Below are 461,373 nucleotides of genomic sequence, written 5' to 3' on the forward strand. Positions count from 1 at the left end.
TGGTAAACCGCAAATTGCTTATGATTTTGAATTAACAGAAAAGCTTTTAACAGAAGTTTTCCAATTTTTTACTAAACCATTAGGTGTAAAATTACCCCCATTTTTTGATATTGCACATTTTGACGCAATGGCTGAAATTTTAAATAAATTCCCTTTAGTTTACGTGAATAGTATTAATAGCATCGGTAATGGTTTATATATTGACAGTGACAAGGAAGAAGTGGTCATTAAACCAAAAGGAGGTTTCGGTGGACTGGGCGGCGAATATGTCAAACCAACAGCGTTAGCCAATGTTCGTGCGTTTGCGCAACGTTTGAAACCAGAAATCAAAATTATTGGAACGGGCGGTATTACATGTGGAAAAGATGTTTTTGAGCATCTTTTATGTGGTGCGACATTAGTACAAGTTGGCACACAATTGCACCAAGAAGGTCCACAAGTTTTTGAACGTCTAGCCAAAGAATTACAAGAAATCATGGCAGCAAAAGGTTATGAAAGTATTGAAGAATTTCGTGGGAAATTGAAAGAGATGTAACAAAAAAACCGTCAAGAAATTTTCTTGACGGTTTTTTGTTATTTCACAGCCTTAACATTTTCCATAAAGGCTTCCAAATATTCAGGTTGTGTTAATTGTTGGTTACAGGTGTCGCTATCATGGCAAATGTAATTGCCTTTTTTCGTGTAGGTTCCGTCGCCGCCTGATTTGGTGGTAGCTAGGAACATAGACACATTCGTGATTGTTTGACAGATGGAGCAAACACCTTTAACAATGGTGGGTGAAAGGGTGCCGTGGACGCCGATTAATTTATTTTCTCGATAAGCTAAGATAAATTTTTTCTGAGTCCCAGCGTCGTTCCAACCGACATAGGTATTGTTCCGTAAATCCATGTTTTCCCACTCAGGAATCTTTAACTTTTTCACTTTGCGAAAGACTTTCGTGACTTGTGGTGTTGAAGGTTCTTTAAAGGGCAACACGGTTTCTTTTAATTCATCTAAATATTTTTCAGCACGTGCGCGTGTTAAACGACGATCCATCACTTTGTCCAACAAAATCGTAACAGCAGGGTGTTCTTCTGGAAATAACCCATTGATTTTTTCGACACATAGGGCCTGGACAGTTTTGACAGTCGTAGCATCGTTAACAGACGTATAGGTATTTAGTAACACAGCGACTTGTTCTTTAATTATGTTAAATTGGTAAGGTTGAATAGTTGGGTTCATGATTTTAAATTCCTTTCAAATAGACCGAGTACATACGCTGAAAGGCAATTTGTCTCACCAACGTATGTTTAGTGACAGACAACCTCATGTGTTTTTGATAAAGATAGCGTTTGACGTATCATATCATCACCCCCTTTAATGATTGATTTTTTCTATGTAAAAAGTGAAAATAATTGATGAAAGCTTGGTAATTCTAACGCAATTCAAGAAAAAAGGCAAGTTAAACTCGTTTTATTTCCCAATTCAATGTCTGGGGAGTGATAAACTTCTAAAAAAGATACGTGATTTCCTAGATTAATCCTAGGTTATTTGCTACAATAATGAAGAATTAACCAGAGAAAAGGAGAAATTACAATGATTGCAGCAAGCGATTTAAAAGCCGGTATGACTTTTGAGCAAGACGGCAAATTAATTAAAGTAATGGAAGCTAGCCACCACAAACCAGGTAAAGGTAACACGGTTATGCGTATGAAATTAAAAGATGTTCGTACGGGTTCAACAACAGATACAACAATGCGCCCAGATGAAAAAGTGAAAAAAGCGCACATCGATACAAAACCGGTTCAATATTTATACAGCCAAGATGATATGGCTATTTTCATGGATTTAGAAACATATGAACAATATGAAGTACCAACTGCTTTAATTGAAGAAGAATTAAAATATTTACTAGAAAATATGGAAGTAAAAATTCAATTTTATGGTGAAGAAGTCATTGGTTTAACTTTACCAACAACGGTAATCTTACGTGTTGCTGAAACACAACCTTCAATCAAAGGCGCAACAGTAACTGGTTCTGGTAAACCCGCTACAATGGAAACAGGATTAGTTGTTAACGTTCCAGATTTTGTTGAAGCAGACGAATTATTAGAAATCAATACTGCGGAAGGTACGTATTTAAAACGTGCTAAATAAGTAGCAGAAAAACAGAAGGCTAGCCTTCTGTTTTTTTTGGTCTATTAATTCTTTTGCCTATAAGAAAACCATTGGTGTGATAGGAAATAGCAATCGTTAGAATCGTTGACACTAGAAAATGGGAAATGGTATAGTTTGGTCAACACATGACGAAGGAGGAAATCAACCATGACGAAAAAACAAGCTAGCCCTTTTTTAGAAACGGAAAGCTGTTGTTGTATGGTGCAAAATAGTGCAGCATACTCTTTTGTGATGGGGAAAACCTCCGTTATTTCTGAAAAATTGCCTAACACGATTCCTCTCTGAATCTAGACAACCAGAAATAAACAAAAAAGGTGCTGATGCGATCAGCACCTTTTTGTTTTATGTACATGTATTAGAAGGAGGAATTCGCTATGATTGTTCAGTCAATTTTAGACACAATCGGAGCAACACCATTATTTGAATTTACAAGTGAACAATATCCTATGCCAGAAGGCACTAAAATTTATGCGAAACTAGAATATTTGAATCCAGGTGGCAGTGTCAAAGATCGGCTTGGTGTGCATCTTCTCAAAGAGGCAATGAAAACGGGAAAGATAAATCAAGCCACAACAATTATTGAACCGACAGCTGGGAATACAGGGATTGGACTTGCATTAGCTGCCAGTCAACTGGGCCTCAAGACAATCTTTGTTGTGCCAGAAAAATTTAGTCAGGAAAAACAACAGCTGATGCAAGCGTTAGGTGCTAAAATTGTCCCTTCGCCAACAGAGCAAGGGATTGTCGGAGCGATAACTAGTGCCCAAGACTTAGCCAAGGAAATTCCTAATAGTTACGTGCCGTTACAATTTGAAAATCCGGATAATCCTGCTGCTTACTACGAAGGATTAGGACCTGAAATTGTTCAAGACCTAGGCGGGAAGATTACTAGCTTTGTCGCAGGTTTAGGCAGTGGTGGAACGTTTGCAGGTGTTGGCAGATATCTCAAAGAACAAAATAGTAAGACGCAATTATGGGGCGTGGAGCCAGAAGGTTCAATTTTAAATGGCGGACCTGCACACGGACATGAAATCGAAGGCATTGGCGTGGAGTTCGTGCCGCCTTTTCTTAAACAGATTCCTGTGGACGGCTTTTATACCATTTCAGACGAGGATGGTTTTTTCTGGGTCAAACAATTAGCCAAGAAAAGCGCTTTGTTGGTGGGAAGCTCCAGCGGCGCAGCATTTGCGGCGGCATTAAGAGAGGCGCGCCGCTTACCAGCAGGCAGCACAATTGTAACTATTTTTCCTGACGGTAGTGACCGTTATTTATCAAAAAATATTTATTCTTAGGAGGAAAACTTTTATGAAATTCAATACCAAATTAATTCATGGCGGCATTAGCAAAGACACAACAACAGGTGCAGTGAGTGTTCCTATTTATCAAACGTCAACCTTTGAACAAAATGGCGTGGGCCAGCCAAAAGAATATGAATATTCTCGTTCAGGTAATCCCACACGTCACGCGTTAGAAACCTTAATCGCTGAGTTAGAAGGTGGGAGCCATGGCTTTGCGTTTAGCTCAGGCTTAGCTGGTATTCATGCAATCATTTCTATATTTGGACCCGAAGATCATATTTTATTAGGTGACGATGTCTATGGGGGGAGTTTCCGTTTATTGGATAAAGTATTTGTAGCAAATGGGTTAAGCTACACGATTGTAAACGCCAGCGACTTATCAACAATTGAAGCCGCAATTCAGCCAAATACAAAAGCCTTGCTTTTGGAAACACCAAGTAATCCACTGTTAAAAATTACAGATATTGAAGCGGCAGCTAAGCTTGCTAAAAAACATCAGTTGTTAACTATTGTCGATAATACATTTGCGACGCCTTATTTTCAACGGCCGTTAGCGTTAGGTGCTGATATTGTGGTTCACAGCGGGACAAAATATTTAGGGGGCCATAGTGATGTAGTTTCTGGTTTAGTCGTAACGAATCATCCAGAAAGCGCAGAAAAGATTGCCTTTTTACAAAATGCGATTGGCGCTGTTTTAGGACCACATGATAGTTGGTTGGTCCAACGTAGTTTAAAAACATTAGGCGTCCGGATGGCAGCGCATGCCCAAAATGCTCAAAAAATCGCAGAATTTTTAGAAGCGCATCCAGCTGTAGCAACGGTGTATTATCCAGGACTAGCGAGTCATCCTGGTCACGAAATTGCACAAAAACAGATGTCGGGATTTAGTGGTATGATTTCTTTTGAATTAGCCAAGGATGAGCAAGTCGTTCCTTTCGTAGAAGCGTTGGAAATTTTTACTTTAGCGGAAAGTTTAGGTGGCGTAGAAAGTTTAATTGAAGTACCTGCCATTATGACTCACGCATCTATTCCCAAAGAAAATCGTGAAGCTGTGGGAATTAAAGATGGACTCATTCGTTTATCTGTAGGAATTGAAGCAGTCGAAGATTTGTTGGCTGATTTAGAAAAGGGATTACAAGCATAAACAAAAGGCCCTCGTCTTTAGACGAAGGCCTTTTGTTTATAATTCTTCACCATTCGTAGCAATCACTTGTTGATACCAAGCAAACGATTTTTTCTTTCGCCGTTCCAACGTTCCGTGACCATCGTTGTCCTTATCTACATAAATGAAGCCATACCGTTTCTTCATTTCGCCTGTACTAGCACTCACTAAATCGATGAATCCCCAAGGTGTGTAGCCCATCAAATCAATGCCGTCATACGCAACGGCTTCTTTCATCATCTCAATATGTTCACGTAAATAAGCGATTCGGTAAGTGTCGTTAATCGTTCCGTCTGGTTCTAACTCATCAATAGCACCAAAGCCATTTTCGACAATAAAAAGTGGTAATTCATACCGATCATTGAACCAATTCATTGCATAGCGCAAGCCCATAGGATCGATTTGCCAGCCCCAATCAGATGTTGCTACATAAGAATTTCGCACCAAGTCTTTTGCTTCATTGTAGTCAAAAGTAGGGGCCTTTTCTGCACCTTTCACAGCAAACGACATGTAATAGCTAAAGCCAATATAATCAACACAGCCATTAGCCAAATCAGTTAAATCTTCTTCTGTGACATCTAATGAAATGTTTTTTCGTTTCAAATAGCATTGAATTGCACTTGGATAATGACCGCGGACATGAACATCGGTAAACCAATAACGTTTTTGCATTGCGCTAACACTCATCATCATATCCTCAGGATTACAAGAATAAGGATAAATAGGCACCATCGCAATCATACAGCCAATTTGGAAGTCGGGATTGATAGCGTGGCCAATTTTCACTGCACGTGCGCTAGCGACTAGTTCATAATGAGCAGCCTGATACATAATTGCTTCGCGGTCTTCTCCTTCCTGGTAAGCAATACCAGAGTTAGTAAAAGGTGCAAAATCTTCTTCATAATTGGCTTGGTTGTTAATTTCGTTAAAGGTCATCCAATATTTGACTTTTTTCTGGTAACGAGTGAAACAGACTTCAGCAAATTTGACAAAAAAATCAATGACCTGGCGATTGCGAAAGCCGCCATATTTTGTGACTAAATGATAAGGCATTTCAAAGTGAGACAGTGTCACGACTGGCTCAATGCCATTTTTCAAACACTCGTCAAAAAGTGCATCATAAAAACGAAGGCCTTCTTCATTGGGCGTTTCTTCATCTCCGTTAGGAAAAATTCGTGTCCAAGCAATAGAGGTTCGGAAACAATTTAAACCAAGTTCTTTGAATAGTTGAATATCTTCTTGATAGCGATGGTAAAAATCAATCGCTTCATGGTTAGGATAGTGTTCATCTGGTAAAACGCCTGCGGTAATTTTACGAGGGACGCCATGTGCACCGGCAGTCATTACATCCGCCACGCTCACCCCTTTACCGCCTTGGTCCCAGCCTCCTTCTAATTGATGAGCAGCAACAGCGCCGCCCCAAAGAAAATCGTTTTTCAAAATTGACATATCGTTTCAGTCCTTTGTTCAAATTTTTATACGTTTTGTGCTTCGACTTTTTCAAGGGTTTCTTCAGTAATTGGTTGATTGGTTTCTTCTGCGTAATTAAGTGCATCCATTTTTTTAGCAAACGGTAAATAGATAAAGAAACTCATCGTCAGTACCACTACTTGAAGCAACGCGGCTTGCCAACCACCAACTAAAAGTCCAGAAATGATTGGAGGAGTAGTCCAGGGAACTTGTACCGCAGTAAAGAGAGGAACCAGTCCTGTGTACAAGGCAAAATATGTCACAACAGAAGAAACAATCGGTGTGATAATGAATGGCACAGCCATGATTGGGTTCATCACGATAGGTGTAGCAAAGACAATTGGCTCGTTAATATTGAAAACAGCTGGCCCAATTGAAAGCCGACCTAATTGCTTAAACTGAGCTGATTTGGCAAAGAAAACCATGAACACGACTAACCCGATTGTCATGCCCGCACCAGTGACCGTTAAAAATTGATCTAAAAATTGTTGTGTAACAATATGGCCACCATTAGCCAGTGTTAAGTCTTTTCCTGATTTCAAAATTTCGGTATTTTCTAAAGAGTTTGCTTGTAAAATAGGGCCCATGATACCGCCAACGATTGTTGACCCGTGAACACCGAAAAACCAAAAGAGGGGAATGACAAAACCTAATAGTAATGCGCCACCTAGTGAATCTGTGACTCCTTGAAGTGGTGATTGTAGCACTTCGTAAATAAAGTCAAAGAATGTCGTATTGAAGACTTTATCTAGAAGAATGAAAATTAGCATTGCACCAGTTACAATGACGCTGGCAGGAATTAACGCAGTAAAGGAATTGGCCACATTTTCTGGTACAGCTTCTGGTAATTTGATACGAATATCATGACGTAAAAACCAACTATATACAACACCGACTAACAAACCAACAATAATAGCTGTAATCATCCCTTTGCCAGCTGTCCAATCTTTGTTGATGACATTGCCAACTACTGCGCCAGAAACCGCATCTTTGACTTCAGATGACATAAACAAAATGAAAACCACCATGGCAATCATGCCCGCTGGGAGGCCTTCAAATCCCTCGCTTTTTACATATGAGTAGGCAATACCGATGACCGCAAATAACGACATAATCGCAAAAGATGCACCATATGCTTGATTGAAATAAACAGCCAGACCGCTTGCGTTAACCCATTCAGAAATAGCTGTAACTGGGAAATTCGCTAATAGAAGAAACACGGAACCAACAATGGTAAAAGGCATCGTGTAAAGCATCCCGTTCCGTAAGGCAGTAATTGCTTTAGTATTGACGAATTTTAGTACTGGAGGTAATAATTTCTCGTTAATCCATTCGTTCATAAAAATCTCTCCTTTGAAGAATAATATAAATGCAAATGTATCCGTTTACATATTTACTATATAAGGTTATTTGAAGAAAAAATAGACTTTTGCTTGAATGAGAAACATGTACCAAGAAAAAAAACAAAAAAGCTCATGGTGTTTTGGACAGCATGCGCTTTTTTGAAAAATAACTAGAAAGGTGTTTCATCTAGTTCCTTTAAAAGTTGACTTGCTTGATGAGCTAGGAGTTCAATTAAAGCAATGACAGGGATTTGAGTGGTTGTATTAACTGATTTATCTGCAAATGGAGAACGTTCGTCGGGCATATAATAGGAGATGTTGTAGTCAGCCAAGCGGGCAATAGTTGAATGTTGATTGTTGGTAATGCTTAGCACTTTGGCACCAGCTGTTTTAAAATCGGTCATTTGTTTAATCATTTCATTGGTTTCCCCAGATACAGACAGAATCAAGGCTAATGTATTTTCAAATCCGCGCTTGGGGATAGGCGTAAAGGGATCAGCAATACTGTAAGAATTGATATTTAAGTTGGCAAAATAACGACTGCCATAACTACCTAAAATTCCGCTAGTACCAATGCCAGTAAAGGCAACGTGACGTGCTTGAACAATCATTTGAATTGCTGGACGAAGCATTTCGTAATAGGTTTCTTGGTTTAATTTTTTCAAAAAAGCATCGACGTGAACTGTGGCATCATAAAAATTTTCAAACGTTTGTGTTTGTTTGGCTTCTTCTTTCACTGCATATTTTAATTCGGAAAAACCAGCATAGCCCATTTTGTTACAAAATCGTAGAATCGTTGAGGTGGAGACATGACAGGAAGTAGCCAGTTGGCGAATGGTCTGTTGAGGGATTTGGTGCAGGTGTTCCAATACATAATGGTAAACGAGCATTTCTAATTCATTCAAGGTCTGAACCTTCTCTAAATCAAACAAAGTAATCCTCCTTTATATAAAAACTGAATATGTTATTTTTTTGTGTAAATTAAATAAACCAATTCTTATTTTTCTTGAAAAAAATGTAAAATAACTCAATAAAAAGTTTCTTATTTCCTATTTTACAAAAAGTAGCCCAATTATCCTAGTTTTTCTCTTTTTTCTTTTAAAAATAACAATGCGCACCCCTAGAGTTTTTTGAGAAAACAAGCTAAAATAGATAAGAAGAGAAAAGGAGGCGTTGATGTGGCACGGGAAGTAATTTTATTTATTGCAGCGAGTATTGATGGTTTCATTGCGGATAAAGCGGGCGGTGTTGCTTGGTTAGAAGAGAATATTCGTGGCGATGAAGAAGATCGTAGTTACGATGAAATGTATGAAAAAATAGACACTGTGGTAATGGGGCGGACTACTTATGATCAAGTGACACAAGAATTGTCCCCAGATGTGTATTTTTATGAAGACAAGCATTCTTATATCATTACCTCTCATCCAGAACCATCAACTGCTTCAAGAACTTTTACAAAGGAAGATCCCGTCACATTAATTCGTCGTATCAAAGAAGAAGACGGCGCGGGAATTTGGATTGTTGGAGGCCCAAAAGTGGTTCAACCGCTTTTGGCAGCTGATTTAATTGATACCTTCATTTTGACGACAATACCACTGTTTCTGGGTGAGGGCATTGCTCTATACGAGACAATGGCTCAATCAATCCCAGTTCGTTTAAAACAGGTTTATCAAAAAAATGAGTTGGTTTATTCGATTTATCAACGTGAAAACAAAAATTAAAAAATAATTATTCGGTTGGGCAAGTTGCTTTCAAGGTTTTGAGTTTCTCATAGGGCGAGAGGAACAAAGCAACAGTTGTCTAGCCGTTTGTGTTGTTTTTGATTGACAAAGAAATGGTAGAGGAGAAAAAAATGAAACATCAGATCAAAAGAAGGTTGTATATTTCACCTGTTCAAACAATTGTCTTAGGCTTTTTTCTATTAATTGTTGTAGGCACAATCTTATTAATGATGCCTTTTTCTGCACAAGCTGGACAAAAAACGCAATGGATTGATGCTTTTTTCGTGGCAACTTCCGCCGTCTGTGTTACAGGGCTTTCGCCTTTGAATACGGCGGAACATTGGAGTCCTATCGGGCAAGTTATTATTATGATTTTGATTGAATTAGGCGGCTTAGGCTTTTTAACCGTTGCCACGATTTTCTTTAGTTTGCTGCGGAAAAAAGCGTCACTAAGTGTACGGATGTTGTATCAAGAAGCGTTAAATGTTAGTGAAGTTTCCGGAGTTTTTCGTTTAATGAAATATATTATGAAGTTTGCGGCCATTATTCAATTACTTGGAGCCTTCTTGTTGTCCTTTCAATTTGTGCCAACATTTGGGTGGAAAAAAGGGTTGTTTTTTAGTCTCTTCCATGCCGTTTCGGCATTTTGTAATGCTGGCTTTGATTTGCTAGGGGATAGTATGGTTCCTTATCAAAATTCGCCTTATCTTTTACTAGTCATTAGCTTTTTAATTATAGCTGGTGGCTTAGGATTTATTGTGTGGCGCGATATTTTTGCAATGATTAAAGGTTATAAAAATAAAATTAAGCACCGTGTTAGTATTCATACACGCCTTGCTTTAACGGTGACCGCCACCTTTTTAGTCTTAGGGACCGTTATTTTTTACATTTCGGAATATCGCCATTTTCCAGCTGACATGTCTTTTTGGCAGCGTCTTGTCAACAGTTGGTTCTTGTCGGTTACACCAAGAACGGCTGGCTTTTATTCAGTTGATTATTTGAAAATGAGTAATCCAGGCCTGATTGTCACGATTTTGTGGATGTTTATTGGTGGCACTTCAGGATCAACCGCTGGCGGCTTGAAAACCACTACGTTTGGTGTGTTATTTTTACAATTTCGTGCAATTTTTAAAGGGAAACAGCGAGTGGAATTCCATGAACGCACAATTCCTGAGCGAGTAGTGCTCCAAGCGTTTACTTTGTTCTTCTTGGCAACTTTTTTATGTGTAACTGCTTCAGTTATTCTCTCGTTTACAGAAACATTACCTTTAAAAAACGGGATTGAGTATATCGTTTTTGAAGTGATTTCTGCATTTGGAACGGTCGGTTTAACAATGGGGTTAACACCAGATTTAACTGTTTTTGGTAAACTGGTGATTATTTTTCTAATGTTCGTCGGTCGTGTGGGTGTGTACACGGTGTTATTGTCATTAATTAAGAAAGGCTTGGAAAGTCAGTCGAAAGTTCAATATCCAAAAGAATCAGTGATGATTGGTTAATAGAGAAAGAGGGAAATAGAATGGAATTTTTAGGTATTTTATGTTTGATTTTAATTACAACGACTTTAGCAGGTGTTGCTTGTAAAAGAGTAGGAATTCCTGCAGTAATTGGGCAATTGCTAGTAGGGATTGTGTTAGGTCCAGCGATGTTAAATATTGTGCATCAAGATGTGTTTGTGCATGACTTTTCAGAAATTGGTGTCATTATGCTGATGTTTATTGCTGGAATGGAATGTGAATTGGAATTATTGAAAAAATATGCGAAACCTAGTGTCATGGTCGCTATTTTGGGCATCGTTTTACCGGTTGGTTTTACTATGTTGATTGGTCAGCTGTTTGCTTTTTCTTGGAAAGAAGCTTTTTTCCTTGGGTTAGTTTTAGCAGCAACGTCGGTCAGTATTTCAGTAGAAGTATTAAGAGAGTTGAATGTTTTAAGTAGTAAAGAAGGTGCAACGATTCTTGGGGCTTCTGTCGTTGACGATATCGTGGTCGTGATTATTTTAAGTGTCGCTGTCGGCATGATTGGTGCAAGTACAGGCGGCAATACAGAAGTCAGCTTTATTGTTAAGTTAATTGAACAAGGCTTATTCTTTATTGGGATTTTCTTTTTGGTCCGCTTTATTGCTCCCTATTTACTACGTTTAAGTCAAAAAATGAACATTGGGTCGTCTGTTATTATCATGTCATTGATTATCTGTTTGGGCATGGCTTATTTGGCTGATTTAGTTGGTTTAAGTTCTGTCGTAGGTGCCTTTTTTGCAGGGATTGCTGTGGGACAAACGGATGCAAAAACAGAAATTGATTTCAATATTGAAGCTATTGGCTATGCCGTGTTTATTCCCGTCTTCTTTGCCAGCATTGGCTTATCAGTGACATTTAACACGTTAGGAAAGGATTTACCTTTTATTTTGGTAATGACGATTATGGCGATTTTAACGAAATTACTGGGCGGCGCCTGGGGAGCGAAAATGGTTGGTTTCTCCAATACAAGTTCTTTAATGGTCGGTGCTGGGATGGTTTCGCGTGGGGAAATGGCATTAATCATTGCGCAAATTGGCTACCAATCTAAATTACTTTCAGAAGCGTATTATACGAGCATGATTGTGGTAATTATCTTAACGACCTTAGTTGCACCTTTCTTATTGAAATACTTTGTTAAAAAACAAGAATCTGCGTTGCAATAAAAAAAGATGAGCAGAAGTTGTTGACAAAAAAATAAAATAGCTATATGATGAGTTCAAGATAAACGACTACATTTGTAGTCGATAATCTTGAACTCTTTTTTTATTGATGAAGGAGGAATTTAACGAGTATGGCAAAAGATAAATTAGCGACAATTACTGATGCAGAGTGGGAAGTCATGCGGGTTATTTGGACCCAAGGCAAAACCACGAGTCGTGAAGTGCATACACTTTTAAATGAGAAAAAAGAATGGAAATCAACGACCGTCAAGACGTTACTAAGTCGTTTAACAGATAAAGGGTTAGTTGGGACGGAGAAAGCAGGCAATAAATATATTTATTATCCGCTAGTAGAAGAACGTCGGAGCGTTGAAACGGTGGCAGACGAACTTTTAGCCAAGGTGTGCAGCCGTAAAGTTGGTTCCGTGGTAGAAACAATTTTAACAGAGAGTCAGTTGAGTTATGACGATTTGGATCGATTAGAGGAACTCTTGAAAGAGAAGCGCAAGACGGCGGTTGAATCTGTCCCTTGTAACTGTATTCCTGGTCAATGCCAATGTCATTTAATTTAAAAAGGAGTGAAAAAAATGGAAAGTAAAACGTTTGATATTGAAGGGATGAGCTGTGCTTCCTGTGCCCAAACGATTGAAAAGGCTACGGCGAAGTTACCTGGGATGGCAAAGGCAAGTGTCAATTTAGCTACGGAAAAATTAAGTGTCACGTATGATCAGACGGAAGTCACAGAAGAAGAAATTAAGGAAGCTGTGTCAGATGCTGGCTACAAGGCGATTAGCCCAGCCAAGCAACGAACGTTTACGATTGAAGGAATGAGTTGTGCTTCCTGTGCCCAAACGATTGAAAAAGCTGTGAACCAATTATCTGGTGTTCAACAAGCGATTGTTAATTTAGCCACGGAAAAACTGGTGGTTAGTTATGACGACCATCAAGTAACGAGTGCTAAAATTATCAAAGCAGTTACGGATGCAGGTTATCAAGCGACAGAAGAAGTCGCTGCAGGTGCAACAGCGGACCAAGATCGTGAAAAGAAACAAAAACATATTGCTGAGATGTGGCAACGTTTTTGGATCTCAGCGGTGTTTACAGTGCCCCTTCTTTATATTGCGATGGGACATATGGTAGGCTTACCATTGCCGGATTTTTTGAATCCAATGACACATGCGATGACCTTTGCAATGGTTCAATTGATTTTGACTTTACCCGTTCTATATGTCGGCAGAGAATTTTTCACAGTTGGTTTTAAAGCATTGTTTAAAGGGCATCCGAATATGTTTTCTTTGGTGGCTTTAGGAACCAGCGCTGCTTTTGTGTATAGTTTATATGGCACAGTCATGATATTTTTAGGAGACACAAGTTTTACAATGGCTCTTTATTATGAATCAGCGGGTGTTATTTTAACCTTAATTACATTAGGAAAATATTTCGAAGCTGTTTCAAAAGGGAAAACCTCAGATGCGATAAAAAAATTAATGGGTTTAGCGCCGAAAACTGCTCATATTTTACGTGATGGCGCAGAAATTGAAGTGCCAGTTGATGCTGTTCAGTTGGATGACATTGTGATTGTTCGCCCAGGAGATAAAATCCCTGTTGATGGAGTGATTGTTTCAGGCAGTAGTTCTGTGGATGAAGCCATGTTAACGGGCGAAAGTTTGCCTGTTGAAAAGAAAGTCGGTGATGCAGTAATTGGTGCTAGCATCAATAAAAATGGCAGCTTTCAATTCAAGGCGACAAAAGTGGGAAAAGAGACGGCCCTTGCCCAAATCATTCAATTAGTGGAAGATGCGCAAGGCTCAAAAGCGCCGATTGCACAATTAGCTGATAAAATTTCGGGTGTTTTTGTCCCAATCGTCATTGGTTTGGCTGTTCTTTCTGGCTTGGCTTGGTTCTTTTTAGGACAAGAGTCATGGATTTTCGCTTTGACAATTACTATTTCTGTGTTAGTGATTGCTTGTCCTTGTGCGCTCGGCTTGGCAACGCCGACTGCGATTATGGTGGGGACAGGTAAGGGCGCTGAAAATGGCGTTTTAATTAAAAGTGGGGATGCTTTAGAAACCACTCACAAAATTCAAACAATCGTGTTTGATAAAACAGGGACTATTACAGAAGGCAAACCGGTGGTTACAGATATTTTAGTTGCTGATTCAGCACTTTCAGAAGCTGAGTTACTAACATTAGCAGCTTCTGCAGAACAAGGATCAGAACATCCTCTAGGTGAAGCAATTGTGGGAGCGGCTAAAGAACGTCAATTGCCATTAGCAGAAGGAAGCGATTTTTCAGCGATTCCAGGTCACGGCATCCGTGTGACAGTCAACGAACGAGTCCTACTTTTGGGCAATATAAAATTAATGAAAGAAGAAGCAATCGAGCTATCAACGTTTGTTCAACAAGCGGATCGTTTGGCAGAAGAAGGGAAAACCCCAATGTTTGTGGCAAAAGATGGTTCGTTTGCGGGTATCATTGCGGTAGCAGATACTGTGAAGGATAGCAGTCAAACAGCCATTGCACGTTTGCATAAAATGGGGATCGAAGCCGTAATGATTACGGGAGACAACAAGCGTACTGCAGAGGCGATTGCGAAACAAGTAGGTATCGATCGTGTCTTAAGTGAAGTTTTACCAGAAGATAAAGCGTTAGAAGTGAAAAAACTACAAGCAGAAGGCAAAAAAGTTGCGATGGTGGGTGACGGGATTAATGATGCACCAGCACTTGCCCAAGCAGATGTGGGGATTGCTATTGGTTCAGGCACAGATGTTGCAATGGAATCGGCCGACATTGTGCTAATGCGTAGTGATTTAATGGATGTGCCTACAGCAGTTGAATTAAGTAAAGCGACCATCAAAAACATCAAAGAAAATCTTTTCTGGGCATTTGCCTATAATACATTAGGTATTCCAGTGGCTATGGGTGTGTTACACTTATTTGGTGGACCTTTGTTAAGTCCGATGATTGCAGCAGCAGCTATGAGTTTTAGTTCAGTCTCTGTCTTACTAAACGCCTTACGATTGAAAGGATTTAAACCTTCGACGGTGAAAAGAACTAGTGGAAGTCAAAAATAAAATTGAAAAGGATGAAGTGAAATGGAAAAAACAGTAAAAATTGATGGGATGAAATGTGATGGCTGTGTTCAAGCGGTCACTGAAAAATTTAGTGGAATTGACGGCGTAACGAATGTTGCGGTTCACTTGGCAGATCAAACAGCCGTTGTGACAGCAGATCGTGAAGTAAGCCAAGATGAACTGAATACCACGTTGGCAGATACAAAATTCAAGGTTGTCAGCGAATAACAAAAAACAGGGCCTACCATCATGAGTAGGCCCTGTTTTTTTGTTATGGAAGTTTGGCTTTGATTTCCTGATAAATCTTAGTCGTTTCTTGACCATCACGCGCAGTATAATAATAAACTTTCTTCCGCGTTTCTATTTTCAGAATCGGATGACTTTTTGTATAAATTAGTAAATAAGCAGGTTTTCCAGCGACTTTAAATTCTCCTGTTAAGTAACTATCTGTCGCAGCACCCATTGTGCGGATGCGTTCTTGAGGTAAGTCATCAATCAAAGAAACAGCAGTGATTTGGTTAAAAGGAATTGACCTTGTTTTTGCTAATGGGGCAGATAACTCAATTTGTTTATTTTCAATAGTTGCTTGAAAGGCATGACTAGAAAAATCATTTATAAACATCGGCACTGTGGCAAAGAACAGCACCGCAATCGTTAAAATACCAGTAGCGGCTAGAATAATTTTCCCAGCAGGCCGTCCTAGGTTAATAGATAAATTCATACCAATGCGATCAGGAACCATGATTTTGGGGTCCTTTGGATTGATATAAATCCCATACCGCCAATATTGATCATCATCCCCATAGCGATAATCGCCAGCCTGTAAAACGAATTGATCTTGTTTTTTGCGCATTGAAAATAGGTAGTAGAAGAGAAAGCCTACATAAACAAACAAAAGAATAAAATAACAAAAAGTAAGGGCCATCGCAACCGTATAATCAATTACAATTGTGAAAGTTGGTAAAATGGTTAGCGGTGCAAAAACTAAGGCGGATAAAACCATTAAAACAGACCAATGATGCCGAAATAAATCATTAATTTGCTGATTAATTTTTGAGTCACTAGTTAGCGGTTTGACAGGTAAGCGCGCGATAAAATAATAGCCGCCAATGAACAAACTTAACATCAAAACAGTAATTAAGAAAAGAATCCAGGAACCAATCGCCGTTTGCAAGGAATAAAAGCCCCCAGCAAAAGTAAGAATAATCGCAGGTAAAAACCACCAAAATGAAATAAGTTTCTGGTTTTTATTTAAAACTAATTGCGTATCGATTAAGAGAGGACGCTTAGGTAGCAACCAGCCGTTTTGCATTTTTAAAGCGGCCATTTTGCGAATATAAACGATTTGCAGATAGTAGCCACTGCCAATAAAACTAAATAAAAGTAACAGAAAAAGAAACAACAAAATCGAATCATAAGGAATAAATAACAAAGGTAAACTAAGAACACTAAAAACGGCTGCTAGTTGAACCAAGCGTTTTTTATAACGTTTTCGGATTGCTTGAACGCTGGGATCTTGTAGTTTATCTTCTGGTAAAGTGTTTTCCAAAATAATATTTTTGTGAGGATTTGCATAAATCCCCATAGTAAATGCCATAAAAAAAGCGACAGAAACTAGGATGAAATAAAAGAATACCGCCATTATAATGCACGCCCTTTCGAATCAAAATTTTGATAAATTTTCTGAATAAGTGCTTGGATTTCTGCTTCGGATTGCTGATGTAAAAAACTTTCAGCCAACAGAAGTTCTAAACGCTCATGCAATTGCTGTTGCCAAACAGCGGTAGCAGGTAACTTTGCGGCAATTTTGGTGCCGTTACGACGGTCAGTCACAATATAACCTGATTGCTTTAACTTATTATAAGCTTTTGAAACAGTCATCATATTGACCCCGATTTCGTCCGCCAATTGTCGGATAGAAGGCAAACTTTCATTGGGAACCAGTTCACCTTTGGCAATGCCTACAATGATTTGATCAATGAGTTGCTGATAGATGGGCTGTTCGCTTTGTTCATCTATTTCTAAAAGCATCGAATCACTCCTGTCTTATTTGTGTTATCTGTATTATATATCCTAATACAAAAAGAGTTGGAAAGCAAGGAATTTAGAGTAAATGGTTGTTTCTGTTTAAAGAGAAGCATATAATGAAGAAGAACGTAAAATGAAAGGACGATGAAAATATGACAGCAATTGAACCAAAATTAACAGAGAAATTCCATCAAGATTTCTTGAACAATAATAAACAAAATGCCTTACAACGTAGTGTAGTAAAAAATGGTATCAGCGCTTCAGGTGAATCTGTACAAGGAGCCGTGAATAACGTACCCGTCTTTTCAGTCGACTTAGCTACTGGAAAAGTGGCCAATCAAAAACAAAGCGGTCGCTGCTGGATGTTTGCGGCATTAAATACATTTAGACATAGAATGTTAAATGCGTTTCAATTAAAAGATTTTGAATTATCACAAAACTATACATTTTTCTGGGATAAATATGAAAAATCAAACTATTTCTATGAAAATATTATTGCAACAGCCGATCAACCGTTGACTAGTCGTAAAGTGGCCTTTTTATTAGCGACACCACAACAAGATGGTGGGCAATGGGATATGATCGTTTCAATTTTTGATAAATATGGCGTAGTGCCTAAAACGGCAATGCCTGAAAGCAGCAACAGTTCCAATTCACGTGATTTAAACAACTATTTAAATAAAAAATTACGCAAAGATGCAACAATTTTACGTAGTTTAATTGAAAAAGGCGCTTCTGCTGAAGAAGTCCAAAAAAACAAAGAAGCAATGTTACAAGAAATTTATAATTTCTTAGCAATCTCTTTAGGAACACCGCCAGAAACCTTTGATTTTGAATACCGTGACGAAGAAAAAAATTATCATTTGGATCAAAATCTAACACCGCAAACATTCTTTGAAAAATACGTTGGCGTTAATTTACATGATTATGTAAGTATTATTAATGCTCCTACAGAAGATAAACCATTCAACAAAACATACACTGTTGAAATGTTAGGGAATGTTGTCGGCGGCAAAGAAGTTAAATATTTAAATGTAGAAATGGCTGCTTTCAAAAAATTAGCTGCTGCACAATTGGAACAAGGCGAATCTGTTTGGTTTGGTTGTGATGTCGGACAATCTTCAACACGTGACACAGGAATTATGGCATTAGACGTTTACGATATGAACGATCTTTTTGATATTGATTTTACGATGACTAAAGCAGAACGTTTAGACTTTGGTGAAAGCTTAATGACACACGCCATGGTTTTAACAGGTGTTGATATCGTTGATGGTCAAACAACAAAATGGAAAGTGGAAAATAGCTGGGGCGAAAAAGTCGGTGAAAATGGCTTCTTCGTTATGAGCGATGCGTGGATGGACGAGTACACTTATCAAATCGTTGTGCACAAAGATTTATTAACTGATGAACAGAAAAAAGCTTGGGAACAAGCGCCAACTGTTTTGGCACCTTGGGATCCAATGGGCGCATTAGCATAAAACAGAAAAAGAAGGCCCCCGCCGTCATGGCGGGGGCCTTCTTTTTACGTTGGGCGGCGAACTTCACGGATTTCGCCCAATGTTGTATAATCATTGCCTGCTAAACGAGCAATCGGTTGGAGTTTTTCAGGTAAAATGTACTGATGTTCTTCATCGAAAACGGCTGAATCAAAATAGAAATCGGTAATTTCTACAATGAATAAATCCGTAATAATTTGACCTTCATGGTTAGCAATAGGTACATATTGATGTAAGCGAGCTTCCATCCGAATCGGCGCGGCTTTGATTGCTGGAACAGCAACAGTCTGGCTGGCAATGGTTTCAATCCCAAATGTGTCAATTTCACTGATCTCTGCTGCTAAAGGTGCCGAAGTCTGATTCATTTGAGTAAGAACGTCTTCGTTAACGAAATGGATGACAAGTTCTTTAGTAGCCAAGATGTTTCGTGCCGTATCTTTAGGCTCTTTGTCTGGTCGTAAAATGGACAACGTTGCTAAAGGAATTTCAGCTGCCGCCGCATTAAAGAAACTAAAGGGAGCAGCGTTGACGACACCTGTAGCTGTATCTTGTGTTGTAACCCAAGCGATTGGCCGAGGAATAATACTTCCTGATAAAAATTTATACGCTGTTTTTGCAGATAACTCGTTACTATTGTAATGAATCATAGGAACCTCCTAGAAAAAATACTAATTTCGTTGAACATTCGCATCTGAAGTATCGAAAGGACGCACAAATTCTTCAATCCCTGCCCGTTTTGGTTCTAAAAATGGCGGTAATGATAATTTTTCGCCAGCGTGTTCATAGGTTTCATCCTCTAAAAATCCAGGACCATCGGTTGCCAGTTCAAATAAAACATGTGTTGCTGCCAAGAAATATTCAGATTTAAAGTAAAAACGTTCCACAAAGCCAGAATTAGGAAATTCCAAACGATTAATTTTTTCAATCCAGAAACGTAGTGCTTCCTCATCGGCAACGCGCAAGGCTAAGTGATGGACATTGCCGTAGCCTTCTTGAGCCGCTGGCAAATCTTCTCGATGCTCTACGATGATGCTGGCGCCATTCCCACCTTCACCAACTTCAAATAAATGGAAACTACCTTCAGCATCAATCAATTTGAATCCTAAAACTTCAGTTAAAACTAGTTGCAGATGTTCGTAATTTTCGACAGTTACAAAGGCTGGACCTAAGCCGATTAAAGCATGTTCACTAGGAACGTTAGATTTTTTCCAAGGCGTGCCGGCTGCGACACCTTGGTTCTTTTCATCAGAAATAAGTTGGTAACGTTGATTGTCAAAGTCTTCAAATTCTAAATACTTTTTACCAAAACGTTCTTGAATTTCTCCATGATCAATTGCATATTCATTAAAGCGTGATACCCAGTAATCCAAAGCAGCATCATCTTTTACACGGAAGGAAGTACGAGAAATTGTATTGGTTCCTTTGGTTCCTTTAGGTAAGCCTGGAAAGTCAAAGAAAGTCATATCTGTTCCGGGAGAGCCGGCATCATCAGCAAAAAATAAATGATATGTTTCAATATCGTCTTGGTTGACAGTCTTCTTAATTAAACGTAGACCTAAAATATCGGTGAAAAAGTGATAAATTTTTTCAGCACTTGAAGTCATGGCAGTGACGTGGTGTAAACCTAAAATTTGTGTATTCATAATAAAAATCCTCCTAAAAGAAAAATAATTTTTTAATTAATTAACTTACTAAAAGTAAGTTTAAATGATTAGTCCTAAAAATGCAAAAGAAATGTCTCGAATTCGAACTATTATTTTTTAGTTGATTTTTTAAAAAAATAAGAATATAATAGCCTGAGATATTTTAATACATAAACTTTCGTAAACATCGCCGGATGCTTGCGACTAAAGTGTTAATGAACAGTTCTTAGGCCATAGCTGAACTGTTTGTTGGCACTTTTTTTGTTTGGAAGGGAAGGAAAACAAGATGAGTAAAGCTTGGTTAAAAGTTATTTTTGGCGCTTTTTGTGAAGTGATTTGGGTCATTGGTATGAAGCATAGTACAACATGGTGGGAGATTTTAGGGACAGTAATCGCAATCTTTATCAGTTTTTATGCGCTGATTAAAGCAGGAGAGGAATTGCCAGTTGGCACAGCCTATGCTGTATTTGTCGGCTTAGGTAGTGCTGGAACTATTGTGACAGATCATTTTTTATTCCACACACCATTGGGCATAGGAAAAGTTCTTTTTCTGTTGCTGTTATTAATAGGTGTAATTGGCTTAAAAATGGTAACTGGAAATAAAGAGGAGGAAACAAGATGAGTTGGTTATACTTAGTTATTGCAGGCTGTTTTGAAATCTTTGGCGTAGGTTCAATTAAATTATTTACAACAAAAAAAGACTTACGTTCATTGTTAATTTTAATTCTAGCGTTTAGTGGTAGTTTCTTATTTTTATATTTAGGGATGAGACAATTACCGATGGGCGTTTCTTATGCAGTTTGGACAGGAATTGGTACAGCAGGAGGCGCTATTTTAGGAATGCTCTTAGGTGAATCAAAAGACCTACGACGGATATTTTTTATTTTTTTAATCATTGTTTCTGTGATTGGTTTAAAATTAATTGGTTAGAAGGCGAGAGAACATTGTTTGGATTATTGAAAGACAGGTGAGTAAAATTTAAAAAGAGACAGAACCAAATGCGGTGTTCTGTCTCAAAATAGCTTTTATTTTACAAGGTTACTATAACGTGTCGCAAATTCATTGTTGTAGGACTTGCCGTTGACATCTTGACCAACGTCCCAATTTGCAGACCAAGTCATTAAGCCACGGATAGGATTACCGTCTTTTGCTAACTGATCAAAAGTTTTGGCTACAGGGGTAGCCTCAACGACATAGCCGCTACCAGCAGCATCCCGATTTGCTGGTAAACCAAGGACTAATTTATCGTTTGGTATCTGTAGATAGCCGCGCGTGCCATGGATTAATGAATCAGACATATAATAGAGGAACTCGTATTTTAGAGCATCGTTGCTTTGAGCAACCCAAGTCATAATTTCATCAACCCAGACACCGTCGCCGCCTTGGTTATATAATTGTGGGGCAATGTAATCATAATAACCATTTAGGGAAGTAATGTATGTTTCATAAGCGGCACCAGGTTTTAAATAAGGGAATTCTGGCGCCATCGTAATGATGAAATTTTTTCCTTGTGCTCGATAATGGTCTTTGACTATTTTCAATGCAGCAGGGATGACGGTTTGGTTGTCGCCAGCAGTAATCGCCAATTGCTCTAAGTCGATGTCTAAACCATCAAAGCCGTATGTTTCCACTTGACGAATGATTTCATTCGCAAAGGCTTGTTCATCGCCTTTGACTAATTGGATATGTGCATCTGCTCCACCAAGTGCCAATAAAACTGCGCGACCTTGACTATTTAATTGTGCGACTTCTTGTCGGAAGGCAGTGTCCGTTTGGTTATAAGGCTTGAACGTAGGAATCCGTGTTGTACCATCGCTTTTCATGAAGGAAACCGGTACGACATTGTAGGCTTGATTTACTTCTGAAAGGTTCAGCGATGCTGATGTTCCTTGTTTGTAACCATCGCGTCCTTTTGAGGCCCAGTTATGCCAATATCCAACCAACACTTTTTTGCCAGAGATATCTACCATCGTATCCGCAGCATCTGCAGAAGCTTGAGTAGGCGTTAACCACAAGCCAACTGCAACGGTTGAAAGAAGGAGAAAAGCAGGAATTATTTTTTTTAGCTTCATTTTTTGAGAACTCCTTTAATGTAGTTTAAGATGTGAGTATTTTTACTGAATGTTCACATCAATCGCTTGGTAAAAGGCGTTCACCGTATCACCAATGCCCCAGACAGCGTAAATGACATGATAACCTTTGCGGTCTGTCGGAATATTAATTGTTTGTTTAACAACTTTATTAGGAACTTCTTGTTTACCGTCAATTGAAGCAATTTTGTCGAAGTTTTTAATGTCTAATGGTTGATTGGGATTCCAGCCATTTTTAGTAATATAGTAATCCCAAGAAGCAGTTCTATGTTGGGCAGTTAAGTTCCAAGTGATGTCAAGGGGACCTGTTGTAATGTTTGTTTTGTGCCAACGAGTAGCTGTTTGTTCATCCAAAGGTTCAAAACCTGAGACACCTGCACTGGCTAATTTACCAGTAATAAACGTATTTTTTGGCGCTTCGATACTTTGAGGTTCCCATTGTGCACGACCAACATTTGTATTTAAGTTACCACCAGCAGAACTACCAAAGAAAGCACGACTTCCAGGACTTGCTACGTAACCATGAGCCTCCGAAACAGTAGGGGCCAATGCAGCGCCACCTAAAACAAAACTAAAAGCCAGGACGATTGTTAATAAACTCTTTTTCACGAAAAAAACCTCCTAAAAAATTATTTTGTATGCGCTTACAGATAGGAATATAACATAATAATCTTTCGGATACAAATAATAAGAAATGTTATTTTTAAAAATAAAACAATATTTTTTAAGTAATATTAAGAATGTTTTTAAATAATATAAATAATAGTGTTTTTCAAAGTTTTGTTAATTTTTCATTCGGAATCGCAATTGAAGAAATCACGTGGTATACTTTTAAGAAGAAACAATGACACGAAAGTAGCCATTGGAAAAAGGAGATTATTTCGTGGGAAAAAAACATACATCCTCTTATGAAGTTGCCTACTATGACGGCGATTTTACTGGTGCAATGAAGATACCGGCTTTGTTAGCGGTTGTCATTAAAGTATCAGAAGAACAAACAGAATTACTAGGAAGAGATGCGGCTTATGTCGCTCAATTTGGTCTAGGCTGGGTCATCACCAATTATGAAATAGAGATTCACCGCTTACCAAAAGTTGGTGAAAAAGTAGCAATTACAACGCAAGCTATGAGTTATAACAAATATTTTTGTTATCGTAACTTTTGGGTTCATGATGAAGAAGGCAATGAATGTGTCTTTGTGAAATCAACCTTTGTCTTAATGGATCAAAAAAATCGGAAAATCAGTAGTGTGCTACCAGAAATTATTGCACCTTTTGATTCTGAAAAAATCACTAAAATTTATCGCCATGAAAAAATTGAAAAGGTCACAGAGGGGAACTTTTTACCTTATCGTGTGCGTTTTTTTGATATTGATGGCAATCAACATGTTAATAATGCGATTTACTTTAATTGGTTATTGGATGTGTTAGGTTATGACTTTTTAACAACGCATCAACCGAAAAAAATTCTTGTGAAATTTGATAAAGAAGTAGAATATGGCCAAGAAGTCGAAAGTCATTACGAAATTGTCGAACAAGAAAATCAGTTGAAAACGCGCCATGAGATTCGGATTGATGGTCAAACCTATTGTGAAGCGAATATCGATTGGACCAACTAAGTTGAGATGACGGTTTAGAAAAATAAAAAGTTACGCAGAGGAGGAAGGACATGATTCGCTTAGGATTAACATCTTTTAGTGAACACGACTATTTAACTGGAAAAAAACGGGCCACGCTTTATGAATATGCCAGTCATTTACCGCTAGTTGAAATGGACACGGCGTATTACGGGATTCCTCCCAAAGAACGAGTAGCTGAATGGGTCAAAGCAGTTCCCGAAAACTTTCGCTTTGTCATAAAAGTTTATAGTGGAATCAGTTGTCAAGGTGAGTGGCAGACCTATTATGCAAGTGAAGAAGAAATGATCACCGCTTTTTTAGAAAGTATGGCCCCATTAATTGAAAGTAAAAAATTATTTGCCTTTCTGGTACAATTTTCAGGAACATTTGGTTGTACGAAAGAAAATGTCGCTTACTTGCAAAAAATTCGTCACTGGTTTAAAGACCTACCTATCGCCATTGAATTACGAAATAATTCATGGTATCAACCAAACTTTGTAAAACAAATGTTGCAATTTATGAAAGAAAATCAATTTTCACTTGTGATTGTAGATGAACCGCAGATTCCTACGAATCCAGTGCCCTTTTATCCGTATGTAACGAATCCTAATCTCGTGCTCTTCCGGTTTCACGGACGTAATGCGGCTGGCTGGTTAGCCAATGATGCAGAGTGGCGTAAAAAAAGAACCCTCTATCATTATAATACGCAGGAAATCGCTGATTTAAGCGAAGCTGTTTTAAAAATGTCGCAAGAAGCTAAAGAAGTGGGCGTAATTTTTAATAATAATTCTGGCGGCGATGCCGCAGAAAACGCTCTACAGATGCAAAAAGTCTTGAATTTGAGTTACGATGATTTGAATCCAAAACAATTAGATTTATTTTGAGAAAGAAGGTAGCTGAATGTCTGAAAAGCAATCCCCTTATGAAATGGCTTGTGCCTTCCACGAGGTTTTTAATCCACAACAACCAGAGCAACCAACTGCTTTTTCGCCAGAGCTAGCCAGTCGACGAGCAGAGTTTAAAGTCGAAGAACTTGTGGAATTTTTATATAGTGCTGCTAATAATGATCAAGTGCTTTTTCAACAATTGGTCAACGGATTAAAAAAATCTGTCGATAAAGCAGAGCAGAAAGTCTTGGCGAAAGGCAAATCAGTATCTGATCCTTTAGTGGAGGAAGTGGATGCACTAGTTGATTTATTGTATTTTACTTATGGTTCGTTTTGCTTAATGGGCGTCAATCCAACAAAAATTATTGAAATCGTTCATCAAGCCAATATGGGGAAATTATTTCCAGATGGGCAGCCACATTATGATCCGGAAACAAATAAAGTATTAAAACCTGAAAATTGGGAACAAGATTTTGCGCCAGAAGCTAAAATTAAAGCGGAAATTCAACGCCAATTGAAAATTACTGAAACCAATGAAAAAGACGAATGAGAAAACTCATTCGTCTTTTTCATTAATCATGGAAGAACGTCCGATATAAGGCTTTGATGGCTTTTTCCTCTTGTTCTTTTTTGATACCAAACATAATACTTACTTCCGAAGATCCTTGGTTAATCATTTCTAAGTTGATTTTTTCTTTGGCTAACGCCATTGTACTTTCAGCAGTAACCCCAATTCGTTGGCGCATGCCTTCCCCGACAATCATAATCATAGAAAGGTGATGCGTGATGCGTAACTCATCAGGCGCTAAAACTTCTTGGAGTTGAGCCATCAGTCGATTTTCAATTTCAGTTGTTAACTGGTCTTCTCTTAAAACAATCGTGATGTCATCAATTCCTGAGGGCATATGCTCATAGCTTAAGGCTAATTTTTCTAGTACTTCTAAAAGCCGTCGCCCAAAACCTAACTCTCTATTCATTAAATACTTACTAATGTAAATACTTGCGAACCCTTGATCACTAGCAATTCCTACAACAGGGGCATGCTTCACTTTGCGAGAGGTGGTAATTAGGGTGCCAGGATGATGTGGGTTGTTGGTATTTTTGATAACGACTGGAATATTTGCGCGATAGGCAGGCATTAAGGCTTCGTCGTGGAGGACGGCAAATCCTGCATAAGCTAACTCCCGCATTTCTCTATAGGTCAATTCTTGAATCGTTTGAGGCTGTTCAATAATTCCAGGATGGGCGACATAAATTCCGTCCACATCGGTAAAGTTTTCATACAAATCTGCTTGAACACCTGCGGCAACAATGGACCCTGTGATATCGGAACCGCCACGAGAAAAAGTACAAATTTCGCCGGCTTCTGTATAACCAAAGAAACCTGGAATAACCAAGATTTGTTGAGTCTCACGATAGGCACTAATTTTCTCTAAAGCTTTTGGTAAAATGCGGGCATTGCCTGGCTCAGGTGTCACTAGGAGACCTAATTCTTTTGGACTAATGTAGCGAGCATCTAAGCCATTCTGATTGAAAAAACTGGCAACAACTTTTGCATTATTGTCCTCGCCGCTAGCTAAAAAATAGTCAAATAAAAAAGCATTGTTTTCTTTTGGTAAAGTGGCTAATTGGCGAATCGAAATAGCAATATCAGCTAAAACTGCTTTATCCAAGTGTAATTCATCAAAAAGATCTTCATAACGACGAATGATGGCAGAGATTGTCGATTCAATTTCCTCATTATTTAAGTAGCGCTGATAGTATTGAATCAATAAATCAGTCACTTTAATATCTTGCGGGGTTCGCTTTCCAGGAGCGGATACAACGACAAACGTTCGGCGCGGCTCTTCCTTGACGATTTGTAAGACTTTCTGTAACTGTGGTGCTGATGCTAGCGAGCTACCGCCGAATTTAACTACGTTCACGTTTATCACTCCTGTTTTTAATTATTTTCTCATTTGTAGATTAGTAAAAGGATACCGAAAAACATTTAGAAAAGCAACCACTTATTTTCAGAAAGTTAGGAAATCATGAAAATATTTGTTCTTCATTTTTCCTTAAAATTTTGTTAAACTGTAAAGATATGAGTCGTAACGAAGGAGTTAAATAGTATGACAGAATCCAAAACTGCCATTATTTTTGATATGGACGGTGTCCTAGTAGATAGCGAAGCTTATTATTATGAGCGACGTAAAGCATTTTTAGCGGAATTTGATTTGACCATTGAGGGCCTAACCTTGCCGGAATTAGTCGGTGCGGATATGCGTTCATTATGGCAAAAGATTGAACAAGTCAACAAAAAAGAGCTAGATATTGCTTTTTTAAATGAACAATACATAGCCTATAAAAAAGCGCATCCGATAGATTATTTAGCTGTGCTTGATGAAAATGCGAAACGTGTTTTACAATTTTTAAAAAGACAAGGCTATAAAATCGGATTAGCTTCTTCTTCCACAAAAGACGCAATTGAAGAGGTTTTGACAGTGGGGCAATTAAGTAGTTATTTTGATGCGGTCGTGAGTGGGGAAGATTTCGAAGAAAGTAAACCGGCGCCGGATATTTATCTGCACACGTTACAAGAATTAGCTGTTGCGCCACAGGAATGTATAGCCATTGAAGATTCAGAAAAAGGCATTGCCTCTGCCAAAGAAGCTGGGCTAGAAGTTTGGGCGATGCGCGATGAACACTTTGGGATGGATCAAAGTCAAGCGGATGCCTTCTTAACACAACTAAGTGATATTTGTAAAAAAATTAGTGAAAATCGGATCGATGAAAGCAGTGAATCAACCCCTTCGTAAGAAGATCGCGGGTTTTCTTAAAAAAGTTTGTTATAACTAGTGAATGAATATACAGTTTGTGCTATAATTTTCTATAGGTATTTCTGCAAGAATGCCCTTTTTCAAGGGTCAGGAACAATAGATAACCGTGTGAAGAGAACAAACAACCTTTCTTTTATTATAGAAAAATTATCGGAGGAGCCAAAATGAAGAATAATTGGATTATCATTTTAGTACTAGTAATCGTTATTATTGCTGCGGTGCTATACTTAATTGGTTATTTTATGCGCAAAAAAAATCAAGAACAATTAGATGAATTAGAAGTTCGTAAAGAAGCCCTGTTTGACTTGCCAGTCTTTGAAGAAATCGATGACATTAAAAAAATGCATCTAGTTGGACAGAGTCAAAATAGTTTCCGTGAATGGAATCAACGCTGGGTAGAACTATCGACGCGTTCTTTCGCCGAACTAGAGAGTCAAATTTATGAAGTCGAAAATCAAAATGAAATTTTCCGTTTCATGAAAGCGAAGAAAGCAGTCGTGGAAGCGAATGAAACGATGACCGAAATGGAAGCCGAAGTGGAAGTCATTCGTAATGGCTTGAAAGAATTACGTGAAAGTGAAGAGCGCAATTCATTAGAAGTTCAAAAAGCTTTGGATGTCTATGAAGAATTAAGTAAATCACTAAAAGATGATAAAGCTAGCTTTGGTCCAGCTTACTCCGAAATCCAAAAACAATTAAGAAACGTCGAAATTGAATTCACACAATTTGTCACACTAAATACATCGGGGGACCCAATTGAGGCTCGAGAAGTCCTAGAAGATGCGGAACGTCATACGTATGAATTGGAAGACTTAATGAAACGGATTCCACCAATGTATGAAGAATTAAATGAAACTTTCCCAGATCAATTAAAAGAAATCGAAGAAGGCTACAACCAATTATTAGCTGACGATTATGTGTTCCCTGAACAAAACTTTGCTGAAGAAATTCAACATGCGAAAAAACGTGTCGAGAATTCAATGGCTGATTTAGAGAAAACAGAGATTGCTGCAGTAGAGGTCGCAAATCGCGACACAGCAACGGCGATTGATGCATTATATGAAGTGATGGAACGTGAAATTGAAGCGAAGAAATATGTCGTGACCAATCAAAAAATTATTGACGATTATATTTCTCATTCCTTAAAAAATAACCGTCAATTAATGATTGAATTGGACCATGTATCACAAAGCTACACCTTAAACAACAACGAGCTAGGACGTAGTCGTGGCTTCCAAACGGAAATTGAAGAAATTATCCGCCGTCAAAAAGACTTGGAACCTCGAATGAAAGAACATACCGTTCCTTACTCTGAAATTCAAGCGTTCTATAAAGAATGCTATAAGATTTTAGATGATATTGAAAATCAACAATTAGAAATCGATGCTTCATTGAAAGAACTAAGAAAAGGCGAAAAAGTCGCCCAAGAAAAAGTCGACGAATACGAATTCCGTTTACGGAGTATCAAACGATATGTTGAAAAGCAACGATTACCAGGTTTGTCTGCTGATTACTTAGAATTTTTCTATGTGGCAACGGATCGAATTGAAGATTTAAGCCGAGCCTTAAATAAAATGCGCATTAACATGGATGAAATCAATCGTTTGTGTGACTTATGCGAAGATGATTTAGAGTTATTAGATAAGAAAACAAAAGATTTAGTCAATGCAGCAGCTCTGACAGAACAAATGATGCAATATGCAAACCGCTATCGTCATACTCACGAGAACATCCGAGCGGCTTTAGATAAAAGCATGTATTTATTCTCGACAGAATTCCGTTATCAAGATGCATTAGATGAAATTGGAACGGCATTGGAAGCTGTTGAGCCAGGAGCGTTCAAACGAATCGAAGATTTTTATTTTAAAAATATCAATAACCCTAATTTAACAGCAATTTAATTAAACAATCACTAAACAGAGGTTTGTCGACAGACAAGCCTCTGTTTTTTATGGCGTGGGGGTGACTTGAAGTGATACTTTAGAAAGTATATAATGGGAAAGAATTTTAAAAAAGAAGGGTGACAAATGATTTATTTTGATAATAGTGCAACTACACCGATTTACTCCCAGGCTTTAGATACATATGTAAAAACCAGTCAGCGGATTATTGGCAATCCGTCTAGCCTACATGACTTAGGCAGCCAAGCGAATCGGCTCTTACAACAAGCACGGAAGCAGATTGCGGAGCTAATCGATGTTTCAGCAAATGAAATCTATTTTACAAGTGGCGGAACTGAAGGAGATAACTGGGTTTTAAAAGGAACGGCAATCGAAAAACGAGAATTTGGTAATCATATTATTATTTCTGCAGTGGAACATCCAGCAGTTACAGAAACAGCGGAACAATTAGTCGAACTAGGTTTTGAACTTTCTTATGCGCCAGTGGATAAAGAAGGTCGTGTAAAAGTCGAGGAATTACAGAAATTAATTAGAAAAGAAACGATTTTGGTTTCTGTTATGGCAGTGAACAATGAAGTGGGAACGATTCAACCAATTAAAGAAATCAGCGAGGTTTTAGCGGAGTTTCCTAAAATTCATTTTCATGTAGACGCGGTTCAAGCAATTGGGAAAGTTAATTACTCAGAGTGGTTAACGGATCGGGTGGATTTTGCAACGTTTTCTGCACATAAATTTCATGGACCACGAGGCATTGGTTTTATGTATTGGAAACAAGGAAAACGTTTAGCGCCGCTTTTAACAGGAGGCGGGCAAGAAAACAACCAACGCAGTGGGACAGAAAACGTACCAGCAATTGTGGCAATGGCCAAAGCGTTACGCTTGCATTTAGAGAACGAACAACAACGGCCGCAACATGTGGCGACATTACGGAGTTATTTATTAAAGGCGCTAGAAGAATTTCAAAATGTGACTGTTTTTTCACAAGATAATGAACATTTTGCGCCACACATTTTATGTTTTGCTTTGAAAGGGATTCGCGGCGAAGTGCTAGTCCATGCATTGGAAGAAAAACAGATTTATATTTCGACTACGAGTGCTTGTTCTAGCCGAAAAAAAATGGCTAGTAGCACCTTGTATGCCATGCATGTGCCTGGGGAATTGGCGACTTCCGCTGTGCGCATTAGTTTAGATGAAAGCAATACAATGGCAGAAATTGAACAGTTTATGATTGTTTTCAACCAACTTTATCAAAAATTTTCTCGTGTAAATTAATAAAAAAATAAGTCGGAGCCTAGAAATAGGCTCCGACTTATTTTTGCTCTCTTTATCGATTGAAGCGGTAGCCACTTCCCCAGAGTGTTTCAATTGGAGAGTCAGAAAGATTGGCTTTTTTTAATTTTTCCCGAATCCGTTTAATGTGAACAACGACAGTCGAAACCTCAGTATCTAAGGCATCAAACCCCCAGACACTTTCAAAAAGTTCTTCTTTATTCCACACACGGTTAGGATGTTCCATCAAGAAAACCAACAATTTGTATTCTTTGCTTGTAAAAATAACTTCATTTTCTAAAACAAACACTTTGTGGGCGGCAGTGTCGACAGCGATTTCATTGATTTTTAGTAATTGTGGTGGTTGTTCTGCTTTGCTTAACAATTGATAACGGTTCATATGGGCTTTTGCTCGAGCGACTAATTCATTGGGACTAAACGGCTTGATTATATAATCATCCGCACCTAAGCCAAGCCCACGAATTTTATCAATATCTTCTTTTTTAGCCGAAACAATCATGATCGGCGTTTGCTTTTTTTTCCGAATTGCACGACAGATTTCAAAACCATCCATAGTTGGCAGCATCACATCTAAAATAATTAAATCAAAGGGCTCATTTAAAGCTGCTTCCAATCCTTTTTTTCCATCATGTTCAATTGTGACAGTCATATCGTTAATTTCTAAATAATCTTTTTGCAAATCAGCAATGCTTGGATCATCTTCAATAATTAATACATGTGGTTTCATTTTTCATCCTCCAACAACGGCAGCGTAATTATCACGTTGGTGCCGTCTCCTTTTTTACTTGTGACAGTGATTGTTCCCTGATGATAGTCAATAATTTGTTTGACAATACTTAATCCCAAGCCGCTTCCTTTAACTGTTGGGGTTCGAGATTTGTCTACACGATAGAAGCGTTCGAATAAATAAGGTAATTCTTTTTTATCGATACCAATGCCGTTATCTGTAATGGTTAAAACTAAGTCTGTTTGATTATGCGTTAAAGAAATCGTAAAGGCTAGTTGCTCTTTAGTGGGATCCGCAAATTTAATGCTATTTTGAATTAGATTGGTAATCACGCGATTCATCTGCGTGGGATCCATTTGAACGTATAAAGCTTCGGTGGGAAGTACAGAAGTAATCACGAGTTCTTGTTCCAAACGGTATTCTTCAAGAATATGTGCAATAAAACGAGTGAAATTGGTCTTTTCCATTGTAAAGACAGCACGGTCTAGGTCTAATTTAGAATACAAAAATAATTCTTCAATTAAATCATTGAGGCCTAAACTTTTTTCATGAATGACCGTTAAATAGCGCTGTTTTTTTTCTTCAGTATTGGCAACGCCATCCATCAAACCTTCAACGTAACCAATAATAGAAGTAATTGGTGTTTTTAAGTCATGAGAAATATTTGCAATTAATTCTTTCCGATTAGCTTCATATTTTTCGCGTTCCGCATTGGCTTCTTCTAAATCTTGCCACATTTGTTCAAAACTAAGTTGGAGCTGTTTGACTTCTGTTGAGACGGTTTGGTGGCTAGTTGGTGTAAATGGATTTTCTTTTTGGGCATCCTTACCCAATGTTTTAGTCGCTTTTTCTAATGCTTCTAATGGCTCGATAGTGGTTTTGGTTAAGCGCTTATTAATGAGCCAAGCTGCCGCAATTGCTACAAGGATAATTAACAAAATCATCCAGATAATCCAGCGTGTGAAGAATTCAAAAAGGCTGCTTTCGCGTTTCAAGACAATAAAGCTCCCGTTAGAACCATCTAAATAATGAAAATCGGATTTGACATAATGATATAGACGCCCTGCATTATCCAGTGTGCCAGTTGGCATAATATTATTCATTTCGTAGTTTGGAATATGTACAGACAAAGATTTTTCTACTAAATTATCCGAATAATAAGGAAACCGTGCATTCTTTCGAATAATCACACTTAATCCTTTTGCTTCAATTGTTTGAATCGTTTCCTTTAATTCTTTACTCAAAGGTGTATCTAGTAATTTCGGTGACTTTTTTAGCAGTTGATCTAAGGCCAAATAACTTTCTTCTTCGTTAGCGGTCAATGGTCGTTGCTTATTCATCATTCGGTAAGCTTGGGGCAAACTGGGGACAGTTCCTAATGTGATGTAAGAAGCTAAGGATAAAACAGCTAAAACAGAGGCTAAAGTAATAATGATGGCACTAATATAAGAAATAAAAAAGCGGCGTTTAATGGTCAAAAGCGTCCCTCCTAGTGGTTTTAATCTATTTCTTACTTATAGTGTATTACAAGTGAACAAAAAAAAGCTAGTATTGTTATTAACTTTTTTTCATTTGTTTATAATTTGTTCATTTTTCGGCAAGTAGGAGTTTATAAGGCTTTGCTATTCTAAATATATCAAAAAGAAAAAGGGGATTACCAACCATGAAAAAGAAAAAAGTTTTTAGTGCGCTTACCTTATTAACCTTTAGTACGTTGTTGATTGCAGGCTGTGCTGGCGGAGCCAACTCTGCAACAGATAAATCAAGTGCAGCTAGCTCAAGCACTGAAGTCTCTAGTTCAGCAGAAGCAGCTAAAGAGCAATCAAAAGGACAAGAATTAACAGAAATTTTATCCAGTACTGATTGGCAAGGCACAAAAGTTTACGACAAAAATAATAATGATTTAACAGCAGAAAATGCTAATTTTATTGGTTTAGCAAAATATGATGGTGAAACAGGTTTTTATGAATTTTTCGACAAAGAAACAGGTGAAACCCGTGGCGATGAAGGCACATTCTTTGTGACAGACGATGGCGAAAAGCGTATCTTAATTTCGGATACACAAAACTATCAAGCGGTGGTCGATTTAACGGAAGTGACGAAAGATAAATTTACCTATAAGCGAATGGGTAAAGATAAAGACGGGAAAGATGTAGAAGTCTTTGTAGAACATATCCCTTATTCTGACGAGAAATTAACCTTTACGAATGGCCGTAAAGATTTAGAAACAGAAACTGGCAAGATTGTTACCAGTGAACCTGGGGATGACATTTTAGGGGCTACATTATGGAATGGCACGAAAGTTTTAGATGAAGACGGTAACGATGTTACTGAAGCAAATAAAATGTTTATTAGTTTAGCGAAATTTGATAATAAAACAAGTAAATATGAATTCTTTGATTTAGAAACGGGTAAAACACGTGGAGATTTTGGTTACTTCCAAGTAATTGATAATAACAAAATCCGGGCCCACGTTTCAATTGGTGACAATAAATATGGAGCTGCGTTAGAATTAACAGAATTAAATGATAAACGTTTTACGTATACACGAATGGGTAAAGACAACAACGGCAAAGAAATTAAAGTCTTTGTAGAACATGAACCATATGAAGGAGATTTTACGCCAGACTTCACGTTCTAATTAGTCAATCACGAGTGGATGAAGCGGTCAAAAGGAAGTAAAGGATTCTTTTGACCGCTTCATTTTTAACAAAAAAATAGTTTATAGTTGTTTTTAATCGTTTATAAATTGTTCATTTTTCTGACAGTGGTAGTTTAGAATCGTTTGTTAAGATAGGTTTATCAAAGAAAAGGAGCGATGCTTTATGAAAAAGAAAGTATTAAGTTCGATTACTTTAGTAACATTAAGTACGTTACTTATAGCAGGTTATGCAAGTCCAGCATTTGCAGATCATGCAGCCAATCCAAATAGTGCTACAGCAAATTTAGGCAAACATCAAAACAATGGCCAAACAAAAGGCGACAAGGCGACTAAGATTTTATCTGGTACGGACTGGCAAGGAACCCGTGTTTATGATGCTGCTGGTAATGATTTAACGGCAGAAAATGCTAATTTTATTGGTTTAGCAAAATATGATGGTGAAACCGGTTTTTACGAGTTTTTCGACAAAAATACTGGGGAAACCCGTGGTGACGAAGGAACATTTTTTGTGACAGGTGATGGCACAAAACGAATTTTAATTTCGCGGACACAAAATTATCAAGCCGTAGTGGATTTAACCGAAGTGAGTAAAGACAAATTTACTTACAAGCGTTTAGGGAAAGATAAACTGGGGAATGATGTTGAAGTTTACGTGGAACACATCCCTTATCATGGGAAAAAATTAGCTTTTACAAATGGACGTGAAGCATTAACCAATCAAACTGGCAAAATTGTGACAAATAAATCAGGGGATAAAATTTTAGGAACAACCTTGTGGAATGGCACAAAAGTCGTAGATAAAAACGGGAATGATGTGACAGCGGCCAATCAAAATTTCATTAGTTTAGCGAAATTTGATCCAAACACAAGTAAATATGAATTTTTCAATTTACAAACAGGTGAAACCCGCGGCGACTTTGGGTACTTCCAAGTGGTGGACAATAACAAGATTCGGGCCCATGTATCTATTGGTACGAATCGCTACGGTGCAGCGCTAGAATTAACGGAACTAAACAATGATCGATTTACGTATACTCGAATGGGTAAAGATAATGCTGGTAATGATATTCAAGTGTTCGTGGAACATGAACCTTACCAAGGCGCATATCATCCAGCCTTTACTTTCTAAAAGTCTCTTGTCTTCTCTCTTATTTAACAAAAGAACGTCCCTCAACGTTCTTTTGTTTTCTCTTCTTCTATAAATAAATTGTTATTAGTTATAATTAAATATTATTATTAAGATAATTATAATGATTATTATTTAATAATTTGTTCATATTATGGACAGGTGGAGTTAATAACTACTTGCTATCCTTAAATTATCAAAAGGAAAGGGAGTAGTCGTTTATGAAGAAAAAAATCGTTGGTACAATTACGTTGTTGGCTTTAAGTGCGTTATTAGTTGGTGGAGCAGGAGGGGCTTTGACGGCAGAAGCATACGTTCCTCAAAGCGTAGACAATCCCAATAATTTAGGGGATTTACCTGAGTATTTACGTTCAGTTGGTATTAGACAAGATGAAGGATTATCAGAAAAAGATTGGGCTGGAACACGCGTTTATGATCGAAACGGGAATGACTTAACAGATGAAAATCAAAACCTATTACATGCAATCAAATTTGATGCAACCACTAGTTTCTATGAATTTTTTGATAAAGAGACTGGAGAATCCACAGGAGATGAAGGAACCTTCTTTATGACCGCTGGTATTACAGATGTTTCCCGTCTTGTAATTATTTCTGAAACCAAAAATTATCAAGGTGTATACCCACTTAGAACTTTATACCAAGATACTTTTACGTATAGACAGATGGGTAAAGATAAAAACGGAAATGATATTGAAGTTTTCGTAGAAAACAAAGCAACCTCAGGTCCAGTTTATGGTCGTCCGCAGCCATACCCCAATAATCGTCCCAGAACACTAGAATTCACGAATGGACGCCGTGCCATGACAGAACAAACAGGCCAGATTGATGTAAATCGACAAGGGGATGAAATTATTGGTAAAACTTCCTTTGATGGGACACCGCAACTTCTTTGGAATGGCACAAAAGTAGTGGATAAAGATGGCAATGACGTAACTTCGGCCAACCAAAACTTTATCAGCTTAGCGAAATTTGACCAAGATAGCAGCAAATATGAATTTTTCAATTTACAAACTGGTGAAACTCGTGGCGACTATGGCTACTTTAAAGTAGGAAATCAAAATAAATTCCGTGCCCATGTTTCCATTGGAACCAATCGCTATGGCGCTGTCTTAGAGTTAACAGAATTGAATGATAATCGTTTTACGTACACACGAATGGGTAAAGATAACGAAGGAAACGATATCCAAGTCTATGTGGAACATGAACCATACCAAGGAACTTTTAATCCTGAATTTACCTTTTAAGAACAAAACATACGAATGGAAACCAAAAAAAGTTTCGACTTCTTTTGGTTTCTCTCTTTTTAAAATAGAAAAACAGAGAAAGCGTTTTAATCGACAAATAAAAAAAGATTCGTTAGATTAGAACCACTGGAGAAAAATCTCATATTTCTCTCGAGGAAAGGAAGTTGAGCACAATGAACAAAAAAATTTTAATGGGGCTATTAAGTTTCGTGACCATTCCATTACTTGCTGCGTGTCAAGGAGGAGAAACACCCTCCGCAGCGTCAAAAAATAGTCAAATGGTGACTACTCAAAGTAGTGCAAAAACTGAAAGCACCAGTACAACCCGTTCGATGGCTCAAACAACATCAAAAGAGGAAGTGAAAGAACCGATGAAGACCTATGAAGTGGGTGCGCTTTTAGAAGCAGCCAATCAACGAGATACGAAGAAGGTCAAGGAAATTTTACAAGATACTACTTATCAAGTGGATGAAGTCGACACAGAAGGCAACACACCGCTCAATATCGCTGTTCACAATAATGACATTGAGATTGCAAAAGCGTTGATTGATCGGGGTGCCGATATTAATCTGCAAAATAGCATTAGTGATAGTCCCTATCTTTATGCGGGAGCGCAAGGACGTACGGAGATTTTAGCGTATATGTTAAAAAATGCGACCCCAGATTTAAATAAGCATAACCGTTACGGTGGCAATGCGTTAATTCCGGCAGCTGAAAAAGGACATATTGACAATGTGAAGCTCTTGTTAGAAGATGGACGAGAAGACATAGATTTCCAAAATGACTTTGGCTATACAGCATTGATTGAGGCAGTGGGGTTACGTGAAGGGAACCAACTTTACCAAGATATTGTAAAATTGTTAATGGAAAATGGTGCGGATCAATCCATTAAAGACAATTCTGGTCGAACAGCAATGGACTATGCCAATCAAAAAGGTTATACGGAAATTAGTAAAATTTTAGCACAGTACAACTAAGTATTGTGTCCTTTCGGGAAGGAATAAATACAGATAGGAGTGAAGGAAAGCATGAATTATTGGTTAAAAAATGTTCGAATTGAAACAGGGTATCAAAAAGAAGGTGACTGGTTATCTGGGACAGTAACCAAAGAAGTGGCAATTGAAATAACAGATGGAGTATTTACGAAAATCATCCCCAATGAAGAATTGGTAGAAGAACCTGGGTTGACAATTATTGATGGTCACCATCAATTGATTTTACCAGGTTTGATTGAAAAACATTGTCACTTTGATAAAAGTAAACTAGGTGTTCCGTGGTATCCGGTGACGCCAGCGAAGTCAATTGTGGAACGTGTCGAAGCAGAAATCCCTTATTTAGATAGTTTAGAACTTTCTTTAACAGAACGCGCCAACCATTTAATTGACTTAGAATTACCACATGGCGCGACAGCTTTCAGAACACATGTCGACGTGGAACCGATGACAGACTTACGTTATTTTGATGAAGTCCAAGCGTTGGCCCAAACGAAACCATTTACGGTAGAAATTGTCGTCTTTCCACAGCACGGCTTACTACGTTCAGATTCCGTTGAATTAGTTGATCAAGCATTGGCAAAAGGTGCCGATTTTATTGGTGGCGTGGATCCTTATTCACTAGATGGTGATTACAAAAAATCATTGGCTGAAACATTCCGCTTAGCAGCTAAACATGGTGTCGGTGTGGATATTCATTTACATGACCGTCACGAAGCTGGGACAACAACGATTAAAGAAATTATCCGTTTAACGAAAGAATATGGCCTACAAGACAAAGTATTTATCAGCCATGCCTTCGGGTTAAATGATTTCATTGGTGAAGAACGTGCCGAAGTTTATGATGCTTTAGCAGCAGAAAAAATTCATATTAATTCCAGCGTGCCAATCACACCTAATACGATTCCGCCAATTATGGAATTGTTACGTCATGGAGTCAATGTTCATCTTGGTTGTGACAATATCTACGATTGCTGGTCTCCCTATGGTGATGGTTCATTACAAGAAAAATTGGCTCGTTTAGGTGAACTTTTTAACGTGAAAGATCAAGATGCTTTAACCCAATTATTGGGCTTAGTGACAGATGGTGTCACAACTTTAGACGAACAAGGGCAAGCAAATTGGCCGAAAGTTGGTGCTGAAGCAACATACTTACTCACTGAAGCAGAATGTGCGGCGGCTTTTGTCGCTCGTCAGACACCGGTGGAAATCAGTGTGGTAAAAGGAACCACACTTTATCAAAAATAACAAAAAGAAGCGAGATTTCTCGCTTCTTTTTTTGTTATGCTTATCGTTCCTTCAACCAGCTATCCAATTGCTCAAATAAAGCGATGACCGAAGGATCTTTGGTTTGTTTTAAAAAATCATGTTCTAAATAGTAAACCGCTTTAAAGGTACTCTCAGGAATGGTCCGTCCGATTTTTTTGCTATAGCGGAACGGCACTTCTTCGTCTGAGCTGCTAGCTGTACTGAAACAAGGTGGAAAAGTTTTTAATGTTTCGTCTGACAGTGCGTAAGCAGACCAGTCCCCATTTTCTGGTAATCCGTAAAAGTGCGACAATAGCGCTTGCTGAATACTGTAATGATACAGCAGATAGCGAGAAAGAAAAGGATCATCCCAAACAGGCTTTGTTTGGTCGATGGTAGCTATTTCTTTAGCGGAAATGGCTTGCTTTAATAATTTCCGTGGCTCTTTAATAAATTCTAAATCTGTATAGCCGTAAAAATTGACTAAAAATTGTGGCGTCAAATTTAATGTTTGTAATTGTTTGGTTAACTGTAACATTAAATAACCGCCAGCGGAACGCCCGCACAAACCAAAGGGCTGGTTTTGAATAATCTCTTCGTTTAACAATTGGAAGGTTTCCGTTAGCGTCCTTAAGATGTGATCGATTTTTGTATTTGGAGCCAACAAATAGTCCAGTGCTAAAACGGTATAGCCATTGCTTGTAAACAGCTCCTTCAGTTCTTCTGGTAAATCACTTTTGGTTCCATAAATCATCCCGCCACCGTGTAAATAGACGACATAGTTCGTTGGTTCAGTCGTAGTGGGGTAGATAGTAACTGTTGCGCCATTAGCGAGTGTTTGAGTGTTTTTCAAGTGCACGTCTCCTCATCTTTATAATGTATGTGGCAATTTCATAATTTAACAATTGCAAGGGATTGGCTAAGTCAATATCAAGAAGTTGTTCCACTTTGTTTAAACGATAACGAATCGTTTTTGAATGAAGAAACATCGCTTCAGAGGTCTGTTTATAGTTGCGATTATTTTGGAAAAAACTGTACAAAGTTTCAAATAAATCGTAGTTGTTTTCGGCTAATTGATAAAGTGCGCGAGGAATTAATTCGTCTAAATTTTCCAATTGGTCTTCGCGGATAAAATTTTTAAATACCCCAATATCGGCTAAGGTGACAATTGGTCCGTTATAAAAAGTTTCATTAAAGCGCAGAATGTCCAGGCATTCAATCAGTAGCTCTTTAATCCCTTCTCGTGATTTTAAACTGCTGACGGCAACGGTAAGCGTGTCGTTTTCTTCTAAAAGTTCAGCTAATAAACGACTTAATTGCAGCTTTGTAATTTTTCCATCACTTTCATTGAAGTTAAAAAGGACCGCCGAATAATTTAGCTGATCGAAGAAAATGGATTTCACACGCAGGGTACGAAGTAAGGCAATAATTCGTTCTTTCATGAGTTGTGTATTGGTGTCTTTGGTAGAAAAAGCAATCGCTTGGTAAGAATCTAGCTCTTGCATTTGCACTTCACGAAGCAAACTGTTTAGCTCGTCAGGATTTTGCGGTGTATTTTGTAAAATAGCATCCGCTAAGTTGTTCAAACGAGTATACCGTTCTTTTTTTAACAAATTTTCGGTATTGAATTTTTCTTGTAAGACATCAATCGCATTTTCGATAATCACTAAATCCGTTTCTTTAACCTTTTCATCTTGTAAATAAACCAGAAGTAAACAATTAGTGGAATAACTATTGAAAATAGAAACTTCTAGTGCCAACTGTTTTTTGGGGTTGGCATGAGAATAAAGTGTTAAAAGAGAGTAATCATTTTTAGTGAACTCACTGTTTTTTAGTTTTTCTCTTGAGAGCACAATCGCATCATGGGGTAAGTCGCCATCGCTAATTTCCAGATGTTTATCCAACATTTTTAAAGCGAAGGGTAATTTAATGATGTCATAAAATTCTTGCATAATCGTCTCAACCGTTGGGTAGTGACGCTCTAATTTGGTGAAACGTTGGCGCACATCGTAATACGTACGTAAGACATGCGACTGATAATTCAACAAAGGCTCGTAAATCGTAAACAGAATTTTTTCATAGCTAATGTCTTGTGTGATTTTAATTAAAGGAATTTCATAATTGAAACATAATTCGATAAACCACTCTGGAATCATTTTAATGAATCGATCTGTTTTCAAAATTAAGCCGCTGATGCCAATTCGGCGCATCTTTACGAAAAAATTTTCCAACTCTTTTTCTGGTAAATCATGCAATGCGTAGAAAGAAGTCAAAATTAACTGATTCTTTCTACTCCAGTTCTCGATATCAATCGCTTCTAAGACCATTGCCGAATCAACTTCATTGTCTAAACCAATCTCTTTCGTCAAAATTTTACCTTTTTTTAAGTCACCTATCGATAATAACTCTCTTAATTTCATCGTTTTCTCCTTTTTTCCTCTTATGGATAAAAATTATACCATTTTTTTAGAATTATGTCCGATGAAAACACTTTCTCGTTTCGATACAATAGCATTGTAAGGAATAGATAGGAGGATGAACAATGTTACACACAGTAATTTTGAAAAACAATTACCAAGACTCCATCAATTTAATGTTATTGACCAATAAAATCAATGCATTAGATGGTGTAACCATGAGTCAAATCATGATGGGAACAGATGCCAACAAAGACATCCTTAACAACACGAACTTGTTAACGGATGAGGCCAATAGTGCATCTGCAAACGACATGATGATTGTGGTTGACAGTGAAAAAGAAAACATCATGGAAGAAGTTATGCCAGCGATTGATGAATTCTTAGATGATTTATCAGCAAAGGGAACTAGTGAAGAAGCACAAGCAGCAACTTCTTGGTCAGAAGCGTTTGATCTTTTACCAGAGGCGAATGTAGCGCTATTCAGTATTCCTGGTGAATATGGTGCGCCAGAAATGGAACGTGCCTTAAAAAATGATTTACACGTGTTCTCTTTCACGGATAATGTGTCAATTGAAGATGAAGTACGTTTGAAAAAATTAGCGCATGAAAAAGGCTTACTAATGATGGGGCCTGACTGTGGAACTGGTATTATCTCAAGTATTCCAATCGCCTTTACAAATGTTGTTTCTCCAGGAAACATTGGCGTTGTTGGTGCTTCAGGAACAGGGATTCAAGAAGTTACAACGATTATTGACCGCTTAGGTGGCGGAGTTGTTCACGCCATTGGTACTGGTGGTCGTGACCTAAGCGACAAAGTAGGCGCTATCACAGTGAAAGATGCTATTGTGGCCTTAGAAAATCACGAACCAACCGATGTGATTACAGTTATTTCTAAACCACCTGCAAAAGAAGTTCGTGATGAAGTGGTTGAATTATTACAAAGTATTTCAAAACCAGTCGTTGCGATTTTCTTAGGAGAAAAACCAACAAGTCACGAAGGCAAAGTTTATCTAGCTCATACATTAGAAGAAACAGCTAAAATTGCTGTTGATTTAGCAAATGATGTGGCCGTGAAGAAAAATTACTTTGAAGCATTAGCAAAACCAGCTGTACCAACATTACCAGAAGATAAAGTTGTAAAAGGCTTATATTCAGGTGGTACATTAGCTTCTGAAGCAGGTATGTTAATTTCTGAAGCTTTAGATCTTGGCGGTTTAGTGAAAGCAGAAGGTTATGTCTTGAAATCTCACGGTTATGAAGTCATTGACTTAGGTGATGATATGTATACACAAGGTCGTCCGCACCCAATGATTGACCCAGATGTTCGTATCGAAAAAATTCGTGAATACGCACAAGATGAAAAAACTGGGATTATCTTATTCGATGTGGTGTTAGGCTACGGTGCTCATGAAGACATGGTTGGTGCATTATTACCAGCAATTGAAGAAGCGCGTGCCACAGCCAAAGAAGCCGGACGTGATCTTTACTTTGTTGCAACTGTTTGTGGGACGACGAAAGATCCGCAAAATTACCAATCATCGGTTGATCGTTTGAAAGAAGGCGGCGTTTTAGTTGCAGAAAGCAATGCTAAAGCTGTTCAATTAGCTCTATTGCTAAAAGGAATCGAAATTTCAGAAGACGATAAAGAAGTGGTTGCTTACAACGGACCAACTGTCGATGTACCAAAACCAGGCGAAAAAGTAATGGAACTATTAACAACCAAACCAAGAATTATTAACGTTGGGTTGCAAAGCTTTACAGAATCAATCGTTGATTACGGTGGCCAAACTGTTCAATTCAACTGGCGTCCGCGTGCTAACGGCAATAAAAAAATGATTAAAATTTTGGATGCTTTGGAAGATTACAGTGAACAAATCGAAGCTGAAAATCACAAAGTAACAGACAAAATTAAAAATGCACAACCATTCTTAGTAGATGTGGTACCTGCGAAATCAGTGATTCCAGAATTAAATGATGACGCACAAAAAACATTACTTCATGCTGGACCACCAATCCAATGGTCTGAAATGACTGGACCAATGAAAGGTGCTTGTATCGGTGCAGCATTATTCGAACGTTGGGCAGACAACGAAGAAGATGCTTTGAAGATTTTTGAAGCTGGCGAAGTACGTTTCATTCCTTGTCACCATGTAAAAGCAGTTGGACCAATGGGCGGTATTACTTCTGGTAATATGCCAGTCTTTGTTGTAGAAAATCGCTTAGAAGGTAACGAAGCATACTGTATCTTGAATGAAGGTATCGGTAAAGTATTACGTTTTGGTGCTTATTCACAAGAAGTGGTTGATCGTTTAGATTGGATTAAAGATGTTTTAGGACCAACGATTGCGAAAGCCTTGAAACTTTCTGAAGAAGGCTTGAACTTAAACGTATTGATTGCGCGCTCTATTACAATGGGTGACGAGTTCCACCAAAGAAATATTGCCGCATCTTTGAACTTCTTAAAAGAATTGTCTCCATTAATTATCAAAACAGATATTCCAGAAGATCAAAAATACGAAGTAATCAAATTCTTAGCTGACACAGATCAATTCTTCTTAAATGTCATGATGGCAACTGGAAAAGCAATTGTTGATGGTGCCCGTAAAGATACCAACGGAACGATTGTCACAACGATGACTCGTAACGGCGTGAACTTTGGGGTCCGGATTGCAGAAACAGGCGATCAATGGCATACCGCACCAGTAAATACACCAAAAGGTCTTTACTTCACTGGTTTCAGCGAAGAAGACGGAAATCCTGATGTCGGGGATAGTGCAATTACTGAAACAGTAGGCGTTGGAGCAATGGCTATGGTAGCTGCACCTGGCGTAACACGGTTTGTTGGTGCAGGTGGCTTTGAAGATGCGTTAGCAACCTCAAATGAAATGGCAAAAATCTGTGAAGGACACAACCCAACATTCTCAATTCCAACTTGGGATTTCCAAGGAACTTGTTTAGGAATTGATATCCGTAAAGTGGTGGAATTGGGAATTACACCAATCATCAATACAGGGATTGCACACAAAAATGCCGGTGTTGGTCAAATTGGTGCAGGGACAGTTAGAGCACCTCTAGGCTGTTTTGAAAAAGCCCTAGAAGCGTATGCTGAGAAACTAGGCATTACGGTTGAATAACCAACTAGTCATTAGTGACTACATTTTTCCTATCCACCAATATGGCAAGATGGGAACCATTCACAGTGTTTTTGAACGTTCATTTAATCTGAAAGTCCAGGATCAATTAATCAATGTTGCAAACTTCCATAATTATTTATCAAGCTTTGGTATGTTTTTGCCAGATCAATTGTTTCAAGAAATCTTTCCGTATGTACAACAAGGTAATAAAGTCAAAATCACAGAAAATCAGTTGACCTTTTACAGTACAGTCGGCGTGAAAACGATCCAACTCACACCTGCCGAGGTCGTTTCTTTAAACATTACTCATTTCAAGTTAGAAAAAGACCAATTACGCTTGTTGCGAGACCGCTTATTAGCGAGAAACTTAGAACGTAGAATTGGCCTGCCTTTAGACGAACGAGCAAAGCATATTTTCAAAAAAATGAGCCAAAAACAAAAAGTTTGGACACTATCGGAATGGCAAGAAGTAACGAATTATCTGATTGGTCGGGGCAAAGGGTTAACCCCGAGTGGTGATGACATTTTAGTAGCGTATCAAACAATTCTGTTCATACTTGCTGATGAAAGAGCTGCGGCGTTAGCCGCTACTCTTTCGGCAGCAAATTTATCCACAACAGATGTTAGTAAAGGCTATATTGCAAGCTCGGCTAAAGGATATGTAAATTCATTGTTGTATCAGTTACTCTTGGATTTGGAGAACCATCGGGATAATAGAGTTGACGAAAATATTGACAGAATTATACAAATCGGACATTCCTCTGGTAAAGATATGTCATTTGGAATGTTACTAGCTTTACAATCTGTAGAGTTAGATGAGAAGTGAGGAGAAGACATGGAGAATAGTAAAAAAAATCAAGCAGTGCAAGTGAGCAATAGTTACTGGATTAAAGTCGTAGCCATTTTCTTCGTAGGCTGGATTTTAATGTACGCAACACGAACTATTTTTAATCCAGTGATGGGGGTCATTGGAGAACAATTTGGTCTAAGTAACACACAACTTGGTTTAGCCAATAGTATCTTCTTTCTAACCTATGCTGTTGCACAGATTCCTTTTGGGATGATTGGCGATAAAATTGGGCGGAAATTAGTCATTGCTGTTGGGTTTATCGTTCTTGCTATTTCTACTTATTTTAGTGGATTAGCGACAACCTTTGTTATGTTTTTAGTCATTCGTGCAATTGCTGGTATTGGTCAAGGAGCTTACTATGGGCCACAATATGCGCTATCGACAGAAGCGATTCCAGCAAGTAAACGGACCATCGGTAATGCCATCATCAATAGTGGGATGGCCTTCGGTACATCAGGTGGGTACTTACTTTCAAGTAAGTTGGTTTTAGAAAATGGTGAACATTGGAGCAAACCATTCTTTATCATGGCGATTCCAACGTTTATCGTAGGAATTCTTTTCTATACAATTTTGAAAGAAAAAGTGATTCGTCCTGGTGAAGAAGCTGCACGAGCAGCTGCTGAAGAAGGACCGCAAGAAAAGATCTCATTAAAAGAAATTTTCTCAAATCGTAATTTATTAGCCGCATTTATTTTATGTTTCACAAGTATTTATGCAAACTTTGTCATTATTACTTGGTTGCCACAATTTTTAATTGCTGAACGTGGCTTTACAGGAGCGAGCGTTGGTTTCATTTCATCACTTGTACCATGGGCCTCTATTCCAGGCGCCTTAATCTTTGCTCGTTTGAATGATAAAACAGGTGCGACGAAAAAATTAGTCTTTACATTAGTACCTTTAGCAATCCTATCTGTCTTTGCGATTGCTTTTGTAACAAATCGGACATTGTTAATTTCTGTTTTAATTCTTTATGGGTTAACAGGGAAATTAGCGTTAGATCCAATTATGGTGACTTTTGTTACCAAACATGCACCAAAAGCGGCCTTAGGAACAACGTTAAGTGCCTATAATTTTATCGGGATGTCAGGGTCAATCCTAGCACCGTATGTCACAGGATATTTAGCAGATACAGCAGGCTCAATGCAAGTTGGCTTCTATCTTTCTTGTGTACTATTAGTTATTGGTTTACTAGCTTTTGCTTTCTTAGCTAAAGATGAAAGTAAACCGAAATTAGGTTAATTATCCCTTCGATAATGACTGAAACAATCAAAATGAGCAAGACAAAATCTTTCATTTCGTAAACAAATTATTTCTTATCCGTCGATACTGAAAAGATTTTGTCTTTGCTTTACTAAAAAGGAGCGAATCAATCAATGAGTTTAAACGTAATTGCCCTAGGTGGGAATGCTATTTTAGATACGGATCCAACAGATGAAGGCCAAAAAGCCGTCGTTAATCACGCGGCCAAATATATTGCAGAATTTGTTGCTAAAGGGGAACAAGTCATTGTCTGTCACGGAAACGGACCACAAGTAGGGAATTTGCTTTTACAACAAAAAGCAGGCGAAAGTGAAAAAAATCCAGCGTTGAAATTGGATACTTGTGTTGCGATGACACAAGGAAGCATCGGTTACTGGTTACAAAATGCTTTAACTAATGAGTTTGAAAAACGTAACATTGCTAAACCAGTTATCTCTGTAGTTACGCAAGTGCGTGTGGACAAAGAAGATCCTTCGTTTAAAAAACCATCCAAACCAATTGGTCCATTCTATACAAAAGAAGAAGCTGACGCGGAAGCAGCCAAAGATGGCTCTACGTATGTGGAAGATGCTGGCCGTGGCTACCGAAAAGTTGTTCCATCACCAATGCCTAAAGAAATTGTTGAAAAAGAGGCGGTTCGTGCTTTAGTAGAGGCGGACGTTTTAACTATCTGTTCTGGTGGCGGGGGCATTCCGGTCGTAGCAGAAGACGGACAATACGTAGGCGTGGAAGCGGTTAACGACAAAGATTTCTCTGCACGTGTTTTAGCTGAAAACGTTGATGCAGACCGTTTGATTATTTTGACAGGCGTTGATAACATCTACATTAATTACAATCAACCAGATCAAAAAGCATTAGAACAAATCAGTGTAGCCGAAGCAGAAGAATACATTAAAGAAGGTCACTTTGCTGCTGGTAGTATGCTACCAAAAATCGAAGCTGCCTTAGACTTCGTAAAAGGTGATGACAAACGGAAAGCAATCATTACTTCTATCGAAAACTTAGAAAACATCGATAAAGAAGCAGGAACTGTGATCAGTCAAAAGGGGTAGTTTACCATGAAAAAACCGTCCATGATCACCCAAATTGCAATTGCTGTTGTCGTAGGAATCCTCGTAGGACTCTTGATTCCTGCTAGCGGCAATTACTTGAAAATAGTTGGAGATGTCTTTTTGCGACTGATGCAAATGGCTATTCCTATCTTGATCTTAGGGCAAATTGTCCAAGCAGTTGGCAGTATTAATCCAAAAGAATTAACGAGCCTTGGGGGTAGAACAATCGCTGTTTTCGGGATTTCCTCCTTAGCTGCCGCTTTATGGGGCGTACTAATGGCAGTCATTTTTAATCCAGGATACGGTGTTAAAATGACTGGCTTCCAAGATGCTTCTATTAAAGCGCAAGAAATCTCAATCACTGATACGATTTTAAATTTCGTTCCGAAAAATATTTTTGATTCACTGACTCAAGGATCGATTATTCAAATTATTGTCTTTGCATTATTTTTTGGTTTAGCACTGAATAAATACTTACAAAGCCATCCAGAGACACAACTCTTCCAAATAATTGTGGACTTTAATGAAGTTATCATTACAGTCATTCGATACGTCATGTATCTAGCACCTCTGGGGATTTTTGCTTTAATTGCTTCAACAATTAGTCACTTAGGCCTTCAAATTATTTTACCGTTAGTGAAGTATCTATTGGTCTATGGATTAGGAACTATTTTATTTTTGGGCATCTGGATTTTGGTTATCACATTGTACTGTAAAGTAAGTCCACTACGTTTAATTACAAACATGAAAAATATGTCTGTGATGGCCTTGGCGACAACTTCTTCAGCAATTACTTTACCAGTAGCTTTGGAAGAAACAGAAACAAAATTAGGTTTAAGTAAGCGAATTACTAACTTAGTGTTGCCGTTAGGTATGTCATTAAACAGTAACGGTTCAGCGATGCATATGGCTTTTACTGTAATGACTATTGCGCAGATGTATCAGCTAGAGTTTGATATTACGAAAATGATTTACTTAGCAATTACAGCAACGTTTGTCTCACTAGCAAACGCAGTTGTTCCCGGTGCGGGCTTAGTCTCACTGGCAGTGATTGTTCCACAAATGGGTTTACCCATTGAGAGTATTGCAATTTTTGCAGGCGTCGAATGGTTTGTTGGCATGTTACGAACAATTTTAAATGTCAATTCAGATGTTTACTCTGCTATTCTAGTTGCAAAATCAGTGGATGAAATTGACTATACTGTCTTTAACAGTAGCAATAAGTAGTGAAAAAAGGGGAGGAAATGCAAGGACGAAGAAGAAAATCACTTGTTTTCTTTCCCTTTTTTAAGATTAATGATAAAGGAGCAAGCGCAATGGAAGAAATGGTTGTCGTTACACCGGAAAAATTAGAAAAGCTGATGAAACAAAAATTAGAAGCTGCTGGTTTACATTCTGAACATGCCGAAGAAGTTGCTCGACATTTAACTTTTGCAGATGCTAGCGGTATTCATTCACACGGGGCGGTTCGTATGGATTATTATGCGGAACGGATTGCAAAAGGCGGGATCACGATTGACCCCGAATTATCATTTGAAAAAACTGGACCGTCCACTGCCATTTTTCATGGCGATAATGGCGTGGGTCAATTTGTTTGTAACGAAGCATTAGCTGCTGCAGTTGATCTAGCCAAAGAATCAGGGTTAGCGTATGTTGGCGTTTCTCAAACGAGTCATAGCGGGACGTTATCGTATTATGTTAAAAAAGCAGCGGAACAAGGCATGGTTGCTCTTTCGATGTGTCAATCTGATCCAATGGTGGTACCGTTTGGTGGTACAAGCAATTATTTTGGGACAAATCCAATCGCTTTTGCAGCACCTAGAGCAGGTCACGAACCAGTCGTGTTTGATATGGCTACGACAGTACAGGCTTGGGGGAAAATTTTAGATGCACGTTCAAGAGATGTTGAAATTCCCGACACGTGGGCAGTAGACGAAAAAGGCCAGCCAACGACTGATCCTTATGAAGTACGAGGTTTATTGCCGATTTCAGGACCAAAAGGATATGGACTAATGATGATGGTCGATGTCTTAGCTGGTTCGTTGTTAGGCTTACCTTTTGGCAAACATGTCAGCTCCATGTATGCGGATTTAACGGAGAAACGGAATCTGGGACAGATGTTTTTAATCATTGATCCAAGCCGCTTTACAGATTCTGAACGATTTAAAGAAAATATTAATCAAATGGTGGAAGAACTTCATAGTGTGCCTACAGCAGAAGGGTTTCAACAAGTTTACTATCCAGGAGAAATTGGTCAGCTAAACTATCAAAAAGCCATGTCAGAAGGCATTGAAATTCCACAAAGTATTTATGATTATTTAGTTAGTGAGATTGTACATTACGATAAATATGGCGGGCAAGGTGCCTTTGCCAAATAATGAGGAGCGCAGAGAGTATTCGCTGCTGCGTTGCTCTCGCCTTCTTTCTATTGGAGGAAAGTAAAATGAAAAAATCGTCAAAAGTAGCACTTATTTTTGCATTCTTAGTTAGTATTTTTGTGCCAGTTGCGGCCTTTGCTGATGAGATTGGGGATGTAGTTGCCCCGACAGGAATCATGGCATTAGTTGTGATTATTCCATTGATTGTTGTTTTGGTTCTATTGTTTATGAAAGTCGATATGATTATCGCAGGTTTAATTGGTGGCGTCTTAGCGATGCTGATTGGTGGCATTGGACTAGAAGAAGCGAATAAACAGATGTTGGAAGCTATCCCAATGATGTTAGGAATTACCGTTCCCATCATTAATTCAGCTGTTGCGATGGCGGTCTTTAAAGCAGGTAGTTATTCAGCTGCATTAACTTTAGCCAAACGAGGCACAAAAGGAAAAGTCGAGTATGTTTCAGCTTTTATTGTTATCTTATTAGCCGCAGCCACATATATGTCAGGAATTGGTGGCGGAAGTGCGATGGTTATTGCACCATTGGCCTTTGCTGCAGTTGGCGTTGTTCCTGAATTAATTGCAGCAATGTCTTTAGCTGCTGCGGTATCATTTACAACATCACCCGCTTCATTAGAATCAAGTATTGTTTCAAAATTAGGTGATATCAGTGTCGGTTCATATGTTTCAACCATGCGACCTTATTGGTTATTCTTCGTAGCATTAGCGATTGTTTTAGCCTTTTGGGGAACGAAACATAGAAATGTTGGCTTTAAAGAGTCGGCAGATGATGAATTTGATAAAAAGAGCAATGGTGAATTATTTAAAATTACCTTGCCAGCCATTTTCTTATTGTTTGCTGTAATTTTTGGACCAATTGTGAATGATTTAATTGGTTTTGCCTTCTTTACGCCACTTGTATACATGATTTTAACATTAGTTTTAATTTTCTTATGTACAGATTTCTCAATGAACAAATCTGTCGAAGCGATGGTAGATGGGTCTACATATATTTTGACTCGTTTATTCCAAGTAGGGATTTTCTTAGCCTTTATTAATGTTATTGCGGAAACAGGAACGTTTGCTGTCATCGCAGGTGTTGCTGAAAATGCACCAGCCTTTATTGTCGTGCCAGTTGCCATTTTAACAGGGATTTTAATTGGGATTCCAGCTGGGGCCTACGTAGGTTCTGTTTTAACTTTAGTGCTACCAGTTGCTGTATCGTTGAACTTCCCGCCGTTAGCATTAGGTTTTGTAGCAATGGGTGTTGGTTTAGGTAGTCAAATGAGTTTCGTTAATATTACTATGCAAGCTTTATCTTCAGGCTTCCAAATTCCAATTTTGGATGTAGTTAAAGGAAACGTGAAATGGTTAAGTATTGCCTCTGTACTATTATTAGTTATCGGTTTAATCTTTGGATAAAAAACAATTTAGGGAGTGGAAAACATGGATTTATTAATTAAACAAGTTCGTCTTCAAGACGGTGAAGCATTACAAGATGTAGCTATTAAAGAAGGAAAAATCATTGAAATCGCCCCAGTTATTACTGGCGATGCCAAAGAAGTCATCGAAGCAGATGGTCGTGTTTTAATCCCAGGTTTTGTAGAAAGCCATTTACATTTGGACAAGGCATTAATCGCTGATCGTAAACCAAATAAATCAGGTACGTTGAAAGAAGCGATTGAAGTAACCGCAGAATTAAAACCAACATTTACCGAAGAAGACATTTACGACCGTGCTAAACGTGCCTTAGAAATGTTAATCGTTCATGGAACCACGGCGTTAAGAACGCATGCAGAATTTGACCCAGCGCAAGGTTTTACTGGCTTCAAAACAATTATGCGTTTGAAAGAAGAATACAAAGAGTTAATTGACATGCAAGTAGTTGCATTTCCGCAAGAAGGAATTTTTAAAGCCCCTGGAACAGAACAAATGATGTATGAAGCAATGGATATGGGCGCAGACGTTGTCGGCGGTATTCCTTATAATGATGCACCAGCGAAAGAACATATTGATTTAGTGTTTGAAATTGCTAAAAAATATGATAAAGATGTAGATTTACACCAAGATTTTGCCGATGAAGCTGATGATATGAGTATTGAATATTTATGTGAAAAAACCATCGCTGAAGGCTACCAAGGCCGTGTTTCAGTGGGCCACTTAACGGCATTGCATGCCTTACCTGAAGCAGAATTGGCGCCTATTATTGCAAAAATGGCGGAAGCAAATATTAGCGTGATGGCTTTACCAGCAACGGATTTACATTTAGGGGCTCGTGGTGATCAGTACAATGTTCGACGTGCGGTTACGCCAATCCGTAAATTACGCGATGGTGGCGTGAATGTCTGTATTGCTACAAATAATATTCGCAATGCTTTTACACCATATGGCACAGGGGATATTGTTCAAACAGCGATGTTAGCCATTCCTGTTGGGCACCTAGGTGGAGCGGATGACTTAAAAACAGTGCTACCAATGGTAACAACAAGTCCTGCTCGTGCGATGGGACTAGAAGGATACGGTGTCGCAGTTGGGAATAAAGCAGATTTAGTCTTATTAGACACAAAAGTGGTTGAACATGCGATTATTGATATTCCAGAACGGTTATATGTTATTAAAAACGGCCGTGTTACAGTCAAGACAGACAAAAAAGTCGAAATCATTCGTTAAGAAAAAAAACAAAAAGCTCAAAATGTTAGTTGTCAAAACTAACATTTTGAGCTTTTTTTGATAAAGGTAAAGCTAGGAAGGTGAAAATATGATTAATTTATCCTGTTTTAGCTATGATTCTCTATTGAAAAGTTTATTTTTAGTTTATTTTTGGTCGATTTTCCTTGATATATATAGAATCTTCAGGAAATGCTCCTGTCTGTTTAAAATTCGGAATTTCAGAAATTATTCTTTTTTGCTAAACTAGTTATAACTGGTTAGTAAAAAGAAGTATTGGACGAATAGCGCTGAAACAAGTGAATGATCCAAAGTATAAAGAAAAATGAAACCGATACCACAAGACAAGACTGTTGCTGAAAATGGTAAGTGATCATTCTGCTAAGTTTAGTGTCTTAATGTTTAGTTAACTAAGAATTGTTGGATTGTTCTTTAGAAAGAAGGGACAATATGAAGCGAAGTAAATGGAAAGAATTGATAGTAACGGGCATCTGCCATATATTAGTATTCCCCATACTAATACAGACAACTGTTTTTGCAGAAACATTACCAAGTACAAAACAAGTAAGAGAAGGAACCAATCATTCATTAACAGCAGAAAAAGCCAAAAGTGAACAACCACAGACAAAGGATAAACTACATGATGAAGAACCACTAGCATTGTCAAAAAGTGAGTTAATCGATAATGAGGCTAATGTTACAAGTCAAACGATTAGAGAAAGAATTGAGACGCCTAACCTAACTTATCGTTATGGATTTATTAATGAAGAGGGGCAGCCAGTAAACGCTAATGAGATCCTTCTACAGTATCATAGTTGGCAAGGCAATTCCCCAAATGGCATAAATGTGTGGGAAGGTGAAAGTCAACCAGTGACAGCATCTACAGTGGCTAATTTAAAAGAAGTGGTAATTCCAAGTGAGAAAGTAGCCGTCTATTCCGACATGTCAACGGTGCTTGCAGCGAGTAATCAAACATTTTTTTTACCAAGATATTATACTTCTTTAAGCTTATACAATAAGAAAGGGGAAATTGATCCCAATTATCCGCTGCCAACTATTTCCGACGCATCAGGAAACCAATATCCAACAACAATTTCGCAATTTGAATTGGAAAAAATGTCTGAACAACAATATAGTCAGAAAACAGGAGTAACGTTTAACATTAGCGAGAGTCAAAAACTAATCGTTCCTTTGTACAACCAAGTGAAGATTGATTCATCGAATCAATCTGGGCTATTGAATTACTTTAAATTTTCAGGGCCGGTTTATTATCATGTTACCAACCGCAAAGTGACGGAACATTTTGTGGATACTCAAGGGAAACCAATCCCTCCACCACCGGGGTTTAGACAAGGAAAGCAAACGCTTATTGAGCGTGACCCTTACGCCTTTAAACAGAAAGATCTTTTGCCAAGTAGCTATGAAATTGACTCAAAAACGTATCAATTTCAAGGATGGTATAAAGGGAAAACGAAACCTGAAAATTTAGAAAAAAGCGTAACAGTTATGATATTACCTATGACGACAATGATGATTTAACTGTTGTCTATAAGGAGATACCTCAAAAAAATTATACATTTGAGGATGTCAATGGTGTTGAAATTGCACCACCATCTGATTTTATTCAGGATCACCAACAACCAATAACTACGGATGGCTTTCGCTATTTAGCTGGAAAAAAACTGCCACAACAATACAGCGTTAACGGTAAAACTTATTTATATCAAGGTTGGTATCAAGATAAAACAAAACAAGAGAGCTTAGAAAAAACGAAGCGACCCATAAACTCCCCTGTTTTTAATGAAATGAACGCTATTACAGCAGTGTATAAGGAAATAACTGCAAAAGCTGAAATGCAAATAGAAGGACTAGTCAAAGTCATGCCAAGTGGTTATATACAAATTTGGCAGATTATGCTTACAAATGTGGGAGAAGTACCGTTAAAAAAAATAAACTTAAAGCCAGCAATTGGTTGGTCACCAGGTCTAGCTCGGCCAATCCAAGTCACGATTCGTGTTGGATCTGAACCAAACAAAATTGTTCCTATTACTGATGAAAATTGGCGAGTTGGCATTGCTTTAAATACGGAAGTGCCTATTGGTCAGACAGCAACTATTATGATGACAACAATTGCTACAGGTGAACCAGACCAAGTGTTACAAGCGGCTGTTGAAATGAATGGAAATTTTTCTGCTGTTCACGCAGCTGATACTGTCAGAATCCAACCTAAAAATCAAGAAATTGTGGCACCAGATGAGGAAGGTTTTATCAGCACACCAACTTTTGATTTTGGTAAAGTCGCCATTTCTAGCAACACGCAGCAACATGGTTTAAAGCAAGCAGCAGATTATTATGAAAATGGTCAGGAAAATCCATATTTACGTTTGAAAAAATCACAACCCAATTGGGCACTAACTGCAGAACTATCCCCCTTTGAAGGAAGAGTGGATCAACTATCATCAATGACAAAGTTATTGTTAGGAACAACCAATGTTTCAGGTTTTATTCAGTACAATCAACCAACGGAAACTAAAGTTGCTCTTGGCAAAACAACCGCTATTCAATTAGTTGCCAACGGTGTAGCTAGCCATATTGTTGCCAATGGTCAGTTTGACGAAAGTGATGTTTATCAATTTGATTTTTCTTTTGATCAAATCAAATTAGAAATTCCAGCAAATCAAGGTAGAAAAGATCAAACTTATCAAGCAATGGTGACTTGGAATTTAGTGACAGGCCCATAAGTCCATAAAAAATAAGTTGAATAGTTTGATCAAAAACATTGCATAGAAATAATAAAAGGCGGCTCAACGAAGCGGCCTTTTTCTTGATTCATTACCAAAATATAACGAATTTTGTAACAAAAAAGTTTGCTAAAAAGAAGGAAAAATGATTAATTTTACGAAAAAAAGCATATATCGACAAAAAAGAAGCAAAATTTGAATAAAAAAAGAAAAAATATGAAAAAAAATCGAAGAATTGTTTAACAATTGAAAACACATGAAAACCAGTCATGACAAGGCATAAAAGCCTTACAAAAGGTAAGTTTACCTATTATGGAGAAAGAACGAGTGATCTGAAATGTTTTTGTAACATTTCTATTGCTTAATTGAAATATGGGTGTGGTAGAATGTTTTTGTCGTAAGAAAAGATTAAGATATTTTAAATAAACTTTAGAAATTAATTCGGAGGAATGACAAGTGAAGAAACGTCTATTTGCATCAGTATTACTATGTTCATTAACGCTATCAGCAATTGCTACCCCAAGCATCGCTTTGGCGGACAATGTTGATAAAAAAATTGAAGAAAAAAATCAAGAAATTTCATCATTAAAAGCAAAACAAGGGGATTTAGCTTCACAAGTATCTTCTTTAGAAGCAGAAGTATCTTCAGTATTTGATGAAAGCATGGCTTTACGTGAACAAAAGCAAACACTAAAAGCAAAATCAGAACAATTACAACAAGAAATTACAAACTTGAATCAACGTATTGAAAAACGTAACGAAGCAATCAAAAATCAAGCACGTGATGTTCAAGTTAATGGACAAAGCACAACAATGCTAGATGCAGTTTTAGATGCGGACTCAGTTGCAGATGCAATCAGCCGTGTTCAAGCTGTTTCAACAATCGTAAGTGCCAACAACGACTTAATGCAACAACAAAAAGAAGACAAACAAGCTGTTGTTGATAAAAAAGCTGAAAACGAGAAAAAAGTGAAACAACTTGAAGCAACAGAAGCTGAATTAGAAACAAAACGTCAAGATTTACTTTCTAAACAATCTGAATTAAACGTAATGAAAGCTTCATTAGCATTAGAACAATCATCAGCTGAAAGTTCTAAAGCTGGCTTAGAAAAACAAAAAGCAGCTGCTGAAGCAGAGCAAGCACGCTTAGCTGCTGAACAAAAAGCTGCAGCTGAAAAAGCTAAACAAGCTGCTGCAAAACCAGTTCAAGCTAAAGCAGAAGTAAAAGCAGAAGCACCAGTTGCCTCTTCTTCAACAACAGAAGCGCAAGCGCCAGCAAGCTCAAGCTCAGCAACTGAATCAAGCACGCAACAAACAACTGAAACAACTACACCAAGTACAGATAATAGTGCAACAGAAAATACTGGCTCTTCTTCAGAACAATCAACAACACCAAGTGGTAGTGAAAGTAATGGTGAGGGAACAGTTACACCACCAACACCAGAACCAGATAAAAAAGATCCAATTCCAACACCACCACCAGCTACAGGTGATGTGACGCTTGATGCATTGAACGTTCTACGTCAATCATTAGGTTTACGTCCAGTAGTATGGGATGCAGGCTTAGCAGCTTCTGCAACTGCTCGTGCAGCACAAGTTGAAGCAGGTGGCATTCCAAATGATCACTGGTCTCGTGGAGATGAAGTTATCGCAATTATGTGGGCGCCAGGTAACTCAGTAATCATGGCATGGTACAATGAAACAGGTATGGTAACAGCTTCAGGTAGCGGTCACCGTGATTGGGAAATTAACCCAGGTATTACACGTGTCGGTTTTGGTTACTCAGGTAGCACAATCGTAGGACACTCTGCCTAATCAGCAATGATAAAAATAGACGTAAGCAGCTTCTGAAAAGAAGCTGCTTTTTTCGTTACTATTTCATCCGCTTCCGTTGACAAATTTGCTAAACGTGGTATTCTAATTATAATCTAATAATTTCCGTTGAATAGGAAAGTAAGTACAAGACAGCTGGTAGAGAGACTTTGGTTGGTGAAAAAAGTTAGATGTCTGTATCGAAAAATGGCCTAGGAGGAATTTTTGTCGAAACGTAGGCAAAAACGTAATGTCTTTCGTTAACAAGACCGCTGATTATGATTGTCAGTTGAAGGGAAAGAGTCATCTTTCCGAAAAAAGGTGGTACCGCGATAATAATCGCCCTTTTACTAGTTACGGCTAGTAAAAGGGCGTTTTTTTATAAATAAAAATAGGAAAGAGTGAGGCAAATGAGTAGTCAGATTCCTTTTACAGTTGATCATGTGGGAAGTTTTTTACGTCCAGAAACAATTAAGAAAGCACGGAAAAAGGTCCAAGCAGGTGCTTTATCTCAAGCAGAGCTACGTCTTATTGAAGATGAAGAAATCAAAGCATTAGTAGCAAAACAAAAAGCTGGCGGCTTACGGGGAATCACAGATGGTGAATTTCGTCGCGGTTTTTGGCATATTGATTTCTTAGAAGGATTAAATGGTGTGACAGGCTATATCCCAGAAACGGGGTATAACCAAACCTTTCATGGAAAAGCAGCTCCGGCCTATAATATCCGCGTAGTGGATAAAATATCTTTTCCTGCGCAACATCCATTTTTAGAGGACTTTTCATTTTTAAAAGAGGTGGTGGAAGTTGGTGATGGCACGGTAGCCAAAGCAACGATCCCTAGTCCGACCATGATTTTACGTCAAGAAATTTTATCCAACGACGGCACCTCGCGCATTCAAACAATTTATCCAGAGATTGGTGATTTTTATAAGGATTTAGCACAAACATATAAAGATGCAATTGCGGCCTTTTACGAGAGAGGTTGCCGTTATTTGCAATTTGATGATACAAATTGGGCGTTTCTAGCGGATCAGACAAAACAAGAAGAATTACGAGCCAAAGGAATACAGCCAGAAGAAATTGCACAAGTGTGTACCACGATTATTAATGAAGCCTTAGCTGGAAAGCCAGAAGATTTAACTGTAACCACGCACATTTGCCGTGGGAACCATGCTTCGTCTTGGTTATTTTCAGGTGGTTATGAACCGATAGCAAAAGAATTATTTGCTACGAATTATGATGGTTTCTTCTTGGAATATGACTCAGATCGTGCAGGGGACTTTTCACCATTAAGACATTGGCAAAATAATGGCAGCAAAGTCGTTTTAGGTTTAGTTACTTCTAAGTTTCCTGAATTAGAAGAGACTGAACAAGTGAAAGCACGAATTGAAGAAGCCCAACAGTTTGTTCCTTTAGAAAACTTAAGTATTAGTCCGCAATGTGGTTTTGCTTCAACGGAAGAAGGAAATCGTTTGACGGAGAAAGAACAATGGCGCAAAGTTCAATTACTTCAAGAAATTGCTAGAAAAGTATGGTAAAAAACTGGGACATAAGTCTAAACGGCTTATGTCCCAGTTTTTTCATTGTATTATTTTAAATATTGATCTTTAGTAAAATTCGTGTGTTCATACTCGCCGTTGTCACCATAAAAGCGGTTATAGCGTTGTTTGAATTTGCGGAATAAATAAATGACTGTCACTTTAACTAGGCAATACATTGGAATCCCAAAAATAACGCCCATTAAACCAAACAGTTCACCCATAACTAACAAGACAAGTAAAATAGTAATCGGATGGACTTTTAATTTATCGCCCATCACACGAGGAATAACAAAATCACCATGAATCAATTGGATGGCAAACCAGACGATAACGAATTTTACTACCATAAATGTGGAATCCTGAAAGGCAATAATCAATCCAGGAATAAAGGCAATAAATGGCCCAATATAAGGAATAATACATAAAATACCCGCAGCTAAAGCTAAAATGCTACCAAATTGTAAACCAATTAATAGAAAAGCTGGCCAATACATAATCCCTAAAACCAAGGAAGCAATGACTTGACCTTTTAGATAATCGCCAATTTGAATGTTGGCAATTTGGCTATATTCATCAAAATCAGGACGAAAAGCTGGGGGAATGATGCCTTTTACAAAGCGATAAAACTTTTCTTTGTCTTTTAAAAGGAAAAAGGCGATGATAGGTCCTGTAAACAAGGTTAGGAAAGTAGAAGAGACTGCAGAAAAGACGCTTCCCAGACCTTGTGCGCCTGTTTGTAGGTAATCCCCTGCAAAGTCTTTAAAGGAGTTTGCAAGTTTGCCCCAGAGCTGATTAATCGACTCATTAGCAGATTCTAAATCTTTTGCAAAAGGTGTTTTAGCCATAAATTCTTGTACTGTTTGGAGCGTGCTTTTCCAAAAACTTGGGAATTGTTTGATTAATTCTTCCGTTTGGTCTTGGATAATTGGGAAAAGTTGCAGTCCAACTAACACTAGTAATGCAATAATTAAGACATAGAGAATCGCAATCGCCCAAACACGGGGAATTTTTTTCTCAAGGCGTTTCACCATTGGATTAAGCAAATAAAATAGAATAATACCAAAAAGTACCGGGCCTAAGACGGCACTAAAAATAACAAAAATTGGTTTAAAGATAAATGAAACAGTGTTGAATAAAAAGATAGTTACAGCAATTAGACAAAGGATAGTTAATGTGTAAAGTAAATTTTTCCCACCTAAAAAGCGGATCCACTTGGTACTTTCTTTATCCATAAGTTGCTCCTTTCGTTAAGCTTTATTTCTAAAATGACCAATAATTTCAATGACACCCATGAAAATCAGGATAAATCCAAAGACTTGCATCAAAACTAAGAGACTTTTGAAGGGGTTGAAAACTAAAACAGCTCCAGCGATTAAAACCAGAATACTGTAGATAAGCGCGCCTGTTTGACGAATATTTAAAGCAAAAGTCAATTGAACGAGGCCGTTTATAACAATGCTAATCCCTAATAAAAATGGCAGAATCGAAACAATCACCGGTGCAAAAAATAAAAAGGCTACTGCTAAGACGACAAAGATTAAACCTGTTACGAAACCAAGTCCCCAGCTACCCGTTTGTTTTTTTATTTTGTAGTCATCATAAATATTAATTAACCCTAAAAGCATCAAATAACCAGCAATTAAATAACCGACGAACTGGAAGAAAGCACCGGGATTAAAGACAATGGCACTTCCGATAACGATAAAGACGGCGTCGCGCAATAGGGTATGGCGCCGAAAATTTTCTCTAAAAGTTTGGAACATAAAAATCCTCCTCAATGTTATTGTTTCTTTTATTCTAGCGGAAAAAAGAAAAAAGTGCGAGTGGTAGCTCTAAAAAGTGTTGGAAACTGTGTCTTTAGAAAAAATAACATTAAAAATTAAAAAAGTCTTACAAATGAGCGAAAATTGGCATATAATGGAAAGTGAAATTTTATTTTAAGAAGGAGAGATTTGATGGATTTATTACCTTTATTAGGCGTATTGATCGTCATTGTCGGCTTCGCATTGAAATTTGATGCTATCTTGATTGTGATGGTTGCTTTAATAGTGACGGCTTTTACTGGCGGGCTTGGTTTGACATCAATGCTAGAAACACTAGGAACAACCTTTGTGAATAATCGAGGCATGGCTATCTTTATTATTATTATGTTAGCAACAGGAACGTTAGAAAGAAATGGCTTGAAAGAGTCAGCGGCTACGTTGATTAAACGATTCAAAAAGGTATCTGCTGGTGTGATTATTGACATTTATGGTGTCTTTCGGATTATTTTCGCCGCTTTTAACGTAAGTTTCGGTGGGGTAGCAGGTTTTGTGCGCCCGATTATTTTGCCAATGGCGTTAGGAACAATTGAATCAAAAAATTTACCAATGGTGCCAGAGTATGAAGAAGAACTAAAAGGGATGGCTTCAGCCATGGAAAATATCTGTTGGTTCTTTGGTCAAGTTCTGTTTGTTGGTGGGGCTGGGGCATTACTTGTTCAATCAACATTGAAAGATTTAGGCTATGAAGTGACATTAGGTAAACTGGCTTTAGTGGAAGTACCAGTCGCCTTAGTTGCCTTAATTTCGGCAAGTATTTACTTTACTTTAAAAGAAAAAAGATTACGTAAAAAATATTATGGACAGGAGGGACTGAAATGAGTTTTTTCACAGATCCAAGTATTGATTTGAGTGCAAAGTTATTGGAAGTCCTTTATATTTTTATGGGGATTATCTTGTTATACACAAGTTTTCGTAGTTTTCGTGATAAAACCAATCAACATGCGTATGGGACTAGTTTATTCTGGGGAATCTTAGGGATCTTAATCGGTTTTGGTCGGTTTATTCCACCAGTTGCCTGTGGCGTACTTATTTTTGTGATGACAATTCCGGCAATTCTTCAAAAAGTGACAAAAGGAGAAAGTCGCTTACCTTCGAAAGAATATATGGAAAAAATGTCTCAAAAATTAGGAATGAAGATTTTTATTCCCGCACTAAGTATCGGGGTTTTTGCAATTCTATTTGCCACATTGACTACTTTAGGAGCTTTAGTCGGTGTCGGTGTTGGTGTCTTTGTAGCGATTTTCATCATGATGTTCTTTTCTAAAAATAATACGCCGAAAGTATTTTTTGATGATGCGGCGGAAATGTTAGAAACAGTCGGTCCTCTTAGTACGTTGCCAATGCTATTAGCTTGTTTAGGGGCTGTTTTTACTAGCGCTGGTGTTGGTGAGATTATTTCAAAAGGAGTTAGTGCCGTAGTACCAGCAGGAAATGTCAATGTAGGGATTATTATTTATGCTGTGGGAATGGTTATTTTTACGGCTATCATGGGCAATGCCTTTGCAGCAATAACCGTGATGACAGTCGGAATTGGTGTGCCGTTTGTCTTTTCTTTAGGTGCAGATCCCGCATTAGTTGGGATGGTTGCCTTAACATGTGGTTTTTGTGGTACACTGTTAACACCGATGGCTGCGAACTTTAATATCGTACCTGTAGCCATGTTGGAAATGAAAGATAAGTACGGCGTCATTAAAAATCAATTGCCGATTGCACTTTTCATGTTAATTTTCCAAATTGTTTATATGATTCTATTCAAATAAGAAAGGATGATCGAAATGAAAGTTGTCGTTACTGGCTTTGATCCATTTGGAGGAGAAGCAATCAATCCTGCCTTTGAAGCAGTCAAAAAATTACCTGCTGAAATTGCAGGAGCTGAAATTATTAAAGTGGAGGTGCCAACTGTTTTTGGCACTAGTGGTGAAAAAGTGGCGGAAGCAATTGAAACCCATCAACCAGATATGGTGATTTGTGTTGGACAAGCAGGCGGCCGCCAAACAGTCACTGTTGAAAAAGTGGCGATTAATTTAGCGGAAGCGCGTATCCCGGATAATGCAGGACAACAACCAAGCGATGTGCCGTTGGTTGAAGATGGAGCAACAGCCTATTTTACAAATTTACCGATTAAAGCGATGGTAAAAAATTGTCATGACCATCAATTACCTGCAGCGATTTCTTATACAGCAGGAACTTTTGTATGTAATGATATTATGTATCACTTACTACACTTAATTAACACTAAATATCCAACTATTCGTGGCGGATTTATTCATGTTCCGTTCCTACCAGAACAAACAATTGATAAACCAACGTTTGCTTCTATGTCATTAGAAGCAATCACAGATTCTTTGTTCTATATGATTGAAGCAGCAGTAAAAACGCAAGAAGATATTCACCTACAAGGTGGCACAACCCATTAATTAACAGGCGCTTTCGTGAGAACGGAGGCGCTTTTCTATTTTTACAAAAAGAAAAAGTAATTTTTGTTGGCGTGTGAAAAAATTTTTTATACTATTTTCGTTGACAAGTCGGTTTCTTCTTGGTATATTGAGATTCATAAATTATTAGCCCAGTAGGAAATAGATGTTTTGTTCAGAAAGTCGATGGTTGCTGCGAATCGATCAAGTCTATTTGTGAATTACACTAATAAGTAGTAACAATTACATAATACATAAGCGAGAAGCAAGTAAGCTTCTAATTAAGGTGGTACCGCGGAGAGATTCGTCCTTATTCTTTAAGGATGAATCTCTCTTTTTATGTAGCTTTAGGAGGCGTTTTCAATGAGTTGTGGAGGGGTTATTCGTTATCATAAGATCCTTTAATGTCAGAGTATTCAGAAAAAAGATTAGAGGAGAGTAACGAAATGAAAGAAAAACAGAAAAAGAAGACCGTGAGTGTTCGAGAAGCAAGTATCGTGTTATTAATTATTGTGGCAGCTATTGCAACAGGAGTAATTGGCTTAAAGATATCGCCAAATATTACTATTTTGTTTGTGATTGCATTGATTTTAGGCTACGCAATGTTTCGTAAAGTACCATTTGATCAAATGCATAAAGGGATTGTTGATGGCTTGAAGCCAGGGATTATTCCAATTTTTATTTTTATTTTAGTGGGGGCATTGATTGCCGTTTGGATTCAAGCAGGAATTATTCCAACGATTATGGTTTTTGGTTTTAAAATGATTAGTGTTAAATGGTTTGTGCCGTCAGTTTTTATTGTCTGTGCGATTGTCGGCAGTGCAGTAGGTAGTGCTTTTACAGTGATGTCAACAATTGGAATTGCCTTTTTCGGTATTGGCAGTACCTTAGGATTAAACCCTGCTTTAGTTGTGGGGGCGATTGTTTCTGGTTCAGTCTTTGGTGATAAAATGTCGCCTTTATCAGAATCAACAAACTTAGCCGCAGCGATTGTTGAAGCGGATTTGTTTAAACATATAAAAAACTTGATGTGGTCGACTGTACCAGCATTTATCGTCTCTTTAATCTTGTTTATGATTTTAGGGCAAACGTACGCGAATACAAGTCTGACAGAAGTAGTTCAAGTTATTCAAGTATTGGAAGACCACTTTACCATTTCCATTTGGTCATTGTTACCATTAGCCTTAATGTTAATCTGTGCCTGGCGCAAAATTCCAGCGATTATCACGATTTTGTTAAACATTATTGTGGCAGTAATTATGATTATTATTCAAAATCCGAAAGTATCGTTGCAGGCATTAGGAAACACGTTGGAAAATGGGTTTGTTTCTCAAACGGGGAACGCACAAATTGATCAATTATTAAGTCGTGGCGGGATTATGAGTATGATGCCGACTGTGGCACTTATTATTCTAACGTTGTCTCTAGGTGGCTTATTAATGGAATTAGGATTGATTTCTGCGGTCATGGAAGTTGTTTCGCAGAAAATGAGCAGTACACCGAAATTGATTTTATCAACGTTATTAACAGGAATTGGCGTAAATATTTTTATTGGTGAACAATTCCTATCGGTTATTTTACCAGGGAATGCCTTTAAAGAAGTTTACAAAAAAGAAGGTTTGGATCCGACTGTTTTAGGCAGAACCTTGGAGGATGGTGGGACGGTTATTAACTACCTCATTCCTTGGGGGATTGCAGGTAGCTTCGTAGCGGGGACCTTTGGCGTACCAACGTTGACTTACTTACCATTTGTTTTCTTTAGCTTATTATCGCCTGTCTTCTCAATGGTCAGTGCATTTACTGGTTTAGGAATTAAGCGGTTATCAGCAGAACCTGTTACCGAAAAATAGATTGATTAAAATAGAACAGTTGATGGGGAATACTGTAGTTTCTCCCTGTCAATTGTTCTATTTTTCTTGTAAAAAAGGTTGCATTTTTAGAAAGAAACAGTTATAGTTGACTAGTCAATTGTTGACGAGTCATCTTTTTAAGGAGGAAACTATGTCGTTATCATTACGGGAAGTCAGCCAATTATTATGTCAGTTAAAGGTATTAGATCAAAAAATTACCAAAGTTTTTGAAGAGCAAGTTGGCTTGAGTTTGACTCGTTATGAGTTGCTGATGATTTTAAAAGAACGTCAGCCGTGTCTTCAAACAGAGATTCAAGAACACTTAAAAATCGATAGTGGTGCGGTCACTCGCCATTTGAAAATTTTAGAAGAGAAACAGTATGTGACACGACAGCGAAATCCAGAAAATAATCGGGAAGTGCTAGTGCATTTAACAGAAAAAGCACAACAAGAACTACAGCAATGTACAGCCAAGCAACAAATGGTAACAGAAATTATTCCCAGTACATTTACAAAGGACGACTGTCGCCAATTAAAAGAACTTTTGACAAAACTAGATCAAAGCATTACAACGAAAGAGGTATGATAGAATGACAACATATACAACGAATGATTTTTCAGAGATTGTTTTTGGCCGCAAATCGGTTCGGGTGTACGATGAAACCCATAAAATTTCTCATGAAGAAATGTTAACAATGATTCAAGAAGCGACCACCGCCCCTTCTTCTGTTAACATGCAGCCATGGCGTTTTGTCGTAGTGGAAAGTGAAGCAGGCAAAGAAAAATTAAAACCCTTAATTCGCTTTAATACGCGTCAAAATGAAACATCTTCTGCAATGCTCTTAATTTTTGGTGATCTAAACTGCCATGAGCGAGGAGAGGAAATTTACAATCAAGCCTATGCTAGTGGTAAAATGCCTAAGGAAGTGCGGGACCAACAATTAGCAGCCATTATTCCCCATTATGAAAGTTTAAGCAGAGAACAAATGAATGACATCGTAAAAATTGATGCGAGTTTAGCAGCTATGCAATTTATGTTAGTGGCCCGAGCTCACGGATATGAAACAAATCCAATCGGTGGTTTTGAAGCGGAAAAATTAGCCGAAACATTTGGTTTAGATCAAGAGCGCTATGTCCCAGTGATGATTTTATCTGTGGGTAAGGGCATGGAAACTGGTTATGAATCTGTTCGTTTAGCACCAGAAAAAATCACGACATTTGAATAGGCAATAAAAAATGACGGCGTACGCTTACATCAATCAACATTCTTAAAGAAAGTTGGCTAATGCAACAGCGATGCCGTCATTGTCGTTGGATAAAGTGACTTCCGTTGCGATGCTTTTAAGCTCGTCAACGGCGTTTTCCATAGCAATTCCCGTGCCGGCCCATTCCAACATAGTATAGTCGTTGTGACCATCACCAAAAGCAATTACTTCTTCAGCAGTTATGCCTAACTGTAGGGTTAGTTTTTCTAAAGAACGCGCTTTATCAATATTTTTAGCGGTAAATTCAAAATAGAAAGGAGCGGAAAAAGCAGCGGTGACGGTTTCTTTGAAAGGCGCGTAGATGGCCTCATGATATTTTTGTAAATAGGCGGGTTCACCAGCAATTAAAATTTTGTTCAAGGGAAAGTTTAGTCTGGCGGCTAAATCATGCCACTCACATAATTGAAAGTTGCCGCCCCGTGATTCATATTCAATAATATTAAAATCACCAGTCTCTAAATGTAAGGTGTTATGAAAAACATCATTGACATACATAAATGTTTCATCATTAATCATTGGAATTACGTCAAATTGTTTCAAATGTTCTAAAATTTGTTGACTCAATGACTTTGAAATTGTCTGGTTAAATAGTTGTTGCTGACTGCCATGATGGGTGACACAAGCGCCGTTATAGGAAAGTAAGTGTCCATTATAATGAGCCATCTCCAATTCATCTGCTAAGGGCCGCATACCGTTAGTCGGGCGGCCAGAAGCCAAAATCAGTGAGAGGCCTTGTTTTTGTGCAGCTACTAATGCTTGTCGCGTTTTTGGTGAAATCTTTTTTTCTGAAGTTAACAAGGTGCCATCAATATCCATTACAATTGCTTTGATTGCCATAATTGGCCTCCAATCCGAAGAGTTTCTTTCTTTTAGTATAAAAGTTTTTTCTATTAATGTAAACGGATTCTCTTGTGAGGTGTATAAAAGAATTATTTTACAAAAATCTATACTATTTTTTTGTGAAATTTCATATAATAGAAGTATTCTAATTATCTACATAGAGAGCGAGGGACAAGGAATATGAAGGAAAAAGAAATGCATTCGCTCTTTTTTAAACATAAGTTTGTGAAAGTAACTCCCTATTTACGTCGTTTTGGTCATCGTTTGAGTGGGATGATTATGCCAAATTTGAGTATTTTTATTGCGTGGAGCTTATTGTCTTTGGTGGCTGGCTATACGACCGGGAATCTACGGCTAGCTCTTTCTGAAGTCGAAACGATAATGATTCGAGTTGTTTTACCGATTTTAATTGGTTTTACAGGCGGAAAAATGTTCGAGGAACAACGTGGCGGCGTTGTTGCTGCTATTGCGACAGTGGGCGTGATTGTTTCCACAGATGTTCCACAGTTGTTTGGTGCTATGTTTATTGGCCCTTTAGCAGGATATACTTTCGCCAAAATTGAACAAATTCTCTTACCGAAAGTTAAAGAAGGCTATGAGATGCTGACTAAAAACTTTTTAGCAGGAATTGTGGGAGGACTGCTTTGCTGTTTTGGTATTCTGGTTGTAGCTCCTGCTGTTGAAAGTGCTAGTTTTTGGCTGTATCAATTTTCTTCTTGGTTAATTGAAGCCAATCTTTTACCATTGGTTCACGTTTTCTTAGAGCCCTTAAAAGTGTTATTTTTTAATAATGCGATTAACCATGGTTTATTAACGCCTCTAGGTTTAGAAGGCGCTAGTCAAACAGGTCAGTCCATTTTATTTCTATTGGAAACAAATCCTGGACCAGGCGTGGGCGTTTTGGTTGCTTTTCTGCTGTTTGGGCCTGTAGGACAACGAAAAACAGCAGGAGGTGCCACCATGATTCAACTGATTGGGGGCATTCATGAAATTTATTTTCCGTTTGTTTTAATGGATCCGCGCTTATTTTTAGCAGTAATTGCTGGAGGAATGAGTGGTACGCTTGTTTTTCAAATATTTAATGTGGGGCTAAATGCTCCAGCTTCGCCAGGTTCATTGGTTGCGATTTTAGCCAATGCCCCGACTGATGCGAGGCTGGCGGTTTTTAGCGGAATTTTTGTTAGCTTTCTGTGCTCTTTTGCAATAGCAAGCTTGTTATTAAAACGTCAACGAGGAATTGAACCAGTTTCAATGATAAAGATGAAGGAGAAGGAGGAAGACCAAGTGGAAACAGTCACACCTAACTATCAGCAAATTTTATTTGTTTGTGATGCAGGAATGGGCTCAAGTGCCATGGGGGCTAGTTTGCTAAGCCGACAATTAAAAGCTGTGGACTTGGAGATACCTGTGACTTACCAGTCCGTTCATCAGATGAAGTGGCAGCCTAAGACATTAGTGGTCATTCAAGCAGAATTGAAACAGTTAGCACAAAAGTACGTCCCAGAAAAGGATATGGTGAGTGTTCAAAATTTTTTAGAAATTAAATCCTATTACCCGCAAGTTTTAGCCAAACTGACTGCTTCTTCTCAAGAGCAATCTTCACTTGGTTCAGAGTCTACTGGAACGAACCCGACCAAACAAATACAGAAGCTTGTTTTTTTATATGCCGAGAATGTTCGAGGATCGCAAACAATGGGAATGGAATTATTGCGGCAACAAGCGGCGAAACAAGGAGTCGCGATTGAAGTATCTAAAGAACCACTGGAAACAGTCTTTTTTACCAAGGAGACAACCTACGTAGTGACTCGTGAACTGGCGCAAGCCTATCATTTAGATCTAACGCAACAAAATTTATACGTAGTTACTAGTTTTTTGAATAAGAAAGAGTATCAAGAATGGCTGGAAGGAGGAGCTGATAGATGTTTTTAACGACAAGAGAAACTGTTCTATTAACGGAATTAGTGAATAGTCCTACCCCCGTTTCAGTAAACCGCATGATGAATTTGTTAAAGGTTAGCCGCCGGACGGTATATCGTGAATTAGAAAATTTAGAAACCTCGCTAGCATCGATGGGCGCGACGTTGGAAAAAGTAGCTCGTGGGCGCTTTTCGATTCAAGCAGATGAAGCAGCGATGACGGAAATTCAGGCTGCTATTTTAGGAGAAGAGACACAGGAACTTTCTACTTTGGCGCGGCAACATGCGATTTTATTGACATTACTTCAAACAAAAGAGCCAGTCTCTATGCATTATTTTCTGGAAACGTATTGTATTAGTAATACGACTTTTTATGCCGATATTAAACAATTAGAAACACGGATTGCTCGGATTCCGTTGACGATTTCTCGGAATCAAGGCTATGAAGTGACTGGTTCTGAAAAATATCGCCGTCTTCTAATGGCGAATATTCTAAGTATGGAAATTAATGAGTACCAATTTTTTCATTTTACCGAATTAACAACAAACGACCATTTTTTCTTTCAGTTTATTCATGCAGAACATTTAGCATTTGCACAAAAAATTGTTCAGCCAGAAGTAGAAACTTTATTTCCAGCATTAAGTGATCGCAAATTACAACATTTGATTTTAATGTTAACAATTGCGATGGATCGGGTCACTGCAGGTTTTTATTTAGCTGATGAGACCTATACTGGGCAGATGAATAAGGCCTTTCTAAATTGTTCTAAACGACTTTTTTCAAAAGTCGCTGCTGAAACGAAACAACTATACGCTGTCAGTGAGATTGTTTTTTTTGCTAGCTTATTAAGTGATTTTTCTAATTCTTTTGATGAAGATTTTTTTGATGAACATTTTGACACTCAGCTAGCTTATGCAGTGAAACAACTGATTGAAGCAGTAAGTCAAGAAACGGAAGTTAATTTTTTCGAAGATACCAATTTGTATAAAATGTTGTTGACGCATTTATCAGGTGTTTTTTCGCGGGCGGTTTTACAAGAAGAAGATTTAACGAATCCCATTTTAGAACGGATCATGAACCAATATCAAGAAATAGCTGCGGCTTTACGCCAAGCGTTGCCGCAAATTTTTCCGCAAAAGAATCTATCAGAAGAGGAAATTGCCTACATGGTACTTCATTTTGCCAATTCTTTAGAACGGAGTCCCAAAATTATGGAAGTTGATATTGCAGGTTTTTCTCCTAGCGGTTTGGCTTCGACAAGTATGCTGGAAATGCGATTACGGCGCTACTTTCCTTTTATCAATCAGATTCATTTTTTTCGGATTGCGGATTTAGGCAAGGTAAATGTTGAGGAAAACTATGACTTAGTGATTTCCACTTCGTTATTACCAGGATACAATGGTAAATATAAATTGATCTCACCGTTACTTTTAGACGATGAAATCCGCCAATTGAAAGAAGAGTTTAAGCGGATCAGTCACGAAAAACGCTCGCTTAGGAAAGCGCCTGTGAAAAAAATAGGTGGCGAAGAAAGCTACGAAACGGTGGTCGCTTTCATGGAAGAAATTAGTAAACTATTAGAAACATTTTTCATAGCAGATTTAAATAATCAAGCGGATTTAGCAGAAACCGTTCAACAAGCTCTTGCGCAACTTTCCGCAGATTTAATCACCGATAGTGCAATCGTCTGTCAGCAATTGATGAAACGTTACGAGCAAGCGCCTATTGGGATTCCTCAGACGGAAATGGCCTTATTCCATACCTCAAGTACAGCAGTGACACAGCCTGTTTTTTGTATTTTTAATCTGGCCCAGCCACTTATGATTGAAGGTATGGATAAAAAGCCGATGCAGTTACAACGTATGTTACTCATGCTAGCGCCGATGCCGATTGATGAAACAATCGGGAAAATTTTAGGGAAAATCAGTGGTGCGATTATTATGAATGATTTAAATACAGAAATTTTTCATTCAGGAAATGAAGCCATTGTTTATCAGTTGCTTTCGTCATTATTAATTGAAGAAATGAAAGGCTAGGTGTTGAGAGATGTTTGAAATTACAGCGGAGCAAATAATGTTGAATCAATCGTATGCTAGTTGGGAGGAAGCACTTGCAGCTTCTGGTGAATTACTGCTAAAAAATCAGTTGGTCACGCCTGACTATGTCAAAGCAATGTATCAACGTCAACAAAAAGTCAGTGTGTATATCGGTAACTTTGTGGCATTGCCTCATGCGGAAGGACAAGATGAACAAGTTTTAAAAGAAGGGATTTGCTTTATTCAAGTGCCTGATGGGGTCAACTTTGGTACGGAAGCAGATCGAAAAATAGCTACTTTGTTATTTGTCGTTGCTCTAAAAAGTCAACGGCAACTAAGCATGCTTCAAGAATTAGCTTTTTTCTGTTCAGATCTCGAAAACATTCAGCGGCTCAGTGATTGTCGAACAATAGATGAAGCACAAAAAATTCTGGCTCAAGCCTAAAGCTACGTCTGAAAAAAATCAATTCATTCTGAAATGTTCAATAATTATTGAAATAATTTTATAATAAAAATTAAAATATTTTTATTTAAGAGATTAAACAAAAAAGATAAGAAGATTCCTTGACAAAAAATAGGCCCTATGATAAATTTAAGGTAACTTGTGACAAAGTCGTGCATGGATGCACTAAAAAGACACCCTATCAGTAGTAGGGTGTCTTTTTTTGCTGTTTAGACAGCAGCGGTTGAAAGCAACTTGTTTATTCCTCGTTCTGTTTTTCCAACCAAATGGTTACAAGTTTCAGGACAATCCCGACAAAAATAGGCACAAGAATTTTTGTGACAATCTCGTACATGTGATGCACCTCCTTTCGAGGCAAGTCGCCAATTTGAGTATAGCATAAAAAGTTGTTCATTTATTATTGAAATTATTAGAAATGGAATAAGCACGTGTTTTCTGGTTTTCGTAACTAGAGAACACGTGCTTTTTTCTTTCAACTTTTGGCACAATGGTTTGTGCCAAAGTACGACTTTTTCCAGATTCGGAAAGCGGATACAATTTAGTCAACAAGAAAAGTTACTTGAGAGAAGGGGAATAAACATGGAACAAGTACCAGAAAAAAATAAAGTATCAATTAAAGCAAAAGTCCAAAGACTTGGCAGTACCTTATCTAGCATGGTGATGCCCAATATCGGGGCGTTGATTGCGTGGGGCGTTTTGACAGCGCTATTTATCCCAGATGGATATCTGCCAAATAAAGCCTTTGCCACGATGGTTGGCCCAATGTTGACCTATTTAATTCCATTATTAATTGGCTACACTGGTGGGAAAGTAATTGCAGGTGATCGCGGTGCCGTAGTTGGCGCAATTGCGACAATGGGCGTGATTGTGGGAACCGATATTCCGATGATGCTAGGTGCCATGATTATGGGTCCACTTGGTGGCTTTACAATTAAGAAATTTGATCAGTATTTCCAACATCGGATTAAAGCTGGTTTTGAAATGTTAGTAAACAATTTTTCAGCTGGATTAATTGGTTTTGCGTTAGCTTTACTTGGTTTTTCAGCGATTGGCCCAATTGTCGATGCGCTGACTGCTGCAATGGCACGTGGTGTGGAAATCATTTTAAATGCTCATTTGATTCCATTAACGAGTATTTTTATTGAACCGGCAAAAGTGCTCTTTTTAAACAATGCGATTAATCATGGCATTTTAACACCCTTAGGGACAGAACAAGTCTTATCGGCTGGCAAATCAATTCTTTTCCTATTAGAAGCAAACCCTGGTCCTGGGTTAGGTGTCTTATTAGCATTTATGTTTTTTGGAAAAGGTGCGGCAAAATCTTCTGCGCCGGGAGCAATAATTATTCATTTCCTTGGTGGTATCCACGAAATTTACTTCCCATATGTAATGATGAAACCGTTATTATTCTTATCGGTTATTGCAGGTGGCGCGACAGGTAGTTTGGTTTTCCAAACGTTAGATGCTGGTTTACGTGCGCCCGCTTCCCCAGGCTCCATTATAGCTATTTTAGCAATGACACCAATGGGTTCTTACTTACCAGTTATTTTAGGTGTTTTGGCAGCAACTGCTGTTTCCTTTGCAGTATCCGCAGTCATTTTAAAAGCAGATGCGAAAGAAGAAAGTGATGAATTTGCCCAAAAAGTGAAAGAAACCCAAGCTGCTAAAGCAGCATCAAAAGGATTAACTGTCACAAATGGTAGTGCTTCATTGTCAGGAATTCAACAAATTATTTTTGCTTGTGATGCTGGGATGGGCTCTAGTGCAATGGGTGCGTCTATCTTACGGAAAAAGGTCCAAGAGGCTGGTTTAGTACAAACTGTGACGAATCGGGCTATTAATAATTTGACCGATGAGGGAAATACATTGATTGTCACACAAGCGGAATTGCAAGAACGGGCCAAACAGAAAGCACCTAATGCAACCTTTGTAGCAGTTGAAAATTTCTTGAACTCACCACGTTATGATGAAATTGTGGCTGAACTATCAGGTACCAAAGAAAAAAACGACGCACAACCAACAGCCTCCAAAGCAACACCTGCTTCTGAAATTGAGGGAGATTTAGCAAATGTCAATGAAATTCTTTTGGTTCACGATGACCGTGTCGGGTCAGCAACGATGGGAATGAAAGTCTTAGAAGAAATTTTAGATAAAGAGAAAATTTCAATGCCGATTCGAAAAATTAATATTAATGAATTAACTCAACAAACACAGGCTTTAATTGTCACAAAAGCTGAACTAACGGAACAAGCCCGTAAAAAAGCACCGAAAGCGACACACTTATCAGTAAAAAGTATGGTTAATCCCCAAAAATATGAAACAGTGGTTTCGCTCTTAAAAGAAAGTGCCTAGAGAGGAAGAAAACAATGGAAAATCTTACGAATATTTCAATTGAATTAAATCAACAGTTTAATACAAAAGAAGAAGCTATTCGCTTTTGCGGCGAAAAACTAGTCGAGGCAGGCTGTGTTGAGCCCGCTTATATCGAAGCAATGATTGAAAGAGACCAATTGCTATCTGTTTATATGGGGAATTTTATTGCCATTCCTCATGGAACAGAAGAAGCCAAAAAATTAGTGAAAAAATCAGGAATCTGTGTAGTGCAAGTCCCAGAGGGCGTTAATTTTGGCACCGAAGAAGATGAAAAAATTGCTACCGTATTATTTGGGATTGCCGGAGTCGGTGAAGAACATTTGCAATTAGTCCAACAAATTGCACTTTATTGTAGTGATATGGATAACGTAGTGCAACTTGCCGATGCATTAAGTAAAGAAGAAATAACAGAAAATTTAGCCATTGCTTAAAGGAGAGAATAAGAATGAACGCAGTACATTTTGGAGCAGGAAATATTGGACGCGGCTTTATCGGCGAAATTTTAGCTAAAAACGGGTTTCATATTACGTTTGTGGATGTTAATGAAACCATCATTCAAGCGTTAAAAGAACGTAAAAGTTATACAATTGAATTGGCCGATGCCTCACATCAACAAATTAACGTTGAAAATGTGACCGGATTAAATAACATGGCAGAACCAGAAAAAGTAGTAGAAGCAATTGCGGAAGCCGATTTAGTCACGACGGCGATTGGTCCCAATATTTTACCAAGAATTGCTGAATTAATTGCCCAAGGAATTGATGCACGTGCCGAAGCAAATTGTCAAAAGCCGCTGGATATTATCGCTTGTGAAAATATGATTGGTGGTTCAACCTTTTTAGCAGAAGAAGTGGCCAAATATTTGAAAAACCCAGCTTATGCTGAACAATGGATTGGTTTTCCTGATGCGGCGGTTGATCGGATTGTTCCATTACAAAAACATGAAGATCCACTTTTTGTTCAAGTTGAGCCTTTTTGTGAATGGGTCATTGATGATACCAACCGAAAAGCCAAAGAGATTCAGTTAGAAGGGGTTCATTACGTTGCTGATTTAGAGCCGTATATTGAACGAAAATTATTTAGTGTAAACACTGGCCATGCTACAGTTGCCTATACAGGGGCGTTGTTAGGCTATCAAACCATTGACGAAGCGATGCAGGACGCCTTAGTGGTAGCACAACTCAAATCAGTTTTGCAGGAAACTGGTAAACTTTTAGTGGCTAAATGGAATTTTGATGAACAAGAACATGCAGCCTATATTGAAAAAATTATTCAACGTTTCCAAAATAAATATATTTCAGATGCTATTACACGTGTAGCACGGACACCAATCAGAAAATTAGGTGCGCAAGAACGGTTTATTCGACCAATCCGTGAATTACAGGAACGCAATCTAGTGTCGCCGCATTTATTAGCAATGATTGGTATTGTCTTTAATTATCATGATCCAGAAGATGAACAAAGCCGTCAATTACAGGAAATGCTTGACCAAGAAAGTGTTGATACAGTGATCGCTGAAGTAACAGGCATTGAAGATCCAGAAACGGTTAAAAATATTAAACAAAACGTAGAACGCTATGCGCGACCACAAGTAGCATAATAACAAAATCCTTCTACCAAGATACTTCACATTTCTTAATTAAAGGGAAAAAAACAACCGCTCACTGATTAAAGTGAGGGTTTTTTTTTACATATTGACTAAGTGGTTTTTGATAAAGCTCTCCTTTGAAGGCACCTGTATTGAAGTATTCAGCTAATTGGTAACCAATGAATGGGCCAGTAGTGAGTCCTGATGAACCAAGTCCGCTAGCAACCACAAGGTGGGGCATTTCTGGCAAAGGACCAAAAAACGGAGCGAAATCAGATGTATAAGCACGTGTACCGACGCGGTAATGCATGGGTTGCTTAAAAAGCTGCTCTGCTTCTTTTAGAAATGGCGCAGTCCCAGAAGTTAGTTGTTGAAAAGCGCTAACAGTCTCTTCTAAATCCCAGGCTTGTTCATTTTCGTGGGTGGCACCTAATAAAATTTTTCCTTGATTAAAAGGAATTAAATCGGCTTCGCCATCTAACATAGCAACAGGCCATTGCTGACTGTTTGTAAAAGGGGTCTCGAAAACTAATAATTGTCCTTTTTGGGGACGAATGTCCACAGATAAATTTAAAGTAGCTAGTAATTCCTTTAAATGAGGACCAGGTGTTAAAGCGAGAAAATCAACGCTCTTTTTTTCTGAATTTGTGACAATTTCCCACCCTTGATTCAGTTGTCGAAAGTGCGCCCGTTGTGAGCAAAAAGTGACCCCTTTAGCTTCGGCGCGTTTCTGAAGATGGTTTAGATAAGCTGGTCCATCTAGGCGACCGCCGCCAGAAATAAAAAGTGAGGGAGTTTCCTTAAGTAGCGGTAAGAACTTCGCTGTTTGAACCGCTGACAACATCGTGATTTCTCCAATTTCGGGTGCAGTTTGCTTACGCTCTTCTGCCAAATGGGCTAAGTCTGCCAAAGCAGCTGCCGGACGCAAAATGACTGTCCCTGATTGACGATAAATATCCTCCGTCAGCTGAAAATCTTTGACTAGCTTTGGAAATAGGGCAGCGCCCTCTCGCGCTAATTGGTACCATTTCTTATTCCGACGTTTGGATAGCCAAGGGGAAATAATCCCAGCGCTCGCTTTAGTCGCTTGGCCGATCCCTTCATCATAAACGGTAATGTCAAATTTTTGTGGATCTAAATAATTAGCTAACGTCATTCCGATAATGCCGCCGCCAATAATGGCAATTTTTTTCATGCTTCTTCTCTCCTTCGAACAGTTGTATTGTAACACAAAAAAACCGCCTCTAGACAGAGACGATTGGGAGATAACTTGTTAACGGGTCCTTCTATGTGTGTAAATAGAATTGCCGCCTTCTAAAACGTGAACAATTTCTTGTGCCATTTCTGCCACAGGCACGGGATCATAGCCAATAAATAAGTTCTTTAAAAAGGGGATTTTCTTAAAAAAATAAATACATTTACTAAAAAGTATGGTGCCGGTACGTTCTTGACCTACGAGTAAACTAGGATAAAAAATCACTGCTTCGGCGACTTCTTGGTGGATTAGTTCCTCCGCTGCCAATTTGGCCTCCATATATTTTCTCAAAGGGAAAGGAACAGTATTGGCTGAAATAAATAAAAACTTAGCTGGCTTTTTTTGTTGTGCTAAAAAAGAGCTGATTTTTTTCACGGGCGTCAGAATTAGCCGTTGATAGGTTTTCTTTTTTCGTGGATTTTCAAATAAAATACCTACTGTATCAATGACCCAGTCAGCACGCTGGACTTGTTCTTGCCAATTCGTGTCACGAGTAACATCGGAGCATACCCACTGCACTTGGTGGCTCCAAGATGCGGAGAGCGTGGTAGGCTTTCCATGACGTGAAACACTGATGACTTGATGTTGGCGTTGGACTAAAATTTTCGCGATTTGTTGACCTAAAAAACCGCTACCGCCAAAAATAATGACTTTCATGGCAAGCCCTCACTTTCAATTGTTTCTTCTAGTGTACCTTAAATAAAAAAAGAAGCAAAAAATCTCGATTGCGCATAGTTTAGTTATAAATAACATAAAAATAACCTTTTTAGATTGTTGAAACACAAAGACCCAACAATGGTTATTTATTGTCGTGAAATAAATAAAAAAATGAACAAAAATGAAATAAATCAGACTAAAGGCCTAGAGAAATGCCCTTGTTTCTTGAATTCAAGCATGGTTAAATAGTTATAAGTGAACGACCGAGCAATTTAGTTTGTTGGGGAAAATAGACAGAATGAGGAGATGAAACGAAGAAAATGAAGAAGAAAACGATAATTATATTGGGGGCAGTTGCGGTAATTGCGGTTGGGGGCATCGTAACTGTGAATGCGTTAAATAAAAATGCACAACAAGTAGCTGTCAAGCAAGCGCCTAAAGATGACTGGGGAATTGACTATTTTGACGTTCCCGACTTGCAACAAATTTATATTAACGGTGTCATCCAACCGGAACAAATGGAAGCCTTTGCGCGTGATCAAAAAATAACAAAGGATCCAGAGATTAAGGTGAAAAACGGCGATGTCGTAGATGCAGGCACAGAATTATTTACTTATGAAGATGAGGCGGTAACAAAAGAAATTGAGGCACAACAAAATAGCTTAGCCAAATTAGAAACGAAGCGGGCGAATATCTATAATAAGTGGAATCGGGCCATTGATAAATTTAATAAAACTAAAGAAGAAGACCGCACGATGTCTGGTGATGATTTAAATGAACAATATCAAACAGAAGTCGATGCGGTAGATGAAGAGATTACCTTTACCAATGAAACCTTAGCGGATTTAGGAGCGAAGCAATATATTTCCACAAAGGCTAATTTCAAAGGTCGCGTATCAATTCCAGAAGTAAAAGATGCCAATTCACCGATTTTACGGTTAACTTCAGAAGATCTTTATTTAGCTGGAAAAGTGAATGAAAAGGACTTGACTAAAATTAGTGTTGGGCAAAAAGCTAAACTAACTTCTGTTTCCAACAATGTGGTTGTGGATGGCTCAATTTCTTACATCGATGATAATCCTCCTGAAGGCAACAGCGATGCCGCGAGTGGCAATCCAGAGGGCGGCACGACGATGTCTAGTTATAGCGTCAAAATTGCGTTGGCCAATTTAGACAAAGTCAAAAATGGTTACCATATGCAAGCAACCATTGATTTAGGCGATTTAGGGGCGATTGAGTTACCGAAAAAAGCGATTCAAAAAGAGGGTGAACAGGCCTACGTTTTAGTGAATGATTTTGGAACCATCATTCGTCGTGATGTCCAAGTCGGGCAAGAAAATGGCGACAAAATGGCGATTGAATCTGGCTTAGAATCAGCCGACCGAGTGGTTATTTCTTCAAAAAAACCAGTAAAAGTCGGTGATATTGTTGAATCAGATGCAGCGATTGCTTCTGATGAATCAGCAACCAACGAATCAATGACAGATGCGTCGAAATAGGAGGGCTTGATGGTGGAAGTAAACAATACAAATCAACCCCTCATTGAATTGCGGGACATTAACAAGTTCTATCCAGTAGGTAAGGAAAAACTACATGTTTTAAAAGAATTGAACTTGACCATCCATCAAGGAGAGTTCATTTTAATCATGGGGAAGTCCGGCAGCGGTAAGACAACACTGATGAACATTATCGGTTTCTTGGATCGCTTAACAGACGGAAGTTATCATTTCTCAGGAACAGATGTTTCAAAATTGTCTGAAAATAAAAAATCAGCCTTTCGCAATGAATATCTAGGGTTTATTTTTCAACAATTTTTCTTGATTAATTCCTTAAATGTTAGTCAAAATGTTCAATTGCCCTGTGTTTATGAAGGGAAAAAAAGCCGTGCTGAGAAAAAAGCGATTGCTGAAAAATACCTAAAAATTGTCGGTTTGGAAACAAAAGCCAAATCAAAAGTTACTGAACTTTCTGGAGGACAGCAACAAAGAGTAGCCATTGCTCGTTCCTTGGTGAATGATCCATTATTGATTATGGCTGATGAACCGACTGGGGCATTGGATAGTGAAACGGGTACAGAAATCATGGAATTATTGAAAGAATTGAATGAACAGGGCAAAACAATTGTCATGGTGACACATGATGAAGATATGAAAAAATATGCCTCACGAGTGATTCATATGAAAGATGGTCGCTTTTTGGAAGAAGAGGTGATTAGATGATTGCTAATTTATTTGTTAGTACTTTTTTAAGCTTAAAGGCGCATAAGTTGCGGGTATTTTTAACGATGGTCGGGATTATTATTGGGATTACATCAGTCGTAACGATTTCTGCGCTAGGTGAAGGGATGAAGCGTCAAGTTGTGAAGGCATCCAGTGCAGTGAACGCGGATGTTTTGAAGATTCATTATACAATGTCGGATGGTAGCAGTGACAATTTTATGTCCTATGAAGAACCAGATTATACGTTTAGCCGAGTGGACTTGAAAAAATTACAAGACATTCAAGGAATTGAAAGTATTTATCCTCAATATGGTGAATCAATGATGGGGGGCGGAGACAATTTGTTTGTACCAATGGATTATTTTGGGGCGCAAGCGAATTTATCCATTACGTCGACTAAAGGGCAGAATGATATTTTATATGGTCGTGATTTTCAACCGAGCGATGCAAATACAGATGCAATTGTCTTAAATCATGATATCTTTGAAGCGCAAATTCGGCTTGATGATCCTAGCCAACTCATTGGAAAAGCTGTTTCAATTGGTGGTTATATGTACAAGGTGATTGGTATTTTAGCACCAAAAGATTTAGATAGTTTGGGTATGAACGATGATTGGGCAACTGCTATGAGCAGTTTTGTTTCTCGAGAATCATACAATAAATTAGCGAAAACAAAAGCAATTAGCGGCATCAATATTAAGGTTCGTGAGGGAGCGGACCGAGAAGCAATTTTAGGACAGGCAATCACCATTTTAAGTGAAAATCATCCTGAAGTGAAAGGAACGTTTAAAGAAAATGATCAAGACCAACAACTCCAACAACAAATGGAAGAAATGGTCACGGGTATGACAATGTTTCTGATGGCAATTACTGCAATCTCCCTATTAGTCGGGGGAATTGGCGTCATGAACATCATGTATGTGTCTGTCACGGAACGGAAACGAGAAATCGGGATTCGTCGGGCCATTGGTGCTAAACCACGAGTCATTTTATTCCAATTTTTAATGGAAGCAGCGTTTATCACATTGATTGGTGGTTTGATTGGTGTCGGCTGCGGCTATTTATTGGCAACTGTGGTCGGTGGGTATATTTCGATTACGCCAATTATTACGCCGTCCATCTTTGCTATTTCAACATTGGTTTCGGTCTTCACAGGTATCTTTTTCGGGATTATTCCAGCAATTGGTGCCTCGAGGATGGATCCGATTAAAGCGATTTATAATTAAAAAGATATATTTTTGGTTTTTTCTAAACAGTTCAAATAATCTGAAATTAGATTGTTTGTTAAAAGATTGAATGATATGCTTTTGTTGTGCATGGTCACAATGGAAGCATATTGTTTTAATAGGAGGAGAGAAAATGAAAAAAACGGTTAGACTGTTGTTGGTTGGTTATGTAGAATGGACTGTAGAAGAAAGGTATCAAAGCTGTCTAGGGAATAATATAGTGAGTATAAGACAATTGTTTAAAAAAGTTCAGGCGCCAATTACATATAGAAATACAACGAAAATATGAAAAAAATAGTAGCAGGATTTCTTAGTTTGATTTGTATTGGAATAATGTTATTTGTTGTAAAAGACAAATTGATAGAAGAAAAAAAGCAATCTTTTGTTGTGCAAGAAGAAACAGATTTTTATGTATTATCAACCCAAGCGATTTATTCATTCATGTTTTCTGAAAATGACATCAAAAAACATAAGCGAAGTCGTGTGGATCTACCAGAGATTGTCCCAACAGGGTTTTCAAAAGGAAGATTACAATCCCATTATTTACTATTTTCAACAGGTGATCTTTTGAGCAGCACTAAGGATGAATTTATAGTGAGTGTTGATTTTTTTAAAGGAGAACTTTTGAAAAGGAAGACAGAAAAATATCCTTATACTGGTACTGGTTATAGCTCCAACTATTTTTATACTGTTCAAGCAGAGCGTTTATATTCTTTCGATACTGAAGGGAATCCAGTTAGTTCATACGTGTTTAATGAATCTACAACACCAGTTACGCAATTTTCAGGAACACAAAATAAGCTATATGTCGTCGCTAGTCAGGAAGCCAAAGAAAAACAACTTTATGAGAATACGTTGTTCATTTTTAAAGAAGGGGAAAATTTGACATTAACAGACGAAATATTTTTAGATACAAACCCAGAGTATGTTTATGGTTTTACTTCTTCTGTGATTGTAAATAATCAAATTTACTTGCCGATAACGGCTCATAGAAACCGAGTAAGTTATGAAAATGTGCCAGATAATCGAATTATGCAAATGGGTTTAGATGCTAAAAATCAACGTTTTATTCAATTGACAGAGAATTTTCCTAACCTAATTTACAAAAGTAGAACGTCCGAATATTTGATTATTGATCACGAGCCAAATGAATTAGGGAAAGTGGGGCTGTCAATTGTTAATCTTGCTACGGAAGAAAGTTATTTTTTAAATATTAATGGACAGTTAAAGACGGAAGAATTAGAAGAATCTATGATCTATAGTGTAAATACAACGAAAGATAATCAGTTGTTGGTTTTAGCTGGTCAGACGCTTCTCAGATATGATTTGGTGACAGGAAATTTGCTTTCGGAAACAAAAGTTCTTGAAAAAGAAGAACAAGGTATTTATATTTGGGTTAATCATTAAAAAAGAAGGACCGCCTGATAAGTTTCTCAGGCAGTCCTTCTTTTTATTTCATGTCACTAAGAATTTTCTGAATCAATTCTTGTTGAAACTCTTTGGTATATTGTTCGGTGAGTTTTGCTTGTTCTTCTTGGGACATTGATGGATTCGCCATCATAGCGGCCATCATTTTTTTGCCAACTGTTTCAGTCCCTTCTTTTTTGATATCAGCGGCATGTTGTTCCATATATTCGCCTAATTTTTTGGCTTGATCAGCACTTAAAACTAGCCAGTCACTAGCAACGTTGAAGGTGTTTTCTTGTTTTGCAAATTGGTTATCGTTGTCAGCAAGGCCAAATAGTGTTTTGGCCCAAGACTCTTGATAGGACCATTTCGTCGTTTTTTGGACTAATGTGGCTTTTTGAGCATCTTTTTGAACTGTGTTTGTGACGTTTTCCGTTCCTGTTTTTTGTAGTTTCTTTTTATCTGGCGTGTTATATAAATAAACTTTTTCGGAACCATCGCCCAACGGCTGGTACAATAACATGTTGGGGCCATCTTTGCTTGCGCTACTGCTTTTTAGTTCAAACGTTTTGTCCTGAGTAACTTCGGTCATACCAAAATGATCTTTATCGTTTAAAACGATAAGACTTAACGAAGCTAAGAAGCCTAAACCAAAAATAACCATACAGAATTTATGCCAGACTTTTCGGCCAAATACATTCGTATAGGCAAAGCCTAACACGCAAAGGATTAAAAGAAAAATAATCATTATTTCATTGCACCTACTTCCTTAACCGGCATCGCTTCTTTTTTATTTAAGAAGAAAGTAATCGCCAAGCCGAGAACGCCAAAGATTGTTGCCACGAAGAAGGCTGCGTGATAGCCGTTTAATGTTGCGTTTGTTGCTTGATCGCGATAAGCGAGTGGGGCTGTTTTTAATAAGTCTGATGCAGGTAAGCCGTCTTTGGTAACATTTGTTAAAACACTAATCAAAACAGCTGTTCCAATTGAGCTAGCTACTTGTCGGAAGGTGTTGTTTACAGCAGTTCCGTGACTTAATAAATTCATTGGTAAAGCATTCATGCCAGAAGTTGTCACAGGCATCATGACCATCGAAATACCAAACATCCGAATCGCATATAGGACAATGATATAAATAATAGGTGTTGCTTTTGTTAAGAAAGCAAACGGTAACGTTGCAGCTGTTAAAATAAACATCCCAGTAATCGCAAGACGACGGGCACCAATTTTATCAAAAATGCGACCAGTTACTGGCATCATAAGTCCCATGACTAACGCTCCTGGTAAAAGCATTAACCCTGAATGGAAGGCAGATTCGCCACGAATATTTTGGATATACAAAGGTAAAACCATTTCGGCACCAATCATTGCCATGTTGGTTACGCCAGATAAAATGGCTGCGACAGTAAAGACTTTTGATTTAAAAACGCGTAATTCTAAGAAAGGTTGTTCTAAATGCAATTGTCGATATGTAAAAAGACATAAAACAATCGCACCAACAATTAAGAATCCATAGACTTGTGGGCTACCCCAACCCTTATCACCAACGCTTGAGAAACCGTAAAGTAAGCTACCAAAGCCGAGAGTAGAAAGAATGACCGATAAGACATCGATACTTGGATTAGATAATTGGATGACATTTTTCATTAAAAATGAAGCTAAAATTAGGACTAAAACGACAATTGGAATGACCATCCCAAAAAGGTCACGCCATGTATAAGAATCAATAATCCAACCAGACAATGTTGGACCTAAAGCGGGTGCTAATCCGATAACAATTCCCGTTGTGCCCATGGCAGCGCCACGTTTTTCAGGCGGGAAAATTGAAAGCATAATTGTTTGTAAAAGAGGCATAGATACACCGACCCCTGCGGCTTGAACAAGACGTCCAGTCAATAACATGCCGAAGTCTTGCGCTACAAAACAGATGATGGTTCCGATTAAGAACGTTGACATCGCTGTTATGTATAATTTTTTTGAACTGAATTTGTTAATCAACCAAGCACTGATGGGAATCATAATGCCGTTCACAAGTAGGAATCCAGTGGTTAGCCACTGTACACTTGAAGCTGAGATATCAAATTCTTTCATTAATGTAGGTAAGGCCGTCGTTAAAAGCGTTTGGTTTAAAATCGTACAAAATGTTCCGATTAGTAAAACGCCGACTAGTAACGACCGGTTATAAGGTTTTCCGTGAATATCCACAGGTTGTTGTGAAGTCACATATATCGCTCCTTTTTCTGTAAGTTTCAAATTAAATTGCATTAACTACTTTACAACTAATTAGAATCTTTGTCAACTTACTTGACAAAGGTGTAAAAAAAACTACAATTAAGGAAAGGATAAGGGAAAGGAAGTTAAACTAATGTGGTCAAAAATGATTCAGCGTTTGTTAAATGAAGAAAATTTGTTGATAGGAATTAGTGAACTAAGTGAAATTGCTGAAGTTTCGCCACGTCAACTTCGTTATTGGGAAGAAAAAGGGTATATTTCTTCCATTGCGAAAGACGCAAACGGTCCACGGAAATATCGGTTACATACAGTCGTCAAAGTGCATTGGATCAAGCGTTTTTTAGATGAAGGATATACGTTACAAAGTGCGGTGGAAAAAGCAGAAGAGCAGCATCGTAATGTGGGGATGACGAAAAAAATCTTTAGTCAAATGTTTCATGGTATCTCAGAAGTTTGTCCCAATTACGTAGCGATTGATTTGGGCGATTTCGATGAAGAACAAAAATTATATGTCGTATTTAATGAAACCACAGAAGTCAGTGAGTATCTTTTAATTCCTAAGGATGCAGATGTTTCTGATGAGTTAAAGAAAAGAAAATAAGAATGAAATAGGACTGGGAGAAAGACCGGAAGTGAAAGTAAAACGTTACTGAATGAATCTTCGAGTTCTTTTTTTCTTGCAATTTCTTTATTTTTCTATATAATTTCTTATATGGAAAAGGAGGGTTTCGATGAAAGAAACAAAACCTTACGGAACAGTCTTGTTAAAAGCGGCTAAAATCATGGACTGTCTAAGTTTACAACCCGATCAAACCTTACAGGAAATTGCAAAGAATACCGAAATGACGGCATCAACGGCAATCAAAATTTTAGAAACCTTAACATTAATTGGCTATGTTCAAAAAGACACGAACAAAACGTACCGCTTAGGAACAAAATTGATTCGCTATGCGAATCAAAGTGTGGAGCAAATCGATTTAGCTGAAATTGCGGTACCTTATTTAGAAAACCTTCAAAATACGGTCGATGAAACCATTCATTTAGGGATTTTAAATAATAATGAAATTCTGTATATCAATAAATTAGAACCGAAAAATCAAACGATTCGCATGTCCTCGAAAGTGGGAATTACTCGACCTTTGTATAATTCGGCCATGGGTAAAGCCGTTTTAGCAGAATTTTCGGAAGAACAAGTGCAACAATATTTAGACACGCAGACATTAATTCCCTATACCGAAAATACGATTACCAATCCCTTGCGTTTGAAAAAAGAATTAAAACAAGTGCAACAAACGGGGGTTGCTTACGATGATGAAGAAATTGAACAAGATATTTTCTGTAGCGGAGTATCTTTAATGAAAGATGGCGAAATTGCGGGTGCTTTTAGTGTAAGCATGCCGAAATATCGTTTGACAGAGGAAAATAAAACGACGATTAATCAAGCCCTTTTGGCAACAAAAGCAGCGATTGAAGCGAAATTATAGTAGAAAAAGAAAGACAAACAAAAGTCGATTGGGATTTTTGTTTGTCTTTCTTTTTTTATTTTTGTAAAAACGTTTGCATTTTCTTTTTTTATCTGTATAATGAAGTTGTGAATTTCTTTATAATAAATATATATTTCTAAATAAGAAATGAGGGAGTCTGTTGAAGCGAGTATCAATTTTACAAAAATTAGAAAATGCTGGCGTAATTGCTGTGGTTCGCGGAAAGACAAAAGAGGAAGCACTAAAAGCTAGTCAAGCCATTGTAGCAGGCGGTATGCGGGGGATTGAGTTAACCTTTACTGTTCCTCAAGCAACAGAAGTGATTCAGGAATTAGTTGCGTTATACCAAGAGAATCCTGACGTAGTCATTGGTGCGGGGACAGTTTTGGATGCTACGACTGCTCGTTTAGCTATTGTAGCAGGGGCTGAATATATTGTGAGTCCAAGCTTCGATGAAGAAACCGCTAAAATTTGCAATTTATATCAAGTTCCCTATTTGCCAGGCTGTATGACCATCACAGAAATGAAAGAAGCACTGAAAAGCGGAGCAGATATTATTAAACTATTTCCGGGAAGTGTTTATGGACCGAGTGTTATTTCGGCATTTAAAGCGCCATTGCCTCAGTTAAATATTATGCCAACGGGTGGTGTCAGTTTGGAAAATATGGCCGAGTGGTTCGCTGCTGGTGTGACGGCCGTCGGTGTTGGCGGTAATCTGTTAGCGCCAGCAGCAACTGGGGATTTTGAAAAAGTTCGTGAGGTTGCCCAAGCCTATATGGAAAAATTCCAAGCAATCAAAGGGGTGTAGGCACATGGGGAAAGTCGTAACATTGGGAGAAATCATGTTGCGTTTGTCCACGCCTGTCGGAATACGCGTAGCACAAACAGAAAATTTCGCTGTACATTACGGCGGTGGTGAAGCGAATGTAGCGATTTCGTTAGCGAACTATGGCCACCAAGTGACTTTTGCTAGTAAAGTTCCCGATAATTCATTAGGAGAAGCCGCCAAAAAGCATTTAAGTCGTTATGGGGTTTCAACGGAATTTGTACGAACTGGCGGAACACGTCTAGGAACGTATTACTTGGAAACTGGTACAGGAGAACGAGCAGCCAGTGTTGTCTATGATCGCGCCTATTCAAGCTTTGCTCAAATCGAAGAAATGGAATGGGACTTACATGAGCTGTTTTCAGGAGTAGAGATCTTTCATATTTCAGGGATTACAGCGGCGTTATCAAAAAATTGGCAAAGTATGACGGTTGCGCTAGTTAAAGCAGCGAAGCAAGCAGGGTGCCAAGTAAGTTTTGACATTAATTATCGAGGGAAACTTTGGTCCCAGAAAGAAGCGAGCGTGGCATTGAAGGCCATTCTTCCATTTGTTGATATTTGTTCAGCTGGGGTATTAGATGCTCGTTATTTATTGGAGATTCCAGAACCAGAGGAAGAACTTGAAGACGCATTAACGTGGTACTACCGGAAAATGCAAGAACGTTATCCCAACATTCAAGTATTTTATTCAACCAAACGTCAAGTTCATTCAGCGACAGATAATGAATTAATCGGAACGCTATGGTACAAAGGTGCGTATTATACGTCCAAATGTCATCGATTACAACCGATTGTTGACCGTGTCGGTGCCGGTGATGCGTTTGCTGGTGGGGTTTTACATGGTTTATTAGCTGCCTATGATCCACAAACCTGTATTGATTTTGCGACAGCGGCTAGTGCGTTAAAACATACTGTCCATGGTGATTGTAATCAATTTAGTCAAAAAGAAGTCCTTGCTTTTTTGGCAACGGGCTCAGGAAAAATAAATAGATAGGAGATTTTAGTTATGCAAAATATGGAAACACGTTATACACATAGTCCGGCGGATATCCGTCACTATTCAACAGAACAATTGAGAGATGAATTTTTAGTAGAGAAAGTTTTTATTCCAGGTGCAATCAGCTTAACCTACACACATAATGATCGGATGATTTTTGGTGGTGTGACACCGACCACAGAAGAATTAGAAATTATTTTGGACAAAGAATTAGGGGTTGACTATTTCTTAGAACGCCGTGAACTAGGGGTTATTAATATTGGGGGACCAGGCTTTATTGAAATTGATGGCGCCAAAGAAACAATGAAAAAACAAGATGGCTATTATATTGGGAAAGAAACAAAACATGTTCGTTTTTCTTCAGAAAACCCTGATGATCCAGCGAAATTTTACATTAGTTGTGTCCCAGCACATCATAAATATCCCAACGTAAAAATTAGTATTGATGAAATTACCCCAATGGAAACGGGTGATCCATTAACATTGAACCAACGTAAAATTTACCAATACATTCATCCGAACGTTTGTGAAAGTTGCCAGTTACAAATGGGCTACACCATTTTAGAACCAGGTAGCGCTTGGAATACAATGCCTTGTCATACACATGAACGTCGTATGGAAGCGTATGTTTATTTTGATATGGAAGAAGATACGCGGATTTTCCACATGATGGGTAAACCAGACGAAACGAAACATTTAGTAATGAGTAATGAACAAGCAGCCATTTCACCAAGCTGGTCAATTCATTCTGGGGTTGGTACAAGTAATTATTCCTTTATTTGGGCCATGTGCGGAGAAAACATTACGTACACAGACATGGATATGGTTGCAATGGATCAATTAAAATAAACCAAAGAAAGAGGAGAAAACATGGAATTTAAAATGAATGATTTTCAATTAGATGGAAAAGTAGCGTTAATTACAGGTGCTGTTTATGGGATTGGCTTTGAGATTGCGAAATCCCTAGCTGAAGCAGGAGCAACAATTGTTTTTAATAACTTATCTCCTGAATCAGTTGAACAAGGTTTGGAAAATTATCGGGCCGCAGGGATTGAAGCACGTGGTTATGTGTGTGATGTCACTGATGAAGAGCAAGTTCAAGCGATGGTTGCTCAGATTAAAGAAGAAGTCGGCTCTATTGATATTTTAGTCAATAATGCGGGAATTATTAAACGAATTCCAATGGTGGAGATGTCAGCAGAAGAGTTCCGTCAAGTGATTGATGTTGACTTGAATGCGCCATTTATTATGGCAAAAGCGGTTATTCCAGATATGATTGAAAAGGGTCATGGCAAAATTATCAATATCTGTTCAATGATGAGTGAACTAGGTCGTGAAACAGTTAGTGCGTACGCGGCAGCAAAAGGCGGACTAAAAATGTTAACGAAAAATATTGCTTCTGAATATGGACAATATAATATTCAATGTAATGGGATTGGACCTGGCTACATTGAAACGCCACAGACGGCGCCATTAAGAGAACCAGGGCATCCATTTAACGAATTCATCTTGGGACGAACACCTGCTAATCGTTGGGGCACACCAGCAGACTTAGCTGGCCCAGCAGTTTTCTTAGCATCTAACGCTTCTGACTTTGTTAACGGACATATCTTATATGTCGATGGTGGAATTTTAGCTTATATTGGAAAACAACCATAAAAAATAAGTAAAGGAGCGAGACTAGCAATCTCGCTCCTTTTACTTATGGCTAGCCTTCTACTAAAAACTCACATAAAAGAAAGAAGCAATCGCCACAGCAAATGAAATAATAGCAAACACTAAGCTACTCCATAGTCCTAACAGAATAAATGGTGAGGTTCTTTTGCCGCCCTCTTTCTTTAAGTAGGAAAATGTCCGTCCAGTAACAATGAATTGCCAGATACTAATCAATAAAAAAATACCGCCAATTAAGTAACGCATGTCCTCGTCCTCCTTCTATTTAGTATACCACTTGATGAAAACGTTATCAAAACGCTGTATAAAAAAGTTGCCTTTCAAAAAAGAGAAAGGCAACTTTTTGACGGTTTAACGGACGTCACCCATTAAGTTTTGGATTGGTTTTTTCACAATGAATAAGAGAATCCCGGCAACGACAGCTACAAGTCCGACAATCCCAAAATATGCTGACTCTGTTCCAGGTGTATAGAAACGAGCAATTTGAGCGTTAATGGCTTGTGAAGCGGCATCTGCTAATAACCAAATAGCAACGGTTTGAGCTTCGAAAGCTTTCGGTGCTAATTTTGTAGTAATCGATAAGCCAACGGGAGATAAACACATTTCTCCGACAATCATAATGAAGAAACTAAAGAATAACCAAAGTGGACTCACCCGTCCTTCGGTACCATAAAGTAGACCTGGCAACATTAATAAGACGAAGGAAAGACCAGCAAAGACTAGCCCTAGTGAAAACTTCACAACGGTTGATGGTTGACGTTTACCTAGTTTTGTCCATAATGTAACAAAAATAGGGGTCAAAATAACTACGAATACAGGATTTAATGATTGGAACCAGCTAGCGGCAATCGGGAAGCCAAACAAACTCGTTTGCGTCCGTTCATTTGCAAATAGAGCAAGAATAGACGAACCTTGTTCTTCCAATGACCAGAAAACAATTGCTGCTAAGAATAATGGCAAGTAAGCCAGAACTTTTGGTTTTTCTTCAGCAGTGACATCTTTAGACGTTAACATTTTGCTGAAATAATAAACAGGTAACAGGATTCCTAACACGCTGATGGTATTAATAAAGAAATCAATTGTTAAATGTCCTGTGACATAGGCGCCACCAAAAATAAGTAAAGCAACGACAATTGCCAACATAAATGCTTTAGCAAATTTCTTTTGCTCTTCTTTAGACATTGGATTAGTTGGGGCTTGACCAATCCCAGCAAGAGATTTACGTCCTTGGAAATAATATTGTAGTAGCCCGAAGAACATCCCTACTGCGGCAACGGAAAAGCCTAAATGATAATTATATTCTTGTCCTAAAGTTCCGACAACAAGGGGAGCGATTAAGGCTCCGATATTAATCCCCATGTAAAAAATGGAGAAGCCTGCATCTCTACGTAAGTCAGTTTTTGAATAAAGATGGCCAACCATCCCTGAAACGTTTGGTTTTAACATCCCAGTCCCAAATACAATTAACATAATAGAAACGAATAAGGCGGGGACACCAAATGGGGTAGCTAGAACAATATGTCCAGCAATGATTAACAAACCACCAATAAAAACAGTTTTCCTTGAACCTAAAACACGGTCAGAGACCCAACCGCCAATGATACTGGACATGAAAACCATTGATCCATAAATGGACATGATGGCTAAGGCAGTTGCTTTGGGGAGACCTAAACCGCCATTGGCTACGGTATCGTAAATGTAATACATTAGAATAGCACGCATGCCGTAGTAACTGAAACGTTCCCACATTTCTGTGAAGAACAGTGTTGCTAGTCCTTTCGGTTGTCCCAGAAAGGATTTGTCTAATTTCTCAAGTTGTTCTTTGTCACTCATAGATAAAACTCCAATTCTTATAATATTCAGAATATTTGATAATAAAATGACTTAAATGTAGATTCATATATTTTATTACTCATAGATTGGAAAATAGAAAGAGAAAAAACTGATTACGTTTTTAAATAACAAGCGTTCGATTGATTGTTTGTTTTTTATTCGTGAATTACAATAAAAATGAATATTTATTCTGCTTTATTTTCAATACTTTGTTTTCATAGTTGCTTTAGCTGTTCCTTTTTTGAATAAGATTAAAATGAATAAATAACAAGCAAAATATAAGATTTTTTTGTTTAACTCTTTTTGTTTCAATAGGAAGTGCTTAGTGTTTTTTCAGAATCGAAAAATGAATACGATAAAAAATTTAACTATATAATAGAAGGAAAAATAAAAATAGTGAATGATAAAAAAATTCAAAGAAAACACCTGTTCTTTTTAGGCGTGAGTTTTTGAAAAAAACATTCTCATGTCTAGTATCTTTAACATTTTGTTACTTTTTGACTGAAACGAATGTAAAAAAACCGACATTTAATGGCTAATCAAGGGTTAGAAAACGGTTTCTCAAAAATAAAATCCTGTTTTTTTAACTTTTTTTCGCAAAATATAAACAGGATAATATCAAGCTTCCAGCAGCTTTTTATTACAAAATGTAACAAAATCGACATTCTAGTAATAAATTGTCACGAGATATTCACCTACGGCCGGCCATTCGATGATAAAGTATGTGAAGTCGTTTCGATAAAGCGAAGCAGACGTGGTTGTTGCCGAGAGCTAAGAGCAACAATCAAATATTTTTAATTACAAAGGAGAAACATACATGAAATCAATCAAAACGATTTTACTTGGAACAACTTTGGCCGCAGGTTTAGGATTATTCTTAGGAACAGACGCAAACGCAGAAAGCTTATATACAGTTAAAGCAGGAGATACTTTATCAACAATTTCTCATCAATTTGCAGGAGACAATAGCTTAATTCAAAAAATTGCTTCTGATAACAAATTGCCAAACCTTGATTTAATTTTTGAAGGAGAACAATTAGTTATTCGTTCAGAAAAAGAAGTTGCTAATACTCCAGCACCAGCTGTAGAAGTTGCACCAGTTCAACAAGTAGTTGAACAACCTGTTGCACAACCAGTACAACAAGAAGTACAACAACCTGTTGCTCAAGAAGTAGCGCAACCAGCAGCACCTGCCGCAAGCAGTGATGCAAAAGAGTGGATCGCACAACGTGAATCTAGTGGTTCTTACGATGCAACAAACGGTCAGTATATCGGTCGTTACCAATTATCTGCCTCTTATTTAAATGGTGACTATTCACCTGCCAACCAAGAACGCGTGGCAGATCAGTACGTAGCAGGTCGCTATGGTTCATGGGATGCAGCTAAATCATTCTGGTTAGCAAATGGTTGGTACTAAAATTAAATAAACGAAGTAATCTAATTACTTATTAAAAACCATAAACAAAAAAACAGTAACCTGTAAAGATTACTGTTTTTTTTGTCGATTTGTTAAGGTACAACGCCCCACGCTCGTCAATTGGTGGTCTGCGTTATATATTTTTGCTTCCCAAACTTGAAGGGTCTTTCCCGAGTGATCGGGTGTCGCAATCACGGTAAGGCTACCATCATGGACACTACGAAGATGATTTACTTGTAAGTCTATGCCGACAGCAAAAGTGTTTTCAGGAACGTTTTCGTTCGCACCTAAACTACAGGCAGTTTCAATTAAGACGCCGTTTAAGCCCCCGTGGACAAGGCCATAGGGTTGTTTATGCACGTCTTTTACCGCTAAAGTAAGCTGACATTTCTCAGCAGAAACCTGTTGAATCGTGATGCCTAAATACTCTAAAAGATGAATAGTAATCAGTCCTTTCTAATAAAAGAGAGAATAAAAGGTTTTTTATTTATTATACAGGAATGAAGAAAATTTGAAATAGCCATGTTTTTTCTTAAAATTCAAGCGACTTTTTCTCTAAAGTGCCGATTCTTGTGTATAATAGAAAAGATGAGATTAATGAAGGAGGTTTCCTAATGAGAAACTGGACAACAATTAAAGAATATGATGAAATTTTATTTGAGCAAGCAGGCAAAGTAGCAAAAATTACTATCAACCGCCCGCATGTTCACAACGCATTCACACCAAAAACAGTCATGGAAATGATTGATGCATTCAACATTAGTCGTGATAAAGAAGATGTCGGGGTTATTATTTTAACAGGCGCAGGTGACCAAGCATTCTGTTCTGGTGGCGATCAAAAAGTTCGAGGTAATGGTGGTTACGTTGGCGAAGACAACATTCCACGTTTAAATGTGTTAGATTTACAACGGTTAATCCGTGTCATTCCCAAACCAGTAATCGCAATGGTGAAAGGCTGGTCCATTGGCGGCGGCAATGTTTTACAATTAGTTTGTGATTTAACAATTGCGGCTGAAAATGCTAAGTTTGGGCAAACAGGACCAAATGTCGGTAGCTTTGATGGTGGATACGGCTCAGGTTACTTGGCGCGCGTTATCGGCCATAAAAAAGCGAAAGAAGTTTGGTTTATGTGTAAACAATATTCTGCCCATGAAGCTTTAGATATGGGCTGGATTAATACAGTTGTTCCATTGGATCAAGTAGAAGATGTGACAATGGAGTGGGCAGAAGAAATGTTAACCAAAAGCCCGATTGCTTTACGGATGATTAAAGCCTCTTTAAATGCCGATACAGATGGCTTGGCTGGTGTGCAACAATTAGCTGGTGATGCGACACTTCTTTACTATACAATGGCTGAAGCACAAGAAGGCCGAGATGCATTTAAAGAAAAACGGACACCAGATTTCGATCAATTCCCTAAATTCCCATAAACCAATGACTTGGTTAAATAAACAAGTACAAAAACGTCCCGATCATCCTGCTTTTTATTTTCAGGATGAATCTTGGACGTTTTTAGAAGTGCAACAAGAAGTCAGCCATTGGGTAGCCACATATCAACAGGTGCTTGCACCAGAAGAAAAACGTGTGGCTTTATTCAGTAAGAACAGCAAAGAGTTGTATTTTTCAATTCTAGCCTTATGGGAATTGGGGAAAGAGTTATTATTTTTAAATACGCATTTGACACTTGCTGAACTGACTTTTCAGTTAAAAGATGCGCAAGTTAAAACGATTATTGGTGCGCCTGAAACGCAGGCTTTGTTAGAAGAAATTTCTTTTGTCGACGTTCAGCCAATGATTAAAAAACAGCATAGTCTTTCACATCAGGAGTTTCAACAGCCAAGTGACTTAGAGTCGGTGGCTTCTATTATGTATACATCTGGAACTACAGGACAGCCTAAAGGGGTCTTGCAACGGTTTAAAAATCATTTGGCCAGTGCTAGAGGCACTCAAGAAAATATGGGGATTACTGCTGAAGATTGTTGGTTGTGTGCAGTCCCATTATTTCACATTAGCGGATTGTCGATTGTTGTTCGACAACTCGTCTTAGGTTGTAGTATTCGCCTTTACGATAAATTTGATGAACAGCAAGTGACACAAGATTTACAAGAAGGCCGTGGCACCGTCATTTCAGTGGTTGCGACAATGTTGCAACAATTATTGTTTGTCTATCCTGAAGCTGGCTACAGCGCCAGCTTTAAAGGAATGCTATTGGGCGGCGGACCGATTGCACCGGATAAATTAGCGCAGTGTGAGGAAAAAGGGATTCCAGTTATTCAATCTTATGGGATGACGGAAACGTGTTCGCAAGTTGTTGCCTTGAAATTTGAAGATGCGGCGCTGAAAATCGGCTCTGCTGGGCAACCGTTAAAAGATATGCAGATCAAAATTGTTGATGAACTAGGACAAGAACAGCCAGAAAAGAAAGTCGGGGAAATTTTACTTAAGGGACCAAACGTTGTTTCAGGTTACCTTAACCAGCGTCAACCTGAAAAATGGACAGCAGATGGTTGGTTTAAAACAGGCGACATGGGCTATTTAGATGCACAAGGTTACCTGTATTTGGTTAGTCGTTTAAGTGAACTCATTATCTCTGGTGGTGAAAATATTTACCCCACTGAGGTTGAACAGGTGTTACAGGCGATAACAGGAATTAAAGCAGCGGCAGTTGTAGGAGAACCAGATGCGCAATGGGGAGCCGTCCCAGTTGCATATGTGATTAGTGACCAAGAAATCACCTTAGCGCAAATTCAAGACCAGTGTTCACGAAAACTGGCAAAATATAAACGACCGAAACGCATTTATTTTTGTCATTCTTTCCCGCAAACAGCAAGTGGAAAGATTGCCAAACATCGTTTCATGACAGAAGAAAGAGAGGCGTTTTTAATCAGATGAAATTGCCTGATGAATTACGACAAGCCTATCAGAAGAATGCCCGTCAGTTCAGTTGGGTTTTTCCATTAGAAACAGAACAAACAGCCTTGGCAATTTTTGCCGCTGGTGAAAAGGCATACCAAGGAGAACGTTTTTTTTGGCAAACGCCGAAAAAAGATTTTGCTTTGGTTGGCTTCGGATATGAAACTATCTTAAAAGGCGCAGAAACAGAAACGCATCAATTGAACAACTTTTTAAAAAAAGAGGCGGCAACTCGTTTTCAAAATATGTCTATTTCTGGTACGGGGGCTCTTCTATTTGGCGGTTTGCCTTTTGATACAGAACAAACGCCTACTGAGGCCTGGGGAGAGTTAGGGGAAGGTTGGTTTTATCTACCAAGTATTCTATTTACTTTTTCAGGTACACGTATTTATGGAACGCTGAACTTTTCAGGTTCTAGTGAACAAGAAGTCGAGGAACGTTGGTCGACTTTGGTGGCTCAGTTTGATCGCTTGTTAGCTACCTGTGAGGAGTTGCCAGCTGTAGCGGAAATAAAAATTGACAAGGAAGAAGTTGCCGTGACTGAATGGCTACAAGCTGTCAACGAAACCGTAGCAGTCTTAAGAGAAGATGGCCCTTTAAAAAAAGTGGTTTTGGCTCGACAACTTGCTGTGAGCAGTCCTGAAAAAATTCGAAGTAACCAAGTGCTCGTTAATTTAATGGCACAACAACAAAATACGTATTTGTTTGCTTTAGAAGCCAAAGACACAAGCTTCATTGGTGCAACACCAGAACGACTTCTGTTGGGTACTAAAGAAACGTTTGCGACCGCTTGTATTGCAGGAACCATTAAAACGGGTCAAACACCAGAAGAAACGAAAGCTTTAGGAGCACAACTTTTACAAGACCGCAAAAATACCGGAGAACACCAAATTGTGGTGGAACGTTTAGCGAAAGAGTTGGCGAAGATGACGACTTCTGAAAACAGTATTCAAGCACCCATTATTTTGGAAAATCGAGATGTACAACATCTTTATGTGCCAATCTCGGGTCAACGTAAACCGGGAATTTCGTTCTTGGAAAGTGTGATGCAGTTACACCCAACGCCAGCTTTAGGCGGTGAGCCCAAAGAGTTGGCAGTCGAATGGATTCGACAATATGAGCCAGGGAGTCGTGGGTTATATGGTGCGCCAATCGGTTGGATTTCAGGGAATGATGATAGTGGCGAGTTCGCTGTGGCCTTGCGTTCAGGTGTCTTTGCTGGTCAACAAGGCGTTCTTTATGCAGGTTGTGGTATTGTTGCGGATTCCCAAGCAGAGCTAGAAAGAGAAGAAACGAAAATAAAATTTCAACCGATGTTACGAGGAATTGGAGGGCAGGTTTAATGAATCATCAAGAAACAATGACCGATTATTTAACGGCCTTTATTGAAGGCTTAAAAAATAGTGGGGTTGAACAAGCAGTCATTAGTCCAGGGTCCCGTTCCACACCACTGGCTTTATTACTTCATCGGGAAACCGCAATCCAAACTTTTGTCGATGTCGATGAACGTTCCGCTGCTTTTTTTGCTTTAGGATTAAGTAAAGCGAGTCAAAAACCAGTGGTCTTACTTTGTACCTCTGGAACAGCAGCTGCAAACTATTATCCAGCAATTTGCGAAGCCAATATTAGCCATGTGCCTTTAGTCGTTTTAACAACGGATCGGCCGCATGAGTTACGTCAAGTTGGTGCTCCTCAAGCCATGGACCAATTACGAATGTATCAAAATCACGTGAAATTATTTGTTGAAATGGCTTTGCCAGAAGCAACAGAAGAGATGTTGAATTACGCCTATTGGCAAGGCGCTAAAGGAGCAGCATTCGCGCAACAAACGCCTGCAGCACCTGTTCATTTGAATTTTCCTTTGCGGGAACCATTATTACCTGACTTAGAGAGAAAAACAAAGAGTTCTCAACAAACGGCTTTATTCGCTGGTCAATCAATCCTTTCTACAGAACAAGTGCAACAGTTAGCGGATCAATGGTACCAGAAAAACGGCGTCTTGGTTGTCGGTGGCAGTCATACAGAGGAGGAAGCGGCGTTATTTATTCAATTAGCCGAAGCTTTGAAATGGCCGTTACTAGCGGATCCTTTAGCAAACATTGTGACACATGGGCGAAATAGTGAAGTTGTTATTGAACACAGTGATCTGTTTCTAAATGTGGCGACCTTGCCACAAGAACCAGAAGTGGTAGTGCGTTTTGGTTCGCTGCCAATTTCTAAAAACATCATGTTATGGTTGAAACGCTTAGCAACGACAGAGACTACTTTTTATTTTGTGGACGAAAATGGGCAATGGCAAGAGCAATTGAAAAAATCACAAACAGTTATTCAGGCAAAGGAAACCACGTTTGTAGAACAACTGCTAACGGTTGTCAAATCAACAGAAGCGACTTGGTTAGCACAATGGCTCTTGCTAGAAAAAACGGTCTCTGAAGTTCTTCTAGAAACGCTGAACGCGACAGAATTAAATGAAACAACAGCCAGCTTAGCTGTTCACCAAACAATGAAAGAGAACGGTCAGTTATTTGTATCTAATAGTATGGCTATCCGCTACTTAGATCGATTTATGGATAGTCGCCCTTATCGGATGTTTGGAAATCGCGGCATCAACGGGATTGATGGGATTGTTTCAACTGCTTTAGGAATGAGTGCCGTAGCACCGACACAGCAAAACGTTCTACTGATTGGTGATTTAGCGCTATATCATGATATGAATGGTTTATTTTTGGCTAAACGTTATCAGTTGCCGTTAACAATTGTTTTATTAAATAACAATGGTGGCGGGATTTTCTCTTTTCTATCTCAACGAACTTTACGTGAGGACGATTTCGAGCCTTTATTTGGAACACCGCTTGATTTAGATTTTTCGTTAGTTGCTGAACTTTACGGTGCTTCGTATCAAGAAGTCAAAACAATCGCGGAGCTCAAGCAAATTTTACAAACAGCGGCTGAAGAACCACAATTTCAAGTGATCGAAGTCAAAGGAAATCGCCAAGAGAATGTTCATTTGTACGAATCAATTTTAGCTGAAATTGGTAGACGAGTAGAAAGACAGGGGATTTCATGGAACGGTTAATTCGGGGGATGCAGTACCATTATCAATGGTTAACACCTTTTGATGCAAAGCGAACGACAGTAGTCTGTTTACACGGTTTCACAGGAACGTTAGCCACGTTTGCAGCCGTTTTTCCCAGTCAAACACCTTATAACGTTTTAGGCATTGATTTACCTGGGCATGGCGCGACTGCTAGTTTGATAGCACCAGAGCGTTATACCATGAAACAGGTTTGCCATGATCTTGCTGAACTAACCGAATCGCTAAATTTGCCTTGCTTTTGTTTATTAGGCTATTCAATGGGCGCTCGAACAGCTTTAGGTTTTGCATTACATTATCCACAAAAGGTACAGCATCTTTTATTGGAAAGTGGATCACCAGGTTTAGCCACCGCCACAGAACGTCAGGCTCGTATCTGTCAAGATCATCGTTTGGCGGAACGTCTCTTAGAGGAACCGCTGGTGGATTTTATTGATTTCTGGCAAGAATTACCGTTATTTCAAACGCAAAAAGCCTTGTCTGTGGCACAGCAAATGGCCATTCGTCAGGAACGTTTGAGCCAATCGGCCTTTGGATTGGCTAGTAGTTTGTGGTATATGGGGACAGGAGCGCAAGAGAGTTACTGGGAACGTCTAGTAGAATTGCAGCCGATTCCTACCGATTTATTGGTAGGCGGCGAAGATCAAAAGTTTATTGGAATTGCGAAAAAAATGCAGGCACGTCAACCGTTGTTGAGGCTGACAATTTTTCCTGAAGCAGGACATTGTATCCATTTGGAACAACCAACGATTTTCTATGAAAAGGTGACAGTGTTATTGGAAGGAGCCATCTGAATGAACATTCAATCAATTGAAACCTATCAGGTTCGTTTGCCTTTAAAAACGCCGTTTGTCACGAGCTATGGTCGCCTGGAAGAAAAAGCGTTTGATTTATTTGTAATAACGGATGAGCAAGGAAATCAAGGGTTTGGCGAATTAGTGGCTTTTGAGCAACCTGATTATGTGCAAGAAACGTTGGTAACCGAACGCTTCATCATCCAACAGCATTTAATTCCGTTACTTTTAACAGAAGCGATTGAACAGCCGCAAGAGGTTTCAACAATTTTTGAAGAAGTTAAAGGGCATTGGATGGGAAAAGCTGCGTTAGAAACTGCCATCTGGGATTTATATGCCAAACGGCAACAGAAGAGTTTAACTGAATTTTTTGGACCAACGCGGAGGAAAATTCCTGTAGGGATTAGTTTAGGGATTCAAAAAGACTTACCTCAATTGCTTAAACAAGTTCAGTTAGCTGTAGAAAAAGGGTATCAACGAGTGAAGCTGAAAATTCGTCCCGGTTATGATGTGGAACCTGTTGCTTTGATTCGTCAGCATTTTCCTAACTTGCCTTTAATGGTCGATGCAAATTCAGCGTATACATTGGCAGATTTGCCTCAATTGCAACGTTTAGATCACTATCAATTAGCGATGATTGAACAGCCTTTTGCTGCAGATGATTTTTTAGATCACGCACAATTACAAAGAGAACTGAAAACAAGAATTTGTTTGGATGAAAATATTCGTAGTCTCAAAGACTGCCAAGTGGCGTTAGCATTGGGCAGTTGCCGTAGTATCAATTTGAAGATTCCTCGTGTAGGTGGGATTCACGAGGCGTTGAAGATTGCCACATTTTGCCAAGAAAATAATTTATTGGTTTGGTTAGGTGGCATGTTTGAGTCTGGTGTTGGACGCGCATTGAATTTGCAATTTGCGTCACAGCCTACCTTTTCCTTTCCAGGTGATATTTCAGCCACGGAACGCTATTTTTATGAAGATATCATCACGGAACCTTTTATTTTAGAGCAAGGGACAATGACCGTGCCTCAGGGACTTGGTATTGGTGTTACACTTTCCCAGACGAATTTGCTAAAATACAGTCAGTATCAAAAAATCATGTAATGATAACAAAATTGCGCCTATGACTATGCAGAGAAGCATAATATAGGCGCAATTTTTTATTTTTCTAATTGACTCGCTGCGGCTTCATCCAAGAGAACCGTTAAATTTGGATGAAGTTGAAGAATAGAAGCAGGATACGTTTCTGTGACAGGTCCTTGGAGTACTTGTTTGACCATCTGAGCTTTTTGTTCACCATTTACAATTAGGACAAGATGCTTAACTTTCATGATGCTGGCTGGCCCCATCGTAACAAAGGTCATGCCTGGCTGCATCATTTCAGGAACAAACCAAGGCTCTGAACCAGTGACGGTCACTTGATAGGTTTCGTTTTTAAAATGAGTGGTAGTGGGCATGTTCCCACAAAAATGACCATCTGCTCCTAAGCCAATTAACATCAAATCTAAGCCGCCTGCGTCAGCAATCCGTTGTTCTTGTTGTTGAAAGTTTTCAACAGTTAATGGATGGATGTTTTGCTCGGATATTTCTGCAGGTGTCAAATACAGCGTCCGCAAATCTGTCAGAGTAATGCCTTCCTTTTGATGAGGAACGGGGATTTCATCAAAGTTATAATAATGAACATTATCAAAGTCAGATGAATTTTTCACAATCGAGGCTAATTTTTGGTAAACAAGTGTTGGCGTTTTGCCAGCGGTAATTGATAAATTCACTCGTTTATCTTGGCTCATCGTGCTTAGAAGTAACATTTTTGCCCATTCGCTCATCGCGTCGAAATCTTGTTTAATTAAAATTTTCATACTTGCTCACTCCATTCTTTGAATAAGCTAAGTATAATTTGTGGGAACCATCCCATGTCAAGCTCTTCACAAAAAGGATTTAATTAACGGTAGGCAAAAGAAAGAGGAGCAGCCGTCAAAACGACGACTGCCCCTCTTTTTAAAACTTAAGATAACCTGCAACGAGTTAACTTTTAGCTTTCTGTTCCACTTGCTCCAACGCTGGTCTAAACGTTCTTTTGACCAACACTGTTTAACAAAGAATTTTATTTTATTGTTCTTTTAACCATTTTTCTAGTTGTAAACGTTGCACTTTCATAGTAGCTGTGTGAGGGATTTCATCAAAAGCCATAATGATAGGTTCGTTTAAATGTGGTAAATCGGCTACTTGTGTCCACCAAGCGTCCCAATCCATTTCTTCCCCAGGGACAACCGCTAAAATTGGCTGAGGTTCATTTTCTTTGCCACGGACAATAATCACTTCTTCTAAGAAATCTAATGCATCCAATAAATGATCTTCAATAGCTAAATTACTGTCGATGTTTTCAATTAGATCTACTTGGCGATCTTTCAAGAATAAGTGGCCGCGTTCATCTAACATTCCGTAATCGCCGCTGTCCCACCATTCGCCGTAGACATTTTCTGTAAAGCGGGCATCTTCTTTGTAATATGTTAAGGCCCGTCCTTTTGATAAGAATTGGATATGGCCGTCCGTCATCGCAGGTAAAACTTGTCCTTTTTCATCGGTAATTCGAGCTTGTGTTAAATCCTCTAAACCAACGCCCATGTCACGAGCATCTGAATCTTTTAGGGATTCTAAAGTATGCGCTCGTAAGATCATTGGCCCGCATTCACTTTGTCCATAAACTTGTAGGAAAATTGGTTCATTGGCAGCAGATGCTTTTAAGAAAGCCACCATTGTAGCGTTGTTAATTGCATCAAAAGTAGAATGATAATAATGGACACTAGCGAAAGCTTCAGGTTTTTCTTTGGCCAAACGAACCCATTGAACGAAGTTATTGGGGTGTGTTTCTACAGCGATTGGTTGATAGGTGCTGAACATTTCAGCGACTTTTTCGCTCGAAGCATTTGCTAAAGGCATCATAGGGAAGCCCATGGCCATTAAAGAAGACACGCCAATGTTAAAACGAGAATGAACTGGCGAAATATGAAAGCCAACTAATTTCTTTTCAGCAATTTTTGTGAAAATGGTTTTTTGCCATTTTGTACGCCAACCCATAGAGTGATTGGAATGACAGATAAGTTTAGGAATACCTGTTGTTCCAGAGGTGTGGGTCATGTAGGCAATTTCGTCTTTAGTCAGTTCGTCTTGAGGAACTTCCGTGGCATCAGCTTCTAAAAGAGAAGCAACCGAAAGTTTTTTATTGGCAGAGCTATTACGAACAGCTTGAACTTTTTCAGCAGTCACATCATCAAATAAAATATAAGGATCTTCTAAACGATCAACGAATACTTCAATTGTTTCAAAAGGTAAATGGTATGAAACCATTACAGGAACGGCTGCTAGATATGAGGCTGCAACAGCTAGTAAATACGTGTCGAATTTAGGACTTTTATAAATAATAATTTTGTCGCCTTTTTTTACACCTAAAGCGGCTAATTGATATGCCCGTTTCAAAATTTCTTGATGGCTTTCACCATAAGTTGTTTCTAAGCCAAGTGCAGGAAAAGCAGGCAAAGATTCATCAAAAATAATTGGAACAGTTGGTGTTTTTTCTGCGGCTTCTTGATAGTTTGTGTAGAGGTTTAATGGTTGATAATCAAGTAAGTGTGTCAAGGGAAAGTCTCCTTTGTAAAATAGTTTGTGTACAAATGTACAAGTTCACTTTATCCTATCATAGAATGGGTTCTTTTTCTACGTCAAAAATACAACGTTAAATGTTATTTTTTATTATTCACAAGCACAACGTTTGCTGTATCTGACAAAGTTTCCTACAATAATTATGTAAGTAACAAGTTCTCAGAAGTGTAAAACTTTACAAAGGAGAGGAATTTACATGAAAAAAATCTATGAAACAACTATCATTAATACGGGTGGACGTGCAGGAGAAGTTCACTCACCGGATAAATCATTTTCTTATGCGGTTGCTTCGCCAGGTGTTAAGAAAGAAAATACAACAAATCCAGAACAATTATTCGCAGCGGCTTACAGTGCTTGCTTTAATGGTGCATTAGAATTAGTGATGGATCAAGAAAAAGTCGAAGGTAAAAGTACAGTAACTGCACGTGTATCCTTATTCCAAGGAGAAGATGGGTTTAGCGTTGGTGCTGAATTAGAAGTTCATATTGATGGGGTAGATCAAGCTAAAGCAGAAGAACTTGTTAAAAAAGCCCACGAAATTTGCCCATATTCTAAAGCAACAAGAAATAATATAGATGTTAAATTAACAGTGATTTAATTAAAAAAGAAGCGCTTTGTCTATACGACAAAGCGCTTCTTTTTTAGATAACAGTCCACAAATTATACATATTTAACAAAATAACTAAAAAAACAACTAAACTATAAATTTGGGCGACCCGTTGTTGGGATAATTTTTTACTGAAAAGACCGCCGACATAACCACCGAATAAAGCGGCAGGAATAATAGCCCAAAGCATTGTCAAATCAAAAACCGCAAACCCTGTGGTCAAGCCGATATTGCCAAGTTTGGCGAGTTGGGAGAAAAAAATAGTAATGATGGAATAAACAGTTGCTGATTTGATATCCATTCCAAAAAAGAGAATAAGGCAAGCTACATTAATGGGACCGCCACCGATGCCTAAAAAGGTTGATAGAATCCCTAAGCCTAATCCGACAATCAGAAAAATGCTCAATCCGTTGAGGTGTAAGTGCCAGTTGGAAAATTGATTGTAGAGAAGAACCAAAACCAAGGTCAGCAACATGATGATATATTGGATTAGTTGTACTTTTTCTTCATTTGGCGCTAGTGCAATCGCCTGATTAAGAAGTAAATCACCCAACATACCGCCGACTAAGGAACCAAACGAAATACTCGCGGCTTTTTTCCATTCAATTTGGACACCATTTTGATACTGTTTATAAGTCGAAGAAATGGACATGACAAAAACAGCGACACTTGAATAGAACGCAATACTATTTAACGAATGGAACCCAAGAAAATCCAAAACAGGCTTAATAATGACGCCTCCACCCATCCCAGAGAGCGCCCCAACTGTATTGGATAGAAAAATAGTTATGAAATAAATCAGCAAAACCCGCACATAATCACTCCTAAACCGTTTTCTTTTAGTATAGCACAAAAATTATATAAGAAATGCAATTTCATTTAAAAATATTTTTAAAAAGAACTTGAAATGATATTTCTTTAATGGTATTCTACAAATACAAAAAAGAAAACGCATTCAAGGAGGATGAGAAAGCATGACAGTATCGATTGGTATTATTTTGATTTTATGTCTTTACACAGTTGTTGGTGTACTTGACCAAATTTCTATTCAGATTGGTCCATATACACCATTGTTTGCTGCAACGTTTACTGGCCTAGTCTTAGGAGATGTTCAAACAGGTTTGATGATTGGGGCAACGCTTCAATTGATGACATTAGGCGTAGCGACTTATGGAGGAGCAACAGTCCCAGACTTTCTTTCAGGGGCCATTATGGGAACGGCTTATGCAATCATTTCAGGGAAAGGGGCAGAGTATGGTATCGGAGTTGCGGTTCCGATTGGGTTATTATTGACACAACTAGATATTTTAGGCAGAATGGCTAATACGTTTTTCCAACACAAAGCAGATCGCTATGCGGAAGAAGGCAATTATAAAGGGGTCGAGCGTTGCAATGTTTTAGGAATTTTTCCTTGGACGATTTCTCGTGTCATCCCAGTTTTTATTGGCCTAGCTTTTGGTGAACAAGTTGTAAACGCTATCAATAATTGGATTCCTATTTGGGTGATGAATGGGCTAAAAGCAGCAGGCGCTATTTTACCAGCGATGGGGATTGCTATTTTAATGCGTTACTTACCAATTAAAACATACTGGCCCTATTTTATTATTGGGTTCGTGTTACTTGCTTATGGGGCCCAATTCTTCTCAGTTTTAGGTGTCGCACTGGTTGGCTTGGCTTTAGCAGCGATTTATGTGATGAATCATAACAAAGGCGGCGCAGCTACAACAAGTGGCACGGTTATTTACGAAGATGATGAGGAGGTTGAGATTGATGACTAACAAATTAACAAAAAAGGATATTAATAAAGTTTACGTCCGTAATCTTTTTGGCTATCAGTGGGGCTGGAACTATGAAAAAATGCAAGGACTTGGTTACGCTTGGGTGATGATGCCTGCATTAAAGCGACTATACAGTGAAGATCCAGTAGCTATGAAGAAAGCCTTGAAGACACATCTTGGCTTTATGAATACAACGCCAGCCATGTCGCATTTAATTGTCGGAGCTGATATGGCTTTGGAAGAAGAAGTTGGCATTGAAGATGAAACGGCCATTACTGGTTTGAAAACAGGTCTAATGGGTCCGTTTGCTGGTGTTGGTGATACCATTTTTATCGCGATTTATCGTGCGATTGTTTTTTCGATTGCAGCTTACATGGCGCAAGGGGGCCAGGTTGTTGGGTTAATGATCCCGTTAATTGCCGGAGCAGTGGTCCTATGGGTTCGCTATAAATTCACTTGGATTGGTTACCATCAAGGGAAAAAAATTGCGACAGAATTTGCGGATAAAATGAAATTGTTTACGCAAGGTGCAGCTATTTTAGGGTTAACGGTGGTCGGCGGTTTGATTCCTTCGGTAATTACTTACAAATTAGATTTAACTTATAAAATGGGAGATGTAACATTATCTGTTCAAGAAATGTTGGATAAAATTTTACCCGCATTAATTCCTTTAGGGATTGTTCTTTTATCCTATTGGTTACTAGGGAAAAAGAAAATGAATTCAACACGGTTAATCTTTGTTTTAATTTTAATTGGCATGGTTTTAGGCAATTTACAACCAATGTTGGCTTGGGTTGGCGGTTTATTTTAAAAAAATAGTATATAATAGGAGAGATTTATTATGACAATTGTACATGCAAGAGTAGATGAGCGTTTAATTCACGGACAAGTTGCAACCGTTTGGACGAATACGGTTGGAGCACAAAGAATCATGGTAGTAAATGATGCCGCTGTCAAAGATCAATTACAAATTGGTGCCTTAAAAATAGCTAAGCCTGCAGGAGTTAAATTATCCATTTTATCAAAACGTAAAGCGATTGAAAAAATTTTAGCAGGCAATTATGATGAAGAAAAAGTCTTTTTAATTACGAAAGACATTGCAGACATGGCGGCTTTAATTGATGGCGGTGTCCCATTACAGAGCTTCAATGTCGGCAATATTTCTCAAAAAGAAGGCAGTCGTGCAATTAAAAAATCTGTTGCATTAACCGATGAAGATATTCAAACCGTTCGTCGTTTAACAGATAATGGGGTGACTATTACCGCACAGATGATCCCTTCTGAACCAAACGAAGCAATTTTAACTTTCATAAAATAGAAATGGAGATGAGAAGATGGAGCCAATCCGTTCAATCAGACAAAAATATAAGGACTTTTCCAAAGTAAATAAGAGAATCGCAGACTATATACTGAAGGATCCGACCCGTCTTCTCTCATTAACAGCAAACGAAATTGCTAGCAATAGCGAAACTTCTCCAGCATCAGTTACCCGTTTTTCTAAACAATTAGGGTTTGACAGCTGGGAAGAGTTAAAACTATCCATTGCAGCGGTACAAGCTGCCAGTAACGGTAAAAAAGATATTGATCCAATTGTAGCGGCGGATGATTCGGTGGATACTATTTGTATGAAAGTAGAATCTTTATTAAATGCTACGATTGAGGATTTATTTTATACAGTGGATAAACAAGCCTTGGAACGAGCAATCGCGCATGTTAAAAAAGCGGAAAAAATTCATTTGGTTGGAATTGGTGCCTCTTCTTTAACGACTTATAATCTTTATCACAAGTTTAACCGCGCTGGTCGCCAAGCAATTTTTAATTATGATAGTCACATGATGTTGGAGTTTTTAAATTATGCAACGGCACAAGACATTTTGATCACGGTCTCCTATAGTGGTTTGACAAAAGAAGCCTTAATTGCCTGTGAAATTGCCAAAAATAGAGGCGCAACGGTTATTTTTATTACCAGTAACGATGGAGAAAACGTGCGATCATTGAGCGATGAAGTTCTTTTAGTACCAAATAATGAGCACCTTATTCGAGTTGGGGCCATTTCATCGATTGCTTCGTCAATGGCAATTGGCGATGTTCTGTATTTAGGTTCAATTCAAGATGATTTAGACACAGAAATTGAACGCAATATGATTGAAACGAGTCAACTTGTCAGCCGTCTAAAAGAGAAGTAGGGGTGTGCAAGAAAATGAACTTAGAAGGATTAACGACAGAAGCCAGAAATGAAGCGACTAAAAAGATTGACCAAGTGTCAACATTAGAGATGGTGACTTTAATAAATCAAGAAGACCAAAAGGTAGCACAAGCAATTGAAAAGGTGCTTCCGCAGATTGCTGCAGCAATTGATGCAGCGGCAGAACGATTTAAAAAAGGGGGCCGTTTAATCTATTGTGGTGCAGGAACGTCTGGACGTTTAGGTGCTTTGGATGCGATTGAATTAACGCCCACATATAGTGTGTCGCCAGAACGCGCATTTGGTATTTTAGCTGGTGGTGAAAAAGCAATGTATCAAGCAATTGAAGGCGCTGAAGACTCGAAAGAATTAGCTATCGAAGATTTAACGCAACATCAATTGACCGCCCGAGATGTCGTAATTGCGATTGCTGCTAGTGGTCGGACACCATATGCTGTTTCCGCAATTGAATACGGAAAAAAAGTGGGCGCTCTAACCATTTCAGTTACCTGTAATAATCAAAGTCCGATGAATCAATTGGCGGAAATTGGGATTGCGCCAATTGTAGGACCGGAAGTCATTACAGGGTCAACTAGAATGAAAGCGGGTTCAGCACAGAAAATGGTGTTAAATATGTTTTCAACAGGGATTATGGTTAAAGTAGGGAATATCTATCAAAATTTTATGGTCAACGTACAACCAACGAACGAAAAATTAATGCAACGTGCCACGAATATCATTAAAGAAGCAGCAGAAATCGAGGAATCGCAAGCCAAAGAATACTTGGAGGCAGCGCAGCTAGAAGTGGCACCAGCCATTGTAATGGCGAAAGCTCACGTTGATTTTCAAAAAGCCAAACAACTATTAGCAGAACATGACGGACGGATTTCAGAAGTTTTAGCATAGAAGTGGTGAACAATGAATCAAATCGCAATTCAAGAAACAATTCAGAGACTGATTAATCAGCAAGTCGTTCCGGGTGTCGCTTGGGGGACAATCACAGAAGATAGCTTATCAGAACAGTATACGGGCTTTTTAGGTAATACTGGTCCATTTGCAAGACAAAAGATTTCATCAGCTAGCCTGTATGATTTAGCGTCCTTAACGAAAGTTATTGGGACAACAAATCGAATGTTACAATTAATCGATACAAATCAGCTTGCTTTTTCAACCACTGTGGGGGAAATCCTGCCTGATTATCAAGGACTATCTTGTTCGATTGGGGAGCTTCTACTGCATCAGAGCGGACTGCCAGCTGATGTTGTCGATAAGAAAAATGTCACAAAAAAAAGCTTGCAAGAAATCATTTTAACGCATTCGTTATCTGAACGAGGGAAAACCACTTATTCTGATTTAGGGTATTACTTATTGGGAGAAATTATTCAAGTATTGGATCGCTGCTCATTAGAAGAGAGCTTTCAAACATACGTATTTCAACCAATGAACCTACAGCATACAAGTTTTACGGTCAGCGATTTTGCCCAGGCAGTGCCCACAGAAATTACAAAACAACGCGGCGTTATTCAGGGGGTAGTCCACGATTCGAAAGCCTATCAACTGAAAGCGCCAATTGGCAGTGCAGGTTTATTTGCAACTTTACCAGATTTACTCACTTTTGTTCAGTGTTTTATGAACAATCGCTACCCGTCTGGCAAACCATTATTTTCTGAAAAAATGTTCACTGCTCTCTGGTCTATGAATCAAGGGGGACGTACATTTGGTTGGGAAGTGAAAAAGACGCAAGTCGGGGCAGACTATTTGTATCATACTGGCTTTACTGGAACGGCGATTGGTATGAAAAAAGAGACCAAAGAAGCCCTAATTTTGTTGACGAATCGGATTCATCCCACTCGTGAAGAACGTGGTTTTCTGAAAGCACGAACAAAAATTTATCAGCAGTATTTTTAGGAGGATATGATGAAACCAAAATTAATTTTAATGAGCCATGGACGGATGGCAGAAGAAACCTTAGCTTCTACTCAAATGATTGTCGGGAAATTAGCAGATGCTGCGATTGTGTCAATGACCGCAGAAGATGGCTTGAGCGGCACGCAAGCAAAACTGGCAGCAATCTTAAAAGAAGCTGGCAATGTCCCGACGCTTGTATTAGCTGATTTAAAAGGAGGAACACCTTGTAATGTGGCTATGATGGCCATGGGCACTTATCCGCAATTGCGAGTAGTCGCCGGACTTAATTTAGCAATGGCAATTGAAGCAGCCGTGTCACCTGTGGAAAATGTGGATGAATTAGCTGCATATTTAACGCAAATTGGCCAATCTGCGGTGACCACGATTGACTTACCTGAATTAACAGATGAAGAAGAATTTGAAGAATAGAAAGAGGTCGGGACGGAACCGTTTAGCTCCGAGAAATAAGAAGGAATTTCCGAAAATTGCTTTTTAATTTTTGGAGAATTTCGGCTTATTTCCGAAGGAGTTGGTTCTGTTCCCGCCGTTTATCAGGTTTTGAGCCTGGAACAAAAATCCAAAGTGATTTTTGTCCCAGGCTCTTTTTTTAAGAACCAGGGATATTCCGTGGTTCGTTTTTGGTTGTGACAAAGAAAAAGAACAGACTTAGTAAAATAACTAGGATGCCATCGTTAAACATCGGATTTACGAAGTTTAAAATAGCACTTAAGATAACTGGCACGGTAGCACAATACGTAATAATTTTTAAACAATCAATCAAACGTAAAGAATAAAAACGTAATTTTGAATAGAGAGATGCACCGATAGCGGCAATCAGTAAGTCTAAAACTAAACCGATTAGAACAGGGTAAATAGCCACTAAAAAGACAATGAGTTTTGTCCACCAGGGGATCGCTGCCTCACTTAGCGCAGTCTTGATACTCTGAGCGTTAACGCCATCTAAGGTTCCTTTACTATAGGGGAAGATAAATTGGTCAGTGCCTAGAATTGATTCAGTTGCGCCTGAATTTGGTAAGGCGACTACAAATTCATCTTGTAAAAAAGCCAAACCAAACGCATTACCAATTAAATCCTTTTGGACATCAGCGGCTGTACGCTTTCCATCTGGATCAAACGTAAAAATAATCGAGTCGGTTTGATAAATAAAGCCAGATTCTTTGGCCTTTGTTTGCAACGTGCCATTTTCAATAGAAAAGTCAGGCAACTTTTCTGCAATTTTTTGGCCATCTTGTTGCACCTCTTGTAGCACAGAAAAGACTTGTTTGGTAATAGGTAGTGCTAAAATAGCACTTAAAAAAACAGCATAGAGAATTACTTTCCAAAACGCCATTTTTTTCGCATGCCGTAATTCTGAAACTGAAAAAAAGGCCTGCTTAAATAATTGCAATGTATTCATTTATTTACTCCTCACATCATTCTTCTACAGGTCATTCTAGCGAATTTATGAGGGAAACACAAGGTAATCTCCCTCTTTTGTAAAACTTTTCTTTTGGCAAGCAAACTATTTTGTAGAAAGCGGTTCACTCTGTTATCATAATAGTTGTATGAAAGACGTATGTTACATACTAAAAAATAGGGGGATTTAAAAAATGACTTACACATTACCAGAATTACCATATGCTTATGATGCATTAGAACCTTACATTGACGTGGAAACAATGCACTTACACCATGATAAACACCACAACACTTATGTGACTAACTTAAACGCAGCGATTGAAAAACATCCAGAATTAGGCGAAAAATCTGTAGAAGACCTAATTTCAGATATGAATGCTATTCCTGAAGATATCCGTACTGCCGTTCGTAACAATGGTGGCGGTCACGCAAACCATACATTCTTCTGGGAAATTATGGCACCAAATGCTGGTGGACAACCAACTGGCGCTATTAAAGAAGCAATCGATGAAACATTTGGTAGCTTTGATGAAATGAAAGCTGCTTTCAAAACAGCTGCAACTGGCCGCTTTGGTTCAGGTTGGGCTTGGTTAGTTGTGAATAACGGTAAATTAGAAATCACTTCAACACCAAACCAAGATTCACCATTAATGGATGGCCAAACACCTGTTTTAGGTCTTGACGTTTGGGAACATGCGTACTACTTAAAATATAAAAACGTTCGTCCAGATTACATTGAAGCATTCTGGAACGTTGTTAACTGGGATAAAGTAAACGAACTTTTTGCAGCAGCAAAATAAGTTTGCCAATTGTGAAGGAAAGAGTCAAATGACGGCTGTCATTTGACTCTTTCCTTTTACAAATCCAGGGTCGAAATAGTTGTTCGTTTATGGCATACTAAAGTAAGTAGGGAAAGATAACGGATACATAAAGAAGGAGCTAAAAAAATGAATGTTATGATGCAAAAAGTACACGGGTCAGAAAATGATTTCTTTTTATTGGATGAAACACAGTTTGAGCGTTCTTTAACCGCTGAGGAAATTGAGCAATTGCGCATCCAGTTATGTTCGCGGGAAACAGGATTATTGGCGGGAGCAGATGGGTTACTTTTGGTAGGAGAAGGGACTCACGGCACGTCCAATGCTAGAATGCGAGTGATTAACAGCGATGGTAGTGAAGCAAGCATGTGCGGGAACGGCTTGCGTACGGTTGCCCGTTATTTATCTGAAAAAAACCAAGAAAAATCATTTACAGTTGAAACAATGTTTGCAGATTTGAAAGTACGTCAAGCCCCCAATTTAGCTGAAGAAGTAGCGACTTACCAAGTGGAAATTTCACCAGTAAGTTTTGAAGCAGTCACTATCCCAATGCATTTAGGGGTCCAAACATTAATTGATGAAATCGTACCAGCCTTATCTAAAACCATTCGCTTTACAGCGGTAGCAGTGCCTAATCCGCACCTTGTAGCATTTGTGGATCACGAAACCTTAAATGGTCCAGAATTTGAACGAATCGCTACCTATGTAAATAATGAAAATCCATATTTTCCAGAAGGGATAAATGTGAGTTTTGTTGAAATTCTTGGCAAAAATCAACTATTTGTTCGAACGTATGAACGTGGTGTAGGTTTTACAAGTGCTTGTGGAACAGCCATGTGTGCAAGCAGTTTACTTTATACGTTATTGAAAGATGGTGTTTTTTATGAAGAAATAACCGTCAAAAATGCTGGAGGTATGGTGAAAACAGTCGTCCACGAAACGTCAGATGGCAGTTATTGGATGGAATTAATTGGGAATGCCACGATTACGCATTTGATTGAAGGATCACTGACTGATTTACTAAATGGTGCATTTGAGAAAATAACTATTACTGAAACGAATGAACAGAAACATTATCAAGAATTTCTGCAAACACTTTCTCAAAAATAACAATTGTTCCTTGATAAAGCGCTCTTTTATTTTACAATTGTGTTAAGTTCTTGTTCCAAAAAATAAAAAATATTGCTTGAATAAGCAAACTATGAGAAAATAAAGGGCATGAATTAAGAATTATTCTTAGATAAACGAGGAAGTGTCTTATGAAACTATGGAAAAAAGTAGTACTGGGCTTCTTGAGCGTCTTGCTAGTGGTAGTAGCTGGGGTATGTGCTTACGGGATTAAGATGTATTCAGATGCCAATTCAACAATTAATGGGATCTATCAATCAGTTAACCGTAAGTCCAATAAAGGAGCCACGGCCAATATTGATGCGCAAGAACCATTCTCTGTTCTTTTAATGGGGATTGACACAGGCGATTTAGGCCGAACAGAGCAAGGTCGTTCAGATACTACAATGGTTGTAACCATCAACCCGAAAGAAAACAAGTCCACAATGATCAGTTTGGATAGAGATATTCTAACCGATATTGTTGGAAATGACACACAAGACAAATTGAACCATGCCTATGCATTTGGTGGCGCCGAAATGGCGATTAATACAGTCCAAGAATTACTGGATATTCCCATCCATCACTATGTATCCATCAATATGAAAGGGTTAAAAGACCTGATTGATGCGGTAGGCGGTATTGAAGTAGATAATACGATTGGTGAATTTACGTTGGACGGTATTACTGTTCCAGCAGGTAAAATCAAGTTAGATGGCACGACAGGTTTGGCTTATGCGCGGATGCGTCACGAAGATCCTGAAGGAGATGTGGGTCGTCAACGCCGCCAACGAGAAGTTGTTGAGAAAATTGTGCGCAAAGTCATGAGTTTTGATGGTGTTTCAAAATATCGAAAAATTCTTGATGCTGTTGAAGCCAACGTAAAAACAGACTTAACTTGGGATGACATGATGGACATCCAATCAAAATATTTATCTGCCTTTAAAACAATTGACTCAGAACAATTACAAGGATACAGTGCAACCATTGATGATATTTATTATCAAGTCCTAGATCCAAATAGCTTATACAAAACACAAACAACGCTTAGAAAACAACTTGGTTTAAAAGAACATGCTTCTGAACGTGAAAAAGATTTAGCCTTTTATAATCAGTTTAGCTATGCTGTTACAGATACTGCACTGATTGGTGAATCTGGTGATTCAAGTGCTAATAGCTCTACTAGTTCGAGTAGCACAGCGGACACCACAGCCGGACAAACAGAATACAACGGCAATACGCAACAAGCAGCAGAAGGAGCCTACGATCCGAATACGTACGTTGACCCAAATGCGTACACAGATCCAAACGCTTATGCTGATCCAAATACGTATGTGGATCCCAACGCACCGCAATATTAATCTGTTAAACAAGCTCGAAAACTTCTATTTCTGATGGGAAATAGAAGTTTTTTTCTTTTATTCTAGAAATTTTTTTCAGAAGGTGTTATAATTGGACTATACCAAAATAAACCGTAAGGAGCGTGTCAAAATGCAAATTATCCGTGTAGCAAATGCAGAAGAAGGCGGCAAAAAAGCGTTTGAATTAATTAAAGAAGGTATGAACAATGGTGCGAAAGTTTTAGGCTTAGCAACAGGTAGTACACCAGAAACATTATATAAAGAAATGACAGCAAGTGATGTCGACTTTACAGAAATGACTTCTGTAAACTTAGATGAATATGTTGGTTTAGGTGGCGAAGATGAGCAAAGTTACCGTTATTTCATGAACAAACACTTATTCGACAAAAAACCATTTAAAGAAACATTTGTACCAAATGGTAAAGCAGAAGATTTAGATGCTGCTTCCGCAGAATATGAAAAAATTATCGATGCACATCCAGTAGATATCCAAATCTTAGGTATTGGTCAAAATGGACACATTGGTTTCAACGAACCAGGCACACCTCTAGATAGCTTAACACATGTCGTTGAGTTGACTGAATCAACAATCAACGCAAACAAACGTTATTTTGACAAAGTAGAAGATGTCCCAACACGTGCTGTTTCTATGGGGATTGGCTCAATCATGAAAGGTAAAAAAATGATTTTAATGGCTTATGGCGAAGCAAAAGCAGAGGCCATTAAAGGAATGATTGACGGACCAGTAACAACAGACATGCCAGCAAGTGCATTACAAAACCATCAAGATGTTGTTGTAATCATTGATGATGCAGCTGCAAGTAAATTATAATCGTTGATGAAAAAGAACTTGAAACATAAGGATTTCCTTATGTTTCCAGTTCTTTTTTTGTTATACTGGAAGTAATAGAAGAAGAGGTGAAAAGGATGTTACAGCTAACAATTCCAGAAATTATTTTACGGTTAGTCCTAGCGATGGTGATGGGTGGTGCAATTGGTTTTGAAAGACAATATAAGAATCGCCCAGCAGGGATGCGCACTCACATTTTAGTTTGTATGGGCGCGGCTATTATTGCGTTAATTCAGTCGCAAATTGCAATCAATGCATTGAAAGATGCGTTAGCTAATCCGGCTTTGACGGGGGTCATTCGTTCAGATCAAGCAAGGTTGATTGCACAAGTTGTAAGTGGAATCGGCTTTTTAGGTGCTGGAACCATCATTGTAACGAAACAAAGTGTCACCGGATTGACGACAGCAGCGTCACTATGGACCGTTGCTGGTTTAGGGATCGCGGTGGGCATGGGCTACTATACGATTGCCTTAACAAGTTTTATCGGTGTATTATTTGCCTTAACCATTGTCAAACGAATTATTCACGTACCAACAATCAAAAAATTAGAAATTCGCTATCAACATAAACAAGAAACCAAAGAATTTATTAATCAGTATTTTGAAGAAAAACATATTGAAATTTATGATGTGAATTTCAATGTTTCTTGGGTGGATGATACAAAAATCTATACGAATATCTATACTATTGATTTGCCTAAAGGCCTAACGTATGCCGATGTTATCGAAGATCTATCTGTTTCAAATAATGTAACAAAATTACGATTGATTAATGTGTAGAAACATCTATTTATAATTAATGACAACCGCTATAAGTTAAAATGCTTATGGCGGTTTTCTTCTAGGGCCTAGGACTGATTTTTTAAGTTTAATATTTCAAAAAGATTACAAAAGAGTTATGATTGTATTACGAGTTAGAAAGAAAGGTGATAAGTAAGATGAATAAAAAAAATAAATTTCTTAGTATTATTGTTGTTGTCGTTGTGATTATTGGTGCATTTGTGATGAAAGCTTATAATCAATTGATTACTTTAGATAATAAAGTCGAAGCAGAATGGTCACAAGTAGAGAATGTAATGCAAAGACGGGCTGATTTAATTCCGAATCTTGTCAGTAGTGTTCAAGGCAGTATGACTCAAGAAAAAGAAGTTTTAAAAGAAATAACGGAAGCACGTAAAGCATACGCAGGAGCAAAATCTTCTTCTGAAAAAGGGCAAGCAAATGAGCAAATTGAAAAAGGATTAGGTAATTTTGTTACAGTATTGAATGAAGATTACCCAAAGTTAGCTTCTTCTGAAAATGTCAAAACCTTAATGACTCAATTAGAAGGATCTGAAAATCGAATTTCTGTTGAACGCCGTAACTATATACAAGCTGTTGAAACATATAACCAACAGATTTCAAAATTCCCTGATAAAATAATTGCAAAACTTTTAGGATTTGAGAAGAAAACTAACTATGTTGCGACAGAGCAGGGAAAAGAAGTGCCACAAGTGGAATTTAAATAAAAAATTTGTAGAAAATTTGGGTTAAAAAGAAAGAAGTGAGGAAGGTTGGATAAAAAAGTCGAAAAAATTCAAGAAAAAGTTCGTTTGTTTTATAAAAAGCATCAGCGGAATACAGCGATTGTTGTGGTAATTAGTTTAAGTATGATTTTAATATTAGGAATGGCTGCTTGGTATGAAGGAAAGGGAATCTCCTATGAAGCAAAACAAACTGCACTGAGAGAGAAGCAACATGCCTTACAAAAAAAGAGAGACGATATTTTAGCAGGGAAAATGACTGAAGCGTCAACCCAGACAACAATAAATAACTTTTCTAAACAAGAAATAACTGGTGAAAATGAATTAGTGACAATTACTGGAACGAATGGGCAGTTGAACATTAATGATGCTAATATCTATGTTTCAGATAATGCAGGTATTGTCTCAAATCAACTTAAACAGAAAATGTTTCAATTGAATCAACAATTGTTGGAAAATGCGAATGGCGCACAATTTATGCTTATTACCGTTCCTGCGTTACCTAGTGGGGAATCTGTTGAATCTTACAGCAATAAGATTGCTAATCAATTAGGTGTAGGGGATCGTGAAAAAAATAATGGTGTGGTTTTTCTAATGGCAATTGAGGATCGCGAGTCTCGCTTGGAAGTTGGATATGGCTTAGAGAGTATTTTAACGGATAGCTATGCGGATGATATTATTAATAATGAAGAAGTAAAAGAGGCTTTTAGAGACGAGGATTATAATACAGGTCTCAATAAAATTATTGATCAAGTATCGGCTGCAATCAATTCAAAAACCGCACAAGTGGATAATGAATTAACAAATATACAAACAGAGTTAAACACTAACACAACGAAAAGAAATGTTCTTTTAATGGCAAGTATTGCTGGGATGCTCATTTGTGCTATTTATATTTTACAAATTTTAAGAACAAGAAAACTTGTTAAAAAAATGTATCAAGATTATTTGAATTGTTTACCAACAAAGGCTGTCCTAAATAACTCAGAACAGACAAAGAAAGTATTAAATAAGATGAAAAAGACTTCTTTTTATTGTTTATATCTTAATGGAGCAACGTTATTTGCCACAAAAGGGAAAATAAGACGTGCCACTAAGCGTGGTTCTTTACTAAGTATATATCCAAATGCAAAAAAACAATCTTTTGGGCGTTTATTAGTAGGAGATACTTTATATAGTTATGATGGTAGTGTTTTGACGTATGCTTATTTAAACTCACAATACAATCCGTCTAATCATAGTAGTTCTGGTAGCGGCAGTGGTGGTTCATTCGGTGGCGGCTCATTCGGCGGTGGCGGCGCCTCAGGAAGTTGGTAAAATAAAAAGCTAGAAACGTTGATCGTTTCTAGCTTTTTGCTATTTATCTAAACCGTAAAGATAGTCATCATCTTTCATGGCTTCAACTGTTCCTAGTAAATAGCCATTTCCTACTTGGGAGAAGAAGTCATGGTTGCTAGTTCCTGTCGAAATACCATTCATTACAATCGGGTTCACATCATTGGCTGTATCCGCAAATAAGGGATCCATACCTAAGTTCATTAAAGCTTTGTTGGCGTTGTAACGTAAAAAGGTTTTTACTTCTTCGGTCCAACCTAAGTCATCATATAATTCTTCTGTATAACGTTCTTCGTTTTCGTACAATTCGTAAAGTAAATTATACATCCAGTCTTTTAGTTTATCTTGCTCATCTTCTGGTAATTCATTAAATCCTAATTGGAATTTATAGCCAATATACGTGCCGTGCACTGATTCATCACGGATAATCAATTTAATAATTTCAGCGACGTTCGCTAGTTTATTGTTTCCTAAATAGTAAAGAGGAGTGTAAAACCCAGAATAGAATAAAAACGTTTCTAAAAATACACTAGCAATTTTTTTCTCTAACGGAGTACCGTTTTTATAAATTTCGTTAATCCGTTCTGCTTTATATTGCAGATGTTTGTTGGTATTTGTCCACTCAAAAATATCATCAATCTCTTTTTTTGTATTTAATGTACTGAAGATAGAAGAATAACTTTTGGCATGGACAGATTCCATGAATTGGATGTTATTTAAGACGGCTTCTTCATGGGGCGTCCGCACATCATTTCTCAGTTGATCCATGCCGCTTTCTGATTGAACAGTATCTAATAAAGTTAAACCGCCGAAAACGTAGCCGACAGTAGTTTTTTCTAAATCGGAAAGAGTCCGCCAATCATCTAAGTCATTGGATAACGGAATCCGTGTATCTAACCAAAATTGTTCGGTTAATTTTTCCCAAGTGGATTTATCAATGACGTCTTCAATGGCGTTCCAGTTAATTGCTTCATAATACGTTGCCATGGTTATTCCTCCTGTATGCTGGGACAGCAGTCTGTTTGACTAGTTGTCTCGTTTCTTCGCTTAAAACGTTCTACAGAGTCCAAATAGGAGCGTGCAGCCGTTCTTCTTTGTCCAGTATATCTGAAAATGTCCTGTTTAAAAAGAGAACATTCCTAAAAAATAAGACGCTCAAGCAGAACGCCTTATTTAAGTGCTTTTCATTAAATCACGCAAGACTCACATTGATTGCTGCCAATTTCTTCAGCATCATCTGTAAATGTACGAATATAGTAAATTGATTTAATCCCTTTGTTGAACGCATAATGACGTAAAATGTTTAAGTCACGGGTTGTTTGTTTTGGTGTTTCTTTCCATTCATACAAGCCTTCAGGGATTTCTGAACGCATAAACAAGGTTAAACTCATTCCTTGATCAACGTGTTGTTGCGCTGTTGCGTAGACATCAATCACTTTGCGCATATCCATGTCGTAAGCAGAAGTATAGTAAGGGATTGTATCATTAGCTAAATAAGGCGCTGGATAGTAAATCTTACCAATTTTCTTCTCTTGACGTTCTTCAATCATACGAGTAATTGGATGAATGCTGGCACTAGTATCATTAATATATGAAATTGAACCATTTGGCGCTACGGCTAAACGATTTTGATGATAAAGACCATCTTTTTTCACAGCATCGCGTAACGCAGCCCAATCTTCAGCCGTTGGAATCTGAATGTCTTTGAAAATTTCTTTCACTTTATCAAATTTTGGTGTAAAGTTGCCTTCAATATATTTATCGAAGTAAGCACCAGAAGCATAATCTGATTTTTCAAAATTATGGAAGACTTGGTTACGTTCTTTCGCAATTTGGTTACTTTCCATTAAAGTCCAGTAATTTAATAACATGAAATAAATGTCTGTAAAGTCTAATGATTCTTCAGAGCCGTATTCCATATGATTTTTAGCGAAGAAGGTGTGTAAGCCCATTGCGCCTAGTCCGATTGTATGGCTTAAACGATTTCCATTTTGGATAGTTGGCACGACATCAATTTCAGAAGCATCTGTTACAAAAGTTAACGCACGCGTCATAGCGCGGACAGATTTTCCAAAGTCAGGACTTTCCATTAAATTAACAATGTTAGTTGAACCTAAGTTACAACTAATATCTGTTCCTAAAACTTCATATTCTTGTTTCCCATTAATAACAGAAGGCGTTTGAACTTGAAGAATTTCAGAACATAAGTTACTCATGATAATCTTGCCATCAATCGGATTGTTTTTGTTAGCAGTATCAATATTGATGATATAAGGATAGCCAGATTCTTGTTGTAATTTAGAAATTTCATTTTCTAAGTCACGGGCTTTAATTTTACGTTTACGTATGTTTGGATTGGCCACTAGGTTATCATATTCTTTGGTAATATCTACATAGGAATAAGGCACACCATATTCACGTTCCACACTATAAGGACTAAATAAATACATATCTTCGTTGTTACGTGTTAATTCGTAAAATTTATCTGGAACAATAACACCAAGAGACAACGTTTTTACACGGATTTTTTCATCAGCGTTTTCTTTTTTAGCAGATAAGAACATTTCAATATCTGGATGGAAGACGTTTAGATAAACCACACCAGCACCTTGACGTTGACCTAGTTGGTTAGAGTAGCTAAAGCTATCTTCAAATAATTTCATAACAGGGACAACACCACTTGCTGCGCCATCATAACCTTTGATTGGTGCGCCCGCTTCACGTAAGTTGGAAAGAGTAATTCCTACGCCGCCGCCGATTCGTGATAATTGAAGGGCAGAATTAATTGAACGCCCAATGCTGTTCATATCATCTGTTACTTGAACTAAGAAACAAGAAACCAATTCACCTCGGCGTTTACGCCCAGCGTTTAAGAAAGAAGGTGTGGCTGGTTGATACCGTTGATGGATCATTTCATCCGCCAATGTTAAAGCCAACTCTTCATCGCCATCCGCAAAATACAAGGCATTAAAGGCAACCCGATCTTCATATGTTTCTAAATACTCTGTTCCGGCGTTGTTCTTTAAAGCGTATTGAGAATAAAATTTATAAGCCGCCATGAAAGACTTGAATTGGAAATGTTGTTCATCTAAGAAAGCATATAATTTTTCAATAAAGTCCATTGAATATTTTTCGATGAATTCAGTTTCAATAAAATCTTCTTTCATTAAAAAGTTGATTTTTTCTTCAGCAGAGCTGAATTTACGTGTATTCGGTTCTACATTTTCTTTAAAGAAGGCTGCGAGTGCTTCTTTATCTTTATTTAAAGGGATTTGACCATCAACAGGACGGTTAATCTCGTTATTCAGTTTGAAATAGCTGACATCTTTAATTTCTTTTAGACTCAATTTCTTCCACTACTTTCTTAAAGGTCTCCACGTCTTCGTCTGTTCCGCTAAACTCAAAGGAGTATAGAAGCGGAACGTGGTAATCGCGGGCAATATCTTTGGCGGTATAGACAAATAATTCAGCAAAATTACGGTTGCCCCCACCAGCTACACCAACTAACAGTTCTTGATTACTTTTATAATCAAGAAAGTCATTCACTACCTCTGTAATTTCTGCATCATAGGTAGGAATGACAAGAATAAAAGGCTCATTTATTTCAAAAAAAGGATTCGCTGGCTCAAGTTCATAAGCAGGCAAATCCAATTTTTTAATAAAGCGCCTTGTTTGACCGGTGACTGAAAAATAAACAAGTTTCATCTTAGCTAGCCAATTGTTTTAATTGGTCTGGACGGAAGCCAACAACGGTTGTTGCTTCAGATGTGATTACCGGTACGCTTTGGAACCCTTGTTCTTTTAACCAGTCGATAGCATCTGGTTGTGCGTCGATATTGATTTCTTCAAAAGCGATGTTATTTTCACTTAGGAAACGTTTCGCCATTTTACATTGGATACAGTTATTTTTTGAAAAGATTTTTACGTTCATTGAAAGTTCCTCCTCTTTTTTTCTACATAGACTAGTATAAATCTATGTAGAAAAAAGTCAACACTTTAACACTATATATTGTGGTGCGTTTTTCTCATAATACTAGTTTTTGTGTTTTTGAAAGAAAAATGAAAACACGTGAATCCTCGTTTTTGGGAGAAAAAACACATTGGTCAGTGTTTGACAAACAAAAAAATTAAAATTTTGAAAGAGAACATTTAGTGAAAAAACACTAAATATTGTGTTGACATTTGAGTTAGGCACAAGAAGAAAAAATAAGCGGATTTGTTATTGAATGAGTGGAATTTTACAGTAGCTAGTAACATAAAAAACAAGAACTGACTTTTTTTCAAAAATGGTAACCTGAAAAAAGTGTCTCTATATAGAAGGAAAATAGAAGAAAACATGAGATACATCCAGAAATTCATTGACTTTCCGTGTAAGCAAGCGTATTCTTTTAATTGAGAACGATTCTCATTTTCGTTTGAAACTTTTTCACATGGAGGAAAGTAAATGATTACGTTAGCGCAGGCAGAAGTTGGGAAAGTCTATACAGTCGAAAGCGTCAAAGCAGATGTTCAGACAAAGAAACATCTGAACAATTTAGGCGTCGTTGCAGGCCAAGCAGTTGTCCTTGTCAATTATCAAAATCAAAATGGTATTGTTTTATTACATAATAGTCGAATTGCGCTGACAGATACGATTTTACAAGCGATTCATGTGGAGGAGCGCTCGGCGAATGAGAAAGTTTGGGTCTCCTTGGATACCTTGAAAGTTGGAGAACGCGCTACAATAGTAGGGATCCACGGACAAGGAGCGGTGAAACGTCGGTTGATGGACATGGGCTTAACAAAAGGAACAGTAATTTTTATTCGCAAAGTAGCTCCTTTAGCTGATCCAATTGAAATCAATGTACGTGGCTACGAACTAACGTTACGAAAAAGTGAAGCGGAACTGATCTTGGTTGAGAAGGAGGAAAGCGAATGACTCAGCAAATTGCACTAGCTGGTAACCCTAATAGCGGTAAAACGACAACGTTCAATATGTTAACAGGAGCCAACCAATATGTTGGAAACTGGCCAGGGGTGACTGTGGAACGCAAAGAGGGGGTGGCAAAGAAAGATAAGACACTCATTATTCAAGATTTGCCAGGGATTTACTCTCTTTCTCCTTATACGCCTGAAGAAATTGTGGCACGAGATTATCTTTTGGAGGACCAACCTTCAGTGATTTTGAATATTCTCGATGTGACCAATTTGGAACGGAATCTTTATTTAACAACACAATTAATTGAAACCGGATTACCGGTTGTTTGTGCGTTAAACATGATGGATTTGTTGGAAAAAAACGGCCAAACATTGAATAGTGAAAAGTTAAGTTATGGCTTAGGCGTGCCTGTCGTTGAGATTAGTGCTTTGAAGAATCGTGGGTTGGATCATGCTTTAAAACAAAGTAAGCAGCGAGCGAATGCCATAGAGACAGAGGTTATTTATCCTTCTTATGATAATCGCTTAGAAGCAGCACTTGCTGAAATTGTTGATATTTTAGGGAATACTGTTCCTGAAACGCAACAGCGTTGGTATAGTTTAAAACTTTTTGAACGAGATGTTCGAACCAAAGAGCAATTATTATTGAGTTCTTTTCAAGAAAAAGAAATTGAAGAAGTCATACAAATTACCGAAAAAATCTTTCAAGATGAAAGTGAAGCCATTATCATTAATGAACGCTATGCCTTTATTGCTCGATTAATTGCTTTGTGTGCGACGAAAAAAACAGAAATGACATTTACTCACAGTGATAAGATTGACCGAGTGGTAACCAATCGGTGGTTGGCGTTGCCAATATTTGCGTTTGTGATGTGGTTGGTCTATTACTTGTCTATTCAAACGGTTGGTACAATGGGGACAGACTGGTTAAACGATGTCTTTTTCGGGGAATGGGTTCCTCAATTTGTGGGAAATTGGTTGGCGCAATGGCAAGTAGCGCCATGGATGCAAAGTTTAATTTTAGATGGGATCATTGCAGGTGTTGGGGCTGTGTTAGGATTTTTACCACAACTGGCCGTCCTGTTTTTATGTTTAGGTTTTTTAGAAGATTGTGGCTATATGGCACGGATTGCCTTTGTCATGGATCGCTTGTTTCGGAAATTCGGCCTATCTGGTAAGTCATTTATTCCGATGTTAATTGCGACAGGTTGTGGGGTCCCAGGCGTGATGGCTAGTCGAACGATTGAAAACGAACGCGATCGGCGAATGACTATTATGGTCACGACTTTTATGCCATGTTCGGCGAAGTTGCCAATTATCGCTCTGATTGCAGGTGCATTTTTTCCTAACCAAAGTTGGGTCTCGCCCTCTGCTTATTTCTTAGGGGTTGCTTCCATTGTGTTATCAGGAATTGCTTTAAAAAAGACCAAGCATTTTTCGGGAGATCCAGCACCATTTATTATGGAACTTCCCGCCTATCATTTGCCACAGCTTAGAAGTGTGGTTCGACATGCCTATGAACGATGTCGCTCATTTGTAAAAAAAGCAGGCACGATTATTTTTGTTTCCAGTATTCTCATTTGGTTCATGTCCCATTATTCTGTGACGTTTCAACCCGTTCCAGAAAGTCAAAGTATTCTAGCATTTCTAGGTAAAGGGTTGGCGGTGCTATTTATCCCATTAGGCTGGGGGAATTGGCAAGGGGCAGTTGCCACAATTACAGGATTGATAGCGAAAGAAAATATTATTGGCACCTTGGGCATTTTATTTGGCAATGTGAAAGATGTTTCTGAAAACGGGGTAGAAGTCTGGGGCGCACTGCAACACACCTTTACGCCAGTCGCGGCCTATTCGTTCTTAACTTTTAACTTATTATGTGCACCTTGTTTTGCTGCAATTGGCGCAATTCGTCGTGAAATGGGAGACCTCAAATGGACATTAGGAGCCATTGGTTATCAATGCGGTTTGGCTTATATGGTTAGTTTTGTGATTTATCAATTGGGCCATGTGTTAGTCGAAAAAGGCACACTAACTCTGGGGACTTTTTTAGCGATGGGTGTTGTTTTAGCTGGATTTTATTTCCTTATAAGAAAACCAAAGCCAGGCAAAGAAAGTGTCCAAGCAATCACTTCTTTAGAAAGAGGGTAATAACGGATGGCAACAATTATTTTATCCATTTTAATTTTTGGAACAGCAGGAATCATCACCTATCGACGAATCAAAAAAGGGGAAAGTTGTGAAGATTGTCAAACAGCTTGTCCTGTAAAAAAAGAACAATCTTCACAAGAATAACAACTGAAAAAAATTCCCTCTTGTATAAATAATAGCGGAGTGCTACAATATTGAGGTAGCTGAAAAGCCATTTTATACAACGGGGGCATAGCTCAGTTGGTTAGAGCATCTGACTCTTAATCAGAGGGTCTAGGGTTCGAATCCCTATGCCCCCATTGGGTGCCAAACCCACGAGAACGGTATTCTGTCGGCGTCTTAGGACGTTTCGAAGACGGAGTACGCGTTCTCTTTTTTTTACATAAAATGTCGTGTGTCGTGAGAGATACACTAGTTAAATCGCTTAAAGAATGCTACGCTTAGAAGAGCGAGAAAGTACGTTATATAAAAAAAGTTGAAAAATTTTTCAGGCTAAAAAAGCGAATTTAACAAAAAGCGCACTTTTTGGTTCCTATGAAACGAAAAAGTACGTACTATACAGCATGTACGGCACGGTATATGATGATATCAGAAAACGTTAAAGGAGCGAATCAAATGATTACATCACTAGCAGATACAGTAACATTAAACAACGGCACTAAAATTCCAGGAATGGGTCTCGGGGTATTCCAAATACCAGATGAAGAGACAGCAAAAGTGGTCGAAGAAGGGATTATCAATGGTTATCGTTTAATCGATACAGCGCAAATCTATGGCAATGAATCTGGCACAGGAGCGGGAATTAAAGCAGGCTTAGCGGCAACTGGTTTGAACCGTGAGGACTTATTTGTTACCTCGAAAGTTTGGAACGCGCATATTTCTTATGATGAAACAATTCAAGCTTTCAATGATAGTTTGGAACGTTTAGGTTTAGATTATTTAGATTTGTATTTAATTCATTGGCCAGGAAATAATTCTTACAAAGAATCATGGCAAGCTTTAGAAACTTTATATGCTGAAGGAAAAGTGAAAGCAATTGGTGTCAGCAACTTCCAAGTTCATCATTTAGAAGATTTACTTTCTTATGCAAAAGTTGTTCCGGTAATTAACCAAGTGGAACTACATCCAAAATTGGATCAAAAAGAAGTGCGTGATTTCTGTGAAAAACATGATATCAAAGTCCAAGCTTGGTCACCATTGATGCAAGGCCAATTATTATCTAATGAAACCATTTTGGCGATTGCTGAGAACCATAATAAATCAGCAGCCCAAGTGATTTTACGTTGGGATATTCAACAAGATATCTTATTAGCCGTGAAATCTGTCCACAAAGAACGGATGATTAGCAATGCAGCGGTCTTTGATTTTGAACTAAGTGCAGAAGAAATGGCACAAATTAACCAATTGAATGAATCGTTACGTGTGGGACCAGATCCAGACACGTTTGATTTCTAAAAATTAACTAGGAGGAGATACAATGAGTGAAGCAGTTAAAGGTTTTTCAGTAGTCAACCACGTGGGGATTACAGTCAGTAATTTGGATGAATCAGTGAAGTTTTATGAAGCATTAACAGGAACAAAAATCGCAAATCGTGATGAAATTGGTGGAAAACGGATGGCCCAAACACAAGGGTTAGATGATACATTAATCAAGTATGCCAATGTGCATCTAGAAAACATCAATATTGATTTATTAGAATATGTTAAACCAAAATCAGAAAAAGCTTCTTATTCCAACGAACAAATTAGTGCAATGCATATGTGTTTCGAAGTGGAAGATATTGATGCAGCTGTTGCACGTTTAAGAGCGATTGGCGTAGAACCTGATGGAGAGCCGATTACATTCCAAGAAGAAGATGGCTTGAAGAGCGGTTTTGGTACAGGGGTTACTTACTTTACCGATCCAGATGGTACAAATTTAGAATTGATTGCTCCTAAAGGTCCATTTACACGAAATTAAGTTAAAAGACTTTCAAACAAACATCAAAAAGACCCCCTCATTCTAGTATCACTAACTAGAATGGGGGCTCTTTTTATTTTTTTAGACAGAAGTCGCTAAAGAAAAGATATTCCAAATCCGTAATTGATGGTATACTAAAACGTAACAAATAAAGGAGGAAGACAATTGATTCTTAGCGTCTTAACAGTTATTTATTTTATTAATGCAATTATTGCGGGAATTACCATTTTGTTAAAACCTCGAGATGTAGCAGCAATTTGGGCATGGCTACTCGTACTGATTGCTCTACCCGTTTTTGGTTTTTTCTTATATTTATTCTTTGGTCGAGGGTTAACCGACAAAAAGAAATTTTATTTGCAACAAAGTGATTTGCGGGAATTAGAGAATTTTCAGAATTTCCAAGAAGAAAGTTTTGAACTTTATAGTCAAAAGATGCCGACGGAGGAGCAACAACAGTTTACAGACTTTTTTTCCTCGTTAAATAGGATGCCTCTGACTAAGAAAAATGATGTTGAAATTTTTACGGATGGTACGGAAAAATTCAATGCGTTGATGGCAGACATAAAAAAAGCTCAGCATTCCATTCATATTGAATATTATGCCTTTGTAACGGATCATATCGGCACCAAAATTTTGAACTTATTAGAAGAAAAGGCGGCTGAAGGGGTTGAAGTGCGGTTGCTTTACGATGCCTTTGGCTCAAAGGGCACCAAGGTTCATCATTTGAATGAATTGAAAAAAAACGGTGGTTTTGTCCAAACGTTTATTACTTCTCAAAAAGCACTTTTGAAGTTTCGTTTGAATTATCATGATCACCGGAAAATTGTTGTTATTGACGGAAAAGTAGGCTATATTGGCGGCTTTAATGTTGCCGATCAATATGCCGGAACGACTAAAAAGTTTGGCTATTGGCGGGATACACATTTACGGATTCAAGGGCCAGCAGCCTCATTACTGCAAATGCGTTTTTTAATGGATTGGAACGTCTCTTCCCCTGAGAAAAATCGTGTGGCGTATCAATTGGATTATTTCTTTAAACTTGAAGCATTGGTGCCAGAGGCAAATACATCCATTCAGATGATTGCCAGTGGTCCTAACAGTGACCGTGAACAAATTAAATTGGCCTTTATTAAATTGATTACTTCTGCCAAGAAAAGAGTCTGGATTCAAACGCCGTATTTAGTTCCTGATGACAGTGTCTTGGCTGCTTTAAAGGTTGCTGCGGCTTCAGGAGTAGATGTTAAAATTATGATTCCAGATAAGCCCGACCATCCGTTTATTTATCGAGCAACACAGTATTACGGCCGCTTATTGATGAAAGAAAATATTGAAATTTTAATTTATAACGGTGGTTTCTTACATGCGAAAACAATGATTATGGATGATGAAGTCTGCACAGTTGGTTCAGCCAATCAAGATATCCGAAGTTACAAATTAAACTTTGAAGCAAATGCTGTGTTATATGATAAAAAAATCATTGATCAATTAGAAGCAATTTTCTTAGAAGATCGAAAAAAATGTACAACAATGACTCCAGAAGTTGTTCGCGACATGTCAAAATGGTTGATTTTTAAACAACAAATTTCACGATTATTTTCACCAATTCTTTAAAACTGTTTTTCACAAAATGACGAACTTCTGATCCGAAGTTCGTCATTTTTCTTCGGGAATTTTATAAAAGTATAGAAAATCACAAAAAAAGTCAAAAAAATTTTAAAGAATATTTTTTTATTTCATTCGTTATTTTTTTATCTGTAGTTGCTGTTAAAACAAATAAATATTATTGTTAATTTGTTATTTTATTTTTGCGAAAAAGGGACATCTTTTGTAAAAGCAAAAAAAATTAAGCAAAGAGTGTTGACAAAAAAAACGAAAAGGAATATGCTACATGTACAAGTTAAATACAAAGCAATGACAGAAAAGCAGTAGAGAAATAACCACTGTTACAGAAAGCTAGTGGCGCTGGAAACTAGTACACGTTATTTATCGAATTACATTCTTGAGCTTCTGCCTACAGGGCACGGGTAACAGCGTTATTTGTTAAGAGGTATATAGTATTTTAAATAAACTAAACTATGTATAAATTTGGGTGGTACCACGAGAAATTCGTCCCTAAGTCGTTTCGACGGCTTAGGGATTTTTTGTATTCTTTTTTTGAATACGTGGCAGACCAAAGAAAATTTCGTGAACCCGTGTATACATAGAAATAAACACGGAATATCGTGTAAAAACAAGTGTGTTAATCGTTTGTTTCGTTAAATGAACGATTTCCTATAAAGAGATAATTATAAATATGGAGGGTGATAACATGAATATCATTGACGAGCTAGCATGGCGTGATGCAATCAATCAACAAACAAACGAAGAAGGACTAAGAGAACTTACAGAAAATACGAGCATTTCGCTATATTGCGGTGTCGATCCAACTGGAGATAGCATGCATATTGGACATTTAATTCCTTTTATGATGATGAAACGATTCCAATTAGCAGGTCATCACCCATACATTTTAATTGGTGGCGGAACTGGAACAATTGGTGACCCAAGTGGACGAACAACCGAACGTGTCTTACAAACGATGGAAGCTGTGCAACATAATGTGGACAGTCTTTCAAACCAAATGAAAAAATTATTTGGTAAAGATGCTGAGGTAACAATGGTGAACAACTACGATTGGTTATCAGAACTATCTTTATTAGATTTTTTAAGAGATTACGGGAAAAACTTTAATGTCAACACGATGTTGGCAAAAGACATTGTCGCTAGTCGTTTAGAAAGTGGCATTTCCTTTACAGAATTCACATACCAAATTCTTCAATCAATTGACTTTTACACATTGCATAAAAAACATAATATTCAATTGCAAATTGGTGGCGCTGATCAATGGGGCAATATCACTGCAGGATTAGATTTGATTCGTAAAAAAGAAGGACCAGAAGCCAAAGTATTCGGGTTAACCATTCCTTTAATGCTAAAAGCAGATGGTACAAAATTTGGGAAAACAGCGGGTGGCGCTATCTGGTTAGATCCTAAGAAAACCTCACCATTTGAATTCTACCAATTCTGGTTAAACCAAGATGATCGTGATGTCATCAAATACTTGAAATTCTTTACTTTCTTAGATAAAGAAGAAATCGATGCGTTAGCTGAAAAAGTTGAAAAAGAACCAGGTAAACGTGAAGCACAAAGACGCTTAGCTGAAGAAGTGACACGATTTGTTCACGATGATGCAGCTTTAGAAGAAGCGCAAAAAATTTCAGAAGCTCTTTTCTCAGGCAACATTAAAGACTTAACGATTGAGGAAATTGAGCAAGGGTTAGAACATGTGCCAACTGTTGAAATTACCAAAGATGCTAAAAACATCGTAGATTGGTTAGTTGACACAGAAATCGAACCATCAAAACGTCAAGCTCGCGAAGATGTGAGCGGAGGAGCTATAAGTATTAACGGTGACCGAGTTACCGATTTAGATTTTGCAGTCGATCCAACACAACATTTCGATGGAAAATTCGTTGTTGTACGGAAAGGGAAGAAAAATTACTTTTTAGCAAAAGTAATGGATTAGAAATTGATAATAATTTCACGAAGAGAAGACGTGTGATTATTTGATCAAAGTTAAAATTCTATTTCTCCTTACAGGTAGTGGTGAAACCGTTAATACACCTAATAAGAGTGGGATTGTACACACAATCCCACTCTTATTTTTTTATATAATGGTTCTGACAAGACACCTTGTGAAAAAATTATAAAATTAAAGAGCTATGATAACCATTGTTATTTTTCTTCTTTACACTTTAGCCGTTTGGGTGTAAGTTGTGAATGCAAAATCTAATTCATTAAAATTTGTAAGGAGGAATTTTCGTATGAAAAACGAAAAATTAGCAAAAGGCGAAATGAACCTTAATGCACTATTCATTGGGGACAAAGCCGAAAACGGACAATTATATAAAGACTTGTTGATCGACTTAGTAGATGAACATTTAGGATGGCGTCAAAACTACATGCCACAAGACATGCCAGTTATCTCTTCTCAAGAACGCACATCTGAAAGCTACGAAAAAACTGTCAACCATATGAAAGATGTATTGAATGAAATCTCTTCTCGCATGCGTACACATTCAGTTCCATGGCATACAGCAGGTAGATATTGGGGACATATGAACTCAGAAACATTAATGCCTTCTCTATTAGCTTATAACTTTGCAATGCTATGGAACGGGAACAACGTTGCCTATGAATCTTCTCCAGCAACTTCTCAAATGGAAGAAGAAGTAGGACATGAATTTGCTCACTTGATGAGCTACAAAAATGGTTGGGGACACATCGTTGCTGATGGTTCTTTAGCTAACTTAGAAGGCTTATGGTATGCCCGTAACATTAAATCATTACCATTTGCTATGAAAGAAGTAAAACCAGAATTAGTTGCTGGCAAATCAGATTGGGAACTATTGAACATGCCAACAAAAGAAATTATGGACTTATTAGAATCAGCTGAAGATGAAATTGATGAAATCAAAGCTCATTCAGCTCGTTCAGGTAAACATTTACAAGCAATCGGTAAATGGCTAGTCCCACAAACTAAACACTATTCTTGGTTAAAAGCTGCTGATATTATCGGTATCGGTTTAGATCAAGTTATCCCAGTACCAGTTGACCATAACTACCGTATGGATATCAACGAATTAGAAAAAATCGTTCGTGGCTTAGCAGAAGAACAAATTCCAGTGCTAGGTGTTGTCGGTGTAGTTGGTTCTACTGAAGAAGGTGCCGTTGACTCAATCGATAAAATTATTGCTTTACGCGATGAATTAATGAAAGACGGTATTTACTATTATGTACACGTTGATGCTGCTTATGGTGGTTATGGACGTGCCATCTTCTTAGACGAAGACAACAACTTCATCCCTTACGAAGATTTACAAGATGTTCACGAAGAATACGGTGTCTTCAAAGAGAAAAAAGAACACATTTCAAGAGAAGTGTATGATGCATATAAAGCAATCGAATTAGCAGAATCAGTAACAATTGACCCTCATAAAATGGGTTATATCCCTTATTCAGCTGGTGGTATCGTTATCCAAGATATCCGTATGCGCGACGTTATTTCTTACTTCGCAACTTACGTATTTGAAAAAGGTGCCGATATTCCTGCGTTACTAGGTGCTTATATCCTTGAAGGTTCAAAAGCTGGTGCAACAGCTGCTTCTGTATGGGCTGCACATCACGTTTTACCTTTAAACGTTGCAGGTTATGGTAAATTAATTGGTGCTTCAATTGAAGGATCACATCATTTCTATAACTTCTTGAATGATTTAACATTCAAAGTTGGCGACAAAGAAATCGAAGTCTACACATTAACTCATCCAGACTTCAACATGGTTGACTATGTGTTTAAAGAAAAAGGCAACGATGATTTAGTAGCAATGAACAAATTAAACCATGATGTATATGACTATGCATCATACGTTAAAGGAAATATTTACAACAACGAATTCATTACTTCACATACTGACTTTGCTATTCCAGATTATGGCAACAGCCCATTAAAATTTGTAAACAGCTTAGGATTTAGTGACGAAGAATGGAACCGTGCAGGTAAAGTAACTGTGTTACGTGCTGCTGTAATGACTCCATACATGAACGATAAAGAAGAATTTGATGTTTACGCTCCTAAGATTCAAGCTGCTTTACAAGAAAAATTAGAACAAATTTACGACGTAAAATAATTGAATCTTAAACGGAAAAAAGAAATGGTAACCGAACGAGGGAACGTTGGTCTGGTTGATTTATTCAATAGATAAATCAACCAGACGGCTAACCTCTTAACCAATTCTTTGTCTGGGTAAGAGGCAGTCGAATGGCTGTTTTACTCAGCGTATAACAGTCATTCATGCTCCTTATCCAAAATCTTATAAGGAGTGTACAAAATTGGATAAACAACAAGTTAAAAAAATTGAATTAGGTACTTTTATCGGTTTAACAATGGCATTGTGTGCAACTGTACGTAGTATCCCAACACTTGCTGCTGTTGGTTGGACATTAATTTCTTACACAATTTTCGCGGTCTTATTCTTTGCTGGTCCAATCGCATTGATATCTGGTGAATTATCTACGATGCTTCCTCAAGAAGGTGGCCCTCAACTTTGGGTTAAAACTGCCTTAGGTAGCAAATGGGGTTTTGTTGTCGCTTGGTTACTATGGGTGCAAATGTTCCCAGGAATGGTAATGGTTGCTTCTACATTAGGCCCTTTGCTAGGTAATACATTTGGTAATGTTCATTTAGGTGAAAATCATTGGTTCGTATTAGGATGTATCTTAGTGATTTACTGGATTATTACAATCTTGAACTTGAAATTTGACATGGCGAAAGTTGGCGGAAATATTGGTGTTTGGCTAGGTGTTTACATCCCAGTATTAGTTATGTTTGTTTTAGGTCTTCTTTCAATGATTAAAGTAGGCTTAACACCTGGCGGCTATTTAGGTGCCTTCTCTTGGTCAAAAGTTTTACCAAACTTAGAAAATATGGACACATTTAAATATCTAGCAGGGATTGCGTTTATCTTTGTTGGGATTGAAATGTCTTCTGTTTATATTCCTCGTTTGAAAGATGCAACAAAAAATTATACAAAAGGCGTTTTCATTTCATTAATTGGTTTAGTTTTATTAAACGTTATTAATGCAATGTTTGTTGCTAATATTGTTCCAAATGGCAAAATGGAATTGTCTAACATTACACAACCAATTTTGCTTTATTGTGACGTTTTAGGTTTACCAACAATTATTGGTAATATCTTTAGTTTCATGGTCTTCTTAGGCGTGTTATTACAATTATCTGCTTGGGTTACTGGACCATCAAAAACAATTATTCAAGTTGCTCGTGATGGCTTATTGCCACCAAAATTTGGTTTCCATCGCGAAAATAAATATGGCGTTTCTCGTAACGTTGTGTTAACACAATCTGTGGTTATCTCATTATTCGCATTACTTTATGGGGTAATGGATGATGTCAACGCTGTATTCTTAACTTTAACAAATGCAACAACAATTATTTATAGTATTGTGTATGTATTGATTGCGATTTCCCTAATTAAATTACGTAAATCTCAACCAGATACACTACGTCCTTACCGAATTGGTAAAAAAGGTAATGGCTTAGCTTATTTAGTGGCAGCAATGTTAATTTTTAGTGTTATCATTGTTATTTTCGCCACATTAGGTACAACAACCGTGACTGATGCAGTCTTAGTTGCATTAATCACTATTGTCATGTTTGTGATTCCGTTAATCATTAATCGCTTTAAAAAAGCAAGTTGGGCAACGGAAGTAAAAGAAGATTTAGGTGAATAAAAAGGCTAGCAATTATTTTGCTGAGTGCCTCTTCACCTGATGACTATAGTAAATTGTCGTTTGGAAACTGAAGCAAGTTCGATTATTGCTTCAGTTTTCGCTTTCCATAAAAGGAGGTTTTCATATGAAATCAACGAAACCCACTGTTTCGTTCGCTGAAAGTTTAGGCATTTTGATTGCCTTGTTAGCGATTCTCGGGTACTTAATTATTGGTCAAAAATTAACCCCTCACATACCGATTCTTTTTGTATTCATGTTGTTGTTGCTTTATGGCAAATGGAAAGGATTTTCTTGGGATGAGATCCACGAAGGCATTGTGGAAGGGATTAAACCAGGGATCATTCCGATTATTATTTTCTTGTTGATAGGTGTCTTAGTTGCTACTTGGATCTTGTCTGGGACGATTCCAACAATTATGGTCTATGGTTTTAAAATTATCTCAGTGAAGTTCTTCTTACCAACCGTTTTTGTGGTCTGTGCACTAGTTGGTGTGACGGTAGGGAGCTCCTTTACGACTGTTTCAACTATGGGGATTGCCTTTCTAGGTATTGGACATATTCTTGGATTTGACAATGCGATGACAGCTGGCGCAGTTGTTTCAGGTGCCTTTTTGGGGAACAACATTTCACCGTTATCTGATACAACAAATTTAGCTGCTGGAATTGGTGGCGTGAACCTTTTTGAACATATACTAAACATGATGTACACTGTTATTCCGGCGTTTATTATTTCGATTGTCGGCTATATCTTCTTGGGGCATCAATCTGGTTCGGCGGATTTACAATCGGTTGATGCAATGGTCCAAACGTTACATCAAGGATTCTGGATTTCACCGATTACATTGTTGCCAGTAGCGGTTTTATTCTTATTCGCTTGGAAAAAGGTACCAGCTATTCCAACGTTATTAGTCGGCTCTACAGTGGCGGTCATCTTAGCTTTTATAAATGATCATCACCTAAGTTTAGCGAAAGTTTCTACCATCTTAATGAGTGGTTATGTGGCAGATACAGGGGATCAAAGTATTGATACACTTTTATCTCGTGGTGGGATTGAAAGCATGTTAGGTTCTGCTGCGTTGATTATTTTGGCATTAGGTTTGGGCGGTTTGTTGATTAAGTTTAACATCGTGGCTACTTTAATTGATAAAATTAAAGGCTATGTGAATAATCCAGCCAAATTAATCGCTTTAACTGCTTTAAGTTCTGTGGGAATTAACTTACTAGTTGGCGAACAATATTTGTCAATTATTTTACCAGGGGAAACATTTAAATCCTCATTTACTCGTTTAGGTATTGATAAAAAATATTTAACTCGTACTTTGGCAGATGCTGGGGCGGCAGTCAACTCGTTAATTCCTTGGGGAGTTAGTGGTACCTTCATTATGGGAACGTTAAAAGTTGGTGCACTAGAATACTTACCATATGCCTTTTTCCCATTGCTTTGTCCCATTATCACCGTCATTTTGGGGATATTCTTAAAAAAACAACAAGGGGAAAACAAAAAAGCACCAGGGACTAACGTTGAATTGTGAGTTTTTTCAGATAATTAAACAATTGGTTACGATTGAACCTCAGTGTATCTACTGATTGGTTCAATCGTTTTTTTGTCACAGATTTTTTACAATTCTTCATATAATCTTTGAAGCTCCTTAAAGGCAATTTAATTATTCTAAGTTATGATACAAAGGATCAATCAAATAGGTGGATGAACGTGGTGTTAAACTCATAGAGACTAACAGTAGTTTATTCTTGCTCAATGTTGAGGTGTAGGTTCGAATCCTACCGTCCACTTTTGTTATTTAAACCAACTTAGAACGAAACACAAACAAGTGACGGATACACATGATTAAGGTACAATAAGGGTAGGGAAAACAAGGAGGAATTCTTATGAAAAAGATAGGGCTTATTTCTAGTGCTTTTCTTTTAACCCTTGCTTTAGCAGCATGTGGCGGCGGAAAAAGTACAGAAAATACGGATAGTCGTTCCAGTGCTGCGGAAAGTACCACAGTCGAGAGTACAAAAGCATCTGCTACAAAAGAATCAAGTAGCAAAGCAGCAACAAAATCTAGTGATGCGAAACCGTCAGGAACAACAACAGCTGATTCGAAAGCAACAGCTTCTTCTACGAAGGAAGCGGCAAATAATGGCTCAGCAGAGAAGCAATCACCAGCGAAAAATGCGAATCCAGATGACCAAGCCAACCAAGTGCTTAACCAGCTAGCAAACATGTTTCCTAGTCAAGGCTTACCGCAGGCAATTTTAACGAGTCAAACGAATAACTTTTTAACTGCAGCGACAACATCACAAGCGGATCAAAACAATTTCCGTGTTTTATATTATGCAGAAAAAGAAGCGATTCCAGTGAATGATGCACGTGTTAATCAGTTAACGCCAATTAGTTCTTTTGAGAAAAAAACATATGGCTCTGATGCCGAAGCAAAAAATGCAGTGAACCAAATCATTGATAATGGCGGTCAGCCAGTAGATTTAGGTTACAATATTACTGGGTATAAACAAGGGGCGGCAGGTTCTAGTTACTTATCTTGGCAAGAAGGCAATTGGAGTTTAGTCGTACGGGCCTCAAATATCAATGGTGAATCGCCTGATGATTTAGCGAAAAATGTTGTCAACATTTTGGAACAAGAAACATTACCAGCACCGAATACCGTTGGTCAAATCACACTGAACGTGGCAGGAACCACTGACTATAATCGAAACTCAGTAGTTTGGCAAGCCGGTACAGTCGTTTACTCTGTCCATCATTTTGACCCAATTCAAGCAGTGAAGATGGCAACATCAATGTAATTAATAAAAGAAAGCGTGCGACAATACCCATTGTCGCACGCTTTCTTTTATTATTTTTGTTCTGTATAACCTTGTGACTCCACCAATTCTTGGCTTTTCTTCATGCTAATTCCCTTAGAAGAATCTCCATCAATCTGGATACCATCCACTTTTTTGGCTTTATCATAATCAAGTTTTTCATAATTAATCGTCAATTTTTCGATGGCTTGTTTGTCCTCATAGGTCAGTTTGTAATCAAGCCCTTTGATGTCCTCATATTGTTTAGAAACGGGTTCCAACGCTGTTTTTGCCTCTTCTTTTGTAATCCCCAATTTGTCATAAGAAACAATGTTTTTAGCCGTTTGCGTTAAGACTTTATCTCCTTGGTACGTATAGGTTAAGGTGGAATCAATCCCATCTTGTGGCGAACCTACAAAGGTTTTTGTCTCTATTTTTGAACCGCAACTTGCAAGAAAGAATACCCCAATAAAAATTAAAAATACGCGTAAAAACTTTTTCATTTCTAGATAACCTCCTTTAGCTGTTTATTCTTGACTGTAACATAACATGGCAAATAATTACTGTTAAGTAGAAAGCTTGTGAGAAGTCCAGCAAATAAAAAACTTGCCTCTTCTCATAAAAATGAAGAGGCAAGTTTTTTATTTAGTAATATCACTTAAATCTGGTTGTGAGTGAGCCAACCGACTGGCTGCCGCAGCCGCAATTGCACCTACGATATCATCCAAGAATGTGTGGACATGTTCGCCATCATGCGCATTTAACTCTTTTAAAATGCCTGGTTTAACCTTGTCGATATACCCATAGTTCGTAAAACCGATAGATCCATAAACATTTACAATGGAGAGCGCCATAATTTCATCAATGCCATAAAGCCCTTCATCTTCCGTTAAAATTTCTTGTAACGGTGAGAGTAGCTTGTTTTCTTCTGCCAGAATATCCAGTTGGACACCTGTAATAATCGCGTTGTGTACTTCACGCTTTGTTAACACGGCATCAATACTTTCTAAACAAGTATCTAATGTTAAATTATCAATATAATCTTTTTGTAAAAATAACACAAGTTCAGCTAAATCATTCATTGTTACGCCACGTTCTTGCAATAAACGACGTGCGCTATTTTCTAACGTATCTCCTTGGATTACCATTTTTTGTCCTCCTAATTTCTGCTTTAGTTGAAGTTCTTCTTTCATGGTACCAAAAAGAACGATAAAGGGGAATTAGAATCTATTTTGGTAGAGAATAATTTAGTTGAAGTGTTATTTTTAGTTAAAAATTACTAAGCGTTCGGTTGTAACGATGCCATCACTTGTTTTAATTGTGTCACTGATTTTTGGAAGAGTTCTTTTTCAGCGGCATTCAGATTCAATTCAATAATGTCAGTCACACCTTGATTGCCAACGACTGCAGGAATCCCTGTAAATACATCTTGTTGCCCATATTGCCCATCTAAGTAAGCTGAGACAGGTAAAATAGCTTGTTCATTATTTAAAATGGCTTTAACAATGCGTGCAGTACTCATACCAATCCCATAATAGGTCGCTTGTTTGCGATCGATAATTTCATAAGCTGTATTTTTCACTTTATCAGAAATGATTGGTAAATCGTCACTAGTTAAGCGTTCTGTCGTATCCACAATTTCTAAAATAGGTTTGGTACCAATCATGGTATGAGACCAGACAGCCACTTCAGAATCCCCGTGTTCGCCAATAATATAGCCGTGAACATTGCGTGGATCAATCGCTAAACGTTGAGACAGTTCTTTGCGGAAACGAGTTGTGTCCAAAGTTGTACCAGTTCCAATTACTCTTGAAACAGGTAAACCAGAAGCTTGCCAAGCCACATAAGTCAGTACATCGACAGGATTTGAGGCAATCACTAAAATTCCATCAAAACCAGATTTCATGATATTGTTAACAATTGTTTTCATAATTTCTGCATTGATTGAAACCAAATCTAGACGACTTTGCCCAGGTTTTTGATTAGCACCAGCTGTAATCACGACGATATCGGCATCTTGGCAGTCTTGATAGTCGCCAGCCCAGACGTTTACATTTTCTTGGCCCCAAGACACACCATCTAATAAGTCAATTGCTTCGCCTTCAGATTTGGCTTTGTCAATATCAACTAAGATTAATTCATTCGCAATCCCTTGGTTGATCATGGAATAGGCAATACTTGTGCCAACAAAACCAGTACCAATAATTGCGACTTTTTTGTTAAATACTTTCATCGTTCATCTCTTCTTTCTGTAATATTTCTTTCTTAGTGAATTATATCACGAACTTTTTAGGTGTGGTTATACCAATCTGTAATAGTCTTTATTAACAATTTAAATAAGGGAAGCGTGCTTTTTTTGTTATGATAAGAGTAGGAAAATAGAGGAGATAAGGAGGCAAAATGACAACGACAACAGTGTATTATGCAAGCAATAATGAAAAACAGCCGAACCGTTTTCAACTAGTTATCGGTAGCTGTAGCTATGAACTTCCAAAAATAGAAATCTACGAAATCCTGGAATGTGTCGCTTCAGCATATGGCTATCAAAAAGAACCATTCATTGAAGAACAAACAGAATGTTTTGTTAAAGGCAACCGTTGTATACATGTTTCCCAACAAGCGACGACGTTGACTTTTGTTGTGAATGATCTGCGTTTAGTAATGGAAAAACAATGCCGGAATCACGAAGAAGTCTTTCAAGAAGTCAATCATATTTTATTGAATATTTTTGAGGAGACCCCTTGTGTTTTTCTCGAAAAGTAGGAAAGAAGGATTAAGATGAAACAGGTGAAAATAACAACTACCTCAGACTTGATTAATGGCGGCTGCAATGCCTGTCCGAATGTGAAGTGTACGAATTATCTTGTTCATGTAGAAGATGAAACAATTGCGTTAGAAACGCTAACCGTTGCAGATTTAGTAACTTTATTAGCACTCAAAGAAGGGTTTCGTCAAAAATTAGTTATGGAAATGTTCGAAGAATATACGATGTTTGAAAGGGAAACTCATCAAGTGGTATTTAAGGAAGAGGAAACGAGAATTCTTTTTCAATCAAAAAAACAGACCATTCGAAGCACTCTTTTGTCTAAAGAGCCACAACAAGTGTTCCAAGAAACCCAGCAAATTTTACACCAACTATTTGAGTTAGAACCTTTTGAATTTGAATTGGTAGAGGAAACTGATAAATAAAAAACAGGAAAACGATTTAGCGAAAGCTAAGTCGTTCTCCTGTTTTTTAGGTTTGTCGTTCACGAATTTTTTCAACGATTCGGTTATAAACTTCAGAGAAGGAAGTATTGGCATGGTGATCGGTCTGGACAATGAAAATTTTTCGAGAAGCAAAGGACTGATCAATTGGTTGCCAAGGGATCTCATCGGAAATAGATAATCGAGAAACAATTGATTGCCCAATGTTATTTTTTAGCAATTGTAATAGGACTTCGTTGTTGTTTAATTCGATAATTGGTAAGTTGATGCTGTGTTCGTTGAGATAAAGCTCATTGAAAAAACGTAAGCCAGAGTTCTTTTCTCTTAAGAGCCAAAATTTTGAAGCGGCATCTCCTGCTAGAACTAGTTGGTCTTCATAAACAATTTCTTTGTGTAGATTTTTGGTTTCAATGGGTTTTTCAATTAGTCCAATGTGGGCATGATTATTTTGAACCATATCCACGACTTCGTTTGAATTCATCAGTTGAATCGAAAAGTTGATGAGTGGAAAAGCGGTAACCAAACTCTCCATAATATCTGGCAGTAAATAAATAGCAACTGTATTTGAAGAGGCTATAATGCAGTCTTCTTTAAAATTCTCTTTTTCTGCAGCTTGCGCAAAAGAAGTAGTTAAGCTTTCAATAATCGAGAGCATTTTTGGATATAGAAAATCAGCTTCTTTGGTAGGAATAACCGATTGTTTTCCATTACGATAGAACAGCTTGATCGAAAAGTGTTGCTCTAATTTCTTGATTTGCAAAGAAACAGTTGGCTGAGAAATATACAATTGTTTGGCCGCCGCACTAAAATTTTTGGTTTCATACACAGCAATAAATGTTTTGATCCATTCGAACATAAAATCGCCTCTTTCTATTTACTATCTTAATAGTTGGTATTGCAAATATTTATTTTACAAATATAAATATTTCATTTAGTATAATAACATACTTTTGATTAATATCAATAATAATAAATAAAGACGGAGTGTGACTACATAATGGTAGAAAGTGCGAAAAAATTCTTGCGGAAAGTCCCGATTCCCATTTGCGGACTAATTTTAGGGATGGTTTCTTTGGGGAATTTACTTTATTCCTTGGGATATGCAACAATTGGGACCATTTATTGTGTACTTGGCAGTCTCTTAATGATTTTAGTTATTTTAAAAATTATTTTTACAATGAAACATGCATTAAGCACCTTAGATGATCCAATTATTGCTTCGGTATCACCAACATTTACAATGGCTTTAATGGTTATTTGTGTTTTCTTAGATCGGATATTTACCAATGCTGCTTGGATTAATGTGTTGTGGATTGGCGCAGTGATTTTACATTTTATTTTAATGATTTATTTTGTAGCGGTGCATATTTTTCCAACAAAAATCGAACTGGAACATATTTATCCAAGCTGGTTTATTACGTTTGTCGGCATTGGCGTTATTCCTAATACTTCTCAATTGTTTATCAATGAGTTGGGAAAAATTGTTTTTTGGGTAGCGTTGTTCTTTTATTTACTCTTGTTACCAATTTTAATCAAGAGAATTACGAAGTCGAAAGAAATGCCTGAATCGACCATTCCTTTATTGACGATTATGACAGCGCCAGGTTCGTTATGTTTAGCTGGCTATATTTCAATGGGTGGTCATTTGTATATGCCATTAGTTGTTTTCTTGCTAATTTTATCTCAATGTATTTATGGGATTGTAGTAGTGAATCTATATAAAATTATGCAAGTGACATTCTATCCAAGTTATGCTGCCTTTACATTCCCATTAGTGATTTCTGCGACAGCATTAGTCAAAGTTAAACCTTTATTTGCAGAAAAGGTAGGCCTAACGAGTCTGTTAAATATTTTGTCTACTTTTGAACTCTTATTAGCTGTGGCTATTGTAAGTTATGTGTTCATTCGATATTGCATTTTTTTATTCCAAAGAGAAAATAACACGAAAAAAGTGGAATTAAATTAAAAAAAAGAGAGGAAGCAAAGAGGTGAAGAAACTATTAATTACTGGAGGAGCTGGCTTTATTGGTTCTAATTTGGCTAATTTTTATAGTCAACAGTATCAAGTTTTTGTGATTGATGATTTGTCCATGGGGCGAGTGTCAAATTTGCAACAAACTGAGCAGTTGGTTTTTATTAAAGGAAGTGTGACGGATCAGCAATTATTGGACGAAGTACTTTCAAAGCATTCGTTTGAGTATATCTTTCATCTTGCGGCCGTGGCAAGCGTGGCAAGTTCTGTGGCACAGCCTCTAGAGACCCACGAGGTCAATTTTTTAAGTGTATTGAAAATATTGGAATCAATAAAAAAATATCAAAAAGAGCTCAAACGTTTTGTTTTTGCTTCGTCGGCAGCCGTTTACGGTGCAGAGCCAACGTTGCCTAAAAGAGAAACTTCGGTGATTTGCCCTTTGAGTCCCTATGCTATTGATAAGTTTGCTGCTGAACGTTATGTTCTCAATGAATACCATTTACATGGGGTACCTACAAGCGCAGTTCGCTTCTTTAACGTCTATGGTCCCAATCAAAATCCTGCTTCCCCCTATTCTGGTGTCCTGTCCATTTTGATGGATCGTTATATCCAATTAGAGCAAGGGCAAGCGAACCAATTTCAAATATTTGGAGATGGTCAGCAAACACGTGACTTTATCTACATTGAGGATGTCCTAACTGCATTAGATTTAGTAGCAACCAAAAGTGAAGCGTTGGGACATGTTTATAATGTGGGTACCGAAGTTGCCATTTCCCTTAATCAATTAATTGAAGAAATGAACCAATTAGTGGGACTTTCTTTGCCAGTTTCTTATCAAAAGGAACGAGATGGCGATATAAAATATTCTCTTTCAGATAGTTCTGCTTTGAAAGGCTTAGGTTTTTCACCCGTTTATTCAATTCAAGAAGGACTTCAAAAATATCTTAAGTTTACCCATAATACCCAAAATAGATAAAAAAAGACGAGACTTATTTGTTAAGTCTCGCCTTTTTTTGTGCAAATGTTTCGCCCCAATGGCAAAGTGAAGAGAGGGCATCATAAAGAGCATATCCTTCCGGAGTGAGCGTATATTCCACACGAGGGGGCAGTTCGTTAAAGGATTCTCGATGGACTAGGCCATCTTTTTCCATTTCTCTCAAGCGATCTGTCAGGACGCGCTGAGTGATTCCGTCGAGCGCACGCATCAATTCACCGTTGCGCTTGGTTCCTTGGAATAATTCATCCATTAATGATAATTTCCATTTGCCGTTAATGGTGGAAAGGGCTAAGTTGATACTGGTTTGTTTATCAGTTGTCATAGTTTCTCCTTGTGACACGTAATGGTTACTTTTTTCTTCCTAGGTGAATAAAAAGTGCGTACTTTTTTTCTCCATCATAGTGAGTAATAATAACTATGTCAAGTAAGGCAAGAGGAAGGAAGAAGAAATATGATGTATCAAGATGTTGTTCGCAGCCGCCGCTCAGTTCGGGATTTTATGCCAGATGTTGAGATTCCAAAAGAGGAATTAATGGCCATAATTGAGGAAGCGATGTTCGCGCCAAATAGTACCAATTTAAATTCATGGCGTTTTTTAATTGTCACAGAAAAAGAACAAAAAGAAGCCCTTTACGAAGTTTCGATGCAACAACCAGCAGTTAAAGGGGCAGCGGCGGTGATTATTTTATTAGGTGATTTGACTGCTTATACAGTGGCCAATGCAGATGAAATCAGTGCTAAAGCTGTCGCACAAGGAACGATGACGGAAGAAATTCGTCAAGGAATTAATGAAAATGTTTCTTGGTACTATGATGTTAGCGAAGAACAAAAAAGAGAGTGGCTAATGTTAGACCAAGGCTTAGTTGCAATGCAGCTGATGCTTTCTGCAAAAGATCGAGGCTATGATACAGTGGCGATGTCTGGGTTTGAAACGGAAGCTGTTCGCAAGTTATTTAATATTGAGGATCATTTAGTGAACGGACTGATTATTCCGATTGGTAAAGCTCAAACACCCGGCTTTGAAACAGTCCGACGAGATGTTTCAGAAGTAGTAACTTGGTTAGACTAAAAAGCTAAACAGTTCTGTAACTGCTGTTTATTAGATTTTGAGCGTGGAACAAACATCCAAAGTGATTGTTGTCCCACGTTCGTTTTTTTGTTGATCATCCGCTTTTGAGAATGGCCAGAGAAGACGTTTAGTGAACCAATTTTGAAAGAAAGTGATACACTAGAAGAAAAAGAAGTGGGGCGACCTTATGCGTTATGTCATAATGCAGTCACGAGATATTCGTGAAAATTTAGCAACGGAAGATTATCTATTAAACACTCTCTCTTTTGAAGAGCCCTTAGTGTTGTTTTATATTCAGGAACCCTGTGTTATTTTAGGCCGAAATCAAAATGCTTATGAAGAAATTGACTTAGCTTATGCTAGAGAGAAGGGAATCGTTATTACTCGCCGTTTATCGGGCGGTGGTGCTGTTTATGATGATCTCGGGAATGTCAGCTTTAGTTTTGTTGTTCAGGAAGGACATCAAGCTTTTGGGGATTTTAAAGCGTTCACTAAACCAATTATTGAAGCATTACATAAAATGGGCGCAACGGGGGCCGAGATTAGCGGTCGCAATGATTTATTAATTGATGGGAAAAAATTTTCTGGCAATGCCATGTATACAAAAAAGGGGAAGATGTATACTCATGGTACCTTGATGTATGATGTTGATTTGGCAGAAGTTCAACGTGTTTTAACTGTTTCTAAGAAAAAAATTGAATCAAAAGGGACAAAATCTGTTCGGGGACGCGTAACCAATTTACGGCCGTACTTAGACGAAAAATATCAACAATTAACCATTGAGGAATTTCGCAATCGTTTACTGATGGAGCTCTTTGATGTCGAATCTCTAACTGAAATTGCTGAGAAAGAATATGTCCTAACCAAAGCAGATCAACAGGAAATTAGGAAATTGGTCGCTGAAGTGTATGGCAATGAAGCTTGGATTTTTGGTGAAGCGCCTAAATTTACGATCAAAAAAGAAGAAAAGTTTAAAGGCGGCATCGTGGATGCACGTTTGACTGTTGAAAAAGGTAAAATAATTGAGTTAACGATTTATGGTGATTACTTTGCCAAAAAAGAAACAGCGGAAATCGTTGCGGCTTTATTAGGTGTGGACTATCAGTATTCATCAATTTGGCAAGCATTAGCAGCGTTTAACTTTGAAGACTACTTTGTAAATATCACCAAAGAAGAATTTGTTCATTTATTGGTGGATTAATAAACGTGCTGGGACAAAAGTTAAAGAATCTTTTGTCCCAGCACGTTTATTTAATGATGGTTGGCTCTTGCTAGAAAAATTTCCCATGAACGTCCCAATTGCCAGTATCTTTGGCTTTTTTCAATGTTTGCATGCGACGGAAGCCAACAGGATGATCGGATAAGAAGTTACTCAATTTAAGCCAGATGGTATCATCATGTAAATCAATACTGTGAAAGTATTCTTCTAAATCCACACGACTGCCCATGTATTTTCCTGAAAATAAATAAATCATGCTTAAAGCACCTTCTTCGGCGTAGTATAAACCTGCGCGATCAGCGGTATATTCTTGCGTTCTTGTAAAACTTTTATCTAACGCAACTGGTTTCAAAATAATGGATAACATTAGCCGCCATAAATTAGTGTGCCCACATTTATGGTGTCCTAGCTCGTGTGCCAAAATAAAGCGAATCAGCGAAAAATCGCCTGTATTGTACGCGATATCCAACAAATCACTGTGAATGACAACATAGCGTCTGTGTAAAGAGCATTTTGCCGCAAAAGCGTTTAAGACACCATTCCCGTTGATTAAATAAAGACGTGGCATCCTTAATTTTTTAGTGCCAAAGCCCATTTCTTTTGCCAAATCAATATACAAGGAATAAATTTCTGGTAACTGATTTTCTGTAATTTCCACTCCGTTAGAAGCAGTATCCATGTACATATAACGAATGGTAAAAAAAGCAATGACTGGCGCAATTGGTGCAATTAAGACAATTAATAACCAGTCAGGAATCGGCAAATCACTCAATATCAATAAAGCAACTAACCCCAATGCTAAAAACAATAAAACAAAACCAATGATAATCATTGGTACTTCAAAACGATAACGTAACTTAGCAACAGAAATTTCTTTCTTTTTTTCCTGCGGTTGACACATAAACATTCCTCCCCAAACATTTCCCAAACACTTTTTCAAATAAAATGACTTATCTGTTACTTCTAATATACCATTGGTTAATCGATAATGACAATGGTGGGAACTTGAATAAAGGTAATTATATCAAGTGATTAATGAAAGGGACTCGTTGTACGCGGGGAATTGGTCTATCTTGATTAAATAAAATTTTAATAATCTAACTGTTTTAGACGTAATAAAGTAGTTTCTGGAGTTAATTTTTTAATAACATACAAACGTAAAATCGCATGTTCAATTTTTTGTTCTTCTGGCGATAGCTCCGAATTTATATAGGATAACTTCTCGATTAAATAGGTTAAAAATGAGCCAGCACCTTGGCTGCCCACTAAAAAGCCCATTTCTTCCGTTTCGGTTAATTGTTGTTTTTTTAAGTGGTAAATTTCTTGTGCAAGTGCCCCCGAGATAATGATTTCATCTGTTTGCTTGTTCAAATTTGTTAGTAAGTCGCTTTTTGTTGCTACTGTAACAGTTTCCATTGCACTCATCCTTTGCTTTTATATGATACGTCTAGTATAACATGGTCTCACTTTTTTTATTTTTCCTCTTGCTCTGGTACGCGTTTCATAAGGTAAGCTAGGTGTATCAAAATATTGGAGGGCATGAAAATGAATGTTATAGTGGAGATAAGCGATAGACTTGGTATGGATTACTATTTTGTCTCGGTGACTACGACGGCCAAAAGTCTGCAGTTAAATAGTCCCAAAAAATACTATAAGATTTGGCATCAAGAAATTCCGTACCATCAGATAACGGAGTGGCACTTGACACAGCAGGAGGATATTCAGGAAATTTCTTTTGCTTGGCAGGAGACCTTTTATCGTTTTGTTGATTACGGGACAGGGATTGTGCCTTATTTAACTCAATTTTGTAAAGTAATGAGGTGAAAGTATGACAACAATTCGAGAAATTGCGCGCCTTTCAGGATCTTCAGTTACGACTGTTTCGCGTGTGATTAATCATCATCCGTATGTTTCTGAAGAAAAACGACTGAAAATCCAAGCAATTATCGATGAGTTGGGCTATAAGCCCAATATATTAGCGAGAAATCTTAGCTTTGGGAAAAGTAATACATTAGGTGTCATGGTTCCTTATACGAATCAACCTTATTTTGATGCTATTTTAAGTGGGATTATCCACCAAGCATTTCAGCAAGGGATGATGGTTAGTTTATTACCAACGGATTATGATAAAGAAGTTGAAAAAAGTTACTTGGAAAAAATGGCCACGGGTGCGTTTGATGGCATGATTGTTTTGTCAAAGGCAAATCCTTTAAGTGTGTTTGCTCCGTATAAAGAGCAAGTTGTTTTTTGTGAAAAAATAGAAGACCCTAGTTATGCTAGTATCTATATCGATCGTTTAACCGTTTATCGGCGGGTTTTCCAAGCGTTGAAACAACAAGGATGTAGTGAAGTGGCAATTACGATTAACCGTGCACCAGAAAAAAGTACAAGCGCACGCTATTTAGTTGACGCATATCAGGAAATTTATGGAGTGATTCCTGAAAATCGGTTATTTAAGGACTGTTTAACCTATGAAGATGGGTGTGAAGTAGGACGACACTGTGGGCAAGATCCAACGCTCCAGGCGGTTGTGACCAACGGTGATGAAATTGCCGCAGGGATTCAAGCCGTTATTGAAAGACCACTCTTTTTAGTGGGACAGGAGCAAACTTTATTAAGTGAAATTTTAAATTTTTCAACAATCTGTCATCCATTAATGGAATTAGGTGAAAAAGCCACACACTTATTTCAAGAAAAACGGCCGAAAACGATTCAATTGACTTCTACATTTATTAATCGACAACCAGATTTTTCTTTTTCTTAGAAAAAAGCTGGTTGTTTTTTCTTTGGTAGAATAAGGTTTTTCACTAAAAAATAAAAAAAACTTACAAAAAGTAAGACAAAAAGCTTTACTTACTTTTAGTAAGGTAGTATAGTAAGCATGTAAACAAAATTAAATGAATTTACTGAGGAAATTCGAAAGGATGAACATATTATGTCAAAATTTACTGAAATGATGAAAAACCGTCGTTCAATCTATGCTTTAGGAGAAAACTTACCAATTTCAAAAGAAGAAGTAACTGCTTTAGTAAAAGAAGTTGTTAGAGAAAGTCCAACAGCTTTTAACTCTCAAACACAACGCGTTGTGTTCTTATTCGGCGATGCTCACAAAAAATTATGGGCAATGACTGAAGACGCCTTAAAACCATTAACTCCAGCGGAAGCATTTCCAAACACACAAGCTAAATTACAAGGTTTTGCAGCTGGTGCGGGCACAATTTTATTCTTTGAAGATACAGATATCGTGAAAAACTTACAAGATAGCTTCCCATTATATGCGGATAACTTTCCTGTTTGGTCTGAACAAGCAACTGGTTTAACACAAGCGAACGTTTGGACTGCCTTAGCGCAAGAAAATATCGGCGCAAACTTACAACACTACAACCCAGTCATTGACGAAGCGGTTGCTGCAGAATGGTCAATTCCTGCAAACTGGAATTTACGTGCACAAATGGTCATTGGTTCCATTGAAGCGCCAGCTGGCGAAAAAGAATACATGGAAGATAGTGCTCGTTTTAAAGAATTCAACTAAATCATTGCTTTAGTAAAACGAAGAGGAAAGGAGTGAAAGCAAATGGTTCAAGCATTACCAAGTAATATTGGGATTCAACAAGTCACTTTGAAAGTGGCTGATTTAGATAAAATGGTAAACTTTTATACGAAAACAATTGGCTTAAAACTTTTAAAACAAGGAGAGGGACGTGCTTGGCTAGCGCCACAAGGCACCAACGATGCAATTCTTGTCTTAAAAGAACTAACAGCTGGGGAAGAAAATCAGGGTACCACTGGCTTGTACCATATTGCTTTCCTGCTACCAACCCGCAAAGATTTAGGCAATATGTTGCTGTGGCTTTTGCAAGAAAATGTGCAAATTGGCGCAGCAGATCATGGCTATAGTGAAGCCCTTTACTTAAGTGATCCAGAAAATAATGGCATCGAAATTTATTGGGATAAACCAGAAGAAGTCTGGGATATTCGTCCAAATGGTGAAATTATCGGTGTGACAGAAGAATTAGACGGTGATAGTTTAGCTGCAGAAGCTGACGGTCACTGGCTAGGAATTTCCGAAGGTTCTAAAATTGGGCACATTCATTTGAAAGTGGCCGATTTAGATACCACTGAAACGTTCTATAAAAATTTAGGGTTTGGCTTAAAGTCTAACTTTGGTCAACAAGCGAAGTTTTTTGCAGCGGGTCAGTACCATCATCATATTGGGACAAATACATGGAGCGGCAAACAGCTGCCAACGATTCAAGAAAATCAATTTGGCTTAGAAAATTACACCTTCCGTTTGCCAACTGCGGCAGATTTAGAGATAGTCCAAGCTAATGCGGAAGAAGCAAAGTTACATTTTATTGCCAAAGATCATTTACTTGCGTTAGAAGATCCTAGCGGGATGATTATTCAATTTACCTATTAAAACCACTCTCAAACTAGCCCTTCGTTAGAAAATGAAGGACTAGTTTTTTTTGTCTTTTTTTGCATTATTTTGCATTTGTTTGCAAAATAATGCAAAAGATGCTATCTTTACTTAGAAGAGGTGAGGAAGCATGTTGATTGAAGAACGTTTAGCCAAGATTCAAAAAATAGTGAATAAACAAAAAAGTATTTCCATGGAAGCGTTAGCGGAGCAAGTCTCCGTTTCAAAAGATACTATTCGGCGAGATTTAATTCGTTTAGAAAAGGAAGGACATTTAAAGAGAACGCACGGTGGCGCTATCTCAGTTCAGTCTGAAGCAACTATTTACGATTATGCTCAACGAATAATGAAGCATCCAGAGAAAAAACAAGCGATTGCCCAAAAAGTTTGGGCAAATATTCCCAAACAAGCGTCCATTTTTTTTGATTCATCAACCACGGTGGAAGCAGCTATTCGAGCGATGGAAAATAGTCCGATTCACGCGATCACGAACTCTCTCAGTCATGCGCTACTTCTAGCGCAAATGGATCAGACAAAAATTACAGTATTACCTGGGCAACTGCATAAACAACAACTCTTTTTGTTTGGGGCAGAAACAGTCGCTAAGGTTGGGGAATTTGCCCCCGACTATACATTATTAGGTGTGTTTGCGTTATCTGAACAAGGATTATTTATTCACACAGAAGAAGAAGGTCAAGTCAAACGGCGAATGATTCAACAAGGCAAACAAGTCATTGCCTTAGCAGACCAAACGAAATTAAACAAAACGGGTTTATTTAAAATTTGCGAATTAACAGAAATTGATTGTTTAGTGACAGATACACGACCTGATGAAAAATTCTGTGAGCAATTAGCGCAAGCAGGCGTAACGTTGATTGTCGCAGATGAATAATGGAGGATAATAATGAAGCGAAAAATTAATTATACACATATTGCTGAACCTACTGTTTTTGAGAATGTTTTTCCAACGTATTTGACGAATGAAACGATGATGGCGCGTAAGCAGAAAGTATTACAACGAATGGAAACAGAAAAATTCGATCAATTGGTCTTCTATGCAGACAAAGAGCATGGCAGTAATTTTGAATACTTAACTGGCTTTATTCCGAGGTTTGAAGAAGGACTCCTTGTGTTAAATAAGGATGGTGCGACGACACTTATTTTAGGCAATGAAAATTTAAAACTGTGCCAACATGCCCGCATCTCAGCCGATTTAATTCATTATCCAGCTTTTTCGCTACCTAATCAACCAATGGCTGGGGAACAAAAGTTGTCGCAGATTTTTGAAACGCTTCTCGATGAAACTGCTCAAAAAATAGGTATCGTTGGTTGGAAAATGTTTACGACACAACAGCAAGAACCCGCTACGATGTTTGATGTGCCACATTTTATTGTCGAAGCACTGAAAAAAGCGCTGCCGAAAGAAGCTCGTTTACTAAATGGGACCCACTTATTGATTGGAGCAAAGGGGGCCCGCACAACAAATAATGCCAACGAATTGGCGCACTATGAATATGGGGCGAATTTGGCTTCTCGCAGTATGTTAAAGGCCTTAAATGCAATTGAAGTAGGACAGCGTGAAACGGACATTGGGGCTTTGTTAAATGATGAAGGTCAAACGCCGACGGTAGTAACCATTGCGGCAACTGGTCAACGTTTTGAATATGCAAACATGTATCCGACTGCCAAAGAAATTCAGTTAGGTGATGCCTTATCATTAACTACAGGCTACAAAGGCGGCTTGTCTAGCCGAACAGGTTTTGTTATTGAAAACGAGCAGCAATTGCCAGAAGCGCAACGTGATTATTTAGAGCGCGTAGCAAAACCCTATTTTCAAGCTGTCGTTCACTGGCTTGAAACCATTCGAATCGGACTGTTAGGGCGAGAAATGTACCAAGCGATTGAAGAACAGTTACCAAAAGAAATCTATCACTGGCATTTGAATCCTGGGCATTTAGTTTCGGATGATGAATGGATGTCGTCGCCTATTTATCCAGATTCAGCCATTCGCTTGGAAAGTGGCATGCTCTTTCAAGTGGATATTATTCCTTCTGTACCTGGTTATACAGGGGTGAGTGCAGAAGAATGTGTGGCTTTGGCTGATGAAACATTGCAAAAAGAGATTCAGCAAACTTATCCAGACATGTGGCAACGGATTGCGACACGCAAAGCCTATTTAAAAGAGACATTGAAGATTGACTTACCAACGGAGGTTTTACCAATGTCTAATTTAGTTGGTTACTTACGGCCTTTTTATTTAGCTAAAGACAAAGCTTTGTGTGTAGAAAAACCAGCGCTTAAATGAATAGGCTCCTTTTTTTGAGTTTCTTTTGGGTCTTATTTATAATCAATATAGCGAAGGAAGAACACCAGAAGAGAGGCGTGATGGTAAATGCACTATCCTGAACATCTGAAAAAAGCAGTTTTAGCTAAAGCGAAAGACTTACCATTAGAAGGTTTTGTGGAAGGGCAAGGCCCGCAACAGCCAAAAGTGATGCTGATTGGGGAAGCCCCTGGAAAAGAAGAAATTAAAGAAAATGTGCCATTTATTGGTCGTTCAGGTCAATTGTTGATGGAACAATTACAACAAGTTGGCTTAAGTCGTGAAACGGTGTATATCACCAGTGCGGTTAGGAGTCGGCCTTTTTCTGTAAAAACGAAGCAGATTGCAAAAACGGGAGAAAGAGTAACCAAATTTCCTAATCGAACGCCCACCAAAGAAGAAATCAAAATTTTTGCGCCTTTGCTTGATTGGGAAATCGCTGTTTGCCAACCTGAACTAATTTTGACACTGGGGAATATTGGGTTGCAACGACTTTTAGGACCAAAGCCAACAATCACTGCAGTGCACGGAACGGTCATTCAGTCGCCCATTCAAACATTTGATGAGCAATCACAAAACTATCATTGGACGCAGAAAACCTATCAAATCATTCCACTCTTCCATCCAGCGGCTGTCTTTTATAATCATCGTTTAAAAGAAGTCGTGAAAGAAGATTGGCAAGTGGTTCAAAAACAACTGCAACTGCTTAAGAAAGTTTAAAATGAGAAAAATAGAAGGATGGTTGTTTTTTCGAAGAGAGAATGCTACCCTAGAAGTATCAATAAATAGACAGATTATTTAATCGCTGGGTTGAATAATTGAAGGATTCTGATTTTTGCGTAAGCCTTGAAGCAAAAAGAATGAGTCCTTTTTTTGTTAGAAGGAGATTTGGGTATGGAGCAAACACAGCAAAACCATTTTACTGCGTTGTTTTATAAAAATGTTCTGTTAGGAATTTTAAGTATGGCGGCGCAATCAATTTTTATTTTGGCGGACACATTTTTCATTGCAAATGGGATCGGCACCGAGGCGTTGGCGGGGCTTAACATTGTCTTACCACTCGTTAATATTATTAATGGATTAGGTTGGATGTTTGGGGTTGGCGGCGCTACGTTATTTTCGACCACGGTTGCGCAAAAAGAAATCAAAAAAGCTAATCAGTATTTTAGTTTAACGATTGGGTTAGTTTTCGTTATAGGGAGTCTCTTTACTTTAGTGAGCTTGATTTTTTCCGATCAAATTATTCGGGGACTTCAGGGGACCGGTGTCTTGTTTGGTTTGGCAAAGGAATATTATATGATTTACCTTTGCTGTTCATTATTATTTATTTTAAACAATTGCCTGATTACTTTTTTAAGAAATGACCATAATCCTCGTTTGGCAACGATTGCTTTTGTCAGTGGGGGAATTGTCAATATTATTTTGGATTATGTCTTTATTTATCAATTTGGGTGGGGCATGGCAGGTGCGGCAATTGCAACGGTGATGTCACCGTTAACAAGCTTAATCCTGATTACGTTGCATAAGTGGTCGCCGCAACGAGTTTTACGTTTTGAAAAGTTTAAAGTGAAATTTCAGGATGTTCGAGAAATTATGTCGATTGGTTTTTCTTCCTTTTTAAATGAATTTTCTTCGGCCTTTGTCATGTTTTTATTTAATATTGTTTTGTTAAACTTAGTTGGTCATGTGGCGATTTCAGCTTATGCGATTGTTGCCAACCTCAATATTATTGTGATTGCCATTTTTACAGGGATTGGGCAAGGGGCGCAACCATTACTCAGCCGATACTATGGTTTAGGGGAAACGAAGGTGTTGCGTAAATTTGTTAAACTTAGCTTTATTACGTACTTGGTTGCCGGCTTCCTGTTTTTTTTAATCAGTCAAGTGTTTACGGGACAAATTATTGAGGTCTTTAATAGCGAAGGGAACGACCAGTTGGCGCAAATTGCTAGGACAGCCATCCGCTTATATGCGATTTCCTTCTTGTTTACAGGATTGAATTTTATGGGGATTTATTACTTTGCGGCAGTTCGTAAACCGAAAATGGCGCTAATGATTTCCTCTTTGCGTGGGTTCTTTTTAATTGTGCCAGTTTTATTTATTTTGGTGAAATTATTAGGATTAACCGGTGTTTGGTTAGCCATGCCAGTAGTTGAATTTGTTACGTTTGGACTAATGCTTGTGGGCTACCTTGCGTATCGAAACTATTTGAAAAAAAGAGAAGCAGTAACCTGATGTTGGTTACTGCTTCTTTTTTGCTTAGTTTACATAGTTTTCAGTTAAAGTCATGAATTGTTCCACATCTTTTAGGACTTGATCAATGCCGGCTTGCCAGAAATCAGGTTTTGTTAAGTCAACATTTAAATGTTTTTTCGCTAATTCTTCGCTTGTCATCGAAGCAGTGTCTCTTAATAACGCAATGTATTGGTCTTCAAAAGAGCTGCCTTGTTGATTGGCATACGCATAGATACCCATGCTGAATAGATAGCCAAAAGTATATGGGAAATTATAGAAAGGCACATCATCAATAAAGAAGTGCAATTTGCTCGCCCAGAAATGAGGATGATAACTGCCAAGACTATCTTTGTAGCTTTCTTTTTGCGCCGCTAACATTAATTCAGTAATATCTTCTTCCGCTACTAAACCTTTTTGGCGCGCTTGATAAAAATTATTTTCAAAGATAAAACGTGCATGAATGTTCATAAACATGGCAATGGCATTTTGCATTTTTGTGTCTAAAAGGTTAATCTTTTCAACGTCTGATTTGGCCTCTTTTAAGGTGGCGTCAGCAACAATCAATTCTGCAAAGGTACTAGCCGTTTCTGCTACGTTCATGGCATACTCTCGATTCAATGAAGGTAAATCCCACATCACGCTACTATGGAAAGCGTGACCTAATTCATGGGCTAAAGTAGCTACTTCGTTGATTGAATTGCCAAAGGTCATGAAAATCCGCGACTCTTGTGTTTCAGGTAATTCTGTACAATAACCCCCAGGACGTTTGCCTGGACGATCTTCAGCTTCAATCCAACTTTTTTCAAAAGCCATTTGGGCAAAATCAGCCATTTTCGGACTGAATTTACGGAAATTTTCTAAAATAAAGGCAGCGGCTTGATCAAAGGAATACGTTTTTTCTTCTAAATCACCTAAAATAATTGGTGCATCTTGGTCTTGCCAATCCATTTTTTCTTTGCCGAATAATTGCGCTTTGCGCGTTAGAAAGTCGACGAATGGTTGTTTATTTTTTTGGATGGTTTCCCACATAACCGTTAATGTTTCTTGACTCATTCGATTATAGTTTAAGGGATTTTCTAAATAATCTGTAGTGCCATGCAATTTGTAATCAGATAAACGGAACCCATCTAAGTGATTTAGGGTGTCTGCTAAAATTGAAGCTTTGCCACTCCAAGCTTTCTCCCAGGCTGTAAACAAACGTTGACGAACCTCTTTGTCAGGATCTCCCATCATGCGGTTAAAGGCTTGGCCTGCAGATAGTTCTGTCACAGAGCCATCTTTTTCTTCAAAAGGAATCACAATGGAAGCAACAATCGTATCGTAATGTGTACTCCAAGCATTTAACCCATCTAGAGAAAGCGTATTGATGATATTTTCTTCTTGTTCGGAAAGCAGTTTTTTTCCATCACGGCGTAATTCATTTAAGCGAAAAGCCATTGTTTTGAACGGTTCTTCGGCTAACAGGGCTTGCCAATGTTCTGCTGAAATCTCGGTGATTTTTTTAGTAAAAATGGTTTCAGCTAATTGAATCGCTGGCAACAGATTGTATAAATCGCCTGATAAAATTTTGGCCTTGGTATCATTAGTATTAGCAGAAATTAAAGCAGTTAAAAAACTATTACATTGTGAAAAGCCATTTGAGATTTTCCCTTGTAACGTTAAGATTTCAGCAAATTGTTCTTTGCCTTGGGCACTTTCTGGTGTCCATTCTGTGATTAATTGATGGTACTCTTTTGTCTGTTCGGTTAATTGAGTCATTCGTTGGCTAAGTTCTTTGGACTCGCTCCCATTGGGGAAAATACTGTCTAAATCCCATGTAATAGAATAGGTCATATCCAATCCTTCTTTCATTTTTTTCTTTTCAGTATATCATAAGACCTAAGAGAAGTTGTTTCTTTTTCCCTCGAAACCGACTATAATAAAAAAGAATTTTCCGTGGCAGGCACGGGGCAACTTGAAACCAAGAAAAGAGGATTATATGAAAAATTATTTGAAAGATAGTAATTTATATTTAGTCATTGCGTTTGTTATTATGGCCATTTTATTTTTCAGTTCATCACAGACGTATGAACAGCAATCACAAGTTGGTCTTTTAGATAAACTTCTGAGCAGTCATCCTTTTGAAGAACAATTAAAAAACATTTCTTTTCAATATGCTGGCAGTGAAGTGAGCATTCAAGCTAGTGGTTATAGTAAATTTGTTGAATTTTTTATTCGTAAGGGAGCCCATTTTGGTACGTATTTTCTATTAGGTGGTAGTTGGTTCATTGGATTAGTGCCAAGAATCAAAGGTCTGTTTTTAACAGCTGTTGTTTCCTGGCTAGCTGCTACTGGCTATGCAGGTTTAGATGAATTTCATCAAATGATCACAGGCGGAAGGACCCCTCTTTTTCAAGATGTTATGTTGGATGCCATGGGTGCTTTGACAGCCATCGTCATTTGTTTGGTGGTTCATGGTTTGAAGAAAAATAAAAAAAGAAGACGCTAATTTAGAAGAGCTTCGTTTATTCGTCAGAAAGGTGGGTAAGCGAGGGTCTTTTTTTGGTAGCGCTTGTTCCTAACTGAAAAGAAGAGTAGAATAAAGGAGAATAGTAACGAAAAGTCAGGAGGAATCAAGGATGTCAGGACACAGCAAATGGAGCAACATTCAAGGGCGTAAAAATGCGCAAGATGCCAAACGTGGGAAAATTTTCCAAAAAGTTTCAAGGGAAATCTATATGGCGGCAAAAGCAGGTGGCCCTGACCCCGCAATGAATCCTGCTTTACGTTTAGCAGTCGATAAAGCTAAGTCAGCCAATATGCCCAATGATAATATTGCGCGCGCCATAAAAAAAGCCAGTAGTGCTGGTGAAGGGGAACATTATGACGAGGTAACTTATGAAGGATACGGGCCAGGTGGCGTGGCAGTTTTAGTTCATGCACTAACAGATAACCGCAACCGAACGGCCACCAATGTTCGCGTCGCGTTTACTCGAAATGGTGGCTCTTTAGGTGAAACGGGTTCGGTGAATTATATGTTTGATCGTAAAGGCTATATTGTCATTAAGAGAGAAGATCATGCAATTGAGGAAGACGACATGCTAGAAGTCGTTTTGGAAGCAGGCGGCGAGGATTTAGAAACATCACCAGAAGTATTTGAAATTTACACAGCACCAGAAGATTTTACAGCGGTTCGCGATGCTTTAGAACAAGCAGGTTATTCATTAGCACAAGCTGAATTAACAATGGTTCCGCAAACCTTACTAACCTTGAATGATGAACAAAAAGCGCAATTAGAGCGCTTGGTTGACAAGTTAGAAGACGATGATGATGTGTCAGAAGTATTTACCTCTGCAGAAAATCTATAAAATAAAGGGATGCTTGGCGTCCTTTTATTCATAAAATGAAAGCGGATACAGAATGGAGGGCATTTTGAAAAAGAGAATTTGTTTACAAGCAATCAGGGAAGAAGCGGAAGCCTATTATCGTAACGGTGATTTTTATTGCTCGGAAGCGATTGTGGCGACCATTCGGCAACACTTTGATGCGGAGATTCCCATTGAAGCTGTGGCCATGGCTTCTGGGTTTCCTGTAGGTGTTGGAGGAGCGAAGTGTATTTGTGGTGCTCTTTCAGGCGGGGTTATGTGTCTGGGCTACTTTTTTGGTCGGACAGAAGCCAAAGGAGAACAAGTAAATAAAACGATGGCTTTAGCCAACGAATTGCATCAAAGTTTTCGACAAAATCATCGAGTGGTTTGCTGCAGTATTTTGACAAGTAAAATGACGATGGGTTCACCTGAGCATATGGAACAATGCATTGGCTTTACTGGGGAAATCGCTGAAACAACCGCAAAAATTATTGCACGAGAACTTGCTTACGAATTAGTCTAGTAAAAAATGAGAGAGGAGCAACCAGATTCATTCACCTGAATCTGGTTGCTCCTCTCTCATTTAATGCATAATCAATTAACCAAGTACTTTTTCATAAGCTTCCACTTGAGATAAGACACGTTGGAGCTGTAATTCATTTTCAATATAGTTGATTGAATTACCTAAATCTTCTTGGCGGTTTGTTTCTAAACGATCGACTTCTTTTTTTGCTTCGTTCAATAAGTGTAGAACTTCTTCCTTAGATAACATGTACTCACCTCCTTGCGCAGTTCATCTACTATTAGTGTACTCCTTTTTTCCAAAAAAGGGCAATAATAGGATATTAAAAAACAAAAATAGCGGTTAGAACCGCTATTTTTGTTTACTCATGGCGTTGTTGTGCTAAAATCGCTTCGATTCGTTCTCTTTGATCTGCCAAAAAGTGAGGCAAATAAAGGGGGATTTCATCAAAGTTTGAACTTTGATTTTCGTAGGCTTCGGCATCTAACAGGCCTTTTTGTGTGGCTACTTCAAATAACAAGTGGTTCGGTTCTCTAAAATACAATGATTTGAAAAATTCGCGGTCTTTAATTCCTGAGTTTGTAAAATTCTTTTCCTCTAACAGACTATCAACTTGCGTTAATTCTTGCGTATCTTCCACCCCAAAGGCGACGTGATGAACGCCACCAATTCCTTCAATGGCAAGCGGATTGGTTCGGTCATCAATGATATGAACCTCTTGATAAAACTGTGAATGATGATTTTCCAGAACGGTTACTTCATGTGCAGTTTCAAAAAAAGGTACTGTTTCTTTTTCATGCCAATGTAAATAATCCACTAAAGGTTGTTTGGTAGCTGCGGCATATTGGACGCGTAATTGAATTGCATCAATGCCTAAAATTGCATGTTCTACTGGAATTTCAGCATGCTCAGCTGGAAAATAATCTTCCGCATTTTCAAATTCACGTAACGGAACAAGCGCCATTTGCGTATTATCGGGCGCTTCAAAACGCAAAATTGGGTGTTGGTTAAATGTTTCCACACCATAGTGGCAGATACCCGCTTGCTCAAGACGTTCTGCCCAAAAATCCAAAGAGGCGCGCGTTGGTACTTTTAAAATAGTTCGTTCAATCGTATTTGTCCCAAAGGATTGATCTTGGCCATCATTCAATTCAAAAAAAGTTAATTCGGTACCTGTTCGTTGCTCATTATCTGAGAAAAACAAGTGATACATGGTGTGGTCATCTTGGTTGATCGTTTTCATTAGTAATTTTAATCCCAGTGTATTATGATAGAAGTCAAATGTAGGCTTTATCAATCGATTTAAAATAGAGATGTGATGAATTTGTGCATACATAGTAAAATTCCTTTCTTGGAGGTTTATTAAATGAAACAATTTTTTCAAAAAGGGTCGAAACCTAATCAATTAGTTGTCGCTTTTCATGGTACTGGTGGCAATGAATATCAATTATTAACGACCATCGCAACCCTTTATCCAGAAGCGAGTATTCTAAGTTACTTAGGGACAGAAGGTGTAGGCGAACAGCGACGCTTTTTTGCGCCATTAGTCAATGGAGCATTACCTCGTGCTAACTTTGATGAGCGAGTGACGGCGTTTCTAGAAGAAGTTTGGCAACCGCAAAAGTTATACGATGAAGTTATTTTTATAGGGTACTCTAACGGTGCCAATTTTATTTTAGGCCTGTTAGAAAAGAACCCGACTATTGCTAACACTGTTATTTTACTGCATCCAAGCAATTTAGGCTATCAATATGTATCTGGTGAGTTTGCGACAAAAGTGATTGTCACAACAGGGGCTCAGGATGAGTTGAGTATTCCGGGACAAGTTCTTTCTTTAGCTAATCAATTAAAGAAACATTTTCCAGTCGACTTTTTGCTCGTTGATGGCGGTCATGGGTTATCGGAAGAAGAAGTAACGAAAATAAAAGAAGTTCTTTAAAAAACAAGCTGCAACCTTTGCTGATAAGTGGTTGCAGCTTGTTTTTTTATGTGTGTTTAAATAATTTAGTTCTTTTTATTAATGAAAGCTTCCGCAAGGGCAAAGTCTCCTGCGTAAGGTTCATCTATGCCGTTTACTTTTTGATAAAGGTCGGCGCCTTTACCAGCTAAGACAATCGCATCATCAGCCGTTGTGCTTAAAGACAATGCGTGAGCAATTGCTTCGCCACGATCTAAAACGGTGTAAACAGGCATTTCTTTGGTAATATGGGCTTGAATTTCTTGGCAAATTTTTGCTGGATCTTCACTGGCTGGGTCATCGGTTGTTAGGACTGCAACATCAGCCAATTCAGAAAGAACCCTACCAAAGTCTTTGCGGCGAGAAATCGCTTTGTCTCCCGTGCTACCAACAAGAACAATTAAGCGGCCGTCAGGATGTTCTTCACGGACAAAGGTTAAAAGATTCTTCAAACTGTCATAGTTATGAGCGTAATCAACATAGACGGTTGCACCGTTGGTATTCGTTAAAGATTCCATCCGGCCAGGGACGGTGGTTGCTGCGATCCCTTGTTGACACTCTTCTTTTGAAGCTCCCACAAGGACACTGGCAATCGCCGCACTTAACGCATTACCTTTGTTAAAATCACCACCTAAACGAAGGTGATAAGAGCCGGCCAATCCTAACGCATCTGCAGGACTTTCAACGATAAAACGTAAGGAATCCTCTGAAGAAACAGCGAATGAATAGTCTACTTCTGGAGCCGGCTGACTGCCATAGACAATGGCTGGGACTTTTTGCTGTTGTGCAGTTTCTTTAAGTAATGGAAAATAATCAGCTTCGTGATTCAACACAATGACTTTAGAATGTGTAATCAATTGACGTTTGCAATAAAAGTAATCGTCAAAGGTTGGATGTTCAATTGGACTGATATGGTCGGGGGTAATGTTTAAAAAAATGCCGACATCAAAAAACAGCTTGTAGACACGATTAGTTTTGTAGGCTTGGGAAGAAACTTCCATAATAAAATGAGTCATCCCGTTAGCAACAGCGGTTGCCATCATTCGATACAAGTCCAAAGATTCGGGTGTAGTCAATGCAGATTTAAAGAATGTTTTGCCATCTAATGTCGAATTCATGGTAGAAAGCAAGGCTGTTTTTTGTTGTGTAGCAACATCTAAAATATATTTGGTGAAATAAGCCGCTGTTGTTTTACCTTTGGTTCCAGTAAAGCCAATCAGTTTTAATTTATTTTGTGGATAATCATAAAAAGCCATGCTTAACACAGCCATTGCTTTTTTAATGTCAGTTACGATAATTCCTAGTTGCGCCGGAACCTCATAAGGCACCTCAGAAACATAGATTTCTAGGCCGTCTTTTACAGCATTTTCTAAATAGATTTCTTTAAAGTTTAATCCTTTACAAAAAAAGAGTGTTTCTGCTGTTACGTCTCTCGAATCGTAAGAAAGAGCCGTTACTTCTCGTTGACCTAACGTGTCGGAAAGAGTCAAGTGCCAGCCTTCTGGTGAAATAAATTCTTTTAATAAATCTTCTTTTTCTAAGCAATCGCGAATTGCGAATAATGAAATCGTCACTTTTTTTGCCTCCAAACGTTTCAACGAAATTTCAAAACTGATGTCATTATAGCATTATTTTTCTTTTAAAAAAACCATCTCGTTAGCGTGAGAAAATCCATGAGAAATGTTAAAATAGGATAATTCTTCGAGAAAGTCGTTGCATATCCCAAGATGAACAATTAAAATAAAGAAAGCATACTCAAAGAATATTGGAGGACAAAATGATCAATCAACCAAATTCAGTTGATCAACCAATCCTGACGAACCAAGAAAAAATGGTCAAAGGCTCAGCTTGGATGACAGCTAGTAATATTATCTCCCGCATGTTAGGGGCGATTTACATCATCCCCTGGTACGCTTGGATGGGCGAGCACGGAAACGAAGCGAACAGTTTGTTTTCAATGGGGTATACGATTTATGCCTTATTCCTAATGATCTCTACCGCCGGAATTCCAGGTGCGATTGCCAAGCAGACCTCGCATTATAATTCATTGAACGAATATAAAATTAGTCGACAGCTTTTTTATCGTGCCTTACAACTAATGGGTGGCTTAGGTGTGGTTTTTGCTATTGTGATGTATTTGGCATCTCCGGCATTAGCAGCTTTGTCTGGCGGAGGACCTGAATTAGTTCCAACAATGCGTTCATTAAGTTTAGCCGTTTTAGTTTTCCCAAGCATGAGTGTCATTCGCGGTTATTTCCAAGGAAATCAAGAAATGATGCCCTTTGCTTTATCACAAATTGTTGAACAAGTAGCACGAGTTTTTTACATGTTATTAACTGCTTTTATTATCATGAAAGTCTTTGAAGGTAATTACGTTACAGCGGTGACCCAAGCCACTTTTGCGGCATTTATTGGGATGCTCGCAAGTTTTGCGGTTTTAGGTTATTACATGTACAAACAAAAACCATTATTTGATTATTTAGAAGAACACAGCGCCAATGAACATGAAATTGCTCCAAAAGAGTTATTGATTGAAACTTTTAAAGAGGCGATTCCTTTTATCGTAGTTGGCTCAGGGGTGACGGTTTTTAAACTTGTCGATCAGTTTACTTTCTCAAACTTTATGCGTTTGTTTACGGATTATTCAGATACCCAATTACGAGAGCTTTTCGGTATTTTTAATGCTAATCCGGACAAATTAACCATGATTGTCGTGGCTTTAGCGACTTCGATTTCGGCTACTGGATTACCGTTAATTACAGAAGCGGTCACCTTAAAAAATCACCGTGAGTTAGCGCGTTTGATTAGTAATAATTTACAACTTTTTGTGTTTGTAATGTTGCCAGCAACGTTCGGTATGATTGTTTTAGCGCAACCACTATACACTGTTTTTTACATGCCAGATGCTTTAGGCACTTCTTTATTAGTGCAAGCTTGTTATGCTAGTTTATTCTTGGGCTTGTATATGTTAGTGTCAAATATGTTAATGGGGATGTATGAAAATCGTGACGCAATGCGTTATTTAGGAATTGGTTTAGCTGTGAAATTAATCGTGCAATTCCCCGCAATCCGTTTATTTGAAGTTTACGGTCCGTTATTAGCAACGATGATTGGCTTTACGGTTTCTTGCGTATTGATTCTAAGAAGAATTCGTCAAGTGACACGTTTTAATTACAAATTAACCTTACGGCGAACATTGTTAATGTTCTGTATTACAGTCATCATGATGATTATCGCTTTGATTTTCCGTCAGTTCCTGTATCTATTTTTAGATCCAACTAGACGTTTCCAAGCCTTCATTATCGTTGTAATTGTGGCTGCTGCAGGAGGCGCTTTTTATGGCTATTCGGTCTTGAAGATTCGCTTAGCTGATCGTTTATTAGGGAAAAATGCCGCAAAATTACGTGCAAAATTCAATATTAAATAATAGCTGATTGAACTCCTTTCAGCAGATTCTCTTAAGAGACAAGGCTTGAGACATCGATCGATTCGATTTATGTCCCAAGCTATTTTTTTAAAGGAAAGAGGAATGACGATGCGTTTAGATAAATTTTTAGCCGATGTTGGTATCGGTAGTCGTAAAGAAATCAAACAATTGTTAAAGAAAAAAGTCGTTACGGTGAATGGTGACGTCGTAAAAGAAGCCAAAACACAAGTAAATGAAGAAACAGATCAAATTGCCTTGATGGGAGAAATTCTTACGTATCAGAAATTCTTTTATTACATGTTGCATAAACCACAAGGTGTCATTTCTGCGACGGAAGATCAGCGAGATGAAACGGTAATTGACTTGTTAACTGATCAGGATTACCGTGCCGACTTGTTCCCAGTTGGTCGCTTGGATAAAGATACCGAAGGCTTGCTTCTATTAACAAATGATGGCCAGTTAGCGCATCAATTATTATCACCCAAAAAGCATGTGGATAAAGAATATTTAGCTGAAGTTGAGGGACTTGTGACAGCGGAAGATTGTCAACTGTTTGCGCAAGGATTTGCCTTGAAAGATGGAGAAATGGTTAAACCAAGTCGTTTAGTCATTGAGACGATCAATGAGGAAGAAGGGACTTCCGTAGTCCGTTTAGTGATTCAAGAGGGAAAATTCCATCAAGTCAAACGGATGTTAGCCACTGTAGGCAAACCTGTGACGTATTTAAAACGATTACGAATGGGCGAACTATGGTTGGATGAAACGTTAGAACTAGGGGAATATCGGCCCTTAACAGAAGCCGAATTGCAACAACTACAACCTAAACAATCATACCTCAATTAAAATAAACAAAAACCCAGCCCTTTCTGCGGAAAAGATAAAAATTTTCTCGAAAAATAGTGTCGGGTTTCTTTCTTTTTCTGCATAAAATGGTATGATTGACTATGTAGAACTTTATGAATAGGAGTGACAACAAATGACAATTGATTGGACAAAAGAAGTCGAAGTACGTAAAGACGACTTATTAGAAGATTTACAAAACTTATTACGGATCAACAGTGAACGTGATGATGCACAAGCAACACCTGAAGCGCCCTTTGGACCTGGACCAGTTGCTGGCTTAAAACACATGTTAGCGTATGGTGAACGTGATGGCTTTACGGTGAAAAATGTCGACAATTACGCTGGACACATTGAATATGGTGAAGGCGACGAAACGTTAGGGATTTTTGGTCATATGGACGTTGTTCCTGCTGGTGATGGTTGGGAAACAGATCCTTATGAACCAGTCATTAAAGATGGCAAAATTTATGCACGTGGCGCAAGCGATGATAAAGGCCCAAGTATGGCTGCTTATTACGCAATGAAAATTATCAAAGAATTAGGCTTACCCGTGTCTAAAAAAATTCGTTTCGTAGTAGGAAGTGATGAAGAAAGCGGCTGGGGCGATATGGATTACTATTTCCAACATGAAGAAGCACCAGACTTCGGTTTCTCACCAGATGCTGAGTTCCCAATTATTAATGGGGAAAAAGGAAATGTGACTATTCGTTTAACTTTCCGAGGCGGTAACGGCGCTGATTATAAATTAGAAAGCTTCAAATCTGGCTTACGTGAAAACATGGTTCCGGGAACAGCAGATGCTGTTGTAACGGCTGCTTCAGCAGATGAAGCGGCTTCACTAGCTGCTAGCTTTGAAACATTCATCAAACAAGAAGCAAAAATTTCAGGTAACGCAGAACTTTCAGATAAAACAGTGACTTTCCATGTAGTTGGTAAAGGGGCTCACGGGGCTAGCCCACAATCTGGAATTAACGCAGCGACTTTCTTGGCAACTTTCTTAAATGATTACAGCTTTGCAGAAGGCGCATACAGCTTTATTAATACCATTGCTGAATTTATCCATGAAGATTTTTATGGTGAAAAATTAGGCGTGGCTTTTGAAGACGAAAAAATGGGTAAATTGACAATGAACGCTGGGATTGTTAACTTTGATCCAGAAAATCCTGAAAATAGCTTAGTAACATTAAACTTCCGCTATCCAAAAGGAACTTCAGCAGAAGAATTACAAGCAAAAGTTCAAGCAACAGTCGGTGAAACGGTCACTGCAACACAAGGAGATCGCAACCAAGAACCGCATTATGTACCAGTTGATGATCCATTGGTGGCAACGTTACTACAAGTTTACGAAGACCATACAGGCGAAAAAGGTCAAGAACAAATCATTGGTGGCGGTACTTATGGCCGCTTATTAAAACGTGGTGTTGCCTATGGCGCAATGTTCCCTGGCTACACAGACACAATGCACCAAGCCAACGAATTTATGGAATTAGATGACTTATTCCGAGCAGCTGCTATTTATGCAGATGCGATTTATCGTTTAGCGAAGTAAAGTAAAAAAGCCCCCTTATACATGAACGTGATAAGGGGGGCTTTTTAAAAAATTGGTGTTAACGTTTTAGTTTCAGTTGAAAAAGCTTTGCTCAGAATTGAATCTGCAATTGCTTTTCCTAACAATGGTGGTACAGAGTTACCCACTTGCATTCCAACAGTAGTTATATCTCCTATGAAATGGTAATTATCAGGAAAACTTTGAATTCTAGCTGCTTCACGAGGGGTAATAGTTCTGTCATCCACTGGGTGCGTAATACGTCCAACACTAGGAGTATTCAATCGAGTTGTTAGTGTATAACTAGGCTCATTTTTCATCATTCGTCCATAAGCACCACTATGAACAGATTTTGTTCGCATATTTTCAGGTAAATCTTTCATGGTTTGTCCTGGTTTTATTAATTTTAAAATTTCAATTGTTTTTTTCTTATGGATTGATGCTGTATGGTTATAAAATAAATCATCTTTTGTGTTACGCATTAATAATTGGTAAGAATTTTGCGGAGCTTTTGTATAGGTGCATGGTTCAATACCTTCTCCAGATTTTAAAGAAGGTAAGTCTGAGATGGCATCCCACACAGTCACATAGTTCTCCTCGTTGTTTGTTTCATCTGGAAATAATGTTTCAGAATCAATTCCTAAATTATTTCCAATAAAAATAGCTCGTTTTCTCTTTTGAGGTACACCAAATTTTTCAGCAGACAATACTTTGGATTTAACATCATATCCTAGTGCGCCAAAACGTTCTTCAACTTCTCGTTTAACACGGCCGTTGTCATAATTGAGCATTCCTGGAACATTTTCAATGATAAAAATTTTAGGTTTCAAGTAAGTAACCATTCTCAAAAATTCTAGGAATAAGAGATTTCTTTCGTCTTCAAAGAATGGCTTGTCTTTTCTTATACGTCTTCCAGCCATTGAAAATCCTTGACATGGTGGTCCACCAAATATTAAATCAACAGATTTTCCTATAGTAGAAAACGCATCTTCAATTGTTGCTTTTTCTGCGTACTCTTTGGTTGAAGCGTCATGTGAATTTGCAGCAACCTGACGAATATCAGTATTGTACATTTTTGTGCTTTGGTGATTATATTGGTATGTTTTTGCGATTTTCTCATCAAATTCAACGGCGGCTACAACATTGATGCCTGTTTCTTTGAGTCCTAATGAAAATCCACCTGCGCCAGCAAATAGATCTAAGGCATTTACTTCTTCAATTGCCACTGGTATCTATCTCCAATCTTATTTTCACTTTCGAGTTCAACGTATTCATATTTTGTTTGAAGAATTTTTTCAATATCAAGAGCGTAACCATTTTCATCTAAATAAGTTTCTGAATGAACAATAATAGGAATTAATTTTTCATAAAGTTTAGATGGAGTGATTCCCTTATTCTCATCTATAATAGCTGCGATTGTATTTTCCACAAATTCAAGAGCTTTATCTGGTTCAACAACAGAAGATAAAGTAGGCTTAACATCGGTATCTTTGTATAAGGTGTAAACAAAGTCACCCGTTAATGTATTCATTTTGTTTATTCCCTGAGTTCCTGAGCTTACTGCTTGTTCTTGAAGCGTTATATTTTTAAGAACAAATCCAGAATGTTTAACGGCATCCATCACACCTTTCCAAACATTTAAGTCTCTATTGTGGAAAGTAAAAGATAAGTAATGTTTATTTTTTAAAACCCTATACATTTCTTTAAAGGTTGTAAGCATACGCTCACTATAGTCCGTATAGTTTTTCCCGCGATAAGAATCAACGATAATTTCATTATCATAGTCAACCGTATTATCTAACCATCCATTCCAAAATTGACTAAGAGCCAAATAGGCAATACTTTCTCCATAAGGTGGATCAGTAAAAATATAATCAATGGATTCATTATCTATAAATGCCATATGGTTTGAATCTTCATTAAATAAATAAATTAATGAATTGTTGACTAAAGTTAATTCAGTTTTACCTTTAGCAATTGCTCTTACTCTAAGGTTGAAACAGTGAAATATATTTCTTTCCGTATGAATTTTTGGTGTCCAAAATTTACTTATCACCCAACCAGATTTATAAGTTGCTTTTTCCAAATCACCTGGTAGCATATTAGATACATTAGCAAGCATACTCGTAAATGTAAACATAAGTAGGTTTCTCATTTCGACATTATCAACTTCACGAATTCGGTTACGTAGCTTAGAGAGAATAATTAGAGCTCTATCAGTAAATAACTCATCCAAACGTTCTTTTCCTGATCTTTTTACATATTGAAGAACTTTATCCGTGGGATATGAAATAGAACCATCGTTATCATATTCAGCTTTCAGAGAAGCAATTTCTTCGATTTTATCTATGTCTTGTTGATCGGCATCTTTGGTAAATATTCCATCAGTTGCACATTTACCTTTAAGTCTAGCTAAAACTCCGTTATCCCATACAGCAATTTCAATATGAGCAACATCACCACATGTAGGACAGGTAGTTTCATAAAGTCCATTCCAATCGCTAGCTATGTCAGTGATAACAATGTTGGCTAGTGATTTGTACTCTTTGATATCTACACTAGAAACTGTGTTTTCAGCAATAAATTTGGACATGGGATTTATATCAACCCCGATACCAATGCGTTCATTTTTAATTGCTTCAATAGGTACAATTCCAGAACCCATGAACGGGTCTAATACAGTATCACCTATATTTGTATAGTACTTGATATAGTCGGAAACTACATTGTGAGGTTTTCGTCCCCAATACTTATGCATCAAATAATGAGCCGGATGTGATTTAGCTCTAATACTTTTCATACCGATTTTGCTATCATCTTCCAGTTCAAAAAAACTTGGTTGCGGGTATATAGGTTCTTCTTTTTTTTCTTCAACTAAATACATTTCTTCTTTAAACTTTAAAACAGTATCTTTGTTGAATTTTCTATATTTAGTAGTGGCTACTGTAACACAAGGAAGCTTTCCAGAATCGGCAAGTCTACGAACCGTAGACTCAGAAACTCCAAGTATTTTAGAGGTTTCTTTAGTTCCTATAAGAGACTGAATATCAATTTGTACAGTTGTCAAGTCTATCAAACCTTTCAAAATGAGTTAGTAACATTGTAACAGAAATATATTAATTATACAACTAAAATCGAACATACGCTTCGGTTAAATTATGATGGGATTGTGTTAAAATAGACATAACTATAAAAATTATGAGGTGTTAAGATGGTGCTATTTGATCGAACTTTGATAGATATTGAGTCGTTTATGCAGGAGCAAGGATTCTATTATTCTAAAGAACAGATTTTTGATTTCTATGTTTCACTTAAAACGAAACCATTTTTAATTTTATCTGGAATTAGCGGTTCAGGTAAGTCAAAAATTGCTGAATTATTTGCAGAATATATGGGAAAAGCATATGGGATTGAGGACAATTACGAATTAGTTGCAGTAAAGCCTAATTGGACTGACAGCCGAGGGATGTTCGGATATCATAATGTATTGAATGACACTTACTCAATCACAGGTGTAGTGAAACTATTTATCCGTGCTTTACAAAATCCTGAGAAACCATATTTTCTTGTGTTAGATGAAATGAACCTTGCTAAGGTTGAACATTATTTTTCGGATTTTCTTAGTGTGTTGGAAAGTAGAAGATATGCTGAGGGTACATTTTCAGATAAGGTTATATCTAATTTTGGACAAACGATGACGTTATCACAAGCAATTATTTTGGCGGCTTTAGAAAAAGGAAATAATCAATTTGAATCCCTTGATTATTTTAGAGATAATCCAATCGTTCAATGGTGGCAAACTAATCGTTCTCAAACGGAAGATAAAAAAGCTCAATTTAGAACAGAATTAAATCAAGGAAGACCAACAGATAAATTTTTAAATTCTAACTTGAAATTAGACGGTAAACGTTTGGCTGGGAGAGCTTTTTTCGCTCAAAGAGAAGGAAATTCGTATAAATTGAAAGAACCTTCTGAGATGGATGCAAAAACTTTAGAGCAATTTGAAGAAGTAAGACAGATGTACGATTTTATTGCGAAAAATTCAATTAAGCAGCAAAAAATTACTTTGCATAACTCTAACTTATTTTTGAAAACGGAACCAAATCAAAAAGAATTCAGAAATGATTTGGGAATTAATTTGTATGATGAAGATGATGGTTATTATGTTCCATCTGAAATCCAAATTCCTTTAAATGTTTTTGTTGTAGGGACTGTTAATGTAGATGAAACAACTTATATGTTCAGTCCAAAAGTTTTAGATAGAAGTAATGTGATTGAATTTAACGATATAGATTTGTATCATGCGTTTGGATATGGGGAAAGAACTGACAATAATTCAGTGAATTTAGGAATTGAAAATAACGATTTTAATATGGAAATTACATTGGCAACGTCTGAAGATACTAAAAAATTCATTGAAAAATATTCGGAGAATTTTCATATTCTCGTTGAAATTAATGACGTATTAAAAGGAAAAAATCGTCATTTTGGATATCGAGTTTTTAATGAAATTAGTTCATTTGTTTTAAATTATTGTCCATTAGATTCTAATAAAAATGAAGTTTTTATAGCGCTAGATTTGCAAGTGTTGCAAAAAGTGCTACCGAAAATTAACGGTTCAGAAGATGAAGTAGGTAATTTATTGAATGAGATAAAAGAAATATGCGACAATAACTTTATGCCAAGAACTTCAAAAAAAATTAAAAAAATGTTGAACTCATTGGCAAATAATGGATATACAACATTTATTGAGTAGGTGAATATTGTGGAACGATTTAAGGCTTTTCGATTTCAATCGTTTATCTTGTTTACAGATGAAACTACAGATAATGAACTTAAGGAAATTATGAATGGTTCGAAAAATCATTTAAATTCTGATTCAAAAGGCTTTCGTCAAGAAGATGAGAACTTCTATTTGGATGAGTGGGTTCAATATTATGTTATTGGAGTTGGCGGCTCAGAACTGTCTAATGATGATTACTTTTATTCTGGTCAGTACAATAGAAGTAACTCAGGAATTTTGTGCTTTAATAATTTTATTGGAACTGCTAGATTTAGAGAACAAGTTTTTAATGTTGAATCTCCCAAGATTAAAACTGCTGATTTTAATGAAATGATTTCAAATGTTGACGCTAAGATAAAAGAAATAGTTTCTTTAGTTTTTAGAAGTAATAGTGTGGCCAAAGGTATATATTCCAAGACTGGTTTTAGAGAACATGATTATTACGTATATTTAAGAATATATCAGTTGATGAAGGATAATAAAATTATTCCTTTCAGTGAATATATTAGAAAACATCCCAATTTTAGATTCGTGCGAAATATTGAAACAAAGTCAATAAATCTAATAACAGATGTTAGTCCGGAAAGTATTGAGGATGTCATATCTGTAAAAAATGTTTTTTCTAAAATTAGTGATACTGAAAAGACTGTTTTTGGGAAAGTTATGCCATTTGAAATGAATGAGTATCAAGCTATTAGTAGTATTGATACTGGAGAAAATCAATTTGTTAAGTTCTTTTTGAATTATTCAATCCGTTTACTAAACCATTTTCGAAATTCGTTGTTGAACAGTTTAACAAAGGGTGAGGGAGTTGTTGATGTTTGTTTAGTCGAAGAAGTGAGCAAGATGCAAGAACGTTTGATTTCAGAGCTATCTCATCCATTCTATAGTCGAATTTCTAAGATGAACACCATGAATGGTTCAAGCACAGTTTTAACCAGAAAATTCGGATATAAAGAATTATTTAAGTCGTACTTATCATTAAAGCAAGAACCGCTTAGTGTTTTTGATTCGGACTCATTGATTGAATTGTTCCAAAATAAATCTGTTGATAAGTTATACGAGTATATTTGTCTTTTTCGATTAATAGACATTATTTCGGAAATTTATGAAAAAAAGGCTGTATATGAAGGTGAATTAGACATTAAAGAAACTACTATCTTTTCTGTTGGAATTTACGAAGGTGATGATGGTGTTGAATTTGTTTTTGATGAAACAGAACAATATCCGAAAACGACTTTAATGTTCCAGCATTCTTTTTCTAAGTCTAATAGTGAATATTTATCAGTATCAGTTGATTTTAGACCAGATTTTACCCTAATGCTTGAAGATGGAAAGAATAAGCACTACTATCATTTCGATTCAAAGTTTAGAATCGGAAACAATGATGGTAGTAAAAATGATGATATTGCTAAAATGCATGGCTATAGAGATGCTATAGTTTGTACAGTAGGTGCCTATGTTTTATATCCAGGTGACAAGAAAATAGTTTATGGAAGACCTAAGTCCTATTACTACGAAGGTGTGGGTGCGTTTCCCTTGAATTTTGATAGAGAACATGATTCGGACTTAGAAAAAATGCTCCGCTCAGTTCTTAAAAATTTTAAGAAGAATAGCTAAGAACATTTTTCTCAAGTGATGAGCCAGCTTTCAAAGTCTTGCTCGTCTTATGTTACTATTATCATTCGATAATTCAAAGTTCGTTCATTAATATACTCAATCGTAATATTTTTTTGCGCATCATCGAAGGACAAGAAGTTTGCGTCAAGTATTTCTTTTTCAAACATAAGATCATCTACTCGTTCAATCGAATAAATTAATTGTTGTGCTGAGTACGCTTGTTAATTTGGTTATATCTCATTCTTACTCAATGATTGCTTAATCTTTGGACGATTATTTCGAGGAATTTAAATTAAAATTTTCTCATTTGTATTATCTGCCTTTTTTGTATCGTCCATATTATCCGTATGGGTTAATTATAATCCACTGTTATTAAAAAATGAAGCTTTTGTTATAAAAACATAAAATTATTAGTCTTTTTAAGTAAAAAAAGTGATATTATAAAATGGAGAGAGCAAGATGGTTCTTCAAGAATATCTGAAAGCGAAGAAAGTCAAGCAATTATACGTTGTGGTCGACCAAATCATCCTATGAAGTGTTTTGTAAAATCAATTTACAACAGGCGTATTATAAAGGTTGTAGTACAACTGCTGGACAGGTGTAACTAGAAACACTTGATGAGAGATTTGGGACTGTTGAAAAATTTCACGTTGCTTTATTATCTGAAATCTTAAGAAAAACAAGCCTTTGTTCCGGAAGATAAAACTATTTTTTTTAATTGTTCAGTTAGTTTTGGAAGAACTTGAAAGGTAATTTTTTGATGCGGTAACCATTATGGGCTGGGAGCTATAAGCTATCTACTAGGTCTGAGAGGAAGTAGAAATTGAAATTTATGTTAGCGGATTGATAAGTGCATAGATGCAGAGATTATTTTTTTTGAAGTTCAGTTAATCAGTATGTTCTGTTCTTAGGGGTGCATTTCATGTTGAAAAAATTGAATAGAATACACAATCAAACTGACAAAGGCTTTATACTTGAAAGGAAAATTATATGGCAGAGAGTATTAAGAAGGCGTATAGTTTAGAAAAATTTTGTTTTCAGGAAATCCCGAAAGTTGTATAATATACGTTAATGGCGCTCAAAAAGCAATGAAAATTTACCACAACTTCAACGAAAGAGTAAGCAGACTTTAAAATTATAGTGATGAAGAATCACTTATGCCCTAAGAGTAATGATCATATGTGAGTATTGCTTTAAATTACCTACTTGATCGTAACCGTAAAGATCTGTAATTTCAGTGGTAACCTTCAAGAAAATTTCGAAATTATGTGCTATGCGGAATGCTTAAAGGAAGTAGGTGCATAGATTTAATGATTGAAAACAATACAGTAGAAAAACAAAAGCTCTATACTTTCTGATGTTGGTATTTTTACCAACATCTTTTTTGTTTCACAAAAAAGACACCTCGAAATCCTGTAGAATTAAAGTCGCCGAACCCATTCTAAGGAGGAATCAAGATGTCCTCTACTGAGCTTACCAAAGAAACCCTAAATATTCTAGACCTAAATGTTACTTTTGAAGAAAATTGTTTGCGAAAAGAAAAAATAAATGGACAAATTTGTAAAGTTTATACAGGAATCTGGAATTGAGAAAACAACGATTTAAATGTCATGCCTGTCAACGAACCTTTGTTGCGGATACAAGCATAGCAGGAAAGAACTGTTTCATTAGTCAACCTGGCAAATGGCCATTACTACAAGGTTGAAAGAAAATACTTCCATGACAGGCATCGCTCGCCAAAAAAATGTTTCTGTTTCTTCTTTTTTATTTAACTTTTAACCATTGTTTTGGCAACACATATGCAATTGGATTAAAAAGATAATCCGCTCCCCGTTTCACCACAGGCATATTCGTAATAGCTAAAATGAAGAGGGTTAAGAAGAAAAGTGCCAGGATTCGGAAAGTAAACCATTCTTTAAATAGTGTGTCTAATTGCAAACCACTTTCCAACAGAATAATTAAGGGCATATGCAAGAGATAAGGGTAGAGGGTATCTTTTCCGAGGGCGCTTAAAGGTAACTTTCGTTTCGGCAATAATGCAAACCAAGAAAGAGACACCAATGCTGCAGCAACGTAAAAGAACAGCTGAATGAAACTACTGTATTCAAAGGCCGGACTAATTTCAGCGTAGGAAGCCCAACCAGTTAAGAAGCCCCAAAATTTCGTTGCCAATGACCATTGACTATTTACAAATAAAAAGGAGCTTAAAATTACGCCTATCGCTGCCCATTTGACTTTGCGATGATCTAAAAAGGTTTGTAGCTTTTGAATATCCATTAAGTAGCCACAATAAAAGAAAGGGAAGAAGCCCAGAGTCCGTCCTAAAGACAAGAAACCTTCCACAGGTAAATAGCCTGAGGCGCAGCCGATAACAATGATGATTGGCAACATGATTTTCGGCTGAACGCGCTGAAGAAAGATGGTAATTAAGTAGAAACTTGCTAAGGAAAGTAAGTACCAAGGAACGCCTGTTTCGTTCAGTAAATCAAAATTCATTTTATTTGCAAAGGCGAAATTAGCAAGCGTAATCAACAACTTCGCTAAGAGATAAAGCCAAACAAAGGAAAGTAAGCGTAGATATTTTCGTTGTTTAATGGCATGTTTACTAAAGAGTCCAGAGACAAAAATAAAGGCTGGCATATGGAATGAATAGATCCAAAAGTTGATCGTTTCCATGAGTCGTGAAGGAGCAGCTTCACGATCTAAAATATGCCCAAAAATCACTAAGAAAATTAAAAAAAGTTTCACGTTGTCCCATTTATAAATTCGCTTGTCGTTTTCCATAACGATCACTCCTTTTAGTAGAAAACAGTTCACTTTTGTTTAAGGCAGAAGAGGACAATTTTTCCATTCATTGAGTAGATAATTGTAGATACGAACCGGCAGCCGTTAAATGAGCCCCCACATACTTGCGCTTAAAACAAAAAATTAGGCAGGATGTTAGTCTTAAATTATACTGAAAGAGTGACGATCCTCCAAAGATTTTGTTTATTAAGAAGTGAAAGATGCGGTGAAAATAAATGATAAAATTTCAAAATGTTTCAAAAGTATATCAAGAAAATGCCGTTTTGTCCGATGTGAATTTAACAATTCAACAAGGCGAATTTTTTGTATTAGTAGGGCCGAGTGGTAGTGGAAAAACGACGACTTTGAAAATGATTAATCGGCTCATTGAGCCAACGACAGGTGAAGTGGCTCTCAATGAACAAGCGGTAACCAACTACCCTTTACGTGAATTACGACTAAAAATTGGCTATGTTCTTCAGCAAATTGCCTTATTTCCTAACTTAACCGTGGCGGAAAATATTGAGTTGATTCCTGAAATGAAAAAATGGCCCAAAGAGCAACGCAGAGAGCGAACCATTGAACTATTGAAAAAAGTTCAGCTGGATCCTGAGGAATATCTGCATCGTAAGCCAGCAGCGCTTTCAGGAGGCGAACAACAACGTATCGGGATTTTACGCGCCATTGCAGCCGAACCAGAAGTGATTTTAATGGATGAACCTTTTAGCGCGCTAGATCCGATTTCAAGACATCATCTTCAACGTTTGGTGAAAGAACTTCATCAGGAATTAGCGAGTACCATTGTTTTTGTGACCCATGATATGAATGAAGCTTTATTGTTAGGGGAGCGCATCTGTATTATGGACGCTGGCAAAATTATTCAAGTCGATACGCCAGAAGCCATTCAAAAACATCCGAAAAATAATTTTGTCGGTCAATTTTTCAAACAATCTTCGCCAGAACTAGCGAACTATTGTGGCGCTGACTTGACTGCATTTTTAGAAGCCGCAGATGAGACGATTGAGCCAGTGCCGACTGTTTTCATGGAAACCAATTTAAAAGAGATTGTCCAACTCATTAATGCGCAAGAGAAAGCAAATTTAGTAGAAAAACAACAAGTTTTAGGGTGTATCACCTCAAAAACGATTACTCGTTTTATGGAACAGCTGTTGGAAAGCGAGGGACAGTAGATGCAAGCACTGATTGAAACTTTTTTCGCTCGAAAAGAAGAATATCTGCAAGCGTTAATCGAGCATATGCAATTGTCCTTTATCTCGTTATTATTCGCTGCGTTGATTGCAATTCCTTTAGCCATTTATTTAACGAGTCATCGTAAGTTAGCGGAAAGTCTGTTACAAGTGACTGGGATTTTCCAAACCATCCCTTCTTTAGCCTTGCTAGGCTTACTGATTCCGTTAATTGGTATTGGTCGACCACCGGCAATTGTTGCGCTAGTGATTTATGCCTTATTCCCAATTTTACAAAACACCTATACTGGTTTGACGGAAATTGATCCTTCGTTAGAAGAAGCCGCAGAAGCATTTGGGATGAGTAAAAAAGAAAAACTGTTTAAGTTTGAGTTGCAAATGGCGTTACCATTTATTATTTCTGGGATTCGAACGGCTACCGTTTTAATTATTGGTACGGCCACGTTGGCGGCGTTAATTGGAGCAGGTGGTTTAGGGACCTTCATTTTATTAGGAATTGATCGAAATAATTTATCGTTGATTTTTATTGGAGCTCTTTCATCAGCTGCACTAGCAGTCTTATTTAATTATGGAATTCATTGGTTGGAAAAAGCGAATGGACGGCGACTAATCATTGGCGGTACTATTTTAGGCCTTTTGTTAGGTGGTTCATTTTTCTGGAATCAACAAACTTCTTCAAAGGAAAAACAGCTGACAATTGCTGGCAAATTAGGAGCGGAACCAGATATTATTATTAATATGTATAAAGCCTTAATTGAAGAAAATAGCGACATTCAGGTGACGTTAAAGCCAAACTTTGGCAAGACTACTTTTTTATATAATGCCTTGAAATCAGATGAAATCGATCTTTATCCGGAATTTACAGGAACAGTAATCGAAACCTTTTTAAAAAATCCTCCTCAGCTAGACAATCAACCTCAAGTAGTCTATGAAGCGGCACGCGCTGGCTTGAAAAAACAAGAAAACCTTACTTTGTTGAAACCGATGCGCTATGAAAATACGTATGCCGTCGCAGTTAAGCGCTCATTTGCAAAAGCGCATCAATTAAAAACGATTAGTGATTTACAGAAAATCAGCAATCAGTTGAAAGCAGGTTTTACGTTAGAATTTATTGATCGGCAAGATGGTTATAAGGGATTACAAGAAAAATATCATTTAAATCTGAATGTCCAATCGATGGAACCGGCGTTACGCTATCAAGCGATTAATAATGGTGAGGTAAATGTGATTGATGCCTATTCAACGGATAGTGAATTGAGACAATACGATTTAGTAACGTTAGAAGATGATCAAGCGCTATTTCCGCCTTATCAAGGAGCACCACTTATTAAAACAGCAACGTTGGAAAAATATCCAGAATTAGCAGAAATATTGAATAAATTGGCAGGAAAAATTAGCGAAGAAGAAATGAGTGAAATGAATTATCAAGTCAATGTGGAGGGGCAAGACCCTAGCATAGTGGCGAAAGACTATTTAAAAGAAAAGAATCTTCTTAAATAAGTATTTTTTACTGAAAAAGACTGGTATATAAACATTTATCCAGTCTTTTTCAGATAAATAAAGAGTTTAATGTGAAAAGTACCTGTATTTTTGCTCATTTTTGGATATAATAAAAGAAATGAATGGAGAGGAGTGGTCTATATGAAAAAAGCAGAACGTCAACGTTTGATTAAACAATTAATTATGCAACAAGAAATTGAAACACAAGATGAATTAATCACTCGTTTGGAAGAACTTGGCGTCCGAGCCACTCAAGCGACTGTTTCAAGAGATATCCGTGAAATGAGTATTGTTAAAACACATGGTGCAGATGGTCGTGTCAAATATGCAATTTTTTCTCAAGCACAAGGCACAAGCAGTGAAGAGAAATTACGAGAATCAGTAAAAGATTCAGTTGTTCGAATGGAGCGAGTACAATTTATTGTCATCTTGCATACAGAGATGGGAAATGCCGATGTGGTGAGTAACTTTTTAGATGAAGTAGCTTATCCAGAAGTGGCGGGTACAGTGGCTGGTGCGGATACGATTATTGTGATTACACGTTCAGAAGAGGATGCGGAACACTTTATCGAACGCATCGAAAATATGATTTTTTAAAATTGAAAGCATCAATAGAAGGGAGTTTTTTTCTTGGTAGAATTGAAAGCGCTACAAAATGGTTCGGATATTCGGGGAATTGCTTTGGATACGGAAGAGCAAACTGCAACATTAACCGCAACAGCAGTAGCCGAGATTGCGGTGGGCGTGGTTCGTTGGTTACAGGACAAAAAACAGCTGCCACGAAAGGCACAACAGCGCCTGACAATTGCAATCGGACATGATAGTCGTCTAACGGCGGAGCCGATTAAGCAAGCATTAGTAGATACGTTTCTTTCATTAGGTATTCAGGTGATTGACGTTGGTTTAGCTACGACGCCTGCTATGTTTATGGCTACTCAATTTCCAACGCTTCAATGTGATGCAGCGATTATGATCACAGCTAGCCATTTGCCTTATTACTTTAATGGTTTGAAGTTCTTCACAGCAGAAGGTGGAGCAGAGAAAGAAGATATTCGGTATATTTTATCTCATACTGATCCGCTGACGGCCAATGAAAATGGCACACTGATGAAGCAAGAGTTACTGCCAATTTATGCGGAGCATTTGGTGGCAAAAATCCGCCAAGGAATTCATTCGCCAGAAGAGAAACCTTTACAGGGCTTTCGAATTATCGTTGATGCGGGTAATGGGGCTGGGGGCTTCTTTGCAGAGCAGGTTCTTCAAGTTTTGGGCGCTGATACGACGGGATCACAGTTTTTAGAACCAGATGGGCATTTTCCTAATCATGTACCTAATCCAGATAATTCTGAAGCAATGAAAAGTATTCAAACGGCTGTTTTAGCTAATCAAGCAGATTTGGGCATTATTTTTGATACAGATGTAGATCGTTCGGCCGTGGTGGACCAATCAGGTGAGGTACTAAACCGAAATAATTTAATTGCTGTTTTAGCGGCAATTGTTTTAAAAGAAGCGCCTGGTAGTTATATTGTGACAAATTCGCCAACCTCAAGTCATTTAAAAACATTTATTGAAGAAAAAGGCGGCCAACAGATTCGTTATATTTCTGGTTACCGAAATGTCATTAATAAAATGATTGAATTGAATCATGGGGGCTTTCAGACGCCGTTAGCCATTGAAACCAGTGGTCATGCAGCGTTTCAAGAAAACTACAATCTGGATGATGGTGCATATGTCGTGGCAAAAATTTTAATGTTGTTACCAGAATTGAAACAAAACAATCAAACGTTAGGTGATCTGATTGCTACGTTGAAGCAACCGGCAGAAACCAACGAATTTCGCTTCAAAATTACTGCGGAGGATGTTACTTGTTATGGGCAACAAGTCTTGCGAGACTTTGAATTGTTTGTAGAAAATCAAGCAGACTTTGCTGTGGACCGTGAAAACCAAGAAGGTGTTCGGGGAAACGTGTCTGGTCAATATGGCAGTGGGTGGTTTTTACTACGCTTAAGTCTGCATGAACCGTTGCTTGTTCTTCAGGTAGAGAATGACCAAAGCGATAAAAATGCGTGTGTCATCGAAAAAATTGCCACTTTTTTACAAAAATACGAGGAAATAGATAGTCAGCAAATAGAAAAATAATCTAGGAAATTAAAGGTGTTCTTATGGAAAATGTTTTAAAAGGAAAACACGTTGGCTTTTCTCATTTTAGAGAAGAATATATCGAACATATTGCAAAACAGCAATGGGATAATGAATTGCTTCGGCATTTGAGCTGGGATGCTTTACATCCGTGGGGGCTTGAAGAATGGAAAGATTTCACAATTAATAAAGGAGAAGATGATCGATTTCTATTTGCTATTTTAGAAAATACGACAGAGGAATTTATTGGTTGGGTTTCGTTGTCTGATGTACAGTTGAAAAATAGAGGGGCCAATTTAGGGATTGCTATTTTACAAAAAGAGCAACGTGGTCAAGGATATGGCTTTGAGGCGGTGTCTTTAATTTGTAAATTTGCTTTTTATGAATTGGGCTTGCACAAAATCAGATTAGCTGTCAATAGTAACAATCAAAAAGCGATTCATGTTTATGAAAAAGTAGGCTTCAAAAAAGAAGGAATTGATAGAGAAGCGTTATTTCAAGATGGCCAATGGTTGGATATCTACAATTACGGAATTTTACAAAAAGAGTAGCTACAAATGATTAAGGCTGAGAGTTAGCTCAGGAACTGTTTAACACCAAGACACTAAGCAAACGCAGATATGCCGTTCTCAGCAGTGAATGTGCGGTAAAATAAAAAAGCAGAAGAAATCGGCGGTTACCGTTCGATTTCTTCTGTTTTTTTACCATAGGCCAGGCGCTGCAGTCACAACGATTTGTTTTTTTGTAAACGGATGGAGTAAATGAAGTTTTGAAGCATGGAGCATTAAACGAGCTGCCTGCGATTTTGGGTTGTATAACGGATCACCAATAATTGGATGCCCTTCGCTAGCTAAATGGACCCGAATTTGGTGCGTCCGACCTGTTTCTAAAACACAGGTAACTGCGGTTTGATTATTAGAAAGAGCTTTGACCACTTGGACATGTGTAATCGCTGAATCCCCTTTTTGAGGATCAATCCGTCGTTTCCGGCGATCATGCCGATCACGACCAATCGGCTGATTGATTGTCTGTTCTTTTTGGTTAAAGTGACCAGCCGCAATCGCTTGATATTGACGGTAAATTTGTTTTGTTTCTAATAAACGCCCTAAAATAGGTAAGACAAAAGGATTTTTAGCAAAGACAATCGCACCACTGGTTTCTTTATCTAATCGATGAACGACATAAGGGACCTGATTTTTCTCGGCTAAATAGGCAGCAACATGATTTAACAAGGTGTCTGTTTCCTGTGGCTGATTTGGATGGGTTTTAATGCCATAAGGTTTATTTACAATCATTAAATGTTCGTCTTCATATAAAACCTTCACACGCGTTGCTTCCCCCAAATGAATAGTGGGACGCACATAATCGGTTTCTTCAAACGTTAAGGTGACACAATCGCCAGCTTGGACTGGAAAATGAAAAGCAGCTGTTTCTCCGTTGATTTTGACATTTTTTCGCGTGCGTAAAAAATGGCGCACTTTTCGAGGGACTAGCCACTCATTTTCTAATAGTTCTTTTACAGTCATTGTTGAAAAATTTTCAGGTAATCTCATTGAATATTCCACCAAATCCCACCTTTCACTGATTCGCTATTTAGTGTAACAAAGCTACTCAAAAGGTCAAGTCAGAACGGAAAAAAAGCTGAAATTTGTTAGAAAGGCAGTTCCTTGAGAGATTCTTAAACAAATTTACATAAAAAACGAAGAAAAGCATGATAGAATAGAGGCTAAATAAAGACTCGTTTCTAAGCGTAAGCAATTATTTACCTCTAGTGAAGGCCATATTTCCTTTGCTACAGCGAAAAGACCATTGAAATTGTTTTTCAAGAATTTTTCATGCTTTAGACCTAGGTCGTACCCACAAGAATATGGTAGACTTAGCCAAGAAACGTAAATAGAGGGAGTACTATGGACAATCTTAAACAATTTTTTAGTAAAGTCGGTGTCGGATTACGTCATTTTTGGACGTGGATAAAGCCTTATTTAATACAATTCCATCAAGCCAGAAAGCGGATTTGGAAAAAGTATCAAATCAATAAAATTTTCTTGTTAATTGGTTTGGTAGTCGCTTTAGGTGCCAGTATTTATTTATTTTACTTAGCCAAGTCCGCAAACGTTGAGACCCTAAAATCGGGGCTAAGTGAATCAACACGCGTTTATGACGAATCAGGAGAGGAAGTCGGAAAATTATTCGGGCAAAAAGGGACTTTTGTGGAACTGGATAATATTTCTCCTTATATTCAAGATGCGGTTATTTCAACTGAAGATCGCGCGTTTTATCAACATAAAGGGTATTCCATCAAAGGGATTGCCCGTGCGGTTGTTGGAAAATTGACCTTCGGGAAAATCGGTGGCGGTGGTGGCGGAAGTACAATTACGCAGCAATTAGCCAAAAATGCTTACTTAACGCAAGAGCAAACGTTAGATAGGAAAGCCAGAGAATTATTCTTAGCGATTGAAATCGAAAAGAAATATTCGAAAAAAGATATCTTAGCAATGTATTTAAATAATTCTTATTTTGGTAATGGTGTCTGGGGCGTGCAAGATGCAGCTCGTAAATATTTTGGCGTGGATGCATCCCAAGTGACAGTGGGGGAAGCCGCAACGCTAGCAGGTATGTTAAAAGGGCCAGGAATCTATAATCCAATTGATTACATTGACAATGCCACAGCGCGACGGAATACCGTTTTACAACTAATGGTTGACAATAAAAAACTATCTCAAGAAGAAGCCAATCAAGAAGCGAGTGTTAACTTAGCGAGTCTATTAAATGACACCTATGTTGGCGACGAAAATAGTTACAAATATCCATATTATTTTGATGCGGTAATTGATGAAGCGGTCAATCGTTATAAATTTAAAGAAGAAGATATTTTAAATAAAGGCTACAAGATTTACACTTCTTTAAATCAGGGGTATCAAGATGCGATGGATGCAACTTATAAAAATGATGCACTATTTCCACCCAATGCAGAAGATGGTGCCATGGTTCAGAGTGGTTCTGTAGCCATTGATCCGAAAACCGGCGGCGTGCAAGCACTGGTGGGCGGTCGAGGGGAACACGTTTATCGAGGCTTTAACTTTGCAACGCAAACAAAACGTTCACCAGGCTCGTCCTTAAAACCAATTTCTGTCTATACACCAGCTTTAGAGGCTGGCTATAAACCAGACTCTGTTTTAGAAGATAAACCACAAGATTACTATCCAGCGCAAAACTATAGCCGCACGTACAGTGGAGAAGTTCCTATGTACCAAGCCTTAGGAGAAAGCTTAAATTTACCAGCGGTATGGTTATTACATCAAATTGGTTTAGATAAAGGCTATGAAAAAACAGAGAAATTTGGCATTCCATTATCAGAAAAAGATCGATATTATGGTTTAGCACTTGGGGGATTACAAACGGGTGTTTCGCCACTAACCATGGCGGGAGCTTATAGTGCCTTTGCCAATGAAGGCTATAAAACTGAAACGCATTTAATTACAAAAATCGTCGACTCAACTGGCGCAATTGTAGTTGATAATACGAAAGTCAAGAAAGAGCAAGTCATTACCAAAGATGTTGCAGATGGGATTACAAGTATGCTACTAGGGGTCTTTAGTTCTGGGAGCGGGGTCAACGCACAACCAGCAGGCTACGTAATGGCTGGTAAAACAGGTACGACAGAAACCAACTTCGATAGTAGTAAAACGAACGATCAGTGGGTGATTGGTTATACACCAGAAGTTGTCATTGCTACTTGGTTAGGCTTCCAAGAAACCAGTAAAACCCATTATCTGGAAGGTAGTAGCGCCACATATGCCTCTCAGGTGTTCAACAGTCAAGCCAGTGGCATCTTGCCACAAGTCAAACAAGCACAATTTCCTGTCGCGGATGCGTATGCCACAGGTGGGAAAGTTGTTGATAGCAACGATAGTTTAACCGGTGGTGCCAATTCTAATTGGCGGGATAACTTAAAAGACTTTGGAAACTCTGTTCAAGATGGCGCTAGCAATTTCGGAGATACATTGAATGAAGTTGGGGGACAAATTAAAGACGGCGCGAAAAAAGTCAAAGACAAGATTGAAGGAATTTTCGGAGGCTTATTAGGAAATTAGTTGGGAAAACCTAAGAGAAATGGTACAATAAAGATGAAACTATTGAGAAAAGAGGGATTCCATTGAGTAACATTTATGATACAGCCAATCAGATTGAACGTGAACTACGTGAGTTAGACGAATTTAAAGCATTACAAGCAGCGTATGAAGAAGTAAAAGCAGACGAAGCAGCTTACACATTGTTTAAAGAATTCCAAGGATTCCAGCAAGGACTACAAGAAAAACAAATGCGCGGCGAAGAATTCACAGATGAAGATGCTGAAAAAGCACAAAGCATTGCAACGAAAGTGCAAGAAACAGCAGTTATCAACGAATTAATGCAAAAAGAACAAGCGTTTAGCTTAGTTGTCAATGATTTAAACCGAATTATCATGACTCCTGTGCGTGATATGTATAACGATTAATTTACGTAATTGAACTCTGACAAGTTGTCTATAAGACAATTTGTCAGAGTTTTTCTTTTACTGAAAATAAAAAAACGAACAAATTTTCGTATGTTTTTACTGACCAAGCTGGCAGAAAATGATATGATAAAGGGAGGAGAAAAGGAGGGGAAACGATGAAACTATTGCATACAGCTGATTTACACATGGATCGGTCTTTTGAAGGGTTAACTGGGATCCCGACAGCCTTAGCGAAGCGCTTAAGAGAAGCTAATCAACAATTGTTAATGAATATCGTAACAGTTGCCATTCGAGAAGCGGTGGACTTGGTTATTTTTGCAGGAGATACGTTTCATCAAAGTCAGACCTCTATTTCAATGCAAGCCCAATTGATGGCCGCATTAGAACAGTTGAAACAAGCAGAAATCCCTGTGATTCTAACATTTGGGAATCATGATTACTATAAAAAAGACCGCTATTGGTTTTCTTTTCCGGACAATGTCTTTTTATTTGAAAAAGAAATGGTTGAGACACTGTATTTTGAAACGAAAGCGGGCGAACAAGTGGCTGTTTCAGGGTTTAGTTATGAGCATCCCTGGATTGATGAAAATAAAGCACTAGAATTTCCTATCAAACAAGCAGAATCTGATATTCATATTGGGATTTATCATGGAGACACCAGTCGGAAAGCGCAACAAAATTATGCTCCGTTTACATGGAAGGATTTAAAAGCCACTGGCTATAATTATTGGGCATTGGGCCACATTCATCAGCCGCAAATTGTTAGTGAACAACCGCTAATTGTTTATCCTGGAACACCTCAAGGGCACACGAAAAAAGAACAGTCTTTACAAGGGGTTGCAGTGGTCACACTTTCCCAAAATCAAGCGACTGTTCAATTTGAAAAAGTCGCAGAAATAGATTGGACGAATGAAGAAATATCTCTGGCGCAATGCCGTGACACCCAAAGCGTTTTGTCTTATCTTGAAACCAGTTTGCTGACGAAGTGGCATGCGCATCAGCAACAGCAATTGATGGCGTTGACACTGAAAGAAACGCAACATTTGGATGTGACCGTGGTGCAAGCCATTGTCAATGGTGAACTATTAAGCTACTTACAGCAGCAGCTTTTACAAAAAACGCAAGGTGATTTTTTTGTTTATCGCCTACTATTGCAAGCAGAGGAACCAACAAAAGAACCGATCTATTTAGCCGCTAGTCCTAACTTGTTAACGGCATTAGAAAAAACATACTTAGATCCAGTTATTTTTGAAGATACCACCAAGGAATTGTTACGTTATCCAGAATTTGCTGGAATTTTTTCAATGGATGAGCAGTGGCGATTAGAGAGCTTGCGCCTAGCACATGAGCAAATTAATGAAGACTTTACTATTCAGGAGGACCCACTATGAAATTACTTGCAGTAGAGATTGTGGGCTTTGGAAAATGGCAACAACAGAAAATTACATTTGAATCTGGTAATCAATTGCTGTACGGCGCAAATGAAGTTGGCAAGTCCACATTGTATCAATTCATTCAAGCAATGCTGTTTGGTTTTCCCACAAAGGGCAAAAGAAAACGCGATTACGCACCAAAAAATGGTGGTTCGTATGGTGGTCGTTTGTGGTTGGCACATCCTGTGTTTGGAGAAGTTCAAGTCGAGCGTTTTAAAGAAAAAAATAAAGGGCAAGCAATCATTTATTATCAACAACAAATGGGGGATGAAAAAACCTTACAGCAAATGTTACATCCGCTAACGAAAAAGTTATTTCAAGAGGTTTTTACTTTCCAACAAGAACAATTAATTACGAGTGACAAGTTAACAGAAGAGGAACTGCAAACATCCTTGTTAGCCATTGGTGTTTCTGGTAGTCAACAACTTTTGACTTACCGAAATGTGTACTTTAAAGAAGCACAAAAAATCTTTAAAGGTAAAGGACAGCAGCCATTACTCAATCAGAAGTTGGCGGCTTATCAAGAACTAAAAGAGCAAATTCAAGAGAAAGAAGCGCAGCAACAAACTTTTCAACAATTAGAAGAAACGATTCGCGAAACAGAACAACAGCGAGTGACACTGCAACAGCAATTAAAAGAAACGCAACAGGACTTGTTACAGGTTGCGGAACAGCAACGTCACTTTCCCTTGTACGAAGAATGGCAGTCGCTGCCTGAAGAAACAGAGAACGTTGTTTTAGTAAAAGAAGACCAAGTGCAATTAGAAGAAACCTTTCAAGAATATATGTACCTAGACAAAGAACGACAACGTTTGACCAAAGAGTTATCTCTTCAGTCAGAAGCGCTCGATGTTCCAGAAGGCTATGCTTTTTACCTAGAACAAGAATCATTAATTCAACAATTGTTGAATCAACGCTATGATATGCAACAATTGATGACGGAATCGGAATGGATGTCTCAAACCTTTGATCAAAATCGTCAAGAAATGGTCCTTTTAGAGAACGAATGGTTATGGTCGCCTGAACGACCACCACAGCTTTTTTATGACAACGAAACCGTTCAAAAGTGGCGTCAACAACAAGTTGCGTATACGCAAGCTCTTCAAAAAGGACAAGAACAGAAAGCATTCTTGGCTTCTCAAATTGAAAATCTGGAAGACCAGTTAACGGATTTTGAAAAAGCGCATGCCGCATTTTTTGGTGAAGCGACGCGTGCCCAAAAAGCGCAGAAAACAAGTCAACCACTTTGGTTATTGCTAGGAAGTATCCTTGCATTACTCGGTTTCTTTTTGCCAAGCCCTTTAAAATGGGGCCTAGTTCTCGTGGGAGTTAGTTTTATCGCGAAAGAAGTGCTTAGCTACGCCACTAGAAAAGAAGCTTCCTCTGATGAAGTGAAAGAAGAATGGCAGACGAAACTTTCGCAACTAGATTATTTAAATGAACAGTTCCAACAGGCGCTGAATCAAGAACGTGAGGCACAACTGCAAGTGGAACAACTTGAACAAGCAGTAGCGGAGCAAGCCCAAGTCCATCAATTAGGAAAAATGCAACAAATTGATACTTTAATGAATCAGCGGGAATTGATTACGCGCTATTTATTGCTTGTTCAAACAAATGAAGAACTCATGAGTCAATTGAAGGAAAATCAACAAAAACGCCAAGTATTTGAAGAACAAATCTTCCCATTGATGACGCATTTACCCTTGCAAGGAAAGAGCCTTTCCGAAAAGTTACACTTTTTAGAAGGGTTTGCTGAAGAAATGGAGAAAGTTCGCTTTGCTCAAGAGTATCAAGCAGATGGCTATCTCAAACAGCAGTTACGAGAGTTGAAAACTAAACAGCAAGAAGCATCAACACGAATTCAGCCTTTACTAATTCGTTATCGGATTCTATCAATCGCTGATGTTCCAATGAGGATTCAACAGCTGACCACTCAACAAGCTCAAGTTGGTCGTGGGCAAGAATTAGCGACACAATTAGGCAATCTGTTTCCAGAAGCGATAACAGAAGCAACGTTAAAAGCCCGTTCTTTACAACTGGCGCAGCAACAAGCACTGGAAGAAAGTCAGTTAAATAAAATACAAGAACAGTATCAAGCGCTGATTTATGAAAAACAACAATTAATGACAGATGGTACCTTAGATGAGTTGTATCAACGCCAAGCAATTTTAAAAGCGGAAATCAAAGAATTAGCTCAACGTTGGTCTGGGTATCAACTGGCGGGGCAACTGTTAATGGACCTATTAACAGAGCTTTCGGAACAACAATTGCCCAGCTTATTACAGTATGCATCAAGCTACTTTGCACTTTTAACAAGCCAGCGTTATCAATCAATCAAAGTAGCCGAAGGTCAACTAGTTGCGGTGACGAAAGAACAAGAAATGTTTTATTTACATGAATTATCAACTGGCACTAAAGATCAATTGATGATGGCTGTTCGTTTTGCCTTTTTAGCAGTCCAAGGCGAGCAACTGATTTGTCCAATTATCATTGATGATGGCTGGTTACACTATGATCATCAAAGAAAAGCCCAATTAGCTGAATTATTTACTAAGTTTGGTCAAAAACAGCAAGTCATTTGTTTTTCTTCTGACCAAGAAATGGTAAGCTATTATCAGGACTTACAACAAAGAGTAATTGCGTTAGAAGGAGGAAGCGTCAAGTGAAAAAATTACGTGAATTAACAGTAGAAGAACTTTTTGAATCATTTGTTCTAATTAAAAATGCCGATGTACGTGTAGCTAAAAATGGGAAAAAGTTTATTGCCTTTACCTTTCAAGACACATCTGGCACGATTGACGGAAAATATTGGGACGCCTCTGAGGATGAAATTACACGATTTACTGCGGGAAACGTTGTTTTACTGAATGGGAAACGAGAAGTTTATCAAAATAAACCCCAAGTAAAAATTTTACACATGCGTTTAGCGACAGCAGAGGAACCAAGCCAGCCAAGTTTATATATGGAACGAGCGCCTTTGAAAAAAGAAGAGATGGTTGAGGAAATCAATCAAGTGATTTTTGAAATTACCAATGCTCATTGGAATCGTATTGTGCGCTATCTCATGACGAAATACCAACAAGAATTTTATGAATTTCCTGCAGCTAAACGGAACCATCATGCTTTTGCGAATGGCTTAGCTTACCACACTGTCTCAATGTTGCGCCTAGGCAAAGCAATTGCTAAGGAATATCCTGAAATTAACACGTCACTATTATACGCGGGGATTATTTTACATGACTTAGGAAAAGTTTTAGAATTATCTGGTGCTATTACGACAGAATATACGGTGGCAGGGAACTTAATTGGTCATTTAGTTTTGGTGGATGAGGAAATTACCAAGGCGTGTTTGGCTTTGAAAATTGATGATCGAGAAGAAGACGTTGTCGTTCTTCGGCACATGGTCTTAGCCCACCATGGATTGTTGGAATATGGCTCACCTGTGCGACCAAGAATTATGGAAGCGGAAATCTTACATCAAATTGATACCATGGATGCGTCCATTCAAATGATGCTAGGGGCCATTCGTCAAACACAACCTGGGGAGTATACGGAACGAATCTTTGGTTTAGATAACCGCAGTTTCTATGTTCCAAAAGATAAATAAAAAAAGGGAGTGGTCAATCGACCACTCTCTTTTTTATGCTTATTTAGAAGAAGATTCTGTTGTTTTGCTTGAAGAATCTGTTGCTTTTTCAGAGTCGCTTGTTTTGGTATCACTTGTTTTAGAATCACTTGATTTTGATTCTTTTTTCTCTGAAGAAGCGCTTGAAGATTCAGTTTGCATGTAGCCTGCTAAAGCGTTCTTGAAGGCATCATCTTTAATTTTCACATTGGCCGCTTTTAATTCGTCACTAATAACTTTTGCTTGGAATGTTTGATCGGCTAATTTTGTCTCTTCAGCAATTTTCTTGATCTCTTTTTCATAAGGTTTCATGTCATTGCCTTTTGCTTTGTTTTTCGTCATTTTCACTACATAGTAAGTTGTTTGGTACGTTTGTGCGTTTGTTGCAGCAATTGGTTCTGATACTTCGCCGTCTTTTAGTTTGAAGGCAGCTTCTTTAACTTCGGTAGGAACAGTTGTTGATTGTGAATCAAATTTAATTTTACCGCCGTCTTTTTTCGTTGTAGCATCGGTTGATTTGTCTTTGGCAATTTTTGCGAAATCGCCGCCGTCAGTGATTTCTTTCTTGACAGCTTTGGCATCATCTTCTGAAGCAACTTGGATAATTTGTGCTTCTACTTCTGGATGGAAGCTTGCCCAAGCTGTTTTTAAGTCTTCATCTGTAATTTTCAAATGATCTTTCAAACCTACTTGCATTGCTTCAGCTTGTTTTAATTGTTTCTTGAATGATTTTTCAGTTAAACCAGCTTGTGTTAGTGCATCAGAGAATTTTCCGCCTTGCGCTTCCACTTGTTTTTTAGCGTCATCAAATTTCTTTTGAATGGCTTTGTCAGTTACTTTGTCGCCATATTTTTCTTCAAAGACTTTATAAATAACCATTTGGCTAAACGCTTGTTGGCTAGTGCTTTGTTCTTTAATTTGGTTATAAAAATCATCAACAGTAATTGTTGAACCTTTCATTGTTGCGATATCTTTTGAACCGCTTGAACACGCTGCTAAACTAAAAACGGCCATTGCGCCCGCTGCAGCTAAGATTAGTTTTTTCTTCATTCTCTTATGCACTCCTGTTTTTTTTAGTTTTATTTCTGTTATAACTATACCATACCTCATTTTGAAAAAGAAAGAGTCTCAGGCATAGTTTCAAACAAAATTCGTATTTACGTCACACTTTTTATTTTTTTAATAACAAAAGAAATAATTAACATCAAAGACTTTACTTTTGCTTGTTGGTTTGTGTGTCAGGTAATTCAGCTGTAATTTTGGCAATTTGTTCTTTAATTTGAGCAATCCGAGGTTCCGCTTGGAATTTGAAATCAGTGATTTCTTGTTGCAGGTCTTTTGAAAATTCAGTTGCCAGTGGAACGTTTTCTTCGACAACTCCCAAGTTTCGTTGCACCTGATCCCAGTCATTCGTGACTTGATTTTTCAGTGAACGATAGTCCTCTAGCTCATTGATTAAATGCTGACGTGTTTCTTTCCCGCTTCTTGGAGCAGCCAACAAACCGCCAATGGTACCGGCAGCTGCGCCAAAAAAGAGGCCTTTAATAAATTTTTTCATTTAGTTCACCTGCTTTGCAATGGTCTCAGCAATTTCTTGCATCGCTTCGGCGGAATAGTCCTCTTGATGGTTGCCAAAATGAATAGAGAAATCATCTTCTTTTGAATAACGGGGAATCAAATGAACGTGGGAATGGAAAACGGATTGATAAGCCACTTCCTTATTGTTATTTAAAATGTTTAATCCTTCCATTTCTGGAAAAGCTTTTTCTAATGCTCGTGCTACTTTAGGAATACGAGCAAAGACGTCACTTGCTAAAAGGTCATTATATTCAAAAATATCAGCAACGTGTTGTTTTGGAATCATTAAGGTATGTCCTTTGGTCACTTGTGTGATGTCTAAAAACGCGTAGACTTTCTCGTCTTCATAGACTTTATAACTTGGGATTTCGCCGTTGATAATTTTACAAAAAATACAATCATTCATGAAAAATTCCTCTTTTCTCTAGGTTCTTTCCTTTACTTTACCACAAGTTGATTTCTCTGTGGATGAAAAAGTACGTGAGTTCGCTAAAAAGTTCGTTTCATTTCGTGTATAATAAGAGAAAGAAAAAAATCCATTTAATTAAGGGAGTAATTTTTGAATTCTTGGTTCGCTTAGGGTTTAATAATGGTAGAGAGAAAAGGTTGGAGGCAAAAGAAATGAGCTTAACAATTGAACATTTAACAGGAGGTTACGGCCATATTCCTGTCTTAAAAGATATTAATTTTGACGTCAAGTCTGGTGAAATGGTTGGTTTAATCGGCTTGAATGGTGCGGGGAAAAGTACCACCATCAAAAATATTATTGGGTTACTTACGCCGCAAAAAGGCAAAATTATGATTGACGGGGAAACATTGCAACAAGCCCCTGAAGAATATCGTAAAAAAATCGGGTATATTCCGGAAACACCTTCTTTATATGAAGAATTAACATTGAAAGAGCATATCGAAGTAACGGCCTTGGCTTATGATATTCCATTAGAAGAAGCGTTCAAACGAGCAGAACCATTACTAAAAACGTTCCGTTTAGACAATAAATTGGAATGGTTTCCTGCTAATTTTTCAAAAGGCATGAAACAAAAAGTCATGGTACTTTGTGCATTCTTAATTGAACCGAGTTTATATATTATTGATGAACCTTTTCTAGGCTTAGATCCTTTAGCAATTCATGCTTTATTAGAATTAATGGATACGATGCGTAAGCAAGGGGCAGCGATTTTAATGTCCACGCATATTTTAGCAACAGCTGAAAAATATTGTGATCGCTTTGTGGTGCTACACGAAGGAAAATTACGGGCAAACGGTACAATGGCTGAATTACGTGCAGAATTTAATTTACCAGAGTCTTCTTTAGATGATATTTATCTTGCCTTGACGAAGGAAGAAAAGGTGGGGTAACATGGGCGAATTTTTTAGTCAACGTTTGTCACGGCATTTCAAAAAAATGTCCAAGTACTTGCGCTATATTTTAAATGATCATTTTGTTTTAGTCTGTATGTTTTTATTAGGCGGATTAGGTCTGTACTATTCCCAGTTGTTAAAAGAATTACCTCGTGATTTTGTTTGGGGCAGACCGTTAATTCTGTTGGGCTGGCTGCTACTCATTCAAGTTGGTAAGTTGGCTACTTTGACAGAAGAGCCAGACAAGGTTTTTTTATTACCAAAAGAAAAACAATTCGCTGCTTATCTGAAACGAGCGCTGCGCTACTCTTTACTTTTACCGATTGTGGTCAGCTTTCTAGGAAGTGGCCTATTGATGCCGTTGATTGTAGTTACAACGGGTTGGTCGTTTCAAACCTTCTTTTTATTTTTGGTCATGCTAGTTTGTATGATTTATACACATCTTAGTTTACAAAGCTATGGGCTCTATCATCTTTCGTCAACCACTTACCGTAGTTGGTGGTTCGTTTGGTTGATCAGTAGTCTCTTGATTATGACGGGAGCCATTTACTGGACGCCTTGGGTTGGTGTGGTTGGTGGCATCATTCTGGCCGTTGGTTTATCGAGTATTTGGCAAAATAAGATGAAACAGAGTTTCTTGGATTGGGAAAAAATGATCCAAAAAGAACAAAACAGAATGCATAGAATTTATAAATTCATTCAGCTGTTTACAGATATTCCTGAAGTGAGTAGTACAGTAAAACGTCGTAAATACTTAGATCCTCTCCTCGGAGTAGTCAAAAAAACATCTGAGAACACGTATGCTTACTTATTCATTCGGAGCTTTTTACGAGGTAGCGAATATAGCGGCTTATTGTTTCGTTTGATTTTGGTTGGTGGTGTGCTACTTTTCTTTTTACAAGAATTCTGGATTGCGTTGGTAGTTGCTTTATTGTTTGTCTATTTAATCGGGTTCCAGTTGATTCCCATGTACACGCAATTTGATTATATGGTGATGACACAGCTATATCCAATTTCAATGGAAAAAAAACAAGCAGCAATTCGCCGGTTAATTAGCGGCGCATTATCTGTTGCGGCCATTATTTTTGGTGGGATTGTCTGCCTTCGTTTAGGCAGCTTGCAAAATAGCTTGATCATTCTGGGTGCCTTAATTGTAGAAGTTGTGATTTTCACTAAAATGTATGTTCCAATGCGCTTGAATAAGTTATAAAGATGAGAAAACCCAGCAAAATTTACAAAAGAACCACATAGAAGCTTGACGAAGCAAGGTTTGGCGACTAAAATGGTAATTGCTGTAAAAATTGCAATAAAATTGTGTTGAGATAGGAGATAATTTCCATGGAATTTCAGTTGGATAAAGACTGGCGTCTGCAGCCGATAAAGGGCGCAACTGGTCAAACATACATGGGAATAAAAGAAACAGAGAAAGTGTTCATTAAACGAAACACTTCTCCACTTCTTGCAGCATTGTCTAAAGAAGGGTTAGCCCCGAAGATGATTTGGACAAAGCGGACAGCGAATGGCGACGTACTAACAGCCCAAGAATGGCTGGAAGGACGTTTATTACATGCGGACGAAATTGGCAAACGCAATGACGTGATTGACGTGTTATACCAATTGCATCATTCCAATTTGCTGAAAGACATGTTGAAAAAAATTGGTGGCGAAGTTTGTACCCCGCTAACAATGTTGAAAGAGTATAAGCGTCAACTACCTAAAGAATTAAAACGAAACAGTTATTTAAAAGAAGTAATCACTTATTTATATAATCATTTACCAGAATATCCAGAGACTAGTTATGTAGCTGTCCACGGCGATGTGAATCATCGGAATTGGTTAGTCTCGAATAATTATCTCTATTTAGTAGATTGGGATTCTGTGATGGTCGCGGACCCAGCGGTAGATTTAGGAATGATTTTGAGTCATTATGTCCCTCGTTCCGGCTGGAATCAATGGTTACTATCTTATGGTTTAATCCCGAATGAAAGTACAGTTCAACGAATTTATTGGTATGGTTTATTTAGCTTTTTACAAGAGATTGTTCGTCATCACCAAGAGGGCGAAAGAAGAGCAATGACTGCAGAAATTTTACAATTAAAACGAATGTTTAGTAGTTAAACTAATTCATTTAACATCCACACAGGCTGGCGAATTTCACCAGTCTGTTTTTAAAAGAAAGGAATTTTAAATATGCGTGTAAGAAATAGACCCGGAGCAGCAGAATATATGGCAAAATATCCACAATATGTGGTAGAAGGTCCTGAAAAATGGCAAGGAAAATGGCAAGAACGTTTTGGCAATAATCATCCCATCCACATTGAAATTGGTTCAGGTAAAGGTCGTTTTATTTATGAAATGGCTAAAGCACATCCTGAAATTAATTATATTGGTATCGATATGCAATTAAGTATTTTATCGATTGCATTAGATAAGCTAGTGGCCGAGCCGTTACCTAATCTACAGTTATTGCGAGTAGACGGCGAAGCATTAACAGAATATTTTGCTGAAAATGAAGTAGATTTAATCTATTTAAATTTTTCAGATCCTTGGCCAAAGAAAAAACATGAAAAACGTCGTTTAACGTATAAAAACTTTTTAGCGACAGATGAAATTATCTTAAAACCAAATGGAGAAATTCATTTTAAAACGGATAATCAAGGGCTCTTCGAATACTCATTAAGTAGCTTTTCTAAATATGGCATGATTATTGAACGTGTATGGCTAGATTTGCATAATAGCGAGTTTGAAGGCAACATTATGACAGAATACGAAGAAAAATTTTCTAGTCGTGGTCAACGAATTTATCGAGTAGAAGCACGTTTTGTTGCAAAATAAAAACAAGCATTCCTTTATTTTAAGTGAAGGAATGCTTGTTTTTTATTATTTAAGAAAGCTTAAGTTGTCGTTCTTAAAGCATAGGCATCCAATAAAATTCTTGCCAGAATGGATAATGGTAACCGTGAACGCACTTCATAATCGGGGAAAAAGGAGCCTTCTGATTTGAAGCCTACGAACGGAATTTCAATGTATTTCATTAAACTAGAGTGTTTGCTTGCAGTTAAAAGGATAGTCCCAATTTCTGAGTCGTAACAGTTTTTACCAGCGACAACTAATTCTTGGGTTTCTCCATTTAAGGAAACAAAAAGAGCCACATCTTTTTTTGATAACTTTTTACTAATATTTTTAATAATTTCTGGGTCCGTATGCAGTTCACAGTATTTGCCAGCCAATTGAAACTTAACCATCATTTCCTGAGCAATTAATTCTGAAAAACCTCTAGCAAAGATAATAATCCGTCGAGAAGCTTTGATTTTTTGGATCGCATCTTCGATATTACCAATTTCAATCATGTTAATCGTGCGAGTTACTTCTTCTTCATTCTTTAAAATGGCCGTCCGAATTCCTCGGTCTACTTTTTCTAATGCTGAAAAATTTATATTTTGGTTTTCTTTATCTTTCAAGTGATGCTTGAAGGATGTGAAACCTTCATAGCCTTTCTTTTTCATGGTTCTTACAATCGTCGCAGTTGATACGTTGGCTCGTTCGCTTAATTTTACAATGGAATAATCAGGGATTTCTAAAATATGTGTTTCGATAAAATGCCAGAGATATTGCTCTGACTCACTCAATTTTTGTTCCATAATGGCTAGCCCTTCTTTCTTTCACTAAAAAAACATTTATAAGCCTATTTTTAATGAAAAAAAATAAAAAAGCTAGAGAAATTATGAAATTGTAAATGTTTTCTATATTTTTGCGAAAGAATGAAAACCTTTACATGGTATTTTGAGACATAATAAAGAGGAGAAAGGAGGAACTACAGTGACTATTTATACATGTACATTAAATTTAGCCATTGATTTATTTATCGAAACAGAAGAGCTAGTTCCTTTTGTCGTGAATCGCACGAAGGAAGATGATATTCAAGCAAACGGGAAAGGAGTCAATGTTTCCCTAATTTTAAAGATGTTAGGGATTGATAATACCGCTTTGGGAGTCAAAGCTGGTTTCACTGGGAACTATGTCGAGGATTATTTAAAAGAAAAAGAGATAACCACTGATTTTATCGAAGTCGCTGGCACAACGAGAATCAATGTGTTTACAAAAGTTACCCAAGATCAAAAGGAATACAAATTAGTCAATAAAGGACCAAAATTATCTGAAGAACATGTACAACGTTTTTTGAAAAAAATTTCAGAGTTACGTAAAGGGGATTATTTGTGCGTATCAGGAAGTTTACCACAAGGGGTTTCGCCAAGTATTTTGATTGAAATTAGCCGAATTTGTTTTGAAAAGCAGGTGTTCTTAATCTTAGACAGTAGTTATGAAGAAATTTTAGATTGTTTGCCTTATCAACCATTTTTATTGAAACCAAATGAAGAAGAACTTCAAGAGTGGTTTCATACAGAAGTGCAGACTAAGGACGATTACATTTTTTACGGACAAGAATTACTGAAGCGGGGAGCCAAAAATATTTTACTTTCTTTAGGTAGTGAAGGGGCTTTATTTATAAATAATGAAAAGGTTCTTTCAGGTAATTCACCAACTGGAATGGTTGTGAATACAGCTTGTTCAGGGGATGCAATGTTAGGTACCTTTTTAGCTGGCTGGCATCAAGGACTTTCATTGGAAAAAAATTTAAAAAGAAGTATTGCAGCAGGTAGTTCAACAGCATTTCGCAAAGGATTGACAGATTTTTCAGATGTTCAGGAGTTAGAGCAACAAATAAAGATTCAAGAGGAGGAATAAACAGATGGCTACGTATCAATTAATAGCTGCTACAGGTTGTCCGACGGGAATAGCGCACACGTATATGGCACAGGAGGCATTGGAACAAGCTGCGAAACGTAAAGGTATTACGATTAAGGTTGAAACACATGGTCAGATTGGTATAGAAAACGAGTTAACACCTGCAGAAATCCAAGGAGCGGAGGCAGTCATTATTGCCGCCGACAAAGACGTTCAAGCAGAACGTTTTGCTGGGAAACGAATCATTGATGTCCCTGTCAGTGTGGGAATTAAAGAAGCAGATCGCTTAATTGAAGAAGCGCTCGCAGGAAAAGGATCGATTGCGGCCGAAAACCAAGCAGTGGACGAACTTGAACAGGAGACACAAATTTCTTCAGGAAATGTTGGACATAGTATTTATAAAAACTTAATGAATGGCGTTTCTCACATGTTGCCGTTTGTAGTAGCAGGCGGCGTTTTAATTGCTCTTTCTTTTGCTATTTGGGGTATTTATTCATTTGATCCAGAAAGTAGTCAGTATAATGCTACCGCTGCTATGTTAAAAAGTATTGGTGATGCCTCAATGGGCATGATGGTGCCAATCTTATCTGCGTATATCGCAGAGGGGATTGCCAAACGACCTGGTTTGGTTGTGGGCTTTGTCGGTGGTTTGATTGCTAACACTGGTGGTACTGGCTTTTTAGGAGGGATATTATCTGGTTTCCTTGCTGGGTATTTCATTCTTTTATTACAAAGAGTATTTAAAGGTTTGCCTAAATCATTAGATGGTTTAAAAGCAATTTTCCTTTATCCAGTCATTGGCGTTGCAGTTATTGGTATCACTATGTCTTTACTAGCAGATCCGATGAAAGCTGTTAACGAAGGAATGATGAGCTTTTTAGCTAGTTTCCAAAACTCCAGTCCGTTGGTTTTAGGAATAATTGTGGGTTGTATGTGTGCCTTTGATATGGGAGGTCCAGTTAATAAAGCGGCCTATGTTACTGGGACGGCACTCTTAGCTCAAGGAAATACTTCTTTTATGGCAGGAGTTTCTGCTGCCTGCATAGCGCCACCTTTAATTACAGGCTTTGCTACATTATTCTTTGGAAAATACTTTGACACAAATGAACGCAATGCGGGGCTAGTGAACTTTATTTTAGGCTCCACACATATTACAGAAGGCGCTATTCCGTTTGCGGCAAAAGACCCCTTGAAGGTTTTACCAATTATGATGCTCGGATCTTCAATTGCGGCAGTCCTAACGTATATGTTTGGGGTACAAGTGCCAGCACCTCATGGAGGATTTCTTGTTTTACCAGTTGTTACTCACGCTGTTCAATGGGTTCTCGCAATTTTAGCTGGTTCATTGGTAGGCGGTTTATTGCTAGGTTTTGTACAAAAAAGTAGAATCGCCAAACAAGAGCAATCGTTATCAAAAAAATGAAATAACAGGAATTAGGAGTGGATGGAATGGCTTTTATTAAAGAAAATCATATTTTTTTAAATCAACAGTTACAAACGCAAGAGGATGTTTTTCACTTTTTAGCAAAAAAATCAACAGAATTGGAAGTTGCTCAGGACGCACAGGAAGTTTTCGATAAACTGAACGAGCGAGAACAAGAAGGAACAACGGGGATGATGAATGGATTTGCGATACCTCATGCAAAAGCAGCAACGATTCAACAAGCGGCCATTATCATCGTTACCTTGGACCAAGGTGTTGAGTGGCAGAGCCTTGACAACCAATTAACGGAGTTTGTGATTGCGCTGTTTATTCCAGATGCCGAAGCTGGCACGACACATTTGAAATTACTCTCTTCCGTTGCGCGCCTCCTATTAAGAGAAGAAGTTACTTCTGGACTGAAACAAGCAAGTTCGCCAGCTGAAATTGCTACGTTACTAAATAATCAATTAGGAGAGGGAACAGAATGAAAAAAATTAGTGAACAAAAACGTAAACATTTAGAAAATCTGGTAGATGATCAAGGGATTATTGGAGCACTAGCCATTGATCAACGTGGGGCCTTAAAACGCATGATGGGAAAATACAAAGAGGTGACTGCGCAAGAAATCAGTGACTTTAAAGTATTAGTATCTCGTTGCTTAACACCAGAGACTTCAGCAATTTTGTTGGATCCAGAATATGGCCTAGCTGCTGCTGAAAATCGAGCACAGACTTCAGGTTTGTTACTTGCGTATGAAAAAACGGGCTACGATGCTTCGACACCAGGACGGTTCCCCGATAGTCTTGATGTTTGGTCGGTTAAGCGTTTAAAAGAAGCGGGCGCAGACGCGTGTAAATTTTTACTTTACTACGATGTTGACGAAAGTGAAGCAATCAATGAACGAAAGAAAGCTTATATAGAACGGATTGGTTCAGAGTGTTTAGCCGAAGAAATTCCATTCTTTTTAGAAATTGTCTCTTATGATGCAAACAATTCGGATAGTGCTTCAAAAGAATACGCTAAAGTAAAACCGCACAAAGTAATTGAAGCGATGAAAGAATTTTCAAAGGATCGCTATAATGTTGATGTTTTAAAAGTAGAAGTCCCTGTGAACATGAATTTTGTAGAAGGTTTTGGCACTGAAAGTCTTTATAGCCAAGATGAAGCACAGGCCTTTTTCAACATGCAAAGTGAAGCAACACAACTTCCATTTATTTTCTTGAGTGCAGGGGTTAGTGCTACGATGTTTCAGGAAACATTGAAATTTGCAAAAAAAGCAGGTTCCTCGTTTAATGGAGTCTTATGTGGTCGCGCAACTTGGGCAGACGGCGTGCTTCCATTTGTTCAACAAGGTTCTGAAGCAGCCGTTGCGTGGCTTGAAACAACTGGTAAAACAAATGTTGAAGAATTGAATCAGGTTTTAAGAGAGAGCGCAGTATCAGTCTTTGAAAAAATCCAGTAATTAAGCTGAAAATATATACTGAATTTAAACTATTTGGTCATCTGAATTAAATTTTTTCAGAAATCGTCTTCTTTAAGTGAACTCAATGTACGCAAACTCAAAAGATATGATATAATTATTTTGATATCGATGTATGAACACCCAAAAAGTAACAGTGCTTTACTTTATTTGGGGAAAGTTGGGGTATTATGGGAATTCCTAAAGAAGGCGAGTTTGTAACCATTCAGAGTTATAAACATGACGGACATTTACATCGAACGTGGCGTGATACGATGGTACTAAAAACGAGCGAGTATTCTTTAATTGGTGTGAACGATCACACGTTAGTAACGGAATCCGACGGACGTCGGTGGGTGACTCGTGAACCAGCCATTGTTTATTTTCACAAGAAATATTGGTTCAATATAATAGCAATGATTAGAGAAAAGGGGGTTTCGTATTACTGCAATCTGGCTTCGCCATATGTTTTAGATGACGAAGCGTTGAAGTATATTGATTATGATTTAGATATCAAGGTTTTTCCAGATGGTGAAAAACGTTTACTAGACGTTGATGAATATGAATTTCATAGCAAACTAATGGATTATCCAGAAGATATTGACTTCATTTTAAAAGAAAATGTCAAGACTTTAGTGGATTGGATTAATAACGAAAAAGGCCCCTTCTCGCCCGAATATGTAGATATCTGGTATCAACGTTATCAACAGCTATCAAAAAAATAGCCGATGTAAACAGTCCACAAAAGGAGCTTGGAGCATTAGCCAAAATGGCTAATGCTCCAAGCTCTAAATTTTCCGATTTAATTGGTGTTATAGTTCTTTATTCATTTCGTAGTGTTCAATGCCAGCATCCATAAAAGGTGCGCCTGTTTTTTGATAACCTAAACGCTCATAGAAGCCTACAGCGGTGACTTGTGCTCCTAGAGTAATCTTGTGGTAGCCTTGTTCTTTGGCAAAATTTTCCGCCGCTTCCATAATCACTCGTCCATAGTCGGCGCCACGGTAAGCTTTTTCAACGGCCATTCGTTGTAATTTCATAACGCCATTTTCTAGTGGAAGCAAGCGACAAGTTGCGACAGCTACATGGTTCGTGTACAAAACAAAGTGAATACAACGTGCTTCATATTCATCGATTTCCATCTCTTCTGGTACCCCTTGTTCCGCTACGAATACGCGTTGACGAAGCTGGACAGCATCTAAATAAAGATCACTCATGGTATCTTTTGTTTGAGCTACATGCATAGAAAAACCCCCAAGTTCAGAATCTGTTTCTATTTTATTATACCACGAAAAAGTTCTAGCAATGAAGTATTCTCAATGACTGAGGGGGGAAGGTGTGATAAAATAAAACAGCAACAATTGAATAAAAATAAAGGAGGAGCCGCTGTGATTAATCGATTTAAAGAATCGAAATTATTTTTCTGGTCAGTTGAATTACTTGTCGTGGCCATGCTATTATTTATTGCTTCGAAAATTAATTTCTTATTTGCACCGATTGGGACATTCTTTTCAACGTTGTTTGCCCCAGTCTTAGTAGCAGGCTTTTTGTATTATTTACTAAATCCTGTGGTCAATCTACTAATGAAGACGAAAATGAAACGAATTTATGCCGTCTTACTGGTATTTTTATTACTAATCATCGCATTAGTTCTGATCTTATTAACAATTATCCCTAAGTTGGCAGATCAGCTAGCTAGTTTAGCATCAAGTATGCCGGATTTCTTTAAACAAGTGGAGACCTGGATTTATGAGATTGCGGAGTTACCTATTTTTAAACAAATTGATTTAACAAGCTATATTGAAAAAATGGATATTTCTTATGCAAATATTATCCAACAATTTTTAAGTAGTTTATCAAGTAGCTTAGGTTCAATCGTATCAACGGTGGCGTCAACCACCATTGTTTTGGTCACTGCGCCATTTATTTTATTTTATATGTTAAAAGATGGAGATAAGCTAGTACCAGCGATTCAACGCTTTTTACCTGAGAAAAGAAAAGATGATATTGTGGATCTTTTAGGACAATTGAACCAAACCTTATCCAGTTATATTAGTGGACAAGCGATTGAATGTTTATTTGTCGGTACATTTACGATTATTGGGTATTCATTGCTTGGCGTTCGTTATGCCTTTTTATTTGGTGTCATTGCCGGCTTTACGAATTTGATTCCCTATCTAGGACCTTATCTAGGATTAGCGCCTGCTGTCTTAGTGACCATCTTTAATGAACCCGTCAAAGCAGCCTTATGTTGTTTAGTGGTGCTAGTGGTTCAACAATTGGACGGAAATATTATTTATCCAAACGTTATCGGAAAATCTCTAAAAATCCATCCATTAACGATTATTTTAATTTTATTGGTAGCAGGAAATTTAGCAGGTTTGCTAGGTATTTTCCTCGGTGTCCCATTTTACGCAATCTGCCGGACCATTATCTACTATGTTATTGATATGGTCAAAGCGGGTCGTAGTGAAAAAGTTACCAATGCCGTTCTTTTAGGGAATGAAACAAATACGAAAGAAAATAACGGTTAATGATTGAATCCGCTAATCTTTCGTGCTATGATTTTATGGATTAGGATAGAAAATAACCTGTCATAATACTGATTGTGTCTGTTTCTAAGCCTAACCATAAAAAGAGGAAGAACGTTAAAAGAGTACGAAAGTACAGCCTCGGAATTATCAACAATTAAGGAGAGAGAGAACATTATGAATAATGCTGACCCTGAGAGTCAGTCGCTAATTGCGCAACTTCTATTATTAGTCGTGTTGACGTTTATCAATGCCTTTTTGGCAGCGGCGGAAATTGCAGTCGTATCTGTTAACAAGAATCGTGTGGAACAAAAAGCGGAAGACGGCGACGCAAAAGCTCAAAAATTGCTTAAGGTATTGCAAGACCCCAATAACTTTTTATCCACAATCCAAGTAGGGATTACTTTGGTTAATATCCTATCTGGTGCTTCATTAGCAGAGACTTTATCTAGTCGTTTGGCCCCTGTATTAGGTGGCGGCGCCGCAGCTAAGAGTCTTGCCAGTATAATTATCTTAGCGTTGTTAACGTACGTTTCTATTGTATTTGGTGAATTATACCCTAAACGAATTGCTATGAATAAATCAGAAGAAGTCGCTCAATTGACTTCTGGTGCAGTCCGCTTTTTAGGAGTTATCGCGCGTCCCTTCGTTTGGTTGCTATCGGCTTCGACCGATTTATTATCCAAAATCACACCAATGACTTTCGATGATGCCGATTCGAAGATGACACGAGATGAAATGCGCTACATGCTTGAAACAGAAGGTGTTTTGGAAAACGAAGAACTAGAAATGTTACAAGGTGTCTTTTCATTAGATACAAAAGTGGCACGAGAAGTAATGGTTCCTCGGACAGACGCATTCATGGTTGATATCCAAGATGATGTCCAAGAAAACATCAATTTAATTTTAGGAGAAAATTATTCTCGGATTCCTGTTTATAGTGAAGACAAAGATAAAATTGTTGGTATTTTACATACCAAAACGTTACTAAAAGCTGCACGTAATTTAGGCTTTGAAAACATTGAATTAGGCGCGATTATCCAAGAACCATTATTTGTCCCAGAAACCATTTTTATTGATGATTTACTTTATGAGTTAAAACGAACACAAAACCAAATGGCGATTTTACTAGATGAATATGGCGGTGTTGTCGGTTTAGCAACACTGGAAGATTTACTAGAAGAAATCGTTGGTGAAATTGACGATGAAACAGATGAAGTAGAAAATTTATATACACAAGTGGCTGACAATGAATATTTGGTTCAAGGACGCATGTTAATTGACGAATTTAATGAAGTATTTGAAACAGATTTACACATGAGCGATGTTGATACAATGGCAGGTTACTTAATTACAGCATTAGGAACCATTCCTGATGAAGGGGAAAAACCTTCTTTTGAAGTGGGCAATATTAAGTTAACTGCTGAAGAAATGGAAGGCACACGTTTGCTAGTCTTACGCGTTCATTTCTACGATGAAGAAACTGTCGATGAAGAACCAGAAGAAAATCGTCGTTTTTTCCGTAAAGAAATGGAAGATGACGAACCAAGACGTTAAAAATAACCTGTGACATCAGTCGTTTTGACTAATGTCGCAGGTTTTCCTTTTAAAAAACAGCCAACAGCAGCTCTTTATTCTCAAGACTTGACATGATATACTAGCAAAGGTTAATCAAAAATTATGCTGAAGAAAATAAATAAATAAACATCACAAGTGATAAGGAGATTTTTATGACGATCAATCAAAAAGAAGCAGTCGATAGTCGCCGTACGTTTGCGATTATTTCCCATCCGGATGCTGGGAAAACAACGATTACTGAACAATTATTATTATTTGGGGGCGCCATCCGCCAAGCTGGAACCGTCAAAGGGAAAAAAACAGGGAACTTTGCCAAATCTGACTGGATGGAAATTGAAAAACAACGGGGAATTTCGGTAACGAGTTCTGTGATGCAATTTGACTATCAAGACAAACGGATTAATATCTTGGACACCCCAGGGCATGAGGATTTCTCAGAGGATACGTATCGGACCTTAATGGCCGTGGATAGTGCTGTGATGGTTATTGATAGTGCCAAAGGGATTGAAGCACAAACGAAAAAACTTTTCCAAGTTGTTAAAAAACGTGGTATTCCAATTTTTACTTTTATTAACAAATTGGACCGTGACGGACGGGAACCATTGGAACTTTTAGAAGAATTGGAAGAACTATTGGATATTGAATCTTATCCAATGAACTGGCCAATTGGTATGGGAAAAGGCCTAGAAGGTCTATACGATATTTATAATGAACGTGTGGAATTATATCGTCCAGAAAATAATGGCGGGGAGCGTTTTATTCCTTTAAAAGATGGCGATATCCCAAGCGATTTACCATTGCACAATAACAGCGTTTATCAACAAGTGTTGGAAGATGTTGAGTTATTGGTAGAAGCAGGCGATGAATTTAGCGAGGAAAAAATCGCTCGTGGTGATCAAACGCCAGTCTTCTTCGGTTCTGCTTTGACAAACTTTGGGGTTCAAACATTTTTAGAAACCTTCTTACAATTTGCGCCTGCGCCACATGCGCATAAAACAGAAGAGGGTGGCGAAGTAAGTCCTTATGAAAAAGAATTTTCAGGCTTTGTCTTTAAAATTCAAGCGAATATGAACCCAGCCCATCGTGATCGAATCGCCTTTGTTCGAATTTGTTCAGGTGTTTTTGAGAGAGGCATGGACGTGACTTTAGGTAGAACAGGCAAAAAAGTCAAATTAAGTAACGTGACGCAATTTATGGCGGATGCCCGTGAAAACGTCACAGAAGCTGTTGCAGGCGATATTATCGGTGTGTACGACACAGGAAATTACCAAATTGGCGATACTTTGTATGAAGGGAAAATGAATGTTCAATACGAAGAGTTGCCGTCATTTACCCCTGAATTATTCATGAAAGTGACTGCCAAAAACGTAATGAAACAAAAATCTTTCCATAAAGGAATTTACCAACTGGTTCAAGAAGGAGCCATTCAATTATACAAAACATATTTAACGGAAGAATATATCATTGGCGCCGTAGGTCAATTGCAGTTTGAAGTTTTCCAATACCGAATGTCTAATGAATACAATGCTGAAGTGGTAATGACGCCAATGGGTTCTAAAATTGCCCGCTGGATTAATCCAGAAGATTTAGATGAACGCATGAGCTCTAGCCGAAACATTTTGGCACGGGACCGTTTCGATCAACCATTGTTCTTATTTGAAAACCAATTTGCGGAACGCTGGTTTGCGGATAAATATCCAGATGTTGAACTGAAAAGTTTGATGTAAAATTAATTTGTAATCAATCAGTAGCTGAATCTTTAGAAGATTGAAGCTCGCATCTTCAGCAAAAATCTATTAAGATGCGTTGGTTTGCAAGAAGTCCTTTTTTATCAAAATTTGATAAGAAGGGACTTTTTTCTATGAACTGGGAGGATATTATTTTAGAATTTTGTATGGACATTACAGTGAGAGGTTTTTCAAAAATAACAATCAAAAATTATAAATCAAAATTGAGAAACACAGCAAATTTTTTCAAATCAATAAATGTTGAACCGTCGCAGATTGAAAAGAAACATATAAAAAGCTGGATAATAGATATGCAAGAAAAAGAAATGCAAGCATCGACAATCAATGTCAGTGTTAGCAGATTAAAGAAGTTATTTGACTATATGTTAATTGAAAAATATATTGACTATAATCCGTTTGTTGATATTGAAAGATTAAAAGAACAAAGAAAAGTAATCTATCCTTTGAATGATTATGAAATTAAACAAATGCTTATAGTTGCTAAAAAACATCCTTACAAACATATAGCACAAAGAAATGTTGTGATATTGATGTTGATGATTGAATGTGGGTTGAGGATTAGCGAAGTTTGCGAGATACAAGATGAAGATATTATGAATAATCAAATCATTATTAGAAAATCAAAAAATAATAAGGATAGAGCCGTTGCTGTCAGTCCAATTCTCAAAAAAGAAATAATAAAATATCAACGAATTAAGAAAAGAAAATATGGGCTGTTAGAAGGAAATACTTTTATTGTCAGTAATCTAGGTAAAAAATTGAATGAAAAAAGTATTTGGCAGATTATGCAAGAAATAAAGAAACAAATTGATATAAGAGATTGTGTTCGTTTTTCGGGGCATACGCTAAGACATACTTATGCAAGTATGCAATTACGGAACGGATTAGATATTTATACGTTAAGTCTAAATATGGGGCATAGTTCAATTGAAATGACTCAAAGATATGTTCAGACGTTAAGTAGCGAAGATTTTATAGAGAAGTCTATTAAAACGAGTACTTTGATGAATTTGAGGTGATTAAGTTATTTAACGTTTCTTTAAAGTACAAAATTATTTAATAAACCCAGTTAGGATTTCCTAACGGGGTTTAATGAATTTTAAACCTTTGTGTCTATAATATTAGAGTTAGTGATTATAAATTTTTGAACGAGATTTGTACTCTGCGGATTTAAGATAATTTTCATTCATTTTAGTTTGTGCTATAGGGGTGAAACATTCTCCATAACTTTCTAAAATAGGTAAGTAGTCAGATGTAGCCGCACATATAATTCTATTTAAATCATTGCTTTTTAATTCCCCCATTTTAAGTCTGACTTCTTTAATAGCTAACTTATTAAATCCTTTTTCAAAGAATAAGAAATTAGTTGTTCCAGTTACCATAGACTTATACGCTATACAATCTGGTTTTGCATGATTTATTTTGGTTATCAAGATATTATCTTCACTAGATAATGGAATATTATTGTCGCATTTTTCTAAAATATCCTCAAAACCGAATCGTATTCCATCAATAATAATTAGAGGTTCTTCATTTTCTAATGTTGGAAAAGTGCTTGTCAAATCATCATAAGCCCAGAATGTAACTATATTTTTACTAGAACCATGTTTTAAAATTTCTTTACGGGAAGTATCTGGTGTGTCCGACCAATAAGATAATTTTTGATTTGGAAATAATTGAGAATATCTATTTGATGAGTTACTATCTCTTAGATTGCCATGAAACAGCTCGCTGGCAGTTTTTTCATAAAAATTTTGATTGAATTCAACGCATCTAAAGAAATCGAATTCTTTAGTTATCAGTATAGGCAGTGTGCTATGTTTCAAAACTTTAGATAGATGAGAGTGATTGGAATATAATTTGCTCAATGGTCTATTACTCCTTAAACTTAATATTTTATAAATACTTATGCTATAACAATAATATAACAAATGTTTAGAAGAGAGAATATGAATTGATAATTATAGTTTAGAATTTTTAATTTCTGTAAACTGTAAGTATTATAAGTTATGATATTTCATATGATTTTTAATAGTCAATAAGATTTGAGAAGTATTAATCTATAATTTGACCATCAGAATTCATTTTTTCAATTTCAACTATTTGTTGTTCATAGAATGGCGAGGTAGCTATTTTAATCTTTTTATCTGTTGAAATCGTTAAAGAAGAAATATAATGAGGAGTTACTGCCACTTTAGCAGATGTTTCTGACAACGTAATTAATAATGATTGATTGTCGCCAAAAGTAGTATATTCAGAAACAATAGCAACTAATCCATCTTGATTTGTTAGTATCGACAAATACTTAGGAGCTTCGATAATCCATCCAAATTGCATCTTGTGAGTATTCATTATATGTTCCAACTCTCTATTTGTTTTTTTGTTAGTATAATAGTAACTTAAAAAAAGAAAAAGTGCGAGATAAGAAAATCTTTATAGTTTATTTCTAGAAACACTGATAAAAATGGCTGTAAAAAATTGATATATCAGTATTTATTTTTTAGTGCCGGCAAGAGATATCTTTCTTACTTAATAGCACTATCTAGGTTCAGTAAAATAGCTAAAATTTACGCTCTAGATATATTTATATAACGAAATAGTGATAATTCATTGTTGCTTTAGTTGAATTATTTGTTTTTTTGAAATCAACTAGAACTATCTTCATATTTAGAATATATAGGTAAAGTTATATTTTTATTTTGTTTAGATATGTAGTGTTAAAATAACGTAGTATGGAATTTAAATAGCCTGTGTTATTGTTTAGGAGTTTTAAAAAATTAATACTTAATATTTTAGAAACGCTTAGAATGTAATTCAGGCAGCATACAATCGATTCTGGAGATTTTGAATATATTTTTAGAAGAGAGGAAGTGTGGTCGGGCTTCTGTGAATATTAATTTAAGTTAATAGTAAGAAAAGTATGGATTATACGAGTTTTTTATATCTATTTTAAGTTGATTTTTCTTATAAGTTTGAGATAATATTGTATGATTGGAAAATTTAGAAGAACGGAATATAAAATAGAGTAATTTTATTTGTTATTTGATTATGGAACCGTATTCTCTAAAATATTGTTCTTTATTATTGTGATAATTCAAAAAATACACTCAAAGATAAAAAAATAAGTCAACTATGCAAGGAGATATGATATGGTGGAAAGAGGATTTCAACCGTTAATTACTATCAAAGAAGCTATTGAAAATATAGACAAAAATATTTATCTATTACCTGCTATCCAAAGAAAATTTGTATGGAGCCCAGAGCAGATAGAATCATTGTTTGATAGTATCATGAGAAAGTATCCTATAAATTCGTTAATGTTATGGCAAATTACTTCAGATGAAATAAAAAATAATTATAGATTTTATTCTTTTTTGAGAAAATATAAACAACGTTTTGGAGAAATGAATGAATATTATAATTCTATGGGACGAACAGACAATTTTTTTGCAGTAATTGATGGACAACAGAGGTTGAACAGCTTATATATTGGACTAAAAGGAAGCTATGCAGTTAAATTAAATCACAAACGATGGGTGGACAATGAAGACAATTTTCCTCCAATGAAGTTATACTTAAATATAAAAAATACCTATAAGCAAGAAACAAAAATTGATAAAGAATATGAATTCAAATTTTTACGTAGAGATAAAGTAGAGAAAGAAAATAAATTAGGTGAAAAATATTGGTTTGAAGTAGGAAGTATTTTAGGTTTGTCAGATGAAAAAAATCGATGTTCTTATTTAGAAAAAGTGGGTTTAGAAAATAATGAATACTCCAAAGATATATTAAATCTGTTATATGAGACTATCAATGAAGAAAAAGTTTTAAATTATTACTTGGAAGATGAACAAAATCTTGATAAGGTATTAGATATTTTTATTCGAACTAATGATGGCGGGACGAAACTTACTTTTTCAGATTTGTTGATGTCTTTTTTAACAGTTCATTGGTCTGATGCGAGGGAAAATTTTGAGGAATTAATTAGAGAAGTTAACCAGTTCGGTGATTTTTCTATCACAATAGACTTCATTTTGAAAAATATGTTAGTTTTATATGCAGATGACATAAAGAGTAGAGTGAAAAATTTTAATGAAGATGTAATTAATAAAATTAAAACTAATTGGGAAAGGATTCGTAAATCAATTCTTAATGCTTTTGAGATGTTCTATAGATTGGGTTTTGAAAACAGAACGTTTCCTGCTAAAAATGCTGCTATACCAATTGTTTATTATATCTATGAAAACAAACTTGAGGATGAAGTTATAAAAAATAGATTCTTAGATTCCAACACGCAAAACGCCAATTCTCAACTCATGAAAAAATGGTTATTATTAGTGTTTTTGAAACGTATTTTTGGTGGGCAATCAGATAGTATCCTTCGAGAAATTCGTAAAATAATTGATGACTCTTCCTCTGGTGTCTTTCCTTTAAAAGAAATAATCAATAGTGCTAAAAGCAATCCTACAAAAAATTATTCTTTTGATGATGCAATAATTGAAGGCTTATTTGAAGTACAATGTGGTTCTGATGACGCATTTTTTGTATTGTCTTTATTCTATCCAGATTTAGATTATTTCAATCAAAATTTCGATATTGACCATATTCACCCAAAATCAAAATTTCAAAATAAAACATTTATGGAAAACCATTTTAGTAAAGAAGAAATTGAGAGGATTGGTAATAATTGGAATAAAATTGGAAATTTACAATTATTAAATAAGGAAAAAAATATTTTGAAGAAAGATAAGAGTTTGTCAGAATGGATGGAAATCAATCACTTGAATAACTCATTTTTATTTATTGATGAAGATATCAAATTAGATATAGAAAATTTTGAATTGTTTTATGAAAATAGAGTTGCCAAGATGAAACAAGATTTAAAGGAGCTTGTTAAATAATACCTTAGTGGCTTGTAATTCAACTTATTATCAGGTAGGTGTTATTATGAAAGATTTCGAAATTGGTTTACCTAAAGACGCATCGTTATTGGTAAATGTTACCGATAAAAATTTATACAATTATGATTTTACATCTTATTCATTATTGCCATTGCAAAGAATAGCTTCAAAATCGATAGCGGTAAAAATTAAAAACAGTTTATTTTCAAATATTTCAGAAATGAGTTTGATTGAAAATTTGTCTAATCAGAAAGAAACAGAATACGTAGCTAGGATACCTGATTTTGCAAAGGAAAAGATAGATTCTGGAGAATGGTCATTTGGCGTAAGAAAAAAAACAGGTGAAACATATGCTGTCATTAAGGATAATTTAAGTGGGGAAAATAAAAGTTTTGTTACTCTTGATAAGAAAATTGTAAAAGAGTTAGGTGTTCTACCAGAGTTATCAGCAATCCAAGGTCAGTTAACATCAATTTCAGAGCAAATTGAGGGATTAAATCAAATTATACAAAGGGTAGAGAAAGGTCAGTATAATGATAGATATGCGGGATTTTTTTCATCTAGACAATTAGTTGTTGAAGGATTAGCTTCAGAGAATGAATCGAACAAAAGAGAGCTATTGATTAGTTCTATCAAAATTGCTAATGAAACAATTAGCAAGCTAATGCTTTCTATTCACGAAGATGCAGCTCTTTTAATTGATTCAAAAACAAAATCAAAAGATGCACGTAGAATTGATAATTTATTGCAAACATCTTTAGGATATTTAAATTCTGCAGTCCAACTAAACCTAATAGCGTATACAGCTTTGGGAGAAAAACAATCTTTATTTGCAACACTGACAAACTATCACTCGTTTGTTAAACAAGTGTTAATGAAAGAAAACGAAAGCGGAAGAACTATTGCGTGGTTATTAGATAATGCTCACGTGGGTGATGATGGAAGAATTCAGGAATTAACTAATGATTTGTCTACAAAAATTGAAGTGCTCATAGCAACTTATAATAATGAAAGGACAGACGTGACTGAAAATGAAAGAATCGAAAATTAAGACTTGTAAGTATCCAAATTGCAACAAAGAAGTTCCATCAGATAAATCTTTATTTTGTATGGAACATAGTCGTAGCTTAAAGGAAAAAAGAAATTTAGTTGGAACTGCTTTAGGTAGCGTAGCTATTCTAGGAGTGACTACTTTGGCAAACAGTATTATCAAGAAAAAGATATAGTTGGAATGTTTAATCATGTTATAGTCAATAAAGCTAGTCTACTTAGACCGGCTTTTTTTACTGTCCAATATTTGCGATAAAACTGTTATAATTAGATATAATACTTGTTGAAGGAGAAAAACAATGACATTTGATGAACTTATTCAAAGAGACAAGGGAACTCTCTTTGACAAAATTGCTCAAATTTATTTCAAAAATGAACCAACATACAAAACTTATTTTCAGATGTTTGGTTATTAAATGAAGTTCCAGAGGAATATGTAATCCCCAAAAAAGATACAGGGGTTGATTTAGTAGCAAGAAATGAAGCAACAGGGGAATTGACTGCTATTCAAGCTAAATTTTATGATAATAAAATATACAAAAGACATATTGATTCATTTTTAGCTGAACTTGGAAAATCCTATGGAGATAATTGGCTAATGTTTAAATGGTTACAATAAAAGCCTAAGAAAGGCTTTTTATTGTACTGAAATAACAATTGTGAATTATATAACATATTTATTATTAAAATTGAGGTGTGACAATGAGTTATATTGAAAAAATGATAATCCAAGGCTTTAAAAAATTTAAAGATTTTGAAATTGTGTTTAATAAAGATATGAATGTTTTGGTCGGTGAGAATGAAGCAGGAAAAAGTACAATTTTAGAAGCGATAGATTTAGCCTTAAACCAAAAAATATACGGGTTGATAGATGGAAATAATGAACAATTATTTAATGCAGATAATATTAAACAATTCAAGAATAAACCTGAATTTTCTCAGCTACCTGAAATTTTAATAGAAGTATATTTAAATATGGATTCAGAGATTCCAATAAGTAAACAACACTTTATGGGATTGGATTATACGAATGGGAAAGTATTGAAGGAAGAAAAAACAGGTATAAAATTTTGGTATCATTTTGATAATGATTTTGAACAAGAATTTTCTAAACTAAATTTTTCTGAAAACCCCAACATACCTATAGAATTCTATAAATTTGAATGGCTTACATTTCAAGGTGGGGGCTATAAAAGGCTTAAAAACCCAATAAAATCTCTTTTTATTGATAATTCATCTGTGAAGAATGATTTGTATGGCTCTTATGCCAAACAAGTTTTTGAAAATAAGATACCAAATGATATCCGAAGAAAATTGTCTATGAAGCTAAAAACACATATTTCTGATTTCGAAGCTTCAGAAGCAGAATCACTAAAAATAGGCGAGCAATCTATCTCTATTGACGAGAAGAAATCTGGTATTACTAAGATAATTGATATCCGAGAAAACAATATATCTATACAAAATATGGGGAAAGGCAGAGAGAATTTTATTAAGACTGAAGTTGCATTGCAAATAGATTCAAGTCTTATTTTAGTTGAAGAACCAGAAAATCATTTGAGTCATTCAATGACAAAAAAATTAATTGAAAAAATAAAAGTAGAGTCGGATAATTCCCAAATAATTATTACTACCCATAATCCTTTAATAACGTCTAGATTAAATATTCAAAAGACTATATGGATAACTCCAAATGCAAAAGCAGTAAAATTGAATGATGTAGATGAAACGGTAGCTAAATTCTTTGAAAAATCAGATAATGCTAGTTTACTTGAGTTCATATTATCTCAAAAAGTAATTTTAGTAGAAGGGGTAACAGAATATATTTACGTTCCTAACTTTTATCAGAATATTTGCGGTAGGAATATAGATGAATCTGGTGTGCATATAATATCGATGTCAGGAATTACTTATAAAAACTATATTGAAATTGCTAAAAAAATTAAAAAACCACTTTTAGTTATTACGGATAATGATGGAAATTTTAATAGAATAGAAACCATCAATGAATTGAATAGAGATTTAAAAAAAGATGGACACGATATATTAATAAAATGTGATAAGAAAATAGAAAATTCAACTTTTGAAAGAGTTTTATTTAACGAAAACATTGAACTATTAGCTGACTATAAAAAGAAGTCACGTGTATCTACTATTTACAAAGAAGAAGATGTAGAAAGCAAAGCACTGGCATATATGTTGAAAAATAAAGCAGATTCTGCTATTGAGATAACAACAAATTCTGAATATATTGATAACTTAAAAGTTCCAATATATATAAGAGAGGGATTAGAATGGCTAAATCAGGTAAAATAATCCTTGCAAGAGCAGGTTCGGGGAAAACGTATCATATTGCAAATGTGTTTGATGAGAAAAAATCAGTTTTGTTTATTACTTTTACCAATCAAAACGTGACGAATATAAAAAAAGAAATTATGCAGAGATTTAATAATGTTATTCCCAACAATATTGAAGTAATCACATATAGTAGTTTCTTATATTCATGGATTATTAGACCATTAGAGGCGGTTTTACCATTTGAAAATCTCAAAAGTAGAGGTGTAGACATTCTTAAAGAACCAATTCCTCGCAGTTATCCGCCAAGAAAAGGATACATTACTGATGATAAGATTGGACACTATTTGAATTTAGCTAATAATAGATACTATGCTAGTCGAATGTCGAAATTGATAATAAAAAATAAAAAGATACTAAATCCTTTAATTGAAGAAAGATTATCATTGCTTGTTGATACAATTTATATTGATGAGTTTCAAGATTTTAAAGGGGAAGATTTTGATTTATTAATGCTATTGATGAAATCAAAAAAAGTTTATACAGTTGGTGTAGGTGATTTTTATCAGCATTCTGTTGCTATGACACCTTCTAAAAGTGATAAACCTTATAAAAAACAAAAAGCATTTCTTTCTGAAGAAGAGTTTTATTCATCATTACCAAAATCTTTAGAAATTGATAGAGAAACGCTAAAGTACAGTAGAAGAGTACCAAGTAAAATTTGTTCAGTAATTGAAAAGAAGTTAGCCATAGATATACTGTCTTGTAGTAAACAAAAAGGAAGTTTTAAATATGTTCATGACGTTAACGAATTAGAACAACTTTTAGTTGATGAAAAATGTGTGAAATTAGTTTATCGGAATTCTAAAAAATTTCCTTATCAACCTGCTATTAATTGGAGTTATTGCAAAGGAGATACTTATTCAAAAGTTTTAGTAATTTTAACAGAATCGTATGCAAAGTTTAGTGACGAGAAATATAAAGTTCCTACAAATACCAGTCAGGCTGAAGTAAATAAATTATATGTAGCTTTAACCAGAAGTAATAATGAACTTTATGTATGCACTAAAAATTGTTTTGATTTATTTAGTAAACAGGGAGAAAACAGATGAACATCAACAAATCATTAGTAAACTTTCTAACAGATGGAGTAGTTACTTGTAAATAACTAGCTGATTTCTATGATATGTGTCATGAAGACAAAGATTTTTTATACGTAGTAGACGAATTCTTAATAAGTATTCTAAATAGGACAGTATTAAATAACAAAATTTTATCCATAGTTGTTAGTCATTCATCAGGTGTAGAAAAATTTCGTATCAAATTTACTGAGTGAATGTGATGAATAAATTATAGAAAATCAGGTATGAACATTGCGTTGGTTTGTAGCAAAAATGAATTGCTTTCTAAAATTATTTATTGTATGATGAAGCTTGATAAAAAGGGACTTTCACTTATTTGAAAACCAATTTGCGGAACGCTGGTTTGCGGATAAATATCCAGATGTTGAACTGAAAAGTTTGATGTAAAATTAATTTGTAATCAATCAGTAGCTGAATCTTTAGAAGATTGAAGCTCGGCGCAGTCATTCTCAAGATGATTGCGCTGAGCTTTTTCTTGTTATAAGGTATTAAAGCAGGCGTGATTGTTTTTTTTGAGATAGAATACTTACTATAACGAACCTATCAAGGAGTGGACAAGAACATGAATTTTTATGGCATCGAGTATTTAAAAAGCCAATCTAATTTAAATGATTACTTAAAGTATTTTTTTATTTTTGCTTTGTTAATCGGGCTAGTCATTGTGTTTAGTTTTTATGTGCGACATCAAATTCAAACGAAATATCGTGAATTAAGTATTATTATTTTTTTATCATTATTATTTGTTTTAGGGGTTCAATATTCCAATTATCAACTGAACCAAAATCAGCATTCACAATCTTCACAAATGGTACATTTTGTCGAACAAGTGGCACAGGAAAAAAAGGTTTCTCCAGAAAAAGTTTATGTCAATGGTACACAATTGGCTGACGGAACCATAGTTAAAATTGACGAAGTCTTTTATAAAATGAGTTTAAGTACGGATCAGCAGTCTTATACGTTACAAGAAACGTATTTATTAACACCAACGATTGAAATCATAAAGTAAAGTGAGGGAAAATTAATGCAGTTTTATAGTCCAATTATTATTAAATTTGCTTTAGGTATTATTTGTTTAATTGTCCAAATTAATTTGATGGGAAAAGGGAATTTGGCGCCCACATCGGCTATGGACCAAGTGCAAAACTATGTATTGGGGGGCATTATTGGTGGTGTTATTTATAATGATTCAATTACGGTGCTCCAATTTGTATTAGTGTTAATTTTGTGGACATTATTAGTCTTAATTTTAAAATTTGCAAAAGAACACAATCGCTATGTGAAGCAAATTGTGGATGGTAAACCCATTACTTTAATCAAGGATGGACAGGTTGTGGTGAAGGAATGTTTGAAAAATGGTATTTCTGCAAATGATCTAATGTTTAAATTACGAGCAAATGGTATTTATGAAGTCCAGCTTGTTAAACGGGCGGTTTTAGAACAAAATGGTCAATTAACAATCGTCGAATATGGCGATGAAAGTATTCGTTATCCGATTATTGTGGACGGTCAAGCCAACATGGATGTCCTAGAGTTAATCAAAAAAGATGAGCACTGGCTATTAACGCAAATCCAAGAACAAGGATTTCAAAGATTACAGGAAATCTATTTAGGTGAGTATTTATCTGGACAGTTAAGTTTATCGCCGTATGAAGAAAAAACGATTGCTTAGCTATACTTTTCATTCTACTTATATTAAAATTAAATGGTAATTCAATGAGTTTTAAAAGGAGGAAAAATGAAAACTAAAAAGATAGTTGTCGGGTTATTTTGTTCAATGATTGTTTTAATGGGGTGCCAACCAGATCAACGAACTGAAAAAATGAAAGAAAGTACTGAAGCAGAAGCAGTCCAAGTAACGAGTGGTGCCTCGGCAGCCACTAATGCCACTTCTGTAAAGCGGGAGGAGCAGACAAACACGAATGATCAACCGAAGGAGAGTGCTGCCAAAGTGAGTTATGAGCGTAATGGACATACCTTTGAAGTTGATGCTGTTTCTGGCGCTACAGTAGAAGCTAATAATGGACAATCAGGAATTAGTCCAGAAGAAAAAGCCCAGAAGATGTATTGGTCAGGTCGTCCAGAAATCGGGGAAGTTCAAGGGGATTATTATCATCATGAAGTCGTGTTTGATGGCGGCTATACGGCTTTAATTGATGTCGTTGTTAAGGATCAACAAATTCAGTTAGTGGAATTTGATGAACGTGGACCTAAAAACTATTATTCTGAAGAATGGGCAGGAGTGACAAAACGTTTATCCGGCTATGCAAATTTTCAAGCGAACAACGCCCGAACCGATCAATCGTTAGTGACCGTTGTTAATACGATGACTTTTTTAGAAAATCAAATGGTTACCGAAAATCGTCTAGATGGCGCCTTCCAGACAGCCAAAGGGCAATCCAATAGCGCTAATAATGGCTATCTTCCTGCTGCTAGGGCTTTAGCCAAGGAAATCAAAGAACCTTCAAAAGAATATTATACAAGTCTAACAGAAGATTTTGGGGAGGGGCTTTCTGGACGTTTAACTGTTATTACGTTAAAAGATTCAGGGAAAATAACCGATCTTCGTTATGATGAATATTTTGCAGATACAGAAGAAGAGATTAAAGACGCAAAACTGAAGGCTTATTCTCGCCAATCAAAATATTTTTCTAAAGATTATGCTCAAAAATCAGGGGAAAATTTCAAAAAAGAAGTGGATGACTTAAGAAAAAAAGCAATCGAGGAAAATAAATTAGTCAGTCCGACAAATGAGGAAGCCTGGTCGGAAAATTATCAAAGTCTTGTAAAAAAAATAACGTCACAATAAATTAAAAAAACTGCCAAAGTGGGGAAACTTCGGCAGTTTTTTTTAGTTTTCCATGAGGGAAACTTTTAATGGAACAGACACTTCGGTCACATGGTTTAACTCAATGATAGAAATTTCATCTGGGTCATAAGCCTCTTTAGGTAATCGTTTTAACAGTTTTGCTAAAATTTCTTTTACTTCTGTCGGACGAATGCGACGATTTTTATTCATAATCAGAACTTCCACATGGTGAGCTGCTTCTGAATAGACAGCGGTCGTGTTTCCTGCTGAGTAGACTTTTACAAAGTAAGCATCCGTGTTTTCCAATTGTTTATTTACTAATTGTTTGTAGCTATTGGTCACATTCACTAATTTCATTTTATCACCTCATTATAGTTGTGTGCTGCAAAAGAGCGTTTCCAATTATGTACAGGAGTTCCAGATTGAATTTTTTCTATGAGGAACAAGTATACGAATATCTTTCTTCTATTATAGTTTTTTTTGATGAAAATAAAAAGTGAAAAGCATAAAAAAATCCGCACGCATTGTTATTAATGCGTGTGGATTTTTGATTATTCTGCTTGGTCAGATGTTGAAGTTTCTGTTTTAGTCACTTCTTGTGCGCCAGTTACGATAATTTTACCTTCGTTATCTAACGCTGCGACTAATTGATGATTTTCAGGATGATCTAGATAGTATTCAGCAATGCCGTCTTCAATTTGTTCTTGAATTGTTCGACGTAAAGGACGAGCGCCCATTGCAGGATCATAACCTAAATCAACGAGTTTTTCTTTGACTTCTGTTGGAACCTCAATGTGTAATTTTTGTTTAGCTAATAAGCCATTTACTTCTTCTAACATCAAGCTGACAATGTTCATCAGGTTTTCTTTGCTTAATGCTTTGAATTCGATAATACCATCGAAACGGTTAAGGAATTCGGGGGTGAAGAAGTTGTTCAATTGACCTAAAACGGATTTAGTCACACCTTCACGGGCAGCACCGAAGCCAACGTTGGCTTCCACAGCTCCTGTTCCAGCATTACTTGTCATGATAATGATGGTGTCTTTAAAGCTGACTGTACGACCTTGTGCATCTGTTAAACGACCATCGTCGAGAATTTGTAAAAACATGTGTAAAACATCAGGATGCGCTTTTTCAATTTCATCCAATAAAATTAAACTATAAGGATTACGACGGACTTTTTCTGTGAGTTGTCCAGCTTCGTCATAACCAACATAGCCTGGAGGAGAACCAATCAGTTTAGAAACACTGTGTTTTTCCATATACTCACTCATATCAAAACGAACCATCGAATCTTCTGAACCGAATAGCTCAAAAGCTAATTGTTTTGCTAATTCTGTTTTACCAACGCCTGTTGGCCCAACAAATAAGAAGGAACCAATTGGGCGGTTTTGTTTGCCTAGGCCTACACGATTGCGACGAATCGCTTTAGCTACTTTATCGACGGCATCATCTTGTCCGACAACATGAGCTTTTAAGTCAACAGCTAAATTTTTCAATTGGGTTTGTTCTTTTTCTTTTAAGTCACCGACAGGAATGCCAGTTTTTTGTTCCACAATGGCTTCAATATCTTTTTCAGTGATGACGGGTGTTTCTTCATCGCTGATTTGTTTTTCTTTCATTGCTTGTAATTTATTGATTTGATCACGATAGTAAGCCGCTTTTTCAAAATCTTCTTCTGCGGAAGCTTGTTGTTTTTGTTGTTCCGCTTCTGCTAATTTTTTATCAATTGTTTTTGGATCGACGAGTTGAATAGTTAGATTCATTTTTGAACCAGATTCATCTAACAAGTCAATCGCTTTATCTGGTAAAAAGCGATCTTGAATGTAACGGTTGGATAAGTTTGCTGCTGCGTTAATCGCTTCATCTGTATATTTAACATGATGATAATCTTCATAACGTTTTTGCAAACCATGTAAAATCGTTATGGTTTCGGCAACGGTTGGCTCATCTACTTGGACTGGTTGCATCCGACGTTCTAAGGCAGCGTCTTTTTCAATAATACGGTACTCATTTAAAGTTGTGGCACCGACTAATTGTAATTCACCACGTGCTAAGGCTGGTTTTAAAATATTGCCAGCATCCATATTGCCATCACCAGCAGCACCAGCACCCACAATTTCATGGACTTCATCAATAAATAAAATGACATTTTCAGCTTCAGTGATTTCTTCAATCAATTTTTGCATCCGTTCTTCAAATTGTCCGCGAATACCAGTTCCTTGAACAAGTGAAACCACATCTAAACGAATGACTTCTTTGTCCAATAATTTTTGTGGCACATCGCCATCGACAATTTTTTGGGCTAAACCTTCGACAACGGCTGTTTTACCAACACCTGGTTCACCGATTAAAACGGGGTTGTTTTTTGTACGGCGATTTAAGATTTCAATGACACGCTTAATTTCTTGGTCACGTCCTACCACAGGATCGATATCTCCTTGGCGTGCCGCTTCGGTGATGTTAATCCCATACTCGCCTAGTAAACCTTGACCAGCGCCAGCGCCTCCGCGAGGGGGTTGACCTCCATTACCACCATCACCAAATTGAGTGGGTGGTGTTTGTTGTTCATAAGGATTACCTTGTTGCATTTGGCGAGAAAGAGAACGATATAAATCGTCTAAACTCCCAAAGCCAAAAGGGTCTTGTCCCATATTTTGAGGGGAATTATTTGCTTGATTTTTTAATTTTTGATAGCAGCTTTGGCAATAGTCTAGTTGTTTTCTTTGACCATTCACATTTGCATATAAATGAATTGTTGCTTCATTTTGTTGACAATTTTGACAAATCATTGAATGAAACACATCCTTTCAAAATAACTGAGGCCAGAAAAATAGTTGTTTGCTCTATTATTTCTAGTAAACAGACCATTTTTCCTCAAACCAGCCAAGTACTAGATAGCAGGAATAAATTCTGTCTATAAAACCACTTGACCATTTTTGACCTTTGAGGTTATTATAGCATTTTTTGTAAGAGAATCAAGTAAAAGACCTTGTTTAAAAAAAGGCAAAGATTCGATTTTTTTACAGACAATTGCGCCATTTTCAAGTAAACTATAAGAGTTGATATTTAAGAGAAAGAGTGGTGAAATCAATGGCTGAAAATCCTTTTGTAGAAAAAATTGCTTCATTAAAAGCTGGAGAAATCTCTGAATTAATCGTGGAGCAAAATGAATTTTTCCAATTTCGTGATGCTTGGATTTCTTTGCCTGACCGCGCGGAAATTGTTGGAGAAGCGGGGTTAAATGGACGAATCATTTATCGTTACCAAAAAGAGGAAGAATAGTCAGTGCAAAACATCACGAAATTTAAGCAAAAAGTGTTGTGTAAGATAGAAAAAAATGGTAATCTTAGAAACTGAAAGGGTCTTTTTTCGAGTAGACGTTTGATTTTAGCGTATCAAGAAAGGAAAACCCTAACATAAAAATTTTTTATTTACGAAGGAGACCGATTTATATGGAAAAGAAAGAATTTCACATTGTAGCAGAAACAGGAATTCACGCACGTCCAGCTACTTTATTAGTACAAACTGCAAGCAAATTTAACTCAGATATTAACTTAGAATACAAAGGTAAATCTGTTAACTTAAAATCAATCATGGGCGTTATGTCTTTAGGCGTTGGTCAAGGTTCTGACGTAACAATCACTGTTGATGGTGCTGACGAAGCTGAAGGAATGGCAGCAATCGTTGAAACATTACAAAAAGAAGGATTGGCTGAATAATGTCTGAGATGCTAAAAGGGATTGCCGCAAGTGATGGCGTTGCTGTTGCTAAAGCTTACCTGCTAGTTCAACCTGACTTGTCTTTCAACAAAACTTCCGTAGAAGATACTGATGCAGAAGCAACTCGCTTAGACGATGCTTTAGCAAAATCTACTGAAGAGTTGCAAGCAATTCGCGACAAAGCAGCTCAAAGCCTTGGTGAAGCAGAAGCGCAAGTTTTCGATGCTCATTTAATGGTTTTATCTGACCCAGAAATGGTTGGTCAAATCAAACAAAATATCCAAGACAACAAAGTCAATGCAGAAGCTGCCTTGAAAGAAGTTACGGATATGTATATTGGTATGTTTGAAGCAATGGACGATAATGCTTACATGCAGGAGCGTGCAGCAGATATTCGTGACGTTGCCAAACGTATCTTAGCACATTTATTAGGTGTGACTCTTCCAAATCCTTCAATGATTAACGAAGAAGTAATCGTGGTTGCCCATGACTTAACACCTAGTGATACTGCACAATTAGACCGTACGTATGTTAAAGCCTTTGTTACAGACATCGGCGGACGTACTTCTCACTCAGCAATCATGGCTCGTTCGTTAGAAATCCCTGCAATCGTTGGTACAAAAGAAATTACTGACAAAGTAAAAGCAGGCGATATTTTAGCAGTGAACGGAATCATTGGGGATGTTATTATTGACCCAACAGATGCTGAAAAATCTGAATTTGAAGCAGAAGCAAAAGCTTATGCAGATCAAAAAGCAGAATGGGATAAACTAAAAAATGCAGAAACAGTGACAGCTGACGGCAAACATGTTGAGTTAGCTGCAAACATTGGTACACCAAAAGATTTAGAAGGCGTACACAAAAACGGCGGCGAAGCTGTTGGTTTATATCGTACAGAATTCTTATACATGGATTCATCTGACTTTCCAACTGAAGAGGACCAATACCAAGCGTATAAAGCAGTTCTTGAAGGAATGGAAGGAAAACCAGTTGTGGTTCGTACAATGGATATTGGTGGGGACAAAGAGCTTCCTTACCTAACATTACCACACGAAATGAACCCATTCTTAGGTTACCGTGCATTACGTATTAGCTTATCAGAACTAGGTGACGGCATGTTCCGTACACAAATGCGTGCATTATTACGTGCGTCTGTTCATGGTAACTTACGTATCATGTTCCCAATGGTTGCTACTTTGAAAGAATTTAGAGCAGCGAAAGCAATCTTTGAAGACGAAAAACAAAAATTAGTCAACGAAGGTGTTGAAGTTTCAAACGATATCCAAGTAGGTATTATGATTGAAATTCCAGCAGCTGCCGTATTAGCTGATAAATTTGCCAAAGAAGTAGACTTCTTTAGTGTTGGAACCAACGACTTAATCCAATACACAATGGCTGCAGACCGTATGAACGAACGCGTTTCTTACTTATACCAACCATACAACCCATCAATCTTACGTTTAATTAAAAATGTAATTGATGCAGCACACGCTGAAGGTAAATGGGCTGGTATGTGTGGTGAAATGGCGGGCGATCAAACAGCTGTTCCATTACTATTGGGTATGGGCTTAGATGAGTTCTCAATGAGTGCTACATCTATCCTTAAAACACGTAGCTTGATGAAACGTCTAGACACAACTAAAATGGCTGAACTTGCTGACCGCGCATTAAAAGAATGCGACACGATGGAAGAAGTCGTTGCATTAGTTGAAGAATATACAAAATAATTAAGTGATTATGAAAGCACATCGACAATTGTCGATGTGCTTTTTTATTGTTGCGCTTCACGTATTTTTTTCTTGAAATAATAAATCGTGCTTCCCAAAATGAATAGAAAAACTAGCGTGATGCTACTCACCAGTTTCCAAGGGAAATTGGTGTGTTTTTCAGGTGGGAGGTTGACGGCGGTAGCATTGTATTTTTTAGCTTCTTTTTCTTGGATGACTAAGTGTTTTTCCCACGAATAGTCTTGATAGCCATCGTTTACTTTGATTTTTACAGTATAATTTCCAGGAACAAAAGGTTGTTCCTTTAAGTCAATCCGATAATTAAAATTTGTATTAGGGGCCATTGTTAACGACTCTTGGTGATTTTCGTAGCGAGGTTTAGCTTCTTTTTCATAATATAAAGAGGCATCGACTTGTAATTTTTTAATCATAGCCGCTTGTTTGTTTTGGAGATTCATTAATACGCGGTTACGACCGTTAGCTTGATCGGTTTTTACTTCATTTAAAGATAATTCTGGCTGAACAGGTTCATCTGTTTCACTAAGTAAGACGCCGACTACATAAGAAAAACGATTATTGATGGCCACACCGTTTTCTGAGTGATCAGGTTGTTCATCTGACTTTTGTTCAAAGTAGAGTCCTCCTAAAACATAACCATTAAATGGTTTTTCCGGTAAAGTAAGCTGACATTCAACAGTCTTGGTTGAGTGTTTAGGTAGGTGGATTTCTTTTGGTAATTGCGCAATCTCATTAAAAGTAAAAGGTGCAGATGGATCTTTTTTTGTTTCAGCATGAGAATAATCTGCCAAGCCATTATCATTAGTAATCGCTGCATTGGCTGAAGCTAGCACGGTAATGTCGTTGGCTGTTTGATTCGTTAGTTCGATTTGTAGCTTTTGTGTTTGGTTTGGAGCGACACGTAGATCAAAATAACTTGTCTCTTTGGTTCGTTGATTGTCGGGTAAAATGGCTTTTACAGAAAAAGTCATTTCGCTTGCTTCTACAGAATAAGAGCCAATAAAAAATAAAAAAATGATGACGCTAATAGCATGGAGCCATTTAAAAAGCTGCTGATTCATAGTGTGCACTCCTTTTTGACAATTTTTTATAAGAAGGTATTGCATGAAGTTGTTTCATGCAATACCTTGTTTGTTTTCTTTTAAAGTGGTGTATCATCCAAAATCCAAGTAAGCGTTGTTTTATATTGTTTAGCTGCAACTTTTTTCGTTGTCGCAGGAACAGTTAATTGAATGCCTTGAGCAGCGGTCGCTCCGTTACCAAAAGCTAATGTCCAAGTGCCCATTCCTGTTGAAAGAGCGGCAGTCGCCACAGGAGAAGTAGCGGCACCAGTTGGATCCAAGGTTACTGGGACCGTTAATGGCGCCAAAGAAAGTAACTGTGTTGAATTGGGTGTTGCTGCTAAAAAGGTCAAGGACGCATTATCCAAAACAGCGGGTGTTGAATCACTTGTAGCAAATTGCGCACTCTGTTTAACTGATAATTTCCAGCCAAGATTTAGACCACGTTTGTCAGTTACTTGAACATAGTTTGGCACGCTAATTAAATCGCCAGTACTATTTTGCACTTGATCCAGTTGTGCCGAATAGATCGCTGTTCCGGCTTGAATTTGTTTTGATCCAAAATGGATATTTGAAACATAGTCAATACTAAGGGGTCCGGCTGTACCAGGTTGATGAGGATCAGCAGGATTAGGTGTCACAGGCTGAGAAGGGTTCGTCGGGTTGACAGGTGGCGTGACAGTATTATCAAGAGCAAACGTAATATCAGCGTTGGATTGAATAGAAGCGACTTGAGCTGCTTCAACTTTTGGACTATTTAAAAGCATAAGAGGCGTAGCAACGAACAAAATGCTTGAAATGCGCACGATCTTTTTCATTTTTTATTCCTTCTTTCTTGTTTATTTTTAACTTTTAAAAAAGCTAAATCCTAATTAGAGGGGTGTATCAGAAAGAATCCATTGTAATTCGGCAGTGTAAGATTCTTTGACCGTTAAATTAAGGTCAGGAGCAACGCTTAAAAAAAGTCCATTTTGTTGGTTCCAAGGAATTTCTACATTGTTATCGTCCGTTGCGGTGTATTGATAAACTTCGGTTGCTAAAGAGGAGAGAGGAAAATCACTGCCATTTTTTCGATAAATGAAAGCTTGCTGGATCGTTTTATTTGTAGAAGTTGAATGCATGGGCTGACTCTCTCTTACCAACAAATGCCATGGTGTTTTTGCAACTCGACCATCGGCAATGAGGAAAGGAGCGCTGATGGTCGATGGTGAGTATATGGTTCGTTTGCTGGGAAAAGGTAAATTTTTAAAGGAAACTGTAGTTGGCATCTGCACAAAACGGAGGGTACCGTTTTTGATAGGTAAAGACTGTTCCTTAGTGATTGGCGTAATTGGCGTTCCGCCACCATCATTGCCAGTAACCGTGCTAGAAAATAAAAGAAATTGGTTTATCCATTCTTCTGTAACCGTTGCTGTATATTCTAAGGTGAATTGTGTATTGGCTTCTGTAAAATTATCTGCTGGCAGCGAATTATGATAACTCCAATACGGCAAACCAGTGGAACTATCAGTTAAAAGTTGAAGCCCAGCTATTGGCGTACTTAAACCTGCTGCTGATTGTTTTGTTAATGTAGCAGCTGAAAGTTGGGACAGTCCTTTAGGCACCGTTGCTCGTAATTGCTGATTCATCCACATTGCTGGTTGATTGGTTAAACGTGTGGTTAACGTAAAACGAATGATTTGACCACTTACGACAGAGTTTGCAGCTTCCCAGAGCCCTTGTGCATTTTTCCGCTCAATGATTTGCGTGACCGTTAGTTGAGGCACAGGATAAGCAACTGTTTGAGAAACAGTAGAACTGGTTAGCAAAGGCAGGCCAGTGCGATTGCTGAGACCTTGGATCCATAAGTTGACCGTTTCTCCTCCTTGGAAAGTGGGTAAATTAGCAAATTGAAAATGGCCATTGGAATCTAAGGGCGTTGTGGAAATAGAACCACCATTTATTTGTACTTTAACTTGATAGGTTCCGTTAGATGCTTGAGAAGCTTTACCTGAAAGTTGAGTTGAGCCGGCATTGGCGACTACGTTTGTGACTGGTTGGATTGACCAATTGACACTTTGGTCAGCTGAGGGGCTGCTTTGAATATAGTCGGTTGACGTTTTGGAACGAGCAAAGACAATTGTAGAGAGCGTGTCGCCATATTCTAATGGTGAAGCTAACGATGTCGAGAAATTTCCAGATGCATCAACAGAAATTCCCTTCACCACTATGGGGGTAGTGGTTCCATCATGGTGGTTCAAGGCTAATTGAACAGAGTAGCTATAGTTTGGGTCTTGTACTTGTTGAATGGTCCCTGTTACAGTAGTGTCCAGATGATTTGATTGAGTTAGTTTGGCTGGTGTGACTTGAGGAACGGGATAATTCCCTAAATTAAGTTGAGCTTTGCTAATTACGCCTGTTTTTGTATTATTCCCAATAATAATATTAATTGCGCCTAATCCAGTGCCAACATCTGTAAAGGTTCCTCGAATCGGATAGTCTTTGCCGTTAAGAGCAGGAGGGATTGAAATTCCTCGTTTATAAAGTGCGCCGACATCAAACGAAATGGCGGCAGACCATTTGGTTCCGGGAAGTAACACCAAGGTGCTACTTGGAAAAGTCAGATAAACAGAATGATAAGTGTTACTATAAGAGAGACTGACGCCGTTAGTTGAACTGTGAATATCTTGAGTGGCTGTTCCTGGATAACTGACAGTCCCTGTTAAAAGAGTCAGAAAATCTTGTTGCTTTAGAGTGTCGTTATCTAACTGGCTTGAAATTTCTGTAGGAAGTTGAATAGCAATAATCGGTCGATCATTAATTGCTAAGCCGATAAGTGTCACACTGTATTCATACGAAAGTGTGATAATATCTTGGTTATACGTTCCCGTGCTTAAGGTACTTTTTAAGGTGCTATTACCAACAGAAACACTAGCTGGCGTAGGTGCCATAGGTTCATCGTTTTCAGAGGAAGCATGGGTTTGCTCGGTTTCTTGTTCCACGATATCGGTTGCTTGAGTTGTTTGTTGTTCTGTTGAAACTGAAGTAAATGTTTCACTAAAAGTAGAGGCGTGAGTTGTAGGGTTCAGTGTTTCAGAATGAGCTATCAAAGGTTGAGTCAGCGATAAAAAAAGCCATGATATGATGCAAGAAAAGATTCCCCAGACGAACTTATTCAAAACCATCCTCTCCTTTTTTATATTATATGTATAATGGCGAAAATATATACTGAGTAAATATTGAGTACATACATTCTATAATGGGCCATTCATAAAGTAAAGCGATTACATCCGATGGTGAACAAGATATTTTAATCACAATCTTTTAGTGTTTTAAGAAGGAAATTTCTCGAAATTCTATGCTTTTTTAATCCGAAAAAATTAAAAAACTGATAGTTTGCTAAAAATCGAGTCTTTCTTTCACTTCTTAGCACTTAAAATATTTACATTTTCCTAGGGATAGTGTACTATTTAAAGGTATGCATAAATAAAGTTTGATGTATAAAATTAAATGTTATTCGGAGGGAAACAAATGTCTGCGAAATGGGAAAAAAAAGGCACTAATGATGGTGTATTAACTTTTTCAATCGAACAAGCAGTAATCGAAAAAGGATTAACGCAAGCGTTCAATAAAGTGAAAAAAAACTTAAACGTACCTGGTTTCCGTAAAGGAAAAGTATCACGTACTGTTTTTAACCGTATGTATGGAGAAGAAGCGTTATACGAAGATGCGTTAAACGCTGTTTTACCAGAAGCATATGAAGCGGCTGTTTTAGAAGCAGGAATTGAACCAGTAGCACAACCAAAAATTGATGTTGAAAGCATGAATAAAGGGGAAGACTGGGTTATCACTGCTGAAGTAACTGTAAAACCTGAAGTAAAATTAGGTGAATACAAAAACTTAACAGTGTCTAAACAAGACCGTGAAGTAACAGATGAAGATGTGGAAGCACGTTTGAAACGCGAACAAGAATCTCAAGCTGAATTAGTAATCAAAGAAGATGCCGCTGCTGAAAACGGCGACACTGTAGTTATCGACTTTGAAGGCTTCTTAGGCGACGAAGCATTTGAAGGCGGCAAAGGCGAAAATTACTCATTAGAATTAGGTTCTAATTCATTTATTCCAGGCTTTGAAGACCAATTAGTTGGCAAAAAAGCTGGCGAAGAAGTAGAAGTAAACGTTACTTTCCCTGAAGATTACCAAGCAGAAGATTTAGCTGGTAAAGAAGCAGTCTTCAAAGTAACTGTTCATGAAGTAAAAGCAAAAGAATTACCAGAATTGGATGATGAATTTGCAAAAGACGTTGACGATTCAGTAGAATCATTAGACGAATTAAAAGAAAAATTCCGTAAAGAATTGACAGAAGCAAAAGAAGCAGCAGCTGAAGAAGCAAAAGACGAAGAAGCAATTCGTTTAGCTGTTGAAAATGCTGAAATCGTTGAATTACCACACGTAATGGTTCACGACGAAGTTCACCGTTCAATGGATGAATTCTTAAACAACATGCAACGCCAAGGAATTTCTCCTGAAATGTACTACCAATTAACTGGTTCTACAGAAGAAGATTTACACAAACAATTTGAAGGTGAAGCAGAAACACGTACAAAAACAAACTTAGTGATTGAAGCAGTTGCCAAAGCTGAAAACATCGAAGTAACACAAGAAGACATCGATGCTGAAGTGAAAGATTTAGCAGAACAATACAACATGCCTGAAGCGCAAGTACGTAAAGTATTAAACAACGACATGTTAGAACACGATATTCGTATGAAACGTGCTGTTGAAACAATTACTGAAACAGCTGTTGAAAAATAAACATTTTTAATAAGCTCTTCATTCGATAGAGTTTTCTAAAACTGTAGATGGAAGGTGTCTTTCATCTACAGTTTTTTTCATATAAAATAACTTTTGAAAGGGTGTGTCAAAATGGATAAAAATTATTCGAAAATTAAATATGGATTAGTGGTGTTTGGCATCTTATGCTTGACGTACAATCTCTGGGAATTTTTTACGGCCAAGTATTCAACAAAACAAGGTGTGACGTTTGTTATCGAATGTTTACTTGGAATTGGTCTAATCTTTTTACCGGATCTTGTCAATAAATTTTTAAAAATTATTATGCCACCGACTATCGTTTATTTTTACTGGTTTTTCTTATTTATTTCAGTATTCCTAGGAACCTCGTTGCATATGATCTCAATCATTTCGTTCTGGGATAAAATTTTACACTTTGTTAGTCCGATGCTGTTAACTGCTGTTGGTTATGGTATTGCTGGTTTCCTATTGAAGAAAACGAAGTACGCCGATGTTTCCCCGTGGTTATTTTTATTATTTGGTTTTGCATTTGCAGGGCTTTGTGGCGTCTTCTGGGAATTTTGGGAATTTATCTGCGATTCATTAGGGAACATGAATTTACAACGTTATAATATGTCCAACGGCCAACCGTTTATTGGGCGTGCTGCTTTAATGGATACGATGGGGGACTTATTTACCAATACCCTTGGGGCCTTTGTGATGGGCGTGTATACGTATATCAGAAGCAAAGGAAATCCTGAGTATTTAGAAAATTATGCGATAAAGAGAAAATAATAAAAAAGCGATTCAACCATGGTTGAATCGCTTTTTTGCTGTTTTTTAAGCAGGTACTTCGACAGGTTTTTTCAAAAGTCCGTAGACAATTCCTGAAATAATCGCCCCAATTAAGATGAACAATAGATATAGTAATGGATTACTTAATAGGAAGACGACGAAGATTCCTCCATGTGGTGCCAATAATTTGATACCAAACGCACCAACCAACGCACCAGTAAAGGCAGAACCTACCACGAAACTTGGAATCACACGTAATGGGTCAGCTGCTGCAAAAGGAATTGCCCCTTCAGTGACAAAAGAAAGTCCCATTATAATATTGGTTAAGCCGGCATCTTGTTGATCTTTTGTAAATTTATTTTTAAATAAACGAGTTGCTACGAAAATTGCTAATGGAGGAACCATTCCGCCAGCCATTACAGAAGCCATGACCACGCTGCCACCTTCTGCAACAGTACTTGCTAGCGTAGCTGTACCGAAAACATAAGCAGCTTTGTTAACTGGTCCACCTAAGTCGATGGCCATCATACCAGCTAATAAGGCACCAAGTAAAGCTGCATTTGTGCCATCTAAGCCAAGTAGGAAATGATTTAACGCATCATTAATTGCTTTCATCGGGATGTTAATGACTAACATTAATAAGCCTGTAATAATCAAACCAAAAACTGGATAGAATAAAATGGTTTTAATTCCATCTAATGATTTTGGCAAGCCTTTGAAAACTTTACGTAAAAGAACCACTACATAACCAGCTAAGAAACCACCGATTAGGGCCCCAAGGAACCCAGCTCCTCCAGCGTTTGCTAACGCACCAGCGGCGAAACCAGCAACTAAGCCTGGACGATCCCCGATACTAGAAGCAATAAAACCAGCTAAGACAGGTAACATAAAGCCAAATGCTGCGCCACCAATTTGGTTAAACCAGCTAGCTACGTCATTGTAATTCCCTAAGTTGGCTAATTGATCTTGAGGAACTCCGATAAATTGATCAATCATAAAGGAAAGAGCAATGGCAATTCCGCCACCAATAACGAAAGGTAACATATGAGAAACACCATTCATTAAATCTTTATAGATACGAGAACCGATTGAACCTTCCGCTGAATCCTCTTGGTCGCTTGCAGCCGAGTCACTGCCATGGAAAGTAGGAGCTTCACCACTAATGGCTAAGTTAATTAGTTCTTCGGTTTTACGAATTCCATCACTGACGGGACGATTGACTAATTTTTTACCATCAAAACGATTCATTTCTACTTTTTTATCGGCTGCGACAATCACGCCATCAGCACGAGCAATATCTTCAGCAGTTAAACGATTTTTAATTCCTTCTGAACCGTTTGTTTCTACTTTAATGTCTACGCCCATTTCTTTTGCTTTTTTCTTCAGTGCATCTTCAGCCATGTAAGTGTGAGCAATTCCTGTAGGACAAGCAGTCACAGCAATAATATATTTACGATTGCTTTCTGGTGCTGGCGTTGTTTGTTCTTGTTCTGCTTTTTCTTCCGCTTCTTTTTGATCTTCTGCTGCTTGGAAAAGAGCTTGTACTGCTTCTGGAGTTTCCGCTTCTTTCAATTTGCCAACAAAGTCTGGATCGATAAGTAATCGAGAAAGGGCCGCAAGCGCTTGGAGATGTGTATCATTAGCGCCTTCTGGAGCAGCAATCATGAAGAATAGATAAGTAGGTTGTCCATCTAGTGCTTCATAATCAACACCTTTTTTACTTTTAGCGAAAAGAACTGTCGGTTCTTTTACGGCACTATTTTTTGCGTGAGGCATAGCGATGCCGTCGCCTAAACCAGTCGATGTTTGTGCTTCGCGTTTTAAAATTCCTTCTTTGTAAGTGTCAATGTCAGAGATGCGGCCACCATCGTATAATTTTTGGACCATTTCATCAATCGCGCCTTTTTTATCAGTAGCTTGTAAATCCATAATCATGACATCTTTTATTAATAAATCATTAATGTTCACTCTATTTTCCTCCCTTAGTGGATTTATTCTGAAATTTTTTCAATTGTTACTTCGTGAATAAGTTCTTGGATAAAATCTTCTGAGGCTAAATCATCAGAAAATGCGGTCGCGCTACCGCAAGCGACACCCCATTTGAAAGCCTCTAAAGGATCTTGTGTTTTTGAAAAGTTGCCAATAAAACCAGCAATCATTGAGTCGCCAGCGCCGACAGAATTTTTCAGTGGACGTTTTAAAACGTTGGAACGATAAACACCTTCTGTTGTGAAAAGTAATGCACCATCACCAGCCATTGAGATAATTACGTGTTGCGCTCCTTCTTCTAGTAACCGATGTCCATAAGGTAAAATGTCTTCAACACTTGTAAAGGTTGTATGATATAATTCTGCCAACTCATGATTGTTTGGCTTGACCAATAAAGGTTTTTGTGGCAAAGCGTTCATTAAATCTTCACCTGTCGTATCAATAACAAATTCTGCGCCTTTTTCCTTCACAATTTGGATTAACTCTTCGTAAAATCCTTTGCGTAGAGAAGCAGGTGTACTTCCTGAAAGAACAACAATATCACCAGCCTGAACACGACTAACTGCTTGTTTTAGTTCTTGAATTTCTTCGTTTGTTAGGGCAGGTCCTAAGCCGTTAATTTCTGTTTCAGTATCTGATTTCAATTTAATGTTGATTCGTGTATCAGCAGACACGGGAGTGAAATTCGTTTGGATTTCTTCTTTTTTCAACCAATCGGCAATGAATGAGCCTGTAAAACCACCTAAAAAACCTAAGGCAGTGGATTCTGTCTCCATACGTTTTAAAATACGTGAAACGTTGATTCCTTTGCCGCCAGGTAATTTAAAATCATTCGTCATCCGATTTAAATCACCAATTTGTAGATGATCGACATGAACGATAAAGTCGATAGAAGGGTTTAAAGTCACTGTGTAAATCATTTGTTTGCCTCCATTAAAATAGTTTTTTGCTGGAATCCTTGAAGCGATTCAGCAGGGCAGTAGTCAGTTAGTAAAGTAACTGACTCTAATTCTTCCACTTTGGTAAACGTTACTTCATTAAATTTTGTATGATCCAGTAAAACATAGGCTGTTTCTGCTTGATGAATAGCCAAGGCTTTTAGCGCCGCTTCTTCGGGATCAGGCGTTGTTAAACCAAACTCTAAATGTGCGCCGTTAGTTCCTAAAAAAGCTTTGTTAAAACGAAAATGTTGTAGCTGTTCCATACTAGTGGCACCAATGATTGCTTTAGTGGAGAGCTTCAAAGTACCACCAAGCATAATAGTGGGAATTTCCATATCGCTAAGTTTTGCAGCGTGATGCACGGAATTCGTCACTACATGGATTTGTTTCCCAACTAAAAAAGGGATCATTTCTAACGTGGTTGAACCAGCATCTAAATAGATCATATCGCCATCTTGTACACAACTAGCGGCTAAAGAAGCAATCTTTTGCTTTTCGTGCGTGTTTTTGATTGATTTTTCCGTCATGTTTTGTTCAAAGCCTAAATTAAGAATACGCTTAGCTCCGCCGTGAATGCGTTCTAACAAATTGGCGTCTTCTAATTCTTGTAAATCGCGGCGGATTGTGGATTCTGAAGCATTGAATAAGCTAGCAAGTTCTTGTGATTTGACGACTGATTTTTGATCTAACAATTGTAAAATTTTTTGATGTCGTTCTTCCGTAAGCATTTTCATCCCTCATTTCATGGATATAATAGCACAAATGAAAACGCTAATCAATCTAAAACGGTCAAAAACATTCAAAAAAATTAAAAAACAGTCATAAGAAAAAAAGAAAGCTGCTGAACCTGAGTTCAGCAGCTTTCTTTAATTCACTAAATCATTCGGTAAAGTTTTTTGATAAATCTCTTTTTTGACTTGGTAAGCGAGTTTTTCATCGGTCAAAATAATGAGCACATCGCCAACATGCATAACAGTATCACCATGTGTTAAAATTTCCGATTCGCCACGGCGAATGGAAGTGAGCAACATTTGTTTAGGCCAGACAAAATCACGTACCATCGTATCATCTAAGGAACTTTCTGCAGTGATAGGTAATTCAATAATCGTTTTGTGGCCACGAATATTACTTACTTTAGAAGGAACCAAACGTTCTAATAAGCTTTCATAAATTGGCTTGCCGCCAAGACTATCGATGGTAATATAACTAACTAAAGCAACAACCCCTAAAGACATTAAATGAGAAAAATTGCCGACCATTTCTGTTACTAAAATAATCGCTGTTAACGGTGCTTTACCAATCGCAGTAAAATAACCAGCCATGGCAAAAATTAAAAAGTTTTTCACAAAAATTGGATCCATCCCTACGTATTGGACAAGTAGACTACCATACAATGTTCCGATAATGGCACCTAAAGTTAGAATAGGCAAGAAAATACCACCAGGGAGATTCGAACCGTAAGAAACCATTGAAAAAACAAAACGTAAAACCAGTAAGCCGACTAAAGCCCAAATCGTGGCCGGTTGATTGCCTAAAGCTAAAACAATTTGATTCCCACCGCCAAGTAAATGTGGAAAGAAATAACCAATCGGTAAAATCAAAATAAAAGGAATAAAACCATAATAATTAGAAGAAAGGCCTTTGATTTTTCCATATACTTTTGGTAAGGACAACAATGTTTTTTGATATATCCAACCTAATAATCCTAGTAAAACGCCCAGCAGTACTAATGTCCAATAGTACTCTAAAGGCAAAGATTTAACGGGACCAATATAAAGAACTGGCTGCAATCCGAAGAAATGCAAAGAAACAAAGTTAGCGGAAATGGCCGCAGAAAAAGAGGTTAACCAAACTAAAGGTGAAAAGGAATGGTGAACCTCTTCTAGAACAAATAAAAGTCCTGCGATTGGTGCATTAAAAGCGGCGGCTAAACCAGCACTGGCACCACTACTGATTAAAATTTTTTCTTCAGACTTGGTGCTTTGTCGCCATTGACTATAGCCTTGTCCAACCACTGCACCTAGTTGAATTGAAGGGCCTTCACGTCCCAAAAATAGCCCAGGACTAATCGCTAAGATCCCACCGATAAATTTTTTCCAAAGCACTGGAAACCAATGAATTTCTAATTGACCTTGAAGTTGTCCTTCCACTTGGGGGATGCCACTGCCTTTAATTGCTGGTTCGCTCTTAATCAGTCGTCCTAATAAATAAGCAAGCACGAGAGAAAATAAGAACCAAGGAATCATCCAAAAGGGTTTTTCGTGAAACGTTTGATACAGATGCACGACTTGTTCGCCAATTTTTTCAATGCCTAAGCGAAATAAGCTGACAACAAAGCCGACCAGGATTCCGACGACGATGCCTTTAAGGATAAAGCCGATTCGGGTACCATCTAATTGTTTAATTTCATGTACATCATTATTCATTTCATTTTTAGCCTCCATCACTACTTACTAATGTACTGCGGTTTGACTTGATTTACAAGAAAATTTCATATAAAAAGAAAAAGATTTTTTGTTCTTTTCTAAAGAACTTCAAAGGGATTTTTGGTATACTGTATAAGATTGAAAAAAGAGAGAGGACGTTTAATATGATACAAAAACATGCCTTGGTTCAGGGAATGAATCCTCGACAAGAAGAAGCCGTTTTGCATACAGAAGGACCACTGTTAGTCATGGCTGGTGCTGGTAGTGGAAAAACGCGGGTTTTAACACACCGAATTGCCTATCTAATTGAGGAAAAAGAAGTAAATCCATGGAATATTTTGGCGATTACGTTTACCAATAAAGCTGCTAAAGAAATGAAAGAGCGTGTAAATAAATTACTGGAAACGGGTGGCGAAGATGTATGGGTCTCCACTTTTCACTCCATGTGTGTAAGAATTTTACGTCGTGATGTGGATCAGATTGGTTACAACCGTAATTTTACAATTATTGACCCATCGGAACAAAAAACATTAATGAAACGCATCTTAAACGACTTAAATATTGATTCAAAAAAATATGATCCTCGCTCAATTTTAGGTACGATTAGCAATGCCAAAAATGAATTACAAACGCCTGAAAAAGTTGCTGAAATGCAAGGTTCCTTATATGAAGAAATTGTCGCAAAATGCTATGAAGCCTATCAAAAAGAATTACGCAAAAACCAATGTATGGATTTTGATGATTTGATTATGAATACGATTCGTTTATTCAATGAACAACCAGATACGTTAGCTTTCTACCAAAATAAATTTCACTATATTCATGTGGATGAATACCAAGATACCAATCATGCACAATATACCTTAGTCAATTTATTGGCTGCACGTTTCAAAAATCTGTGTGTCGTAGGTGATGCCGACCAAAGTATCTATGGTTGGCGCGGGGCGGATATGCAAAATATCTTGGATTTTGAAAAAGATTATCCAGATGCCAGTGTAATTTTGCTAGAACAAAATTATCGATCCACCAAAAACATTTTGGCGGCTGCGAATGATGTCATCAAAAATAACCGTAACCGCCGCGAGAAAGAACTGTGGACAGAAAATATAGACGGTGAAAAAATTGTCTATTATCGCGGGGACACAGAACGGGATGAAACACAATTTATTGTGAGCCAAATCCAAAAAGAAATGCGGGAAAATGACCGAATTTATGGTGATTTTGCGGTATTATATCGGACCAATGCTCAATCCCGTGTAGTGGAAGAAATGCTCTTGAAATCTAATATTCCGTATACCATGGTGGGCGGACATAAATTCTACGACCGTAAAGAAATTAAAGATATTTTGGCTTATTTAAGTTTGATTGCCAATCCAGATGATTCGATTAGTTTTGAACGAATTGTCAATGAACCAAAACGAGGAATCGGTAAAAGTTCAATTGAAAAATTACGACTATTTGCGGATACGCATGGTTGGGCTTTGCTGGAAGCTGCCCAAAATGTTGATTTGGCAAATATTTCAGGAAAAGCGGGTAAAGAGCTTGGTAATTTTGGCATGATGATTCAAGACTTAACGAAAACAGTGCCCTATTTAACGATTACAGAATTGGTGAAAGAAACTTTACAACGTAGTGGTTATCGGGAAGCTTTGATGGCGCAAAATAATTTAGAGTCTCAAGCTCGCTTAGAAAACTTGGACGAATTTTTATCTGTGACACAAGAATTTGATAAACGTTTTGAAGCGCAAAACAACGACGATCCAAATGGCGAAGAAACAAAATTGGCGGATTTTTTAACAGATTTAGCCTTGGTTTCTGATTTAGATAATTTAGAAGAGAGCTCTTCACAAGTAACCTTAATGACGTTGCATGCGGCCAAAGGGCTGGAATTTCCAGTGGTCTTTTTAATGGGCTTAGAAGAAGGGGTTTTCCCATTATCACGTGCCATGCTAGAAGAAAGTGAACTGGAAGAAGAACGGCGCTTGGCTTATGTTGGTATCACACGAGCGGAAGAAGCCTTGTTCTTAACGAATGCTTATTCGAGAACATTATATGGTCGCACGCAATATAATCGACCAAGTCGCTTTTTAGAAGAAATTGAGGCGGAGCGTTTAGTGAAACAAGGGGCGGCGGCCAATTTACAGAAAGCTCCAGCGCGCACCTTTGATCCTAAAGTATTTAAGCCCAGCGCAAGTAAACCAGCTTATACACAGCCAGCTACAAAATCAGTTAGCAACAAAGTGGCAAGTGGTGGCGAAAAAGTTTCTTGGCAAGCAGGTGATAAGGTCCAACATAAAGCATGGGGCGTTGGTACAGTCGTTCGTGTAGGCGGTTCGGCCAAAGACTTAGAGTTGGACATTGCTTTCCCAGAAAAAGGCATTAAACGGTTGTTAGCGGCATTTGCACCTATTGAAAAAATTTAACATGCAAAATAGGTCAGCGATTTAATGAGAAATCATCATTAGATAAATTCTTTTTATTTTCTATCTTAGTGTAAATGTGTTAAAAAGACGATAAGAGCATTACACTTATGAGGAGGAGTTCTACGATGGAACAACAACCATTAACATTAACGGCGGCGACAACTCGTGCGCAAGAATTAAGAAAACAACTCAATCAATATTCCCATGAATATTATGTCAAAGATCAACCATCCGTAGAAGATTATGTTTACGATCGTTTGTATAAAGAGTTAGTCGATATTGAAACGGAGTTTCCTGATTTAATCACGCCAGATTCGCCGACACAACGTGTAGGTGGCAAAGTTTTATCTGGTTTTGAAAAAGCTCCGCATGACATTCCAATGTATAGTTTAAATGATGGGTTTAGCAAGGAAGACATTTTTGCTTTCGATGAACGTGTTCGTAAGGCGATTGGTAAACCCGTTGCCTACTGTTGCGAGTTAAAAATTGATGGGTTAGCAATTTCATTACGTTATGAAAACGGGGTGTTTGTACGCGGAGCAACACGAGGCGATGGAACGGTTGGTGAAAACATTACAGAGAACTTACGAACGGTTCGCTCTGTACCGATGCGTTTAACGGAGCCCATTTCAGTGGAAGTTCGTGGCGAGTGCTACATGCCTAAACAATCCTTTGTCGCATTGAATGAAGAACGTGAAGAAAATGGCCAAGATATTTTTGCCAATCCTCGGAATGCAGCGGCGGGAAGCTTGCGCCAATTAGATACAAAAATTGTGGCGAAACGGAACTTAAGTACGTTTTTATACACAGTTGCTGACTTTGGACCAATGAAAGCGAAGACGCAGTTTGAGGCATTAGAAGAGCTTTCTGAAATTGGTTTTAGAACCAATCCTGAACGTCAATTATGTCAGTCAATCGATGAAGTTTGGGCCTACATTGAAGAATACCATGAAAAGCGGAGCACTTTGCCATACGAAATCGATGGAATTGTGATTAAAGTGAACGAATTTGCGTTGCAAGATGAATTAGGTTTCACTGTCAAAGCACCTCGCTGGGCGATTGCCTACAAATTTCCACCAGAAGAAGCAGAGACAGTAGTGGAAGATATTGAATGGACAATTGGGCGCACGGGAGTGGTCACTCCTACTGCGGTCATGGCTCCTGTACGAGTCGCGGGAACCACGGTTAGTCGGGCAAGTTTGCATAATGCAGATTTTATTCAAATGAAAGATATCCGTTTAAATGATCATGTTATTATTTACAAAGCCGGCGATATTATCCCAGAAGTAGCGCAAGTCCTAGTTGAAAAACGTGCAGCCGATAGTCAGCCTTATGAAATGCCGACACATTGTCCAATTTGTCATAGTGAGTTGGTGCATTTAGATGAGGAAGTGGCGTTACGTTGTATTAATCCAAAATGCCCTGCGCAAATTAAAGAAGGGCTGAATCACTTTGTCTCACGAAACGCAATGAACATTGATGGCTTGGGGCCAAGAGTGTTAGCACAAATGTATGACAAAGGATTAGTGAAAGATGTAGCGGATCTGTATTTCTTAACAGAAGAACAATTAATGACTTTGGATAAAATCAAAGAAAAATCAGCAAACAACATTTATACTGCCATTCAAGGGAGTAAAGAAAACTCTGTAGAGCGTTTGATTTTTGGCTTAGGGATTCGCCATGTGGGTGCGAAAGCGGCGAAAATTTTAGCGGAGCATTTTGGTGATTTATCAACCTTAAGTCGAGCAACTGCGGAAGAAATTGTGGCTTTGGATTCAATTGGTGAAACAATCGCCGACAGCGTTGTGACGTATTTTGAAAATGAGGAAGTTCATGAATTAATGGCTGAACTGGAAAAAGCCCAAGTGAACTTGACATATAAAGGTCTCCGGACAGAGCAATTAGCAGAAGTGGAGTCACCTTTCAAAGACAAAACAGTTGTTTTAACAGGAAAATTAACGCAGTACACTCGCGAAGAAGCCAAAGAAAAAATTGAAAATCTTGGTGGAAAAGTTACAGGGAGTGTTTCGAAAAAAACTGATATTGTGGTTGCTGGCGAAGATGCAGGCAGTAAATTAACCAAAGCTGAAAGCTTAGGCGTGACCGTTTGGAATGAACAAGAAATGGTCGATGCGTTAGATGCAAGTCATTTTTAAGAAGACAAATTAACGTTGTCAGATTTTATGTAGTAATTTGATGGTATACTTATTTTAGTCATAAAAGTTATATGAACGAGGACTTTCTGAGTTGAGAAAGGAGGTTGATGCTTATGCGCAATTCTTCTTACTTTAACGAAAGGAGCAATATTTTTGTCCGTTGAAGCAGCGCTAGGACTGATGATTGGTTTTGCAACACTTGTTGTAAAACCAATCATCAGTCCTAGCGCTTGTCTCAGACAACAAAAATAACCGTTCATAAGCTTTGAGGAGCTGAACGGTTAAAGCAACAAAAAATATTTAACTCAGTAAGCCGCTAGTTCTTATAACTAGTAGTGGCTACTAGAGAGGTATGTTCCTGCATATCTCTCTTTTCATTTTCATAATAACATATTTCCGTCATTTTTGCGAGCGACAAATTATCAATGAAATTCAAGGTTTCATCTAAAATATCCGACCATTTTATGGTAGAATGGGAACAGAGTGAATAGCTGAGACAAGCTGTTTAAAGAAATACAATCCAATTGATTAATCTGAAAATGAAAATTTCAGTAAATGATAGAAAGAAGGGTATCTATGGCAATTACAGAAGAACAAGTCAAACATGTCGCTAAATTATCAAAATTATCTTTCTCCGAAGAAGAATTAGCGGACTTTACCAATCAACTAGATAAAATTATTGATATGGTGGAATTACTAGAAGAAGTAGATACAACCGGGGTTCCTTTTACTTCAAATGTGAATGAATCAATCAATGTTATGCGTGAAGACGTAGCGACACCAGGAATGGACCGTAAAGAATTAATGCGGAATGTTCCAGAATCAGAGAATGGTTACATTAAAGTGCCTGCAATTATGGATAACGGGGAGGCAGGAGCCTAATGGAAAAATTATACGACAAATCGTTAACGGAATTACATGATTTATTGGTTTCAAAAGAAATTACAGCAGTTGATTTAACAAAAGAAACTTTAAATCGTATCCAAGATACAGAAGAAAAAATGGATTCTTTTATCACAGTAAGTGAAGAAAAAGCGCTGGAATTAGCAAAAGCCATCGACTTAAAAGGCATCACTGAAAGTAATCCTTTAGCAGGAATTCCAATTGGGATTAAAGACAACATTGTCACAAAAGATATTTTAACAACAGCTGGATCAAAAATGTTATACAATTTTGATCCAATTTATGATGCGACTGTGATGGATAAAGTCTATCAAGCAGATATGATTCCAGTTGGAAAATTAAACATGGATGAGTTTGCTATGGGTGGAAGTACGGAAACATCTTACTTCAAGAAAACTAAAAATGCTTGGGATCAAACGAAAGTCCCTGGTGGTTCTTCAGGTGGTTCAGCTTCAGCTGTTGCAGCCGGTCAAGTACCAGTTTCTCTAGGAACTGATACAGGTGGTAGTATCCGTCAACCAGCAGCTTTTAACGGTATTGTGGGCTTAAAACCAACGTATGGACGTGTGTCTCGTTTTGGTTTGATTGCTTTTGCTTCAAGTTTAGACCAAATTGGTCCATTGACACGAAATGTTAAAGACAATGCCTTAGCTTTAAATGCAATTAGTGGTTATGACGAAAAAGACGGCACTTCTGCAGGCGTTTCTGTTCCTGATTTTACGTCAGATTTAACTGGCGACATCAAAGGCATGAAAATTGCTTTACCAAAAGAATACTTAGGTGAAGGGGTACAATCGGATGTTCGCGAAGCGATATTAAAAGCTGCAGAAACGTTTAAAGCTTTAGGCGCAACAGTAGAAGAAGTTAGCTTGCCACATTCTAAATATGGGATTGCCGCTTATTATATTATTGCCTCTTCAGAAGCAAGTTCAAACTTACAACGCTTTGATGGCATTCGTTATGGTTACCGTTCCGAAAATGTCCAAAATCTAGAAGACGTCTATGTTAATTCGCGTTCTGAAGGCTTTGGTACTGAAGTCAAACGTCGGATTATGTTAGGAACCTTCTCTTTAAGTGCTGGTTATTATGATGCGCACTTCAAAAAAGCAGGACAAGTCCGCACATTAATCAAACAAGACTTTGATAACGTCTTTGCGGATTATGACTTAATTATTGGTCCTTCCACACCAACGGTTGCTTTTGGTTTGGGTGAAAATATCAATGATCCAATCACGATGTATATGTATGATATTTTAACAGTTCCTGTCAACTTAGCTGGGTTACCAGGTATGTCAATTCCAGCAGGATTCTCAGAAGGCTTGCCAGTTGGTTTACAAATTATCGGGAAACATTTTGACGAACATACAATGTACAAAGCAGCGTACGCCTTTGAACAAGCGACAGATTTCCATACGAAAAAACCAGTCATTTTAGGGGGGAACGATTAATGAACTTTGAAACTGTCATTGGATTAGAAGTCCACGTAGAATTAAAAACCAACTCTAAAATTTTCTCCTCTGCGCCAGCGCATTTCGGAGCAGAACCAAATAGCAACACAAATGTAGTTGACTGGAGTTACCCAGGTGTTTTACCTGTGATGAATAAAGGTGCTTTAGAATTTGGGATGAAAGCAGCTCTTGCTTTGAACTGTGAAATTTCAAAAGAAACTCATTTTGATCGTAAAAACTATTTCTACCCAGATAATCCTAAAGCGTATCAAATTTCTCAATTTGATCAACCAATCGGACATGATGGTTGGATTGAAATTGAAGTCGAAGGCAAAAAGAAAAAAATTCGCATTGAACGGGTGCATTTAGAAGAAGATGCTGGGAAAAATATTCACGGCACAGATGGCTATTCTTATGTAGACTTGAATCGTCAAGGCACGCCTTTAATTGAAATCGTTTCTGAAGCAGACATGCGTTCACCAGAGGAAGCTTATGCTTATTTAGAAGCGTTGCGTTCAATTATCCAATTTACAGAAGTTTCTGATGTGAAAATGGAAGAAGGTTCTATGCGTTGTGATGCCAATATTTCTTTACGTCCGTATGGTCAAGAAGAATTTGGTACTAAAGCGGAATTAAAGAACTTGAACTCTATGAACTTTGTAAAAAAAGGTTTAGCTTATGAAGAAAAACGCCAAGCCAAAGTCCTATTATCTGGTGGCGAAATTCAACAAGAAACACGCCGCTTTGATGAAGCAACTAGTACAACGTTGCTTATGCGTGTTAAAGAAGGCTCAAGTGACTACCGTTACTTCCCAGAGCCAGATGTTCCTCGTTTTTCAATTGATGATGAATGGATTGAAAAAGTTCGCGCTAGTTTGCCAGAAATGCCAGCCTCACGTCGTGCCCGTTATATCAGTGAATTAGGTTTACCTGAATACGACGCAATGGTCTTGACTTTAACGAAAGAAATGTCAGATTTCTTTGAAGCAACTTTAGCAAACGGTGCAGATGCGAAACAAGCATCAAACTGGTTAATGGGCGAAGTTTCTGCTTACTTAAACAGTGAAAAAGTTGAATTAGCCGATACTAAACTGACACCAGAAAATCTAGCGGGTATGATTACTTTGATTAACGATGGCACAATCAGCTCGAAAATTGCGAAGAAAGTGTTCAAAGAGTTAATTGAAAATGGTGGAGACGCTAAAGAAGTTGTCGAAGCAAAAGGCCTTGTTCAATTATCTGATCCAGCGCAATTATTACCAATGATTAACGAAGTATTAGACAACAACCAACAATCAATTGATGACTTTAAAAACGGCAAAGACCGTGCAGTTGGTTTCCTTGTTGGACAAATTATGAAAGCAACTCGTGGACAAGCAAACCCAGGTGTGGTTAACAAGTTATTGCAAGAAGAGCTTTCAAAACGATAAGAAAGTAGCAGGCAAACCATGAAAAAAGCTAGAGTGATTTATAATCCAACGTCAGGAAAAGAGTTAATCAAAAAGAACTTAGCCGATATTTTATCTATTTTAGAAGAATGTGGTTATGAAGCCAGTGCATTTGCGACCACACCAGAAGAAAATTCAGCACGCAATGAAGCACATCGTGCTGCGCGGGCAGGATTTGATTTACTAGTAGCTGCAGGTGGAGATGGGACCATTAATGAAGTCGTGAATGGGATTGCTCCGTTGAAGCGGCGCCCTAAAATGGCTATTATTCCTGCTGGAACGACGAATGACTATGCACGGGCATTGAAGATTCCTCGTGATAATATCGTTAAGGCAGCAGAAGTGATTAAAAAAAATCAGACTGTCAAAATGGATATTGGCCAAGCCGGCAAAAATTACTTTATCAATATTGCGGCGGGTGGTCATTTAACGGAACTGACTTATGAAGTTCCATCAGAGTTGAAAAGTATTTTTGGTTACTTAGCGTACTTAGCTAAAGGAGCCGAAATGTTGCCGCGAGTGAAGCCGATTAAAATGCGCATGACATATGATGAAGGTGTATACGAAGGCAACGCATCAATGTTTTTCCTAGGTCTGACTAACTCGGTGGGTGGTTTCGAGCAAATCGTACCAGACGCTAAATTAGATGATGGTAAGTTTTCATTAATCATTGTAAAAACAGCCAATATTTTTGAGATTCTTCATTTAGTTGCGTTAATGTTAAATGGTGGAAAGCATGTTGAAGATCATCGACTAATCTATACAAAGACCAGCTATTTACATGCAGAAACGTTAGAAAAGAACAATAAAATGATGATTAATTTAGATGGTGAATATGGAGGCGATGCTCCAATGACCTTTAAAAATATGCATCAACACATTGAAATTTTTGCAAATGGTGATGCACTGCCGTCCAATGCAATTATGGGTTCTGTCTTAACTGGTAGCGATGAGATTGTCGTAGAATCAGAAGACGAAGAGGAAGAAGCATATAACGAAGCCAGCAAAGAATTTGTCAAAGAAGTTGAACGACTAACAGACGAAGATATTGATGGCGATGGAAAGATTGCCGAAAAAGAAAAGCACTAGGTAGTCCGTGAATAGCTAATGAAAGATTTAGTTGATAAGATCTTTCATTGGCTATTTTTTGACTAAGGGAAAGGATCTCATTCTTTTATTTACCCAAAAAGCTCAAACGGAATTGCTAAATCGCCATGAAAATTCGTTGTTGCTTTTCTTAGGTATTTTCATTAGAATGAGTGAAGTGTATAAAAAGAAGGAGCGACTTATGAAAAATTATCCAGTAAAGAAAAATGACGTCATTGAAGTAGAAATCATTGACTTGACGCATGAAGGTTTAGGCGTGGCAAAAGTGGACCATTATCCATTGTTTATTGAAAATGCCTTACCAGGTGAAAAACTTGAAATCAAAGTCTTAAAAACAGGCAAAAGTTTTGGTTATGGGAAAGTATTGACTGTCCTAAAAAGCAGTGAACAGCGTGTGCCCGTGAAAGATGAAAACTTTACAAAAGTCGGAATCAGTCCGTTGCAACATTTAGCGTACGGCGCCCAACTATCATTTAAAACGCAACAAGTCGAAAATGTTATGCAACGTGTTGCTAAATTACCAGAAGTCCCTGTTTTACCAACAATTGGGATGAATGATCCGTGGCATTACCGGAACAAAGCACAAATTCCCGTGCGTAAAATTGACAACCAATTACAAACAGGTTTTTTCCGGAAAAATAGCCATGATTTAATTCCAATGGAACATTTTTATATTCAAGACCCAGAAATTGATGCAGCAATTGTTAAAATCCGTGACATTATGCGTAAATATAGCGTAAAACCTTATAACGAATCTGATAATACAGGGAACTTACGCCATATTGTCGTTCGTCGTGGCTACCATACTGGGGAGATGATGGTTGTTCTAATTACGAGAACACCGAAATTATTCCCAATTAGTAAAATTGTGCCAGATATTTTGGAAGCTATTCCGGAAGTAGTCAGCATTGTACAAAATGTAAATCCAAAACGAACCAATGTCATTTTTGGCGACGAAACCATCTTATTACATGGGTCTGAAAAAATTACAGATACTATTTTTGATTTGAAATTTGAAATTTCCGCGCGTTCATTTTATCAAGTAAATCCACAACAAACAGAAGTGATGTATCAAAAAGTTAAAGAGTATGCGGCTTTAACAGGCAATGAAATTGTGGTGGATGCCTATTGCGGGATTGGAACGATTGGCTTAACTTTAGCCCAAGATGCAAAGCAAGTTTACGGTATTGAAGTAATTGAAGAAGCGGTCAAAGATGCAGAAAATAATGCTAAATTAAACAACATTGAGAATGCCACTTTCACGGCTGGTTTAGCGGAAGAATTATTGCCAAAATTAGTTGAAAATGGCTTGCAACCAGATGTTGTGGTGGTGGATCCACCACGGAAAGGGTTAGACGGTCAATTAGTAAATACATTAATTGAAACGCAACCTGAACGAATTGTTTATGTCAGCTGTAATCCAGCCACACTCGCTCGCGACATTGCATTATTAACAGAAGGTGGCTATGAAGCAAAAGAAATTCAACCAGTGGATAATTTCCCACAAACGACCCACATTGAATCTGTCACGTTATTAACAAAGGCGGTGGATTAAATGAATGAAAAAGAAAAAATGTTAGAATTAATTAAAAAGAAACAAGGTGGTGGCCGTTCTAAAAAAATGGAAACTCCCAAAAATGATCGTAAAAACATGCGCAAAGGGCCTAAAATTTTTAATAAATAAGCGGTTATCAGTAAAAAGTTGTCGCCCATTAATGAAATGGGCGACAACTTATTTGTTAAAGCATTCCTAGCCAAACAAATAAGTTGTTATTTTGCTAGTAAATCTGTTATTTTAGACAAAAGACAAGGAGGGCTATTCAGTGGAATATGTAACAACATTAGAAGAATTAGAAGAAAAAATTACAGACAATCGTCTACAAGCCGTCTTTTTGACAGCAAAAAATTGTAGTGTTTGTACAGTTGATAAATCGATTGTCGAAAAAATTGCAACAAAATATGAATTTCCTACATACATTGCAGAAGCTGATAAAAGTCCAGAAATAATTGGACAATTAAATGCTTTTTCTGCACCGACCATTATCTTATACTATGAAGGAAAAGAAATTCATCGCCAAGCTAAAATTATTAACTTTCAAGAAATTGAAAAGAGAGTTCGACAAGTACAAGAAAATAGATAATCAAAAAGGAAGCCACCGATCACGGAGACTTCCTTTTTATTATCTCGCTAAATGTTCAGTTTGTTGTTGAGAAAAAAGTTGATAACTGACAAAAACTTCTGCTCTTTTGTTTACTTCTAATTTAACGAAAATATTGTGGATATGTGTTTTTACTGTCCCGATTGATAGGAATAGTTCGTTGGCTATATCTTGATTTGTTTTGCACTCTAAAAGTAACGAAAGCACTTCTCGTTCTCGCTGCGTTAATTGATAGGCATCACAAAAAGGCGCCAAAAGTACGGGTTCATCTGATTGATTTTCTTCCAATTTAGCAGCGTCTTTTTCAAGAACCGACAGAGGAAAATCACGATTACAGAAGTAGATAATGGCGATGGAGAGAATGATTGTATAAATATCTTCAGAAACGTTTCGGTTGTTAATTTTAAAGACAATATCAGAATATTGGTCAATGTTAAAAATAACGAAGGTATCTTCCAAAAGAATCGCCACACCGAAACCAATGCTTAGCCAACCAATAAAACGAAGATATTTTTTCGCAAGGGCTGATAAAGGATCTATTCGTAATTGATAGAGCGCATAGCATCCAAGGTAAATTAAAAATAGCTGATTGGGTAAATAGTACAACCAAACTTTTAAGGCGGAATTTTGTGAAAATGGAATAGCTAGCATCCATAAACCAATTAAAAATAACCAGACAAATTGATAATTTTTAAAAGGACGACCACTAATAGTATTGATAATAGCCAGATAGGCAAAATTACAACAAATAAAAATGATGGTCTTTAAAAAAGGTGCGGTCATAAAGGTCTGATTATATTCGGTTGCAAACGAATTAATGAACTCAGTCATATAAACAATCACATTGTCACAAATAAAAATAACCATTAAAAAGAGAAGCAATAAAAAAATCGGTTGTTTATTTTTCAAGTAAAGATTTAAGGTAAAGGTTGAAGTAAACGAATATAAAATAATCAACAAGATGTTATAAATAAAAACAAATGTCACGATTGGAAACCCCTTTCATCTTTTATTTTAAGTGAATGATTTTTCAAAATAATTATACCATTTTCAAATCTATGATTGGTCAGAAATTAGAGAGAAATCCGCCTAAACTTTTATAAACCCCTGGTGTACCAACGGTTTATAACCATAAATAAACTTTTTTTAATGAAAAATCACGCCAAAAAAGAAAGCGTTTTCTAACTTTTGGTGGATAGTAAACTCTTCGCTAAACTTGGTAAAGTCAATGTGTAAACAAAAACAACTTTTAGGAGGAACACATCATGAAAAGAGATTACGTTACAACAGAAACATATACGAAAGAGGAAATGCACTATTTAGTCGATTTATCATTAAAAATTAAAGAAGCGATTAAAAATGGGTATTATCCGCAACTGTTAAAAAACAAATCTTTAGGAATGATTTTCCAACAATCTTCAACTCGAACACGAGTATCTTTTGAAACTGCAATGGAACAATTAGGTGGACATGGCGAATATTTAGCACCTGGTCAAATTCAATTAGGGGGACATGAAACGATTGAAGATACCAGCCGTGTATTGTCACGTTTAGTAGATATTTTGATGGCTCGTGTGGAACGTCACCATAGTATTGTTGATTTAGCTAATTGTGCTACCATCCCAGTCATTAACGGTATGTCTGATTACAATCATCCAACCCAAGAATTAGGTGATTTGTGTACCATGGTTGAGCATTTACCAGAAGGCAAAAAATTAGAAGATTGTAAAGTTGTCTTTGTCGGAGATGCGACACAAGTTTGTTTTTCTTTAGGATTAATCACAACAAAAATGGGCATGAATTTTGTTCACTTCGGTCCAGAAGGCTTCCAATTAAATGAAGAGCATCAAGCGAAATTAGCAAAAAATTGTGAAGTTTCAGGCGGTAGCTTTTTGGTCACAGATGATGCAAGTTCTGTTGAAGGCGCTGATTTCTTGTACACGGATGTTTGGTATGGCTTGTACGAAGCGGAATTATCTGAAGAAGAACGTATGAAGGTTTTCTATCCAAAATATCAAGTGAATCAAGAAATGATGGATCGGGCAGGTGCCAATTGTAAATTCATGCACTGTTTACCAGCAACACGTGGGGAAGAAGTAACTGATGAAGTGATTGACGGTAAAAATTCTATTTGTTTCGATGAAGCAGAAAACCGTTTAACATCTATTCGTGGCTTATTAGTATATCTTATGAATGATTATGAAGCAAAAAATCCTTATGATTTAATCAAGCAAGCAGAAGCGAAAAAAGAACTAGAAGTTTTCTTAGACACTCAAAGCATTTAACGGCCAACTGTCCACTGATTGAAAAAATGAATCAGTGGACAGTTTATAAAGAGAGGAAGAGTCTTCATGGAGGGGAAAAAGAAATTTAGTTTAACGAGTGCCATTTTATCAGTCATCTGTGTGGTTTTCGTTGCTGAAGCAGCGGCGCCTGTTGCTGCAATTGGTAATTCTCAGTTTTTTTGGTGGATTTTCTTATTAATTGCATTCCTATTGCCATATGGGTTAATTTCATCAGAATTAGGAACAACTTATATTGGTGAAGGGGGCATCTATGATTGGGTGACCAAAGCATATGGTCATCGTTGGGGTGCCAGAGTTTCTTGGTATTATTGGATTAATTATCCATTGTGGCTAGCTTCATTAGCCGTTATGACGCCAGAACTATTAACGACAATTACAGGTATTAAGTTTTCAACACCGATGATGATTATTGTTGAATTAATTTTTACTTGGATTGTGGTTTGGATTAGTTTTTATCCAGTCAGCGACAGTATCTGGATTCTAAATGGAGCTGCCGTAATCAAGATGGTTTTAGCAGTCTTAATTGGTGGGCTAGGATTGTATGTAGCCTTGACGAAAGGTGTTGCCAATGAATTTACCTTGAAATCAATGCTACCAACGTTTGACTTAAGGAGTTTATCTTTTATTTCTGTAATCATTTTTAATTTGTTAGGGTTTGAAGTCATCTGTACGTTTGCAGATGATATGGAAAATCCTAAGAAGCAAATTCCACAAGCTATTGTAGCAGCGGGGTTAGTCATTGCGGCCATTTATATTTTTTCAGCCTTTGGAATTGGGGTAGCGATTCCCACCGATCAAATTAGTACCGGCAGTGGTATGATGGATAGCTTTAAACTATTGACAGGCTCGACAGAAGGTTGGTTCATTATGTTAATGGCTTTCCTATTCCTTCTTACGTTGTTCGGAAACATGATTTCTTGGTCATTAGGAGTCAATAATACAGCTTGTTATGCTGCTGAAAATGGTGACATGCCTAAATTTTTTGAAAAACGTAGTAAGAAAAATGACATGCCAATTGGGGCTGCTTTGATGAATGGCATTGTGGCATCGGTGGTCATTGTATTAGCACCAATTTTACCTAATCAAGATTTATTCTGGGCCTTTTTCTCCTTGAATGTCGTCCTATTCTTGTTATCGTATATCCCAGTTTTCCCAGCTTTTTATAAGCTTAGAAAAATTGATCCCGATACACCACGTCCGTTTAAAGTTAACGGAAAACCAGGATTTTTAAAAGTTTTAGTGGTTTTGCCAATGATTATGATTATTATTTCACTGATTTTCACAGCAGTGCCTTTAGATTTTAGTCCCGCAGCATTAAATGAAAAATTACCAATCACAATTGGGGCAATCATTTTTATTCTGTTTGGTGAAGTAATTATTTACGTGAAAAAAATTAAGAAGGGAACGAAAGAAAATGGCTAAACGAATTGTAGGAAGTACCCCTAAACAAGATGGCTTTAGAATGCCAGGAGAATTTGAACCACAAGAGAAAGTTTGGATGATTTGGCCAGAAAGACCGGATAATTGGCGCGATGGTGGTAAACCTGTCCAAGAAGCTTTTACTAATGTGGCCAAAGCAATTAGTCAATTTACACCGATGAATGTGGTGGTTTCTCAACAACAATTTCAAAATTGCCGTCGCCAATTGCCGCCAGAAATTACGGTTTACGAAATGTCAAACAATGATGCGTGGGTCCGTGATTGTGGACCATCATTTGTCATTAACGACCATGGAGAAATCCGTGGTGTGGATTGGACATTCAATGCTTGGGGGGGATTAGTAGATGGATTATATTTCCCTTGGGACCAAGACGATTTGGTTGCACAAAAAATTTGTGAAATTGAGCATGTAGATTCTTATCGTACAGATGATTTTGTTTTAGAAGGCGGTTCATTCCACGTAGATGGACAAGGAACAGTCTTGACTACAGAAATGTGCTTATTAAGTGAAGGTCGAAATCCACAACTTTCAAAAGAAGCAATCGAACAAAAATTATGCGACTATTTAAATGTTGAAAAAGTTCTTTGGCTAGGTGATGGAATTGACCCAGAAGAAACCAATGGTCACGTGGATGATGTAGCTTGTTTTATTGCACCTGGTGAAGTGGCTTGTATTTACACCGAAGATCAAAATAGCCCATTTTATGAAGCGGCACAAGATGCATATCAACGTTTGCTTAAAATGACTGATGCTAAAGGACGCCAATTAAAAGTCCACAAATTATGCTGTCCTGTCAAAAATGTAACCATTAAAGGCTCCTTCAAAATTGATTTCGTGGAAGGAACCATGCCACGAGAAGATGGCGATATTTGTATCGCATCCTATATGAACTTTTTAATTACAAATGATGGCGTGATTGTGCCACAGTATGGTGATGAAAATGATCGTTTGGCTTTAGAGCAAGTTCAAACGATGTTCCCAGATAAAAAAATTGTCGGCGTTAATACGGTAGAAGTTGTTTATGGGGGCGGCAATATTCACTGTATCACACAACAAGAACCAAAGCGCTAGGAGGGAAACAGATGTCAAAAATAGTGATTGCATTAGGTGGAAATGCGTTAGGAAATTCTTCGAAAGAACAATTGGCAAAAGCACAAACCGCTGCAAAATCCATTGTTGATTTAATTGAACAAGGCCATCAAGTGGTGATTGCTCATGGCAACGGGCCACAAGTTGGCAAAATTCGCTTAGCTTTTGAGGAAACGAGTCAATCTCCAGAAGATGTCGTGCCGTTTCCTGAATGCACAGCAATGAGCCAAGGCTATATTGGCTATCATTTACAACAAGCAATTGATGAAGAACTAGTAGCCAGAAATTTAGGGGAACAACCAGTTGTTACGTTAATTACACAAGTCGTGGTGGAACCAAAAGACCCAGCGTTTACAAAACCAACAAAACCAATTGGTGGTTATTATGACGAAGAAACAGCCAAACAGTTGATGGCGGAAACTGGGAACGTCTATCAAGAAGATGCGGGTCGAGGCTGGCGACGGGTAGTTCCTTCACCAAAACCAGTTGATATTTACGAAAAAGTTAGCTTGCGAACACTTGTTGATGCAGGACAGATCGTAATTGCTTGTGGTGGTGGCGGGGTTCCTATTGCCTATGATGGTCCAGTCTATCATGGTGTAGATGCAGTCATTGATAAAGACTTTGCGGCAGCAAAAATGGCTGAACTCATTGAAGCAGATGTTTTTGTGGTATTAACTGCAGTAGAACATGTTTTTGTTAACTTTGGTCAAGCAAATCAACAAGCTTTGACCGATGTTACGGTTACGGCAATGCAACAATATATAGAAGAAGATCAATTTGCGCCAGGTAGTATGTTACCCAAGGTGGAAGCGGCCATCAGTTTTGCAGAAAGTAAACCAAACCGCCAGGCGATTATCGGGCTTTTAGAATTAGCTTCGGAAGCAATCAAAGGAGAAAGTGGTACACGAATTACACAATAAATTCTCAATATTTAACTTTCACAAAAGATTAAAACAAACGCATTTAGCGGACTATCTTAATCGTTAGAGAGTAGGACATCGGTCGTTTTGACGGATGTCCTACTCTCTATTTTGTCTTTTTAACGAACAAAACTGTTAGTTGTCATGCAAAAATAAACATAGTAAGATAATCTTTAAATGGTATAGGAGGATAAAAATGTCTAAATTTTTAAAAGTAATCGGAATAATTGCTGTTTTGTTAGTCATAATAGGCGCTGCAGCGTATTGGTTTATACTCAAAAAGTTCACTCCTGAGGCAGAAACCCCAGCAATGTACAATCAAGAGAGAATCGTTAAAACGATTGAAGACCAATTAAAAGAAACAGATGTACAAAAAGCTCGGACCAAAGCACCGTTGATTATTGAAAAAAATATCACTGAATTACAGCAAGCGATTGCCAACGGAATATTGACCTATGAAGAACTTACGGCGTTTTATTTGGACCGTATTTTACAGTTCGATCAAATAGATAATGGCATGAACAGCATCTCTGAAATCAATCCGCAAGCAATTAAGGAAGCCAAGGCATTTGACCAGCAAGCCTCTCAAACACCGAAAAAGCCTTTGTATGGTATTCCTGTGACTTTGAAAGAAAATATAAATACGACCAACATGATTTCGAGTGCAGGAGCTTATGCCTTACGCACGTTCAAGCCTAAGGAAGATGCGGAAGTAGTTAAGAAGTTAACAGAGGCGCAAGCTTTGATTTTAGGAAAAGTAAACTTATCTGAACTAGCGAATTATATGTCAATGAAAGCACCAAGTGGCTATAGTTCCAAACATGGACAAACACTTAATCCTTATGGGCCACTCAAAATAACACCTTCAGGTTCAAGTTCTGGGAGTGCGGCTAGTGTGACGATGAATATCGGCGCCTTCTCTTTAGGCACTGAGACGATGGGATCGATTGTTTCCCCCGCTTCTCATCAATCAGTGGTTGGTTTTAAACCGACCCACAGTTCAGTAAGTGGTGAAGGTGTTTTGCCATTGGCACCGTCATTAGATACAGTTGGCCCGATTGCCCGAAGTGTCGTTGATGCTGCGCAAGGCTATAATGCGTTTAAGAAAGACACGGTTCCGAGCATTGATTCAACGAAATTTACTAAAAATAACTTACAAGGTCAACGCATTGGTTTGCTAGAAATGCCGAGTGCTGAAGAAGAATTTGCGACTGCTAAAAAGGCCCTCCAAAAAGCTGGAGCAGAAGTGATTCCGGTAACACCAGACATGGAAGGGATTGATGGCGGGAAAGTTATTTCCAATGAATTTAAGTTTGCATTGGAAGAATTTGCGAAACGTTATGACTTACCATTTAAAACACTGGAGGAACTAATTGCGTATAATCAACAAGATAAAAAGGTTCGTGCCAAGTATGGGCAAGATTTATTAGAAGCAGATGTTAAAAAGAAACAACCAGATAAAGAAGTCATTCAAGCAACCATTAAAAAAGCACAGCAAACGTTTGATGCGTTGCTAAAAAAACAACAATTAGACGGATATGCTTTTATTGATTCTGAAGGTACGGGTTTAAGTGCTGTGGCAGGATATCCTGAATTGACTGTTCCTTTGGCAGCGAACAGCGAAGGACAACCTTATGGGCTGACTTTTACACAAACTGCCAATAAAGAGCAAACGTTATTTGAGCAAGCTTACAGCTTTGAACAAAGTACCAAAGGACGGATAGTGCTTTCAGACAACGAGCTATTGGCAAACAGTAAAAAAATAAGTAGAGATGAGCAGTAAAGGAAACTAGGGATGGCGAAACATCCGTATCAAACCTAATAAAGATAATCGACCTACAAATGAAAGGAATTGTTTGTAGGTCGATTATTTAGGTTAGTCGTTTTTTTTGCTTTTTTTAGGCGAATGTTTTCATGTAATAAGTTAATAAGTGGCCAGATTCGAGAAATAAGGCCATCAATTTTTAAGCATTTCAATAAAAAGAGTGAACGATGACTGTATTTGAAGCATAAATATGTGCGGTTGCTTCCGCTTTCGCAACATTAATTTGGAGCGCTACCGTCGTAAAGGGTTCTGCCGCAGGAATCATTAGATGGAAACAAATCCATGACTACATAGAAGATTAAAACAAGATGAAGAAAATATTGTGGCAATAAAGGATATCAGAAAGCTTACAAAATAACTATATGTAGTATCTTTTTATTTTTTTAATCAATATATAGTATTAAAATCTTCTTTTTATTCCGAAATCTGATTGACTTGTTTTTTAAAACGGAGTACTCTTATTGAGACGTCAACAGATAAAAGTTTGGTTTTAGGAAGGTCGGAAATTTGTCGTGAATAAGAATTTTTTGGTGAATGATTTTAAAGGTTGGGAAACGAGAAGTTACTTGTTTTTAGCTTTGATGGTGGGGGTACAGTTGATTGCATTTGCTATCAATCCATCGAATTGGATTACGTTAGTAGGTGGTTTAGCCGGCATCATTTGTGTGAATTTAATTGCCCAAGGAAAAGTCAGCAATTACATTTTTGGGTTAATCAGTGCAGTGATTATTGGCTATTTTGGGTTAGTGACACGGGTATATGCGGAAGTTCTTTTACAAAGCTTCTATATTATTATGGACATTACAGGGCTTTATGCTTGGCTTCGGGCTAGCGAGGATGGCTCGGGTCAAGTAACCGAAGTAAAAGTTTTAAAAGGTATTCAGTGGTTGTATGCCTTTTTCACGTGGTTGCTCATTGGCGTAGCGGCATATATTTTGTTAGGTTTTGTAAATGATGCGCAACAAACATTAGATGCAATCACGTTCAGTGTTTCAGCGACAGGGATGTTATTGATGATTAAACGTTATCAATCGCAATTCGTGTTTTGGCTACTAGGAAATATTTTTTCAATTTTGTTATGGTTCCGAGCAGGGACGCACGCTGGTGGTGATTATGCGATATTTGTTATGTATTGTATGTATACTTTTAACTCAATTTTTGGTATGTTTAATTGGTTGAAGATAAAAAATAAAATGGAAAAAAATAGGTAGGGAGTTCGATGGCAGTGATTGTTTTAGCAGGTACGATTGGCGCTGGTAAATCTAGTTTAACAGCTTTAATTGCAAACCGTTTAGGTTCAGAAGCCTTTTACGAATCAGTTGATGATAATGAGGTATTACCTTTATTTTATGCGGAACCGGAAAAGTACGCATTTTTATTACAAATTTATTTTTTAAATAAACGTTTTGATAGTATTAAACAAGCATTAACGCATGAAAATAATGTATTGGATCGCTCGATTTATGAAGATTCATTACTTTTTCATTTAAATGCAGATTTAGGTCGTGCCAACGAAACAGAGGTCAAAGTGTACGATGACTTATTACAAAATATGCTCCAAGAATTGCCTTATGCTGCGCATAAAAAAAGACCTGATTTGTTAGTTCACATTCGTATTTCATTTCCCAAAATGTTAGAACGCATCAAAAAACGTGGCCGTCCTTATGAACAAATTGAGACAGATCCAACGTTGTATGATTACTATCAAATGTTGAACGAGCGTTATGATCAATGGTACGAAGACTATGATGAAAGTCCTAAAATTCAAATTGATGGCGATAAATATGATTTTGTCGAAGATCCTGAAGCGTGTCAATATGTCTTGGCGTTAATTGAGAAGAAAATTGAAGAATTAGAAAGATAAATAAAAAGAAGCAAGTCCGGACTTGCTTCTTTTTGACTTAAAATGTGGATAGATAGGCTAAAGTTGCTACTAAATAAAGGAGTGTAGTGCTAAATTATAGAATCGGATTTTAACCTTCCCCTAAGTTAAAATCGGATAATCTATCCATCGACAGTTTAAGTTTGTATAAAATAGCGGTAGCTATTATCAACGAAGTCATTCATCGGTTGACCTGACTTCTCTAGAAGTATACCATCGAAAATAACCAACAGTTGTTCAAAATTTGGACTTAGTAAGTGTAAATTTTGATTGAAAGTTTCTGTAAATCAATCATTTATTCAAAAAATAATGCTCGAAAGAAGGAAGATAAATGGGCCAAATTTGGTTTGAACGCATTCTACGTTGGCGCAAAAAAGCGCAACGATTTTTACAAGGACGTTATGCCCGGTTCGATGAATTGAATCGAACGCTGTTGCTAACAAGTGTTGTGCTGGCGCTCATCAATATTTTTACTGGCTATCTTTGGGTTCGGTTATTGATTTTAATCACAGGCGCCTACGTGTATTATCGCTTTTTTTCAAAACATATTCACCCGCGATTGAATGAAAATCAACGGTTTATTCTTCGAAAACAACACCTAATGCAAAAAGTTCATGCTTTTCGCAAGCGACACATGACTCAGAAAGGATATCGTTATTTTAAATGTCCAAAATGTCAGCAGTCATTACGTGCGCCGAAAGGACGAGGAACAATCAAAGTCACTTGTTCAAAATGCCGAAATCAATTTATCAAAAAAGTCTGACCTTCTGTGTTTTTTGGTCTAGGCAACTTTCGGACTTGTGGTATACTTGAGAAAAGAAACCATTGGATATTCTAAAAGGGGAATATCTTGTTAAAAAAGGAGAGAAAAAACAATGGAAATTAAACGCCAACAAGAAATTGTTGAAGCGTATCACTATGATATGCGAGTACCTGATTCAGAAGTAGAGACAGATTTACGTGTCAGTTTTTCACCAATTGAAGTAGAAGAAGAAAATTATCCAGAAAATAGCTCAGCACTTGTTGCTCGCTTAGAATTTCGAATTGTCTTTGACGAATTTGTTTTATCAGGGGCGATTAGCCAAATTAATCACATTATTGATCGTAAAATTGAAAAACAAGAAGATATTTCGCAAGAAGAAGTCGATGAACTTGTACGTCCTTTATTTAGCATCGTCGAACGTTTATCTTATGAAGTAACTGAAATTGCTCTGGATCGTCCAGGTGTCCAATTGAATTTTCAACAATCAGAAGAAGCTTAAACTTTAAAAACAGCGTTTGTAACGGATTTCGTTACAAACGCTGTTTTTATTCCTGTGAAGGTTTAGCAACCAAAGCCTTTTTAAACTGTTCATAATTTTTTGTAGCGATATCCATATAAGCAATCGGCTGTCCAACTTTGGTGATTTTTTCGGGAAGATAGGGAGCGAGCATTTCATTGTACAAAATGAACGCAGCTTCTGGTACTTCCTCTGAAAGAACATCATAACTGATAAAGTCAATTTCATAGGTTGGTTGAAAAAAGGCTTTGATGTTTTGCTGCTCTTTATTTGAAAAGAGCCAAGGACCCGCATTTACAGGGCTTCCCACAAATAACGTTGCTCCATCACGGTTGACAGAAAGGATCCAACAAATTTTTTGCATACGCTTACACCTCCTAGAACTAAGTATACCACGTCAGCTTAAAAGAAAGAGGACAAAAAACAAATTATTTTTACAGTGACTAGTAAAACAACGCTTGGTGATAGTTTTAAACTATCGCAACGGTTATTTTCTATCAAAAAGTAAGCAAATTATCCCACTATTTGCTATAAAATAAGGTACAATAGAACTATCACTGGAAACAGTTTGCTGTTTTCAGGGTATTTACTGGAGAGTGAGTACCGGGAACCTTTACTTCCTTTGATGTACTTGTCATTAAAAACATAGGGAGGAACTAAAATGACAACATTCATCACTGTATTAGTGATCCTTGCATTTATTGCTGTGTTATTCGGTTTCTACCAAATGCAAAAGAAACATTTAAAATTCTCAACACGTGTCTTTTCAGCATTGGGCGTGGGGATTGTTTTAGGTGCAATTATTCAATTTGCTTTTGGTACAGACAGTAAAATTACTACGCAATCAATGGAATGGATCGGGATTGTAGGTAATGGTTATGTAGCGTTTCTACAAATGCTCGTAATTCCGTTAGTATTTGTATCTATTGTAGGTGCATTTACAAAAATGAAAGAATCCAATAAATTAGGAAAAATTAGCTTTAATGTGTTAGCCACCTTACTAGGAACAACAGCAGTAGCTGCCTTGGTGGGGATTGGAACAACCTTAGCGTTTGGCCTTCAAGGGGCAAAATTCACGCAAGGTGCTGCAGAAACGTCAAGAATTGCCGAGTTAGCGACGCGTCAAGATGCGATTCAAGATTTGACGATTCCACAACAAATCGTTTCATTTATTCCTAAAAATGTCTTTGCTGACTTTGCGGGAACACGACCAATGAGTACCATTGGGGTGGTAATCTTTGCTGCGTTTGTTGGTGTCGCTTATTTAGGCGTTCGTCGTAAAGCGCCAAAAGAAGCTGAATTTTTTGCAAATTTAATTGATAGTTTATATAAAATTACCATGCGAATTGTTACCTTAGTTTTACGCTTGACCCCTTATGGCGTGTTAGCGTTAATGATTAATGTTGTAGCAACAAGTGATTTTGTTGCGATTATTAACTTAGGTAAATTTGTGTTGGCATCGTATGTGGCCTTAATCATTGTTTTTGCCATTCACATGCTGATTTTAATTACTTTAAAAGTCAATCCAGTTACGTATCTAAAAAAAGTTTTTCCAGTCTTGAGCTTTGCTTTTACTTCTCGTTCAAGTGCAGGAGCTTTACCATTAAATATTGAAACACAAACCAAAGCATTAGGTGTCGATGATGCCACAGCAAACTTTGCTGGTAGTTTCGGTTTATCTATTGGACAAAATGGTTGTGCCGGCGTTTATCCAGCTATGTTAGCAACCATCGTTGCACCAACTGTTGGAATTGATGTCTTTAGTTTACAATTTATTTTAATGTTAGTAGCAGTTGTCACAATCAGTTCATTTGGCGTAGCCGGTGTCGGCGGCGGAGCAACTTTTGCTTCTCTAATCGTTTTAGGCGCAATGAACTTGCCAGTTGCAATTGTTGGTTTAGTAATTTCGGTTGAACCACTTATTGACATGGCGCGGACAGCTGTTAACGTTAACGATAGTATGGTTGCAGGTGTGTTAACAAGTGCTCGTATTCATGAATTAGATCGTGATGTCTTAAATGATCGCGACGTTGTCTTAGATGCAAATATCTAAATCAATAAAACGAAAAGTGTTTGAGCAATGTCTTGCTCAAACACTTTTATTTTGATTTTAAGCGAAAGTGCAGTAATTATTTAAAAGAACGTATATAATAAGTTGTTAACTAAATTCAAAAGGACGTGAAGGAATGTTTTCAAACCAAGTAAAGATTATGTTATATGTGAATAATGTTGAGGAATCTAGTCAATTTTGGCAAACGTTTGGCTTTGTTGAAAAGGAAAGAGAGGAAGTTGACGGCACATTGGTGGTAGAAATTGCACCAAGTGAATCAGCAGAAGCGATTATTGTTTTATATGATTTGGCCTTTATTCAAAAACATTCACCAGAAGTGGCGGGGAATACCCCTTCTTTAATGTTTGCTAGCGGTGATATCATTGGTCTCTATAAAAAAATGCAAGAGGCTGGGGTTACTGTCGGTGAAATGGTTCAATTGCCAACAGGCTTAGTTTTTAATTTTGCAGATAACGATGATAATTACTTTGCTGTGATGGGGCAAGAAAGTAAATAAAAAACAGCTTGGCACCAGAATCTAGATTGATTCTGGTGCCAAGCTGTTTTTTATAAAAGTTGAAAGTTTTATAAATTTTACTAAAAACTGTAATTTTCATGAAAATATAGCGTATGATAATGCTGTTAATAGAATAGGCGGAGGTAAGCGGTATGCGTAAACGACATGCAAAGAAAAGACATGGAGGAGTGAATTGGCTTTTTATAGTATGTTTGTTGGTGGTGATTGGTGGTAGTGGTTATTTAATAAAAACGTTCTTTTTCACTAGAGATTCACAAGTTAGTCAAGAATCGAAAGTGGTCTTGGAAGAAGATCGCCGAAGTGATAATTATGCGAATTTAACGAAAGAAATAGTTGCACCAGATAGTGGCGAACTTGATCAAAAAATTCAAGAAACAAATTATATTGGTTCGGCTTTGATCATTAAAGATGATCAGGTTTTAGTAAATAAAGGATATGGCTTTGCCAATTTTGAAAAGCAACAAGCCAATACGCCAAACACAAGGTTTCAGATTGGCTCAATTCAAAAATCTTTTACCACAACCTTGATCTTAAAAGCGATTGAAGAAGGTAAACTTACATTAGATACAAAACTCGCTACGTTTTATCCGCAAGTACAAGGTGCTGAGGATATTACGATTAGCGATATGTTGAATATGACAAGCGGTTTAAAGTTATCAGCAATGCCTAATAATATCGTTACCGATGAAGAAATTATTCAATTTGTTAAACAAAATACCATTCAAGTCAATAAAGGAAAATACAATTATTCCCCAGTAAATTTTGTCCTTTTAGCAGGAATGTTAGAGAAAATGTATCAACGTACCTATCAAGAATTATTTAATAATTTTTATCACAAAACGGCTGGTTTAAAGAATTTTGGCTTCTATGAAACCTTATTGGAACAGCCCAATAATTCAACAAGTTATAAATGGACAGAAGATAATTCATATAACCAAGTGCTCTCAATTCCTGCAGCTAGTTTTGCCCATGAATTTGGGACTGGGAATGTGGATATGACGACAGGTGATTTGTATTGGTACTTACATCAATTAATGAGTGGACATTTAGTTTCCACCGCACTTTTGCAAAAATTATGGACGTCTTCTCAGCAAAGCTCTTATCATGGCGGCATCTATGTTCATGATAATTATTTACGTTTACACGGAGTTGAAGCGGGTCAACAAGCCCTAGCTTTATTTTCAAAAGATATGAAAACTGGGATCATATTGCTAACTAATTGTGTAAATCCAGCGAAATACAAAGAATTAATTGGTTCGTTGTTCCATGATGTAACCAATTTAACTGTTAAATTTTAAAGCAGAAGTAACAACGATCACTCCCAAAGCCTTTTTAGGTTTCTTCTGAGAGACTTTATATTAAAATAAAGGGAAGAACGATCAAAGGGAGTGACGAAGATGAAACAATCAAAAAATAAACAAGTTGTTATTGGTGAACCAACGAAAAAAAACATTTATCTTCAAGATATAGAACAGGAAACGCAAGCTTTTATTCTCCAAAACAATCCACAATTGACAGCTGAATCGATGATTACATTGGCGGAGTTACTTAATTATCGTTTGGATTACATGAAACAATTGGTCGCAAATGATTCTGAAAAAATCCAACAACTGAATGAATTAGTGGTTCAACACATCAAAGAAGATAAGCTGATTTCCAATAATATGAATGAAAAGATGGAAAAGAAATTAACCTTTGGCCAACGAGCAGCGGATACCATTGCTAAATTTGGCGGTAGCTGGGTGTTTATTGGCTTCTTTTGCTTCGTGTTGATTGCTTGGATCGTGATTAACTCTACCACTTTATTGGGACAACCATTTGACAAATATCCTTATATTTTGTTGAATCTTGCCTTATCTTGTTTAGCAGCTATCCAAGCACCGATTATTATGATGAGTCAAAACAGACAAGAAGCCCGTGATAGAGAACAAGCGAATAATGATTATAAAATTAACTTAAAAGCAGAGGTAGAAATTAATTTATTACATGAGAAAATGGATTATATTATCAATAATCAACTAGAAAATTTGGTAAAAATCCAAAATATTCAAATTGAACTTTTAGGTGAGTTGCAAGAACAACTCGCCGCGACTTCTGAAAAGGAGTAGTATATAGAAGAGGTCGGGACAGAACCGTTTAGCTCCGAGAAATAAGAAGAAATTTCCGAAAATTGCTCTTTAATTTTTGGAGACCAAGTAGGTATTGTTCATCATCGAATCACTACGTTCTTCGTGATTCTCAACAATTTCGGCTTATTTCCGAAGGACCTTCACCAAGTAGGTACGATGATTTCATCTGTTCATGCTTCACAGTGAAACATCGCAACTCTTAGAGCTGGAGCTCTTTTGAAGGCTGTACTGTGACGAGACGCATGTCGAGAAAACACCTTAGAAGTTGTTGAGATCGGAGCAACGCGTAGTGTTGGTTCTGTTCCCGCCGTTTATCAGGCTTTTTTTATTGTGTGTAAATACACAAGCAAAATAATCGCTTTCCCTTTTTTATTCACCGTATAATGGGATAGAATGACTTTATACAAAAGGGGAAAACAAGATGAAATACCAAGTATTACTTTATTACAAATATACAACAATTGAAGATCCAGAAGCTTTTGCGAAAGAGCATCTAGCCTTTTGCAAATCATTAAACTTAAAAGGCCGTATTTTAGTAGCGACAGAAGGGATTAACGGAACGTTATCTGGTACTGTCGAAGAAACAGAAAAGTATATGGAAGCAATGCAAGCAGATGAGCGCTTTAAGGATACATTCTTTAAAATTGATCCAGCAGAAGAAATGGCGTTCCGCAAAATGTTTGTTCGCCCACGTTCTGAATTAGTGGCGTTGAACTTAGAAGAAGACGTTGATCCATTAGAAACGACGGGGAAATATTTGGAACCTGCAGAATTTAAAGAAGCCTTATTAGACGAAGACACTGTTGTAATCGATGCTCGTAACGATTATGAATATGATTTAGGTCATTTCCGTGGTGCCGTGCGCCCAGATATCCGTAGCTTCCGTGAATTACCACAATGGATTCGCGAGAACAAAGAACAATTTATGGATAAAAAAATTGTTACCTATTGTACTGGCGGGATTCGCTGTGAAAAATTTTCTGGCTGGTTATTAAAAGAAGGATTTGAAGATGTTGCTCAATTGCATGGTGGTATTGCCAACTATGGAAAAAACCCAGAAACACGTGGCGAACTTTGGGATGGCAAAATGTATGTCTTTGATGACCGAATCAGTGTCGAAATTAATCATGTTGATAAAAAAGTTATTGGGAAAGACTGGTTCGATGGAACACCTTGCGAACGCTACATTAACTGTGCAAACCCAGAATGTAATCGTCAAATCTTAACTTCAGAAGAAAATGAACATAAACATTTAGGTGGCTGCTCATTAGAATGTAGCCAGCATCCTGCCAATCGTTATGTAAAAAAACATAATTTAACAGAAGCAGAAGTTGCTGAACGTTTGGCTTTGTTAGAAGCGGTAGAAGTATAAAAATAATAAAAAAATAAACAAAAAAACTTCGAAAATTATTTTTCGAAGTTTTTTTGTTTATTTTTTTGTCTTTAAAAGTGTTGATTTTAAAGCTTTCTTAGCTAAAACCATTTTATTTTTTAAAAGCGTCTGAAAAAAATAAAAAAATCTAATAAATATTTCTTTTATATAATGTTTATTGGCTGGGCCAGTCAATGTTGAAAATGGGGAAGGAGGAATTCAGATGAAAATCATAAAAAGGTTTAGTTTGGTATGTTTAGGGCTATTGATCATTGGGTTGCAAACAAAAAGCGTTATGGCTGAAGAAAATAATTATGAATCAAATGGTCAAGCGAGCTTCTATGGTACCTACGTTTATGAGAATGAAAAAGAGTCAAATGACGTAGCGTATACCCAACAATCAGAAGAACAGGGAAGAAACAATTTAGCTGCTTCTGGACAAGCAGTTTTACCTAAAACAGGCGAGTCTGAAAATCCGCTGTATTCCTTGATAGGAGTTAGTTTGTTGGGGATAGTCATTTATTTAATTAATAAAATGAAACGAGAGAAGGAGTTTAATTAATGAAAAAAACTGTTTTACTTACATCGGCAACCATACTTTTAGGCGTAGGGTTTCAAGCAATAAACGCATCAGCAGCAGAAACTTTTCCGAAAGAATACAATACAGAAGGCACAATTACTTTTGAAGCAGGTGATAATGAAATCACACCGCCTGTTGATCCAGAAAATCCCGATCCTACTGATCCAGTAGACCCAATTGATCCTCCAGGGCCAGGAACGGGTGGTGCCTTATCAATTGATTATGGGTCAAAATTTAAATTTGGTGCACAAAAGATTTCTACGGCAGATCAAACGTATTATGCTGCGCCAGATGAAATGAAAGATGGTTCAAAAAAACCAACCTATGTACAAGTAACTGATAAAAGAGGAACGTTAGCAGGATGGAAACTAACGCTTTCCCAACCTGAACAATTTAAAACAGCTACTGGAGAAGAACTAGTCGGCGCTCAATTGACGTTTACAAAGGCAGAAGCTGCTTCAATGGTGGATGAAAAATATAAACCTACTGAAGTCAGTAGTACTATTTCCTTAACACCTGGTGTAAATAATAATCTAGCGATGAACGCTAAAAAAGAAACAGGTGTTGGGACTTGGGTTTATCGCTTTGGTTCAAATGAAGCAACAAATAAAGAAGCTGTCCAACTATTCGTTCCCGGAAAATCTGTAAAGCTTGCACAACAATATTCAACGAAGTTAGTTTGGGCATTAGAAGATACTCCCGCTAATAATTAAATAAAGGAGAAAAGCAATGAAAAAACAATTCACAGGAATCGTTCTATGCAGTACATTTGCAGTTGCTGGTTGGTCCTTACAAGCGAAGGCAGAAGAGCCAAAAGAGTATCGTTCGAATGGTTTAATAGAATTTATTCCGAACGTAGATCCGACAGAGCCAGTTGATCCAGAAAATCCCGATCCAGAAAAGCCAGTCAAACCAATTGATCCGACAGACCCAGAAGGTCCCAATCCTGGTACCCAAGGACCGCTGTCTATTGATTATGCTTCAAGTTTTGACTTTGGGAAAAATCGTATTTCGAATAAAGACCAAGTATATTTTGCAAGAGCACAGCAATATCAAGAAAATCAAAAAGAAACACCAAATTTTGTGCAAATTTCTGATAATAGAGGAACCAATAGTGGTTGGTCTTTAACGGTTACGCAAAAGGAGCAATTTAAAGCAACAAAGGCTACTTTAAATAGTCAGTTGACAGGTGCGCAAATTTCTTTAGCTAACCCGAACGTTAATAGTAATGCGCAAAATGTTGTGAAACCAGAGGCAACAAATAAGATTGCCCTTGTTCCAGGAACCGCATCGCTAGTGGTAGCTGCGAAGCAAGGAACCGGTGCAGGAACTTGGGCTACTTATTGGGGCAAAGTAGAAGTGGTTGCAGAACGCGATGAAACCAATACGGTACACAATGTTAATGTTACAAAAGATGTTGCGCTATCAGTACCAGGGTCAACCCCTAAAGATGCCGTGAAATATCAAACAAAATTATTGTGGACGTTGACGGATGTACCAGGAATTTAAAAAGTAGAGGTGAAGAGAGATGCGAAACAAACAAAGCCTAGTCTTTTTGGCAAGTAGTTTATTCTTACTAATCCTTGCGCCTATTACTAGCGAAGCGATTAGTAATCCTTCGACAAATATCAACGAAGTCAATCGGGAAATAGTGGAGGAATCGGCCAATGATCAGGCAACTAGCGCTCCTTCTCACTCGGAAACATTAGAGCAAGAACCTTCCCTAGAAACGACAACAACAACCGATAATCATCCAGCAGAAACAGACCAATCAACGGCTACTTTAGAACCTAGCAAACAACAAAAGGATGACGATAACAGTGCAACGGAATCGGTGATAGTTGAACCACAGCCGCGCATGTTGGCTGCGCCATACGCTACTTCATTGCCGGATGATCCTAATATCATTCCAATCGACAAGGTATTTCAAGAACCAATTGGAAATGCAACAAGTATTTTAGAAGGTGGGAAGTTATTACAACTAAACCCAGCTGTTAAATCACAAAAAGGAGCTATTTGGTCAAAAAAACCAATCAGTTTATTGTCGGATTTTACCTTTAAAAGTTATTTGTATTTAGGAAACGAGTATGCAAATGCTGGTGATGGTATGACCTTTACCTTAACGAATGATCCTAGAATGTCCACAACGCCTCAAGAAGTCATTGGTTCACCTGGGATGGGAATCGGTGCATACTCCACGAAAGCTGGTCAACCTTATGTTAGAAATGCCTTATCGATTGAGTTTGATACCTATAAAAATACTGGTAGTTCCAACCGAATGGACCGAGAAATTTCACAAGATAAGGGAAATGGACATTTAGCTTTTGTCACTCCGAAAGCTAATAACAACAGCTATACAGGGGAGCATTCAGGCGTCACCGTTGCGCCAACCTATCTATCTAATGGAACCTGGCGCATGTTGACTGTTCATTGGAATGCCGCAACCAAAGCATTAACATATGATTTAGAAGGTGTGGGCACGAATACGTATGTAGTTTCAGATTTAAATGCACAATTTGGCGCAACAACGGTTTATTGGGGCTTTACATCCTCTACAGGTGGCAAATACCAAGAGAATGCTTTAGCAATGACACAAATTCCTACCAACGTTACGTCACAAGCAGCCCTTAGCGTGAATGGTCAGGAGTTTAGCTCAGCTGTTGAAGCAGTGAAAAATGATCAGGTGAGACTACGGAATACGTTGAATATTGACAATGACTTTATCGTAGATCGTCAACCGCAAGTAAGCATTGACTTACCTGATGAATTAGCATATGAAGAAAATTCATTAACGATTGATGGTAAAAAGGTAGCAGCCAAAGATCTGACACAAACGGGGAATCACTTAACAATTGCTTTAAATGACTACCTAGTTTTAAAGAAGGACATGATTATTGAATTAAAAACAAACCTTCAAGATAATACGCCCGAAAAAGTTTTAACTATGAACTTTGACTATTATGAAGAAGGAACCTTACTGCAAAAGTCAAATAATGTAACGATTACTATTCCTAAACCAACAGAAAAAACAGTAACCGTTTTTTATAAAGACGCGGAAGGTAAAGATATTGCTCCACCTAAAAGTGTAACAGGGAAAATTGGTGCACCCTATCAAGAAAAACCCCTAGATATTTCTGGCTATGTTTTTACAAAAGACTCAGGCAATGCGGAAGGAACAATGACAGAGGAAACAAAAGATATTTATTTTTACTATCGTTTAGGGGAACTATATTTTAAAGAGGCGCCAAAACAGATTACTTTTGGTACGGAAAAGATACGTAATCAACCACTAATTAAACTTGGGCATCCCACCGAAGGACTCAAAGTCGTGGATGAACGTAACGCAAATAATTGGCGCCTGCAACTAAAGCAAACGCAACCGTTAACAAATGATTCAATTGTAATGCCAGATGTTTTTTCTTTCGTTTCAACTGCTGGAAGCTCTCAGATTACAAATGAGGCAATTACGCTTTTAGAAAGTAATCAGAAAGGTGAAACAGATTTAACAGCATTACTTGATGAATCAAAACAACAAGGAATTCAAATCAATGTTCCTGTAGCTTATCAAAGAGTTGGAACATTTAAAGCTCGTTTATCTTGGGCGTTAGAAGACGTACCAGGAAATTAAAGAAAAGAATGGAGAAAAGAAAATGAAAAAAGTAACAACAGTATGTTTATCCACATTTATTTTAGGGAGCTTAGGCATGACTTCTCAAGCCTTTGCAGAAGATGGCGGTAGTTATACATCTAATGGTATCGTAGAATTTACACCAAGTGAAGATCCAACTAATCCGGTTGACCCAACGGATCCAACTAATCCAGTTGATCCTATTGATCCAACAGATCCTGAAGGTCCTAATCCAGGAACAAACGGTCCGTTGTCAATTGATTATGCGTCAAGTCTAGACTTCGGTGTTCAAAAAATCACGTCGAAGGATCAGACTTATTTTGCTGCTACCCAAAAATACAAGACGGTAGGCGCAACCGATGAAGTCAAAGAAGGTCCTAACTATGTCCAAGTAACAGATAACCGTGGAACCGAAGCTGGCTGGTCATTAAAAGTGAAACAAGAAGGACAATTTAAATCAACTTCTGGTAAAGAATTGACTGGGGCAGCTATCACGTTTAAAAACGGAAATGTAGTGACTGCTTCAGATTCAGGCAAACCAACAGGCCCAGCCACAATCACGCTAAATTCAGATGGTAGTCAATCAGATGTAATGAGTGCAGCGAAAGGAAACGGTGCAGGAACTTATTTATTTGATTGGGGAACCGATGCAACTACAGCTGCTAAAAGTATTGAGTTAACTGTTCCAGGTTCTACAACCAAATACGCTGAAAAATACGCCACAAAATTAACATGGACGTTGACAGACGCTCCAGGAAATTAAACGAGTTTTAAAAAGAAGAATAGCGGGGAACATAGTTACCTGCTATTCACTACATATAGAAAAGGAGTAAATAATTTGAACAGAAAAAAACAACGATTTCTTTTTTTTCCGATACTACTAATTCTTTTAGCGTTAGTACCTAGCAATGGTTTTGCCAGTGAATTTAATTTTGCGGTTACGCCTATTCCATCAGAAAAACAAGTAGATAAAGAAAAAACTTACTTTGATTTATTACTAGCACCAAATGAAGAAACTGAGTTGAAAGTGAACTTGCGCAATGATACAGATAAAGAAGTAAAGGTAGGTATTTCCATCAATAGTGCCATTACCAATTCAAATGTAATCGTGGAGTATGGTGAAAATAAGGGGAAAAAAGATCAAAGTTTAGCGTTTGATATAAAAGACTACGTTCAATACCCTAGCTCAGTTCGTTTAAAACCGAAAAGTGAACAAACGGTTTCTATTAACGTCAAAATGCCTAATACACCCTTTGATGGAGTGTTAGCTAGTGGTATCACTTTTAAAGAAGAAACGTCGGATGAAGGCAAACGTCAAGACGATAAGAGTCAGGGGTTATCCATTAAAAATGAATATTCGTATGTCGTTGCATTATTGATGCAACAAAACAAAAAAAAGGTTGAGCCGAATTTACTTTTGAAAAAAGTCTCACCAGGACAGATTAATGCTAGAAATGTGATTTTAGTCAATCTACAAAATGATCAAAAAACATATATTAACCAAGTTGCCTTTTCGGCAGAGATTACCAAAAAGGGACATGAAGAAGTTTTATATAAAGAGGAAAAAGCAAACATGCAAATTGCGCCAAATACCAATTTTTCTGTTCCTATTGCGCTAAAAGGGCAACCACTTAAGCCAGGAGATTATCATTTGTCTATGACCGTTGTTGGGAATAAAGATGCTGCAGGCTCATTTAAAAAATCAATAAACAATGAATCGATATCTTTTAGAAATCAATGGCAATTTGAAAAAGACTTTACAATTAATGGTGAAGTTGCCAAAGAATTAAATGAAAAAGATGTCACCTTAAAAGAAAATCATTCGAATTTATATTTGATGATTGGCTTACTACTATTATTGATAGTGATTTTAATCATTGCCTGGTTGATTTGGCGAAAAAAGAAACAGGAAAAAAACGAAAGAGAAATATAAAGAGTAGTTAATTTTTGATTTGATTATCGGCAACGTTTTTGTTTGTTTTTACTTATCAAACATGCAGTTTATTCAACAAACCTAACTCAAAAAAAGAAATAATAAGAAGGAGTATTGTTAAATATCGTCTGATACCACTTTACTAGTTATATTTTTTGTTTTGTTATGTAGCTAAAGTATTTGGCAATATATGTGAGAAAAATGGATAAATACAAACATTTACTATTATGGAGTACATTGTTACTCTCGTTTTTTCAAGTAACCACTGTGCAAGCAGCAGAAGAACGGAATCCAATTTATAATCCGACCAATCCAACAGAAGAAATTTATCCGATTGAGAATACTGGCACACCAGAAAAAATGGAAGAAACAAATGAAAGTACTATTACTAGCGAAACGCAAGCGGAAGAAAGTAGCGAAGACGTTAGTAAAAAAGAAGTGATAACAAATAATCCAAAAACAAATGAAGAAAGGCCTTCTTCCAAGAAAAGTCAGCATCAAGTATTTTTCACGGATGAATTATTTGATGCTAGCCATATCACCATTGTACCAAATAGCACAGGCGGTGCTGGAACGGAGGGGCAAAACACTTTTTACTTGAATTTCATACGGGAATTAGTAGGAACGGCTATTTATGGGAGAAAGAACTGATAAATGATGAATTATGAAATTTTTTTAAATAAAGAAGATCAACGAAGTTATTCCTTGCTAAGGCATTTAGAAGAAAGTCCCACGCTATCAGGTACTTTTATTGCACTTCGCGAAGAATTATCAATGTCGAATTTTTTAGTCAAAAAAACATTAGAAAAATTAAAAGCAGATATTGACAATCTAAAGTTAAGCGACAGCTTAACTTTAGTCGTTTCTGATGTAGATGTTACACTTGAAATTGATGGAAACTATTCAAGTAAACTTTTGCTCACGAAATACTTAACAGAATCGCTCTCTTTTAAATTAGTGTTGTCTTACTTTAGAGGAAATTATAGTTTGACAAAGTTTGCTGAATGTAATCATGTCAGCACCTCTGTGGCGTATAGTACCTTACAGCGGCTAAAAAAAGCCTTAAAGGAGTATCAGATCTATTTTAGTAAGCGGGAAATTGTCGGCAATCAAAAAGCAATTTCATTTTTTTTGTATAAATTGTTCACGCTTTCCAATCAACCGATTTCCGAATTATATTCGGTAAAAGTCTATAATGAAGCGAAACGTGTATTACAGTCTGTTGAGTTAAACTATACTTTCACCACCTATGAGCGACGCAATTTTTTCCATTATTTAGCTATTATGATTAACAACGAAGGACGTGCGGTGGAAGGGATCGATACGCGTGCACTGAATACATTTTCAGAGGAACTAATAAAAAAATCGCAAGTGGCATGGGCATTGGCCTCAAAATCATTAACGTATACGATTGTTTTTTTCTTGTATTTGCATGGCAAACTAGAGAAAAAATATGTTATTCACGAAGATTCTACGATTGAAAGCCTAACTCGTGTTTTCATTGGAAGTTTTGAAAAAGCATTTAATTGTTTAGAGGAGTCAACAAGGAATACTCTAGAAGAAGGGTTAGCAATTATTCATTTCAATGTTATTTACTTTCCGATTAATATGTTTGACGATTTTGAAATGGATTTACAGTTTTTTAAGCAAACATATCCGGAATTTTATTTTTATTTAATTGAATATATTCGTTGGTTAACAGCAAAACATAAAAAAATTGCGAAAGCCAATCACTGTTTGTTTTTTAACTATCTATTGTTGCTAATTAATCATGTTCCGGTTCATTTAATTGCAGAGCCAGCCAAGGTCCTAATTGATTTTTCTTATGGAAAAGAGTATAACCAATTCATCAAAAAAAATTTATCCGTCTATGTGAATTTAAATGTAGAAATTATTGACCCGTTATCAGATACCTTACCAGATGTGGTGATTACCAATTTAAATAACTTGTATCAAGAAGAAAAGAGTAAAGTTATGGTTTGGCTGGATCCACCTCGTTCGATTGATTGGGTCAATTTAACGCAATCATTATTGACTATTCAAGAAGAAAAATATCAACATCAAAAAGAATCGACAAAGACAAGCGGTGATCCTATCGAATAGAATCATCGCTTGTCTTTGTGTTTAAGTCTTTACAAAACCACCCAAGTGTTTTATAATATGAATATACATTCATATGAATAGAAAAACATTAATGAGGAGGCGCATAACAATGTCAAAACAAACAGGTGCACACACACATGAAGAAAAAGGTAAAAACGTTCCAGTTATTCTCTTTTTTACAGGATTGGCTCTTTTCTTTATCGGTTTATTTTTAGGGAACATGCTCTTAGTGAAAAATATTCTTTTCTCATTAGCTGCTATTTTAGCTGGTTATCATATTATTGGGGAAGGCTTTGGAGATACGTATCGGGATACGAAAAACAATCGAAAGTTTTCGCCTAATATTCATTTGTTAATGACCTTAGCTGCAGTTGGTTCAGCATTAATGGGAAGTTTTGAAGAATCAGCATTGTTGATTTTGATTTTTGCGGCGGCGCATTTCCTTGAAGATTATGCTCAAGGCAAAAGCCAACGTGAAATTACAAAACTATTAAATTTAAATCCAACAGAAGCTCGCTTGATAACAGATGACGGCTCAATTCAAACTGTGTCAGTTGAACAATTGAAGATTGGTGACCGCGTGCAAGTCCTCAATGGTGCGCAAATCCCGACAGATGGCGTCGTGATTGAAGGAAGTACCGCTGTGGATGAATCATCTATTAATGGGGAAAGTATTCCCAAAGAAAAAAATAGTGGTGACCCAGTTTTTGGTAGTACCATGAACGGTTCAGGCACAATTGTTGTTGAAGTAACGAAAGATAGTTCAGAAACAGTTTTTGCAAAAATCGTACAGCTCGTGAACCAATCACAAGAAAATCAATCAGAAATTGCAAGCAAAATTAAACGATTTGAACCGAAATATGTCACACTAGTTTTAGCAGTTTTTCCACTAATTGTTTTAGGTGGCGCATTGCTTTTCCAATTGACTTGGGCTGAAAGTTTTTACAGAGGCTTGGTCTTCTTAATTGCTGCCTCCCCTTGTGCTTTAGCAGCGAGTGCCGTTCCGGCAACTTTATCAGGAATTTCCAATTTAGCAAAACAAGGCGTTTTGTTTAAAGGTGGCTCATTCTTATCAAATTTAGCTGAAGTGAAAGCACTCGCTTTTGATAAAACAGGCACGCTAACAAAAGGCAAACCTGAGGTCACAGATTATCTTTTTGTTGATGGCTTAGAAGATCGCCAAGACGAATTAGTAGCTGTTTTAACAAATATGGAGAAAAAATCCAATCATCCATTGGCGACGGCGATTGTTAATCGCTTTGAAGCAGAAACAACGGCTTTAAATTTAGAAGTAGAAAATATTGTCGGGGTGGGTTTAGTAACGACCATTGCAGACACAACTTTTAGAATTGGTAAACCATCTAGTTTCGAACAAGTGCCAACAATCATTGAGAAACAAACAACGAAATTAGCAAGTGAAGGCAAAACGGTAGTGTACTTTGCCGAAAATGAACAAGTGATTGGTTTGGTGGCATTGATGGATGTTCCTAATGAAGAAGCAATGAACGCCATTCACTATTTCAAGTCACAAAATATTGAAACAACAATGATTACAGGAGATGCCAAACTTACGGGTGAAGCAGTTGGTCGCTTAGTAGGCGTGGACCAAGTTTTTGCTAATGTTTTGCCTGAGGAAAAATCAGCGATTGTTGATCAATTAAAACACGAAGTAGGAATGACTGGGATGGTTGGTGATGGCATTAACGATGCGCCCGCTTTAGTGAATGCTGATATCGGAGTGGCGATGGGTGATGGTACAGACATTGCTATCGATGTTGCAGACGTGGTAGTGATGAAAAATGATCTTTCTAAATTAGGCTATGCTCATCGTGTCTCAAAACGCTTGAATAAAATTGTGCAGCAAAATATTATTTTTTCAATGTTAGTGGTAGCAACGTTAATTATCTTGAACTTTTTAGGTATTGCGAATATCGCATTTAGCGTACTTATTCATGAAGGAAGTACCTTAGTGGTCATTTTTAATGGCTTGCGTTTATTAGTTAATACAAAATAAGTCAAATAGTCACTTGCAAGAAAGGAGAGAAAGCGATGAATTCTTTAAAAATGATTGAACTTTCTCTCACCGACGTTGTCATTCGGATGGCTCTAGCCGTGGTTTTTGGAGCATTGATTGGGTTAGAAAGAAGTATTAAAAGAAAAGGCTTCGGTATCAGTAGTAATGCCATTTTATGTTTGGCCTCCTGTACGATTTCCATTTTACAGATTCAATCGGTGGATATTTTAGTCGATGTGGTGAAACAAAATAGCGCCTTGGCATCCATTATTTCTATGGATATTACACGATATGGCGCCCAAGTGATTAGTGGTGTAGGCTTTCTCGGTGCGGGGATTATCGTTTTTAGAGAAAGGAAAGTTTCTGGGTTAACGACAGCAGTAATGATGTGGAATGTTACTATTATTGGTTTAGTCATTGGGATGGGCTTTTTAACCATTGCATTTATCAATCTCGTGGCAACTTTGCTAGTATTAGCTCTGGCCCATTTTAAACGAAAAACTCCTTTAAAACGATTGCAGCTTATCGTAAAAATGAAGGAACCCATGATTAAAGAAAGCCGACTGCATGAACAACTTCAAGCTTCTTTAGAAAAAGGGGAGCGCTTAGTAGAATTGACTTTGGAATCCGAACAAGAGGCAGTGACAGCAAAGATTTCTTATGTAGGCAAAGAAGATTTCTGGCATTCCAACTTGCACCATCTCTTAAAAGAAAAAGGGCACGTTCAATCTGTCTCTGTCACAGAAACAATTTAACCATAAAATAAAGCACTTGGGCGCTAGCGCGCGCCAAGTGCTTTTGTTTAAATATTTAATACTTTATCTAAGAAATCTTTTGTTCGAGGGTTTTGAGGATTTTCAAAGACTTGCTCTGGCGAACCATCTTCTAGGAAGTTACCGCCATCAATGAACATTACTCGATTAGCCACTTCTTTTGCAAAGCCCATTTCGTGAGTAACGATGACCATTGTCATTCCTTGTTTTGCTAAATCTTTCATTACACCAAGAACATCGCCAACCATTTCTGGATCAAGGGCTGATGTTGGCTCATCGAAAAGCATAATATCAGGATTCATCGCTAACGCACGTGCAATTGCGACACGTTGTTTTTGACCACCAGATAAAGAATCTGGATAGGCATCTTTTTTATCTGCCAACCCAACACGTTCTAAAAGTTCTAACGCTTTTTTCTCCGCTTCGTCTTTTGATAAGCGACCTAAATCGGTTGGTGCTAAAACAATATTTTCTAAAATAGATAAATGTGGAAACAAATTGAAATGTTGGAAAACCATGCCGATATGTTGACGGACTTGGTTGATGTCCGTATTTTTATCTGTCAAGTTCGCACCATCAATAATAATGTCTCCGCTAGAAGCTTCTTCTAATTGATTCAAGCAACGTAAAAAAGTACTTTTACCAGAACCAGAAGGACCGATGACGCAGACTACGTCGCCTTCGTTAATAGAAACATTAATGTCGTTTAAAACCGTGTTGTCACCATATTTTTTTACTAAATGTTCAACTAAGATTTTTTCAGTCATATTAGTTCACCTTCTTTTCAAGGTTTTTCGCTAATTTAGTTAAGCTAGTAATTAAAATTAAGTAGATTAACGCAATAACGAAGTAAACCATTGTACTTTGTAATGTCCGAGCAACAATAATTTTTCCTGTTTGTAGTAGTTCGATTAAGCCAATTGCTGAAAGGATAGTTGTATCTTTCAATGAAATAACAAATTGGTTAATGAATGAAGGAATCATAATGCGAATCGCTTGTGGTAAAATAATTTTTTGCATTGTCCGATTATAGGAAAGACCTAAACTTCTTGAAGCTTCCATTTGGCCAACTGGAACAGCTTTGATTCCGCCGCGCACAATTTCAGAAATATAGGCACTGGCATTTAAAGTTAATGTGATAATCCCAGCAATGAAGACCGGGATATTAAAGCCAAGCACACCAGGTAATCCGAAATAGATGAAGAACGCTAAGACCATTAAAGGAATTCCGCGAATTAAATCAACATAAATGGTTGAAAGTACACGTAATGCTTTGATTGGTGAAACGCTGAATAATCCAAAAATAACGCCGACAATTAAAGCAAGTACGAAGGAAATTAACGTTAATAGAATCGTCATCCATAAACCGTGTAACAATTGTTTCCAGTTGTTTTGCATAAAGCCAACAAATGTAGATTCGTCAGCTGTTTCTTCTTTGGCTTCGTTGCCATCTTTCACGTAAGTGCCGATAATTTTATCGTATTCACCTGTACGTTTCATTTCTTTTAAGCCTTCGTTAAACATTTCAAGTAGTTCAGGATTTTGCCCTTTTTTGACAGCAAAACCGTAAGAACCACCTTTTTCACGAGGAATTGGTGTCGCTAGTGGTTGATTTTGCGCAACCCCGTAGCCAATGACAGGATAATCATCCATCATGGCATCAACTTCGCCAATTTCTAACGCACTGTATAATGCATCAGTTGTGTCTAAATACTTAATTGAGTAATCATATTTCTTTTTATTTTTTTCTAAGAAATCAGCACTTTCAGTACCAATTTTTACGCCGACTTTTTTGCCTTTTAAATCATCATACGATTTAATTTTGTCATTGCCTTTTTTGACCGCAATTTGAATACCGCTATCAAAGTAAGGAACAGAGAAGTCGAAGGCTTTTTTACGATCATCCGTAATCGTCATGCCTGCAACCATCCCGTCTGCTTGACCAGATTCAACAGCTTGGACAGCAGAACTAAAACCAATAAATTTAAATTCAACAGTAAAACCTTGCAATTCAGCTGCACGTTTGACTAAATCTACATCAATTCCGACATAATCGCCTTGGGCATTTTGAAACTCAAACGGAGCAAACGTAGAATCACTAGCAATCACATATTTCTCTTTTTTAGGAGTGATTTTTTTCATCTGTTCGCCAGCGTCTTGTGTGTTTGTTTCATCACCTGTCGCTAAGTAGTTGTTTAAAATTTTATCATAAGTACCATTGTCTTTAAGATTTTTCAAACCAGCATTGAACTTTTTGATTAACTCAGGGTTTTGGCCTTTTTTCACTGCGAAACCATAAGAACTGCCTGTTTCTTTATCGCCAACTAATTGTAATTTTTGACCATTTTTAACTGCGTAGCCCAATACAGGATAATCATCAACGATTGCATCCGCTTCACCGTTTTCTAAGGCTTTATAAAGACCCGTTGCATCGTCAAAATTTTTGATGGTGTAGTCATATTTCTCTTTATTTTTTTCAAGGAAATTGGCACTTTCAGTTCCAACTTTAGCCGCAACCGTTTTGCCTTTTAAATCATCATATGATTTAATTTTGTCGTTTCCTTTTTTAACCGCTAATTGTAAACCGCTATCGAAGTATGGATCTGAAAAATCAAAGGATTTTTTTCGCTCATCCGTAATACTCATTCCAGCAATCATGCCATCAATTTGTTTAGATTGAATCGCTTGGACTGCACTATCGAAGCCTAATGGTTTTAAATCCACTTCAAAACCTTGATCTTTGGCAATCGCATCTAATAAATCAACGTCAATACCAATGTATTTTCCTTTTGAGTCTTGGAATTCAAAAGGGGCGAATGTTAAATCCGTTCCAATTGTATATTTCTTTCCTTCTGCATGTGCTGAAGTGCCACTAATGAATGTTAGCAGAGTTACCATCATCACAAAGAAAGAAAGTAAAAAGTGTTTCCTTTTCATAAAATACCTCCTAGTTTTGCATATTGAACAATTATATAGTAAGAAATAGGAAGCTGACAAGTATTTGAACGCTAAAAAGAGAAAAAAACTCTAATTTTCTTACATTACATGTTATAAAATGTGACATAGAAATTAAGAACAAAAGATTAAGATCAGTTGAAGTCCGAAACAGCAAAAGTGGCGAAAATATGTTCGGTATGTTAAACTAATAAGTGGACATTCTGCCAGAATGGGCCGATAATTTAAGAGAAATTAGACACTTTGAGGGGGAGTTATAAATGATCGAAAGAGAAACTTCCAATACCTTTCATTTGGCTTCTAAATATGAGCCTGCCGGAGATCAGCCAGCCGCTATTGCTGAACTAGTTGACGGTGTCAAAGGTGGAGAAAAAGCTCAAATTTTACTTGGAGCGACCGGAACAGGTAAAACATTTACAATCTCTAATGTGATTCAAGAAGTGAACAAACCAACATTAGTGATTGCACATAATAAAACACTAGCTGGACAATTATACGGGGAATTTAAAGAATTTTTCCCAGATAATGCGGTCGAGTATTTTGTCAGTTACTATGATTATTATCAACCAGAAGCATATGTACCCTCAAGTGATACATATATTGAAAAAGATTCCAGTATTAATGATGAAATTGATAAACTACGCCATTCAGCGACAAGTTCTTTATTGGAACGAAACGATGTCATCGTGGTAGCATCAGTTTCTTGTATTTTTGGTTTAGGGGATCCGCGGGAATACAGTCAACAAGTTGTTTCATTACGTGTGGGAATGGAAATGGATCGTAATGAGTTACTAAAAAGCTTAGTCGATATTCAATTCGAACGAAATGATATTGATTTTCAACGGGGGCGTTTTCGTGTCCGCGGTGATGTGGTTGAGATATTCCCAGCTTCACGGGATGAGCATGCGCTACGTGTTGAATTTTTCGGAGACGAAATTGATCGAATTCGTGAAGTAGATGCGTTAACTGGTGAAATTGTCGGCGAAACAGAGCATGTCGCTATTTTTCCGGCAACACACTTTGTGACGAACGAAGAACATATGGAACATGCCATATCGCAGATCCAAGAAGAATTAGAGGCACGTTTGAAAGTGCTTCGCAGTGAAAACAAATTATTGGAAGCTCAACGTTTGGAACAGCGAACTAACTATGATATTGAGATGATGAGAGAGATGGGCTATACGTCAGGGATTGAGAATTACTCTCGACATATGGATGGTCGTCAAGAAGGAGAGCCGCCATATACGCTGTTGGACTTTTTCCCAGATGACTTCTTACTTGTAATCGATGAGTCTCATGTAACAATGCCGCAAATTAGAGGAATGTATAATGGCGACCGAGCACGGAAACAAATGTTAGTGGACTATGGTTTCCGTTTACCAAGTGCACTTGATAACCGACCGCTTCGTTTAGAAGAATTTGAACAACATGTAAACCAAATTGTTTATGTATCGGCAACACCAGGCCCTTATGAAATGGAACAAACAGAGACTGTTGTTCAACAAATCATTCGACCAACAGGTTTACTAGATCCAGAAGTAGAAATCCGCCCAATTATGGGTCAAATTGATGACTTGGTGGGCGAAATTCATGAACGGATCGAAAAAGATCAGCGGGTGTTTGTCACAACCTTAACGAAGAAAATGGCCGAAGATTTAACCGACTATTTCAAAGAATTAGGCTTAAAAGTTAAATATTTGCATAGTGATATAAAAACACTGGAAAGAACGGAGATTATTCGCGATTTACGATTAGGTGAATTTGATATTCTAATAGGTATTAACTTATTACGTGAAGGAATCGATGTGCCAGAAGTTTCCTTAATTGCGATTCTAGATGCGGATAAAGAAGGCTTCTTACGTAGTGAACGCTCATTAGTGCAAACGATGGGACGGGCTGCCCGGAACGCCGAAGGAAAAGTCATTATGTATGCAGATAAAATCACCGATTCGATGCAACGAGCTATGGATGAAACGGCACGACGTCGGGCAATCCAAGAAGCATATAATGAAGAACATGGTATTGAACCAAAAACAATTATTAAAGAAATTCGTGATTTGATTTCTATTTCCAAAACAGCTGATAAAGATGAAACCGTGGTTCAATTGGATAAATCATATGAAGATTTATCAAGACAAGAAAAAGCTGATTTATTAATGAAACTTGAAAGAGAAATGAAAGATGCGGCCAAAGCGTTAGACTTCGAAACTGCAGCCACATTACGAGATACCATTCTTGAATTGAAAGCTGCCAAATAAGTCAACCAACGGATTAAGTAAAAGATACGATGAACCATCGTATCTTTTACTAATCTTTTCTCTATAGAATGACTTGAAATGATTTGACGTAAGAGATTTAGTAAAAGGAGAACATATATGGCAAATGATAAAATTGTGATTCATGGTGCACGCGCCCATAACTTAAAAAATATTGATGTCACGATTCCTCGTGACAAAATGGTTGTTGTAACTGGACTATCTGGTTCTGGCAAAAGTTCATTAGCATTTGATACGCTTTACGCAGAAGGCCAACGACGTTATGTAGAGAGTCTCTCTGCTTATGCGCGACAATTTTTGGGACAGATGGATAAACCAGATGTTGACAGCATCGATGGTTTAAGTCCAGCTATTTCAATTGATCAAAAGACGACAAGTAAAAACCCGCGCTCAACGGTGGGGACGGTCACAGAAATCAATGATTATTTACGATTGTTATTTGCTCGGGTAGGTCATCCAATTTGTCCTAACGATCATATTGAAATTACCAGTCAGTCTGTTGAACAGATGGTTGATAAAGTTTTAGAGCTACCAGAGCGAACAAAAATTCAAATTTTGGCGCCTGTTGTGGTCAAGAAAAAAGGCCAACATAAAAAAGTGTTTGAAATGATCCAACGTGAAGGGTATGTCAGAATGCGGGTGGATGGTGAAACTTATGATGTTAGTGAGGCACCAGAACTTGAAAAAAATAAAAAACATGATATTGCGATTGTGATTGACCGTATCGTTGTGAAAGAAGGCATTCGCTCTCGGTTGTTTGATTCGTTTGAAGCGGCTTTGCGTTTAGCTGAAGGTTACGCAATTGTTGATGTGATTGGTCAAGAAGAGATGTTGTTTAGTGAACATTATGCTTGTCCTTATTGTGGGTTCACAGTCGGTGAATTGGAACCGCGCTTGTTTTCATTTAATGCACCATTTGGCGCTTGTCCCGATTGTGATGGTTTAGGTGTTAAATTAGAAGTGGACAAAGACTTAGTGATTCCAGATCCCACTAAAACCTTGAGAGAAGGAGCCATTGTTCCGTGGAACCCTATTAGTTCCCAATATTATCCACAAATGTTGGAGCAAGCAGCCACCAGTTTTGGGATTGATATGGATACGCCGTTTGAAGAATTACCTGCAGACCAACAAGAAATTATTTTAAATGGTTCTGGCGAGAAAAACTTTCATTTTCATTATGAAAATGACTTTGGTGGTGTTCGTGATGTGGAAGTGCCATTTGAAGGGATTTTAAAAAATATTAAACGACGTTATCATGAAACAAATAGCGATTTTACACGAGATCAAATGCGGTTATACATGACAGAATTGACTTGTCGAAGCTGTCAAGGGTATCGTTTGAATCCGCAAGCTTTAGCTGTAAAAATCAATGGCACGCACATTGGTGAAGTCAGTGAATTAGCAATAAAAAATGCGGTCCAATTTTTTGAAGGTGTGTCTTTATCTGAACAAGAAACAACGATTGCTCGGCCAATTTTAAAAGAAGTCGAAGATCGGTTAACCTTCTTAAAAAATGTCGGGTTAGATTACTTAACCTTAAGTCGAGCTGCTGGTACACTTTCTGGTGGAGAAGCACAAAGAATTCGCTTAGCAACACAAATTGGCTCAAACTTATCAGGCGTCCTTTACATTTTAGATGAACCATCAATTGGTTTGCATCAACGAGATAATGACCGCTTGATTGACTCATTGAAAAAAATGCGGGACTTAGGCAATACATTAATTGTGGTGGAACACGATGAAGATACAATGATGGCTTCGGATTACTTGATTGATGTGGGACCTGGCGCTGGACATCTGGGCGGTGAAATTGTAGCCGCTGGTACGCCGGAAGAGGTTGCTAAAAATCCGCATTCATTGACCGGACAATATCTTTCTGGGAAAAAAGTGATTCCTGTACCAAAAGAACGTCGCAAAGGTAATGGCAAAGCGATCAAAGTCACTGGTGCCAGTGAAAATAATTTAAAAAATGTCAGTGTTGAATTTCCGCTCGGTGAATTTGTTGCTGTCACAGGTGTTTCAGGTTCAGGGAAAAGTACTTTAGTCAATCAAATTTTGAAAAAAGCACTGGCCCAAAAATTAAATCGTAATTCCAATAAACCTGGGAAACACAAAAGTATCACTGGTTATGAAGCCATTGAAAAGATTGTTGACATTGATCAAAGTCCGATTGGTCGAACACCAAGAAGTAATCCAGCGACTTATACTAGTGTTTTTGATGACATTCGCGATTTGTTTGCCCAAACAAATGAAGCCAAGGTTCGTGGTTATAAAAAAGGCCGCTTTAGTTTTAACGTCAAAGGTGGCCGTTGTGAAGCTTGTCGCGGGGATGGTATCATCAAAATTGAAATGCACTTTTTACCTGATGTCTATGTGCCTTGCGAAGTTTGTCATGGCAAACGTTATAATTCTGAGACGTTAGAAGTTCATTATAAAGGCAAAAACATTTCTGATATTTTAGATATGACGGTGGAAGATGCCGTAGAATTTTTCAAACATATCCCTAAAATTCATCGTAAATTGCAAACAATTGTGGATGTAGGCTTAGGCTATGTGACATTGGGGCAGCCAGCAACTACTTTATCTGGTGGAGAAGCACAGCGGATGAAGCTAGCGAGTGAACTTCATAAAAATTCTAATGGGAAAAACTTTTATATTCTGGATGAACCAACAACAGGCTTGCATACCGATGATATTGCGCGGTTGCTTCTAGTATTAGAGCGTTTAGTGGAAACGGGCAATACCGTTTTAGTGATTGAACATAACTTGGATGTCATCAAATCTGCGGATCATGTGATTGATCTAGGGCCAGAAGGTGGCGACGGTGGTGGGACAATCGTGGCGACAGGAACACCAGAAGAAGTTGCTAAAGTCAAAGACAGTTACACAGGATATTATTTAAAACGTGTTCTGAAATAAACATTAATGATTAGATAAAGAATCTTGTTTTTATGGGAAACAAGGTTCTTTTATTATAAAATAACAAATATTTTTTAACGAAAATTAAAAATAAATGTTGACTTAATGTGTAATTAAAAGATATACTATGTTTGTTAACAAAATAACAATGAACACGAAGGGAAGTCTTAAATGAAAAACAAAAAAATAACAACAGGTTTATTAACAGCAGGAATGGTCTTAGCTATCGGAATCACACCTTTTGTACATAGTAACACAATGGAAGCAGCGACCTTAATTTCACAATCAGACCATGAAAAAGTAATGGGCTTTACCAAGAAAGACTTAAAAGAAGCAACGGGCATTCAATTGGAGCCGGCGACAGTACAAGCCGTTCATCAGGAATTAAAGCAACAAATCACCTGGGAAACATTAGGCTATTCCACAATTGATGCGCAAAATATTGCGACACGTTTTACACAAAATACATATCAGGCTCTGGGGATTTTAACAGATATCGCCAACCATTCAGACCTTCAATTGAAAGTCATTACCATTAATAATCCCTATCTAGCAACAGCTAAAATTGGTACCTTTAAGTGGGAAACTGTAACTCCTGAAGTTGGTGGGGACCATGAAACAGCAGACAATGAACTAACCACACCGACACCAACTGTTGCCAGTCTTCAAGAGATTGATGTAGAAATCGAATACGACGAAAATGAAATTGAGTTCACCTATGAAATAAAATCGAACGGAACAATTGAAGCAACGTATGAAGATGAATCTGCTGATTTAGAATTAGAAGGTAAGGCAGCACAAGACAAAATCATGACTCTTTTAGATGGATTGTCAATCAAAACAGCTACAAATGAACAAATTAAAGAACACATTACGAAAAAGTTAGCCGTGAATGAACAAGTAAAACAATTTGAGTTTGAAGCTAATTTTACTGATAAAACAGAAATTGAGTTTGTATTAAAATAACACAGAGTTATATAGTATAATTCAGCAATTAAAACAGCATTGACAAAAATGTCAATGCTGTTTTTCTATGAAAGAATAGAAATCTTTATAAGAATGATTGAAAAGCTTTCTTTGATACGCCCGGGGTGTTATAATATAGTGATGCAAGTGAAGGGAGTGTTGAATATGCCAGAAAATTTACAACTGGTTATTATTACAGGAATGAGTGGCGCTGGAAAAACAGTCGCTGTTCAAAGCTTTGAAGACATGGGCTATTTCTGTATCGACAATTTACCACCAAGCTTAATCCCAAAATTTTGGGAATTAATTAAAGAATCTGGAAAAGTTACCAAGATTGCGTTAGTGATTGATTTACGTTCACGGACCTTCTTTAGAGAAATTCAGGATATGTTAGTCGAACTTGAAAATACTAATTTTATTGATACAACGATTTTATTTTTAGATGCCACCGATGAAGAGTTGGTTTCTCGTTATAAAGAGACACGGCGTGCGCATCCAATGGCGATGGATGGTTTAGTGACAGAAGGTATTCGTAAAGAACGTGCAATGCTGGAAGAAATCAAGGCGGATGCTCAGTTGGTTATTGATACCACGGACTTGTCCCCTCGTCAATTGCGGGAACGTTTGAATAAAGAACTAGCAACGAGAGAGACACACGAATTTCGAGTGGAAATGGTGTCCTTCGGCTTTAAATATGGTTTGCCGATTGATGCAGATATCGTTATGGATGTTCGCTTTTTACCTAATCCCCATTATATTGATGAACTACGGCCATTAACTGGAATGGATCAACCTGTTTATGATTATGTGATGGGCTTCCCAGAAACAGATGAATTTTATACAAAATTTATCGATTTACTGCGAACAGTCTTACCTGGATATAAAAAAGAAGGTAAAAGTAGCGTCACCATTGCAATTGGCTGTACTGGCGGACAACATCGCTCTGTTGCATTGACAGAACGTGTTGGCGCTGAATTAAAAGAGGAAGATTACCATGTAAATATTACCCACCGCGACCGCTTAAAAAGAAAAGAAACGGTTAATCGCTCTTAATGAAAACCTATCGAATTCGTAAACCGAAGATTGTGGTTGTTGGTGGTGGAACAGGCTTGCCAGTAATTTTAAAAAGTTTAAGAAATCAAAGTGTTGATATTACTGCCGTCGTAACGGTCGCTGATGATGGCGGTAGTAGTGGCGAGCTTCGTTCCTCTATTAATAACATGACACCTCCGGGAGATTTAAGAAATGTTTTAGTGGCATTGTCAGATATGCCACAATTATATGAAGATATTTTTCAATATCGTTTTGATAAATCAGATAGTCATTTTGCCAATCATGCAATCGGTAATTTAATCATTGCTGCTGTCTCAGAAATGAGAGGAAGTACGTATGAAGCGATTCAATTGCTTTCAAAAATGATGCATGTTGATGGACGGATTTATCCATCATCAGAACGGCCATTAACGTTACATGCCGTATTTAAAGATGGCTCAGTGGCGGTGGGAGAATCAAAAATTGCACTGGATCGCAAGACAATTGACCATGTGTTTGTGACAAATACACACGGAGAAGAACAGCCAAGAGCTGCGCGCAAAGTCGTCAAAGCAATTGAAGAAGCAGACATGGTCGTGTTAGGACCAGGGAGTCTTTTTACAAGTATTTTACCTAATTTAGTTATTACAGAAATTGGTGAAGCCATCAAACAAACGGCAGCCGAAGTAGTCTATATTTGTAACATCATGACCCAAAAAGGGGAAACGGAACATTTTACGGATGCCGATCATGTTCGTGTCTTAAACGAGCATCTACAAGCGCAGTTTGTTGATACAGTGTTGGTTAACACAGAAAAAGTACCAGAAAATTATATGGATCCTGAAATTTATGATGAATATTTAGTTCAAGTAAAGCATGATTTTCAAGGATTACGTGAAGAAGGTTGCCGAGTCATTTCGACAGACTTTTTAGAATTAAGAGATGGCGGAGTTTTTCATGATGGGGAAAAAGTTGTTGAAGAACTTTTCCGTATCGTATTTGGAACGAAATATTAATTAATCAAAAGAATCAAGAGAGGAGGAGCTTAGATGTCTTTTGCCTCGGATGTCAAAAAAGAGTTGACTGGTTTAGAAGTCCATCGAGAACACGCGAAAGCAGAATTAGCAGCATTAATTCGGATGAACGGCTCACTTAGCTTAGTTAATCAACAGTTTGTCTTGAATGTACAAACGGAAAATGCTGCAATTGCTCGTCGAATGTATTCATTGCTGAAAGATCATTACCATGCACAAGCAGAATTATTAGTTCGTAAAAAAATGAAACTAAAGAAAAATAATGTTTACATTGTGCGTCTAAAACAAGATACACAAAAAATTCTAGCTGATTTGGATATTATGGATGGGGTCGTTTTTAATGGCAATGTGTCAAATGAAATCATGGGTAACGCGCAAAAAATGCGTTCCTATTTACGTGGAGCCTTCATGGCTTCTGGATCAGTTAATAATCCGGAAACAAGTCGCTATCATTTAGAAATTTTTTCAATTTATGAAGAACACAATAATGATATTTGTAAGATGTTGAATTACTATGACTTAAACGCTCGAACATTGGGACGCCGAAATGGGTATATTTGTTATTTAAAAGGTGCTGAAAAAATTGCCGACTTTTTAACATTAATTGGTGCCACGAACTCTATGTTGAAATTTGAAGATGTCCGGATTGTCCGTGATATGCGGAATTCAGTAAATCGTTTAGTAAATTGCGAAACAGCGAATTTAAATAAAACCATTGATGCGGCTTCAAAACAAATTGAAAATATTCAATTTATTGAAAGTACAGTAGGGCTGACGTCATTACCAGAGAAACTTCAGGAAATCGCAGAATTACGGTTAGAGTATCCAGAAGTTAGTCTCAAAGAACTAGGGGAAATGATTCCTTCAGGAGCTATTTCTAAGTCAGGTATTAATCATCGTATTCGAAAAATTAATGAATTTGCAGAAAAATTACGAGAAAAAAGTGCGTAACTTTTCTGCTCCAGAAGTGAAGAATAACATTTCCGTTTGAAGTGCTATCCTTCACTTTTTCTTTAAGCGTGTAAAAAAAATAAAGTGTGCAAAAAGTGTGTAGTACTGAAATGTAGTGTTTACCTGTGGTTTAAAGAAACGACGTTGGCACGAATGTTGCATGTAATAAAATGCAAGCGATTACTTATTGCTGTTTTTAACTAAAACATTAAAAACTATTGGAGGGGTCAAAATGGTTCAACGATTAATTAGTGCAAATGCATCAGAAATCAAACGGATGTCAAAAGAAGAGCTGTTTCAGAGTATTAAAGCGAGCGAAGGGCGCGTAATTTTATCGGAAAATGTGGTAGTTCATCCATCCGTAGCAGGTGATATCACTTGTGCGGAAATGTCAAAAGCATATGGCGCAGACATGATTTTATTGAATGTTTTCGATGTTAATCAACCGATTGTAGTAGCCGCTTATGAAGGGCAATATACTGCGGAAACATGTGTCCCTAATGATGAGGTTGTTCATCGTTTGAAAGAACTAGTCGGTTTACCGATTGGCATGAATGTCGAACCTGTTGATGAAAATTTAGACTTAGCTTCAACGAGAGTTTCGATTGAACCAGGTAGAAAAGCATCGGCAGCTACTTTCAAAAAAGCCAATGAACTGGGTTTGGATTTTATCTTATTGACAGGTAATCCAGGAACTGGCGTGACCAACGACTTGATTGCTAAGAACGTGGCCTTAGCCAAAAAACATTTTGACGGTATCATTATTGCCGGAAAAATGCACAGTTCAGGCGTAGATGAACCAGTGGTCAGTTTAAAATCAGCTGAACAATTTATTGAAGCGGGCGCTGATATTGTCTTAGTCCCAGCAGTCGGCACGGTTTGGGGCATCGATGATCAACAAGTCAAAGAAGTTGTGGATTTTGCACATTCAAAAGGAAAATTAGTTATGAGTGCCATTGGAACTTCACAAGAAAGTGCTCAACCTGAAGTTATCCAAGCAATCGGCATTAGAAATAAAATTTTAGGCGTAGATATTCAACATATTGGCGATGCCAATATGGGCTTAGTTGGTATTGAAAATATTAAAGAGCTTTCTGATGCGATACGTGGGAAAAGACATACTGTTGCTAGAATGGCTCGTTCGATTAATCGTTAAAAAAGTGAACAGAGGCACGAATTCAGAAAATTTGAATTCGTGTCTTATGATTTTTTTATTGAAAAACGGTATACTAAAAGAGAAATAAAGGTTTGAAAGGATGAGGTTTTTTATGGATATTTCAGTAATTGATGCAACAAAAGTTAACACAGAAACAGGGCTTCACATTGGTGAGCGAAATGCCCCTGTCAAAATGATAGAATTTATCAATGTTCGCTGTCCTTATTGCAGAAAATGGTTTGAAGAGTCTGAGGAACTGTTAGCACAATCTGTCAAAAGTGGTAAAGTTGAACGTATCATTAAGTTGTTTGATAAAGAAAAAGAAAGTTTACAACGCGGCAATGTGATGCATCACTACATTGACTATTCAGCGCCTGAACAAGCACTGTCAGCATTGCATAAAATGTTTGCTACGCAAGATGAATGGGGAAACTTAACCTTAGAAGAAGTAGCGACGTATGCTGAAAAAAATCTGGGCTTAAAAGAACAAAAAGATGCAACGCTTGTTTCCGCAGTGATTGCTGAAGCCAATGCGGCGCACATTCAATTTGTGCCAACGATCGTCATTGGTGAGCATATCTTTGACGAAAGTGTTACTGAAGAAGAATTACGAGGATACATTGAAAAATAAAAAAAATGGAAACAGCGACAGTCGCTGTTTCCATTTTTTTATTTTTAATTTAAGGCGCTACTATTTTCCATTACTTCATCGATTAAACCATATTCTTTTGCTTGTTCGGCAGTCATATAGTTATCACGATCGGTATCACGTTCAATCACTTCAATTGGTTGGCCAGTTCGTTCAGCTAAAATTGAATTTAAACGTTGACGAGTATCTAAAATGTGACGAGCAGCAATTTCAATTTCTGTTGCTTGCCCTTGAGCGCCACCAAGTGGTTGGTGAATCATGATTTCCGCATTTGGTAAAGCGAAACGTTTGCCTTTTTGACCAGCTGTTAATAAGAAGCTACCCATTGAAGCCGCCATTCCTAATACGATCGTTTGGACATCCGCTTTAACGAAATTCATGGTATCGAAAATCGCTAAGCCTGCAGAAACGCTGCCACCAGGAGAGTTAATGTACAAGTAAATGTCTTTTTCTGAATCTTGGGCATCTAAGAATAATAACTGTGCAATCACTGAGTTTGCCACATTATCATCGATAGGGCCGCTTAGCATAATGATGCGGTCTTTTAATAAACGAGAGTAAATGTCATAAGCACGTTCACCGCGAGATGATTGTTCAATAACTGTTGGAATTAAATTCATAAGTAAATCCTCCTATATAAAGAAACTTTTAAAGTCATTCTATCACAAAGCACTTTGAATGCCTATGAAAAGTATACCTCTTTGGTCAATAAAGGTCAACGAAGTCGCTTGAAAAATTTTGTGTCATTTTTTATCCGAAACTTTTGGATTATGTTATACTAAAATGGAAAATTAGAAAAGAGCGAGGGGAAAAATATGTTTGTTTTTATCGCCGGAATGGTCGGTGTAATCGTCGGTGCGCTAATAGTCACAGCAAGTGCCGCCTTACATTCATCTTACAAAGAGCGAAAAGAAGTACGTTATCGTGAACTAGAACATTTGGTTAAAGAAATTGAATCATTGAATTTATTAAATAAAAAAGTCAAAGAAATTTTACAAAAGCGTGAATTATATATAGACAGATCAATTGAATACTTATCGATGGATGATTGTTTCATCAGCATCGATGATTTTATTTATTTGGAATCATTTTCTGCTCAAAATAATTTTTACTTACCGACGTACTTAATTGAAGAATTTTTCAAAAAAATTGCGCATCGTAAAGTCATTTTGACGGCCAGCGAAGTTGCTGAAATGGGTGGGCACACCTATAAAGGCGGCCGTGTTATTTTAGAAAATTTTTCAGACGAGATTCTAGCAATTATTGAAGATAAAAAACGTAAAATGCAGCGTTTGTCTAACGAACCACTTCATTATTTTAAAGCGATTAAATAAAAAAGAACCAGCGTACCCACTAATTTTTTTGGGTATCTGGTTCTTTTTCTTGTTGTTCCATATCGGTCATAGTGTCTTCAATTTCTTTATGTAAGAAATAAGAAATAACTGTACGGATAATCACTAAGGTTGCCAATTTCAAAATATCTTGAAAAGTTGGTTTAACAATAGATTCAATAATATCAGCAGCAATTAAAATTTCTAAACTTAACAGAATGTAGCTACCAAGGAAGTTTTTGATGAACGTATTCATTTTGGTTAAGGTAAAGCGGCTTTGATTTTGTCGTTCACTTTTAATGAAATCTTTTCCTGCTAAACAAACACCCCAAACTAAAACAATAATCGAAAAAACATTCAGTCCTAAAATACATAGCTCAAAAAGTGGGGTTAAAAGCGTCATTAACTGATGGGGCCACTCATTCATCGTATTCACTCCTACCAAAAAGCCTTTTCTTTAACTATAACGAAACGGCTGACTAACGTCAAATATTGTTGAAATAAACGGGCTAAACTATTCAGCGTATAGAAAAAAACTAAGAAAATTATGAATAGCATCTAACAATTAAGTAAAAGGATTGTAAAGGTTCTTTTACTTTTTTTGTGTAAAAAAAGACTTTTAAAAGGAATCAGGTGTCAAAAAGTAAGTGAAAACCAACTTTGTCAGTGGATAGTCTTTTCATTAATTTTTAAAAGACAAATTTTACGTTTTCAAGAGCCGAATACTGCCAAGTTTTAGCCTATAAAGGTGATAGAATCAGAAATTGAGTAAGAGATGTGTCACAAAAACAAGGGGACACATCGACTTGATGAAAGATTTAAGGAGCTGTAGTTGAAGTAAAGAGAAGCAAGTGTCCCAAACACTAGCGAAAGAAAATAGGGAGGATTAAAATGTTTAAGAAAGCAACGAAATTATTATCGACAATGGTGATTGTCGCTGGAACAGTTGTGGGAAATTTCAGTCCCACATTGGCTTTAGCTGAAGGAGCGGTTAAAGCAGGAGATACAGAAGGAATGACCAATACGGTGAAAGTGAAAGACGACAGTCTGGCTGATTGTAAACGGATATTGGAAGGACAAGCTACTTTCCCAGTTCAAGCGGGTGAAACGGAACCAGTCGATTTAGTAGTTGTTGAAGATGCTAGTGGTAGTTTTTCAGATAATTTTCCACATGTAAGACAAGCGATTGATGAAGTGGTTCAAGGCTTATCTGATCAAGACCGCGTGATGCTGGCTTCATATCGCGGCGGAAAACAATTTATGTTTCCTGATGGAAAGACAAAAATTAATTCAGCTGATTATGACATGAATGTGCGCGTCAATACGCAATTGACTTATGATAAAAGCCAATTTGTCTCTGGTTTTGGAGCCGTTCGGACGTATGGTGGTACGCCAACCGCCCCAGGATTGAAACTCGCTTTAGATACGTACAATCAAACCCACGGAGATTTAACGAATCGAAAAACGTATTTCCTATTAGTGACAGATGGGGTCGCTAATACACGTTTAGATGGTTACTTGCATAAGACCAATACCAATGATTCAATCAATGAATATCCAGATCCAAGACATCCTCTTCAAGTCTCAGTGGAATATAGTAATGACTACCAAGGTGCAGCAGCAGAAGTTTTAGCGTTAAACCAAGAAATTACTAACCAAGGCTATGAAATGATTAATGCGTATTGGGAAAGTGTTGAATCTTTAAGTTCAGTAAATTCATACTTTGATAAATATAAAACAGAAGTGGGTCCTTTTGTAAAACAAGAGTTGCAACAAGGGTCTAGCACACCAGAAGATTTTATTACAAGCCAATCTATTGATGATTTTACAACCCAATTAAAACAAATTGTTAAAGATCGTCTGGCACAATCGGCACCAGCGACAGCTTCATTAACGATTGCCAATCAATTTGAGATTCAATCGGCAACCGCTACGGACGATGCTGGAAATGATGTGCCTGTTCAAATTAACGGACAAACCATTTCAGCAACTAGTACAGAAGGTTACGTAGGAAACATCACGATTCACTACGAAGTCAAAGAAAATACAGCGATTGATGCAGCAACCCTTGTAAGTAGTGGGACAATGAATCAAGGAACAATTGCTAAGGAATTTCCAGAAGCGATGATTCCTAAAAATGACAATGCGCATGCGTGTGACGTGACGCCAGAAGATCCAACGATTACAAAAGATATCGAAAATCAAGAACACTTAGATTTAACCAATCGTGAAGATAGTTTCGATTGGCATGTCAAAACAGCCTTTGGCAACGAAACCAGTACTTGGACCCAAGCCAGCATGGTGGATGACATTAATAAAGTGCTAGATATCATTGATGTGAAAGTCACCGACGAAAATGGTAAAGATGTTACAGCTAACGGCACAGTAACACAAGAAAATAACAAAGTAACTTTTGAAATGAATAAAAAAGACGATAGTTATGCCTATTTGAGTGGTCACACATATACAATGACTATCACCACTAAAATTAAAGCTGACGCAACGGACGAAGAATTAGCGCCTTATATTGAACAAGGCGGGATTCCCAACCAAGCGGACTTAAACTTTGGCAACGAAGGGGACGTGTTGCATTCCAACAAACCAACTGTAACACCGCCTGCACCAACGCCAGAAGATCCAACGATTACAAAAGATATCGAAAATCAAGAGCACTTAGATTTAACCAATCGTGAAGATAGTTTCGATTGGCATGTCAAAACAGCCTTTGGTAACGAAACAAGCACTTGGACCCAAGCCAGCATGGTAGATGACATTAATAAAGTGTTAGACATCACTGATGTAAAAATCACAGATGAAAATGGCAAAGATGTTACAGCTAATGGCACAGTAACACAAGAAAATAACAAAGTAACTTTTGAAATGAATAAAAAAGATGACAGCTATGACTATTTGAGTGGTCATACGTACACAATGACTATTACAACTAAAATTAAAGACGGCGCAACCGATGAAGAATTAGCGCCTTATATTGAACAAGGCGGGATTCCCAACCAAGCCGACTTAAACTTTGGCAATGAAGGTGACGTGTTACATTCCAACAAACCAACAGTGACACCGCCTGCACCAACACCAGAAGATCCAAAAAAACCTGAACCTAAACAACCGCTAAAACCGAAGAAACCGTTGACGCCTACAAATCATCAAGCGCCAACGAACCCAGTCAATTTTGGAAAATCAGCAAGTAAAGGAATTCATTTACCAATGACTAATACAACAGTAAATCCACTTTACATGATCGCAGGTTTAATTGTCCTTATAGTGGCTATTAGCTTTGGCATAACAAAAAATAAAAAAAGAAAAAATTAGACAAACTAAAAAGGAAGAAAAAACATGAATAAAAAAATTTCGTTCAGTCTGTTAATTTTGTTACTTAGTTTGTTGGTAGGTTTTACATTTATTCCGCATAAAAAGGAACTAAGTTTTAATGAGTATCAAGAAAAAAAACACTCTGGCGAAACATTTTATGTTGTTTTAAAAAAGAAAAACTGTTCAGATTGTCAGAATTTCGAGAAACTATTACAAGCACCTAAACAGGTTTACTATGTAGAATTAACCAACAAAGAGACCATGAAGGAATGGTCAACATTTATCCGAGAAAATAAAGTTTTACATGTGCCATCTATGTTTAAAATAGATAACGGCCATCTCAAGAAAATTGATGGAGAAGGAGATGCGAATCAATTATTCGCAAACTATCAAAAAATAACGAAGTAAAAAGAATAAAAAGACAAGGCAAGTTTCCTTTATTAGGAAATTTGTCTTTTTTATAGTGTTAGCCGTTTATTAAATAACATGTGAAATGTTTTATAAATACATTTTAGTTTGATAAAATAAACGCGAACATATGAATTTGTTTTCATTTGTTTTGGGAGGAGGAACGAATGATTGAATTGATTTTACTTTTGTCGGTGATTCTTTTAGGTTTATTGATTGGAAATAAAAGAGTTGATAAGTGGCTTTTTCTTAAGGCATTACTTTTGTTTTCTGTTATGCTAAGTGTGAGCATCTTAATTTCGGTAGCTATGTATTTATTATTAACAATAGGCGTTGCAAACGTAATAGGGCAGCGGTTAGAGTCGTTATTTCTTTTAGGGATAGTCGTTATCATCAGTACGAGTCTTTTGTTATATTTTTTATTGAATTTAACGACGAAAAAAATTGTTTTACCTATCGCTTTAATGAAAATAATTGAATATTATATTCAATGGGTATTGATTTATGTTACTATTTATCAAGTGATTTTTGATCAGTTTATTGTTTCTTCAGAAGTAAAAAATACGTTACAAGGAACTATTGATGAGCCAGTCGCAATCATTATTGTTATTTTGCCATCATTTATTTCAATTTGGATTGCCGTTGTTTTATTTAGGATTCGTATGGAAGAACTTTAATCAGATACTTTTAGAATGGAGGAGTTTGTATGTCTGCTTGGCAAACATTTAAAAATGGAACAAGGCAATTTTTTAAAGACATCTTGCAGTATTTATGGTTATTTTTTACTTTAAATGTCTTATTATTATTGGTGGGTGGGGCTTTTAGTTGGGCTACTTCCAACGCACTAAAAACTCAAGGTATTCCTTATCTTTCGTTTAATAACCTGAATTTATTGTTAGAAAAGCCGCTTGCTCTGGTGTTATTAATTCTCTTGTTGTTACTTTTTTTAGGTGCAGTTTTTTATCAGTTTACCTTTTTATTATTAGGGATTTTTCAAATACGGCAAGACCATCGCTTTCATTTTAAAGGAGTTACCAAGGCATCTTTTAAGGTTCTTAAAAAGCAAGGTGCCCGTTCGTGGTTATTCTTTTTCGGTTATTTTGTTGTCATTGTCCCTTTTGGTAACCTGATTTTCCAAAGTAATCTATTGACGAAATTTGTGATTCCAGATTTTATTGTTGAATTTTTGTCCCAACGAATTCCTTACTTGGTGGGGTTACTGGCCTTTGGGTTATTAGTCTGGTATTTAGCTATTCGTTTCATTTACACGCTTCCATTAATGATTCTGGAGAGAAAAAAAGCGGGCGAGGCAGTTAAGGCTAGTTGGTCAATGACAAACAAACGATTATGGTTCATTATTCGTAATATTGCATTTGTGACGATCGCGGTATTTGTTTCAATGTATGTTATTTATGTGTTACTTTATCTTCTACAGTTGAAGTTAGATACCTTGAGCGATACCATTAGCTTGCTAGGTGGGATTTTAAATTTAACCGTTGTCCAATTTTTACAGTTTGTCTCTAATGCTTGGCTTTCAGTATTACTGATTAATTTCTTATATACACAATTAAATGTTCAAGCAGAAACGACGACAAAAGTTGCCTTTGACAAAGAAACGAAACGTAATAAATTAGTGACTATCGGGATGGGCCTAGGACTATTCACCATTTTTGGCGGCTATATAATTTTCAACGCTGTTTACTTAACAGGGCTATTAGAATCAAAACCTTTGATTATTTCGCATCGAGGGGTCACCAATAGTAATGGCGTACAAAATACCATTCCTGCTATGGAAAGAACCATTAAATTTAAACCAGATTATATTGAAATTGATGTTCAAGAAACCAAAGACCATCAATTTGTTGTGATGCATGATGCAAACCTTCAAGAACTCGCCGGCGTTGATGGCACGCCGCAAGAATTTACGTTGGCTGAATTAACAAAAATGACCGTTAAAGAAAATGGCCAAGAAGCACCAATTGCCAGTTTTGATGATTATTTAGCGAAAGCAAACCAAGCCAAACAAAAATTACTAGTAGAAATTAAAACGTCTAAACAAGATAGTCAAGGTGCGCTTTCTAACTTTATTGAAAAATATGAACGTCCTCTGATAAAGAATAACCATCAGGTTCAATCTCTCGACTACAATGTGATCAAAGCGTTTAAAAAAGCCAAATCAAAAGTAAAAGTTAGTTTTATTTTGCCCTATAATTTCACTTTTCCAGAAACACAAGCTGATTTGTATACAATGGAAGCTACTACGTTGAATGATACCTTCATTTTAAAAGCTGACCAACAGAAAAAAGCAGTTTATGCTTGGACAGTTAATGACTCAGAGGTATTGAGTAAAATGCTCTTTATGGACGTTGCTGGAGTGATTACCGATGATTTGGAGTTAGTCAATGAAGAAGTCAATGACTTTGAAAAAAATCCGTCGTATGCGGATCGTATTTTGCATTATATTTTTATGCTACCAAGTGTGGCTTCTCAATAAAAAATGAAGAAGAGGGTTAAACGAAATGAAAAAAGAATTTTCGCGAGTACTTCTTAAAAATCAATCTGATGAAATTCTTATTTTAAAAGATCGGCCAGACACATGGAATTTCCCTGGCGGAAAACAAGAACTTGGTGAATCAGCGCTGGAATGTGCGATTCGTGAAATGAAAGAAGAATTAGCAGTGGAAATTACTGAACTTGAAGAAATTTTTACTGGACCACTTGTTTTTGATTCAATCGTTTGGCAAGGACATTTTTATTTTGCCAAACAAGCCCAAGGAAAAGTGACCCTGAACGAACCAAATAAAATTAAAGGCGTACAATTTATTAAGCGGTTTGAGGAAGTAAATTTTTCACCAGGATTAGCTCCGCTATTTGATTATTTGGCGCGTAGTGATTATTTAAAGTTAAACAAAACTAACTGGAAATAGAGAGAATAGGAGTGTTTTTTGCTAGGGCTTTGTCAAGCGCATCTTTGATTATTTTAGAAAGTCCAAGGAAGAGTCGTGGGCATTGTTTATTCCTAATAAATGTGTTATAGTAATTAAGTAATCAATTTTGATAAGTAATTTGAGTTATATATTTAAAAACTATACTTCTCCTTTTGCCACTCAACATTTTTTGCAATAACTTGCATATTTTTATGCACTAGGAGGAAATATATATGAACAACGGTACAGTAAAATGGTTTAACGCAGACAAAGGTTTTGGATTTATTACAGGTGAAGATGGTAATGATGTATTTGCACATTTTTCAGCTATTCAATCAGATGGATTTAAAACTTTAGACGAAGGCCAAGCAGTAACTTTTGATACTGAAGAAGGTCCACGCGGCTTACAAGCAACGAACATCGTAAAAGCTTAATAATGAATGAAAACGGACCACGTGTTGGTCCGTTTTTTTTTTGATAGCTGTTGTCTGATCTCGCCATTAATTATATAGCAGAACAAAGCAGATGCCATTTAAAGGAGGAAAATCTGAAGATGACCTTAACTGAGCTGTTACTTGTAAGTGGGTTATTTTGGCTAGTAATCATAATTGGTGTGATTGCGGGTAGCATATTTCTAATTAAGTATTTTAGAGGACGGAGCTGAACGGTTCTGTTCCCGCCAATTATCAGGTTTTAAGCCTGGGACAAAAATCCAAAGTGATTTTTGCCCCAGGTTCTTTATTTAATTAGGGTATTAAGTTTTAGGTAAAATAATTAACAAATTAAAAGCAATTTACTATATAATCAGAAAGGGATCTTTAAGAGAGAAGCAGGTGTTTGCTTGTCGTAATACTTTGTTTAGCAGATAGAAAAAGGAAACGTTATGCGTTACAATAGGAACGGAGGAGTTTTAACCTTATTGGATTTGTAGCTGAAGCAGAACAAATGTTGTCGCGTTAAGTGCGATTGAGCTTGCCACAAGCAACATTTAAAAAAACTACGGATAGAAAAATCATTCCTAAACAAGAAAAAAACACTCTTTAGATGAATAAAGAGTGTCCAGAAACGTTGATAAATCAACATATTTAAATAACGCGCCCTGAGGGAATCGAACCCCCGTCTCAAGAACCGGAATCTTACGTGATATCCACTACACTAAGGGCGCGGCACGAATACTAGTTTAGCTGATATTGACAAAAATTACAAGAGGGAGGACGAAAATAATGAAATTTGAGCAACGAATGTCCCAACAACAAAAACAAGTCCAGAAGTTGGCCATGACTCAACAGCTTCAACAATCCATTCAAATTTTACAATTTAATACGGAAGAACTCGCTGCCTTTGTTGAAGCGAAAGCACTAGAGAATCCATTAATTGATTTACAAGTAGACACGCAGTACACCACAGATTTTCCGATCACTAGTCGTTCTTACACCAACCAAGACGAAGAAAATAATTATATGAATCAAATTCCAGACTATCATTTATCATTATTTGAGTCTTTAATTGATCAAATTCATTTGAATTACCGCGATACATACTTGCGAACATTAGTTTTGTTTTTAGTAGAATATATAGACGTGAATGGTTATTTAACGATTTCGTTAGAAGAAGCGGCAGAGAAAACCGAAGCAAGCGCCATTCAAATGCTAGATGCATTAACTTTGTTACAACAGCTAGATCCAGCAGGTGTGGGGGCACGCAATTTACAAGAATGTTTGATGCTACAAACAGAACGAGACGATACCGCGCCTAATTTAGCGTATATTTTATTGGAGGAAGAGTTTGATGCCTTAGTGAGTCGTAAATGGGGCCCGTTAGCTAAAAAATTCGGGATTGAATTAGCAGAAATTCAATTGATCTTTGATTATATACAAACGTTATCGCCAGCGCCAGGGAATATTTTTGATGCGACCGAGGAATTGTATATTCGACCAGATTTAACTGTCCGAATCAAGGAAGATCGAATAGTGGTGATTTCCAACAAAGCCGGTCGACCGACATTAAATTTTCAAGAAAATTATTTCAAACGAATGCAAGAGACTGACGACAAAGAAGTCCAAGAATATATTAAGGATAAGAAAAACGAATTTGAATGGTTAGAGCGCGCAGTGAATCAGCGGGGGGATACAATTTTACGTGTAGGGCAAGAAATTGTGCGCCGCCAAGAAGCCTTCTTTTTAGAAGCAGATCGGCCATTAAAACCAATGACTTTAAAAGAAATTGCGGATGCTTTGTCTATTCATGAATCGACAGTTAGTCGTGCGGTCAATGGAAAATATCTAGAAACCACGTTTGGCGTCTTTGAATTGCGCTCATTCTTCTCCACAAGTATTCTTTCATCAGAAGAAGATGGCGAGGATGTCTCAACAACGATGGTTAAAAAGCAACTACAAAAATTAATTGATGAAGAAGTAAAAAGTAAACCGTTATCTGATCAAAAATTAGTCGAGCGATTAAAAGATTCAGGCATGGAAATATCCCGGCGAACGGTGGCAAAGTATCGTGAAGCCTTAGGGATTCCATCTTCATCTAAACGAAAACGATATGAGTAAACAACCAAAGCTTATGAGTGATTTTCATAAGCTTTGGTTGTTTTTTTGCGTTTTAAAAAATGTTGGTTTTTTGAATTGTAAAAAAAGCCTAAAGGAGGCAAAGTTTGCTTGCCATTTCCTAGGAAAAAACGTATATTAAAGTTACTTGCTTCTTTAAATAAAGGAAAAGAATAATTTTATAGAAAAGTTGGAAAGCACAAATGAATCAGACAGCAAATAGCAAGAAAAAACGCTATATTACAGGTTTTGATGGCATTCGGACGATCGCTGTAATTGGCGTGATTTTGTATCACCTTTTTCCCCAAGTCATGCGAGGTGGCTACTTAGGTGTTCCGATTTTCTTTGTTGTTTCAGGTTATCTTATTAACGACTTGTTGCGGCAAGAATGGGCAGAAAATCAGACCATTGATTTAAAAGGATTTTATGTGCGAAGGATGAAACGGCTGTATCCAGCATTAATTGTGATGCTTTTAAGTGCAGTTAGTTATATTACACTCTTTCAGCAGGATTTATTAAACAATATTCGCAGCGTTGTCGCTAGTAGTGTTTTTTATTACAACAACTGGTGGCAAATTTTTAAAGGGTTTTCTTATTTTGATGGATTTGCGACACAATCGCCATTTGTACATATTTGGTCATTGGCAGTTGAAGCGCAAAATTATTTAATTTGGCCATTACTTTTTATTCTTCTGGAACGCTTTGTTCGTAAGCGCGGTCGAATTTTCAGTTTAGTTTTAATCGGCGCCTTAATTTCGGTGACGCTGATGGCCGTTTTATATGTTCCTGGCGCAGATCCTACACGTGTCTATTATGGAACAGACACACGTGTTTTTTCTATTTTACTAGGTAGTGCATTGGCGTATGTTTGGCCAAGCACACGTTTGAAAGAAGAAATTCCAGAAGCCTCTAAAAAAATCTTAAATGGCGCTGGTTTAAGTGCCTTAATTCTTTTAGTATTAGCCTTTTTAACATTATCAGATCATACAAATTTTGTTTATTACGGCGGCATGTTTTTAATTAGTTTGGCAGCCACTGTCTTAGTGGCTGTCACTGCACATCCAGGGGCAGATATGAATCGTTGGTTAACGAATCCAGTCTTTACGTGGATAGGTAAACGGAGTTATGGCATTTACTTGTATCAATTCCCAATCATGATTTTTTATGAGGCCAAAATTAAGACCTTATCGGACCATGTTTTTCTACATTCATTGGTTGAAATAGCATTAATTTTAGTAGTGAGCGAATTGTCATATCGTTTTATCGAACATCCACTGACACGATTGTCTTATAAGGATGTCTGGACTCAATTCACTGAGTTTTTACGGAAACCGTGGGACCTTCGTGAAAAAGGGACAATGGCCTTTATGACAGTGATTAGCGTGATTGCAGTATTCGGTTTAATTGTGGCTCCAGCAAACGCTAAAAGTGCGCAACAAGAGCAACTAGAAAAAAATATTGCGAAAAATCAGCAAAAAATTGAAGAACGTAAAAAAGAAGTCCAAGAAAGTGGCACGAAAAATAGTAGCACGTCCACAGAAAGTAGTACAAAACCGAGTGAAAGCCAAGATGTTCTACCCACACAACTCACACCAGAGCAAGTAAAAAAAGCGCAGAATTTAGAAATCACAACTATTGGTGATTCTGTTATTCTAGATGGTGCTAGCGGGTTACAAGATATTTTTCCTAAAATGATTATCGATGGGGAAGTGGGCCGTCAATTGTATAGTAGCATTTCACTAATTGGTGAACTAGACAAAAAGAAAATGCTCAAAGATACTGTTTTAGTGAGTTTAGGTACGAATGGTCCTTTTACAGAGGCACAATTTGATGAATTTATGAAAGCGTTAGGTAATCGAAAAGTTTATTGGATTAATGTTCGCGTCCCAACTAGAAGATGGCAAAATCAAGTGAATAGTTTACTTAGTCAAATGGACAAAAAATACGATAACTTAACGGTCATTGACTGGTTTAATTATAGTAACGCCCATGATGATTGGTTTTATGATGACCGAGTTCATCCAAATGTGGCAGGTGGCGAGCAATACACACACTTTATCGCGGAGAAAATTTTACAGTAGCAAGAAACTTCCAGCTCAGATGAAAGGGGCTGGAAGTTTTTTGTTATAGGAAAAGCAAATATAGGTAATTTAATGATTTTCTTGAAAACCTAAGCTTTTTTTTTAGATATCTGGTATACTGTTTTTGTTACAAGTTCCCGAAAGGATTTAGCAAGTAATTGTCGTTACTTACTAAAGATGCCTTGTAACCGAAACTATTTAGGGGGAATAACATTATGACAGAAAGACATTTATTTACATCAGAATCCGTTTCAGAAGGACATCCAGATAAGGTAGCTGACCAAGTCAGTGATGCAATTTTAGATGCGATTTTGGAGAAAGATCCGATGGCCCGCGTGGCATGTGAAACATCCGTAACAACTGGTTTAGTCCTAGTATTTGGAGAAATTTCTACAACAGCTTATGTAGATATCCAAAAAATTGTTCGTCAAACTGTGAAAGATATTGGTTATACACGAGCAAAATATGGATTTGATGGAGAGACTGTCGCAGTTCTTGTAGCAATCGATGAGCAATCACCTGATATCGCTCAAGGGGTTGACGCAGCCTTAGAAGTGCGTGATCAAGATGAAAAAGACGATATTGGTGCTGGTGACCAAGGCTTAATGTTTGGTTTTGCTGTTGACGAAACACCGGAATTAATGCCATTACCGATCGCGTTAAGTCATCGTTTGGTTCGCCGTTTAGCAGAATTGCGGAAGGAAAAAGTCTTACCTTACTTACGTCCTGATGCAAAATCTCAAGTAACAGTGGAATATGATGATCAAGGTCAACCACAACGTGTGGATACGATCGTCATCAGTACACAACATGATGATGAAACAACCTTAGAACAAATCGAAAAAGATATTAAAGAACAAGTAATCAATGAGGTGATTCCTCATGAACTTTTAGATGATGAAACAAAATACTTTATCAACCCAACTGGTCGCTTTGTAATCGGTGGCCCTCAAGGAGATGCCGGCTTAACTGGTCGTAAAATTATCGTTGATACTTATGGCGGTTATGCTCGTCATGGCGGCGGTGCTTTTTCTGGAAAAGATGCAACCAAAGTTGACCGCTCTGCTAGTTATGCTGCGCGTTATATCGCGAAAAACATTGTTGCTGCTGGTTTGGCGAAAAAAGTAGAAGTCCAATTAGCTTATGCAATTGGTGTGGCGCAACCAGTGTCTATTTCTATTAATACGTTTGGTACGAGTGATCTTCCAGAAAGTAAATTAATCGAAGCAGTTCGTAAAAACTTTGATTTACGTCCAGCAGGTATTATTGAAATGCTAGATTTACGTCGCCCAATTTATAAACAAACTGCGGCTTATGGTCATTTTGGTCGAACAGATATTGATTTACCTTGGGAACAAACAGATAAAGTTGAAGCGTTAAAAGCTAGTTTAGCTGAATAATTAAATAAAAAAAACAAGAAGTCAGCCAATACTTGGCTGACTTCTTGTTTTTTTTTTGTAATAATTTTTTATGAAAAAGCATTTTTTTAAGACATTTTGTTCTTTTTTGTATAGAATAGCTATGGAGCAATTTAGAAAATTGACAATTGAATAGAAAAGGATGTGAACAAATGGCAAAAGAAACAAATGTTAAGTTAGTCACGGTGAGTGTTTTTGTGGCAACATTTATGACAGCCATTGAAGGGACCATTGTGTCTACTGCGATGCCAACGATTGTCGGCTCGTTACATGGCATGGAAATTATGAACTGGGTATTTTCAATTTATTTATTAACGAATGCGATGTTAACACCGATTTATGGGAAACTTGCGGATAAAATTGGTCGTAAACCTGTCTTCATGATTGGCATTATCATTTTTATTTTGGGCTCCTCGTTGTGTGGCTTTGCTCAAGATATGTTGACTTTAATTATTGCCCGCGCAATTCAAGGTGTGGGGGCAGGCGCAATTTTACCAGTTGCGTTAACGATTATTGCCGATATGTATACATTGGACAAGCGAGCGAAAATTTTAGGTTTAAACAGTGCCGCCTGGGGAATTGCTAGTATTTTTGGTCCGTTAGCAGGTGGTTTTATTGTAGATACAGTCGGTTGGCATTGGATTTTCTTCATTAATGTTCCTATTGGACTTGTTTTATTGGGCTTGATTAGTATTTTCTTAGTTGAACCAAAGCGGGAACGGACCAAGATGCCAATGGATATTTTGGGCAGCGTTACTTTGATGGCAGTGCTGCTAACGTTATTGCTAGGTTTTCAAATGATTAGCGATAATGGTTTTACATTAGTAACATTTGGTTGTTTGAGTTTGAGTGTGCTCTTTTTTGTAGCATTTGTGATGATAGAAAAACGCGCGCAAGACCCAGTGATTGATTTGCATTTATTTAATCAACCAACGTTTGTTTTAGTAAATCTTATTGCAGCGCTTATTAGCGGTTTCTTAATGGGGATTGATGTCTACATTCCGATGTGGATGCAAGGTGTCTTAGGAAAAAGTGCAGGAATTGGTGGCTTAGTTTTAGCGCCTATGTCGTTACTTTGGATGGCTGGATCATTTATAGCAAGTAGCTTCATGGAAAAATATGCTATGAAAAAAGTCTTAACGATTGGGTTATCGATTCTATTAGTCGGGGCCATCTTTTTAGTGGTAATGCCAATGGCCGTTCCGTTTTGGCTTTTCTTTGTAGTGTCTTCTGTCTTAGGAGTTGGTTTTGGGATTACTATCACAACGACTACGGTGACCGCACAAAGTACAGTGGAGCCTGAAAAAATGGGGGTTGCAACATCGTTTAATACGTTGGTGCGTACAATTGGGCAGACTGTGATGGTGTCAATTTTTGGTGTGATTTTAAACGCAGGAATGTTTGCAAAATTGGAAGCGAGCGCGTTAAACGTCGATGCAGATGTCATGAATCAATTAGTGAATCCACATACTGCAAATTTAATTCCAGCTGCGTTGTTAAAACCATTACGCGGTATCCTCTATGCAGGTCTGCATAATGTTTACTTAGTCGGTGCGGGCTTAGTTGTTGTCGCTCTTTTGTTAAATATTTTCGCAAAAGCGCAACGAGCGAAGGTTTAGTGGTACACTAATAGAAAGAGTATTGGAGGGAAAAGTAGATGGCCTTTTTACAAGCAAATATTTATTCAAATGTATTGGAAATGGAAGTGAATGTGAACGTAATTTTACCACAAGAAACGGTAAAAAAAGTGGGCACAAGTACCCAAGCAGCATTGACAGATATTCCCGTGTTGTATTTATTACATGGGATGGGAGGGAATCACAGTGTCTGGGCTCGCAGAACCTCTATTGAGCGGTATGTCGCTGATTTGGGGATTGCTGTCATTATGCCGTCCACGGATTTAGCTTGGTATACGGACACACAATACGATATGAACTATTGGACGTTTATCTCAGAAGAATTACCGAAAATTTGTCATCAACTCTTTCCACAGTTAAGTACAAAACGAGAAAAAACCTTTGCCGCTGGTTTGTCAATGGGTGGTTATGGCGCCTTGAAATTAGGATTAGCGAAACCAGAATCTTTTGCAGCCGTTGCTTCTTTGTCTGGGGCAGTTAGTTTATCATCCACTAGTTTTGGGGAATTATTAAAAGTCCGTAAGCGAAGCTATTGGGAAGGTATTTTTGGCCCGTTAGATCAAATTGAAGGTTCCATTCACGATCCGCTGTATTTATTACAACAATTAGTAGAAAGTCAAACAGAAATGCCCCAATTTTACCTTTGTTGTGGGGAGCAAGATATGTTACTTTCTGCTAATCAACAGATGGCTCAAGCGTTGGAACAGGCACAGGCAAGTTACACTTTTGAAACTGGACCAGGAGAACATGACTGGGTGTTCTGGGATGAATGGATTCAAAAAGCCTTGGCTTGGCTACCAATACCAAAATAGACAAAGTAGTTTTCAATATTTATTTTAAAAGTTAGCCCTTGGTCCGTCAGTCGAAATGACTGACGGACCAAGGGCTTTTTTTATTTAGATGAAGAGGTGTTGTCTGCTTGCAACCCATCTAAGTAGGTTTTAACGGCTTGAATAAAGGCGGATTTTTGGTGGATGGAGTGTCGAAATTGAATGCTTTCCTCCATGTACGTTAACTCATTGTCGGAGACATATTGTTTCATGTGCAACACTTGTTCTTTTAAATAGTCATCTCCGTTCAACACTTGCGAAACGAGCTGTTTTTCCTCCGTTGCGTCCATAATCATCCCAAATAAAAGATGTTGTAAAGACGTTACTGCTAAATGAGTCATTTCTGGTGAAAAACCTGCTTCTCTTAAAATGCCCATCATTTGATTCAAATGGCGTAATCGTTGGGGATAGGCAGGGACGGTTTGGATTTCGATAGCTACGGCACAGGGAAATTGTTGATAGAGATCATAATAGTTTTCCATGAAGGCCAGTAAGTCAGAATACCATTCACCACATAATGCAGGTTCTTGAAAGTGCTCTTCAATCGCTTCAGCCATACTTTGAAGTAAGGCTTGCTTATTTTTAAAATACCAATAAATTGCGGGCGCCTGTACACCAAGCTGTTTGGCGACTTTACGCATAGAAAGTTGTTCTAAAGTGGGACTTTTTTCTAACAAAGAAAATGCGGCTGCAATAATCGTGTCTTTTGATAATTTCGGTTCCATGATTTTAGCTCCTATTAAACGTTATCTTCGTAAGTTTATCAAAAAGAAGGTACACTTTATGATAGGAAAAACTTGTGAAAAATTAACTTGTTCGCTTGTATTTTACCACTAAAAATGGTAAATTATGAATCGGCCTTATTTTACAGTGTTAAATTGGTGAAGTCAATGAGCAAATTGATTTTTTTGTAATGGGGAAGAATTCGCAGACCAACACTGAAGAAGCAGGGAACTATTTTAAGAAAGTAGGGATAAGATGGACCTTATTATTCAACACGCCAAAAAATACAAAGGCTCGGTAGTTATTGCCTTGTTGGCGGTGATCGTAATGGTTGTCTCAGCACTTTGGCAACCAAAATTGTTACAACAAGTGTTGGAAGCAATTATGAATGACGATAGCGACAAAATGAAAAACTTAGGGATTCAATTAATTGCCATTGCAGGATTAGGACTCGTTGCAGGGGTTATTAATACAATTTTTTCTGCCAAAGTTGCCCAAGGTGTCAGTGCTGACATTCGTGAAGCAACTTTCCGCAAAATCCAAACCTTTTCATTTGGCAATATCGAAAAATTTTCAGCAGGTAACTTAGTTGTTCGTTTAACAAATGACGTTACTCAAATTCAAAATGTCATTATGATTGCGTTGCAGACACTTTTTAGAATTCCTTTTTTATTTATCGGGAGTTTTATTTTAGCGATGCTAACCTTGCCACAACTATGGTGGGTGATTGTTGCACTTGTCATCGCAGTTATTTTGATTTCTATGCTGTCCTTTTCGCAAATGGGCAAGCATTTCATGATTATTCAAAACTTGATTGATAAGATTAATGGCATCGCAAAAGAAAATTTGTTAGGCATTCGTGTCGTCAAATCATTTGTTCAAGAAAAAAATCAATTGTCACGTTTTACAAAAGTGAGTGAAGAATTAACCACCCATAACTTAATCGTAGGTAGCTTATTTGCTGTGATGATTCCAGCGTTTATGTTGGTGGCGAACTTAGCTGTTGTAGGCTCAATTTTCTTTGTGAGTAACTTAGTCAAGGACGATCCAACTTTAATCGGTGGTGTCGCTTCCTTTATGAACTATTTAATGCAAATCATGATGGCGATTATTATCGGCGGAATGATGATGATGATGACTTCTCGTGCCGCTGTTTCCATTAAGCGGATTAAAGAAGTGATGGAAACAGAACCAGATGTTACCTACAAAAAAGTCCCAGAACAAGAGTTAATTGGTAGTGTTGAGTTTGACCACGTATCTTTCCGTTATCCTGGGGATGAAGAAGATACCTTGAAAGACATCTCTTTCTCTATTCAGCCAGGTGAAATGATTGGGATTGTGGGCGCAACTGGTGCTGGTAAATCTACGTTGGCACAATTAATTCCACGTTTGTTTGATCCGACAGAAGGAAAGATTGAAGTTGGTGGTGTCGATTTACGAGAAGTGAACGAACACAGTTTACGAAAAACAGTTTCCTTTGTGTTGCAAAAAGCAATCCTGTTCTCTGGAACGATTGCGCAAAATCTACGCCATGGTAAACGTGACGCTTCTGAAGCGGACATGGAACGGGCTTCAGGCATCGCCCAAGCCAAGGAATTTATTGAAAAATTGGCAGAAGGTTATGATGCACCCGTCGAAGAACGAAGTAATAACTTTTCTGGTGGACAAAAACAACGGTTATCAATTACTAGAGGTGTGATTGGTGAGCCTAAAATTTTGATTTTAGATGATAGCACCAGCGCGTTGGATGCTCGTTCGGAGCGGTTAGTCCGAGAAGCGTTGGATAAAGAGTTAAAAGAGACTACCACGATCGTTATTGCCCAAAAAATTTCTTCTGTTGTCCATGCAGATCGTATTTTAGTATTGGATAATGGACGTTTAGTCGGGGAAGGCACGCATGAAGAATTAGCAGCTACGAACCCCGTGTATCAAGAAATTTACGAAACTCAAAAAGGAAAGGAGGAAGCTTAATGACTGATTTAATAAAAGCTAGTAAATTTTTCTATCATTATTTAAAACGTTACAAAGTTTCTTTCCTCTTTATTTTCTTAGCAATTTTCGCAGCGACTTATTTACAAGTCAAAGCGCCACAATTCGTTGGGGAAGCTATTCAGGAATTAGCGAAATATGCGGTTAATGTGATGCAAGGAAAAGACGATAAAAGTGCGTTCGTTTCTGTCATTTGGAAACTACTCATTTTTTATGTCTTAACTAGTGCCGCTAGTTTCATTTATAGTATTCTCTTTACACAAGTCGTGGGGAAATCGACGAACCGCATGCGGATTGGTTTGTTTAACAAATTAGAAAAATTGACGATTCGTTTCTTTGATTCTCATCAAGATGGTGAAATTTTAAGTCGTTTTACTAGTGACTTAGACAACATCCAAAACAGTTTAAACCAAGCGTTGCTACAAGTATTAACCAATATTGCCTTATTGGTTGGTGTCTTAATCATGATGTTCCGTCAAAATGTGGAACTGGCATGGGCCACAATTGCTTCTACGCCGATTGCGATTTTAATTGCGGTCTTTGTGATTAGCAAGGCGCGCAAATATGTCGATTTACAGCAAGATGAAGTGGGTAAATTAAATGGCTATATGGATGAAAAAATTAGTGGGCAACGTGTGATTATCACTAATGGCTTACAAGAAGAAACCATTGACGGCTTTTTAGAGCAAAATGAAAAAGTTCGTGCCGCTACGTATAAAGGTCAAGTGTATTCAGGATTACTTTTCCCAATGATGCAAGGAATGTCATTAGTCAATACGGCGATTGTTATTTTCTTTGGTGGTTGGTTAGCAATCAATGGCTCTGTTGATCGTGCCGCTGCGCTAGGTTTAGTCGTTATGTTTGTCCAATATTCCCAACAATATTATCAACCATTGATGCAAATTTCTTCAGGTTATAGCATGATTCAATTAGCTGTTACAGGCGCTCGTCGTTTAAATGAGATGTTTGATGAACCAAATGAAATTCGTCCCGAAAATGGCGAAAAATTAGAAGAGATTAACAAAGCTGTGGCTTTAAATCATGTTGTTTTTGGCTATAATCCAGAAACGCCTGTGTTGAAAGATGTTTCTATTCATGTGGATAAAGGTGAAATGGTCGCTTTAGTCGGACCGACAGGCTCAGGAAAAACAACGATTATGAATTTAATGAATCGCTTTTATGATGTGAATGAAGGCGCCGTGACGTTTGATGGTGTGGACATTCGTGAAATGGATTTAGATAGCTTGCGTTCACATGTAGGCATTGTTTTGCAAGAGTCCGTTCTATTTTCAGGAACAATTCGTGAGAATATTGCTTTTGGTAAGCCAGAGGCCACGGATGAAGAAATTGTTCAAGCAGCGAAACAAGCGAATATCCATGAATTTATTGTAAATCTTGAGCAAGGCTACGATACTGAGATTACGGAAGAGAATAACCTTTTCAGTACGGGGCAAAAGCAATTAGTAAGTATTGCACGAACGATTATTACCAATCCAGAATTATTAATTTTGGATGAAGCAACAAGTAATGTTGATACAGTAACAGAAGCTAAAATCCAAAAAGCGATGGACGAAGCAATTAAAGGGCGCACCAGTTTTGTGATTGCCCATCGTTTGAAAACGATTCTAAATGCGGATCGGATTATTGTTTTACGAGACGGTGAAGTCATTGAAGAAGGCAACCACCATGAACTAGTTGAACAAGATGGATTCTATGCGGAACTTTATAAAAATCAATTTGTTTTTGAATAAGTTGAAAAAGAAGCAAAATGAGTCATTCTCATTTGCTTCTTTTTTTGCTATGCTAAATAGAAAAAGGAGATATATCAATGGGGAAAATGAGGAATGTACGACAATTACGGCGCACGTTTTTGGTGCTAAATACTTTATTTGTACTGAGTGTATTCAGAGAGAATCGATGGACAAAATCGGCACTACTTTTTTGGTTGTTGGCTAATAGTTTTTTATATGGACTGCAGTGGTTGATTTATTTTGGGGGCGAAAAAGGCTGGCTGATACATCTGCAGCGGTGGTATTATTGCGCGATTCTTCTCCAAATAGCAGGCACATTGATTGTATATTTTTCGTTTTTTGTATAAAGGTCTCTCGTTTCTTGCCGGAGAATATGCTAAAATAAAAAGCAGCAGGGGGCGAGAAAACCATGGAAAAGCCAAATAAACGCAAAGCTGATTTAGAACGTACACGGCAAATTATTTTGTCTGTCGCTTCTGAATTATTCATGACAAAGGGGTTCAAAAATACCTCCACTCGTGAAATTGCTTTAAAAGCGAACATTACCCAACCGAATCTCTATCACCATTTTAAAAATAAAAAAGAACTGTATTTAGCTGTGATTGAAGAATTAACGTCCCGTGTTCAGGAAGAATTAGTCCCAATTGTTTCTGGAAATGCATCAGTAGAAGAAAAACTTTATCAATTAATCAAAGTTTTGTTAGATGAACATCCGACCAATCTTTTCTTAATGTTGAACGACATGTTTCAAGAAATGGGCCCTGATTACAATCGTACGCTGTATCAAATTTTCAAAAAAACCTATATCAATAATATTGCGGCTATTTTTGAAAGTGAACCTGAAACCAATTGCTTACAAGAGGGCATCAGTGTAGATGATGCAACTCGGTTTATTTTATATAACGTTAGTGCATTATTAAGTATTGAAAAAACGTACCAGCGAAAAACAGTGGATGACGATGTCAAAAAATTTATTCAATTTATGCTACATGGCGTTCTGAAAAGTCACAAATAAAAAATAGAGAAGCCCTGTTGGAAAACAGACTTCTCTATTTTTTTGTAAAATTCACTTATCAATTGATAAATAATTATTGATTTATCGATTGATAAGTGATATAGTTTATTTCGAAAAGAAGAAAGAGGTGAACCATTCATGTTTTTAGGATTTAATGAAATGAAGTATTCAAAAGGACGGTACGTCCTTGTAGTTTTAGTAATGGTCTTGATTGCTTGGTTAATTTTTATTTTGTCAGGTTTAGCGAACGGTTTAGCTCAAGGAAATCGTTTAGCCGTAGATCAATGGCAAGCGAATCAAGTGGTTTTATCAAAAGAGGCCAATAGTAATTTAAATGTATCAGTGTTAGATGAAAACGTGAAAGAGACGATTTCAGGAGGCAAAATTGCACCGATTGGTCAACAGTCGTTAGCCATCCGCCCAGCAGATGATAAAAAGGCTGAATTAACGAATGTTAGCTTATTTGGGATTGAAAAAGAAAGTTTTTTAATGCCAAAAGTGATTGAAGGAAACGCATTTACTGATAAAAATCAAGTGATTGCTTCAGAAACATTGAAAAATCAAGGATTTAAAATTGGCGACAAATTAACTGCAGGGAAATATGATGAGCAATTAGAAATTGTCGGCTTTATTTCTAAAAGTAGCTATAACATTGTGCCAGTTATTTACACTTCTCTGGATACTTGGCGGTCAATTAAATATGGTGACAATCCAGCAATGGCCAAAATGGTTAATGGTTTCATTGTTCGCAGCAAGGACAACGCGGAAGTTAAAACGACTAATAAAGACAGCCAAGTTCTTTCAATTTCAGATTTTATTGAAAAACTGCCGGGATACAGCGCTCAAAACTTGACCTTGGATGGCATGATTTATTTCTTAATTGTGATTGCAGCGTTCATTATCGGTATTTTTATCTTTGTGATGACTTTACAGAAAACAGCAATGTTCGGTGTCTTAAAAGTTCAAGGGGTGCCGACTAGTTTCTTAGCAAAGGCAGTCATGCTACAAACCGCTTTATTGGCTGTTCTAGGAGTGGCGATTGGTCTTGCTTTAACGGGAATTACCGTGCTCTTTTTACCAGAAGCGATGCCTTATGCAACTAATGGACCACGCATGATTTTGTTTAGTGTACTATTGATTTTATCTGCATTAATTGGCGGGGCATTTTCAATTCGAACGATTGCTAAAATTGATCCGTTAATCGCGATTGGAGGTTAGAGACATGGCAAATGTTTTAGAAATGAAAAATATTTATAAAAAATATGGTGAAAAACATACAGAAGTGATCGCGTTAAAAGAATTATCTTTTGCGGTTCAGCCAGGTGAATTTGTCGCAGTAATTGGTCCTTCTGGTTCTGGTAAAAGTACCTTTTTAACGATTGCAGCTGGTTTACAGGCACCGACAAGTGGTGAAGTCATTGTTGGCGGGCAATCACTAAATAAGTTAACGAAAAAGCAACGTTTGGCGCAACGTTTTCAAAAAATCGGCTTTATTTTACAAAGCTCTAATTTGGTGCCATTTTTAACAGTGGAAGATCAATTTCACTTAATTGAAAAAGTTGATAAGTCACGTAAAAATAGTGAATTAAAAGAGCAATTGTTAGAGACGTTGGGTTTAAAAGAATTACGAAATAGTTATCCTCGTGATCTCTCTGGTGGGGAAAGACAACGGGTAGCCATTGCGTGTGCATTGTATCATGAGCCAGACGTAATTTTGGCAGATGAACCAACGGCTAGTTTAGATACAGAAAAGGCATTTGATGTTGTCCAATTACTAGCGAAAGAGGCCAAAGAGAAAGATAAAGGGATTATCATGGTGACACATGATGAGCGTTTGTTGAAATACTGTGATCGAGTGGTTCGTATTCGTGATGGTGAATTGACAGAGTAACAAAACAAATAAAAGAGAACATGATCGGATTGCTGGAGACAATCCGACCATGTTCTCTTATTTCTTTTCAATACAGAAAAGAACAGGTGGCTGATTTTTTTGATTGATAAACTCATAACGTAAGACACTGTAAACATCTTGTGGTAAGGCTTGCGTGTAATTCGTGACCAAATCAAGTTCCTCTGAACCACCTTCGTGGCCATAATAAACGACTAAAATAATGCGACTTCCTTTTACCAAATGAGGCAGTAACCCATCTAACGCCTGTTTAGTCGTAGCGGGTTTTGTAATAATTTCCTTATTACTTTTAGGTAAATAGCCTAAGTTAAAAATAGCGGCAGTGATTTCTGTTTCTTCATCTAGGACAGCATGAAGATGTTCATGTCCTAATGGAAATAACGTAGTTTGTGAGAGTAAATTAAGTTCTGTTAACTTTTGTTCTGTATTGATCAACGCTTCTTTTTGGATATCAAAGGCGAAAACTTCACCAGAAGGGCCAACCAGCTCTGCTAAGAATGCTGTATCATGACCATTTCCCATTGTTGCATCAATGACGAAGTCGCCAGGTTCCACCACTTCTTTTAAAAGTTGGTGACTAAAATGTAGGGCTGTTTGTAGCATTAATTGAAAACTTCCTTTCCTGAAATGACAGTATATTTTCCTTGATAACTGTTGCGGCGTTTCATTTCCGTATCAATCGCATTGAGAACTTCCCATTTTTTCAAGCTCCACATCGGTCCGATAATTGTTTCAAAGGGAGCATCGCCTGTCAAGCGATGAATAATAATTTCGGGTGGAATCATTTCTAACTGATCACAAATCACTGAAACATAGGCTTCTTTGCTCATCAATTGTAAGCGTCCTTCATTATAATCCCGCATCATTTTGGTATTTGTCATTAAATGAAGTAAGTGCAGTTTAATCCCTTGGATATCTGAATCCTGAATAGTTCGCCGCACATTTTCGCGCATCATAGCGGGGGTTTCACCAGGTAGCCCGTTAATTAAATGTGTACAGACCCGAATCCCGTGTTTCCGTAATTTAGCCACACCATCTAGATATGTTTGATAATCATGGGCGCGATTAATGGCAGCGCTAGTTTCCTCAAACGTGGTTTGCAAACCCAACTCTACCCATAAATAAAAGCGTTCATTTAATTCGGCTAAATAGTTCACTACCTCATCAGGCAAACAATCAGGACGGGTACCAATGGATAAACCAACGACGCCTTTTTCATTGACTACTTGTTCAAACCGATGACGAATAACGTCAACTGGCGCATGTGTATTGGTGAAATTTTGGAAGTAAACAATGTATTGATCGACAGTTGGCCATTTTTGATGCATCAATTGGATTTCTTTTTGAAATTGAAGCGGCAGGGGATCGCTAGGTGCAACAATCATGTCGCCTGAGCCAGAAACACTACAGAACGTACAACCACCTTTGGCAACGGTCCCATCACGATTGGGGCAATCAAAGCCACCATCAATTGGCACTTTAAAAATTTTTTCACCAAACTGTTGACGAAGTGCATAGTTCCAAGTGTGATAGCGTTTATTTGGATCATCTGAATAAGGAAAAATTTGCATAATCAAGACTTCTTTCTAGCGTTGTTTGCTTTGAAATCGCCAAACAAAGCGTTTTTCTAAATAAATAGGGTAACTTAATAACAACCAAGCTAAACCAAGACAAAAACCACCTAAGATATCGCTAGGGAAATGGACACCTAAATAGATTCGACTAACCCCAATCATGAAAATCCCAATACCTAGTAAAATTTGCACACAAAGGCGGACCGTTTTATTTTTAATGAAAATTGGCAGAATCAATAAAATAGTGCCGTAGAACAAGGTGCTTCCTACAGCATGTCCGCTAGGAAAACTATACGTATGTTCAGTTACTAAATGCTCCAAAGTAGGACGTTGGCGCATAAAGAATAATTTTAATAAAGAATTACCTACGCCAGCAATTAAGGCAGTATTAATAAAGAGCCATAATGCTTCAGCATAATATTTCCAAACAATAAATAGAGCAATGACAACGATCGCTAAGATGATAATCGTCAATGAATTGGCAAATTTGGTGTACCAAATAAAAAAGTTATTTAGCTGTGGAAAAGGACGACGAACAAAGGAAGTAATCGTTTGATCAAAGCCTTTGAGCCAGGTTGGATAAAAACGAACAACATAGCCTAAAAACATAAATACTAAAAGAAAACAACTACCTGCAAATTGATAATAAAGTTTGTTTTTCATAAAAAATCCTTTCAAAAATTAATCGCAACAATCCGTATTATACCATCAAAAGGGTAAAAAATTAAAAGATAATTTCATTGCCTGATTTGGAGGGGATACAGATATTAAAAAAGTTCTGGCACCACAATCTCTCATTGTGGTACCAGAACAGATGTTTTAACTGGCACATGTTTATTGATTATCATCATCAGGAGTATCAACGGTAATATCGCCGAATTCGCTAGAAAGGTTAAACTCTGTATTCGCACGACCATTCTTATAAGATGTTCGCTCTTTGTTTAAAAGTTGAACATCACCTAATTTTGATTCACCTTTGATTGAAATGTTACGCAAAATTTCTCCAGAATTTACATAAATATCTCCATGGACAAGAGCGACAGTTAATTTTTTAGGCACAGCAGGCATGTCTAAAGAAAAATCACCATTTTCACTTGAAAAGTTAGCTTCTCCTTTGAAATCATAGACGCTAATATCGCCATCTGTCGTTGTTGCTTGGATGTTTCCGCGAGCATTTTGCACTCGAATATCACCAGAAATAGTAGTATTTTTGATTTCATCGAAATAGGCTGAATCCAACGTTATATCGCCGTCAGTGGTTTCAACTGTTGCTGTTTTAGCGGAAGTATCCGCTGAAAGGTAGATACCATCTGAAGAGTTAAGCGTCATTTTTTTGGCTTTAACACCCGATAGACTAACATAAGAATTTGGTAGATTAGTTGTTAATTCGTCTACGTTAAAAGCATTCAATGAAACTGGTGAATGGGTTGAGCCATCAATTACTAACTTTTTCACATTATTAGGAATCTGGACACTCACGTTCGGTGTGAAGTCACTAAAAATACCAATATTAAAGAATGACAATTCGGGTTGGTTTTGTGTACGAGTGGTATTGATGGTTGCTGTTATTTTATTTTTTTCTTCTTTGACATCTAAGGTGCCTTCAGCTTTTGAATAAAAGGCATTATTCGGTGATCGTAACCCCATTTTGTTACTATCAGTTTTATAAATGGTATAAGGGCCTTTGCCTTTTAAGGATAAGTGAAGTTCTTCGCCTGCTTGTTTATTTTTTAGTGTATAACTTTCTTTTAGCGGCGTGACTGATTTTTCCGCTTGCTTGTAATAATAGACGGCGCCAGATCCACCAATTAGCATCGCTAAGACAGCAATGGATAAGAGAATCCCTGTTGTTTTTTTCATTAGATATCACCTCGTAAAACAGCAATGTTCCATTGGAAATAACGCTTAAAGACATGTGCTGAAAATTTTAAAATTGGTAGAAACAGTAACCAACCAATGATTGATGCACCAAATAGAAAGAGACTCATAGATAATTGGAAAAAGGAAGCGGCATTTGCTTGGGTAATAACACTATAAATACCATAAATTGGTGAAAATAAAGTTGCAGCTCCGGCAATGCCACAACCGACGTACATTAAGGCAATCCCTAAAATAACCCAAAACATGAAGAAAAAATTTAAACAGAAAATACCAAGCACTTGGAAAAATCGGGTTAGTGGCCGATGCTGTGGTCGTTGATAGTATGGAGAATCATTATCATAGTAAAATTCAGATTCTTCTTCATAGGGATGATCATAAGCAGGTGTAGCCGCTGGAATTTCTTGCCAGCCATTATTTTCAATTTTTCGTTCCGTCAATTCGATGCCTTGTTCTTTCAAAATTTCTTCTGCGATAACCCGTGGTTTCCCCAATGATTTTGCCACTTGTTCTTCTGTTTCGCCTTCCGCAACACGAGCATCAAATAACGCCTTGTATTTCGCAAGAATAATAGCTTGATCTTTTGGATTTAACGCTTTTAAATAAATTTTCAGCTCAATAATAAAATGTTCTTTATTCATTCCGCTCCCTCTTTCTACACGATTCATTTCTCATCTTAAACTATAATTTCTTTTTGGGCGAATAACAAGAGGAATTAAAAAAATCAGACTAAGGTAAAGAAGCGTCTACAACTAAAGTCGCAGTTTTTTTCCGAGTAGTAACAAGAGAGGAAATCCATGTTAAAAAACATTACTTCTTTACAATCTAGTTACAGTAATATGAAATTTTGTTGAAGTGTTTTTAATTCGCCAGAAAAAAAGGTATACTTGTTATAATAACAAAACTAAAAAATTACATTTACATATAAGTTAAAAAAGGAAAGTTGGGGACGTATCAATGAAGAAAGAATCAATGTCACGTATCGAAAGAAGGAAAGCACAACAAAGAAAGAAAACGCCAGTACAATGGAAGAAGAGCACTACTTTATTCAGCTCGGCGTTAATTGTTTCATCTGTAGGAACGCCCGTTGCGTTACTACCAGTGACTGCTGAGGCAACAGAAGAGCAGCCAACAAATGCGGAAGTTGCCCAAGTACCTACTACGGAAACTGGCTTAGTAGAGACACCAACCACAGAAACTACGCCAGGAACTACGGAACAACCGACAACGGATTCGTCAACAACGACTGAATCGACAACTGAATCATCAAAAGAAACACCAACAACACCAAGTACCGAGCAACCAACAGTTGATTCAACTACACCTGTGGAATCAGGAACGACTGATTCTTCAGTAGCAGAAATCGCGCCAGTAGCTCCTTCAACAATCGAGTCCGAAGCAGCGCCTGCGGTTACACCAGATGATGAAGTAAAAGTACCCGAAGCTAGAGTAGCTTCTGCGCAAACTTTTTCAGCGTTATCACCGACGCAAAGTCCTTCAGAATTTATTGCCGAGTTAGCTCGTTGTGCACAACCTATTGCGCAAGCCAATGATTTATATGCATCAGTGATGATGGCTCAAGCAATCGTTGAAAGTGGTTGGGGAGCAAGTACGCTATCTAAGGCACCAAACTATAACTTATTTGGGATTAAAGGCAGCTACAATGGACAATCTGTCTATATGGATACATGGGAATATTTAAACGGCAAATGGTTAGTGAAAAAAGAACCTTTCCGTAAATATCCTTCTTACATGGAATCATTCCAAGATAATGCGCACGTGCTAAAAACAACTTCTTTCCAAGCGGGCGTTTACTATTATGCTGGGGCTTGGAAAAGCAATACAAGCTCGTACCGCGATGCAACTGCTTGGTTAACAGGTCGTTATGCGACAGATCCTAGCTACAATGCTAAATTAAATAATGTCATTACCGCATATAACTTAACTCAATATGATACACCATCTTCTGGTGGAAATACTGGGGGCGGAACAGTTAACCCAGGAACAGGCGGTTCTAACAATCAATCAGGAACGAACACGTACTATACTGTAAAATCAGGAGATACCTTGAATAAAATTGCCGCGCAATATGGTGTGAGCGTTGCTAATTTACGCTCATGGAACGGCATCTCTGGCGATTTAATTTTCGTTGGTCAAAAGCTCATCGTGAAAAAAGGTGCTTCAGGTAATACTGGTGGCTCAGGCAGCGGTGGTTCTAACAATAATCAATCAGGAACGAATACGTACTATACTGTAAAATCAGGGGATACCTTGAATAAAATTGCCGCGCAATATGGCGTGAGCGTTGCTAATTTACGCTCATGGAACGGTATCTCTGGCGATTTAATTTTCGTTGGTCAAAAGCTCATCGTGAAAAAAGGTGCTTCAGGTAACACTGGTGGCTCAAACAACGGTGGCTCTAACAATAATCAATCAGGAACGAACACGTACTACACGATTAAATCAGGGGATACCTTGAACAAAATTTCTGCACAATATGGTGTGAGCGTTGCTAATTTACGCTCATGGAATGGCATTTCTGGCGATTTAATCTTCGCTGGTCAAAAAATTATTGTGAAAAAAGGTACTTCTGGTAACACCGGTGGCTCAAGCAATGGTGGTTCTAACAATAATCAATCAGGAACGAATACGTACTACACGATTAAATCAGGCGATACCTTGAACAAAATTTCTGCACAATTCGGTGTTAGTGTGGCTAACTTACAAGCCTGGAATAACATCAGCGGTAGTTTGATTTTTGCTGGTCAAAAGATTATCGTGAAAAAAGGTGCCAACTCAGGTTCAACGAATACGAACAAGCCTACGAATAATGGTGGCGGTGCGACAACATCCTACACGATTAAATCAGGTGATACGCTGAATAAAATTTCTGCACAGTTTGGCGTGAGTGTTGCTAATCTACGTTCATGGAACGGGATCAAAGGCGATTTAATTTTTGCTGGTCAAACAATCATCGTGAAAAAAGGCGCTTCTGCAGGTGGCAATGCTTCTTCAACAAATAGTGCATCAGGCAAACGCCATACAGTTAAAAGCGGTGATTCACTTTGGGGCTTATCAATGCAATACGGAATCAGCATCCAAAAAATCAAACAATTAAATGGCTTAAGCGGGGATACAATTTATATTGGTCAAACTTTAAAAGTTGGTTAATTTAAGATTGAAAAAAATAGCTATCTTTGGTAATATGAGTCTTATAATAGAAAAAAACAATGAGAAGGAATAGTAGAAAGAACCATGTGATAGAGAGCGTATGGCTGGTGGAAATACGTACAGAAGCTTTTGAACTCGCCTTTAAGTTACTTTTTTGAACAAACCAAGTAGGAAAAGTCGGTGACGACCGTTAAGACGTTTGAGGTTAAGGTGACGGTGACTGACCGTTTCTTTGACGAATTTAGGTGGTACCACGTTGCATTTGTATGTTCACGTCCTATAGGGATTTTTCCTATAGGACTTTTTTTTATCACTAAGTGGCTAGTTTAAGTCAGAATAGTGACGATGGCTGCAGGTGGCAAATTTTAAGAATGAAAAATTTTATATTACTAGGAGGAATAACATGAGCTACAATCACAAAGAGATTGAGAAAAAATGGCAAAAATATTGGGCTAAGAACAATTGTTTCAATACATTGGACGACCCAAATAAAGAAAAATTTTATGCACTAGATATGTTTCCCTATCCATCTGGACAAGGCTTACACGTAGGTCACCCGGAAGGCTATACAGCAACCGATATTCTTTCACGTATGAAACGTGCGCAAGGCTATAATGTTTTGCATCCAATGGGCTGGGATGCGTTTGGTTTGCCAGCAGAGCAATATGCGTTAGATACAGGAAATGACCCAGCTGAATTTACTAAGAAAAATATCGAAACATTCCGTCGCCAAATTAATTCATTAGGATTCAGCTATGATTGGAATCGCGAAATTAATACCACTGATCCCGAATATTACAAATGGACACAATGGATATTTACAAAATTATATGAAAAAGGGTTAGCTTATGAAGCAGAAGTTGCGGTTAACTGGGTACCTGAACTAGGAACTGTTATTTCAAATGAAGAAGTCATTGATGGAAAAAGTGAACGTGGCGGTTATGATGTGGTTCGCCGACCAATGCGTCAATGGATGCTGAAAATTACTGCTTATGCAGATCGCTTATTAGAAGATTTAGAGCTTGTTGATTGGCCAGAAAGTATTAAAGATATGCAACGAAATTGGATTGGACGTTCTGAAGGAGCCAATGTGACCTTTAAAGTCGCTGGCACAGAAGAAAGTTTCACGGTGTTTACAACCCGTCCTGATACCTTGTTTGGTGCAACCTATACTGTTCTAGCTCCTGAACTAGAACTAGTGAAAAAAATTACGACACCTGAACAAACAGCAGCTGTAGAAACATATATTGAAGAAACCTCAAAAAAATCTGATTTAAATAGAACGGATTTAGCAAAAGAAAAAACAGGTGTTTTCACAGGTGCGTATGCGATAAATCCAGTCAATGGCCAAGAAATTCCAATTTGGATTGGCGATTATGTTTTAGCAAGCTATGGCACAGGCGCAATCATGGCGGTCCCAGCGCATGATGAACGGGATTACGAATTTGCGAAAACATTTGGCATTGATATCCTACCAGTAATCGCAGGTGGCGACATTACAACAGAAGCCTATACAGGTGATGGACCGCATATCAATTCTGATTTCTTAAATGGATTAAACAAAGCAGAAGCCATCGCTAAAATGAATGAGTGGCTAGAAGAAAATCACGTAGGGAAAAAAGAAGTATCTTATCGTTTACGTGACTGGTTATTCTCTCGTCAACGCTACTGGGGTGAACCAATTCCTGTGATCCATTGGGAAGATGGAACAACCACAACGGTTCCTGAATCTGAGTTACCTCTACGTTTACCAGTAACATCGGATATTCGCCCAAGTGGAACTGGGGAATCGCCATTAGCAAACATTGATGAATGGGTCAATGTCGTCGACCCTGAAACTGGCATGAAGGGAAAACGTGAAACGAATACTATGCCACAATGGGCTGGAAGCTCTTGGTATTACTTACGATTCATTGATCCTCATAATAAAAATGAAATTGCTGATTTTGAAAAATTAAAACGTTGGTTACCAGTTGATATCTATATTGGTGGTGCCGAACATGCGGTGTTGCATTTACTTTATGCTCGTTTTTGGCATAAATTCTTATATGATATTGGTGTGGTTCCTACCAAAGAACCTTTCCAAAAATTATACAACCAAGGTATGATTTTAGGAGAAAACAACGAAAAAATGTCTAAATCACGTGGCAATGTTGTAAATCCCGATGATGTGGTGGCTAAATATGGTGCGGATACGTTACGTCTTTATGAAATGTTCATGGGCCCATTAGATGCTTCCATTGCTTGGAATGAAAATGGATTAGAAGGAAGTCGTAAATTCTTAGATCGCGTTTGGCGTCTGATTGTTGATGAAGAAGGCAAAATGCGTGACCGAATTACCACAATTAATGATGGCCGTTTAACGAAAGTTTATCATCAAACGGTTAAAAAAGTGACAGAAGATATGGCAAACTTGCACTTTAATACAGCGATTTCTCAATTAATGGTTTTTGTGAATGAAGCCAATAAAGTGGATGCCTTACCTTATGAATATGTGGAAGGATTTGTCCAATTACTTGCGCCAATCGCGCCACATATTGGTGAAGAACTATGGCAAATTTTAGGTAACGAGGAAAGTTTAACTTATGTCCCTTGGCCAACCTATGATGAAGCGGCCTTGGTAGAAGATGAAGTGGAAGTAGTTTTCCAAGTGAACGGAAAATTACGTGGCAAACAAAATGTCGCTCGTGGGTTAAGCAAAGAAGAATTAGAAAAAATTGCAATGAACCATGAAGTTGTTAAAGAATTTATTGAAGGAAAAACAGTGCGCAAAGTGATTGCTGTTCCAGATAAATTAGTAAATATTGTTGCAAATTAAGTTATATATTTTTATTAAAAAAAGAGCCGGACGTATCAAAACGTCAGGCTCTTTTTAAGGTTGTTTTGTTTTACCTTTTTGATTCATATGTTCTTTACATGTGATTGTTATAACCGAAAGCAAGGCGATGAAGAGAAAAAAGTAACCGAGCGGCGTACAGAAAAAGGCGGGTTCTTTTAAAAGTCCATCGCTAGATAATGTTGATCCAACTAAAATAGAGGTCATAAATAATAAAAGACTAATCAAGCCAAGAAATAAGCTAATACGATATTTTTTCAACTTCAGTTCCTCCTTCAATGAACTATCACTAAGATAAATCAAAAAGGTTAACTTTTTTTTAGGCAACTGTTAAAACTTAGATAAGAAATCTATTTTCTAAGTTTGTCGTTGTTGGTAATTGGTTAAGATCATACGTGAAAAGGGACCGACAATCAGCAATTGATAAGGAAGGGCAACAATAAAGTTCAGACCCCAAGCTTGGAAATACGCACTTAGTGACAACGTCTGGCCTTCCATTAATAAGCCAAATAAAGACATACAAGTCACCATGCCGATAATCATGAGACTCGAAATGGTCAGAATAAGTAATAGCCGTTTTTCTTTATTAAAGGGTAAAGAAAAAGCGATTTTCTTAGCTAAGACACCAACGATGAAAACGTCTAAAATAAAAGCAACGATAAATCCAGGAAGCAAACCTTTTGATAAGGCGTACAATGAAAATTCTCCATGCAATAATAAATTATAGGTGCTCATTCCGAAAACCATCAGAAAGCACATTAACGTAGTAAAAAGCATTCCTTCTTTTTTATTAGTAGGCATTTTTTTCTCCTTTCATTTATTGAGAGTAATGATTGTTCTAGGCAGAAAAGGACAAATTCTCTCGACTTTTACTAGTGTAGCAAAAATAAAAGTTCTTCATAAGTTAGAATTTGCTAAATTTTCTATGTAAATTTAAAATTATAAAATAGTTGAATTTTGTAATTTTGAATGTTAAATTTAAGTGAAAGGTATTCTAAATTACAAAAAAACGTTTTTTTGTAATTTAGAATAAGAAAAGAGGGGTATAATGACATATAAATTACTAAAAGTAGATTTTTATAAAAATAGAGATTCTTTTGAAAAGAAATATCAAGAACGTTTAAATTTTGATTCTACTTTACAAACTAAGTTATTTATCCACCCATTTGACAAAGAAGAACGGAAAACAAAAGAAACCTATGAGTTATTCTACGTTCCTTTACTTCAACACAGCGTATTACAAGAAAAAATTATGAAAAATTCTCAAGAAATAATGAGATATATACACAAATTACCAAAAATTGTACAAAAAAATATCTTTTTTTATCAATTGATTGAAGAGATACAAAGTACGAATGAAATTGAAGGGGTTAAAAGTTCAAGAAAAGATATTAGCAAAGTTTTACACAAATTAAATGCTAATTCAACTGAAAGATTTCAGGGCATTGTAAACATGTATAAAGGTATTGTGACTGATAAAATGCTAAAAATAGAAACATTAGGTCAATTTAGAGAAATCTATGATGAACTCTTTAAAGCTGATATCCAAGAAGAAGACTATCCAGATGGTTTATTATTTAGGAAATCTGTTGTGTATATCAGTGATAAAGACAAAGTTGTTCATCAAGGTAGTTCCAACGAAGAAAGTATTATAGCTGATCTAGAAAAACTTATCCTTTTTATGAATCAATCAGCACTACCAAGCTTACTTAAATGTTGTATCAGTCATTACTATTTTGAGTATATTCATCCCTTCTATGATGGGAATGGACGAATGGGCCGTTTTTTGATGTCTAACTATCTCTCTAGAAAATTGGATCCACTGACAGGATTGACTGTTTCCAATGCCGTAATCCATAATAAGAGAAAATATGAAAAAGCTTTTTCCGAAGTCACAAATCCAAGAAATAGAGGAGAAGTAACTCTTTTTGTTCAGACGATGTATGAATTTATCTTATTAGGACAAACGGAAATTTTAGAAGAGCTGAGAACATGGACTAATCAGTTGAAAAGAGCCACGCAATGGTTAAAACATTCAGAGTTACCTGAAGATGAATGCAGTGTTCTGTTTTTATTAATTCAAGCACATATGTTTAGAAATGGCACCGAAAGTGTGTCGATTAAAGAGATTCAAGAAAATCAAAACTGGTCCTACGGAAAAGTTAAGCGAATAACGGAAACATTAGAAAAACAAGCGTACATTCAAGTTCAAGGGAAGAAACCGAAAACGTATCGAATCACTCAACAATTTGAAGAAACAATTGGATAAAAAAATCCTGAATCTCTTGATTTTGAGAGTTTCAGGATTTTTTAGTGGTCAACTTTTAATGATTTGTAACATCCTCTCCAAACCATTTTTGAGAAATTTTACTAAGGGTGCCATCTTTTCGTAACGTTTCAAAGGCAGTATTGATTTTTTGGACTAATTGATTGTCTGATTTGCGGACGCCCACAGCAAAATCTTCATTGTCATAGCCGACATGAGAAATAGTATAGTTTTTTAAATTATCTTCGTGGGAAAGATAGTAGTTGGCGTAGACGCGATCAATTAGGAGCCCATCAATTCGGCCAGATTTTAAATCTAAGAAAGCTTCATTAAAGCCGTCATATAAAATAGGCGTTTGGTCTTTAACAAATTTTTTCAAAACGTCAGGCTGACTTTCGAAGCCATCATAGCCAGAAGAGCCGTTTTGAACCCCTAAAATTTTGCCTTGCATGTCGCTCGCTGTTGCAATGTTTTTTTCTTTTAAAGAAACAAGTACTTGGTCGTTCGTCATGTAAGGTTGTGTGAATTGAACTTTTTCGGCCCGCTCGCTCGTTTTAGTGTAGCCGTTCCAAATAAGATCAATGGTTTGATTTTGTAATTCTGTTTCTTTCATGGACCAATCAATCGGTTGGAAGTCAACGGAAATGCCATAAAGTTTAAAAACCGCTTTGGCTAAGTCGACATCAAAGCCGACAATTTTGCCTGATTTATCTTGAAAACCCATGGGCACAAAGGAGTCATCTAAGCCAATAATAATCCGTTTTTCTTCGTTAATCCGTGTCCATTGATCTTCGTTGCTTTTTCTTTTACCACAACCTGCAAATAGGAGTAAACTACAACAGATAACCAGCAAGGCTAAAGAATATTTCTTTTTCATCATAAACTCCTTTCTATTGGACGGGGGCAACCGTCAAAAGATTGTCTGCAATTTTTTCAGCGAAAGCCATATCGTGGGTCACGACAATCTGTGTCATGCCTTGTTTCCGTAAATCTAAAATAACTTCTTCCACTTGTTGACGTAAAGCTGGATCTAGCGCGCTCGTTGGTTCATCGTACCCAAGAACTTTTGGCTTCATTGCTAAGGCACGAGCAAGTGCAACTCGTTGTTTTTGTCCACCGGAAAGTTGATATGGATAGAGTTTTTCTTTACCAGCCAAGCCCAATTTTTCCAGTAATTCTAAAGCTTCTTGCTGACTTTTTGATTTTTCTTCTTTTAGTACTAATGTAGGTGCTAAGGTAATGTTTTCTAAAACTGATAAGTGAGGGAAAAGTTGGAAGTCCTGGAAAACGACCCCAACCACTTGATCGGCATTGTCCATTTCAGCAGGATTGAAAGGAACACCATCCAACAAAAGCTCACCAGAATCAATGGTTTCTAAACCAGCCAAACAACGAAGTAAAGTGGTTTTTCCGCCGCCTGAAGGACCAACAATCGTTAAAATTTTTCCTTCTGGAATTTCTAAATTTAAGTGATCAATAATGGTCCGGTTATCAAAATGTTTGGTTAAATTTTTAATAGTTAACATGGTAGAGTCCTCCTATTTATAATATTGATAGAATTTTTCAATTTTCTTAGAAGCAACAGTCAAAATTGCCGTAAAGAGTAAATAAATCACTCCCACTAAAGCTAATGGCACTAATGTAACATCGCGGCTCATCGCAATTTTACCAGCACGTAAAAGATCGCCTAAGCCAAGAACATAAATAAGAGAAGTATCTTTGACCAAATTGATAATTTCATTTCCTACGGAAGGCAGCACGATTTTAACAACTTGTGGCAAAATAATTCGCGTGACTGTTTGAAAACGTGTTAAACGTAAAACCTTGGCAGCTTCATATTGACCTTGGGGAATTGCTTGAATTCCCCCGCGGAAAATTTCAGCAAAGTACGCAGCATAATTTAAAATAAATGCGAATAAGGCCGCATCGTAACGTTCAAAGACAATACCAATTAATGGTAAGCCGTAAAAAACAAAAATTAATTGTAACAATAGCGGAGTGCCGCGCATTAACCAAATGTAGAGGTTAATTAAGTAACGTAAAGGTTTAAACGAACTTTGTAAAATAAAGGCAATGATAATCCCCAGTGGAATCGAGCCAAGGAGCGTAAAGAAAAAGACTTTCAGCGTCATGCCAGCTCCGCTAACTAAAGCAGGTAAAATTTCTAAAATATAATCCATCATTTTTTCCTCCAACAATTTTTATTAAAAAACAAAAAAGCCTCTTGGCTGTGAGCCAAGAGGACGAATCGCATTCGTGGTGCCACCTCAATTTACTTATCTTTCACAAGATAAGCCTTATGTAGTTGCGTTGACAACTACTCTCTGTTAACGATAGAGTCACCGGTTTTTCTTACTAAAGGATTCAGAAAAACATCTTTTAGGTGTGAGTAAAGAAGAATCCATCTTTTTCTTTCAGCCAATGAAAAAGTCTCTGTAAAGGAAGAGCTAAATTACTATGTCCTAAGCCTTGATTTGTAAGTATGAAATTGTTCGAACGGAACAGAAAACCTGTTGCTTTTCTAGATTATCCCATTAAGCATATGGAAAAGAGGACAACAGACTTGAGCAGTTGAGGCACTCTCTCAGATTGAAAAGTGCATCTAAAAAAACAAAAAAGTCCTTTGGCTGACTAGCCAAAGGACGAATAATCAATTATCGTGGTTCCACCTTAGTTTATTCGTGTTTCGCAACACGAACCTTATGAAGTTCATAACTTCGCCTGTTAACGAGTGGTCCCGGACTTTCCTACTAAGGGTTCAAAAAGTCAACTCCCAGATGTGGTTCGCTGTTTCTTTACGTCTTTTTCCACCAACCAAAGACTCTCTTCACTAAAGGAAACAGTTACTCTTCTGTTCTCTGTTTTTCAATACTGTACCACCAGAAAAAATATCTGTCAACTCTTATTCTTAAAAAAATATTTTTCTTTCAAAAAGTAAGTGCTGAAAAAGGACAAATGTATGGAAAATCATGTAAAATGTAAGTAAGTTGTTTGAACAGAAGGAGGAGTTTTGGTATGAAACAGAAAAAGTGGTTAATCGGACTTGTTGCACTGGGCTTGGTTTTAGCAGCATGTGGAAGTGGCGGTTCGAAAACGACCTCGAATGAAACAGCCACACAGAAAATTAACGTCGCATCTGGTGGTGAACTCTCGACATTAGACAGCGCTCATTATACAGATGTCTATAGTTCCGATATGATTGGTCAAGTAGTTGAAGGCTTGTATCGACAAGATAAAAACGGAGATCCTGAGCTAGCTATGGCTAAAGCAGAGCCACAAGTTAGTGAAGACGGGTTAGTCTATACATTCAAGTTACGAGAAGCAAAATGGACAAACGGGGATCCAGTTAAAGCAGGGGATTTTGTAGTTGCGTTTAGAAACGTGGTCGATCCAGCGTATGGTTCAAGTAGCAGTAATCAAATGGATATTTTTAAAAATGGGCGTGCGGTGCGGGAAGGACAAGCCACGATGGAAGAATTTGGTGTCAAAGCAATCGATGACCAGACACTAGAACTAACATTGGAAAATCCAATTCCTTATTTAGCCCAAGTCTTAGTTGGAACACCTTTTATGCCTAAAAATGAAGCCTTTGCCAAAGAAAAAGGTACTGCCTATGGGACTTCTGCAGATAATTTTGTTGGCAATGGACCATTTGTAATTTCAGGTTGGGATGGCAATTCCGAAACTTGGAAATTGAAGAAGAATGATCATTATTGGGATAAAGAACACGTAAAATTGAATGAAATTGATATTCAAGTAGTGAAAGAAATTGGCACAGGAGCCAATCTTTTTGATAATGGCGACTTAGATTACACTGTTTTAGCAGATACTTATGCACTTCAGTATAAAGAGTCAAAACAAGCGCATTTTGTACCTAAAGCCATGGTGGGTTATTTAAGCCCAAATCATCGCCGTGAAATTACCGGCAACGAGCATGTTCGAAAAGCTTTTTTACAAGCGATTGACAAAGAAACTTTTGCAAAAGAAATTTTAGGAGATGGCTCGACAGCTTTAAATGGTTTTGTACCAGCTAATTTTGCAAAAAATCCAGACACAGGTGAAGATTTCCGTAAAGAAAATGGTGATTTATTGCCATATAATATTAAAGAAGCCCAAGCTAACTGGAACAAAGCGAAAGAAGAGTTGGGCAAAGATAAAATTGAATTGGAACTAATCTCAGCGGACTCAGCGATTGCCAAGAAAACCATTGAATTTGTTCAAGGGCAATTGCAACAAAATTTACCAGGTTTAACAATCAAATTAAAATCACTGCCTTTGCAAAATCGTTTGGATTTACAAACAGCAGGTAATTACGATTTAGCCTTTGGAACATGGACACCTGACTATGCTGATCCCATTAATTTTTTAGAATTTTATGACTCAAAAAGTGGCTTAAATACTTCTGGTTATAACGATTCAGCGTATGATGCGGGTCTCCAAAAAGTTAGAAAAGATTACGCCAATGAACCTGAAAAACGCTGGAATGAATTACTAAGTTTAGAAAAAACATTAATTGAAAAAGATGCCGGTGTTTTACCCTTATTCCAAGGAGCCATTGGTTACTTGAAATCAGATCGCTTACAAGGTTTGCAAGTATTTTCTTTTGGTCGCACAGTATCCTATCGTTTAGCTTATGTAGAAGAATAAATTGACTTCTGAAAAGTCCTATCTTTTGAAAAAGTCTGCTTTCTGTTTTATCCTTAAAGTAGGAAAATTAACTAAAAAAATCAACTATGAAAGGTAGGTTTTTCAAATGTTTAGCTTTCTATGGGCATTAATTGTCGGAGGAATTATTGGCGCAATTGCTGGCGCAATTTTAGGAAAAGACGTGCCAGGTGGCATTATTGGAAATATTATCGTGGGCTTTTTAGGAAGTTGGGTAGCATCACTCTTGTTGCCTTCTTTAGGACCAGTCATCGGCGGCTTTCCAATTATCTCAGCGTTGCTAGGAGCGATTATCTGTATCGCAATTTACTCTTTTATTGTAAACCGCAAGGCGTAAAATTGTATCAAAATGATATCTTGAAAAGCATCATAAAACTTGTGAAGGTTAATCAGACCATTACTTTTGATGTCTTTTCTCTCATATTTTAAGTCTATGACAAAAATCTCTTTAGATTTTTGTCATAGACTCTTTTTTTTTTAAAATATTTATTATGAGAATTTCCTGCGTTAGACTGCATATTTTTCATTTATTATTCATTTTTGATAAAGGAGGTTTTGTTGGATAAAGTGAATAGCTCAAGGCTCAACAAAAATAAAGAAAAAATTAATATGTTAAGTTTTGGGAAGGTAAAATGCTGCTCTCATAATACGCCGTTTTATTCATTAAACGATAGTTGAAAAAAATAAGTGCCCTTGTTATTCTTTGAATTAAACTAATGGGGGCGAAAAGCATGGAATCGTTAAAAAGTAATCTTTTTTTGACCAGAGAAGCATATTTGGAAGCTTTTGAAACAATCATGACACCTTTAAAAACAGCTATTTTAACATCAGAAAAACCTGGCGTAAATTTTGGGTCCAGTGGTGCTGTCTATGATCAGCAACATGCTGAAATGGAAGCGCTCATTCGACCATTATGGGGAATTGGACCGTATTGGGTTGCTTGTAAAGATGATGTTTTAAGAGATGCTTATGTGGAAAAATTAATCGCAGGAACTGATCCGTCATCCCCAGACTATTGGGGCGATATTGTTGATTATGATCAATATATTGTGGAAGCAGCAGCATTATCTTTAACTTTATTGCTTCATAAGACATATTTTTGGTCCTGTTTTTCTGAGAAACAGCAAGAAAATATCATGGTTTGGTTAAATAAGGCACTTGGTTGTAAAATTCCTAAAAATAATTGGACGTTTTTCAAAGTGCTCATTCGTTTGGCACTCGAGGGATGTGGACAAGTGATTAACCAAACGGAACTAGAGGAAGAATTGGCGTTGATTGAACGCATGTATTTAGGTGATGGTTGGTATATGGATGGTAAAACTACGCAAAGAGATTATTATATTTCGTTTGCTTTTCATTATTATAGTTTGATTTATGTCAAATTTATGCGAGAAAGAGATCCTATTCGTGCGAAACGTTTTACAGAACGAGCCGTTATGTTCGCGCAGGACTATCTGTACTATTTTGATGAGGAGGGCGAAGCGTTACCTTACGGACGTAGTCAAACGTATCGGTTTGCTCAAGGAGCGTTTTTCGCAGCTTTGATATTTGCAGAAGTAGAGGCGTTACCTTGGGGACAAATAAAAACGCTGTTAGCAAAACATTTACACTGTTGGATGCAACAGACTATTTTCACTTATGATGGTCGGTTGTCCATTGGCTATCATTACGAAAATTTAGTAATGGCAGAAGGCTATAACGCACCAGGCTCTCCGTATTGGGCTTTTAAAACATTTTTGTTGCTCGCAGTGGATCAAGACCATCCGTTTTGGCGTGCTGAACCGCTGACGATAAAACGAGAAGAAAAGCGTTTGATAGAAAAGGGAAACATGTTATTAATCCATCCTAAAATGAAAACGCATGTCCTCGGCTATTCTGCAGGACTATGGCTTGAAAATCAAGCGCATGCTGCGGCTAAATATAGTAAATTTGTCTATTCTAGCCGCTTTGGTTTTAGCGTTCCCAAAGCTGGCGCGTGTTATGAGGAGGGAGCTTTTGATAACGTATTGGCTGTTTCTCGTGATGGTGAATATTTTCGTGTTAAAGGGAAAGTTCATGATTTTTATTTAACAGAGGAGCAAGTTTATTATAAATGGCTACCTTTTCAAGAAGTAGAAATTGAAACAACCATTTATCCTTTTGGAGAATGGCATGTTAGAGTACATGAAATAGTGACATCGGTTCCATTAAAAGTGCGCGAAGGAGGATTCAGTCTACCGTTACTTAGAAAATTTTCAGAAAAAGAACTTGGTAAAGAGTGGGCTAGAGTCGATTCAGGAGAATTGTGTTCGCAAATAGTTGCAATTGAAGGGTATGACCACGCAGGTATTCTTCAACCTGAACCCAATACATCGTTGTTTTTCCCAAGAACAAGTTTACCTTATTTGCAAAAAGAGCTACCAATAGGAACGCATCGCCTGATTTGTTTGGTAGGTGGTGTGACAAGGGAGGAATAAAAAATGATAAAAATCGAATTGAAAAATAAAGACAATCAGATTATTACTGGCCGAATCGATCACGAGAAGCCAGAAGCGCCATTCGTGGCGGAGGGAGACACGTTAGCGGTATTAGCAATTAAACAGTACCTTTATCAAGTTGGCGATAAAATTGTAGTGACTTATACAGGGGCTACCCCTTATTTGATGGTTCAATTAGATGAAACTTTGGCTCCTTCATTGATTTATCTAAAAGAAAAAGTTTGGGAATATCAAATTCCATTAGAAGAATCTGCTCGAAAAGCTTTTGTTGATACGGCCTTTCATTCAGCAAGGCACCAAATAATGGTTCGACAAGCGCACACGTTTGAAAAAGACAATTATCAAAATCTTTCTATGAATACACATGACCAAAAAGAATATTCAGGAGCCTATCCTCATGCGTATGCAAACGTTGAAACGAGAGACGATGCTGTTTTCTTTGCGAAAAATGCTATTGATTCTAAGTTTGGTAACCTTTCTCATGGCTCGTATCCATTTGCTTCTTGGGGAATTAACCAACAAAAGGAGGCACAGTTAACGATTGACTTTGGCAGACCTGTAGAAACGGACTGGATCCGCTTGCTATTTCGGGCGGATTACCCACATGATAGCTATTGGGAGGAAGTCACTTTAGCCTTTTCAGATGGAGAGGAACGAGTAGTTGCCACAACGAATACCGCCTGTTTTCAAGAAATAAAGTTCCCAATGAAAACAACACAAACTTTGACATTAAAATGCTTACGAAAAGCGCTGGACTCTTCTCCATTTCCAGCGTTGACCCAAATTGAAGTATTCGGTCGGAATAAATAACAAGAGGTCGGGACAGAACCGTTTAGCTCCGAGAAATAAGAAGAAATTTCCGAAAATTGATCTTTGATTTTTGGAGACCAAGTAGGTATTGTTCATCATCGAATCACTACGTTCTTCGTGATTCTCAACAATTTCGGCTTATTTCCGAAGGAGTTGGTTCTGTTCCCGCCGTTTATCAGTTTTTGAGCGTGGAGCAAAAATCCAAAGTGATTTTTGTCCCACGCTCTTGTTTTTAAGAGAAATAATCAAGAAAGGTCGCTTTTTATTTTCTTTTACGTTATAATACAATAAGTTAATATGTTAACAAGTTAAGGAGTGGTGGAGATGTGTAGTCAAGAAAATAAACAAAGACTGATCTCTCTAGGAGAAAATGTCACAGATGAATGGATTCAAACGCAATTAAATGAATGCGTTTCAAAAATTGCTAAAAATATGCAGCGTTTCGGAACACAGTTTCCTTCAGCTTGTGCTACGAATGGTCGATATCGTCTCAAAGCTAACGATGATTGGACCAATGGCTTTTGGACAGGCATGCTTTGGCTGGCATATGAGTGGTCTCACCAAGAAAAATTTCGTTTACTGGCAATGGAAAATATTGACAGCTTTCAACAACGATTAGAGGAGCATTTTGTTTTGGACCACCATGACATTGGTTTTTTATATAGTCTATCGGCGGGTGCTGGGTATAAAATTACCGGTGATGAGCGCTGTAAACAAGAAGTGCTAGCTGCCGCTGAAGTATTGTCAGCACGATTCCAAGAAAATGGCTCCTTCATTCAAGCGTGGGGCCATTATGGTGATCCCAAAGAATATCGATTAATTATCGACTCATTAATGAATTTACCGCTTTTATTTGAAGCAACTAAATTATCTGGAAATAGGGTTTATGAGGAAATTGCCTCACGTCACTATCATACGTTAATGAAAACGGTGATTAAATCCGATGCGACAACTTATCATACCTATTATTTTCATCCAGAAACAGGCAAACCAAAACATGGAGCTACGCATCAAGGACATAGTGATACTTCCATTTGGGCACGAGGCCAAAGTTGGGCAATTTTAGGGATTCCCCTAAACGAAACATTTCTCCATTCCCAACGATTTCCGGAAATTTATCCACAAATAGTGGAGGTTTTTCTAGCTCATTTGCCAGCAGATTTAATTCCCTATTGGGATTTTGATTTTAATGACCAAATGCCATCTGACAAAGATAGCTCGGCACTGGCAATTGCGGCATGTGGTTTATTGGAAGCAGACAAACTACAGGCTTTTCCTCAAGCGAAAGAGCTTGCCAAAGGAATGATTTATCAATTAGGAGAATATTATCGTACGCAAAATGATTCCGAAAATGAAGGACTGCTACTCCATGGTGTTTACGCACATGCAGAAGGAAAAGGGATTGATGAACCCAACTTATGGGGCGATTATTTTTACATGGAAGCCTTAATGCGTTTAGCAAAACCATCATGGCAAAGATACTGGTAAAGGGGAAAAATGATGCAAACGTTTGAGATTAAAGAAGACTTTTTATTAAATGGACAACCAATAAAAATTATTAGCGGGGCGATTCATTACTTTCGAATGACACCTAGACAATGGGAAGATAGCCTCTATAATCTGAAAGCTTTAGGGGCTAATACAGTAGAAACCTACATTCCTTGGAATATTCATGAACCAGAGGAAGGCGTATACGATTTTGAAGGAATGAAAAACATTGAAGCATTTGTCCGCTTGGCAGAAAAACTGAATTTACTAGTTATTCTGCGTCCTTCGGCTTATATTTGTGCAGAATGGGAGTTTGGTGGCTTACCCGCATGGCTTTTGAAAGAAAAAGGTGTGCGATTACGTTCGACAGATCCTATTTTTATGACTAAAGTTCGTAACTATTTTCAAGTATTACTGCCTAAACTAGCACCACTGCAGATAACACAAGGTGGACCAGTGATCATGATGCAGGTTGAAAATGAATATGGGTCCTATGGCATGGAGAAAGCGTACTTGCGACAAACCAAGCAGATAATGGAAGAACTGGGGATTGAGGTTCCTCTTTTTACATCTGATGGCGCTTGGGAAGAGGTTTTGGATGCGGGGACGTTAATTGAAGAGGATGTTTTTGTGACAGGAAATTTTGGTAGTCATTCGAAAGAAAATGCTGCCGTTTTGAGAAAATTTATGACTCGTCATGGTAAAAAATGGCCGTTGATGTGCATGGAATACTGGGATGGGTGGTTCAATCGTTGGGGCGAACCAGTGATTCAGCGAGAAGGTACCGACTTGGCGAAGGAAGTAAAAGATATGCTGGCAGTGGGTTCTTTAAATCTCTATATGTTTCATGGAGGAACAAATTTCGGCTTTTATAACGGGTGTTCGGCGCGAGGTGCAAAAGATTTACCTCAAGTCACTAGCTATGATTATGATGCTTTATTAACAGAAGCAGGAGAACCAACAGAAAAATATTATGCCGTTCAAAAAGCAATTAAAGAAGTATGTCCAGAAGTTTGGCAAGCACAACCACGCACGAAAAAACTGGGGAATTTAGGAAGCTTTCCAGTAACTGCTAGCGTATCCTTATTCGCAGTAAAAGATCAAATGATGACACCGAAGACCACCGCGTATCCATTAAGTATGGAAGAAGCTGGCTCAGGCTATGGCTACTTGCTTTATTCGTTTGATTTAAAAAATTATCATCATGAAAATAAACTAAAAGTGGTCGAGGCCAGTGATCGTTTACACATTTATGTAGATGGAGATTTAGCTGCTACCCAATATCAAGAGACAGTGGGAGAAGAGCTACTGATTTCAGGGCAAACTGAAAAAGACACACTTGCGTTAGATATCTTAGTGGAAAATTTAGGTCGCGTTAATTATGGCTTTAAATTAAATAATCCGACACAAAGTAAAGGAATTCGAGGTGGAGTGATGCAAGACATTCATTTTCATCAAGGCTATCAACACTATCCCTTAACTTTTTCACAAGAGCAATTAGCCAAGATTGATTACACAGCTGGAAAAAATCCTTTGCAGCCTTCATTTTATCAAGTAACATTTGAATTAGAACAGCTAGCAGACACGTATATTGACTGTCGAGGCTACGGCAAAGGATTCGTTGTGGTCAATGGCCATCATCTAGGTCGTTATTGGGAAATAGGACCCATTCATTCGCTGTATTGTCCCAAAGAATTTTTACAGCAAGGACAAAATGAAGTAGTAATTTTTGAAACAGAGGGAATTGACATTGATTACTTGAAATTTACGAATCAAGTAATCATAGAATAAAAAAATAGAAGTAGAAGCTGAAATTTATTCGGCTTCTACTTCTATTTTGGTTTTGAAATATTTCCAATGTTTATAACTAATAATATATTCAGCAACACTACCATCTGCGAGATAGGAATGTTTAACTTGTTTAACAGCGGGTTCACGAAAACTTAATTGAAGTAAATTCAATAACTCAGCATCTTCGGGAAAGACAATTTCATTTGTTTCTACAGAAGCCAACGAGAAGAGGTCTACTGAAAAATCTTTACGGACTCGTTCATACACACTTGCATAAGCTGTGAGGTCCTTTGAGAGCGGCTCTTTAACAAGCTTTTTGGGAAGATGTGTGATATGTACGAGAAAGGGTGTATCTTCAGAATAGCGTACACGCTTGATTCTATAATAAGAAGCGTTAGCTGGTAAGCCTAATTCCTTTAAAATTTCGGCTTGATTTTCTTCTTCAATTGAAAGGACTTTAACTTTTTCAGAGTCTAAAGAATGCAACTCGATATCAGAAAATTTTACATTTTGAGAAACTTTTGATTTCGAAACAAAGGTCCCTTTTCCTTGGATACGATACAAGTAACCTGCACTGGTCAACTCATTCAGTGCTTTGACAGCTGTGATAGAGCTAACAGCATATTTTCGTTTAATATCGGCTTCAGAATAAAATTTATCACCAGGAATAAAGGTATGATTTTTTATTTCACGTAAAAGGTCTTGTTTAATTTGTTCATATTTAGGTAACATGCGATTGCCTCCATTCTAGTAATCGAATGAATTAAGCATAACATGTTAACTAGCCTTTAGCAAACACTTTGAAAAAGAGGAAAGACAATTTTTATTTAAAGAATTCAAAAAAATAAATTCAATATATTAAGATATTAGGTTTACGGATAACTTAGTATGTGTTATAGTAAGTTCGTAGAGAACATAACATGTTAAGTAGGGTCACCTACATCTAGGGAGGGAAATTCGTGGAAAACATTGTACTAATTAGTCATGGTAGCATGGCTGAAGGCGTCAAAGTTAGCTTAGAAATGATCGTTGGTCGGCAAGAACACGTGCATACAGTCTCATTACGACCAGATAGTGACAATCTTCAATTTGAGAAAGAGCTAAATGAAAAAATGAAAGCCCTTAACGGTACGACACTGATTATTGCTGATTTACTAGGAGGAACGCCATGTAACGTGGCAACTAAGAATTATTTGAACGTTGACGGAGTGGAAATTATTGCAGGGATGACACTCTCTGTTGTGATTGAAGCAGTGGTTAATCAACAGGCTTCGATTAAAGAATTAGTTTGTTTAGCACAAGAAAATATTGTTGATGTAAAGGCTGGAATGAATCAAGCAGAACAAGAGATTTCAGAAGCCAGTAAAGAAAAAGAGTTAAGTAACTATAGTCAATATGCTGGAAAAGAAAATATTGTAAACACACGGATTGATGAACGGTTAATTCATGGACAAGTAGCGGGAATTTGGTCGACAAGTCTTAGTACACAGCGAATAATTGTAGCCAATGATGAGGCGGCTACAGATCCTTTACAAAAATCATCTTTGAGAATGGCAGCGCCTTCTTCGATGCGTTTATCTGTTCTTGGAGTAGAAGCTGCCGCTAAAAATATTCAATCAGGAAAATATGGTAAACAGCGTTTATTTTTATTATTTAAAAATCCGAAAGATGTGCTCCGCTTTATCGAAGCGCAAGGACCTATCAAAACTGTAAATGTTGGGAATATGAGTTACAAAGAAGGAGCACGCGAAGTAACAAAAAGTATTCAAGTTTTACCAGAAGAAGAACAAATTTTTGAAACAATCGCTTCAAAAGGCGTCACTGTGACAGCCCAATTAGTTCCAAACGATCCAGTCGTTGATTTTATGAAAAAATTACGCGGCTAAAACTGTCAGACTAAGAAAGAATATTTTTAAATTTAGGAGGAAATTTCAATGCATTTAGCAGCGTATCAAATTATTTTAATTACTATTTATGCGTTTATTGCTATTAATGACTCACTTATTTCAAATACGTTGACGCAACCAGCTATTGCTGGAATGATTTCTGGAATGATTATGGGAGATTTAAAAACTGGTTTAATGGTTGGCGGCACTCTTCAATTAATGCGTTTAGGAATTGCTGCTTTTGGTGGAGCATCGGTACCTGATTATTTCACAGGGGCTGTTTTAGGAACCGCTTTCGCTGTAATCTCTGGAAAAGGAGCGGAGTATGGTATTGGCTTAGCTGTTCCTGTTTCTCTGTTGATGTTGCAACTAGATGTAGTGGCCCGTTTTTGTAATGTCTTTTTACTTCATAGTGTCGATAAAGCGATTGATAAGATGCAAGTAAAACGGATTCCACGCTTAGTTTTATCTGGTTCTGTTCTATGGGGACTGTCTCGTGCCATTCCGATTTTATTAATGTTATTAGCGGGGGATGCTGTAGTAACAACGATTACCGATAACATGCCAGAATGGCTAATGACGGGCTTAAAAACAGCTGGAGGGGTATTACCTGTTGTCGGTGTAGGAATTTTATTACGTTACTTGCCAACGAAGCAATATATCCCCTATTTACTATTAGGCTTTTTCTTAGCGGCTTATTTAAAAGTTCCAATGTTAGGTGTTTCGATAGTTGGGATGGTAGCAGCGATGCTTGTATTTAAACGTGATGGGGCAAAAAGCACGACGCAATCAACAACAGGAAATGGTGATTTTGAAGGAGGATATGACGGCGATGAGTAAGCATAAACTGACAAAAAAAGAATTAAATGCAATTAGCTGGCGTTATATTTTAGGAAGCCAATTAAACTGGAACTATGAACGTATGATGAGTTCAGGATATTTATACGGCATCTTACCTGTTTTAAAAAAATTCTATGGTCATGATGAAGCACAATTTCAAGATATGATGCGCACACACAATCAATTTTTTAACACCAATGCTATTTTTGGGAATTTAATTATGGGGATTGATGTTGCGATTGAAGAGCAAGATGGCTATAAAGCGAAAGAAACAATTATTGCGCTAAAAACAGCTCTGATGGGTTCTTTGGCAGGCGTTGGAGACTCTTTATTCCACGTTATTTGGGGGACGATTTTTGGCTCTGTTGCAGGGACACTGGCTCAAAATGGTTCGGTGGTTGGCTGTGTTATTTGGATTATTGCAAATATTGCACTATTGTTTGGTCGGGCCGCGCTCTTACCACTTGGTTATAAGCAAGGGGTCAAACTAGTGACGACCTTAAAAGACAAGTTATCTGCCTTTACGAATGCAGCAACTGTTCTTGGTGTGACTGTGATTGGTGCCTTAATTCCTTCAGTTATCAAGGCGACAGTTCCTTTTGTTTATAAAAAGAACGGGGTCGAATTAGTTATTCAAGATACGTTAGATGCGATTTTGCCTTCCTTAGTTCCAATCTTACTTGTTCTTTTAACTTATTGGATGTTAGGTCAAAAGAAACTAAATTCCACACGAGTGATTTGGATTATTTTAATTTTATCGATTGTTTTGAGTGCCTTTGGTATTTTGGCGTAAAAAGTATATTAAGTGATTTTCAGAGAGTCGGAGAGTGTAGAAAGTATTTTTCTTCACTCTTTTTCTCTGATTTGTATGTAAGCGTTTTACGATAATTTTTTAGGAGGAGAAAGAATGAAAAACAGGAAAATATGGGTAATGCTGGTCGGACTGTTTACTGCTTTGACGAGTGGATTTATGGGAACCACCCTTACCTTTGCAGAAGAAAACGAAGCGAGCCAAACGATTGAGCAACCCTCTTACATTTCAGATTTCCCCAATCAAGTTGGGCATTGGCAAGATTTGGTGGGAACAGCAGAAAAAAAGAATGATTCTGCTGGTTTATGGATCGCAAACACGAAGCAAGGGACAAACCTCGAATCTGTCTCTATCAATCTTGATGCACGCGAACAATCTTCAGGAGATCTTGAACTAACCTTTTTATATGAAGGACAAAGTAACTTCGGATTGGTTTTTCGCGGAGATAAACAAAAGACGAGTCAATGGCAATCTTTTGCTTATAATCGTGACGGCCGCTGGCAATTAGGACAACCAGGCGGTAAATGGCTAACTAATATTCCGGGGCCAACATTACTAAGTGGTCAACAATATAAACTGCTGGTTCGCTATGACGGAAAAAAAATTCAGACATTCCTGAATGATCAATTATTTTATGAAAATGAAGAGGTTCATTATCCTGATGGTACGTCCATTAATGATGACTGGACGGGCGCTGTAGGAATTAGACTATTTGGTAATCTATCAAAGCTGAATATCATTTCTATGAAAAGTGGCTCCGTTGGTAGCATTCCTGTTATCGATTCATCTGCAGAATACCGAGAATTAAAAGAAAAATGGCGAAATCAGCTTGTTTCCAAAGAATATGATTCAACTAACCAAGCGCTTGTAGACTACGTCCAAAAAATCTCCAATGAAGCAACAGAACTCGATCAAACGATGAATAAAGAGCCGAACCGCAGCTATTTATGGCCACTAGAGCCTGGCAATACGCCATCGGCTGATTTAACGACTCAATTTACCAAATTGCAAAAATTAGCGTTAGCCTATGGAACGAAGGGGAGTACGCTTTACCAAGATGATAAATTGGCAGCAACCATTATTGATGGCTTAGATTTTATGGTAACGCAAAAAGGATATGATGGGAAAAAGTACCACGGAAATTGGTGGGACTGGCAAATTGGTGTGCCACAGAAGTTTCTTAATATTCTAATGATTTTAGAGGATAAAGTTTCTCCGGAAAAGCAACAAATCTATACAAATGCGCTGAGCAGTTATGTCCCAGATCCGTTTAAACAGTTGTATACAAAACCACAAGGAACGTTTGTGGATTTAGCTTTTATCCCAAATTTTGTGACATCAGGAGCGAACCGAACGGACTTAGCTTTAACTGTTTTGGGGTTAGGAATTTTACAAAAGGATAGCGGGAAAATTAACCAAGCATCCAGTAGTATCGTCGATGTATTTAAATTAGTCACAAAAGGTGATGGTTTTTACCAAGATGGTTCTTTTATCCAGCACAATAACATTCCTTATACAGGTTCGTATGGCAATGTTTTGGTGAAAGGGGTTGGACAAATTTTGGCCATTACAGCAGATTCATCTTTTCAAATGGATGCAACTCTTGTGACAGAATTTGTTGAAAATGTTGATCGTGCCTTTCTTCCTTTGATTTATAAAGGTGAAATGCTACCAACCGTGAATGGCCGTTCCATCTCAAGAGCCCCAGCAGTTGGAAAAACAGGCTATGGCTCAACTACCATGTATAATTTATTAATTGTGGCTAAATTTGCCCCTAATAATTATCAAAAGAAATTTCAAGAAGCCGTTAAATATTGGATGAAGGAGAACCCAGATTATTATTTGACGAATGCTCGTGATTTTAATGATTTACAGATGACTATGCAACTTTTAACTAATCCAGAAATTACGGGAGGGCAACTTCCTTTTACAGGCACGAAACTTTATGCTTCGATGGATCGATTTGTCCAACGCACACCTAATTATATGTTTGGGCTAGGCTTGTATTCAAAGCGCACTGCATCTTTTGAAGCAGGGAATAAAGAAAATAAACGTGGCTGGCACACTGGTGACGGAATGATGTACGTATATAATGATGACGAGGTTCAATTTAATTCCAGCTATTGGCCAACTGTAGATCCCTATCGACTACCAGGAACAACGGTAGATACCATTTCTTTGGCAGATGAAGTTTCAGCATTTACAACAATCACATCGAAAGAGCAATGGGTTGGTGGAGTAACGTCAGACAATCAGGCAGTAGTAGGGATGGCTCTTAATAAAGACGGGACCAAAAATAATGGGAAACTTTTACCTATGAACCTACAAGCTAAAAAATCTTGGTTTGTATTAAATGGGCAAATTATCGCATTAGGCGCAGGAATTAAAGGGGATACAGAAGCTTCGATTGAGACAGTTGTTGATAATCGTTTGTTAAATGATGCGTATCAGTATCAAGTGCTATCAAATATTGGGGAGATTCATGAGAAAAATGAAACGAGTAAAAAACAATGGTTATTACTAAAGTCGGATCATTCCAATGCTAATATGGGTTATTATTTTCCAGAAGAAACAACGGTAAATGTTAAAAGTGAAACTAGAAAAGGAACCTATAAAGCAATTAATGAAGCATTTCCAAGTGATAAAGAATATGTAGGTGATTATCGAACATTTACGATTCAACATGGTCAACACCCAACGAACGAGCATTATGCTTATGTAGTTTTACCAGGAATCGATGAAACTGATTTAAAAACATATGCTGCCAAAAAAACAGTAGAAGTTCTCTCAAATACAGAAGAAATTCAAGCAGTTAATCAAGAAGAAGAAGGCTATCTTGGGGTTAACATTTGGTCAGAAACTGGCGGTACAATAGCAGGGATTACCTCAAATAAAGCTATTTCTTTAATGAGAAAGACACAACAACACCAAAAAACGTATACTTTCTCTGATCCCACACAAACAACTAAGACACTGACTTTAAAAATACCAAAAGATTACAGCACAGTAATTAGTCAAAGTGACGGAATCACTTATGATGATGCAACAGAAACCTTTACTATTAATTTTGAAAATGCTGCAGGAAGTAGTAAACAAATTATTGTAGAATAACTAAAAGAAATTAAAGTAGCCTCAAATTCCAGTTTAATCGGAATTTGAGGCTACTTTGTTGAAATTATTTAAGATTCTAACATTTCTGCAGGTAATAAAATCGTTTCACGATGGCCATCATCAAAAGCAAAAATTCGCGACGGATATGCCGTAGAATAACTAAATGGTAAGTCGATGGCCATTTCTACTGAACTATTTTCTTGAGAAAAATGGACAGTCACTTTGCCATTATTGTTCAACAAATCAAAGTGAAGTAAGTCGTTTAAAGGGATAACCCCTTTTAGATTTAAGTCAATAATCAACCAAATACTATCAATTAAGCCACTAGGTAAGCTAGAAACAACACCTAATGAAGCATAGCGGCTACGGTCACTATCAAAACGTTCAAACATATGGATGACCTCCTTTTTGTTTACTTACTTTTAGTATACTGCAAATTTTAAAAAAAGAAATTGTTTCGTTTGAAAATATTGCGTAGATTAGCAAAAATTTAATATTCCTCTGTAGCTTCCTAGCTTTGCAGGTGTCATCATTTATATAAAGAAATCAAGACATGCAGTAAAAAGAAAATGGGACGTACGTTGTTTCAACGTACGTCCCATTTCTAAAACTTAAGAGAATCAGCTGAACAAAAGTGTTTTCTTTATTCGGCTAATTCTGGTTCAGTCGTTTCAGCAGCTGTTCCTTCTTCTTCTTCAGGAGCAGTTTGTGCTTCAACAATAGCAACTAGTTGTTCTTCTGGATCAGTTAAAATTTCATAGTCTTTGTGTTCAGGTAAATCAGCGATTGTAAGAGCATCACCAATTTCTAAGTTTGTAATATCTACTTCAATTGATTCTGGCAATTTATCTGGTGTGGCTGCCACTAAAACAGTGTACAAGTTTTGAGCTAAGGTACCCCCAGCTTTCACACCTGCAGATTCACCAATTAATTGAACTTCTGCTTCGACTTCTGTTGTTTCTTTCATATTTACAGATAAGAATTCAACATGAAGCATTTGACCAGTAAAGGTATCTAATTGTGCTTTCGACATTAATGTGTTGATGTTTTTGCCATCAACTGTCATTTTAATAACGGTGTTAGCACCATGTTCGCGTAAAATTTTTGATAAGTCTTTTTCTTCAAAATAGATTGGTGTACTTTCAATTTGGTAACCGTAAACAATGGCAGGTACTTTCCCTTCGTGACGTAGCTGATTTCTTAGTGAACGTGGACGGATAGCTCTTTCTTTAACTTCTAATTGTACTGACATAACCTAATTCCTCCTTGAAATAATGAGTGATTTGGTTAAACTCAGAAACAAAACATAATGGAAAAAAGAAACTCTTTTTTCAGTTGTTCTTGTCTAGAAAAATGCTAACAATAATCAAAAAATCCCCACAAATATTGCCAGGCAACACTCATGGGAATGGTTCATTGTTATCGTTGTTCTCTCCCAGGTCATTACGCTGTTTTTGAGAAACCTTTATTTACTTTACTTATTAACCGTAACACTTATATTTTTATACGTCAAGGAATTACCTTTTTCTACTTTTCATCTTTAACGGATTCCACTATACTAATACCAGAATGGAGCGGAACAATGCGATTAGATAAATTACTAGAAGAACTTCAGTTTGGATCACGCAAAACGGTGAAACGAATAATCAGAGGCAAGCAGGTCACTGTGGATGGCATCGTGACATTAAATGAAAGCCAAAACGTCGATGCGCAATTACAAATGATTAAAGTAAAAGGACAATTAATTTCGCATAAGACACATGTGTACTATATGTTGAATAAGCCAAAAGGTGTGGTTAGCGCTGTTTCAGATGCATCTAAAAAAACAGTCATTGATTTGATTGCGCCGCAAGACAGACGCCCTGGTCTTTATCCAGTGGGCAGACTCGATGGCGATACGGAAGGGTTACTTCTATTAACAGATAATGGACAATTAGGGTATCAATTAATTCGGCCAAATAAAGAAGTAGCGAAATGTTATGAAGTGAAAGTCAATGGTTTGGTCTCTGCAGAAGATTGTGCTAAATTTAAAGATGGAATTGTTTTGCAAGGAGGCATTCAATGTAAGCCAGCAAAAATAACTGTTCTTGCAGCGACTGAAACGGAGAGTCATGTTTTCCTGACTATTCAAGAAGGAAAATTTCACCAAGTGAAAAAAATGTTTTTATCTGTGGGGAAAAAAGTGACTGCTTTAAAACGCCAAACTATGGGGCCGTTGCGGCTAGATCCGCAATTACCTTTAGGTGCTTATCGTTCATTAACAAGAGAAGAGTTACAATTGCTATTGCCTTATTTTTTTATTGAAAAACAACAAACAAGCAAAGCGTTACCGAGTAATTTGAAAAGAGAAGAGGAACGGAAATGAAAACATTGCTTTTTGATGTTGATGATACATTGTTAGATTTTAAATTGGCTGAAAAGAAGGCGCTCCATGCCTTATTTGAAGAAGAAAATGTACCATTTACATCTGAAGTCGAGTCAACGTACCACCGAATTAATCAAGGATTATGGCGTTCATTTGAAGAAGGAAAAATAACAAAAGATGTTCTCCTTGATACACGGTTTGGTTTATTGTTTGACGCGTTTAATCGAGAAGTTGATAGCGTTAAAATGGGAGAAAACTACCGAGAATATTTAAGTCAAGGACATGACTTGCTTGGCAATAGTCAACGTATCTTGGAAAAATTAGCACCCCATTATGATTTATATATTGTGACAAACGGAGTGGCAAAAACACAGTATCGTCGGTTGGAAGATTCGAAATTAATGCCTTATTTTAAAGATATTTTTGTTTCAGAAGAAGTGGGTTATCAAAAACCGATGAAAGAGTATTTTGATTTTGTTTTTGAACGGATCCCTAATTTTAGTCGAGAAAAAACAATGATTATTGGCGATTCTTTGTATTCAGATATTCAAGGAGGCCAACAAGCGAAAATTCAAACTGTTTGGCTCAATCCGACCTCCGCTCCAGCAACACCAACCATTCAACCCAATTATACGATTCAACAGCTAGATGAGTTGTTATCAATTCTTGGGCATTAAAAAACAACATTTCCTGTACAGGAAATGTTGTTTTTTTAACTTAAATGTAACCGTAAGCGAACCATATCCTTTAAAGGCAAGCCGTTTTCTATAATGGGCTCATCATAATGATGGATAAAAAAATCTGGTTCAATATGTGTCATTCGAAAACCGACTTTTTGGTAGAGATATAGCTGTTGAAAGCCTGTGCTCCCAGTCCCAATCTCCAAGTAATCATACTTTTCTTTTTTGGCAAAATCAATGGCAAAATGTAATAATTCTTGCCCGATGCCCCGCCCGCGGCTTTCTTCTGAGACAGCGATGTTTACGATTTCCAATGTCCGTGGGTGAGTCGGCAACAGGACTAAAATTCCTTGAAGTTCTTCAGTCTGATAGTCAAAGCAAATACCGCGGGTAATGTAATCTGCCACCATTTTTTTTGATGGATCTGCCTCATAAAGAAGAGCGTAATGCGCAGTTGTAAGTGCTTCTTTTTTGACTTTTTTAATCATAGGTAGGATTCTCCTTTTATTGATAAGTATACTGTAATTGAAAGAAGTGTGGACAGATTTTTCATAAGAAGATAAAAATCACATGAAAAGTCTTGGAAAAGGTCTGGCATTCTTCAGAGTTTTCATTATAATAGTAAAAGACAATGAAGTTTTTGAAAAGAAAGAGGTTTATACATGAAAGATAGTCAGCCAATTATCATTGGTGTTACTGGCGGATCAGGAAGCGGAAAAACCAGTGTTAGCCGTGCGATTTTTAATAATTTTCCCGATCATTCAATTATGATGTTAGAACAGGATTCTTATTATAAAGATCAGAGCCATTTGAGTTTTGAAGAACGTTTAAATACCAATTATGATCATCCTTTTGCGTTTGATACAGATTTATTGATTCAACATGTTGAACAACTGTTAAACTATCAAGCCATTGAAAAGCCAGTTTATGACTACGTTGCGCATACAAGAAGTACAGAAACGGTGATACAAGAACCGAAAGAAGTAATTATTCTTGAAGGGATTTTAATTTTAGAAGATCGCCGCTTAAGGGATTTAATGGATATTAAAGTGTATGTGGATACAGATGATGACATCCGTATTATTCGTCGAATCAAGCGTGATATGGAAGAACGTGGCCGTACTTTGGATTCTGTGATTGAACAATATTTGACAGTCGTGAAGCCCATGTATCACCAATTTATTGAACCTACGAAACGTTATGCAGATATTATTGTGCCAGAAGGTGGCGAAAACCACGTCGCTATTGATTTAATTAATACAAAAGTGGATAGTATTTTAACAAAAATGTAATAGTCAGCTTAAATAGTCGTCTCTATATCAGAGTCGACTGTTTAAGCTTTTTTTTGACTTTTAAAGGGTGGTTTTATCAAATATTTTAAGGGATAGCTAAAAAGTTGAAAATATTGCAAGAAACAATATGCTATAATTTTTTAAAGGAAAAGGAGGGAAGGGAATCTGAATGATAAAAAGAGGTGAGGTTTTTTATGCGAATCTCTCACCAGTTGTTGGTTCCGAACAAGGTGGGATTCGACCTGTCCTGATTATTCAAAATAACAAAGGTAACTTATTTAGTCCAACGTTGATTGTTGCACCGATTACCCGTAACGTAAGCAAGCGGCTGCAACCAACGCAAGTCCTCATCGAAATTCCCCATAACGAGTGCAGGACGCCATCACTTATTTTGTTAGAACAAATTCGAACATTGGATAAAGAACGAATGCTACACAAGGTTTGTCAACTTTCTCGTGAAGAGATGGAACAGGTCAATCAAGCTTTAAAAGTTAGCGTTGGTATCCGTTAATTTACATATAAAGAAATCGTTTTGGGGAAACGGTTTCTTTTTTTGTTGAAATGGTTTCCAAATATTCGTTTTTCTCGTATAGTGAAAGAGGAGGCGATCACATGGATAAAATTCGTTATGGAATTATGAGTACTGCCCAAATTGTCCCAAGATTTGTAGCAGGGATTCGAGAAAGCGCGCAAGCTGAAGTGCGCGGGATTGCATCAAGGCGTTTAGAGAATGCTCAAAAAATGGCTAAAGAATTAGCGATTCCGGTGGCTTATGGCAGTTATGAAGAGTTATGTAAGGATGAAACAATTGATATTATTTATATTCCCACCTACAATCAAGGACATTACTCAGCAGCTAAGCTTGCGTTATCACAAGGAAAACCCGTCCTACTGGAAAAACCATTTACATTAAATGCTGCTGAAGCAGAAGAACTTTTTGCAATCGCACAGGAGCAAGGGGTTTTTCTAATGGAAGCTCAGAAGTCTGTCTTTTTACCAATTACTCAAAAAGTAAAGGCGACGATTCAAGAAGGGGGATTGGGAGAAATTTTATGGGTTCAGTCAGTTACTGCCTATCCCAATGTGGATCATATTCCCTGGTTTTACTCGAGAGAAGCGGGTGGTGGAGCGCTTCATGGCTCAGGAAGTTATCCATTACAATACTTACAATACGTATTAGGGAAAGAGATTCAAGCGGTTACGGGAACCGCAACGTATCAGCAAGGAGCGACGGATAGTCAATGTAATTTAGCTTTGAAATTTGCTGAAGGGACGCTGGGCAATATTTTTATTAATGTTGGTTTAAAGATACCTAGTGAAATGACCATTTGTGGGACGAAAGGGCAAATCGTTATTCCTAATTTCTGGAAAACAGATTGTGCTTATTATACAGATGCTCAAGGCAACACTGTTAAATGGTCTGAACAATTTACTAGTGAATTTACGTATGAAATCAATCATGTGAATCAATGTTTACAAGACAAAAAGTTAACTAGTCCCGTAATGACGAAAGAATTAACGATAGCAACCGTTAAAATTGTTGAAGGTTTTTATCAAGAATGGTTTGATAACGAATAATTACCACCACTTGCTATCCAAACTATTCTGTGTTAAAGTGTGTTTTATGCGACGAGTTGACTCAATCAGATAGCTTCGGCTATTCCGTTTTGACGGCTAGTGATTGTCAAACACAACGACACCAGATAGTACGGCTATCAGTTACCGGATTTGTAACGTGTCGGACAGAATACTTTTGTGGAGAAGGTTTCTGTCTATTTATGCAAATAAATAGTGTGGTATCCCTTAACAGTAGTAACTGTTAAGGGATTTTTTGTATGAAAAGAGAAGTGTTGCACTTTTATAAGTGCAACTTTTTTGTGTTGTTGAACAGATAAAATAACGCTATAGTTTTAAGTGTAAAGGGAAAAGAAAAGAGGTGACAAGGCATGACCGTGTTGTTGTCCAAAAGAGCGATAAATATTTTATTGATGCTTTTGGATTTGGAAGGGAGTATTACCACGCAAGAATTAGCTGAGAACTTTACTGTCAGCGTTCGAACAATTAAGTATGATTTAGAAGATATTCGTGCTTGGTTTGAACAGCACGATGAGACACTTTATTCAAAACGAAATAAGGGAATCTGGCTAGATTTACCTGACTCTAAACGCTTACTGTTAAAAAATGAAATTATCGATGTCGATCGATTTGAAACCTATCCTGATCAAAAAAGACGAGTCAATGTATTGATTTTTCAGTTATTGTCAGTCAAAGGGTACTTAACGGCACAGCAGCTAGCAGATGAATTATTAGTGAGTCGAAACACAATTGTCAGTGATTTGGAACAGGTCGAACGGTTGCTGCAAGCATATGATTTAACCTTAATTCGCCAAGCACGGCAAGGGTTTACAATTAGTGGTGAAGAAAGCAATGTACGATTACTGATGGAATTTATCACTCAAAAAGAGCTTACAGAATACGATATTTACCAAATTATGAACTATGTGACAAAGACAAAAGGGGCTGAAAAAATCCCTAAAATTAAATTTGGGTCAGGGACATTGTTTCAAGGTTGTTATCGTAGTGCATTGAAAAAAATGCGAAATTTAATTAATCCACTCGATCAAAATCAATTTGATTATGCCGAAATATTATCTATTACGTTGAGAGTGGCAATTGCCGCAGCACGTATGCAGATGGCACATACAATTGGGACTTACCGAGTGTTATCGCAAAAAACACGCTTTGAACAACGGAACGAAGTACCACTTTTACTTTTACAAGAGGTGTTTGAACGGTATGACTTGCCTTTATTAGCGGATGAATATTTTTATATTTATAGTGATTTATTCGGAACCCATCAACGGCAAGATATGGTTCAATTAACAAAGCAAGTGATTGAAAGCGTTTCAAAAGAGCTGAATTATCCTTTTGTAAATGATCGCCAATTATTTACGAACTTGTTTGCACACCTGTCCTTACGTTTTACAAAGAAACATTTATTTATTAATGAATACAATCCGTTTTCTGAAGAAATCAAAGGAAAACACCCAGCGTTATTTTTAGCTATTCAAAGTGCCTGTAAACAATTAATTCAACGTTCTGTTTTGCTAGTCAACGATTCTTTCTGCGCATATATTGCGTTGCATTTTTTGGCAGCTCAGGAACGACAACAGCAGGAAGCTAAAGTTGTTAGGATTGTGTATGTTTGCTCGACGGGCTTAGGTGTGACCAGTTTAATTGAACAAAAAATTTTAGAGGAAGTACCAAACGTTGAACTCGCAGGATTTGCTTCTGTTTTAAATGCAACTGAAGTGATTCAAGCAGAAAAGCCCGATTTGGTATTGAGTATTTTCCCAATTGAAGAAATGACATACCCATTTATTAAAGTTAGTCCATTGTTGACGGACACAGACTTAAGTTTGATTCGGGAAGAGGTCGATAAAATTTTATTAGGGAAACGTCAAGGAAAAGGTACCGCTCGCTCCATGAAATCTGATGTAATTGAAAAAAATGAACGGATACAAAGCCAAGATTTGTTAGTAAAAGCGTATATTATTTATGAAGAGTTAAAACGAATGTTTCAAACAAAGTTACTGAGCGAATATCAAGAAGCCTTTTTACTTCACGTTTTATTAATGACACATCGGATTACGTTTAATAAGCAATGCGAAGAGATTCCTTGTAATAGAGAAGTATCTCATGAAAGGCAAGAAGAAATTCGGCAAATTGAATGTTTATTTGCTAAAAATGAGTTACCTGTCAATCATGCTGAAATTTCAGCATTACTTAATTATTTAGAACAACCAAAGGAGGAAGAGGATGGAACTAGCAATGGAAGCACAGGAGATCATTCGACAAAGTGCTGAACCAGAAAAGCTACAATCGATTATCAAACAAACCAGTGCGCGATTAGCAGAAGCACAAATTGAACCAACGGAATTACAGTGGACGATTTTGATCAACCATCTCAATGAGATGCTGAATCGTTCAAGAGAAGGAACGACATTATCTGGTGTTGATCGGACGTTATTTACGGAACTAACACCAGAAACGTTGAAAATTGCACAAGAAACAACAGAAGCAATTGGTCAGTTATCAGAAGATGAATGGTATGTTTTAGCTGTTCATTTTGAAGTTGCTAAACAAAACAATTAATAGGAGGAAAAGTTATGATTACAGTAGTTATCGCAGATCGTTTAGGAAAAGGACAAAATGTTGCAAAAGGAGTGGAGCAAGCCGGTGGTCGCGCGGTTGTTGTTCCAGGAATGGGCGCTGATATGCGTTTAGGAGATGTGATGCAACAAGAAAAGGCAGATTTAGGCATTTCTTTCTGTGGCAGTGGTGGTGCAGGGGCGTTAACGGCTGCTACTAAATACGGGTATCCCGAAAGACATGGCATGCGATCAATCGAAGAAGGGGTAACAGCAATTAACGATGGGAAAACTGTTCTTGGATTTGGTTTTATGGATCAGGAAGAACTTGGTAAACGAGTAACTGAAGCATTTATTAAGAAACACGGAGCATAGAAAGTAGTAACTTAGAAAGGAGCGGTAATTATGGATGCCACAAAACGGTCAACACAAACCGTGATTGTTTCTGGAAAAGGTAATAAGAAGAATGAAGCTTTTGCAAGTGCATTGAATGATGTTTCAAAAAAAGTATTAAAAGATACAACAGAGGTCCTCATCCGGATTGAACCGAAAGAAGTAACTATTCGTCAGGCAAAAGAACAAGTTTATACAGAAAAATTTCTGTTCTTCTTCTTTCCTAGAAAGAGAGTGATTTATCATGTCGAACTAGCTGTAGAAGTGGAAATCCAAGCCATTGCAGTCGAAGAAGTTGATTTTTTAACGGAAACAATTAAAGAACCGAACGCAGTAGTAGTTCCGTTTCTTTCAAAAAGAGGCGTATAAAGGGAGGAAGAAGGAATGGAATTTGTAATCATTTTGCTGAAGTCATTGCTTATTGGTGGTTTACTAGGTTTTGCAGCTGGCGCAGGCGCTGCTCGGATGTTTCATGCACCACAAACGCAAGGGTTAGGGGCATTTAGAACATTAGGAGAAATGAACGCGGCACAAGGAGATCCAGCATCACACTTTTCTTTTGGTTTAGGTTTTTTCTTTAATGCTTGGGCTTCGGCCGTCGGAGCAGGTGCCTTTACACAAGATGTGACCCACCGGATTGTGCCTAACTGGGCTGCAGCAATTTTATTGGTAAAGGATAAAGATGTCACTAAAACGATGCATAATCCCAAAAAAATGGGGATTGTCGGGGCCTTTGTAGGAATGGCGACTGTGGCTTTCTTAAATAGTACAGCTGCAGCAATTCCAGAATCGCTACAAGTAACAGCAGTTGCGGTGTTGGTACCTGCAGCAACGATTTTAATCAATACTGTGATGCCTGTTTTATTCTGGCTAGCGGCTTTAGATGCAGGAAAACGGACAGGTTTCTGGGGAACATTATTTGGCGGATTATCTCAATTAGTCATGGGCAATGCTGTCCCAGGAGTTGTATTAGGGATCTTAATCGGTAAAGGTGTCGATGATTTAGGGTGGACCCGAATGACACGCGGCATGCTTGGTGCCATTATCTTATTATTTATTTTAAGTGGCTTCTTCCGAGGGTTCGACTTAGAAATGATCGAAAGTTTCCGCTTGTCTATTCCTCAATGGTTAAATAATTTACACAATGTCTTCACCGTTAAATAGAAAAAAGGAGGTCTCATAGATGGAACAGCAAGAAAAAAATGAATGGGCACAACAAGAACAAGAAATTCAAGAAGGTTTAAAAGGCAAAAGTTTTTGGTATGCTGATTGGGGCTTTCCGATTTTAGTCGGGATTATGTCAGCGGCAATTTTTGCAGGAACACATATGTATGTAGTTTATGGTGTGGGCGCCTTTAATGAAGTTTCAATTGTTGCGATGCTAAAAGCTGGTTTAGATGGTGGTTCTTATGGCGCTGCCGCAGCATTTGGTGCAAGTTTCCTGTTTGCACGAATTTTAGAAGGTTCTTTAGTCGGAATTTTAGATTTAGGTGGCTCAATTTTAACGGGGATCGGGATTGGCGTACCTGCAATTTTCCTCAGCATGGGTATTAAAGCACCTGTAGAAAACTTTGGCTTAGCACTTTTAACAGGTGCGCTACTAGGGTTAGCAGTTGGTGGCGTAATTGTGTTGATTCGGAAATTTACTATCAATCAAGGAAATTCCACTTTTGGTGCGGATGTGATGATGGGGGCTGGTAATGCCTCAGGACGTTTCTTAGGCCCGTTAATTATTTTGAGTGCGGCGGGTGCTTCGATTCCTATTGGGATTGGTGCTACATTAGGAGCTTTAGGTTTTTACATTTGGAAAAAGCCAATCGCTGGGGGCGCAATTTTAGGCGCAATGATTTTTGGTGCAATATTCCCGGTTTCTTTATAATAAGAAAAAGCCTTTTGTTTTGCACTTTCTCTGTCATGAATAAGAATAAGCGTTTACATTATAATGTTACTATGTTATTATAAATGCGAAATAATTATTATTTTTATTAGTTGAACGGAGGAATTAACAAATGAATGGTTTTGTACAGTGGATGGAAGTTAAGTTAATGCCGATTGCGAATAAATTTGGTTCGCAACGCCATATGACAGCGATTAGAAAAGGATTAATTGCAACGATGCCTTTAACAATTGTGGGCTCATTCTTTACAATTTTTCAAAATATTCCAATTGAGGCATACACAAAATTGATTGAACCTTATCAAGCAATTTTAGATATTCCTTCCCGCTATACGATGGGATTACTTGCACTTTATGCAACATTTGGGATTGCTTCATCATTGGCCAAAAGTTATAAGCTTGACTCTTTGACGTGTGGAATTTTAGCATTAATGGCCTTTTTAGTAACAGCGGCACCACCAACACGTGTCTTTGAAGATGTTGACAACGTCATTACAGCAGGGCGCTATATTAATTTAGCAAATTTAGGTTCAGCTTCTTTATTTGGTGCGATTGTAACAGCGCTGTTATCTGTTGAAATTTATCGCTTCTTTATTGAAAAAGATATTATGATTAAGATGCCAGATGGCGTACCGCCTGAAGTGTCAAATTCATTTATTGCGTTAATTCCAGGAGCAGTTATTCTTTTATTATTCTGGGTTATTCGCCACGTAATTGGTTTTGATTTGAATGGTTTCTTGAGTACGTTATTAATGCCACTTAAAGGTATCCTTGCTGGTAACAGTTTATTTGGCGGCTTACTAACAGTCTTCTTAATCTGTTTCTTCTGGGTTTTAGGGATTCATGGTCCAGCGATTATGGGCCCAGTTATTCGTCCTTTCTGGGATATGTCGATTGCAGAAAACCTTGAAGCTTTTACCAATGGTGCAAACGTTCATCAGTTACCTAATATTTTTACAGAACAGTTTTTACAATGGTTTATCTGGATTGGTGGCGCTGGAACTACGCTTTCTTTAGTTGTTTTAATGATGTTTTCTAAATCAACGTATCTGAAAAGTCTTGGCCGTTTATCGTTCTTACCAGGCTTGTTTAATATTAATGAACCAGTTATTTTCGGAACGCCGATCGTAATGAATCCTATTTTAGGTATTCCGTTTATCGTGGCACCGTTAATTACCACAACGTTATCTTATTTCTTAACAGTCGCTAATATAATTCCGATGATGGCTGCACGTTTAGCGTTTGCAATTCCAGCACCAATTGCTGCTTGGATGAGTACCAATTGGAGTTTCTCGGCCGCAGTATTAGTGATTGTTAACTTCTTAATTACAATGGCTATCTACTATCCATTTTTCAAAGTTTATGAAAAACAACAATTGGATAAAGAAGCAGAAGAATTAGCAGCTGAACAAGCAGCAAAAAATTAAAAAATGTTAGGGCGGGTGTTCTGATATGAATATCCTGCCCCTTCTAAGTCAGAGAAGAAAGTCAGGAGCGTATAAGATGATTATTTGGTTCATTTTCTTTTTTATCGTTAGTCAAATTATTATAGAAAAAGGGCAGTTGCCTACTGTTGTTTATCAATTTGGTTTGGTAAAGACGTTGGTTTTTACGGCAGTTTGTATTACTCTTTCCATGATAATTGGCGGATTTCTAAATCAACCAGTATTGCTCGTTGGCTCTACAACAATCCTGTGTAGCTCGGTGATTGCTTGGAAATTTCGAAATAAATTTGAAAATAGCGGAGTGTGAGAACGAAGATGAAAAGAGCATTAGGTGTATCAGTTTATCCAGATCATAGTGATATCAATCAAGATAAAGCGTATTTAAAAAAAGCCAGCGAATGTGGGTTTACTCGAATTTTTATGAGTATGTTAGAAGTGACCGATGGCAAAGAAGCGGTTCAGAAAAAATTTAAAGAATTAATTAGTTATGCGAAAAATTTAGGATTTGAAACAATTTTAGATGTCGTTCCAAGTATCTTTGATGAATTGGAAATTTCATATGATGATTTGACTTTTTTCAGCGAATTAGGAGCTGATGGGATTCGGTTGGATACAGGGTTTGATGGAAATAAAGAAGCCATGTTGACGTTTAATCCATTCGGCGTGGCTATTGAGTTGAATATGAGTAATGATGTCGCTTATCTTGATAACATTTTGACGTATGAAGCGAATCGACCTTTCTTATATGGTTGTCATAACTTTTATCCACAAGCGGGAACTGCATTGCCGTATGATTTCTTTGAAAAATGTAGCATCCGTTTTAAAAAGGAAGGTATTCGGACAGCTGCTTTTATTTCATCACAGGTAGGTGAAATTGGTCCTTGGGATGTGAATGATGGGCTACCTACTTTAGAAATGCATAGACAGTTGCCAGTCACTGTTCAAGCTAAACATTTATTTGCAACAAATTTAATTGATGATGTTGTTATCGGAAATGCTTATGCTTCCAACGAAGAATTAGAAGCATTGGGTCAGTTGAATCGTTATCAAACAGAATTGACCATTGTTTTTGAAGAAGCGACTTCTGAAATTGAAAAAGAAATCGTAACAAAAAATCAACATTTTCGCCGTGGAGATATCACTCAGCAGATGATTCGCTCCACAGAAGTGCGTAAAAAATATAAGAATGAAGCTAATCCCCCACATGATAATCAAGCAATGCTACAACCTGGAGATGTTGTTGTGGGAAATGATGCATTTGGAAAATACAAAAATGAATTACAAGTCGTTTTAGAACCACATCAAGACTCACGCAAAAACCGAGTAGGGCGTATTATAGAAGAAGAACTTGTATTATTAGAATTCATTAAGCCTTGGACAAAATTTAGATTTATAGAAAAGTAGGGAAGAATATGGACTACGATTTACTTATAAAAAATGGACAGACAGTAGATGGTATGCCTGTTGAAATTGCAATTAAAGAGAAAAAAATAGCTGCTGTTGCAGCAACTATTTCAGGTTCTGCAAAAGAAACTATCCACTTAGAACCAGGTACTTATGTATCCGCAGGCTGGATAGATGATCACGTTCATTGTTTTGAAAAAATGGCTCTTTATTATGATTATCCAGATGAAATTGGGGTCAAAAAGGGTGTTACGACAGTGATTGATGCTGGGACAACAGGTGCTGAAAACATTCATGAATTTTATGACTTAGCGCAACAAGCAAAAACAAATGTTTTTGGATTAGTCAATATTTCTAAATGGGGCATCGTTGCTCAGGACGAACTCGCAGATTTAAGTAAAGTACAAGCGAGTTTAGTCAAAAAAGCGATTCAAGAATTACCAGATTTTGTTGTAGGGATTAAAGCCCGTATGAGTAGGACCGTTATTGGCGATAACGGCATTACGCCTTTAGAATTGGCCAAACAGATTCAGCAAGAGAACCAAGAAATTCCCTTAATGGTTCACATTGGATCAGCACCGCCTCATTTAGATGAAATTTTAGCCTTGATGGAAAAAGGGGATGTCCTAACCCATTGTTTTAATGGGAAAGAAAATGGTATCTTAGACCAAGCAACGGATAAAATAAAAGACTTCGCTTGGCAAGCGTACAACAAAGGGGTCGTATTTGATATCGGGCATGGTACGGATAGTTTCAATTTTCACGTAGCTGAAACAGCGTTGCGCGAGGGAATGAAAGCTGCATCAATTAGCACAGATATCTACATTCGTAACCGAGAAAATGGTCCTGTTTATGATTTAGCCACAACGATGGAAAAACTCCGTGTAGTCGGCTATGATTGGCCAGAAATTATTGAAAAGGTAACCAAGGCTCCTGCTGAGAATTTCCATTTAGCTCAAAAAGGCACGTTGGAAATAGGTAAAGATGCTGATTTAACGATTTTCACGATTCAAGCAGAAGAAAAAACATTGACTGATTCTAATGGATTGACACGAGTAGCCAAAGAGCAAATTCGCCCAATCAAAACAATTATTGGAGGACAAATCTATGACAATTAGTTACGAAAAATTCCACTTAAAAGAAGTCATTAATGCTTCTGGCAAAATGACCATTCTAGGTGTCTCCAAAGTTTCGGAGGCAGTCCTAGCAGCTCAACGATTCGGTGGTGAACATTTCTTTGAAATGAGTGAACTTAGTGTACAAACAGGGGCCTTTTTAGCCAACTTGTTGAAGGCAGAAGATGCACAAATCGTTTCCTCGGCTTCGGCGGGGATTGCCCAATCGGTGGCTGCCTTGATTGGAAAAGGCAGCTTGTACCACGCGTATCATCCTTATACAGAAAAAATTGAACAGCGAGAGATTGTTTTACCGAAAGGGCACAACGTGGACTACGGCACGCCTGTAGAAGTTATGGTAGCGCAAGGCGGCGGCCAAGTGGTGGAAGCTGGCTACGCCAACATGTGCAGTCCAGAACACGTGGAAATGATGATTTCTGAAAAAACAGCGGCCATTCTATACATCAAAAGCCACCATACCGTGCAAAAAAGTATGCTGACGGTGGCCGAAGCGGCCAAAGTGGCGCAACGCCACAAGGTGCCGCTAATTGTTGACGCGGCAGCAGAAGAAGATCTTTTCAAATACACCGAAGCAGGCGCTGATTTGGTGATTTACAGCGGCGCCAAAGCCATTGAAGGGCCAAGTGCCGGTTTAGTGGTCGGGAAAAAAGAATACATTGACTGGGTGCGCCTACAAGGTAAAGGCATTGGTCGAGCAATGAAAATTGGCAAAGACAATATCTTGGGCTTTACGCAAGCAGTGGAAGAATACTTGGCACATGGCAGTGAATCAGGGGCTTCGATGCAAGAGCGCTTAAAACCGTTTGTTGAAGCTATTAACAACTTGTCAGATTTAACCGCTAAAATCGTCCAAGACGGCGCTGGACGAGACATTTATCGCGCCAGTGTCAAAGTGGACGGCAGAAAAACCGCCAAGGAAGTCATCCAAGCGTTAAAAGCAGAAAGTCCAGCCATTTATACGCGTGAATATCAAGCCAACAATGGCATCATTGAATTTGACATTCGTTCTGTCAATCAAGAAGAAATGAACAAAATCGTGCAACGATTACAAGAAATTATGGACACAAAGGAGAAATAAGCCATGTCATTAAAACCTAATTATTTAGAAGAACGCATTTGTTTAAACGTCTTAGCCAATTCAGTAGAAAATGCCCAAGCCTGTTATGAAGCAGCAGAAGGGCATGTTGTGTTAGGCGTTCTTTCAAAAAACTATGAAACCGATGAAGCAGCCATTGACGATATGAAAAAATACCAAGCAGCAACCAACAACGCTTTATCTGTCGGCTTAGGGGCTGGCGATCCTAATCAAAGTCAAATGGTGGCTCGCTTATCAGAAGTTCTACAACCGCAACACGTGAACCAAGTCTTCACAGGTGTCGGCGCTTCGCGGGCCTTACTTGGTCAAGACGAAACAGTGATTAATGGCTTGGTTTCACCCACAGGCAAAGTTGGCTATGTCAACATAGCGACAGGTCCGTTAAGCTCTGGTGCGCCAGCGGCGGAAGTGCCTATCGAAACCGCCATCAAATTGTTGAAAGACATGGGAGGCAGTTCCATTAAATATTTCCCGATGAAAGGCTTGGCTCACAAAGAAGAATACCAAGCAGTAGCAGCAGCTTGTGCCAAGTATGACTTTTATTTAGAGCCAACAGGGGGCATTGATTTAGAAAACTTTGAAGAAATTGTTCAAATTGCGGTGGATGCCGGCGTTAAAAAAATCATTCCTCATGTCTACAGCTCAATTATCGATCAAGAAACAGGGGACACTAGAACAGAAGACGTGAAAACGTTACTAACCATGATGAAAAACACATTGAATAAGTAGGTGGCAAAGATGAAAATTGCTGCGTTTGGTGAAGTCATGCTTCGTTTCACTCCGCCAGAGTATCTAATGTTAGAACAAACAGAGCAGTTAAGAATGAACTTTGTAGGGACTGGCGTAAATCTCTTAGCAAATTTGGCTCATTTTCAACTAGAAACAGCATTGATTACGAAATTACCTGCCAATCGTCTTGGTGAAGCTGGCAAAGCAGCGTTAAGGAAGTTAGGAATTTCAGATCAATGGGTAGGAGAAAAGGGCGATCATATTGGTAGTTTTTTTGCAGAAATGGGTTATGGAATCCGCCCCACACAAGTAACTTATCAAAATCGCCATCAGAGTGCTTTTGGCATCAGCGAGGCGAAGGACTACGATTTTGAGGCCTTTTTAGCGGAAGTAGATATGGTGCATATTTGTGGTATTTCGTTAAGTTTAACTGAAAAAACTCGTGATGCTGCTTTGATACTTGCGCAAAAGGCGCATGCCTGTCAAAAGAAAGTTTGTTTTGACTTTAATTATCGACCTAGTTTGAATACAGCAAATAGCGCACTCTTTATGCGTCAACAGTACGAACGCATTTTACCTTATTGTGATATTGTTTTTGGCAGTCGTCGTGATTTGGTCGAGCTATTAGGTTTCATTCCGCGAGAAGATTTAGAAGGTGAGGCACAAGAAACTGAACTGATTCAGCGCTTCATGTCTCAATACAATTTGGAATGGTTTGCTGGGACAACGAGAAGTCATTCCCAAAATCAAAACTACTTAAGTGGGTATTTATATACCCAAAATGAGTACCAACGGAGTGAAAAAAGACCGCTTCTTAATCTTGATCGAATTGGTGCTGGTGATGCTTATGCGGCGGGGATTTTATATGGCTATAGCCAAAATTGGTCGTTAGAAAAGGCAGTTATCTTTGCCACAGTCAATGGGGTCCTTGCACATACGATTCAAGGAGATATTCCTTTGACAACGGTCAAACAAGTGAATCACGTTCTTGAGCATCCGAATCTTGATTTAATTCGTTAAAGAAGAAAACCAGAAGAAAAGTCGTGTGTGGCTTTTCTTCTGGTCTTTTTTTCATTATAATTAAAAGAAACAGATTGCAAAGGAGGCAGCAGGATGAGTGTTGCACATCTTTTAACAGTTTTAGAAAATGATGAATTTATTGAACGGATTCAAAAACGACCAGAAGCGTTCATTGGAACGACTGGCTTAGTCGGCTTAGAAAATTTACTTGTTCAGACAATTAACGGTTTATTAGAGTTTTTCATTGAAAAGAATCAAGGGAAAATTGCTATACAGTTATCGCGTCAACAAATCTCTTTTCAGGTATCTTCCACACGACCGCTTGTTTTTGAACAAAAGCAAGTCGATTTAGAACCACCTTTTCTGTATTTATCTGTTTTACAAGCCTTCTCAAAACAAGTAGGAATCAGTATCGATCAAGAAAAACAGCGGACTATTTTTATTTATCATCAAGGGCAATTGAAAAAACGATTATTATTACCTATTGAAGAAACCCAGGAACGAATTGAAGTCTTGTTTTGGCCAGATACGCAAATTTTTGGTACAGAATCACTTTCTTATATGCGTGTTTTACAACAATGTCAACAGATTGCCATGTTGAATCCAGGCTTAAAGATTCTCTTAACACAAGAAGAGGAACAAAAAAATCTTTGTTATTACCCTAAAGGTTTAAGTAATTATTTATTTGAAAAAGATAACCCATTAACTAGAAAAGCCGCACCGATTATTCAAGCCAAGCAAACAGAATTGGCCCTTGTTCAATTTATTTTGAGTAAAAATCATGCGCCGCAAGTGCAAAAAACATTTGTTAATGGGCATTATCCCAGTCTTGGTGGAACCCACTATGAGGGTTTTCTTGATGGCGTAGTGGCCGCCTTTAATCAATTTTTAGAGGAACAACATTACTCATTATCTGTGACAGCAGATAGTTTTTTAGCAGAATTTGATTTTGTTTTAGCCATTACGATACCAAAGCCCCGCTACACGGATGCAACGAAAACCATTTTAAGAAATACAGAGTTATATGAAGTGGTTAAAGAAGTCGTTTTTGACGAATTACAACACTACTTTCAACGTCATCCCAAATGGTTAGAGCAAGGAAGAAGCGAGGGAAATGAATGAAAATTTTTGTCGATGGCGATGGTTCACCTGTGAAAGAGACGGTTATTGAAGTCGCTGTAGAGAAAGCTTTGGATGTGGTGATTGTTACTAGTGTAGATCATTATTCCTTAAAAGATTATCCAGAAAATGTCTCTTTTGTGTATGTTGATAAAGGAGCGGATGCTGCTGATTTTAAAATTGTGCAGTTAATAAAAAAAGGGGATCTTTTAATTACACAAGATTATGGCTTAGCTTCCTTGGTTTTGCCAAAAGGAGTGTCGGTTTTACATCAACTGGGTTATCAATATACGAAAGAAAATATTGATGGATTGTTAGAACAACGCTATTTTAGTGGCCAAATCCGGCGAAAAGGTGGCCGAACGAAAGGACCTAAACCTTTTACAGACAAAGATAGAACAACGTTTAAACAAGCCCTTATTGAGCTGGTGGAACGGAGTCTTTAGCAAGGAAAAGGCAAGCAAAGAATTTTTCCTTCACTAAATTTGCTTCTATTATGAAACTGGGTTTTATGCTAAAATAAGTAAGGATAATTTGAAAAATAATTTTTTCTAAAAGACAGGAAAGAAACTAGGAGGACAAGCATTTGAAGATTATTTTGTTGTATGGCGGCAGAAGTGAAGAGCACGATGTGTCTGTTTTGTCTGCATATTCCGTTTTAAATGCAATCTATTATAAATATTATCAAGTACAGTTAGTCTTTATTAGTAAAGACGGTCAATGGGTAAAAGGCCCTCTTTTATCTGAACGACCACAAAATAAAGAAGTTTTACATTTAACTTGGGCACAAACACCTGAAGAAACAGGCGAATTTTCAGGAAAACGAATCAGTCCTTCGGAAATTTATGAAGAAGAAGCGATTGTTTTCCCTGTTTTACATGGGCCAAATGGTGAAGATGGAACAATTCAAGGATTCATGGAAACCATTAATATGCCTTATGTGGGCGCAGGTGTCTTAGCTAGTGCTAACGCAATGGACAAAATCATGACGAAATATCTTTTACAAACTGTTGGCATTCCACAAGTACCATTCGTGCCAGTTTTAAGAAGTGACTGGAAAGGAAATCCAAAAGAAGTCTTTGAGAAATGTGAAGGTTCTTTAATCTATCCGGTCTTTGTTAAACCTGCCAATATGGGTTCTAGTGTCGGAATTAGCAAAGCGGAAAATCGTGAAGAATTGCAAGAAGCATTGGAAGAAGCTTTCCGTTATGATGCCCGAGCAATTGTTGAACAAGGGATTGAAGCACGTGAAATTGAAGTAGCCATTTTAGGAAATGAAGATGTCCGTACGACTTTACCTGGTGAAGTGGTGAAAGATGTCGCTTTCTATGATTATGATGCAAAATACATCAATAACACGATTGAAATGCAAATCCCAGCGCATGTTCCAGAAGAAGTAGCTCATCAAGCGCAAGAATACGCTAAAAAAGCGTATATTATGTTAGATGGAAGTGGCTTAAGTCGCTGTGATTTCTTCTTAACAAGCAAAAACGAATTATTCCTGAATGAATTGAACACCATGCCTGGTTTTACTGACTTTAGTATGTATCCTTTACTGTGGGAAAATATGGGCTTGAAATACAGTGATTTAATTGAGGAACTGATTCAGTTAGCTTTGAATCGTTTTAAACAACGCCAAGAATTTTATAATAACTAAGAAGAAAAAATCACACAAGACTGGGACATGACAAGACTTTGGCATGTCCCAGTCCCTGTGTCAGAGGAGCAAAACATAATGAAATTAACCTTCTGGGAAGTAGCGCAAGCGGTTGAAGCCAGTAATGATTGGCAACAATGGCCTGATTTTCCTTTAACAGGCATTGAATTTGATAGTCGTAAAATTGTGAAAGGAAACCTCTTTGTTCCTTTACAAGGTGAAAATGATGGTCATCATTTTATTGAGAGTGCCATGGCTAATGGCTGTCAGGCCGCTTTTTGGGGACAGGATTTAGTCGATGCACCGCAACAATTGCCTGTTTTGCATGTTACTGATCCACTGGTTGCTATGCAAAAATTAGCTACCTATTATTTAAATAAAATGCAACCGAATGTCATCGCTGTGACTGGTAGTAATGGAAAAACCACCACTAAAGATTTAATTGCTGCTGTGTTATCTGAAAAGTTTGTGACTTACAAAACGCAAGGCAATTACAATAATCAAATTGGCTTACCCTATACTATTTTACACATGCCTGATGAAACAGAAAAACTGATTTTAGAAATGGGCATGGATCATGCTCAGGAAATTTCTTTCCTTTCCAATCTGGCTCAGCCAGAAGTTGCCGCCATCACAATGATTGGCGAAGCCCATGTGGAAAATTTAGGCTCACGAGCAGGCATTGCACAAGCAAAAATGGAAATCGTAGATGGTTTAGCCAAAGACGGTAGTTTATTTGTGCCAAGCGATGAACCTTTGCTAGAACCATTGGTGGAAAAAGTCACGCAACAAGTGATTACTTTTGGTTTTAGCCAGGAAAGTCAACTTCAAGGAATCGTCACAAATGAAGCCAAAGAGCAAACCTCATTCAAAATCAGTGATACACAAATGACGTTTACGATTCCAGTGCCAGGAACCTATAATGTCACCAATGCATTAATCGCAATTGGCATTGGTCGTTATTTCCAATTAACGGATAGTGAGATTCAAAAAGGGTTGGCTACAGCGAAACTAACAAAGAATCGGACAGAATGGCTGAAAGCAGCGAATGGTGCTGAAATTTTAAGTGACGTGTACAATGCCAATCCGACAGCTATGGGTCTTGTTCTGGACAGTTTTAGCAAAATGTCCAAAGTAGGAAAACGAATTGCTGTTTTAGGAGACATGCTAGAATTAGGTCCTGATTCTGCTGCCATGCATCAAGCAATGGCGCAGCATTTAGCCCCAGATGCGATTGAAGAAGTCTTTTTATATGGTTCTGAAATGGCTTATTTAGCTGATAAATTGCAAGAAACCTATGCACCAGCTAACATTCATTCTTTTAAAAAAGAAGAAAAAAATGAGTTGATTGAAGCTGTCAAAAAAGTTTTACAGCCAGAAGATATGGTGGTTTTAAAGGGAAGTAACGGGATGGGACTTCGTGAAGTCATCGATGCACTTTTGGAAAAGTAAATAAGTTTCATAAAACTTGCTGAAAATAGGATTCTATGATAGAATGACCTATTGCCGGAAGATGACGAGAAAAATTGAATCGTAGTAAATAAAATAGATCTATTTCTATGTTTAATAATAAATGTGAAGCTGAACGACCACGTTTGGCTTTTCTAATGCCATAAGGTGAATTTTTCGGTGAAATCAGGAAAGAAGAAATAGTTGGCACACTATAATGGATTTCTTTTTAACAACTGAAAGTGAAGACACCTGAAACTAGGAAGAAATCGTTCTTTCCGAAACAAAATCTAGGAGGATATCATTTGAAATTTAAAGAACTTGGTTTAGCGCCAGAATTATTATCAGCGGTAGAACGCGCAGGCTTCGAGGAAGCAACCCCTATTCAATCAGAAACAATTCCGTTAGCGTTAGCAGGAAAAGACGTAATCGGACAAGCACAAACAGGAACAGGGAAAACCGCTGCTTTTGGCTTACCAATGCTTAACAAAATTGACGCAGACAACCGCGTTATTCAAGGATTAGTCATTGCACCAACCCGTGAGTTGGCTATCCAAACACAAGAAGAGTTATTCCGTTTAGGCCGCGATAAAAAGATTCGCGTCCAAGCCGTTTACGGTGGGGCTGATATCGGTCGCCAAATCCGTGGACTAAAAGATCGTCCACATATCGTTGTAGGTACACCAGGACGTTTACTAGACCATATTAATCGTCGTACCTTGAAATTAGAAACTGTTGAAACATTAGTTTTAGACGAAGCAGATGAAATGTTAAACATGGGCTTCTTGGAAGACATTGAAAAAATCATCTCACAAGTGCCAGAACAACGTCAAACACTTCTATTTTCAGCAACTATGCCGCCAGCAATCAAGAATATTGGCGTGAAATTCATGAAACAACCAGAACATGTGAAGATTAAAGCCAAAGAAATGACGGCTGATTTAATTGATCAATATTATGTACGTTCAAAAGACTTTGAAAAATTTGACATTATGACACGTTTACTAGACGTGCAAACCCCAGAATTGACCATTGTCTTTGGTCGGACAAAACGCCGTGTTGATGAACTTGCCCGCGGGTTAGAAGCGCGTGGTTACAAAGCAGAAGGCATCCATGGCGACCTATCACAACAAAAACGGATGAGCGTTTTACGTTCATTCAAAAATGGTAACTTAGATATCTTAGTGGCAACAGATGTAGCAGCACGTGGGTTAGATATTTCAGGTGTCACCCATGTCTATAACTACGATATTCCACAAGATCCAGAAAGTTATGTTCACCGTATTGGTCGGACAGGTCGTGCTGGTAAAGGTGGTATGTCTGTGACGTTTGTAACACCAAACGAAATGGGTTACTTACATGTCATCGAAAACCTAACGAAAAAACGGATGACACCATTACGTCCACCAACCGAAAAAGAAGCATTTAAAGGACAATTAAGTGCAGCTGTTGAAACCATCGAAAGTGATCTAGAAGAAAATGGTTTAGACAAATATCTAGAATCTGCTGAAGCGTTATTAGAAAAATATTCAGCGACAGACTTAGCTGCGTTATTATTAAAAACAGTAGCGAAAGATCCAGCAGATGCGGTTCCTGTAAAAATTACCCCAGAACGACCATTGCCTTCAAATAAAAAAGGCTTTAACAAAAATGGCCGTGGTGGTGGCGGTGGGAACAACCGTAATCGCAACCGTGGTGGCAATGGTAAAGGTGGCAGCTATCGTGGCAACAAAAACCATAAAGATGGCGACCGTAATTACAAAAATAGCGACCGCAAAAATAAAGATCAACGTGGCGGCAAACGTCATAACGATAAAAAACGTGGTTTCGTCATTCGCGAAAACGCCAAATAATCAAAAGAGCGAGTGTTCCATCTATGAACGGAACACTCGCTCTTTTTTGGTAGATAATCGTTAAATAGAAAAACTTAAAAAAAGTAAAAAAGGCATCAAAATGATATAGAAAAAGAAAAACGCCAAAATTATCCAAGTTTTCAACGGGGAAGTTAGATTGAAGAGTTTCATTTTTTGTTGTAGCAAATGAATGGTTACGATCCAAACCAGTTGCAAGAGAAAAAATAGGCTGGGATTTTTAAAGAAGATTGGAAATATGTAGAGCAACAAAGTAAAAATAAATAGGGCGCAACGAAGTAACTTTTTTTGCCGAGAAGTTAAAGTCATACATTTTTCTCCTTTTTCTTTTTATTCTCCCATAAGTAGCCAAAATTTTATATAAAATATCAGAACATCCGCTTAGTTTCCTGATTTTTTTCCGATACTTCTTAGTTGTTGTCTTACTTTTATAAAAATTCAGAAAAATTTTATAAAAATGTAAATAGGAAGAAAACGTATGGTACTTCAATTTGTGTGAGGATCTTGTAAAACATTCTTTATTTTTTTAGCGAATCAGTGGAAAAATTTTGAAATTTTGTTAAAATGAAAGGTAATTCGGAGTAACTATATTAAATAGGAAGTAAGGCGGAAAATGATAAAGGGAATTGGTATTGACGCAGTAGAATTAAGTCGGATAAAACCGATTGTTGAAAAACAAGGATCATTTATTCAACGGGTTTTAACACCTAACGAATTGACCCTTTTTGAAAAGTTATCTACAAAACGTCAAATAGAATTTTTAGCTGGTCGTTTTGCTTGTAAAGAAGCGTTCTCTAAAGCATGGGGCACAGGGATTGGTAAAGTTGGTTTACAAGATATTGAGGTGCTGACTGAAAAAACAGGTGCACCATACGTAGCAAACTCGCCCCATAATGGTAAAGTGTTTGTCTCGATTACGCACACAGATACTATGGCGATTGCACAAATTGTTTTAGAAAGCGAATAATAGAAGCAACGAAGAAAGAAGGATGTACAATGGTCGTTGGATGGCATCGTCCTACACGGTTACATATCGATACGCAAGCAATTACTGAAAATGTCCAAAAGGAATGTCAACGTTTGCCAGAAGGAACCGCTTTATTTGCGGTTGTAAAAGCGAACGGCTATGGGCATGGCGCCGTAGAATCCGCTAAAGCGGCGAAAAAAGGTGGCGCGACAGGTTTTTGTGTCGCCTTATTGGATGAAGCAATTGAATTGAGAGAAGCAGGTGTTCAGGACCCCATTTTAATTTTGAGTGTGGTAGACTTAGCTTATGTGCCTTTGTTGATTCAATATGATTTGTCTGTAACGGTAGCTACACAAGAATGGTTAGAAGCTGCTCTTCAACAACTAACGCCTGAGAGTAACACGCCATTACGTGTTCACTTAAAAGTCGATACTGGCATGGGACGGATTGGCTTTTTAACCCCGGAAGAGACTAAGCAAGCAGTGCGGTTTGTTCAATCCCACAAAGAATTTTTATGGGAAGGGATTTTTACTCATTTTTCAACAGCTGATGAAATCGATGCAAGCTATTTTGAAAAACAAGCAGGGCGTTTTAAGGCTGTTCTAGCAGTTTTAGAAGAGTTACCTCGGTATGTCCATGTTAGCAATAGTGCGACAGCGTTATGGCATCCTGATGTGCCAGGAAACATGATTCGCTATGGGGTAGCCATGTATGGATTGAACCCTTCAGGTAATAAGCTTGCCCCAAGCTATGGGTTAAAGCCGGCCTTACGTTTGACCAGTGAACTTATCCATGTAAAACGCTTAGCGGCTGGTGAAGGGATTGGCTATGGCGAAACCTACGTAACTGAAGCTGAAGAATGGATTGGGACAGTGCCAATCGGCTATGCAGATGGCTGGTTGCGTCATCTCCAAGGATTTACAGTGCTCGTGAATGGTAAGCGTTGCGAAATCGTCGGACGAGTGTGTATGGATCAATGTATGATTCGTTTAGCAGAAGAAGTTCCTGTCGGCTCAGTCGTTACATTAGTTGGAAAAGATGGCAATGAAGAAAATACGTTACAAATGGTAGCCGAAAAATTAGAAACCATTCATTATGAAGTTGCATGTACTTTCTCACAAAGAATCCCCAGAGAATATAACTAGATAGGAGGTTCCACTATGGTCAAACGCGGAGATATTTATTTTGCAGACCTTTCCCCAGTAGTGGGCTCGGAACAAGGTGGCGTCAGACCTGTCCTTGTTGTCCAAAATAACTTAGGTAATCATTTTAGCCCAACGATTATCGTTGCGGCGATCACAGCCAAAATGGCAAAGCCAAAATTGCCAACACATATCGGGATTAATTCTGATGAAACGGGCATTGAAAAAGATTCAGTGATTCTTTTAGAGCAGATTCGAACAATCGATAAGGGTCGCTTGAAAGAAAAAGTTTGTCATTTGAGACTTGATATTATGGAAGAAGTTGATCGTGCCTTAGGCATCAGTGTTGGACTTAGTAGCGATTCAGCCCCAGCAAAAGCAAATTCAGCTACATAAAGAACGATAGCTACTATGAAATCAACAAAGACGAATTGGATTTTTAAAAAAGCAACTGATTGAATTTGGTTCGCTAAACATAGTTTGAGTAAAAGCGAGAGGGATAGCCAAGTGGCATCTCTCTTTTTTTGTTTTATATTTTAAAAATTAAAATATAAATATAAAATATAAAATTTTATCATTGTATTTTAAATAAAGTTGTTGGCAAGGCTCAAACGGAATGTTACAATCAATACTATATAGAGTTTTTAAAGAGCGTAACAGGTGATTTTACAAGTTTTGATTGTCAAGCGATGACATAAAGGAGATTATATTTGTATGATGATTGTTGTACTTTTAATGAGTAGTTGCTTATTTTTATTTGTAAGCTATCAATTGTATTTGCGATTACTTGTCGAAAAACTGGATTCAGAGGACCGGACATTAAAGAGGAAAATAAATTTCTATAAGTATCAGAAAAATAGTCGTTTAATGATTTATTTATTGTTTAGTGTTTGTCTACTTAGCGTATTATTGTTAGGAATTGTTTATACATATTATCAATTAAATCAACGAAATATCCGCATGGAACAACGGATCGAGCGTTTGGCACAAGGCCAAGCTACTCAAGGTTACAAAATAAAAAAACAAGCGATTAAAAAAACAGCCTTAAATCAGTTTCCCTGGAAGCAAGCTGTTTCGGCAGAATCGGCCGCTGTCTTGACGAATTATGAATTACAATTAGCGCGTGAATGGCGTCCTTACCTCGGAGAGACGAGTATCACAATAATTAGAAGTGAAAAAACACAAACCTTGACACTGTCTGTTTTTTCAGTTGGCTTAAGTTACCATGAATTTCAAACAGGCCAAGACAATATTGTAGCACTTATTGCAGCGTTGAATTCAGTTAAAGAAATTACCATGATTGATTTTAATTTTACTTATCGAGATCAAGAGCAAACCCTTGTCAAATCCATTGATACGTATGCTCGTGAGACGCTTGAAACAAATTTGGAGCCTGTCGTGATTAGTTAAAAGGACGAGAGAAAGGACATATAGATGACAAAAAGACGTTTAATCAAAAAAATTAAAGATATTTCGGATGATACGCTTGAAAAAGAAGTCTTTTTTCAGCCAGGATTCGAACCAGAAAAAATAATTAGCGGAATCAAACCAGAACAACAGGAAAAAGAAATGGCGACGTTAAGAGAAAGGCTCGCCTACTATCAGAAAAAAGAAACAGCCTTTAAAAAACTTCAAGAAGAAAATGAGCAATTAAAGAACCAACAAGAAACGGAAAAACAAGCATTAGAAGAAAAAAATCAGTCATTACTTGAAATACTAAATCAAAAAGAACATGAAATTTTTGAATTGGAAGAGCAACTGGAAACGAACAGTGAGACCACGACAGAGGCTACCACTCTTCAAACAAATCTGCAAAATGCAGAAAAACAATTAACCACTGTACATAATCAAATGGAACGTTTAGAAAGTGAATTAACGCAGCAAGTGGCAGAATTAGAAAAAGAATCGGCTGAACAGCAACAACATATCCAGACATTACACAACCAGTTAGCAGAAGAAAAAGGAAAGTTGGAGAAAAAAGGGGATATTACAGGAATGGAAAAGCAAGTAGAAACGTTAACGACAGAATTAGAAGAAAGCACAACGACTCAACAAGCATTGCAGGAACAAATTGAAAAACTAACTGTACAATTACAAAAAGTAGAAGCCGAAAAACAAACCTTACAAGAGGCTGCCCAACAAGAAGTGATTGTGCAACAACGCATGGAGGAGTTAAAGAATGAGCTTCAAAATAGTTTACAGCAAAAAAATGAAGCAGAAGTAAAACTAGGTCGACTACAAGGTGTCAATGACAAACATCTTGCTGAAAAGCAAGTTTACGAAGGGGAATTAGCTGCTCTAAGAAAAGAAGTAGAGGCCAAAGAAGACAGTTTAGAACAAGTTCAAAAAGAATTGAAGACACTACAAGCCGTTTCAAAAAATATTGAACCGAGTAGTGAGCAGTTAACAGAACTGCTACGCGCAAAACAGCAAATTAACGATTTATTAATGAAAAATCAGCAATTACAAGAAGAGGCTTTAAAATCGCAACAAGAAATTGGCGAAGTGATGGTTTCTGCCAAAAAAGAAGCCAATCGGATTGTTAATGAAGCGAAAGTAGAAGCAAAACACCTAATCAATTCCGCAGAATTAGAAATGTTAAATATTGGTAACCGAGCGAAAAGTATTTCGAATGAAGTCGAAGCATCAAAAGTAGAAGTACTTGAGATTTATCGCGAATTAGAGGAACGTTTAACTAAACTGACACGTCTTGAACAAGATAACTATTAATAAAATGGTCAGTAAAAAGTTAATGGGAGCAAGGAAACTACATTGTCTTGGGGTCCTTTTTTTAGCTGTTACATTAAGTAGCTCCGCAGAACGATTACAGGCTGCTGTTGTCTCAAAGGAAGAGCAGTCGCTAAGTCAACCGCTTGTCAGGAAAAACATCGTAACAGAGAAGAGCGAATATCTTGTAGAAGCAAATCAAAGTATTTGGGAGCTGGCACAAGATGCGCAGAAACCATTGAATCAGTTTATGAAGGAAAACCAGTTACGTAGTAGCTATATTAAAAAAGGAACGCAATTAGTTAAATAGAAAAAAGGAGCAAGAAAGGAAATGTTTATTTAAGAAGCTTTTCCTTTTAAGAAAACGATGGAAGAATGGATAAAGCCCGTTATGCGAACAATTCGCCACATTAAGCGCGCCTTCTTGAAGCAAAAGTTGCCTGCGACATATCAGCTAAAAAAGCAAAAGGCTAACACAGCAATGGAATATTTGCTTGAGCAAACAGATAACCATCAATCAATAAGAGGACCGCAAAGAAAAATGACCGCTGAAGAGATTAAAAAAAAGCGGCAAGCCTACCAAAAGAAACAACGCATCCAAGTCGTTAAATTTTTTATGCCAGCTATTCTTTTCGCCATTTTTGTGTTCTTTTTTGTGTTAAAGACATCTAGCTACCCAATTGCTGGGCAATCCATGAAGCCGACACTTAACGCAGGGGAACGAGTCTTAGTACAACGGACGAAGCAAGTAACAAGGTACGATGTGATTGCATTTAAAGCACCGCTAGCTAGCAAAGGTACGTACGTCAAGCGAATTATCGGGGTTCCTGGTGATCGAATTTGGGTAAACGAGGGAAAACTTTATCTTTCAGAAGAACCTATAGCAAGCGATAATGAGGTACTGCCTGAGAATGCCAGTCGTTTTGACTTATCAGAAGAAGCAGCAGCCCAATTTCGCCTGTTTCAGAAGATTCCAGCCGGTCATTACTTTGTCTTAGGGGACAATCGTACGCATTCAAGTGATAGTCGTACGTTCGGCTTTGTCGAGATACAAGCGATTGAAGGAATCGTGGTGTTTAAAATGGCGCCGTTTAAGGAAATAGGGAAAGTAAAATAAAAAGCTTAAGTCAGCCATCTGAGAGTAGGGCACTTAAGCTTTTTTTATTAGAGATTATTTGCCCAATAACAATTGAATGATTTTTTCAATTGATTGTAGGTCGTAACGATTACTAATATCCGAAAAAATATAGTAATGGTCATACTGGGCAACGAGCTGTTCATTATTGGTATTCATTAAAAGCAAATCATAATGGTTTTCTGCGTTGTAAGGCTCAATTTTCAGCGGATATTTTCCAGCGATACTCTGTTGTATTTTTTGTGCTACCAACTCGCTATATGCACTGCTCAGTGAGTGATAAACACCAATCGTTATTTTTTTTTCATTTAATTCAGCAATGTGATTCAAAATAAGTGTATAATTAATTTCAGTAAATTGATTTTGGTACTTAGAAGCAGTGGCTTTTGTGGCAAAGTTCGTTGTAGCGATCTCCACTAATTCGTAAACTTCACTTTCGCTAAAAGGATGACGTACGACTTTCAAAAGTGACTGAATTGTCCAATAATCAAAGGGTAAAATAAATCCTGAAAAATAATAGAGTTGCGCATGTAATTGGAAAAGTAAATTTTCAATATAAAGTAGCCGAATAGGCAGCACGTAATGGGATAAATAACCACGTGCTTTAAGGTACGTTAAAATGACCCGGTTCATTTCGTTAAGATACGTTTTTTCAATTCGTTGTTGTTTTGCTAAACGAAAGGCGAAAGCAGCATTCGCAGAATAATTATGCATGGAACAAAAAAAGTCATAAAACATATAGGCTTCGTTGATTGTATATGGACGGTCGATTCTTTTCATATATGTATGTATAGATAAATTAATTTCTTCAAATAAAGGTCGATCGAGTTGGACATCATGTGGACTAATCGTTGGCAGGGGTTCTAAAACCATGCGACGAAAAGAAATTTTCATCCAAAGTTTAATTTGGAGAATTTCTGTATGGTCAAAGGTAATTCTGGGGATTTCTTGTAATATCTCGATTAATCCTAGGTATTGATTGGCCAGTTCTTTTTCTAAATCTGTTTTTTCTTCAAAGATAAACCAGAAAAAATTAAAAAAGAAAAAGCGAATTTGTTTTTCTTCGCCGACAAGTTTTCCTCGTTTGATACGTAAATTAAACTCATTGAGTAAGTCATTTAATTCAACAATTTTTCGATAATAGGTAGCAGAGCTAATGGCATAATTCTGTTGGAAATACCCGCCATTTATTTCATTTTTATGGAAGAGTTGCTGGACCATGTGAAACTTAATAGATTTATCTAAGAACAACATGATCATTGCTTTCATGGAAAAGGTAGGCGCTTTATTTAGATATAGAGTGTCACCTAATACTGTTAAGGTGAGGTTTTCTTGAAGTTGCTCTTCTTTCAAAAATTGCTCTAAAAAAGAAAGATACTCATTCAATGTTGGTAAACTAATATTGAAAAAATCTACTAATTCATTTCGTGTCGCTTGACCTTTATTATTATATAGGAACAATAAAATATCATTCATATAATCATAAGGCTTTTCTAAAAAATCTCGTTTTAGCATCGTTACTCACCTCTCTTTTAAGAATACTGTATCTATGATAAAATGGCAATAAACAACTGATAAAAAGATTGTTTTTTGAGGTGTTTTTTATTATCGTTGAGAAAAAGAAATAAAAAGAAAAAACAAAGTATTTAAATGATAACAAAATAATTAAAATGAAGGAGCGATAGAACATGAACAGCGTGGTGAACTTTAGAGATATTGGAGGATTTCCAACGCAACAAGGCACAGTTGTCAAGACAGGGCATTTTTTTCGGAGTGGTGAACTCGTCCATGTTGCACAAGCGGATCAACAGAAACTGGTAGAGGACTATCAAATTAAACGAATCTATGATTTTAGAAGTGCAGCGGAAACGCAAGAACGACCAGATGATTCAATTCAAGGAACCAACTATCTACATATAGATATTTTGGCCGATATTCAGGCGCAGACTGCTTCATTAGAAGGAATGCTTAAAACGGTTGGTTCACCCGATGCAGCAATGGACATGGCTTATAAAGAAATGGTTCTTTCCAATTCGGGGCGCAAAGGTTACCAAACATTTTTTGAAAACTTTTTAAGTTATCCACAGGAAGCTATTTTATTTCATTGTTTCGCAGGAAAAGATCGAACAGGAATCGGCGCAGCCTTGATATTAAGTGCTTTAGGTGTGGAACATTCTTATATTTTAGAAGATTATTTAAAGACGAACGAGCAAAGAAAAACCGCTAACGAGCAAATTATTGCGCAATATCAAGCAAATGGAACGCCTCCAGCAGAAATTCAACAATTAGAAACGCTACTTTATGTGAAAAAAGAGTACTTAGCGACCGCTTTACAGGCGATTGAAAAAGAATTTGGTTCGGTAGAGGGCTATTTAAAAGAGGGACTCGGCTTACCTTTATCCGCCAAAAAAGACATGCTAAGTCTGTATACAAAATCATAGATCCTAAAAAAAGGACTATCCTTTCTAAAAAAGAAGTTTTATAATAGAAAAGAATCTGTTTGTAAGGAGGGATAGGGAATGAAAGAAGGACAAGAACAATTCTTAACGTTCATACTAGATCGAACAAAAGAAGATAAAAAAGAAAAAATGCAAGCGCTACTTGCAGAAATGTTTGAACGCCAACAAACAGGCAAATTAGATAAAATGTACTTGATGACAAAAGCACCAAAACTTTTGGCTTATTTAAAACCAGAAGCCATTGATGAAGTTAAACAAGTCGTTTCGGAATTTTCTAAAAATATGAAATAAACAAACTTAGCTTGAACTTACGACATTTTAAAAATGTGTCGTAACATTCAAGCTTTTGTTTGTTATTCTCTTGTATTTTATGCTAAAGTTATTCAGGCACAAAAAAAAGCAGGTGATTTTATGAAACATATAAAAAATACATGGGAACTATTTATTTTAGATTGGAAAAGAATTTTTAAAAACCCAGTAGCAACATTTTTGATTGTTGCCTTAATGATTATTCCATCATTATATGCATGGTTTAACATTAAAGCACTATGGGATCCGTATTCAAATACAGGAGAGTTACCAATAGCGGTCTATAGTGATGACCAAACAGCAACTTTTCAAGATAAATCGGTCAATATTGGTGATGAAGTCTTGAAAAACTTGAAGAAAAACAAGCAATTAGGTTGGCGTTTTGTTGATTCGAAAAAGGAATTAGACAAAGGAGTCCAATCAGGAAAATATTTTGCCGGGATTTATTTACCTAAAGATTTTTCCAAGGATTTGCTAAGTTTTACTTCTGGTGATATCAATAAACCTAAAATTGAATACTCAATTAACGAAAAAATTAATGCAATTGCGCCGAAAATTACGTCAAAAGGCGCTTCTTCCATTCAGTCACAAATTTCGGAAGAATTCATTAAAACGGCAAGTAGTACGTTAATCAAAACATTCAATGATATTGGCTATGATATTGATAAAAACATGGTCAGCATTCAAAAAGTTAAGAGCATGATTTTAGATACAGATGCCAACATTGGAACCATTGACACGTACGCGAAACAAGTCACTGACTTACATGGTAAGATGCCTGAGCTAAAAGAAAAATTAGCGAAAGCCAACGATGCGATGAAATATTTACCTGAAGTTGATGCTTTAGGAGAGAAGATTGTTGAGCTAAATGGTAAAATGCCAAGCATCAAAGAACAAGCTAGTGTTATTTTGACGTTACAAGAAAAAATTCCAGAAATTCAAAACGCTGGCCGACAAATTGCTATGATTGATGAAGACTTTGCCTCTGTGGAACAAACAATGAGCGAAGGAATCCAAGAAGCAAAACAAGGATTAGAAATCATTCAACAAGTTCAAACGGCGTTACCAGATATTCGTAAACTAGGTGATCAAGCCAATGATTTAGGGAATGTCACATTAGATGGCGCCAATAAATTGCAAGAGGCGTTACCAAGCATTACGAATAGCGTTGAAGTTTCAATTCAGTCTTTAAAAACGATTAGTTCTAATATCAATTCGATAGCTGGCCAAATTGATCAACTAATTGCTGATAATGAGCTAACCCCAGAAGAGAGACAACAACTTGGTGAAATTGTTACTCGTTTTTCTGAAAGCTTGGAAAAACAAATTGCAGCAGCTAATCAGTTAATTGAAACATTAACTAAATTACAGGAAGCGGCGGGTAATGATAGTTTAGCAGGTCCCATTTCAAGACTGGAACATTTGGTTAAGGTTTTAACAGAACTTAAAAAACGAGTGGATGGTATTGATTTTAATGCAATAAGTGTTGACCAATTACGTGAAACTTTGAAAGATATTCAAGATTTCTCATCTACTATATCAGATATATTGCTGGATATTCATCCAGATGAAATTAGTAACACTGTTAATACAGTCACAAGTAAATTAATTGCTACCATCCAAAACGCTCAAGGTCAACTAAACAAAGCGCAACAAATTGACTTTGAAGGATTATTGAGCTCAACAAGTCAAACGGTCACTAATGCGATTTCTTTATTAGAAAAATATCAAGCCGAAATGCCGGCAATTAAACAAGAAATTCATGATGCGAATACGATGTTGAATGGCAATATGGAAACCATTGTCAATGGCATTAATCGTGGTGCTGATTTGTATAAAAACGATTTACCAGTCATTCAAGACAAAGTCAGCAAAGCGGCAGCCTTTATGCAAAATGACTATCCAGGTATCCGAAAAGATTTAACGAATACCTTGAAAACAGTCAATGAGAAAATGCCAGATGTTGAAGCGGCCTTAGACAAAGCCAACGAGCTGATTATTAATGATTGGCCAAATATCAAAACAGGATTACACAAAGCAGCGAATGCAATCCGTAAAGGTGAAAAAGAAGTTGATTTAGGTGAAATTCTTAAATTACTAAAATTAGATGCCAATAAAGAAAGTGACTTCTTTACACAACCAGTTGAAGTCAAAGAACATGCTGTTTATCCGATTGCTAATAATGGTTCGGCAAGTACCCCATTCTATACAGCTTTGTGTTTATGGGTTGGCGCTGTGTTATTCTCAAGTGTTGCGACAACAGATGTTTATCTTGAAGGAAAAGATAAAAAACGCTTTTCTAAACGGGAACAATTTTCAGCACGGATGTTTACCTTCATTGTCATGGGGATTGGTCAAGCACTGATTGTAACCTTAGGTAATTACTTTGCGTTAGGCGTAGATGTTCGTAATCCAGCGTATAGCGTCTGGTTTGCGGCATTGATTGCCATTACGTTTATGATAATGGTTTATGTGCTCGTTGCTCTCTTTGGCAATGTAGGGAAAGGAATTGCGATAATAATCTTGGTACTATCCATCTCTGGTGGGGGTGGGAACTACCCAATTCAAGTCTCAGGTAAATTCTTCCAAATGATTAATCCGTTCTTGCCGTTTACGCATGCCGTGAACTTGCTAAGGGAATCAGCAGGAGGCATTTACTGGCCAAATGCTTGGTTTGCCATTTGGATTATGGTGGGGATTTCAGTCGTCTTTAGTATTGGCGGCGCAATTCTTTATCCACATCTGGAACACAGATCGAAAAAATTTGCGGCTTTAGCACAAAAGAGCCATTTATTCCATTAAAAAACAAAAAGCTGAAAACGTCTCTAGCGTTTTCGGCTTTTTGTTTTTCTTTATTTTCAAGGTAACCCTAACAAAGAAGTTTTGGGGGCTCTTGCTTTTGACTTTTTGGCAATGCTAAATAATAAAATCTCCCTCAGAAAGTGAGGTTTTTTGTGTACAAATGTATAAAAAGGTTTTATAGTATTTTTTTAAGAAATAAAAAGTGGGTAGGGGTTGTAAAATGATTCAAGCATTGCTTCAACGATATGAGAAAAAAATTGAACGTCGTAAATTGGAAAAACGAACAGCATTCGGTGCTTTTGCCGGGCGGATTGGGCTTGTTTCTAATTTATTTTTATTCGTTAGTAAATTTATGATTGGCTTGCTTTCAGGTAGTGTTTCAATCATGGCAGATGCCATTAATAGCTTGTCCGATACTATTTCTTCAGTTTTAACATTAGTCGGTTTTTATATTGCTGGTAAGCCAGCGGATAAAGAACATCCCTATGGCCATGAACGTTTTGAATATATTAGTGGAATGCTTGTATCATTAGTGATTACGTTTATTGGGTTTGAGTTTCTAACGACCTCCGTGGATCGCATCCTGCATCCAGAATCAATCAAGGTGACACCCATTTTATTTGCTGTTTTAGCTTTATCAATTGGGATTAAAATTTGGCAAGGGCTGTTTTACAAAAAAGTATCAGCAAAAATTGATTCTCAAGCATTAGTTGCTTCTGCTAAGGATAGCTTTAATGATGTTTATACTACATTAGCTGTTTTGATTTCTGCATTTATTGAAGGCGTCACTGGTTTGCGAATTGATGGATATATTGGTTTTTTAATTGCTGCATATATTATTTATAGTGGCTTGCAGTTAATTCGCGAATTTATTAATGAGTTGATGGGCATGCGTCCGAGCCAAACAGAAATTGATGAAATGAAAAATGTCTTATCAAAAATGGAAACAATTGTAGGATATCACGATTTACTGATTCATAATTATGGTCCCAGCCAAACGTTTGCGTCTGTTCACATTGAAATTGATGATCGCTGGGATTTAAATAAAGCCCATCAGACAATCGATGCGATTGAAGCGAAGTTTAAAGAAGAATTGGATGTTAACCTTGTTTGTCATATTGATCCAGTGAATTTGTATGACCCAACACAACAATTTGTTCATCAAACAATCAAAAAGATTATTCGTTCTTTTGATGCGTCTTTAAAAGTCCATGATATCCGCTTAGTTACCCATGGTGAAGAGCCGAAGATTTTGTTCGACTTGGTTTTGCCTACAGAATCAAAATTATCTGAATTTGAACTGGGTGTGGAAATTCAACGGCAAGTTTATGAAAAAATTGGTCGTTATAAAGTGGAAATTACCTTCGATCATACGTACTTGTTACAATAAAAGGGAATAATTAACTAAGTTTTTAAGCGAGAGCCAAAAGGTCAAATAGACTTTTAGCTCTCGCTTTTTTGTTTATGACTTTAGTCAGTTGAAATCTCTAAAGAGATTCCGACAAAAAAACCACGCGTACTGCGCGTGGAGGCCAGAGCTTTAGCGATAAAAACTCCTTTCGATATAATAGATAAAGGCTACCAACCGTTATCAAATCGAAAGGAGTTTTTGAATGTCGAACGACGATAAAAGTTTAGCACATACTCGTTGGAATTGTAAGTATCATCTTGTGTTTACACCAAAATATAGAAGAAAAGTAATCTATGGTAAATTGAGGCGAGATATAGGGAAAATACTAAGGAAATTGTGTGAGATGAAAGAAGTCGAGATCATTGAAGCACATGCAATGCCCGACCATATCCATATGTTGGTAAGAATTCCGCCGAAGTTGAGTGTATCAGGTTTTATGGGTTTCTTAAAAGGAAGAAGTGCAGTAATCATTCATGAACGTCATGCGAATTTAAAATACAATTATGGAAATCGATCCTTTTGGTCAAAAGGCTATTATGTGAGCACTGTAGGATTGAACCAAAAAACGATAGCTAAGTATATACGAGAACAAGAAGCAGAAGATCGAGTAAGGGATAGTATAAACAAAAGAGAGTATAAAGATCCATTTAGGAAGTAACAACTAGATAAGAATAGAATGGTAGCGGTTGGCGGTCTCTAAAAAAAGCTCCCTTAAAGGGAGCAGCAGGTAGCGAGCTCTTCTAGGGCTATTAAAAAGCCACCCGCTATGCGGGTGGATATTTACTTAGAGAATGCAAATCCTTTTGTTATCTGGATTCTCTTGATAAGATAAAGGAAGTGGGGGACTTTAAATGAGTGTATGATTAAAAAAAGATGGTGATTTTTTTATCTTTTTCAGTAACAAAAATCAATTGACTTTTCATTGTGAGAAGCGTAGCATATGGATTTGTTTGATAAAAAATAATGAAAAAAGTGAGCGGGTCACTCTAGAGAAAAGGAGTAGAAAAAAATGGCGGATTTAAAACGACTGTTCATTGGGAAACCATTGAAATCAGCCGAAAATGATGAACATAAATTAAGCAGATTTGCAGCGCTTGCGTTGTTATCTTCTGATGCACTTTCATCCATTGCGTATGGTACAGAACAAATAGTGGTGGTTCTGGTTACTTTGTCGGCGGCTGCGATTTGGTATTCATTGCCAATTGCTGCATTTGTTATTATTTTACTTATTTCTTTAACATTGTCGTACCGACAAATTATTCATGCGTATCCGCATGGCGGCGGCGCATACGTTGTTAGTAGTGAAAACCTTGGCAGAAATGCAGGTTTATTGGCTGGTGGTTCGTTGTTAGTCGATTATATGCTAACAGTAGCCGTTTCAGTTTCAGCGGGCGCAGAGGCGATTATATCGGCGATTCCAGCGTTATATGGTCATCAAGTAGCAATTTCTATTGGGATTGTGATATTGATCACCTTAATGAACTTGAGAGGCCTGCGAGAATCTGCTTCGTTCTTAATGTTGCCAGTGTATAGTTTTATCGCAATTATTACCTTACTGATTGTTGTTGGGCTATTTAAAATTGTGACTGGCGCACAGCCATTGAATGCGACAGCTTTACCAGGAGCCGTGGTTCCAGGAATTTCTATTGCCTTGGTTTTACGGGCTTTTTCATCTGGTTCTTCTTCCTTAACAGGGGTCGAAGCAATCAGTAATGCAGTGCCATTCTTTAAGAAACCACGAGCAAAAAATGCTGCTGGGACGTTAGCGTTAATGGCAACGATTTTAGGGTTCTTCTTCGTGGGGATTACATTTATTAACTATTGGTATGGGATTGTACCAAAAGAAGAAGTGACAGTTCTTTCACAAATTGGGAAAGCGGTCTTTGGTCAAAATATTTTATATTATTTATTACAGTTTGCGACAGCCTTAATTTTAGCGGTTGCCGCTAACACAGGATTCTCAGCCTTTCCAGTTTTGGCTTATAACTTAGCCAAAGATAAGTTTATGCCGCATATGTATATGGATCGTGGCGACCGTTTGGGCTATTCAAATGGTATTTTAACTTTAGCTGCTGGTTCCATTGTTTTATTATTGATTTTCCAAGGTTCCACAGAACGTTTAATCCCATTGTATTCAATTGGTGTGTTTATTCCGTTTGCTTTGTCTCAATCGGGGATGGTTGTAAAATGGCGAAAAGAAACTAAAAATTGGTTGCCAAAATCAATTGCTAACATTGTCGGCGCCTTTATCTCTTTCGCGATTATCGCCATTTTGTTTATTTATCGATTAGGGGACATCTGGCCGTTCTTTATTATTATGCCGGTGTTGATTTATGCATTTTATCGGGTCAACACTCACTATAAAAATGTGGCGGAACAGCTACGTTTAGAAGATGGGGCACAGTTGCATGAGTTTGACGGGAATACAGTTATTGTTTTAGTAGGAAACGTAACCAAGGCAAATGTCGGCGCCTTGAACTATGCGCGTTCCATTGGTGATTATGTTGTTGCCATGCATGTCTCAATGGATGAAAACGTTGAGAAGGAAAAAGAAATTCAGGAAGAGTTTAAAAAACACTTCCCGGACGTTCGTCTATCAATTGTCCATTCTTCGTATCGTTCCCTGCAAAACCCTATCTTACGTTATGTTGATTTGGTTAGTAAAAATGCCACGAAGCATAACTACAGTACAACAGTTTTAGTACCACAATTTGTACCAAATAAACGTTGGCAAAATATTTTGCATAACCAAACAAGTTTACGCTTGCGGATTCGTTTAGCGTGGCGGGAAAATATTATTGTGGCTACCTATAGTTATCACTTGAAAAAATAAAAAAAAGTCTGCCATCTTTTGATGGCAGATTTTTTTATTGACGTAATTGTTTTTGATAAATTCTAGCGCAAGACTGCTCTTCGGTGGTTACCATGGTAAAAAATTCCCAGTCATATCTTTCATAAAAAGTAGTATGGTCTGTAAGCAGATAAAGCTTTTTAAATCCAGAATTAGCAAGAAAATCACCAACTGTTGTTAAAAGAATTCCTGCTAAGCCTTGGTGACGAAATGTTGGTTCGACATACAATGCACAAAGGTTTGGCGTAAGGTCTGCACGATTGTGGAAGTCATTATCAATTACGCCCACGCCTGCAACGATGTCCTGCTGTTTATTCAAGCAGACCCACCAATGAGGTACGTGGTTTTCGCTAGTTAGCATTTCCTGCATACTTGCTTGATACGCTTCAGCGGGGATTTGCCACTTTTGGCTAAACCATTGAGCAGCTGACGGAATTAAGTGTGGTTGTTGGTTTAAATCGATAATAGTATAGTTAGACATTATTAATCTCCTAGATAAAAGAACAGATCCCATTGAAAAGAAACAATGTTGGATCTGCTCTGCATTTTTTATTAATTGGAATGTTTGCTAGCTGGGTCTAAACGCCGTTCAATAATCCCTAGAACCCAATCTGTGATAATCGCCATAAAGGCCGTTGGTAAGGCACCGACTAAAATGATAGAAGCACCATCTGTGGCATTGGTTCCACGAATAATAATATCCCCTAAACCACCAGCACCAACGAAAGCACCAATCGCAGTAATCCCGATTGCGACGACTAACGCATTTCGAATACCTGCCATGATTACTGAAACAGATAAAGGTAACTCGACCATATAAAGAAGTTGTACTTTTGTCATACCCATTCCTTTACCAACATCTAAAATATTGCGATCCACTTGAATCATGCCAGTGTACGTATTCTTGATAATTGGCAGGAGAGAATAAAGGAAGACTGTTACAACCACCGTGTTGACACCTAAGCCCATCCCCAACATTAAAATCGAAAGCATTGCCAAAGCTGGTACTGTTTGGATAATGTTCGCTAAACGGATAATCCAGTTGGCTAAGCTACGTTTACGTGAAATCATAATCCCGATAGGAATCCCGACAATTGCAGCAAAGATTACGCCATAAATCGAAATTAAAAAGTGACGTAAAAATTGTTGAAAGACGTAGCCGCCATTTTGTTGGAAATAGTAGATAAATTGTTGGAATAAATTCATATTATTCATCTGTTACTCCCCCTCAAAATAGTTATTTTCTTTTAAGAAACGTTCGGCTACGACCGCAGGTTCAATTAAATCATTATCTGCTTGATAGTTCAATTCTTGCATTTTTTTGGTAGAAATTTTACCATCTAAGCGATTTAAGACATCTTTAATTTCCGGCGTTTCTTTTAATAATTTGTCACTAACCACAGGAGCGGCATCATAAGGCGGGAAGAAGCGCTTGTCATCTTTTAACATGACTAAATCGTAACTACCAATCCGGCCATCTGTTGAGTAACCTAAGATAACGTCCATTTTTCCAGCGTTGACTGCATCGTACACCAAGCCAATTTGCATTGGTAAAATAGATTTAAATTGGAAGTTGTATTCCTTTTTAAAGCCTTCATAACCGTCGCCTTCACGTGTGATCCACGCAGTATCGACACCAGCAACTAATTTGTCTGCGACTTTCCCTAAATCACTGACTGTTTTTAAATTGTATTTCTCAGCCGTTTCTTTTGTAACTAAGAATACATAAGTATTTTCAAACCCATATGAAGGGAACCAAGTTTGTTGATAACGTTTTTCAAATTCTGATTGAACTAGGTTAAACGCTTTTTTAGGGTCTTTTTCCGCTGGTAAGCCAAGCGTAGTGGTCACGTCAGTACCAGTATAACGAGCTGCAGAAATTGAGGCATCTCCGTTTAACATTGCTTGGTGATTGATGGTAGTAGTGGCTAAGTTGTTAATCACATTTGTTTTTTTATCTGTGTAATGCTCAACCATATCCGCTACAATGCTCCCTAAAATTTGCGCTTCTGAAGTAATCCCACCTGTAATGGCAACAGTGTTATCATCAGAAGTTGAAGCGAGACCAGGTAAAGAACAACCTGCCAATAAAAGTAAACTGCTTAAGAAGAGCAAGCTTAACTTGAGTTTCTTTTTCATCATTATTCGCCCTCCCTTAAAGCTTTTGGCGTTAAACGATTTTCTAATAATCCAAGAAGAACATCTGCTAAAAGCGCTAAAATAGTTACTGGAATAGTCCCACCAAAGATTAATTCTGGCTGATAGTTATTTAATCCACTGAAAATCATATCACCAAGACCACCTGCACCAATATAAGAAGCCAGTGTAGCCCAAGCAATGACATAGACAGCAGCTAAACGAATGCCGGCCATAATTGTTGGCATGGCAATGGGTAATTCAACACTAAAAATAGACTGTAAATTGGTCATGCCCATGCCTTTAGCAACATCTCGGTAATTTTCATCGACATTTTTCATTCCGATATACGTGTTTCTTAAAATAGGTAGAAGGGAATAGATGAATAGCGCGATTATAGCGGGTGTTTTGCCGACACCAAAAATTGGAATCATCAAAGCTAATAAAGCCAACGAAGGAACCGTTTGTAAGGCACTTGTTAAACCAATGACAATATTGGCTACTTTGGGCAAACGTGTTAACCAAACGCCAACGGGTACAGCGATAGCGACCCCTAATAAAAGTGCAAAGAATGAAATATAAATATGTTCAATACTTTTTGAAATCATTTCTGATCCATATTCTTGAAAGAAGCTACTCATTGCTTACGCCTCCTCTTTATCAGTTTCGGACTCGCTTTGTTTTGCTTCTACAGCTTCACTAATCGTTGTTTCATCGCCCCAGATAACATCATAAACAATGTCAACAAGGGAAGCACGTGTTAAGATGCCCACTACTCGTTTTTGTTCATCAACGACTGGCACATATTTTAAGCCACGTTTTAAGATTCTTTGTAAAGCATCACGTAAAAGAGCGGTTTTTTGAACAAAGAAGACATCTTTATTCAAGATATCACCAACACTAGAAGCTTTGCCACGTTGCTGATCTAATGTTTCAACATCGATAAAGCCTTTAAGCACATGGGAATTATCAACAACTAATAAGGTATCAACCCGTTTTTCACGCATCAATTTAATCGCTTCTTGTAAAGATTTTTCCGGCGTGATAGTAATAGCTGAATTTAACATGACTTCATCAACAGTAGTGAAATCAGGTTTGGCTTGTAATAAGCGATCTTCTCCGATGAGTTCTTCTACAAATTCATTGGCTGGATGACGTAAAATATTATCTGGTGTGTCAAATTGAATTACTTTGCCTTCGCTCATAATGGCAATTTTATTTGCTAATTTCAACGCTTCATCCATATCATGAGTAACAAAGACAATAGTTTTTCCTAAACGTTCTTGCAAATCTTTCACTAAATCTTGTAATGAATCACGGGTGATAGGATCTAAAGCACCAAAAGGTTCATCCATTAGAATAATATCTTGATTGGCAGCTAAAGCCCGCACAACGCCGATTCTTTGTTGTTGTCCGCCAGAAAGTTCATTGGGATAGCGGTCCAACATTTCTCGTGGTAACTCAACCAAATCAATCATTTTTTCGGCTATCTTATTGCGTTCTTCCACAGGTACTTTTAATAATTTAGGCACTAAAACGATATTTTCACGAATGGTCATGTGAGGCATCAAGCCGATATTTTGAATGACATAGCCAATTTGGCGACGTAGCTCTACAGGATTGATTTTTTGAATATCTTGGCCATCAATTAAAATTTTTCCTTTTGAAGGGTCGGTCATGCGGTTAAGCATCCGCATTGATGTTGTTTTTCCACTACCACTTGTTCCGATGAAGCAGATAAATTCACCTTTATCGAAAGACAAATTAATGTCATCAACGGCGACTTTTCCGCCTTTATAAAATTTTGATACATGCTGAAATTCTATCAACTTACTCACCTCAACTAAATATTTTGAAAATGTATCTTATTACTAGTATGCTATAAAAATGCGATTTCGACAAATGTAATCTATTTTTAATGGGAACAAGAAGGCGGTAAAATTTTTTTAATTCGTTCTAAAAAAAAAGAAAAGATAACTATTGTTTAGTAAAAGTTGTCTGAACGAAACAAGATGTTAAAAAGAGTATTCTGAGAAGGGGGAAAAGCCGCTATAACAAAGAAAAGTGTCCTTTATAGCAAGTTGACGGGAGCTGAGTTTTTCATTAGAATGGAAAGAGAACAAGGGAATAAAATAAAAAAAGGCGCTTCATGATTTAGCGGCAACTAAATCACGAAGCCTTGAATAGTCACCTGTGCAAGTGGACCATCAAGTTGCCCGTTCAATCAATGGAAACCATTGATCACTTTTATTTTACTGAATTTTTGAAAAAATTACCAGTTTTTTTAAGGAGTAAGAAGTGGAAGAACGAAGGATGCTTTTTATGGAATGTGCAATGACGTTCAGAAAAATCTGAAGGTCATTTTTTATTCTCTTGTTCAAACATTCAAACATAGGGGAAGAGAGACGGACGTAATTTTGTCACCGATTATTACGTCCGTCTTCCGTTGTTTTCTAAAGCGTTGGTTACATGTCTTTGTAGAGGTTGGCTTCAATTGCAGTCCGTTTTGGTTCTAAAAAAGGTGGTAAAGCCAACGTTTCCCCTAAATGTTCCAGAGGCTCATCCAATGTAAAGCCAGGAGTCAAAGTAGCAAATTCAACCCGATTCCCGCCTGGTTCACGAATGTATAAACTTTTAAAATATCCACGACTTACATACATTTCAATCTCCCAGCCTTGTGCTAAAGCGCGCGTGTGTAGTTCTTGTAATGCTTCATCATCAGCTACAGAAAAAGCAATATGATCCATACTGCCACGCCCCATTCGGCTTGTTTTATCCGACGTTGTTTGATGAACAGAAAAGCTTTCCGTCTCACTTAAAATAATCGTATTGCCAACTGCTTGCCAACCAAGAAATGTTTCAAAAAAGGCCAAGGTTTTTTCAGAATCTGGCACATGAAATTCAGTAGAGGTCAAACCGATAATTTGAACCGCTGCTGGAATGTCGTTAGAAACAACGAGTGTTTCTTTTAATGGATTTTCAGGAACTTCTGTCAGGATAATATGCGTATCATCTGGATCACTGAAATGTAGGCTCTTTTCTTTTTTGTTAAATGGAATTTTGTTTTCTGTTAAACGTTGTTCCCAAAAGGAAAGGCTGTTTTGGGGAATTTTTAAGCCAATCGTGGCTAAATAATTTTTTTCTTCATAGCGGTTGCCTAATAAGGGCACGATAAAAAAAGTTACTAAGCTTCCCGGTGTGCCTTGATAATCGCCATAAAAATAATGAGGCATGCGATTGTTGTCTTGATTGACGGTATTTTTGACAAAGCGTAAGCCTAACAATTTTGTATAGAATGATTGGTTTTCTTGACCATGACGCGCTAATAGTGAAACATGATGAAATTGAGCATGCATTTTGAGTTCCTCCTCTAAATAACTATGTATACTTACTTAAAGTAAGTATAGTGCTTCTGACATTTTTTGACAACTATTTAGTTTGATTCAGAAGGCTGACATAGCCAGAAACAAGAAAAAGTGTTAGAATAACCAAGATAAAAACTAGTAGAAAGAGTGACGGAAATGCTAAGTACAGAAGATTTTGATTTTGATTTACCAGAAGAATTAATTGCTCAAACCCCACTAAAAGATCGCGCTAGTTCACGATTATTAGTTGTAAATAAAGAAACAGGGGACATGGAGGATAAACATTTCCATGATATTCTTGATGAATTACAGCCTGGGGATGCATTAGTCATGAATAATACACGGGTACTGCCGGCCCGTTTATATGGAGAAAAACCTGAAACAGGCGGTCATTTGGAAGTTTTACTTTTAACAAATACAGAAGGCGATACATGGGAAACCTTGATTAAACCCGCGAAACGTGCAAAAGTCGGCACGGAAATTCAATTTGGCGATGGTCGCCTAAAAGCGGTAGTTAAAGAAGAGTTGGAACATGGTGGTCGAATCATTGAATTTAAATATGATGGTATTTTCTTAGAAATTTTAGAATCGTTAGGAGAAATGCCATTGCCGCCATATATCAAAGAACGTCTAGATGACCCAGATCGTTATCAAACGGTTTATGCTGAAGAAAATGGTTCAGCTGCAGCACCAACAGCGGGTTTGCATTTTACAAAAGAACTATTAGAAGAGATCAAAGCAAAAGGTGTTCATCTCGTTTATTTAACTTTACATGTCGGTTTAGGAACATTCCGTCCCGTGAGCGTTGATAATATAGAAGAACATCATATGCATAGCGAATTCTATCGTTTAACTGAAGAAGCGGCTAAGCAACTAAATGAAGTACGCCAAGCAGGCGGTCGGATTGTTGCGGTTGGAACAACTTCTATTCGTACGTTGGAAACAATTGGCACAAAATTTAATGGTGAAATCCAGGCTGACAGTGGCTGGACCGATATTTTTATCACACCAGGGTATCAATTTAAAGTCGTAGAGGCTTTTTCAACGAACTTCCATTTACCAAAATCTACGTTAGTGATGCTTGTGAGTGCCTTTGCAGGAAAAGACTTAACATTGGCTGCTTACCAACATGCTATTGAGGAAAAATATCGTTTCTTTAGTTTTGGCGATGCAATGTTTATTAAATAAGCGACACTTTGTGAGCAGAATACTTGGGATTGAAACAAAAATATATTATGATAAACACGTGATTTTTGGAATCACAGTAAAGGTGTGCTTTATTTTTTCTTCCCCTGTAAATAATAAAGTTAGAAACCAAAACGCTACTAGAGCAAAAATGCTTAGTAGACAATCTTAGAATAAAAAGAACGACGCAACAACGGTTGCGCCGTTCTTTTTTTATGTAAGAAAAGATTAATTATTGAAACAACAATACGAAGAAATGCTTTCTTCGTATTGCCGGTACTAAGTTGTACCTCGGCAACTCCAAGTACAATCAGAAAAATTGTCTTGTTAAGTACAGCTTATACTGTTTAGGCTTCTTGTTCTACATCGTCATTCAGTGTTTCTTTGAAGGTGAACACATCATCAATGGTTACGCCAAAGACGTTCGCGATGTCATGCGCAAGAAGTAATGAAGGATTGTACTTGTTTCGTTCCAGTTGAATAATTGTTTGTCGAGAGACACCGACTCGATTGGCCAAATCTTGCTGAGTCATACGAGCCATAGCACGATAAACATGAATTGAACTTTCAAACGAAGATTTTTTCTTTTTTCGCATAGCATTCCCTCCTTTAAAAGAAGATAAAATAGAATGTGCACCTTGAATATAACACATATGATTATTTGATACAAATATATTTTATTGCCTAAAAGAAAAAACCGAGCTTAAATTTAAGCTCGGCCTTGTTAACGGGAAGACATCAATTGGTTGAATAAGTGTTTACATTTCGCGATACATGTAAAGCAAAAGGTGAACGTGATGTGGTGAAACTAAAACCTTGTTTTCATACAGTTTCGACGCTTGGATGGTGGATAACTTGCGTTAGGTGATAACAGATAGGGTAAATGCTTTATAGAAACTCCATCCTTCTATAACCTTTCCCTATTTTCCGATACGAGTTATCACTAACAATTACTCTACACGTATTGTTTACAGGTGAATCTTGCAATTCTAACAACTTTGAGTTTACCGATTTTTATCTACTGAGAAAATCTTCAACCAATTGATTTGCATGTCCTCCTTACACTTAAAGAATAGCACCTTTTGGAAGCGTTTGCAAGTTATAGCACTTATTAATAAGATTAAATATAATATTTTTCTGGTTATTTTATAACATGTAAAATAAATAATCGTGCGAACCAAATAACATTGTATTTTTTTGTTGTTTTGTTTTGAATATATAGAAATAAACTATTTTTTTATCAGACAAAATGAAAAAAATGTCCATTGCTTTTTGGCTGAATTCGTTTCCTTTTTCATAAAATTCCCATAATTAAATAGAAACATTGCTGTAGCAACAACGAAAATACCAGTTTTTTCTGGACATATGAGAGAACGCTAAGCCAAAGATGAAAAAAGTTGCGTGTTCAAAAAAAATCATGTTATATTTAATAGAGACACTATTATATAGGAAGAAAAAATTAGAGGGGGAATAGGATGGAAGCTTACAAGCAATCTGTCGATACTGTCACAAAAGAAGTTTCAGTCAATACTGAAACTGGTTTAACACAACAAGAGGCCCAACAACGGCTGAAAGAAAATGGCCGCAATCAATTTGAAGAGGCTAAGAAGGATTCTGTGTTAAAGAAATTTATTCACAGTTTATCTGATTTTACAACGATTATTTTATTAGTTGCTGCGGCAATTTCGTTTTATACAGCAATCGTAACAGAACATGGCGAATATTTTGAAGGAATCTTAATTATTGCAATTGTGATTATCAATGCTGTTTTAGCCATTGTTCAAGAAGGAAATGCTGAAAAATCTCTGGCGGCTTTACAAGACATGAACAAGCAAAGTAGTGCAGTCTTACGAGATGGCAAGGTAATCGAAGTCGATGCTGAAGAACTAGTAGTAGGAGATGTTCTAGTTCTTGAAGCTGGTTCAATGATTACAGCCGATGCACGACTTATTCAAGCTTCTCAAATGCGCGTAGAAGAGTCAGCACTAACAGGTGAAAGTGAACCTGTTGAAAAAGATCCTACATACGTGGGGCATGACGATGATGGTTTAGGAGATCAAATAAATATGATTTTCAAAGGCTGTACCGTTGTGAATGGCCGCGGACGAGCAGTAGTAACTGCAACAGGAATGAATACGGAAATGGGTAAAATTGCTGGGTTACTGAATAACAGCGATCAGCAAAAAACACCATTACAAAAACGCTTGAATCAATTAGGCAAACGTATTAGTTTGTTAGCCTTAGGGGCTGCGGCAATTGTTTTCATTATTGGTGAACTGCAAGGAGAACCGCTTCTTGAAATGTTTATGACAGCCGTTTCCTTAGCGGTGGCAGCTGTACCAGAAACACTAACCGTGATTGTAACGTTAACCTTAGCATATGGTGTTCAAAAAATGGCTAAGAAACATGCGATTATTCGTCGATTGCCAGCAGTAGAAACGCTAGGAACTGCGAATGTTATCTGTTCTGATAAGACAGGAACACTGACACAAAATAAAATGCGTGTCCGCCGAGTATGGCATCGTGGTGATGAAGTAACGGATACGGAAGATGCCATGACCGATGAAGCCATGGAAGTATTGAAAATGGCTGCTTTATGTACAGATGTCATTGTGGAAAAAGAAGGCGATGAACTAACTGTTACAGGGAATCCGACAGAAGCGGCAATTGTTCGTGCTGTCGAAGAAAATTATCATACTAAAGAAGAACTTGAAGAAAAATATCCTCGTATTGGTGAAATTCCCTTTGATTCAGAACGAAAAATGATGACTACGGTCCATCAATGGGGGAAAAAGTACATCTCAATTACTAAAGGAGCCTTTGATGTGTTACTACCACGTTTTGGTTTCGGAGATGTCGATCAAGCGGCTATTGTTAATGATCGTTTCGGAAAACGAGCGTTACGAGTTATTGCTGTCGGTTATGCCGTATATGATGAACCACCCAAGGAAATTACATCAGCGGCTTTAGAAAAAAATCTTCGCTTGTTAGGCTTAATTGGCATGATTGATCCACCACGTCCAGAAAGTAAGGGCGCCATTGCTCGTGCGAAAAAAGCTGGAATTAAAACAGTGATGATTACTGGTGATCACGTGGTAACAGCCAGTGCAATTGCTAAAGAATTAGGAATTTTAAAAGATAAAAGTGAAGCCTTATCTGGTTCAGAACTGAAAAAAATGAGTGATGAAGAATTAGATAAACGGGTTAAAGATTTATCCGTCTATGCACGTGTAACCCCTGAAGATAAAATTCGAATTGTTCAATCATGGCAACGTTCTGGCGCTGTTGTAGCAATGACCGGAGATGGCGTGAATGATGCGCCAGCCTTGAAAGCTAGTGATGTCGGTTGCGCAATGGGGATTACTGGAACAGATGTGGCCCAAGGCGCTTCAGATATGATTTTGACGGACGATAACTTTGCAACTATTGTTGATGCAGTGGCGCAAGGACGTGCCGTGTACCGAAATATTCGTAAAGCCATTAACTTCTTATTAAGCTGTAATATTTCTGAGATTTTTATTGTTTTAATTGCCATGTTACTTGGTTGGGGTGCGCCATTTACTGCAGTTCAACTGTTGTTTGTTAACGTGGTCGCAGATGGGTTACCTGGTTTTGCATTAGGAAAAGAACCAGCGGAAAAAGGAATTATGGATGAGGCACCAATCCCTAAAAACGAAGGGATTTTTGCACGAGGCTTATGGCAAAAGATTGGGATTAATGCAGCAGTGTTCACAGTCATTACTTTGTTTGGTTTTTACCTAGGTGCCTTTGTACCAGGTGTTTCAGCCTATGTTTCAAACAGCTATGAAGTTGGACAAACAGTGGCATTTTTAATCTTAGCTTATTCCTCTATCTTACATGTCTTTAATGTTCGTAGTGCGAACTCTGTTTTCCGTGTAAAATTATCAAGCAACAAGTCGCTCTTTGAAATGGTCGTTTTAGCATTACTAATTACCACAACCATTGCTTTATTACCATTCACACAAGAACTATTTGGATTAGTGCATATTAGTTTAAATCATTGGATGTTAGCAATTTTCCTATCCTTTGTGCCAATTTTCGTCAATGAAATGATTAAGTTCCATTTCTCTGAAGTTGAAGAGGAAGAAGAAGTGATTTAAATTTAACAGGAATAAAAGAAGCTACTTTTGTTCAGAAAATTATCTTAATAGTTAGCAAGTGGGGCAGCAGTCGTTTCGACTGCTGCCCCACTTATTTTTGATTTTCCTTTTTTCAAAATAGGTGGGTTTCTTATCTAAGATGGATATTCTCTAATAAAAAGACTTGCTAAACGATTTAAAACGTATTATAGTGAGTAGCATCGTTAGTCAAAAAGCGCTTTTTGACTAATGAAAAAGATATATAAAACGTTATATAATAAAGAGTTTTAAAAGTTTTTATGGAGCTGTTGGTTAAACTAAACGAAGTCATTTCTTTTGTAGGAGGAAAGTATTGTGTTACACAAAGCAGAGGGGTTTGATCGTCGGAAATTTACGATGGCAGGGATCTTAGTTGCCATGGGCGTTGTCTATGGAGATATTGGAACGAGCCCTTTATATGTAATGAAAGCCATTGTAGGAGATAATGGTGGCTTGGCACGGGTTTCTGAATCGTTTATTTTAGGTTCGGTCTCATTAATTTTTTGGACATTGACTATCTTAACCACGATTAAATATGTTGTTATTGCTTTAAATGCTGATAACCATGGAGAAGGTGGGATTTTCTCTCTTTATACATTGGTTCGTAAAAAAAGTAAGTATTTGATTATTCCCGCAATGATTGGCGGCGCCGCTTTACTGGCTGATGGCGTTTTGACCCCAGCTGTGACAGTGACGACAGCGATTGAAGGCTTACGGGGGATTCCGGCATTTTTTGAACGTTTTGGCAATGACCAAACGATTATAGTGGTTATTACGTTGACGATTATTTTAATTCTTTTTTCTGTTCAACGATTTGGAACAGAATTGGTCGGGAAAGCTTTTGGGCCGATTATGTTCTTGTGGTTTACTTTTTTAGGCATCATTGGTTTAATGAATTTTAGCCAAGATTGGACGGTTATTCGTGCATTAAATCCATATTATGCTTTGCAATTACTAGTCAGTCCAGAAAATAAATTAGGTCTATTTATTTTAGGGAATATTTTCTTGGCTACAACTGGTGCTGAAGCTTTATATTCTGATTTAGGGCATGTAGGAAAAATGAATATCCGCATTAGCTGGCCGTATATTAAGATTTGTTTGATTCTTAATTATTTAGGGCAAGCTGCGTGGTTGTTAACGGTCAAAGAAAACCCTGAAATGCAGGCATTAGCTGAAATTAACCCATTTTTCCAAATGATTCCACGAGGTATTCTCGTATTTGGCGTTGTTTTTGCAACAATCGCCGCAGTGATTGCTTCGCAAGCGTTAATATCAGGTTCGTATACTTTAGTTTCTGAAGCGATTAAATTGAAGTTATTACCAAGACTTAAAATTATTTATCCTGGGAGCAATATCGGTCAAATGTATATTCCGGCGGTAAATTTAATTTTGTGGCTAGCTTGTTCAGCAATCGTGCTGGCTTTTAGAACATCGACACACATGGAAGCTGCGTATGGTCTATCGATTACGATTACGATGTTAATGACAACCATTTTATTGTTGTTTTATCTTTTGGATAAAATTCCAGCTTGGTCTGCGTATCTAATTTCCTTGTTCTTTGCTGCCATTGAAGTTGTCTTTTTCTTTTCAAGTGCTGCGAAGTTTTTCCATGGTGGATATGTTGCTGTGGGAATGGCAGTCTTCTTGTTATGCATCATGATTATTTGGGAACGCGGCAACGAGATTAAGGAAGCGACGGCGGAACAAGTGTCGTTGAAAAAATATGTACCACAACTTAAAGCTTTGAAAGAAGATACATCTGTACCTATGTATCAAACCAACGTGGTCTTTTTAACCTCCGATCGAGTGGATGGCGAAATTAATCGTAATATTATTTATTCGATTTTGGACAAACAACCAAAACGAGCGAATGTTTATTGGTTTGTTAATGTTCAGGTAACAGATGAACCCTTTACTCAAGAATATTCTGTTGATATGTTAGGGACTGATTTTATTGTGCAAGTTCAGCTATATTTAGGCTTCCATATTTCTCAAGAAGTGAATGTATATTTAAGACAAATTGTTCATGACTTGATGAAAACAGGCCGCTTGCCAAAACAGCCACAACGTTATTCATTAACGCCAGGAAGAGAAGTTGGCGATTTCCAATTTGTATTAATTCAAGAAGAATTATCTAACGTTTCTGAACTGAAAAAATGGGATCGACAAATTATGCAGGCAAAATTAGCTATCAAAAACTTAACTACCTCTCCTGAAAGTTGGTTTGGCTTGGAATACAGTGAAGTCAAATATGAATCCGTTCCTTTAATCATTGGCCCACAACGGAAAACGCACTTAGTCGAACGAAAGAATCGTTCATAAATAGAAGAAATTTAACTAAAAGATTGAGCCTAAGTCCTTGAGATACATGGCTCAATCTTTTTTGTAGAATCAGAGTAAATACTGTAATTCCACAAAGAATTCATTTAAAAGCGTTTGGTCTTTAAAGGAATTCATCCGCTTAAAGATGGCCAGTAAGACTTCTTTTTGAGGTTCAGTTAATTGATCTACTTTTAACAAAGGAAGAAAAGCGATAATCAGAGAATAATCCAATTCTGGATTTTGAGAATGTGTAAATAATTCATGGAGTTCTGACAAAATAAACGGATGATAATAAGATTGGTCAGACTGTTCTTCTGCAGTTGTTGGTTCATAAATAGAAATACTCTCTTGGGAATGAGAGGGGGCTTCTACTGTTAAAGGAAAAGCATAAAAGGACTGCTGTAACTTTTGCGCTTGAATCATAATTTTTAAGGAATCGTGATAGGATAGCTGTTCTTCAGATAAACGTACCATCAACTGAGTAAAAAAAGGTGGTTTTAGCAGTTGTTTATTTTGAAAATTTTCTTTTAATAGCTGGCGCACAAATCGATCAAAATCACCATAAAGTAGCCAATCTACTGTTGTATCGCAGGCTTTAGCGATTTTTTTTAAGTATCGTTTATTGGGTAAATTCAAACCTAATTCCCAGTTACTAATTGTACTTCCACTAGATAAACCAATTTTATTGGCTAAATAACGTAAAGTGTACTTCTTCTTTTTTCGAGCTTCACGCATGCGCGCCCCGACTTGCTTTGTAGTAATTTTCATTGAAACACTCCTTTTGTAATAAATATGAGGATAAGGTGTTCTTAAAATATACATACGCAAAATTCGGCTCTTTTTTTTTCTAAACTAAAAAAGTAATTATTTCTAACAATTTTCATCTTGTGCTATGCTTAAGATGAAAATACTTAAGAAGAGAAGGGATCATATGTCAGCAAAACATAATCATGAACAACACCAGGAAAAACAGCCAACAGTGTCCCACGATAAAATGAATCACATGAATCATGATATGGCGCATGAACAAATGGCTATGTCACACCAACATGAAGGAATGAAGGGAATGGACCATTCAATGCACATGGGGAATTTTAAACAAAAATTCTGGCTGTCATTGATTTTAGCTATTCCGATTATTGTTCTTTCACCAATGATGGGTTTTCAATTACCTTTTCAATTTACTTTTCCAGGTTCTGATTGGTTGGTCTTAATTTTAGCAACTGTGCTATTTTTTTATGGTGGACAACCATTTTTAAGTGGCGCTAAAATGGAATTACAGCAAAAGAGTCCAGCAATGATGACGTTAATTGCGATGGGGATTTCGGTATCATATTTTTACAGCTTATATGCGTTTTACATGAATCATTTTACGAATCAGGCCCACGTGATGGACTTTTTCTGGGAATTAGCCACTCTGATTGTTATTATGCTTTTAGGCCATTGGATTGAAATGAATGCTATTTCTAATGCTGGTGATGCCTTGAAAAAAATGGCTGAACTGTTACCTGACACAGTCAAACGAATGACTGAACATGGGGAAGAAGAAATTCCTTTGCAAGATGTCCAAGAAGGCGATCGCTTGATTGTCCGTTCGGGAGATAAAATTCCGACAGATGGTAAAATTTTGAAAGGAAGCACAACAGTCGACGAATCGATGGTTACAGGGGAATCAAAAACAGTAGAAAAAAACATTGGTGACTCCGTGATTGGTGGAGCTGTCAATGGCAACGGAATGATTGAAATTTCGGTAACTGGCACGGGTGAAAATAGTTACCTGTCAAAAGTTATGGAGATGGTTAAACAAGCGCAATCGGAAAAATCAAAACTAGAATCCATTTCAGACCGTGTAGCCAAGTGGTTATTCTATATTGCCTTATTCGTAGGTGTGTTAGCATTTATCGGTTGGTTACTCGTAACGAAAGATTTGTCTCTAGCATTTGAACGAATGGTTACAGTTTTTATTATTGCCTGTCCCCATGCGTTAGGCTTAGCAATTCCTTTAGTGATTGCTAGAAGTACCTCCATTGCTGCTAAAAATGGCTTACTTTTAAAAAATCGGAATGCATTAGAACAAGCCAATAAGGTTGAATATGTGATGCTGGATAAAACTGGAACTTTAACAGAAGGACAATTTACAGTTACTGGCTTAGAATTAATGAGTAAGCAGTTTACTAGAGAAGAAGCACTTAAATATATTGGGGCATTGGAAAAAAATGCAAATCATCCGTTGGCAATTGGGATCATGAACTATTTAAATAAACAAGCCGTTCACCCTTATGAAGCCCATAATCTGCAAGCTTTATCAGGCGTAGGACTGGTTGCTACTGTTCAAAACCAAGAAGTCAAAATAGTCAATGAAAAAGAAGTTGCACGGTTACAGTTAACCTTCGATGAAACAATTAAAACAAACTATCAAGAGCAAGGAAATACCTTGAGTTATTTAATCATCGCTGGTCAATTAGTCGCACTGCTTGCTTTAGGAGATAAAGTCAAACCAGAAGCTAAAACATTTATTGCAGAGTTACAAGCGCAAGGAATTACGCCAGTCATGTTAACAGGGGATAATCAAACAGCTGCCAGTGCAGTTGCTAATTATTTAGGAATGAAGGAATACTACGCAGAGCTCTTACCAGAAGATAAAGAAAAAATTGTGCAACAGTATCTTACTGAGGGGCATCAGGTCATGATGGTAGGAGACGGTATTAACGATGCACCAAGTTTAGCCCGTGCTTCAATCGGCATTGCGATAGGCGCTGGTACAGATGTAGCGATTGATTCGGCAGATGTTGTACTGACGGATAGTGATCCTAAAGATATTTTAAGGTTCTTAGATTTAGCCAAACAAACACGACGTAAAATGATCCAAAATCTTTGGTGGGGAGCTGGGTACAATATTGTCGCCATTCCTTTAGCGGCTGGGGTTCTTGCACCAATTGGGATTGTTTTAAATCCAGCTGTAGGTGCTGTCTTGATGTCATTAAGTACAATTATTGTAGCAGCAAATGCTATGACACTGCATATTTCAAAAAAATAATTCGATATAATTGTAGAGAGCGGAAAGTAATCAATACTTTTTGTTCTCTATTTTTTTCTTCTTAAAAAAATTTTTGCCTTATTTGACGTATTCTTATAACAAGGGAGTGAAAGGGGACGATATATGGATTTCAAGGAATTATTGTCTTTTGAACATAAAAATATGTTGGAATTGTTGGATTTACTGCAACAAGAGCAGACATTTTCTGTTTTGATGGCTGCAGAAAAACTAAAGGTGAGCGACAAAACCATCCATTGTTACATTCAACGTTTTGAAAAAAAGCAGGAAACGTTTAAGATTGAAGGGCTTTGTAAGATTTATACAACGACCAAAGGAATTGTAAAATATCGTGAATTATGCGTTTGTGGCTTGGCTCGATTTAGACAAAAATTTTGTTATTTTATTCCCGAATTTTATATTTTACGTTGTCTAATTGAAGAGCGAATCAATTATGCACAATTGACCCAGGTATTGGGATTACAGGAATCAACTCTTCGGAAGAAACTTTCTAATATTCGACGTTGGCTAGTTAATTTTGATATTATTGTACGTCAAAAACATTACGATTTAACTGGCAATGAATGGCAAATTCGACAGTTAATCCTTTGTTTTTATTTGTTTTTTCAAGAAAGCTGTCTAGAAGAAAACAGAGAAATGACTCGGAAAATCATTACCTTTTTTGAGTTGGATTTAAATGTAGCACAACAGAATCATCTTAGTTGGCTAATTTATATTTGGGAGAGACGATACCGAGGCGGGCATGAAATTTCAGTACCAAATGCTAATTTATTTCAACAAACAAGTGCTTTTTTTTATTTATTTCGTGTGGAAGTGTTGAGCACTTCTTTTATGTCTCTTAAAGAACAAAAAGCGTTATTTGTGATTCTTGAAGCACATTTTGGTGGTTGTTTTGGCAAGAGAGCGCGAAAGTATTTTATTCATGAGCAAATGAAAATAGAAAGTTTATGCTTAAAAACAGCTATTTTTATTATGAAAGAAATTAGGAGAAATTTTACACAACATCATTTTAATTATCAAGAAATTCATTTATGTCGATTTTTAAGTACGCATATGAATAGTTTATTAGATGGACAAGCATGGTTGCTAGCTCATAAACAGGAACAAACACTCGCTGCTCGTTATCAACAAACCTGGCACAGATTACAAAAACTAATTAGGCTTTTAAAACGCCTGTATCCAGTCTTTACTTCAGTAAAAGAACGGGAATTGACGAGTTGCTATTTTTATCACATCCTAGATTTATTTAACCCGATTTTATATGAAAAAAAATATATTATTTGCCTGTTGACGGACTTTCCTCCAGAAAAGGAACAAGCGTTGGGGCAATCTATAAAAAGCTATTTCAGTGAAAAAAAGAATATTACAATTATTCATGGAAAACCAACGTATCAACTTCACCAAGCACACCTCTTAATTGTCAATCATTTGTTTCAGATGAACGTAGCGCTTTCTTCTGAGACAGTTGTTTATTTGCCAGAGGAATTATCTCCTGCTTTTTTTGAAAAAGTCGAAGCGAATCTATCGTAAGAAGTCCAATTTTGTCTAAATAGTGTTAAAATGAAGAAGTAAGAGGAATGGATGAGGAGGATGTTAAAATGAAACAACTGCAATTTGGTACAAGTGACGAAACAGTTTCTTCGGTTATCTTAGGATGTATGCGCTTAAATGGTGCTGAAAATCCTCAACAGGTAATTGAAACTGCTTATGATCATGGCGTTACATTTTTTGATCACGCCGACATTTATGGTGGCGGCGACTGCGAAACCATTTTTGGTAAGGCCTTAAAAGAAAGTACCATTCGTCGTGAAGATATTTTTATACAAACAAAATGTGGGATTCGTCAAGGCTTTTTTGACTTTTCAAAAGCACATATTTTAGAAGCGGTCGAAGGGAGTTTACAGCGTTTAGGTGTAGATTCAGTCGATGCATTATTGTTGCATCGTCCAGATACTTTAGTGGAACCAGAAGAAGTAGCTGAAGCTTTTCATTTATTAGAAAAACAAGGGAAAGTTCGCTATTTTGGTGTAAGTAACCAAACGCCAGGACAAATTGAACTTTTAAAAACAGCTGTTAAACAACCGTTATTAGCCAATCAATTACAATTTGGCATCAAGCATACTGGCATGGTGGATCAAGGCTTACAAACAAATATGGAAATATCAGGAAGCATTGATTATGATCATGGTATTTTAGATTATTCACGGTTGAAACAAATGACTATTCAAGCATGGTCACCGTACCAATATGGTTATTTTGAAGGTGTCTTTATTGGAAATGAAAAATTCCCTGAGTTAAATCAAAAATTAAGCGAATTGGCTGAAAAATATCAAACAACACCAACTGGCTTAGCCAGCAGCTGGATTCTGCGCCACCCTGCTAATATGCAAGTCATCGCAGGAAGTATGAATCTTGGTAGAATTGAAGAAATTGCTAAAGCAGCAGACATTGTGATTAGTCGCGAAGATTGGTACGATATTTATCGTGCAGCGGGAAATGTTTTGCCGTAAAAAGATTCTCATACTTGTGAAGATTCAGCGTGTATTGCTGATTGATTTTGGTATTTGATATAGTTGTCACTAAGGAACTATGTCAAATACCTTTTTCTTTCATTCTGCAATCGCCGTCTACTGCAAATTCTGTAGTTTTTTGTTAAAATAGAAAGGAAACTAGTTTGCTAAAGATGAGGGGAAAAAAATGACCAAAAAAAAATTATTACTCGTTGATGGAAACAGTGTAGCCTTTCGTGCATTTTTTGCGCTACATAACTCATTAGAACGATTCAAAAATAAGAACGGCTTGCATACAAATGCTATTTATGCATTTAACAATATGTTTGAAAATGTAATGCAAAAAGAAATGCCTACTCATGTTTTAGTCGCTTTTGATGCAGGGAAAACCACATTCAGAACAGAATTTTATTCAGAATATAAAGCCGGACGTTCAAAAACACCTGGGGAATTTAAAGAACAAATGCCGTATATTCGTGAACTTTTAGAAGGTTTAGGCGTAAAATATTATGAACTACCTAACTATGAAGCAGATGATATTATTGGTACATTAGCCAACAAAGTTGATAAAGATGAATTTGATGTTGTCGTGTTATCAGGGGACCGAGATTTGACACAATTAGCGACGGACACTGTCAAAGTAGATATCACTGTTAAAGGAGTTAGCGATATTGAATCATATACGCCTGAGCATATTGCTGAAAAATATGATGGGTTAACGCCTAAGCAAATTATTGATATGAAAGGGTTGGCTGGCGACACGTCGGATAATATTCCAGGTGTAACGAAAATCGGTGAGAAAACCGCGATTAAGCTGTTAAAACAATATGGCTCAGTTGAAGGGGTTTATGAGAATATTGATGAAATGAAAAAAAGCAAAATGAAAGAAAACTTGATTAATGATAAAGAGCAAGCCTTTCTTTCTAAACGTTTAGCGACAATTGAAGTCAATGCACCAGTCGAAGTCAATGTGGAAGACTTGGCATATGAAGGAAAAAACTTAGAAAAATTGGTTCCTTTTTATAAAGAAATGGACTTTAAACAATTTTTAGCTAAGTTGGACATTACAGAAGAACCTGTTGAAATGGAAGATATTTTATTTGAAGTAGTCGAAGATCAGTTAACCAATGAAATGTTTACAGACGATATGGCTCTTTATGTTGAGATGATGGAAGATAACTATCACACGTCACCGATTGTCGGCCTTGCTTGGGGCAACGACAAGAAGATTTATACCACGAATAATTTAGCTGTTTTTGAAAGTCAGCCATTTATTGACTGGTTGATGGATGAGACACGTAAAAAAAATGTCTACGATGCAAAACGGACGTACGTTGCACTAAATCGCTATGTAGGAAAAATGACAGGGATTGCCTTTGATGTTTTATTGGCTGCTTATTTACTTGATACCAATGACAATAACGCTGATATTGAAGGTGTAGCACAACATTACGGATATGATGCGATTCAATCTGATGAAGCCATTTATGGAAAAGGGGCCAAAAAAGGCTTGCCAGAGGACGAAGAAGTTTTCTTTGGTCATTTAGCACGTAAGATTAAAGCAATTCAATTTTTAACAAGCAAATTAGATAGCGAATTAACAGAAAAAAATCAAGCTGATTTATTCTATAAAATGGAATTACCACTTTCTCGTATTTTAGGCGATATGGAAATAACTGGTATCCGTGTTGATGCCACGCGCTTAAAAGAAATGCAAGTAGAATTTTCAGAACGCTTGAAAGAAATCGAAGAAAAAATCTATGCAGAAGCTGGCGAAGAATTTAATTTAAACTCACCTAAACAATTAGGCGTTATTTTATTTGAAAAAATGGGCTTACCTGTGATCAAAAAGACGAAAACTGGTTATTCAACAGCGGTGGATGTTTTAGAACAACTAAAAGAACAAGCACCAATTGTGGCAGATATTTTAACTTATCGTCAAATTGCCAAAATTCAATCGACCTATGTTGAAGGACTCTTAAAAGTAATTCAGCCAGATAATAAAATTCATACTCGGTATGTACAAACACTGACCCAAACAGGACGATTAAGCTCAGTAGATCCCAATTTACAAAACATTCCTATCCGTTTAGAAGAAGGCCGAAAAATTAGAGAAGCGTTCGTACCAAGAGAGGATAATTGGTTGATTTTCTCTTCTGATTACTCTCAAATTGAGTTACGTGTGCTCGCACATATTTCTAATGATGAGCATTTAAAAGAAGCGTTTGTGGAAGGACAAGATATCCATGCCAGCACTGCAATGCGAGTTTTCGGTGTTGAAAAAGCAGAAGATGTCACACCTAACATGCGTCGTCAAGCTAAAGCGGTGAATTTTGGAATTGTCTATGGTATCAGTGATTATGGCTTGTCCCAAAACTTAGGCATTACTAGAAAGCAAGCGCAACAATATATTGACACCTATTTTGAAAAATATCCAGGCGTGAAACAGTACATGGAAGAGATTGTCCGCGATGCCAAAGACAAAGGCTATGTGGAAACATTGTATCATCGCCGTCGTTATTTAAGTGATATTAATTCAAGAAACTTTAATCTACGTTCGTTCGCTGAACGTACAGCGATTAATACACCGATTCAGGGAAGTGCCGCAGATATTTTAAAAATTGCGATGATTGAAATGGCGCGTCGTTTAAAAGAAGAAAAATTACAAGCGACAATGTTATTACAAGTGCACGATGAATTAGTTTTTGAAGTACCAGAATCAGAATTAGAACAATTAAATCAACTCGTCAAAGAAGTGATGGAGCACGCAGTTTCCTTACATGTGCCACTTATCACCGATAGCAGTTGGGGAAAAACATGGTATGAAGCAAAATAATAGCTTACCCATTAAGAACGATGAATAAAATAAGGATAAGTAGGATCTGGACGTTGATATCTAAGCGTTCAGACCTCTTTATATAAAGGAGCAAAAATAATGCCAGAATTACCAGAAGTAGAAACAGTGCGAAAAGGACTTGAAAAACTTGTTGTAGGAAAAACCATTCAAGAAGTCATTGTTTTTTGGCCAAGAATTATTGAATCACCAGAAGTTGATGTATTTCAAGGTCAATTAGCTGGTCAAACGATTGAAGGGATTGAGCGAAGAGGAAAATTTCTGATTTTTAAATTGTCTGATAATGATATGATTTCTCACTTACGGATGGAAGGAAAATATGAGTTTCATCAGGCTGATGATGAAATTGCCAAACATACCCATGTAATGTTTACTTTTACAGATGGCACGCAATTACGTTATTTAGATGTACGGAAATTTGGCCGTATGACATTGGTTCCTAAGAATCAAGGTCATCAATATAAAGGGATTTTAGCTTTGGGCCCAGAGCCAACACCAGACGTTTTCCAATTAGCTACTTTTCAACAAGGCTTGAAAAAGCATCATAAGGCAATTAAGCCATTGCTGTTAGATCAAAAGCTAGTGACGGGCTTGGGGAATATTTATGTAGATGAAGCACTTTGGCAAGCGCAAATCCATCCAGAACAACCAGCAGATTCCTTAAAACCTGCGGAAGTTGCTACGTTGTATCAAGCAATCATTGACGTCTTGGCACGCGCTGTTGAAGCAGGTGGAACCACCATCCGAACCTATCTAAACGCGTTAGGAGAAGCAGGGACTTTTCAAGTAGCGTTGAATGTCTATGGGCAAACAGGCTTACCTTGCAATCGTTGTGGTACGCCAATTGTTAAAACAAAAGTGGCACAACGTGGTACGCATTATTGTCCACAATGCCAACAATTGAAAGGTCGTCGATTGAAATGACAAAAGTTTTAGGCATTACAGGAGGGATTGCGACAGGTAAAAGTACGGTTGTTGCTCTTTTTAAAAAAGCGGGTTATCCAATTGTTGACGGCGACATTATCGCCCGCGAAATTGTTGCAAAAGGGCAACCAGCCTTAGCCGCAATCGTTGAAACTTTCGGACCAGAAATAGTATTAACAACTGGTGAATTGGATCGGAAAAAATTAGGACAATTAATTTTCGCTAGTCCTCAAAAAAGAGAGCTGTTAAATGAAACGCTGAAACCTTTTTTAAGAAAAGAAATTTTACGTCAAATTGAAGAAGCTAAAAAGAAAGCCGCCCTGGTTATTGTTGATATTCCTCTGCTTTATGAAGCTCATTATGAGGCGATTATGGATCAAGTTGCTGTGGTATATGTACCAGAAAAGATTCAAAAAGAGCGTCTGATGGCCCGAAACCAATTAACAGAAGAAGAAGCGCAACAACGAATTGCTAGCCAATGGCCGATTGAAATGAAAAAAGAACGAGCAGATATCGTGTTTGATAATCAAGGAACTAGAGAAGAAACGGAACAACAAGTGAAGAAGTGGCTAGAGGAACAAACTGGAAAGAAGTGAATATTTTTTTAATGGCGTAAAATGTTTTGAAAATTTCAGAAAAAAACAGTGAAAGTCTTTGTTTTTATTAAAGAATGGCAAAGATTCAACTAAGAACCAGTTCTAAAGACCTAGTAATAGCGCAATTTCATGTTATAATATAGGCAACAAAAATTATACAGAATAGAAGAGGTGAACGTTATGCGTTGTCCAAGATGTCATCATAATAATTCCCGTGTTATTGATAGCCGTCAAGCAGATGATGGACGTGCAATTCGCCGTCGTCGTGAATGTGAAAATTGCAGTTATCGGTTCACTACATTTGAAAGAATTGAAGCGGCGCCATTACTTGTAATCAAGAAAAATGGGGATCGTGAAGAATTTAATCGTGATAAAATTTTGCGTGGGCTCATTCGCTCTGCGGAAAAAAGACCCGTTGCTATGGAACAAATGGTTCAAATTGTCGATAATGTTGAAAATCGAGTGCGTAGTTTAGGGGAAAATGAAGTCTCTACAACGCTTATCGGTGAATATGTGATGGAAGATTTAGTCAATCTAGATGAAATTGCCTACATCCGCTTTGCCAGTGTTTATCGACAATTCAAAGATATGAGCGTGTTTTTGAAAGAGTTACAGGACATTGTCGACAAAGCAAAATCTTCTTCTCCTGACTCAGAAAATTAAAAAGGAGGTCTTTCTTTGAAAGGAAATCGGCAAAGAATCCAACCAAAAAATATTTTTCAAGCGGTTATTGATTCACCGCTTTCTGATCAAGAGAAAGAGGTTTTAACCTTTTTATATCAACCAATTGTCGGCGCCAATGCGTTTAGTTTATATTGGCTTTTGTTATCTGAAACAACAGACTCAGAGGAGAATGGCTCGCTGTTTCATGCAGATTTAATTAGTTTGCTGGACTTGAGTTGTCAACAATTAGAAGAAGCTTGCTACAAATTAGAAGGCATTGGGTTGCTAGAAACGTATAAAAAAACAGATCGGGAATTAGGTGATTGTTATTTATATTATTTAAAAGCACCTGAAACAGCCGCTCGTTTTTTTAAAGATGAAGTGTTAGCTTTAGTGTTATTTAATCGGGTTGGACAACGGAAATTTGATCAATTAGTGCAAAAGTTCCAACCGCATCCTACTAAAACAGAGGGCTATCAAAATGTTTCCGCTAGCTTTCAAGAGGTTTATGCCTTTAAAGAAGAACAAATTGTTTCCGAAGCGAACCGATTGACAACGATTCAAGAAACTTTTTCTCAAAAAGAAAAATCGAAGAAAATTTCTGTATCAACGGATTCTTTTGATTGGCACTATTTTGTGGAAGGTTTGCACCGTTTAGGCTTACAACTGCCTGAAGATGAGGCTAGTTTTCAAGAAGAAGTCTATGTTTTTCATCAATTATATGGCATCAATGAGTTAGATATGGTAGACTTTGCTTCGAAATCATTTGACTATTATACAAGTCGAATTTTGCCTAAGGAATTAGTGCGAACGATTCATCAAGCGTTTGATCCTGATAAAAAACCACAATCAACAAACGTAGTGACAAACAAGCAAGCACAATTGACGGTGGAAGAGCAACAAACGTATCGATATAACACATTAAAAATGAATGGTTTTTCTGAACTGGATATTCAAATGATTATGGATAGTGAAAAGAATCCGCCTATTCAATATTTAGAAGCTTTAAAAAATAGTCGAGGCGGCTATACGACACCACAAGAACGTTCATTAGTGAAATATTTGGTTGCCAAATCAGGCTTACCGACTAGTGTGATTAATATTTTGATTAACTATGTTTACAACATTCAACAACAACCGACTTTAAAAGCGGAGTATGTGAATCGAATTGCGAATGAATGGGGACAAAGTGGCATTCATTCACCAGAAAAAGCAATTGAACATGTCAGAGAATTGGCAAAACAAAGCCAAACCAAACAAAAACAGCGACAACAAAATTATTCAGGGAAACGCCAAACTGTTCGACAAGAGCGATTGCCAGAATGGGCAGATCAGCCAAACGATGAAACAAAACTTTCCCCAGAAGAACAAGCCGAGTTAGATCGACAAATTCAAGAATTTTTAAACCAAGGAGGTGACCAATGATGGAAGACGTAGGAAAAGAAATGTCAAAAATTATCCAGAAGCGTGACATCAATGAACGATATGAAGAGCTGGTTAACGAAGTATTGAAAGATCAAGATGTTCAAGTCTTTATACAAGCAAACCGAGAGCGTTTAACCGATGAAGATATTCGTAAAAGTTATGCTAAGCTGTATGAATTTGTTCAAGAAAAAAAGAAATTTCAAGTAAACGATCCGGCAATGATTGCTCCCGGCTATGAGCCAAGATTAATGTTGAATTTTCATTACATTGATGTAACGTATGTCCCAACGGCGGATTTAATCGCCCGTCAGAAGGAAGAAGAAATTCGCAATCGAGTAAGGGCAATGGACATGCCAAAAGATGTCCGAGAAGCAAATTTACGAGATTTCGATCCATCTTCTCAAGGTCGAGCCAAAGCGTTAGCAGAAGCAATGCAATTTTTAAGAGAATATCCTGCGACACCAAAAGAATTTCATAAAGGGCTCTATTTACAAGGCCCCTTCGGTGTAGGAAAATCTTTCTTATTAGGTGCGATGGCTAATGCTTTAGCAGAACGTGGATTTACTACGACAATTGTTCATTTTCCAACATTTACAGTAGAAATGAAGCAAGCCATTGGTCGCGATCAAGTTGGTGAAAAGCTCGATGCAGTAAAAAAATCCCCTATATTAATGATTGATGACATTGGTGCGGAATCCATGACTAGTTGGATTCGTGACGACGTTTTAAGCGTAATCTTGCAATACCGAATGCAAGAACAATTAGTTACTTTTTTCTCTTCCAATCTAGATTTAAAAGCTTTAGAAGAGCATTTAACCGTGACGCAACGAGGAGAACAAGAGCCGCTAAAAGCCAGACGAATTATGGAACGTGTGCGTTATCTGTCAAAAGAGATTACGATGACAGGAAATGATCGACGAAACGGTTAAAGCAATCCTTTTATTTTTATGGATTGCTTTTTTTCTTGCGTTTGAAGAGGTAGCGTAAGTTTCGCAAAAACAAGTACTTTTGTGTACACTGACAATAAAGAAGTGAGGAAAAGAGGCGTAACAATGAAGAGAAAACTTTGGATTTTTATTGGGGTATTCGTGGTGCTTCTAGGAGGATATTTTCTTTTGTTTAGAGAAAAATCCTATAAAGTAGAGGTGGAAAAAGTGAATCCAAAAATTCAACGCTTAATGTCGACAGACAAACAACATTTTTTAACAAAACATGAATTTCACACAAAAGAAACCGCTGAACGCAAAGATTTGTTGAAGTTTTTTATTGAAACCCGGCTCAAAACAGACGGCGGTTTTTTAACCAACTATTTACCAGATGCTGAACGCAAAGATGTCGCCACAGGACATGAGTTGCTAAGTGAGTCTTCGGGTCTATATTTGCGTAATTTAGCTTTTGATACGCAGGGACGTTTTGATAATTTTTACAAGCAGACGAAAGACACCTTTTACGACGGTGTCCAATTTAGTTACCGAATTGACGAGCAAGGCAATAAGTACAATGTCAATGCCTCGATTGATGATTTACGGATCATTCGTTCATTAATTGAAGCAGGGGGGCATTTTAAAACAGATCAGTACGATCAAGAAATTAAAAAATTAGGCAAGAGTTTTATGAAAACCTCTATGAAAGATAATATTCTAATTGATTTTTACGATAGTAAATCAAAACAACAGTCTTCAGAAACTTCTTTGTTTTATATTGACTTAATTACGCTGGGTTATCTATACAAAGAATTTGGGATTTCAGCAGACTACTTGCAGTATCATTACCAATTAATAGACGATGGCTATATTTCTGATGATTTACCTCTTTATCAAACGAAGTTTAATCATCAGACAAATAAATACGAAAACAACGGAACACTTAATATTATTGAATCTTTATTAACGATTGTCCATTTAAGTGAAGTGGGTATGGCGAAACAGACTAGTATTGATTTTGTACGAAAACAAGTTCAGCAAGGAACGCTTTTTAACTCGTATGATTTAAATGGATCACCTGTGGATAAAAATCAATCTGCAGCCAGTTATGCGATAGCGGCTTTAATTGGTGTTGCCGAAAATGACAAAGAGTTGTATCGTGCGGCAATCACAGTACTTAATAATTTTCAAATTATGGATTCAAGCAGTCCGATTTATGGAGGATTTGGTGATAAAGTTACGAAACAAGTCTATTCCTATAATAACTTAATGGCTCTTTTGGCCTATGATTTCTAGATGAGGTGAAAGCATGGAAAAGATCAAAAAACACATGAACTCGGCTTTTGAATGGTTGAGTCGTTATATTTCTCCAAGTCTTTTGGCCGTTTTAGGGATTGGGTTAGTGACAAGCATTTTGTTATTTGTTTATCCGATTAATGGCTTGGGAGATAATGGCGAGTATTTTCGTGTGTTAAATTCAAATAGTCTTTATCGTGTCAATGGTGATAGCTACGACAATGTGGCCTATTTTGTTAAGGACTTTTCAATTATGCGTTATTTTAATGAAACAACGACGCACTTTGTTTCCACTCAACAATTTTTCATCACCATTGCCATTTGGCTTAATAAACTTTTTTATAGTCAAACACTTTTCGATATTCGTTTCTTAGGTTTCGTTTATCTTAGTTGTTTTTTAGTGTCAATTTATATTCTGGTACGAGGCTTAACCGAAGGCGTATCTTTGAAAAAAAGTTATCTTATCTCCTTGTTGGTTATTTTCATCTTGGGGGATACCTCCTATACGATTTATTTTAATTCCTTTTATACAGAAGCGACGAGTTTTTTACTTTCTGTGAGTGTCTTAGCATTTTCAGTCTATTTTTATCGGGTGACGAAACCACGAACTTGGCTCAGAAGAATAGTTTTGGTTATCTTGGCACAAGCAGTAGTACTTTTAATAGGGACAACACGCCAAGAATATTTGCTGATTATTGGCGTAATTATTGCTGGATTAGGATTTTTTGTCTACTTGTCACAACGTTACCAACGATTGTCAATGACGGCCTTTTTAATTGCGTTGATTGGTTTTACAACGTTAGCAGCTTTTATCGTTCCTAACGATATCTATGAACGTGATGTCTACCACAGCATGACGCGCGGTGTAATGAAGGATAGTAAGGTTCCGGATAAACGGATGTCAGAGGGCGGAATCAACCCGCAATATGGGTTACAAAAGGGACGTTCCTACTTTGAAGAATACAGTCCTGTATCACCAACTTCTGAACAAATGAAAAAAGATTTTTTTGATAAAACGAGTTTTGGCTGGGTGTTATTGAATTATTTAAATTATCCATCTGAATTATGGCAAGGACTGAATTCAGCGGTCCCAAATGTTTACTTAGTAAAGCCTAATAATGTGGGGAATTTTGAGAAAACGACGGGGCGTGCACCGCTGGAACAATCTAAATTTTTTATGGTGTATAACCGTATTAAAGCCAGTTTTTTCCCTAAAAACTTTGCTTTCTATCTATTATTAGGTGTGATTCTGTTTGGTTTATATGGCGTTGGTTTATACAGAGGACTCAAGAGAAACGAACCCAGATTAGTTTTTCGCTTCTTTTTAATGACAGGAATTTATCTAAATTTATTAGTTGTTTTCATTTCAACAATTATTATTGATGGGGATAGTGACTTAGTACGTCATTTGTTTTTAGTCTCAGTATTTTTAGATTTTCTCTTGTTACAAATTGTTTCTGATGTTATTGGTAAACGAATGTGGCAAGATACAACACCACAAGTCATTGGGGAGGTAGAGGGAATTGAAAAATAAACAATATCTTATTGGCTGGGTGTGTTTCTTACTCTTTTTCGTTTTTTGTAGCTTTGCCAAACCGGCGCTGGCTGCACCAAGTAAACATGTCTTACTTGTCTATGACAGCTTGAATATTGCTGGGAAAAAAGAAAATGATGTGGATGCTTTACAACGAGTGTTGACGAGTTTTGGAGTAGAAGTTCAGAGTGTGGCGGTGTCAGACTATGTGCCTGGCGAATTGCTAAATGATGGCTATGACAGTTTGATTTCTATGGTGAATTGGCCTGAACAAGCCGGCGTTATTGCCTCTGATTTTCTAGCAGATCGAGTTCATTTTAAAGGTAAACAATTACACATTGGTCGAAACATGCGTGACGATGAAAAACAATATTTTAGCGGTACATGGAAAGAATTAAGTCATCGTCAATATCGGTTAGAAGATGAAAAAAACCGCTTTTCTCAAGTATTGCCTTTTCAAGATCAATCAGTTGTGCTGGAAAATACGCAAGGTCAGACAGTTGGTCGATTAAAAACACAAGAATTAGCACCAGAAGAATATCCATTTGGTGTAATTGAGAATGGGCATGCTTTTCTCCCAATGTTTGAACGCAAAGGCGCTGTTTTTTTAGAAAGCTTGGACGTAATTAGTCAATGGCTGGAAAGTGAAAAAATGTCACGGCCGTTTTTGACGATTTCTGATTTTAACCCGTTAAGAGATATGTCTGTGGCAACCTATTTGCAAGAAGAATTAGTTAAAACCACGTATCCTTATATTTTATCCAGTACGAGCGTTTCACAAAACAATACGATTTTACCTTATAAACTATTTACGAATGCGTTACGTGCGTTTGCTTCGACGGGGGTTATTTTCTTAGAAACACCGGTCGTTAACAATGTTGATTTAAATGACCAACGTGCCTTGAAACAATTGATGGAGCAGCAGATTAGTTTATTGGTCGACAGACATGTCTATCCAGTAGGCATTTCTGCTCCAGGATACTGGAATCAAGACCTTCAATACCAAGAGGATGGTCTAGCAATTAGTGATACAGTGATTCTAAGAGAAAATCCGCCGATTGAACGCGTTTTTTATCGGAACCAAACGGGAGAATCAATCACTTATAAGAATGCTTTGTTTGATTTACCGTATGATTATTTATCGGGGATTGAATGGACGGATAAAGATAATCCGAATGACTATCGATTTCCAATGCCGACCACCATTAGTTTTTCATTTCCAAATTCTAAAAAAGAAGTGGATCATCTAATTCAAGAAGTCAAGGAAGCACCAATAGTGTTTAGTGTTTCAGAAGCGGATCAACATTTCACTGTTCAAATACAAACGCAGAAAATCGAATTTCGGAATAATCGGTTCTTCTTAAACAATCAAATTGTCAATGGTTTGGCTGATACAGGGGCCTCAACAGTTGAAAAACAACGATTTACAGGGTTATTTTCATTCTTTTTTAGCATCACAAATAATATTTTAGTTGGCGTTGTTACACTGACTTTAATCATCCTGATTATTTTGTTTATGATTGGACGAAAGAATTATCGGTCGAAATATATTAATAAGGAGGAAGACAAATGACCATTGCTGACATTGTAATGTTAACAGCAACTATCATTATTTGGAGTCTACTAATTGTAAATATTCTCTTAGTTATTTTTGGCTATGTTTATTATTTAAAAACAGATCCTGTCGCACCACCACCTGTAGAGGACGAAGACGCGCCGTTTGTTTCAATTATGGTGCCGGCCCATAATGAAGGAATTGTCATTGTGCGGACAGTTGAAGCGTTATTGAATTTTAATTATCCGCAAGATCGCTATGAAATTATTGTGATTAATGACAACTCAAGTGATAATAGTGCTGAGCTTTTAGCGAACGTCCAAAAAAAGGCGGTTAATCGAAATTTGCAGATTATTAATACAGACAATATAACAGGTGGGAAAGGTAAGTCTAATGCCTTAAACATTGGTTTCAAGCAAGCCAAGGGGGACGTGATTGCCATTTATGATGCGGACAATACACCTGAACCGAATGCACTCCGTTATTTAGTTGGAGAGTTAATCGCTAGTGAGGAATACGGCGCAGTTATTGGTAAATTTAGAACGAGAAATCGCAATGCAAGCTTGTTGACACGCTTTATTAATATCGAAACACTGGCCTTTCAATGGATGGCACAAGCCGGTCGTTTTCAATTATTTAAGTTATGCACGATTCCTGGCACAAATTTCATTGTTCGTCGCAGTATTATTGAAGCCATTGGCGGCTGGGATGACAAAGCGTTAGCCGAAGATACAGAAATCAGTTTTCGCATCTATATGATGGGCTATAAAATTAAGTTTCAACCAAAAGCAGTGACGTGGGAGCAAGAGCCGCAAACTTTGTCAGTTTGGTTCCGACAACGGACGCGATGGGTCAAAGGCAATATTTATGTTATTGTTAAAAATGCTAAGTTATTGTTTAATCCTAAAGCAAGTCGGATCCGTTTTGATATTTTATATTTCTTGTCCATTTATTTTCTCTTAATGACATCGCTCGTTTTGTCAGACATCATGTTAGTTTTATCAATGTCTGGTTACTTAACAACGACCCTGCAAGGATTTAGCAATTCCTTGTGGTTGTTAGCGATTTTGTTATTTATTTTCAGTACTTTTGTCAGTATTACGACCGAAAAAGGCGAAATGACTTTAGAGAATATCTTAATTATTGCCTTGATGTATATTACATACAGTCAGATGTGGCTAGTAGTCGCCGCTTATGGCATGGTGATGTATATTAAAGAAAATGTTTTTCATAAACAAACACAAACAAAATGGTACAAAACTGAACGATTTAAATAAGGAGGAAACGTGCAATGAAACAAAAAACAGTCACTTTAATAGGGTTGTTCTTTCTGGCAATTCTGATTGGTGTCGCAAGTCCGACCGTATACGCCGAAAACAAAGAACAAGACAACCATACCTTTACACAACCTTTTCAAAATAAAACAATCTCTTTAACAGGTACTTCTGTCCGTAGCACCATGTATTTTACAAAAATTGATTATTGGAACGTTAAAAAAGCATCATTCAATATGACCTACCAAATCACACAATTAAAAAATAATCAGACCTCAGATTTAACTGTGGCAGTGAATGGTGTGAAGTTTTATTCTTGGCGTCCTGAAAATACGACTGGTATTCAACAAAAGACGATTGAAATCCCTTTGGAACTGATTAAAGAGACAAATACATTGACTGTTGAGGGCCAAATTATTAATCAGGCAGGAAACGACATGTATAATTTAATTGAAACTCCAGCAAATTGGTTAACGATGTATGAAGGATCTAACGTAAACTTCCAATACGATTTACAATTACCAGAGAATACGATTCATTCTTTTTATAATCATTTTGTGGGAGCAGACACGATTGCGAATAAACACAGTGTTATTTTGACACCAGAAAATGCATCGGAAAAAGAATTAGCTGCAGCGACCCATGCGTTAGCTGGTGCTGCTCGTTTGATTACTACCTCAGAAGAATTGTTGCCAATGGCTTCTTTGAACAAAGAACAGTCAGCACCCTATCAGTTGATTATTGCCAGCTATGATAAATTACCAGATCAGTATAAAAGTCAAATTGATAGCAAACGTGTGGAGGACCAGGCTGTCTTAAAATTTTTCAATCAATCAGATAAGCATGTTTTAGTAGCTACTTCTAAAGATGAGGACTTACTTGTTCGTGCAGGACGTTATTTAGCCAATTATGAATTAATGACCCAAACAGATAAAGAAGAGACAACAGTTGATGAGAATACCGATACGTTTAGTTCAACTTTAGAATTTGATGGAAATTATCCATTAACCTCAACGGGGGACAAGCTAGAAGGGGCCTATCACCAAGAACAAACGTACTTTGTCAATTTACCAGTGGATCGAAACAATGCCAATGGCAGTCGCGTGCATTTACATTTTAAATATGCTGAAAACTTAGATTTTGATTCTTCTTTAGTGACGGTCTATGCCAATGATAAACCAATTGGCAGCAAGAAATTAACCGCTGCTCGTGCAAACGGTGATGAATTAAATCTCGAATTTCCAAAGAACTTAGAAATTGCTGATAGTTTTGTTTTAAAAGTTGCTTTTGATTTGAATGTTAAATCACCAGAAGTTTTACGAAATGGTCAGACTCCATGGGCCTTTATTGAAAATAATTCGAATGCGTTTATTCAAACAGAAGAACTGAATGACATATTATTTAACAACTATCCGAACATTTTTATCAGAAGCCGTTCTTTTGCTGATTTAGCGATTTTATTACCAGAAAAAATGGACGACAACTATTTTAAAGTGTTGACCAATTTATTTAACTTAATTGGTAATTATGCCGAAAGTAATGTCGGTGAGATTACGTATTATAAAAAAGCGCCTAAAAATGCGGCATTAGAAAATCATAACTTGATTATTTTTGGTACGCCTAAGGATAATCCGATGATTCGTAAGTTAAACGATCAGTTATATTTCCATTATGATAAGGACTTCACACGTTTTGTTTCAAACGAGAAACTGAGTATCGAAAAAGATTATGGTAAACAAATCGGTACGGCGCAGCTAATGTTTTCTCCATATAATGCGAAAGCCGCGGCGTTAATCTTAACGGGAGCTAAATCACAAGGTGTCTTTTTAGCCTCTACACAAGTGAATACAGAGAAGAATACTTCTATGTACAAAGGAGATGCCATTGTGGTCGATCCGAACTATCGTCGCTATGATTATCGTTTCAAAAAACGTGTAAGCAACGTTAGCAACGAATCATTAGGTAAACGAATTGTCAATAATCATAAATTAATGATTTATCTATTTGTCTTCTTAATTGGTATGACCATTATTGGATTAAGTGCGTTCTTCATCGTGAAGAAGAATTTGAAAGGTGGGGAATAGAGTGAATCAAAAACGAGTGACCTTACTTTTGGATGTAACTTTGTTGGTAGGAATTGTTTTGGTTGTCGGCACAACCATCTTTATGGCCTTAGGAACGAACGATTTCTTTGTTGACTTAAGCTGTCTATTAATTTCAGTTATCTTAATTATTGTCACCTATTTTGTAGGAATTACAGCGGGGTTAACATTTTCGCTTATATTTATTTTTCTACAATTGACTTATGTTGTATATCAGTATGTCTATCATGATTTGTTTAGCTATGGCTCATTATTTTGGCTAATCATGCCGCCACTCTACTGTTTAACAATCTATGCAGTGACTTATCAAATTCGTATGATTCAAGAAGAAAATATTCGTTTACGTAAAGAAACTTCTCAGTTAAATGCGTTAGATGCAGTAACTAATTTAAGAACAGCAAAAATGTACGAAGAAGGATTTGATTTATTTTCTGATATTTCTACACGTTATGAAGCGCCGTTATATTTAGTTGTGATTCGAGTGGCCTATTGGGAAAGTATTCGTAATTTATTAAGTCCTGAACAAAAGAATGAATTGCTACAAATCGTGACAGCGGCGATTAAAGAGACAACGGATGATCGCTTCTTACCATACTTTATCGACGGCACACCGCCGACTTGGGCGTTATTAATTTTCCGCGATGGGGATGACGGATACACTACTAGAAAAGAATTCAAACAACAAGCTCAAGAGAAATTTGCCCATTCTGAAACCTTAAGGAATATTACTTTGACATTACAAGTTTCCTATACCAAATATGATCCTGCCGAATTTAACAACGCTTCAGAATTTTTAGGGGATGGAATTAATTCTCTTCAATATGATGTTTAAAAAGGAGGCAAACAAATGACTGAAAAAATTGCTGTTTTTACAGGGAAATTAGCAGATGCTGGTGTGTTAAATGAGACGCAGCCATTGTCAATGCGATTACATTTAGAAAATATCCAAGCAGAAAGTGATCCAGAATCCATTGTGCCCTTATTTTCTCATGGGGTAATTTTAAACATACTTGTTGAACAGTTAGAGGAAAGTATCCCACTGTCTCACTTGAAAAAAGGGACCAAAGTCCGTTTCACAGTCGTGGGCTTGCCGCCGATGACTATGTCAATTCCACCGCATGTTGGTGGGCAAGCGATTGAATTGATAGAAGAAATCTAAAAAGCTTCTGCATTAGCTATGATTATTAGCTAATGCAGAAGCTTTTTTTATTCAAAGGTCATTCTTTCAATTCGATCGAACGCTTCCTTTAATAAATCTAAATTTTGTGTTGCGGCTAAACGAATGTACTCATCGCCCGTTGTTTCACCAAATGCTTTTCCAGGAATCACTAATACCTGTGTCTCTTTTAAAAGCTTTTCCACAAAAGGGACGGAAGTTAGTCCGGTTTTTTGAATGTTAATGAAGGCGTAAATACTTCCTTTGACTGGATGAAGCGAAAGGAAAGGAATTTTTGCTACTCGTTGGGCCACATACTCTAAACGTGTTTGGAACACTTCAACGATTGGGTCTACAAATTCGTCAAAATGTTGTAACGCATAGATTCCTGCTTGCTGTGACAACGTAGGCGCAGAATACGTAACGCCTTCATTAATTAATTTGGCTACTTCGTTAATATAGTCTGGGGCAATCATATAACCAATACGCCAACCAGTCATTGCAAAGGCTTTTGAAAAGCTACCAAAAGTGATAGTATTTTCTGGAGCAAACGTAGCCATGGGAGTAAACGTTTCTTGGAAACAAAAGGCTTCATAAACTTCATCTGAAAGAATGTATAAGTTGTGTTCAATCGCTACCTGTGCAATTTCTCTGAAAGTTTCTTCAGAGAAAACAGCGCCTGTCGGGTTATTCGGTGAATTAAGAATAATCGCTTTGGTTTTAGGCGTGATTTTTTCTTTCAAAAGAGCTACATCAATTTGGAAACCATCTTTTTCATAGGTTGGTAAAAAGACCGGAACGCCATCTGCTAAAAGGACTTGGTCTTTATAAGGAGAGAAATAAGGTTCATGAATAATCACTTCATCTCCATGATTTAGAATCACTTGTAAGGCAAGGTACATTCCGTGCAGAGCGCCAACTGTGGCCCGGACTTGATTCGGTTGAAAAGATAATTGATAATGTGACTGATAAAACTGAATGACCGCCTCAATGAATGTCTCGCTACCATCAGAAGCGGTATATTTTGTATGCCCATTTTTGGCATCGTTAGCTGCTTGTTCGATAATCCGCTCATCGGTAATTAAGTCAGGGTCACCAATAGATAAATCGATTAAATTTGGGGTCTTTTTCGCCAATGTTGCAATATCCATGAGTAAATTTTCAGTAGGTTGTTGGTAACGTGTTGCGATATTCTTGCGATCCATACCAGGTGCTCCTTTTTATAAAACTTTTCTTAGAAAATCTTGTGTTCTTGGGTTTTGTGGCGCATCAAAAATTTCTTCAGGTGTGCCTTCTTCTTGAATAATTCCTGCATCCATAAAAATGACACGGTCCGCAACTTCTTTTGCGAAGCCCATTTCGTGGGTAACCACCACCATTGTCATCCCTTCAATAGCTAAATTTTTCATAACGGATAGCACTTCGCCCACCATTTCAGGGTCTAAGGCAGAAGTTGGTTCATCGAACAGCATCACGTCAGGGCGCATGGCTAAAGCACGAGCAATCGCTACCCGTTGTTGTTGCCCACCAGAAAGTTGAGCGGGATAATTTTCTTTTTTATCTGATAAACCAACTTGTTCCAGTAAAGAAAGAGCATGTTCTGTGGCTTCAGCAGCGGCTTCTTTTTTTACTTTAACAGGACTAATCGTTAAGTTTTCCAAGACATTTTTATGCGGGAAAAGATTGAAATTTTGGAATACCATTCCCATTTTTTGACGAAGTTGATCAATGTTGGTATTTTTATCTAATAAATTTTTTCCTTCAAATTCAACGCTGCCACCAGTTGGTGTTTCTAATAAGTTCAAGCAACGTAAAAAAGTACTTTTACCACTACCAGAAGGGCCAATAATTACGACAACTTCACCAGCTTCAATTTCTAAGTCAATTCCTTTAAGTACTTCATTTTTTCCGAATGTTTTCTGTAAGTTTTTAATGTTAATCACTAGTACTCATTCTCCTTTCAGCAACACCTAATAGACGTGAGATAGTAAAGGTTAGGACGAAATAAATTAACGATACAATTAAGTAAGGTAAGAAGGGTTTAAAACTTGCTCCTTGAACGTTGCCAGCTTGGAAAATTAGTTCCGAAACACCAATGACTGAAACAACGGAAGATTCTTTAATTACTGTAACAAATTCATTGCCTAACGCTGGTAAAATATTTTTAATAGCTTGTGGGAAAATGATGTATCGCATTGCTTGGTTTTGATTCATTCCCAAAGAACGAGCAGCTTCCAATTGTCCTTTATTAACTGCCTGAATACCAGCACGAATAATTTCTGCTACATATGCACCACTGTTTAAAGAAAGAGCAATACAACCAGCTGCTACTTTTGATAAGTCTAAACCAAGAACGCCTGTCCCGAAATAGACAATAAAAATTTGAACAAGCAAAGGAGTGCCACGAACATATTCAATATAAGCAATGGCAATGCCACGTAAAATTTTGGAATTGGCTAACTTCATTAAGGCAAGTAATGCCCCTAAAATGGCACCAAACAAAACACCAATGAAAGCTAGGAAAATGGTATAGCCTGCACCGTTAAGGTAGAACTTTCCATACTTTTGTAAAAAGCTTTGATCTTTTTGGAACATTAATTGATTGGCTTCTTTTTTATAACCGTCCATTAATTTTTGATCATTAATTTGTTTAATAGAGGCATTTACTTTCTCCGTCAAAACGGGCGCATCTTTAGGAAAAGCAACGGCAGTATCTTTTGAGCCTTTTTCAAAGGTAACATCAGCAAAAGCTAAATCCTCATTTTGAGAAACATAGGCTTCGCCAACCGGTTCTTCCATAACGACTGCATCTAATTTATTATTTTTTAGATTCATAATTAAATCTGGAATTTTTTGAAGAGAAGTAGGGACAGCACCGGTTAATTCGGTTTTAATTAATTCTTCTTGTGTCGTTTGCTTTTGGGCACCTGCACGAACGCCTTCGAAATCTTTAGTGGAATGAAATTTATCTTTGTCTTCTTTCCGAACAATGACTCTTTGTTGAACATTCATATATGGTTGAGAAAAAGCTACTTCTTTTAATCGTTCAGGCGTTGGCGACATGCCAGAGATGACCATGTCAATCTTGCCAGTTTTTAAGGCCCCTAACAGAGCATCAAAGCCTAGTTCTTCGATTTTTAATTTAACGCCTAAATCGTCGGCAATTTTTTGAGCAATAGAAATATCAAAACCAACAATTTTATCTTCACCATCTACTTTTGCATGAAATTCATAAGGGGCATAGTCTGCGGATAAGCCGACAACTAGTTCTCCCTTTTGGATGATTTTGTCATAGACTGGATCGTTTTCGGCTGCAAAAGTTTCTTTAATAGGTAATAATGAGAGCAACAAGAATAAAATTGGTAAAATCGTCTGTAGCCATTTTTTACATTTGGTCATTTGCGTAAACTCCTTTTTGTATTATTTTTATAAATATTCAAAAAAAGCGAATAAATGTATAAAAATTTATTGTGTTATGATGTGGTTTATCATATCATAGAATATGTAAAAGGAAAAGTAGTAGAGTTGAAAAAATACAACTTTTTCAAAAAAATTTTCAAAAGTCAAAAATGAAGGGGATTTTCAAGATGGAACAATCATTAATTGTGAGAGGGACACCACAAGAGTATCTTTGCGAAATTGGTTCGTGGGAATTATTAGAAGGACAACTATTATGCAGAAATATTCATCGTGTATTCATTTTACACGGGACTGAGTCATGGCAAGCGGCAAAACCGTATTTTCCGACGTTTCAAAAAGTAACAGCTGTTTTTGAAAACTATGGAGGTGTTTGTACAGATCAACGTGTGCAAGAGTTAGAAGCGCAAGTGCTGGACAATCATTTAGAGGCCATCGTCGCTGTTGGTGGAGGAAAAGTGGCCGATTTGGGCAAAGCCTTAGCACACAAAATGGCGTTACCGGTCATTATTTTACCCACTTTAGCAGCTACTTGTGCACCGTGCACGCCATTGAGCGTAATGTATCGAGAAGATGGAGCAATGGAACGGTATGACGTTTTTCCGCAAGCAAACGCTTTGGTGTTGGTAGAACCAAGAGTGTTATTGCATTCGCCTCGGTCCTTAATGGTGGCAGGTATTGGGGATACATTAGCTAAATGGTACGAAGCAGATGCGATTATTTCGCAGTTAGACGTCCAAGTGTTACCTATTCAAGTTTCTCATTTTGCCGCGGAAAAATGCCGCGATATTTTGTTAAATGAAAGTATCAATGCTTTAAAAGCGATGGAAGAGCAGCAATTAAATCAATCGTTTATTGATGTCATCGAAACGAATTTAATTATTGGTGGAATGGTGGGTGGCTTTGGCGATGATTATGGTCGGACAGCAGGTGCCCATTCCATTCATGATGCACTAACTTTGCTGCCAGCTAGCCATCGACAATTGCATGGAAACAAAGTGGCGTATGGTGTGTTTGTTCAATTAGCCATTGAAGAGAAATGGCAAGAAATCGCTGAATTGATTCCTTTCTATCACCAACTAGGTTTGCCTATTTCTTTAAAAGAAATGGAGATGGACTTAACTGAAGCCGAGTATCAAGAAGTAGCAGAACGTGCTTGTATAGAAGGCGAAACGATTCATTATATGAAACAAAAAATTACCCCTGAAATTGTGAAAACAGCGATGCAAGATTTAGAAAAATATACAGCGACAAAATAAGTGCCAAACAGCAACTAGCTCATTTGAATTATTTGAACTAGTTGCTGTTTTTTAAGGATCCTTTTTTGAAAAAAGAAACCTTGAGAAATCCTTGCAAATTCAATAAAAAAAAAGTATGATGATGGGAGGACAAATTATAGTAGAAAGTAGGGAAATGAATGACGGAACCAGCCATTCGTTATCGTTTAATCAAAAAAGATAAACACACAGGTGCGCGTTTAGGTGAATTAATTACTCCTCACGGCACATTTCCAACACCAATGTTTATGCCGGTAGGTACACTTGCGACAGTTAAAACAATGTCACCAGAAGAATTAAAAGAAATGGGTGCCGGTGTTATTTTAAGTAATACTTACCATTTATGGTTACGCCCAGGTGAAGATTTAGTCGAAGAAGCAGGCGGTTTACACAAATTTATGAACTGGGATCAACCTATTTTAACTGATTCAGGTGGCTTCCAAGTCTTTTCATTAAGTGATATGCGGAAAATCGAAGAAGAAGGTGTGCATTTTAGAAATCATTTAAATGGTTCAAAAATGTTCCTTTCTCCAGAAAAAGCGATCAATATTCAAAATAAATTAGGATCAGATATTATGATGAGCTTTGATGAATGTCCACCATTTGATGAAAGCTATGAGTATGTCAAACGTTCGATTGAACGGACTTCTCGTTGGGCTGAGCGTGGCTTAAAAGCCCATGCGAATCCTGATAGACAGGGATTATTCGGTATTGTTCAAGGTGCGGGATTTGAAGATTTACGTCGTCAAAGTGCCAAAGATTTAGTGAGTATGGATTTTCCTGGCTATTCGATTGGTGGCTTATCTGTTGGTGAGTCTAAGGAAGAAATGAACCGAGTCTTAGACTTTACGACACCGTTAATTCCTGAAAATAAACCACGTTACTTAATGGGTGTGGGTGCCCCTGATTCATTAATTGATGGAGTGATTCGTGGGATTGACATGTTTGATTGTGTGCTACCAACACGTATTGCGCGCAATGGTACTTGTATGACTTCACAAGGTCGCTTGGTTGTTAAAAATGCCCAATATGCAAGAGATTTTCGTCCGCTTGATGAAAAATGTGATTGTTATGTTTGTCGTAATTATACGCGGGCCTATATTCGTCATTTGATTAAATGTGATGAAACATTCGGAATCCGTTTAACATCGTATCATAATTTATACTTCTTGTTAGACTTAATGAAAAATGTCCGTCAAGCAATTATGGACGACAATTTATTAGAATTCCGACAAGCGTTTTTTGAAGAATATGGCTTTAATAAAGCGAATGCAAAAAGTTTCTAAAAATTAGAGGAAAAAACTAGTTCTTCAAGCATTTTTTTGATACAGTTAGTAGTGTGAATAATGCAGAGTGAGGTGAAACAAATGGGTGGCGGATTTACAATGATTTTTACATTAGTCCTTTTAGGAGGAATGATGTTTTTCATGACACGTTCTCAAAAGAAACAACAGCAAGAACGTCAAAAACAACTAAACGCAATGAAAATTGGCGATAGTGTTGTCACAATTGGTGGTTTACATGGTGTTTTAAGTGAAATCAACGAAAAAACAGTTTTAATCGATTGCGAAGGTATTGTCTTAGAATTTGACCGTGCAGCAATTCGAACTGTAACACCTGGAACTGCTGTTACAAATGATTCAGCAGTAACTAGTGTACCAGTCACAGAAGTTGAAGAGACAGTCACAGAAGAAGTAACTGAAGTTCCTGAAACATCAGATCCTTCAAAAGAAAAGAAAGACTAAACGATTCAACTGATTCATTTAATGGTTAAAGAGAGCGGAACAGGCTTTTCAAAGGCGAAACTGTGACCAGTAGTCACACGAGAAAGCCAATAAGAAGAGATAATTCCTATTCCGCTCGTGTCGTTTATCTTAAAATGTAGGACTAGGAAGGTAGGTCATTTTGACTTACGCCCTAAGTCCTTTTTAACTATTAAGTTTACAAAAAAGGTTCCTTTTTATAGTGTTGAAAGATAGTTAAAAAGTGAGCAATCTTTCGCTTGGTTGGAAGGAGAAGAGCCCATGACAAAGGAAAAATTAAGTTGGTTACAACAAAAAATGCTCAATAAAAGTATTAAAAAGAAGTGCCAAAATTTTCGTGAACTAGGTTATTCTTCCATCAACGAAGAAGATTTATTGACTTATTTACTCACCTATCGTTGGAAAAAACAAACCCATTTATCTGTCAAAGACTGTCGTAAAGACATTCAGAAGGTTAAGCCGAATGAATTTTTTGACTATCAACAATTATTGGCACAGACATCAAAAAATCCTTTAAGGGACTGGCATGATATTGAAGACTTATTCTAGAAAAAAGAATAGGTCTTTTTTTTTGAGATAAAAAAATTATAAATAGTTGTGAAAAATATCACAAAAACTATTTACAAGATTCGTTTTATGTTGTATGATGTGAATGTGAAATAGTTAACAAAGTTTTTTTAAAATGAAACTCTTAGGAGGATGAACATGGTTAAAACAGTAAAAAAAGAAAAGACAGAAACGGTTGATGTTTCATCAATGATTGATGAATTAGCAACAAAAGCGAATGTCGCTTTAAAAGCAATGGAAGATTTTACACAAGAACAAGTAGATCACATTGTCCATCAAATGGCGATGGCGGCGTTAGACCAACATATGCCTTTAGCAAAAATGGCTGTCGAAGAAACTGGCCGTGGAATCTATGAAGATAAAGCAATCAAAAATATGTATGCATCTGAATACATTTGGAATAATATTAAACATGATAAAACAGTGGGTGTAATTAACAAAGACGAACAAACCGGTTTAATGGAAATTGCTGAGCCAGTTGGCGTGGTATGTGGGGTCACACCAACAACGAACCCAACGTCAACAACTATTTTTAAATCACTAATTGCCTTAAAAACAAGAAATCCAATTGTTTTTGCTTTCCATCCTAGCGCACAAAAATGTTCGGCAGAAGCGGCACGTATTGTACGGGATGCGGCGATTGCAGCAGGTGCACCAGAAAATTGTATTCAATGGATTGAACAACCATCGATTGATGCAACATCTGCTTTGATGAATCATCCAGGGATTGCCATTGTTTTAGCAACTGGTGGCGCAGGCATGGTAAAATCTGCGTACTCAACAGGTAAACCAGCACTAGGCGTTGGTCCTGGGAACGTACCAGCTTATATTGAAAAAACGGCTAAAGTGAAACGTGCGGTTAATGATTTAATTGTTTCAAAATCATTTGATAATGGAATGATTTGTGCTTCTGAGCAAGCGGTCATTGTGGATAAAGAAATTTATGCTTCTGTCAAAGCTGAGTTTGAAGCACACAATGTTTACTTCGTGAAACCGAATGAATTACAAAAACTAGAAGATGCAGTGATGAATGAAGGCAAATACGCAGTAAATCCAGCGATTGTCGGTAACTCTGCAGAAAAAATTGCTGAATTAGCAGGAATTAGCGTACCAAAAGGCACAAAAATTTTAATCGCTGAATTAGAAGGTGCAGGTCCAGAATATCCATTATCAAGAGAAAAATTATCGCCAGTTTTAGCAATGATGAAATCAAACAATGCAGAGCATGCTTTTGAACTATGTGAAGCGATGTTAAACTTAGGTGGTTTAGGACATACAGCAGTAATTCATACAGAAGATGAAGAGTTACAAGTTGCTTTTGGTTTACGTATGAAAGCTTGTCGTATTTTAGTGAATACTCCATCAGCAGAAGGCGGTATCGGTAACATTTATAACGAAATGATTCCATCCTTAACACTTGGTTGTGGTTCATACGGGAAAAACTCTGTTTCTAAAAACGTATCAGCCATTAACTTAATTAATATTAAAACGGTAGCGAAACGGAGAAATAATATGCAATGGTTTAAATTACCTCCAAAAATTTTCTTTGAAAAAAATTCTTTACAATATCTACAAAAAATGGAAAATGTTGAACGTGTCATGTTAGTTTGTGACCCAGGTATGGTTCAATTTGGCTATGCAGATATCGTACGTAAAGAGCTACAAAAACGTAAAAATGATGTGAAAATCGAAGTATTTTCTGATGTTGAACCAAACCCATCAACAAATACTGTTTATGCAGGTACCAAAATGATGGTTGATTTCCAACCAGATACAGTGATTGCCTTGGGTGGCGGTTCTGCAATGGATGCGGCGAAAGGCATGTGGATGTTCTATGAACACCCAGATACAGAGTTCTTTGGTGCAAAACAAAAATTCTTAGATATCCGCAAACGGACATATAAAATTGCCAAACCAGAAAAAACACAATTTGTTTGTATCCCAACTACTTCAGGAACTGGTTCAGAAGTTACACCATTTGCCGTTATTACTGATAGTGAAACACACGTGAAATATCCGTTAGCAGACTATGCGTTAACACCAGATGTAGCGATTGTTGATCCACAGTTCGTAATGTCTGTGCCAGCTTCAGTCACTGCAGATACAGGTATGGATGTTTTAACACATGCTATTGAATCTTATGTTTCCGTGATGGCTTCAGATTACACACGTGGTTTAAGTTTACAAGCAATCAAGTTAGTTTTCGATCATTTAGAAAATTCAGTGAAACGTCCAGATATGGAATCTCGTGAAAAAATGCATAATGCATCAACCATGGCAGGGATGGCATTTGCCAATGCATTCTTAGGTATTTGTCACTCTATTGCTCATAAAATTGGTGGGGAATATGGCATTCCACATGGTCGTACAAATGCGATTTTATTACCACATATTATTCGTTACAATGCGAAAGATCCATCAAAACACGCAATGTTCCCTAAATATGATTACTTCCGCGCCGATACTGATTATGCAGACATTGCAAAATTCTTAGGCTTAAAAGGAAATACTACCGCAGAATTAGTAGAAGCTTTAGCAACAGCAGTAGCAGACTTAGGTAAATCAGTCGGAATTGACATGAACTTGAAAGCCCAAGGTGTCTCACAAGAAACATTAGACACAACAGTTGATCGTATGGCAGAACTTGCATATGAAGACCAATGTACAACTGCAAATCCGAAAGAACCATTAATTAGTGAACTAAAACAAATTATCTTAGATGCTTATGTAGGATAAAAGAACTCAAATAAAGAGACCAGAACATTAATGTTCTGGTCTCTTTAACGTTTTGCGAAAACAGTGCTGTCGATACCACGGTTATGACACCAATTAACTAAAACTGGATCGAGGATAAGTGCGGTACTCGTCAATTCTTCTGTCGTCTTTTTTCCTAAAAGAGTATAAAGCATTTTCACTTCTTCTTGCCATTGCTGTACAAGGGCTAGGGTATTTTCTAAACCATTTTTACTCATAAGGGAAGCTAAGATAGTCCCAGCAACTCCCATGCTTTTGGCACCTAAAGCGAGTCCTTTGACAATATCAAGAGAGTTACGCACACCGCCAGAGCCAAGAATAGTTAGTTTCTTTTGCCAATTTTGTGATTCCAGAAGAGAGATGACCGTTGACTGCCCCCAATCATCTAAGAAAGAAAGTTCTCGTTTCTTCCGCCGGGCATTTTCAATTTGTGTAAAACTCGTTCCGCCTTGGCCGCTCACATCCGCTGCTTGAACGCCGATAGAGGTGAGTTTTTCTAAGGTTTCATGGCTCATGCCAAAGCCAACCTCTTTGACAATGACAGGCACTTCTACGGCCTGTACGATAGCTTCAATCTTGGTTAGCCAATTAGTGAAATCACGATCTCCTTCAGGCATGACCAATTCTTGGGGCACATTTACATGGATTTGTAAGGCATTCGCTTGAAATAAATCAAGCGCTCGCTTTGCTTCTTCCACACCCAAGCCTGCACCAATATTGGCAAAAATGAGTCCATCTGGGTTTTCTTTTCGCATAATTTGATACGTATCCGCTAAACTAGCATCTTTTAACGCTGCCGAGACAGATCCTGTCGCAACTAAAAGGCCAGTTTCTTTGGCAATAATGCCTAATTGCTGATTAATTTCTTTTGCACGCTGACTACCACCTGTCATTGCATTGACATAAAAAGGTTGGGGAAGCTGAAAAGAAAGAAACGAAGTGGAAATATCCACTTCGTTAACAGCGGATTCAGCAAACGATTGGTGAACAAAACGCACACGATCAAAGTCATTACTTTTTTCTTTGTGGAACGCTTTAGCTAATGATAGATGTTCATCTTTTCGATTCATGCTTCTCCTTACACTCCTTTTGACCATAGGTATAGACGTGAAGTGGCAGTGGGGTAATTCCGTCTTTTTCCCAAGCAGTCATTAATGGTAAAATCCCAGATTTTTGGCGGAAAATTACAATCCCACAATCGCCCCCGCCAGCGCCAGAAGATTTCGCAGCTCCTGTATAAGATTCAGCCAAATCACAAAGATTTTTCAAGGCTTCTGTTTCGATTACCACACCAGTCAGTGAAGATAATTCGGCGAGCAATTGGCGATTTTTAGTAATTTGTTTTTGAATAACAGAAATTTTTCCTGTGTTAAAGCCATTAATCATTGTTTCGACACAAAGCCGACTTTTCATTAAGAACTGCTCATAAGCCGCTTGTTTTTCTTCTTTTGATTGATGAACTCGATCAACTAAGTCTGAAGTGGACGCAGGACTACCTGTCCAACCAATTAGTAAACGTAGTTGTTTCGGTACTTTTAACGGAAAAATCATTAATTCAGGCCAGTCCATTGCTAACAAATCAGTTAATGTTTCAGTGGCTACTTTTTGATTGACCCAATCATGATCGAAGGTTGAAAAGGCAATCCAGCCCCCGTAACAGCTGGCGGCGATATCTCCGCAAGAACCATTTCCTTGAACGGCTAAGTGAGCTAATGCTGATAATTTGAAAATTTCCTCATTTTCCAAACCTAAGTCATAAAAAATATTCAAGGCTTTGACAGTTCCAACGGTTACTGCACCGCTTGAACCAAGACCATATTTTCGTCCATTTGAACTATCTAATTCACTCGTCACTTTTAAATGATAAAATGACAATTCTTTGTTTTGCTCTTGCGCATATTTTTCAGTTAGATGAATCGCCGCTAGAACATAATGAAAAGGATTTTCGCGAATATCTAATACGAGCTCACCATTTCGGCGTGTCCAACGAATAGGTAAAGAGCTGTATTGTGCAGATTGAATACTGCCTTCATCTGTTGTTTCTTCGACAGTTACAGTTACGAATTGATCCACAGCAACGATAATGGCAGGGTGGCCAGGTTCAACAACGGCATATTCTCCTGCAATAAATAACTTTCCTGGCGTAGTAACTTCAATCATGCTTATTTATCCATTCCTTTCGTTTCAAACAATTCAATTCCGGGACCAGCAAAAGCTGGGACTAACTGCTCTTTTGAAAAATGTTCACTTAAAAATGTTTTTAATGCTTCTAAGTTTTTCTTTTCGACTAAGACCTTGACATTCGGACCTGCATCCATTGTAAAGTAACAAGGAATTCCTTTGGCCCGTGCTTGGCGAACTAAAGCCATCGCTTGTAAACTGCCTGGGGACCAGTAAGTAAATGGAGGGACAGCGCCTAAGGTTGTTCCATGCATCCTTAACCCATTGGCTTCAATGATTTCTCCTAAACGAGGGAAGTCTTTTGTTTTAATTGCTTCATGAACTTGGGATAAATCTTTTTCCACATTGTCCAACCAACCTTGATAAAAGCTAGAAGTTTCTACTGTTCGTTTCATTCCATCACGGCTGGAAACATCTTTTTCGCCATCATTAATTAAGATAAATAGCATGGCCAATTCGTTTTCCCAATTATTGGCTGGAATATTTTCAGCAAACGACGTTTCATCAGAGTGGCCTTTGTTCCATTGAGCAAAACCACCAAAAATACTACGACAAGCAGAACCTGAACCACGTCGCGCTAAACGTGATAAGTCTTTTGCTGAAAGATTTAATCCTAAGGCTACGTTACAGGCCCCTGCTAAAGCAGCTAGACCACTCGCTGAAGAAGCCAAACCAGCTGCAGTAGGCACAAAATTTTGACTTTCTACTTTTGCAAACCAAGTACAATCGGCTTGTTGACGAACAAGGTTCAAAAATTCTTTGACTTTTTTTGTTTGTTTTTCGTTTTGCAAGATACCATCTAAAATAAATACATCTTCTGAATAATGGGCATCAAATGTCACAGTTGTTTCTGTGTAAAAGGCATCTAATGTTAATGATAAACTACTATTCATTGGTAAAATGTATTCTTCATTGGCTTTTCCCCAATATTTAATCAGAGCAATATTTGTATGCGCTCGTGCTTTTCCTGAAAGCATTACTTTTTCACCTCTAATGATTGAATCCATGTAGCAACAGCTCCATTTTCTTCTAAAGTCTGTGCAATGGTTTGTGCGGTCTTTTTATTATCTGTTAAGGCAATCATACAGCCACCGCGACCGCCACCGGTTAATTTTGCTCCTAGAGCGCCATGTTCTAAAGAGAGAGCCACTAGTCGATCCAGCATATCGTTGCTGACGGTTAATTGCTGGAGTTGCTCTTGCGCTAACGTCATTAGCTGACCTAATTTTTGTTTATCATCTTGTAAAATTGCTTGCTTTGCTTCTTTAGTAAAAGAACCTAATTGTTTCATTGTTTCAGCGATTGCTGTGGGATTATTTTGAGCTAGCTGCGCAATGTCTTTCACGGCTTCACGTGTTTGACCTTTAATTCCCGTATCAGCTACTACTAAGTAGGCATTAGATAAATTCATCGAGAAATGTGTGGGCGGAAATCCTCTAGTAAAAAATAAGGGATCAGCGCCGCTTGTTGCTGCGGCATCGATACCACTAGGATTGCCATGAGCAATTTTCTCACTTAAGGAAACAAGCTCAAACAATTCTTGATATGTATAAGCGTAATCAAAATAATCAAAAAGGCTTCGAACGATGGCCACAGCGGTTGCTGCGCTTGAGCCCATTCCTCGTTCAGCGGGAATCGTACTTGTTAAGGTCAAAGTGCCTTTAAACGTATCTTCCTTTAAAAAATGTAAGGTTTGCTGAACAACTTCCTTGATATTTGCTAGCTCTTGGGGCACGTCTTCAAGCAATCCTGTAAAATATGCACAATCTATCTGCATAGTTTTTGCCGGGGTAAAGACGGCTGTGATTTCTGTCGCTTGAAAAGGAAAGGCGATTGCTGGTTCGCCGTAAACAACGGCGTGTTCCCCCATTAAAATGATTTTTCCCGTCGCTTGACCGAGGCCTTGTTTTTTTATATTCATTCACTGACATTCCTTTTGAGTAGAATCGAGTATAGGACAAAAGACGTTCTTGGATTAGAAGAACGTTTGTCATAATCTCTTCATGATTTATAGGAAATGATTCCAAAAGTTTCTCTTGTTCCAAAAAAAGAGATTGCTTAACCTAAGATAGTTTACCTAAAAATAAGGCACAAGTAAAATGGTTCCGTTGGTTTTTCCAAAAAATTAATAACAATTTAATAAGAAAGAACCGACAGAACCAGTTATTCGGCTATTTTTTTAAAATTTTCTTAGGTAATCACCAAACCAAGGGCACTTGCCAAATAAATGGCTTGTTCAGGGGTGACTTTAAGACCTGATAAATAGTTTGGTGAGAAAGTCAAGCGTTCAAAGGTGTTTTGGGAAAAATCCAATCCTTTTAAAGAAGTATTTAGCCAATTACTTTCGGTTAAATCGCAAGCTTCTAGCAGGAGTTTCTTCCAGGTGACCTCGAAAAATTCACTTTCGACTAAACGTGTCTGATTAAAGTGAACAAGATTAAAATTTGCAAAACGAAAAGAAACATAATCGGCTTTGCAATCCTCAAATAGGCAATCTTTTAAATAGCTATCTGCAAAATTCGTTCCTGTCAAATTGCAACGAAGGAAAGTCACTCGATGAAAACTACCAGACAGCCATTCGACGTTAGAAAAATCGCAAGCTTCAAAACGCACATTACTACAATCAAAAGAAGCAAACTGGCCATTTGCTAATGAAAGATGATCGAAAACAGCATCCCGAAAGACTAAGTTACGAACTTCTTGATTCGGTAAATCAATCTGCTGATACAAATGATTTTCTAAGATTGCCTCATCTTCTAATTGACAGTTCGTTAATAGAGGAAGTTGTTCTGGTAGATTTGGTGGCAAGGGATAAGTTATTTTCATAAAACGCCTCTTTCTTCTTGTTGATTTTCAAAGGTTTCATCAATTGAGTAGGCCCGATTATAGAAACGTAGCGCAGTTGTGAAAACATAAGCGCCGGCAAAACCAAGTAAACTACCTAACACAATCCCGACTAATCGATAGTTTAAAAGATTACTAATGACTTGCTGTCGTGCAAGATTTGATAATAATAAGGACATCGGGGTAATAAAAAAGCTGGCAATCGCATAGTTTCTGTTAATGAATCCTTCAAAAGCTGCATATAGAATACTAATGATACCGATTGTTTGTAAAGGTGTAAAGGGAATCATTAATAAAATTGCAGAAAGCAACAACCCAAGACTCGTACCTAGAATCCGTTGCACATTTCGCTGCATCACAGAATGTAAATTTTCCCCTTGTAAAATGGCTGCGCAAGTAAACGTCATCCAATAAGCGTTGACTAAATGAAGCGATTGACTTAAATAAGCCGCTAAAAATAAAATGGCCGCATAATGCAAAGCATCTAATAAAGAAGCGGGATCAATATAAAGTCGTTCTTGAAGAGACATCCGTTTTTGAAAAACGTAGGGGCGCTTGTCGATGAAATGAAGCACAATGCCCATGATAATGCCGGTCACTACTCCTAAAAGAACAAAACTGGCCATGATGGGAATCTTATGTAAAGGAAAATTGTTGCTTGTTCCCATTGCGGTTGACATGATAACTAACAAAGCACCAGGCTTCTCAATGCCATACAATCTAAAAAGTAAGCGTGCAAGAAAAGCGACGATGGCAATTGTAATGGGAATCAACCAAGGTACATGGTGACTTAGCATTCCTAAGCTGTTGCCCAGAACAATAAAAAAGCCAACAATATTCAGTCTGCGCAATAATTGGGGCAAAGGAAGCGGCTGATAATAAATAAACGTATAAATGCCCATCGAGCCAAAGGTCCCAATGAGTAAATTATTGGAAAAATAACCAATTAATAATGGAATTGCCATACAAATTGCGACACCAACTAACCGAAATAATTCGTCATTTGCTTTATCAATAGCAAACAAATCCTTTAAAAACGTAGAATTTTTCATATTTTGTCACTCCTTTACTTCCTAATTTACCATAATGTTTAGAAAACTGACAAAAGAATTGCAATAAAAGACAGGAAGAAAAAGAGTGGTTTCTGATAGGAAGAGAAGAAAAATTAAAAAAAGTTAACATTTTGACTTGCAATTTTAATATGAAAAATGTAAGATATATTCCATAGCAATAAATAATTATTAAATTCTGATTTTTCAGAAAATACAGATTGCATTATTTTAGGAGGCAACACTATGAAATTGAAAAAGTCATTAACATTCGGTGTGATTACATTATTTAGCGTAACAACTTTAGCGGCTTGTGGAGGCGGCGGAACGTCAGATAGCTCAAGCGCGTCTGGTGGCGGTAAGGCAAGTGGCGAACAAGTTTTACGTGTCACAGAACAACAAGAAATGCCAACAGCTGATTTATCACTAGCAACAGACAGAATTAGTTTTATTGCATTAAATAATGTATATGAAGGAATTTATCGTTTAGACAAAGATAACAAAGTCCAACCTGCAGGTGCAGCGGAAAAAGCAGAAGTTTCTGAAGATGGACTAACATACAAAATTAAATTAAATAAAGATGCAAAATGGTCAGACGGTAAACCAGTGACTGCTAATGACTATGTTTACGGATGGCAACGAACAGTTGATCCAGCGACAGCTTCTGAATATGCTTATCTGTATGCCTCTGTAAAAAATGGTGATGCCATTGCTAAAGGGGAAAAAGATAAATCAGAATTAGGAATTAAAGCAGTCAGTGATACAGAATTAGAAATCACTCTAGAAAAAGCAACACCATACTTTGATTACTTATTAGCTTTCCCATCATTCTTCCCGCAACGTCAAGATATTGTGGAAAAATATGGTAAAAATTATGCATCAAACAGCGAAAGTGCTGTCTACAATGGTCCATTCGTCTTAGACGGCTTTGATGGTCCTGGTACAGATACAAAATGGTCATTCAAGAAAAACGATCAATATTGGGATAAAGACACAGTGAAACTGGACTCAGTAGATGTGAATGTCGTGAAAGAATCACCAACTGCGTTGAACTTGTTCCAAGATGGACAAACAGACGATGTCGTTCTTTCTGGTGAATTAGCCCAACAAATGGCCAATGACCCAGCTTTTGTTAGTCAAAAAGAAGCATCAACACAATATATGGAACTAAATCAACGTGATGAAAAATCACCATTTAGAAATGCGAACTTACGTAAAGCAATTTCTTACTCAATCGACCGTAAAGCGTTAGTTGAATCAATCTTAGGGGATGGTTCTATCGAGCCAAACGGTTTAGTACCAGCAGATATGGCAAAAGACCCAAGTGGCGGCAAAGACTTTGCTAAAGAAGCAGGTAGTCAAATTGAATATGATACGAAAAAAGCTAAAGAATACTGGGAAAAAGCGAAAAAAGAATTGGGGATTTCAACCTTAACAATGGATATTCTTTCTTCAGATGCAGATTCTTCTAAGAAAACAGTTGAATTTGTTCAAGGGTCAATTCAAGATGCTTTAGATGGTGTGAAGGTAACGGTTAGTCCGGTTCCATTCTCTGTTCGTTTAGATCGTTCAAACAAAGGCGACTTTGATGCAGTAATCGGTGGTTGGAGTGCTGACTATGCTGATCCAAGTAGTTTCTTAGACTTATTTGCTTCAGATAACTCATATAACCGTGGACGTTATAACAATGCAGAGTTTGACAAGTTAGTGAAAGCAGCAAGTAGCGCAGATGCGACAAATCCTGAAAAACGTTGGGATGATATGTTAAATGCAGAGAAAACGATTATGGGAGACATGGGTGTGGTACCATTATTCCAAAAATCAGAAGCGCATTTACGTGCTGAAAAAGTCAAAGATGTCGCAGTTCATCCTGCTGGCGCAACGTATGACTACAAATGGGCATACATTTCAGAATAACTTGACAAAAGATCGATAGCAAACAAAAAAGGACCTTTGCCATGGAATAAAAGGCAACGGTCCTCTTGCTATCTTGTCTTAGACCAAGTAAAATAGTAGAAAGCCTAAAGACAGAATCAGTAAGATGCCCCCAGTTTTTAGCCAGAAAGAGCGATGTGCATCGCCAATGACTGAAAGCGGGATAAACTCTTTCGGTTCATTTTTCTTTTTAAAACGAAACGCGTTTTTCATTGAGCGCTGAAAGTTATCGAAAAAGCCAGAGGACATAATCCATAAAGCAATGCCGATAATTAAAAAGAAAAGCGAAACGATAAAGAAGGTATCTGATAATGAGGAGGTAGTGATAGGTTCTTTACTTATTAATAAGTAAAGAAAAATGCCGATACTGGAAATAACGGCTGTAATAATTGGCCATTTAAAAGTTTTCATGTGTTCACCCTATCTATTATTGTGGTCTATCTAGTCATTACTTTAACGAAAATAACTGAGGAAGTCAAAAAAATCTCGGAGGTGTCATTATTGAATAGTTTTGGAAAATATTTTCTTAAACGGATCTTTTTCATGATTATCACTTTGTGGTTAATCGCAACGATTACGTTTTTCTTAATGCAATTATTACCAGGTACGCCTTATACCAACCAAGAAAAACTTAGTCCAGAAACAATCGCTATGTTGAATAAACAATCTGGCTTAGATAAACCAGTGATTGTTCAATACGGAATTTACTTAAAGAACCTGGTAACAGGAGACTTTGGTATTTCATTCCAATTTAAAAACCAACCTGTTGCTAAGTTATTAGCTGGTCGAATTGGGCCGTCCCTTCAACTGGGAGGACAAGCGATTATCTTTGGTACGTTAGTCGGTATTTTATTGGGGATTATCGCAGCGATGCGTCAAAATACTTGGGTAGATACGTTGGCAACATTGTTAGCCATTTTAGGTCGTTCTATTCCAAACTTTGTTTTCGCGGTATTATTACAATACATTTTTGCAATGAAATTAAGAATCTTACCAATTGCTATGTGGAATGGTTTTGCATACACAATCTTGCCAACTATTGCCTTGGCAATGAGTCCAATGGCCGATTCGGCTAGGTTTATTCGAACCGAGATGGTAGAGGTCTTGCATAGTGATTATGTCGAATTAGCCAAAGCAAAAGGCTTGAGTCGCTGGCAAGTTGCATTCCGCCACGGGTTAAGAAACAGTTTAATTCCATTGATTACCTTATTAGGACCTTTAGCCGTTGGTTTAATGACAGGTTCTTTAGTAGTAGAAAATATTTTTGCCATCCCTGGAATTGGGGAACAGTTTGTAAAATCAATTATGACAAACGACTATCCAACAATTATGGCAGTAACTATTTTGTATTCAACAATGTTAGTTGTTGTAATTCTGATTGTTGACTTACTTTATGGTTTAATTGATCCAAGAATTCGCGTATCAGGAGGTGCAAAAGGCTAATGGAAACAGTCAATAAAAATAATCTACCACAAGCGATTAAAGATATTCCGGCAGATGAGTTTCAGCCTCTAAACACTTCAACTCTAAAAGAAAGAGAGCGTATTGCCACACCGTCTTTAAGTTTCTTACAAGACTCATGGCGTCGTTTGAAAAAGAATAAAGCTGCAGTTATCTCAATGAGTTTCTTAGCAGTTATTATCTTTATCTCTATTATTACCATTTGGGTTTCACCACATAACCCAACGAAACAAAATGTTTCTTACATTAACTTACCACCACGAATTCCTGGCTTGGAAAGCGTGAATGGTTTAAATGGTAAAACAACAGTTGCTGGTCAATTAGTTGATAAATATGCACAAGCAAACGTTCCAGATAACGTAAACTTTTATCTAGGAACAGATGGTTTAGGTCGTGATGTCCTAAGTCGTTTATTTATGGGAACACGTATTTCCTTATTAATTGCGTTTATCGCGGCGATTCTAGATATTACGATTGGGGTAACGTATGGACTGATTTCCGGGTTAGTCGGCGGTCGTGTCGATACAGTGATGCAACGTATTTTAGAAGTTCTTTCTGGTATTCCTAACTTAGTTGTTATGATCTTGATGCTAACAGTCTTTGATCCAGGGATTGTTTCGATTGTTTTAGCCATGGTTATTACAAACTGGATATCAATGGCCAGGATTGTGCGAGCCCAGACCATGAAACTAAAAGACCAAGAGTTTGTCATGGCAGCAGAAACATTGGGCGAATCTCGTTGGAAAATTGCTATTAAACATATTTTACCGAATATCTCAAGTGTCATTATTGTCCAAATGATGTTCAGTATCCCATCGGCAATTTTCTTTGAAGCGTTCCTAAGTTTTATTGGGTTAGGCTTACGTCCACCAACCGCATCTTTAGGAACCTTGTTAAACGAAGGATACAAAACTTTCCGTTTCCTTCCATATTTAATGTGGATTCCAGCGGCAACACTTTCAGTTATCATGATTTGTTTCAACTTGTTAGCTGATGGTTTACGTGACGCATTTGATCCTAAGATGAAAGAGTAAGAGTGGTGAATGACTATGGAAAAAGTATTAGAAGTTAAAGACTTAAGAATCTCCTTTGATACATTTGCAGGTAAAGTCAACGCCATTCGTGGTGTGAGTTTTGATCTTTATAAAGGTGAAACGTTAGCCATCGTAGGTGAATCAGGGAGTGGTAAATCTGTTACAACTCGCAGTATTATGCGTTTGTTGAGCAGTAATGCCAATATTGATAACGGGGAAATTTTGTTTAAAGGGCAAGATATTGTTCATAAAACAGAAAAACAAATGCAAGCCATTCGTGGTAAAGAAATCGCAATGATTTTCCAAGATCCGATGACTTCATTAGACCCAACGATGCCAATTGGCAAACAAGTGGCGGAATCATTAATCAAACATAATAAAGTCTCAAAAAAAGAAGGCTTAGCGCAAGCATTAGAATTACTAAAATTAGTCGGCATTCCTAATGCTGAAAAACGTTTGAAAAACTATCCGCACCAATTTTCTGGTGGACAACGTCAACGGATTGTCATTGCAATTGCTTTAATTTGTTATCCAGAAGTTCTAATTGCAGATGAACCAACTACAGCGTTGGATGTAACCATCCAAGCACAAATTTTAGAGTTATTAAAAGACTTACAAGAAAAAATTAGCACTTCGATTATTTTCATTACCCATGATTTAGGGGTAGTAGCGAACGTGGCTGACCGTGTCGCTGTCATGTACGGTGGACGTCTGGTTGAAGTGGGAACAGCAGAAGAAATTTTCTATAATCCACAACATCCATATACTTGGGGACTTTTAGGGTCAATGCCAACGATGGAAGGAACAGAAGACAAACTTTATGCGATTCCAGGTTCACCTCCAGATTTATTAGATCCACCAACTGGAGATGCCTTCTATCCACGGAATGAGTTTGCTTTAAAAATTGATACAGAAAAAGAACCACCTTATTTTGAAGTATCACCGACACACAAAGCAGCAACGTGGTTATTAGCACCACAAGCACCAAAAGTTACGCCTCCAGCAGAGATTGTTCGTCGTTGGGCAATTTATGCAGAGCGTCAAAAAAATCCAGGAGGTAGTAATTAATGGCAGAAGAGAAAAAAGTCCTATTAGAAGTCACTGGTTTGAAACAGTATTTCAATGTTGGTCGTAAAGACGAAGTAAAAGCCATTGATGACATTAGTTTTCATATTTTTGAAGGCGAAACCTTTGGATTAGTTGGCGAATCAGGAAGTGGAAAATCAACAACTGGTCGCAGTGTCATTCGTTTATATGATCCAACTGCTGGTGAAATTCTTTTCGATGGAAAAGACATTAGCAAAATTAAATCAAAAGCGGACATGCAAGCATTCCGCCGCGATGTTCAAATGATCTTCCAAGATCCATATGCTTCATTGAATCCAAGAATGAAAGTCAATGATATTATTGCTGAAGGAATCGATGTCAATGGATTAGCTAAAACACCAAAAGAGCGGGAAGAAAAAGTCAATGAACTTTTAAAAACGGTGGGATTAAATCCAAGTCACAGTACGCGTTATCCTCATGAGTTTTCTGGTGGGCAACGTCAACGGATTGGGATTGCTCGTGCTTTAGCGGTTAATCCACGTTTCATTATCTGTGATGAGCCGATTTCGGCTTTGGATGTGTCGATTCAAGCTCAAGTAGTAAACTTATTACAAGATTTACAAAAAGAACAAGGCTTAACTTACTTGTTTATTGCACATGACTTATCGATGGTAAAACATATCAGTGACCGAATTGGCGTAATGCACAGTGGGAAATTATTGGAAATGGGCACAAGTGATGATGTCTATAATTTCGGCGTTCATCCTTATACAGAAAGTTTACTTTCTGCGATTCCATTACCAGATCCAGACTATGAACGCACACGTAAACGGATCGTTTACCAGCCTGCAGCGGCAGATGGGAAAGATCGTGAGCTCCGTGAAATTCTCAATGGACACTATGTTTATTGTGCTGAAGACGAAGTTGCAATGTACCGTGAAAAAATTGAAGAGAAGAAAAGAAAAGCTGGTTTATAACCAGCTTCTTTTCTAACTATCTTGGTAGGGTGGTTATGAGATGAAGGCTCTGAAAGCTTATAAATACAGACTTTATCCAACCTCAAAACAAGAAGAGTTTATTCAAAAAACATTTTCTTGTGTTCGATTGGTGTATAATTTAATGTTACAAGACCGGATTGATATCTACAAAGAGATGCGAAAAAATCCTCAACAAACGTTTAAAATGCCAACGCCAGCTAAATATAAGAAACAATACCCTGTCCTCAGAGAAGTTGATAGTTTAGCCTTGGCAAATGCACAAGTTTATTTGGATCGAGCCTTTAAAAATTTTTATCGGGAAAAAGGGATGGGCTTTCCAAAAAAGAAAAAGAAAGAAACGGTGCATTCCTACACTACGAACAATCAACATGGCACGGTCAAAATTTTGGATAATCGTTATTTGAAAGTACCTAAATTGAAATCTTTAATTAAAATGAAGGTACACCGCCAACCGCTGGGGGAGATAAAATCTGTAACTATTTCTATGAGTGCGAGTCACAATTATTATGTTTCCATTTTGTGTGAAGCGCCGATTGAAACGAAAACAAAGCAACAAAAAATGGTGGGAATTTGTAGCAGTAGGGAAAAATTTGCGCTGCTTTCGAATGGTGAAAGCTTCGAAAAAAGCTATTGTTCAAAGCATTTAAAGCAAAAACTACGTCAAGAAGAACGAAAATTAAACAAGCGTAAAATGATTGCTTTAGAAAAAGGTGTCGATCTTTCGCAAGCAAAAAATTATCAAAAACAAAAAATAAAAGTCGCAAAAATTCGCGAAAAAATAGCCAACCAACGGACGGATATTTTAAACAAAATTACAACGGAATTGGTTTCAAGTTACGATGTTATTTGTATTGAAAAAGCCCATCACAGTAATGAGCGGCCGCCAAAACATGATCGTTCTGAACTAGCTTGGTCTTTATTTTTAGCTAAACTGTTGTATAAAGCACAATGGTATGGCAAAGAACTCATTTGTATTGAGTCAGAGGAGATCGAAACAGAGTTGTCTTTTTCTGAAAGTACAGAAAATTCAGAGTATCTTAGAAGCCAAAAAATCTTAGAACGTGGCTTGTCTAAACGAGAAACCTTATAAATAGAAGAACTGTAGGGACTACAGGGATCGCCTAGGGGATAGAAAATGTACACCATGTGTTGAACCATTTGTTTCTAGGAAGTCACATTGGGACAGTCCACTAATTATTAATGATCAAAATACGAGTTCAAACGAATCTAGTGCTAGATTCGTTTTTTTTTGAGGAAATATATTGACAACTAGGATAATCTAAGGTAAACTAGTGAAGTTGAGAAATGAAAGCAGAAGCACCCGCTTCTCGCCTTAGTTGAGTATATCGCTGGGCTAGATAAAGTATTCCTTATTTTTTTTAGTAAGGCAGACTGTTGGCGGGTTCTGGATAGGAACCTGTTTTTTTATTGCATTTAGCAAACAAAGCAGACTTCCGTTAGGATTTTCTCTTAAAAATTTTGGAGGTGAATGACCATAGCAAAGGATATGATGGTTAACGACGGCATTCGTGCACGCGAGTTACGTTTGATCGGACAAGATGGTGAACAATTAGGTGTAAAAACCAAAGCAGAAGCATTACAAATCGCTGAATCTGCAAACTTGGATTTAGTACTTGTAGCGCCAGGAGCGAAACCACCAGTTGCGCGAATTATGGATTATGGAAAATTCCGTTTCGAACAACAAAAGAAAGAGCGTGAAGCTCGCAAGAAACAAAAAGTGATCAACGTCAAAGAAGTTCGTTTAAGTCCAACAATTGACGTAAATGACTTCAATACAAAACTTCGTAATGCGCGTAAGTTCTTAGAAAAAGGAGACAAAGTGAAAGCTTCTATCCGTTTCAAAGGCCGTGCCATTACCCATAAAGAGATTGGTCAGAAAGTTCTTGATCGCTTAGCTGAAGAAACTGCGGACATCGCCACAGTGGAACAAAAAGCGAAAATGGACGGACGCAGCATGTTTCTAACGCTGGCACCGAAAAACGACAAGTAAACGAAGAGACCGAACATTCGGACTTTTGGTAATTTCTACAAGAAGGATATTCGACAGTTGTGACTGTTAGAGTCTTTCACTTGAAGCAAAGATTTTGAGGAGGAAAATTAGTCATGCCAAAACAAAAAACACACCGCGGATTAGCAAAACGTGTAAAACGTACTGGTGGAGGCGGCTTAAAACGTGGCCGTGCCTTTACATCTCACCGTTTCCACGGTAAAACTAAAAAACAACGCCGTCAATTGCGTAAAGCAAGCATGGTTGCAAAAGGCGATTACAAACGTATCCGCCAACAATTAGCAAGAATGAAATAAAACAACTCGGTGACTTTTAGATTACCGTCAAGAGAAACAAGATATTAGGAGGAATTCAACATGGCACGTGTTAAAGGTGGAACAGTAACCCGTAAACGTCGTAAAAAAGTCCTTAAGTTAGCGAAAGGCTACTACGGATCAAAACATACTTTATTTAAATCAGCAAAAGAACAAGTAATGAACTCTTATTACTATGCATTCAGAGACCGTCGTCAAAAGAAACGTGACTTCCGTAAATTATGGATTGCACGTATCAACGCGGCAGCTCGCATGAATGGCTTAAGCTATTCTAAATTAATGCACGGTTTGAAATTGGCAGAGATTGATATCAACCGCAAAATGTTAGCTGACTTAGCCGTTAACGATGCAGCAGCATTTACAGCGTTAGCTGAACAAGCAAAAGACGCTTTAAGCAAATAAGCTTAAATAATCTTTCACACCCTACTCCTTGAGTAGGGTGTTTTTTTTTAATAACTCCGTTGGTAACTTTCATCTATAAATGAAAAAACTTGTGAGAGCGGAATTTCTTCAGAAAGACTTAACCAATGCTCTTTATTCATATGATAGGCAGGAAAATAGCCAGGTTGGTTCTTTAATAAGGCAATCAATTCAGGCGCAAGTTTAACGGTTAAAATAGTGAGCTGCTTATTCTCGGTAGCGCCGAGCAGTTGTGCATCCAGTGGCATAATTAAAGCAAACCATTTTGCATTTCTAGGATGACGAAAGACGAGATAGTCTGGGTGTTTTTCAAAAGGAAAATCGGGCGTTATCTGATAACGTTCTTGGATATAGGCGCTAATAGTTTCTTGAAAAGTCATAGGTTTCTTCCTTTCGTTAAGGCTAGGCATATCTATTTACATCATAGCAAAAATTACATAAAATTACTTCGTTCAAAGGAATGGGAGGAGGGAGCAGATGACATTAATTTCAACAATTTTAGTAACCTTGGTGGCTGTAGAATTTTTCTACATTATGTATTTAGAAACGATTGTACCAACATCTGAGACAACAAGCCGTGTTTTTAAAATGGATAGGCAAGAGTTACAAAGAAAATCAGTGACTACATTGTTTAAAAATCAAGGAATCTATAATGGACTAATCGGTGCAGGACTTATTTATAGTGTCTATTTTGCGCAAGCAACGATGGAGATGACAAAATTTTTATTGATTTATATTATTTTAGTGGCGGCGTACGGTAGCTTAACTAGTGATAAAAAAATCATTTTAACACAAGGCGGTTTAGCTATCGTGGCTTTGATTAGTTTACTTGTTTAGCCATCAGAGTTAATAGAGAGAGACAGTCAAATCGACAGAAAAAACACGGTTGATTTGACTATTTTTTATGGAATTGAGAGAGACAAAATGTGGTATACTTTGTTTATTAGATAGGGAGGAATTAAAAATGCTGAACCAAAAAGAAGTAAAAAAAAACGATTATCCTCAATTAATTTCTCTATGGCGTTCTTCAGTAGAAGCTACCCATTTGTTTTTGAGTCAGGCAGATATTGATAAAATCGAAGTAGTTTTACCTGATTATTTTCAACAAGTTCAATTAAGTATGTGGTTAAATGAAGAACAGAAATGTGTGGGCTTTAGTGGAACAAATCAACAAACGTTGGAAATGTTATTTATTGACCCAGTCTATTTTCGTAAAGGCTATGGTGGAGAAATTATCAAAAAGTTAATAGAGCAAGAATCAATTGTCTTTGTTGATGCCAATAAACAAAATGAAGGGGCTGTGAAGTTCTATCAATCTCAAGGGTTTCAAGTAATTGGTGAATCAAAGGAAGATCCTCAAGGAAATCCGTTTCCTATTTTACATATGAAACGGATATAGAAAAGAGGGAAGAAATCATGCGGGTAATCGTTACTGAATACCAACCAGCCTGGGTGGAACAGTTTGAAGAAGAAGCCCAAGCGTTGAAACAGATTCTAAAGGAAAATTGTCTTAAAGTTGAACATATCGGTAGCACATCTGTGCCTAATTTAGCAGCCAAACCAATTATTGATTTTTTGGTCATTGTTGAAGAAATTGAAAAAGTAGACCTGTTACAAGGGGAATTTGAAAGAATCGGTTATGAATATATGGGGGAATTTGGACTATCAGGACGTCGTTATTTACGAAAAGGCCCGATAAAAAGAACACATCATGTGCATATTTATCAGTTTGACAATACGCAAGAAATTTTGCGCCATCTTGCTTTTCGAAATTATTTACGAGAAAATCCGGCAATTGCTACAACCTATGGTACATTAAAAAAGCAATTGGCCCAAGCACACCCCGATAGCATTGATAAATATATGGATGGCAAAGATGCGTTCATTAAGAAAATAGAAAAAGAAGCGTTGAAGAAATATTGGGAAAAATAAAAAAAGTTGCTAAAGCTAGCAACTTTTTTTTGGTTCTTTTTTGAAAAAATGATAAAGAAGACCACTTAAAAGAACACCTAGAATAATTCCAATCGCTAAATTATGCGTATAGACGATCACACCAACTGTCACGAGTAAAATAACAATTTCAGTAATTTCAAAAGTTCGGAAAAGCTGTAAACTTTCCCAATCAAAGGTGTCGACTGCCACTGTCATCATGATCCCAATCAATGCAGCTGTAGGAATGGCTACCATCACGGATTTAAAAACAAAAATGAATAGAAGGAGGGTAATACCTGAAATCAAAGTAGAAAGCCGTTTTCGTCCTCCAGATTTAACATTAATGACCGCTTGCCCGATCATCGCACAGCCAGCTTGGCCACCAAAAAAGCCGGTAATTATATTAGCGAATCCTTGCGCCTTAACTTCTCGTTGGCTATCACTTTGGCTCGCTGTCATTTTGTCCACAATGGGGATCGTCAATAAAGATTCAATTAACCCGACCATTGCTAAGGCAACAGAGCTAGGTAAAATAATCCACAACGTTTCTAAGTTGACGGGTACATTAGGCCAACGGATCGCTGGATGAAATTGACTCATTTTACCAAGATCACCTACCGTTTGCAAATGACCTTTTAAAAAATAGGACAGGATAGTCATGAATAAAATAACAATTAACGCAGGAGGCACAATTGTAATAAACTTAGGTAATAGATAAATAAGTAAGATACTACAGATAATCATGCCGTAGGACCACAGTGTTTGATGAGGCAATTGTTGTACTTGCGCCATGAAAATTAAAATGGCTAACGCATTGACGAATCCGTACATCACTGTCTTGGGAATAAAGCGCATTAATTTATGGATACCTAAATAACCTAAAATAAATTGTAGAAAGCCTGTTAAAATAGTCGCAGCAAGCATGTATGACAAACCATGTGCTTGAATTAAGCCTGCAAGGACTAAGGCCATTGAGCCAGCAGACGCCGAAACCATTGCCGGACGGCCGCCCGTAAAAGTAATCACAAGTAAAGTAACAGCTGAAGCAAACACTGCAGAAAGCGGGTGAACACCAGCAATAATCGCAAACCCGATTACTTCTGGTAAAATGGCGACAGAAGAAACGAGACCGGCAAAGAGATCATTTCGTTCATTGCCTAAGCATTCGCTTTTTTTAATACTAAATAACATCGAAAAACTCCTTTAAGTTAATAAAACCTTATTCATAATAGCATGAATAAGCTGAAATAAAAAAGTTTGACGTGTTAACGTCAAACTTTTTTATTAGAACTGTAACAGTGCCAACAACAAAATGGCTAGGACGACTTGAACAGTTCCTACTGATAAACCATAGATTAAGAAACGTTTGCCTTCTTGGAAAAACTTTTTAAAATCGAGTCGTAACCCGATTGCTGCCAAGGCAGTAATTTCAAACCAAGAACTAAAGAAATGAGCAGTCTCACTGATCACGACGGGGAAATGAATCAAACTATTAAAGACACAGGCAATGAAAAAGCCAACTACATACCAAGGTAGGGCGCTGCTTTTTTTGGTGACTTTTACCAACTCAGCTTCTGATTCTGCCGTCTTACTTTGCTTGAAACGTCCAAATAAATAGACAACTGCTACGAGTAGGACAATCCGCATAATTTTAAAGAGCATCGCAAGTTGAACTGCGTTCTCATTGACCATATTGGCACTGGCGACAACCTGACCAACTGATTGTAAAGTCCCTCCGATTAGTGCGCTACGAGCCAACAAATTGGTATCATAGAGAATCCCACTTAAAATGGGTAAGGTCAACATTAAAACGGTTCCTAATAAGTTTACTAAAGTAATGATTTGGCCTTTTTCTTCCTCATCTGCTTGAATTGCTGGAGCAATCGAAGCAATGGCAGAGGATCCACAAACGGCATTACCACCAGCCATCAATAAAGACATATTATCAGAAAAAGCCAGTTTTTTACCGATCAAATAGGCAAAAATAATGGTCAGCGACATTTGAATGAGAATAAATGCGACACCTTGTAAGCCAATTTGGGCAATCGTTTGAAAGGTCACGGTGGTTCCCAATAAAACAACAGAAAATTCTAGTAATTTACTTTCGGCTACTTTGGTTCCGCGATTTAAATTGGCACCGCGAACAAAGGTATTTCCCAAAAAGATTCCTAGTAAAATAGCTATCGTTGCGGCGCCTAAGCTAGGTAACCAGATGGCAAGAAACTTGCTAAGGCAGGCGACAAGGAAAGCTGTTAGCAAGCCGGGAAGAATTTGGAATAAAGATTGGATATAATCATTTTCTGAATTTTTCATTGAAAAAATCTCTCTTTCTTGTTCATTACTTCCAGTATAACGAAATTTTTTACATTTGAGAAATAAATAGTTAAAATAATATTTATAATAGAAAGTTATCGAAAGGATACCTATGTTTAAATTATTAAAGACTTTTCAAATTGTGTATGAGCAAATGAACTTTTCCAAAGCAGCTACCTGCCTATATATCTCACAACCAGCCGTTTCTAATCAAATCAAACAATTAGAAGAAGAATTAGGCTGTTCATTGTTTTTAAGAAATGGTCGACAAGATGTAGTCCCTACTAGGCAAGCAGAAGTCTTGTATAATCGTTTGCTAAATTTAGCTGATGATTGGCAAGAAACATTAACAGCTCTTCATCAGGCGAGATTACCTAAAGAAACTTGCCGAATTGCTGCGTCTAATACTTTTGCAGTTTATTATTTGCCGCAACTGATGCAGCATTTGCAGACACAGTATGCAACAATCAATTTTGTTTTAGAAATGAACAATTCAGAAGAAGTAGTGGAAAAAGTTGAAAAACATCAAGTTGATTTTGGCTTTATCGAAAAACCATTAATTACGAAAGGCGCCTCTCGTGAAGAAATTATTCAGGATCAATTGGTTTTAGCTGGGGACCCTGCCAATCAGAATTGGTTGGTACGTGAAAAGGATTCTGGGGTCTTTCATTATACCCAACAGTATTTAGAAGAAAGTAATCAAAGCCCAACACTCATGACGGTTAAAAATAATGAAATGATTGTTAAAATGTTGGAATTGGGTATGGGGCAATCGTTGCTTTCAAGAAAAGCGATTACTGAAAAAATTCCTTTCCAAACGTTAGGTGAAAAGTATTGGCGTTCCTTTTATTTTTTGACACGGGGACATTTAAAATCCTCCTTGCTTCAAGAAGTAAAACAAGCAATTTATCGATTCTATCAGAAGGAAATGAATAAATACTAAAACGTTCTCTTTGTTTATTTATCAATCTTTGACTACACTAAAGAAAACGAAGGAGGGAACCACAATGCCTAAATTTTCACCTTGTTTATGGTTTGACACACAAGCGGAAGAAGCTGCTAACTTCTATACAACAATCTTTGAAAAAGGTGCGATTCTAAGTAAAACGAACTACGTTAATGAGGAGCATCAACCTCAAGGAACATCATTAATGACCATTGAATTTACCTTGGCGAACCAAACAATCATTGGTTTAAATGGCGGACCAGAATTTTCCTTTACGCCAGCTAGTTCATTTTTTGTTGAATGTAAAACATTATCACAAACAGAAACGTTGTGGAAAAATTTAACAGCAGATGGACAGATATTGATGCCTTTTGGGGAATATCCTTTTAGTCCTTTATATGGTTGGGTAGTGGACAAATTTGGTGTCTCTTGGCAAGTGTCTTTTTCAGGAAAAGAACAAACAATTGTACCAACCTTTATGTTTGCTAATGAAAAATATGGCGAAGCAGCCAAAGCTCTATCAGAATGGTTGGCGATTTTCGGTCCAGGCGAAATAATTGAAAAAGTTGAATATGAAGATGGGAACGTTGCGCAAGCACTTTTCACATTACAGGAGCAACCGTTTCGAGTAATGGATGCACGAGATAAACATGACTTTGATTTTACCATGGCCTTCTCCATTTATATTGATTGTGAAAATCAGGAGGAAATAGATCGGCTATGGCAACAAGTGACTGCTAAAGGGAAAGAATGGCCGTGTGGCTGGATGGAAGATCAATTTGGGGTCAGTTGGCAAACAGGCAATCCTGAACTGAAACGTTATTTATCTGACTCAAATCCAGCTAGAGCAAATGAAGTGACCAAAAAATTGTACCAAATGAAAAAAATAGATTTAAACCAGTTAAAAGAAGTGTATGACAAATATAATCATTAGAAAAACTGAGGTTGTCTGATCGACTACACTTCGTTACGTTGGTATCAATTCCAATACATGGAACATACTAGAGTTGAAGGGCTTGTCTTTTAAGGATCAAGACCTTCAACTCTTAAAAAAGGCTCGATTCTTGCGAGTTCCAAAGAGGCTGCTTCTATTCTGTTGTTTATCTTAAGGGTTAGGACTCTGCCGATTTTTTTATAAGATTATGCTATAATTAAGAGTAGTAAATTATTGAAGGAAAAATGAAAAGTCCGAAATAGGAAGTGGTAAAATGATTGAGTTAATTGTGTTATTAACAGTTTTTACTTATGGAACGAACTTTGTTTTATATCTTATTTTGAAAAATAAAAAGTCCATGCCAATTGTCGAAAAAGCTTCTATTGTATTAGGAATTAATATGTCTGTGTTATTATTAGATGGTATTTTTGCTTTCGTTGGCAAATTCATCATGTTATCAGAATGGGAATTATTAGCGCCTATTTTTGAAATAGTGTAAAAATCATCATAAAGTCCTATATCCAAAAAGAATGAAGTTTGTTAGGATAAGAAAGATGAAAATTTAGAAATAAAAGAGGTGGGATTGCATGGCTAAAATCATGATTGTCGAAGATGAAACAACCATTCGAGAATTAATTAGCGAGGAATTACAAAAATGGCAATTTGAAACGATTGGAACAACCGATTTTAATGATGTATTGGATGATTTTCAAGAGGAGAATCCCCAATTAGTCTTGATGGATATTAATTTACCTGTGTACGATGGGTACTATTGGTGTCAAAAAATTCGTGAAGTTTCTAAAGTACCAATTATTTTTATTTCGAGTCGTAGTACCAATATGGATATGATTATGGCGATGAACATGGGCGCGGATGATTTTGTTACAAAACCGTTCCAGATAGATGTTTTAATTGCTAAAATCAATGCTTTGTTGCGCCGCTCTTATAACTATTCCGATACGGATAGTGAAGTGCTTTCACATAATGGCATTACTTTAAATGTGGACAATGGACGAATGGAAATCAAAGGCGAAATGATCGATTTAAGTAAAAATGAATACCGATTACTGTATCTTTTAATGAAAAAGCACGGAAAAATTTTAACACGTGAAAAACTATTGCGCGCTTTATGGGACGATGAACGTTTTGTGGATGACAATACGTTGACGGTAAATATCAATCGTTTACGAAAAAAAATTGAGCAAGCGGGGATTGCTGGCTATATTGAAACCAAAGTGGGCGTCGGTTATATGGTGCCCTAGATAGGAGTAGACAATGACCATTCTAAAGTATTTAAAAGATCGCTGGTTATTACTAATTGGTTGGTTATTTTTTCTGTTCTTAACTTGTTTTATTTTATGGTTGGCTCCTAATGTCCGCTTAGATTGGACAGTGGTTGGCTATATCTTTTTACTGCAAAGTGTTTTTTTATCGCTATTTTTAACAATTGATTATTATTTAAAACGTAAGTGGTGGCTTTCGTTGGCAACGGAAAAAGAGCCGCCTTCTTTACAAGAATATTTGAATACAGCAGAAAAAGAAGAAGAACTACTTGTCCAAACGTATATTAACGGTTTATTGCAAGAGCACCAACAAACCATGCAGCAAGCAATTAACAACCAACAGGACCAAAAAGATTACATTGACTCTTGGGTTCATGAAATCAAAGTCCCCCTAGCGGCTATCACGTTACTGGTACAATCTGTCGAAGATGATATTCCAGAGAAAAAATATTATCTATTGGAAAATGAGTTAGGGAAAATTGATGAATATGTCGAGCAAGTCCTATATTATGCTAGACTGGACAGCTTTTCTCGAGATTATTTACTCCAAGAATATTCTTTAAAAGAAATTGTGCAATCTGTTGTTCGTACGCAAGCAAATTATTTTATCCAAAAAAGATTGCAATTCTCAATTGAAGGGGAAGATGAAGCGGTTTTAACCGACCGAAAATGGGTCATTTTTATTTTCCGCCAATTATTAAGTAATGCAGTCAAGTATACGCCAGAAGGCGGCACGATTACGGTCCTAATTTCCAAAAATAAACAAGGTATTTATTTATCTTTAAAAGATTCTGGGATTGGCATTCCGATGCAAGATCAACGACGCATTTTTGATAAAGGATTTACTGGTGAAAACGGGCGGAAAAGTGAACAGCATTCGACTGGTCTTGGCCTGTATTTGGCCCATAGCTTAGCGAAAAAGTTAGGTCATGATTTAACAGTCGAATCGACAGAAGGGCAAGGTACGACGATGACATTGTTTTTCCCTTCCCTCAGTTATTATAATGAAGTGAAATAAAAAGTAGGTCTATCAGCAAACTAAAGAGGTGATAGGCCTTTTTTTTATTTATTAAAACTTTCTTGCTAACTTCTCTTACTCTTCTTAGTTGTTTAGAAAACGTTTTTATTGTTAGAATGAAATGAAATAAATTTGTTAGGAGAATATTATGAGTTTACTTATCGCTTTAGTGCCCATGATTGCGTGGGGCAGTATTGGTTTAGTCAGCGGTAAAATTGGTGGAAGCGCCAATCAACAAACGTTAGGTATGACAATCGGCGCATTATTATTTTCAATTGTTGTCTTTTTTGTCATCCAGCCTACGTTGACGACAGCCACATTAATTGTTGGATTTATATCTGGTTTATTCTGGAGTTTGGGACAGAATCAACAATTTCATAGCATGAAATATATGGGCGTTTCAGTTGGCTTACCAATTTCAACTGGGATGCAGTTAGTTGTTAATACCGTTGCAGGGGCTGTTTTTTTCCATGAATGGACAAAAACAAAAGATTTTGTTGTGGGCTTTATCGCTTTAGCCTTTTTAGTTTTTGGGGTGTATTTAACAGCTCGACAAGATGATGATAGTCAACCGAAAACCTCAAACAGTATGTTAGATTTTAATAAAGGGATTCGGGCGTTGATTTTCTCAACAGTTGGGTATGGTGTCTATACCATCATTATTAATGCCACTGGTTTAGATCCGTGGGGAATTATTTTGCCACAAAGTATTGGCATGTTAGTGGGGGCTAGTTTCTTTGCCTTCAAAAAAGTCAAAGTTGATCGTTTTGTTTGGATGAATATGACGACGGGTCTGCTTTGGGGCTTAGGAAATATTTGTATGTTATTAACCATGCGTGAAATTGGCTTAGCTATTAGCTTCTCTTTATCACAAATGGGGATTATTATTTCGACTCTTGGGGGCATCTTCCTTTTAGGCGAAAGAAAATCAAAAAAAGAAATGTTTTATGTTATTTTTGGTTGCATTTTTGTTATTCTAGGTGGTATTCTTTTAGGGTATATGAAAGCGTAAATAGTTTATTTACGCTTATTTTTTTTACGGGGGTAAACACATGTCTATTTTCAGAAAAAAAGAAATCACTGTGCCTGTCAATGACAGTGGTGGGATGAAAAAAAATCTTAAGACGATGGACTTAATTTTTCTAGGAATTGGGGCTGTAGTAGGAACAGGGATTTTTGTTGTGACAGGTGTCGCAGCGGAACGCTATGCAGGTCCAGGGCTCGTCTTATCATTTCTGGTAGCAGCAGCCGCAATTATTTTATCTGGTTTATGCTATGCAGAATTTGCATCACGTATTCCGGTCATTGGCGGGCCGTATGCCTACATGTATGTGGTCTTTGGAGAAATTGTGGCTTGGATGACTGGTTGGATGATTATTTGTGAGTTTTTCTTGGCGGTTTCATCCGTTGCTTCAGGTTGGTCAGGCTATGTCCATGGCTTTTTGGATAGCTTAGGTTTTTCTTTGCCGCAAGCGTTAAGTGGCGCTTATAATCCAACAAATGGTACATATATTGATTTGATTGCCATGTTGGTCGTTGTAGCTGTAACTTTTTGGGTATCCTTAGAAGCGAAAACAGCGTTACGTTTAAATAACTTAATGGTTTTCGTGAAGTTTGGGATTATTTTATTATTTGTTCTCGTTGGGATCTTTTATGTAAAACCAACGAACTGGCAACCATTTATTCCTTATGGTTTTTCAGGCGTTTTCAGTGGCGCTGCTTTAGTTTTCTTTGCCTTTTTAGGGTTTGATGCGGTCAGTATGGCCGCGGAGGAAGTGAAGAATCCGAAAAAAGATATTCCAAAAGGGATTATTGGTTCCATTATTATTTCAACATTGTTATATATTGTTGTTACGTTAGTTTTAACTGGGATTGTTCCATTTACGGATTTAGGGGTCAAAGATCCGGTGGCTTTTGCGATGCGTTTCATTAATCATGGCGCAATTGCGACAATCATTTCAGTTGGCGCTATTTTAACCTTATTAACAGTGACGATTGCGATGATGTACAGTTTAGCCCGTGTGATTTATGCGATTAGTAAAGATGGATTATTGCCGCAGTTTATGAGCAAAATCGATGAGAAGCGGCACACACCTAAGAATGCAACCTATGTAGCTGGATTTTTAGCAATGGTTTTTGCTGGTGTTGTTCCAATGGAGATGTTGGCTGAACTTACAAATATCGTGACACTCTTTTATCTGATGTTTCTCGCTTTAGGAATTATCAAATTACGGACAATGAAAGGAGAACCGCAAGCAGGTGAATTTAAAGTACCACTTGTGCCGGTTCTACCATTAATTTCAATCGTGGTTTGCGCGGCTTTGATGTTCCAATTGTCTTTAGCTACTTGGCAAGTATTTGGCGTAGCCGTAGTGATTGGTTTGGCTATTTATTTCTTTTATGGACGACACCATAGTATCGTTCGTTTCGAGACAAAAGAATAAAAGTGAACGAAAAAAGAGAGGAATACTTGTCAAATAGACAGGTGTTTCTCTCTTTTCTTTCTGGCATTTTCTTCATTTTCAAGAGAAAACCGACAAGAAATATAGTTTAATAATGTCTAATTATGGTATACTGTTTAGGAGTAAATCCTGAGGGTTTAGGAAAATGACTAAAGGAGGTTTTTTCTGTATGTCACAGAAAGAAACATTTTATATTACCACCCCAATTTATTACCCAAGTGGGAAGTTACATATTGGGAATTCATATACAACAATCGCCTGCGATGCAATGGCCCGTTACAAGCGTTTAATGGGTTTTGATGTATTTTATTTAACAGGTGTGGATGAACATGGCCAAAAAATTGAAAAAAAAGCTGCTGAGTTGAATGTGACACCAAAAGAGTACGTTGATAAAATGGCAGCAGATGTTCAAAAATTATGGAAAACATTAGATATCAGCTATGATAAATTTATTCGGACAACGGATGATTATCACATGGCAGCCGTGCAACAAATTTTTGATCGTTTAGTAGAACAAGGAGATATCTACCTTGGAGAATATGAAGGTTGGTATTCAGTTTCTGATGAAGAATTTTTCACTGAAACACAATTAGCTGAAGTATATCGTGACGACGAAGGCAATGTCATTGGTGGGAAAGCACCAAGTGGTCATGAAGTTGAATTAGTTAAAGAAGAATCCTATTTCTTCCGCATGAGTAAATATGCGGATCGTTTGGTACAATATTACGAAGAACATCCAGAATTTATTCAACCAGAATCTCGTAAAAATGAGATGCTAAATAACTTCATCAAACCAGGATTGGAAGATTTAGCCGTTTCAAGAACGACTTTCTCTTGGGGAATTCCATTAAAAAATGATCCAAAACATGTGGTTTACGTATGGATTGATGCGTTATCAAACTATATTACAGCACTAGGTTATGGCTCAGAAGATGATTCATTATTCCAAAAATATTGGCCTGCGAACGTGCAAATGGTTGGGAAAGAAATCGTGCGTTTCCATACGATTTATTGGCCAATTATGTTAATGGCCTTGGATTTACCATTACCGAAAAAAGTCTTTGGACATGGTTGGTTATTGATGAAAGACGGAAAAATGTCTAAATCTAAAGGAAATGTTGTTTACCCTGAAATGTTAGTAGAACGCTACGGTCTAGATGCGTTACGTTATTATTTATTACGAGCAATTCCATTTGGTAGTGATGGCGTCTTTACACCAGAAGATTTCGTTTCTCGCTTAAATTATGATTTAGCTAATGACTTAGGAAACTTGTTGAATCGAACAATTGCGATGATTAATAAATATTGTGATGGCAAAGTACCAGCCTATGCTTCAAAAGTTACCCCATTTGATAGTGAACTATCGACAACTGCGGCGAATGTTATTGGAAAATATCATGAAGCAATGGAAAAAATGGAATTTAACACGGCCATTGCAGAAATCTGGACGCTGGTTTCTCGTGCCAATAAATATATTGATGAAACAGCGCCTTGGGTATTGGCTAAAGAAGAAGAGAAACGCAATGAATTAGAAAGTGTCATGATCCATTTAGCGGAAAGCTTACGAATTGTGGCAATCTTATTGCAACCAGTCATGACAGAAACACCAGGGAAAATTTTCGAACAATTAGGCTTAGATCCAGAAACAATGAACATGGAAAATATTCATTTTGGTGAGTTCCCAACAGACGTAACAGTAACAAGTAAAGGAACACCTATTTTCCCACGTTTAGAAATTGAAACAGAAGTAACGTATATTCAAAAGAAAATGTCCCAAAGCGAAAGTGCTACAGAAGAGGATATTAAATGGAATCCAGAAGAAACAACGTTGGTTTCAACGAAAGAAAAACAAATTAAGTACGATGATTTCGATAAAGTGGAATTAAAAGTTGCCGAAGTTATTGACTGTAAAAAAGTCAAAGGAGCAGATAAATTATTGCAATTTCGTTTAGATGCTGGAGATGAAAACCATCGTCAAATTCTTTCAGGTATTGCTGAATTTTATCCAGATCCAGCTGCGCTAATTGGCAAAAAAGTAGTCATTGTGGCTAACTTAAAACCAAGAAAAATGCGTGGTCAAATTAGCCAAGGAATGATTCTTTCAGCTGAATCACCAGAAGGGAAACTTCAAATTGTTGAAGCACCAAAAGAAATGCCAAATGGTGCAGGAATCGCATAAAAGCATAAGTGGTAAAGATAAAAGGTGAATTGTAACCTTTTATCTTTACTACTTTTTTTGTATACTAGAAGAAATTTGATGTGGGGGAAGTTTGATGGCTTATCATAAATTTATGAGCAACGAAAAAATGAACCTAAATGGCGTCCGTATTATTTAGAAGCTATGAGAGTAAGGGAACAAGCACGGCTAACAGTTCAACGTAGAAAAAGAAGGGCAAGAATTAGAACCTTTTTAGTGGTTGCGATACTGGTTATTTTAGTTTTTCTGTTATTGGCTCATTGGACATATTCACAAACAAATGAATTCTCTTTCTCCAGTTTTATCGACGTCCTAAAATCGAAAATCAACGAATTTTTAAATTAAAAGAATCGAAGAAAAGCCTAGAAAAAATCATTTGCGATTTTTCCTAGGCTTTTCTATTTTAGAGTTTCACTTTTTTAGGTATTCGTTTTTTACCAAAACGGCCTTTCGTTAGGCGACTTGGTAAAATGATCAGTAAGAGTGAAAAAGGGACACTAATAATTTGCCACGTGAGTAAACGGCCTAAGCTATTATTTTTATAGAGCCACTCTAATATAAAATGCAGCCCTAAAATACTTAACAAAGCCAAGCCTGTCAGGAAATAAGGCGTTGATACCCAGTCGGTCGTTTTCAAGAGACTAAAACCTAAAGGAATTAGATAAAAGTAAGCACTTGTTAAAGTAATACGCCAACTTTTCATAACGGTGCCTAAATTAATTATAAAAAAAAGTAAAGATAGGACTAAAGCGAAAGGTGGAAACAAAGCCACTAACGCCGAATAGATGGTTCCCCAGACGAGCATTAAGGGACCTTTAACAATAGCGGCAATAAGTGTAAACAAGCCAATTAGGAGTAACTGCTGTGTCAGTGAGCCAAAGGTTAGCAAGCCAAATAAAATAAGCAGTAGCCAGTGCCAAATGGTTTGGTTTTGTTGTTTTCGCTCAATAGTTACATTTTTTTGGATAGAAGTTTTTAAAAAATTTTCTAAATCAGGTGATTGTTTCACCTTCTCACGCTCCTCTCAACTTAAGAGACAACAAACGAGTAGGACTGCTAATTAAAAAGCAGTACCTACTCGTCTATTATAAGTGGTTTTTCTAAAAATAAAATCCGCCTTAAGTCTCAGTTACCGGGCTGCCAAGTAAGGTGTAAACCATTCAGAAAGTGTGCCGGTATAAGGTAAAACGACCCGTTTCATTCCACGAGAAATAGCAGTATACAGGATTCTTTTATCTCGTTTATTGTCGGAATAACGATTAACATTTGGGTTATGAAGAATTACATTATCAAATTCTAGACCTTTTGCCATATCAATTGATAAAACTTGCAGTGACGGATGTTCTTCCAATGAAAGAGAAGCACTAAGTTCTTTTGTTAATTGTTCTTTTTCTGCAAATGTTTTAGTAATAATGGCGGTGCTTTCTTTCGAATCAAAGGTTGTAATGGAAGTGACGATTGCTTTAAGATAGTCAGACGCAGAGTCACAAGGAATAAATGTCGGCTTTTCTCCATCATGCCGGATGGGCACAATGGTTAATTGCTCTGGTTGAGTGCCTAATGTTTGGAAGAGTCGTGTAATTTCTTTACTTGAACGATAGCTGTTTAATAATTGATAGGTTCCAACAGAACGGCTGGTTTCGTTAACCAATAAATCATGGGCTTCAGAAAATTCAATGGCTGTATTAAAAATGGCTTGATTTTCATCACCAGCTAAAGTAAAACTAGCTTTAGGGAAAAGTGTCAGCAGTAATAATAATTGGGATTCTGTATAATCTTGGACTTCATCGACTAGGATAAAAGCCATTTGCTGGTTGGCGAGGTTTTCAATAAATGCATGTTTCACCAAAATAAGGGCCACAATTTCATCGGCTGTGAAAACAGCTGTCTCTTTTTGATACGATTTTTCAGTGAATAAAGAATAAAACGTTTCAAAAAAGGCCCATTGATCTAGCCAAGCATCATTTTTAATAGCGGCAGTGATAGAGCGATATTTTTTCTTCAAACGTTTTAAAGCAAAATCAGCCAGATGTTTTTCATTATCTTCGGTAATCACTGTGCCAAAATAACGAACTTGTTCAGCTTCTGTTAAATCTTGGAATTGATCCAACATTTTTTTAGAATGGGCTTGTTTTAATAAGTACCGTGTCCAAAGACTGGTTAATTTTTCTTTTGTGGCTGAAATTCGTTGGCGAATACTCAAGTCAGCTGGTGTTTCTTGATAAAGTTTAAAAATTGTTTCTGAAGTAAATAAGGTCTGCTTTTTAAAAGTTAAAGGACGGAAAAAATGTGGCTGCACAACCGCTTTTTCAGGATTGCTTAAAAGAAACGTTGCAAATTCTTTTGAACGAATAACGTGCTCTTGCTCCGTTGCCTCAGAGCGAGTAATGCGTTCGAAATAGTCCGTTTCTTCTTCCATTGGCCATGCTTCTTTGGTAGTGAAGCGTAAAAATTGTAAAAGAGTCAAATTCAAGGGATTTCGTTCGCCTAAATTCGGTAAAACTTGAGAAATATAATCAATAAATGTTGAATTTGGTGAAAGTAATAAAATATTATCCGCTGTAATTTCTGCTCGATGTTGATAAAGTAAATAAGCAATCCGTTGCATAATCGCAGACGTTTTCCCACTACCAGCAATCCCGTTGACTAGTAGGAGTGGCTGCGTTTCGTCACGAATTATTTGATTTTGTTCTTGTTGAATGGTTGTCGTAATGTCCTTCATATAAGGAGAAGCATCTTCTTCTAAAGAATGCAATAACACATCATCTTGAATCGCAATGGTTGTGTCAAAATAGTTGATTAATTGATCTTTTTCAATAATTAACTGTCTTTTCAAATCAAGTTGTACTGGAATGGTTTGTTGATGTGCCATGTAGGCTGTTTTTCCTAAAACATTGTCATAAAATAACGAAGCAATCGGTGAGCGCCAATCGTGAATGCGCGTTTCTTCTTCTAAAGAAGTAAAATCGTTTACGCCGATATAAAAGTTTTCTGGCTCTTCAGGGCTGTCTTCAAAAGTCACGCCAATTTTACCAAAATAAGGAACTTGTAATAGGCGTTTCACTTTGTCTAAATTTTTAGCCGTTGCTTCATTTTTTAAGTTCCACTGATCAATTTCACGGTTCTTCATTTCCAACATGGCAAACGTTTCTAGATTATCGGCATAACTATCAAAATTCAGCTTAGAATCGCGACCAAATTCCTCTAGCATATGTTTGCCATCTTTCATTGTGTTCGCCAATTGCTCTTCGTAAACTTTTTTAGCCGCTTGCAGCTCATGATAAACCATTGTTAAATGCTGTTGTTCAAAAATTTTTTCATCGGTCATGGAGATTCCTCCTTTTAATAACATGACTGAATAGTATACGTTACTTTTAGCATAAATGCAAGCGCTGTTTATGAGGAAATGGCGAATCTTGTCGCCTAGTCATTCAGATTTTTCAAGAAATATGATAAAGTAGAGAGGAGATGAAGGAGGCAATCATAATGATTTTTGATACACATACACATTTGAATGCAGAACAATTTAATGATGATATTCCAGAAACGATTGCACATGCCCAAGAATTGGGTGTTACAGAGATGGCCGTGGTCGGTTTTGATGAACCAACGATTGAAAAATCTCTTTTACTTAGTCAGGAATATGCCAATATTTATAGTATCATTGGTTGGCATCCAACAGAAGCGGGTAGCTATACGCCAGAGGTTGAACGTCGATTACAAGAACAATTAACGTTGCCAAAAATTGTCGCATTAGGTGAAATCGGTCTTGATTATTACTGGATGGAGGATCCTAAAGAGGTGCAAGAAAAAGTCTTTCGCCGTCAAATTGCGATTGCTCGGGAAATGAATTTACCGTTTAGTGTGCATACGAGAGAGGCATTAGAAGATACCTATCGAATTTTAAAAGATGAAAAAGTTTCAGATATTGGTGGAATCATGCATAGTTTCAGTGGCGATGCTGAGTGGATGAAGAAATTTTTAGATTTAGGTCTGCATATTTCTTTTAGTGGCGTCGTGACGTTTAAAAAGGCGTTGGATGTTCAAGAAGCGGCGATGGCGGTACCACTCGAACGAATGTTGGTGGAAACAGATGCACCCTATTTAGCCCCGGTTCCTTATCGTGGTAAACGGAATGAACCAGGCTATACACGATACGTAGTGGAAAAAATTGCTGAATTGCGTCAACTAACCTTTGAAGAAGTGGCAGAACAAACGAGAGTCAACGCTCATCGCTTGTTTCGGATAGATAAATGAAGGAAAAAATGAAAGTTGCAGAAATCATTGTCGTTGAAGGAAAAGACGACACACGCCGCATTCAAGAGGTAGTTGCAGCGGATACGATTGAAACGATTGGCTCTGCTATCAATGATGAAATTTTGACACAAATTGAACACGCACAAGAAACGAGAGGCGTGATTATTTTTACAGATCCAGATTATTCGGGCGAAAAAATTCGTAAAACAATAATGGAAGTCGTCCCTGATGCAAAGCATGCTTTTTTATCAAGAAAAGTTGCAGTTCCTAAAAAAAATGGTGGTAGCCTAGGGGTTGAACATGCTAGTGATGAAGCAATTATTGAAGCCTTAAAAAAAGTCGTAACACCTGTTCAAGTTGGTGAAGACTATCAAGAAATTCCTAGACAAACACTAGTTGAATATGGTTTAATAGCGGGAGCAAATGCAAAAAAATACCGTGAATTATTAGGAGATGACCTAAGAATTGGCTATACAAATAGCAAACAGTTAGTCAAACGGTTAAGCATGTTTCGGATTACAGAAGCAGAATTGAAAGAAAGCATGACACGTATTTTAAAAGAACTTGCAAACGAAGAATAACTACATGGAGGAACAAGCGTGACGGACTATAAAGAAATTGCCACACCATCCAGAACCAAAGAAATACTAAAAAAGCATGGATTTTCATTTAAAAAGAGTTTAGGTCAAAATTTTTTGACAGAGCCTAATATTTTAAGAAAAATTGTAGAAACAGCGGGAATTAATCAGCAGACAAATGTTGTCGAAGTTGGGCCTGGAATTGGTGCATTAACAGAGCAATTAGCGATGAACGCGGCACAAGTTGTGGCTTTTGAGATTGATGATCGCTTGATTCCTGTCTTAGCGGATACCTTAAGTCGCTATGATAATGTAACAGTGGTGCATCAAGATGTTTTAAAAGCTGATTTGGTCGAGACAACCAACCAAGTTTTTCAAGAGAAGTATCCGATTAAAGTGGTAGCTAACCTACCTTACTATATTACTACGCCAATTATGATGCATTTTTTAGAATCTTCTTTAGATGTAGCCGAAATGGTTGTGATGATGCAAAAAGAGGTCGCTGATCGAATTGCTGCTAAACCAGGAACGAAAGCTTATGGCTCATTATCAATTGCTGTCCAATATTTTATGGAAGCAAGTGTCGCCTTTATTGTGCCAAAAACAGTTTTTGTGCCGCAACCCAATGTTGACTCGGCGATTATTAAATTGACGCGCCGTGCTACACCAGCGGTGACAGTGACCAATGAAAAAGAATTTTTCAAATTAACCAAAGCCAGTTTCCAATTAAGACGTAAAACATTGTGGAATAACTTAACGCATTTTTATGGGAAAGATGAACAAACGGTAGCTTGGCTAAAAGAGAGCCTAGCTGAAGCAGAAATTGATCCTTCTAGACGTGGTGAAACATTGTCTTTAGAAGAATTCGCTCGTTTAAGTAATGCTTTAGAAAAAAATAAACCAGTATAAAAAAGAACTTTCTGTTATTTATGAGAAATAACAGAAAGTTCTTTTATGTGTCTTGACACATTGCGACTGTTCAGCTACACTTGAGAAAAACAAAAGGTGTCATGACACCTTTAGGAGGCAGTTTTAATGAAAGCAAACTCAGTAAAACGTTTAACAATTTCAGCACTTTTAATTGCAATGGGGATTATCATTCCAATGGTTATGCCAAGAATTACCATTGGTCCAGCCAGTTTTACATTAGCAAGTCACGTCCCAGTTTTTATTGCCATGTTTATTTCTCCAGTGGTGGCAATTGCGGTTAGTCTAGGAACAGGTTTTGGTTTTTTCTTATCCGCAACACCGATTATTGCTTTGCGGGCCTTAT

At 37.4% G+C, this 461,373-nt stretch carries 418 protein-coding genes, 2 tRNA genes, 3 pseudogenes, 1 riboswitch and 7 other annotated features (2 of these 431 only partly in view); of the genes and pseudogenes, 309 read left to right on the forward strand and 114 right to left on the reverse strand.

What is annotated here, in order from left to right; translation table 11 throughout:
- A protein-coding gene (locus tag IGJ03_RS01210; protein ID WP_002386045.1) for a dihydroorotate oxidase crosses the window boundary here: on the forward strand, nt 1-535 show its 3' portion. 434 nt of this gene lie to the left of the window's left edge; 535 of the gene's 969 nt are visible here — the last part of the coding sequence; the start codon falls outside the window, past its left edge; its stop codon occupies nt 533-535.
- Nucleotides 536-573: 38 nt separating this feature from the next.
- On the opposite strand, the gene IGJ03_RS01215 is transcribed toward IGJ03_RS01210, so the two are convergent.
- Nucleotides 574-1,221, reverse strand: a complete 648-nt coding sequence (locus tag IGJ03_RS01215; protein ID WP_002361142.1) for a FusB/FusC family EF-G-binding protein — start codon at nt 1,219-1,221, stop codon at nt 574-576.
- A 354-nt stretch (nt 1,222-1,575) separates the two neighbouring features.
- On the opposite strand from IGJ03_RS01215, the gene efp reads away from it, so the two are divergent.
- The 4 genes from efp (at nt 1,576) to IGJ03_RS01235 (ending at nt 4,599) form a co-directional block, all read left to right on the forward strand.
- Nucleotides 1,576-2,136 carry an elongation factor P gene (gene efp, locus IGJ03_RS01220; protein WP_002355202.1) on the forward strand — a complete coding sequence of 187 codons (561 nt, stop codon included), beginning with the start codon at nt 1,576-1,578 and terminating at the stop codon, nt 2,134-2,136.
- Between the two features lie 168 nt (nt 2,137-2,304).
- Nucleotides 2,305-2,442: a hypothetical protein gene (locus IGJ03_RS01225; protein WP_002355203.1), complete on the forward strand. Its 138-nt coding sequence runs from the start codon at nt 2,305-2,307 to the stop codon at nt 2,440-2,442.
- 89 nt (nt 2,443-2,531) lie between these two features.
- A complete protein-coding gene (locus tag IGJ03_RS01230; RefSeq protein ID WP_002361143.1) occupies nt 2,532-3,449 on the forward strand; it encodes a PLP-dependent cysteine synthase family protein in 918 nt (305 codons plus the stop codon).
- Between the two features lie 13 nt (nt 3,450-3,462).
- Nucleotides 3,463-4,599, forward strand: a complete 1,137-nt coding sequence (locus tag IGJ03_RS01235; protein ID WP_375804729.1) for a cystathionine gamma-synthase — start codon at nt 3,463-3,465, stop codon at nt 4,597-4,599.
- Nucleotides 4,600-4,635: 36 nt separating this feature from the next.
- Here the strand turns inward: IGJ03_RS01235 and genA are convergent, their stop codons facing one another.
- The 3 genes from genA to genR all read right to left on the reverse strand — a co-directional run bounded on the left by genA (nt 4,636) and on the right by genR (nt 8,362).
- Nucleotides 4,636-6,066 carry a 6-phospho-beta-glucosidase GenA gene (genA, locus tag IGJ03_RS01240; RefSeq protein ID WP_002375765.1) on the reverse strand — a complete coding sequence of 477 codons (1,431 nt, stop codon included), beginning with the start codon at nt 6,064-6,066 and terminating at the stop codon, nt 4,636-4,638.
- Nucleotides 6,067-6,092: 26 nt separating this feature from the next.
- On the reverse strand, nt 6,093-7,427 hold the full coding sequence (gene genB / locus IGJ03_RS01245; protein ID WP_002355207.1) for a PTS sugar transporter subunit IIC: 1,335 nt from the start codon (nt 7,425-7,427) through the stop codon (nt 6,093-6,095).
- Nucleotides 7,428-7,600: 173 nt separating this feature from the next.
- Nucleotides 7,601-8,362 carry a MurR/RpiR family transcriptional regulator gene (gene genR, locus IGJ03_RS01250; RefSeq protein ID WP_002355208.1) on the reverse strand — a complete coding sequence of 254 codons (762 nt, stop codon included), beginning with the start codon at nt 8,360-8,362 and terminating at the stop codon, nt 7,601-7,603.
- 198 nt (nt 8,363-8,560) lie between these two features.
- Between genR and IGJ03_RS01255 the strand changes: the two genes are divergently transcribed.
- The 6 genes from IGJ03_RS01255 to IGJ03_RS01280 all read left to right on the forward strand — a co-directional run bounded on the left by IGJ03_RS01255 (nt 8,561) and on the right by IGJ03_RS01280 (nt 15,133).
- On the forward strand, nt 8,561-9,151 hold the full coding sequence (locus tag IGJ03_RS01255) for a dihydrofolate reductase family protein (protein ID WP_025190668.1): 591 nt from the start codon (nt 8,561-8,563) through the stop codon (nt 9,149-9,151).
- A 131-nt stretch (nt 9,152-9,282) separates the two neighbouring features.
- Complete coding sequence (locus tag IGJ03_RS01260; RefSeq protein WP_002379039.1) at nt 9,283-10,650, forward strand: TrkH family potassium uptake protein; 1,368 nt, start codon at nt 9,283-9,285, stop codon at nt 10,648-10,650.
- Between the two features lie 20 nt (nt 10,651-10,670).
- Nucleotides 10,671-11,834: a cation:proton antiporter gene (locus IGJ03_RS01265; RefSeq protein WP_002355211.1), complete on the forward strand. Its 1,164-nt coding sequence runs from the start codon at nt 10,671-10,673 to the stop codon at nt 11,832-11,834.
- A gap of 128 nt (nt 11,835-11,962) precedes the next feature.
- Entirely contained in the window at nt 11,963-12,403 is a 441-nt protein-coding gene (locus IGJ03_RS01270; RefSeq protein WP_002358353.1) for a CopY/TcrY family copper transport repressor, read from the forward strand.
- Nucleotides 12,404-12,418: 15 nt separating this feature from the next.
- On the forward strand, nt 12,419-14,905 hold the full coding sequence (locus IGJ03_RS01275) for a heavy metal translocating P-type ATPase (RefSeq protein ID WP_010777362.1): 2,487 nt from the start codon (nt 12,419-12,421) through the stop codon (nt 14,903-14,905).
- 21 nt (nt 14,906-14,926) lie between these two features.
- Nucleotides 14,927-15,133 (forward strand): heavy-metal-associated domain-containing protein, encoded by a 207-nt coding sequence (locus IGJ03_RS01280; protein WP_002355215.1) that lies wholly within the window; start codon nt 14,927-14,929, stop codon nt 15,131-15,133.
- A gap of 43 nt (nt 15,134-15,176) precedes the next feature.
- Here the strand turns inward: IGJ03_RS01280 and IGJ03_RS01285 are convergent, their stop codons facing one another.
- Nucleotides 15,177-16,547 carry a PH domain-containing protein gene (locus tag IGJ03_RS01285; protein WP_002379043.1) on the reverse strand — a complete coding sequence of 457 codons (1,371 nt, stop codon included), beginning with the start codon at nt 16,545-16,547 and terminating at the stop codon, nt 15,177-15,179.
- A complete protein-coding gene (locus IGJ03_RS01290) occupies nt 16,547-16,936 on the reverse strand; it encodes a GntR family transcriptional regulator (RefSeq protein WP_002358356.1) in 390 nt (129 codons plus the stop codon). The genes IGJ03_RS01285 and IGJ03_RS01290 overlap by 1 nt, the downstream gene beginning before the upstream one ends.
- Nucleotides 16,937-17,085: 149 nt before the next feature.
- Here IGJ03_RS01290 and IGJ03_RS01295 point away from each other — a divergent pair, with 149 nt between their 5' ends.
- A complete protein-coding gene (locus tag IGJ03_RS01295) occupies nt 17,086-18,414 on the forward strand; it encodes an aminopeptidase C (RefSeq protein ID WP_002358357.1) in 1,329 nt (442 codons plus the stop codon).
- A gap of 44 nt (nt 18,415-18,458) precedes the next feature.
- Here IGJ03_RS01295 and IGJ03_RS01300 read toward each other — a convergent pair whose 3' ends face one another.
- Nucleotides 18,459-19,079 carry a flavin reductase family protein gene (locus tag IGJ03_RS01300; protein ID WP_002395578.1) on the reverse strand — a complete coding sequence of 207 codons (621 nt, stop codon included), beginning with the start codon at nt 19,077-19,079 and terminating at the stop codon, nt 18,459-18,461.
- A gap of 21 nt (nt 19,080-19,100) precedes the next feature.
- A complete protein-coding gene (locus tag IGJ03_RS01305) occupies nt 19,101-20,075 on the reverse strand; it encodes a ring-cleaving dioxygenase (RefSeq protein ID WP_002355221.1) in 975 nt (324 codons plus the stop codon).
- 265 nt (nt 20,076-20,340) lie between these two features.
- On the opposite strand from IGJ03_RS01305, the gene IGJ03_RS01310 reads away from it, so the two are divergent.
- Both IGJ03_RS01310 and IGJ03_RS01315 read left to right on the forward strand, forming a co-directional pair.
- Nucleotides 20,341-20,697, forward strand: coding sequence for a DMT family transporter (locus tag IGJ03_RS01310; protein ID WP_002386054.1), 357 nt, complete (start codon nt 20,341-20,343; stop codon nt 20,695-20,697).
- Nucleotides 20,694-21,005, forward strand: a complete 312-nt coding sequence (locus tag IGJ03_RS01315; RefSeq protein ID WP_002355223.1) for a DMT family transporter — start codon at nt 20,694-20,696, stop codon at nt 21,003-21,005. The genes IGJ03_RS01310 and IGJ03_RS01315 overlap by 4 nt, the downstream gene beginning before the upstream one ends.
- Nucleotides 21,006-21,100: 95 nt before the next feature.
- Here the strand turns inward: IGJ03_RS01315 and IGJ03_RS01320 are convergent, their stop codons facing one another.
- Both IGJ03_RS01320 and IGJ03_RS01325 read right to left on the reverse strand, forming a co-directional pair.
- Nucleotides 21,101-22,147 (reverse strand): chitinase, encoded by a 1,047-nt coding sequence (locus tag IGJ03_RS01320; RefSeq protein WP_002364979.1) that lies wholly within the window; start codon nt 22,145-22,147, stop codon nt 21,101-21,103.
- 42 nt (nt 22,148-22,189) lie between these two features.
- On the reverse strand, nt 22,190-22,774 hold the full coding sequence (locus IGJ03_RS01325) for a lytic polysaccharide monooxygenase (protein WP_002355225.1): 585 nt from the start codon (nt 22,772-22,774) through the stop codon (nt 22,190-22,192).
- A gap of 274 nt (nt 22,775-23,048) precedes the next feature.
- On the opposite strand from IGJ03_RS01325, the gene IGJ03_RS01330 reads away from it, so the two are divergent.
- The 3 genes from IGJ03_RS01330 to IGJ03_RS01340 are packed head-to-tail and all read left to right on the forward strand — an operon-like array spanning nt 23,049 to nt 25,220.
- Nucleotides 23,049-23,783, forward strand: coding sequence for an acyl-ACP thioesterase domain-containing protein (locus IGJ03_RS01330; RefSeq protein WP_002355227.1), 735 nt, complete (start codon nt 23,049-23,051; stop codon nt 23,781-23,783).
- Between the two features lie 50 nt (nt 23,784-23,833).
- Complete coding sequence (locus tag IGJ03_RS01335; protein ID WP_375804730.1) at nt 23,834-24,667, forward strand: DUF72 domain-containing protein; 834 nt, start codon at nt 23,834-23,836, stop codon at nt 24,665-24,667.
- A 16-nt stretch (nt 24,668-24,683) separates the two neighbouring features.
- Entirely contained in the window at nt 24,684-25,220 is a 537-nt protein-coding gene (locus IGJ03_RS01340) for a cof family protein (RefSeq protein ID WP_010824364.1), read from the forward strand.
- A gap of 22 nt (nt 25,221-25,242) precedes the next feature.
- Here the strand turns inward: IGJ03_RS01340 and IGJ03_RS01345 are convergent, their stop codons facing one another.
- Nucleotides 25,243-26,595, reverse strand: a complete 1,353-nt coding sequence (locus IGJ03_RS01345; protein WP_002385384.1) for an aspartate kinase — start codon at nt 26,593-26,595, stop codon at nt 25,243-25,245.
- 186 nt (nt 26,596-26,781) lie between these two features.
- Here IGJ03_RS01345 and IGJ03_RS01350 point away from each other — a divergent pair, with 186 nt between their 5' ends.
- The 3 genes from IGJ03_RS01350 (at nt 26,782) to IGJ03_RS01360 (ending at nt 30,662) form a co-directional block, all read left to right on the forward strand.
- Nucleotides 26,782-27,468 (forward strand): HAD family hydrolase, encoded by a 687-nt coding sequence (locus IGJ03_RS01350; RefSeq protein WP_002355232.1) that lies wholly within the window; start codon nt 26,782-26,784, stop codon nt 27,466-27,468.
- A 185-nt stretch (nt 27,469-27,653) separates the two neighbouring features.
- Nucleotides 27,654-29,390, forward strand: a complete 1,737-nt coding sequence (ezrA, locus tag IGJ03_RS01355) for a septation ring formation regulator EzrA (RefSeq protein WP_002355233.1) — start codon at nt 27,654-27,656, stop codon at nt 29,388-29,390.
- A gap of 126 nt (nt 29,391-29,516) precedes the next feature.
- Complete coding sequence (locus IGJ03_RS01360) at nt 29,517-30,662, forward strand: cysteine desulfurase family protein (RefSeq protein WP_010777364.1); 1,146 nt, start codon at nt 29,517-29,519, stop codon at nt 30,660-30,662.
- A gap of 52 nt (nt 30,663-30,714) precedes the next feature.
- Here IGJ03_RS01360 and IGJ03_RS01365 read toward each other — a convergent pair whose 3' ends face one another.
- The gene (locus IGJ03_RS01365; protein ID WP_002355236.1) at nt 30,715-31,407 is read right to left on the reverse strand and encodes a response regulator transcription factor; all 693 of its coding nucleotides are present in this window, start codon (nt 31,405-31,407) and stop codon (nt 30,715-30,717) included.
- Nucleotides 31,404-32,747, reverse strand: coding sequence for a sensor histidine kinase (locus IGJ03_RS01370; RefSeq protein ID WP_002385380.1), 1,344 nt, complete (start codon nt 32,745-32,747; stop codon nt 31,404-31,406). Before IGJ03_RS01370 ends, IGJ03_RS01365 begins: the two co-directional genes overlap by 4 nt.
- 323 nt (nt 32,748-33,070) lie before the next feature.
- Between IGJ03_RS01370 and IGJ03_RS01375 the strand changes: the two genes are divergently transcribed.
- The 5 genes from IGJ03_RS01375 (at nt 33,071) to IGJ03_RS01395 (ending at nt 38,700) form a co-directional block, all read left to right on the forward strand.
- On the forward strand, nt 33,071-34,048 hold the full coding sequence (locus tag IGJ03_RS01375; RefSeq protein WP_375804731.1) for a DUF4822 domain-containing protein: 978 nt from the start codon (nt 33,071-33,073) through the stop codon (nt 34,046-34,048).
- 184 nt (nt 34,049-34,232) lie between these two features.
- Entirely contained in the window at nt 34,233-35,198 is a 966-nt protein-coding gene (locus IGJ03_RS01380) for a DUF4822 domain-containing protein (protein ID WP_077932744.1), read from the forward strand.
- A gap of 218 nt (nt 35,199-35,416) precedes the next feature.
- On the forward strand, nt 35,417-36,460 hold the full coding sequence (locus IGJ03_RS01385) for a DUF4822 domain-containing protein (protein ID WP_002387660.1): 1,044 nt from the start codon (nt 35,417-35,419) through the stop codon (nt 36,458-36,460).
- A gap of 173 nt (nt 36,461-36,633) precedes the next feature.
- Nucleotides 36,634-37,437: an ankyrin repeat domain-containing protein gene (locus tag IGJ03_RS01390; protein ID WP_438711062.1), complete on the forward strand. Its 804-nt coding sequence runs from the start codon at nt 36,634-36,636 to the stop codon at nt 37,435-37,437.
- Nucleotides 37,438-37,488: 51 nt separating this feature from the next.
- The gene (locus IGJ03_RS01395; protein ID WP_375804733.1) at nt 37,489-38,700 is read left to right on the forward strand and encodes an amidohydrolase family protein; all 1,212 of its coding nucleotides are present in this window, start codon (nt 37,489-37,491) and stop codon (nt 38,698-38,700) included.
- Nucleotides 38,701-38,740: 40 nt separating this feature from the next.
- Here IGJ03_RS01395 and IGJ03_RS01400 read toward each other — a convergent pair whose 3' ends face one another.
- The gene (locus IGJ03_RS01400) at nt 38,741-39,553 is read right to left on the reverse strand and encodes an alpha/beta hydrolase (protein ID WP_375804734.1); all 813 of its coding nucleotides are present in this window, start codon (nt 39,551-39,553) and stop codon (nt 38,741-38,743) included.
- Nucleotides 39,528-41,120: a PucR family transcriptional regulator gene (locus IGJ03_RS01405; RefSeq protein ID WP_375804735.1), complete on the reverse strand. Its 1,593-nt coding sequence runs from the start codon at nt 41,118-41,120 to the stop codon at nt 39,528-39,530. The genes IGJ03_RS01400 and IGJ03_RS01405 overlap by 26 nt, the downstream gene beginning before the upstream one ends.
- Nucleotides 41,121-41,242: 122 nt before the next feature.
- On the opposite strand from IGJ03_RS01405, the gene fdrA reads away from it, so the two are divergent.
- From fdrA to IGJ03_RS01450, 9 genes and pseudogenes are all read left to right on the forward strand, one after another.
- Complete coding sequence (gene fdrA, locus IGJ03_RS01410) at nt 41,243-44,254, forward strand: DUF1116 domain-containing protein (RefSeq protein WP_104859235.1); 3,012 nt, start codon at nt 41,243-41,245, stop codon at nt 44,252-44,254.
- A complete protein-coding gene (locus tag IGJ03_RS01415) occupies nt 44,247-45,080 on the forward strand; it encodes a DUF2877 domain-containing protein (RefSeq protein WP_002355250.1) in 834 nt (277 codons plus the stop codon). Before fdrA ends, IGJ03_RS01415 begins: the two co-directional genes overlap by 8 nt.
- Nucleotides 45,081-45,089: 9 nt before the next feature.
- Entirely contained in the window at nt 45,090-46,343 is a 1,254-nt protein-coding gene (locus IGJ03_RS01420; protein ID WP_002355251.1) for an MFS transporter, read from the forward strand.
- A gap of 134 nt (nt 46,344-46,477) precedes the next feature.
- Nucleotides 46,478-47,416, forward strand: coding sequence for a carbamate kinase (gene arcC, locus IGJ03_RS01425; protein ID WP_002355252.1), 939 nt, complete (start codon nt 46,478-46,480; stop codon nt 47,414-47,416).
- A 6-nt stretch (nt 47,417-47,422) separates the two neighbouring features.
- The gene (locus tag IGJ03_RS01430; RefSeq protein ID WP_002361159.1) at nt 47,423-48,643 is read left to right on the forward strand and encodes a dicarboxylate/amino acid:cation symporter; all 1,221 of its coding nucleotides are present in this window, start codon (nt 47,423-47,425) and stop codon (nt 48,641-48,643) included.
- Nucleotides 48,644-48,732: 89 nt separating this feature from the next.
- Complete coding sequence (gene allD, locus IGJ03_RS01435; protein WP_010708246.1) at nt 48,733-49,794, forward strand: ureidoglycolate dehydrogenase; 1,062 nt, start codon at nt 48,733-48,735, stop codon at nt 49,792-49,794.
- Nucleotides 49,794-51,215, forward strand: coding sequence for a hypothetical protein (locus tag IGJ03_RS01440; RefSeq protein ID WP_002392492.1), 1,422 nt, complete (start codon nt 49,794-49,796; stop codon nt 51,213-51,215). The genes allD and IGJ03_RS01440 overlap by 1 nt, the downstream gene beginning before the upstream one ends.
- A 24-nt stretch (nt 51,216-51,239) precedes the next feature.
- The gene (locus tag IGJ03_RS01445; protein ID WP_002389547.1) at nt 51,240-52,463 is read left to right on the forward strand and encodes an amidohydrolase family protein; all 1,224 of its coding nucleotides are present in this window, start codon (nt 51,240-51,242) and stop codon (nt 52,461-52,463) included.
- 447 nt (nt 52,464-52,910) lie between these two features.
- Nucleotides 52,911-55,201: pseudogene (locus IGJ03_RS01450) on the forward strand (WxL domain-containing protein).
- 91 nt (nt 55,202-55,292) lie between these two features.
- Here IGJ03_RS01450 and IGJ03_RS01455 read toward each other — a convergent pair.
- Nucleotides 55,293-55,472, reverse strand: coding sequence for a hypothetical protein (locus IGJ03_RS01455; protein ID WP_016632398.1), 180 nt, complete (start codon nt 55,470-55,472; stop codon nt 55,293-55,295).
- A 185-nt stretch (nt 55,473-55,657) separates the two neighbouring features.
- Between IGJ03_RS01455 and IGJ03_RS01460 the strand changes: the two genes are divergently transcribed.
- Together IGJ03_RS01460 and IGJ03_RS01465 are read left to right on the forward strand one after the other, a co-directional pair.
- Complete coding sequence (locus IGJ03_RS01460) at nt 55,658-57,016, forward strand: PcsB-like coiled-coil domain-containing protein (protein ID WP_002377904.1); 1,359 nt, start codon at nt 55,658-55,660, stop codon at nt 57,014-57,016.
- A gap of 117 nt (nt 57,017-57,133) precedes the next feature.
- Nucleotides 57,134-57,363 (forward strand) — a binding site (T-box leader).
- 60 nt (nt 57,364-57,423) lie between these two features.
- The gene (locus IGJ03_RS01465; RefSeq protein ID WP_375804736.1) at nt 57,424-58,551 is read left to right on the forward strand and encodes a 5-methyltetrahydropteroyltriglutamate--homocysteine S-methyltransferase; all 1,128 of its coding nucleotides are present in this window, start codon (nt 57,424-57,426) and stop codon (nt 58,549-58,551) included.
- Nucleotides 58,552-58,601: 50 nt separating this feature from the next.
- On the opposite strand, the gene IGJ03_RS01470 is transcribed toward IGJ03_RS01465, so the two are convergent.
- Both IGJ03_RS01470 and IGJ03_RS01475 read right to left on the reverse strand, forming a co-directional pair.
- Entirely contained in the window at nt 58,602-59,786 is a 1,185-nt protein-coding gene (locus tag IGJ03_RS01470) for an AI-2E family transporter (RefSeq protein ID WP_048737127.1), read from the reverse strand.
- A gap of 15 nt (nt 59,787-59,801) precedes the next feature.
- Entirely contained in the window at nt 59,802-60,317 is a 516-nt protein-coding gene (locus tag IGJ03_RS01475) for an HdeD family acid-resistance protein (RefSeq protein WP_002389828.1), read from the reverse strand.
- Between the two features lie 192 nt (nt 60,318-60,509).
- On the opposite strand from IGJ03_RS01475, the gene IGJ03_RS01480 reads away from it, so the two are divergent.
- From IGJ03_RS01480 to IGJ03_RS01505, 6 genes are all read left to right on the forward strand, one after another.
- Nucleotides 60,510-61,196, forward strand: a complete 687-nt coding sequence (locus IGJ03_RS01480; protein WP_002355265.1) for a DUF969 domain-containing protein — start codon at nt 60,510-60,512, stop codon at nt 61,194-61,196.
- Nucleotides 61,193-62,137, forward strand: a complete 945-nt coding sequence (locus IGJ03_RS01485) for a DUF979 domain-containing protein (protein ID WP_002355267.1) — start codon at nt 61,193-61,195, stop codon at nt 62,135-62,137. Before IGJ03_RS01480 ends, IGJ03_RS01485 begins: the two co-directional genes overlap by 4 nt.
- Before the next feature lie 15 nt (nt 62,138-62,152).
- Nucleotides 62,153-62,794 carry a pyroglutamyl-peptidase I gene (gene pcp, locus IGJ03_RS01490; protein WP_077932735.1) on the forward strand — a complete coding sequence of 214 codons (642 nt, stop codon included), beginning with the start codon at nt 62,153-62,155 and terminating at the stop codon, nt 62,792-62,794.
- A gap of 136 nt (nt 62,795-62,930) precedes the next feature.
- Nucleotides 62,931-63,106, forward strand: a binding site (T-box leader).
- Nucleotides 63,107-63,195: 89 nt separating this feature from the next.
- Nucleotides 63,196-64,641: a Na+/H+ antiporter NhaC gene (gene nhaC, locus IGJ03_RS01495; RefSeq protein WP_002383673.1), complete on the forward strand. Its 1,446-nt coding sequence runs from the start codon at nt 63,196-63,198 to the stop codon at nt 64,639-64,641.
- A 151-nt stretch (nt 64,642-64,792) separates the two neighbouring features.
- Nucleotides 64,793-65,227, forward strand: a complete 435-nt coding sequence (locus tag IGJ03_RS01500; protein WP_002370202.1) for a MarR family winged helix-turn-helix transcriptional regulator — start codon at nt 64,793-64,795, stop codon at nt 65,225-65,227.
- A 4-nt stretch (nt 65,228-65,231) separates the two neighbouring features.
- Nucleotides 65,232-65,867 carry a nitroreductase family protein gene (locus IGJ03_RS01505; RefSeq protein WP_002358386.1) on the forward strand — a complete coding sequence of 212 codons (636 nt, stop codon included), beginning with the start codon at nt 65,232-65,234 and terminating at the stop codon, nt 65,865-65,867.
- Between the two features lie 42 nt (nt 65,868-65,909).
- Here the strand turns inward: IGJ03_RS01505 and IGJ03_RS01510 are convergent, their stop codons facing one another.
- Nucleotides 65,910-66,743, reverse strand: coding sequence for a Cof-type HAD-IIB family hydrolase (locus tag IGJ03_RS01510; protein ID WP_002355273.1), 834 nt, complete (start codon nt 66,741-66,743; stop codon nt 65,910-65,912).
- 183 nt (nt 66,744-66,926) lie between these two features.
- On the opposite strand from IGJ03_RS01510, the gene IGJ03_RS01515 reads away from it, so the two are divergent.
- Genes IGJ03_RS01515 through IGJ03_RS01525 form a run of 3 tightly spaced genes read left to right on the forward strand, consistent with a single transcriptional unit; the run spans nt 66,927 to nt 71,144 of the window.
- The gene (locus tag IGJ03_RS01515) at nt 66,927-68,675 is read left to right on the forward strand and encodes a PTS transporter subunit EIIC (RefSeq protein WP_161970589.1); all 1,749 of its coding nucleotides are present in this window, start codon (nt 66,927-66,929) and stop codon (nt 68,673-68,675) included.
- Nucleotides 68,666-70,699, forward strand: a complete 2,034-nt coding sequence (locus IGJ03_RS01520; protein ID WP_002355275.1) for a BglG family transcription antiterminator — start codon at nt 68,666-68,668, stop codon at nt 70,697-70,699. Before IGJ03_RS01515 ends, IGJ03_RS01520 begins: the two co-directional genes overlap by 10 nt.
- A gap of 10 nt (nt 70,700-70,709) precedes the next feature.
- A complete protein-coding gene (locus IGJ03_RS01525; protein ID WP_002358391.1) occupies nt 70,710-71,144 on the forward strand; it encodes a PTS sugar transporter subunit IIA in 435 nt (144 codons plus the stop codon).
- Between the two features lie 256 nt (nt 71,145-71,400).
- On the opposite strand, the gene IGJ03_RS01530 is transcribed toward IGJ03_RS01525, so the two are convergent.
- Nucleotides 71,401-71,496 (reverse strand): type I toxin-antitoxin system Fst family toxin, encoded by a 96-nt coding sequence (locus IGJ03_RS01530; protein WP_015543884.1) that lies wholly within the window; start codon nt 71,494-71,496, stop codon nt 71,401-71,403.
- A gap of 245 nt (nt 71,497-71,741) precedes the next feature.
- On the opposite strand from IGJ03_RS01530, the gene IGJ03_RS01535 reads away from it, so the two are divergent.
- The 3 genes from IGJ03_RS01535 to IGJ03_RS01545 are packed head-to-tail and all read left to right on the forward strand — an operon-like array spanning nt 71,742 to nt 75,135.
- Nucleotides 71,742-73,514, forward strand: coding sequence for a PTS mannitol-specific transporter subunit IIBC (locus IGJ03_RS01535; protein WP_002405272.1), 1,773 nt, complete (start codon nt 71,742-71,744; stop codon nt 73,512-73,514).
- A gap of 14 nt (nt 73,515-73,528) precedes the next feature.
- Complete coding sequence (locus tag IGJ03_RS01540) at nt 73,529-73,966, forward strand: PTS sugar transporter subunit IIA (RefSeq protein WP_002355279.1); 438 nt, start codon at nt 73,529-73,531, stop codon at nt 73,964-73,966.
- 14 nt (nt 73,967-73,980) lie between these two features.
- Entirely contained in the window at nt 73,981-75,135 is a 1,155-nt protein-coding gene (locus tag IGJ03_RS01545; protein WP_002386082.1) for a mannitol-1-phosphate 5-dehydrogenase, read from the forward strand.
- A gap of 61 nt (nt 75,136-75,196) precedes the next feature.
- Here the strand turns inward: IGJ03_RS01545 and IGJ03_RS01550 are convergent, their stop codons facing one another.
- Both IGJ03_RS01550 and IGJ03_RS01555 read right to left on the reverse strand, forming a co-directional pair.
- Complete coding sequence (locus tag IGJ03_RS01550; RefSeq protein ID WP_047648971.1) at nt 75,197-76,318, reverse strand: NAD(P)/FAD-dependent oxidoreductase; 1,122 nt, start codon at nt 76,316-76,318, stop codon at nt 75,197-75,199.
- 78 nt (nt 76,319-76,396) lie between these two features.
- Nucleotides 76,397-77,035 (reverse strand): NAD(P)H-binding protein, encoded by a 639-nt coding sequence (locus IGJ03_RS01555; protein WP_002397545.1) that lies wholly within the window; start codon nt 77,033-77,035, stop codon nt 76,397-76,399.
- Nucleotides 77,036-77,355: 320 nt separating this feature from the next.
- Between IGJ03_RS01555 and IGJ03_RS01560 the strand changes: the two genes are divergently transcribed.
- From IGJ03_RS01560 to IGJ03_RS01580, 5 genes are all read left to right on the forward strand, one after another.
- Nucleotides 77,356-78,534, forward strand: coding sequence for an efflux RND transporter periplasmic adaptor subunit (locus tag IGJ03_RS01560; protein WP_002355284.1), 1,179 nt, complete (start codon nt 77,356-77,358; stop codon nt 78,532-78,534).
- Nucleotides 78,535-78,543: 9 nt separating this feature from the next.
- Nucleotides 78,544-79,254 (forward strand): ABC transporter ATP-binding protein, encoded by a 711-nt coding sequence (locus IGJ03_RS01565; protein WP_010819731.1) that lies wholly within the window; start codon nt 78,544-78,546, stop codon nt 79,252-79,254.
- The gene (locus IGJ03_RS01570) at nt 79,251-80,480 is read left to right on the forward strand and encodes an ABC transporter permease (protein WP_002355288.1); all 1,230 of its coding nucleotides are present in this window, start codon (nt 79,251-79,253) and stop codon (nt 80,478-80,480) included. Before IGJ03_RS01565 ends, IGJ03_RS01570 begins: the two co-directional genes overlap by 4 nt.
- Nucleotides 80,481-80,613: 133 nt before the next feature.
- The gene (locus tag IGJ03_RS01575) at nt 80,614-80,769 is read left to right on the forward strand and encodes a hypothetical protein (RefSeq protein ID WP_010709202.1); all 156 of its coding nucleotides are present in this window, start codon (nt 80,614-80,616) and stop codon (nt 80,767-80,769) included.
- 44 nt (nt 80,770-80,813) lie between these two features.
- Nucleotides 80,814-81,887, forward strand: a complete 1,074-nt coding sequence (locus IGJ03_RS01580; protein ID WP_429861472.1) for a hypothetical protein — start codon at nt 80,814-80,816, stop codon at nt 81,885-81,887.
- 43 nt (nt 81,888-81,930) lie between these two features.
- Here the strand turns inward: IGJ03_RS01580 and IGJ03_RS01585 are convergent, their stop codons facing one another.
- The gene (locus IGJ03_RS01585; RefSeq protein ID WP_033601160.1) at nt 81,931-82,635 is read right to left on the reverse strand and encodes a DUF4811 domain-containing protein; all 705 of its coding nucleotides are present in this window, start codon (nt 82,633-82,635) and stop codon (nt 81,931-81,933) included.
- Nucleotides 82,635-84,152 (reverse strand): MDR family MFS transporter, encoded by a 1,518-nt coding sequence (locus IGJ03_RS01590; protein WP_002389910.1) that lies wholly within the window; start codon nt 84,150-84,152, stop codon nt 82,635-82,637. Before IGJ03_RS01590 ends, IGJ03_RS01585 begins: the two co-directional genes overlap by 1 nt.
- Nucleotides 84,153-84,252: 100 nt before the next feature.
- Between IGJ03_RS01590 and IGJ03_RS01595 the strand changes: the two genes are divergently transcribed.
- From IGJ03_RS01595 to IGJ03_RS01620, 6 genes are all read left to right on the forward strand, one after another.
- A complete protein-coding gene (locus tag IGJ03_RS01595; protein WP_002383688.1) occupies nt 84,253-84,720 on the forward strand; it encodes a MerR family transcriptional regulator in 468 nt (155 codons plus the stop codon).
- A 130-nt stretch (nt 84,721-84,850) separates the two neighbouring features.
- Complete coding sequence (locus IGJ03_RS01600; protein WP_002355294.1) at nt 84,851-85,603, forward strand: IclR family transcriptional regulator; 753 nt, start codon at nt 84,851-84,853, stop codon at nt 85,601-85,603.
- A gap of 160 nt (nt 85,604-85,763) precedes the next feature.
- Nucleotides 85,764-86,411 carry a bifunctional 4-hydroxy-2-oxoglutarate aldolase/2-dehydro-3-deoxy-phosphogluconate aldolase gene (locus tag IGJ03_RS01605; protein ID WP_002367887.1) on the forward strand — a complete coding sequence of 216 codons (648 nt, stop codon included), beginning with the start codon at nt 85,764-85,766 and terminating at the stop codon, nt 86,409-86,411.
- A gap of 4 nt (nt 86,412-86,415) precedes the next feature.
- Nucleotides 86,416-87,423 carry a sugar kinase gene (locus IGJ03_RS01610; protein WP_002419219.1) on the forward strand — a complete coding sequence of 336 codons (1,008 nt, stop codon included), beginning with the start codon at nt 86,416-86,418 and terminating at the stop codon, nt 87,421-87,423.
- 12 nt (nt 87,424-87,435) lie between these two features.
- Entirely contained in the window at nt 87,436-88,275 is an 840-nt protein-coding gene (gene kduI / locus IGJ03_RS01615) for a 5-dehydro-4-deoxy-D-glucuronate isomerase (protein WP_010821372.1), read from the forward strand.
- 21 nt (nt 88,276-88,296) lie between these two features.
- Nucleotides 88,297-89,085 carry a gluconate 5-dehydrogenase gene (locus tag IGJ03_RS01620; protein WP_002355302.1) on the forward strand — a complete coding sequence of 263 codons (789 nt, stop codon included), beginning with the start codon at nt 88,297-88,299 and terminating at the stop codon, nt 89,083-89,085.
- 60 nt (nt 89,086-89,145) lie between these two features.
- Here the strand turns inward: IGJ03_RS01620 and IGJ03_RS01625 are convergent, their stop codons facing one another.
- A complete protein-coding gene (locus IGJ03_RS01625; protein WP_002355314.1) occupies nt 89,146-89,346 on the reverse strand; it encodes a hypothetical protein in 201 nt (66 codons plus the stop codon).
- A gap of 105 nt (nt 89,347-89,451) precedes the next feature.
- Entirely contained in the window at nt 89,452-90,933 is a 1,482-nt protein-coding gene (locus IGJ03_RS01630; protein ID WP_002355315.1) for a peptide MFS transporter, read from the reverse strand.
- An 817-nt stretch (nt 90,934-91,750) separates the two neighbouring features.
- Here IGJ03_RS01630 and IGJ03_RS01635 point away from each other — a divergent pair.
- Complete coding sequence (locus IGJ03_RS01635) at nt 91,751-92,350, forward strand: LysM peptidoglycan-binding domain-containing protein (RefSeq protein WP_002355317.1); 600 nt, start codon at nt 91,751-91,753, stop codon at nt 92,348-92,350.
- Between the two features lie 69 nt (nt 92,351-92,419).
- Here IGJ03_RS01635 and IGJ03_RS01640 read toward each other — a convergent pair whose 3' ends face one another.
- Complete coding sequence (locus IGJ03_RS01640) at nt 92,420-92,800, reverse strand: PaaI family thioesterase (protein WP_156190052.1); 381 nt, start codon at nt 92,798-92,800, stop codon at nt 92,420-92,422.
- 110 nt (nt 92,801-92,910) lie between these two features.
- Between IGJ03_RS01640 and menB the strand changes: the two genes are divergently transcribed.
- From menB to menC, 6 genes are read left to right on the forward strand one after another with little or no spacing between them, the layout of a single operon-like run.
- Nucleotides 92,911-93,780 (forward strand): 1,4-dihydroxy-2-naphthoyl-CoA synthase, encoded by an 870-nt coding sequence (gene menB / locus IGJ03_RS01645; protein ID WP_016615932.1) that lies wholly within the window; start codon nt 92,911-92,913, stop codon nt 93,778-93,780.
- A gap of 4 nt (nt 93,781-93,784) precedes the next feature.
- Nucleotides 93,785-95,242, forward strand: a complete 1,458-nt coding sequence (locus IGJ03_RS01650) for an o-succinylbenzoate--CoA ligase (protein ID WP_375804738.1) — start codon at nt 93,785-93,787, stop codon at nt 95,240-95,242.
- On the forward strand, nt 95,239-96,606 hold the full coding sequence (locus IGJ03_RS01655) for an isochorismate synthase (RefSeq protein ID WP_010822485.1): 1,368 nt from the start codon (nt 95,239-95,241) through the stop codon (nt 96,604-96,606). Before IGJ03_RS01650 ends, IGJ03_RS01655 begins: the two co-directional genes overlap by 4 nt.
- Nucleotides 96,606-98,339, forward strand: coding sequence for a 2-succinyl-5-enolpyruvyl-6-hydroxy-3-cyclohexene-1-carboxylic-acid synthase (gene menD / locus IGJ03_RS01660; protein WP_010822486.1), 1,734 nt, complete (start codon nt 96,606-96,608; stop codon nt 98,337-98,339). Before IGJ03_RS01655 ends, menD begins: the two co-directional genes overlap by 1 nt.
- The gene (menH, locus tag IGJ03_RS01665) at nt 98,327-99,151 is read left to right on the forward strand and encodes a 2-succinyl-6-hydroxy-2,4-cyclohexadiene-1-carboxylate synthase (protein ID WP_010822487.1); all 825 of its coding nucleotides are present in this window, start codon (nt 98,327-98,329) and stop codon (nt 99,149-99,151) included. Before menD ends, menH begins: the two co-directional genes overlap by 13 nt.
- Nucleotides 99,152-100,255 (forward strand): o-succinylbenzoate synthase, encoded by a 1,104-nt coding sequence (gene menC / locus IGJ03_RS01670; RefSeq protein WP_010824382.1) that lies wholly within the window; start codon nt 99,152-99,154, stop codon nt 100,253-100,255.
- Nucleotides 100,256-100,311: 56 nt separating this feature from the next.
- On the opposite strand, the gene IGJ03_RS01675 is transcribed toward menC, so the two are convergent.
- Both IGJ03_RS01675 and IGJ03_RS01680 read right to left on the reverse strand, forming a co-directional pair.
- Entirely contained in the window at nt 100,312-101,010 is a 699-nt protein-coding gene (locus tag IGJ03_RS01675; protein ID WP_002379076.1) for a glucosamine-6-phosphate deaminase, read from the reverse strand.
- Nucleotides 101,011-101,260: 250 nt separating this feature from the next.
- Entirely contained in the window at nt 101,261-102,787 is a 1,527-nt protein-coding gene (locus tag IGJ03_RS01680) for an AMP-binding protein (RefSeq protein WP_010777380.1), read from the reverse strand.
- A gap of 220 nt (nt 102,788-103,007) precedes the next feature.
- On the opposite strand from IGJ03_RS01680, the gene IGJ03_RS01685 reads away from it, so the two are divergent.
- Nucleotides 103,008-103,409, forward strand: coding sequence for an organic hydroperoxide resistance protein (locus tag IGJ03_RS01685; protein ID WP_002355332.1), 402 nt, complete (start codon nt 103,008-103,010; stop codon nt 103,407-103,409).
- Nucleotides 103,410-103,452: 43 nt separating this feature from the next.
- On the opposite strand, the gene IGJ03_RS01690 is transcribed toward IGJ03_RS01685, so the two are convergent.
- Nucleotides 103,453-104,223, reverse strand: coding sequence for a sulfite exporter TauE/SafE family protein (locus IGJ03_RS01690; RefSeq protein WP_225581367.1), 771 nt, complete (start codon nt 104,221-104,223; stop codon nt 103,453-103,455).
- Between the two features lie 169 nt (nt 104,224-104,392).
- On the opposite strand from IGJ03_RS01690, the gene IGJ03_RS01695 reads away from it, so the two are divergent.
- Genes IGJ03_RS01695 through IGJ03_RS01725 form a run of 7 tightly spaced genes read left to right on the forward strand, consistent with a single transcriptional unit; the run spans nt 104,393 to nt 109,718 of the window.
- Nucleotides 104,393-105,196: a PTS mannose/fructose/sorbose/N-acetylgalactosamine transporter subunit IIC gene (locus tag IGJ03_RS01695; RefSeq protein WP_002358431.1), complete on the forward strand. Its 804-nt coding sequence runs from the start codon at nt 104,393-104,395 to the stop codon at nt 105,194-105,196.
- On the forward strand, nt 105,189-106,007 hold the full coding sequence (locus IGJ03_RS01700; RefSeq protein ID WP_010777381.1) for a PTS system mannose/fructose/sorbose family transporter subunit IID: 819 nt from the start codon (nt 105,189-105,191) through the stop codon (nt 106,005-106,007). The genes IGJ03_RS01695 and IGJ03_RS01700 overlap by 8 nt, the downstream gene beginning before the upstream one ends.
- 30 nt (nt 106,008-106,037) lie before the next feature.
- Nucleotides 106,038-106,514, forward strand: coding sequence for a PTS system mannose/fructose/N-acetylgalactosamine-transporter subunit IIB (locus tag IGJ03_RS01705; protein WP_438711064.1), 477 nt, complete (start codon nt 106,038-106,040; stop codon nt 106,512-106,514).
- Nucleotides 106,515-106,530: 16 nt separating this feature from the next.
- Nucleotides 106,531-107,382, forward strand: a complete 852-nt coding sequence (locus tag IGJ03_RS01710; protein ID WP_002355339.1) for a MurR/RpiR family transcriptional regulator — start codon at nt 106,531-106,533, stop codon at nt 107,380-107,382.
- A gap of 14 nt (nt 107,383-107,396) precedes the next feature.
- Nucleotides 107,397-108,287, forward strand: coding sequence for an N-acetylmuramic acid 6-phosphate etherase (gene murQ, locus IGJ03_RS01715; protein ID WP_375804739.1), 891 nt, complete (start codon nt 107,397-107,399; stop codon nt 108,285-108,287).
- A gap of 12 nt (nt 108,288-108,299) precedes the next feature.
- On the forward strand, nt 108,300-109,289 hold the full coding sequence (locus IGJ03_RS01720; protein WP_010777382.1) for a serine hydrolase domain-containing protein: 990 nt from the start codon (nt 108,300-108,302) through the stop codon (nt 109,287-109,289).
- Nucleotides 109,290-109,298: 9 nt separating this feature from the next.
- Nucleotides 109,299-109,718 carry a PTS sugar transporter subunit IIA gene (locus IGJ03_RS01725; protein ID WP_218391401.1) on the forward strand — a complete coding sequence of 140 codons (420 nt, stop codon included), beginning with the start codon at nt 109,299-109,301 and terminating at the stop codon, nt 109,716-109,718.
- 178 nt (nt 109,719-109,896) lie between these two features.
- On the opposite strand, the gene IGJ03_RS01730 is transcribed toward IGJ03_RS01725, so the two are convergent.
- Nucleotides 109,897-110,706, reverse strand: a complete 810-nt coding sequence (locus IGJ03_RS01730; protein WP_002355344.1) for a DUF1189 domain-containing protein — start codon at nt 110,704-110,706, stop codon at nt 109,897-109,899.
- Nucleotides 110,707-110,899: 193 nt separating this feature from the next.
- Here IGJ03_RS01730 and IGJ03_RS01735 point away from each other — a divergent pair, with 193 nt between their 5' ends.
- From IGJ03_RS01735 to IGJ03_RS01765, 7 genes are all read left to right on the forward strand, one after another.
- Nucleotides 110,900-111,508, forward strand: coding sequence for a superoxide dismutase (locus IGJ03_RS01735; protein ID WP_002361201.1), 609 nt, complete (start codon nt 110,900-110,902; stop codon nt 111,506-111,508).
- 147 nt (nt 111,509-111,655) lie between these two features.
- Nucleotides 111,656-112,636, forward strand: a complete 981-nt coding sequence (dapF, locus tag IGJ03_RS01740) for a diaminopimelate epimerase (protein ID WP_010777383.1) — start codon at nt 111,656-111,658, stop codon at nt 112,634-112,636.
- A gap of 149 nt (nt 112,637-112,785) precedes the next feature.
- The gene (locus IGJ03_RS01745) at nt 112,786-113,994 is read left to right on the forward strand and encodes an LCP family glycopolymer transferase (protein ID WP_002390468.1); all 1,209 of its coding nucleotides are present in this window, start codon (nt 112,786-112,788) and stop codon (nt 113,992-113,994) included.
- A 130-nt stretch (nt 113,995-114,124) separates the two neighbouring features.
- Nucleotides 114,125-114,826, forward strand: coding sequence for a glucosamine-6-phosphate deaminase (gene nagB, locus IGJ03_RS01750; protein WP_002355352.1), 702 nt, complete (start codon nt 114,125-114,127; stop codon nt 114,824-114,826).
- Nucleotides 114,827-114,921: 95 nt separating this feature from the next.
- On the forward strand, nt 114,922-115,623 hold the full coding sequence (locus tag IGJ03_RS01755; RefSeq protein ID WP_002355354.1) for an MgtC/SapB family protein: 702 nt from the start codon (nt 114,922-114,924) through the stop codon (nt 115,621-115,623).
- A 158-nt stretch (nt 115,624-115,781) separates the two neighbouring features.
- A complete protein-coding gene (locus IGJ03_RS01760) occupies nt 115,782-116,351 on the forward strand; it encodes a LemA family protein (RefSeq protein WP_002386098.1) in 570 nt (189 codons plus the stop codon).
- A 45-nt stretch (nt 116,352-116,396) separates the two neighbouring features.
- Nucleotides 116,397-117,683 carry a TPM domain-containing protein gene (locus tag IGJ03_RS01765; RefSeq protein ID WP_010824387.1) on the forward strand — a complete coding sequence of 429 codons (1,287 nt, stop codon included), beginning with the start codon at nt 116,397-116,399 and terminating at the stop codon, nt 117,681-117,683.
- A 39-nt stretch (nt 117,684-117,722) separates the two neighbouring features.
- Here the strand turns inward: IGJ03_RS01765 and nrdF are convergent, their stop codons facing one another.
- The 4 genes from nrdF to IGJ03_RS01785 form a co-directional block, all read right to left on the reverse strand.
- Complete coding sequence (gene nrdF, locus IGJ03_RS01770) at nt 117,723-118,688, reverse strand: class 1b ribonucleoside-diphosphate reductase subunit beta (protein ID WP_002355357.1); 966 nt, start codon at nt 118,686-118,688, stop codon at nt 117,723-117,725.
- 200 nt (nt 118,689-118,888) lie between these two features.
- Complete coding sequence (gene nrdE / locus IGJ03_RS01775) at nt 118,889-121,048, reverse strand: class 1b ribonucleoside-diphosphate reductase subunit alpha (RefSeq protein WP_002355358.1); 2,160 nt, start codon at nt 121,046-121,048, stop codon at nt 118,889-118,891.
- Complete coding sequence (gene nrdI, locus IGJ03_RS01780; RefSeq protein WP_002355359.1) at nt 121,029-121,406, reverse strand: class Ib ribonucleoside-diphosphate reductase assembly flavoprotein NrdI; 378 nt, start codon at nt 121,404-121,406, stop codon at nt 121,029-121,031. The genes nrdE and nrdI overlap by 20 nt, the downstream gene beginning before the upstream one ends.
- A 1-nt stretch (nt 121,407) precedes the next feature.
- Nucleotides 121,408-121,632: a redoxin NrdH gene (locus tag IGJ03_RS01785; protein WP_002355360.1), complete on the reverse strand. Its 225-nt coding sequence runs from the start codon at nt 121,630-121,632 to the stop codon at nt 121,408-121,410.
- A 513-nt stretch (nt 121,633-122,145) separates the two neighbouring features.
- Here IGJ03_RS01785 and IGJ03_RS01790 point away from each other — a divergent pair.
- The 12 genes from IGJ03_RS01790 (at nt 122,146) to IGJ03_RS01845 (ending at nt 136,877) form a co-directional block, all read left to right on the forward strand.
- Nucleotides 122,146-122,619, forward strand: coding sequence for a ferrous iron transport protein A (locus tag IGJ03_RS01790; RefSeq protein WP_002367906.1), 474 nt, complete (start codon nt 122,146-122,148; stop codon nt 122,617-122,619).
- On the forward strand, nt 122,616-124,766 hold the full coding sequence (gene feoB / locus IGJ03_RS01795; RefSeq protein ID WP_002355363.1) for a ferrous iron transport protein B: 2,151 nt from the start codon (nt 122,616-122,618) through the stop codon (nt 124,764-124,766). Before IGJ03_RS01790 ends, feoB begins: the two co-directional genes overlap by 4 nt.
- A gap of 6 nt (nt 124,767-124,772) precedes the next feature.
- Entirely contained in the window at nt 124,773-124,910 is a 138-nt protein-coding gene (locus IGJ03_RS01800) for a hypothetical protein (protein WP_002355364.1), read from the forward strand.
- Nucleotides 124,911-124,991: 81 nt separating this feature from the next.
- Nucleotides 124,992-125,065, forward strand: a tRNA-Lys gene (locus IGJ03_RS01805).
- Between the two features lie 280 nt (nt 125,066-125,345).
- Nucleotides 125,346-126,221 (forward strand): aldo/keto reductase, encoded by an 876-nt coding sequence (locus tag IGJ03_RS01810; protein ID WP_002384874.1) that lies wholly within the window; start codon nt 125,346-125,348, stop codon nt 126,219-126,221.
- Between the two features lie 22 nt (nt 126,222-126,243).
- A complete protein-coding gene (locus IGJ03_RS01815; protein ID WP_429861457.1) occupies nt 126,244-126,726 on the forward strand; it encodes a VOC family protein in 483 nt (160 codons plus the stop codon).
- Between the two features lie 165 nt (nt 126,727-126,891).
- The gene (cls, locus tag IGJ03_RS01820) at nt 126,892-128,337 is read left to right on the forward strand and encodes a cardiolipin synthase (RefSeq protein ID WP_002361214.1); all 1,446 of its coding nucleotides are present in this window, start codon (nt 126,892-126,894) and stop codon (nt 128,335-128,337) included.
- A 291-nt stretch (nt 128,338-128,628) separates the two neighbouring features.
- Nucleotides 128,629-128,843 (forward strand) — a binding site (T-box leader).
- A 191-nt stretch (nt 128,844-129,034) separates the two neighbouring features.
- On the forward strand, nt 129,035-130,291 hold the full coding sequence (gene tyrS, locus IGJ03_RS01825) for a tyrosine--tRNA ligase (protein ID WP_002355444.1): 1,257 nt from the start codon (nt 129,035-129,037) through the stop codon (nt 130,289-130,291).
- A 298-nt stretch (nt 130,292-130,589) separates the two neighbouring features.
- Nucleotides 130,590-132,452, forward strand: coding sequence for a tyrosine decarboxylase (tdc, locus tag IGJ03_RS01830; protein ID WP_161970587.1), 1,863 nt, complete (start codon nt 130,590-130,592; stop codon nt 132,450-132,452).
- 202 nt (nt 132,453-132,654) lie between these two features.
- A complete protein-coding gene (gene tyrP / locus IGJ03_RS01835; RefSeq protein WP_002355453.1) occupies nt 132,655-134,073 on the forward strand; it encodes a tyrosine-tyramine antiporter in 1,419 nt (472 codons plus the stop codon).
- 124 nt (nt 134,074-134,197) lie between these two features.
- Nucleotides 134,198-135,604 (forward strand): Na+/H+ antiporter NhaC, encoded by a 1,407-nt coding sequence (gene nhaC, locus IGJ03_RS01840; RefSeq protein WP_002363118.1) that lies wholly within the window; start codon nt 134,198-134,200, stop codon nt 135,602-135,604.
- Between the two features lie 355 nt (nt 135,605-135,959).
- Nucleotides 135,960-136,877, forward strand: coding sequence for a hypothetical protein (locus tag IGJ03_RS01845; protein ID WP_010777397.1), 918 nt, complete (start codon nt 135,960-135,962; stop codon nt 136,875-136,877).
- A 50-nt stretch (nt 136,878-136,927) separates the two neighbouring features.
- Here IGJ03_RS01845 and IGJ03_RS01850 read toward each other — a convergent pair whose 3' ends face one another.
- The 3 genes from IGJ03_RS01850 to IGJ03_RS01860 form a co-directional block, all read right to left on the reverse strand.
- Nucleotides 136,928-137,377: a YehR family lipoprotein gene (locus IGJ03_RS01850; protein ID WP_002355456.1), complete on the reverse strand. Its 450-nt coding sequence runs from the start codon at nt 137,375-137,377 to the stop codon at nt 136,928-136,930.
- Between the two features lie 138 nt (nt 137,378-137,515).
- Nucleotides 137,516-138,022, reverse strand: a complete 507-nt coding sequence (locus IGJ03_RS01855; protein ID WP_010710809.1) for a phosphatidylglycerophosphatase A family protein — start codon at nt 138,020-138,022, stop codon at nt 137,516-137,518.
- Nucleotides 138,023-138,153: 131 nt separating this feature from the next.
- Nucleotides 138,154-139,107, reverse strand: coding sequence for an L-lactate dehydrogenase (locus IGJ03_RS01860; protein ID WP_002358635.1), 954 nt, complete (start codon nt 139,105-139,107; stop codon nt 138,154-138,156).
- A gap of 167 nt (nt 139,108-139,274) precedes the next feature.
- Between IGJ03_RS01860 and IGJ03_RS01865 the strand changes: the two genes are divergently transcribed.
- Both IGJ03_RS01865 and IGJ03_RS01870 read left to right on the forward strand, forming a co-directional pair.
- Entirely contained in the window at nt 139,275-139,637 is a 363-nt protein-coding gene (locus IGJ03_RS01865) for a DUF4809 family protein (protein ID WP_002363122.1), read from the forward strand.
- A 15-nt stretch (nt 139,638-139,652) separates the two neighbouring features.
- The gene (locus tag IGJ03_RS01870) at nt 139,653-140,063 is read left to right on the forward strand and encodes a DUF4809 family protein (RefSeq protein WP_010777399.1); all 411 of its coding nucleotides are present in this window, start codon (nt 139,653-139,655) and stop codon (nt 140,061-140,063) included.
- Between the two features lie 46 nt (nt 140,064-140,109).
- Here IGJ03_RS01870 and IGJ03_RS01875 read toward each other — a convergent pair whose 3' ends face one another.
- Nucleotides 140,110-140,937, reverse strand: a complete 828-nt coding sequence (locus IGJ03_RS01875) for a LysR family transcriptional regulator (protein ID WP_002358639.1) — start codon at nt 140,935-140,937, stop codon at nt 140,110-140,112.
- Nucleotides 140,938-141,078: 141 nt separating this feature from the next.
- Here IGJ03_RS01875 and IGJ03_RS01880 point away from each other — a divergent pair, with 141 nt between their 5' ends.
- Nucleotides 141,079-142,047 carry a TDT family transporter gene (locus IGJ03_RS01880; protein ID WP_002355462.1) on the forward strand — a complete coding sequence of 323 codons (969 nt, stop codon included), beginning with the start codon at nt 141,079-141,081 and terminating at the stop codon, nt 142,045-142,047.
- Between the two features lie 22 nt (nt 142,048-142,069).
- A complete protein-coding gene (locus IGJ03_RS01885; protein WP_375804741.1) occupies nt 142,070-143,029 on the forward strand; it encodes a GDP-mannose 4,6-dehydratase in 960 nt (319 codons plus the stop codon).
- A gap of 13 nt (nt 143,030-143,042) precedes the next feature.
- On the opposite strand, the gene IGJ03_RS01890 is transcribed toward IGJ03_RS01885, so the two are convergent.
- Nucleotides 143,043-143,390 carry a winged helix-turn-helix transcriptional regulator gene (locus IGJ03_RS01890; RefSeq protein WP_002355464.1) on the reverse strand — a complete coding sequence of 116 codons (348 nt, stop codon included), beginning with the start codon at nt 143,388-143,390 and terminating at the stop codon, nt 143,043-143,045.
- 111 nt (nt 143,391-143,501) lie between these two features.
- On the opposite strand from IGJ03_RS01890, the gene IGJ03_RS01895 reads away from it, so the two are divergent.
- Nucleotides 143,502-144,119 (forward strand): nitroreductase family protein, encoded by a 618-nt coding sequence (locus IGJ03_RS01895; RefSeq protein WP_002355466.1) that lies wholly within the window; start codon nt 143,502-143,504, stop codon nt 144,117-144,119.
- A 187-nt stretch (nt 144,120-144,306) separates the two neighbouring features.
- Nucleotides 144,307-145,320 (forward strand): lipoate--protein ligase, encoded by a 1,014-nt coding sequence (locus IGJ03_RS01900; RefSeq protein WP_002389569.1) that lies wholly within the window; start codon nt 144,307-144,309, stop codon nt 145,318-145,320.
- A 70-nt stretch (nt 145,321-145,390) separates the two neighbouring features.
- Here IGJ03_RS01900 and IGJ03_RS01905 read toward each other — a convergent pair whose 3' ends face one another.
- Both IGJ03_RS01905 and IGJ03_RS01910 read right to left on the reverse strand, forming a co-directional pair.
- Nucleotides 145,391-146,245: a M48 family metallopeptidase gene (locus IGJ03_RS01905; protein ID WP_002392656.1), complete on the reverse strand. Its 855-nt coding sequence runs from the start codon at nt 146,243-146,245 to the stop codon at nt 145,391-145,393.
- Nucleotides 146,246-146,427: 182 nt separating this feature from the next.
- Nucleotides 146,428-146,763 carry a hypothetical protein gene (locus IGJ03_RS01910; RefSeq protein WP_002355470.1) on the reverse strand — a complete coding sequence of 112 codons (336 nt, stop codon included), beginning with the start codon at nt 146,761-146,763 and terminating at the stop codon, nt 146,428-146,430.
- A 114-nt stretch (nt 146,764-146,877) separates the two neighbouring features.
- Here IGJ03_RS01910 and IGJ03_RS01915 point away from each other — a divergent pair, with 114 nt between their 5' ends.
- The 8 genes from IGJ03_RS01915 (at nt 146,878) to IGJ03_RS01950 (ending at nt 154,316) form a co-directional block, all read left to right on the forward strand.
- Entirely contained in the window at nt 146,878-147,162 is a 285-nt protein-coding gene (locus tag IGJ03_RS01915; protein ID WP_002366136.1) for a hypothetical protein, read from the forward strand.
- A gap of 4 nt (nt 147,163-147,166) precedes the next feature.
- The gene (locus IGJ03_RS01920; protein ID WP_002355472.1) at nt 147,167-148,102 is read left to right on the forward strand and encodes a LacI family DNA-binding transcriptional regulator; all 936 of its coding nucleotides are present in this window, start codon (nt 147,167-147,169) and stop codon (nt 148,100-148,102) included.
- Nucleotides 148,103-148,273: 171 nt separating this feature from the next.
- A complete protein-coding gene (locus IGJ03_RS01925; RefSeq protein WP_002355475.1) occupies nt 148,274-148,870 on the forward strand; it encodes a nitroreductase family protein in 597 nt (198 codons plus the stop codon).
- Nucleotides 148,871-148,912: 42 nt separating this feature from the next.
- Nucleotides 148,913-149,758, forward strand: coding sequence for a VOC family protein (locus IGJ03_RS01930; RefSeq protein ID WP_002355476.1), 846 nt, complete (start codon nt 148,913-148,915; stop codon nt 149,756-149,758).
- A gap of 130 nt (nt 149,759-149,888) precedes the next feature.
- The gene (locus tag IGJ03_RS01935; RefSeq protein WP_010777401.1) at nt 149,889-150,650 is read left to right on the forward strand and encodes a DeoR/GlpR family DNA-binding transcription regulator; all 762 of its coding nucleotides are present in this window, start codon (nt 149,889-149,891) and stop codon (nt 150,648-150,650) included.
- Nucleotides 150,651-150,662: 12 nt separating this feature from the next.
- Entirely contained in the window at nt 150,663-152,063 is a 1,401-nt protein-coding gene (locus IGJ03_RS01940; RefSeq protein ID WP_002389549.1) for a M24 family metallopeptidase, read from the forward strand.
- 87 nt (nt 152,064-152,150) lie between these two features.
- Entirely contained in the window at nt 152,151-152,801 is a 651-nt protein-coding gene (locus IGJ03_RS01945) for a uracil-DNA glycosylase (RefSeq protein ID WP_375804742.1), read from the forward strand.
- Between the two features lie 174 nt (nt 152,802-152,975).
- On the forward strand, nt 152,976-154,316 hold the full coding sequence (locus tag IGJ03_RS01950; protein WP_202564427.1) for an MATE family efflux transporter: 1,341 nt from the start codon (nt 152,976-152,978) through the stop codon (nt 154,314-154,316).
- Nucleotides 154,317-154,340: 24 nt separating this feature from the next.
- Here IGJ03_RS01950 and IGJ03_RS01955 read toward each other — a convergent pair whose 3' ends face one another.
- The gene (locus IGJ03_RS01955; protein ID WP_002399760.1) at nt 154,341-156,167 is read right to left on the reverse strand and encodes a M3 family oligoendopeptidase; all 1,827 of its coding nucleotides are present in this window, start codon (nt 156,165-156,167) and stop codon (nt 154,341-154,343) included.
- Nucleotides 156,168-156,294: 127 nt separating this feature from the next.
- Between IGJ03_RS01955 and IGJ03_RS01960 the strand changes: the two genes are divergently transcribed.
- The 3 genes from IGJ03_RS01960 to IGJ03_RS01970 all read left to right on the forward strand — a co-directional run bounded on the left by IGJ03_RS01960 (nt 156,295) and on the right by IGJ03_RS01970 (nt 158,186).
- The gene (locus IGJ03_RS01960) at nt 156,295-156,804 is read left to right on the forward strand and encodes a VanZ family protein (RefSeq protein ID WP_002366143.1); all 510 of its coding nucleotides are present in this window, start codon (nt 156,295-156,297) and stop codon (nt 156,802-156,804) included.
- 130 nt (nt 156,805-156,934) lie between these two features.
- Nucleotides 156,935-157,663: a YebC/PmpR family DNA-binding transcriptional regulator gene (locus IGJ03_RS01965; protein WP_002361233.1), complete on the forward strand. Its 729-nt coding sequence runs from the start codon at nt 156,935-156,937 to the stop codon at nt 157,661-157,663.
- A 52-nt stretch (nt 157,664-157,715) separates the two neighbouring features.
- Nucleotides 157,716-158,186, forward strand: coding sequence for a C-GCAxxG-C-C family protein (locus tag IGJ03_RS01970; RefSeq protein WP_002395374.1), 471 nt, complete (start codon nt 157,716-157,718; stop codon nt 158,184-158,186).
- A gap of 75 nt (nt 158,187-158,261) precedes the next feature.
- Here IGJ03_RS01970 and IGJ03_RS01975 read toward each other — a convergent pair whose 3' ends face one another.
- A complete protein-coding gene (locus tag IGJ03_RS01975; RefSeq protein WP_002355495.1) occupies nt 158,262-158,435 on the reverse strand; it encodes a hypothetical protein in 174 nt (57 codons plus the stop codon).
- Nucleotides 158,436-158,547: 112 nt separating this feature from the next.
- On the reverse strand, nt 158,548-159,522 hold the full coding sequence (locus tag IGJ03_RS01980; protein WP_010711994.1) for a ring-cleaving dioxygenase: 975 nt from the start codon (nt 159,520-159,522) through the stop codon (nt 158,548-158,550).
- Nucleotides 159,523-159,552: 30 nt separating this feature from the next.
- On the opposite strand from IGJ03_RS01980, the gene IGJ03_RS01985 reads away from it, so the two are divergent.
- Entirely contained in the window at nt 159,553-160,125 is a 573-nt protein-coding gene (locus IGJ03_RS01985) for an alpha/beta hydrolase (protein WP_002395372.1), read from the forward strand.
- Nucleotides 160,126-160,190: 65 nt separating this feature from the next.
- Here IGJ03_RS01985 and IGJ03_RS01990 read toward each other — a convergent pair whose 3' ends face one another.
- Entirely contained in the window at nt 160,191-161,717 is a 1,527-nt protein-coding gene (locus IGJ03_RS01990; RefSeq protein WP_002366147.1) for a UDP-N-acetylmuramoyl-L-alanyl-D-glutamate--L-lysine ligase, read from the reverse strand.
- A 203-nt stretch (nt 161,718-161,920) separates the two neighbouring features.
- Here IGJ03_RS01990 and IGJ03_RS01995 point away from each other — a divergent pair, with 203 nt between their 5' ends.
- The 3 genes from IGJ03_RS01995 to pepV all read left to right on the forward strand — a co-directional run bounded on the left by IGJ03_RS01995 (nt 161,921) and on the right by pepV (nt 165,962).
- Nucleotides 161,921-163,570 carry a putative polysaccharide biosynthesis protein gene (locus IGJ03_RS01995; protein ID WP_002364837.1) on the forward strand — a complete coding sequence of 550 codons (1,650 nt, stop codon included), beginning with the start codon at nt 161,921-161,923 and terminating at the stop codon, nt 163,568-163,570.
- Nucleotides 163,571-163,678: 108 nt separating this feature from the next.
- The gene (locus tag IGJ03_RS02000; protein ID WP_002355501.1) at nt 163,679-164,413 is read left to right on the forward strand and encodes a pseudouridine synthase; all 735 of its coding nucleotides are present in this window, start codon (nt 163,679-163,681) and stop codon (nt 164,411-164,413) included.
- A gap of 133 nt (nt 164,414-164,546) precedes the next feature.
- Complete coding sequence (pepV, locus tag IGJ03_RS02005) at nt 164,547-165,962, forward strand: dipeptidase PepV (protein WP_010824394.1); 1,416 nt, start codon at nt 164,547-164,549, stop codon at nt 165,960-165,962.
- Nucleotides 165,963-166,006: 44 nt separating this feature from the next.
- Here the strand turns inward: pepV and IGJ03_RS02010 are convergent, their stop codons facing one another.
- Both IGJ03_RS02010 and IGJ03_RS02015 read right to left on the reverse strand, forming a co-directional pair.
- Entirely contained in the window at nt 166,007-167,185 is a 1,179-nt protein-coding gene (locus IGJ03_RS02010) for a DNA cytosine methyltransferase (RefSeq protein ID WP_016615950.1), read from the reverse strand.
- The gene (locus tag IGJ03_RS02015; protein ID WP_229233427.1) at nt 167,167-169,026 is read right to left on the reverse strand and encodes a DNA methyltransferase; all 1,860 of its coding nucleotides are present in this window, start codon (nt 169,024-169,026) and stop codon (nt 167,167-167,169) included. The genes IGJ03_RS02010 and IGJ03_RS02015 overlap by 19 nt, the downstream gene beginning before the upstream one ends.
- A 144-nt stretch (nt 169,027-169,170) precedes the next feature.
- Between IGJ03_RS02015 and IGJ03_RS02020 the strand changes: the two genes are divergently transcribed.
- The 3 genes and pseudogenes from IGJ03_RS02020 to IGJ03_RS02030 all read left to right on the forward strand — a co-directional run.
- Nucleotides 169,171-170,715 carry an AAA family ATPase gene (locus IGJ03_RS02020; RefSeq protein ID WP_016615952.1) on the forward strand — a complete coding sequence of 515 codons (1,545 nt, stop codon included), beginning with the start codon at nt 169,171-169,173 and terminating at the stop codon, nt 170,713-170,715.
- Between the two features lie 9 nt (nt 170,716-170,724).
- The gene (locus tag IGJ03_RS02025; RefSeq protein WP_229233428.1) at nt 170,725-172,362 is read left to right on the forward strand and encodes a DUF2357 domain-containing protein; all 1,638 of its coding nucleotides are present in this window, start codon (nt 170,725-170,727) and stop codon (nt 172,360-172,362) included.
- A gap of 1,457 nt (nt 172,363-173,819) precedes the next feature.
- Nucleotides 173,820-174,123: pseudogene (locus tag IGJ03_RS02030) on the forward strand (ISL3 family transposase); the annotation flags it as partial.
- A 3-nt stretch (nt 174,124-174,126) separates the two neighbouring features.
- Here the strand turns inward: IGJ03_RS02030 and IGJ03_RS02035 are convergent.
- Nucleotides 174,127-175,146 (reverse strand): acyltransferase family protein, encoded by a 1,020-nt coding sequence (locus tag IGJ03_RS02035; protein ID WP_375804744.1) that lies wholly within the window; start codon nt 175,144-175,146, stop codon nt 174,127-174,129.
- A 236-nt stretch (nt 175,147-175,382) separates the two neighbouring features.
- Between IGJ03_RS02035 and IGJ03_RS02040 the strand changes: the two genes are divergently transcribed.
- The 5 genes from IGJ03_RS02040 to IGJ03_RS02060 all read left to right on the forward strand — a co-directional run bounded on the left by IGJ03_RS02040 (nt 175,383) and on the right by IGJ03_RS02060 (nt 180,544).
- Nucleotides 175,383-176,336 carry an ABC transporter ATP-binding protein gene (locus IGJ03_RS02040; protein WP_002363150.1) on the forward strand — a complete coding sequence of 318 codons (954 nt, stop codon included), beginning with the start codon at nt 175,383-175,385 and terminating at the stop codon, nt 176,334-176,336.
- Complete coding sequence (locus IGJ03_RS02045; RefSeq protein ID WP_002355507.1) at nt 176,337-177,854, forward strand: ABC transporter permease/substrate-binding protein; 1,518 nt, start codon at nt 176,337-176,339, stop codon at nt 177,852-177,854.
- Between the two features lie 141 nt (nt 177,855-177,995).
- The gene (argR, locus tag IGJ03_RS02050) at nt 177,996-178,451 is read left to right on the forward strand and encodes an arginine repressor (protein ID WP_002355509.1); all 456 of its coding nucleotides are present in this window, start codon (nt 177,996-177,998) and stop codon (nt 178,449-178,451) included.
- Between the two features lie 33 nt (nt 178,452-178,484).
- Nucleotides 178,485-179,993: a phosphoglucomutase gene (locus tag IGJ03_RS02055; protein ID WP_010711998.1), complete on the forward strand. Its 1,509-nt coding sequence runs from the start codon at nt 178,485-178,487 to the stop codon at nt 179,991-179,993.
- A 23-nt stretch (nt 179,994-180,016) separates the two neighbouring features.
- Nucleotides 180,017-180,544, forward strand: coding sequence for a GNAT family N-acetyltransferase (locus IGJ03_RS02060; RefSeq protein ID WP_438711066.1), 528 nt, complete (start codon nt 180,017-180,019; stop codon nt 180,542-180,544).
- A 150-nt stretch (nt 180,545-180,694) separates the two neighbouring features.
- Here the strand turns inward: IGJ03_RS02060 and IGJ03_RS02065 are convergent, their stop codons facing one another.
- Nucleotides 180,695-181,558 carry an RluA family pseudouridine synthase gene (locus IGJ03_RS02065; RefSeq protein WP_308660018.1) on the reverse strand — a complete coding sequence of 288 codons (864 nt, stop codon included), beginning with the start codon at nt 181,556-181,558 and terminating at the stop codon, nt 180,695-180,697.
- Between the two features lie 342 nt (nt 181,559-181,900).
- Between IGJ03_RS02065 and IGJ03_RS02070 the strand changes: the two genes are divergently transcribed.
- The 5 genes from IGJ03_RS02070 to IGJ03_RS02090 all read left to right on the forward strand — a co-directional run bounded on the left by IGJ03_RS02070 (nt 181,901) and on the right by IGJ03_RS02090 (nt 189,531).
- Nucleotides 181,901-184,087 (forward strand): PBP1A family penicillin-binding protein, encoded by a 2,187-nt coding sequence (locus IGJ03_RS02070; protein ID WP_104855962.1) that lies wholly within the window; start codon nt 181,901-181,903, stop codon nt 184,085-184,087.
- 62 nt (nt 184,088-184,149) lie between these two features.
- On the forward strand, nt 184,150-184,491 hold the full coding sequence (locus tag IGJ03_RS02075; RefSeq protein WP_002355518.1) for a YlbF family regulator: 342 nt from the start codon (nt 184,150-184,152) through the stop codon (nt 184,489-184,491).
- Nucleotides 184,492-184,646: 155 nt separating this feature from the next.
- Entirely contained in the window at nt 184,647-185,882 is a 1,236-nt protein-coding gene (locus tag IGJ03_RS02080; protein ID WP_104806242.1) for a DNA repair exonuclease, read from the forward strand.
- The gene (locus tag IGJ03_RS02085; protein WP_142957302.1) at nt 185,879-188,590 is read left to right on the forward strand and encodes an ATP-binding protein; all 2,712 of its coding nucleotides are present in this window, start codon (nt 185,879-185,881) and stop codon (nt 188,588-188,590) included. Before IGJ03_RS02080 ends, IGJ03_RS02085 begins: the two co-directional genes overlap by 4 nt.
- Nucleotides 188,587-189,531 (forward strand): 3'-5' exoribonuclease YhaM family protein, encoded by a 945-nt coding sequence (locus tag IGJ03_RS02090; protein ID WP_002355522.1) that lies wholly within the window; start codon nt 188,587-188,589, stop codon nt 189,529-189,531. Before IGJ03_RS02085 ends, IGJ03_RS02090 begins: the two co-directional genes overlap by 4 nt.
- Before the next feature lie 39 nt (nt 189,532-189,570).
- On the opposite strand, the gene IGJ03_RS02095 is transcribed toward IGJ03_RS02090, so the two are convergent.
- The 3 genes from IGJ03_RS02095 to IGJ03_RS02105 all read right to left on the reverse strand — a co-directional run bounded on the left by IGJ03_RS02095 (nt 189,571) and on the right by IGJ03_RS02105 (nt 191,533).
- A complete protein-coding gene (locus tag IGJ03_RS02095; protein ID WP_104845807.1) occupies nt 189,571-190,599 on the reverse strand; it encodes a peptidylprolyl isomerase in 1,029 nt (342 codons plus the stop codon).
- A gap of 163 nt (nt 190,600-190,762) precedes the next feature.
- Nucleotides 190,763-191,107 (reverse strand): YtxH domain-containing protein, encoded by a 345-nt coding sequence (locus tag IGJ03_RS02100; RefSeq protein ID WP_002398135.1) that lies wholly within the window; start codon nt 191,105-191,107, stop codon nt 190,763-190,765.
- Nucleotides 191,108-191,533 (reverse strand): HIT family protein, encoded by a 426-nt coding sequence (locus IGJ03_RS02105; RefSeq protein ID WP_002398134.1) that lies wholly within the window; start codon nt 191,531-191,533, stop codon nt 191,108-191,110.
- Nucleotides 191,534-191,748: 215 nt separating this feature from the next.
- Here IGJ03_RS02105 and IGJ03_RS02110 point away from each other — a divergent pair, with 215 nt between their 5' ends.
- From IGJ03_RS02110 to trmB, 4 genes are all read left to right on the forward strand, one after another.
- Nucleotides 191,749-192,486 (forward strand): ABC transporter ATP-binding protein, encoded by a 738-nt coding sequence (locus IGJ03_RS02110; protein ID WP_002363160.1) that lies wholly within the window; start codon nt 191,749-191,751, stop codon nt 192,484-192,486.
- Between the two features lies 1 nt (nt 192,487).
- Nucleotides 192,488-193,699 (forward strand): ABC transporter permease, encoded by a 1,212-nt coding sequence (locus IGJ03_RS02115; RefSeq protein ID WP_010819754.1) that lies wholly within the window; start codon nt 192,488-192,490, stop codon nt 193,697-193,699.
- A gap of 128 nt (nt 193,700-193,827) precedes the next feature.
- A complete protein-coding gene (locus tag IGJ03_RS02120) occupies nt 193,828-194,607 on the forward strand; it encodes a phosphotransferase family protein (RefSeq protein WP_002355531.1) in 780 nt (259 codons plus the stop codon).
- A 72-nt stretch (nt 194,608-194,679) separates the two neighbouring features.
- Complete coding sequence (gene trmB, locus IGJ03_RS02125) at nt 194,680-195,324, forward strand: tRNA (guanosine(46)-N7)-methyltransferase TrmB (RefSeq protein WP_002355532.1); 645 nt, start codon at nt 194,680-194,682, stop codon at nt 195,322-195,324.
- Nucleotides 195,325-195,383: 59 nt separating this feature from the next.
- On the opposite strand, the gene IGJ03_RS02130 is transcribed toward trmB, so the two are convergent.
- Nucleotides 195,384-196,130, reverse strand: a complete 747-nt coding sequence (locus IGJ03_RS02130; protein WP_002363162.1) for a MurR/RpiR family transcriptional regulator — start codon at nt 196,128-196,130, stop codon at nt 195,384-195,386.
- Between the two features lie 178 nt (nt 196,131-196,308).
- Here IGJ03_RS02130 and pfkB (IGJ03_RS02135) point away from each other — a divergent pair, with 178 nt between their 5' ends.
- The 5 genes from pfkB (IGJ03_RS02135) to bph all read left to right on the forward strand — a co-directional run bounded on the left by pfkB (IGJ03_RS02135) (nt 196,309) and on the right by bph (nt 200,842).
- Nucleotides 196,309-197,235: a 1-phosphofructokinase gene (gene pfkB / locus IGJ03_RS02135; RefSeq protein WP_002375928.1), complete on the forward strand. Its 927-nt coding sequence runs from the start codon at nt 196,309-196,311 to the stop codon at nt 197,233-197,235.
- A 4-nt stretch (nt 197,236-197,239) separates the two neighbouring features.
- Nucleotides 197,240-198,658, forward strand: coding sequence for a PTS fructose transporter subunit IIC (locus IGJ03_RS02140; protein WP_002355535.1), 1,419 nt, complete (start codon nt 197,240-197,242; stop codon nt 198,656-198,658).
- A gap of 26 nt (nt 198,659-198,684) precedes the next feature.
- The gene (locus IGJ03_RS02145) at nt 198,685-199,146 is read left to right on the forward strand and encodes a fructose PTS transporter subunit IIA (protein WP_002358680.1); all 462 of its coding nucleotides are present in this window, start codon (nt 198,685-198,687) and stop codon (nt 199,144-199,146) included.
- A complete protein-coding gene (gene lacD / locus IGJ03_RS02150) occupies nt 199,143-200,120 on the forward strand; it encodes a tagatose-bisphosphate aldolase (RefSeq protein WP_425135895.1) in 978 nt (325 codons plus the stop codon). Before IGJ03_RS02145 ends, lacD begins: the two co-directional genes overlap by 4 nt.
- Before the next feature lie 188 nt (nt 200,121-200,308).
- Nucleotides 200,309-200,842: a biofilm phosphatase Bph gene (bph, locus tag IGJ03_RS02155; RefSeq protein ID WP_002355538.1), complete on the forward strand. Its 534-nt coding sequence runs from the start codon at nt 200,309-200,311 to the stop codon at nt 200,840-200,842.
- Nucleotides 200,843-200,929: 87 nt separating this feature from the next.
- Here the strand turns inward: bph and IGJ03_RS02160 are convergent, their stop codons facing one another.
- Complete coding sequence (locus IGJ03_RS02160) at nt 200,930-201,361, reverse strand: GNAT family N-acetyltransferase (protein WP_010712006.1); 432 nt, start codon at nt 201,359-201,361, stop codon at nt 200,930-200,932.
- Between the two features lie 75 nt (nt 201,362-201,436).
- On the opposite strand from IGJ03_RS02160, the gene IGJ03_RS02165 reads away from it, so the two are divergent.
- From IGJ03_RS02165 to IGJ03_RS02180, 4 genes are all read left to right on the forward strand, one after another.
- Nucleotides 201,437-202,651 carry an AI-2E family transporter gene (locus tag IGJ03_RS02165; protein ID WP_002384914.1) on the forward strand — a complete coding sequence of 405 codons (1,215 nt, stop codon included), beginning with the start codon at nt 201,437-201,439 and terminating at the stop codon, nt 202,649-202,651.
- Between the two features lie 174 nt (nt 202,652-202,825).
- Nucleotides 202,826-204,205, forward strand: a complete 1,380-nt coding sequence (locus IGJ03_RS02170) for a hemolysin family protein (RefSeq protein WP_002363168.1) — start codon at nt 202,826-202,828, stop codon at nt 204,203-204,205.
- Nucleotides 204,206-204,378: 173 nt separating this feature from the next.
- Nucleotides 204,379-205,953 carry a peptide chain release factor 3 gene (locus tag IGJ03_RS02175; protein WP_002355543.1) on the forward strand — a complete coding sequence of 525 codons (1,575 nt, stop codon included), beginning with the start codon at nt 204,379-204,381 and terminating at the stop codon, nt 205,951-205,953.
- Between the two features lie 74 nt (nt 205,954-206,027).
- Nucleotides 206,028-206,993, forward strand: coding sequence for a tyrosine-type recombinase/integrase (locus tag IGJ03_RS02180; RefSeq protein WP_375804746.1), 966 nt, complete (start codon nt 206,028-206,030; stop codon nt 206,991-206,993).
- A 108-nt stretch (nt 206,994-207,101) separates the two neighbouring features.
- On the opposite strand, the gene IGJ03_RS02185 is transcribed toward IGJ03_RS02180, so the two are convergent.
- Together IGJ03_RS02185 and IGJ03_RS02190 are read right to left on the reverse strand one after the other, a co-directional pair.
- Nucleotides 207,102-207,842, reverse strand: coding sequence for a hypothetical protein (locus IGJ03_RS02185; protein ID WP_240185336.1), 741 nt, complete (start codon nt 207,840-207,842; stop codon nt 207,102-207,104).
- 187 nt (nt 207,843-208,029) lie between these two features.
- Entirely contained in the window at nt 208,030-208,326 is a 297-nt protein-coding gene (locus IGJ03_RS02190) for a hypothetical protein (protein ID WP_010717480.1), read from the reverse strand.
- 797 nt (nt 208,327-209,123) lie between these two features.
- Here IGJ03_RS02190 and IGJ03_RS02195 point away from each other — a divergent pair.
- The 8 genes and pseudogenes from IGJ03_RS02195 to IGJ03_RS02230 all read left to right on the forward strand — a co-directional run bounded on the left by IGJ03_RS02195 (nt 209,124) and on the right by IGJ03_RS02230 (nt 218,168).
- On the forward strand, nt 209,124-210,875 hold the full coding sequence (locus tag IGJ03_RS02195) for a DUF262 domain-containing protein (protein ID WP_002384918.1): 1,752 nt from the start codon (nt 209,124-209,126) through the stop codon (nt 210,873-210,875).
- Complete coding sequence (locus IGJ03_RS02200; protein WP_375804747.1) at nt 210,865-211,926, forward strand: hypothetical protein; 1,062 nt, start codon at nt 210,865-210,867, stop codon at nt 211,924-211,926. The genes IGJ03_RS02195 and IGJ03_RS02200 overlap by 11 nt, the downstream gene beginning before the upstream one ends.
- Nucleotides 211,927-212,224: 298 nt before the next feature.
- A pseudogene (locus IGJ03_RS02205) lies at nt 212,225-212,508 on the forward strand (restriction endonuclease); the annotation flags it as partial.
- 119 nt (nt 212,509-212,627) lie between these two features.
- Nucleotides 212,628-214,241, forward strand: coding sequence for an ATP-dependent nuclease (locus tag IGJ03_RS02210; protein ID WP_070416162.1), 1,614 nt, complete (start codon nt 212,628-212,630; stop codon nt 214,239-214,241).
- The gene (locus IGJ03_RS02215) at nt 214,220-215,332 is read left to right on the forward strand and encodes an AAA family ATPase (protein ID WP_070416161.1); all 1,113 of its coding nucleotides are present in this window, start codon (nt 214,220-214,222) and stop codon (nt 215,330-215,332) included. The genes IGJ03_RS02210 and IGJ03_RS02215 overlap by 22 nt, the downstream gene beginning before the upstream one ends.
- A 592-nt stretch (nt 215,333-215,924) precedes the next feature.
- A complete protein-coding gene (locus IGJ03_RS02220) occupies nt 215,925-216,368 on the forward strand; it encodes a DUF3290 domain-containing protein (protein ID WP_002355544.1) in 444 nt (147 codons plus the stop codon).
- A 15-nt stretch (nt 216,369-216,383) separates the two neighbouring features.
- Nucleotides 216,384-217,031, forward strand: a complete 648-nt coding sequence (locus IGJ03_RS02225; protein WP_002368017.1) for a DUF421 domain-containing protein — start codon at nt 216,384-216,386, stop codon at nt 217,029-217,031.
- Between the two features lie 66 nt (nt 217,032-217,097).
- Nucleotides 217,098-218,168, forward strand: a complete 1,071-nt coding sequence (locus IGJ03_RS02230) for a hypothetical protein (RefSeq protein ID WP_375804748.1) — start codon at nt 217,098-217,100, stop codon at nt 218,166-218,168.
- A 42-nt stretch (nt 218,169-218,210) separates the two neighbouring features.
- On the opposite strand, the gene IGJ03_RS02235 is transcribed toward IGJ03_RS02230, so the two are convergent.
- Both IGJ03_RS02235 and IGJ03_RS02240 read right to left on the reverse strand, forming a co-directional pair.
- Nucleotides 218,211-218,525, reverse strand: coding sequence for a DUF1827 family protein (locus IGJ03_RS02235; protein WP_002355547.1), 315 nt, complete (start codon nt 218,523-218,525; stop codon nt 218,211-218,213).
- A 194-nt stretch (nt 218,526-218,719) separates the two neighbouring features.
- Complete coding sequence (locus IGJ03_RS02240) at nt 218,720-220,960, reverse strand: ATP-dependent Clp protease ATP-binding subunit (protein WP_002386935.1); 2,241 nt, start codon at nt 220,958-220,960, stop codon at nt 218,720-218,722.
- A 301-nt stretch (nt 220,961-221,261) separates the two neighbouring features.
- Here IGJ03_RS02240 and IGJ03_RS02245 point away from each other — a divergent pair, with 301 nt between their 5' ends.
- The 3 genes from IGJ03_RS02245 to ptsP all read left to right on the forward strand — a co-directional run bounded on the left by IGJ03_RS02245 (nt 221,262) and on the right by ptsP (nt 223,617).
- On the forward strand, nt 221,262-221,453 hold the full coding sequence (locus IGJ03_RS02245) for a hypothetical protein (protein WP_002366170.1): 192 nt from the start codon (nt 221,262-221,264) through the stop codon (nt 221,451-221,453).
- A 170-nt stretch (nt 221,454-221,623) separates the two neighbouring features.
- Nucleotides 221,624-221,890 (forward strand): phosphocarrier protein HPr, encoded by a 267-nt coding sequence (locus tag IGJ03_RS02250; RefSeq protein WP_002355551.1) that lies wholly within the window; start codon nt 221,624-221,626, stop codon nt 221,888-221,890.
- The gene (ptsP, locus tag IGJ03_RS02255) at nt 221,890-223,617 is read left to right on the forward strand and encodes a phosphoenolpyruvate--protein phosphotransferase (RefSeq protein WP_002361251.1); all 1,728 of its coding nucleotides are present in this window, start codon (nt 221,890-221,892) and stop codon (nt 223,615-223,617) included. The genes IGJ03_RS02250 and ptsP overlap by 1 nt, the downstream gene beginning before the upstream one ends.
- 44 nt (nt 223,618-223,661) lie before the next feature.
- On the opposite strand, the gene IGJ03_RS02260 is transcribed toward ptsP, so the two are convergent.
- From IGJ03_RS02260 to IGJ03_RS02270, 3 genes are read right to left on the reverse strand one after another with little or no spacing between them, the layout of a single operon-like run.
- The gene (locus IGJ03_RS02260; protein WP_375804749.1) at nt 223,662-224,741 is read right to left on the reverse strand and encodes a DUF916 and DUF3324 domain-containing protein; all 1,080 of its coding nucleotides are present in this window, start codon (nt 224,739-224,741) and stop codon (nt 223,662-223,664) included.
- 35 nt (nt 224,742-224,776) lie between these two features.
- Nucleotides 224,777-225,514, reverse strand: coding sequence for a WxL domain-containing protein (locus tag IGJ03_RS02265; protein ID WP_002382990.1), 738 nt, complete (start codon nt 225,512-225,514; stop codon nt 224,777-224,779).
- 54 nt (nt 225,515-225,568) lie between these two features.
- Complete coding sequence (locus IGJ03_RS02270) at nt 225,569-227,860, reverse strand: hypothetical protein (protein ID WP_375804750.1); 2,292 nt, start codon at nt 227,858-227,860, stop codon at nt 225,569-225,571.
- Between the two features lie 346 nt (nt 227,861-228,206).
- Between IGJ03_RS02270 and tig the strand changes: the two genes are divergently transcribed.
- Together tig and IGJ03_RS02280 are read left to right on the forward strand one after the other, a co-directional pair.
- A complete protein-coding gene (gene tig / locus IGJ03_RS02275) occupies nt 228,207-229,490 on the forward strand; it encodes a trigger factor (RefSeq protein ID WP_002355556.1) in 1,284 nt (427 codons plus the stop codon).
- A gap of 111 nt (nt 229,491-229,601) precedes the next feature.
- Nucleotides 229,602-230,264: a hypothetical protein gene (locus IGJ03_RS02280; RefSeq protein ID WP_002366175.1), complete on the forward strand. Its 663-nt coding sequence runs from the start codon at nt 229,602-229,604 to the stop codon at nt 230,262-230,264.
- Nucleotides 230,265-230,309: 45 nt separating this feature from the next.
- Here IGJ03_RS02280 and IGJ03_RS02285 read toward each other — a convergent pair whose 3' ends face one another.
- The 4 genes from IGJ03_RS02285 to IGJ03_RS02300 all read right to left on the reverse strand — a co-directional run bounded on the left by IGJ03_RS02285 (nt 230,310) and on the right by IGJ03_RS02300 (nt 235,620).
- Entirely contained in the window at nt 230,310-232,232 is a 1,923-nt protein-coding gene (locus IGJ03_RS02285) for a PTS fructose transporter subunit IIABC (RefSeq protein WP_425135894.1), read from the reverse strand.
- Between the two features lie 23 nt (nt 232,233-232,255).
- Complete coding sequence (gene pfkB, locus IGJ03_RS02290; RefSeq protein WP_002425502.1) at nt 232,256-233,173, reverse strand: 1-phosphofructokinase; 918 nt, start codon at nt 233,171-233,173, stop codon at nt 232,256-232,258.
- The gene (locus tag IGJ03_RS02295; protein ID WP_002381250.1) at nt 233,170-233,922 is read right to left on the reverse strand and encodes a DeoR/GlpR family DNA-binding transcription regulator; all 753 of its coding nucleotides are present in this window, start codon (nt 233,920-233,922) and stop codon (nt 233,170-233,172) included. Before IGJ03_RS02295 ends, pfkB (IGJ03_RS02290) begins: the two co-directional genes overlap by 4 nt.
- 138 nt (nt 233,923-234,060) lie before the next feature.
- Entirely contained in the window at nt 234,061-235,620 is a 1,560-nt protein-coding gene (locus IGJ03_RS02300; RefSeq protein WP_002368023.1) for a ClC family H(+)/Cl(-) exchange transporter, read from the reverse strand.
- A 164-nt stretch (nt 235,621-235,784) separates the two neighbouring features.
- Here IGJ03_RS02300 and pcrA point away from each other — a divergent pair, with 164 nt between their 5' ends.
- Together pcrA and ligA are read left to right on the forward strand one after the other, a co-directional pair.
- Nucleotides 235,785-238,043: a DNA helicase PcrA gene (pcrA, locus tag IGJ03_RS02305; RefSeq protein WP_425135893.1), complete on the forward strand. Its 2,259-nt coding sequence runs from the start codon at nt 235,785-235,787 to the stop codon at nt 238,041-238,043.
- Nucleotides 238,044-238,168: 125 nt separating this feature from the next.
- Nucleotides 238,169-240,199: an NAD-dependent DNA ligase LigA gene (gene ligA / locus IGJ03_RS02310; protein WP_375804753.1), complete on the forward strand. Its 2,031-nt coding sequence runs from the start codon at nt 238,169-238,171 to the stop codon at nt 240,197-240,199.
- Here ligA and IGJ03_RS02315 read toward each other — a convergent pair.
- Nucleotides 240,196-240,384, reverse strand: coding sequence for a hypothetical protein (locus tag IGJ03_RS02315; protein WP_308525400.1), 189 nt, complete (start codon nt 240,382-240,384; stop codon nt 240,196-240,198). The genes ligA and IGJ03_RS02315 overlap by 4 nt on opposite strands.
- Here IGJ03_RS02315 and IGJ03_RS02320 point away from each other — a divergent pair.
- The 8 genes from IGJ03_RS02320 (at nt 240,353) to IGJ03_RS02355 (ending at nt 247,246) form a co-directional block, all read left to right on the forward strand.
- Complete coding sequence (locus tag IGJ03_RS02320) at nt 240,353-240,451, forward strand: putative holin-like toxin (RefSeq protein ID WP_438711168.1); 99 nt, start codon at nt 240,353-240,355, stop codon at nt 240,449-240,451. The genes IGJ03_RS02315 and IGJ03_RS02320 overlap by 32 nt on opposite strands.
- Before the next feature lie 324 nt (nt 240,452-240,775).
- Complete coding sequence (gatC, locus tag IGJ03_RS02325; RefSeq protein WP_002355569.1) at nt 240,776-241,081, forward strand: Asp-tRNA(Asn)/Glu-tRNA(Gln) amidotransferase subunit GatC; 306 nt, start codon at nt 240,776-240,778, stop codon at nt 241,079-241,081.
- A complete protein-coding gene (gene gatA, locus IGJ03_RS02330; protein WP_010819760.1) occupies nt 241,081-242,550 on the forward strand; it encodes an Asp-tRNA(Asn)/Glu-tRNA(Gln) amidotransferase subunit GatA in 1,470 nt (489 codons plus the stop codon). The genes gatC and gatA overlap by 1 nt, the downstream gene beginning before the upstream one ends.
- Nucleotides 242,550-243,980, forward strand: a complete 1,431-nt coding sequence (gatB, locus tag IGJ03_RS02335; protein ID WP_002358703.1) for an Asp-tRNA(Asn)/Glu-tRNA(Gln) amidotransferase subunit GatB — start codon at nt 242,550-242,552, stop codon at nt 243,978-243,980. Before gatA ends, gatB begins: the two co-directional genes overlap by 1 nt.
- Nucleotides 243,981-243,998: 18 nt before the next feature.
- On the forward strand, nt 243,999-245,087 hold the full coding sequence (locus tag IGJ03_RS02340) for a diacylglycerol kinase (protein ID WP_002355572.1): 1,089 nt from the start codon (nt 243,999-244,001) through the stop codon (nt 245,085-245,087).
- 199 nt (nt 245,088-245,286) lie between these two features.
- On the forward strand, nt 245,287-246,660 hold the full coding sequence (gene rlmD / locus IGJ03_RS02345; RefSeq protein ID WP_002355574.1) for a 23S rRNA (uracil(1939)-C(5))-methyltransferase RlmD: 1,374 nt from the start codon (nt 245,287-245,289) through the stop codon (nt 246,658-246,660).
- Nucleotides 246,661-246,789: a hypothetical protein gene (locus IGJ03_RS02350; protein ID WP_002355577.1), complete on the forward strand. Its 129-nt coding sequence runs from the start codon at nt 246,661-246,663 to the stop codon at nt 246,787-246,789. It abuts the gene before it with no gap.
- A gap of 139 nt (nt 246,790-246,928) precedes the next feature.
- Nucleotides 246,929-247,246 carry a thioredoxin family protein gene (locus IGJ03_RS02355; RefSeq protein WP_375804754.1) on the forward strand — a complete coding sequence of 106 codons (318 nt, stop codon included), beginning with the start codon at nt 246,929-246,931 and terminating at the stop codon, nt 247,244-247,246.
- A 39-nt stretch (nt 247,247-247,285) separates the two neighbouring features.
- Here the strand turns inward: IGJ03_RS02355 and IGJ03_RS02360 are convergent, their stop codons facing one another.
- Entirely contained in the window at nt 247,286-248,131 is an 846-nt protein-coding gene (locus tag IGJ03_RS02360; RefSeq protein WP_002392183.1) for a helix-turn-helix domain-containing protein, read from the reverse strand.
- Between the two features lie 398 nt (nt 248,132-248,529).
- On the opposite strand from IGJ03_RS02360, the gene ptcA reads away from it, so the two are divergent.
- The 9 genes from ptcA to IGJ03_RS02405 all read left to right on the forward strand — a co-directional run bounded on the left by ptcA (nt 248,530) and on the right by IGJ03_RS02405 (nt 257,992).
- Complete coding sequence (gene ptcA / locus IGJ03_RS02365; RefSeq protein ID WP_002355587.1) at nt 248,530-249,549, forward strand: putrescine carbamoyltransferase; 1,020 nt, start codon at nt 248,530-248,532, stop codon at nt 249,547-249,549.
- Between the two features lie 66 nt (nt 249,550-249,615).
- Nucleotides 249,616-250,992, forward strand: a complete 1,377-nt coding sequence (locus IGJ03_RS02370) for an APC family permease (RefSeq protein WP_002355588.1) — start codon at nt 249,616-249,618, stop codon at nt 250,990-250,992.
- Nucleotides 250,985-252,082 carry an agmatine deiminase gene (gene aguA, locus IGJ03_RS02375; RefSeq protein WP_002364800.1) on the forward strand — a complete coding sequence of 366 codons (1,098 nt, stop codon included), beginning with the start codon at nt 250,985-250,987 and terminating at the stop codon, nt 252,080-252,082. Before IGJ03_RS02370 ends, aguA begins: the two co-directional genes overlap by 8 nt.
- Nucleotides 252,083-252,093: 11 nt before the next feature.
- On the forward strand, nt 252,094-253,023 hold the full coding sequence (arcC, locus tag IGJ03_RS02380) for a carbamate kinase (protein WP_375804755.1): 930 nt from the start codon (nt 252,094-252,096) through the stop codon (nt 253,021-253,023).
- 196 nt (nt 253,024-253,219) lie between these two features.
- Nucleotides 253,220-254,806 carry an amidase family protein gene (locus IGJ03_RS02385; RefSeq protein ID WP_375804756.1) on the forward strand — a complete coding sequence of 529 codons (1,587 nt, stop codon included), beginning with the start codon at nt 253,220-253,222 and terminating at the stop codon, nt 254,804-254,806.
- A gap of 554 nt (nt 254,807-255,360) precedes the next feature.
- A complete protein-coding gene (gene pnuC / locus IGJ03_RS02390) occupies nt 255,361-256,059 on the forward strand; it encodes a nicotinamide riboside transporter PnuC (RefSeq protein ID WP_002355593.1) in 699 nt (232 codons plus the stop codon).
- 8 nt (nt 256,060-256,067) lie between these two features.
- On the forward strand, nt 256,068-256,712 hold the full coding sequence (locus IGJ03_RS02395; RefSeq protein WP_002355594.1) for a deoxynucleoside kinase: 645 nt from the start codon (nt 256,068-256,070) through the stop codon (nt 256,710-256,712).
- Nucleotides 256,713-257,061: 349 nt separating this feature from the next.
- Complete coding sequence (locus IGJ03_RS02400; protein WP_104859268.1) at nt 257,062-257,493, forward strand: hypothetical protein; 432 nt, start codon at nt 257,062-257,064, stop codon at nt 257,491-257,493.
- Between the two features lie 112 nt (nt 257,494-257,605).
- The gene (locus tag IGJ03_RS02405) at nt 257,606-257,992 is read left to right on the forward strand and encodes a DUF1149 family protein (RefSeq protein ID WP_002358717.1); all 387 of its coding nucleotides are present in this window, start codon (nt 257,606-257,608) and stop codon (nt 257,990-257,992) included.
- A gap of 46 nt (nt 257,993-258,038) precedes the next feature.
- On the opposite strand, the gene IGJ03_RS02410 is transcribed toward IGJ03_RS02405, so the two are convergent.
- Nucleotides 258,039-258,374 carry a hypothetical protein gene (locus IGJ03_RS02410; RefSeq protein ID WP_375804757.1) on the reverse strand — a complete coding sequence of 112 codons (336 nt, stop codon included), beginning with the start codon at nt 258,372-258,374 and terminating at the stop codon, nt 258,039-258,041.
- Between the two features lie 297 nt (nt 258,375-258,671).
- On the opposite strand from IGJ03_RS02410, the gene IGJ03_RS02415 reads away from it, so the two are divergent.
- The 15 genes from IGJ03_RS02415 to IGJ03_RS02485 all read left to right on the forward strand — a co-directional run bounded on the left by IGJ03_RS02415 (nt 258,672) and on the right by IGJ03_RS02485 (nt 275,112).
- Nucleotides 258,672-260,063, forward strand: a complete 1,392-nt coding sequence (locus IGJ03_RS02415; protein ID WP_002355598.1) for an L-cystine transporter — start codon at nt 258,672-258,674, stop codon at nt 260,061-260,063.
- Between the two features lie 133 nt (nt 260,064-260,196).
- Entirely contained in the window at nt 260,197-260,577 is a 381-nt protein-coding gene (locus IGJ03_RS02420) for a VOC family protein (protein ID WP_033597357.1), read from the forward strand.
- A 152-nt stretch (nt 260,578-260,729) separates the two neighbouring features.
- Nucleotides 260,730-261,896, forward strand: coding sequence for a serine hydrolase domain-containing protein (locus tag IGJ03_RS02425; protein ID WP_375804758.1), 1,167 nt, complete (start codon nt 260,730-260,732; stop codon nt 261,894-261,896).
- Between the two features lie 99 nt (nt 261,897-261,995).
- A complete protein-coding gene (locus IGJ03_RS02430; RefSeq protein WP_002386953.1) occupies nt 261,996-262,706 on the forward strand; it encodes a DUF1003 domain-containing protein in 711 nt (236 codons plus the stop codon).
- Between the two features lie 442 nt (nt 262,707-263,148).
- Nucleotides 263,149-264,099, forward strand: a complete 951-nt coding sequence (gene trhO, locus IGJ03_RS02435) for an oxygen-dependent tRNA uridine(34) hydroxylase TrhO (protein ID WP_002355603.1) — start codon at nt 263,149-263,151, stop codon at nt 264,097-264,099.
- Between the two features lie 178 nt (nt 264,100-264,277).
- Entirely contained in the window at nt 264,278-264,661 is a 384-nt protein-coding gene (locus tag IGJ03_RS02440; RefSeq protein ID WP_375804759.1) for an LPXTG cell wall anchor domain-containing protein, read from the forward strand.
- Complete coding sequence (locus tag IGJ03_RS02445; RefSeq protein WP_104859601.1) at nt 264,661-265,392, forward strand: WxL domain-containing protein; 732 nt, start codon at nt 264,661-264,663, stop codon at nt 265,390-265,392. Before IGJ03_RS02440 ends, IGJ03_RS02445 begins: the two co-directional genes overlap by 1 nt.
- 16 nt (nt 265,393-265,408) lie before the next feature.
- A complete protein-coding gene (locus tag IGJ03_RS02450; RefSeq protein WP_104859602.1) occupies nt 265,409-266,188 on the forward strand; it encodes a WxL domain-containing protein in 780 nt (259 codons plus the stop codon).
- A gap of 19 nt (nt 266,189-266,207) precedes the next feature.
- Nucleotides 266,208-268,307, forward strand: a complete 2,100-nt coding sequence (locus IGJ03_RS02455; RefSeq protein ID WP_375804760.1) for a lectin-like domain-containing protein — start codon at nt 266,208-266,210, stop codon at nt 268,305-268,307.
- 22 nt (nt 268,308-268,329) lie between these two features.
- Complete coding sequence (locus IGJ03_RS02460) at nt 268,330-269,070, forward strand: WxL domain-containing protein (protein ID WP_002375974.1); 741 nt, start codon at nt 268,330-268,332, stop codon at nt 269,068-269,070.
- Between the two features lie 75 nt (nt 269,071-269,145).
- A complete protein-coding gene (locus tag IGJ03_RS02465) occupies nt 269,146-270,240 on the forward strand; it encodes a DUF916 and DUF3324 domain-containing protein (RefSeq protein WP_002361272.1) in 1,095 nt (364 codons plus the stop codon).
- A 201-nt stretch (nt 270,241-270,441) separates the two neighbouring features.
- Nucleotides 270,442-270,891 (forward strand): hypothetical protein, encoded by a 450-nt coding sequence (locus IGJ03_RS02470; RefSeq protein WP_002407355.1) that lies wholly within the window; start codon nt 270,442-270,444, stop codon nt 270,889-270,891.
- Between the two features lie 3 nt (nt 270,892-270,894).
- Nucleotides 270,895-272,343 (forward strand): helix-turn-helix domain-containing protein, encoded by a 1,449-nt coding sequence (locus tag IGJ03_RS02475; RefSeq protein ID WP_375804761.1) that lies wholly within the window; start codon nt 270,895-270,897, stop codon nt 272,341-272,343.
- 109 nt (nt 272,344-272,452) lie between these two features.
- Complete coding sequence (locus IGJ03_RS02480) at nt 272,453-274,357, forward strand: heavy metal translocating P-type ATPase (protein WP_010777423.1); 1,905 nt, start codon at nt 272,453-272,455, stop codon at nt 274,355-274,357.
- 35 nt (nt 274,358-274,392) lie between these two features.
- Nucleotides 274,393-275,112, forward strand: coding sequence for an MgtC/SapB family protein (locus IGJ03_RS02485; RefSeq protein WP_002361276.1), 720 nt, complete (start codon nt 274,393-274,395; stop codon nt 275,110-275,112).
- A 47-nt stretch (nt 275,113-275,159) separates the two neighbouring features.
- On the opposite strand, the gene IGJ03_RS02490 is transcribed toward IGJ03_RS02485, so the two are convergent.
- Nucleotides 275,160-275,897, reverse strand: coding sequence for an amino acid ABC transporter ATP-binding protein (locus IGJ03_RS02490; RefSeq protein WP_002355616.1), 738 nt, complete (start codon nt 275,895-275,897; stop codon nt 275,160-275,162).
- A 1-nt stretch (nt 275,898) separates the two neighbouring features.
- Nucleotides 275,899-278,067, reverse strand: coding sequence for an amino acid ABC transporter substrate-binding protein/permease (locus IGJ03_RS02495; RefSeq protein WP_002355617.1), 2,169 nt, complete (start codon nt 278,065-278,067; stop codon nt 275,899-275,901).
- A gap of 278 nt (nt 278,068-278,345) precedes the next feature.
- On the opposite strand from IGJ03_RS02495, the gene uvrB reads away from it, so the two are divergent.
- From uvrB to IGJ03_RS02535, 8 genes are all read left to right on the forward strand, one after another.
- Nucleotides 278,346-280,343 carry an excinuclease ABC subunit UvrB gene (gene uvrB / locus IGJ03_RS02500; RefSeq protein WP_002355618.1) on the forward strand — a complete coding sequence of 666 codons (1,998 nt, stop codon included), beginning with the start codon at nt 278,346-278,348 and terminating at the stop codon, nt 280,341-280,343.
- Between the two features lie 117 nt (nt 280,344-280,460).
- Complete coding sequence (uvrA, locus tag IGJ03_RS02505) at nt 280,461-283,280, forward strand: excinuclease ABC subunit UvrA (protein ID WP_202574085.1); 2,820 nt, start codon at nt 280,461-280,463, stop codon at nt 283,278-283,280.
- A gap of 171 nt (nt 283,281-283,451) precedes the next feature.
- Nucleotides 283,452-284,246 (forward strand): YusW family protein, encoded by a 795-nt coding sequence (locus tag IGJ03_RS02510; RefSeq protein ID WP_002398108.1) that lies wholly within the window; start codon nt 283,452-283,454, stop codon nt 284,244-284,246.
- Between the two features lie 165 nt (nt 284,247-284,411).
- Nucleotides 284,412-285,299 (forward strand): RNase adapter RapZ, encoded by an 888-nt coding sequence (gene rapZ / locus IGJ03_RS02515; protein ID WP_002355625.1) that lies wholly within the window; start codon nt 284,412-284,414, stop codon nt 285,297-285,299.
- Complete coding sequence (locus IGJ03_RS02520) at nt 285,299-286,294, forward strand: gluconeogenesis factor YvcK family protein (protein WP_002355627.1); 996 nt, start codon at nt 285,299-285,301, stop codon at nt 286,292-286,294. Before rapZ ends, IGJ03_RS02520 begins: the two co-directional genes overlap by 1 nt.
- Before the next feature lie 33 nt (nt 286,295-286,327).
- Entirely contained in the window at nt 286,328-287,263 is a 936-nt protein-coding gene (gene whiA, locus IGJ03_RS02525; RefSeq protein WP_002358736.1) for a DNA-binding protein WhiA, read from the forward strand.
- A gap of 232 nt (nt 287,264-287,495) precedes the next feature.
- A complete protein-coding gene (locus IGJ03_RS02530) occupies nt 287,496-288,419 on the forward strand; it encodes a DUF7916 family protein (protein WP_002358737.1) in 924 nt (307 codons plus the stop codon).
- 112 nt (nt 288,420-288,531) lie between these two features.
- On the forward strand, nt 288,532-289,050 hold the full coding sequence (locus tag IGJ03_RS02535) for a DsbA family protein (protein WP_010777424.1): 519 nt from the start codon (nt 288,532-288,534) through the stop codon (nt 289,048-289,050).
- A gap of 44 nt (nt 289,051-289,094) precedes the next feature.
- Here the strand turns inward: IGJ03_RS02535 and clpP are convergent, their stop codons facing one another.
- Entirely contained in the window at nt 289,095-289,688 is a 594-nt protein-coding gene (gene clpP / locus IGJ03_RS02540; RefSeq protein WP_002355633.1) for an ATP-dependent Clp endopeptidase proteolytic subunit ClpP, read from the reverse strand.
- A gap of 195 nt (nt 289,689-289,883) precedes the next feature.
- Here clpP and IGJ03_RS02545 point away from each other — a divergent pair, with 195 nt between their 5' ends.
- On the forward strand, nt 289,884-290,402 hold the full coding sequence (locus IGJ03_RS02545; RefSeq protein WP_002355635.1) for a hypothetical protein: 519 nt from the start codon (nt 289,884-289,886) through the stop codon (nt 290,400-290,402).
- Between the two features lie 19 nt (nt 290,403-290,421).
- Here the strand turns inward: IGJ03_RS02545 and IGJ03_RS02550 are convergent, their stop codons facing one another.
- Nucleotides 290,422-290,826 (reverse strand): DUF1622 domain-containing protein, encoded by a 405-nt coding sequence (locus IGJ03_RS02550; RefSeq protein ID WP_002386155.1) that lies wholly within the window; start codon nt 290,824-290,826, stop codon nt 290,422-290,424.
- Between the two features lie 464 nt (nt 290,827-291,290).
- On the opposite strand from IGJ03_RS02550, the gene IGJ03_RS02555 reads away from it, so the two are divergent.
- The 6 genes from IGJ03_RS02555 (at nt 291,291) to IGJ03_RS02580 (ending at nt 297,495) form a co-directional block, all read left to right on the forward strand.
- Complete coding sequence (locus IGJ03_RS02555; protein ID WP_438711068.1) at nt 291,291-293,726, forward strand: isopeptide-forming domain-containing fimbrial protein; 2,436 nt, start codon at nt 291,291-291,293, stop codon at nt 293,724-293,726.
- A gap of 24 nt (nt 293,727-293,750) precedes the next feature.
- Nucleotides 293,751-294,134: a bacteriocin gene (locus tag IGJ03_RS02560; protein ID WP_002368053.1), complete on the forward strand. Its 384-nt coding sequence runs from the start codon at nt 293,751-293,753 to the stop codon at nt 294,132-294,134.
- 167 nt (nt 294,135-294,301) lie between these two features.
- Nucleotides 294,302-294,811, forward strand: coding sequence for an SA1002 family membrane protein (locus tag IGJ03_RS02565; protein ID WP_002358746.1), 510 nt, complete (start codon nt 294,302-294,304; stop codon nt 294,809-294,811).
- 29 nt (nt 294,812-294,840) lie between these two features.
- Nucleotides 294,841-296,628, forward strand: a complete 1,788-nt coding sequence (locus IGJ03_RS02570) for a glycerophosphoryl diester phosphodiesterase membrane domain-containing protein (RefSeq protein WP_429861487.1) — start codon at nt 294,841-294,843, stop codon at nt 296,626-296,628.
- 25 nt (nt 296,629-296,653) lie between these two features.
- Nucleotides 296,654-297,061 carry an NUDIX hydrolase gene (locus IGJ03_RS02575; RefSeq protein ID WP_002361287.1) on the forward strand — a complete coding sequence of 136 codons (408 nt, stop codon included), beginning with the start codon at nt 296,654-296,656 and terminating at the stop codon, nt 297,059-297,061.
- Nucleotides 297,062-297,294: 233 nt separating this feature from the next.
- Nucleotides 297,295-297,495, forward strand: coding sequence for a cold-shock protein (locus IGJ03_RS02580; RefSeq protein ID WP_002355647.1), 201 nt, complete (start codon nt 297,295-297,297; stop codon nt 297,493-297,495).
- Between the two features lie 659 nt (nt 297,496-298,154).
- Here IGJ03_RS02580 and IGJ03_RS02585 read toward each other — a convergent pair.
- A tRNA-Arg gene (locus IGJ03_RS02585) sits at nt 298,155-298,226 on the reverse strand.
- A 58-nt stretch (nt 298,227-298,284) separates the two neighbouring features.
- On the opposite strand from IGJ03_RS02585, the gene rpoN reads away from it, so the two are divergent.
- The 5 genes from rpoN (at nt 298,285) to IGJ03_RS02610 (ending at nt 305,561) form a co-directional block, all read left to right on the forward strand.
- Nucleotides 298,285-299,616, forward strand: coding sequence for an RNA polymerase factor sigma-54 (gene rpoN, locus IGJ03_RS02590; RefSeq protein ID WP_002366210.1), 1,332 nt, complete (start codon nt 298,285-298,287; stop codon nt 299,614-299,616).
- Between the two features lie 200 nt (nt 299,617-299,816).
- Nucleotides 299,817-301,694 carry an acyltransferase family protein gene (locus IGJ03_RS02595; RefSeq protein WP_010822575.1) on the forward strand — a complete coding sequence of 626 codons (1,878 nt, stop codon included), beginning with the start codon at nt 299,817-299,819 and terminating at the stop codon, nt 301,692-301,694.
- 122 nt (nt 301,695-301,816) lie between these two features.
- A riboswitch (SMK box riboswitch) is annotated at nt 301,817-301,912 on the forward strand.
- The gene (gene metK / locus IGJ03_RS02600) at nt 301,910-303,094 is read left to right on the forward strand and encodes a methionine adenosyltransferase (protein WP_002355656.1); all 1,185 of its coding nucleotides are present in this window, start codon (nt 301,910-301,912) and stop codon (nt 303,092-303,094) included. It overlaps the preceding riboswitch by 3 nt.
- Nucleotides 303,095-303,264: 170 nt before the next feature.
- Nucleotides 303,265-304,731: an MDR family MFS transporter gene (locus IGJ03_RS02605; RefSeq protein WP_002355658.1), complete on the forward strand. Its 1,467-nt coding sequence runs from the start codon at nt 303,265-303,267 to the stop codon at nt 304,729-304,731.
- Nucleotides 304,732-304,769: 38 nt separating this feature from the next.
- Nucleotides 304,770-305,561: an alpha/beta hydrolase gene (locus IGJ03_RS02610; protein WP_002355660.1), complete on the forward strand. Its 792-nt coding sequence runs from the start codon at nt 304,770-304,772 to the stop codon at nt 305,559-305,561.
- Between the two features lie 80 nt (nt 305,562-305,641).
- Here IGJ03_RS02610 and IGJ03_RS02615 read toward each other — a convergent pair whose 3' ends face one another.
- Complete coding sequence (locus tag IGJ03_RS02615; protein ID WP_002358755.1) at nt 305,642-306,304, reverse strand: TetR/AcrR family transcriptional regulator; 663 nt, start codon at nt 306,302-306,304, stop codon at nt 305,642-305,644.
- 253 nt (nt 306,305-306,557) lie between these two features.
- Here IGJ03_RS02615 and erfC point away from each other — a divergent pair, with 253 nt between their 5' ends.
- From erfC to IGJ03_RS02640, 5 genes are all read left to right on the forward strand, one after another.
- The gene (gene erfC, locus IGJ03_RS02620; protein ID WP_002355662.1) at nt 306,558-308,273 is read left to right on the forward strand and encodes a multidrug ABC transporter ATP-binding protein/permease ErfC; all 1,716 of its coding nucleotides are present in this window, start codon (nt 306,558-306,560) and stop codon (nt 308,271-308,273) included.
- Nucleotides 308,273-310,042 carry a multidrug ABC transporter ATP-binding protein/permease ErfD gene (erfD, locus tag IGJ03_RS02625; RefSeq protein WP_002378051.1) on the forward strand — a complete coding sequence of 590 codons (1,770 nt, stop codon included), beginning with the start codon at nt 308,273-308,275 and terminating at the stop codon, nt 310,040-310,042. The genes erfC and erfD overlap by 1 nt, the downstream gene beginning before the upstream one ends.
- Nucleotides 310,043-310,451: 409 nt before the next feature.
- The gene (locus tag IGJ03_RS02630; protein WP_002355664.1) at nt 310,452-311,057 is read left to right on the forward strand and encodes a TetR/AcrR family transcriptional regulator; all 606 of its coding nucleotides are present in this window, start codon (nt 310,452-310,454) and stop codon (nt 311,055-311,057) included.
- A gap of 138 nt (nt 311,058-311,195) precedes the next feature.
- A complete protein-coding gene (locus IGJ03_RS02635) occupies nt 311,196-312,275 on the forward strand; it encodes an ABC transporter permease (RefSeq protein WP_002355665.1) in 1,080 nt (359 codons plus the stop codon).
- A 4-nt stretch (nt 312,276-312,279) separates the two neighbouring features.
- Entirely contained in the window at nt 312,280-312,948 is a 669-nt protein-coding gene (locus IGJ03_RS02640; RefSeq protein WP_002363221.1) for an ABC transporter ATP-binding protein, read from the forward strand.
- Between the two features lie 57 nt (nt 312,949-313,005).
- Here IGJ03_RS02640 and IGJ03_RS02645 read toward each other — a convergent pair whose 3' ends face one another.
- The 5 genes from IGJ03_RS02645 to IGJ03_RS02665 all read right to left on the reverse strand — a co-directional run bounded on the left by IGJ03_RS02645 (nt 313,006) and on the right by IGJ03_RS02665 (nt 317,059).
- Complete coding sequence (locus tag IGJ03_RS02645; protein ID WP_002379137.1) at nt 313,006-313,569, reverse strand: class I SAM-dependent methyltransferase; 564 nt, start codon at nt 313,567-313,569, stop codon at nt 313,006-313,008.
- Nucleotides 313,569-314,537, reverse strand: a complete 969-nt coding sequence (locus IGJ03_RS02650; RefSeq protein WP_002381264.1) for a TIGR01212 family radical SAM protein — start codon at nt 314,535-314,537, stop codon at nt 313,569-313,571. Before IGJ03_RS02650 ends, IGJ03_RS02645 begins: the two co-directional genes overlap by 1 nt.
- A gap of 15 nt (nt 314,538-314,552) precedes the next feature.
- Entirely contained in the window at nt 314,553-315,203 is a 651-nt protein-coding gene (locus IGJ03_RS02655) for a phosphatase PAP2 family protein (RefSeq protein WP_002355669.1), read from the reverse strand.
- Between the two features lie 171 nt (nt 315,204-315,374).
- A complete protein-coding gene (locus IGJ03_RS02660) occupies nt 315,375-316,400 on the reverse strand; it encodes a DUF4097 family beta strand repeat-containing protein (protein WP_425135885.1) in 1,026 nt (341 codons plus the stop codon).
- Nucleotides 316,400-317,059, reverse strand: coding sequence for a DUF1700 domain-containing protein (locus IGJ03_RS02665; protein ID WP_002381265.1), 660 nt, complete (start codon nt 317,057-317,059; stop codon nt 316,400-316,402). Before IGJ03_RS02665 ends, IGJ03_RS02660 begins: the two co-directional genes overlap by 1 nt.
- 316 nt (nt 317,060-317,375) lie before the next feature.
- Between IGJ03_RS02665 and IGJ03_RS02670 the strand changes: the two genes are divergently transcribed.
- On the forward strand, nt 317,376-319,589 hold the full coding sequence (locus IGJ03_RS02670) for an autolysin (protein WP_425135884.1): 2,214 nt from the start codon (nt 317,376-317,378) through the stop codon (nt 319,587-319,589).
- A 50-nt stretch (nt 319,590-319,639) separates the two neighbouring features.
- Nucleotides 319,640-319,872, forward strand: a binding site (T-box leader).
- Nucleotides 319,873-319,992: 120 nt separating this feature from the next.
- The gene (gene leuS / locus IGJ03_RS02675; RefSeq protein WP_425135883.1) at nt 319,993-322,407 is read left to right on the forward strand and encodes a leucine--tRNA ligase; all 2,415 of its coding nucleotides are present in this window, start codon (nt 319,993-319,995) and stop codon (nt 322,405-322,407) included.
- A 54-nt stretch (nt 322,408-322,461) separates the two neighbouring features.
- On the opposite strand, the gene IGJ03_RS02680 is transcribed toward leuS, so the two are convergent.
- Both IGJ03_RS02680 and IGJ03_RS02685 read right to left on the reverse strand, forming a co-directional pair.
- Nucleotides 322,462-322,686 carry a DUF3955 domain-containing protein gene (locus IGJ03_RS02680; protein ID WP_002390916.1) on the reverse strand — a complete coding sequence of 75 codons (225 nt, stop codon included), beginning with the start codon at nt 322,684-322,686 and terminating at the stop codon, nt 322,462-322,464.
- 96 nt (nt 322,687-322,782) lie between these two features.
- Nucleotides 322,783-323,226, reverse strand: a complete 444-nt coding sequence (locus tag IGJ03_RS02685) for a hypothetical protein (RefSeq protein ID WP_002355676.1) — start codon at nt 323,224-323,226, stop codon at nt 322,783-322,785.
- 247 nt (nt 323,227-323,473) lie between these two features.
- Here IGJ03_RS02685 and IGJ03_RS02690 point away from each other — a divergent pair, with 247 nt between their 5' ends.
- A complete protein-coding gene (locus IGJ03_RS02690; protein ID WP_002376018.1) occupies nt 323,474-324,694 on the forward strand; it encodes a Fic family protein in 1,221 nt (406 codons plus the stop codon).
- Nucleotides 324,695-324,749: 55 nt separating this feature from the next.
- On the opposite strand, the gene IGJ03_RS02695 is transcribed toward IGJ03_RS02690, so the two are convergent.
- From IGJ03_RS02695 to IGJ03_RS02705, 3 genes are read right to left on the reverse strand one after another with little or no spacing between them, the layout of a single operon-like run.
- Nucleotides 324,750-325,571 carry an amino acid ABC transporter substrate-binding protein gene (locus IGJ03_RS02695; RefSeq protein WP_002368082.1) on the reverse strand — a complete coding sequence of 274 codons (822 nt, stop codon included), beginning with the start codon at nt 325,569-325,571 and terminating at the stop codon, nt 324,750-324,752.
- Nucleotides 325,572-325,581: 10 nt separating this feature from the next.
- Nucleotides 325,582-326,217 carry an ATP-binding cassette domain-containing protein gene (locus IGJ03_RS02700; RefSeq protein WP_202255973.1) on the reverse strand — a complete coding sequence of 212 codons (636 nt, stop codon included), beginning with the start codon at nt 326,215-326,217 and terminating at the stop codon, nt 325,582-325,584.
- Between the two features lie 12 nt (nt 326,218-326,229).
- The gene (locus IGJ03_RS02705) at nt 326,230-326,874 is read right to left on the reverse strand and encodes an amino acid ABC transporter permease (protein WP_002383057.1); all 645 of its coding nucleotides are present in this window, start codon (nt 326,872-326,874) and stop codon (nt 326,230-326,232) included.
- Between the two features lie 53 nt (nt 326,875-326,927).
- Nucleotides 326,928-327,170, reverse strand: a binding site (T-box leader).
- A 156-nt stretch (nt 327,171-327,326) separates the two neighbouring features.
- Nucleotides 327,327-327,559, reverse strand: a binding site (T-box leader).
- A gap of 147 nt (nt 327,560-327,706) precedes the next feature.
- Here IGJ03_RS02705 and IGJ03_RS02710 point away from each other — a divergent pair.
- The 6 genes from IGJ03_RS02710 (at nt 327,707) to IGJ03_RS02735 (ending at nt 335,922) form a co-directional block, all read left to right on the forward strand.
- Nucleotides 327,707-329,338, forward strand: coding sequence for a peptide ABC transporter substrate-binding protein (locus IGJ03_RS02710; RefSeq protein WP_429861501.1), 1,632 nt, complete (start codon nt 327,707-327,709; stop codon nt 329,336-329,338).
- 106 nt (nt 329,339-329,444) lie between these two features.
- Nucleotides 329,445-329,693, forward strand: a complete 249-nt coding sequence (locus IGJ03_RS02715) for a GlsB/YeaQ/YmgE family stress response membrane protein (protein WP_002355684.1) — start codon at nt 329,445-329,447, stop codon at nt 329,691-329,693.
- Between the two features lie 379 nt (nt 329,694-330,072).
- Nucleotides 330,073-331,812, forward strand: coding sequence for a DUF2264 domain-containing protein (locus IGJ03_RS02720; protein WP_429861502.1), 1,740 nt, complete (start codon nt 330,073-330,075; stop codon nt 331,810-331,812).
- A 3-nt stretch (nt 331,813-331,815) separates the two neighbouring features.
- The gene (locus tag IGJ03_RS02725) at nt 331,816-332,643 is read left to right on the forward strand and encodes a hypothetical protein (RefSeq protein ID WP_010819256.1); all 828 of its coding nucleotides are present in this window, start codon (nt 331,816-331,818) and stop codon (nt 332,641-332,643) included.
- A gap of 324 nt (nt 332,644-332,967) precedes the next feature.
- Nucleotides 332,968-334,131, forward strand: coding sequence for a glycoside hydrolase family 88 protein (locus tag IGJ03_RS02730; protein ID WP_425135881.1), 1,164 nt, complete (start codon nt 332,968-332,970; stop codon nt 334,129-334,131).
- Between the two features lie 12 nt (nt 334,132-334,143).
- Nucleotides 334,144-335,922, forward strand: coding sequence for a glycoside hydrolase family 35 protein (locus IGJ03_RS02735; protein WP_425135905.1), 1,779 nt, complete (start codon nt 334,144-334,146; stop codon nt 335,920-335,922).
- A gap of 24 nt (nt 335,923-335,946) precedes the next feature.
- Here IGJ03_RS02735 and IGJ03_RS02740 read toward each other — a convergent pair whose 3' ends face one another.
- Nucleotides 335,947-336,654, reverse strand: coding sequence for a GntR family transcriptional regulator (locus tag IGJ03_RS02740; RefSeq protein ID WP_002366233.1), 708 nt, complete (start codon nt 336,652-336,654; stop codon nt 335,947-335,949).
- 260 nt (nt 336,655-336,914) lie between these two features.
- On the opposite strand from IGJ03_RS02740, the gene IGJ03_RS02745 reads away from it, so the two are divergent.
- The 4 genes from IGJ03_RS02745 to IGJ03_RS02760 all read left to right on the forward strand — a co-directional run bounded on the left by IGJ03_RS02745 (nt 336,915) and on the right by IGJ03_RS02760 (nt 342,570).
- Nucleotides 336,915-337,808, forward strand: coding sequence for a PTS mannose/fructose/sorbose transporter subunit IIAB (locus IGJ03_RS02745; RefSeq protein ID WP_002383065.1), 894 nt, complete (start codon nt 336,915-336,917; stop codon nt 337,806-337,808).
- A gap of 48 nt (nt 337,809-337,856) precedes the next feature.
- Nucleotides 337,857-338,648, forward strand: a complete 792-nt coding sequence (locus tag IGJ03_RS02750) for a PTS mannose/fructose/sorbose/N-acetylgalactosamine transporter subunit IIC (protein WP_078122520.1) — start codon at nt 337,857-337,859, stop codon at nt 338,646-338,648.
- A complete protein-coding gene (locus tag IGJ03_RS02755; RefSeq protein WP_002383066.1) occupies nt 338,641-339,441 on the forward strand; it encodes a PTS system mannose/fructose/sorbose family transporter subunit IID in 801 nt (266 codons plus the stop codon). The genes IGJ03_RS02750 and IGJ03_RS02755 overlap by 8 nt, the downstream gene beginning before the upstream one ends.
- A 114-nt stretch (nt 339,442-339,555) precedes the next feature.
- Nucleotides 339,556-342,570 (forward strand): polysaccharide lyase 8 family protein, encoded by a 3,015-nt coding sequence (locus IGJ03_RS02760; RefSeq protein ID WP_375804762.1) that lies wholly within the window; start codon nt 339,556-339,558, stop codon nt 342,568-342,570.
- 68 nt (nt 342,571-342,638) lie between these two features.
- Here the strand turns inward: IGJ03_RS02760 and IGJ03_RS02765 are convergent, their stop codons facing one another.
- Both IGJ03_RS02765 and IGJ03_RS02770 read right to left on the reverse strand, forming a co-directional pair.
- Nucleotides 342,639-342,962 (reverse strand): DUF960 domain-containing protein, encoded by a 324-nt coding sequence (locus tag IGJ03_RS02765; protein WP_002355697.1) that lies wholly within the window; start codon nt 342,960-342,962, stop codon nt 342,639-342,641.
- Between the two features lie 251 nt (nt 342,963-343,213).
- Nucleotides 343,214-343,822 carry a 50S ribosomal protein L25/general stress protein Ctc gene (locus IGJ03_RS02770; RefSeq protein WP_002358773.1) on the reverse strand — a complete coding sequence of 203 codons (609 nt, stop codon included), beginning with the start codon at nt 343,820-343,822 and terminating at the stop codon, nt 343,214-343,216.
- A 330-nt stretch (nt 343,823-344,152) separates the two neighbouring features.
- Here IGJ03_RS02770 and IGJ03_RS02775 point away from each other — a divergent pair, with 330 nt between their 5' ends.
- Both IGJ03_RS02775 and IGJ03_RS02780 read left to right on the forward strand, forming a co-directional pair.
- Complete coding sequence (locus IGJ03_RS02775; protein ID WP_002358774.1) at nt 344,153-344,935, forward strand: 16S rRNA pseudouridine(516) synthase; 783 nt, start codon at nt 344,153-344,155, stop codon at nt 344,933-344,935.
- The gene (locus IGJ03_RS02780; RefSeq protein ID WP_104859277.1) at nt 344,932-345,612 is read left to right on the forward strand and encodes a YjjG family noncanonical pyrimidine nucleotidase; all 681 of its coding nucleotides are present in this window, start codon (nt 344,932-344,934) and stop codon (nt 345,610-345,612) included. Before IGJ03_RS02775 ends, IGJ03_RS02780 begins: the two co-directional genes overlap by 4 nt.
- 35 nt (nt 345,613-345,647) lie before the next feature.
- Here the strand turns inward: IGJ03_RS02780 and IGJ03_RS02785 are convergent, their stop codons facing one another.
- Nucleotides 345,648-346,103, reverse strand: a complete 456-nt coding sequence (locus tag IGJ03_RS02785; RefSeq protein ID WP_002366240.1) for a GNAT family N-acetyltransferase — start codon at nt 346,101-346,103, stop codon at nt 345,648-345,650.
- Between the two features lie 174 nt (nt 346,104-346,277).
- Between IGJ03_RS02785 and udk the strand changes: the two genes are divergently transcribed.
- The 21 genes from udk (at nt 346,278) to cshA (ending at nt 366,255) form a co-directional block, all read left to right on the forward strand.
- Nucleotides 346,278-346,907: a uridine kinase gene (gene udk, locus IGJ03_RS02790; protein ID WP_002355702.1), complete on the forward strand. Its 630-nt coding sequence runs from the start codon at nt 346,278-346,280 to the stop codon at nt 346,905-346,907.
- Nucleotides 346,908-347,076: 169 nt separating this feature from the next.
- On the forward strand, nt 347,077-347,418 hold the full coding sequence (locus tag IGJ03_RS02795; RefSeq protein WP_002355703.1) for a type II toxin-antitoxin system PemK/MazF family toxin: 342 nt from the start codon (nt 347,077-347,079) through the stop codon (nt 347,416-347,418).
- A gap of 101 nt (nt 347,419-347,519) precedes the next feature.
- Nucleotides 347,520-348,485: a Gfo/Idh/MocA family protein gene (locus IGJ03_RS02800; protein ID WP_429861484.1), complete on the forward strand. Its 966-nt coding sequence runs from the start codon at nt 347,520-347,522 to the stop codon at nt 348,483-348,485.
- A 368-nt stretch (nt 348,486-348,853) separates the two neighbouring features.
- Entirely contained in the window at nt 348,854-350,773 is a 1,920-nt protein-coding gene (locus IGJ03_RS02805; protein WP_375804763.1) for a BglG family transcription antiterminator, read from the forward strand.
- Entirely contained in the window at nt 350,739-351,062 is a 324-nt protein-coding gene (locus IGJ03_RS02810) for a PRD domain-containing protein (protein ID WP_002393661.1), read from the forward strand. Before IGJ03_RS02805 ends, IGJ03_RS02810 begins: the two co-directional genes overlap by 35 nt.
- 14 nt (nt 351,063-351,076) lie before the next feature.
- Nucleotides 351,077-351,433: a glycine-rich SFCGS family protein gene (locus IGJ03_RS02815; RefSeq protein ID WP_002355707.1), complete on the forward strand. Its 357-nt coding sequence runs from the start codon at nt 351,077-351,079 to the stop codon at nt 351,431-351,433.
- 30 nt (nt 351,434-351,463) lie between these two features.
- Entirely contained in the window at nt 351,464-351,820 is a 357-nt protein-coding gene (locus tag IGJ03_RS02820) for a DUF4312 family protein (RefSeq protein ID WP_375804764.1), read from the forward strand.
- A gap of 15 nt (nt 351,821-351,835) precedes the next feature.
- A complete protein-coding gene (locus tag IGJ03_RS02825) occupies nt 351,836-352,615 on the forward strand; it encodes a DUF4311 domain-containing protein (protein ID WP_002355709.1) in 780 nt (259 codons plus the stop codon).
- Nucleotides 352,616-352,634: 19 nt separating this feature from the next.
- Nucleotides 352,635-353,330: a DUF4310 family protein gene (locus tag IGJ03_RS02830; protein ID WP_002361314.1), complete on the forward strand. Its 696-nt coding sequence runs from the start codon at nt 352,635-352,637 to the stop codon at nt 353,328-353,330.
- 130 nt (nt 353,331-353,460) lie between these two features.
- Nucleotides 353,461-354,774, forward strand: coding sequence for a PTS sugar transporter subunit IIC (locus tag IGJ03_RS02835; protein ID WP_002358780.1), 1,314 nt, complete (start codon nt 353,461-353,463; stop codon nt 354,772-354,774).
- 25 nt (nt 354,775-354,799) lie between these two features.
- Nucleotides 354,800-355,099: a hypothetical protein gene (locus tag IGJ03_RS02840; RefSeq protein WP_002363233.1), complete on the forward strand. Its 300-nt coding sequence runs from the start codon at nt 354,800-354,802 to the stop codon at nt 355,097-355,099.
- 8 nt (nt 355,100-355,107) lie between these two features.
- Complete coding sequence (locus IGJ03_RS02845) at nt 355,108-356,196, forward strand: DUF871 domain-containing protein (RefSeq protein ID WP_002355714.1); 1,089 nt, start codon at nt 355,108-355,110, stop codon at nt 356,194-356,196.
- A gap of 8 nt (nt 356,197-356,204) precedes the next feature.
- Entirely contained in the window at nt 356,205-357,314 is a 1,110-nt protein-coding gene (locus IGJ03_RS02850) for an amidohydrolase/deacetylase family metallohydrolase (protein ID WP_002373486.1), read from the forward strand.
- On the forward strand, nt 357,304-358,410 hold the full coding sequence (locus tag IGJ03_RS02855; RefSeq protein ID WP_010711407.1) for a DgaE family pyridoxal phosphate-dependent ammonia lyase: 1,107 nt from the start codon (nt 357,304-357,306) through the stop codon (nt 358,408-358,410). Before IGJ03_RS02850 ends, IGJ03_RS02855 begins: the two co-directional genes overlap by 11 nt.
- A 3-nt stretch (nt 358,411-358,413) precedes the next feature.
- Nucleotides 358,414-359,157, forward strand: coding sequence for a 2-dehydro-3-deoxy-phosphogluconate aldolase (gene dagF, locus IGJ03_RS02860; RefSeq protein ID WP_104859283.1), 744 nt, complete (start codon nt 358,414-358,416; stop codon nt 359,155-359,157).
- A gap of 9 nt (nt 359,158-359,166) precedes the next feature.
- Complete coding sequence (locus tag IGJ03_RS02865) at nt 359,167-360,177, forward strand: sugar kinase (RefSeq protein ID WP_048736967.1); 1,011 nt, start codon at nt 359,167-359,169, stop codon at nt 360,175-360,177.
- Between the two features lie 93 nt (nt 360,178-360,270).
- On the forward strand, nt 360,271-361,299 hold the full coding sequence (locus IGJ03_RS02870; RefSeq protein ID WP_002355719.1) for a hypothetical protein: 1,029 nt from the start codon (nt 360,271-360,273) through the stop codon (nt 361,297-361,299).
- The gene (locus IGJ03_RS02875; RefSeq protein ID WP_010775653.1) at nt 361,296-361,742 is read left to right on the forward strand and encodes a YaiI/YqxD family protein; all 447 of its coding nucleotides are present in this window, start codon (nt 361,296-361,298) and stop codon (nt 361,740-361,742) included. The genes IGJ03_RS02870 and IGJ03_RS02875 overlap by 4 nt, the downstream gene beginning before the upstream one ends.
- A 140-nt stretch (nt 361,743-361,882) precedes the next feature.
- Nucleotides 361,883-362,953 (forward strand): D-alanine--D-alanine ligase, encoded by a 1,071-nt coding sequence (locus IGJ03_RS02880; protein ID WP_002355721.1) that lies wholly within the window; start codon nt 361,883-361,885, stop codon nt 362,951-362,953.
- Between the two features lie 78 nt (nt 362,954-363,031).
- Nucleotides 363,032-364,405 (forward strand): UDP-N-acetylmuramoyl-tripeptide--D-alanyl-D-alanine ligase, encoded by a 1,374-nt coding sequence (locus tag IGJ03_RS02885; protein ID WP_048736965.1) that lies wholly within the window; start codon nt 363,032-363,034, stop codon nt 364,403-364,405.
- 302 nt (nt 364,406-364,707) lie between these two features.
- On the forward strand, nt 364,708-366,255 hold the full coding sequence (gene cshA, locus IGJ03_RS02890; protein WP_002355724.1) for a degradosome RNA helicase CshA: 1,548 nt from the start codon (nt 364,708-364,710) through the stop codon (nt 366,253-366,255).
- 60 nt (nt 366,256-366,315) lie between these two features.
- On the opposite strand, the gene IGJ03_RS02895 is transcribed toward cshA, so the two are convergent.
- A complete protein-coding gene (locus tag IGJ03_RS02895; RefSeq protein ID WP_002358791.1) occupies nt 366,316-366,582 on the reverse strand; it encodes a hypothetical protein in 267 nt (88 codons plus the stop codon).
- Nucleotides 366,583-366,886: 304 nt separating this feature from the next.
- Here IGJ03_RS02895 and acpS point away from each other — a divergent pair, with 304 nt between their 5' ends.
- The 7 genes from acpS to lepB all read left to right on the forward strand — a co-directional run bounded on the left by acpS (nt 366,887) and on the right by lepB (nt 372,226).
- Nucleotides 366,887-367,240 (forward strand): holo-ACP synthase, encoded by a 354-nt coding sequence (acpS, locus tag IGJ03_RS02900; protein WP_002355727.1) that lies wholly within the window; start codon nt 366,887-366,889, stop codon nt 367,238-367,240.
- Nucleotides 367,241-367,269: 29 nt separating this feature from the next.
- The gene (gene alr / locus IGJ03_RS02905; RefSeq protein WP_375804916.1) at nt 367,270-368,385 is read left to right on the forward strand and encodes an alanine racemase; all 1,116 of its coding nucleotides are present in this window, start codon (nt 367,270-367,272) and stop codon (nt 368,383-368,385) included.
- A gap of 15 nt (nt 368,386-368,400) precedes the next feature.
- A complete protein-coding gene (locus tag IGJ03_RS02910) occupies nt 368,401-368,778 on the forward strand; it encodes a type II toxin-antitoxin system PemK/MazF family toxin (protein WP_002355729.1) in 378 nt (125 codons plus the stop codon).
- A gap of 318 nt (nt 368,779-369,096) precedes the next feature.
- On the forward strand, nt 369,097-369,792 hold the full coding sequence (locus IGJ03_RS02915; RefSeq protein ID WP_375804915.1) for a hypothetical protein: 696 nt from the start codon (nt 369,097-369,099) through the stop codon (nt 369,790-369,792).
- A 24-nt stretch (nt 369,793-369,816) separates the two neighbouring features.
- Nucleotides 369,817-371,112: a hypothetical protein gene (locus IGJ03_RS02920; protein WP_375804914.1), complete on the forward strand. Its 1,296-nt coding sequence runs from the start codon at nt 369,817-369,819 to the stop codon at nt 371,110-371,112.
- The gene (locus IGJ03_RS02925; protein ID WP_375804913.1) at nt 371,093-371,419 is read left to right on the forward strand and encodes a hypothetical protein; all 327 of its coding nucleotides are present in this window, start codon (nt 371,093-371,095) and stop codon (nt 371,417-371,419) included. The genes IGJ03_RS02920 and IGJ03_RS02925 overlap by 20 nt, the downstream gene beginning before the upstream one ends.
- 57 nt (nt 371,420-371,476) lie before the next feature.
- Complete coding sequence (gene lepB / locus IGJ03_RS02930; RefSeq protein ID WP_179133765.1) at nt 371,477-372,226, forward strand: signal peptidase I; 750 nt, start codon at nt 371,477-371,479, stop codon at nt 372,224-372,226.
- Nucleotides 372,227-372,280: 54 nt separating this feature from the next.
- Here the strand turns inward: lepB and IGJ03_RS02935 are convergent, their stop codons facing one another.
- Entirely contained in the window at nt 372,281-373,759 is a 1,479-nt protein-coding gene (locus tag IGJ03_RS02935) for a helix-turn-helix domain-containing protein (RefSeq protein ID WP_002364739.1), read from the reverse strand.
- A gap of 173 nt (nt 373,760-373,932) precedes the next feature.
- Here IGJ03_RS02935 and IGJ03_RS02940 point away from each other — a divergent pair, with 173 nt between their 5' ends.
- The 6 genes from IGJ03_RS02940 (at nt 373,933) to IGJ03_RS02965 (ending at nt 382,058) form a co-directional block, all read left to right on the forward strand.
- Nucleotides 373,933-374,685 (forward strand): tyrosine-protein phosphatase, encoded by a 753-nt coding sequence (locus IGJ03_RS02940; protein WP_375804912.1) that lies wholly within the window; start codon nt 373,933-373,935, stop codon nt 374,683-374,685.
- 78 nt (nt 374,686-374,763) lie between these two features.
- The gene (locus IGJ03_RS02945) at nt 374,764-374,994 is read left to right on the forward strand and encodes a hypothetical protein (protein WP_002355737.1); all 231 of its coding nucleotides are present in this window, start codon (nt 374,764-374,766) and stop codon (nt 374,992-374,994) included.
- Between the two features lie 120 nt (nt 374,995-375,114).
- On the forward strand, nt 375,115-377,814 hold the full coding sequence (locus IGJ03_RS02950) for a YhgE/Pip family protein (protein ID WP_429861447.1): 2,700 nt from the start codon (nt 375,115-375,117) through the stop codon (nt 377,812-377,814).
- Between the two features lie 220 nt (nt 377,815-378,034).
- Nucleotides 378,035-379,204, forward strand: a complete 1,170-nt coding sequence (locus tag IGJ03_RS02955; RefSeq protein WP_002386999.1) for a cation diffusion facilitator family transporter — start codon at nt 378,035-378,037, stop codon at nt 379,202-379,204.
- 223 nt (nt 379,205-379,427) lie between these two features.
- Nucleotides 379,428-379,883 carry an IS200/IS605 family transposase gene (gene tnpA, locus IGJ03_RS02960; protein ID WP_010712524.1) on the forward strand — a complete coding sequence of 152 codons (456 nt, stop codon included), beginning with the start codon at nt 379,428-379,430 and terminating at the stop codon, nt 379,881-379,883.
- Nucleotides 379,884-380,234: 351 nt separating this feature from the next.
- Entirely contained in the window at nt 380,235-382,058 is a 1,824-nt protein-coding gene (locus tag IGJ03_RS02965) for an APC family permease (protein ID WP_002379167.1), read from the forward strand.
- Nucleotides 382,059-382,092: 34 nt separating this feature from the next.
- On the opposite strand, the gene IGJ03_RS02970 is transcribed toward IGJ03_RS02965, so the two are convergent.
- The 6 genes from IGJ03_RS02970 to IGJ03_RS02995 all read right to left on the reverse strand — a co-directional run bounded on the left by IGJ03_RS02970 (nt 382,093) and on the right by IGJ03_RS02995 (nt 387,568).
- Entirely contained in the window at nt 382,093-382,557 is a 465-nt protein-coding gene (locus tag IGJ03_RS02970; RefSeq protein WP_086317683.1) for a GNAT family N-acetyltransferase, read from the reverse strand.
- A 71-nt stretch (nt 382,558-382,628) separates the two neighbouring features.
- Nucleotides 382,629-383,291 carry an ABC transporter permease gene (locus tag IGJ03_RS02975; RefSeq protein WP_002363261.1) on the reverse strand — a complete coding sequence of 221 codons (663 nt, stop codon included), beginning with the start codon at nt 383,289-383,291 and terminating at the stop codon, nt 382,629-382,631.
- Between the two features lie 3 nt (nt 383,292-383,294).
- Nucleotides 383,295-384,215: an osmoprotectant ABC transporter substrate-binding protein gene (locus tag IGJ03_RS02980; protein ID WP_002355743.1), complete on the reverse strand. Its 921-nt coding sequence runs from the start codon at nt 384,213-384,215 to the stop codon at nt 383,295-383,297.
- 2 nt (nt 384,216-384,217) lie between these two features.
- Complete coding sequence (locus tag IGJ03_RS02985) at nt 384,218-384,853, reverse strand: ABC transporter permease (RefSeq protein ID WP_002355744.1); 636 nt, start codon at nt 384,851-384,853, stop codon at nt 384,218-384,220.
- Between the two features lie 3 nt (nt 384,854-384,856).
- On the reverse strand, nt 384,857-386,050 hold the full coding sequence (locus IGJ03_RS02990; RefSeq protein WP_002355745.1) for a betaine/proline/choline family ABC transporter ATP-binding protein: 1,194 nt from the start codon (nt 386,048-386,050) through the stop codon (nt 384,857-384,859).
- Between the two features lie 627 nt (nt 386,051-386,677).
- Nucleotides 386,678-387,568 (reverse strand): ring-cleaving dioxygenase, encoded by an 891-nt coding sequence (locus IGJ03_RS02995; RefSeq protein WP_002366267.1) that lies wholly within the window; start codon nt 387,566-387,568, stop codon nt 386,678-386,680.
- A 165-nt stretch (nt 387,569-387,733) separates the two neighbouring features.
- Between IGJ03_RS02995 and queA the strand changes: the two genes are divergently transcribed.
- Nucleotides 387,734-388,765, forward strand: coding sequence for a tRNA preQ1(34) S-adenosylmethionine ribosyltransferase-isomerase QueA (gene queA, locus IGJ03_RS03000; protein ID WP_002355747.1), 1,032 nt, complete (start codon nt 387,734-387,736; stop codon nt 388,763-388,765).
- A gap of 344 nt (nt 388,766-389,109) precedes the next feature.
- Here the strand turns inward: queA and IGJ03_RS03005 are convergent, their stop codons facing one another.
- Complete coding sequence (locus IGJ03_RS03005) at nt 389,110-389,415, reverse strand: helix-turn-helix transcriptional regulator (protein ID WP_002355748.1); 306 nt, start codon at nt 389,413-389,415, stop codon at nt 389,110-389,112.
- Nucleotides 389,416-390,237: 822 nt separating this feature from the next.
- Here IGJ03_RS03005 and IGJ03_RS03010 point away from each other — a divergent pair.
- Nucleotides 390,238-392,883 (forward strand): calcium-translocating P-type ATPase, PMCA-type, encoded by a 2,646-nt coding sequence (locus IGJ03_RS03010; protein WP_375804800.1) that lies wholly within the window; start codon nt 390,238-390,240, stop codon nt 392,881-392,883.
- Nucleotides 392,884-393,216: 333 nt separating this feature from the next.
- Nucleotides 393,217-395,223 carry a KUP/HAK/KT family potassium transporter gene (locus tag IGJ03_RS03015; RefSeq protein WP_002387003.1) on the forward strand — a complete coding sequence of 669 codons (2,007 nt, stop codon included), beginning with the start codon at nt 393,217-393,219 and terminating at the stop codon, nt 395,221-395,223.
- 69 nt (nt 395,224-395,292) lie between these two features.
- Here IGJ03_RS03015 and IGJ03_RS03020 read toward each other — a convergent pair whose 3' ends face one another.
- Nucleotides 395,293-395,991, reverse strand: coding sequence for a helix-turn-helix domain-containing protein (locus IGJ03_RS03020; protein ID WP_002396538.1), 699 nt, complete (start codon nt 395,989-395,991; stop codon nt 395,293-395,295).
- Nucleotides 395,992-396,115: 124 nt separating this feature from the next.
- Here IGJ03_RS03020 and IGJ03_RS03025 point away from each other — a divergent pair, with 124 nt between their 5' ends.
- The 16 genes from IGJ03_RS03025 to IGJ03_RS03100 all read left to right on the forward strand — a co-directional run bounded on the left by IGJ03_RS03025 (nt 396,116) and on the right by IGJ03_RS03100 (nt 417,093).
- Nucleotides 396,116-398,260, forward strand: coding sequence for a heavy metal translocating P-type ATPase (locus IGJ03_RS03025; protein ID WP_025190342.1), 2,145 nt, complete (start codon nt 396,116-396,118; stop codon nt 398,258-398,260).
- A 123-nt stretch (nt 398,261-398,383) separates the two neighbouring features.
- A complete protein-coding gene (locus IGJ03_RS03030; protein WP_333718387.1) occupies nt 398,384-399,808 on the forward strand; it encodes a helix-turn-helix domain-containing protein in 1,425 nt (474 codons plus the stop codon).
- A gap of 68 nt (nt 399,809-399,876) precedes the next feature.
- Nucleotides 399,877-400,788 carry an aldo/keto reductase gene (locus IGJ03_RS03035; protein WP_375804801.1) on the forward strand — a complete coding sequence of 304 codons (912 nt, stop codon included), beginning with the start codon at nt 399,877-399,879 and terminating at the stop codon, nt 400,786-400,788.
- A 187-nt stretch (nt 400,789-400,975) separates the two neighbouring features.
- Nucleotides 400,976-403,624 carry a DNA polymerase I gene (gene polA, locus IGJ03_RS03040; RefSeq protein ID WP_002361339.1) on the forward strand — a complete coding sequence of 883 codons (2,649 nt, stop codon included), beginning with the start codon at nt 400,976-400,978 and terminating at the stop codon, nt 403,622-403,624.
- A 99-nt stretch (nt 403,625-403,723) separates the two neighbouring features.
- Complete coding sequence (mutM, locus tag IGJ03_RS03045) at nt 403,724-404,566, forward strand: DNA-formamidopyrimidine glycosylase (protein ID WP_002355756.1); 843 nt, start codon at nt 403,724-403,726, stop codon at nt 404,564-404,566.
- Nucleotides 404,563-405,162, forward strand: a complete 600-nt coding sequence (gene coaE, locus IGJ03_RS03050) for a dephospho-CoA kinase (protein WP_002385031.1) — start codon at nt 404,563-404,565, stop codon at nt 405,160-405,162. Before mutM ends, coaE begins: the two co-directional genes overlap by 4 nt.
- A gap of 180 nt (nt 405,163-405,342) precedes the next feature.
- A complete protein-coding gene (gene nrdR, locus IGJ03_RS03055) occupies nt 405,343-405,825 on the forward strand; it encodes a transcriptional regulator NrdR (RefSeq protein WP_002381296.1) in 483 nt (160 codons plus the stop codon).
- A gap of 15 nt (nt 405,826-405,840) precedes the next feature.
- Complete coding sequence (locus tag IGJ03_RS03060) at nt 405,841-407,250, forward strand: replication initiation and membrane attachment family protein (protein WP_375804802.1); 1,410 nt, start codon at nt 405,841-405,843, stop codon at nt 407,248-407,250.
- Nucleotides 407,250-408,179: a primosomal protein DnaI gene (gene dnaI, locus IGJ03_RS03065; protein ID WP_375804821.1), complete on the forward strand. Its 930-nt coding sequence runs from the start codon at nt 407,250-407,252 to the stop codon at nt 408,177-408,179. The genes IGJ03_RS03060 and dnaI overlap by 1 nt, the downstream gene beginning before the upstream one ends.
- 81 nt (nt 408,180-408,260) lie before the next feature.
- Nucleotides 408,261-409,469, forward strand: a complete 1,209-nt coding sequence (locus tag IGJ03_RS03070) for a hypothetical protein (protein ID WP_002385036.1) — start codon at nt 408,261-408,263, stop codon at nt 409,467-409,469.
- Nucleotides 409,470-409,482: 13 nt separating this feature from the next.
- Nucleotides 409,483-411,003, forward strand: coding sequence for a glycan biosynthesis hexose transferase WsfD (gene wsfD / locus IGJ03_RS03075; protein WP_010712080.1), 1,521 nt, complete (start codon nt 409,483-409,485; stop codon nt 411,001-411,003).
- Nucleotides 410,993-412,576 carry a hypothetical protein gene (locus IGJ03_RS03080; RefSeq protein WP_438711070.1) on the forward strand — a complete coding sequence of 528 codons (1,584 nt, stop codon included), beginning with the start codon at nt 410,993-410,995 and terminating at the stop codon, nt 412,574-412,576. The genes wsfD and IGJ03_RS03080 overlap by 11 nt, the downstream gene beginning before the upstream one ends.
- Nucleotides 412,573-413,835 carry a glycosyltransferase gene (locus tag IGJ03_RS03085; RefSeq protein WP_002355764.1) on the forward strand — a complete coding sequence of 421 codons (1,263 nt, stop codon included), beginning with the start codon at nt 412,573-412,575 and terminating at the stop codon, nt 413,833-413,835. The genes IGJ03_RS03080 and IGJ03_RS03085 overlap by 4 nt, the downstream gene beginning before the upstream one ends.
- Before the next feature lie 14 nt (nt 413,836-413,849).
- Nucleotides 413,850-415,916 carry a cellulose biosynthesis cyclic di-GMP-binding regulatory protein BcsB gene (locus tag IGJ03_RS03090; RefSeq protein ID WP_002396451.1) on the forward strand — a complete coding sequence of 689 codons (2,067 nt, stop codon included), beginning with the start codon at nt 413,850-413,852 and terminating at the stop codon, nt 415,914-415,916.
- Nucleotides 415,906-416,766, forward strand: coding sequence for a hypothetical protein (locus tag IGJ03_RS03095; protein ID WP_025187183.1), 861 nt, complete (start codon nt 415,906-415,908; stop codon nt 416,764-416,766). The genes IGJ03_RS03090 and IGJ03_RS03095 overlap by 11 nt, the downstream gene beginning before the upstream one ends.
- A gap of 15 nt (nt 416,767-416,781) precedes the next feature.
- Nucleotides 416,782-417,093, forward strand: a complete 312-nt coding sequence (locus IGJ03_RS03100; RefSeq protein ID WP_375804803.1) for a hypothetical protein — start codon at nt 416,782-416,784, stop codon at nt 417,091-417,093.
- 47 nt (nt 417,094-417,140) lie between these two features.
- Here IGJ03_RS03100 and IGJ03_RS03105 read toward each other — a convergent pair whose 3' ends face one another.
- Genes IGJ03_RS03105 through IGJ03_RS03115 form a run of 3 tightly spaced genes read right to left on the reverse strand, consistent with a single transcriptional unit; the run spans nt 417,141 to nt 420,489 of the window.
- Entirely contained in the window at nt 417,141-418,295 is a 1,155-nt protein-coding gene (locus IGJ03_RS03105) for a pyridoxal phosphate-dependent aminotransferase (RefSeq protein ID WP_375804804.1), read from the reverse strand.
- Nucleotides 418,296-418,310: 15 nt separating this feature from the next.
- The gene (locus tag IGJ03_RS03110; RefSeq protein ID WP_002355769.1) at nt 418,311-419,033 is read right to left on the reverse strand and encodes an amino acid ABC transporter ATP-binding protein; all 723 of its coding nucleotides are present in this window, start codon (nt 419,031-419,033) and stop codon (nt 418,311-418,313) included.
- Nucleotides 419,026-420,489 carry an ABC transporter substrate-binding protein/permease gene (locus IGJ03_RS03115; protein WP_002355770.1) on the reverse strand — a complete coding sequence of 488 codons (1,464 nt, stop codon included), beginning with the start codon at nt 420,487-420,489 and terminating at the stop codon, nt 419,026-419,028. The genes IGJ03_RS03110 and IGJ03_RS03115 overlap by 8 nt, the downstream gene beginning before the upstream one ends.
- A gap of 170 nt (nt 420,490-420,659) precedes the next feature.
- Between IGJ03_RS03115 and IGJ03_RS03120 the strand changes: the two genes are divergently transcribed.
- The 5 genes from IGJ03_RS03120 to adhE all read left to right on the forward strand — a co-directional run bounded on the left by IGJ03_RS03120 (nt 420,660) and on the right by adhE (nt 426,850).
- Nucleotides 420,660-421,766, forward strand: coding sequence for an iron-containing alcohol dehydrogenase family protein (locus IGJ03_RS03120; RefSeq protein WP_002358821.1), 1,107 nt, complete (start codon nt 420,660-420,662; stop codon nt 421,764-421,766).
- Nucleotides 421,767-421,924: 158 nt separating this feature from the next.
- Nucleotides 421,925-423,070, forward strand: a complete 1,146-nt coding sequence (gene tgt / locus IGJ03_RS03125) for a tRNA guanosine(34) transglycosylase Tgt (protein ID WP_002355772.1) — start codon at nt 421,925-421,927, stop codon at nt 423,068-423,070.
- Between the two features lie 60 nt (nt 423,071-423,130).
- Nucleotides 423,131-423,529, forward strand: a complete 399-nt coding sequence (gene yajC, locus IGJ03_RS03130) for a preprotein translocase subunit YajC (RefSeq protein ID WP_025189494.1) — start codon at nt 423,131-423,133, stop codon at nt 423,527-423,529.
- Between the two features lie 261 nt (nt 423,530-423,790).
- The gene (locus IGJ03_RS03135; RefSeq protein ID WP_002355774.1) at nt 423,791-424,096 is read left to right on the forward strand and encodes a post-transcriptional regulator; all 306 of its coding nucleotides are present in this window, start codon (nt 423,791-423,793) and stop codon (nt 424,094-424,096) included.
- A 156-nt stretch (nt 424,097-424,252) separates the two neighbouring features.
- The gene (adhE, locus tag IGJ03_RS03140) at nt 424,253-426,850 is read left to right on the forward strand and encodes a bifunctional acetaldehyde-CoA/alcohol dehydrogenase (RefSeq protein ID WP_375804805.1); all 2,598 of its coding nucleotides are present in this window, start codon (nt 424,253-424,255) and stop codon (nt 426,848-426,850) included.
- Nucleotides 426,851-426,894: 44 nt separating this feature from the next.
- On the opposite strand, the gene fni is transcribed toward adhE, so the two are convergent.
- The 6 genes from fni to IGJ03_RS03170 form a co-directional block, all read right to left on the reverse strand.
- Nucleotides 426,895-427,938 (reverse strand): type 2 isopentenyl-diphosphate Delta-isomerase, encoded by a 1,044-nt coding sequence (gene fni / locus IGJ03_RS03145; RefSeq protein WP_375804806.1) that lies wholly within the window; start codon nt 427,936-427,938, stop codon nt 426,895-426,897.
- Complete coding sequence (locus IGJ03_RS03150; protein ID WP_002355777.1) at nt 427,922-429,028, reverse strand: phosphomevalonate kinase; 1,107 nt, start codon at nt 429,026-429,028, stop codon at nt 427,922-427,924. The genes fni and IGJ03_RS03150 overlap by 17 nt, the downstream gene beginning before the upstream one ends.
- Nucleotides 429,029-429,030: 2 nt before the next feature.
- Complete coding sequence (gene mvaD, locus IGJ03_RS03155; RefSeq protein ID WP_002355778.1) at nt 429,031-430,026, reverse strand: diphosphomevalonate decarboxylase; 996 nt, start codon at nt 430,024-430,026, stop codon at nt 429,031-429,033.
- The gene (gene mvk / locus IGJ03_RS03160) at nt 430,026-430,970 is read right to left on the reverse strand and encodes a mevalonate kinase (RefSeq protein ID WP_002355780.1); all 945 of its coding nucleotides are present in this window, start codon (nt 430,968-430,970) and stop codon (nt 430,026-430,028) included. Before mvk ends, mvaD begins: the two co-directional genes overlap by 1 nt.
- Nucleotides 430,971-431,239: 269 nt before the next feature.
- Nucleotides 431,240-431,875, reverse strand: a complete 636-nt coding sequence (locus tag IGJ03_RS03165) for a pentapeptide repeat-containing protein (RefSeq protein ID WP_033592709.1) — start codon at nt 431,873-431,875, stop codon at nt 431,240-431,242.
- Nucleotides 431,872-432,945: an FUSC family protein gene (locus IGJ03_RS03170; protein WP_002355782.1), complete on the reverse strand. Its 1,074-nt coding sequence runs from the start codon at nt 432,943-432,945 to the stop codon at nt 431,872-431,874. Before IGJ03_RS03170 ends, IGJ03_RS03165 begins: the two co-directional genes overlap by 4 nt.
- A 243-nt stretch (nt 432,946-433,188) precedes the next feature.
- Between IGJ03_RS03170 and opp1A the strand changes: the two genes are divergently transcribed.
- On the forward strand, nt 433,189-434,859 hold the full coding sequence (gene opp1A / locus IGJ03_RS03175; protein ID WP_101731802.1) for an oligopeptide ABC transporter substrate-binding protein Opp1A: 1,671 nt from the start codon (nt 433,189-433,191) through the stop codon (nt 434,857-434,859).
- Nucleotides 434,860-434,937: 78 nt separating this feature from the next.
- Here the strand turns inward: opp1A and IGJ03_RS03180 are convergent, their stop codons facing one another.
- The gene (locus IGJ03_RS03180) at nt 434,938-435,288 is read right to left on the reverse strand and encodes a DUF3899 domain-containing protein (RefSeq protein ID WP_002355784.1); all 351 of its coding nucleotides are present in this window, start codon (nt 435,286-435,288) and stop codon (nt 434,938-434,940) included.
- A 90-nt stretch (nt 435,289-435,378) separates the two neighbouring features.
- Here IGJ03_RS03180 and opp1B point away from each other — a divergent pair, with 90 nt between their 5' ends.
- From opp1B to rplT, 8 genes are all read left to right on the forward strand, one after another.
- A complete protein-coding gene (gene opp1B, locus IGJ03_RS03185) occupies nt 435,379-436,320 on the forward strand; it encodes an oligopeptide ABC transporter permease Opp1B (RefSeq protein WP_002381304.1) in 942 nt (313 codons plus the stop codon).
- Nucleotides 436,320-437,372 carry an oligopeptide ABC transporter permease Opp1C gene (gene opp1C, locus IGJ03_RS03190; protein WP_002355787.1) on the forward strand — a complete coding sequence of 351 codons (1,053 nt, stop codon included), beginning with the start codon at nt 436,320-436,322 and terminating at the stop codon, nt 437,370-437,372. Before opp1B ends, opp1C begins: the two co-directional genes overlap by 1 nt.
- A 9-nt stretch (nt 437,373-437,381) precedes the next feature.
- Nucleotides 437,382-438,440, forward strand: coding sequence for an oligopeptide ABC transporter ATP-binding protein Opp1D (gene opp1D / locus IGJ03_RS03195; RefSeq protein WP_002355794.1), 1,059 nt, complete (start codon nt 437,382-437,384; stop codon nt 438,438-438,440).
- The gene (opp1F, locus tag IGJ03_RS03200; RefSeq protein ID WP_002361357.1) at nt 438,440-439,396 is read left to right on the forward strand and encodes an oligopeptide ABC transporter ATP-binding protein Opp1F; all 957 of its coding nucleotides are present in this window, start codon (nt 438,440-438,442) and stop codon (nt 439,394-439,396) included. Before opp1D ends, opp1F begins: the two co-directional genes overlap by 1 nt.
- Nucleotides 439,397-439,436: 40 nt before the next feature.
- Complete coding sequence (locus tag IGJ03_RS03205) at nt 439,437-440,507, forward strand: RNA-guided endonuclease TnpB family protein (RefSeq protein WP_002355796.1); 1,071 nt, start codon at nt 439,437-439,439, stop codon at nt 440,505-440,507.
- 213 nt (nt 440,508-440,720) lie between these two features.
- Nucleotides 440,721-440,852, forward strand: a sequence feature (ribosomal protein L20 leader region).
- Nucleotides 440,853-440,906: 54 nt separating this feature from the next.
- Entirely contained in the window at nt 440,907-441,428 is a 522-nt protein-coding gene (infC, locus tag IGJ03_RS03210; protein ID WP_002355797.1) for a translation initiation factor IF-3, read from the forward strand.
- Between the two features lie 113 nt (nt 441,429-441,541).
- Nucleotides 441,542-441,742 (forward strand): 50S ribosomal protein L35, encoded by a 201-nt coding sequence (gene rpmI / locus IGJ03_RS03215; protein ID WP_002355798.1) that lies wholly within the window; start codon nt 441,542-441,544, stop codon nt 441,740-441,742.
- 60 nt (nt 441,743-441,802) lie between these two features.
- On the forward strand, nt 441,803-442,162 hold the full coding sequence (rplT, locus tag IGJ03_RS03220; protein WP_002355799.1) for a 50S ribosomal protein L20: 360 nt from the start codon (nt 441,803-441,805) through the stop codon (nt 442,160-442,162).
- Between the two features lie 47 nt (nt 442,163-442,209).
- Here the strand turns inward: rplT and IGJ03_RS03225 are convergent, their stop codons facing one another.
- Nucleotides 442,210-442,590, reverse strand: coding sequence for an MmcQ/YjbR family DNA-binding protein (locus IGJ03_RS03225; RefSeq protein WP_002393469.1), 381 nt, complete (start codon nt 442,588-442,590; stop codon nt 442,210-442,212).
- A 67-nt stretch (nt 442,591-442,657) separates the two neighbouring features.
- Here IGJ03_RS03225 and IGJ03_RS03230 point away from each other — a divergent pair, with 67 nt between their 5' ends.
- From IGJ03_RS03230 to IGJ03_RS03240, 3 genes are all read left to right on the forward strand, one after another.
- Complete coding sequence (locus IGJ03_RS03230) at nt 442,658-443,017, forward strand: DUF1304 domain-containing protein (protein ID WP_002361363.1); 360 nt, start codon at nt 442,658-442,660, stop codon at nt 443,015-443,017.
- 67 nt (nt 443,018-443,084) lie between these two features.
- Nucleotides 443,085-443,579, forward strand: coding sequence for a GNAT family N-acetyltransferase (locus tag IGJ03_RS03235; protein WP_002383352.1), 495 nt, complete (start codon nt 443,085-443,087; stop codon nt 443,577-443,579).
- A 17-nt stretch (nt 443,580-443,596) separates the two neighbouring features.
- Nucleotides 443,597-444,112 carry a GrpB family protein gene (locus tag IGJ03_RS03240; RefSeq protein ID WP_002361365.1) on the forward strand — a complete coding sequence of 172 codons (516 nt, stop codon included), beginning with the start codon at nt 443,597-443,599 and terminating at the stop codon, nt 444,110-444,112.
- 15 nt (nt 444,113-444,127) lie between these two features.
- Here IGJ03_RS03240 and IGJ03_RS03245 read toward each other — a convergent pair whose 3' ends face one another.
- Both IGJ03_RS03245 and IGJ03_RS03250 read right to left on the reverse strand, forming a co-directional pair.
- Nucleotides 444,128-445,303, reverse strand: coding sequence for a SulP family inorganic anion transporter (locus IGJ03_RS03245; protein ID WP_438711072.1), 1,176 nt, complete (start codon nt 445,301-445,303; stop codon nt 444,128-444,130).
- 93 nt (nt 445,304-445,396) lie between these two features.
- Nucleotides 445,397-446,425, reverse strand: a complete 1,029-nt coding sequence (locus IGJ03_RS03250) for a YeiH family protein (RefSeq protein WP_375804807.1) — start codon at nt 446,423-446,425, stop codon at nt 445,397-445,399.
- Nucleotides 446,426-446,537: 112 nt separating this feature from the next.
- Between IGJ03_RS03250 and IGJ03_RS03255 the strand changes: the two genes are divergently transcribed.
- The 8 genes from IGJ03_RS03255 (at nt 446,538) to metG (ending at nt 455,247) form a co-directional block, all read left to right on the forward strand.
- Entirely contained in the window at nt 446,538-447,368 is an 831-nt protein-coding gene (locus tag IGJ03_RS03255; RefSeq protein WP_010817110.1) for a LysR family transcriptional regulator, read from the forward strand.
- Nucleotides 447,369-447,432: 64 nt separating this feature from the next.
- Nucleotides 447,433-448,305, forward strand: a complete 873-nt coding sequence (locus tag IGJ03_RS03260; protein WP_002366300.1) for a VOC family protein — start codon at nt 447,433-447,435, stop codon at nt 448,303-448,305.
- A gap of 274 nt (nt 448,306-448,579) precedes the next feature.
- Entirely contained in the window at nt 448,580-448,804 is a 225-nt protein-coding gene (locus tag IGJ03_RS03265; protein WP_002355808.1) for a hypothetical protein, read from the forward strand.
- An 88-nt stretch (nt 448,805-448,892) separates the two neighbouring features.
- Nucleotides 448,893-449,567, forward strand: a complete 675-nt coding sequence (sapR, locus tag IGJ03_RS03270) for a two-component system response regulator SapR (protein WP_002355809.1) — start codon at nt 448,893-448,895, stop codon at nt 449,565-449,567.
- A gap of 13 nt (nt 449,568-449,580) precedes the next feature.
- On the forward strand, nt 449,581-450,606 hold the full coding sequence (gene sapS, locus IGJ03_RS03275; protein WP_002358842.1) for a two-component system sensor histidine kinase SapS: 1,026 nt from the start codon (nt 449,581-449,583) through the stop codon (nt 450,604-450,606).
- A gap of 148 nt (nt 450,607-450,754) precedes the next feature.
- The gene (locus tag IGJ03_RS03280) at nt 450,755-451,618 is read left to right on the forward strand and encodes a GRP family sugar transporter (protein ID WP_002355811.1); all 864 of its coding nucleotides are present in this window, start codon (nt 450,755-450,757) and stop codon (nt 451,616-451,618) included.
- A 40-nt stretch (nt 451,619-451,658) separates the two neighbouring features.
- Nucleotides 451,659-453,050, forward strand: a complete 1,392-nt coding sequence (locus tag IGJ03_RS03285; protein ID WP_002361373.1) for an amino acid permease — start codon at nt 451,659-451,661, stop codon at nt 453,048-453,050.
- Between the two features lie 187 nt (nt 453,051-453,237).
- Nucleotides 453,238-455,247 carry a methionine--tRNA ligase gene (gene metG, locus IGJ03_RS03290; protein WP_002355813.1) on the forward strand — a complete coding sequence of 670 codons (2,010 nt, stop codon included), beginning with the start codon at nt 453,238-453,240 and terminating at the stop codon, nt 455,245-455,247.
- A 421-nt stretch (nt 455,248-455,668) separates the two neighbouring features.
- On the opposite strand, the gene IGJ03_RS03295 is transcribed toward metG, so the two are convergent.
- Both IGJ03_RS03295 and IGJ03_RS03300 read right to left on the reverse strand, forming a co-directional pair.
- Nucleotides 455,669-456,274 carry a hypothetical protein gene (locus tag IGJ03_RS03295; protein ID WP_002383359.1) on the reverse strand — a complete coding sequence of 202 codons (606 nt, stop codon included), beginning with the start codon at nt 456,272-456,274 and terminating at the stop codon, nt 455,669-455,671.
- Nucleotides 456,275-456,394: 120 nt separating this feature from the next.
- A complete protein-coding gene (locus IGJ03_RS03300) occupies nt 456,395-458,617 on the reverse strand; it encodes a HelD family protein (RefSeq protein WP_375804808.1) in 2,223 nt (740 codons plus the stop codon).
- 134 nt (nt 458,618-458,751) lie between these two features.
- Here IGJ03_RS03300 and IGJ03_RS03305 point away from each other — a divergent pair, with 134 nt between their 5' ends.
- The 4 genes from IGJ03_RS03305 to IGJ03_RS03320 all read left to right on the forward strand — a co-directional run.
- Complete coding sequence (locus IGJ03_RS03305; RefSeq protein WP_010712094.1) at nt 458,752-459,522, forward strand: TatD family hydrolase; 771 nt, start codon at nt 458,752-458,754, stop codon at nt 459,520-459,522.
- A complete protein-coding gene (rnmV, locus tag IGJ03_RS03310; protein ID WP_010824469.1) occupies nt 459,519-460,103 on the forward strand; it encodes a ribonuclease M5 in 585 nt (194 codons plus the stop codon). The genes IGJ03_RS03305 and rnmV overlap by 4 nt, the downstream gene beginning before the upstream one ends.
- Nucleotides 460,104-460,121: 18 nt before the next feature.
- Entirely contained in the window at nt 460,122-461,009 is an 888-nt protein-coding gene (rsmA, locus tag IGJ03_RS03315; RefSeq protein ID WP_002358849.1) for a 16S rRNA (adenine(1518)-N(6)/adenine(1519)-N(6))-dimethyltransferase RsmA, read from the forward strand.
- 126 nt (nt 461,010-461,135) lie between these two features.
- Nucleotides 461,136-461,373: the 5' end (the start) of a hypothetical protein gene (locus tag IGJ03_RS03320; protein WP_048955562.1), read on the forward strand. It continues 380 nt past the right edge of the window; 238 of the gene's 618 nt are visible here — the first part of the coding sequence; the start codon lies at nt 461,136-461,138; the stop codon falls past the right edge of the window.

The organism is Enterococcus sp. DIV1315a (assembly GCF_051712325.1).
GTDB lineage: Bacteria > Bacillota > Bacilli > Lactobacillales > Enterococcaceae > Enterococcus > Enterococcus faecalis.

Bases quoted from the DNA above. Each gene is read 5' to 3' on its own strand.
- IGJ03_RS01215 (WP_002361142.1), bottom strand. From the start codon at position 1,221: ATGAACCCAACTATTCAACCTTACCAATTTAACATAATTAAAGAACAA.
- efp (WP_002355202.1), top strand. From the start codon at position 1,576: ATGATTGCAGCAAGCGATTTAAAAGCCGGTATGACTTTTGAGCAAGAC.
- IGJ03_RS01225 (WP_002355203.1), top strand. From the start codon at position 2,305: ATGACGAAAAAACAAGCTAGCCCTTTTTTAGAAACGGAAAGCTGTTGT.
- IGJ03_RS01230 (WP_002361143.1), top strand. From the start codon at position 2,532: ATGATTGTTCAGTCAATTTTAGACACAATCGGAGCAACACCATTATTT.
- IGJ03_RS01235 (WP_375804729.1), top strand. From the start codon at position 3,463: ATGAAATTCAATACCAAATTAATTCATGGCGGCATTAGCAAAGACACA.
- genA (WP_002375765.1), bottom strand. From the start codon at position 6,066: ATGTCAATTTTGAAAAACGATTTTCTTTGGGGCGGCGCTGTTGCTGCT.
- genB (WP_002355207.1), bottom strand. From the start codon at position 7,427: ATGAACGAATGGATTAACGAGAAATTATTACCTCCAGTACTAAAATTC.
- IGJ03_RS01260 (WP_002379039.1), top strand. From the start codon at position 9,283: ATGAAACATCAGATCAAAAGAAGGTTGTATATTTCACCTGTTCAAACA.
- IGJ03_RS01265 (WP_002355211.1), top strand. From the start codon at position 10,671: ATGGAATTTTTAGGTATTTTATGTTTGATTTTAATTACAACGACTTTA.
- IGJ03_RS01270 (WP_002358353.1), top strand. From the start codon at position 11,963: ATGGCAAAAGATAAATTAGCGACAATTACTGATGCAGAGTGGGAAGTC.
- IGJ03_RS01275 (WP_010777362.1), top strand. From the start codon at position 12,419: ATGGAAAGTAAAACGTTTGATATTGAAGGGATGAGCTGTGCTTCCTGT.
- IGJ03_RS01280 (WP_002355215.1), top strand. From the start codon at position 14,927: ATGGAAAAAACAGTAAAAATTGATGGGATGAAATGTGATGGCTGTGTT.
- IGJ03_RS01285 (WP_002379043.1), bottom strand. From the start codon at position 16,547: ATGGCGGTATTCTTTTATTTCATCCTAGTTTCTGTCGCTTTTTTTATG.
- IGJ03_RS01290 (WP_002358356.1), bottom strand. From the start codon at position 16,936: ATGCTTTTAGAAATAGATGAACAAAGCGAACAGCCCATCTATCAGCAA.
- IGJ03_RS01295 (WP_002358357.1), top strand. From the start codon at position 17,086: ATGACAGCAATTGAACCAAAATTAACAGAGAAATTCCATCAAGATTTC.
- IGJ03_RS01300 (WP_002395578.1), bottom strand. From the start codon at position 19,079: ATGATTCATTACAATAGTAACGAGTTATCTGCAAAAACAGCGTATAAA.
- IGJ03_RS01305 (WP_002355221.1), bottom strand. From the start codon at position 20,075: ATGAATACACAAATTTTAGGTTTACACCACGTCACTGCCATGACTTCA.
- IGJ03_RS01315 (WP_002355223.1), top strand. From the start codon at position 20,694: ATGAGTTGGTTATACTTAGTTATTGCAGGCTGTTTTGAAATCTTTGGC.
- IGJ03_RS01320 (WP_002364979.1), bottom strand. From the start codon at position 22,147: ATGAAGCTAAAAAAAATAATTCCTGCTTTTCTCCTTCTTTCAACCGTT.
- IGJ03_RS01335 (WP_375804730.1), top strand. From the start codon at position 23,834: ATGATTCGCTTAGGATTAACATCTTTTAGTGAACACGACTATTTAACT.
- IGJ03_RS01340 (WP_010824364.1), top strand. From the start codon at position 24,684: ATGTCTGAAAAGCAATCCCCTTATGAAATGGCTTGTGCCTTCCACGAG.
- IGJ03_RS01350 (WP_002355232.1), top strand. From the start codon at position 26,782: ATGACAGAATCCAAAACTGCCATTATTTTTGATATGGACGGTGTCCTA.
- ezrA (WP_002355233.1), top strand. From the start codon at position 27,654: ATGAAGAATAATTGGATTATCATTTTAGTACTAGTAATCGTTATTATT.
- IGJ03_RS01360 (WP_010777364.1), top strand. From the start codon at position 29,517: ATGATTTATTTTGATAATAGTGCAACTACACCGATTTACTCCCAGGCT.
- IGJ03_RS01365 (WP_002355236.1), bottom strand. From the start codon at position 31,407: ATGAAACCACATGTATTAATTATTGAAGATGATCCAAGCATTGCTGAT.
- IGJ03_RS01370 (WP_002385380.1), bottom strand. From the start codon at position 32,747: ATGAATAAGCAACGACCATTGACCGCTAACGAAGAAGAAAGTTATTTG.
- IGJ03_RS01375 (WP_375804731.1), top strand. From the start codon at position 33,071: ATGAAAAAGAAAAAAGTTTTTAGTGCGCTTACCTTATTAACCTTTAGT.
- IGJ03_RS01380 (WP_077932744.1), top strand. From the start codon at position 34,233: ATGAAAAAGAAAGTATTAAGTTCGATTACTTTAGTAACATTAAGTACG.
- IGJ03_RS01385 (WP_002387660.1), top strand. From the start codon at position 35,417: ATGAAGAAAAAAATCGTTGGTACAATTACGTTGTTGGCTTTAAGTGCG.
- IGJ03_RS01390 (WP_438711062.1), top strand. From the start codon at position 36,634: ATGAACAAAAAAATTTTAATGGGGCTATTAAGTTTCGTGACCATTCCA.
- IGJ03_RS01395 (WP_375804733.1), top strand. From the start codon at position 37,489: ATGAATTATTGGTTAAAAAATGTTCGAATTGAAACAGGGTATCAAAAA.
- IGJ03_RS01405 (WP_375804735.1), bottom strand. From the start codon at position 41,120: ATGAAATTAAGAGAGTTATTATCGATAGGTGACTTAAAAAAAGGTAAA.
- fdrA (WP_104859235.1), top strand. From the start codon at position 41,243: ATGTTACACACAGTAATTTTGAAAAACAATTACCAAGACTCCATCAAT.
- IGJ03_RS01420 (WP_002355251.1), top strand. From the start codon at position 45,090: ATGGAGAATAGTAAAAAAAATCAAGCAGTGCAAGTGAGCAATAGTTAC.
- arcC (WP_002355252.1), top strand. From the start codon at position 46,478: ATGAGTTTAAACGTAATTGCCCTAGGTGGGAATGCTATTTTAGATACG.
- IGJ03_RS01430 (WP_002361159.1), top strand. From the start codon at position 47,423: ATGAAAAAACCGTCCATGATCACCCAAATTGCAATTGCTGTTGTCGTA.
- allD (WP_010708246.1), top strand. From the start codon at position 48,733: ATGGAAGAAATGGTTGTCGTTACACCGGAAAAATTAGAAAAGCTGATG.
- IGJ03_RS01440 (WP_002392492.1), top strand. From the start codon at position 49,794: ATGAGGAGCGCAGAGAGTATTCGCTGCTGCGTTGCTCTCGCCTTCTTT.
- IGJ03_RS01445 (WP_002389547.1), top strand. From the start codon at position 51,240: ATGGATTTATTAATTAAACAAGTTCGTCTTCAAGACGGTGAAGCATTA.
- IGJ03_RS01455 (WP_016632398.1), bottom strand. From the start codon at position 55,472: ATGACTGGTTTTCATGTGTTTTCAATTGTTAAACAATTCTTCGATTTT.
- IGJ03_RS01465 (WP_375804736.1), top strand. From the start codon at position 57,424: ATGAGTAGTCAGATTCCTTTTACAGTTGATCATGTGGGAAGTTTTTTA.
- IGJ03_RS01470 (WP_048737127.1), bottom strand. From the start codon at position 59,786: ATGGATAAAGAAAGTACCAAGTGGATCCGCTTTTTAGGTGGGAAAAAT.
- IGJ03_RS01475 (WP_002389828.1), bottom strand. From the start codon at position 60,317: ATGTTCCAAACTTTTAGAGAAAATTTTCGGCGCCATACCCTATTGCGC.
- IGJ03_RS01480 (WP_002355265.1), top strand. From the start codon at position 60,510: ATGGATTTATTACCTTTATTAGGCGTATTGATCGTCATTGTCGGCTTC.
- IGJ03_RS01485 (WP_002355267.1), top strand. From the start codon at position 61,193: ATGAGTTTTTTCACAGATCCAAGTATTGATTTGAGTGCAAAGTTATTG.
- pcp (WP_077932735.1), top strand. From the start codon at position 62,153: ATGAAAGTTGTCGTTACTGGCTTTGATCCATTTGGAGGAGAAGCAATC.
- nhaC (WP_002383673.1), top strand. From the start codon at position 63,196: ATGTCAGAGTATTCAGAAAAAAGATTAGAGGAGAGTAACGAAATGAAA.
- IGJ03_RS01500 (WP_002370202.1), top strand. From the start codon at position 64,793: ATGTCGTTATCATTACGGGAAGTCAGCCAATTATTATGTCAGTTAAAG.
- IGJ03_RS01505 (WP_002358386.1), top strand. From the start codon at position 65,232: ATGACAACATATACAACGAATGATTTTTCAGAGATTGTTTTTGGCCGC.
- IGJ03_RS01510 (WP_002355273.1), bottom strand. From the start codon at position 66,743: ATGGCAATCAAAGCAATTGTAATGGATATTGATGGCACCTTGTTAACT.
- IGJ03_RS01515 (WP_161970589.1), top strand. From the start codon at position 66,927: ATGAAGGAAAAAGAAATGCATTCGCTCTTTTTTAAACATAAGTTTGTG.
- IGJ03_RS01520 (WP_002355275.1), top strand. From the start codon at position 68,666: ATGTTTTTAACGACAAGAGAAACTGTTCTATTAACGGAATTAGTGAAT.
- IGJ03_RS01525 (WP_002358391.1), top strand. From the start codon at position 70,710: ATGTTTGAAATTACAGCGGAGCAAATAATGTTGAATCAATCGTATGCT.
- IGJ03_RS01530 (WP_015543884.1), bottom strand. From the start codon at position 71,496: ATGTACGAGATTGTCACAAAAATTCTTGTGCCTATTTTTGTCGGGATT.
- IGJ03_RS01535 (WP_002405272.1), top strand. From the start codon at position 71,742: ATGGAACAAGTACCAGAAAAAAATAAAGTATCAATTAAAGCAAAAGTC.
- IGJ03_RS01540 (WP_002355279.1), top strand. From the start codon at position 73,529: ATGGAAAATCTTACGAATATTTCAATTGAATTAAATCAACAGTTTAAT.
- IGJ03_RS01545 (WP_002386082.1), top strand. From the start codon at position 73,981: ATGAACGCAGTACATTTTGGAGCAGGAAATATTGGACGCGGCTTTATC.
- IGJ03_RS01550 (WP_047648971.1), bottom strand. From the start codon at position 76,318: ATGAAAAAAATTGCCATTATTGGCGGCGGCATTATCGGAATGACGTTA.
- IGJ03_RS01555 (WP_002397545.1), bottom strand. From the start codon at position 77,035: ATGAAAGTCATTATTTTTGGCGGTAGCGGTTTTTTAGGTCAACAAATC.
- IGJ03_RS01560 (WP_002355284.1), top strand. From the start codon at position 77,356: ATGAAGAAGAAAACGATAATTATATTGGGGGCAGTTGCGGTAATTGCG.
- IGJ03_RS01565 (WP_010819731.1), top strand. From the start codon at position 78,544: ATGGTGGAAGTAAACAATACAAATCAACCCCTCATTGAATTGCGGGAC.
- IGJ03_RS01570 (WP_002355288.1), top strand. From the start codon at position 79,251: ATGATTGCTAATTTATTTGTTAGTACTTTTTTAAGCTTAAAGGCGCAT.
- IGJ03_RS01575 (WP_010709202.1), top strand. From the start codon at position 80,614: ATGAAAAAAACGGTTAGACTGTTGTTGGTTGGTTATGTAGAATGGACT.
- IGJ03_RS01580 (WP_429861472.1), top strand. From the start codon at position 80,814: ATGTTATTTGTTGTAAAAGACAAATTGATAGAAGAAAAAAAGCAATCT.
- IGJ03_RS01585 (WP_033601160.1), bottom strand. From the start codon at position 82,635: ATGATTATTTTTCTTTTAATCCTTTGCGTGTTAGGCTTTGCCTATACG.
- IGJ03_RS01590 (WP_002389910.1), bottom strand. From the start codon at position 84,152: ATGCAATTTAATTTGAAACTTACAGAAAAAGGAGCGATATATGTGACT.
- IGJ03_RS01595 (WP_002383688.1), top strand. From the start codon at position 84,253: ATGTGGTCAAAAATGATTCAGCGTTTGTTAAATGAAGAAAATTTGTTG.
- IGJ03_RS01600 (WP_002355294.1), top strand. From the start codon at position 84,851: ATGAAAGAAACAAAACCTTACGGAACAGTCTTGTTAAAAGCGGCTAAA.
- IGJ03_RS01610 (WP_002419219.1), top strand. From the start codon at position 86,416: ATGGGGAAAGTCGTAACATTGGGAGAAATCATGTTGCGTTTGTCCACG.
- kduI (WP_010821372.1), top strand. From the start codon at position 87,436: ATGCAAAATATGGAAACACGTTATACACATAGTCCGGCGGATATCCGT.
- IGJ03_RS01620 (WP_002355302.1), top strand. From the start codon at position 88,297: ATGGAATTTAAAATGAATGATTTTCAATTAGATGGAAAAGTAGCGTTA.
- IGJ03_RS01625 (WP_002355314.1), bottom strand. From the start codon at position 89,346: ATGCGTTACTTAATTGGCGGTATTTTTTTATTGATTAGTATCTGGCAA.
- IGJ03_RS01630 (WP_002355315.1), bottom strand. From the start codon at position 90,933: ATGAGTGACAAAGAACAACTTGAGAAATTAGACAAATCCTTTCTGGGA.
- IGJ03_RS01635 (WP_002355317.1), top strand. From the start codon at position 91,751: ATGAAATCAATCAAAACGATTTTACTTGGAACAACTTTGGCCGCAGGT.
- IGJ03_RS01650 (WP_375804738.1), top strand. From the start codon at position 93,785: ATGACTTGGTTAAATAAACAAGTACAAAAACGTCCCGATCATCCTGCT.
- IGJ03_RS01655 (WP_010822485.1), top strand. From the start codon at position 95,239: ATGAAATTGCCTGATGAATTACGACAAGCCTATCAGAAGAATGCCCGT.
- menD (WP_010822486.1), top strand. From the start codon at position 96,606: ATGAATCATCAAGAAACAATGACCGATTATTTAACGGCCTTTATTGAA.
- menH (WP_010822487.1), top strand. From the start codon at position 98,327: ATGGAACGGTTAATTCGGGGGATGCAGTACCATTATCAATGGTTAACA.
- menC (WP_010824382.1), top strand. From the start codon at position 99,152: ATGAACATTCAATCAATTGAAACCTATCAGGTTCGTTTGCCTTTAAAA.
- IGJ03_RS01675 (WP_002379076.1), bottom strand. From the start codon at position 101,010: ATGAAAATTTTAATTAAACAAGATTTCGACGCGATGAGCGAATGGGCA.
- IGJ03_RS01685 (WP_002355332.1), top strand. From the start codon at position 103,008: ATGAAAAAAATCTATGAAACAACTATCATTAATACGGGTGGACGTGCA.
- IGJ03_RS01695 (WP_002358431.1), top strand. From the start codon at position 104,393: ATGACAGTATCGATTGGTATTATTTTGATTTTATGTCTTTACACAGTT.
- IGJ03_RS01700 (WP_010777381.1), top strand. From the start codon at position 105,189: ATGACTAACAAATTAACAAAAAAGGATATTAATAAAGTTTACGTCCGT.
- IGJ03_RS01705 (WP_438711064.1), top strand. From the start codon at position 106,038: ATGACAATTGTACATGCAAGAGTAGATGAGCGTTTAATTCACGGACAA.
- IGJ03_RS01710 (WP_002355339.1), top strand. From the start codon at position 106,531: ATGGAGCCAATCCGTTCAATCAGACAAAAATATAAGGACTTTTCCAAA.
- murQ (WP_375804739.1), top strand. From the start codon at position 107,397: ATGAACTTAGAAGGATTAACGACAGAAGCCAGAAATGAAGCGACTAAA.
- IGJ03_RS01720 (WP_010777382.1), top strand. From the start codon at position 108,300: ATGAATCAAATCGCAATTCAAGAAACAATTCAGAGACTGATTAATCAG.
- IGJ03_RS01725 (WP_218391401.1), top strand. From the start codon at position 109,299: ATGAAACCAAAATTAATTTTAATGAGCCATGGACGGATGGCAGAAGAA.
- IGJ03_RS01730 (WP_002355344.1), bottom strand. From the start codon at position 110,706: ATGAATACATTGCAATTATTTAAGCAGGCCTTTTTTTCAGTTTCAGAA.
- IGJ03_RS01735 (WP_002361201.1), top strand. From the start codon at position 110,900: ATGACTTACACATTACCAGAATTACCATATGCTTATGATGCATTAGAA.
- dapF (WP_010777383.1), top strand. From the start codon at position 111,656: ATGAATGTTATGATGCAAAAAGTACACGGGTCAGAAAATGATTTCTTT.
- IGJ03_RS01745 (WP_002390468.1), top strand. From the start codon at position 112,786: ATGAAACTATGGAAAAAAGTAGTACTGGGCTTCTTGAGCGTCTTGCTA.
- nagB (WP_002355352.1), top strand. From the start codon at position 114,125: ATGCAAATTATCCGTGTAGCAAATGCAGAAGAAGGCGGCAAAAAAGCG.
- IGJ03_RS01755 (WP_002355354.1), top strand. From the start codon at position 114,922: ATGTTACAGCTAACAATTCCAGAAATTATTTTACGGTTAGTCCTAGCG.
- IGJ03_RS01760 (WP_002386098.1), top strand. From the start codon at position 115,782: ATGAATAAAAAAAATAAATTTCTTAGTATTATTGTTGTTGTCGTTGTG.
- nrdF (WP_002355357.1), bottom strand. From the start codon at position 118,688: ATGGCAACGTATTATGAAGCAATTAACTGGAACGCCATTGAAGACGTC.
- nrdI (WP_002355359.1), bottom strand. From the start codon at position 121,406: ATGAAACTTGTTTATTTTTCAGTCACCGGTCAAACAAGGCGCTTTATT.
- IGJ03_RS01785 (WP_002355360.1), bottom strand. From the start codon at position 121,632: ATGAACGTAAAAATCTTTTCAAAAAATAACTGTATCCAATGTAAAATG.
- IGJ03_RS01790 (WP_002367906.1), top strand. From the start codon at position 122,146: ATGATTACGTTAGCGCAGGCAGAAGTTGGGAAAGTCTATACAGTCGAA.
- feoB (WP_002355363.1), top strand. From the start codon at position 122,616: ATGACTCAGCAAATTGCACTAGCTGGTAACCCTAATAGCGGTAAAACG.
- IGJ03_RS01800 (WP_002355364.1), top strand. From the start codon at position 124,773: ATGGCAACAATTATTTTATCCATTTTAATTTTTGGAACAGCAGGAATC.
- IGJ03_RS01810 (WP_002384874.1), top strand. From the start codon at position 125,346: ATGATGATATCAGAAAACGTTAAAGGAGCGAATCAAATGATTACATCA.
- IGJ03_RS01815 (WP_429861457.1), top strand. From the start codon at position 126,244: ATGAGTGAAGCAGTTAAAGGTTTTTCAGTAGTCAACCACGTGGGGATT.
- tyrS (WP_002355444.1), top strand. From the start codon at position 129,035: ATGAATATCATTGACGAGCTAGCATGGCGTGATGCAATCAATCAACAA.
- tdc (WP_161970587.1), top strand. From the start codon at position 130,590: ATGAAAAACGAAAAATTAGCAAAAGGCGAAATGAACCTTAATGCACTA.
- nhaC (WP_002363118.1), top strand. From the start codon at position 134,198: ATGAAATCAACGAAACCCACTGTTTCGTTCGCTGAAAGTTTAGGCATT.
- IGJ03_RS01845 (WP_010777397.1), top strand. From the start codon at position 135,960: ATGAAAAAGATAGGGCTTATTTCTAGTGCTTTTCTTTTAACCCTTGCT.
- IGJ03_RS01850 (WP_002355456.1), bottom strand. From the start codon at position 137,377: ATGAAAAAGTTTTTACGCGTATTTTTAATTTTTATTGGGGTATTCTTT.
- IGJ03_RS01855 (WP_010710809.1), bottom strand. From the start codon at position 138,022: ATGGTAATCCAAGGAGATACGTTAGAAAATAGCGCACGTCGTTTATTG.
- IGJ03_RS01860 (WP_002358635.1), bottom strand. From the start codon at position 139,107: ATGAAAGTATTTAACAAAAAAGTCGCAATTATTGGTACTGGTTTTGTT.
- IGJ03_RS01865 (WP_002363122.1), top strand. From the start codon at position 139,275: ATGACAACGACAACAGTGTATTATGCAAGCAATAATGAAAAACAGCCG.
- IGJ03_RS01870 (WP_010777399.1), top strand. From the start codon at position 139,653: ATGAAACAGGTGAAAATAACAACTACCTCAGACTTGATTAATGGCGGC.
- IGJ03_RS01875 (WP_002358639.1), bottom strand. From the start codon at position 140,937: ATGTTCGAATGGATCAAAACATTTATTGCTGTGTATGAAACCAAAAAT.
- IGJ03_RS01880 (WP_002355462.1), top strand. From the start codon at position 141,079: ATGGTAGAAAGTGCGAAAAAATTCTTGCGGAAAGTCCCGATTCCCATT.
- IGJ03_RS01895 (WP_002355466.1), top strand. From the start codon at position 143,502: ATGATGTATCAAGATGTTGTTCGCAGCCGCCGCTCAGTTCGGGATTTT.
- IGJ03_RS01900 (WP_002389569.1), top strand. From the start codon at position 144,307: ATGCGTTATGTCATAATGCAGTCACGAGATATTCGTGAAAATTTAGCA.
- IGJ03_RS01905 (WP_002392656.1), bottom strand. From the start codon at position 146,245: ATGTTTATGTGTCAACCGCAGGAAAAAAAGAAAGAAATTTCTGTTGCT.
- IGJ03_RS01910 (WP_002355470.1), bottom strand. From the start codon at position 146,763: ATGAGTGCAATGGAAACTGTTACAGTAGCAACAAAAAGCGACTTACTA.
- IGJ03_RS01915 (WP_002366136.1), top strand. From the start codon at position 146,878: ATGAAAATGAATGTTATAGTGGAGATAAGCGATAGACTTGGTATGGAT.
- IGJ03_RS01920 (WP_002355472.1), top strand. From the start codon at position 147,167: ATGACAACAATTCGAGAAATTGCGCGCCTTTCAGGATCTTCAGTTACG.
- IGJ03_RS01925 (WP_002355475.1), top strand. From the start codon at position 148,274: ATGTCAAAATTTACTGAAATGATGAAAAACCGTCGTTCAATCTATGCT.
- IGJ03_RS01930 (WP_002355476.1), top strand. From the start codon at position 148,913: ATGGTTCAAGCATTACCAAGTAATATTGGGATTCAACAAGTCACTTTG.
- IGJ03_RS01935 (WP_010777401.1), top strand. From the start codon at position 149,889: ATGTTGATTGAAGAACGTTTAGCCAAGATTCAAAAAATAGTGAATAAA.
- IGJ03_RS01940 (WP_002389549.1), top strand. From the start codon at position 150,663: ATGAAGCGAAAAATTAATTATACACATATTGCTGAACCTACTGTTTTT.
- IGJ03_RS01945 (WP_375804742.1), top strand. From the start codon at position 152,151: ATGCACTATCCTGAACATCTGAAAAAAGCAGTTTTAGCTAAAGCGAAA.
- IGJ03_RS01950 (WP_202564427.1), top strand. From the start codon at position 152,976: ATGGAGCAAACACAGCAAAACCATTTTACTGCGTTGTTTTATAAAAAT.
- IGJ03_RS01955 (WP_002399760.1), bottom strand. From the start codon at position 156,167: ATGAAAGAAGGATTGGATATGACCTATTCTATTACATGGGATTTAGAC.
- IGJ03_RS01960 (WP_002366143.1), top strand. From the start codon at position 156,295: ATGAAAAATTATTTGAAAGATAGTAATTTATATTTAGTCATTGCGTTT.
- IGJ03_RS01965 (WP_002361233.1), top strand. From the start codon at position 156,935: ATGTCAGGACACAGCAAATGGAGCAACATTCAAGGGCGTAAAAATGCG.
- IGJ03_RS01970 (WP_002395374.1), top strand. From the start codon at position 157,716: ATGGAGGGCATTTTGAAAAAGAGAATTTGTTTACAAGCAATCAGGGAA.
- IGJ03_RS01975 (WP_002355495.1), bottom strand. From the start codon at position 158,435: ATGTTATCTAAGGAAGAAGTTCTACACTTATTGAACGAAGCAAAAAAA.
- IGJ03_RS01980 (WP_010711994.1), bottom strand. From the start codon at position 159,522: ATGTATGCACAAATTCATCACATCTCTATTTTAAATCGATTGATAAAG.
- IGJ03_RS01985 (WP_002395372.1), top strand. From the start codon at position 159,553: ATGAAACAATTTTTTCAAAAAGGGTCGAAACCTAATCAATTAGTTGTC.
- IGJ03_RS01995 (WP_002364837.1), top strand. From the start codon at position 161,921: ATGATCAATCAACCAAATTCAGTTGATCAACCAATCCTGACGAACCAA.
- IGJ03_RS02000 (WP_002355501.1), top strand. From the start codon at position 163,679: ATGCGTTTAGATAAATTTTTAGCCGATGTTGGTATCGGTAGTCGTAAA.
- pepV (WP_010824394.1), top strand. From the start codon at position 164,547: ATGACAATTGATTGGACAAAAGAAGTCGAAGTACGTAAAGACGACTTA.
- IGJ03_RS02020 (WP_016615952.1), top strand. From the start codon at position 169,171: ATGGTGCTATTTGATCGAACTTTGATAGATATTGAGTCGTTTATGCAG.
- IGJ03_RS02035 (WP_375804744.1), bottom strand. From the start codon at position 175,146: ATGGAAAACGACAAGCGAATTTATAAATGGGACAACGTGAAACTTTTT.
- IGJ03_RS02040 (WP_002363150.1), top strand. From the start codon at position 175,383: ATGATAAAATTTCAAAATGTTTCAAAAGTATATCAAGAAAATGCCGTT.
- IGJ03_RS02045 (WP_002355507.1), top strand. From the start codon at position 176,337: ATGCAAGCACTGATTGAAACTTTTTTCGCTCGAAAAGAAGAATATCTG.
- argR (WP_002355509.1), top strand. From the start codon at position 177,996: ATGAAAAAAGCAGAACGTCAACGTTTGATTAAACAATTAATTATGCAA.
- IGJ03_RS02060 (WP_438711066.1), top strand. From the start codon at position 180,017: ATGGAAAATGTTTTAAAAGGAAAACACGTTGGCTTTTCTCATTTTAGA.
- IGJ03_RS02070 (WP_104855962.1), top strand. From the start codon at position 181,901: ATGGACAATCTTAAACAATTTTTTAGTAAAGTCGGTGTCGGATTACGT.
- IGJ03_RS02080 (WP_104806242.1), top strand. From the start codon at position 184,647: ATGAAACTATTGCATACAGCTGATTTACACATGGATCGGTCTTTTGAA.
- IGJ03_RS02085 (WP_142957302.1), top strand. From the start codon at position 185,879: ATGAAATTACTTGCAGTAGAGATTGTGGGCTTTGGAAAATGGCAACAA.
- IGJ03_RS02095 (WP_104845807.1), bottom strand. From the start codon at position 190,599: ATGAAGAAAAAACTAATCTTAGCTGCAGCGGGCGCAATGGCCGTTTTT.
- IGJ03_RS02100 (WP_002398135.1), bottom strand. From the start codon at position 191,107: ATGAAAAAATTTATTAAAGGCCTCTTTTTTGGCGCAGCTGCCGGTACC.
- IGJ03_RS02105 (WP_002398134.1), bottom strand. From the start codon at position 191,533: ATGAATGATTGTATTTTTTGTAAAATTATCAACGGCGAAATCCCAAGT.
- IGJ03_RS02110 (WP_002363160.1), top strand. From the start codon at position 191,749: ATGAGCTTAACAATTGAACATTTAACAGGAGGTTACGGCCATATTCCT.
- IGJ03_RS02115 (WP_010819754.1), top strand. From the start codon at position 192,488: ATGGGCGAATTTTTTAGTCAACGTTTGTCACGGCATTTCAAAAAAATG.
- IGJ03_RS02120 (WP_002355531.1), top strand. From the start codon at position 193,828: ATGGAATTTCAGTTGGATAAAGACTGGCGTCTGCAGCCGATAAAGGGC.
- trmB (WP_002355532.1), top strand. From the start codon at position 194,680: ATGCGTGTAAGAAATAGACCCGGAGCAGCAGAATATATGGCAAAATAT.
- IGJ03_RS02130 (WP_002363162.1), bottom strand. From the start codon at position 196,130: ATGGAACAAAAATTGAGTGAGTCAGAGCAATATCTCTGGCATTTTATC.
- IGJ03_RS02140 (WP_002355535.1), top strand. From the start codon at position 197,240: ATGGCTACGTATCAATTAATAGCTGCTACAGGTTGTCCGACGGGAATA.
- IGJ03_RS02145 (WP_002358680.1), top strand. From the start codon at position 198,685: ATGGCTTTTATTAAAGAAAATCATATTTTTTTAAATCAACAGTTACAA.
- lacD (WP_425135895.1), top strand. From the start codon at position 199,143: ATGAAAAAAATTAGTGAACAAAAACGTAAACATTTAGAAAATCTGGTA.
- bph (WP_002355538.1), top strand. From the start codon at position 200,309: ATGGGAATTCCTAAAGAAGGCGAGTTTGTAACCATTCAGAGTTATAAA.
- IGJ03_RS02160 (WP_010712006.1), bottom strand. From the start codon at position 201,361: ATGCATGTAGCTCAAACAAAAGATACCATGAGTGATCTTTATTTAGAT.
- IGJ03_RS02165 (WP_002384914.1), top strand. From the start codon at position 201,437: ATGACTGAGGGGGGAAGGTGTGATAAAATAAAACAGCAACAATTGAAT.
- IGJ03_RS02170 (WP_002363168.1), top strand. From the start codon at position 202,826: ATGAATAATGCTGACCCTGAGAGTCAGTCGCTAATTGCGCAACTTCTA.
- IGJ03_RS02175 (WP_002355543.1), top strand. From the start codon at position 204,379: ATGACGATCAATCAAAAAGAAGCAGTCGATAGTCGCCGTACGTTTGCG.
- IGJ03_RS02180 (WP_375804746.1), top strand. From the start codon at position 206,028: ATGCGTTGGTTTGCAAGAAGTCCTTTTTTATCAAAATTTGATAAGAAG.
- IGJ03_RS02190 (WP_010717480.1), bottom strand. From the start codon at position 208,326: ATGAATACTCACAAGATGCAATTTGGATGGATTATCGAAGCTCCTAAG.
- IGJ03_RS02195 (WP_002384918.1), top strand. From the start codon at position 209,124: ATGGTGGAAAGAGGATTTCAACCGTTAATTACTATCAAAGAAGCTATT.
- IGJ03_RS02210 (WP_070416162.1), top strand. From the start codon at position 212,628: ATGAGTTATATTGAAAAAATGATAATCCAAGGCTTTAAAAAATTTAAA.
- IGJ03_RS02215 (WP_070416161.1), top strand. From the start codon at position 214,220: ATGGCTAAATCAGGTAAAATAATCCTTGCAAGAGCAGGTTCGGGGAAA.
- IGJ03_RS02220 (WP_002355544.1), top strand. From the start codon at position 215,925: ATGAATTTTTATGGCATCGAGTATTTAAAAAGCCAATCTAATTTAAAT.
- IGJ03_RS02225 (WP_002368017.1), top strand. From the start codon at position 216,384: ATGCAGTTTTATAGTCCAATTATTATTAAATTTGCTTTAGGTATTATT.
- IGJ03_RS02230 (WP_375804748.1), top strand. From the start codon at position 217,098: ATGAAAACTAAAAAGATAGTTGTCGGGTTATTTTGTTCAATGATTGTT.
- IGJ03_RS02235 (WP_002355547.1), bottom strand. From the start codon at position 218,525: ATGAAATTAGTGAATGTGACCAATAGCTACAAACAATTAGTAAATAAA.
- IGJ03_RS02240 (WP_002386935.1), bottom strand. From the start codon at position 220,960: ATGATTTGTCAAAATTGTCAACAAAATGAAGCAACAATTCATTTATAT.
- IGJ03_RS02245 (WP_002366170.1), top strand. From the start codon at position 221,262: ATGGCTGAAAATCCTTTTGTAGAAAAAATTGCTTCATTAAAAGCTGGA.
- IGJ03_RS02250 (WP_002355551.1), top strand. From the start codon at position 221,624: ATGGAAAAGAAAGAATTTCACATTGTAGCAGAAACAGGAATTCACGCA.
- ptsP (WP_002361251.1), top strand. From the start codon at position 221,890: ATGTCTGAGATGCTAAAAGGGATTGCCGCAAGTGATGGCGTTGCTGTT.
- IGJ03_RS02260 (WP_375804749.1), bottom strand. From the start codon at position 224,741: ATGCAATACCTTCTTATAAAAAATTGTCAAAAAGGAGTGCACACTATG.
- IGJ03_RS02265 (WP_002382990.1), bottom strand. From the start codon at position 225,514: ATGAAAAAGATCGTGCGCATTTCAAGCATTTTGTTCGTTGCTACGCCT.
- IGJ03_RS02270 (WP_375804750.1), bottom strand. From the start codon at position 227,860: ATGGTTTTGAATAAGTTCGTCTGGGGAATCTTTTCTTGCATCATATCA.
- tig (WP_002355556.1), top strand. From the start codon at position 228,207: ATGTCTGCGAAATGGGAAAAAAAAGGCACTAATGATGGTGTATTAACT.
- IGJ03_RS02280 (WP_002366175.1), top strand. From the start codon at position 229,602: ATGGATAAAAATTATTCGAAAATTAAATATGGATTAGTGGTGTTTGGC.
- pfkB (WP_002425502.1), bottom strand. From the start codon at position 233,173: ATGATTTACACAGTGACTTTAAACCCTTCTATCGACTTTATCGTTCAT.
- IGJ03_RS02295 (WP_002381250.1), bottom strand. From the start codon at position 233,922: ATGCTTACGGAAGAACGACATCAAAAAATTTTACAATTGTTAGATCAA.
- IGJ03_RS02300 (WP_002368023.1), bottom strand. From the start codon at position 235,620: ATGAATAATGATGTACATGAAATTAAACAATTAGATGGTACCCGAATC.
- pcrA (WP_425135893.1), top strand. From the start codon at position 235,785: ATGATACAAAAACATGCCTTGGTTCAGGGAATGAATCCTCGACAAGAA.
- ligA (WP_375804753.1), top strand. From the start codon at position 238,169: ATGGAACAACAACCATTAACATTAACGGCGGCGACAACTCGTGCGCAA.
- gatC (WP_002355569.1), top strand. From the start codon at position 240,776: ATGGCAATTACAGAAGAACAAGTCAAACATGTCGCTAAATTATCAAAA.
- gatA (WP_010819760.1), top strand. From the start codon at position 241,081: ATGGAAAAATTATACGACAAATCGTTAACGGAATTACATGATTTATTG.
- gatB (WP_002358703.1), top strand. From the start codon at position 242,550: ATGAACTTTGAAACTGTCATTGGATTAGAAGTCCACGTAGAATTAAAA.
- IGJ03_RS02340 (WP_002355572.1), top strand. From the start codon at position 243,999: ATGAAAAAAGCTAGAGTGATTTATAATCCAACGTCAGGAAAAGAGTTA.
- rlmD (WP_002355574.1), top strand. From the start codon at position 245,287: ATGAAAAATTATCCAGTAAAGAAAAATGACGTCATTGAAGTAGAAATC.
- IGJ03_RS02350 (WP_002355577.1), top strand. From the start codon at position 246,661: ATGAATGAAAAAGAAAAAATGTTAGAATTAATTAAAAAGAAACAAGGT.
- IGJ03_RS02360 (WP_002392183.1), bottom strand. From the start codon at position 248,131: ATGGTTATTTTTATTTGTGACAATGTGATTGTTTATATGACTGAGTTC.
- ptcA (WP_002355587.1), top strand. From the start codon at position 248,530: ATGAAAAGAGATTACGTTACAACAGAAACATATACGAAAGAGGAAATG.
- IGJ03_RS02370 (WP_002355588.1), top strand. From the start codon at position 249,616: ATGGAGGGGAAAAAGAAATTTAGTTTAACGAGTGCCATTTTATCAGTC.
- aguA (WP_002364800.1), top strand. From the start codon at position 250,985: ATGGCTAAACGAATTGTAGGAAGTACCCCTAAACAAGATGGCTTTAGA.
- arcC (WP_375804755.1), top strand. From the start codon at position 252,094: ATGTCAAAAATAGTGATTGCATTAGGTGGAAATGCGTTAGGAAATTCT.
- IGJ03_RS02385 (WP_375804756.1), top strand. From the start codon at position 253,220: ATGTCTAAATTTTTAAAAGTAATCGGAATAATTGCTGTTTTGTTAGTC.
- IGJ03_RS02395 (WP_002355594.1), top strand. From the start codon at position 256,068: ATGGCAGTGATTGTTTTAGCAGGTACGATTGGCGCTGGTAAATCTAGT.
- IGJ03_RS02400 (WP_104859268.1), top strand. From the start codon at position 257,062: ATGGGCCAAATTTGGTTTGAACGCATTCTACGTTGGCGCAAAAAAGCG.
- IGJ03_RS02405 (WP_002358717.1), top strand. From the start codon at position 257,606: ATGGAAATTAAACGCCAACAAGAAATTGTTGAAGCGTATCACTATGAT.
- IGJ03_RS02410 (WP_375804757.1), bottom strand. From the start codon at position 258,374: ATGCAAAAAATTTGTTGGATCCTTTCTGTCAACCGTGATGGAGCAACG.
- IGJ03_RS02415 (WP_002355598.1), top strand. From the start codon at position 258,672: ATGACAACATTCATCACTGTATTAGTGATCCTTGCATTTATTGCTGTG.
- IGJ03_RS02420 (WP_033597357.1), top strand. From the start codon at position 260,197: ATGTTTTCAAACCAAGTAAAGATTATGTTATATGTGAATAATGTTGAG.
- IGJ03_RS02425 (WP_375804758.1), top strand. From the start codon at position 260,730: ATGCGTAAACGACATGCAAAGAAAAGACATGGAGGAGTGAATTGGCTT.
- IGJ03_RS02430 (WP_002386953.1), top strand. From the start codon at position 261,996: ATGAAACAATCAAAAAATAAACAAGTTGTTATTGGTGAACCAACGAAA.
- trhO (WP_002355603.1), top strand. From the start codon at position 263,149: ATGAAATACCAAGTATTACTTTATTACAAATATACAACAATTGAAGAT.
- IGJ03_RS02445 (WP_104859601.1), top strand. From the start codon at position 264,661: ATGAAAAAAACTGTTTTACTTACATCGGCAACCATACTTTTAGGCGTA.
- IGJ03_RS02450 (WP_104859602.1), top strand. From the start codon at position 265,409: ATGAAAAAACAATTCACAGGAATCGTTCTATGCAGTACATTTGCAGTT.
- IGJ03_RS02455 (WP_375804760.1), top strand. From the start codon at position 266,208: ATGCGAAACAAACAAAGCCTAGTCTTTTTGGCAAGTAGTTTATTCTTA.
- IGJ03_RS02460 (WP_002375974.1), top strand. From the start codon at position 268,330: ATGAAAAAAGTAACAACAGTATGTTTATCCACATTTATTTTAGGGAGC.
- IGJ03_RS02470 (WP_002407355.1), top strand. From the start codon at position 270,442: ATGGATAAATACAAACATTTACTATTATGGAGTACATTGTTACTCTCG.
- IGJ03_RS02475 (WP_375804761.1), top strand. From the start codon at position 270,895: ATGATGAATTATGAAATTTTTTTAAATAAAGAAGATCAACGAAGTTAT.
- IGJ03_RS02480 (WP_010777423.1), top strand. From the start codon at position 272,453: ATGTCAAAACAAACAGGTGCACACACACATGAAGAAAAAGGTAAAAAC.
- IGJ03_RS02485 (WP_002361276.1), top strand. From the start codon at position 274,393: ATGAATTCTTTAAAAATGATTGAACTTTCTCTCACCGACGTTGTCATT.
- IGJ03_RS02490 (WP_002355616.1), bottom strand. From the start codon at position 275,897: ATGACTGAAAAAATCTTAGTTGAACATTTAGTAAAAAAATATGGTGAC.
- IGJ03_RS02495 (WP_002355617.1), bottom strand. From the start codon at position 278,067: ATGAAAAGGAAACACTTTTTACTTTCTTTCTTTGTGATGATGGTAACT.
- uvrB (WP_002355618.1), top strand. From the start codon at position 278,346: ATGATCGAAAGAGAAACTTCCAATACCTTTCATTTGGCTTCTAAATAT.
- uvrA (WP_202574085.1), top strand. From the start codon at position 280,461: ATGGCAAATGATAAAATTGTGATTCATGGTGCACGCGCCCATAACTTA.
- IGJ03_RS02510 (WP_002398108.1), top strand. From the start codon at position 283,452: ATGAAAAACAAAAAAATAACAACAGGTTTATTAACAGCAGGAATGGTC.
- rapZ (WP_002355625.1), top strand. From the start codon at position 284,412: ATGCCAGAAAATTTACAACTGGTTATTATTACAGGAATGAGTGGCGCT.
- IGJ03_RS02520 (WP_002355627.1), top strand. From the start codon at position 285,299: ATGAAAACCTATCGAATTCGTAAACCGAAGATTGTGGTTGTTGGTGGT.
- whiA (WP_002358736.1), top strand. From the start codon at position 286,328: ATGTCTTTTGCCTCGGATGTCAAAAAAGAGTTGACTGGTTTAGAAGTC.
- IGJ03_RS02530 (WP_002358737.1), top strand. From the start codon at position 287,496: ATGGTTCAACGATTAATTAGTGCAAATGCATCAGAAATCAAACGGATG.
- IGJ03_RS02535 (WP_010777424.1), top strand. From the start codon at position 288,532: ATGGATATTTCAGTAATTGATGCAACAAAAGTTAACACAGAAACAGGG.
- clpP (WP_002355633.1), bottom strand. From the start codon at position 289,688: ATGAATTTAATTCCAACAGTTATTGAACAATCATCTCGCGGTGAACGT.
- IGJ03_RS02545 (WP_002355635.1), top strand. From the start codon at position 289,884: ATGTTTGTTTTTATCGCCGGAATGGTCGGTGTAATCGTCGGTGCGCTA.
- IGJ03_RS02550 (WP_002386155.1), bottom strand. From the start codon at position 290,826: ATGAATGAGTGGCCCCATCAGTTAATGACGCTTTTAACCCCACTTTTT.
- IGJ03_RS02555 (WP_438711068.1), top strand. From the start codon at position 291,291: ATGTTTAAGAAAGCAACGAAATTATTATCGACAATGGTGATTGTCGCT.
- IGJ03_RS02560 (WP_002368053.1), top strand. From the start codon at position 293,751: ATGAATAAAAAAATTTCGTTCAGTCTGTTAATTTTGTTACTTAGTTTG.
- IGJ03_RS02565 (WP_002358746.1), top strand. From the start codon at position 294,302: ATGATTGAATTGATTTTACTTTTGTCGGTGATTCTTTTAGGTTTATTG.
- IGJ03_RS02570 (WP_429861487.1), top strand. From the start codon at position 294,841: ATGTCTGCTTGGCAAACATTTAAAAATGGAACAAGGCAATTTTTTAAA.
- IGJ03_RS02575 (WP_002361287.1), top strand. From the start codon at position 296,654: ATGAAAAAAGAATTTTCGCGAGTACTTCTTAAAAATCAATCTGATGAA.
- IGJ03_RS02580 (WP_002355647.1), top strand. From the start codon at position 297,295: ATGAACAACGGTACAGTAAAATGGTTTAACGCAGACAAAGGTTTTGGA.
- rpoN (WP_002366210.1), top strand. From the start codon at position 298,285: ATGAAATTTGAGCAACGAATGTCCCAACAACAAAAACAAGTCCAGAAG.
- IGJ03_RS02595 (WP_010822575.1), top strand. From the start codon at position 299,817: ATGAATCAGACAGCAAATAGCAAGAAAAAACGCTATATTACAGGTTTT.
- metK (WP_002355656.1), top strand. From the start codon at position 301,910: ATGACAGAAAGACATTTATTTACATCAGAATCCGTTTCAGAAGGACAT.
- IGJ03_RS02605 (WP_002355658.1), top strand. From the start codon at position 303,265: ATGGCAAAAGAAACAAATGTTAAGTTAGTCACGGTGAGTGTTTTTGTG.
- IGJ03_RS02610 (WP_002355660.1), top strand. From the start codon at position 304,770: ATGGCCTTTTTACAAGCAAATATTTATTCAAATGTATTGGAAATGGAA.
- IGJ03_RS02615 (WP_002358755.1), bottom strand. From the start codon at position 306,304: ATGGAACCGAAATTATCAAAAGACACGATTATTGCAGCCGCATTTTCT.
- erfC (WP_002355662.1), top strand. From the start codon at position 306,558: ATGGACCTTATTATTCAACACGCCAAAAAATACAAAGGCTCGGTAGTT.
- erfD (WP_002378051.1), top strand. From the start codon at position 308,273: ATGACTGATTTAATAAAAGCTAGTAAATTTTTCTATCATTATTTAAAA.
- IGJ03_RS02630 (WP_002355664.1), top strand. From the start codon at position 310,452: ATGGAAAAGCCAAATAAACGCAAAGCTGATTTAGAACGTACACGGCAA.
- IGJ03_RS02635 (WP_002355665.1), top strand. From the start codon at position 311,196: ATGTTTTTAGGATTTAATGAAATGAAGTATTCAAAAGGACGGTACGTC.
- IGJ03_RS02640 (WP_002363221.1), top strand. From the start codon at position 312,280: ATGGCAAATGTTTTAGAAATGAAAAATATTTATAAAAAATATGGTGAA.
- IGJ03_RS02645 (WP_002379137.1), bottom strand. From the start codon at position 313,569: ATGCTACAAACAGCCCTACATTTTAGTCACCAACTTTTAAAAGAAGTG.
- IGJ03_RS02650 (WP_002381264.1), bottom strand. From the start codon at position 314,537: ATGCAAATTTTTCCTTATTCAGATGATCCAAATAAACGCTATCACACT.
- IGJ03_RS02655 (WP_002355669.1), bottom strand. From the start codon at position 315,203: ATGAAAAACAAACTTTATTATCAATTTGCAGGTAGTTGTTTTCTTTTA.
- IGJ03_RS02660 (WP_425135885.1), bottom strand. From the start codon at position 316,400: ATGAAAAAAACAACAGGGATTCTCTTATCCATTGCTGTCTTAGCGATG.
- IGJ03_RS02665 (WP_002381265.1), bottom strand. From the start codon at position 317,059: ATGAATAAAGAACATTTTATTATTGAGCTGAAAATTTATTTAAAAGCG.
- IGJ03_RS02670 (WP_425135884.1), top strand. From the start codon at position 317,376: ATGAAGAAAGAATCAATGTCACGTATCGAAAGAAGGAAAGCACAACAA.
- leuS (WP_425135883.1), top strand. From the start codon at position 319,993: ATGAGCTACAATCACAAAGAGATTGAGAAAAAATGGCAAAAATATTGG.
- IGJ03_RS02685 (WP_002355676.1), bottom strand. From the start codon at position 323,226: ATGCCTACTAATAAAAAAGAAGGAATGCTTTTTACTACGTTAATGTGC.
- IGJ03_RS02690 (WP_002376018.1), top strand. From the start codon at position 323,474: ATGACATATAAATTACTAAAAGTAGATTTTTATAAAAATAGAGATTCT.
- IGJ03_RS02695 (WP_002368082.1), bottom strand. From the start codon at position 325,571: ATGATGAAAAAGAAATATTCTTTAGCCTTGCTGGTTATCTGTTGTAGT.
- IGJ03_RS02700 (WP_202255973.1), bottom strand. From the start codon at position 326,217: ATGTTAACTATTAAAAATTTAACCAAACATTTTGATAACCGGACCATT.
- IGJ03_RS02705 (WP_002383057.1), bottom strand. From the start codon at position 326,874: ATGATGGATTATATTTTAGAAATTTTACCTGCTTTAGTTAGCGGAGCT.
- IGJ03_RS02710 (WP_429861501.1), top strand. From the start codon at position 327,707: ATGAAACAGAAAAAGTGGTTAATCGGACTTGTTGCACTGGGCTTGGTT.
- IGJ03_RS02715 (WP_002355684.1), top strand. From the start codon at position 329,445: ATGTTTAGCTTTCTATGGGCATTAATTGTCGGAGGAATTATTGGCGCA.
- IGJ03_RS02720 (WP_429861502.1), top strand. From the start codon at position 330,073: ATGGGGGCGAAAAGCATGGAATCGTTAAAAAGTAATCTTTTTTTGACC.
- IGJ03_RS02725 (WP_010819256.1), top strand. From the start codon at position 331,816: ATGATAAAAATCGAATTGAAAAATAAAGACAATCAGATTATTACTGGC.
- IGJ03_RS02730 (WP_425135881.1), top strand. From the start codon at position 332,968: ATGTGTAGTCAAGAAAATAAACAAAGACTGATCTCTCTAGGAGAAAAT.
- IGJ03_RS02735 (WP_425135905.1), top strand. From the start codon at position 334,144: ATGCAAACGTTTGAGATTAAAGAAGACTTTTTATTAAATGGACAACCA.
- IGJ03_RS02740 (WP_002366233.1), bottom strand. From the start codon at position 336,654: ATGTTACCTAAATATGAACAAATTAAACAAGACCTTTTACGTGAAATA.
- IGJ03_RS02745 (WP_002383065.1), top strand. From the start codon at position 336,915: ATGGCTGAAGGCGTCAAAGTTAGCTTAGAAATGATCGTTGGTCGGCAA.
- IGJ03_RS02750 (WP_078122520.1), top strand. From the start codon at position 337,857: ATGCATTTAGCAGCGTATCAAATTATTTTAATTACTATTTATGCGTTT.
- IGJ03_RS02755 (WP_002383066.1), top strand. From the start codon at position 338,641: ATGAGTAAGCATAAACTGACAAAAAAAGAATTAAATGCAATTAGCTGG.
- IGJ03_RS02760 (WP_375804762.1), top strand. From the start codon at position 339,556: ATGAAAAACAGGAAAATATGGGTAATGCTGGTCGGACTGTTTACTGCT.
- IGJ03_RS02765 (WP_002355697.1), bottom strand. From the start codon at position 342,962: ATGTTTGAACGTTTTGATAGTGACCGTAGCCGCTATGCTTCATTAGGT.
- IGJ03_RS02770 (WP_002358773.1), bottom strand. From the start codon at position 343,822: ATGTCAGTACAATTAGAAGTTAAAGAAAGAGCTATCCGTCCACGTTCA.
- IGJ03_RS02775 (WP_002358774.1), top strand. From the start codon at position 344,153: ATGCGATTAGATAAATTACTAGAAGAACTTCAGTTTGGATCACGCAAA.
- IGJ03_RS02780 (WP_104859277.1), top strand. From the start codon at position 344,932: ATGAAAACATTGCTTTTTGATGTTGATGATACATTGTTAGATTTTAAA.
- IGJ03_RS02785 (WP_002366240.1), bottom strand. From the start codon at position 346,103: ATGATTAAAAAAGTCAAAAAAGAAGCACTTACAACTGCGCATTACGCT.
- udk (WP_002355702.1), top strand. From the start codon at position 346,278: ATGAAAGATAGTCAGCCAATTATCATTGGTGTTACTGGCGGATCAGGA.
- IGJ03_RS02795 (WP_002355703.1), top strand. From the start codon at position 347,077: ATGATAAAAAGAGGTGAGGTTTTTTATGCGAATCTCTCACCAGTTGTT.
- IGJ03_RS02800 (WP_429861484.1), top strand. From the start codon at position 347,520: ATGGATAAAATTCGTTATGGAATTATGAGTACTGCCCAAATTGTCCCA.
- IGJ03_RS02805 (WP_375804763.1), top strand. From the start codon at position 348,854: ATGACCGTGTTGTTGTCCAAAAGAGCGATAAATATTTTATTGATGCTT.
- IGJ03_RS02810 (WP_002393661.1), top strand. From the start codon at position 350,739: ATGGAAGCACAGGAGATCATTCGACAAAGTGCTGAACCAGAAAAGCTA.
- IGJ03_RS02815 (WP_002355707.1), top strand. From the start codon at position 351,077: ATGATTACAGTAGTTATCGCAGATCGTTTAGGAAAAGGACAAAATGTT.
- IGJ03_RS02820 (WP_375804764.1), top strand. From the start codon at position 351,464: ATGGATGCCACAAAACGGTCAACACAAACCGTGATTGTTTCTGGAAAA.
- IGJ03_RS02825 (WP_002355709.1), top strand. From the start codon at position 351,836: ATGGAATTTGTAATCATTTTGCTGAAGTCATTGCTTATTGGTGGTTTA.
- IGJ03_RS02830 (WP_002361314.1), top strand. From the start codon at position 352,635: ATGGAACAGCAAGAAAAAAATGAATGGGCACAACAAGAACAAGAAATT.
- IGJ03_RS02835 (WP_002358780.1), top strand. From the start codon at position 353,461: ATGAATGGTTTTGTACAGTGGATGGAAGTTAAGTTAATGCCGATTGCG.
- IGJ03_RS02840 (WP_002363233.1), top strand. From the start codon at position 354,800: ATGAATATCCTGCCCCTTCTAAGTCAGAGAAGAAAGTCAGGAGCGTAT.
- IGJ03_RS02845 (WP_002355714.1), top strand. From the start codon at position 355,108: ATGAAAAGAGCATTAGGTGTATCAGTTTATCCAGATCATAGTGATATC.
- IGJ03_RS02850 (WP_002373486.1), top strand. From the start codon at position 356,205: ATGGACTACGATTTACTTATAAAAAATGGACAGACAGTAGATGGTATG.
- IGJ03_RS02855 (WP_010711407.1), top strand. From the start codon at position 357,304: ATGACAATTAGTTACGAAAAATTCCACTTAAAAGAAGTCATTAATGCT.
- dagF (WP_104859283.1), top strand. From the start codon at position 358,414: ATGTCATTAAAACCTAATTATTTAGAAGAACGCATTTGTTTAAACGTC.
- IGJ03_RS02865 (WP_048736967.1), top strand. From the start codon at position 359,167: ATGAAAATTGCTGCGTTTGGTGAAGTCATGCTTCGTTTCACTCCGCCA.
- IGJ03_RS02870 (WP_002355719.1), top strand. From the start codon at position 360,271: ATGAGTGTTGCACATCTTTTAACAGTTTTAGAAAATGATGAATTTATT.
- IGJ03_RS02875 (WP_010775653.1), top strand. From the start codon at position 361,296: ATGAAAATTTTTGTCGATGGCGATGGTTCACCTGTGAAAGAGACGGTT.
- IGJ03_RS02885 (WP_048736965.1), top strand. From the start codon at position 363,032: ATGAAATTAACCTTCTGGGAAGTAGCGCAAGCGGTTGAAGCCAGTAAT.
- IGJ03_RS02895 (WP_002358791.1), bottom strand. From the start codon at position 366,582: ATGACTTTAACTTCTCGGCAAAAAAAGTTACTTCGTTGCGCCCTATTT.
- acpS (WP_002355727.1), top strand. From the start codon at position 366,887: ATGATAAAGGGAATTGGTATTGACGCAGTAGAATTAAGTCGGATAAAA.
- alr (WP_375804916.1), top strand. From the start codon at position 367,270: ATGGTCGTTGGATGGCATCGTCCTACACGGTTACATATCGATACGCAA.
- IGJ03_RS02910 (WP_002355729.1), top strand. From the start codon at position 368,401: ATGGTCAAACGCGGAGATATTTATTTTGCAGACCTTTCCCCAGTAGTG.
- IGJ03_RS02915 (WP_375804915.1), top strand. From the start codon at position 369,097: ATGATGATTGTTGTACTTTTAATGAGTAGTTGCTTATTTTTATTTGTA.
- IGJ03_RS02920 (WP_375804914.1), top strand. From the start codon at position 369,817: ATGACAAAAAGACGTTTAATCAAAAAAATTAAAGATATTTCGGATGAT.
- lepB (WP_179133765.1), top strand. From the start codon at position 371,477: ATGGAAGAATGGATAAAGCCCGTTATGCGAACAATTCGCCACATTAAG.
- IGJ03_RS02935 (WP_002364739.1), bottom strand. From the start codon at position 373,759: ATGCTAAAACGAGATTTTTTAGAAAAGCCTTATGATTATATGAATGAT.
- IGJ03_RS02940 (WP_375804912.1), top strand. From the start codon at position 373,933: ATGAACAGCGTGGTGAACTTTAGAGATATTGGAGGATTTCCAACGCAA.
- IGJ03_RS02945 (WP_002355737.1), top strand. From the start codon at position 374,764: ATGAAAGAAGGACAAGAACAATTCTTAACGTTCATACTAGATCGAACA.
- IGJ03_RS02950 (WP_429861447.1), top strand. From the start codon at position 375,115: ATGAAACATATAAAAAATACATGGGAACTATTTATTTTAGATTGGAAA.
- IGJ03_RS02955 (WP_002386999.1), top strand. From the start codon at position 378,035: ATGATTCAAGCATTGCTTCAACGATATGAGAAAAAAATTGAACGTCGT.
- tnpA (WP_010712524.1), top strand. From the start codon at position 379,428: ATGTCGAACGACGATAAAAGTTTAGCACATACTCGTTGGAATTGTAAG.
- IGJ03_RS02965 (WP_002379167.1), top strand. From the start codon at position 380,235: ATGGCGGATTTAAAACGACTGTTCATTGGGAAACCATTGAAATCAGCC.
- IGJ03_RS02970 (WP_086317683.1), bottom strand. From the start codon at position 382,557: ATGTCTAACTATACTATTATCGATTTAAACCAACAACCACACTTAATT.
- IGJ03_RS02975 (WP_002363261.1), bottom strand. From the start codon at position 383,291: ATGAATAATATGAATTTATTCCAACAATTTATCTACTATTTCCAACAA.
- IGJ03_RS02980 (WP_002355743.1), bottom strand. From the start codon at position 384,215: ATGAAAAAGAAACTCAAGTTAAGCTTGCTCTTCTTAAGCAGTTTACTT.
- IGJ03_RS02985 (WP_002355744.1), bottom strand. From the start codon at position 384,853: ATGAGTAGCTTCTTTCAAGAATATGGATCAGAAATGATTTCAAAAAGT.
- IGJ03_RS02995 (WP_002366267.1), bottom strand. From the start codon at position 387,568: ATGCATGCTCAATTTCATCATGTTTCACTATTAGCGCGTCATGGTCAA.
- queA (WP_002355747.1), top strand. From the start codon at position 387,734: ATGCTAAGTACAGAAGATTTTGATTTTGATTTACCAGAAGAATTAATT.
- IGJ03_RS03005 (WP_002355748.1), bottom strand. From the start codon at position 389,415: ATGTGTTATATTCAAGGTGCACATTCTATTTTATCTTCTTTTAAAGGA.
- IGJ03_RS03010 (WP_375804800.1), top strand. From the start codon at position 390,238: ATGGAAGCTTACAAGCAATCTGTCGATACTGTCACAAAAGAAGTTTCA.
- IGJ03_RS03020 (WP_002396538.1), bottom strand. From the start codon at position 395,991: ATGAAAATTACTACAAAGCAAGTCGGGGCGCGCATGCGTGAAGCTCGA.
- IGJ03_RS03025 (WP_025190342.1), top strand. From the start codon at position 396,116: ATGCTTAAGATGAAAATACTTAAGAAGAGAAGGGATCATATGTCAGCA.
- IGJ03_RS03030 (WP_333718387.1), top strand. From the start codon at position 398,384: ATGGATTTCAAGGAATTATTGTCTTTTGAACATAAAAATATGTTGGAA.
- IGJ03_RS03035 (WP_375804801.1), top strand. From the start codon at position 399,877: ATGAAACAACTGCAATTTGGTACAAGTGACGAAACAGTTTCTTCGGTT.
- polA (WP_002361339.1), top strand. From the start codon at position 400,976: ATGACCAAAAAAAAATTATTACTCGTTGATGGAAACAGTGTAGCCTTT.
- mutM (WP_002355756.1), top strand. From the start codon at position 403,724: ATGCCAGAATTACCAGAAGTAGAAACAGTGCGAAAAGGACTTGAAAAA.
- coaE (WP_002385031.1), top strand. From the start codon at position 404,563: ATGACAAAAGTTTTAGGCATTACAGGAGGGATTGCGACAGGTAAAAGT.
- nrdR (WP_002381296.1), top strand. From the start codon at position 405,343: ATGCGTTGTCCAAGATGTCATCATAATAATTCCCGTGTTATTGATAGC.
- dnaI (WP_375804821.1), top strand. From the start codon at position 407,250: ATGGAAGACGTAGGAAAAGAAATGTCAAAAATTATCCAGAAGCGTGAC.
- wsfD (WP_010712080.1), top strand. From the start codon at position 409,483: ATGGAAAAGATCAAAAAACACATGAACTCGGCTTTTGAATGGTTGAGT.
- IGJ03_RS03085 (WP_002355764.1), top strand. From the start codon at position 412,573: ATGACCATTGCTGACATTGTAATGTTAACAGCAACTATCATTATTTGG.
- IGJ03_RS03090 (WP_002396451.1), top strand. From the start codon at position 413,850: ATGAAACAAAAAACAGTCACTTTAATAGGGTTGTTCTTTCTGGCAATT.
- IGJ03_RS03100 (WP_375804803.1), top strand. From the start codon at position 416,782: ATGACTGAAAAAATTGCTGTTTTTACAGGGAAATTAGCAGATGCTGGT.
- IGJ03_RS03105 (WP_375804804.1), bottom strand. From the start codon at position 418,295: ATGGATCGCAAGAATATCGCAACACGTTACCAACAACCTACTGAAAAT.
- IGJ03_RS03115 (WP_002355770.1), bottom strand. From the start codon at position 420,489: ATGACCAAATGTAAAAAATGGCTACAGACGATTTTACCAATTTTATTC.
- IGJ03_RS03120 (WP_002358821.1), top strand. From the start codon at position 420,660: ATGAAGGGGATTTTCAAGATGGAACAATCATTAATTGTGAGAGGGACA.
- tgt (WP_002355772.1), top strand. From the start codon at position 421,925: ATGACGGAACCAGCCATTCGTTATCGTTTAATCAAAAAAGATAAACAC.
- yajC (WP_025189494.1), top strand. From the start codon at position 423,131: ATGCAGAGTGAGGTGAAACAAATGGGTGGCGGATTTACAATGATTTTT.
- adhE (WP_375804805.1), top strand. From the start codon at position 424,253: ATGGTTAAAACAGTAAAAAAAGAAAAGACAGAAACGGTTGATGTTTCA.
- fni (WP_375804806.1), bottom strand. From the start codon at position 427,938: ATGAATCGAAAAGATGAACATCTATCATTAGCTAAAGCGTTCCACAAA.
- IGJ03_RS03150 (WP_002355777.1), bottom strand. From the start codon at position 429,028: ATGATTGAAGTTACTACGCCAGGAAAGTTATTTATTGCAGGAGAATAT.
- mvaD (WP_002355778.1), bottom strand. From the start codon at position 430,026: ATGCTTTCAGGAAAAGCACGAGCGCATACAAATATTGCTCTGATTAAA.
- mvk (WP_002355780.1), bottom strand. From the start codon at position 430,970: ATGAATATAAAAAAACAAGGCCTCGGTCAAGCGACGGGAAAAATCATT.
- IGJ03_RS03165 (WP_033592709.1), bottom strand. From the start codon at position 431,875: ATGAAAATAACTTATCCCTTGCCACCAAATCTACCAGAACAACTTCCT.
- IGJ03_RS03170 (WP_002355782.1), bottom strand. From the start codon at position 432,945: ATGAAAAATTCTACGTTTTTAAAGGATTTGTTTGCTATTGATAAAGCA.
- opp1A (WP_101731802.1), top strand. From the start codon at position 433,189: ATGAAATTGAAAAAGTCATTAACATTCGGTGTGATTACATTATTTAGC.
- IGJ03_RS03180 (WP_002355784.1), bottom strand. From the start codon at position 435,288: ATGAAAACTTTTAAATGGCCAATTATTACAGCCGTTATTTCCAGTATC.
- opp1C (WP_002355787.1), top strand. From the start codon at position 436,320: ATGGAAACAGTCAATAAAAATAATCTACCACAAGCGATTAAAGATATT.
- opp1D (WP_002355794.1), top strand. From the start codon at position 437,382: ATGACTATGGAAAAAGTATTAGAAGTTAAAGACTTAAGAATCTCCTTT.
- opp1F (WP_002361357.1), top strand. From the start codon at position 438,440: ATGGCAGAAGAGAAAAAAGTCCTATTAGAAGTCACTGGTTTGAAACAG.
- IGJ03_RS03205 (WP_002355796.1), top strand. From the start codon at position 439,437: ATGAAGGCTCTGAAAGCTTATAAATACAGACTTTATCCAACCTCAAAA.
- infC (WP_002355797.1), top strand. From the start codon at position 440,907: ATGACCATAGCAAAGGATATGATGGTTAACGACGGCATTCGTGCACGC.
- rpmI (WP_002355798.1), top strand. From the start codon at position 441,542: ATGCCAAAACAAAAAACACACCGCGGATTAGCAAAACGTGTAAAACGT.
- rplT (WP_002355799.1), top strand. From the start codon at position 441,803: ATGGCACGTGTTAAAGGTGGAACAGTAACCCGTAAACGTCGTAAAAAA.
- IGJ03_RS03225 (WP_002393469.1), bottom strand. From the start codon at position 442,590: ATGCCTAGCCTTAACGAAAGGAAGAAACCTATGACTTTTCAAGAAACT.
- IGJ03_RS03230 (WP_002361363.1), top strand. From the start codon at position 442,658: ATGACATTAATTTCAACAATTTTAGTAACCTTGGTGGCTGTAGAATTT.
- IGJ03_RS03235 (WP_002383352.1), top strand. From the start codon at position 443,085: ATGGAATTGAGAGAGACAAAATGTGGTATACTTTGTTTATTAGATAGG.
- IGJ03_RS03240 (WP_002361365.1), top strand. From the start codon at position 443,597: ATGCGGGTAATCGTTACTGAATACCAACCAGCCTGGGTGGAACAGTTT.
- IGJ03_RS03245 (WP_438711072.1), bottom strand. From the start codon at position 445,303: ATGTTATTTAGTATTAAAAAAAGCGAATGCTTAGGCAATGAACGAAAT.
- IGJ03_RS03250 (WP_375804807.1), bottom strand. From the start codon at position 446,425: ATGAAAAATTCAGAAAATGATTATATCCAATCTTTATTCCAAATTCTT.
- IGJ03_RS03255 (WP_010817110.1), top strand. From the start codon at position 446,538: ATGTTTAAATTATTAAAGACTTTTCAAATTGTGTATGAGCAAATGAAC.
- IGJ03_RS03260 (WP_002366300.1), top strand. From the start codon at position 447,433: ATGCCTAAATTTTCACCTTGTTTATGGTTTGACACACAAGCGGAAGAA.
- IGJ03_RS03265 (WP_002355808.1), top strand. From the start codon at position 448,580: ATGATTGAGTTAATTGTGTTATTAACAGTTTTTACTTATGGAACGAAC.
- sapR (WP_002355809.1), top strand. From the start codon at position 448,893: ATGGCTAAAATCATGATTGTCGAAGATGAAACAACCATTCGAGAATTA.
- sapS (WP_002358842.1), top strand. From the start codon at position 449,581: ATGACCATTCTAAAGTATTTAAAAGATCGCTGGTTATTACTAATTGGT.
- IGJ03_RS03280 (WP_002355811.1), top strand. From the start codon at position 450,755: ATGAGTTTACTTATCGCTTTAGTGCCCATGATTGCGTGGGGCAGTATT.
- IGJ03_RS03285 (WP_002361373.1), top strand. From the start codon at position 451,659: ATGTCTATTTTCAGAAAAAAAGAAATCACTGTGCCTGTCAATGACAGT.
- metG (WP_002355813.1), top strand. From the start codon at position 453,238: ATGTCACAGAAAGAAACATTTTATATTACCACCCCAATTTATTACCCA.
- IGJ03_RS03300 (WP_375804808.1), bottom strand. From the start codon at position 458,617: ATGTTATTAAAAGGAGGAATCTCCATGACCGATGAAAAAATTTTTGAA.
- IGJ03_RS03305 (WP_010712094.1), top strand. From the start codon at position 458,752: ATGATTTTTGATACACATACACATTTGAATGCAGAACAATTTAATGAT.
- rnmV (WP_010824469.1), top strand. From the start codon at position 459,519: ATGAAGGAAAAAATGAAAGTTGCAGAAATCATTGTCGTTGAAGGAAAA.